The following is a 461,373-nucleotide window of genomic DNA, read 5'->3' on the forward strand; positions in this document are numbered from 1 at the left end:
CCACTCACCCCTCAGTCGTCGGCTGCTGCGGGCCGCGCAGGCTCTGGGGCCGCATGTCGGTCCAGGTGCGCTCGATGTAGTTGAGGCATTCGGCCTTCTGTGCGCGAATGTCCAGGGCTCGCCAGCCCGTCGGAATATCCTGGTGGGTCGGCCAAATCGAGTACTGTTCCTCGACGTTGACGACGACAACGTATTCCGTTTCGTCTTTTACGGAGTTCTCCATGTCTCATTCTCCTTGGGGGGCGTCCTTGTGGAGCCGTGATACGAGGTCGGTGAGCGCGGAGATCGTGCGGGCGTCCAATATGTCCCTGAGGCGGATCTCCACATCAAATGATTCGTTGATCCGTGCGGCGATGCGCATGCCGGAGAGCGAGTTTCCGCCGAGGGTGATGAAATCATCTTGCGGGTCGCAGCTCTCGACACCCAGGACCTCGCACCAGATGGCCTGAACGCTTTCGAAAGCACCGGTTGGCCGGAGCGAGGCCGGGGAATCAGTGGTGGACCGGCTGCTCGTCAGAGAATTGACGTCGATCTTGCCATTTGGCAGCAGCGGCAGGCTGTCGAGTACTTCCAGTGTCCTCGGCACCATGAATTCCGGAAGACGCTCCTCGAGGAATGCCGTGACATCCTCGGTGTCGTCCCGGTCGTCGACGAACTCCAGACAGGCCACCAGCCCGGTGAGACCCGAAGGCTCGGTGCGGGCCAGGACACAGGCCTTCCTGATACGTGGATGGAGGGCCAACACGCCTTCCACCTCACCGGGATTGACGCGGAAGCCTCTGATCTTGACCTGCCGGTCCACGCGGCCGACGAAGTGCAGCAGACCGGACTCGTCCTGCCTGACCAGGTCACCGGACCGGTAGAGACGCCCCTGCCCGTCGGAGTCGGGTACGAAGGATTTCGCTGTCGCCACGGGGTCGCCCCAGTAGCCCCGTGCCACGCCCGGACCGCCGATGCACAACTCCCCGGCCTCGCCCACCGGCACACTCCGCATCCGGTCGTCGAGCACGGCTACGGTGACGCTCGGGCAGGGGGTCCCGAGCGGGATTCCCTGGAACCGCTCCACGGGGAGCTTCCGGTCGTCGAGGTAGACAGTGGAGGTCACGCACGTCTCGGTCAGCCCGTAGCAGTTCCACAGATCGACGTCCTCGGGAACGCACTCGCGCCAGGTGGCCAGATCGGCCAGGGACGCGGTTTCGCCGCCGATGAGCACGCTGCGGACACACGACGGGAGCCGCACCGTTCCGCGGCTCAGTTCAAGGCAGATCTCATGCCAGTACGAGGTCGGCAGATACAGATGGGAGACCGACTGGTCCTCCAACTGCCGCAGGAAATGGGGAACGCCGTAGTCGGCCTCGTCGGTGCGCATCACCAGGGACGCGCCCTTGCTCAAGGGGAGGATGACCTCCTCGATGCTGGAGTCCCAGCCGAAGGCGCCGAAGTGCAGCGCCCGGTCCGCGGCCCCGAGCGTGTACGGCTCCACGACGTTGGTCACGAGGTTGTGCAGCGCACGATGATCGATCATCACGCCTTTGGAAGGACCGCTCGACCCGCTGGTGTGGACCAGGCAGGCGAGTTGGGACCCGTGCGGATCGGGGGGAGGTGCCACAGTGGCGGATTCACCCGCACCGGTGGCCTGCTCGATCTGGAGCAGGGGGCTCTCGCTCCAGACGCCCTTCAGCTGCTCCAGGTTGTCGCGGTCGGTGAGGAGCGCGGCCGGCTCGACGCTCTCGAAGATGTCCCGCAGGCGCTCGGGGGGAGTGCCCGCTGCCAGCGGTACGTAGACGCAGTTGGCCTGCCAGACCGCGAGCATCGCTACGACGGCCCATTCACTGCGTCCGGTGATCACGACCACAGGTCGTTCCACGCCCGGCTCGATGCAGGACGTCAGGGTCGCGGCCACGCCGCTGACCCGGTCGTGCAGCTCGCCGTATGTCAGCCACCGGCCGTCGGAGGAAACCGCCTTCGCGTCGGGCTGTGTGACTGCGTGTGCGGCTATGGTCAGGTCGACCCGCTCCAGCACGGATGTTCTCCCCGTAAGTGAAATAGCGATGAAGGGCCTGATCATTCAGGCGCGGTGGGTGCGAAGCACGCGGTCGGCACCCTGCTCAGCTGGAAGGGTCGTTGCCCTCGGAGAAGTTCCCCGTCCGGAGCGCGTCGTAGAGCCGCTTGCCGGTGGACGGCGGGGAGAAGAAGAACCGGGTCTCCTCGCGGCGGCCCCGCAGACCGTGCTCGACGAAGTCCCTGGCGGTGCGCTGCCAGTACGACGGCCCGAGCCGGCCCAGTAGCGCCAGGTACTCGGTGAAGCTCTGAGCCGCGCCGAACCAGTGGTTGACCGACACCGACGGCGTGTGCGAGCGGATGTCGTGCCAGCAGCCGCGAGGGATGAAGACGATGTCGCCGGGGCCGACCGTGGTGCTGTAGAACGTGACGTTCCGCAGCAGGGGATGGCGGGCCACATCCGGACGCGCCACGTCGATCTGGCTGTTGACCAGGTTGTCGGGGAAGGGGTAAGCGGCGCGGCTGTCCCGCCAGGGCAGGAGCGTCACCGTCTTGGTACCCCAGATCTGACAGAACAGATTGTCCTTGAGATCGGAATGCAGCATGGATCGGGTGCCCGAGGAGCCGATCCATACCCGTGTGTCAGTGGATTGCGGTTCGGTGGTGCCCAGCAGGGAAGTGAAGTCGCAGTCCGAGGGATCCACGAGTTCCGCGGCCCGCTGGTAGGCCAGGTAGCAGGGCCCGTCCCGGTCCTCGTCCAGCATGGCGTCGATGAACTCGGCGAAGCGCAAGGTGCGTTCGTAGAGTTTCTGATCCTTCGGATAGAGCACACCGTCGGTGGGCAGGCCCATCAACGCGGTGACCTCGTGCTGTCCATGGGTTTCGCGCAGGCGCTCGGGAGACCACGCTTCACGGGCGGGCCAACTCTCGGTCAAACCACTGAAGATGAGAGGGGTTTCCCGTTGTGTGACGGCTCGCCGCAGTCCGGCAGGCGTCTCGTCGGCGGCGCGGGGAATCGGCCGCACATCGATGCCGGCCTGCTGGAGTGCCTCTCTCGGGTCGGCGTCCGAGGTGCCGCGTTGACGGGGGCCCGCGTTACCGGAAATTGTGGTCACCTTGTCCTCCTGGCGCTGAACGGAGAATCAGCGCTCCGACGTCGCGAGGGTCAACTCAGGCGACTGTCTTTGGAGTTGCACGCCACCAACGCTGCAAGGGTGGACAGTGACAGGACTGCGAACAGCCCGCAATCGCGGGGGCCGGTTCCTGTTGCGGGGTCGGTTCCTGGGAATCCGTGGACCGACGGGTGCGTGGTGACGCACTGCATCGAAGCCCCCCAGCCGACACTTTCCGCACAAACTCCACGTGTACGTCAATTCTTCGAACATCAAACAGGTGTGGTCAGCCCGCCGCAACCGAAGTTTCGAGTGGTGTGCATCACAAGATGCTGCTGGAATAAGCCAGTTGAAGGCGGGATGCTCTTCGTACCGCCGGTGCGATCCATCGCTCCGGGGCGGGGGCGGCAAACACGGGGAACGCGGCCGGACGTAGCGGAGTCATCCGTTCGGGTCGCGTACGGCCACTTCCGGTCTCCACCTCTACCTTCGCTCCTCGACCCGCCCCCGCCCCCACTCCGCCAACGGCCCCAACGCCTCGTTGAGGCGCACCCCATCGGCAGTGAGCGCGTACTCGACGCGGGGCGGAACCTCGTCGTAGGAAGCCCGGTGAACGATGCCGTCCGATTCCATTTCGCGGAGGTGGGAGGTCAGGACCTTCTCGGTGATGCCGGGGAGGAGGCGGCGGAGTTCGCCGAAGCGGCGGTGGGGGTGTTGGTGGAGGGCCCAGAGGATCAGGACCTTCCACTTGCCGCCGATGATCTCCATCGCGGTGTCGATTCCGCAGATGTGTTCGTCGCGCCCGTCCGGTCCCGTCGGCCGATTCAGCGTCGCCATGGCTCGCCCACTCCTCTGACCTGTTCGCTCACCTCGGGGTAACCACCCACTCCAAAGTGGGTACTTGATCACCTCCGGGCCTGTGACCAGCCTAGACGGCATGACACGGACACCTGTTGCGAACACATTCGATGACACCACCACGACCACGACCTCTGCCGACAAGGACTCCCTCGCCCTCCTCGGTCTCGGCGCCATGGGCTCCGCCCTCGCCCGGACCTGGCTCCGGGCCGGACACCCCCTCACCGTCTGGAACCGCACGCCCGCCCGTTCCGCCCCCTTCGCCGCCGAGGGTGCGAACGTCGCGGACAGCGCTGCCGACGCTGTCGCCGCGAACCGGCTGATCGTCGTCTGCCTGCTGGACGACGCCTCGCTCGACGTGACGTTGGAAGGCGTCGACCTTCGCGGCAAGGACCTCGTCAACCTCACCACCGGCACGCCGGCTCAGGCGCGCGCCCGTGCCGAGTGGACCGAGGCGCGCGGGGCCCGGTATCTGGACGGCGGGATCATGGCCGTTCCGCCGATGGTCGGGGTGCCGGAGGCGGGCGGGTATGTCTTCTACAGCGGTGCGCGTGAGGTGTTCGAGGAGTACGGGGACACCCTGGGGGCACCCCTTGGCACGAAGTACGTGGGCGCGGACGCGGGCTTCGCGGCGCTGCACGACGTGGCGCTGCTCAGCGCCATGTACGGGATGTTCGCCGGGGCCACGCACGCGTTCGCGCTGATCCGCGGGGAGGACATCGATCCGGTGGCCTTCGCACCGCTGCTCGGCGACTGGCTGGTCGCGATGGCCCCGGCAGTCCACCAGACCGCTGAGCAACTGAGCAGCGGCGACTACGAGAAGGACGTGGTCTCGCGGCTCGCCATGCAGGTGGCCGGAGTCCCGACGTTCGAGCGGACCGCCGAACAGCAGGGCGTCAGCACTGAACTCCTCGCGCCCTACTTCGAGTTGATGCGGCGCCGTCTGGCGATGGGAAGTGGGGACGAGGACTTGACGGGGGTGGTGGACCTGTTGCGGGGGCGTGGCTGAGGCCCCCGTGGGTTCGGGTGTTCGATGCCCATATTCTCGGAGGGCCAGCAGACGGCCGTTCTGAGCAGAGGATCACCCGTGCCGAGCCACATACGCTCCTTTTGGGTCGTAGCCCCAGGACAGGGTGAAATCGTTAGTACTGCCTGCCTGCCTGCCTGCCTGCCTGCCTGCCTGCCTGCCTGCCTGCCTGCCCGCCCGCCCTGCGACGGCGAGCTCGGTGACGGCGAAGCCGTAGTTCAGACCCTGTACTCGGCGGTGAGCCGGGGTACGGAGTCGCTGGTCTTCCACGGACGGGTCCCCGTCAGCCAGTACGCGGCCATGCGCGCGCCCTTCCAGGAAGGGGACTTCCCCGGGCCCGTCAAGTACGGGTACCTCAACGTCGGGCGGGTGGAGGACGGTCCTGCGGAGTTGCTGGGCCGGTTGGTGTTCAGTCTGTATCCGCACCAGACGCGCTTCCGTGTCCCGTCAGGCGCGCTCGCCCCCGTGCCCGAAGGGGTGCCGGCCGAGCGCGCCGTGCTCGCCGGGACCGTGGAGACGGCACTCAACGCGCTGTGGGACGCCCCGCCACGGATCGGTGACCGGATCGCCGTGGTGGGCGCCGGAATGGTCGGCTGCTCCGTGGCCGCTCTGCTCGCCCGGTTTCCCGGCGTCGGCGTGGAGTTGATCGACACCGACCCGGCCCGCGCACAGGTTGCCGAGGCGCTCGGCGTCGCCTTCGCCCGGCCGGAACGGGCGGCGGACGACTGCGATCTCGTCTTCCACGCCAGCGCCACCGGGGCGGGGCTGCGGCGTTCTCTCGAACTGGCCGCTCCCGAGGGCTCGGTGGTCGACCTCAGTTGGTACGGGGACCGGCAAGTGACCCTGCCGCTGGGGGAGTTCTTCCATTCCCGGCGGCTGTCGCTGCGCAGCAGCCAGGTCGGCGCCGTCGCACCGGAGCGGCGCGGGCGGCACACGGCGGCCGACAGGCTCGGTCTGGCGCTCGACCTGCTGCGGGACCCGCTCTTCGACGTGCTGATCACCGGGGAGTCCGCTTTCGACGAACTCCCGCGGACCATGGCCGAGATCGCGACGGGCAGACGGCCGGGGCTCTGCCACCGCATCCGTTACGACCCCGACTGACCGGGTCCGGTCTGAGAGGGCCACGCCCCGATCCAGGGCACGCACTGCCACCTCTCCCGTCCCCCTTGGACAGCGCCTCATCGCCAACACCCCACCGCCAACGCCACTCCGGAGAAGACATGTTCAGCGTCACCGTCCGCGATCACCTCATGATCGCCCACAGCCTGCGCGGCGAGGTCTTTGGTCCCGCACAGCGCCTGCACGGGGCGACGTACCTGGTCGACGCGACCTTCCAGCGCCCGGAACTGGACGAGGACAACATCGTCGTCGACATGGCGCTGGCGGCGCGGGAGGTGCGGATGGTCGTCACGGCGCTCTCGTACCGGAACCTCGACGAGGACCCCGACTTCGCGGGCACGAACACGACCACGGAGTTCCTGGCCAAGGTCATCGCCGACCGTCTGGCCGTACGCGTGCACGACGGCTCCCTGGGCCCCGGAGCGCACGGGCTGACGGGGCTCACGGTGCGACTGCACGAATCGCACATCGCGTGGGCCGACTACCACCGCGCGCTCTGACCGCCGCGATCATGGCCGAACCTCCGAAGGCCGCGACGGTCCGCCGCCCGTACGTGCTGCTGTCCGCGGCCGTCTCGGTGGACGGCCGTCTGGACGACACCGCCCGTGAACGGCTTGTCCTCTCCAACCGCCGTGACCTGGACCGTATCGACGGTGAACGGGCCGCGGCGGACGCCATCCTGGTCGGTGCGCGGACCCTGCGCAGGGACAACCCCCGACTCCTGGTGACCAGCCCCGAACTGCGCGCCGGGCGCGTCGCGTTGGGGAGGACGGAGCATCCGCTGAAGGTGACGGTCAGCGGGTCCGCCGAACTGGACCCCGGTCTGCGGTTCTGGCACAGCGGGGGCGAGAAGCTGGTCTTCACCGTGGACGGCGCGTTGCCCAGGGCCTGCCGTGACCTGAGTCCTCTCGCCGGTGTGGTGAGCACCGGTCCGACGCTCGACTGGGGTTACTTGCTCGACCACCTCGGCCGGCACGGCGTCGAGCGGCTCCTGGTGGAAGGCGGCGGGACGGTGCACACACAGCTCCTCGCGCAGAACCTCGCCGACGAACTCCACCTCGTCGTGGCCCCGTTGCTGGTGGGCGAGGACCAAGCACCGTCCTTTCTGAGGCCGGCCCGGTACCCGGGCGGCCCGACGGCCCGTATGAAACTCCTCGAAGCACGTCCGATCGACGATGTCGTGCTGCTGCGATACGCCCCGAAGGACCGTTCCTGATCGCCGGACCCGTTCCTGATCACCGGATCCGGCCCTGATCGTCGAGTGGCGGGGAAGTCGCCCTGTGACAGGTGCGGTTGACGTGCCGTGGGTATGCTCGGCGGGCAGCGTACGGCCGGTCGCAGGGGCGCAAGGAACGGGAGCCGAGAGTGGACGACGCGGTGGAACTGGCGGACATGATCGCCCAGTTGAGGGGCGAGCTGAGCCGGGCCATGGCGGACGGAGAAGGTCAGGGACTCCGGTTCCAGGCCGAGAAGCTCGAACTCGAACTCACCGTAGGTGTGGAGCGGAGCCGAGAGCCGGGAGCCAAGGTGCGCTTCTGGGTCTTCGACGTGCACGGCTCCGCGCGCTCCGCGCAGATGTCCACCCAGCGGATCACCCTCACGCTTCAGCCCGTGCGGGCCGACGCCACCGATCGCCCCGCGCTGATCTCGGGCGCCGAACTGGACGATGAGGCCTGAGCCCCCGGCCGACGCCTCGGGCGTCGACCCGCACCGGATCGCCGAGATCATCGTCGAAACCGGCAACGGCAGACGGCGCGGTTCCGGGTACCGGATCTCCGCCGCATCGATCCTCACGGCCGCCCACGTCGTGGCCGATGCCACCGAGACCGTCGTACGGTGCGACGCCGACCGGCCCGAGGAGTGGTCCGCACCGGCGTCCGTGACCTGGGCGGACGGGACCAGCGATCTGGCGGTACTGACCGTCGTACCGCCGACGACAGCCCCCACTGTGGTGGAGCCGGTCCGCTTCGGGCGCATCGACGACGAGCGGGCCGGTCTGGTCGAGGTGCACGCCGTCGGATTCCCGCTGTTCAAACGGCGCCGTCGGGGCGAGGTGGCCTTCCGTGAACTGCACCAGGCGGACGGGACCGTGGCCACGCTCTCCAATCGGCGCACCCGCAGGCTGGAAATCACGGTGACCCCCGCCGACTCCGATCCCGACCCGGCGACGTCGCCCTGGTCGGGGATGTCCGGCGCCGCCGTATGGGCGGGCAGCCGGATCGTCGGGGTGGTCGCCGAACACCACCGCGCGGAGGGGTCGGGGCGTCTCACCGCCGTCCCGCTCGACCACGCGCTGCGCGAGCTGACGGCCGGGGCGCGTGCGGAACTCCTTCAACTCCTCGCACTCCCCGACATCGCATCACTGCCCCTGGCCGGTCCGGGGCAGGGGCAGGGGCAGGGGCAGGCTGAGGATCAACGGCTCCCCGGCGTGCGGGTGGTGGGCCTCCCCGTCGCACACGGCATCGAACTGTTCAAGAACCGCACCCGTGAACGCGACGCCATCGTCCGGCACTTGAGCGACCCGGCCGTCCGCATGGTGATGGTCACCGGACGACGCGGCATCGGCAAGAGCGCGCTCGCGGCGAAGGTCATGGACCTCCTCGACGGCGGAGAATGGCCCGGCCCCGCTCAGGGTCCGCTCCCGTCCGGCCTGGTCAATCTCTCCACCCGTACGTCCGGGATCTCCCTGGAACGCCTCTACTTCGACTGCGCCAAGCTGCTCGGCCCGGAGCAGCAGGCGCACCTGCGCGAGTTCTGGACCGCGAGCAACAGCACACAGGACCGGCTGGCGGAACTGTTCGCGTCCCTGGGGCAGCGGTTGATCGTCATCCTGATGGACAACCTGGAGGACCTGCTCCACGACGACGGAGGCATCGCCGACGACGAACTGGCCCTCTTCCTCGATCAGTTGTTCCGCGCGCGCGAAACCCCGCGGCTGCTCGTCACCAGCCAGATGCCGGTACGCCTCCCTCCCGAACTGCGGCGCTTCGCCGCCCATGTGGAGGTTTCCGAGGGCCTCAGCCCCGAAGAGGCGGCCGCGCTGCTGCGCGAACTCGACCGGGACGGCAGCCTCGGCGTGGCCGAGCTGTCCGACGACGAACTCCTGCGGGCCGCGGTCCGGGTGCACGGCGTCCCGCGAGCCCTGGAACTCCTCGTCGGTGCGGTCGCCGACGACACCGTCCTGCTGCCGAGCCTGCAGGACGTGCTGGAGGACTTCACCCGACGCCACGACGTTGTCGCGGATCTCGCGCAGGACCGGTACCGGCGCCTCGACGACCCGGCACGCGCGGTCCTCGGCGTCCTCGCGGCACTGCGCACCCCCGTACGGCAGAACGCCGCCGCGGAGATCATCGGCGGACTCGACCCGGACCTGCCCGTGGCCACGGTGCTCGCCTCCCTCGTCCGCGTACACCTGGTGTCCGTGGACCGGGCGAGCCGTACGGTCGGGCTCCACCCCATGGACTCGGATCTCGCCTACGCACAGATGACACCGAACGGACCATTCGGGAGGCAGCGCGTGGAACGGCACATCGCATCCTGGTACGGGCGCGGAGCTCAACCGTGCGACGCCTGGCGCACGTTGGAGGACGTGGAACCGCTGCGGCGACAGTTCGACCACCTCGTGCGCGCGGGCGACCACGACGAGGCCGCGCGGGTACTGGGCGAGATGAGCGAATGGCTCGTCTGGCACGGCTCCGTGCTCGCCGCGGTCTCGATGCACCTGGCCGTCGACGGCCACATCGAGGACGAGCGGGTGCGCCTCGCCCACGTCGTCGCCTACGGTCACGCCCGGCTCAGCGCGGGCCCGATGGAACACGCGGCGGAACTGTTCACCCAGGCCGTGGCGCTCGCCGAACGTCTCGATGACCGGGCCGTGTTGCAGAACGCGCTGTTCGGACTGGGCGATGCCCACCGGCAGCTCGGCGATCTGGGTGCCACCGTCGAACCCCTCGCCCGTGCCGCCGAGTTGGCGCGCGAACTGGCCGACCCCGAGCGCGAAGTACACGCGCTGCTCTCCCTCAGCCTCGCCCACAGCTACCTCGGCGACGGCCGGAGCGCTCTTGACGGCGCCGAGCGACTCACCGAACTCGCCCACGAAGGCGGCGACTTGCTCACGATCGCCCGGGCAGGCAACGCGCGCACCATCGCCCTGCTGACACTCGGCCGTTGGCGCGAGACGGTGGCCGCCGGTGCCGAAACGGCCCGTGCCTATCGCGCCGCCGACAGCCAGGAAGCGATCGCCTACGCGCTGAACGCCCAGGGCATCGCCCTACTGGCCCTCGACGACTCGGCACAGGCGGCGGCGGTCCTGGCGGAAGCCCGGCACGAGGCCTCACTCATGGAGAACCCTCGTGCCGAGGGCGTCTGCCTGCTCAACCTCGCCTGGGCGCACTGGTGCAACGGCGACTTCGACGAGTCCGCCACCACGGCGGAACGGGCCACCACCGCCCTCGACATCGCGGGTGCCGTCCAGAAGTCAGCGTCCCACTCCCTGGCAGAGGCGGCCCGTTCCCTCCCCGCCACTCCACAAGCCGCCGCCGAGGCCCTGGTCAACGCGGCCTCCGCCCTCGACGGCAACGCCGAGGTCGTCAGGGCCGACTGGCTGCTGGAGCACGCCCGACGGTTGGAGAGTTGATACGGGTCGGTTGAGGGACCCGTCAGGTCGCTCCCGCTCCGGCCTCCTCCCCTTCCCCCTGCCTCACCCCCGCACCCGCGGCAGCCCCCTCACCCCCATCATCAGCGAGTACACCGACGTCGTGGCCGTAATGAACACCCGGTTGTTCTTGGGCCCGCCGAAGGCGATGTTGGAGACGGGCTCGGGGATCAGGAGGCGGCCGATCAGGGTGCCGTCGGGGTCGTAGCAGTGGACGCTGTCGTCGATGGTCGCCGCCCACAGACGGCCGCCGTCGTCGAAGCGGATGTTGTCGAAGCGGCCGCCCTCGGGCCTGCCTTCGGCGAAGACCTTGCCGTCGGACAGGGTGCGGTCCTCGCGTACCTCGAAGACGCGGATCTGGTTGCGGCGGGTGTCGGAGACGTACAGGTGCTGCTCGTCGGGGGAGAGGACCAGGCCGTTGGGGGCGCCGAAGCCGTCGGCGGCGAGGTGGACGGTGCCGGTGACCGGGTCGATCCGGTACACGTGGCAGGCGCCGATCTCGCTCTCTGCGCGGTGGCCCTCGTAGTCGCTGGTGATGCCGAAGTCGGGGTCGGAGAAGTAGATCGTGCCGTCCGAGTGGACGACCGAGTCGTTGGGGCTGTTGAGCCGCTTGCCCTCGAAACGGTCGGCGAGGACCGTGATCCCGCCGTTGTGTTCGGTCCTGGTGACCCGGCGGTTGCCCTGCTCGCTGCAGATCAACCGCCCTTGTCCGTCAAGGGTGTTGCCGTTGACGTGCCCAGCGGCCCGGCGGAAGGTGCTGACCTCGCCGGTCTCCTCGTCCCAGCGCAGCAGACGGTCGTTGGGGATGTCGCTCCAGATGAGCTGGCGCCAGGCCGGGAGATAGAGCGGCCCCTCCGCCCAGCGGCAGTTGTCGTACAGCTTCTCCAGCTGGCTGTCCCCGTAGACGCAACGGCCGGTACGGAAACGCTCGTCCAGGATCTCGTACAGACCGTCGAGAATCTCGCCTGACATTTTCCCTCGATTCGCTCACTCAACCGAACATCATTCAGCCTATCAGGAGAGATCGTGGACCAGATATGGTGGGGCGATGAAGAAGGCGGGCAAGGTGAGCGGGGCGGGTGCGAGCGGCATGGCGGCGAAGGTGGACGAGGTCGACCTGCGGCTGCTCGCGCTGCTCCAGGAAGACGCCGGTCGTTCGTACGCGGCCCTGGGCAAGGAGGTCGGGCTCTCGACCGGAGCCGCGCACGAGCGGGTGCGCAAGCTGCGGGAGAGCGGCGTGATCACGCGGACCCGGGTCGACATCGACCACGCTGCCGTCGGGCGCGGGGTGCTCGCCTTCGTCATGGTCGAGTCGACGGCCTGGATGGGCGATTCGGCCGAGGCCTTCGCCGCCGTCCCGGAGATCGAGGAGGCGCACATCATCGCAGGAAGCGCCTCGGTCCTGGTGAAGGTGCGCACCACCGACACCGTCCAACTCCAGGACGTACTACGGCGGTTGTTCGCGATCGACGGGGTCAGCGGCACTCAGGCCACGGTGGTTCTGGAGAGCTTCTTCGAGCGTCCGACGCTGCGGCCGGAGGCCGAGGACTGAGATCGAGGAGTGAGGTCGAGGGCTGATGCCGAAGACTGGTGGCGGTGGCGGTGGCGGGGACTGAAGGCTGGGGCCGAGGGCTGAGGTTGCGACACTTCACGGCGGCCGCACGGCAGTAGGGTGAACCGGTGACCTCCTTACCGGAAGGCTCGCCGTCACTCATCGGCGAGGGCGCCCGCGACACGGCCGTGCAGCGCTTGCAGGAGGCGTACTCCGAAGGGCTCCTCTCGCACGAGGAGTTGGACGAACGCCTCGACCGCGTACTCACCGCCAAGGCGCACAGTGAGCTCGAATCGGCGCTCGCCTCGATCCCGGAACTCCCTGATCAGCTCCCGGACACCACGTCGACGATCACCGCCGCCGGTGGCCGGATCAAGCGGCGCGGCACATGGCGGGTGCCCCGGGTCCTCAAAGTCGCGTCCGCGTACGGAAGGGTGCGCCTGGATCTGTCCCGGGCGATCATCGAGCATCCCGTCGTCGACATCGAATTGCACCTCGGGACGGGCGGGGCCAGGATCACGGTGCCGCGCGACGCGGTCGTGGACGTGCAGGGCCTGCGCACCGACTGGAAGGACCTGCGGTACAAGGCCCGGCAGCCGTCCCGTCCCGGAGGACCGGAGATCCGCATCTCCGGGGTGATGGGATTCGGGCGGTTGAGGATTCGCCATGCTCGGCGTTGAGGGACCAACTGGGCGCTGCGCGCTTCGACGTGGTCGACAGTGCGATGCTCCGGGACGCGGGCTTCGACCGGGTCGACGAACGCCAGGTGGAGGGTGACATCCTGAACCTCTACTACGTGGCGCGGAAGGCCAGTTGAGCGGTCCGCGCGAGGGGGCGGGCGGTGCCGGGGCCCATCCGGATCGCGGCCCGGCGCCCCCGTGAGGGGAGCTCGGATGACGGCGGGGCGGCAGCCGGACCAGATACGCGGGGACCGAATGCGCGCGGACCAGATACGCGGGGACCGGATACCCGCGGACCGGATACCCGCAGACCGGCTACGCACGGACCGGATACCCGCGGACTGGATCCGCACGGTCTGCGAGCAGGCGCTCGCCGCGCACGACTGTCCCTCGGTCTCCGTGGCCGTCGTCGAACGGGGCGAGGTCGTCCTGGCCGAGGCGTTCGGGCTCGCCGACATCGCGAGCGGCCGCCCTGCCACCCCCGCCACGGTCTACGGACTCGCCTCGGTCACCAAGCCGTTCACCGCGGCCGCCGTCCGCCGCACCGCCGACGAGGGCCTGCTCGACCTCGACGCACCGGTGCCGATGCCGGTGCCGGGTCACCACAGTGCCGCCCTCGGCCCGCAGCTCGCCCACCCGGCGCCGACCCACCGCCAACTCCTTTCCCACCGGGCCGGGTTGGCGCCGTACTACGACTTCCACTACCTGGACGAGGACCGGCCCCGCGCGCCGCGTATCGACCCCGCCCCCTACCTCGGCCAAGTACGCGCCCCCGGTACGGACTTCGCGTATGCCAACCTCGGGTATCTGCTCGCCGCCCGGGAGCTGGAACGGTCAACGGGCCGTTCGCTCGCGGACGTTGTGCGGGAGAAGGTGTGCGCGCCGCTCGGGCTCGACTCGTGGCACCTGGGGGACAGCCATCGGGACACCTACCCTGGACCGGCCCCGACCGCCGTGCGGTACACCTCCGACGGGCGGGCGTATCCGTCGTACACCGTCAGCCATCCGGGCGCCACGCTCGGCTGGGCGACCGCCGCCGACACGGCTCTCTTCGCCTCCGTACACGGGCAGTTGGCCGCAGCGGAAGATGGCCTGCGTGAACTCGGCACGGTGACCCCGCACTTGGGGTACGGACTCGGCTGGTGTGTGTCGACCGGGCCGGGGCCGCGCATCCTCAGCCACGGCGGCGGAGGCCCCGGAGTCGCCGCTTTCACCGCCTCCGTACCGGAGTTGGAGCTCGCCGTCGCGGTCCTGTGCAACTCCACCGACAAGGCGGCCCGGGACGCGGTGGTCGCGGAACTGCTGGGCGAACTGGTCCCGGGCTTCGGGCCCGAGCAGATCTCACCGGTGGCCTCGGAGCCGGGGGACGGACGTGAACCCCGGCTCCCCGAGAGCGGTAAGTGGACCGGTTCGCTCGCGACCCCGGAAGGCGAACTGCCCGCCGTACTCACCCTCGGCACCGACGGGCACGCGGTCCTGGAAGTCGCCGACGAGCGCGCGGAAGCCATCGCCACCGCATCCTCCACCGGATCGCCGAGCGGGGGCCTGCGCGCCGACTTCCCCCTCCAACTCCCCACCCTCGACGCCCGGATCAACAGCCCCCGCCTCGCACTCGTCCTGAACCCCGGCAGTGCGACGGGCGCCACCGACGCCACCCTGGAAGGCCTCGCCCACGCCTACAAGGCGGGCGACCGGGAAGGGCGGCTCGGCGCGTTCCTCAGCCATCGGTGTGTGCTGCGGCGCGACTGAGCGGTGGCCGAACGGCTGACGCCGCTCCCGCCCGAGTACGCCCGCCCCCAGCGTCCATCGACCAGCGGCCCCCTCCCGCATTTTCCCAGGTCAGACACCTTGTGATACACGAGTGCATCCGATACATTCACGTATCCAATCGACCCGGGGCAGGTTCGGCGCACGTTCGGCGGAGCCCCCTGGGACGCCCCGCCCCCGCACGGTGAGGAACGGCGCAGGCAGCCATGGCATCGACGTCCACCACGCACGGCCAGACGCCCGCACCGGGCCCGCCGCCCAAGCGGGTCACGCGGCGGCGTGCGCAGACGCGGCAGCGGCTGCTCGACGCGGCGCTGCACGTCTTCGCGGAGGAGGGCTTCGGCCGGTCCACGGTCGACAAGGTCTGTGAGCGGGCGGGGTTCACGCGCGGTGCGTTCTACTCCAACTTCACCTCGCTCGACGAGCTGTTCCTCGCCATGTGGGAGCAGCGCGCGGACGCGATGCTGCACGATCTGCGCGCGGCGCTCGACGGCCTGGACGCCTCCGGTGAACTGTCCGACGCCGATCCGGACCGGGCCGTGCAGGCCGTCCTCCGTGTGATCCCGGTGGACGACGCCTGGTACCGCGTGACGGCCGAGTTCACCGCGCACGCGCTGCGCAACCCGCCGCTCAGGCGTGTGATGGCGGCGCGGGAGCGGGCCATTCTGGAGGCGCTGATGCCGCTGGTGGAGCAGGCGCTCGCGCGGGCGGGGCGCCGGGTCGCGGACCGTGCGGCGCTGGGGCACGCGCTGATCGCGGTACACGACGGCACCAGTGTGCAGATGCTGATCGAGCCCGGCGTCGAGGACGTCCGCAGGCGCCGCGAGGAACTGTTCGGGCACGTCCTGAGGGCGTACTCCACCGAGATTGGACATGTCCTGAGGACGTGCTCCACCGAGAGCGAGGACGAGGCATGAGCGAGCAGGCGGACGTGATCGTCGTGGGGGCCGGGCTCGCCGGGCTCGTCGCGACGTACGAACTGGTCAAGGCGGGGCGCAAGGTGCTCGTGGTCGACCAGGAGAACGAGGCCAACCTCGGCGGGCAGGCCTTCTGGTCGCTCGGCGGGCTCTTCCTGGTCGACAGTGAGGAACAGCGCCGTATGGGGATCAAGGACTCCCACGAACTGGCGCTCCAGGACTGGCTCGGCTCGGCCGCCTTCGACCGTGAGCGCGAGGATCACTGGCCGCGCCAATGGGCGCGCGCCTACGTGGAGTTCGCGGCGGGCGAGAAGCGGCGGTACCTGTACGACCTCGGGCTGCGGTTCATGCCGAACGTCGGCTGGGCCGAGCGCGGCGACGGGCTCGCCTCGGGGCACGGCAACTCGGTGCCCCGCTTCCATCTCACCTGGGGCACCGGCCCCGAGGTGGTCCGCGTCTTCCTCGAACCGGTCAAGCGGGCCGAGCGGGAAGGGCTCGTGACCTTCCGGCACCGGCACCAGGTGGACGAGCTGATCGTGGAGAACGGCGCCGCGGTCGGCGTGCGCGGCAGCATCCTGGAGCCTTCGTCCCAGCCGCGCGGCGTCAAGTCCTCGCGGGAGGTGGCGGGTTCGTTCGAGCTGCGGGCGCAGGCGGTGGTCGTCGGTTCCGGTGGCATCGGCGGCAACCCGGACCTGGTCCGCGAGAACTGGCCCGCACGGCTCGGCCCCGCGCCCGCGCGCATGATCCGCGGGGTCCCGGCCCATGTCGACGGGCGGATGCTGGGGATCACCGAACGGGCGGGCGGCAACATCGTCAACCGCGACCGGATGTGGCACTACACCGAGGGCATCAAGAACTGGGACCCGATCTGGCCCGAGCACGCCATCCGGATCATCCCCGGCCCCTCCTCGCTGTGGCTGGACGCCACCGGCCGGCGGCTGCCCCCGCCGTACTTCCCCGGCTTCGACACGCTCGGCACGCTGGGGCACATCCAGCAGACCGGGCACGCGCACACCTGGTTCATCCTCACGCAGACCATCATCGAGAAGGAGTTCGCGCTCTCCGGCTCGGAGCAGAACCCGGACTTCACCGCCAAGGACCTCAAGCAGACCCTCGGCCGCGCCAAGAAGGGCGCCACCGGACCGGTCACCGCGTTCATGGAACACGGCGAGGACTTCGTGGTGCGCAAGACGCTGCGCGAGCTGGTGGAGGGCATGAACTCCCTCGGTATGGAACCGGAGTTGGACTACGAACAGGTCGAGCGGGAGGTGGTGGCGCGCGATCGCGAGGTGGACCTGAAGTTCACCAAGGACATGCAGCTGATGGCGATCCGCAACGCCCGTGCCTACTTCCCCGACCGGATCGTCCGGGTCGCCAAGCCGCACCGGCTGCTCGACCCCGAACACGGCCCGCTGATCGCGGTCCGCCTGAACCTGCTCACCCGCAAGACCCTCGGCGGTCTGGAGACCGACCTGGACGCACGGGTGATCCGGCCGGACGGCGAGGTCTTCGAGGGCCTGTACGCGGCCGGTGAGGTGGCCGGGTTCGGCGGCGGCGGAGTGCACGGCTACAACGCGCTGGAGGGCACCTTCCTCGGCGGCTGCATCTTCTCCGGCCGCGCGGCGGGCCGGGCCCTGGCCAAGTCGCTTGCCTGAGCGGCGAGTTCAGGGAAGGACGGCAACACCCCGAGCCGGCTAACCAGCGGAGGCGATGGAGAGATGACGAAGCGAACGGCACTGGTCACCGGGGCCTCCTCGGGCATCGGCAAGGCGGTGGCCGAGGCCCTGCTCGGCCGCGGCTACCGGGTGATCGGCACCAGCCGCGACCCGGAGCGGATGGCCGCCTCGGCGCGGGTGCCGGGAGTGGAGTACCTGCCGCTCGACCTCACCGACGAGGCGAGCATCGTGGCCTGCGCCGAGGCAGCCGGTGCGGTGGACGTACTCGTCAACAACGCGGGGGAGAGCCAGCTCGGCGCCCTCGAAGAGCTGCCGATGGACGCCCTGCGGCGGCTGTTCGAACTGAACGTCTTCGGGGCGGTACGGCTGACCCAGCTCGTGCTGCCCGGCATGCGCGAGCGCCGCCGCGGCCGGGTGGTCATGGTCGGCTCGATGCTGGCCAGCTTCCCGCTCGCGTTCCGCTCCTCCTACGTCGCCTCGAAGGCGGCCGTGAAGGCGTTCGCGCTCGCCTCGCGCCGTGAACTCTCCCCGTACGGCGTCTGGTTGATCACCGTGGAGCCCGGCGCGATCAACACCGGCATCAGCGAACGCCGCACCCGCTACCAGGCCGAGGGCTCCCCGTACGCCGACGACTACCGGGCCGTCTCGACCCGGCTGGACGCCAACGAGACCGTCGGGATCGCGGCTGAGAAGGTCGCCGCCACGGTCCTCGGCGCGATCGAGGCCGCGAGCCCGAAGCCGTTCTACGCGGTCGGCAGCAGGGCCCCGCTGGTGTTCGCCCTGCGCCGGATCCTGCCCAGGGCGGCGGTGGAGCGGATGGTCTCGCGCAGGCACGGGCTCAGCTGAGCGGGTCCGCCCCCGCCCCCGCCCCCGCCTCCTGGGTCCGCCGGGCCACGTACATCAGCGCCTCCTGCGAGGCGCTCGCGACGAGTTCGCCGTCCTCGGTCCAGAACTCGCCGTGGCACAGGGTCCTGCCGTCCGCGGCGGTCTTGCTGCGCTGGGCGAACAGCAGCCAGGTGTCCGCGCGCAGCGGGCGGTGGAACCACATGGCGTGGTCGAGGGAGGCCATCCGCGCGGGTGGGGGCCCGACGACGGGGAAGACGGGGCGGAAGGCGCCGATCGCCGTCGCGGCCAGCGAGACATCGCTGAGGTAGGCCAACGCGCAGGCGTGGTACGCCGGTTCGTCGGGCAGCGGGGTGCGGATCCGGGACCAGGTGTACTGGCGTATCTCGCCGTCCGGGCTCGGCGGCGGGGTGTCCTCGGGCGGCAGGTACCGCAGTTCGACGCCGTCCCTGACCTCACGGGCGGGGTGGTCGCGCAGGCCGTCGGGCAGCCCCTCGGGGCCGGGCACCTTGGGCGCGGTGGACTGCTGCTCGTAGGACGGCTCCTCCGGCGCCTTGAACGAGGCGTGCATGCTCAGTACGTCGCCGAAGGACTGCCGGGCGTTCACCTGCCGCAGCGAGTACGAGCGCCCGTCGCGCAGCCGCAGCGCGGAGTAGGACACCTTCTTGCTGCACATCACCGGACGCAGGAAGTAGGCGTGCAGGGAGTGCACCGGCCGCCCCTCGGGCGCTGTGCGCGCCGCCGCCGCGAGCGACTGGGACAGTACGGAGCCGCCGAAACCGACCCCCCGCCTGCTCGGGTGGCACTGCCCGAGGAACCGGTCCTCGCCGTCCGGTTCGAGTCGCAACTGCTCGGTGAACGGGAGCAGTTGGTCCGCCACCAGGACTTCGGGGGCCGCCGCGGATTCGGGTACCGAGGTCACCGCTGTGCCTCCCGGCTAGGTGGGTCGCGTGGTTTCGGTGCACAGATGTTCTGTCCGTGTCGGTGTAGCAGGCAACCATGGCGGGATTCACCGCGTCAATGCGGTTCCGCGGGTGCGCTGCGTCACTACGGCAGGGGCGCCGGGCCTCCCCGGAGCCGGACGGTGGCCGACACCCCCGCGTGGCAGGATGCGCCCCATCGGTCGGCGGGAGCGTGAGGAACGGACGGCGTCATGGCGGAGGAGAGCGCGGCGGTGCGGCCGGAAGGCGAGCGCGCGGGGCGCCAGGTCGCCCAACTCCTGGACGCCGCAGGCGCGTTGCACGCCGCCGCCCGCGCGGTGCGCACCGACCACGACCGGGCCCGCGAGGCGGTACGCACCGCGCTGGCCCCGGTCCTGGACCGGCTCGTCGCCGAGGAACTGGCGGGCATCCCGCTGGCCCGCCTGCGCGACGTCACCGAAGGGCGGCTCCGGCTCGGCGCGCTTCAGGACGCGGGCTATCGGGACGTGGCACGGGTGCACGCCGCGAGCCGGCACGAGCTGCGCCTGATACCGGGCGTCGGTGCCCAGACCGCCGACCAGGCGCTGGCGGCGGCCGGACAGCTCGCCCGCGCGGTGGCCGAGACGGTCCCGGTGCGGATCGACATCGAGGACCCGCGGCCGCACACGACCGCGTTGCTCCAGGCCCTGCACCGGCTCGTCGAGGCGGGCCCCGCGCTGCGCCTGGCCGTCGAGGCCGCCGGACGTGCCGAGCGCGACCTCGGCGTACTGCTGCCGCTCGCCGCACCGGCCGCGAGCCGCCTGCGGATGCTCTTCACCGGTCGCCGCACCCGCGAGCGGGCCCTGACCGCGGCGGCCCAACTACGCGCGCTCACCGGGGAGATCACAGCGAACGGGACGCCGACGACGCTCGCCCAGGCCTCGGTCGACCTGCTGCGCGAGCCCGCCGAACCCCTCGCCGTCGAGGTCGACTTCGAGCTGCGCTCCGCCGAGTACTACAGCCTGCTGGCCGAGTTCACCGGCGGCGCCGCGGATGTGGCGGCGGCCGAGGGCTTTCTGCCCGCCGAGGTCGCCGACCGGGTGCGCGCGCAGGGTCTCGACGACTCACTGCTGCGTGTCTCGCTGCGCGGTTACCAGGCCTTCGGCGCCCGGTTCGCGCTCGCGCAGCGCCGGGTGATCCTCGGCGACGAGATGGGCCTGGGCAAGACGGTCCAGGCGCTCGCCGCGCTCGCACACCTGGCCGCCGCCGGGCAGACGCACTTCCTGGTCGTGTGCCCCGCCAGCGTGCTCCTGAACTGGAGCCGTGAGATCGGCGCGCGCACGGCGCTGCGTGCCCTGCCGGTGCACGGGCCCGAGCGCGCCGAGGCGTTCGCCGAGTGGCGCGCCCGGGGCGGCGTCGCCCTCACCACCTTCGACGTCCTGCACGCCCTGACCGAGTCCGTGGACACCGGCGGCGAGCCGCCGCCCGCGCCCGCCCTCCTGGTCGTGGACGAGGCCCACTACGTGAAGAACCCGGCCGCACGCCGCTCCCGGGCGGTCGCCGCCTGGGCGGGGCGCGCGGAGCGGGTGCTGTTCCTCACCGGGACGCCGATGGAGAACCGTGTCGAGGAATTCCGCGCGCTGGTGCGGCACTTGGCGCCCGAGCTCGCCGCCCGGGTCGAGCAGCGCACCGGGGCCGCGGGCTCCCAGGCGTTCCGCACAGCGGTCGCCCCCGTCTATCTGCGCCGCAACCAGCAGGACGTACTCGCCGAACTGCCCGCCCTGCTCAAGGTCGACGAGTGGGAGGAGTTCAGCCAGGCCGACCGGGAGGCCTACGCGCGCGCCGTCGACGAGGGCAACTTCATGGCGATGCGCAGGGCCGCCTACGCCGACCCGGAGAAGTCGGCCAAGCTGGAGCGCCTGCGCGAACTCGTCGAGGACGCCGAGGGCAACGGCCTCAAGGTCGTGGTCTTCTCCTACTTCCGGGACGTGCTCGCCACGGTGCGGGACTCGCTCGTACGTACGGAAGGTGAGCCGTCCCAGTCGCCGGACGGGCGACGGGTGTTCGGCCCGATCTCCGGTGAAGTCCCCGCCGCGCGGCGGCAGTTGCTGGTGGACGAGTTCTCGGCGGCCGAGGGGCACGCCGTCCTGCTCAGCCAGATCCAGGCGGGCGGTGTCGGCCTCAACATGCAGGCGGCCTCGGTGGTGATCCTGTGCGAGCCGCAGGTCAAGCCGACCATGGAGCACCAGGCGGTGGCCCGTGCGCACCGGATGGGGCAGGTGCGGACGGTCCAGGTGCACCGGCTGCTCGCGGCCGACAGCTGCGACGAGCGACTCCTGGACATTCTGCGCAACAAGGACCGTCTCTTCGACGCGTACGCCCGCCGCAGCGACATCGCCGAGTCGTCCCCCGAGGCCGTCGACGTCTCGGACCGCTCGCTGGCCCGCCGGATCGTCGAGGACGAGCAGCGCAGACTCGCGGGGGAATCGGCGGCGCCGGAGCCGGAAGCGGAACCGGGGGAGCGGGCCGGGAGCGGCATGCGAGGGGCGCCGGGTGAGGCGCCCGGCACGGACCGGTCCCAAGAGGCCGCGGGGCCCGCCCCGAGCGCGTAACGGACCTCGTTCCGCGCGCGGTGCACGTCGGCCCGCGAACCGGAGTGCCGAGCTCAACTCCCCCTGGAAACAGCCTGGTTGACGTCCGAAGTGGCTTCGCCCGGCTGCCTTGGACGCCCCAACCGCCTGTCATGGGCACCGATTTCGGTGCACCGGCCAACGGCACCACGACCGGCCCTCGGTGCAATCGAGTGGGGTAACGATGTCATCCCCCGCCGCCCCCTCATGCCCGTCGGGCAAGCGGATCTTGGCCGGAAGCGGACGCCGATCATGACGGCCGTGTGGAGCCACTGTTACATCCCCTCCCGGTACTTGTGGATTTCTTGTGACCCCGCCAATCTGTCGTCTGGCAGGTCGGTGCAATGCGATCCCGGTGAGTGTGGATTGTCATGCGCATGATCTGCCGCCAGTGATTCCTGCAGTACGTCCCCACCAGGAACATTCACGAGAAGGGCCCCACACCCATGGCAGTCAAGCGTCACAACGGACGAAGAGTCGCCCTCGGCACCACGGCCGGCATCAGCGCGGTCGCGGCGGCGGCACTCGCCCTCGGTTTCGTCTCGGCGTCCTCCGCACAGGCCGCCCCGGAACCGGGCGCAGGCACCATCCAGTACGCCGGAGCCGCCAACGCGGTCGACGGCAGCTACATCGTCACGCTCAAGCACGGTGTCGCCTCGGCCGATTCGGCCAAGGGCAAGGCCGTCGCGGCGAAGTACGACGCCAAGATCACCCGCACCTACAAAGAGGTGCTGAACGGCTACGCGGTCAAGCTCTCCGAGGCCAAGGCCAAGCAGCTCGCCGCGGACCCGGCGGTCGCCTCCGTGGTCCAGAACCGCACCTTCCACGCGGACGCCACCCAGACCAACCCGCCGTCCTGGGGTCTGGACCGCATCGACCAGCGGGCGCTGCCGCTGGACAGCAAGTACACCTACCCGGACAAGGCCGGTGAGGGCGCGACCGCGTACGTCATCGACACCGGTGTGCGCATCTCGCACAGCGACTTCGGCGGCCGCGCGGTCAACGGCTACGACGCCATCGACAACGACAACGTCGCCCAGGACGGCCACGGGCACGGCACGCACGTGGCCGGTACGGTCGGCGGCACCGCGCACGGCGTGGCCAAGAAGGCCAAGATCGTCGCCGTCCGCGTCCTGGACAACAACGGCTCGGGCACCACCGAGCAGGTCGTCGCGGGCATCGACTGGGTCGCCCAGAACGCCTCGGGCCCCTCCGTCGCCAACATGAGCCTCGGCGGCGGCGCGGACAGCGCCCTCGACACCGCGGTGCGCAACGCCATCGCCTCCGGCGTGACCTTCGCGGTCGCGGCGGGCAACGAGAGCACCGACGCCTCCACCAAGTCGCCCGCCCGCGTGGCCGAGGCCATCACGGTCGGCTCGACCACCAACACGGACGCCCGCTCCAGCTTCTCCAACTACGGCTCCGTGGTGGACATCTTCGCCCCGGGTTCCTCGATCACCTCCGCGTGGAACTCCAGCGACTCGGCGACGAACACCATCTCCGGTACGTCGATGGCCTCCCCGCACGTCGCGGGCGCCGCCGCCCTGTACCTGGCGGACAACCCCACGGCCACCCCGGCCCAGGTCGGCTCGGCCCTGAACAGCGCCGCCACCACCGGCGTCGTCACCAACCCGGGCACCGGCTCGCCCAACCGCCTCCTGAACGTCGGCGGCGGCACCACCACCCCGCCCGGGAAGTTCTTCGAGAACACGAACGACTACACGATCAACGACAACGCCACCGTCGACTCGCCCCTGGCGGTCAGCGGAGTCACCGGCCGCGCCCCGGCCTCCCTCGGTGTGAAGGTCAACATCCAGCACACCTACGTCGGCGACCTGCGCATCCAGCTCATCGCGCCGGACGGGACGGCCTACACGCTGAAGGACTACGGCGTGGGCGGCAGCAGCGACAACATCAACACCACGTACACCGTCAACGCGTCCGCGGAGAACGCCGACGGCGGCTGGAAGCTGCGCGTCAGCGACAACGCCTCGTACGACACCGGAAAGATCGACTCCTGGGGTCTGCAGTTCTGATCCGGTCCTCCCGGGCCTGAACGCGGTCCGGTCCAGGGACTGAACAACTCCTCGCGCCGGGCGGCCGCGGCCACCCGGCGCGAGGAGCCAGGACATGACACGGGACCCCCACCGGCCCCGTGACACCAGGGGCTCCGGCCATGCCACGCGCAGAGCCGAACCCCGAACCACCCCGCGTGGGGGGCCGGTCGAGGTGCACCTCGACGCATGGGGGCGGCCCGCCGCGCAGGCACGGGCCCGGCCGTTCGCGACGGCCGGGCCCCACCGCGTGGGGCGGCCCGCACCCCGCATACGATGCGGCCAGCCGAGCGCCGCGCCCGCGGCGCCGCAGTGGCCGATCGTCCAGGAGCACCCCACCCGTGACCACGCCTGAGCCGCCAGGACCCCAGCAGCCCTGGCCGGGCGGGCCCGCGCAGCCCGGCCCGCAGGATCCGTACGCGCCACCGGCGGGCGGCCACGTCCCGCCGGGCGGGTACCCGGGCGCGGGCGGGCCTTACGGGGGGCTGCCGTACGGCGCCCCGTACCAGCCCTGGCCCGGGTACGTGCCCTACTCCAAGCCGCCGGTGAACGGTCTGGCGATCGCTTCGCTGGTGCTCGGCCTGTTCTGCTGCGTGCCGGGTCTCGGGGTGGTCCTCGGCGCCATCGGCCTGTCCCAGATCAGCAAGAAGGGCGAGCGCGGCAAAGGTCTCGCGATCGCCGGAATCGTGACCTCGGCGCTCGGCATCGTGCTGTTCGCGCTCATGCTCATCGGCGGGGGCTGGAGCGACTTCAGGGAAGGGCTCGAGGACGACGGCCGCGACTCGGGCAAGAGCCGGGGCCCAGGCGAGGTCACGTTCACGCTGGAGATCGGCGAGTGCTTCGAGTCGCAGAACGGCTCGCTCGAAGGACTGACCTACGACGTCGACCGCGTCTCCTGCGAGGACCCGCACGACGGCGAGATCTACGCCAACTTCCGTGTTCCCGGGGGCGTTTGGCCCGGTGAGAAGGAACTGAACAGCACCGCCGACAAGAAGTGCTACGCCCTGCGCGACAGTTACGCCGCGGACACCTGGGCGCTGCCCGGCTACGCCGAGGTCTACTACTTCACGCCCACCGAGGAGAGTTGGGACTACGGCGACCGCGAGATCAGCTGCATGTTCGGCCACACCGAGTCCGGCCGTACGCTGAACCGCTCGCTGCGCAACGACCCGTCCGAGCTCGACAGCGACCAGCGGGCCTACCTCAAGGCGGCGAAGCTCACGGTGGACGCGCTGGAGAGCGCACCGCCCGGTGAGTACGTGGAGGACGACCTCGCGGCGCACAAACGCTGGGCGCAGCGCATGAGTTCGGCCCTGCGCGAGCAGGAGCGCGCGCTGTCGGCGCACACCTGGCCGACCAAGGCGGCCACCGCCGTCGCGGGCGAGATCCACGCGGTCTCGGCGGCCCGCAGGGAGTGGGTCAAGGCCGCGGCGGCCGGTGACGCGGACACCTTCTACCGGCACTACGAGGCCGCCGAGAACCTGCTCACCGACACCACCCGCATCCCGGCCCGCAAGGCGCTCGGCCTCGACATCTCGCCGCCCGAGGTGCCCGAGGACAAGCCGGAGGACCAGGAGGACGCCGGGAGTTCGGGCGGCTCCGGCGACTCGGGCGGCAGCGGCGCCGCGGTCTGAGCGTGCCGGGGGCCGGGAGCGGCTCTTCACCGCCGGTACGGATCACGTACGGCGGCCGGGGTGTGCGCGGACCCCGGGATGGATACGTACACCTCGGCACGTGCCGCGGGCGCGGGCGACCGGTGGGTGAAGGGGCTCCTATACCTCCGCGAAGTCCCCGGGTAAAGCCAAGCCATCACTTCGAGTGATTAGCGGGCCTTGACTTGCGGTCAACAACCCACAGTTGCCAGGCTGTTGCCGTCTGTCAAACGGAGGGGAGTGACTTGTGACATTCGGTGGGCAGCCGGCGTATCTGCGCGTCGCGGGTGATCTGCGCAAGAAGATCGTCGACGGTTCGCTGCCGCCGCACACCCGGCTCCCCTCGCAGGCGAGGATCCGCGAGGAGTACGGCGTCTCGGACACGGTGGCCCTGGAGGCCCGCAAGGTCCTGATGGCCGAGGGCCTGGTGGAGGGCCGGTCGGGCTCGGGCACCTACGTACGCGAACGCCCTGTGCCGCGCCGTATCGCCCGCTCCGGCTACCGGCCCGTGGGCGGCGCGACCTCCTTCCGCCAGGAGCAGGCCGAGGACGGCAGCTTCGGCAGCTGGGAGTCGCGCAGCGAACAGACCGTCGCGGACGCCGAGATCGCCGAGCGGCTCGGTATCGAGGCCGGTGAGCGCGTGATGCGCACCCACTACCTCTACCGGGAGTCGGGCGAGGCGATGATGCTGTCGACCTCCTGGGAACCCCTCTGCCTCACCGGCCGCACCCCCGTCATGCTGCCCGAGGAGGGGCCGCTCGGCGGGATGGGTGTGGTCGAGCGGATGGCCGCCATCGACGTGATCGTCGACAACGTCACCGAAGAGGTCGGCGCCCGCCCCGGCCTCGCCGAGGAACTCCTCTCGCTCGGCGGCGTACCCGGCCATGTGGTGATCGTCATCCGGCGTACCTACTACGCCTCGGGCCGCGCCGTGGAGACCGCGGACGTGGTGGTCCCCGCCGACCGCTATCAGGTGGCTTACCACCTGCCCGTGCGCTGAGACGTTCCTGCGGTGCGCGCCGCGGGGCCGGCCGCTGACGCTGCTGCCGGTCCTGTCGCGGGGCCGCTGCGGGCGGTCGGCCCTGTCACGTGACCGCTGCGGGGCTGCCGGTCCTGCCCGGGTCCCGTTGCCGGTTCGGCCGCCGGATCGATCGCCGGTTCGCGTCACGCGCGTGGGGCGCGCGTGATCGCGCGCGCCCATGTGCCGCCCGGATGAGCACCACCGCGCGCTCTCCCGGTGCATTTCCGGCCTGATCCGGTCAGGGTGGGGCCACTCCGTTCGTCCCCGCTCCCGTCCCTCCGGAGCCTTCCCTCAACTGCCCCTATTCCGGGGCGAGTTCCTGCGGCGTCCCAGCGTACGGGGCATGTGCCGCTGGCCGCGCACGGTTGTGGAACGGCTTGTTCCGCCTCCGTGTCCGCCCCTGCGGGGCGTGCGCCGAAATTCGCGCCTCATGAATACGCGCAGGTCAGAGCCCAAATCTGTCGCGAAGTGTATCTCTTCGTAAAAACACGTATCCGTACGGTGAAGGCCGCGCGTAGGCTCAGGCATATGCGGAAGGCGGTTTCCGCTGACGGCAGGCGCACATTGCCGCGCACGGGGGGAAGGGAAGGCGCGATGAACGAAGGTACGGCCCATACGGCCACGCTCTCCTGGGCGGTGGTCCGGCAGGACGACAACGGCAACCGCTACCGGGTGGCACGCTACGCGACCAGGGCGGAGGCGCAGCGGGTCGCCGACCAGCTGGATGCCCGCGGCCACAAGCAGCTCTACTGGGTCGAGTCCACCAAGGCCCGCGGCGGGAGTTGAGCCCGCCCGGCGGCCGGTAGGGTCCGGACCACCGGTGACATGGGTGACTGGTGCGGACTCGACGGGGAGCGGGGCGGGACCGGGGTGCCTGGGGCAAAGCTGATCGACACGGTGGCGTGGGTGCGCATCGAGGGCGGCCGCATCCTGTGCGCACGCCCCCGGGGCAAGGACGTCTTCTACATCCCCGGCGGCAAACGCGAGGGCACCGAGACCGATCTGCAGACGCTGCTGCGCGAGATCGAGGAGGAACTGACCGTCCTGCTCGACCCGGAGACCGTCTCCCATGTCGGTACGTACGAGGCGCGCGAACCCGGTGGCCCTCAGGGCGGACTGCTGGTGCGCATGAGCTGTTACACCGGCGCGTACCGGGGCGAGTTGGCGCCGAGCAGCGAGATCGACGAGATGGCCTGGTTCTCGTACGCGGACCGTGACCGGGTGCCCTTGGTCGACCAGTTGCTCTTCGACGACCTCAGGGCGGCCGGGCAACTGGACTGAGGGGCCCGGCGTTCGACGGGAATCTCCGTTGCCCCGGTGCGCGTCCGGGGCGGACGATCCGCGGATGCGCTTCTCCGTGAACATCCCCAACTACGGCGACTTCGCCGATGCCAGGACCGTGGCCTCGCTCGCGGTCGCGGCCGAAGAGGCGGGCTGGGACGCCCTGTTCGTCTGGGACCACCTCTGCTCGGCCCGCTGGCCGAGGCAGGGGTCACCTGGTGGGACGAGCGGCGCCCGATGGACGACGCCGTCGACGAACTGGCACCCGTCCTGCGCCGGGTGGAACAGGGGCCGCCGCGCCTCGGGCTGTGAGGCGAGGGTGAGGGCGAGGGGTGGGCGCAGGGCAGGGGCGGGCGGACAACTCCGCGTGCGCGGGCGCGCACGTCAGGCGTGACGTACGCGCGGCCGCGCACTCCACGCGCGACGCGCACCCCGCGTGTGACGTGCACGCGGGGTGCGCGGCACACGCTGCGACTCCGTAGCCGAAGCCCGCGACGGGGGCCGAAATCCGTCCCCTCGCCCTTGCGTCGACGGCGCCCTGGGCCATGCCACCGCCCCGCCGCGGAAACCGGAGGCCCAGGCACCGTAAAACCGGGTGATTCGAGCAGGCCGTGCCTGGTTAAGAGACAGGCAGTGGGGGTTGGACGAAAGGCGTTCGGCCGCCCGTGCGGTCGGAAATGCGTCGAGACCGTGCTGTGATCGTGTACGCCGTGTTGCCGGGCGCCGCAGTGCTGGATACTTCGGGTTGCCGGTTCCGGTGGCGGGCCGGACGCGGTGAGCTGGAGGGGACGGTTCGCGTGAGCGAGACACCGGCGAGGGCCTCGGTCTCCGAGGGGCACTCGGGTGACGAGGCGATGTGGCACCACACCACGTCCGGCTCGATGTACGAGTACATCCAGGTCGCCTCGTTCGCCATCGGCTCGGACGGACTCGTCGAGCAGTGGAGCAGCCGTGCCGAGGAACTGTTCGGCGTCCCGGCCGCCGACATCCTGGGCAAGGATCCCGTCAAGGAGTTCGTCCCGGAACATCTGCGCACCCGTGGTCACCGCAAGATGGCGGAGATCCTCGACGGCCGTGAGTGGACCGGCCTGGTGCCCTTCGAGACCCCGGGCGGCCGGGGCCGGATCGGCCGGGACGGCATCGCCGAGATCTATGTGATGCCCACCGGCACCCCGCAGGGCGAGAAGGCCGCCATCTGCATCGTGGTCGACGTGCGCGCGCTGCGCCGTATCGAGAGCGACCTCGCCGCCTCGCAGGCGATCTTCGGTGAGTCCCCGTTCGGCTTTCTGCTCTTCGGTACGGATCTGCGGGTGCAGCGCACCAACGAGCGCCTGGCCGCCGCGTTCGGCGGCGGCCTGGAGAACCACCGCGGCCGTACCGTCCACGACTACCTCCCGCAGAACGAGGCGGACCGGGTCACGGCCGTGGTCCAACGGGTCCTGGACACCGGTGAGTCCGTCACCGACATGCAGATCGTCGGCACCGCGCCCGGCTCCCAGGAGCGCCGGCACTGGTCGGTCAACCTGTACCGGGTGCACAGCCCCACCGGGCGGCCGCTCGGGGTCGCCGGGCTCGGTATCGACGTCACCCGCCGGCACGCGGCCGCGCGCGAGGCCGCGCACGCCCGGCGCAATCTCGCGCTGCTCAACGAGGCGGGCGCGCGGATCGGAAACTCGCTCGACCTGGAGACCACCGCCCGCGAACTGCTCGATGTGACGGTTCCCGGCTTCTGCGACGTCGCCACCGTCGACCTGTACCAGGGGCTGCTGCTCGGCGACGAGAACCCGCACGGGAGCAGTTCGCGCAGCAGGTCCAGCAGCTACAGCGCCGAGCTGCGCCGGGTCGGCTTCGCCAGCGCGGTGGCCGACGCCCCGTTCACCGCCGGGCCCGCGCCGATCTCGGTGGGCGCCGTGCACTGTTACGCACTCGACTCGCCGTACGCCGAGGCGCTGCGCACCGCACGGCCCAAGCTGCTGCCGGGCAAGAGCCCGGGGCTCGTGCAGTCGACGCTGATCGTGCCGATGGTCGCGCACGACACGGTGGTCGGGCTCGCGCAGTTCGCCCGTACCAAGGGCAGCGAGCCGTTCGGCGAACGCGACCGGGCCCTCGCGGTCGAACTCGCCGCGCGCGCCGCGGTCTGTATCGACAACGCCCGGCTCTACCGCCGCGAGCACGAGCGCGCGCTGATCCTCCAGCGCTCCCTGCTGCCGCCGGGCGACCCCGAGGCCGCGGGCCTGGACATCGCCTGCCGCTATCTGCCCGGCAACGCCGCGAACGAGGTGGGCGGCGACTGGTTCGACGTCATAGAACTCCCCGGCCACCGCACCGCGCTGGTAGTGGGCGATGTGATGGGCCGCGGTCTGCGGGCCGCCGTCGCCATGGGTGAACTGCGCACCGCGGTACGGACGTTGGCCCAGCTCGACCTCGAACCCTCCGAGGTGCTCGCGGCCCTGGACGAGACCGCGCGGGGTCTGGGCACCCCGGTCACGCCCTCCGCCTCCGGCAAGGCCAGCCGCACCGTGCGCCGCGGCGCACGGCACCAGCAGGACGCCGACCACTCCGAGGTGTACCTGGCCACCTGCGTCTACGCGATCTACGACTCGGTGACCCGCCGCTGCACCTTCGCCAACGCCGGTCATCTGCCGCCCGTTCTGGTCGCGCCGGGCGAGCCGACGACCATGATCGACGTACCGCCGGGCATGCCGCTCGGGGTCGGCGGCGAGCCCTTCGAGGACATCGAGATCGAACTGCCCGAGGGCGCCGTGCTCGCGCTCTACACCGACGGTCTCGTGGAGTCCCGCGAGCACCACCTCGACGAGGGCCTGGACGCACTCGTGGCCGCTCTCGACCGGCCGGAGCCGCATGGCACGTCGCCCGGGGCGGAGTCCGGCGAGCAGGACGTGCCCGCCCAATTGCCGTACAGGCAAGGGGCGTTGCAGCGGCGCGCGGAGCAGGCCGAGGCCGCGGAGCCGGTCACCGCGGACGGGCCGGAGGCACCGCCGCGCTCCCTGGAGGACCTCTGCGACCACGTGCTGGAGAGCCTGAACACCCATCACGGCGAGGACGACATCGCCCTGCTGATGGCCAGGGTGCAGGGGCTGCCCGCCGACGCGGTCGGGGACTGGGCGCTGCCGCGCGAGCCGGTCAGTGTGGGCAAGGCGCGCGAGTTCGCCCGTGCCCAGTTGGAGTCCTGGGGTCTGGAACCCCTCGTGGACACAACGGAGTTGCTGGTCAGCGAGCTGGTCACGAACGCCCTGCGCTACGGCGAGGGCGAGATCCGGCTGCGGCTGCTCCTGGAGCGCACCCTGGTCTGCGAGGTCTGGGACGCGGGTCTCGTCCAGCCGCGCCGCCGCCGCGCCCGCGACACCGACGAGGGCGGCCGAGGCCTGCAGTTGGTCGGTCTGCTGAGCGCCGGGTGGGGCTCGCGCAGGACCCATCGCGGCAAGACGGTCTGGTTCGAACTCACCCTGCCGAAGAACGGCGGCGGCACTGCCGATCCGACGGAGGCACTGCTCAGTCTCTTCTGAGAGACGCCCCTCGCAACCGGTCAACTCCGCCGCCACCAACGGCCGTTCACGTACTCTCCACACGCATGGGGAGACTGAAGAGGTGGGGGGCCGCCTCGGTGCGGCTGTGGCGGCACCAGCGGATGAAGTGGCCCAAGCGGCTCTCGGCGGCGCTCGCGGTGGTGCTCGTGGTGCCGGTCCTCGCGGCGGGGTTCCTGCTGCGCATGAGCTACGCCGGAGAACCGGACGAGAGCGCCCGCACCCGTGGCCGTGACGCCTTCTGGCTCGGTCACGCCTGGGTGGACGGCCGCAAGAACGACCGCGATCTCAGGGCGCTGGCCGTCAAACTGCGGGGCAGCGGCATCCGCGATCTGTACGTGCACTCGGGACCGCTGGAGCACGACGGCACGCTGCCCAAGTCGACGTATTCCAGGGCGCGTTGGCTGATCGAGGGAGTCCACCGGGAGATGCCGGGGATACGGGTCCAGGCCTGGCTCGGCGACAAGCTCGCCACCGAGACACCGGACGGCATGCACCTGGAGCGGCCCGGCACCCGTGCCGAGATCGTCGCCACCACCGAGGAGATACTCGACACGGGCTTCGACGGAGTGCACTTCGACCTCGAACCCCTGCACTCCGGCGACCGCCACTACCTCCAACTGCTCGACGCACTGCACCGGTTGACCCGCGCCCGCGGCCTCCCCCTCTCGGTCGCCGCGCACCAGATCGACCCGCTGCCTGGCCTGCACCACGTCCCCGGCCTGCTCGCCAACCACCCCAAGTACTGGTCCCAGTCCTACTTCGCGCAGGTCGCCCGCCGCGTGGACCAGATCGCGGTGATGTCGTACGACACGGCGATGCAGCTGGAGAGCCTTTACGGCGGCTATGTCGCCGAGCAGACCCGGCTCGCCCTGGAGGCCACCCCACAGGGCACCGACCTCCTGATGGGCGTGCCCTTCTTCGACAACGACACCTTCGGGCACCGGGGCTCCGCCGAGACCGTCGAGGCAGCGGTACGCGGCGCCCGCCTCGGGCTGACCCGAACCGATCTGGACCGGCGCCGGTTCGGGCTCGCGCTGTACGTGGACTTCGCGGAGCGGGAAGGGGACTGGCGGGAGTACTGGGAGGGGTGGGTGGGGGAGTAGGCGCGGGTCAGGACAGTTCGCGCAGCGCCGCGCCGAGCGCGGCCACTCCGTCGGCGATCACACCGGGCGGGGCGGCCGCGTAGCCGAGGACGAGGCCGGGCGGGCCGGGCAACTGCCGGTGCCAGGACAGGGGTTGGCACTTCACCCCGTGCGCGAGCGCGGCGGCGGCGAGGTCTGTGTCGGGAACGTCCGGGGCGTAGGTGACGGTGAGATGCAGCCCCGCGGCCGCACCGTGCACGGTCGCGCCCGGCAGGTGTTCGGCGAGGGCGTCGATCATCGCGTCCCGTCGGCGTGAGTGGCGTCCGCGCAGCAGCCTCAGATGCCGCTCCAGCTCACCGGTCTCGATCAGTCGCGCGAGCACCAGCTGCGGCAGCACCGAATTGCCCAGGTCCGTGAAGCGTTTGGCCTCGGTCAGCGCCTCGCGGTAGCGGGGCGGCGGAACCATCCAGCCGATCCGCAGCGCCGGTGCGAGCAGCTTGGACACGCTGCCCAGGTAGCAGACGTGATCGGCGAGCAAGGCGCGCAGCGCGGGCACCGGCGGCCGGTCGTAGCGGTGTTCGGCGTCGTAGTCGTCCTCCAGGATCAGTCCGCCGTCCCGAGCCCAGTCCAGCAACGCGCGTCGGCGCTCGCCGCTGGTCACCACACCGGTGGGGAACTGATGTGCCGGGGTGAGCAGGACGGCGCGGGCGGCGGTGGCCCGTAGGGCGTCCACCCGTACTCCTTCGTCGTCGACCGCGACCGGCGGGGTGGCGAGGCCTCCGTTGCTCAGGTGCTGGCGGGTGCCGAGCGAGCCGGGGTCCTCCACGGCGACGCCGTCGATGCCATCGGCGCGCAGTGCCGGGTGCAGCAGCGTGAGCGCCTGCGCGGTACCGGCGACGATCATCACCTCGTCCGGCTCGACCCGCAGCCCGCGCGTGTGCCGCAACCAGCCCGCGACGGCGTGGCGCAGCTGTGGGGTGCCGCGGGGGTCTCCGTAGCCGAGGTCGTCGGCCGAAAGACCGGCCAGTACGGCCCGTTCGGCCCGCAGCCAGGCCGTACGGGGAAACGCGGCGAGGTCGGGTCGGCCGGGGGCGAAGTCGACGCGGGCAGGAGCGGCGCGCAGCGCGTCGAAGACGTCGGCGCCCGGGGCCCCGGAGAAGAGTGTGCCCGGCCGGGACCGGTCCGCGGTGTCGGTGGGCCGAGGCGGTGCCCGGTGGGGCCGGGTGCCCTCGGGCGGTGTCGGCCCGAAGGGTGCGGCGACCACCACGGTGCCGCCACGTCGGCGCCCCTCGACGTGCCCCTCTTCGGTGAGCCGCCGGTAGGCCTCGATGACCACACCGCGCGAGACCCGCAGTTCGACGGCGAGTACGCGGGTGGGCGGAAGTCTGCTGTTCACCCGCAGTCGGCCGTCGGCGATGGCCAGCCGCAACTGCCGGGCGAGCCAGTCCGCCTTGCCGCCCGTCGGCGCGCGGTCGGCATTCAGCTGCAGGAAGTCCGAGCCGGACGCCGAAGGCCCGCCGTCGCCCGTCGGCCTTTTCCTCTCGGCCCTCTCGGCCCTCTCGCTCACCGGGCCCATGGTGTCAGTGGTGTGGTGCCGGGTGCGGGCCGGCCGGTGGGGAGTACCGGAAGCGAACCACGCTCACGCCACCGCCAGCCGTGCGCTCAGGCCCACGAACGAGACGGCGAAGACCCGGCGGATGCCGGTCATCAGGCCCGGCCGGGCCAGGACGCGGTCGCGTACGGCGGCGGCGCAGATCCCGTAGACGGCGAACACGACGAAGGTGAGCGCCATGAACACCGCGCCGAGCCGGAGCACGAGCCCCGGCGAGCCGGGGTCGTCCGCGGGGACGAACTGGGGGAGGAACGCCGCGAAGAACATGGTCAGCTTCGGGTTGAGCAGGTTCATCAGCACTCCCGAGGCGATCACCCGCAGCACCGGCTGTGCCGCTGCTCCCTGCTCGACGGTCAGCATCTCCTTGTCGCGCAGCGTCGCCCAGGCCATGTACAGGAGGTATCCGACTCCGAGGTACTTGACCACCTCGTAGGCGACCGTGCTGGTGTGCAGGAGCGCGGCGAGACCGGTGACCGTCGCCAGCAGATGCGGCAGGACGCCCAGGGTGCAGCCGAACGCGGCGACCACGCCGGCCCGGCGGCCGTGGGAGATCCCGGCAGCGACGGTGTACACCACGCCGGTACCGGGGGTGACCACGACGATCAGGGTGGTCAGCAGGAAGGCGGGACTCAACGGGGACCTCCACGAAGTTCGGGGTTCCCTCCACCCTGGGCCCGTCATGGTCTGCGGCACAGAGCCAAAGAGTGCCGGTCCGACAGGGCCATATGTCGAGCGGGCCGAGGCGGGCTCCCCGCCGCGGACGCGGCTCGCGGCGCGGTCGGCGGTCGCGCGGCAGGTGCTCAGGCGTTCGGCGGCGTGCCCAGCACCGCCCCGCACGCCCGTCGGCCCCGTCCGGTTCCTCCGGCCGAGTGGCCTTGCCCCCTCGCGGCGCCGTGTCTGCCGCGGGCCCGCGCGGCGGTCGCCTTCAGTGGGGGATCACGTCTGATCAGCTTCATATTCCCCCGAACGAGAACAGTCCCGCACGGCGCGGCCCCGGTCACAGGGGGCGGCCGGCGAGTTCCGGAGGTCCCAGATGTCTTACGAAGGCGCAGGCCGACGCAGGGTGATGCGTTCGGTGGCGTTCCTCACGACGGGCGTCCTCGCGGTGCCCGCCCTCGCCGCCTGCAGTTCCGACGAGAAACAGGCCCCGTCCCCCGCGCGGCAGGACCTCGGCTCCGCGGACCGAGGCAGGGTGGCCGACGGTGCGAGTGCCCGCTGGGCGGTGGACTCGCTGCCCAGCACGTTCAACGTCTACCAGTCCGACGCCGAGGAGACGACGTCGCGGGTGGCCGGTGCCGTACTGCCGTCCATGTTCCGCCTCGACGCGTCCGGCAGGCCCACCCGGGACGCCGACTTCCTGGAGTCCGCGAAGGTCGTTGAGGACGATCCGCAGGTCGTCCTGTACCGGCTGAACCAGCAGGCGGTGTGGAGCGACGGCCGGGAGATCGGCGCCGCGGACTTCGTCGCCCAGTGGCGCGCGCTGTCCGGCCGCGACAGCTCGTACTGGACGGCGCGCAACGCCGGTTACAACCGCATCGCCAAGATCGAGCGCGGCGACAACGACCTGGAGGTGCGGGTCACCTTCAAGGAGCGCTACGCGGACTGGCAGTCGCTGTTCTCCCCGCTGTACCCGAAGCAGGTCATGGGCAGCCCCGACGCCTTCAACGAGAAGTCGCGCGAGGCGCTGAAGATCACCGCGGGACCGTTCGCGCCGCAGCAGGGCAAGGACACCGCGAAGAAGAAGGGGGACGACGCGGAGAGCGGGGACGGCGTCCGGTCCGGTTCCGGTTTCCCGGAGCTGACCCTGGTCCGCAACACGCGCTGGTGGGGCGAGCGGGCCAAGCTCGACCGGCTGATCCTCGCCGCGGTCCCCGCGGACCGCCGTCTGGAGGCCCTGCGCAAGGGCCGTATCGACATCGCCGCCCTCGAACCGGACGACGCCCGGCGCCTCGATCAGCGCCGCGGCGCCCAGGCCGCGGGCGGCGCCTCGGCCGCCGGGCCCGGCAAGCTGAGCGCCGCGGACGCGCTGCGCTCGTGGGCGGTGGCGCACGGCTCCGACGAGGCGGCGGCCGAGAAGGAGCGAGCGGTCCGCGAGAAGGCCGAGCGGGCCCGGATCGCCTTCGCCAAGGAGCAGGCGGGGCTTGGCCGTTACGAGCTCCGCAAGTCCCTGGAACCCGCCTTCACCCAGCTCGCCCTGAACGGCTCCTCCGGACCGCTCACCGACGACCGGGTGCGCAAGGCGGTCGCCCGGGCCATCGACCGTGCGCAGCTCGCGCGCTCGGTACTCCGTCCCTTCGGCCTGCCCGCCGAGCCGGTCGGCAGCCACCTCGCCCTCGCGGGCCAGCGCGGGTATGCGGACGGCAGCGGCGCCCTCGGCGCCCAGGACACCGCGGAGGCACAGGCCCTGCTGGCCGACGCGGGCTGGGTGCCCGGCGGCCCGCTGCGCCAGGACGACGGCGACCAGGAGACGGACGCCCGCTCCGACACCCGCACCGAGCGCGGCAAGAGCGACGGCGGGGACGCGGGGTCCGAGGGCGACGACAAGTCGAAGTCGGGCAAGGTGAGTTCGGGGCGGGGTGACGGCAAGTCCGCGGGCGCGGAGGTCGGTTCGGGAGCGGATGACGGCAAGTCACCCAAGAACGCCGCGCGTTCGACGCGCGACGACCACGCCGACACGAACAAGCAGACCGGCAGGGGAGACGGCGACCAGACCGGCAGAGGAGACGGCGACCAGACCGGAAAGGGCGCGGATCAGCGGACCGGCAAGGAAGTCGCCGAGCCGCTGCGTGCCGCGCCGCACGCCGGTCGGCCCGAGGGGAAGCCGGACCAGGACAAGCCGCACTCCGGGCCCGGCGGCGCTCCCGGCGCCTACGCGCCCAAGGGCACGGCGGCGCCCGGCGGTTCCAAGGCCGGGCTGCTCGCCAAGGACGGCAAGGCGATGACGCTGCGGTTCGTCCTGCCCTCCGGCCCGGGCTCGCAGTCGCTGCGCGAGGTCGGTGCCCGTATCTCGCGGATGCTCGGCCGGATCGGCATCCGTACCCAGATGGTCAAGGTGGCCGACGACGGCTACTTCCGTGACCACATCGCGTCGGGCGAGTACGACCTGGCCCTCTACTCCTGGCCCGCCACCGCCTTCCCGGCCACCGACGCCCGGCCCATCTACGCCAAGCCGGTGCCCGGGGCGGACGGCTCGCTGAACGTCGCGCAGAACTACACCCGGGTCGGTACGGACTACATCGACCAGCTCTTCGACAAGGCCAGCACCGAGCTGGACAGCGGGGACGTGGCCTCCCTGATGCGCAAGGCCGACGCCCGCATCTGGGCCGCCGCCGGATCCCTGCCGCTCTACCAGGGGCCCCAGCTCGTCGCGGTGCGCAGGGACCTCGCCAACGTCGGCGCCTTCGGCTTCGAGGCCCCGCGCTACGAGGACATCGGCTTCCTGAAGTCCTCCGCCCGCTCGGGCCCCGGCGCCGAGAAGGCCGCGGCGGGTCCCGAGGGCGAGCGGAAGCGGGAACCGGCCGAAACCGAGCGCTGAGCGAGCGCCGAACCGGCCCCCTGCCCGACCCCCGACGGACACGGGGTGAAGGTTTGGGGGCCGCGCGGCGAACTTGTTCGCAAAGGGAGCGGATCGACTTGCCCGTCGGCGGTGTCGGCGGGCAGTCTCGTGCTCGCCCATTGACCACCGAGCGCCTCCCCAGCGCACGGCGCTGCCGCGCCGCCGGTGACCCGCGTGACCTGCGTCTCATCTCCTCCACGAGCTCCGCCTCGTCACGCGCCCTCCAGCCCTCCGTGGCCCGTCGCACTCGGCCCCGCGGAGGCCCTCGGCCTTGACGCCCCGTACGATGGGGTGAGGCCGTGGCGTGTCCAGCCCGGCAGGGCCGCGTACGCCAGGCGTACGCCGAGCCGTCCACACCTCCCGGGAGAAGCGCCGCACGTTATGGCTGCAACTGTTCAGCGTCACGACATTCGCAACGTCGCCATCGTCGCCCACGTCGACCACGGCAAGACCACCCTCGTCGACGCCATGCTGAAGCAGGCCGGCGCCTTCGCCGCCCATCAGCTCGAGCAGGTCGACGACCGGGTCATGGACTCGAACGACCTGGAGCGTGAGAAGGGCATCACGATCCTCGCCAAGAACACGGCGGTGAAGTACCACCCGAAGGACGGCGCGGGGCCGATCACGATCAACATCATCGACACCCCCGGCCACGCCGACTTCGGTGGCGAGGTCGAGCGCGGTCTGTCGATGGTCGACGCGGTCGTGCTGCTCGTCGACGCCTCCGAGGGCCCGCTCCCGCAGACCCGCTTCGTGCTGCGCAAGGCGCTCCAGGCGCGGCTGCCCGTCATCCTGTGCATCAACAAGACGGACCGTCCCGACTCGCGTATCGACGAGGTCGTGAACGAGGCCTACGACCTGTTCCTCGACCTGGACGCCGACGAGGACCAGATCGAGTTCCCGATCGTCTACGCGTGTGCGCGTGACGGCGTGGCCTCCCTGACCAAGCCGGAGAACGGCACCGTCCCGGCCGACTCCACCAGCCTGGAGCCGTTCTTCTCCACCCTCCTCGAGCACGTCCCGGCCCCCTCCTACGAGGAGGACGCCCCGCTCCAGGCGCACGTCACCAACCTCGACGCGGACAACTTCCTCGGCCGTATCGCGCTGCTGCGCGTCGAGCAGGGCGAGCTGAAGAAGGGCCAGTCCGTCGCGTGGATCAAGCGCGACGGCACCGTGGCCAACGTCCGCATCAGCGAGCTGATGATGACCGAGGCGCTCACCCGCAAGCCCGCCGAGAAGGCCGGTCCGGGTGACATCTGTGCGGTCGCCGGTATCCCCGACATCATGATCGGCGAGACCCTGGCCGACCCGGAGAACCCGGTCGCGCTGCCGCTGATCACGGTGGACGAGCCCGCGATCTCCATGGTCATCGGTACGAACACCTCGCCGCTGGTCGGCCGCGGCGGCACCGGCAAGGGCGCGGACAACAAGGCCGCGGTCAAGGACCGCAAGGTCACCGCCCGCCAGGTCAAGGACCGCCTCGACCGCGAGCTCGTCGGCAACGTCTCGCTGCGCGTGCTCGACACCGAGCGCCCGGACGCCTGGGAGGTGCAGGGCCGCGGTGAGCTGGCGCTGGCCATCCTGGTGGAGACCATGCGCCGGGAAGGCTTCGAGCTGACCATCGGCAAGCCGCAGGTGGTCACCAAGGAGGTCGACGGCAAGGTCCACGAGCCCGTCGAGCGCATCACCATCGACGTGCCCGAGGAGCACATGGGCGCGGTCACCCAGCTCATGGGCACCCGCAAGGGCCGGATGGACAACATGTCGAACCACGGCTCCGGCTGGGTGCGCATGGAGTTCGTGGTGCCCTCGCGCGGACTCATCGGTTTCCGCACCGAGTTCCTCACTAACACCCGTGGCACCGGCATCGCGCACTCCATCCACGAGGGCCACGAGCCGTGGTTCGGCGCCCTGCAGACCCGTAACAACGGCTCGCTGGTGGCGGACCGTTCCGGCTCCGTGACCGCCTTCGCGATGACCAACCTGCAGGAGCGCGGTGTGCTGTTCACCGAGCCCGGCACCGAGGTGTACGAGGGCATGATCGTCGGTGAGAACTCGCGCTCCGACGACATGGACGTGAACATCACCAAGGAGAAGAAGCTCACCAACATGCGGTCGTCCTCGGCCGACTCGTTCGAGGCGATCGTGCCGCCGCGCAAGCTCTCCCTGGAGCAGTCGCTGGAGTTCTGCCGCGACGACGAGTGCGTCGAGGTCACCCCGGAGGCCGTACGCATCCGCAAGGTGAACCTGGACGGCCGCGAGCGCGCCCGCGCGGCCTCGCGCGCCAAGCACGGCTGACCGACGCCCGGTTGAGCCCTCGCGCGACCGAGCGCGGCAGGGGTCCGTAGAACCGAGAGACCGGCCCGTCCTCCCGTCACCGGGAGGGCGGGCCGGTCCCGTTTCACCAGAGGGGCCCGGTCCCGTTTTGGCAAAGTCCCACCGGACACTTTCCCGGAAGTCGACGCACAGATGTAACAAGCTGCGGTCGAGAAGCAGTTCTACGCGCGGAGCCGGTTGGCTAGGCTGCCCGTAGGCATGGATGATGCGCACTGCGCACCGCCTCGCCCGCCGATCGCCCGTCGATCGACCGCACGGTCCGCCCTCCGTTTCCTCGCGGTGGGTCACCGTCGGGCCCCTGGAGAGCCCCCGGAGCAGAGCTCCGGAAGAGGCTCCGGAAGGCCCCGCGAAAGCGGCATGCGAGGGCGATTCCCGCAAGCGATTTCCCTGAACCGAGAGTCCGTTATGCGGACATCGGTGACCGATACATAGGTAACAAGTCCGTTTCGCGGCCATCTATCTCGGATCGCTTTGTCCGGATTTCGGATTAAGCGCGTAGGAGGTGTGATCGAATCGAGACCAAAAGACGGTGGTCGGGGGGAACCCCATGGCTGATAGTTGTCCGCGTAGAGCTCGGGTCAATGGGTTAACGCGCTGTGGGGAGCGCGGACTCACGAGCACACTGGGGCACATGGAACTTGCCGTCAGGGGTGGCGGTGAATCCTCCTGTGCCCTCCTTCGTAGTGAACGAGTGGACTCTTGAGGAGGACCCCATGCGCGGTGCCACACGCACCAGATGGGTCGCGTCACCCCAGATGCACGCCATCCGGGCCGCAGGGCTCGGCGCTTCGGTCGATACCCCAGCGTCGGGCGGCACAGGTCGCCCCGGCTCCAGTCGGGGCCTCGACCCAGTCGGCATCTCCCAGTCATAGCCCAACCCAGCACGCCAGGCCGTGAGTTGGGCGCACGTCCGCTCCACGGTCGGCACGCCGTACCGGCGTGCGCTGGTGTGCGGGCACCTCGTGCATCGGTCAACTGTCAGGCGTGGGCCTTCCCGTGAGGCGAGCGCTTCGGCTGCCGGCCACCGATACCTGTGAAACGGACGAATCATGACGAGTCCAATCGAGATCAAGGGCACCGACGCCCCCGTCTTGGACAAGGACCCCGATCCGAAGGCCGCCCCCGAGGAGAAGAAGCTGGCGGGGCGCTCGCCAGGCCAGCTCATGTGGAGCCGGTTCAAGCGGGACAAGGCCGGCGTCATATCGGCGTGCATAGTCATCTTCTTCTTCGCGGTCGCGGCTCTCGCGCCGGTGATCTCGAAGCTGTACGGCAAGGACCCGTACACCCTGTACGCGCAGGAAGACCCGTTGCTCTTCGACGAGTTCAACTACCCGGCGGGCGCCAACGGCGGTATCTCCTCCGAGTACTGGTTCGGCATCGAGCCGAAGCTCGGACGCGACGTCTTCATGCAGCTCGTCTACGGCATGCGGACCTCGCTCTACACGGCCCTCGCCGCGACCCTGCTGATGGTTCTCGTCGGTGTCCTCATCGGCATCGTCGGCGGCTACATGGGCGGCAAGGTCGACTACTGGCTCGGCCGGGTCACCGACTTCCTGCTCGCCTTCCCGAGCCAGCTCTTCTTCGTGGCCTCGATGCCGGTCATCACCACCATCTTCGTCAGCCCCGAGGACGCGACGCCCACGTATGTGAAGGCCCTCGCCATCATCGGTGTGCTGTCGTTCCTGGGCTGGATGGGCCTGGCCCGTCTGATCCGCGCCGTCACCCTCTCCCTGCGCGAGCGGGAGTTCGTTGAGGCGGCGAAGGTCGCGGGTGCCTCGCCCTGGCGCATCATCCGTAAGGAACTGCTGCCCAACCTCGTCACCCCGATCCTCGTGCAGGCCACTTACCTCCTGCCCAGCACGATTCTCTCGGTCGCCTTCCTCTCGTTCGTCGGTGTCGGTTACGACGCCACGACCCCTGACTGGGGGCGCATGTTCGCCACCGGTGCGGAGATCTACGAGCTGGACCCGACCTACATGCTCTTCCCGGGTGTCGCCATGGTCGTCTTCGTCGTGGCGTTCAACCTCCTCGGTGACTCCGTCCGGGACGCGTTCGATCCCAAGACGGGCCGCTGACCTCCCACAGGAGGGGGCCGCTGCCACACCCGGGCGCCGGCGTGGGCCGGATGTGCCAGGCAGCACCTTTCACTACTCACAGGCAGGTGGACTGAACTCCATGAGCATCATTCGATCCCGCACGGCACAGGCCGCGGTCGTCGCCGCGACCGCCGGCGCCCTGGTCCTGACCGGCTGCAGCGACGGCGGCGGCTCGGCCAAGGACAAGAGCAAGAGCAAGAAGGACGCGGCCGCGCAGTCCGTCGCGGTCAAGCTCGGTACCGCGGCCGACTCCAAGGGCCCGGCCGCCGAGGTTCCCGGCGCCAAGACCGGTGGCACCATGAAGGTGTACAACGCCACCGACTTCTCGCACCTGGACCCGGGGCAGATCTACGTCTCCGACGCGGGCATGCTCGGCAAGCTCCTCTTCCGTGGTCTCACCACGAACAAGGAGGACGCCAAGGGCAACCAGACCGTCGTCGGTGACATCGCGACGGACTCCGGTCAGACCACCGACGGTGGCAAGACCTGGAAGTACACGCTGAAGGACGGCATCAAGGACGAGAACGGCCACGTCATCGACTCGGCCGACGTCCGCCACAGCGTCGAGCGGCTCTACGACCCGTTCATCACCGACGGCCCGAGCTACCTGCAGCAGTGGCTGTCCGGCTCCGGTACCACCTACCGCAAGGCGTACGCGGGTCCGTTCAAGGGCAAGCACCTGCCGGACTCGGTCCTGGAGACCCCGGACAAGAAGACCGTCATCTTCAAGTTCAAGACGGCCCAGCCCGACCTCCCGCAGGCGCTGGCGATGGTCGGCTACTCCGTGGTGCCCAAGGAGACGGACACCAAGGAGAAGTACGACAAGAAGCCCGTCGCGGTCGGTCCGTACAAGATCGGCGAGTACAAGCCCGGCAAGGGCATGAAGCTCGTCAGGAACGAGAACTGGGACCCGAAGACCGACGCCATGCGCCACGCGTACGTCGACGGCTTCGACATCGAGTACAACCACAACGACGACGACCAGACCAAGACCCTGCTCGCCGACCGCGGCGACGCCAAGGACGCGGTCATGTTCACCGGTCAGGTCTCCACCAGCCAGCTGCAGAAGGTCGTCGGCAACGCCGCGGCCATGAAGCGCACCATCCAGGGCTACGCGCCGTACGTGTGGCAGATGAACTTCAACCTGGACCGGATCAAGGACAAGAAGATCCGCGACGCCATCACGCTCGCGATGCCGGCCACCGCGGTCTACAAGGCGGACGGCGGTGCCTACGGCGGTGAGGTCGCGAACAGCCTGATGTCGCCGACCACCCCGGGCTACGACGAGAAGCTCGACCCGTTCAACCGCGCCAAGAACCCGAACGGTGACATCGAGGCCGCCAAGAAGCTCATCGAAGAGGCCGGCGCCAAGGGCAAGAAGATCACCTACGCCCACGGCTCCGAGCAGATGCGCCAGGAGCAGGCCGTTCTCATCGAGGACGCGCTGCGCAAGATCGGTCTGAACCCGCAGAAGAAGCAGGTCGACTCGGCGACCTTCTACGAGCAGGTCGGCAAGATCAAGAACAAGTACGACATCTACATGACCGGTTGGGGCCAGGACTGGGCCTCCGGTGCGACGGTCTTCCCGCCGCTGTTCGACGGTACCCAGATCCAGGACGGGTCCTCGAACTACTCGCACCTGAACGATGAGCACGTGAACAAGGAGATCGTGCGCATCCAGAAGATCACGGACCCGAAGAAGGCCGCGACCGCCTGGCACGAGCTCAACGAGTACATCATGACGGAGATCAACCCGGCCGCCCCGATCTACTACACCAAGGTGTTCCAGATCGCCGGTTCCAACGTCGGTGGTCTGCGCTACTCGACCACCACCAGCTACACCGACGTCACCCAGGTGTACCTGAAGAAGTAAGACGGCCTGGGTCCCGGGGGTGTGCGCGCGGCGGAGCGCACACCCCCGGGACCGGACGAACGACTTTCCCTCGATCCGCCGCCGTCCTGAGAGCAGCGATCTGCCATGCTTCGATTTCTTCTTCGCCGGACGCTCGGCGCAGCACTCATCCTCTTGCTGATCAGCGCGTTCACGTTCTTCATGTTCTTCGCCATCCCACAGGACCCGGCGATGCTCGCGTGCGGCAAGAACTGCACACCGGACGCGCTGGACATCATCCACAAGAATCTCGGCCTCGATGACCCGGTGCCGGTGCAGTACTGGAACTTCCTGGTCGGCATATTCGCCGGACGTGACTTCGCGGTCGGCCACTGCGACGCCCCGTGCTTCGGTGTCTCCTTCAGTACGCAGGAAATGGTCTGGGACACCATCGTCGACCGGTTCCCGCTGACCCTTTCGCTCACCGTCGGCGGCCTGATCGTCTTCCTGTTCGTCGGCCTTGGCACCGGTCTCCTTGCGGCGGCCAAGCGCGGCACCTGGCTCGACAAGGGCGCCTCCTCGGTCTCCCTGGTGCTCAGCTCGATGCAGATCTACTTCCTCGGCCCGGTGGTGCTCGGTGCGTTCGTGTACGACACCGGCTGGCTGGACAAGCCCAAGTACGTGCCGTTCTCGGAGAACTTGGGCGAATGGTTCATGGGTCTGCTGATCCCCTGGCTGGTGATGTCGGTCATCTTCACCGCCAACTACACCCGTATGTCCCGCTCCACGATGATCGAGCAGCTCCAGGAGGAGCACGTACGGGCCGCCCGAGCCAAGGGCATGCGCAAGAACTACGTCTTCTTCCGCTACGCCTGGCGCGGTTCGCTCATCCCGATCGTGACCATCCTCGGTATGGACATCTCCGCGCTGCTCGGCGGCGGCATGGTCACCGAACTCACCTTCGGCCTCTCGGGCATCGGACGGCTGGCCATCGACTCCGTGCTCAACAAGGACCTGCCGCTGACCATGGGCGTCATGCTGGTCAGTGCCGCCTTCATCATCGCCCTGAACATCATCGTGGACGCGCTGTACGCGGTCATCGACCCGCGCGTGCGCCTGTCCTAGGAGACCGACCGTGACCACACTCACCAAGACCGAGGGCTCCCCGGCCGCCACGGGGTCGGACTCCTTCCTTTCCGTACGCGACCTGCAGGTCCGTTTCTCCACCGAGGACGGCATCGTCAAGGCCGTCGACGGACTCTCCTTCGACCTGGAGCGCGGCAAGACGCTGGGCATCGTCGGCGAGTCCGGTTCCGGCAAGTCCGTGACCAACCTGACCGTTCTCGGGCTGCACAACAAGAAGAACACCACCGTCGAGGGCGAGATCGTGCTCGACGGGAAGGAACTGGTCACCGCCAGCGAGTCGGAGCTGGAGAAGCTCCGCGGCAACAAGATGGCGATGATCTTCCAGGACTCGCTGACCGCGCTCTCGCCGTACTACACGGTGGGCCGCCAGATCTCCGAGCCGTTCCGCAAGCACACCGGCGCCAGCAAGAAGGAGGCCCGCGACCGGGCCATCCAGATGCTGGAGAAGGTCGGCATCCCGCACCCCAAGCAGCGCGTGGACGACTACCCGCACCAGTTCTCCGGCGGTATGCGCCAGCGCGCGATGATCGCCATGTCCCTGGTGTGCAACCCCGAGCTGCTGATCGCGGACGAGCCGACCACCGCGCTCGACGTGACCGTGCAGGCGCAGATCCTCGACCTGCTCAAGGACCTGCAGCAGGAGTTCGGTTCGGCGATCATCATGATCACCCACGACCTGGGCGTCGTCGCCAACATGGCCGACGACATCATGGTGATGTACGCGGGCCGCGCCGTGGAGCGTGGTTCGGTGCGCGAGGTGCTCAAGGCGCCTCAGCACCCGTACACCTGGGGTCTGCTCGGCTCGATGCCGCGGCTGTCCGGCAGTGTGGACGAGCCGCTGATGCCCATCCCCGGCTCGCCGCCCTCGCTGCTCAACCCGCCTTCGGGCTGTGCGTTCCACCCGCGCTGCGCGTTCACCGACCAGGTGTCCGGCAACGCGTGTGACGCGGACCGCCCGTCGCTGGCGCTCGGCCGTGCCGCCGCCTGCCACCTGACGGCGGACCAGAAGCAGCAGGTGTTCATCGAGACGATTCAGCCCCGGCTGGGCTGAGCTACCAGCGACTGGGGCTGAAGGAAATGACCGAGAAAACCACCACTCCCACGGCGGTCGCCGACACGGTGCCCGAGCAGCAGGGCGGCGACGCCCGTGAGCCGCTCATGCAGGTGCGCGGCCTGAAGAAGCACTTCCCGATCAAGGGCGGCTTCCCGATCAAGCGCACCGTCGGCGCCGTGAAGGCCGTCGACGGGCTCGACTTCGACGTGTTCCCCGGCGAGTCCCTGGGCCTCGTCGGTGAGTCGGGCTGCGGCAAGTCGACCACCGGCCGGATGCTCACCCGCCTCTACGAGCCGAGCGCCGGAACCATCCAGTACCGGGGCAAGGACATCTCCAAGGCCAGCCGTAAGCAGCTGGCCCCCATCCGGTCCGAGATCCAGATGATCTTCCAGGACCCGTATGCCTCGCTGAACCCGCGGCACACGGTCGGCAGCATCATCGCGGGTCCGATGGAGATCAACGGGATCAACCCGCCCGGCGGCCGTGAGGCCCGGGTGCGGGAACTCCTGGAGATCGTCGGTCTCAACCCGGAGCACTACAACCGCTTCCCGCACGAGTTCTCCGGCGGTCAGCGTCAGCGCATCGGTGTGGCCCGCGCGGTCGCCCTGCAGCCGAAGCTGATCATCGCGGACGAGCCCGTGTCCGCTCTGGACGTCTCCATCCAGGCGCAGGTCGTCAACCTGCTCCAGGAAGTCCAGCGCGAGATGGGCATCGCGTTCGTCTTCATCGCCCATGACCTCGCGGTGGTACGCCACTTCTCGCAGCGGGTCGCGGTGATGTACCTCGGCAAGATCGTGGAGATCGCCGACCGCGACTCGCTCTACACGCGCCCGCGTCACCCGTACACGCACGCGCTGCTCTCGGCCGTGCCGGACGCGGACATCGACGCGGACAAGAAGGAGCGCATCCGCCTCGAAGGCGATGTGCCCTCCCCGATCTCGCCGCCGTCCGGCTGCCGCTTCCGCACCCGTTGCTGGAAGGCGCAGGACAAGTGCGCGACCGAGGAGCCGCCGCTCGTCCACATCGAGGGCAACCGCGAGGGCCACCTGACGGCCTGCCACTTCCCGGAGGACCCGACGGTCGAGCGGGAGCGGGAGATCGTCATGGACCCGGGGCTGGCGGCCCTGGAGAACGCCGACGCCAACGCCTCCGGCGAAGGTGAGGGCGTCAGCAAGTAATCTCACTGCGCCTCGGCGCGTACGAGCGCGGGCCCGTGACAGGATAATTCTCCTGTCACGGGCCCGCGCTCGTTATCAGTTTATCTATGGAATCTCCGCTCGCGACACGCTGTTGATTGTCTGTAATTCTTCTGTGTTTGGCTGGGTTTTTGTGGCGCATTTCTGTCGGTACTGTCGATTCCTCATGCTTAGCTCAAATTGCTTGTGTTGAAGATGTCGAGCCTGACAGTGTGGGATGTGGATTGACCACCCCCCATATGTAAGGAATTCAATGAAGAAGAAGGCTCTTGTTGCGGTATTTGTAACCTGCCTGGGGGCATTCAGCCTCTCCGCGCCGGTGGCGGGGGCGTCGGTAGGTGCGCCCAAGAATTCTGGCCCTGCGGTCAAGGGTGCGGTGCCCGGCGGCGTTGCCAATGAAGTTCGCATTGTCAACCGCAAGTACAATAAGTGCCTTACGGGGCACGGCTTCAATAAGGCGGTTACCCTTGAAAAGTGCCGGAAGGGCAAGGTTAGCCAGCTCTGGATCAACTACGGCCATGCGGGTATTGCCAACAGGGACGGGTTCTCCATGACCTGTTTGGCGGCTACGAAGAGCTATAGTCGCGCCATCCTGCAGGGGTGCCCGAATGGTAGTCATGTGACGTGGATTTACAACACCCTTGAGTGGGGGAAGGATGCGATTTTCGGCAACACCGATGTGAAGGCCAACACGCTTCAAGCCTCGGACTCCAAGAAGGTAGTGGTGGGAAAGAGGGTTATGGGAGATAAGCGTAAGAACCCCATGTGGTGGAGGATTGCCAAGCCGTAGGGCGGGCACTCCTGGTAATTGCTGAACTCGTGGCGCCCCGCAGCGGATAGCGCTGGCGGCTGGGCGTTTCGGCTGTGGCCGGTCGCACGCGTGTGACTCACCGCAGGTCGGACCGGACTGTCATTTCGCGCGTGTACGTCTCGACGTAGCCGCGCACAAACACGGGACGGGCCCGTGGCAGGGGATCCCCTGCCACGGGCCCGTTTCGCATGGGCGCGGACGCAGCCGAGTGCCGACGTCAGTGGCGCCCCAACACCCGCCCCCAAGTGGGTACTTCACGCACCCCGCCACCCTCCGCCTCACGCGCGATCCGATGCAGCCCCGCCCCCTCGCGCCGCGCGACGACTTCGCCGAGAGCGCCGTCCGTAAACAGCGCCGCCGCCCCGTCGTCCAGCGCCCAGACGGCCGGGAGCGAGCCGTCCCGTACCGCGTCGCGGAGAGCGTGATGGCGCAGCGGCTCCGAGTCGTAGTGCGGGCAGAAGGCGCCCGGCAGCAGCCCGAGGCCGTCGGCCAGCGGAGCGGGCGGGCCGAAGGAGTCCGTGACACAGGCCTCGAACCAGCAGCAGGCGCCCGCGCTGATGCCGCAGAGCAGTACGCCGCGGTGGTAGGCGTCGCGCAGGATCGCGTCGAGTCCGTGCAGCCGCCACAGGGCGAGCAGGTTGGCCGTGTTTCCGCCGCCCACGTAGAGGACGTCCTGGGCGAGGACGAAGGAGCGCAGGTCCCGCTCGTCCCGGCGGAAGAGGGACAGGACCGAGGGCTCGCAGTCGCGGCCCGGCGCGGCGAAGGCCGCCTCGAACTTGTCCACGTACCCCGCCGCGTCCCCGCTCGCCGTCGGCAGGAAGCAGACGCGCGGGCGCGCGGCGCCGGTCAGGGACAGCACCCAGTCGTCGAGCAGCGTGTCCGGGTCGTCGGAGAAGCCGCCGCCGATCAGGGCGATGCGCGGGGCGGGGGGCATGGCGGCTCCTTGGGGTCGGGTCGCTCGCGGGGGCGTGCGGGCCGGTCCCACAGCCGCGAGAGAGGCAGTACGCCAAGGCCGTCAGTGTGGCAATCGGGGCGGGCGCCGGGCCATCGGTTTCCCGGTCCGGCGTTCTCCCCGCGCCGCCCATCCGGCCCGCCCTGAAATGCGCGCATGCGGACGTACCGCAATATTTGCCCCTAGTAGCAGTGGCACTCCAAGGAGGCACTCCATGCGTGGAGCGACGCACGCCAAGTGGGCCGCATGTGCGGTGGCCGTCGCGCTCGCCGCGACCGCTTGCGGTGACAGTGACGACAGCGGTGGTGGTGGCGGGGGAGGGGGCGGCGGGGGTGTGGTGCGGTCCTCGTGGGGTGACCCGCAGAACCCGCTGGAGCCGGCCAACACCAATGAGGTGCAGGGCGGCAAGGTGCTGGACATGATCTTCCGCGGCCTCAAGCGGTACGACCCCAAGACGGGTGAGGCCCAGGACATGCTCGCGGAGCGGATCACGACCAAGGACTCGATCACCTTCGACGTCACGGTCAAGAGCGGCTGGACCTTCTCCAACGGCGAGAAGGTGACGGCCAAGTCCTTCGTGGACGCCTGGAACTACGGGGCGAGCCTGAAGAACAACCAGAAGAACTCCTACTTCTTCGGCTACATCGACGGCTACGAGAAGGTCCACCCGGAGAGCGGCAAGCAGAGCGCGAACACGCTGTCCGGCCTGAAGGTGACCGGGGCGCAGACGTTCACGGTCAAGCTGAACCAGAAGTTCTCCACCTGGCCGGAGACGCTCGGCTACGCCGCCTTCGCGCCGCTGCCCAAGGCGTTCTTCGACAACCACGACGCGTGGGTGAAGAAGCCCGTCGGCAACGGTCCGTACACGGTGGACTCGTACCGCAAGGGCTCCCAGATGTCGCTGCGCAAGTGGGCGAAGTACCCGGGCTCCGACAAGGCGCAGAACGACGGCGTGGACCTGAAGGTCTACACCGACAACAACACCGCGTACACGGACCTGACGGCCGGGAACCTCGACCTCGTCGACGACGTGCCCGCGGCCCAGCTGCGCAATGTGCAGGCCGACCTCGGCGACCGGTACCTGAACACCCCGGCCGGGATCATCCAGACGCTCGCCTTCCCGTTCTACGACGACAACTGGAAGGACAACGAGAAGTCGGCCAAGGTCCGCAAGGGTCTGTCGATGGCGATCAACCGCAAGCAGATCACCGAGACCATCTTCCAGAAGACCCGGACCCCGGCCACCGACTGGACCTCCCCGGTGCTGGGGGAGGAGGGCGGCTACAAGGCCGGGCTCTGCGGCGACGCCTGCGACTACAACCCCGAGGAGGCCCGCAAGCTCGTCAAGGAGGGCGGCGGTCTGCCGGGCGGGCGGGTGACCATCTCGTACAACGCCGACACCGGCAGCCACAAGGACTGGGTCGACGCGGTCTGCAACAGCATCAACAAGGCCCTGGAACAGTCCAAGGCGTGCGTGGGCGACCCGACCGGCACCTTCGCCGACTTCCGCAACAAGATCTCGCAGCAGGAGATGTCGGGTCCGTTCCGGGCGGGCTGGCAGATGGACTACCCGCTGATCCAGAACTTCCTGCAGCCGCTGTACTACACCAACGCCTCGTCCAACGACGGCAAGTGGTCCAACAAGGAGTTCGACAAGCTCATCGACGAGGCCAACGCCGAGTCCGACAACGCGGCGGCGGTGAAGAAGTTCCAGCAGGCCGAAGAGGTCGTACGGGACAACATGGCCGCGATTCCGCTCTGGTACCAGAACGGCAGCGCCGGGTACTCGGACCGGGTCTCCAACGTGGCCCTCAACCCCTTCAGCGTCCCGGTCTACAACGAGATCAAGGTCAGCTGATCCAGGCCCCGGCCCGGCGCGCGCCCACGAGGCCGCGCCGGGCTCGCGGCCACCCGGCCCTGGCCCGACACCGTCCGGGCACCTGACCCGAACCCCAACTCCGGAGCCCTCATGGGACGTTATGTGATCCGGCGGCTGCTCCAGATGATCCCCGTCTTCTTCGGGGCGACGCTGCTGATCTTCCTCATGGTCAACGTGATGGGCGACCCCATCGCGGGACTCTGCGGCGACAGGCAGTGCGACCCGGCCACCGCGGCCCAGCTCGAGAAGGAGTTCGGCCTCGACAAGCCGGTCTGGCAGCAATACCTGACGTACATGGGGAACGTCTTCACCGGCGACTTCGGCACCGCCTTCAACGGTCAGAAGGTCACCGAGCTGATGGCGGAGGCCTTCCCCGTCACCATCCGGCTGACCCTGGTCGCGGTGTTCTTCGAGATCGTCATCGGCATCACCCTCGGCGTGGTCACGGGGCTGCGCCGCGGGCACCCGGTGGACACCGGGGTGCTGCTGATGACGCTGGTGGTCATCTCGGTGCCGACCTTCGTGACCGGTCTGGTCCTGCAGCTGCTGCTCGGCGTGAAGTGGGGCTGGATCAAACCGGCGGTCTCCACCGAGGCGAGCTTCGACGAACTGATCGTGCCGGGGCTAGTGCTGGCGTCGCTCTCGCTCGCGTACGTGACGCGGCTGACCCGTACCTCGATCGCGGAGAACCGGCGCGCCGACTACGTACGCACCGCCATCGCCAAGGGGGTGCCCCGGCGCCGGGTGGTGATCCGGCATCTGCTGCGCAACTCGCTGATCCCGGTGGTGACGTTCATCGGCACCGACATCGGCGCGCTGATGGGCGGTGCGATCGTGACCGAGCGGATCTTCAACATCCACGGCGTCGGCTTCCAGCTCTACCAGGGCATTCTGCGGCAGAACACGCAGACCGTGGTCGGCTTCGTGACCGTGCTCGTCCTTGTCTTCCTGGTGGCCAACCTGCTCGTCGACCTCCTGTACGCCGTACTCGACCCGAGGATCCGCTATGCCTGACCACGGACCCGGGGGCGCCGCCCCCGAAGACTCCGCGATCGCCGCGACCGGCATGGGCGGCTCCATGGACCTGGCCACCGACGAGGGCGCCACCCTGGAGAAGGGCCCCGGCCGGCGCGGCGACGGACCCGACACCAAACCGCGCAGCCTGTGGTCGGACGCCTGGCGGGATCTGCGCCGCAACCCGGTCTTCCTGATCTCGGCGGTGGTGATCCTCTTCCTGGTGTTCATCTCGCTGTGGCCCTCGGCGATCACCTCCCAGGACCCGCTCAACTGCGACCTGGCCAACGCCCAGAAGGGATCCACCTCCGGGCACCCCTTCGGCTTCGACGGGCAGGGCTGCGACGTCTACACCCGCACTGTGTACGGCGCCCGCACCTCGGTCGCGGTCGGTGTCTGCGCCACCCTCGGGGTGTCCCTGCTCGGCTCGGTGCTCGGTGGTCTCGCCGGGTTCTTCGGCGGGTTCTGGGACGCCATCCTGTCCCGGATCACCGACGTCTTCTTCGCGATCCCGGTCGTCCTCGGCGGACTGGTCCTGCTGTCGGTGGTGACCAGCTCCACGGTCTGGCCGGTGATCGGCTTCATCGTGCTGCTCGGCTGGCCGCAGATCTCCCGTATCGCCCGCGGCTCGGTGATCATGGCGAAGCAGAACGACTACGTACAGGCGGCGCGGGCGCTCGGCGCCTCCAACTCGCGGATGCTGCTGCGGCACATCGCGCCGAACGCGGTGGCCCCGGTCATCGTGGTGGCCACCATCGCGCTGGGTACGTACATCGCCCTGGAGGCCACGCTGTCCTACCTCGGTGTCGGCCTGAAGCCGCCCACCGTGAGCTGGGGCATCGACATCTCCGCGGCCTCGCCGTTCATCCGCACGGCCCCGCACGCCATGCTCTGGCCGGCCGGGGCGCTGGCGCTCACGGTGCTCGCCTTCATCATGCTCGGCGACGCGGTGCGCGACGCCCTCGACCCCAAGCTGCGCTGAGGAGCGAGGCCATGCTGCTCGAAGTACGCGATCTGCACGTGGAGTTCCGGATGCGGGACGGTGTCTCGCGGGCCGTCAACGGTGTCACGTACGGGGTCGACGAGGGCGAGACCCTGGCCGTGCTCGGCGAGTCCGGCTCCGGCAAGTCGGTCACCGCACAGGCCGTGATGGGCATCCTGGACTCGCCGCCGGGGCGGATCACCCGCGGCGAGATCGTCTTCCAGGGCGAGAACCTGCTGAAGATGCCGGAGAAACAGCGCCGCAAGGTGCGCGGCGCCAAGATGGCGATGATCTTCCAGGACGCGCTGTCCTCGCTGAACCCGGTGCTCACGGTGGGCGACCAGCTCGGCGAGATGTTCGTGGTGCACCGGGGCATGTCCCGCAAGGACGCCCGGGTCCGCGCGGTCGAGCTGATGGACCGGGTGCGCATTCCGGCGGCCAAGGAGCGGGTGGGGCAGTATCCGCACCAGTTCTCCGGCGGTATGCGCCAGCGCATCATGATCGCGATGGCGCTGGCCCTGGAGCCCGCGCTGATCATCGCGGACGAGCCGACCACCGCACTGGACGTCACCGTGCAGGCCCAGGTGATGGAACTGCTCGCGGAGCTCCAGAGCGAACTGGGCATGGCACTCATCCTGATCACCCACGACCTGGGCGTGGTCGCCGACGTCGCCGACCGGATCGCCGTGATGTACGCGGGCCGCATCGTGGAGTCCGCCCCGGTCCACGACATCTACAAGGCGCCCGCCCACCCGTACACCAAGGGCCTGCTCGAATCGATCCCGCGCCTGGACCAGAAGGGGCAGGACCTCTACGCGATCAAGGGCCTGCCGCCCAACCTGATGCGGATTCCGCCCGGTTGTGCCTTCCATCCGCGCTGCCCGTACGCCCGGGACGTGTGCCTGACCGACGAGCCGCCGCTGTACCAGGTCTCCGCCGAGCGGGGCAGTGCCTGCCACTTCTGGAAGGAGACCCTCGATGCCGCACGGTGAGCCGCTCATGCGCACCGGATCGTCCGCCGGGGGAGCCGGATCGTCCGCCGGGGGAGGCGGGTCGTCCGCGCAGGGCGCCGGTCCGGTCCTCGCCACCACGCGTGAGGCGTCCGCGCACGGGGTGCGCGGCCCGGGCGCGGGGGGCGTGCCGATCCTCGAAGTACGGGATCTGGTCAAGCACTTCCCGCTGACCCAGGGGATCGTCTTCAAACGGCAGGTGGGCGCCGTACGCGCGGTCGACGGCGTCGACTTCGCGCTCGGCCACGGCGAGACGCTCGGCATCGTCGGCGAGTCCGGCTGCGGCAAGTCGACGGTGGCCAGGATGCTCGTCCATCTGGAGCGGCCGACCTCGGGCACCATCCTCTACAAGGGCGAGGACATCACCCGGCTGTCCGGGCGGGCCCTGAAGGCGGTACGCCGCAACATCCAGATGGTCTTCCAGGACCCGTACACCTCGCTCAACCCCCGGATGACGGTGGGCGACATCATCGGCGAGCCCTTCGAGATCCACCCCGAGGCGGCGCCCAAGGGCTCGCGCCGGGCGCGGGTCCAGGAGCTGCTCGACGTGGTCGGCCTCAACCCGGAGTACATCAACCGCTATCCGCACCAGTTCTCCGGCGGCCAGCGCCAGCGCATCGGCATCGCCCGGGGCCTGGCCCTGCGGCCCGAGATCATCGTCGCCGACGAACCGGTCTCCGCCCTCGACGTCTCGGTGCAGGCCCAGGTCATCAATCTGCTGGAGCGGCTGCAGGACGAGTTCGACCTCTCCTACGTGTTCATCGCGCACGACCTGTCGATCGTGCGCCACATCTCCGACCGGGTCGCCGTGATGTACCTCGGCAAGATCATGGAGACCGGCACCGACCTGGAGATCTACGAGCACCCCACGCATCCGTACACCCAGGCGCTGCTGTCCGCGGTGCCGGTGCCCGACCCGAGCACCCGCGAACAGCGCGAACGCATCCTGCTTTACGGGGACGTGCCCTCGCCGGCCCATCCGCCGTCCGGCTGCCGGTTCCGTACCCGTTGCTGGAAGGCGCAGGAACGGTGCGCCCTGGAGGTGCCGCTGCTCGCGGTGCCCGCCGAGTTCCGCGAGACGAAGGGGCTCGCCGCGCACGACTCGGCCTGTCACTTCGCCGAGGAGCGGCACATCGTGCCCGGGGGCGAGGAGAAGTAGCGCTCCGGTGAAGTGGCAGGTCGGGGCGGTGTCGTGCGGGGGCGGGCGGTGTAACGAGGGTGCAACTCGGCTGTCGTCGTGCGGATATACGTGAGGGTCACTCTGATCCGCGTACGGCCGTGCGGGTGCCGTGGACCGGCCGGGGCGCGATGTCGCCCCGGCCGGTTGTGCGTGCCCGTGCCGTGTGCGGGGCGAGCCGCTCAGGTGCGGTCGAGGCCCAGGCTCCGCTTCAGGAAGTCGACCTGGAGCAGCAGCAGGTTCTCGGCGACCTGTTCCTGTGGGGTCATATGGGTCACTCCGGACAGCGGCAGGACCTCGTGCGGGCGGCCCGCCGCGAGCAGGGCGGAGGACAGTCGCAGGCTGTGTGCGACCACGACGTTGTCGTCGGCCAGGCCGTGCACGATCATCATCGGGCGATGCGGCTCGGCCGCCTGGACCAGACCCTCGTCGCAGACCAGCGAGTTGGCGGCGTAGACCTCGGGCTGCTCCTCCGGGTTGCCGAGGTAGCGCTCCTGGTAGTGGGTGTCGTACAGCCTGAGGTCGGTGACCGGGGCGCCGACCACCGCCGCGTGGAAGACGTCGGGGCGGCGCAGCGCCGCGAGTCCGGAGAGATAACCGCCGAAGGACCAGCCGCGGATGGCCACCTTGGTGAGGTCGAAGGGGAACTGATCGGCGAGCGCGTGCAGTGCGTCCACCTGGTCCTGGAGCGTCACGGCCGCGATGTCGTCGCGAACCGCCTTCTCCCAGGCGGGAGTCCGGCCCGGGGTGCCGCGCCCGTCGGCGACGAGCACCGCGAAGCCCTGGTCGGCGAACCACTGCGAGGTGGCGTAGATGTTGTGCGCCGCCTGCACCCGCTGGCCGTGCGGGCCGCCGTACGGGTCGAGCAGCACCGGCAGCGGGCCGTCGCCCTCGCGGTAGTCGGTGGGCAGCAGGACGGCGCACGGGATGCGGCGCGCGCCTGCGTGCACAAGGCGCACGCGGGGGCTCAGCAGCGGACGCTCGGCGTGCGAGGCGATGTTCGCGACCGGCTTGCCCTCCCGCAACACCCGTACCTCGGCGCCGGGTTCGGAGAGCCGGGCCGTGACCAGGACGGTGACCTCGCCGGAGCGCACCGCGCTGTGCACGCCCGGCTCCTGGGAGACGCGCTCCACGCCCAGCTCGTTGACGCGGTACACGTGCACCTCGCCGATCTCCGGCTCGGCGGCCTCCTCGCCGGCGGAGGCGGAGATCAGTACGTCCTCGTCGGACACGTCGAGCACGGCCCGTACGTGCAACTGGGCGCCGGTCAGGGCGCGTTCGCCGACGGCGAGTACCCGGGCGCCGCCCTCGTCGGCAATCCGGACGAGCTGCCCGCTCGGTGACCAACAGGGCACCGAGGGGAACAGTTCAAGCCAATCCGGGTCCTCGTCGGCGTGCACCATCCGGGTCGAACCGTCCGCCGGGTCGACGGCCAGGAACACCTGGCTGCGCTGGTCGCGCGTCTGCACCAGAAGCAGCGGGGCGCCGGCCGCGGACCAGTGCACCCGGGCCAGGTACGGATGGCGCGCCCGGTCCCAGTCGACCTCGGTCCGGCCGCCGTCCAGCGCGGTCACGAACAGGCGCACCTCGGCGTTGGGCGTGCCCGCCGCCGGGTAACGCACCTTTGCCGGGGCCTTGCCGGGGTGCGAAGGATCGGCGATCCACCACTCGCGCACCGGCGACTCGTCGACCCGGGCCACCAGGAGCCGGTCCGACTCGGGCGCCCACCAGAATCCGCGCGTGCGCGCCATCTCCTCGGCCGCCACGAACTCCGCGAGCCCGTGGGTGACTTGGGGCGACTCGGGCTCCGCGAGCGCCCGGTCCAGCTCGCCGGGGCCGCTCCCGTCGCCGAGCGCGACCACTCGCAGCGCGCCGCCGCTGACGTAGGCCACGTGCCTGCCGTCGGGGGAGGGGCGCGGGTCGATCACCGGTCCGGGTACGCGCAGTTCGCGGGCGGTTCCGGCGCGCAGTTCGGCCACGAACAGGCGCCCCGAGAGCGCGAAGGCGGCCACCTCGGCCGCCTGGTCGGTGGCGTAGGACACGATCCCGGCGCCGGACTCCCGGCTGCGCTCGCGGCGGGCCCGCTCCTCGGCGGAGAGTTCCTCCGAAGCGCCGCCGAGCAGTGCCACGGGGTCGGCGGCCACCCGCTCCTCACCTGTCGCGGTGTCGGTGATCCACAGGAGCTGGGAGCGGTCGGTGCCACTGCGGGAGCGCAGGAACACCACATGGCCGCCGTCCGGAGCCACGGTGAACGCCCTTGGCGCACCGAGGGTGAAGCGCTGGGTGCGGGCGTGCTGACGGGGGAACGTGAGCGGGACTGACTGCGGCGCTGAGGTCATGTCCAGAGACTAGGAGATGTCCGTGAACAGGGGTACTTCGCCTACTTCAGATCCCGTACGGCCGCCTCGGGCATGCGCCCCCACGTGCTGCCGTGCACCGGACCTGTTCCGATCCATACGCGTGCTCGGAAAGTTATGATCCTTCTCGTCGCGGGGTAGAACCTCAGCGGCAACTACGTTGATTCACAAGGACTTTGGAGGTGAACCGCCGTGGCACTCTCGATTTCGGCGGTGGTGCTGCTGGCGATCATCGTCGTACTCCTGGTGAAAAAATCGGGGCTGAACGCCTGGCATGCCGTGGTCTGCGCCCTGCTGGGCTTCTACCTGGCCAGCTCCTCGATGGCCCCGACGATCGATGATTTCACTACGAACGTCGCGGGAATGATCAGCGACATCAAGATCTGACGGGCCCCTCCGGCTCGTAGGGTGCTGCCATGACGGAACTGCCCACGCGGCGCCTGCTGCTTGTGCACGCGCACCCAGACGACGAGTCGATCAACAACGGCGCCACCATGGCGAAGTACGCCGCCGAAGGCGTGCAGGTGACCCTGGTGACCTGCACGCTCGGCGAAGAGGGCGAGGTGATCCCGCCCCATCTCGCCGCCCTCGCCCCCACCCACGAGGACCGGCTCGGTCCGTACCGGATCGGTGAACTGCGGGCCGCGATGGCCGAACTCGGCGTCACCGACCACCGGTTCCTCGGCGGCCCCGGCCGCTTCCGCGACTCCGGGATGATGGGCGCGGTACAGAACCGCCGCCCCGACGCCTTCTGGCAGGCCGACCTGGACGAGGCGGCGGCGTACCTCGTCGAGGTGATCCGCGAGGTCCGCCCCCAGGTCCTGGTGACCTACGACCCCGAGGGCGGCTACGGCCACCCCGACCACATCAAGGCGCACCGAGTGGCCATGCGCGCCGCCGACCTCGCCGCCGAACGCGCCTTCCGCCGGGACCTCGGCGAGCCGCACACGATTGGCAAGGTCTACTGGAACCGGCTGCCCCGCGAGGCCGCCGAGAAGGCGTTCGCCCCGCTGGCCGCCGCGCTGCCGGAGTTGTCCTTCACCGAGGCCGCCCGCCTCGAGGACGTCCCCGGGCTCACCGAGCCGGGCGTGGTGACCACCGTCGTCGACGGCACCGCGCACGCCCGCGCCAAGGCCGCGGCCATGGCCGCCCACGCCACCCAGGTCGAGGTCGAGGGCGACTGGTTCGCCCTGTCCAACAAGCTCGCGCAGCCGGTGTTCGCGGTCGAGTACTACCAGTTGGTCCGTGGCGAGGCGGCGGGTTCGCCGGAAACCGACCTGTTCGCGGGCATCTCCGCCGGTTCCGGGCCGAAGGTCGCCTCCTCGCCGGGGCCGGGCGCCTGAATCCCGTACCGGGCGGTGCACAATGTCCGGCACCGGCCCACGCGTACGGGCAACCGTCGCGGCGCCGGTGCCCGACCGCCCGCCACCGGAAAGCACACAGATGAGCACGCAGGACCGGAGCAACGCGGCCCCCGCCCCCGGGTCGTTCCTCGCGCAGCCCCTGAACCCGGCGCGCCTCGCCGCTCATGCGCTGCTCCTCGTGCTCGGCGCGCTGATCGGGGCCGCGGGGGCGCTGGTGCAGGCGGCCTGGTTCCCGGGCGGGCTGCTGCTCGCTCTGGCCGGTGCCGCGGGACTGTTCTTCGGTGGCGGGCTCGCCATGGGGACGCGGGCCGGGGCGGGTTCGCCGGCCGCCGGATGGCTGGTGGCCGTCATCCTGCTGACCGCGAGCCGTCCCGAGGGTGACTTCGTCTTCGCCGCGAACGCCGGTACGTATCTGTTCCTGCTGGGCGGGCTGATTGTGGCTGTGATCTGTGCCACCCTGGCCGGAGGGCCTCAGCAGGGCGGAGGCGCCGCCCGAGTTGGGAGATGACTCCTGATTCGCAGTAGCACGTCCCCGCGTGTGCGCGAAGGATTTTCTCAGCCGTCCCAGCTTGTGTCACCGAGGTGGCCAGTATGGTGGTGCGCGCCGCCGAGCAACCCGCCACAGGTCGAGACGGACGGCGGAGCCAACCGGGAGAACCTGCCTTGAGTCGTGAAACTGACACCTCGTCCTCCGGACCCCAGGGCCGCGAGCAGACCGCGTACCCGTCCGGGACTCAGCCGTACGGGCCCGCGCAGGGCGAGACGTCCGAGGAGAACACCGGGGCCGAGGCCGCCGGTTCTCCGCCCGAGGACCGCAAGACCGAGACCACGCTGACCACGCGCATCCGGATCAACATCCCCGGTTCGCGGCCGATTCCACCGGTCGTGATGCGAACGCCGGTGTCCGAAGACGGCGCTGCGGGTGCCGCGAGCAGCGGCGACGCCGCGGGCCCCGCGGCCCCCGGCGCACCGGCCGCGCGCCCGGACTCCCCGTCCGAGCGCGGCGATCGACAGGGTGCCCGGCCCAACTCCCCGCTCCCGGTACGGGAGAAGAAGGCCCCGAAGCAGGCCACCGCGGCGGAGCGCAAGCCGGACTCCCAGGAGCGCACCAGCGACTGGTTCGCGCCCCGCAAGTCCGCCCGGGCGGGCAGCCCCGCGGACCAGGGCGGCACCCCGCCCGCGGGCGGCGGCACCCCCTCGGTCCCCGGCGCGCGCTCCGCGCCCGGCGGCCCCACCGCCCCGAACTCCGCCGGTTTCCCGGCCGGTTCCGGCATCCCCGGCACCGAGCCCGGCGGCCCGGTGCCCGGTGCGACTGCGAACGGCTCCGCGCCCTTCGGCTCCGGCGCCCCGTCCGGCTCCTCGGAACCCGACACCGGTGGCTTCCCGTTGAGCGGTGCCGGCGGTGGATTCCCCGGCGGCGGCCAGGAGAACGAGTCCTACCCCGGCGCGCACTCCGGCGACACCGGCGGCTTCCCGGCCGTCGCGCCCGGCGACCCGCTGAACCCGGACACCGGCGGCTACGTCCTGCCGGGCGGCGGCCTGCCCGGCGGCGCACCGGACGCCTTCACCGGCCCCTCGGGCGCCGACCCCTTCGCGGGTCCGGCGGCCTCGGACCCCTTCGGCGGCCCCACGGGTTCGGCCCCCTTCGGCGCGGACGCCCAGGCGGGCGGTCCCGAGGGCGAGCCCCGGCGCGGTGACCTCCCGTACTTCAGCCCGGACGCCGGGCCCGGCGCACCGGCCGGACCGACCGGTGGCCCCGTCACCGGTGACGGCCCGCTGGGCGCGGGCGACCCCGCGGCCCAACTCCCGGGCGTCCCCGGGCCGTTGGGTGGACCCGGTCCGATGTCCGACGAGACGGCCGTCCTCACTCCGCAGAAGCCCGCGCCCACGCCGGTGCCCGAGCGGCCCGACGGCAATGTCTCCGGGCACACGCTCACCAGCGGCATCCCGGTGGTGCCGCCGGAGACGAAGTCCCCCTTCACCCCGGCGGGCCGTACGGACGGGCCCCCGCCGCAGACCGTGCCGAAGCTGCCCGAGCCGGTCGAGCGCGAGACGGCCGTCGCGAGCGCGCCGAAGAAGAAGGGCCGCAACAAGCTGGTCCTGGTGGCCGTCGCGGTGGTCGGCATCGCCGGTGTGGCCTACGGAGCGGGCCTGCTCCTGAACCACTCCGACGTGCCCTCGGGCACCACGGTGCTCGGCGTCGACATCAGCGGCACCCGGGACGACGCGGTGCAAAAGCTCAATGCCGAACTCGGCGACCGCAGCACCAAGTCGCTGAAGCTCTCCGTCGACGGCGACACCGTCGAACTCCGCCCGGAACAGGCCGGGTTGACGCTCGACACGGACGCCACCGTCGGCGAGGCGTCGGGCAGCGACTACAACCCGGTCTCGGTGATCGGCTCGCTGTTCGGCGGCGAGCGCGTGGTGGAGCCGGTGATGCCGGTCGACGAGGAGAAGCTGCGGGCCGCGCTCGAACGCGCCGCGGGCGGCTCGGGATCGGCGACCGAGGGCACCATCAAGTTCGAGCCGGGCAAGGCGGTCGCCGTCTACGGCAAGGCGGGCAAGGGCATCGACGTGAACGCCGCCACCCAGGCGGTCGAGAAGGCCTACCGCACCCAGGTCGAACAGGGCTCCGCGGGCACCGTCAAGCTGCCCACCACCACCCGTGAGCCCAGCGTGCCGAACGCCGAGGTCGACCGGATGATGAAGAGCTTCGCCAAGCCCGCGATGTCCGGCCTGGTCACCGTGCAGACGGACCCCGGGCACACGGTCTCGTTCAGCCCCGAGCGCTCGATCCACCAGTTCCTCTCGGTCAAGGTGGTCGACGGCAAGCTCGTCGAGTACTACGACCGTAAGGTGCTCAAGGAGCTGTACGGCGGCGCCTTCGACGGAGTCACGATCACCAAGGGCAACGGCAGCAAGAAGCCGGTCTCGCCCGAGGACGTGGCTTCTGCGCTGAGCAAGGCGCTGCGCGGCGCCACCCCGGCCGAGCGGATCGTCACCATCGAGACCAACCCGCGGTAATCGACCAAATCGCAGGAGCAGCACGCTCGTGCGTGGACGAGACGCCCCCGGCCCCGCTGAGGTTCCAGCGGCCGGGGGCGTCTTGGTTCACCCCTTGGGTCGGCCCGGCGTCGAGCCCTCAGTTGAGCAACGCGCGGGCCGCCCTTGCCTGTTCGCGGATGGTGGCCGCGCCCTCCTCGTCCACCGCCTCGACGACATCCGCGTACGACTCCATCTCCCGTGCGCCGGTGAGGAAGTCGCCGCGTTTGACCAGGAGTTGGGCGCGCTCGTAGCGCAGGCTCGCCGGGTGCGCGGGCAGCAGCAGGCCCAACTCCACAGCCCACAGGGCGACTTCGGAGCGCTCCGGGTGGGTGGCCGCCCAGACCCGGATGTTGTTCAGGATGCGCAGGACGACTTCGCGCGGGTCGGCGGGGGAGAGCAGCGCCGGGTCGAGCGGTTCACCGGTGGCCCCGGCGACGAGCAGTTCGGCCTCGCCGCCGGTGAGCACCCGGCCGCCGTCGAAGGGGTCGGCGAGCACCTGTTCCCCGGCGTCCCCGGGGCCGGGCGGGCGCCCGAAGCCGACCACGAAGTGGCCCGGCAGCGCCACCCCGTACACCTGGCCGCCCGCCCGCCGCGCGACCTCCATCCACACCACCGAGAGCAGGATCGGCAGCCCGCGCCGCCTGCGCAGGACGTGGTGGAGCAGCGAGGACTCCAGGCGCTCGTAGTCGGGCCCGGCGCCGTGGAAGCCCGCGCCGGCGGAGCCGAGATGCGCGCCCAGCGCGGCGGCCCAAGCCTCGGGGCCGCCCGGGCGGTGCGGGAGTTCACCGGCGAGCCGGTCGAGCTCGATCTGGGCCTCGTCCGTGCCGCGCTCGTCCAGCGCCGCGTCCCCGGCCGCGCCGATCAGCAGGCACAGTACGGACAGATCGGGCCGCTCGGCGCGCGCTTCCTCGGCGAACCGCTCCCGCAGTTCGGCTGCGCGCTCGGCGTCTGGCGGGTGCATCGGGGACCTCTCGGTGGGCGGGACAGGAGGGGCAGGAGGGACCGGAGGGACAGGGCGACCGGCTCCTGCTCCAAGTCTCCCCGGTTGCTCACGTTTCCCGGGGGCCCAGGGTTCGGGGATACTTCCGCCCGCTCGCTCCGGCCGGACTCCCGCCGGGCCCGGGCCCCGGCTCACACCTGCGCGGGGCCGTCCTGCTCGTACCTCTGTCGTGCCGCCCGGCGCACACCTGCGCGGGGCCGCCCTTCTCGTACCTCTGTCGTGCCGCCCGGCTCAGCCCTCCGCCGCGCTGCCCGCTTCCGGCCCCCGGTAGTGGTGATAGCTGTGATGCGGGGCGAAGCCCATGGCCCCGTACATCGCGAGCGCGCCCGTGTTGTCGGACTCGACCTGGAGCCAGGCGGCCGAGGCACCCTCGTCCAGGGCCCGGCGGGCCAGTGCCGTCATCACCGCGGTGGCCAGGCCCTCGCGGCGCCGCTCCCCGGCGACCTCGACGGCCATGAAACCGGCCCAGCGGCCGTCCACCACACAGCGCCCGATCGCGGCGGGCGGCTGCCCCGCCCCGCCCGGCACGGTCGCGAACCACACCGAGGGTCCCGCCGCGAGCACCTGGCGTTCGTGCGGCCCGGCCGCGCCGCCCGAGCGCTGGTACCGGGCGAGCCACTGCTCGTCCGCCTCCCGCGACAGCAGTACCGCCTCGGTGTCGGCGTCACGGTCGGCCACCGGCGCCAGCCGTGCGACGTGGACCTGAGCGCTCACTTCACGCCACCAGCCGTGCGCCTCCAGTTCGGCGCAGAGCAGTTCCTGGGTGCCCTCGGCGCCGGTCGCGGTCTGTGCGTACGCGGGCAGGCCGCGCGCCTCGTACCAGCGGCGGACCGTGGTCAGCGCCTGGTCCAGGGGTATGCCGGGGTCGCCGAGCGGCAGTACCGAGTTGGCCCGCCGGGTGAAGCCGCCGGCCGCCCGCAGTACCCACTCGCCGAGCCGCTCGCTCTCGACCGGCTGCCAGGCGCGCGCGGTGACCTCCGCGAGCTCCGGGAATGAAGCGGCCGGTCCCCTTCCGCGAGCCGGTGCGGGGGGCACGATCTTGCCTGCGACCAGCGACGATTCCGCGATACGGACACGTTCCCCGGACTTTCGTGTGATGTACAGCACGCCGTCGTCCCAGTCCGTGAGAATGCCGATCGTGTCGGTGAACTTCCCAGTTGCTCCGACACCCCCCGAAAGAGCACGTACGGACACACGTTTTCCCACGTCGGCGCTGGTGATGCGGATGACGAGCTGTCCGCCCGTGGCGAATCCCACAGTTGTCCCCACCCCTTCTGTTCGGATCTTGGCCGGGAACGGAGATACTAGGGGCGGGCATCGACTACGCCGCGCTCCCGCGCGCCAGGCGGCGGGGCTGTGGAAGCCCGCCAGCGCCCTATCGAGGAGGAATGACAGCGTGACTTACGTCATCGCGCAGCCTTGTGTCGACGTCAAGGACAAGGCGTGCATCGAGGAGTGCCCGGTCGACTGCATCTACGAGGGCTCCCGGTCCTTGTACATCCACCCGGACGAGTGCGTCGACTGTGGAGCCTGTGAGCCGGTCTGCCCGGTCGAGGCGATCTTCTACGAGGACGACACTCCGGAGGAGTGGAAGGACTACTACAAGGCCAACGTCGAGTTCTTCGACGAGCTCGGATCCCCCGGAGGTGCCAGCAAGCTGGGCCTCATCGAGCGGGACCACGCCTTCATCGCAGGGCTGCCGCCGCAGAACCAGTAACACCCAGCGGGCGAGCGCGCGAGCGGCAAGGCCGCCCCGCCGCCCTGGGCCTGTCCGGCCCCAGCCGGTCCCGTACGGCCTCGTGCCGTGCGGGGCCGTCGCATTTCCTGAGTAGGGTCCGACCCGTGCCCGCGGCCCCGCGCGCGCGGGCAGAGCCGGAGAGAGAAAGTGAGCCCCGTGTCCGCCTCCCGAGCCCCGCAGCCGACCCTGCGCACCCGTCTGCCCGAGTTCCCCTGGGACCGGCTGGCGCCCTACCAGGCCACCGCCGCCGCCCACCCGGACGGGGTCGTCGACCTGTCCGTGGGCACCCCCGTCGACCCGGTGCCCGAGCTGGTGCAGCAGGCGCTGATCGCGGCCGCCGACTCGCCGGGCTATCCGACCGTGTGGGGCACGCCCGCCCTGCGCGAGGCGATCGTCGGCTGGGGCGCCCGGCGGCTCGGCGCCCGGGGTCTGACCGACCGGCACGCCCTGCCGGTGGTCGGCTCCAAGGAACTCGTCGCCTGGCTCCCCACCCATCTGGGGCTCGGCCCCGGCGACAAGGTGGCCTTCCCGCGCCTGGCCTACCCGACCTACGAGGTCGGCGCGCGCCTCGCGGGTGCCGAGCCGGTGGTCTACGAGGACCCGACCGAGCTGGACCCTGAGGGCGTACGGCTGCTCTGGCTGAACACCCCGTCGAACCCGACCGGCCGGGTGCTCGCCAAGCAGGATCTGGTCCGGATCGTGGCCTGGGCCCGTGAGCACGACATCCTGGTCGTCAGCGACGAGTGCTACCTGGAACTCGGCTGGGAGGCCGAGCCGGTCTCGGTGCTCCACCCCGAGGTCTGCCAGGGCTCGTACGAGGGCCTGGTCTCGGTGCACTCCCTGTCCAAGCGTTCCAACCTCGCCGGATACCGCGCGGCCTTCCTGCTCGGCGACGAGACGCTGCTCGGCGATCTGCTCCAGATCCGCAAGCACGGCGGCATGATGATCCCGGCGACCACCCAGGCCGCCGCGGTCGCCGCGCTCGGCGACGACAAGCACGTCGAGGAGCAGCGCGAGCGCTACGCCGCCCGCCGCACCGCGCTGCGCACCGCCCTGGAGTCGTACGGCTTCCGCATCGAGCACAGCGAGGCGAGCCTGTACCTGTGGGCCACCCGCGAGGAGTCCTGCTGGGACACCGTCGACCGGCTCGCCCGGCTCGGCATCCTGGTGGCGCCCGGCGACTTCTACGGCCCGGCGGGCGAGCGTTTCGTACGGGTGGCGTTCACGGCCACCGACGAGCGGGTGGCCGCCGCGGTGGCGCGGCTGACCTGAGCCGGAGGCGACGTACGCGAGGCGACGTACGCGGGCCCGGGGTCGTGGCGACCCCGGGCCCGTGTGTGTGCGGTGCGCGTCGGCTCAGCGCAGCGGGAGCTGTCCCGAGGACAGGTCCTTGGACGGCAGGGTCTTGGCGGAGACGCCGTCCTTGGTGGCCTTCTTGGTGGTGTCCTCGACCACGGGGCCGGTGCCGGGCGCGACCTTCTCGGCCACCTGCCCGCCCGCGGTGCCCGCGGCACCGCCCACCCGCTTGGTGGCGCCGTCCACCGAGTCGGTCAGACCGTCGGCCCGGCTCATTCCGCCGGAGGGCTGGTCGGCCGCGACCGCACTGCCGCCCGCCGCGACGATGGGGGCCGCGCTTGCCGCGAGCAGCAGGGCGACGCGGGCGATCCGGTGGGTCATGGATACAGACATGGGGTTCGGCTCCTAGGAGTTGGAGAGGTGACACGTACGTCCGAGGCGCCACGTCGCGGTGCCTGCGGCACGTGGAGCGGCGGTCGGACGTAGTGACTACCGAACCGATGCGGGGGAAGGTTGCGGCGTGCCGAGGTAAAGAGTCGGTAATGCCGGGTGCGCGGCGCGCGCCGGGCGCACAAGGCGAAAGCATTCACCTCAAGGGGCCGTTGCGCTGCGGTCCGGGACGCCAAGTTCCTTGACCGCTCGGGAAATTGTGGGTCGGTGTGGTGGGGAAGCGGGCTACTCGCCGACGCCTATACGGACTTCGCCCGCGCCGCCGCCCTCGCCAGGGCTGCTGCCCCCGGCGCCGGAGCCCTTGTCCGGGGAAACCTCCCGCCAGGGACCGGGACCGTCGTCCGAGGCCCGCCACTCGCGGCCCGCGTAGGTGACCTTCTCGATGCGCAGCGCCGAGGAGTTGGCCACCGCCCAGTGCGCGAGCGCCCAGCCGCGCCGGCGCGGCGTCCCCGCCGCGGGGTCACCGGACGCGGGCACCGGAACGGTCACCGTGTCGCCGTCGCCCTTGTCCCCGCTCCCGCCCTTGCCGCCCCCGGCCGACTTCCCGGAACCGGTGGCCGAGGATTCCGGCAGGATCCCGCGCCCGAAGTCCCGTACCAGCGCGGTCCGTACGCGCTCGGGATCGCCCGGCTCTATGCCCGGCCTGCCCTCGCAGCTCAGCCCGGCGGCGGCGCGCCCGGTCAGGGCGGCGGCGAGCAGGGTGGCGTCCGGTTCGTGCTTGGCGTACGCCTGCGGGTAGCCGCTGCGTTGTACGCGCTGGGCCGCGACGGTGAGCGGCAGCCGCGAGTAACCCGGCACCTCGGCAAGGTGTTTGTAGAACTGCTGCGAGGAGTACACCGGGTCCATGATCTGCCCCCTGTCGCCCCAGCCCTGTGAGGGGCGTTGCTGGAACAGACCCAGTGAATCCCGGTCGCCGTGCCCGAGGTTGCGCAGTCCGGACTCCTGAAGTGCGGTCGCCAGGGCGATGGTCACCGCACGCTCGGGCATCTTGCGCGAGGTGCCGACCGCGGAGATCGTCGCCGCGTTCACGGCCTGCTCGGCGGTGAACTCGTAGGACGCGCCGCCGCCGTCGGCCTGGACCACCCGGCAGCGCGGGGCCGTACGGCCGCCGGTCAGATACTGGCCGACGAGATAGCCCGCGAGCGCGAGCAGCAGGGCGACGGCCGCTCCCCTGCGCAGGAGTCGGCCGCGGGAAGGGCGGTCGGCAGTCTTCGGCACGCGTCCAAGGTACTTCAGCACTCGGTGCGCTCAACCCCGCCCGGACCTGCGGTCGAGCCGGTTGTGCACGGTTTTTCCGGGTCGGTGCCCACGCTGGTTTAGGGTCGGGACATGGCACAGGAACCGCGCGCACTCGACCTCACGCTCGATGCCGCCGCGCTCACCGCGCAGCTCGTCGACTTCCCCTCCGAGAGCGGCGCGGAGAAACCCCTTGCCGACGCCGTGGAGGAGGCGCTGCGCGCGCTGCCGCACCTGAGTGTGGACCGGTACGGCAACAACGTCGTCGCCCGCACCCGGCTCGGCCGCGCCGAGCGCGTGATCCTGGCCGGCCACATCGACACGGTGCCGATCGCCGACAACGTCCCCTCCCGCCTCGACGAGGACGGGGTGCTCTGGGGCTGCGGCACCTGCGACATGAAGTCCGGGGTCGCCGTACAACTGCGTATCGCCGCCACCGTGCCCGCGCCCAACCGCGACCTGACCTTCGTCTTCTACGACAACGAAGAGGTCGCCGCGCACCTCAACGGCCTCGGACACGTCGCCGACGCCCACCCGGACTGGCTGGCGGGCGACTTCGCCGTCCTGCTCGAACCCTCCGACGGCCAGGTCGAGGGCGGCTGCCAGGGCACCCTGCGCGTCAAGCTGCACACCACCGGTGAACGCGCCCACTCCGCGCGCGGCTGGATGGGCTCCAACGCCATCCACGCCGCCGCCCCGATCCTGCGGCGGCTGGCCGAGTACCAGCCGCGCTACCCGGTCATCGACGGCCTGGAGTACCGCGAGGGCCTCAACGCCGTCGCCGTCACGGGCGGCGTCGCGGGCAACGTCATCCCCGACGCCTGCACGGTCACCGTCAACTTCCGCTACGCGCCCGACCGCACGGCGGACGAGGCCGTGGCCCATGTCCGCGAGGTCTTCGCGGACTGCGGCGTCGCCGAGTTCGTGATCGACGACCACAGCGGCGCGGCCATGCCGGGACTCTCGCACCCCGCGGCCGCCGCCTTCATCGAGGCGGTCGGCGGCACCCCGATGCCCAAGTACGGCTGGACCGACGTCTCCCGCTTCAGCGCGCTCGGCGTGCCCGCGGTGAACTTCGGCCCCGGAAACCCGCATCTCGCGCACAAGCGGGACGAACGCGTTCAGATCGCGAAAATCGGCGCGGCGGAGGAGAAGCTGCGCACCTGGCTCACTTCCTGATCGCCTGCGTCATTTCGTAGTTACCCGAATGGTCACCTCGAACCTCCTAGGGTGACCAGGCATCTGTCAGCGGAAGGGGATCTCATGGAAAGTCGCGAGCCACAAGGGCCGCCCGAGGAGCAGCGTCTCGGGCCGGTGGTACGCCGCCGCCAGCAGATCCAGCCCGGCACCACCGATCAGCGGCTGCTCGACACCAAGGGCGACTCGGACTGGGTCCACACCGACCCCTGGCGCGTACTGCGCATTCAGTCGGAGTTCGTCGAGGGCTTCGGCGCGCTCGCCGAACTGCCCAGCGCCATCAGCGTGTTCGGCTCCGCGCGGACCCGCCCGGGCAGCCCGGAGTACGAGGCGGGCGTCAACCTCGGCAAGGCTCTGGCCGAGGCCGGATTCGCGGTGATCACCGGCGGCGGTCCGGGTGCGATGGAGGCCGCGAACAAGGGTGCCCGGGAGGCCGGGGGCATCAGCGTCGGCCTCGGCATCGAGCTGCCCTTCGAGCAGGGGCTCAACCCGCACGTCGACATCGGCGTCAACTTCCGCTACTTCTTCGTCCGCAAGACGATGTTCGTGAAGTACGCGCAGGGCTTCGTGGTCCTGCCCGGCGGATTCGGCACCCTGGACGAGCTCTTCGAGGCGCTCACCCTGGTGCAGACGCGCAAGGTGACGCAGTTCCCGATCGTGCTCTTCGGCAGCGCGTACTGGGGCGGTCTGGTCGACTGGCTCAAGGAGACCGTGATCGGCCAGGGCAAGGCCTCCGACCGCGACCTGCTGCTCTTCCACATCACCGACGACATCGAGGAAGCGGTGGCGCTGGTGACCAAGGAGACCGGGCGGTAGCCTCGGCCTTCCCGAGGGCCCCGGGGCCCGGCTGCTATGCCAGGCCCCGGCGGGCCACCGCGGGCGGCCGGTGGCCCGCGATCGAGGCCACCATGTCGAGCACCTGCCGGGTCTCGGCCACCTCGTGCACGCGGTAGACCTGGGCGCCGAGCCAGGCCGAGACGGCCGTGGTCGCCAGGGTGCCGATCAGGCGCTCCTTCACCGGACGGTCGAGCGTCTCGCCGACGAAGTCCTTGTTGGACAGCGAGACCAGGACCGGCCAGCCCGTCCCGGTCATCTCGGTCAGGCGCCGGGTCGCCTCCAGGCTGTGCCGGGTGTTCTTGCCGAAGTCGTGGCCGGGGTCGATCAGTACGGACTCGCGCGGGACACCCAGGGCCACGGCGCGCTCGGCCAGCCCGAGCGTGACGCGCAGGATGTCCGCCATCACGTCCGGGTAGCCGACGCGATGCGGACGGGTACGGGGTTCCGCGCCGCCCGCGTGCGTACAGACCAGGCCCGCGCCGTGCCGGGCGGCGACCTCGGCGAGCAGCGGATCGACGCCGCCCCAGGCGTCGTTGAGCAGATCGGCGCCCGCCTCGCAGACCGCCTCGCCGACCTCGTGCCGCCAGGTGTCCACGCTGATCACCACGTCCGGGAAGCGCCTGCGGACCTCGGCGACGAAGCCGACCGTACGGCGTGCCTCCTCCTCGGCGCTCACCTCCTCGCCGGGGCCTGCCTTCACCCCGCCAATGTCGACGATCGCGGCGCCCTCGGCGACGGCCTGCTCGACCCTGGCCAGCGCGGGCTCGTCGCGGAAGGTGGCGCCCTGGTCGTAGAAGGAGTCCGGGGTCCGGTTCACGATGGCCATGATCACCGGCTCGTGGTCACCGAACTCGCGCCTGCCCAGCCTGAGCATCCCGTGTGCACTCCTTGTCGACGTCGCCGTGGTGGTCGTGGTCGTAGCCGTAGCCGTGAGCTGCCGTTCGGTTGCGGGCCGCTTCCGATCGGTCGCCTGCGACATTAGCTGTCGGTGGTACATGGCACGATCGGAGCCCGGCGGTTTACCGTCCCCTCGTACACGGCGTTCGGGCGGCGCCGTCTCAGCCCGGCGGACGAGTGTGGGGGCCCTTCAACGATGGTCATGTTTCTGTTCCTGATCGCCGCGCTGGTCGTGGTGGTCGCCGCCGTGACCCTGGTGGTCGTGGGGCGTGGCGACCAGGGCCCGCTGCCCGACGCCACGCCCGACCGCTGGGCCGAACCGCTGCCCCCGCACCGCCCGGTGGCCCCCGCCGACATCGACGCCCTGCGCTTCCCCCTGGCACTGCGCGGCTACCGCATGTCCGAGGTGGACGTCGCACTGGCCCGCCTCGGCTTCGAACTCGCCGCCCGCGAGGAGCACATCGACCGTCTGGAGACGGCACTCAAGGGCGCCGGGGTGCCCCTTCCCGCCGCGCCGGAACCGGCGCCCGCGGGTCATGTTCCGCCCGTCGCGGGGCACGGTTACCCCTTCGCGGGCGCGCAGGCGGCTCCGTACTGGCCTTCGGGGCAGCCGGGTCCGTACGCCGGTTTCCACGGGGCGCATGCCGAGGACGCCGGCGCGTACGTCGAGGACGCCGGGACCTACGTCGAGGGCGCCGAGGAGTACGACCCGTATCGGCCGCCCTCGGAGAACGGGGTGGTCGGCTCCGGCTCCGGCTCCGGCGCGTCCGGGAGGGGCGAGCGTCTGCCGGGGCGGACTCCGGGGTGGGCCGTGGCGGGTGGCGGGCCTCAGGGTGAGGATGCGGATGGGGTGTCCGAACCCGCCCTGAATCAGGGCGAGTTGGGGGAGCAGGCGCAGGACGAGTACCTCGTACGAGGCGAGGAGCCTGAGGAGTTTCCGGACGCCGGGCAGTTGCCGGGCTCCGGGCAGTTCCCGGACGCCGACTCGGAGCGGGCCCCGGACTCCGAACAGCGCCCGGACGCCGGGCAGGACCCCGAGTCCGGCCCGGGCCCCGAGTCTGGCCGTGACGGCGGCGGTGCGCCGGGAGACGCGCGATGAGCGGGGCGCCGGTCGCCGGGCCCGACGGTGGGCTGCGGTGTCCCTGGGCGTTGTCCGCCGAGGAGTACATCGCGTACCACGACACGGAGTGGGGGCGTCCCGTACACGGTGACGACGCCCTGTACGAACGGCTCAGCCTGGAGGCCTTCCAGTCCGGGCTGTCCTGGATCACGATCCTGCGGCGGCGTCCCGGTTTCCGTGCCGCGTTCGCCGACTTCAAGATCGCCTCGGTGGCCGAGTTCACCGAGGCCGACCGGGAGCGGCTGCTCGCGGACACCGGGATCATCCGCAACCGTGCCAAGATCGACGCGACGATGGCCAACGCCCGGGTCCTGGCCGACTGGCCCGCGGGCGAACTCGACGCGCTGATCTGGTCCTTCGCGCCCTCGGGCGCACGTCCCGCGCCCAGGACCCTCGGCGACGTCCCGGCGATCACCGACGAGTCGACCGCCCTGTCCAAGGCGCTCAAGAAGCGCGGCCTGCGCTTCGTCGGACCGACCACCGCCTACGCCCTGATGCAGGCCTGCGGCCTGGTCGACGACCACCTCGCCGACTGCGTGGCGCGCGGCACGCACTGACCCGCCCTCGCTCTACGCGCGAGCCGCGCCCCCGATCGTCCCGAGGGGCGCGGCTCACTCGTTTCCGCCTGCGTGCGTACGGCCCAACTCGCCTAGCGGCCCAGGTAGTTCGGCTTCGTCTTGTCCAGGAAGGACCGCACCGCGAGGTAGTGGTCCTCGGAGGAGCCCGCGCGGGTCTGGAGTTCGTCCTCCTTGTCCAGGGCCTCGTCCAGGGTGTGCGTCGCGGCGAAGGCGACCGACTCCTTGATCGCGGCGTAGGCCACGGTCGGGCCCTCGGCCAGGGTGCGGGCGAGCTTGCGTGCCTCCTCGGCGAGGTCGGCGGCGGGCACGATCCGGTTCACGATGCCGAGGTCCCGCGCCTCCTCGGCGCCGATGTTGCGCGGGAAGAGCAGCAGGTCCGAGGCGCGGCTCGGGCCGATCAGGCGCGGCAGGGTCCAGGACAGGCCCGAGTCCGCGGTGAGCGCCACGCCGGTGAACGAGGTGTTGAACTTGGCCGTGTCCGCCACGATCCGGTAGTCGGCGGCGAGCGCGAAGCCGAATCCGGCGCCCGCGGCGACGCCGTTGACCGCCGCGACGAGCGGCTTGGGCATGCCCGCGAGGGCGCGCGTGATCGGGTTGTAGTGGTCCTTCACGGTGGACATGACGGTGTCGGACGCGCCCGACTCGCGCGCCTCGATCAGCGTGTCGACGTGTTCCTTGAGGTCCTGGCCCACGCAGAAGGCGCGGTCACCGGCGGCGGTCAGGAGCACGGCTCGTACCGACCCGTCCGAGGCGGCGGCCTGCGTGGCGTCCCGCAGGGCGTTCTTCAGCTCGGTGTTCAGCGCGTTCATCGCCTCGGGGCGGTTGAGCGTGATCGTCGCGAGCCCGTCGCTCACCTCGTAGAGCACGGTGTCGGCCATGGTGGGGTCCCTTCGGCTGTGCGGGGCGTTCTTCGTCAGGGCAAGCATGGCGGAGCGGGTGGGTGCCCGGCATGTGACCTGCGTCAAAGAAATGCGCACGGAAGGGGGTGTCGGGTGGGGCGCGAGAGGCCGGAGTATCGCAGCCGCTTCGGCGAATTGAGTGGTTTTGATCATGTGCGTTGCACAAGCGATGCCAACCGTTGTTGGTCATCGGGTCCCGGCATGCGGGATAATGGCCTGGAAGCAATGTGTTCGATGCCGCGGCAGCGCTCCTCTCCACGGAGCCCCCGGCTGACGATGAGCTGGTTTCAGGAAGGGGAACGAGCATGGCGGCCATGAAGCCGCGGACGGGCGACGGCCCGCTCGAGGTGACCAAGGAGGGGCGGGGCATCGTCATGCGCGTTCCGCTCGAAGGCGGCGGTCGGCTCGTCGTCGAGCTGACCCCGGATGAGGCCGACGCACTCGGCGACGCCCTGAAGAAGGTCGTCGGCTGAGACGCACGCGTCCCTGACCGAAGTACTGCCCCGGCATTCGGTTTTACCGAAGGTGCCGGGGCAGCGCTGTATGGTGCGGAGGTCGCGGTGTTCTCTTTTTGGGGCTGCGCTCCCGCCCGGTGTCAGCGTTTGACGGCGCAGAGCAGGCCGTCGCCGACCGGCAGCAGCGAGGGTACGAGGTCCTGGCTCTCGCGCACCGTACGGGCCAGTTCGCGGATGCGGAGCACCTCGGCGGGCTGGGGTCCGGAGCCCACGGTGCGGCCGTCGGCGAAGACGCCCTCGAAGCAGACCAGACCACCGGGCCGCAACAGGCGCAACGATTCAGCGAGACACTCGGGGAACTCCGAGCGGTCGCCGTCGCAGAAGACGAGGTCGTACCCGCTGTCGGTGAGCCGCGGCAGTACGTCCAGGGCGCGACCGGGGATCAGCCGGGCCCGGTTGCTCGCGAAGCCCGCGGCGCGGAAGGCCTGCCGCGCGAACTGCTGCCGCTCCGGCTCGGGGTCCACCGTGGTGAGCACCCCGTCCGGCCGCATGCCGTGCAGCAGATGAATTCCGGAGACCCCGGTTCCGGTACCGATCTCGACGACGGACTTGGCTCCGGCCGTGGCGGCGAGCAGGCGCAACGCGGCGCCCGTGCCGGGAGACACCGGGCGCAGCCCCGCCTCGCGGGACCGGTCGCGAGCCCAGCGGAGCGCGTCCTCCTCGGCGGCGAAGGCGTCGGCGAAGGCCCAGCTCGTCTGCCGGTTGCCGGTAATGACCCTCTCCTGTCCCCGTCTGGGTAGGTCCTGGCCCGCCCGATCCTTGCGGGCCCGCGGGGCATCGGGGGACAGGTCCTGGCTCCTTGCGCGTGACTGTATCCGTTGGAGGCGGGAACCCGCAGATGGGACCGCGCGTTTGGAAAGGGTGGAGGAGACAGATCGAGACGCGGTGGGGGGACAGATGGATCAGGCCGGACAACACGTACAGACCGAGGGGCCCAGGGCCTGCCCTGGTGGGGAGCCAAAGTCCCCCAAGAAGTCTTATCCGGAGCTAACGGGCGAGGTGACTATGGTAGGTGCTCCGCTGGACACCACCAGATCTGACAGGGGAGGTGCGGCTGAGCCTGCGGATCGGAAAGGGGTGCTCAGGCGCCTGTTCCGGTCGACGGGCAAGCCGAAATCCGTGACCGACACCGCTGACCGCTCCTTCTCGCACGGCCCGGGTACGGGGGGTGCGAGCGCCACCGACACCACCCAGACCGCGGGTTTCTCCGCCGATGCCGAGACGTGGACCCCGCCCACCTGGGAGGAGATCGTCAGCACGCACAGTGGTCGGGTCTACCGCCTCGCCTATCGCCTCACCGGCAACCAGCACGACGCCGAGGACCTGACGCAGGAGGTCTTCGTCCGCGTCTTCCGCTCGCTGTCGACGTACACGCCGGGCACCTTCGAGGGCTGGCTGCACCGCATCACCACGAACCTGTTCCTGGACATGGTCCGGCGCAAGCAGCGCATCCGCTTCGACGCCCTCGGTGACGAGGCCGCGGAGCGGCTGCCGAGCCGTGAGCCGTCCCCGCAGCAGGTGTTCAACGACACCCACTTCGACGCCGATGTGCAGCACGCCCTCGACACCCTCGCCCCGGAGTTCCGCGCCGCCGTCGTGCTGTGCGACATCGAGGGCCTGTCGTACGAGGAGATCGCCGCCACGCTCGGCGTGAAGCTCGGTACCGTCCGTAGCCGGATCCACCGTGGCCGCTCCCAGTTGCGCAAGGCGCTCCAGCACCGGTCCCCCGAGGCCCGTGCCGAGCAGCGCCGCGCGGTGGCGTCCGCGGTGCCCGCGCTGGGCGGAGGGGGCGCACCCGCGTGAGTGGATCACGTCCCAGCCCCGCCGAGCAGCATCTCGGAGACCGGCTCGCCGCCCTGATCGACGGCGAGTTGGGGCACGATGCCCGCGAGCGTGTGCTCGCCCACCTGGCCACCTGTCCCAAGTGCAAGGCCGAGGCCGACGCCCAGCGCAGCCTCAAGAACGCCTTCGCGCAGGCCGCCCCGCCACCGCCCACCGAGAGTTTCCTGGCCCGCCTGCAGGGCTTGCCCGGCGGCGGCGACGGCCCCTCCGGGGGAGCCTTCGGCGCCGGAGTCTTCCCGAGCACCCCGGATCCCTTCCGCTACGACCCCTCCGACGGGCACGGCGTACTGCCGCCCGCCGAACGCGGTTTCCGCGTGCACCACATCGGCCGCACCGAGGCCGAGCGCGCCGCCTCCCGGAGCCGCCGCTTCGCCTTCGCCGCGGCCGGGGCCGTCTCGCTGGCCGCGATAGCTCTCGGCGGGGTCTCCGCCGGTACGACGGGCGGCGGTGGCAACGGTGAGGTGCGCGGCGCGGGCAGCAATGTGACCCCGCAGGGTGCCCAGGGCACCGGTGGCGGCGCCACGGCGGACGCCACCCGCAGGCGGACGAACGCGACCGTGAGCCCCGAGGTCAGCCGGGAGAGCCGGGCGGAGGAGGGCGTACAGGCGCTCGCCGCCCCGGTCCGTACCCCGCTGTCCGCCGAGGCACCGGCGCCGTACGCGGCCGCGCTGCATCCACCGACGGGCGAGGCGTCCCGGCATCTCGCCGAACGTCCGCTGGCCCCACTGCTTTCGGCCGCGAGCATGTCGCCGTTCCTGCGCGCCCCCGAGGCCGTACGGTCCGCCGTGCTCACCCCGCTCGTCGCCCCGCCCGTCGAATCGGCCACCACCATGGCCGAGGCCGGGCCCTCTCCGTCCGCCTCGGCCTCGCCGCTGCGCTGACCCGGGGCCCTGCGCGGACGCGGGCGAACCTGGTTGAATTCGCGGACGGGTTCGTGCCCCCGGGTACCGGTCGTACCCGCCGGGGCACGGCGTCGGGTTGTGTAGGGACGGCGAAGCCGTGGCCGTCCGCGGTCACCGGGCGCGCCGGCTGTTGGGGAGACGATGGACGAGCAGAGGCCCGCGAAAGCGAAGTGGTGGAGCCGCCCGAGGCCGGAGACGGTCGAGGACACGGCACCGACGGCGGGCGACCCCGCCGCCACACACCAGGGAGCCGCGTCGGCGCAGGCGCCCGGGCGCGGTGGCGGTGGGGCGGCGGACTCCGGCGGTTCAGGGACGGCGGGTACCGCAGCGGATGCGGTCGCCAGCCCCGACTCCGGGACCAGCCCCGATGCCGGGACCCTCGCCGGTACGGCCGCCGAGGCTTCGTCGGGCCCGAACTCGTCTGGCCGGCCCTCGTCGGGCGGGGCTTCGTCGAACCAGCCCTCGTCGGGCGAGGCTTCGCCCGCCGACCCCGCGGAAACCGCGCCCCCCGGCCACGGGCGTGCCCATCTCACCGCCGTCCCCGACCCGACTCGGGCGCAGGCCACGGCGTCGGCTCCGGCCGCCGAGGCTGGTGCCGGTGCCGCTTCCGCCGAGCGTCCCAAGCCGCTGCACGACCCCGACCCGTACAGCACCCCGCCGTACGGGGAGCCGGGCCCCTGGGCGCCCGCGCCGCCGGTGCAGCACCCGACGGCCACCCCGGCCCACGGCACGGTCCTCCCGCAGCCGCACGGCACCAACGGCCTCGGGACACCGATACCGACTCCCGCGCAGGGAACGCCCGCGCACGGAACGCAGGTACCGGGAACGCCCACGCACGGAACGCAGGTACCGGGAACGCCCACGCACGGAACGCAGGTACCGGGAACGCCCGCGCACGGAACCGCCGTACCCGGAACTCCCGCACACGGCACGTCGGTTCACGGTGCCGCGGGCCACGGGACGCCCGGCCCGTACGGCGGCGCCCATCCCACGACGCCCCAGCCCCAGCCCCAGCCGCAGGCCATGGCCCACCACACCCAGGCCGCCCCCGCCCCCGTACCGCACCAGACGGCCCCGCAGCCCCAACCTCAGCCGCACCAGCCCCACCAGCCGCACCAGCCCCAGAACCCCGCCGCCCCCCAGAACCCGGGCGGCGCCGCCGACCCCTGGCAGAACTACGACCCGTGGTACGCCTCGCGCGCGCCCTTGCAGCAGACCGGGGCCGCGACGCGGACCGAGCAGCAGCGCAAGAAGCGCGGGATACGGCTGCTCGTCGTGTGGTCGGTGACCATCGCGCTGATCAGTGGGACGGTCGGCGGCCTGGTCGGGACGTATCTGGAGCGCAACGGCGGGGTCGGCGGCGGGGTGGAGCTGACGCAGTCCGGCGAGGAGCCGAAGGGGCGTGCGCCCGGCTCGGTCGCGGGGATCGCCGCGAAGGCCCTGCCCGGAGTCGTCACGATGCACGTCAACGGGCGCGGCTCGGCGGGCACCGGCACCGGCTTCGTGCTGGACGGCCGCGGCCACATCCTCACCAACAACCACGTCGTGGAACCGGCCGGTTCCAGCGGCGAGATAACGGTGACCTTCAGCGGCGGGCAGACGGCCAAGGCCGAGGTGGTGGGCCGGGACAGCGGCTACGACCTGGCCGTGGTGCGGGTACGCGGCGTCTCGGGCCTGCGGCCGCTGCCGCTCGGCAACTCCGACAACGTCCAGGTCGGCGATCCGGTGGTGGCCATCGGCGCCCCCTTCGACCTCGCCAACACCGTCACCTCCGGCATCATCAGCGCCAAGGAGCGCCCCATCACGGCGGGCGGCGAGAAGGGCGACGGCAGCGACATCAGCTACGTGGACGCCCTGCAGACGGACGCGCCGATCAACCCGGGCAACTCCGGCGGCCCGCTGATGGACTCCAAGGGCCGGGTCATCGGCATCAACAGCGCCATTCGCAGCGCCGACAACGGCAGCGGGCCCCAGGGCGAAGGGCAGTCGGGTTCCATCGGGCTCGGCTTCGCCATCCCCGTCAACCAGGGCAAGCGCGTGGCCGAGGAACTGATCAACACCGGCAAGGCCACCCACCCCGTGATCGGCGTCACGCTCGACATGAACTACGCGGGCGACGGCGCCCGGGTCCGCGACAAGGACGCCGAGGGCAGCCCCGCGGTGGTCCGCGGCGGCCCCGGCGACAAGGCGGGGATCGAGCCCGGCGACCTGATCACCGCGGTCGACGGGCAGCGGGTGCACTCCGGCGACGAGCTGATCGTGAAGATCCGCGCCCACCGCCCCGAGGACCGGCTGAAGCTGACCGTCGAACGCGACGGCAGGCAGCGCGAGGTCTCGCTGGTGCTCGGCTCGGCGGACGGCGAGTGATTTCCGTCGCTGCGGGGCCCGTGTACGCCGGGCTGCGGGCGGCTGAATACGAGATGTCGAGCGGCATCACAAGCCACGGACAGTATCGAACTGACCGGACGTCCGGGTACGGTGGACCGGGCCCGGACCACGGAAGACGCGTCGGGCGAAGGGCATCGCAAGGAGCGCAGGATGTTCAATGACGTAGGACCGCTGGAGCTGGTCACGCTCGTGGTCCTTGCCGTGCTCGTCTTCGGTCCGGACAAACTGCCCAAGCTGGTCCAGGATGTGTCGCGTTTCATACGCAAGGTGCGTGAGTTCTCGGACAGCGCCAAGGACGACATCCGCAACGAACTCGGCCCGGAATTCAAGGACTTCGAGTTCGAGGATCTGAACCCGAAGCGGTTCATCCGCAAGCAGCTCGACGGCGACGATCTCGGTCTCAAGGAGATCCGCAACGGCTTCGACCTGAAGAAGGAGATGGCCGAGGTCGCCGATGCCGTGAACGGTCACGGCAACGAGGGTTCGGCCAGCTCCGGCAAGGGTTCCGGCTCCGGCGGCGGCCTCGACATGACGAAGAAGGACGACGAGCCGAAGGCCGTCGACCGCGCCCCGTTCGACCCCGACGCCACCTGACGGCACCGCCCCGAGCCACCCTCAGCGGCGCTCCGCGCGGCCGCCCCGTTCCGGCTCCGGCGGGCGCCCGTGAGGGCGCGCGGCGCGCTTGATCCGCCCGGCTGGTGCCCCGGGCGATATCCCGGCTCTCTCCGGGCGTGTGGCTATCCTGCTTGAGGTGTGTCCGGCAGATGATCGGTCCGGCCGATCATCGGCCGCCCGGCCGGAGGAGTCCCGTTCCGTCCCCACCGACGCGGCGGGATGCGCTCAGGCAGGGCGGGCCAGGACACACCGCGCAAGCGCGCGGGACCGGACGCACGTACGCCCGAGGGGGGCGGGCCCGGTCCACCGTCAGGAGAACGAGGAGGCGTCCGGGCACATGGAGTCCACGAAGCAGGTGAGTACGCGGGCGGCGGCGCCCGAGGGCGGCAGACGCAACCCCGCCGCACTGCGGACGCTCGACAGCTACCTTCTGGCGCCGTTCCCCTGGTACGGCCTCGACGAGGCGTTCACGGGTCCGCGCCGTCTGATGCAGGTCGGCACCGCGGCCGACGGCACCGTCGAGCACGGTTCGACCGGCCACGGTGACTCGCCGTGGGCCCGTGCCGAGGAGCGCGACAACACGGAGCGCGATCGTTTCACCGTGGTCGTCACCGTCGCGGCGAGCCCCGTGCGGGGCAGCGGCGACGGCACCGGCACCCTGGAGGCCACCTCGGTCTCCACGGCCGCCTGGCTCGCGGGCGTGGGCCTGCTGAGCGTGACCTGGCCGTCCCAGCTGGACCACAGCCTGCGCGACGACTGGCTGGAGCAGCAGACCGAGACCGCCTGGGTGCTCGCGGACGACCTTCAGGGCCCGGACTGGACCCGGCTCTCGCTCCCGGTCGACGGCATCCCCACCAGCTTCCACTACCGCGAGAGCGAGTTCGGCTGGGTCCTCGCGGGCTCCACGCCCACCGGTGCCCACCTGGGCGCGTACGGCCGCGGCATGAGCGCGTACGGGCTCGGCTTCTGCGTCATCAAGGACCTCAGCACCTACGCGGAGAGCTGAGCCGCCCGCCACCGCGCGGACGCCGTGCGTACGCGTCCGCGCACCCTTGCGTACACCTCGCCCGGGCCGCCGCCGTAAGGGCCGAAATGCATCGGTCCCCGGTGCCGGACCCGTCGTGCACAGGCCCCACCCTCGGCGCGGGCCGTGAACACCGCATGGACCGCGCCGCGAACGCCGTACGGACGGCCGGCGAACGCCGCACACGTCCCGTACTGCCGGAGCCCGGGCGGTCCGGGAACAGCGAAGGGGCGGCCGAAGCCGCCCCTCGTGTGCCGTGTGCGGACGGCCCCGGATCCCGGAGCCGTCCCCCGCCGTTTCCGACGGGCGGCCTTTCAGAACTTGTTGCGCGGGGTGAGACCCAGCGACATCCCGGACAGGCCGCGCGCGCGGCCGCCGAGCTTGCCCGCGATCGCGCGCAGCGCGGAGCCCGCGGGGGAGTCGGGGTCGGAGAGCACGACCGGCTTGCCCTCGTCGCCGCCCTCGCGCAGGCGTACGTCGATCGGGATCGAGCCGAGCACGGGCACCGTGGCGCCGGTGGTCCGGGTCAGCCCGTCGGCCACCACCTGGCCGCCGCCGGTGCCGAAGACGTCGACCATCTCGTCGCAGTGCGGACAGGGCAGGCCGGACATGTTCTCGACCACGCCGACGATCTTCTGGTGGGTCTGCACGGCGATCGCACCGGCCCGCTCGGCAACCTCGGCCGCGGCCTGCTGCGGGGTGGTGACGACCAGGATCTCGGCGTTCGGCACCAGCTGCGCGACCGAGATCGCGATGTCGCCGGTGCCCGGCGGCAGGTCCAGGAGCAGGACGTCCAGGTCGCCCCAGAAGACGTCCGCGAGGAACTGCTGGAGCGCGCGGTGCAGCATCGGGCCGCGCCACACGACCGGGGCGTTGCCCGGGGTGAACATGCCGATCGAGATGACCTTCACGCCGTTCGCGGACGGCGGCATGATCATGTTCTCGACCTGGGTGGGACGGCCGTCCGCGCCGAGCATGCGCGGCACGCTGTGGCCGTAGATGTCGGCGTCGACGACACCGACCTTCAGACCGTCCGCCGCCATGGCCGCGGCGAGGTTCACCGTCACCGAGGACTTGCCGACGCCGCCCTTGCCGGAGGCGACCGCGTAGACCCGGGTCAGCGAGCCGGGCTTGGCGAACGGCACCTCGCGCTCGGCCTGGCCGCCGCGCAGCGCGGTGGCCAGCTCACGGCGCTGTTCGTCGCTCATCACGTCGAGCGTGACGTCGACCCGCGAGACGCCCTCGACCGCGGAGACCGCGTCCGTGACGTTCGTGATGATCGTCTCGCGCATCGGGCAGCCCGAGACCGTCAGATAGACGGCCACCGCGACAGCGCCGTCCGCGCCGATCTCCACCGACTTGACCATCCCCAGTTCGGTGATGGGCCGCTGGATCTCCGGGTCGTTCACTGTCGCCAGTGCTTCGCGCACCGCGTCTTCGGTAGCCATGAGGTCGAGTTTACGGGCCATCCCGGTGGCGGCGGAAAGGCTGGGAGCGGTCGCTTACGTCACGTCCCTCGCCCTCCTCACCCGGGAATAGCGACCGCTGCTCCTCCAGTTCCCGGGCCAGCTCCTTGACCAGGTCGCCCAGCTCCGAGCGGATCCAGTCACGGGTGGCGACCTCGCCGAGGCCCATCCGCAGCGCGGCCACCTCCCGGCTGAGGTACTCGGTGTCCGCGATGGAACGTTCGTTCTGTTTGCGGTCCTGCTCCAGGTTGACCCGGTCCCGGTCGTCCTGCCGGTTCTGCGCGAGCAGGATCAGCGGCGCCGCATAGGAGGCCTGGAGCGAGAGCATCAGGGTCAGGAAGATGAACGGGTACTGGTCGAAGCGCAGACGCTCGGGCGCCGCGATGTTCCACAGCACCCAGGCGACCACGACGAACGTCATCCAGACGATGAACCGGCCGGTGCCCAGGAACCGCGCGATGCGCTCGGAGAGACGGCCGAAGGCCTCCGGGTCGTACTCCGGCAGCAGCCTGCGGCGCGGCGCCCGCGGCTGGTCGAGCCGCAGCCGGGCGGCCCGGCTCTCGGCACGTGTCTCGCGCTGCTCAGCGACCATCGCTCACCCCGTTCAGCGCGCCGAGCCGCCCGCCCGGCGCGAACTCGCCCTCGCGCCAGTCCTGCGGAAGCATGTGGTCGAGTACGTCGTCGACGGTCACCGCGCCGAGCAGCGAGCCGCTCTCGTCGACGACCGGGGCGGCCACCATGTCGTACGTGGCGAAGAACCCGGCCACGGCGGGCAGCGGGGTGTCCGGCGTCAGCGACAGCCTGTCCTCGTCGATCAGCGCGCTGACCAGGGTGTACGGGGGATAGCGCAACAGCCGCTGGAAGTGGACGGTGCCCAGGAACTTGCCGGTGGGCGTCTCGTCGGGCGGGCGGCAGACGTAGACCTGGGCGGCGAGCGCGGGCGACAGGTCGGCGTTGCGCACCCGGGCCAGGGCGTCGGCGACCGTCGCGTCCGGGCGCAGCACCACCGGCTCGGTGGTCATCAAGCCGCCCGCGGTGCGCTCCTCGTAGGCCATCAGGCGCCGTACGTCGGCGGCGTCGCCGGGCCGCATCAGGGCGAGCAGGCGCTCCTTGTCCTCCTCGGGGAGTTCGCCCAAGAGGTCGGCGGCGTCGTCGGGGTCCATGGCCTCCAGGACGTCCGCCGCGCGCTCCTCCTGGAGCTTGCCGAGGATCTCGATCTGGTCGTCCTCCGGCAGCTCCTCCAGGACGTCCGCGAGCCGGTCGTCGTCGAGGGCGGCGGCCACCTCGGCGCGGCGCTTGGGGGAGAGGTGGTGCAGGACGTTCGCCAGGTCGGCCGGGCGCAGCTGCTCGAAGGTGGCGAGCAGGTTCTCCGCGCCCTGCCCGTGCTCCTCCAGTGCGAACCCGGTCACCGCCGACCACTCGACGGTCAGCGCCTCGCCCTTGCCCCGCCTGAAGGCTCCGACCTTGGCCTTCCCCTTACGGACGAAGACCCGGTCGATCTCCCAGTCCCGGCGGGCCGGAAGCTGCTGTACGGAGATGTCCAGGACGGTGACCTGCTCGCCGGTCTCGACCAACTCGACCCGGCGGTCGAGGAGTTCACCAAGGACCAGGCGCTCGGTGGGCCGCTGCTCGAAGCGCTGCACATTGACCACGCCGGTGGTGATGACCTGGCCGGACTCGATCCCGGTCACCCGGGTCATCGGCAGGAAGATCCGGCGCCGGGTGGACAGCTCCACCACCAGACCGAGCAGCCGCGGGGGCCTGCTGCTGGATTCCGTACGGCCGTCCGGCAGCATCCGGGTGCCCTGGAGCCGGAGCATCGCGACGAGGTCGCGGACGCGGCCGACCTGGTCGCCGTTGGGGTCGAAGACCGCGGTCCCCGCGAGGTGGGAGACGAAGATCCTGGGCGCGCTCGCCGCCATCCGGCCACGCCTCCTTCGTCGCTCGCCCGGCGCCCGGTCGTGACCGGCGGGCCGCCGGTCCCGAGTGCTCCGGACCGGGCTCGGGGTGGGTCGTTCGCGTAGCTCAGGCTAGTCCGTCCCCTTCGAACACGCCTTTGCGGGCGGTCCACCAGGACTGCTTCGCATCGGGTGCGGGCGGTCCGGGTACGCTGCCCTACTGCCGCCCGTTCGGCGCCTGTTCCGGCGCCCCCCGCCTGCTCAAACGGACCTACGGGCCGGTACGCTCCCGCACCACCGCACGTCCCCTCTCGAGAGGCAGCGCCACCCGTGAGCCCCTTTTCCCCGCGCCGCACCAGCCGGGCCAATCCGGCCGTCGCCCTGTGCGCGGGGCTGGGGCTCGCCGCGACCGGGAGCGTGCTGGTGTCCTGCGGCGGCGGCGAGGACCCGGACGCGGGCACCAACGGCGTCGCCAAGCTGGAGGCGCCCGAGATCCAGCGCAAGTACAAGGCGGCGGCCGACTCCGCCCAGGCGGTGCGCATCACCGGGACGCTGGTCAGCAAGGGCGTCTCGTACGAGCTGGACATGCAGCTCAGGAACGACGGCGGCGCGGGCTCGGTGGGCACCGAGGGGCGCACCTTCCGGCTGCTGCGGGTCGGCGAGCGCATGTACCTGAAGGCGGACGCGGAGTTCTGGCGCGGCGACGGCAAGAACGACGCGGACGCCGCGAAGAAGCTCAGCGGGATGTACGTCCGGGTGCCCAAGGGCGATCCGGCCTACAAGCGGCTCAGCGGATTCACCGACAAGAAGCTGATGCTCGGCGGACTGCTCGGGCTGCACGGCACGGTGGACAAGGGCGACCGCACCGAACTGGGCGGCGTCTCCACCCTGGAGCTCACCGGCGACAAGGGCGCGGGCGGCACCCTGAACGTCAGCCTGGAGGGCGCCCCCTACCCGCTCGCCCTCAAGCGCGCGGGCAACGCGGGCACCGTCAAACTCCAGGACTGGAACGAGAAGTTCACCCTCCGGGAGCCCGCCGAGAAGGACCGCGTGGACTACGGGAAGCAGCTTCCCGCCTCGTAGTGGCCGAGTGGCCGGATGGGTCGTTGTTGCCGGACCGGTCGTCGCGACCGTACGGGTCGTCGTGACCGGACGGGCGGGCAGCGCCTCGTGCCTGCGCCCGCCCCTCGCTCAGCCCCGCTTGCGCTTGCCGCGCAGCAGCAGACGGTGCAGGCCCTGCGGGATCGGCTCGCGGGTGGTGGCCGTGGTGGGCAGCGGGGCGGCGGCGAGGCGGTCCTCGGGGAGGTCGGTCAGCGGTTCCACGAGGTCCAGGCGCAGCACCCGGCACTCGCGGGCCCAGCGGTCGGGCACGCCCTCGCCGTCCGGTGCGTTCAGGCGCTTGCCCTTGAGTTCGGCGACGGCGGCCTCCCAGGCCTCGCCGCGCGGCGCGAGCTCGGTGACCTTGGCCCGCCAGCCGACGATCCGGCCGCCCTTGTCCTTGCTGCGTACGGTCACGGTGGCGATGGAGCCGTCGGCGAGTCCGGGCAGCGGCTGCTCGCCGGGGCCGTCGCCCACCAGGTGGGCGGCGCCCTCGTGCCATACGTGCCACAGGGCGCGGGAGGGACCGGTGCCCTGCACCCAGATGAGACCGGACTTCTTGGTGGCCTCCTCGACGAGGGCACGGCCGAGCAGCTCATTCGTCATGGCAGACAGGGTAATGAGCCGCCGGCCGGGCCCGACAGCGGAGTGCCGCGAGGGCGACCGGGAGCCTGCTCAGAGCCAGCCGTTGCGCTTGAGGGTTCGGTGGATGCTGAAGCAGATCCCGACGGTGACGGCGACGACCATCGGGTAGCCGTAGCGCCAGTGCAGTTCGGGCATGTGGTCGAAGTTCATGCCGTAGACCCCGCAGACCATGGTGGGTACGGCGATGATGGCCGCCCACGAGGTGATCTTGCGCATGTCCTCGTTCTGCGCGACGGAGGCCTGCGCCAGGTTGGCCTGGAGGATCGAGTTGAGCAGCTCGTCGAAGGCGGTGACCTGCTCCTGCACCCGCGCCAGGTGGTCGGCGACGTCGCGGAAGTACTTCTGCACCGCCGGGTCGACCAGCCGCATGGGCCGCTCGCTCAGCAGCTGCATGGGCCGGGCCAGCGGGGCCACCGCGCGCTTGAACTCCAGTACCTCGCGCTTGAGTTGGTAGATCCGCCCGGCGTCCACACCGCGCGAGGTACCGCGGCCGTTCTTGCCGGGCGCGGCGAAGACCTCGGTCTCCACCTCGTCGATGTCGTCCTGCATGGCGTCGGCCACCGCGAGGTAACCGTCGACGACGTGGTCGGCGATGGCGTGCAGGACGGAGGAGGGGCCCTTGGCGAGGAGTTCGGGGTCGTCCTGGAGGCGGTGGCGCAGGGCGCGCAGCGAGCCCTGGCCGCCGTGCCGGACGGTGATGAAGAAGTCCCGTCCGGTGAAGCACATCACCTCGCCGGTCTCCACGACCTCGCTGGTGGCGGTCAGTTCGGCGTGCTCGACGTAGTGGATGGTCTTGAAGACCGTGAACAGCGTGTCGTCGTAGCGCTCCAGCTTGGGCCGCTGGTGCGCGTGCACGGCGTCCTCGACCGCCAGCGGGTGCAGCCCGAACTCCGCGGCGATACCGGAGAATTCGGCCTCGGTCGGCTCGTGCAGACCGATCCACGCGAAGCCGCCCTCGCGGCGTACGTCGAGCATCGCCTCGTGCGGCGAGAGGCAGCTGTGGTGAGTGACGCGGCGGCCGTCGCGGTAGACGGCGCAGTCGACCACGGCCGAGGTGGTCAGCGGGTCACGGGTGTTGTCGTACGTACCGAGCGAGCCGCCTTCCTTACGGGCGGCGGGGCGGACGGCGGCGCGGAGGTCGCGGATCATCGACATGGGCAGGCTCCTTCGCGGAGAGGCCGCCGGCGACGGTGGAACTACCCGGAATGAGGACGTCCTGCGAAGAATTCCTGCCCGTTCGATGGGAAGGGTTTGCTACGTCCACAAAGCGGGGAGCACCGCATCGTCGCGGTCGGCGGCTGCGCTTGTTGCACACGGATCATGGTGGATCGGGCGGACGAACAGCTCTTCCGACGGGCGTGCCGCAGAACGTGTGACGCGCGCAGGCGGTGGCGTGGAGTGCTACAGGCCGTGCTGCCGAAAGAGCGGGTTGGTACTGCCAGGGCGACTTCGGTCCACTGCAGTCCCACCTCCTCCGGCCGGTCCCCCGTGGGGGATGTCAGCGTCGGGGCATCCGGTGAACCTCCGGCGGAGGCCGAGAGGCGCCGTCGTTTGTGTCGTGCTGCCCCGACGGCAGACAAAGAGTATCAGCCGACCGGCGTGTCAAGTCCCTTCTTGCGCGCGGACCGGAGTGCGGTGTGACACGCCCGCCGCGCGCCGCGCCCGGTCGGTCCCGATTCGGATCGGCAGGCTTTTCGTCCGGCTCGGCCGCCCTGCGATCCGCTCTGGCCTGGCCACTTTCCCCGCCGCGGGTGCGCGGCGTCACGGGCAAACGCGGCCCGGCCCGGCCCGGCGTACACGGGGTACGCCGGGCCGGGCCGGGTGCGTTCTGCCGGTCGTGCGCTCAGACCGTTTCCGCCTCCGCCTCCGCTTCCGCCCGCTGGGCCGTGCGCGCCGTCACCTCCAGGTCACCGCTCCCCGGCCGGGCATCCCCACCCGCGTCCCCGCGCCAAAGCCGCCCCGGCCACCAGAACAGCCGCCCGAGGTCGAGCGCCAGCGCCGGTACCAGGACGGTGCGTACCAGGAAGGTGTCGAGCAGCACACCGATGCCGACCAGGACGCCCATCTGCGCCATGGTGACCAGCGGCAGTCCGGCGAAGACGGCGAAGGTGGCGGCGAGCACGATCCCGGCGGAGGTGATGACGCCGCCGGTGCTGGTCAGTCCCTCCAGTACGCCGCGCCCGTGGCCCAGGCGCCCTGCCTCCTCCTTGACCCGGTGCATCAGGAAGATGTTGTAGTCGATGCCGAGGGCGACCAGGAACACGAAGCCCATCAGCGGGATGGACCAGTCCACGCCCGCGAAGCCGAGGGCGTGCTCGAAGAGCAGGTTCGAGGCGCCGAGCGCGGCGAAGTACGACAGGACCACGGTGGCGAGCAGCAGTACCGGCGCGACGAGGGCACGCAACAGGCCGATCAGGACCAGCAGCACCACCAGGAGGACCACCGGGATGACGGTGCGCAGATCACGGTCGGCGGCGCGCTGGGTGTCCAGGGTCTGCGCGGTGGTGCCGCCGACCAGGGCCTCGGCCGCGGCCCGGTGCACCGAGGCGCGCAGTGCGTCCACCGTGTCCTTGGCCGCCCCGCTGTCCGGCTTGTCCTTCAACACCACGGCGTACTGCACGAGTTGGCCGTTCCCGGTGCGCCGCTCCTCCTCGACCCGGGCCACTCCCGCGGTCCGTGCGGCGGCGGCCTCGACCCGCTCCGCGCTCCCGGCCGGGGTGATCACCTTGGCGGGGTCGGAGGCGCCGGAGGGGTAGTGCGCGGAGAGGCGCTCCTGGGCGGTGACCGACTCAGGCTCGTCCTGGAACATCTCCGCCTGGTTCAGGCCCATGTCGATACCGAGCGCGCTGACGGCGAGCACACCGGTCACGCCCACCGAGGCCAGCCAGGAGCGGCGCGGGCGGCGCGCCACCGCGACGCCGATCCGCGACCAGACGGTGCGCTCCTTGCGGGCCGGGGTGCCGAGCCGCGGCACGAAGGGCCAGAACACCCAGCGGCCCGCGAGTACGAGCAGTGCGGGCAGCACGGTGACCATCGCGAGGAACCCGCAGATCACGCCGACCGCACCCACCAGGCCCAGCGAACGCGAGGAGTTGATGTCGGCGAAGGCCAGGCAGGCCAGGCCGACCGCGACGGTTCCCGCGGAGGCGAGTACGGCGGGGCCCGAGCGCAGCAGCGCGGTGCGCATGGCGGCGTGCCGGTCGGCCTGCCGGTGCAACTCCTCGCGGTAGCGGGCGATGAGCAGCAGCGCGTAGTCGGTGCCGACGCCGAAGACCAGGACCATCAGCACGCCCGCCGACTGCGGATCGACCGGCAGTCCCGCGTACTCGGCGAGCAGATAGGTCGTCGCCTGGGTGAGCACGGCGGCCAGGCCGACCGCCAGCAGCGGGAACAGCCAGAGCACCGGGCTGCGGTAGGTGAGCAGCAGCAGTACGGCGACGACCAGGACGGTGGCCATCATCAGGGTCGCGTCGAGGGTGTCGAAGACGGCGACCTGGTCGGTGAGGGATCCGGCGGGACCGCCCACCTCGACGGCCGCGCCCGGCGGCGCGTGCGCGTCGGCGATGTCGCGCAACTTCCCCACCGCGTCGGTGACTCCGTCCTCCGCGTTCAGCGGGACGACGGTCATTAGGGCCGCGCCGTCCCGTGCGGCCACCGGTCCGGTCACCCGCTCGCCCTCGGCGGCGTGCCGCTGGAAGGCGGCCCGGTCGGCGTCGGCCTTCGCGCGGAGCGTGGCGAAGTCGGCGCGCTCGCCGTCCGAGGGCGCCTCCGAGGTGTAGACGACGACGGCGGGCATCAGCTCGTCGCGACGGAACTTCTCCAGTTCCGTGTTGACCTGCGCCGACTCGGCGCCCCGCGGCAGAAACGCGTTGGGGCCGCTGTCCTCCACGTCGCCCAGCTTTCCGGCCAGCGGGCCGAGGGCGACCGCGGCGATCAGCCAGGCGGCGAGGACGATCCATTTGGCACGCCGCCCGCCGGGGGCGATACAGAGCCGCTTGATCCAAGCGGACATGGGTGTTCTCCTTCAGAGGGAAGTGGGGTTGCTGCGAGGGCTCGCGGTTCTTGCTTCCGTCCGTACCGGCCGGGGTTGCCGCCCCGCCCGTACAAGTGGGCTGCGGCCGGAGGTTGCCGCCTCCGGCCGTACGCCGTACGCCGTACTCCGGCCCGCCGCCAGGTGAAGTCGCCGCCGTGGCCGGGGAGTTGCCGCTCCCCGGACGGCCCGTCACGGGCGCTGGGATCCGGTCCCGGTGCGCGCGGCACCGGTCGTCTTCGGTGCGCCGGGCACCGGTGGTGGTCCTTCGGGGAGGGCTAGTCGATCTCGCGCATCATCTTCTCCATCGAGGCGATCGACTGCCGCGCCTGGGCGAGTTCGTCCAGCGAGCGCCGCTGGATCTCGACGTTGTCCTCAAGCAGCTGTGCGTACTTCAGCGCGAGCTGCTTGTACTGCTCCTCGCGCGCCGCCAGCATCCGTGCCCGCCAGGTCGCGGCGATCTGCCAGACGACCACGATGAGGAAGAGGAAGAAACCGCCCGCCCCCGCCACTCCCACCCATTGCTCGCCCGCCCAATCCTCGCCGTTCATGGCGTCCTCTCCTTCTGCGTCTCCTGGGCGTCCTGTGTGCCCTGGGAGTCCTGCGTCTTGGTGTCCTCGCCGAGCGTGGCGGCCGCGCGGGTGAGTGTCTCGGGGGTCAACAGGTAGGCGAACGGCGTGAGTTCGAAGAACTTCATCGCCTTGCCGTCCTCGGACAGCTCCAGCGAGCCGGTGACCAGACCGGCCGCCTCCAGCCGTTGCAGGTGCATGTGCAGCAGCGGCCGTCCCATACCGATCTCGCGGGCCAGCGCGCTGACGTAGTTCCGCCCTCCGGCCAGCGCCGCGACGATCCGCATCCGGTGCGGGTTGCCGAGCGCGTTCAGGACCTTCAGGAGCTGGTCCCCGGTCACGGGCGGGTCCGCCTTCCGTGCCATCGCCGCCCCCTGTCCGCCGTACCTGTCACTCAAACCTGACAGGTGTCGCGGATACCTGTCAAAGAAAACTGACACATGTCCGGGAGATCTGGGGGATGTCTCAGGGGCGGAGGGGGGAACTCTCGGGGTTCGGCCCCGGGGCGGTTGTCCTCGGCTCTGCCGCCACCCCCGGGTCCTTGTCCCTGCCGCCGCCCTCCCGGGTGTCCTTGGCCACAGGGCGCGGTCGCGGCGTCGCTCGCCCGGCCGCGTGCGGCGCCGCTCGTCTAGGCTCGCCGCATGTCTGACGTACTTGCCCTGGTCGAGGCCCGGTTGCACACCGTGCTCGGTGAGCCGGAGGCGCGGGCCGCCGTGACCTTCCTCGGTACGGACCGGATCGAGGTGCTGCGCTTCACGGACCCGGCCGACGGCGGCATCGTCCGGTACGCCACCCTCGGCATGTCCGCCCAGCCGATGGCCGACCCCACCGCGGCGCTCGCCGACCCGGTGAAGGGGCCGCGCGCCGAACTGGTGCTCTCGGTACGCGCGGGCCGGGCGGACACCGACAAGGTGCTGCGCCCGCTCGCGGTGCTCGCCGCCTCCCCGCAGGTCGAGGGTGTGGTGGTGGCCCCCGGTGCCTCGCTCGACGTGGGTGAACCGCTGTGGCCCGGGGCCCCGTTCACCTCGGTACTGGTCGGCGAGCCGGGCGGTCTGGTCGAGGACGTGGAGCCGGTGACCGAGGGCATGGACCCGGTGCGCATCCTGCCGCTGCTGCCGATGACCCCGAACGAGGCGGCCTGGAAGCGGGTGCATGGCGCCGAGGCACTCCAGGAGCGCTGGCTGCAGCACGGCACCGATCTCCGCGATCCGCTGCGTGCCTCCGTGCGGCTCGACTGACGCGCAATTCGGTCAGATGGTGAGCCCAAGTAGTCACGTACGAACCGGTGTGCGCACATATTGACTTAGCGGCTCTAACTAATGCACGAGGCATGCAAATCTCCGGGTGTAGCGGCCGTCCGGACGGGTGATCGTCCTTGACGCGGCGAGTACCGGGGAGGACCGTTGGGTCTCATGAGGGGCGAACCCAGTTGCCCGAAGTGCGGTGGCCGGGTCAGGGCTCCCGGTCTCTTTGCCGATTCCTGGCAATGTGATGTGCACGGCACCGTGCATCCGCTGCAGCCCGTGATCCCGCCCAGTGTCGAGGGCCTCGGCGTCGTGGTGCACCGAGCGCGGGTGCCGGTGTGGATGCCCTGGCCGCTCCCGGTCGGCTGGCTGTTCACCGGAGTCGCCTATGCCGGTGACGATCGCAGCGGGGGCCGTGCGACGGCGGTGGCCTGTTCGGGGCCCGGCCCGCTCGGCGGCATCGGTGAGCTGGTCCTGGTGGCCGAGGAACTCGGTGTCGGCCTCGGCGCGCGCTACGCCGGTCTCGACGGCCCGGACCCCGGTCCCTATCTGAACGTGGAGAAGCCCCCGCAGGTCAAGATGCTCGCCGCCGGACGCCCGACACCGCTGTGGCACGTGGGCGACGCCCCACCGGACCGTGCCGTCTTCGCCGGGGAGGCGATGGGGCTGTGGCTGTGGGCGGTGGTCTGGCCCGAGCAGTCCGGGCTGCTGATGTACGACGAACTCGTCCTGACCGACCTGCGCGACGCGGGCGCCGAAGTGGACCTGCTGCCCTGCGGGGCGCTGACGCCGCGCATCCTCTCGCCCTGAGTCGACGCCACGACCTCGTCTCGTGCGGAACGACCTCCTCTCGTACGGAACGGCCCTGCGCCGCCTCGTCCGGAACCTGCGCCGCCGCTCTGCGTCCGTCGGGCGGGCGTGCACGCGGGGAGTGCGCGCGGGAGTGCGCTCGGGAGCGTGACCCGGCGGGCAGTGGGGGAGCGCACACCGGATCCCGGCCCGGCAGCGGTCATGGCCCCGTTATCCTGAAGCGTCCCTTCCGTCCCGCAGAGCTGGAGCGAGCGTCGTGCGTATCGACCTGCACACCCACTCCACCGCCTCGGACGGTACGGACAGCCCGGCCGAACTGGTCCGTACGGCGGCCGCCGAGGGGCTCGACGTCATCGCCCTGACCGACCACGACTCCACCCGCGGCCACGCCGAGGCGATCGCGGCCCTGCCCGAGGGGCTCACCCTGGTCACCGGCGCCGAACTCTCCTGCCGCCTGGACGGCGTGGGCCTGCACATGCTCGCGTACCTCTTCGACGCCCGGGAGCCCGAACTCCTCGCCCGCCGCGAACTGGTCCGCGACGACCGCGTCCCGCGCGCCCAGGGCATGATCGCCAAGCTTCGCGAACTCGGCGTCCCCGTCACCTGGGAACAGGTCGCGCGGATCGCGGGCGCGGGTTCGGTCGGCAGGCCGCACATCGCCGAGGCGCTCGTCGAGCTGGGCGTGGTGCCCACCGTCTCCGACGCGTTCACGCCGCAGTGGCTCGCCGACGGCGGCCGGGCGTACGTCGAGAAGTACGAACTCGATCCCTTCGAGGCCATCCGTCTGGTCAAGGCCGCGGGCGGGGTGACCGTCTTCGCGCACCCGGCCGCGGTCAAGCGCGGACAGGTCGTGCCCGAGAAGGCCATCGCCGCACTCGCCGAGGCCGGTCTGGACGGCATCGAGACCGACCACATGGACCACGAGCCCGCCACCCAGGCCCGCCTGCGCGCGCTCGCCGCCGAACTCGGCCTCCTCGCCACCGGCTCCAGCGACTACCACGGCAGCCGCAAGACCTGCCGACTCGGCGACTACACCACCGACCCCGAGGTCTACGGCGAGATCACCCGCCGCGCCACGGGCGCCTTCCCGGTCCCCGGCACGGGTGGACCCGTGAACGTCTGACCGCTCGGAGCGGCGGACTCGGGCGCTTACGGACCTGATCGCAGGGTCCTGTCGCGCGCGGCGGCCGGTTGGTGAACAGGTAGGTCAACTGCGCCTCGGCGCATGCCACTTCGCGCCGTCCGGGGCCTGACCTCCGACCCGTCGCTCGTGGCCCCTAGCCCGTCGCGTGTCGCCTGCCCGTCACGACCGGCTCGGTCCCGCGCCCGCCCTGTCGTCCGTCCCTCCATCAGTGCGTACGTACGAGATGTCGCGCTCCCCGTCTGTGCTCGGCGTGGCCCCCGCCACCGGCCGCAGCCACCCGACATTTCCCACCAACAACTGTTACCGCCCCCCCGCTCAACTCCCGCTCGGTAACCGCCCAAGCCGCCCGAGCCGCCCACCTTCCCGCCGCCCAACCGCTCCGCGAGGCCCTCCCGTGTTCGACGTCGCCGTATTCGCTTCTCTCTTCGTCACCCTGTTCGTGATCATGGACCCGCCCGGCATCACGCCGATCTTCCTGGGTCTGACCTCCGGCCGGCCCGTCAAGGTGCAGCGGCGGATGGCCTTCCAGGCCGTCTGCGTGGCCTTCGGTGTGATCACCGTCTTCGGTCTGCTCGGCCACCACATCCTGGACTATCTGCATGTCTCGGTTCCGGCGCTGATGATCGCGGGCGGACTGCTGCTCCTGCTCGTCGCCCTCGACCTGCTCACCGGCAAGACGGACGAGCCGAAGCAGACCAAGGACGTCAATGTGGCGCTGGTGCCGCTGGGTATGCCGTTGCTCGCCGGTCCGGGTGCGATCGTCTCGGTGATCCTGGCCGTGCAGGACGCGAACGGCTTCGGCGGACAGCTCGCGGTCTGGGCCGCGATCCTGCTGATCCATGTGGTGCTGTGGCTGGTGATGCGCTACTCGCTGCTCATCATCCGCGTCATCCGGGACGGCGGTGTGGTCCTGGTGACCAGGCTCGCGGGCATGATGCTGTCCGCCATCGCCGTGCAGCAGATCATCAACGGCGTCACCCAGGTGATCCAGGGCGGCGCCTGAGCAGAACCCGCCCTCCCGTCACCGCGAAGCCCCCGCTCGCGCCGTCTGGCGAGCGGGGGCTTCGGATGCGGTGGCTGCCGAAGCGGGCAGCGCGGGCCTGCCGTTACGAGGCGGCCTCGGCGGGGCGAATGTAGAGCCGCTGCCCGATGGCGGCGGCCTGTTGCACGATCCGGTTGACCGACGTGGCGTCCACAACGGTGCTGTCGATGGCGGCACCGGTTTCGTCGAGGCGCATGATCTCGAAGCGCAAAGGCTTCCCCTTCCTCGGTTGATCCTCCTGGCGGAGAACTGCTGACGCGGGAGGAAGAGTCTCCTCCCGCGCGTGGTGCGAGGCGGTTTCCCGCCCGTGAAGAGTCGATTGCACGGGCCCCCGGCCCGCGCCGTCACCGTGTTCAACCATGTGCCCGGGCCGATCATTCCCTACACTAAAGAAAATTTTCGCGTATCTAATTACTGACGCCAGGTGCCCCTCGGTGGCGTGCCTCGCGACCGATGTCACAAGGCCGGACGGTGGGCAGCTTGTGTCCGGTCGGCGTACGCCCGGACAATGGGGCGCAATGAACGACGACACCCGGCCCGACGAAGCAGTGCTCGCCCGGCTCGAACGCACCAACGAGCTGCTGCAGCGCATGCTCGCCGAGGTGGCCAAGACCCCGTCCACCCACGCGATCTTCGTGGACGCCGGTTATCTCTACGCCGCCACCGGACGCCTCGTCGCGGGTACGGAGGACCGCCGCTCCTTCGACCTCGACGCCGAAGGGCTCATCGACGCGCTGATCGACAGAGCGCGCATGATCTTCGCCGACAGCAGGCTGCTGCGCGTGTACTGGTACGACGGCGCCCGCCGCCGTATCCACACCGCCGAGCAGCAGTCGATCGCCGAACTGCCCGACGTCAAGGTCCGCCTCGGCAACCTCAACGCCAACAACCAGCAGAAGGGCGTCGACTCGCTCATCCGCACCGACCTCGAATCGCTCGCCCGGCACCGCGCGATCAGCGATGCCGCCCTGATCGGCGGCGACGAGGACCTGGTCTCGGCGGTGGAGGCGGCGCAGGGCTACGGCGCGCGGGTGCACCTGTGGGGCATCGAGGCGCCCGAGGGCCGCAATCAGGCGGAGCCGCTGCTGTGGGAGGTCGACAGCCAGCGCACCTTCGACCTCAACTTCTTCAAGCCGTACGTCACCCGCCGCACCCTGAGCGTCCCCGAGGTCTCGGCGGGGCAGCGGCCCACGCGCGAGGACGTCCGGTTCGTCGGCGCCCAGATCGCCGCCCGCTGGCTGGCCTCCCGCGGCCGCGAGTCCCTCTCGGAACTCCTGCCCGGCCACCCCTATCTGCCGGGCTCGGTGGACCAGGACCTCCTCGTCGAGGCGGAGGGCCTGCTCCAGTACTCGCTGCGCGGCCAGTCCGACCTGCGGCGCTCGCTGCGCGACGGCTTCTGGGAGCACGTACAGGCGCAGTACTGACGTCGGCTCGACTGAGTACCCGCACCCAAGACCCCCGCCGGGCATCCCCGTACCTCTGCTCAGGCGGCGGGCGTGATCACCACGCAGGATGGGTGGGACACCGACCCCGTCCCGGAGGCCGCGCCCCATGAACGCCCATGAGCCGTACCCGTCCGCCCGGCCGCGGGTACCGCGTCAGCCGCGGGGGCCCGAGGCGTGGCAGGGTCCCGCGCCCGACGGCTGGGAGGGCGTCCGCCCGGTCAAGGCCTGGTACGCGCTGGTGGCTCTGCTGATGCTGTGCGGGGCGGGTTTCACCGGACTGGGCGTGGTCGCCGGGCTCTTTCTCACCGCGGGCAAGCACCTGGCCTGCGACACCACCACGGCCTGCGACCGGCGCCCGTACGAGGAGGGTTACCAGGACCCGGGCTGGTCGGCCTGGCCGTTCGTGACCGCGGCGGTCCTCGCCGCCCTCGCGGTCCTGCTGTTCACCGCGGTGTTCCTCGCCCGGCGCCGCAACCACGCGGAACGCGGGCCGGGCGCGCGGTAGGCCTCGCGAGGGGCCGCGGTACGCCGTCCCGCTCCCGGGCGGGCGGCACAGCCGACTCCCGTCGGCGCCCTCAGACCTCGTCCCAGAAACCGGCCAGTGCCGCCGCCGTGAGCTTGGGCTGGTCGGTGTTGGGGGAGTGCTCGGCGCCGGGGATCACGCTCCGGCGCGCGCCGAGCCGTTCGGCCATCGCGTCGAGCAGGGGCACCGGCCAGGTGTGGTCGACGGTGCCGGACACGACGTGCATCGGCAGCGGCACCCGGGACAGCGCGTCGACCCGGTCCGGCTCCGTGCACAACTGGCGACCTGTGGCAAGCAGTTGGGCCGGTGCGTTGCGCAGCCACCGGCGCCGCAGCCGGTCCGGGTCGTCGGTCGCACCCGGCACGCCGTCCTCGGTGCCGAGGGCCAGTACGCCCTCCTCGATCCCGCCGCCGGTGCCGTTCTCGACCTCCGTGTCCGTGTCGGAGTCGGTGGCGGTGTCCTCGGGGGGTTCGAGCGCCTGGATCGCCTCCCATACCTGCGCCATGTCGAGCTGGGTGAGGGCGCCGCGCAGCAGGCGTACGCGTTCCTGCTGGGGCAGGGAGATCTCGGCGGGGCCGGACGACATCAGGGTCAGCGAGGCGAAGGGCGCGGCGTCGAGCAGTACCGCCGCGCGCGCGATCTGGCCGCCGAGCGAATGCCCGAGCAGATGCAGCGGACCGTCCCCGAGCGCCGCCGCCTGCGCCAGCACATCCCGCGCCAACTCGGCCTGCGCGTAAGCCGATTCGTCCTCCCGGGACCCCTCGGACTCGTGCTGTCCGCGGCCGTCGAGGGCCACCGTGCGATAGCCCGCCTCGTTCAGCGGCTCGTGCAGCGGACCGAAGTCCTCCTTCGAGCCGGTGTACCCGGGCAGCAGCAGGGCGGTGCCGCGCCGCGGCCCCGCGGTCGCGGGCGCGTCGACGACGGCGAAGCCGCCGCGCGCGGTCTCCAGCCGGTAGGCACGGGCATGCGAGGGCGGACGGAAGCTCGGCGGCCTGCTCATGGCCCGAAGAGTAGCCGCCCGGGTCACCCGCCCGAGCAGGCACGCGGTACAGCGGATACGCCCGAGCAGGCACGCGGCGCGGCGGACACGCCCCGCCGCGCACGGATGCGTACGCACCTCCCGCTTGCCCGGCCGACAGGCTCCCCAGCGCGCTCCCGCGTACACCCCACCCCCGAACGCCGAACCGCCCGCCCCCTCAACTCTGCGGAGGGAACGGGCGGTTGGGATGCCTCGGCGGTGCGGGCCGCCGGTGGGCTCAGCTCTCGGCGGCCTCGGCCACCTCGGCCGGACGGCGCGTACGACGGCGGCGCGGCTTGGCCTCGCCCTCGGCGGGAGCGGCGGCCTCGGCGGGGGCGACCGCCTCGGGTGCCGCGGCGGCCTTGCGGGTACGGCGCCGGGGCTTGGTCGCCACGGCGGTGTCCCCGGCGACTTCGGGCTGCGCCGGGATGCTCGCCGGAGCGTCCTCGGCACCACTCGCGGTCGCCGTCTCGGCCGCCGACTGCGCGGCGGGCTTGCGGGTGCGGCGACGGCGCGGCTTGGCCTCGCCCTCCGCCGTCTCGACGGCCTGCTCGGCCGACGCCTCGGGCTGCTGCGCGGTCGAGGCCTCGGCGGCGCTCGCCCCGGCCCGGGTACGGCGACGGCGGCGCGGGGTGCGCGGCCCGTCCTTCTCGTCGGTGGCGGACTCGGTGGCGGACTCGGCCGACTGCGCGGCGCCCTCCTCCAGCGGCGTGCCGCCACGGGTGCGACGACGGCTGCGCGGAGTGCGCGCCGGACGCTCGCGCTCACGCTCCTGCGGACGTCCGCCGCGGCCGCGGCCGCCGGTCTCGCCCAGGTCCTCGACCTCTTCGGCGTTCAGACCGGCGCGGGTGCGCTCGGCACGCGGCAGCACACCCTTGGTGCCCGCCGGGATGTTCAGCTCCTCGAAGAAGTGCGGGGAGGTCGAGTACGTCTCCACCGGGTCGGGGAACTTCAGGTCCAGCGCCTTGTTGATCAGCTGCCAGCGGGGGATGTCGTCCCAGTCGACCAGCGTGATCGCGGTGCCGGAGGCCCCGGCGCGGCCGGTGCGGCCGATCCGGTGCAGATACGTCTTCTCGTCCTCGGGGGACTGGTAGTTGACGACGTGGGTCACGCCCTCGACGTCGATACCGCGCGCGGCGACGTCGGTGCAGACCAGGACGTCGACCTTGCCGTTGCGGAAGGCGCGCAGCGCCTGTTCGCGGGCGCCCTGGCCGAGGTCGCCGTGCACCGCGCCGGAGGCGAAGCCGCGACGCTGGAGCTGCTCGGCGATGTCGGCCGCGGTGCGCTTGGTGCGGCAGAAGACCATCGCGAGTCCGCGACCCTCGGCCTGCAGTATGCGCGCGACCATCTCCGGCTTGTCCATCGAGTGGGCGCGGTAGACGTGCTGCGAGATGTTGGCGACCGTCGCGCCCTCGTCGTCCGGCGCGGTGGCGCGGATGTGGGTGGGCTGCGACATGTAGCGGCGGGCGAGACCGATCACGGCGCCCGGCATGGTCGCCGAGAACAGCATGGTCTGGCGGCGGGCCGGAAGCATGTTGACGATCTTCTCGACGTCGGGCAGGAAGCCCAGGTCGAGCATCTCGTCGGCCTCGTCGAGGACCAGGCACTTCACGTGCCCGAGGTCGAGCTTCTTCTGCCCGGCCAGGTCGAGCAGGCGTCCCGGGGTGCCGACGACCACGTCGACGCCCTTCTTGAGGGCCTCCACCTGCGGCTCGTAGGCGCGGCCGCCGTAGATCGCGAGGACGCGCACATTGCGCACCTTGCCCGCGGTCAGCAGGTCGTTGGTGACCTGGGTGCACAGCTCGCGCGTCGGGACGACGACGAGTGCCTGCGGGGCGTTGGTGAGGTCCTCCGGCGCCGCGCGCCCGGCCTCGACGTCCGCGGGGACGGTGACGCGCTCCAGGAGCGGCAGACCGAAACCGAGGGTCTTGCCGGTGCCGGTCTTGGCCTGGCCGATGACGTCGGTGCCGGAGAGGGCGACCGGGAGTGTCATCTCCTGGATCGGGAAGGGATTGACGATGCCGACGGCCTCGAGGGCCTCGGCGGTCTCGGGCAGGATGCCGAGATCACGGAACGTCTGGGTAGCTGTGTTCGTGGGCTGCGTACTCAGGGTGATGCCTCTTCTGTGAGACGCGGTGCGAGGCGAACGCGGGGGTCGTGACCGTGACCGTGCCGAAAGCACCACATCGGCCACCTGCGGGGCGGGCCGGATGGCACGGGACCACTGCCGACGCTCGAGCGCTCGTACCGCGGAGGGCCCCTCCGGTGCCGTACGCGACTGTGCCGCACGGCGAGAGGGCTGTCGGGTCGGAGCCGATCGGGCCACCGACCGGGCATCCTCATTCGTGACTGCCCGCCGGGACGCGTCGCCAATCCGCCACATGGCAAAAGGCTGCGCAAATCCTGCGGGCTCTTTAGCACCATACCCCGGATTGCCGCATCTGCGAATGGCCGATCGTGTCACGTAGCCGTGGTCACAGTCGATGACCAGGGACTTCCCGGTTCGATCGGGAGGACTATCGTGCACACCATGACGACGTCTGACAACGCAGCCGCCGAACCCGTCCCGGTCGCTTCCCAGGACTGGGCGCAGGCTGCCAAGAACCCGCAGTACCGCGCCGCGGTGATCGACCTGCTCGGTGCCCTCGCCTACGGCGAACTCGCCGCCTTCGAGCGGCTCGCGGAGGACGCGAAGCTGGCGCCGACCCTGGCCGACAAGGCGGAACTGGCGAAGATGGCGTCGGCGGAGTTCCACCACTTCGAGCAGCTGCGCAACCGGCTCGCGACGATCGGCGTCGTCCCCGGCGAGGCGATGGAGCCCTTCGTCGCCGCCCTGGACGGCTTCCACCGCCAGACGGCCCCGTCGGACTGGCTGGAGGGCCTGGTCAAGGCCTACGTCGGCGACTCGATCGCCAGCGACTTCTACCGCGAGGTCGCCACCCGGCTCGACTCGGACACCCGCGACCTGGTCCTCGGTGTGCTCGACGACACCGGCCACGCCTCGTTCGCGGTCGAGAAGGTGCGCGCCGCGATCGACGCCGATTCACGGGTCGGCGGCCGGCTCGCCCTGTGGGCGCGGCGCCTGATGGGCGAGGCGCTCTCGCAGTCGCAGCGGGTGGTCGCCGAGCGCGACGCCCTGTCCACGATGCTCGTCGGCGGTCTCGCGGACGGCTTCGACCTGGCCGAGGTCGGCCGGATGTTCTCGCGGATCACCGAGGCGCACACCAAGCGGATGGCCGCCCTCGGCCTGGCCGCCTGAGCCACTGCCGCAAGCGGCATCCCGTACGCGTACGTGCCCGACCGTCACGTACCTGATCGTCGGCGCGTACGTGTGCCCCCGCCCGGGCGGGTCCGTATCAGCGGGCCCCGGCCCGGGCGGCGTCGTCTCCGCGCACGTCGGGCATCGTCCCGCCAGGGCTCAGGCGTGTACTGAGCGGCGCAGCCGTCGCGGGCGCAGCAGCAGCGACAGGAGTGCGGTGGCCATCACCACGGCTCCGGCGAGGGTGGCCACCAGGTGTCCCGAGCCGAGCGCGCTGCGCGTGATGAAGGCGCCGAGCAGGGCGCCCGCCAGGCCGGTCGGCAGGACAAGGGTCCAGGCCGGCATGCGGTCGCCGAGCAGGCGGATCGCCAGCCGGGCGAGCACGAGACCGACCACCACGGAGCCGAGCACCTCGAGGAGCATGCGAGTTTCCTCCCGCGCGGTCGGGTCCGGGCCGGTCACTATCGGTCTACCCGCCAGGGACGGAACGCAATCCTCCACTGCGGAGATGCTGTGCCCGCGCGATGGCGGAAAAGCGCAGGCCGGTACGGCGGTACGGGCCCGGGCGGGGTGCTGCGACGGACCGGTGCGGGTGGGCCGTATGGGCGTGTTCGCGGGTGGCCGTGGGAGGGCGGACCGAAACACCGCCGGGCACGGCAACCGAAACGACGACGGCCCGGTGGGCGGAAAATCCGCCCACCGGGCCACCGGTGTTCCTGTCTCCGTTCCGGTCGGTCACACCGACCGGAGGTCAGAGCGCGCTGAAGCCCACCTTGCGCGTGGTGGGCTCGCCGAGCTCCACGTACGCGAGCTTCTCCGAGGGCACCAGGACCTTGCGGCCGTGGTCGTCCACGAGGCTCAGCAGGGGCGACTTGCCCGAGAGGGCGTCGGCCACCGCGGCCTCGACCTCTTCCGGGCTCTGGCCGCTCTCCAGGACGATCTCGCGGGGCGCGTACTGCACGCCGATCTTGACCTCCACGGCTTTGTCCCTCCGACGTTCAGTGATGTGCGCGGTGCGTCCGCGCGGTACTGAGCACACCCTAGCCGGGCGAAAGGGCGCCCAGAGGCCGTGTGCGAACGCCAGGAGCGAACACGGTCACGGTGCCCGCCGGGCCCGGGGGCCGACGGGCACCGACCGTCGCGTCGAGGCCTTCGCCGCCGGTCAGTTGGTCAGCGGGAAACCCGCGATGCCGCGCCAGGCGAGCGAGGTCAGCAGCTCCACCGCCTTGTCGCGCGGGATGCCGCTCTCGCTGGAGAGCCAGTAGCGGGCGACCACCTGCGAGACGCCGCCGAGGGCGACGGCGAGGAGCATCGACTCCTCCTCGGGCAGGCCGGTGTCCTCGGCGATCACCGCGGAGATGGCCTGGGCGCAGTCGAGGCCGACCCGCTCGACGCGCTCGCGCACGGCGGGCTCGTTCGTCAGGTCCGACTCGAAGACCAGCCGGAAGGCGCCGCCCTCGTCCTCCACGTACGCGAAGTAGGCGTCCATGGTGGCCGCCACGCGCAGCTTGTTGTCGTTGGTGGAGGCGAGTGCGGCGCGTACGGACTGCAGCAGCGACTCGCAGTGCTGGTCGAGCAGGGCCAGGTACAGGTCGAGCTTGCCCGGGAAGTGCTGGTAGAGCACGGGCTTGCTGACTCCGGCCCGCTCGGCGATGTCGTCCATCGCGGCCGCGTGGTAGCCCTGCGCGACGAAGACCTCCTGCGCCGCGCCGAGCAGCTGGTTGCGCCGGGCACGGCGGGGCAGCCGTGTTCCGCGCGGGCGGGCCGCCTCTGTCTGCTCTATGGCTGTCACGCCGCCTCCCAAGATCGTCCGGACGCCAGGTGCGCCGACACGCCATCGTACTTTTCGGTAACCCTTGTGTGCGTGGTCCGGGCCGGGATTTTCCCGCGGCGCAGACCCCGGAAAAGGGCGATAGCCAGGCAAAACGGTGCGCCGGAAGAGCGGGCTTGGAGAGTTTGTGACACCCGTGAAGGGGACCCGTGGCCATGGGCGAGCGGCCGAAACGGGCCGAATCGGCCGCGGGGGGCGGTCCGGGCGGGCCGAGCGCCACCGCGGGAGTGCGAACGTGCGGGCTCGAAGTTGACCACGTCGCGCCCTCCCGTCCGCCGATCCGCCCCACGCCGCCGCCGGAATCGGCCGTGGCCGTGCTCGTGACTCGGCTGCTCGTGACTCAGCGGTAGTCGTCCTCGTCGAGTTCCACCACGCGTGCCTGCTCCGCGCGGTCGCCCTCGTCGGCGTCGTCCCGGCCGCCGCGGTCCAGCGGTTCGTCGCGGCGGGGCGAGAGTTCGGTGTGCTGCTCGGCCGCGTCGGCCTCGGGGGCCTCCACGTCCGTCTCCTCGTAGGAGCCGGGGCTCCCGTGCCTCTGGGCGGTCCCGGGCGCTGCGAGGGTGTCGGCCTCGTCGAAGGTCTCGGGGTCGCTGGGGTCGACGGTCATGTGTCCTCTTCCCGTGTCCTCTTCGGATTCCCGTGTCCTCTGCGGGCGTGCGAGTGTGCGGTGCGCCTGCCCCTGGGCAGGCCGGGTACACCGGTGGGGCGAAAGCGCCGCGGCATTGTGCCCGGGGCCGACGACACCCGCGTACGGATGTGCCCATTTTGTACGTGAGAGCCGCCCTTACGAGGGTAGGAGACGGTTCAAACCTGCGCCAGACAATCTGTGACCGCGAACACACCAATCTCTGCGTGATCGTCTCGTAACATTGCCCCCATGTCTTCGACCGAGCTGCCCGGCACCCTTGCCGCGGCCGAGCCCAGGACGGCCCCGGTGCGCGTCGCGGACGGCGAGCGGCTGCGGTCGGTCGGACTGCACGGGCTCTCGCTCACGGTGCGCTCGCGACCACCGGCCGCCCAGGGGCTGCCGACCGCGCTCTTCGTCCACGGACTCGGCGGTTCCTCGCAGAACTGGTCCGCCCTGATGCGCGAGCTCGACGGCGTGGTGGACGGCGAGGCCCTGGACCTGCCGGGCTTCGGCGACTCCCCGCCGCCCGACGACGGGAACTACTCGGTCACCGGCCACGCCCGCGCGGTGATCCGCTATCTCGACTCCTGCGGCCGGGCGCCGGTGCATCTGCTCGGCAACTCGATGGGCGGCGCGGTCGTCACTCGGGTCGCCGCGCTCCGGCCCGACCTGGTCCGCACCCTCACCCTGATCTCGCCCGCACTGCCCGAACTGCGGGTACAGGGCAGCGCGGTGCCGACCGCCCTGCTCGCGGTCCCCGGTGTGGTCCGGCTCTTCACTCGGATCAGCCGCGACTGGACGGCCGAGCAGCGCGTCCGCGGAGTGATAAACCTCTGCTACGGCGACCCGAACCGGGCCGGACCCGAGGAGTTCGAGGCCGCCGTCGAGGAGATGGAACGGCGGCTGACCCTGCCCTACTTCTGGGACGCGATGGCACGCTCGGCCCGCGGCATCGTCAACGCCTACACCCTGGGCGGACAGCACGGACTGTGGCGGCAGGCCGAACGCGTGCTCGCGCCCACCCTGCTCGTCTACGGCGGGAAGGACCAACTCGTCGGCTATCGCATGGCCGCACGCGCGGCACGGGCGTTCCGCGGCTCACGGCTGCTGACCCTGCCCGAGGCCGGACACGTGGCGATGATGGAATACCCGGACACCGTGGCCGCCGCTTTCCGTGAACTCCTCGCGGACACAGGCGAGTTGAGCCACGTGAGTACGGGGAGCTGAGGCAGGGCGTGGGACGTCACAGGCGCCGCGGACCGGCGGCCAACAACGACACAGGATCCGTACCCGTCGTACCCGGCGCGAACGCCGGCCCCCAGAGTCCCGGCGCCTCCACACCCCAGAGCCGCGGCCGCCGCCCCGGCGCCCCCGCTCCCACCCCACCGCCCCAGGGCACCCCCCGCCCGGCCATGCCGCCGCAGGGCACGCCCGCGCACGGAGTGCCGCGCCCGTACTTCGACGGCACCCCGGCGCACGGAATGCCGCGCCCGAACCTCGACGGCACGCCCGCGCACGGCACCCCGCGCCCCACTCCGCCCCAAGGCACCCCCGCGCACGGCATCCCGCGCCCCGGCTTCGACGGCACGCCGCCGTACGGCACGCCGGCGCACGGCACCCCGGGCGTGCGGGGCGGTCATCCCGAGCAGCGTGAAGCCGGGGGTGGCTGGGGCCTCGTGGGGGGTAGGAATACTTCGTCCGTACCGGCGCAGGCGACCGTCACCGGTCGCGGGGCCGGTTTCATATCCGCGCCTCGTCCCGGCGGCCCGCGTCAGGATTACCTCGACGCGTTCGACGACGAGTCCGTGTTCAACCCGCCCCAGCGGGTCCCCGCCTCGTCAGCCACCGGGTCGTCCCCCGATTCCACCGACCCCTCGACCCCGGCAGTTGAACCGGAGGACGAAGACGTGGCACTCGACACCCGGACGAAGCCCGCAGCCAAGGGCCCGGCCGACGAGGAGCACCCGCCCCGCCGTGCGCGAAAACGCGGCCGCGGTCGCGCCATGGCAGGCATCGCCGCCGCGGCGGTGACGACCGTACTCGCCGTCGTCGTCGTCACGGAGATCACCGGCCGCCAGAGCGACTCGCATGCGCAGGAGAGCCCAGGGGGTGAGCGCGACAAGCAGGACGACGCCTCCCGTTCCGATCACCGCCCCACCCCGGCCGACAGCAAGCCGCAGCAGGATCCGAAGCCGCTCTCGTACGAGGAGAAGATGGCGAAGATCTTTCCGCTGGACGCCGATCTGAACGGGTCCGGGGAGTTCGACGCGGTGCCCGGATTCGAGAAGGCGCCGGGCAAGGGCCAGCTGGTCCGCTACCGGGTGGACGTCGAGAAGGGCCTCGGCCTGGACGCCGGGCTGTTCGCCACCGCCATCCAGAAAACCCTGAACGACGACCGCAGTTGGGCCCACAACGGGGGCCGCACCTTCGAGCGGGTCTCCTCCGGCGAGGCCAAGTTCGTGATCACCCTGGCGAGTCCGGGCACGACCGCCGACTGGTGCGCCAAATCCGGCCTCGACACCACCCAGGACAACGTCTCCTGCGACTCGGCGGCCACCGACCGCGTCATGATCAACGCCTTCAGGTGGGCCCAGGGTGCCGAGACCTTCGGCGACAAACTGATCTACCCCTACCGGCAGATGCTGATCAACCACGAGGTCGGACACCGGCTCGGCTTCAACCATGTGACCTGCAGCCGGGACGGCGCACTGGCCCCGGTCATGCAGCAGCAGACCAAGTTCCTCAGCTACCAGGGGATCACCTGCAAGCCCAACCCCTGGGTGTACCCGAACAGTTGAGGCCAAGGCCCGAGCGGGCACGCCGTCGCCGCAGTGGCGCCCGCTCGGGGCCGCGTTGACATCTGGCGCGAACTCGACGATATTTCTGGGCATGTCGTCCCGCCGCGCACCCGTGAGCCGCGCCGCCCTTGAGCTGGCGCTCTTCGGCGTGACCGCGCTCTGCGTGGCCGACATTCACTGTCGCTGACACCCGCCTCGGCGCGTACGTCAGCTCTCGCCCCCACCGCCTCCTTCCGGACCATCTCGCACCGCCCTCGCCCTTCGTCGGCGACGCCCGCGGACGTGTCCGGGCCTGCCGCGGTGGCGGCCCCTCCCAGATGGTGACCACGGCCACCGGCCTGTGTCGGTGGACCCCGATGTCGACCGACACAAGCCGATATGTGTCGGTAACCACGGTCAACTGACGTGCCCCGGGCGGAAGTTCGCGTGTTTTCTCCCGCTGTTCTTCCCGCCGGTCCCGTTGACCGGTTTCCCTGAGAGGTCGCCTTCAGATGCGTCATACGTCCGTCATAGCCCGCCGCGTGGCAGCGGCATCCGTCAGCCTGGTCCTGGCCTCGGGCGCTGCCGCCTGCGGGCCCGAGGACAGCGGCGAGGGCGGCTCCGGCGACGACGCCGCGCCGGCCAAGGGCGGCACCCTGACCGTCCTCAACTCCGGCCCGCAGGAGGACTTCGACCCCGCGCGGCTCTACACCTCCGGCGGCGGCAACGTCCCCTCGCTGGTCTTCCGTACGCTGACCACCCGCAACCGCGAGAACGGCGCCGCCGGGGCGAAGGTCGTCCCCGACCTCGCCACCGACATCGGGCGCCCGAGCAAGAACGCGACCGTGTGGACGTACACGCTGAAGAAGGGCCTGAAGTACGAGGACGGGACGCCGATCACCTCGGCCGATGTCAAGTACGGGATCGAGCGTTCCTTCGCGGCCGAACTCTCCGGCGGCGCACCGTACTTGAGGGACTGGCTGATCGGCGGCGCCGACTACCAGGGGCCGTACAAGGACAAGAAGGGGCTCGACTCGATCGAGACGCCGGACGAGCGGACCCTGGTCTTCCGGCTCAACAAGCCCGAGGGGGAGTTCCCCTATCTGGCCACCCAGACCCAGTTCGCGCCGGTGCCCAAGGCCAAGGACAAGGGCACCAAGTACGAGGAGCACCCCGTCTCCTCGGGGCCGTACAAGGTGGTGAAGAACGAGGGGGACGGCGAGCGTCTGATCCTGGAGCGCAATGAGCACTGGTCGGCGAAGACGGACGCGGAGCGCAAGGCGTACCCGGACCGGATCGACGTGCGTTCCGGGCTCGACGCCTCCGTCATCAACCAGCGGCTGTCCGCCTCTTCGGGCGCCGACGCTGCCGCGGTGACCACCGACACCAACCTCGGCCCGGCCGAACTGGCCAAGGTCACCGGTGACAAGCAGCTCGCCGCGCGGGTGGGCACCGGCCACTTCGGCTACACCAACTACATCGCCTTCAACCCGAAGGTGAAGCCCTTCGACAATCCGAAGGTGCGCCAGGCCATCTCCTATGCGGTGGACCGGAGTTCGGTGATCAACGCCGCGGGCGGCTCCTCGCTCGCCGAGCCCGCCACCACCTATCTGCCCGCGCAGAAGTCCTTCGGACACACGCCCTACGACCACTTCCCCGCGGGCAAGTCGGGTGACCCGGAGAAGGCCAAGTCCCTGCTGAAGGAGGCGGGTTACCAGGACGGGCTGACCGTCACGCTCACCCACTCCACCGCCAGCGACTTCGAGACCAGTCCGGAGATCGCCACCGCGCTCCAGGACTCGCTGAAGAAGGCGGGAATCACCGTGAAACTCAAGGGGCTTGAGGAGAACGACTACAGCGACACCGTGCACGACGCGAAGAAGGAGCCCGGGTTCTTCCTCGCCCACTGGGGAGCGGACTGGCCCTCCGGCGGGCCCTTCCTGGCCCCGATCTTCGACGGACGACAGATCGTGAAGGACGGTGCCAACTTCAACTCCGCGTTCCTGAACGACCCTTCGGTCAACAAGGAGATCGACGAGATCAACAAGCTGACCGACCTGGACGCGGCCGCCGAGCGCTGGGGCGCCCTGGACAAGAAGATCGGTGCACAGGCCCTGACGGTGCCGCTGTTCCACCCGGTCTACAAGCGCCTGTACGGCAAGGACGTCGAGAACGTGGTCATCAGCGACTGGACCGGCGTGCTCGACATCTCGCAGGTGTCGGTCAAGTAATCATGAGCGAGGCCCAGTTGGCCTCCCGGGCGAGGACGGGCGCGGCCGATGCGGCGCCCGTCCCGGCCTCGGGGGCGAGAATGTTCTGGCGGCGGCTGCGTGCGCAGCGGGCCGCCCTCGCCGCCGCCGTGCTCGCGGCGGTGCTGCTGCTCGTGGCGCTCACCGCGCCGCTGCTCGTCCGCCTCGAAGGGCAGGACACCACCACGTACCACACGGAGTTGGTCGACTCGGCGCGCGGCGGGGTGCCCCTCGGCGCCTTCGGCGGTATCAGTGGCGAGCACTGGCTCGGCGTCGAACCGCAGACCGGCCGCGATCTGTTCGCGCGGCTGGTGCAGGGCGCCCAGGTCTCCCTCGGTGTCGCCCTCGCCGCCACCTTGATCCAGGTCGCCATCGGGGTGAGCGTGGGCCTTGCCGCCGGGCTCGGCAGCCGGTGGCTGGACGCGGTGCTCGACCGGCTCACCGAGGTCGTGATCGCCCTGCCGCTGATCGTGATGGCGCTGGCCCTGCTCGCCGTCGTCCCCGACGACTTCCCGCGCCCGGTCCTGGTCGCGCTGGTCATCGGGCTCGTCGCCTGGGGCACCCTGGCGAAGATCGTGCGCGCCCACACCGTGACCCTGAAACAGCTCGACTACGTCGCCGCCGCGCGCCTCAGCGGCTGGAGCACCTGGCGGATCGCACGCCGGGAGATCCTGCCGGGCCTCGCGGCGCCGGTGATCACGTACTCCGCGCTGCTCTTCCCGGCGAACGTCAGCACCGAGTCGGCGCTGTCCTTCCTCGGCGTCGGCGTGCGGCCGCCCACCCCGTCCTGGGGACAGATGCTGTCGGCGGCCGACGTCTGGTACCAGGCTGCGCCGCAGTACCTGCTGCTGCCCGCCGGGCTGCTCTTCCTCACGGTGCTCTGCCTGACCGTGCTCGGCGACGGTGTCCGTACCGCGCTCGACCCGCGCTCCGCCGCGCGCCTGCGTGTCGGCACCCGGGCGGGCCGGGCCGCCAAGGACGGTGCGGCATGACGCACTTCGTCCTGCGGCGGCTCGCCGGACTGCTGATCACGCTGCTCGCCCTCTCCGTCCTGATCTACCTGATCTTCTACGTGGCACCCGGCGATGTCGCCCAGCGCACCTGCGGGATGCGCTGCTCGCCCGTCCAGGTGGAGCAGGTCGCCGCCCAACTCCATCTGAACGATCCGCTCTACGTGCGGTACGGGCGCTTCCTCGAAGGCATCCTGGTCGGAGCGGACTACTCGACCGGCACCTCCGTACTGCACTGCGAGGCTCCCTGCCTCGGCCTGTCGTACCAGAGCGACCAGGAGGTCACCCGGCTGCTGCTCGACCGGGTGCCGGTCAGCGCCTCGCTCGCGTTCGGCGCCATGGTGCTGTGGCTGCTCATCGGGGTCGGTACCGGAGTGCTCTCGGTGTGGCGGCGGGGCGGGGCCACCGAACGGCTGCTGACCGGGCTCACTCTCGCGGGCGTGGCAACTCCCGTGTTCGTCCTGGGACTTGTGCTGATGATCCTGATCTGCGGGCAGGCGGAACTGCTGCCGTTCCCGCAGTACGTGCACTTCGGCGAGGACCCCGAACAGTGGGCCTGGAACCTGCTGCTGCCCTGGACGACGCTGGCGCTCGCCGAGTCCGCCACCTTCGCCCGGATGACCCGCGCCTCGATGCTGGAGACGCTGGCCGAGGACCATGTGCGCACCTTCCGCGCCTACGGGGTCCCCGAACGCGCGATCGTCGGCAAACACGCGCTGCGCGGGGCGCTCGCGCCGCTCATCGCCCTGAACGCGAACCACATCGGCGCGCTGATCGGCGGCGCGATCCTGACCGAGTCGCTGTTCGGCATCCCGGGCATGGGCCGTGAACTCGTCCACGCCGTCAAGGTGGTCGACCTGCCGGTGGTGGTCGGAATGATGATCGCCGTCGGCTTCGCCGTGGTGGTCGCCAACGCCGTCGCGGACGTGCTGTACGCGGTGGCCGACCGACGGGTGGTGCTGTCATGAGTCTGGTCGAGGTCAGCGAACTCACCGTCGACTTCGGTGAGTTGAGGGCCGTGGACGGGATCTCGCTGCGACTCGAAGAGGGCGGTGCGCTGGCACTGGTGGGCGAGTCGGGCTCCGGCAAGAGCACCGTGGCCGCCGCCCTGCTCGGACTGCACCACGGCACCGGGGCCCGGCTCGGCGGCACCGTGCGGGTGGACGGGATCGACGTACAGGCAGCGGACGAAGGGGAGTTGAGGGCACTGCGCGGGGCGCGGGCGGCGATGGTCTTCCAGGACCCGCTCTCCGCGCTCGACCCGTACTACTCGGTGGGCGTGCAGATCGCGGAGGTGTACCGGGTGCACCGCAGGGTGAGCCGCAGGGCGGCGCGGGCCCGGGCGGTGGAAGTGCTCGACCGGGTCGGCATCCCGGATGCCGCGCGGCGGGTGCGTGCCAGGCCGCACGAGTTCTCCGGCGGCATGCGCCAGCGCGCCCTGATCGCCATGGCCCTGGCCTGCGAGCCGCGCCTGCTCGTCGCCGACGAACCGACCACCGCCCTCGACGTGACCGTGCAGGCCCAAATCCTGGATCTCCTGCACGAGTTGCGTACGGAGACCGGGCTCGGACTGCTCCTGGTCACGCACGACGTGGGCGTCGCGGCACAGAGCGTGGACGAGGTCCTGGTGATGCGGGACGGGCGGGCCGTGGAACGGGGCGAGCTCCGGCAGGTCCTCCCGGAACCACGGGAGGAGTACACCCGTGAACTGCTGGGCGCGGTACCGGCCTTGGACGGGCCACGACAGCGGCCCGTCAATCAGGACGCACCGCCGGTGCTCGAACTGACCGGTCTGCGCAAGGAGTTCGGCCGTGGCCGACGGAGCTTCGCGGCGGTGGACGGCGTCTCGCTGACCCTGCGGCGCGGCCGGACGCTCGGCGTGGTCGGCGAGAGCGGCAGTGGCAAGACCACTCTGGGCCGGATGATCGTCGGCCTGCTCGAACCCACCGAGGGCCAAGTCCGGCTGCGTGCGGGGGAGTCGGGCGAGCGGCCGCGCGTGCAGATGGTCTTCCAGGACCCCGTCTCCTCGCTCAACCCGCGCCGCAGCATCGGCGAGTCCATCGCCGACCCGCTACGGGCGCGCGGCGCGCGCGACGAGTCGCACATCCGGGCCCGGGTCGGCGAGTTGCTCGACCGGGTCGGTCTGGAAGCGGCCCACTACGACCGCTATCCGCACGAGTTCAGTGGCGGTCAGCGCCAGCGCGTCGGCATCGCCCGGGCGCTCGCCGCCGAGCCGCAGATCATCGTCTGCGACGAGCCCGTCTCCGCGCTGGATGTCACCACCCAGGCCCAGGTGACCGCGCTGCTCGGCGACCTTCAGCGCGAACTCGGCCTCGCCCTGGTCTTCGTGGCCCACGACCTGGCGGTGGTGCGGCAGGTCAGCGACGAGGTGGCGGTGATGCGCGGCGGCACGGTCGTCGAGTACGGGCCCGTGGAGCAGGTGTACTCGGCCCCCGCCGAGCCGTACACCAAGGAACTGCTCGCCGCCGTGCCCGTACTCGACCCGGAAGCGGCCGCCGAACGCCGCCGGGTCCTGTCCCGGCACCGGGACAGGAAGAGTGCCGGGCCGAACACCGACGGATCCGCGAGGAGTTGGCCTTCGCCTGACTCTGCGTGACGCGGACGGTCGCAGTCGCGACCCAACGTCACGGCGCGGGGAAAGTTACGCGTCTTCACCCCTTCTGATGGCGCGACGGACGGTTGTCCGTCGCGCCATCAGCTTGTCCGCATACGTTCTTTGCCCTGCGAGCCGTTGGTCAAGACGGCTCACCCGGACGGAGATCGGGGGTGTAAGCGTGCGCATCGGGCTGATTACCGAGGGTGGTTACCCGTTCGCGAGCGGTGAGGCGAGGCTCTGGTGCGACCGGCTCGTGCGCGGGCTCGACCGGCACGAGTTCGACATCTACGCGCTCAGCCGCAGCCGGAGCCAGGACGAGGAGGGCTGGGTCAGGCTGCCCGAGCAGGTGACACAGGTGCGTACGGCGCCCCTGTGGACGCCGGTCGAGCAGACGCCGGAACCGGGCAGGCGTGCCCGGCGCCGGTTCGCCGAGCTCTACGCGGAGCTCGCGGCGGCCCTGTGCGCACCGGAGGCCCCGCTCTCGTCCGAGGAGAGCGGAACCGGCCAGGCGGACCGTTTCAGCAACGCGCTGTACGGGCTGGCCGAACTCGCCCGTGCCGAGGGCTCACTGGCTCGCGCGCTGCTCTCCGAACGCGCCGTGCGCGCACTGGAGCGCGCCTGCCGCGCGCCCGGCGCACCGCGCGCCGTCCAACTCGCCCGCGTCCCCGACCTGCTCGCCGTCGCCGCCCACATCGAACGTGTCCTGCGCCCGCTGTCCCTCGACTGGTACGGCGACACCGGCCTCGGCTCCGCCGACCTGTGCCATGCCACCGGCGGCGGCAGCGTGGCCCTGCCCGGCCTCCTTGCCCGGCACTTGTCCGGCGTACCGCTGCTCGTCACCGAGTACGGGGTCCAGTTGCGCGCGCACTACCTGGGCGCCGGTGACGCCTCGCAGTCCCCGCCCGCCGTACGCGCCCTGCTCGCCGCCTTCCACGGCCGCCTGGCCGCCGAGGTCTACGCGCGCGCAGCGCTGATCACCCCCGGCAACTCCCATGCCCGGCGCTGGCAGGAACGCTGCGGCGCGGACCGCGCCAAGCTGCGGCTGGTCTACCCCGGCATGGACGCCTCCCGGTTCGGCGAGGAACCGGAGGACGCCGCCTGCGCGGACGAGCAGACCCTGGTCTGGGTCGGCCGCGTCGACCCGGCCAAGGACCTGGTCGGCCTGCTGCACGCGTTCGCCGCGGTCCGCCGCGAACGCCCCGGCACCCGGCTGCGCGTCATCGGCGCCCCGGCCGAGGGCGAGGAGGCCGCGGCCTACCTCGCCCAGTGCCGTGTCCTGGCGGCCCAGCTCTTCCCTGATGAGGCGGCGGGCCGGCACGAGGTCGGCGTCAACCCGGTGTCCTTCGAGGAGATCGGCTCGCCCGCGGTGCCCGACCTCGCCGCCGCGTACCTGGCGGGCAGCGTCGTGGTGCTCTCCAGCGTGGTCGAGGGCTTCCCGATCAGCCTTGTCGAGTCCATGTTCTGCGGCCGGGCCACGGTCTCCACCGATGTGGGCGCCGTGGTCGAGGTCATCGGCGGTACGGGTCTGGTGGTGCCGCCGCGCAACCCGCGTGCCCTGGCCGGGGCGTGCCTGAGCCTGCTCGGCGACGCCGCGCGCCGGGAGCGCCTGGGCGCGGCGGCGCGTGCGCGGGCGCTCGAACTGTTCACCGTGGACCAGAACGTCGAGGCGTTTCGCGGCATCTACCTGGAGATCGTCTCGCACTGCCCCGTCCGCCGCGACGACGTCGACGAGGACGGCGAACCCCTCCCCTTCGCCGTCCCCGCCGAGGCCCACCTTCCCGGCCGGTGGACCACCGGTACAGGCGGACGCACCTCCGGGCGCTGGCTCACCGGCCATACGGGCAGGCCGAGTTGGGCGGATCGGGAGGGACGGGAGAGCCGCGAGAACGGCGAGGGCGCTAGTCGGTTGGGTGCTGGTGCTGGTGCTGGTGCTGGTGCGGCGTACGGCGGTGCCGGTGTGGCTGGTGGCGAAACGACTCAGCGGCAGGTGGGACCGGTGGGGTCGGTGCACGGCTCGGGGGTCGAGATGGGCGCAAGTGAGCGTCATGGCACCGGCGCTGGCGTGAGCTCCGTCGCTGGGGACTCGATGGAGTGGCGGTTGTCGGGTTCTACAAGTTCCGTGAGTCCGTCGAGTTCGGTGGATCCGTCACATTCGGTGGGTCCGTCGAGTGCTGCGGGTGCGCCGGATTCTGCGGACTCTGCGGATTCGTTGGGTTCTGCGGGTGCGCCGAGCCCTGCGAGTCCGTCCGCTTCCACGAGTCCGTCCGCTTCCACGGGTCCGTCCGCTGCTACGGGTCCGTCCGCCTCTACGGGTCCCTCGGGTCCGTCCGGCCCAGATGAACTGTCGTGTCCGGCAGGCGAGTTCGCCGTACCCGTCGCGGTGGGGGAGGCGGGCCGATGAGTGCCGAACCCCGCCGTCCGACTGTCGACCTCCCCGTCACTCCGCGGAGCCCGGGTGCCTGGAGCCCGGCATCGCAGGAGGTGCTGACGGCCGGGCAGGAGGAGCCGGTCGTCGCCTCGAAATCTTCGTCCACCTCCTCCATAGCCCTCGACACCCTCGACCCCTCACCCCACATGAACCCCACAGAATCCGCACGCCCCACCGCCGACTCCGAATTCGCCGCCCCCACAGCCGAGTTCGCGTCCCCCTCACCCGAATTCGAGTCCCGTACACCCGAATTCGAGTCCCGTACACCCGAATTGGCGTACCCCAGACCCGAATCCGGGGCCGCGCCGCCCAACGAAACCAGCGCCCCGCCCGCCGCCCGCCGCCCCGGCGGTGACCCGGTGAAGGCGCTGCTGCACCAGCACCGTGACCTGTGCGAGCGTGCCGTGGACCCGCTGGAGATCGCCGCGGGTCTTGAGGCGCACGGCATCACCGACCGGACCGCCGCACGCTTCCGCCACCGGGACGTGTTCGCGCTCGCCGAGGAGATGTATGCACGGGTGCCGCGCCGCGCGGACGGTGACGGCGACTTCGACGACCGCGCCGTCGGCACCTCCGACACGGCAGGCGCCTCGGGCACCGCCGACGCGGTCGACCTCGGCGGCACCGCCGGTACCGACAACACCGGCTCGCCGCACGCATCCGTACGCGAACCCGCCCCCACCGCACCACCGGGAACCCTGTGGGACTGGGCGCTCGCCCCGTTGCTCCCCGGTGCGGTCTGCGCCCTGACCGTGCTCGGGCTCGAAGTCACCGACGGGCAGGCGCACTTCGTGGTGGGCGTGGCCGGGACGCTCGGGCTCGGCCTGGCGATGGTGCCCGCGCTGGGTCGCGGCCCGCTCGGTTCACGGCACCACTTCGCTGTGGGCAGCCGGGTGTGGATCTGCTGGCTGCTGCTCTTTCTCCTGGCCGGGGACAGCCTGCTGCGCGCCGCCGTCATGGGCGGGCCGGACGAGCCGGGCCCCGTGGCGAGCGCGCCGTTGCTGGCGCTCGCCTGTGCCGTCGCGCCGGGCAGTTGGTGTGCGCGACTCTTCGCGACGGTGTCGGCGCGCAACCTGGCGGGCAGCCGCGGGCTCGCCGAATTCACCGCGCGGGTACGGCCGTTGCTGCTCGCGGCCGTCCTGCTGTTCCTGTGCGCACTCGGCCTGTTGCTCGCACTGACCACCGCGGTCCTCGGCGGCGAGGCCGGATACGCGCACCCGGCCGCCCTCGGCGCGCTGCTGTTCCTCGCCCGGCTGCTGCTCGCACGCGGCTTCACCCATGCCCCGGCCCTGGTACTCGCCGCGGTCGGTACCGGCGAGGCACTGGCGCTGGCGACTGTGTTCGCGGGACGACTGCCCGGCTGTGAATCCCTCTCCGTACCGGTGCAGCGCATCGTCGAGGACCACGGCCCCGGCCCGGTGGCCGCACTGATCTGCGGTACCGGCGCACTCGTTCTGCTCCTCCACGCCCTGCGCGCCCTCGCCAGGGCATCCGCCCACACCCGCGAGGGAGGAACCCGGTGAACGGCCCGCGCGCCAGCGCGCGCACCACCGTCGTCCGCCCGAGCGCACACCTCACCACCCTCCGCACCACTTCCCTCCCGAGCGCGCACCCCACACCCGCCACCCACCCCACCCCGCACGCCCCCGGCGCACACCATCCGCCCGCCCCCACAACCCACGCCACGCGCACCTCGCGCGCCCCCGGCACCCACCGCCCCGGCACCCCTGCCCCGCCCCCGGCGGCAGGCCCTCCCCGCCGGACGTCCCCACGCTCCCCGGCCGGGGCCTCCCGACTCACCACGGCACACCCTCGAAGGGACACCCAGATGACCGCTCCGCCTCGCGAGACCACCGCTCCCCTCGCACCGCCCCCCGGTACGGCGACACCGGACGAGGACCGCCCCGGCCGCCCGAGCGGCCCGGTCCGTACCCCGGACCCCGGCCCCGCCCCCTCTCCCGCCCCCGCGCGAACCACGGCAACCCCCCGAGCCCTGGCAACCTCCCGTCGCCCGGCAACTCCCCACACCCACAAGCACAAGGGGGACGCCCGATGAGAGTTCTGCTGATCGGTGCCACGGGGTACCTGGGCCGGTTCGTCGCCGAGCGGCTGCTCGCGGACCCGGCGGTGCAGCTCACCGCGCTCGGCCGCCGCGACGACGCGGATGTCCGCTTCGACCTCGCGGGCGGCAGCCCCGGCGCGCTGAGCCGCTTTCTGGACGCGGTGCACCCGGGCGTCGTCATCAACTGCGCGGGCGCCACCCGGGGCGGCGCCCGGGACCTGACCCGGCACAACACGGTCGCCGTCGCCACCGTCTGCGAGGCGCTGCGCCGCAGCGGCTGCGGGGCGCGCCTGGTCCAGCTCGGCTGCGGCGCGGAGTACGGGCCGAGCCAGCCAGGTTCCTCCACCGCCGAGGACGCGGTGCCAAGGCCCGGCGGCCCGTACGGGGTGAGCAAGCTCGCCGCCACCGAGCTGGTGCTCGGCTCCGGTCTCGACGCGGTGGTGCTGAGGGTCTTCTCGCCCGCCGGTCCCGGCACCCCGGCGGGCTCCCCGCTCGGCCGGCTCGCGGAGGCGATGCGGCGGGCCATGCAGTCCGGGGACGGCGAACTGAAGCTCGGCGGGCTCGGCGCGCAACGGGACTTCGTCGACGTACGCGACGTGGCGCGCGCCGTGCACGCCGCCTCGCTGTCGGCCGCCCAGGGCGTGGTCAACATCGGCTCCGGCCGCGCGGTCCGGCTGCGCGACGCCGCCGCCACCCTCGCCCGGGTCGCCGGATACGGCGGCACCCTGCACGAACTGGACGGCCCCGCCCACCCGGTGCGCGGCCCCATCGGACACCCGCGCGGCGAGCAGGAGCAGCCCGGGCCCGTACACCCGTATCCGGACGGCTGCGGCAGCTGGCAGCAGGCCGATGTGCGTACCGCCCGCGACCGGCTCGGCTGGCGGCCCCGGATCCTCCTGGAGGAGTCGCTCGCCGACATCTGGATGGAGGCGGCATGCCGCATCTGACCAGACCCCGCGCCCTGCGCGCCGGTACCGGCTCCGGCACCCGCTTCGCCCTGCCGGGCCTGGCCCACCCACTGGTCGCCCCCGCCGAGTGGGCCGAGCCGACCCGGCCCGGCACCCCCGTGGACTGGGTGGTCCTGAACGTCTCCGCCCGTGGTCCCGGCCAGCGGCCCGACCCGCACTGCCTGGCCGCGGTCGGGCGGCTGACCAACGCGGGGGTACGTGTTCTCGGTCACCTCGACCTCACCTGGGGCACCCGGTCCTTCGGCGAGATCGTCTCGGACGCGCACCGCTACGTGGACTGGTACCGGCCCGACGGCTTCCTGCTCGCCCGCTGCCCCACCGACCGCGCCGCGCTGCCCGAGGTCCGCCGTACCGTGGCGACCCTGCGCGCGCTGCTCGGTACCGAGCGCCGGCGCACGGGCCGGGCGCGCACGCCCCGGGGCGCGCACATCGTCCTCGGCCACGGCCGCCATCCGTACCCCGGATACGCGGAGAGCGGCGACCAGTTGATCACCTTCCACGGGCCGTGGAGCGACTACCGCTGGTCGCAGGCGGCCGAGTGGACCGCCGACTACCCGCCGGACCGCTTCTGTCACCTGGTCCACTCACTGCCCGCGGGACATCTGGAGGAGGCGCTGCGCATCGCGCGCTGGCAGGGGGCCGGGACGGTCTGCTTCACCGACCGGACCCGGCGCGGACCGGCCGCCGCGCCCTGGGAGGCCATGCCCGGCTACTGGGACGAGATCGTCTCGCACGTCGGAACGGGTGTCTCGGAATGAAGAAGGCCGTGGCACTGTTACGGGAAGGAACCACCGTTTTTGACGTCCGACCAACGGAGCCCCCGTGTCGCTGCCACCCCTGGTCGAGCCCGCATCCGAGCTCACCGTAGACGAGGTCCGCAGGTACTCCCGCCACCTGATCATCCCCGATGTGGGCATGGACGGGCAGAAGCGGCTGAAGAACGCCAAGGTGCTGTGTGTGGGCGCCGGCGGTCTCGGTTCGCCCGCCCTGATGTATCTCGCCGCGGCCGGTGTCGGCACGCTCGGCATCGTGGAGTTCGACGAGGTCGACGAGTCGAACCTGCAGCGCCAGATCATCCACAGCCAGGCGGACATCGGCCGCTCCAAGGCCGAGTCCGCGCGGGACAGTGTCAAGGGCATCAACCCCTACACGAACGTGATCCTTCACCAGGAACGGCTCGAGGCCGAGAACGTGATGGAGATCTTCGGCCAGTACGACCTGATCGTCGACGGCACGGACAACTTCGCCACCCGTTACCTGGTCAACGACGCCTGCGTGCTGCTGAACAAGCCGTACGTCTGGGGCTCGATCTACCGTTTCGACGGCCAGGCCTCGGTCTTCTGGTCCGAGCACGGCCCCTGCTACCGCTGCCTGTACCCGGAGCCGCCCCCGCCGGGCATGGTGCCCTCCTGCGCCGAGGGCGGCGTCCTCGGTGTGCTGTGCGCCTCGATCGGTTCGATCCAGGTCAACGAGGCCATCAAGCTGCTCGCGGGTATCGGTGAGCCGCTGGTCGGCCGCCTGATGATCTACGACGCCCTGGAGATGCAGTACCGCCAGGTCAAGGTCCGCAAGGACCCCGACTGCGCGGTCTGCGGCGAGAACCCCACCGTCACCGAACTCATCGACTACGAGGCCTTCTGCGGCGTCGTGTCCGAGGAGGCCCAGGAGGCGGCGGCCGGTTCCACGATCACGCCCAAGCAGCTCAAGTCGTGGATCGACGACGGCGAGAGCATCGACATCATCGACGTCCGCGAGCCGAACGAGTACGAGATCGTCTCCATCCCGGGCGCCCGGCTGATCCCCAAGAACGAGTTCCTGATGGGCACCGCCCTCCAGGACATGCCGCAGGACAAGAAGATCGTCCTGCATTGCAAGACGGGTGTCCGCAGTGCGGAAGTCCTCGCGGTCCTGAAGTCCGCGGGCTTCGCCGACGCGGTGCACGTGGGCGGCGGCGTCATCGGCTGGGTCAACCAGATCGAGCCGGAGAAGCCCGTCTACTGACGGAGGCCGGTCCGCTGACCGAGGAAGCCGGTCTGCTGACCGAGGAAGCCGGTCTGCTGACCGAGCGGCCTCGGCCCGAACACTTCGAAGGGCCCCAACTCCTCCCCGCCGGGGAGAAGTTGGGGCCCTTCGCCGTGACCGGGCGCCGGTGGCCTCAGTCGCAGACCTTCCCGTCCTTGGGCACCTCGCCCTTCAGGAGGTAGTCGTCGACGGTGCCGTCGACGCAGTCGCTGCCGCTGCCGTACGCACCGTGGCCCTCGCCCTTCCAGGTCAGCATCACGCCGACGTCCTTGCCGAGTTCGTCGGCCATCCGCCGGGTGCCCTCGTACGGGGTGGCCGGGTCACCGGTGTTGCCGACGACCAGGACGGGTGCGGCGCCGGGGGCGGAGACCTCGGGGGTGTCCTCCAGGCCCGGCACCGTCCAGCCGTGGCACCAGCCCGCGGTGTCCCAGCCCAGGAACTCCCCGAACACCGGAGACAGGCGCCGGAATTCGGCGAGTTCACGCTTGGCCTCGGCGGCGGTCGGGCGCTCCTTGGCGTCCCGGCAGGAGATGGCCCGCTGGGAGTGGCTCTGGGTGTCGTAACTGCCCGCTTCGTCACGGCCGTTGTAGGCATCGGCGAGACGCAGCAGCTCACTGCCGTCGCCGTCCTCGGCCGCTTCGAGTCCCGCGGTGAGCGCGGGCCAGTTGTCCTTGCTGTACAGGGTGACCGCGATACCGGTCTGCGCCAGCGTCTGGGTCAGCTCGCGCCCGCCGCCCGCGGGCATCGGCTTCGCGTCGAGCCCGTCGAGCAGGCGCACTATGCGGGCGGTGCCCTTCTTGGGGTCCTCGCCGGTGGAGCGCAGGTAGTCCTCCAGCGCCCGCTGGAAGCCCAGGGCCTGGTTCTTGGCGTGCCCGACGGCGCCCGCGCTCGGGTCGACGACGGCGTCGAGCACCACCCGGCCCACCCGGCCCGGGAACAAGTGGGCGTAGGTGCCGCCGAGTTGGGTGCCGTAGGAGATGCCGAAGTAGTGCATCTTGTCGTCGCCGAGCACCTGACGCATCAGGTCCATGTCGTGGGCGGTCGCCTGGGTCGACAGATGCGGAAGGAGCTCCCCGGCGTCGCGGTCGCAGCCCTTGGCGAAGTCGGCCGCGTCCGCGAGGAAGGTCTTCTCCTCCTTGGCGTCGTCGGGGGAGAGGTCGATCGTCTCGGCCGCCGCTACCTTCTCGTCGTCGCGGCAGCGCAGGCCCTCGCTCGCCGCCACGCCGCGCGGGTCGAAGCTCACCAGGTCGTACCGGCCGCGCAGCTTCCCGTACAGGTCGGACAGCGAGGGCAGGCCGGAGATGCCGGAGCCGCCGGGGCCGCCGAAGTTGAACAGGAGCGAGCCGAGGCGGTCGCCCTCGCCGGTGGACTCGGCGCGGATCAGGGCGATGCCGATCCGTTCGCCGTCGGGCTTCGCGTAGTCCCGGGGCACCTGGAGCGTCGCGCACTGCCACTCGGAGCCGGGCGCCTGGCCGGAGGAGTCGGCCTCGCAGCGTCCCCAGTCCAGCTTCTGCCCGGTCAGCGCCGCGGGCAGCGCGGGCTGATCCCCGCCCTGGGCCCCGGACGGGTTCGTCGGGCGCTTCGTGTCCTTCGGGTCCTTGTCCCCGTCGGAATCCCCGGAGCCACCGCACCCCGCTATCAGCAGTGCCGCCGCGGCTGCCGCCACGACGCGTACGACTCGCATCAACTGTTCCCTCCCCATGGCCGCCCCTCTCCACCGCTCACGCGGCCCGGACGGTGGCGACATAGTAGGCGTACCTGCCGACAGGGGATCCGGCGGGCGCTCCCGGGCGCTCCAGGGCGCTCCCGGACAGGTACGGACCGGCGTGCACGCGGGCGCCTGCGCCCGCGCCCCACGGGCGCGCGCCCGCGACGAGCGCGTACCCCTCAGCCGCACACCTTGCCGCTCCTGGGCACCCGGCCCGCGAGCAGATACTCGTCGACGGTGGCGCGTACACAGGCGTCGCCGCTGTCGTAGGAGCCATGGCCCTGGCCGCGGTAGGTGAGTTCGACGCCCACGCCCTTGCCGAGGGCCCGCGCCATGCGGTGGGTGCCCTCGTACGGGGTGGCCGGGTCGCCGGTGTTGCCGACGACCAGGATCGGGGGCGCGCCCGGGGCGCTCACCTCGGGGTGATCGGCGGCGCCGGGCACCGGCCAGTCGGTGCAGCCGAGCATCCCCCACGCCAGGTACTCGCCGAACAGCGGCGCCGCCCTGCGGAAGGCGGGGAGCCGGTGCCGTACGTCCGCGACCGAGTAACGCGCCTTCTCGTCCGAGCAGTTGATGGCCATGTTGGCGGCCTGGATATTGCTGTACGAACCGTTGGGATTGCGGCCGTTCATGGCGTCGGACAGCAGCATCAGGGTCTGGCCCCGGCCGTCGTAGGCCTCCTGCAGACCCTGGATCAGGTAGTCCCAGAAGTCCTTCGAATAGAGCGACTGCGCGATGCCGTTGAGGGCCGCGGTCTGGGTGAGGCGGCGCGGGAGGGCGCCGGGCAGGGGCCTTCGGTCCAGGCGTTTCAGGAGCGCCACCATCCGCGACTCGACCTCGGCGGCCGAGTCGCCGAGCGGGCATTCCTCCCGCCTGCCGGCGCAGTCCTCGGCGAAGTTGTCGAGCGCCAGCTGGAAGCCGCGGGCCTGGCCGAGGGCGCCCTGCTCCGAGGAGCGCGAGGGGTCGACCACCGCGTCCAGCACGGCCCGGCCCACCCGCCTGGGGAACAAGTGCGCGTAGACACCGCCGAGTTCGGTGCCGTACGAGATCCCGAAGTAGTACAACTTGGCGTCGCCGAGCACCCGGCGCATCAGGTCCAGGTCGCGGGCGGCGTCCGTGGTGCGCACATGCGGCAGCATCGCACCGGAGTTCTTCGCGCAACTGCTGTTGAAATCGCGGGTGTTGTCGAGCAGCGCGGTGCGCTCGGCGGCGTTGTCCGGAGTGGCGTCCTGCTGAAAGTGCGCGTCGAGCTGTCGCCCGTTCTGGCAGATCACCGGCGCGCTCGCGCCGACCCCGCGCGGGTCGAAGCTCACCAGGTCGTAGCGGGTGCGCAGCTTCGCGTACTGGTCGCCGAAGGACGGCAGCGCACTGACCCCCGAGCCGCCGGGCCCGCCGAAGTTGAAGATCAACGAGCCGATCCGGCCCTTCTCGGTGCCGGTGGTGGTGGCCCGTACCAGCGCGAGATCGATGGTCTCGCCCCTGGGCTCGTCCCAGTCGCGGGGCGCCTTCATCGTCGTGCACTGCCACCGGCCGCCCCCGGCCGCGGCGGTCGGCGCCCGCCCCGCGCCCTGCGCCTCGTCGGGCACGGGGCAGTCCGACCAGCTCAGCCGCTGCCGCGACAGGTCCTCGTGCCCCTCGCCCTTGTCGTCGCCGCAGCCCGGCAGCGAGGCGGCCAGCACGACGAAGGAGACGAGGGCAGCGGCGCGCGGCGCGCGGGGCGGCATCGGCATGCCACCCATCCTCGGGCCGCCGTGCCGGGCCCGCCCGGGGCGTGGTCCGAGCGGGTGAGCCAGCCCGCTACGGCAGCGGCGTCGCGCAAGGGCCCGCGGTCACAGTGCTCCCTTGCGGGTCAGATGGTTGAAGAAGAGCCAGCCGGGCAGCACCGGCAGCCACAGCGTCAGCAGCCGGTACAGGAGCACCGCGGGGGCGGCGACCTCCTTGGGCAGACCGACCGCGATCAGGCCGACGGTGAGGGTGGCCTCGACGGCGCCGACTCCGCCCGGGGTCGGCGCGGCCGAGCCCAGCGCGTTCCCGGCGAGGAAGACCACGGCGACGCTGGCCAGGCTCAGCGCGGGGGTGTCGTCCCGCCCGAAGGCGCGGATCGAGGCATCCAGGCACATCACGAAACAGGCCGTGAGCAGCAGCATGCCGCCGATCCCGGTGAGCAGCTTCTGCGGCCGCTGGAGCACGTCGAGCATGCGCGGCACCACACCCGCGAACAGCGAGCGCACCCGGGTCGAGACGAACTTGCGCATGAACGGGATCGAGGTCACCACCAGCGCCAGTACGGCGACGGTGAGCAGGCCCGCGATGACCGTACGGGACGGCGAGAGCGACGGCGTCTTCTCGGTGCCGGTCAGATAGCCGAAGGTCAGCAGCAGCACGATGTGGGCACCGAGCCCGAACAACTGCGAGGCGCCGACGCTGGCCACCGCGAGCCCGGGGCGTACGCCCGCGCGTTGCAGAAAGCGGGTGTTGAGCGCCACCCCTCCGACCGCCGCGGGCGCCACGATCTTCACGAAGGACCCGGCGACCTGCGCGCCCACCGTCCGCATGAACGGCACCCGCTCCGGCACGAAGCCGAGCAGGCTCATCGCCGCCGCGAAGTAGCTCGCCGCCGAGAACAGCACCGCCGCGATCACCCAGCCCCACTGGGCCTCCTCGAAGAGGGTGCGGAACTCGATGTGGGTGAGCTGCGAGAGCAGGAAGTACGCGCCGATCGCACCGGCGATGAAACTGAACAGGGTGCGCGGCCGGATCCGCTCCAGGCGGGCGGGCTCGACCGGCGCCTGCGGGCGGATCAGCAGCACCTGATGGCGGATCTGGGTGAGCAGGTCGTCCTCGCGGGCGCCGTCCAGGGCCTCGTCGATGGCCCGCTTCTCGGCCTGCTTCTCGGCGCGCAGCGTCTTCTTGTCGGGCCCGGCGGCGGCGCTCTGCCCCTCGTCCTGCTCGTCGAGCTTGGCCTGCTTGGCCCGCTGCGAGGCGTCGAGTACGGCTTCGCGTTCGCGCTGTGCGCGCTCCCTGGCCAGCCTGCGCAGGGTGGCCCGGGTGGACCGGGTCAGCGCGATCGGCTGGAGCATCGGCAGACAGTCGGCCACCGCGTCCGGGCCGAGCACCGCGAGCGCCGAGTCCACGGCCCGTTCGGCGCCCACCCGCAGGCCGAGCGTGGCAAGGAGCTGGGCGATGTCCATCCGCAGCACCAGGTCACCGGCCGCGATCTCGCCGCCGCGCAGATCGGTGAGGACCACGGTGCCCGAGGAGTCCACCAACAGCGCGTCGCCCGCGAGTCTGCGGTGGGCGATACGGCGCGACTGGAGCGCCTTGACCTGCCGCCAGATGTCGGCGAGCAGAGCGTCGGTGAGCTCCTCGTCGTCGAGCGAGTCCAGGCTCTGGCCGCCGGTGTGCTCGTAGACCAGCATCACCGCGTCCGGGCCGAGTTCGGAGGTCGCGATCAGCTTGGGCGCATGGGCACCGGCGGCGATCACCGCGTACGCGAGCAGAGCCTCCTGCTCCAGGGCCTGGCGCAGCGACTGGAGGCTGCTGCGGGTGTTGATGCCGCGCAGCGTCAGCCGCCGCCAGGCGCGGTAGAAGAAGCCCTGCGCCTGCTGTTCGCGGTCCACGACCGTGACGTCCAGCGGCGGGCCGTCCTCCAGGGTGACGAAGTAGCGGCGGCCCCGGTCGGGGTGCTCGGGCCCCTCCTTGCCGGGCTCGGCCTCCACCCGGGCGGCGCTGAGCGGGCGGAAGCCCACCCGGCGCAGGCCGGTGAGCAGGGTGCGCCCGGTCGGCCGGACGTTGGGGGAGCCGACCGCGTACAGCGTTCCGTACGCCACCGACCAGCCGATCAGCAGCGTCAGGATGATCGAGAACGGGGTGGTGTAGCCGGTGACGAGCATGGCGAAGGCGTCGAGCAGCAGCACCACCCACAGGATCACCCGCCAGCGGGGTCTGCGGGACATGCCGACGGCCGTCATATAGGCGATCACCGGGGCGAGATAGCCGTGCACCGGGTCGGTCAGGGCCTGGATGTCGCCGGGCGCGGGCTGGGTCAGCGCGTCCTTGATCGAGCCCGGGGCGGACTCGGCCACCCACAGGTCGGTCGCCAGGGTCACGCCGTGGGCGAGCACGGCCGCGAGCACGCCGTCGGCGATGCGCAGCCCGTCGCGTTTGATCAGCCGCTCGATGGCGAACGCCACCGGCACCAGGAGCACCGCGATGCTGGAGGCCAGGCCCGCGAACTTGATCAGCAGGTCGGGGGCCTGGCCGGTGCCCTTGTTGATGTCCTGTTCGAGGCCCGAGGTGGTGCCGTGCGCGAACAGCGCGATGGCCAGGAGCACCGCGATGGCGAGCACCCCGACGAGCAGCCGCATCAGGTCCGAGGGCCGGTGCACCCGGGCGGCGAGCAGCGGCTCGTCGCCCTCCACCTCGTCGGCGTGGGCACCGCCGCTGCGGACGCTCGCGTTCTCCCCCTCGGCGTGCGCTCCGGCGCGCGTATGGTCGCGGGCGCCGTCGTGCGGGCCGCGGGATCCGGCCTCCGACTCCGAAGGGCGCGGGCCGCCGGGCTCCGGGCGCGGGTCCGCCGCGGACCGGGGCGCATCGCTGCGGTCCCCGGCGCCGTGCGCGCCCTGGTGCGGTGCCCGCTGTCCGCGGTCCCCGGTACCTGGGTGCGCGTCGGTGCCGGGCTCCTTCGCGGCTTCGTCCGGGCGCACGCCTCGCCGTTCCCTCTTGTTCTCGCGCGGCTGATCTTCCGCTGGTTTCGGTTGCCCTGTCTGGCCCTGCCGACCTTGCTGCCTCGGGTGTCCGGGGAGTCCGGGTGGTTGTGCTGGATCCGGTTGGCGGCGCGGTCCGGGTTGCTGCGGTGGTTCTGGTTCACCCGGCCCCACTGGCTCGTCCGTCACCAGTCACCGTCCGCACGATGGTGGCATGCGCCGGGTGCGCGCGGGGGCAGCAGGGTGCAGCTCACGGGAACAAAGTGTGCTTCACCCCGCTTTGTTCCGGACTCCGCCGCACACCGTACGGCTTGTCGGTGGCGTACGGCAGGATGGGGCGGATGACTGAGCACGAGCTGCCGGAGGAGCGCGCCGCCCCCGCCGACGAGGACGGCACCGACACACTGCCCGCCTACGCCGAACGCGTCCTGGACGTCGCCGAACTCATCCCCGCCGGACGCGTCATGACCTACGGGGACGTCGCCGAGTGGCTCGAAGAGGGCGGCCCGCGCCAAGTGGGCCGGGTGATGGCCCTGTACGGCGGCGCGGTTCCCTGGTGGCGCGTGGTGCGCGCCGACGGGCACCTGCTCCCCGGACACGAACTGCGCGCGCTGGACCACTACCGCGCCGAGGGCACCCCGCTGCGCGAGGCATCGCGCGGCGCCGAAGGGCACCTGCCGCGTCTCGACATGAGGCGGGCACGCTGGGACGGCCGGGACGCACAGGCTCACACCTGACAGCCTGCGCCACCGCACGGCGCCACGGCGGGCGTTTGACCCGTACGGCGTACCCGCACCGGCCCCCGCGACTGGCGTACGTTCGTCTCCCACGGCCCGCCCCCGACGCGAGGCCGCCAGCACGCGCGCCGGGCGGACCGGCGCCCACCGCACCACCAGCACAACCACCAGGACCGGCGAATCACGTGAGCTCCTCTTCTTCCACCCGGCGCCTGCCGCACCCCGGGGTCCGGCGGGGAGAGTCCGCGTACCGTCTCGTCCGCACACCACCGACGACCCCCGGCCCGCCCGAACCGGACGCGAGCCAGCGCGCAGTGGTCGACCACCGGCACGGACCGCTCCTGGTCCTCGCCGGTCCGGGAACCGGCAAGACGACCACCCTCGTCGAGGCCGTGCACGCCCGCATCGCCCAGGGCACCGACCCCGAGCGCATGCTCGTGCTCACCTTCAGCCGCCGGGCCGCCGTCGAACTGCGCGACCGCATCGCCCTGCGCACCGGCGCCGCCGCGGCCCCGCAGGCCACCACCTTCCACTCCTTCTGCTACGCCCTCGTCCGCGCCCACCAGGACAGCGAACTCTTCCGCGACCCCCTGCGACTGCTGTCCGGACCCGAACAGGACGTCGCGGTACGCGAACTGCTCGCCGGACAAATCGACCTCGCCCGCAGCGGCCTCGCCACCATCCGCTGGCCCGACGAACTGCGCGCCTGCCTCACCACCCGCGGCTTCGCCGACGAGGTACGCGCCGTCCTGGCCCGCTCCCGCGAACTCGGCCTCGGCCCACGCTCCCTGGAGTCCTTCGCCCGCCGCGCGGGCCGCCCCGACTGGACCGCCGCGGCCGCGTTCCTCGCCGAGTACCTCGACGTCCTCGACATGCAGGGCGTCCTCGACTACGCCGAACTCGTCCACCGCGCCGTGCTGCTCGCCGAACGCCCCGAGGTCGCCGCCCGGCTCACCGAGCGGTACGAGGCGGTCTACGTGGACGAGTACCAGGACACGGATCCGGCGCAGGTGCGGTTGCTGCGGGCGTTGGTGGGGGAGTCGGCGGGGGCGTTGGCGGGGGCGGGGAATGCTGGGAATGCCGGGAGTGTCGGGCGCGCCGGGGATGCTGGGGATGCAGGAAGTGCCGTGGGTGCGGCGGGAGTCGGTGCTGCGGGGGGCGGTGGTGCGGGGAGCGGTGCTGCGGGGATCGGTGGTGGCGGTGGGGTGCCGGGTGCCGGTTCGGGTGGGCGGGCGCTGGTCGCCTTCGGTGATCCGGACCAGTCGATCTACGCGTTCCGCGGCGCCGATGTGAACGGCATCCTCGACTTTCCGCAGATGTTCCCGCGCCCGGACGGCTGCCCCGCGCCGGTACGGGTACTCGGCACCTCACGGCGCGCCCCCGCCGGGCTGCTCGCCGCCACCCGGCTCCTCACCCAGCGGATGCCACTGACCCGGCTGCCCGTCGAAAAGGTGCGTGCGCACCGCGAGTTGGCGGCCGAGCGGGACGGCGGCACCGTCGAGGTGCAGACCTTCGCGACGGCGGGCGCCGAACTGGACAACGTCGCCGACCTGCTCCGGCGTGCCCATCTCGAGGACGGCGTCCCCTGGGGCGAGATGGCCGTACTGGTCCGGGCGGGGGCCCGCATCCCCGCGGTGCGCCGCGCGCTCACCACGGCCGGCGTTCCCCTCGACATCGACGGCGACGACCTTCCACTGCGCCACGAGCCCGCTCTGGCACCGCTGCTGCTTGCTTTGCGGGTGGTTGCGGAGTCGGTGGAGGGGGAGGAGGGCGTGGGTTTGGGTGACGCCGAGGTGGGTGACGCCCACCTGGTGGGTGAGGCGGAGTTGGGTGAGGCGGAGTCGGGTGAGGCGGAGTCGGGTGAGGCGGAGTTGGGTGAGGCGGGGGCGGGGGGCCTGGAGCAGGCGTCCGGGGGTGGCAGGTCCGAGGATGGTCGGTCGGGGGATGGGCAGTCCAGGGATGGTCGGTCCGGGGATCGGCAGTCCGGGGATGGCCGGTTGGAGGATGGGCAGTTCGAGGGCCACGGGTCCCAGGGGCAGGAGTCCTTTGATGCGCTGTCCGTGGTTGCGCAGTCCTCGGATTCGGAGTCCGAGGATTCACGGTCCCGGGTTGCGCAGTCCCCGGATTCGCAGTCCGAGGAAGCACCGTCCCGGGTTGCGCAGTCCCCAGATTCGCAGTCCGAGGATTCGCAGTCCCATGACCCCCGATCCACGGACCCGCACACCCCGGATCCCGAACCCTCGGACCCGCATACCCCACGTACCCCCTCCATCGCCCCCGCCTGGCTCGACACGGAAACCGCGCTCACCCTGCTCACCTCACCGCTCGCCGGGATGGACACGGCGGATCTGCGGCGGCTCGGCCGCGCGCTGCGCGAGGAGGAGCGCGCGGCGGGCCACCGGCTGCCGCCGCCCTCCGACGAGCTGCTCGCCCGCGCACTGGCCGAGCCCGAGCGACTCGTAGCCCACGACCCCGCCTACGCCCGCGGTGCCCAGCGGCTGGGCGCCCTGCTGCGCAAGGCGCGGGAGCGGCTCGCGGGCGGCGGTACGGCCGAGGAGGCGCTGTGGGAACTGTGGAACGGCACCGGCTGGCCCGGGCGACTGGAACGCGCCGCCCGGCGGGGCGGGCCCGCGGGGCGCAACGCAGACCGTGACCTGGACGCCGTCTGCGCCCTCTTCGCGACCGCCGCCAGGGCCGAGGCACGGACCGGAGGCCGCGGCGCGCTCAACTTCCTCGCCGAGGTCCAAGCGCAGGACATCGCGGCCGACACCCTCACCCGCCGGGCCGTACGCCCGGACGCCGTACGGCTGATGACGGCCCACCGCGCCAAGGGACTTCAGTGGCGGCTCGTCGTGGTGGCCGGGGTCCAGGAGGGGCTCTGGCCCGATCTGCGGCGCCGCGGTTCGCTCCTGGAGGCCGACCGCATCGGTCGCGACGGCCTCGCTCCGCCGCTGACCCCGGGCGCCCTGCTCGCCGAGGAACGCCGCCTCTTCTACGTGGCCGCCACCCGCGCGAGCGAGCGCCTGGTCGTCACCGCGGTGAAGGCACCGGCCGAGGACGGCGACCGGCCCTCACGCTTCCTCACCGAACTCGGCGTGGAACCACGCGAGATCAGCGGGCGCCCGCGCCGCCCGCTCGCGGTGTCCGCGCTGGTCGCCGAACTACGGGCCACCACCGTCGACCCGCGCGCCTCGGCGGCCCTGCGCCAGGCGGCGGCCGAGCGGCTCGCCAGGCTCGCCGCGCTCGACGACGGCGAGGGCAGACCGCTCGTGCCGAGCGCGCACCCCTTCCGCTGGTGGGGCGTGGACGAACCCACCGAGAACAAGGTGCCGTTGCGCGACCGCGACCGACCCTTGGTGCTCTCCGGCAGCGCACTCGACCAACTCGCCCACACCTGCGCCCTGCAGTGGTTCCTCGGCCGCGAAGTGAAGGCGGACACCCCGGCCACGGCCGCCCAGGGCTTCGGCAACGTGGTGCACGTACTCGCCGACGAGGTCGCCTCCGGCCGGACGCCCGCCGACCTCGACGTACTGATGGAACGCCTCGACTCGGTGTGGGACGCGCTCGCCTTCGACGCCCCGTGGAAGTCCGCACAGGAGAAGGACAACGCGCGCCTGGCCCTGGAGCGCTTCCTCAAGTGGCACGTCCTGGACCGCACGGAGCGGGTCGCGGTCGCCAGCGAGCACGGCTTCGACGTGACGCTGGAGGCCGGCGGCGTCGCCGTGCGGATCCGCGGCTCGATGGACAGGGTCGAGCGGGACGGCGAAGGGCGCGCGTACGTCGTCGACTTCAAGACGGGAAAGCAGGCACCGACCGCCGCCGAGGTCGCCCGGCACCCGCAGCTCGCCGTGTACCAGCTCGCCGTCCGCGAGGGCGCGGTGGACGAGGTCTTCGACGGAAGCAGGCCGGAGCCGGGCGGCGCCGAACTCGTCCACCTGCGGCAGGGCGCCGCCCGCCGCGACGGCGGCGAGGAACTGCCCCGCGTCCAGGCCCAGGAGGCCCTGGCCGGTGAATGGGTCGGCGACCTCCTCGCCACGGCGGCGGGCAAGGTCCTCGACGAACGCTTCACTCCCACCGCCGGACAGCACTGCACGCACTGCTCGTTCCGGGCGTCGTGCAGTGCGCGGCCGGAGGGGCGGCAGGTCGTCGAGTGACGGCAGGTCGTCGAGTGAGGGGGATGGGTGTGGGGGAGGGGCTTGGGGAGGGGTGAGGAGTGAGGGGTGAGGAGTGAGGGGTGTGAAGGTGAGGGTGGCGCCGGTGTCCGTATCTTGGGGCCCCCACCCCCCCAACCCCCACCCCCGCGCCCCCAACCCTCCGCCCCCAGCCGAGCCAGCCGCGACCTTCACATGCTTCCCGCCTCGCCTCGCCCGGCCCCGCCGTGTCAGGCCCTCGCCCCGCGCCCGGACCAGCCCGTCGAGACACGAGTATGCGCGGATGCCGAACGCGACGCCGGGCCCTGTGGATAACTCAGGGCCAGGGGCTCGTGGCCAACGTCGGATCGCGGCAGCCTGTGGACAACCCGAGGGCTGTCGGTGCGCGCGGCTAGCCTCTTTCCCGTGACCGCACGACTGACCGATCCCGAGCAGCTCAAGGAGCTCCTCGGCATCCCCTTCACCCCGGAGCAGACGGCCTGCATCACCGCGCCGCCCGCCCCGCAGGTCGTCGTGGCCGGAGCAGGCTCGGGCAAGACCACCGTGATGGCGGCGCGCGTGGTGTGGCTGGTCGGCACCGGACAGGTCGCCCCAGAGCAGGTGCTCGGCCTGACCTTCACCAACAAGGCGGCCGGTGAACTGAGCGAGCGGGTGGCCAAGGCGCTGGTGAAGGCGGGCATCACCGACCCTGATCCGCTCGATCCGGACAACCCACCGGGCGAACCCCTCATTTCCACCTATCACGCCTTCGCCGGACGCCTGCTTACCGATCACGGCCTGCGCATAGGCATCGAGCCGACGACCCGCCTGCTCGCCGACGCCACCCGTTTCCAGCTCGCCGCGCGGGTACTGCGCGAGGCCCCCGGCACCTATCCGGCGCTCACCCGTTCCTTCGCCGACCTGGTGGGCGATCTGCTCGCCCTCGACAGCGAACTGGCCGAGCACCTGGTCGAGCCCGGCGACCTGCGCGCCCACGACACCGCACTGCTGCGCGAGCTCGCCGAGGCCCGGCTCGGCAACGCCGACCTCCGCAAGATCCCCGAAGCGGCTGCCGCCCGCCGCGAACTGACCGGCCTCGTACTGCGCTACCGCGAGGCCAAACGCTCCCGCGACCTGCTCGACTTCGGGGACCAGATCGCCCTGTCGGCCCGTCTCGCCCACGGCTGCCCAGAGGTCGGCGCCCTGCTGCGCGAGGAGTTCCGGGTGGTGCTGCTCGACGAGTACCAGGACACCTCCGTCGCCCAACGCATCCTGCTCGCGGGCCTGTTCGGGCGCCGCACCGGCCACCCGGTGACCGCGGTCGGCGACCCCTGTCAGGCCATCTACGGCTGGCGCGGCGCCTCCGTCGCCAACCTCGACGACTTCCCGGAGCACTTCGCGCACCCGGACGGCAGCCCCGCCGCCCGCCACTCCCTCAGCGAGAACCGGCGCAGCGGCGGCCGCCTGCTCGACCTCGCCAACGAGCTAGCCGCCCCCCTCCGTGCGCGGCACGCCGGCGTCGAGGCCCTGCGCCCCGCCACCGGCGCGGAACACGACGGCCTGGTGCGCTGCGCCCTGCTGCGTACGCATGCCGAGGAAATGGACTGGCTCGCCGACTCCCTGGCCCACCTGGTACGCACCGGCACCCCGCCCGGCGAGATCGCCGTGCTCTGCCGCACGGCCACCGACTTCGCCGAGATCCACCGGGTTCTGGTCGCGCGGGACATCCCGGTCGAGGTCGTCGGCCTGTCCGGGCTGCTGCACCTGCCGGAGATCGCCGACCTGGTCGCGGTGTGCGAAGTGCTCCAAGACCCCGGCGCGAACGCCGCGCTGGTACGTCTCCTGACCGGCCCGCGCTGGCGCATCGGCCCGCGCGACCTGGCCCTGCTCGGCCGCCGCGCCCGACTCCTCGTACGCCACCGGGACTTCGGCGCGGACGCCGACGACACCGATGGTGCCGAAGCGGCAGACCGGCGCCTCGCCGAAGCGGTGGAAGGCGTCGACCCGGCGGAACTGATCTCCCTCGCCGACGCCCTCGACACCTTCCTCGAGAACCCGGCGCGAGACGGTCAGTCCCATGCCCTTGCCGACGACGACGGACTGCCGTTCTCGGCGGAGGCCCGGACGCGGTTCGCCCACCTCGCCGCCGAACTGCGGGAAATGCGCCGCTCCTTGGCGGATCCCCTGATGGACGTCCTGCACCGGGTCCTCTCCGTCACCGGCCTAGAGGTCGAACTCTCCGCCTCACCACAGGCACTCGCCGCCCGCCGCCGCGAGACCCTCGCCAACTTCCTGGACATCGCCGCCTCGTTCGCCGCACAAGAGAGCGAGGCGGGCCTGCTCGCCTTCCTCGGCTTCCTGCGCACGGCAGCCCAGTACGAGAAGGGCCTGGACAACGCCCTGCCCGGCGGCGAGAACACGGTCAAGGTGCTCACCGCGCACCGCTCCAAGGGCCTCGAATGGGATGTGGTCGCCGTCCCCGGCCTGGTCAAGGGGACCTTCCCGAGCAGCCAGGGCCGTGAGAAATGGACCGCCCAGGGCAAGGTCCTGCCGCACGCCCTGCGCGGCGACCGCGACACCCTGCCCGAGCTCACCTCCTGGGACGCCCGTGGCCTCAAGGCCTTCCACGAGGAGATGAAGGAGCACCAGAGCACGGAAGAACTCCGCCTCGGCTACGTCACGTTCACCCGCCCCCGCTCCCTGCTGCTCGGCTCCGGCCACTGGTGGGGCCCCAGCCAGAAGCGCAGCCGGGGCCCTTCCGACTTCCTCCAGGCCCTCTCCGCGCACTGCCTCGCGGGACACGGCGAGATCGAGGCCTGGGCGGAGGAACCGGCGGCCGACGAGGAGAACCCGGCCCTGCACGAGACCGCCGCTGAACGCGTCTGGCCCCTGCCCCTCGACCCCACCGCCCTGGAACGCCGCCGCGCCGCCGCCCGCACCGTCCTCGCGCACCTGAACCGTCCGCGCCGGCCGGAGCCCGAGCCCGAGCCCGAGTTGGAGTGGGCGGGCGAAGAGTGGGTGCCAGGAGAGGACGAGTGGGACGAGCCGCCGCCGGAACCGGACTGGGACGGTGACGGCTACGGCGACGGATACGACGGAGAGGCCTTTAACGGTGACGGCCATGGTGACGAGGGCGACGGCGTGGACGCGTCGTACGCGCCCCGGGCCGTCCCGGTCGGACCGGCCGCACCGATCGCACCGGTCCCGCCGGGTCCCCGCGCCTCGCAGGAGGATCTGACACCGGAGGAGGCCCGTGCGGTCGCTTCCTGGGACCGCGACCTGCGGACGCTGACGACGGAACTCCTGCGCGCCGGACAGGACATGACAGAGGTCGTCCTGCCCGCTTCCCTCAGCGCCTCCCAGGTGGTCCGGCTCGCCTCGGACCCCGAGGGCCTCGCCCAGGAACTCGCCCGGCCGATGCCGCGGCCACCGCAGCCCGCGGCGCGCCGGGGTACCCGCTTCCACGCCTGGGTCGAGTCCCGCTTCGAGGAACTGCGGCTACCGATGCTCGACCCGGAAGACCTCCCCGGCGCCGAGACCGAGATCGCCGACGAACACGACCTCGACTCCCTGAAGGACGCCTTCGAACACGGCCCCTACGCCCACCGCACCCCGTACCGGGTCGAGGCTCCCTTCCAACTCGCTCTTGCGGGAAGGGTGTTGCGCGGCCGCATTGACGCGATCTACAGCCTCGGCAGCACGGGCGAACCGTCCACCGACGGCCCCGCCCCGCGCTTCGAGATCGTCGACTGGAAGACGGGCCGTACCGACAGCGCCGACCCACTACAGCTCGCGATCTACCGCCTGGCCTGGGCCGAACAGCGCGGCCTCTCCCCGGAGTCGGTCACCGCGGCCTTCCACTTCGTACGCACCGGCCGCACCGTACGACCCTCCGCACTCCCGGGACGGGAAGAACTGGAGCGGTTGCTCAGCGAGGAACCCATAGGGGAAGAGGAACAGGGCGGGGAGCGAGCGTGAGTGAGTGAGAGAGACGTCTACGTCCTCATGCGTACGTGCTGCGCCCCGGACCGGAATCGTCCGGAGCCAACAGCCCCAGTACGTCCAGCAGTTGAGGTGGCTCGACGGGGTCGGTGAGCGAAGCCAGGTCCGCGCGGCTGAACCAGCCGTGCGTGTCCAGGGATGTCCGTTCGTGGGGGAGTAGCCCGGCCCGAGTCAGAGACGGTTGCTCGGTGGCGAACCTGGCGAGATAGAAACGCTCGGTCCCGATGTACCGCTTGCCGTTCCACCACACATCGCGGTCGACCGGCACCGACCGGTCGAGGACGGAGTCCGGGTCGAGCCCCGTCTCCTCGGCCAGTTCGCGCCGCGCCGCCTCCAACGGCTCCTCGCCGGGCTCGATGCCCCCACCGGGCGGCTCCCAGAGCCACGTCCCGTCGAACGGGTCACGCCAGCGCAGAAGCAGTACGCGATGTGCGGCGTCCAGACACAGGACCCTGACAGCCGGTCGTTGACTCGTCTCCACGGTCCGGACGGTACGCGGTGCCGGAAATGTGGATCAAGGCGCGAGGGCGCGGCGACCGGTTCCGTAGGTGTTCATCGTCCGCCACCGCATGTGCCGAACAGTCGGCAGCCCAGGAGCACCGTCACGTCCCGGAGTCGAGCGGCGGCCGGCTGGGGCCGTCGGACGCGGCGGCCCCGTACAAGTGGCCGTAGAGGCGGTTGAGTCGGGCGTCCCGTTCGGCGTCCTCGTCGGGTCCGACCGCCGACGAGCCGGAGCTCCAGGGCACCGGGCAGGGCGATGAGTGTTCCGGGTCCGGGCACAGGACCCGGGTCAGTTCTTCGCTCAGGGCTTCCGCTTCCCGGCCCCCTGCGAGGGTTCCGACCCGGATCTCATGGACGCGGCGTGCGCCGGGTTCGGCTCCGGGATGCTCGATGCGCCACTGCTCGGGAAGCTCGTCGTAGAACTCGCCGATCGGCATGTCGCCGCACGCGGTGGGCTCGTCCTGTCCTGCGATGTGCAGGACGTGAGGCAGGCCGCGCTGCCGGAGCACTGCGGCGAATCCGTCGACTGCCGCGCGCAGCCCTTCCTCGTCCGCGAAGACACCGAGGTGAAGCTCGCAGAGCCTTTCCGCTCGCCCTCGCCCTGGCCCTGGCTCCGGCCTCGGCACCGACTTCGGCTCCGGCCTTGGCGCCAGGCCCGATGCGGGTGCCGGTTCCGGCCGGTGGTTCGGGAACGGCGGTTGCGGTTGCGGCTGCGGAAGGGGAGGAGGCTGGGCGGGCAAGGGCACTCCGTGTGTGGGGAGGAGGGGAAAGTTGGTGGTGGTGTCCGGGGCGCCGGAAGGGCGCGACGTGCGCGTGCGAGGCGCGGCGTACGACGTGCGACGGCCCACCTTGCCACGGCATTTCGGTCGTTGCTTCCCGTTTTCTGCTGGGCGGTCGACCCGGCTCGGCCACGGCCGTGAACAAAAGATCGAACGGGAGCGATGATTTTCCGGCGCCGCCCCGGTCTCTGTTTACGTGAAGCCGCGAAGCTGCGGAGCAGGGAACTCTGCGCGTGGCGGGGCGTTCATACGGCCGGTATGGCCGACCGTGTAGCCGTAGGGCTGTAGGACCGTAAAGCCGTAGGGCCGTGGGACCGGAAGTCCACAGGTCCACAAGTCGATGTCCGCGGGGCCGTGTTGGCGGCACCGCAACGAACCGGGAGTGCCTCGAATGCGTGTTGTGATCACTGAATTCATGAGTCTGGACGGCGTTGTGCAGGCGCCGGGCGGTCCCAAGGAGGACACCGACGGTGGTTTCGCCCACGGCGGCTGGACGCACCCCTTCTTCGACCCGGAGGTGGTCGGCGGCGCGTTCGACGCGGCGCTGGCCAACGCAGAGGGACTGCTGTTCGGGCGCCGCACCTGGCAGACGATGGCCGCGGCATGGCCGGGCCGGGCCGGGGACCCGTTCGCCGACCGGATGAACGCACTGCCGAAGTACGTGGTGTCCGAGACCCTGAGCGACGACAAGCTGACTTGGAACAACACCACGCGTATCGCGGGCGGCGACGCCGTCGCCCGGATCCGGGAACTGCGTGCCACCGGGGACGGCGACCTGGTCGTGATGGGCAGCTCCTCGCTCGCCCGCACCTTGCTCAGCGAGGGCCTGGCCGACGAACTCCGGCTCCTGATCATGCCGGTGCTCCTCGGCGGCGGTAAGACGATCTTCCCCGGCGACGGCGCCCTGCGCACGCTGCAACTGGTCTCCGCCACCACCAGCCCGAACGGGGTGCAGGTGTGCGTGTTCCGACCGGCGGGCGAGGGGGCCTGACCGGCATCCGGTCAACCTCCCCCAGCTGTTCGGGAGTTGTGTCCCGTCTCCTACCGCCCGCGCTCGCTCCGACCGGCCTTCGCCACCCGCCATGGGCGGCGTAGGCTCCGGACATGGAGGGTGCTCTGCCGTTCGTCGTGATCGTCGGTGGCATGGCCGTGGTGATGGCCTGCTGCGCGTGGTTCGCCGTGCTCGCGCGCCGCAGGGGTGGGGCCGGTGGCGCGATCGCTGCCGCGATGGCCGCCCACGACGAGGCGTTCCGCGCGACGGCGCACGAGTCCCACTACGAGATCCAGGCCCAGAGCGAACGCCGGGACTCGGTTCTGTCGCCGGACGGAAAGATGTCACCGACCGGCGGGGAGCGGCGCCGCGGCGCCAAGGCGGGCAGGCCGGGAGGCTGGACCGCCAGAACCGCCAGAACCGCCAGAACCGGGAAAGCCGCTGGAACCGGGAAAGCCGCGAGGAGCGCGAGAGCACGAAGCGCGAGAGCGGGAAGAAGGACGCACGAGTGAGGCCGCGTACGTAGAGACGCGTGCGTGAGGCCGTTACGCATCACCCCATCCCGGCACCCCATCCCGGGCCCGATCCGATGCCCCGCGTCCGTGCCGTTGCCGGGGGCGCGTGCCCGGGCAACAAGCAACAAATTCGAGCCACATCGACCGCCTCCGGCTCCCTCCGGCTCGGCTCCTGCAAGTACCGCCCCCGACCGACCTGGCCCACCTGCCCGGCACCACCACCCCACGCCAGGAGTGACCAGGCAGACAGCACATGCCCGCCGGACGCCCCGCCGCGGCCGGATAGGCTCGGCGGCATGAGCGAGACCCCGGACAACGCCGTCCGTACCTATATCGGCACCCAGCGTGACGCCTTCCTCGGCGACCTCGCGGAATGGCTGCGCATACCCTCCGTCTCCGCACAGCCGGAGCACGCTGCGGACGTCCGGCGCAGTGCCGACTGGCTCGCCACGAAACTCAAGGAGACGGGCTTTCCCACCGTCGAGGTCTGGCCGACGGACGGACTGCCCGCCGTGTTCGCGCACTGGCAGTGCGAGGACCCCGAGGCGCCCACCGTCCTCGTCTACGGCCATCACGACGTGCAGCCCGCAGCCCTCGCGGACGGCTGGCACACCGAGCCGTTCGCGCCCGAGATCATCGACGGCAAGCTGTACGCGCGGGGCGCGGCCGACGACAAGGGACAGGTCTTCTTCCACACCCTCGGCGTCCGTGCCCACCTCGCCGCGACCGGGCGCAGCACCCCCGCGGTTCACCTCAAGATGCTCATCGAGGGCGAGGAGGAGTCCGGCTCCGAGCACTTCCGCGCCTTGGTCGAGGAGCACGCCGAACGCCTCGCCGCCGATGTCGTGATCGTCTCCGACACCGGCATGTGGTCCGCCGAAACCCCCACCGTGTGCACCGGCATGCGCGGCCTGGCCGAGTGCGAGATCACGCTGCACGGCCCCGACGAGGATCTGCACTCGGGCTCGTTCGGCGGCGCCGTCCCCAACCCGGCCACCGAAGTGGCCCGCTTGGTCGCCGCGCTGCACGACGAGGACGGCCGCGTCGCCGTTCCCGGCTTCTACGACGGGGTCCGCGAACTCACCGACCGGGAACGCGAACTCTTCGCGCAGCTCCCCTTCGACGAGACCGCCTGGCTGCGTACCGCCAAGTCCCGTGCCCTGCGCGGCGAATCCGGACGCACCACCCTCGAACGTCTCTGGGCCCGCCCCACCGCCGAGGTCAACGGCATCGCGGGCGGCTACCAGGGCCCCGGCGGCAAGACGATCATTCCCTCGTCCGCGACGGTGAAGCTGTCCTTCCGCCTCGTCGACGGCCAGGAACCCGAGCACATCGCACGCGTCGTGACCGACTGGGTGGCCACCCGCCTCCCCGAAGGCATACGGCACCGTACGACGTTCCACCCCGGCACCCGGCCCTGCCTCGCACCGCTGGACCACCCCGCGCTGCGGTCGCTGGCCCGCGCCATGGGCCGCGCCTTCGGCAAGGAGATCCTCTTCACCCGCGAAGGAGGCTCGGGCCCGGCCGCCGATCTGCAGGACGTACTGGGCGCCCCGGTCCTCTTCCTCGGCATCTCGGTACCCTCCGACGCCTGGCACGCCCCCAACGAAAAGGTCGAACTCGACCTCCTCTTCAAGGGCGTCGAAGCCGGCGCCCACCTCTGGTCCGACCTCGCGGAGAACTGGCCCCGGGCCCACTGACCCGCCGCCCCCGCACAGGCCCCGCCCCAGCCGCACTCTCCAGCCACCGGGAGTTGGAAGCACCCGTGACCACCTCGACCGACCACAGCCCCGACCGTCCGATCGCGCTGACCGCACCCAGCGGCATAGACCGCGCGGCGCACCACCGGCTCGACGAAGCCTGGCTGGCCGCCGCCTGGAGCCACCCCTCCACCCGGGTCTTCGTCGTCTCCGAAGGACAGGTACTCGTCGACGAGACGAGCGAGGGCCGCACGGAGATCGTGACGACGCCGTCCTTCGAGGCGCCGCCCACCGAGTCCCACCGCTACTTCCTCGGCAACGACGAGGACGGCGTCAGCTACTTCGCCCTGCAGAAGGACAGCCTGCCCGGACGCATGGACCAGTCCGCCCGCCCGGCCGGGCTGCGCGAGGCGGGCCTGCTGCTGTCCCCGCGCGACGCCGCGCTCATGGTGCACGCCGTCGCCTTGGAGAACTGGCAACGGCTGCACCGCTTCTGCTCGCGCTGCGGCGAACGCACCGTGATCACCGCGGCCGGCCATATCCGCCGCTGCCCCGCCTGCGGCGCGGAGCACTACCCGCGCACCGACCCCGCCGTGATCATGCTGGTCACCGACGAGCAGGACCGCGCCCTGCTCGGCCGCCAGATGCACTGGCCCGAAGGCCGGTTCTCCACCCTCGCCGGATTCGTCGAACCCGGCGAGTCCATCGAGGACTCCGTACGCCGCGAGGTCTTCGAAGAGGTCGGAGTCACCGTCGGCGAGGTCGAGTACCTCGCCAGCCAGCCCTGGCCCTTTCCGTCCAGCCTGATGCTCGGCTTCATGGCCAGGGCCACCTCCGCGGAGATCAACGTCGACGGCGACGAGATCCACGAGGCCCGCTGGTTCTCCCGCGAGGAGCTGGAGAAGGCCTTCGCCTCCGGCGAGGTCCTGCCCCCGTACGGAATCTCCATCGCGGCACGCCTCGTCGAGCGCTGGTACGGCAAGCCGCTGCCCAGGCGCACCAAAGCGCTCTGAGCCGGCCGGCGGGACTCGGCCCCGGGGCGTACCCGGGGCCGCACCGCTCAGGCCCCGAGTGCCTGCTTCACCTGAGCCAGGCTCGGGTTCGTCATGACCACCTCGGCCCCACCGGCCGTCGGCAGCACCCGCACCGTGGGTACGGTCTGGTTGCCGCCGTTGGCCTGCTCCACGAACGCGGCCGACTCCGGGTCCTGCTCGATGTTTATCTCGTTGTACGCGATGCCCTCACGCTCCATCTGGCTCTTCAGCCGACGGCAGTAGCCGCACCACGTCGTGCTGTACATCGTCACAGTGCCCGACATCTCTCGCGCTCCTTCACAGGTTCGGGGCGGACTCGAAACTCCGTCCTCGCCACAGACCGAACGTGCGGGCACGTTCGACCATTCCCGGATGCCGCCCAAAGCGGGACGACTCACAGGCACGATGCGGGACCGCGGCGGGACACCCAGATTTGTACCTTGTCCCGGCCGAAGCCCGCCCCGCGTTGTCCACAGCCCCGCTCGTACAGTCCGCAAATGTGACCGTATCCACGGGCCTGTGGACAACCGGCACGCCCCTCGGCGGCGACCTGGCAGCATGGCGGGGTGACCACAGCCACGCACTCCACACTCTTCCCGGACGGACACGGCGCGAGCCAGTTCGCGGCCCCGCCGCGCGACGCCGACGCCGTACTGGAAGGGCTCGACCCCGAACAGCGCGAAGTCGCCACCGCGCTGCACGGGCCCGTGTGCGTGCTCGCCGGAGCCGGAACCGGAAAGACCCGCGCGCTCACCCACCGCATCGCCTACGGCGTCCACGCCGGAATCCTCCAGCCCGGCAACATCCTCGCCGTCACCTTCACCAACCGCGCCGCGGGCGAGATGCGCGGCCGCCTGCGCCAGCTCGGCGCCCAGGGCGTACAGGCCCGCACCTTCCACTCCGCGGCCCTGCGCCAGCTCCAGTACTTCTGGCCCAAGGCCGTCGGAGGCGAACTCCCGCGCATCGCCGAACGCAAGATCCAGCTCGTCGCGGAAGCCGCGGCCGTCAGCGGCACCCGGCTCGACCGCAGCGAGCTGCGTGACGTCACCGGCGAGATCGAGTGGGCGAAGGTCACCCAGACCGTCCCCGCCGACTACCCGGCCGCAGCCGCCCGCGCAGGCCGCCAGATCTCCCGGGACCCCGCCGAAACCGCACAGATCTACGCCGCCTACGAACGCCTCAAGAGCGACCGCTCCGTCATCGACTTCGAGGACGTCCTCCTGCTCACCGTCGGCATCCTCCAGGACCGCCACGACATCGCCGAGGCCGTACGCGCCCAGTACCAGCACTTCGTCGTCGACGAATACCAGGACGTCAGCCCCCTGCAACAGCGCCTGCTCGAACTCTGGCTCGGTGAACGCGACAACCTCTGCGTCGTCGGCGACGCCAGCCAGACCATCTACTCCTTCACCGGCGCCACCCCCGACCACCTCCTCGACTTCCGCACCCGCCACCCCGGCGCCACCCTCGTCAAACTCGTCCGCGACTACCGCTCCTCACCCCAGGTCGTCCACCTCGCCAACGGCCTCCTCCTCCAGGCCCGCGGCCGCGCCGCCGACCACCGGCTCGAACTCGTCTCCCAGCGCGACTCCGGCCCCGAACCCGCCTACCGCGAGTACCCCGACGAACCCGCCGAAGCCGAAGGCGCCGCCCGGCGCATCCGCGACCTCATCGCCGCCGGCACCCCGGCCTCGGAGATCGCCGTCCTGTTCCGTACGAACTCCCAGTCCGAGACCTACGAACAGGCCCTCGCCGACGCGGGCATCGCCTACCAACTGCGCGGAGCCGAGCGGTTCTTCGAACGCACCGAAGTACGCGAGGCCGGTGCCGCACTGCGCGGGGCCGCCCGCTTCGGCGGCAACGACGCCCTGCTCGACGACGCCGTCGACCTGCCCTCCCAGGTCAGGGCCGTGCTGTCCACCAAGGGCTGGCAGCCCGTCCCGCCCGCGGGCTCCGGCACCGTCCGCGAACGCTGGGAATCCCTCGCCGCCCTGGTCCGCCTCGCCGAGGACTTCGCCCGCGCCCACCCGTCCGCGACCCTCGGCGACCTCGTCGCCGAACTCGACGAACGCGCAGGCGCACAGCACGCCCCCACCGTCGACGGCGTCACCCTCGCCTCACTGCACGCCGCCAAGGGACTCGAATGGGACGCCGTCTTCCTCGTCGGCGTCGCCGAGGGCATGATGCCCATCTCGTACGCGAAGACCGACGAACAGGTGGAGGAGGAACGCCGCCTCCTGTACGTGGGCGTCACCCGCGCCCGCCGCCACCTCTGCCTCTCCTGGGCCCTGTCCCGCTCACCCGGCGGCAGGGCGGGCCGCCGCCCCAGCAGATTCCTCGACGGGCTGCGCCCCGGCTCCACCGGCGGCGTCGGACACAGCGCCGGAGCGGCCGGGGGCATCGAACGCGGCACGGCCACCACCGTGACGAGCAGGCCCCGCCCCACCACACGAACCCCCGCCCGCTGCCGCGTCTGCGGACGGACGCTCACCGACGCCGGTGAGATGAAACTGATGCGCTGCGAGGACTGCCCCTCCGACATGGACGAGGGCCTCTACGAGCGCCTTCGCGATTGGCGCAGCACACAGGCCAGGCTCAGCGGCCAGCCCGACTTCTGCGTCTTCACCGACAAGACCCTGATCGCCATCGCCGAGGCAGTCCCCGAGGACGCACGCACGCTCTCCCGCATCCCCGGTGTCCTCGCCCGCAAACTCCAGCGGTACGGCAACGATGTGCTCGCCATTTGTGCAGGTCAGAGCCCCGAGGCGAGAGAAGCTGAGGACTGATACGAATTCGTCGAAAAAATAGTTTGCGTACGCCGCAGTCAGCCCCATAGGTTCTAAGCACACGCGACAGAGGCTTCTGTGAAGCGCTGGACACGTGGTGTACTTGAACGTCCCGGACCGGTTCCACCGGTCCCCCGAGACGCCGAGAGGAGGCGATTGAAGTGATCAGCATCATCAAGACCAACCCCGTCAGCACCGTAAAAACGGTCGATTGCTCTGTCGTCTCCAGCAGCCTGCTCGGCTTCTCGAACCTGGGAACCGGTCTGTCCGGCATGTCCGCCGGCTTTGCGGTTTCCGGTGTCGAACTCTCGGGACTCGGCTCCCGTGAGCGCGCTGAGCGACCGACGCAGGCACCGGGGGCAGTAGCAGTGGCAGCCATTCAGGCCTATGCCCCTGCCGCAGCCGGTGCCGGCAACCCGAAGCAGGAGCTGACTCAGCACCACACGATGTGGGCCTTCCGCGGGCTCAAACCCTGGAGCGATCCAACCTGATCCACGATCAGGACGGCAGCCTCCAGGGCCGCGGAACCCCACCCGGGATCCGCGGCCCTTCTGTTTTCTCCGGACGAGAGAGAACACAGAGGAGATGCCACGGGATGCAGGACCCGGTACCACCAGACAGCCGGCCAACAGGCCGTAACAACAAGACGAGGAAGACAACCGTGCAACTCGAAGCGCACGCCCCGTCCGTACCGCCTTCGCAGACCATCCCCCCGCCCGTGCCCACGGAGGACTCCCCCTTGAGCCCGCTCACCGCGCTCACCGCGCTTGACGACGCCATCGAGAACCTGGACGTACCCGTCCCCTGCCGCGCCTACGACCCGGAGGTCTTCTTCGCCGAGTCGCCCGCCGACGTCGAGTACGCCAAGTCCCTTTGCCGTACCTGCCCGCTGGTCGAGGCCTGCCTCGCCGGTGCCAAGGAGCGGCGTGAGCCCTGGGGTGTCTGGGGTGGCGAACTGTTCGTGCAGGGAGTGGTCGTAGCCCGCAAGCGGCCCCGTGGCCGTCCGCGCAAGAACCCGGTCGTGGCATGAACGCGCCCGGCACGATCGACCGTCCCCTCACTTCCGACCCCCAGAAGCAGGCCCCGATGAAGCCGTCCACCAACGAGCCCACCGGCTCGGCGACTCCAGATCAGAACACTCCCGGCACGACTCGTTCGCGCCAGAACCGGACCCGTGAAATGCAACTCATCCCAGAAGCCCTGGCACGCGCGCATATGCAACAGACGCTGCGTGACTCCCAGGCCGAGCGCACCTACCTGCACCTCGCCTCCGCCCGCCGGATGCAGAGGCGCGCCGAACGCGCGTCGATGCGAGCCCGCCGGGCGCTGGCGATGGCCGTGATGCAGTAACGGCGAACACCGCGCGAGCGGTGGGAGCTTGCCCCGCAGCGGCGAGGGCGATCAGGTAGGTGCAGTCGATCGCCGACGAGCGCAGAGACGGAAACATGCCGCCCCCGGCCGGCCCTTGAATGGGTCGGCCGGGGGCGGTGGTGTGTTCGGGGGAGTGTCGCCGCCCGGGAGGAGAGGGCGGCGCGTGGTGAGAGGTGCCGCTGTTCGTCCGGGGATATCGTCACAAGATGGACCGGGGACAAGACGAGACGGCACAGGAACCGGAAGCCGAGCCCATCGTGTGCGCGCAGTGCGGCGCCAAGGCCGATGGGCGGGAGCTCACCTGGACCTGCTCCGTGGAGAACGGAGCCCGCCGCTACTTCTGCGACTCCTGCGCTCGCACCCATATCCGGGCTATTGAAGGGCGGTTGGATTCGGGGTGGTGGTGAGTGCGTGGTGAGAGGTGGATGAGGTTCGGGCACGTCCCACTCCGCCAACCTCGGTCGGCTACCGGCGGGCCCGGGCGCGCAGCTTGGGCATCCACCTCGGCAGCCAATGGATGACGGCCACCGTCGCGGCCACACTGCCGAGTGTCACGAGGAAGGCCCCCGGATAGAGGTGGTTCACCCAGCATGGCTGCCACTCATGGCGGCAGGTGGGCGAGGAGCCCTTTCCGGGGATCGCGCGGGCTGCGGCCAACGCGCTCACCAGGGCCACGGCCGCGTACACGATGCCGGCCACGACCCACCGGGGCGAGTACGTGCTCCGGTCCGAGGAGGCCCGGCGGAAGCAGCGCTCGGAAGCTGTGAACGTGATCGGGAGCAACACGCCGACGGTGGCGCCGAATCCGATGCCGGACGCCGGCCAGTACGCGGACAGAGTCCACAGCTCGTCACCGAGCCACAGCGACAGTGGGAGAAAACCGCCGAGGGCTGCGAGCGCGGCGACCGCCTTGGCGTTCTTCTTCCAGCTCGTGCTGCGCGCCGAACGCTCCATCAGCGATCCTCCGAAGTCGTGAACATCTGCTGCGGCTCGTGAATAAAGCCAGGGGGCGGCTGTGTGGGCGTGAGTGGGGGAGGAGCGCTTGTGAGTGGGGGCTTCGCCTGTGTTGGGCGAACCTCGCTTGAGTGGGGGCCCCTCCCCCCCCCCCCCCCCCCCCTCCCCCCTGCAAAGATCAACCCGGCCGTGCCCGCCAAAGATCAACTCGGCTGTGCCCGCAGCGTCATCCCGTGCCTGCAGTGCCCCGAGTGCCCGCACGCCGACCACCACCGTGACCCTTCACGCAGCACCCGCCACAACTGCACGGCACCATCAGCCTCGACCGCCCCCGGGGTCCGACCGGCCGCCCCCGCGGACCCGACCGACCACAACTCGGGCCTCTCCGCACCTCACCCTCGACGCCGCGCCCGCTCAGCCGACCCCGGCCGCCGTACCTCGCCCGACATCACCCGCCGGCCTTCACCCCAGCCCCGACTTCCTCGCCCTCTTCCCCTTCCTCGCCCGCCTCTGCCTCGACTTCGTCGAACTCTTCCTCTACCTCTACGTCTTCCTCGTCCCCGTGCTCGCCCTCGCCCTCGAACTCTTCCGCCTCGGCGTCCGTCTCCGCCTCGTCCTCCGCGTCCGTCTCGTACTCGGCCACGAATCCCGGGACCCATGCCTCCAGTTCCTCACGCATCCGCACGGTGGCGCCCAGTTGGCAGAGGACGCCGATGGTGCTCAGGGTCACGCGGTGGATCAGGAGATAGGCGGGCGGGAGGTTGAGTTGCATGCCCAGTTTGTGGGCGGGGGAGCGGCGGTCGGCTATGCGGGCCGCCTGGCTGCGCATCCAGCCTCGGGTGAAGACGAACTCGTCGGCCCTCGCGGGCTCGATCATCGGGAGCAGGTAGTCCAGCACCTCGTCCGGATCGAGGTCGATCTCCTCCTTGACGAAGCCCTCCTCGCACAGCAGCTCGTAGACCGCGCCCGCTTCTCCTTCGAGGGCCATGCGGAACGTGGTGCCGATCGGTTCGGGCAGTCCGCCGGGCATCCGGTCGACGGTGCCGAAGTCCAGTACGCCGAGCTTCCAGCCGTCGTCGCCGTCGGGCAGCAGACGGAAGTTGCCCGGGTGCGGGTCGGCGTGCAGCAGTCCGGTGCGGGCCGGGCCGGAGAACAGGAAGAGGGCCAGGAGCTGACCTGCGCGGTCCCTTTGTTCCGGGGTGCCGTCGGAAATGATCTCCGAGAGCGGGATCCCGTCGATCCACTCGGTGACGAGGATTCCGTCGCCCTGGTGCACGACGTCCGGAATCAGTACGTCGGGGTCGTCCTCGAACTCCTTGGCGTGGGCGCGCTGTGACTCGGCCTCCAGAGCGTAGTCGAGTTCCTCGGCGACCCGGTCGCGCAGTTCGGCGATGAGCGGCTTGATGTCCATGCCGGGTATGAGGGGACCAAGGAGCCTGGAGAAACGGCTCAGTTGGTTCAGGTCGGAGACCAGGGCCTCGCCCGCGCCCGGGTACTGCACCTTCACCGCGACCTCGCGGCCGTCGTGCCAGACCGCCCGGTGCACCTGACCGATGGAGGCCGCCGCGGACGGTTTGTCCTCGAACTCCTCGAACAGGTCGCGCCAGTTCTCGCCCATTCCCTCCGCGAGTACCTGGTGCACCCTGCTCGCGGGCATAGGCGGCGCGGCCTCCTGAAGTTTGGTCAGGGCGGCACGGTAGGGACCGGCGATCTCCTCGGGCAGGGCGGACTCGAACACCGACATGGCCTGGCCGAACTTCATGGCCCCGCCCTTGAGTTCACCCAGCACCTTGAAAAGCTGTTCCGCCGTGCGCTGTTGCAGCTCACGTCCGACCAGCTCCGCGGACTTGCCGCCGATTCGCTTGCCGAGTCCCCAGGTAGCCCGGCCCGCGAAGCCGATGGGCAGGGCGGCCAGCTTGGCGGTCCGGGTGACCGCCTTCCGGGGAAGATCAGACATAAGCCCTCCAAGTCCCAGACTGCTGCGCCGCGTACGGCGGTGACTTCGCCATTGTCTCCTGCCGGTGTACGTCGTTCGAAGTGTGTTCCCCCTTACGTTCTCGGACACCTTCCCGAGCCGCCCCGCAGGAGCACTCCCGATGGGGCCGCAACTGCCGCGCGTGCCAGTCCAGTCCCGGCAGGGACGCCTCCCATCGCACCGAGCGTGCCGCGGCCTCGTGGCCGTCGAGGAAGGCCAGCGCGTGAGCGGCCGCGAGCCCGGCGACCGTTGTGGCCAGGGCCACGTCGCAGGCCTGGTCGCGTCGGCTGCCGCCCGAGAACCACTGGGCGAGCAGCCGTGGCCAGGTGGGATCGCGGTCCGTGCGGTGGCGCCGTAGACATCCGGCGCACGCGGTCCGGCCGGGGAGGACCAAGGGCCCCACGATGCCGGTGGCTTCGAGCACTCCCGCGTACAGGTGCGGTGTGCCGGATCTCATGTAGTCGTCGGCCGGTGCCTCGCGGGGAACGTAGGAGTGCAGCCCGTCCCGTGGGGCGATCACCGCGAGGGCCAACGGGGGTTCGGGTCCGGTGGCACGCGCCGGGGCGCGGCGTGGCCGGTGGGCGGCGGCACGGCTCACGGCCTGGCGGGCCGCCTCCGAGCGCCGTCGTCCGATGCCGGTCTCGGTCATACCGCCCGGCCCCAGGTCCCCGGGCCGCACACAGCCGCCGTCGATCACCTCGACCTGTCCGACACCGGCGGCGGCGAGTACCGCGGCGATCAGGGTGCCGACCCGCCCCGCGCCACGTACGTGCACGCGTGCGGCTCGCCGGGCCGCCATCAGACGCATCGGGTCGCCGGGCTTCCGCCGGGTCACCGACAGCGAGGCGAGGTCGGGTCCGAGCCGGGCTTCCGGTGCGGGTCTGCGCCTCGGCCCGGGACCGTGCCGAGGCTCGGGTCCGTGCTCGGTGCCCGTGCTCCTTCGAGCTGAGGGGCGCTGTCGTAGCAGGAGTGTGTCCTCGCCCGCGGGGCCGGCGTCCTCCAGGAGCCCGGCGGCCGACAGGCGTTCCACGAGGGGGCCGACCTGTTCCGGTGGGAAGCCCAGACCGGCGGCGTCCCTTCGTAAGAGGGAGAGGCCGCGGGTGCCGTCCATGAGTGAGAGCACGCGGCCCGTGGCGGGCGCCACTGGGGAGAGGACGACCGCGTGGGCCGGGGCGATGCCGAACTGCAGGGTGCGGGCGTCGCGCCAGACCGGCCGTAGGGCGGGCTTCAGGAGCGGATACATCGGAAGTGGACACACAGGAATCCCCCGTCGCTGGTTGGTGAGCGTGCCGTGGCCGTTCGCCGGAGTCGCCGGTCGCGGTGGCACGGGATCAGCATGCACGGTTGGGGAGATTCCTGCGGAAAGTTATCCACAGGCGGGCGAATTGGTATGACTAGTGTGGTGCGGTGTGGTGGATCGGTTGCGAACCGGGGTAGCGGCGGGACTTCGGCAAGGTCCAGCGGGTACGGTCGTGGCGTGCCCGCCGACCCACTGCACAGCGCCGGAAAGCCCCCGCGCAGCGCGATGAGCCCGCCGCAACGCGGCTCAGGGGTGAGCCCGGTCGAGGTCCGAAGAAGCAGCCGACGACGCAGAACCGTATCCGCGTACCGCGAGGGCGATCGCACCGTCGTTCTCATCCCCGCCCGTATGTCGGAGGCGGAGGAGGAGCGTTGGGTCGGGGTGATGCTGGACAAGCTCGCCGCGCAGGAGAGCAAACGCGTCCTTGACGACAGTGAGCTGGCCGAGCGGGCGCGGCGGTTGTCCGCGCAGTACTTCGACGGCCGGGCGGAGCCCAGTTCGGTCCGCTGGGTGACCAACCAGAACACGCGATGGGGCTCGTGCACTCCCGCGGAGGGCAGCATCAGGCTGTCCCACCGGTTGCAGGGTATGCCCGAATACGTCGTGGACTACGTGCTTCTGCACGAGCTGGCGCATCTACTCGTACCGGGGCACGGGCCGCGGTTCTGGCGTCTGCTCGAGGGCTATCCGCGCACCGAACGGGCCCGTGGGTATCTCGAAGGGGTCGTCGCCGCGGACCGCCTGCCGCACCTTCCGGGCGCCCGTACGCGATAAGGGACCGGCTGCTCGCCCCGGAACAGCCGCTGCGCGATTGTGTACCGGCTCTGTACCGGTTTCGCTCACTGTCGCAGCTTCCGGTTAGCCTGGCGCGACGTAATCAACTCCGGATGGGGGACGGTCGTTACGCATGGCCAGGGAATTCCAACGCGGCCACAAGGCCAAGATAAGCGACCTCACCGCGGGGACGGATCTGTATGTAGGGGTACAGATCACTGGCCCCGGGCTGACGTTCGACATCAGCTGCTTCGGTCTTGACGCCGCAGAACAGCTCTCCGACGACCGCTATTTCGTCTTCTTCAACCAGCCGAAAACGCCGGAGGAGTCCATACAACTGCTCGGTGCGCAGGCCGGTGACACCGAGTCGTTCCGCGTGACGCTGGACAAGATCCCGTCCCACATCCACAAGCTCTCGTTCACCGCGACCCTCGACGGCGCCGGGCAGATGTCCCAGATCGCGCCCGGGTATCTGCGGATCGTGGCCGGTGGCGAAGAAGTCGCCCGCTACGCCTTCGACGGCTCCGAGTTCACCACCGAGCGGGCCGTGATGCTCGGTGACATCTACCTCAAGGACGTCTGGCGGTTCGCCGCGGTCGGCCAGGGCTTCGACGGCGGTCTCGACGCGCTGCTGCGCAACTTCGGCGGCGAGGTCGCCGAGGAGGAGCCCGCCGCCGCGCCGCAGCAGACCGGCGCTGCCCCCGGTTTCGCCCCGCCCGGTGGCGTGGGCCAGCCCGCACCCGGTTTCGCACCGCCCGCCCAGGCCGCGGCACCGCCCGCTTTCGGCGCCCCCGCCGCCCCGTCGCCGCAGCAGGCACCGGCACCGGCCGCACCGCCGATGCACGCCGCGCCGACCATCGCCGCCCCGCTCGGACAGCCGGCGCCCACTCCCGCGCCCGCGCCCGCGCCGAGCGCCCCCCTCCCGCCCGGCTACGGACAGCCGCAAGCGGCCCCCGGAGCCCCCGCGCCGAGCGCCCCCCTCCCGCCCGGCGGACAGCCCGGTGCCCCCGGCGCACCCACCGCGCCTCCCGGTTACGGCCAGCAGCCCGGCGCACCCACCGCGCCCCCCGGCTACGGCCAACAGCCGGGCCAGCCCGCCCCGTTCCCCGGCCAGCCCGGGCAGCCCGCCCCCGGCGGTGCCGCACCGCAGCAGGCGGCGCAGGGACCCGGTGTGGCCCAGGCGCTCTCCTTGTACAAGGAGGCGCCCACCGGGCAGCGCTGGACGCAGCAGAACGCCAAGCTCGTCCGGGTCGACCTCAACATGGGCGGCCAGCCGGTGCTCGCGCGCCAGGGCAGCATGGTGCTCTACCAGGGCAAGGTCGAATTCGGTTACAAGGGAGCCGGATTCGCGGGCCGTATCGTCGGCAACGCCACCGGCCAGGAGATGCAGCTGATGCGCGCCTCCGGGCGCGGACAGGTCTTCCTCGCCGAGAACGGCACCCATCTGCACCCCATCGAGCTCCAGGGCGACGCGATCTGTGTCTCCGCGGAGAACGTCCTCGCATTCGACGAGACCCTTCAGTACGAGGTCCGTCGTATCGAGGGGCACGGCATTCCCGGCGGGGCACTGTTCACCATGCAGTTCCAGGGGACCGGCACGATCGTCGTGCGCACCCACGGCCTGCCCGTGGTGCTGCCCGTGACGCCCACGACCTTCGCCGACTGCAACGCCGTCGTCGCCTGGTCCGCTTCGTCCCAGGTCATCGTGTCCAGCCAGGTGCGCATGCGCCGCAACGCCTTCCCCGGGCACACCGGTGAGAGCGTGAATCTCCAATTCCGCGGCGCACCGGGCAATTTCATCGTCGTCCAGCCGTACGAGGTCTGAGGGAGCCCGTCATGAATCAGCAGCAGTTCGCGGGCCACGCCCCCGCACCGATGGCCGCGCGCATGGAGAACCACGGCGAGCACATGCTCAAGGTCGCCATGCAGAGCGGACAGGACCTGTTCGCGCGGGTCGGCTCGATGGTCGCCTACGAGGGCTTCGTGCAGTACGAGCCCAACCCGCCCGCCGTACGCCAGGTCGCCCGCGAGTGGATGACCGGCGAGGGCGCGCCGCTCATGAAGGCCTCCGGCGACGGCCTGCTCTACCTCGCCGACTACGGCGCCGACGTCGTCATCATCAACCTGGGCGGCGACTCGATCTCCGTCAACGGCACCAACCTGCTGGCCTTCGACGCACACCTCCAGTGGGGCGTCGAACGCGTCAAGGGGCTGGCGAAGTTCGCGGGCCAGGGCCTGTGGAACGTCAAGATCGCCGGTCAGGGCTGGGTGGCGCTCACCTCCCGCGGTACCCCGATCGTCGTCGACTGCGGCAGCGGCGAGGACGAGACCTACGTCGACCCGGACGCGCTGGTCGCCTGGTCGCCGAACCTGAAGGTCAAGGGCAAGCGCAGCTTCAAGGCCTCCTCGCTGATCGGCCGGGGCAGCGGCGAGGCCTACCAGATGGCGTTCTCCGGACAGGGAATCGTCGTCGTCCAGCCGAGCGAGGACAGCACCGACCGCCTGCGGGTCCGGGGCTGAGGGGGAGCGAACACATCATGCAGAGCCCGCTTTTCGGCTTCGCCGAGCAGCAGAGTCCGGACCGCTACACACTGCAGAACCCGCAGCTCCTGCGCGTCGCCCTGCAGGGGCACGACGACGTGCTGGCCCGCAAGGGCGCCATGGTCGCCTACCAGGGCCTCCTGGAGTTCGACGCCGAGATCCAGACCTCCGGCCAGCGCCGCGCCCGCGCCAACACCGGCGAGGGCCTGGACCTGATGCGCTGCCACGGCCAGGGCACGGTCTACTTCGCCAACCTGGCGCAGTACGTCCACGTCGTCGACGTCGACCACAACGGCCTGACCGTCGACAGCAGTTACGTCCTGGCCATGGACTCCACGCTGCACCACGAGGTCATCGCCGTGGACAGCCAGTACGGGATCTCCGGCTCCGGCAAGTACCAGCTCGTCATCACCGGCACCGGCAAGGTCGCCCTGATGACCTCGGGACAGCCGCTGATGCTCCAGGTCACCCCGGACAAGTACGTCAACGTCGACGCGGACGCCATCGTCGCCTGGTCCAACGGGCTGCGCGTCCAGATGCAGGCACAGACGCACTCCTCGGGTGTGTGGCGCAGGCGCGGCAACACCGGCGAGGGCTGGGAGCTCAGCTTCATGGGCACCGGCTACGCCCTCGTCCAGCCCAGCGAGCTGCTGCCGCCGCAGAACGCGCAGATCGGACAGGGCGCGGGCGCGCAGTTCGGCATGGGACAGAACGGTGCGCGCGGCCAGAACCAGGGCAACGCCTGGAGCTGAGCGCCGCGGCGGTGACCGGCGGGGCCGGTCAACAACGGTGAAGGGGCCCGCACTCGCGAGTGCGGGCCCCTTCACCGTTTTCGTGGGCGCTTCATCGTTGCCCTGTGTCGTACGGCGCGTGTCGTCCGCCGTACGTCTACGTCGCGCCCGGAGTCAGAGCCGGGCCCGGGTCGCCGCCAGCAGACGTACCACCGAGTCGTCGGCGACCTCCGCGACCTCGTCGTAGCCGAACCAGCGCAGGTCCAGCGACTCGTCGCTGATGGCCTGCACCGCGTCGGCGGGGGCGAGCGCCGCGTACTGCACGTCGAAGTGCCACTGGCAGGGCGCCGGAATGCGATGCCGGTCGAGCAGGACCGGGCCGTCCGGCAGCAGCGTCAGGCCGCTGATGCCGGACTCCTCGTGCGCCTCGCGCAGGGCAGCCTCGGCGAGCGAGGTGTCGCCGGGCTCGCAGTGGCCGCCCATCTGCAGCCACATTCGCAGCTTGCGGTGCAGCGTCAGCAGCACCCGCTCCCGGTGCGGGTCCACGACCAGGGCGCTCGCGGTGATGTGCCCCGCCTCGCAGGCCTTCCACACACCGTCGGAATGCTCCTCCAGGTGCCGCAGATACGCGTCCCGCAGCGGGGGCTGGGCGGCGTAGTCCTTCAGTACGCGGACCGCGTCGTCGTACAGGCTCACTTGCCGCTGTCGTCCTTGCCCTCGTCGCCGGTGCCCTTGTCGTCGTCCGCGCCCGGCTTCTCGCCCGTACCGGAGGAGTCCTTGCGCAGGTCCGGGCCCTGGCCCGCGGCCTCGCCGAGCATCTTGTCCAGCTCGGAGAAGTCGAGCTGCTCGCCGTGCACGAAGCCGTCAGGGTCATCCAGGTCCGCGGCCGTCGGCAGCATGTCCGGGTGCGACCACAGGCCGTCCCGGCCGTCGACGCCACGGGCGTCGGTCAGCGAGGCCCACAGCCGCGAGGCGTCCCGCAGCCGTCGCGGGCGCAGCTCCAGACCGATCAGGGTGGCGAAGGTCTGCTCCGCAGGTCCGCCGGTGGCGCGGCGGCGGCGCAGCGTCTCGCGCAGCGCGTCCGCGGAGGTCAGGCGGGGCTTGGCCGCGGCGTGCACCACGGCGTCGACCCAGCCCTCGACCAGTGCGAGCGCCGTCTCCAGACGGGCGAGCGCCGCCTTCTGCTCGGCGGTGTCCTCCGGCTGGAACATGCCCTGCTGCAGCGCCTCCTGGAGCTGCTCCGGGTTCTGCGGGTCGAACTGGCCGACCACGTCCTCGAGTTTGCCGGTGTCGACCTTGATGCCCCGCGCATAGCCCTCGACCGCGCCGAACAGGTGCGAACGCAGCCACGGCACATGCGAGAACAGCCGCTGGTGCGCGGCCTCGCGCAGCGCCAGATACAGGCGCACCTCGTCCATCGGCACGCTCAGGTCCTTGCCGAACGCCGCGATGTTCGCGGGCAGCAGCGCGGCCCGGCCCGGCTTGCCCAGCGGCAGACCGACATCCGTCGAGCCGACCACCTCACCGGCGAGCACCCCCACCGCCTGCCCGATCTGGGTACCGAACATGGCGCCGCCCATGGACCGCATCATCCCGATCAGCGGGCCCGCCATGGCCTGCATCTCCTCGGGCAGCACATCGCCCATGGCCATGCCCACCCGCTCGGCGACCGGGTCCACCAGGTCCTTCCAGACCGGCAGCGTCGCCTCCACCCACTCCGCCCGGCTCCAGGCCACCGCGGAAGCGGAACCCGAGGGCAGCGAGGTCGCGTCGTCCAGCCACAGATCGGCCAGGCGCACCGCCTCCTCGACGGCGGAACGCTCGGCGGGACCGATGCTCGCGTCCTTCACGCCGTCCGGGGTGCCCTGCGCCACCGTCTGCCGGGCGATCTGCTGGGCCATCTCCCAGTTCACCGGGCCGCCCTCGTAGGAGAGCATCTGCCCGAGCTGCTGGAACGCGGCGCCCAGGTCACCCGGGTTCATCGCGCCGAACATCGCCGCGAACGGGTTGTCGCCGCCCGGCCCGCCCGCTCCGGGCAGCCCGCCGAAACCGAAGGGGTTGCCCGGACCCTGGCCACCGCCCTGCTGGCCCTTCTTTCCGCCCTGGTCGCCGTCCTCCGGTTCCTCGGGCGGAAGGTTGAATCCGAATGGGGTGTCGCTCACGGGATTCCTCGGCTCGTAGGGCCGCCGGCGGTTCCGGCGGCGGCTGCCCGACATCACCTCCAGCGTAGACACCGCGCCGGGTTGCGGGCTCGGTGCTCCGCCGATTCACGGGCTGCGGCAGGATGGATGCCACCTGGTGCGCACGTGGCATTCACGTACGTACTGAAGACAACCGCTGGAGAGGCCGTTGAGTTCCCCAGATCCGCAGGTTCGCGCAGCGCGAAACACCGCCGAGGGCGCAAGCGGCCCGAAGCCCGTCGTGGCCGTCACCGGTGCCGCGCAAGGAATCGGTGCGGCACTGGTGGAGAGACTGGCGGCGAGCGAGGACATCAAGCAGGTCCTGGCGATCGACGAGCGGCGCGGCGAGTGCGAGGCCGCCGAATGGCACCTGCTCGACGTACGGGACCCCGTGATCGCCGAGAAGCTGCGCGGCGCCGACGCCGTCGTCCACCTCGCGCTCGATCTCGGCCTCGACAGCGACCCCGTCGCGCGCAGCGCCTACAACGTCCGCGGCACCCAGACCGTGCTGACCGCCGCCGCCGCGGCCGGGGTGCACCGGGTCGTCCTGTGCACCTCCGCCATGGTCTACGGGGCCCACCCGGACAACGAACTGCCGCTGTCCGAGGACTCCGAACTGCGCGCCACGGCCGAGGCCACCGGCGTCGGCGACCTCCTGGAGATAGAGGATCTCGCACGGCGCGCACCCCGCGCCCACCCCGGCCTCAACGTCACCGTGGTCCGCCCCGCCGTCCTCGTCGGTGGCACCGACACCGCCCTGACCCGCTACTTCGAGTCGCCGCGCCTGCTGGTGGTGGCCGGATCGCGCCCCGCCTGGCAGTTCTGCCACGTCGAGGACCTGTGCAGCGCCCTGGAGTACGCGGTGCTCGGCAAGGCCGAGGGCGAGCTGGCCGTGGGCTGCGAGGGCTGGCTGGAGCAGGAGGAGGTCGAGGAACTCACCGGCATCCGGCGGATGGAACTGCCCTCCGCCGTCGCCCTCGGCGCCGCGACCCGGCTGCACCGGATCGGCCTCACCCCGTCCCCGGCGGGCGACCTCGCGTACACGATGTACCCGTGGGTGGTCAGCGTCGCCCGGCTGCACGACGCGGGCTGGCGCCCGCAGTGGACCAACGAAGAGGTCCTCGCCGAACTCCTCGAAGAGGTCGCCGGACGGCACACCGTCGCGGGCCGCAGGCTCGGCCGCAAGGACGCGACGGTCGCGGGCGCGGCCGGTGCGGCCGGCGCGACGGTGGCGCTGCTCGGCGCGGCAGCCGTCGTACGCAAGGCGCGCAAGGCACGGCGACGGATCTGAGCGGCGGGGCGGGGGCGAGGACCGGAGCGCAGGACCGGAGCGCAGGGCCGGGGCGCGGCAGGGACGGTCGGTCGGGGGAGTGACCGACACCAGCCACCGCCCCCGTTCACCCACCCCGCCCCCGTGCGGCACCATGAACACATGGCCAGCCCGCAGACGCCCCGCCCCGACCACCCCGGTGAGCAGGGAGCCGAGAACCCGATCCGCCTGCTCGCACTGCGGGACGCTCCGCTCAGCGTGGACGAGGTCTTCCGTGCCGTCGGCGACGACGCGGCGGGCGGGACCGCGCTGTTCGTCGGCACCGTGCGCGATCACGACGGGGGCGCGGACGTGACCGCCCTGGCGTACTCCGCGCACCCCACGGCCGAGGCCGAGCTGCGCGCCGTGGCCGAGAAGGTCGCGGCGGACTTCCCGGTACGCGCCCTGGCCGCCGTGCACCGCACCGGCGACCTGGCCGTGGGCGACCTGGCCGTAGTCGTCGCCGTCTCCTGCCCGCACCGCGGCGAGGCGTTCGAGGCCTGTCGGCGACTGATCGACGACCTCAAGCACCAGGTACCGATCTGGAAGCACCAGCGCTTCTCGGACGGCACCGAGGAGTGGGTGGGCGCCTGCTGAGGCTCCCGTCCCGCGGCCCGCGCCCCCGCACGATCCCGGTGAGCCGTTCCGTTTGCGTAACCCGCCCCCTGCCGTGAGCGTTGATCGTGCGGGTCGCTAATCTGCTGATCATCCGGTGCGACGCGCGTCACGGCTTGGGAGGTCGGTATGGGAGCACTCACGTGGCTGCTCATTCCGTTTGTGGCCGCGATCGGGGCGGGTACCTGGGGCAGCTGGGTCGCCAGGCACCGCCACACGAACGACGGGCCCGAACTCGCCGGATACGCCAGGTTCCGCGAGGCGATGGAGAAGTCCGGCTCGGGACCCGACCCCCTGTGAGCCGCTGAGCCCTGCTCCCTCGCAGGCCCAGGGGGGCGTACGGACGCCTGTTTCCCGTACTGTCGTGCCATGCCACGCCGCACCGCGACGATGCTCGCCTCCACCCTGATGCTGATCGCCCTGCTGTGCGCGGGGGTCTTCATCAAAGTGCCGTACTCGGAGATGTCGCCCGGGCCCACGGTGAACACGCTCGGCGAGCACGGCGGCGAACCGGTCCTGCAGATCTCCGGCCGCAAGACCTACCCGACCACCGGCAACCTCAACATGACGACGGTGCGCGTCACCAGCGCCGACTACACGATGAACCTCGCCGAGGCGGTCTACGGCTGGCTGGCACACGACGACGTCGTGGTGCCGCACGAGACCCTCTACCCGGATGGGAAGACCGAGGAGCAGTCCTCGCAGGAGAACGCGGAGGAGTTCAGCCAGTCCCAGGAGAGCGCCAAGGTGGCGGCGCTCAAGGCGCTGGACATCCCGGTCGCCACGCGCGTGGTGGTCTCCACCGTCCGCAAGAACGGCCCTGCGCAGGGCACGCTGCACGCGGGCGACGTCATCCGCGCGGTGGACGGCACCCCGGTCACCAATCCCACCGACGTCGTCGAGCTGGTGACCGCGCACAAGCCGGGGCAGAAGGTCGAGTTCACCATCGTCCCCGCCAAGGAGGCGGCCGAGGCCGAGAAGGCGCGCAAGGAACCGAAGCGCACCACGAAGGTCACCGCCACCACCGAGAAGGGTGACAAGGGGCAGGCCGTCGTCGGCATCGAGGCCGGGACCGACCACACCTTCCCGTTCACCATCGACATCAAGCTCGCCGATGTCGGCGGCCCGAGCGCGGGATTGATGTTCGCCCTGGGCATCGTCGACAAGCTGACCAAGGACGACCTGACCGGCGGCAAGTTCGTCGCGGGCACCGGCACCATCACCGACGAGGGCAAGGTCGGCCCCATCGGCGGCATCAGCATGAAGACGGTCGGCGCACGCGACAAGGGCGCCGAGTACTTCCTCACCCCGAAGGACAACTGCGCCACCGCCGCCAAGGACGTGCCGGACGGCCTGACCCTGGTCAAGGTCGACACCATCGACGACGCGATGAAGTCCCTGGAGGACATCCGCGAGGGCCGTACCGGCAAGCTGCCGAAGTGCACCACGAGCTGACACTGCCGTGAACGGGGCGGGCGGCGGACGGAGAAGGATCCGTTCCGCCGCCCGCCCCGTTCACGAGGCCGAACCATGCGTCGAGGGCCGGCTACTCGGCGAACGTCGCCATCAACGCCTCGGCCAGGCCGGGCACCAGGCCCGATCCCGTGAGGACCTCCGTCGCCGAGTCCTTCTCCCGCAGCCGCAGCGCCGACTCGCGGGTGCCGTCGCGCAGCACGCCCACCGTCATACGGACCTCCTGACGGTCCGGGTGCTTGGCCACCCACGCGGCGAGCTGCGCCTCGTCGAGGTCGCCGGGCACCGACTCCTCGGCGGACGGCGGCAGCATCAGACGCTCCACGGTCAACGCGCAGCCGACCACCGCGTCCGGCCAGGCGATCGTGCCGAGGAACTCGTCGAGCGGGCGCCCGGCGGGCAGTTCCTCCTGCTCGACGGGGGTGAGCGCACCGGCCTCCTGCCCGTCGCCGAGACCCAGGCGCGCGGCGAGGCCCGGCTCCTGGGAGCGCAGCCGCTCGGTGTCGACGAGGGCGAACAGCAGTGCCGGACGGTCCCAGCCGAGACCGGAGACATAGTCGTCGATTTCGAGCACGGCACGGGTCAGCGGGCTCGCTGCCATCGGGGGGCCCGCGGGGGAATCTTTGGACATGGCCAATATCCTGCCTCCTCAAGGCTCCGAACCGGGAACTGAGTAAAGCTTCCGTAAGTTGCATGGAGGGGCGCGCCCTGCGCACGGCCCGCACCAACTGCGACAGCAACAGAGCAGCAGACCGATTCAGCAACAGCGACAGCGAACTTCGAGGTGCCACCTTGGCTTTCCAGATGCCGGACCGCGGCGGAGGCCCGACAGGGCCACGGATCACCGTGGGCCGACCCTCCCGGCGTGTTCGCACGCTCCTTCTGACGCTCGGCGTCCTGGCCGTCCTGGCCATGGTGTTCGTCATGTTCGCGGGCTTCTGGACGGACTGGCTGTGGTACCGCTCCGTCGGGTACTCCTCCGTGTTCACCACGATGCTGTGGACGAAGATCGGACTCTTCGCCGTCTTCGGGCTGTTGATGGCCCTCTCCGTCGGCGTCAACATCTGGCTGGCGCACAGGCTGCGCCCGCCGCTGTCCGCGATGTCGGTCGAACAGCAGAACCTCGACCGCTACCGGATGGGCATCGCGCCGTACAAGAAGTGGATCCTGCTCGGGGTCTCCGCCCTTGTCGGCCTGGTCTCCGGCGCCTCCGCGGCGGGCCAGTGGCGCACCTGGCTGATGTGGGTCAACGGCGTGCCCTTCCACCAGAAGGACCCGCAGTTCCACCTCGACGTCAGTTTCTACGCCTTCGACCTGCCCTGGTACCGCTTCCTGCTCGGCTTCGGCTTCGCGACCACCGTGCTGTGCCTGGTCGCGGCGACCGTCACGCACTACCTGTACGGCGGGCTGCGCATCACCAGCCCCGGCGCGCGGGCCACCTCCGCGGCGACCGGGCATCTGTCGTTCCTGCTCGGTGTGTTCGTCTCGCTCAAGGCGGTCGCGTACTGGCTCGACCGGTACGGCCTGGCCGTCAAGTCCAGCGACTTCAAGGCCACCGACAACTGGGCGGGCCTCAGGTACGTCGACGCCAACGCCTATCTCCCGGCGAAGACCATCCTGTTCTGTATCGCCGTGATCTGCGCGGTGCTGTTCTTCGCGACGCTGTGGCGGCGCACCTGGCAGCTCCCGGTCATCGGCTTCGGCCTGATGGTGCTCTCCGCGGTCCTGATCGGCGGCCTGTACCCGGCCATCGTGCAGAAGTTCCAGGTCCAGCCGAACGAACAGGCCAAGGAAGCCCCGTACGTCGAGAAGAACCTGAAGGCGACGCGCGAGGCGTACGGCATCGACGGCACCTCCGTGCAGGAGTACGAGGGCAAGAGCGCCACCGAGAACCGCTCGGAGCTGCGTGACGACGCCGACGGCGCGGCCAGCCTCAGGCTCCTGGACCCGAACGTCGTCTCGCCGACGTTCCAGCAGCTCCAGGAGATGAAGGACTACTACGCCTTCCCGCTGAACCTCGACGTCGACCGCTACCGCACCGGCGAGGGCAAGAACGCCAAGGAGCAGGACACCGTCATCGGTCTGCGCGAGCTGAACCTCTCGGGCATCCCGAAGAACAACTGGATCAACGACCACTTCCGCTACACCCACGGCTTCGGCGTGGTCGCCGCCAAGGGCACCACCGCGGACGCCGCGGGACGCCCGGTGTTCACCGAGTCCGACCTGCCGTCCAAGGGCAACCTGAAGAAGTACGAGCAGCGGATCTACTACGGCGAGCGGACCACCCAGTACTCGATCGTCGGCGGTCCCCAGAAGGAGATCGACTACCCCGACGACAACGGGGAGCGGACCACCAGCTACAAGGCCAAGAGCGGCGTCAGCCTCTCCAACCCGGTCAACCGGGCGGCGTACGCGGTGGCCTTCGGCGAGCCGCAGATCCTCTACTCGGGCGCCATCGGCGAGGGTTCGCGGATCCTGTACAACCGCACGCCCAAGGAGCGCGTCGAGGCGGTCGCCCCGTGGCTGACCATCGACGGCGACGCCTACCCGGCCGTGGTCGACGGGCGCATCAAGTGGATCGTCGACGCGTACACCACGACGAACGGCTACCCGTACGCCTCGCGCACCACCCTGGGCGACACCACCGCCGACTCGCTGACGAGCGCCAACAACCAGCGGGCCGTGGTGGCGCAGCAGAACCAGGTCAACTACATCCGCAACTCGGTGAAGGCGACCGTCGACGCCTACGACGGCAAGGTCAAGCTCTACCAGTGGGACACCAAGGACCCGGTGCTCAAGACCTGGATGAAGGCCTTCCCGGACACGGTCGAGCCCAGGAGCGAGATCTCCCAGGCGCTGATGGACCACCTGCGCTACCCGCAGGACCTGTTCAAGGTGCAGCGTGAACTGCTCACCCGCTACCACGTGAAGGACGCCGAGACCTTCCTCAGCGGCAGCGAGGCCTGGCAGGTGCCCGAGGACCCGACGAACAAGTCGGGCGAGGCGGTGCCGCCGTACTACCTGAGCATGAAGATGCCCGACCAGAAGTCGCAGGCCTTCTCGCTGACGACGACGTACAACCCCAAGGGCCGGGACAACCTCAGTGCCTTCATGGCGGTGAACGCCGAGGCGGGCACGGACGACTACGGCAAGATCAGGGTGCTCAAACTGCCGGCCAGCAGAACGGTCGACGGGCCCAAACAGGTACAGAGCCAGTTCAACTCCGAACAGGACATCGCGGAGTCGATCAGGCTGCTCAAGGGCGGCGACTCCGAAGTGGAGTACGGAAACCTGCTCACGGTGCCGCTGGACGGCGGACTGCTCTACGTGGAACCGGTCTATGTGCGAGGCGGCGGGCTGAAGTACCCGCTGCTGCGCAAGGTCCTGGTCACCTACGGCGGTGCGACGGCGTTCGAGGACACCCTCGGCGAGGCACTCGACAAGGTCTTCCAGGCCAAGGGCTCCACCGAGCCACCACCCGAGGGCGAGAAACCGAAGCCACCGCCGACGTCCGGCGACTCGACGCTGCAAGAGGCGCTCGCCGATGTGCAGAAGGCCTTCGACGAGGGCCAGGAAGCCTTCAGGAAGGGCGACTGGGAGGCGTACGGCAAGGCCCAGGACGCGCTCGACGAGGCGCTGAAGCGGGCCGCCGAGGCGCAGAAGCGGGTCGAGTCGCAGAGCGACAAGCCCGCGGGCGGCGACAACAAGCCGGACCGGGCCGCCGGGGGTGACCGGCAGAGCCGGGAGCCCGAGGGGGCCGATGCGACGGCCCGGGCCGAGCAGGACGACTCGGCGTGAACAGCGGCCACCCCGCGTCGTGTTAGGGTCGTCCTACCGACGCGGGGTGGAGCAGCTCGGTAGCTCGCTGGGCTCATAACCCAGAGGTCGCAGGTTCAAATCCTGTCCCCGCTACTGCAGTTGAAGGCCCGGATCCCGAACTCCTGGGATCCGGGCCTTCGTCGTGCCGTCGTTGCTTCGCTCAGGTGTCCCTTCGCAGGACTGCCCGAAGAACGCGCCTGGCGTGCGTAGCCGGGCCAGGAACGTTTTCCTTGACGCAAGTTCAAGTTTCTTGACGCCGACTCGGCGCGACGTGTTTGACTTATCTCTCTGTGGGCATGTCGACAAAACGCTGAAGTGACCTCACTGGCTGCGGTATACCAGATGTACCAAGGTTGCGGGTGGTGCGACGATGGACGTTATGGGGGACAAGGCAACTCTGTTGGAGACAGGGCGATTTGTGCAGCCGGCCGACCGGGACGAGACCGGTGCGGCCGCGGAGGAAGCGCGCCAGAGGCGGGCCGCCGAATCGGGCGACACCGAGGCCATGAGCGTGCTCGGTGCCCTGCTGCTGCGTCGCGGTGATCTCGACGGAGCCGAGCCTCAGCTGCGCGCCGCGACCGCCGCCGGTGACCGGGCGGCCGCCAACAACCTCGGAGTCCTGCTGCACCAGCGCGGTTACGCGGAGGAGGCGGCCCTGTGGTGGCGTGTCGCCGCCGTCGCCGGCTCGGCCGCCGCCGCCCACGCGCTCGGCCGCTACCACCGCGAGCGCGGCGACGAGCCCGCGGCCGAGTACTGGCTGCGGCAGTCCGCCGAGCAGCAACACGCCCTCGGCGCCTACGCCTTGGCCGACCTGCTCGAACACCGCGGCGACGCGGAGGGCGAGAAGTGGATGCGGGCGGCCGCCGAACACGGCCACCGCGAGGCTGCATACCGCCTCGCCCGCGCCCTCGACCCCGGCACCGCGACCCGCGAGAAGGACCCGGCCACCGAAACCCGCCGGGCCGCGGCCGCCGCCGTACTCGCCGGGAAGGAGCAGGAGGCGCGGGCCGCCGAGGCCGAGCAGTGGTACCGCCAGGCCGCCGCGCGCGGTCACCGCAGGGCCGCCCTGCACCTCGGCACCATCCTGGAGGCGCGCGGCGAGCTGAAGGAGGCCGGGCGCTGGTACCTGACCTCGGCCAGGGACGGCGAGGCGCGCGCCGCCTGCGCCCTCGGCTTCCTGCTGCGCGACGCCGGTGACGACCGCAGCGCCGCCGTGTGGTGGCTCAAGGCTGCCCAAGGCGGCGACGGCAACGCGGCCAACGCGCTGGGCGCCCTGCACGCCGAGCGCGGCGAGACGCAGACGGCCGAGCGCTGGTACCGGGCCGCCATGGACGCGGGCGACATCAACGGCGCCTACAACCTCGGCCTGCTCTGCGCGGCGCAGAACCGCAAGATCCAGGCCGAGCAGTGGTACCGCCGCGCCGCCTACGCCGGGCACCGCGAGGCGGCGAACGCCCTTGCCGTACTGCTGCTCCAGGCCGGGGACACGGCGGGCGCCGAACCGTGGTTCTCCAAGGCCGCCGAGTCCGGCAGTGTCGACGCCGCCTTCAACCTCGGCATCCTGCACGCGGGCCGGGGCGAGGCGGACAGCGCGCTGCGCTGGTACGAGCGTGCCGCCGAGGCCGGGCACACCGAGGCGGCCCTCCAGGTCGGCATCGCGCGACTGCGCGGCGGCGACGAACCGGAGGCCGAACGACTGCTGCACGGCGCCGCCGAGGGCGGGAGCGCCGAGGCCGCGTACCGGCTCGCCGCCGTCCTGGAGGCGCGCCGTCCCCCGCGGCCCGACCACGAACTCGGCGAGAGCGCCAGCGAGAAGGCCGAGTACGAGCAGTGGTACGAGCGTGCCGCCGAGCGGGGCCACCGCCGGGCGCAGGTGCGCGTCGGGATGCTCGCGGCGGCCCGCGGCGACGTGGTCGAGTCCGCGCGCTGGTACCGGCTCGCCGCCGAGGCGGGCAGCCGCAACGGTGCCTTCAACCTCGGTCTGCTGCTTGCCCGCGAGGGCAGCGAGCCCGAGGCGGCGCTGTGGTGGACCAGGGCGGCGGAGGCCGGTCACGGCAGGGCGGCGCTGCGCCTTGCCCTGCTCTACGCGCGGCGCGGTGAACTGCCCGACGCGCAGCGCTGGAGCGCGCTCGCGGTCGAGCTCGGCCCGGCCGAGGTCAGCCGCCGCGCGGGCCGGCTGTGCGAGGCGCTGCGGCAGGAGCTGACGGCGTGAGGCGTGGCCCGGGCCGGGGTTCCCGGCTCTTTGGACGGTCTGTGACGAGTCCCACCCGCACCCCGTGGGTGGGACTCATCGCATCCGGGGACCGCGTCTGACCAGTGCCGATGCGCGGTCCGGGCGGAGGCCGCCCGCCGACGGAACGGATTTGCGCTGCTCCGTAAGGACGACGTAGTGTGGTGTTCACCGACGCGGGGTGGAGCAGCTCGGTAGCTCGCTGGGCTCATAACCCAGAGGTCGCAGGTTCAAATCCTGTCCCCGCTACTCAAGGCCGAAGGCCCGGCACCGATCAAGGTGCCGGGCCTTCGGTGTTCCCCGGGTGTGTTCGTCCCCGGGTACTCCTCCCCGCCGCTTCTTGACCCAGGATTTCCGCACACCGGCATCGCCGGGGGTGGACGCCATGTTGAGGGGCTGTTACGGCCGCGGCGCTGATGTTACTTTTCGGTAGCCACATGCATTCGGGACAGGTGGGGTGTGCACGGATGTCTGCGCCGCCGGTCCGGCCGAACAACGGGGGAGGCGAGCATGGCCGCTGCACAGACGGACGGCAGGGCGCGTACCCAACAGGACGGTCGCGAGCTTCTTGCTTCACTGCTGAAGGACCTCGGTGACGACGAGGCGGTCATCCGGGAGATCATCGAGGAGGCCCGGGTCCATTCGCCCGATGTCGCCAAGCTCTCCGTGGAGGAGAACCGGCGGCACGTCACGGTGATGCTGCGGGCCGGCCTCGCGGCGCTGCTCGGCGGGGAGCGCGTGGAGGTGGGTGACTTCAGTGATGCCGCACGTCTGGGCGCGCACCGGGCGGCGCAGGGGATCTCCATCACGGCGCTGCTCCGGGGCGTGCACGCCGGGCGCGGCCGGATCACCGAGATCGCCATCGACCGGGCCCGCGCCGCCGGTGTGCCGGCCGAGGTGACGCTGGAAGCACTGGTCGCCGTGAACAAGTACGCGGGCATGCTCGAACGCCATGTGATCAGCGGCTACCACAGTGCGGAACTCGAACTCGCGTGGACCGCCCGCGACACCCGGCAGCAGGTGCTGCGGCAGATCATGTGCGGGGAGGAGCTGTCCGGCGAGGACCTGGTGCGCGGCGGGCTGCAGCCGCAGGGGCTGTACCACTGGGTGCTCTCCGACGTCACCGATCTGTCCCGGGCGCGCTCCCTGGAGCAGCGGCTCGCGCACGACCTGGGTGTCTACGGATTCGTCGACGGACGGCTCGCGGGGCTTGTGTCACGCCTGCCCGACCGGGACGCGGTCGGCGGCGAGGTGCTCATGGTGGCGAGTCCGCCGGTGCCGTTGGGGCAGGTGTCCGAGCTGCATCCGCTGGTCGGCTCCGCACTGGAGACGGGGCGGCGGCTCGGTCTGCACGGGGTGCACGAGATGGCCCGGCTGGCGGGTCAGACCGCGCTGTTCGCCCAGCCCGCGCTCGCCGAGCTGCTGGTGCACAGCCTGTTGGGGGAGCTGAACCCGGAGGACGAGTTCCATCGGCAGCTCGCCTCGACCGCGCTCGCGTATCTGGACCACGGGCACCGTGTCGACCACGCGGCGACCGCCCTGCATGTGCACCCCAACACGGTCCGCTACCGCCTCGGCAGGCTGAGCGAGATCACCGGGGCGCCGCTCGATCCGACCGCGAGCGGGAGCCGTCCCGCGGTGGTGGAGGCGATGCGCTGGTGGTGGGCGCTGCACACCTGGCTGGAAGGGGCCGTGCGCCGGGCCTGACGCGAAGGTGCCCGCCGGGTGACTGCCCGGCGGGCCCGAAGGAGATGTGTGCCGCTTACCGGCTCAGCGGCAGTCGGGGCACAGGCCCCGGAAGGTGACCTCGGCGCCGACCAGGGCGAAGCCGAAACGCTCGGCGTCGGGCAGTGTCGCCAGCGGGTCGCCGGTCGGGTGGACGTCGCGGATGGTGCCGCAGTTCGAGCAGACCAGGTGCTGGTGGGCGCGGTGGGCGTTGGGGTCGTAGCGCTTGGCGCGCTTGTCGGTGGAGACCTCCAGGACCTCACCGAGCGTGACCAGCTCACCGAGCGTGTTGTAGACGGTCGCGCGGGAGATCTCGGGCAGCTTGGCCACCGCGCGGGCGTGTACCTCGTCGGCCGTCAGATGGACGTGATCGCCGTCGAGGACCTCCGCGACGACGCGCCGCTGCGCGGTCATTCGCCAGCCGCGTTCGCGCAGCCGTTCCAGCAGGTCGCTCATGCAGGCCAGGGTAACAGTCGGTACGTCGAGAACCCGAACCGGTATGTGTTTGGACTCTCACTTGAAGTAGACCTGGTCCAAGTTGCTTGGCCGGGCGCCTTCGGATCGGTGGGAGGGGGCGCGACCGGCGCGTAGGCGTCGCCGTGAAGCGGCGGCGCGCGGTGGTGCGCCCCCTCCTGCCCTGCGCTACTCCTGCCTCGTACGGCTGCTGCCTCGTACTGCTCCCGTCCCGCGCCTCACCTCGGCAGTGGTGAGGTGCCTTCGCGTACGGGTGCCCAGCAGCCGATGATGTCCCGTACCGAGACGATGCCCACCGGTTCCTGGTCGTCGAGGACGATCAGATGCCGGAAGCCGCCGTGGGCCATGGCGTGGGCGGCCTCCTCCAGGGTCCAGCCGGGCGAGGCGAAGACGACGTCGGTGGTGGTGTGGCGACCGGCGCGTTCGTGGTCCGGATCCTGGCCCCCGCCAAGGGAGTTGAGGACGTCGCGCTCGGTGAGGATGCCGAGTCCGCTGGTGTCCGGGTCGAGTACGACGGCGGCGCCGACCCGGCGGGCCGACATCATGCGGGCCGCCTGGCGCAGGGTGTGGTCGGGGCCGATGGTCAGGACCATGGTGCTCATGGCGTCGCGAACGAGCATGGGCGAATGCCACCTCCTTGTAAGGGCCGTGCAGAGCCGTGCGGGAGTGTGCGGAACCACAGGGTCGTGAGAGGTCACGGGAGGTTCGCGCGGGGGCCGCTCAGGTGCCGGGTCTCCGGAAGCCCGGGCGTCGAGAAACGGCGCACATGTTCACAAGTGGGGGAACCCAGAGTGGCAAAGGGAAGGCAAAGCAACAAGAGGCGTGCGCAGGGTCGTTGAGCGCCGGGCGTGCACCCCGGCGTCAGAAAGGCGTGCGCTCCGGTGTCAGCGGCGCGGGTCGAGGTGGTCCAGGAGTTCGTCGTGCAGGATGCCGTTCGACGCGGCGGCGTTGCCGCTGTGCGGGCCGGGGCGTCCGTCGAGTCCGGTGAAGCGGCCACCGGCCTCCGTCACCACGATCGCGTTGGCCGCCATGTCCCACAGCGACAACTCCGGCTCCGCACACAGGTCCACCGAGCCCTCGGCGACCATCATGTACGGCCAGAAGTCGCCGTAGCCGCGGGTGCGCCACACCTTGCGGGTCAGGCCGAGGAAGCCGTCGAGGCGCCCCTGCTCCTCCCAGCCGCTGAGGCTGGAGTACGCGAAGGAGGCGTCGCTGAGTCGGGAAACCCCCGAGACCCGCAGCCGGGACGCCGAGGAGAGGCTGCGCCCGGTGAAGGCGCCGTGCCCCTTGGCCGCCCACCAGCGGCGGTTGAGCGCGGGCGCGGAGACCACGCCGACCACCGGCTCGAAGCCGCCCGCGCTCTCGAAGGCGCCGGTGCGGGAGGAGGCGTCACCGGCGCCCGCCTCCATCAGTGAGATGAGGGTGGCCCAGACCGGGACGCCGCGTACGTAGTTCTTGGTGCCGTCGATCGGGTCGATCACCCAGCGCCGGGGGCCGGTGCCCTGGATGCCGTACTCCTCGCCGAGGATGGCGTCGCGGGGCCTGGCCCGGCCGAGCTGGCCGCGGATCAACTCCTCGGCGGCCTTGTCGGCCTCGCTCACGGGGGTCATGTCCGGCTTGGTCTCGACTTTCAGGTCGAGCGCCTTGAACCGGTCCATGGTCGCGGCGTCCGCGGCGTCGGCCAGCACATGGGCCAGACGCAGATCATCGAGGTAGTCGGGCATGGGCGAACAGTATCGACCCGGGCGCCCGCTCGGCCACAGTGCCTGCTCGCCCCGCGCGGCTGTACGCCGCACAGCCGTTCCCGACGCCCTCCCCGCCGGGTTGTCCGTGACCTGTGCCGCGAGCCTTGACAGGTCCTGATGCCGCGTCAACCCTGAGCGGCAGGCCGCCGGTACGGCGGTGCGGGAGGCGACGATGCCCCAGACGCGCGAGGCCTTGCTGGATGCCGCCTGCGCCGTGCTCGCGCGCCGTCCCTGGCCCCGGGTGCGGATGACCGACGTGGCCGCGATGGCCGGAGTGTCCCGGCAGACCCTCTACAACGAGTTCGGGTCCAAGGACGGGCTCGGCCGCGCCCTGCTCCGGCGCGAGGCCGACTCCTATCTCGCGGGCGTCGACCGGGTGCTCACCCCGCCCGGGCCACCGGCCGAACGGCTGGCCGCGGTCGCCGAGTGGACGGTCGGCGCCGCACGGGCCAGCGCCATGCTGCGTGCCCTGCTCACCGGCTGCTGGAGTACCCGGCTGCCGACGCCGCAGTTCGCCGCGGTCGGCCCGATGAGGGATGTGCCCGGACAACGGCGCTTCGGCCGGCCGAGCCCGGACCCCGGCCGGGAGCATCCCCCGCCCGCCCCCGGCGACCTGCTCGACCTGGTGCGCGACCGCTCCCTCACCGCCCTGTGCGGGCCGACCGCCCGTGCCGTACCGCCCGAACTGCTCGTCCCCGCCTGCGAGATCGCCGTACGCCTCGCCCTGTCCTGTGTCGTGGCCCCGAAGCCGGAGGCGGGGGCGCTGGTCCGCGAGGCGCTGACGCCACTGCTCGCGGCGGGACCGTGAGGGCGGCGGCCGCTCGCACGGACTCCGGGACTCGTACGGACTCCGGGACTCGTACGGACTCCGGGACTCGTACGGACCCGGGGCTCGTACGGACCTTGGGACTCGTACGGACCCAGGGATCAGTGCGCCGAGCCCGAGAGCTGGAGGCCGATGATGCCGACGATGACCAGGGAGATCGACACGAGCTTCAGGGTGGAGACCAGGTCACCGAGGAAGATCATGCCGTAGATGGCGGTGCCCGCGGCGCCGATGCCGGTCCACACCGCGTACGCGGGACCGACGTCGAGCTTCTTCAGGGAGAGGGTGAGCAGTCCGAAGCTGCCGAGGGCGAAGGCGCAGAAAGCGACCGTCGGCCAGAGCCGGGTGAAGCCGTGCGAGAGCTTGAGACAGACCGCGAAACCGGTTTCGAGCAGTCCGGCCACGATCACCAGCAGCCACGCCATGAGTTGTTGCCTCCCGCATACCAGGTCCGTGACCGCCGTACCGGAACTTGCCTCGTGCTTGGTGCGAGTATGCCTTTACCTTTGCGGCCACCGCCCAAACCCCGACCGGGTCAACGATGCCGACGAGGTGTCAGGGCAGGGCGGGAGCAGCGGCCTCGGCCGTGAACCCTTGTCAGTCGCCCTCGTGCCGCTCGCGCGTGGCCAGCAGACGCCGCAGGGAGTACAGCCGGGCCGGGTCGGCGTGGCCCTCGGCCACCCAGGCGTCGAGGCCGCAGTCCGGCTCGTCGTGGCTGCACGCGCGCGGGCAGTTCTCGGTGCCGGGCTGCAGGTCGGGGAAGGCGTTGATGACCCGGCTCGGGTCGATGTGGGCGAGCCCGAAGGAGCGCACGCCCGGAGTGTCGACCACCCACCCCTCCTCGGCGCCGCCGAGCGGCAGCGCGAGGGCGGAGGTCGTGGTGTGCCTGCCCCGGCCGGTGACGGCGTTGACGTGACCGGTACTGCGCCGCCGGTCCTCGGGCACCAGCGCGTTGACGAGGGTCGTCTTGCCGACGCCGGAGTGGCCGACGAACGCGGTGATCTGCCCGGCGAGCTGCTCGCGCACCCGCGCCGCGGCGTCGCCGTTCTCCAGTTCGTCCCGCGAGGTCACGATGTACGGCACCCCCAGCGGCTCGTAGGTCGCGAGCAGGTCGGTGGCCGGGGCGAGGTCCGACTTGGTGAGCACGAGCAGCGGTTCGAGTCCGCCGTCGTACGCGGCGACCAGACAGCGGTCGATCAGCCGGGGCCGCGGCTGCGGGTCGGCGAGCGCGGTGACGATGGCGAGCTGGTCGGCGTTGGCGACGACGACCCGCTCGTACGGGTCGTCGTCGTCCGCCGTTCTGCGCAGCACCGAGGAGCGCTCGGAGATCCGCACGATCCGGGCGAGGGTGTCCTTGCGCCCGGAGAGGTCTCCGACCAGGGCCACATGGTCACCGACCACGGCCGCCTTCCGGCCGAGCTCCCGCGCTTTCATCGCGGTGACCAGCCGGTCCTCGACCAGGACGGTGAGGCGGCCCCGGTCCACGGTGAGGACCATGCCGTCGGCGGCGTCCTCGTGCTTGGGCCGGATGCTGGTACGCGGGCGGTTGCCCTTGCGGTTGGGGCGGACGCGGACGTCGTCCTCGTCGGGGTTCTTTCCGTAGCGGCGCATGATCGGATCCGCCCGTCAGTTCCCGAGCATCCTCGTCCACATCTCGGGGAAGTCCGGGAGGGTCTTCGCGGTGGTGGCCACATTCTCGATCCGCACGTCCGGTACCGCCAGGCCGATCACGGCGCCCGCGGTGGCCATCCGGTGGTCGTCGTAGGTGTGGAAGGTGCCGCCGTGCAGCGGGCGCGGGTTGATGTGGAGACCGTCCGCGGTCTCGGTGACATCGCCGCCGAGGTCGTTGATCTCCTTGGTGAGAGCGGCCAGGCGGTCGGTCTCGTGCAGGCGCAGATGGGCCACGCCGCGCAGCGTGGAGGGGGAGTCGGCGAGCGCCGCGACGGCCGCGATGCCCGGGGTCAGCTCGCCCACCTCGCCGAGGTCGGCGTCGATGCCGTGCACGGTGCCCGAGCCGGTGAACACCAGGCCCTGCTCGGTCAGTTCGCAGGAACCGCCCATCGCCGTGAAGATCTGGCGCAGCGCGTCGCCCGGCTGGGTGGTGTGCGCGGGCCAGTCGGGGATCACCACACGGCCGCCGGTGATCAGGGCCGCGGCGAGGAAGGGCTGGGCGTTGGACAGGTCCGGCTCGACGGTGAGGTCGCGGCCGAGCAGCGCGCCGGGGGTGACCCGCCAGACGTTCGGCTCGCCGCCCGACTCGGGGGTGTCCACCTGGACCCCGGCCGCGCGCAGCATCTCGACGGTCATCCGGATGTGCGGCATCGAGGGCAGCACCTCACCGGTGTGCCGCACCTCCACGCCCTGGTTGAAGCGCGGCGCGGACAGCAGCAGCGCGGAGACGAACTGGGAGGAGGAGGACGCGTCGATCTCGACCTTGCCGCCGTCCACGGCCCCGGCGCCGAGCACCGTCATGGGCAGCGCGCCGCGGCCCTCGTCCTCGATGCGCACACCGAGCGCGCGCAGGGCGTCGATCACGCCGTGCAGCGGGCGCTCGTAGGAGCGCGGGTCGCCGTCGAAGCGGACCGGGCCGTCGGCGAGCGAGGCCAGCGGCGGCAGGAAGCGCATGACCGTTCCGGCGTTGCCGACGTCGACGGTGGAGCCGCCGCGCAGCTGCTCCGGCGGGATCACGCGCCAGGCCTCGCCCGAGCCGTCGGGGCCGACGCCCTCTTCGATGCCGACGCCGAGCGCGCGCAGGGCACCGGCCATCAGAAGGGAGTCGCGCGAGCGCAGCGGGCGGCGCAGCCAGCCCGGTTCGGAGGCGAGGGCGGCCAGTACGAGAGCGCGGTTGGTGACCGATTTGGAACCCGGCACCTGCACGGTCGCGTCGACGGCGGAAGAAGCGGACGGGGCGGGCCACAGGTCCTGGGATGCGAGGTTCGCGGTCATGGCCCTCACCTTAGTCGTCGGGGGGATCACCGGGATCCCCGGAAAAGGGGGGATATCCCCAGCAAGCACCCCGTATCGCAAGGGGCGGAACCGCGCCTGTTTCCGCGGTCGCCGGCGGTCGGCGAATACCCGTACGCCGGGGTCTTGCCGGAGGGTGGCGGGCGGGGAAATCCGGGTCGCGAGTGACGTCGGGACCCGGTCGCGGGCCCCGACCGAGAGGCGCGACCGTGCCCGGCCCTTCGTGAGAAGAGCGCGTCCTCGTGAGAAGGGTGTGCTCCCGTCAGAAGAGCGCGCTCTCGTCAGAAGAGCGTGCTCTCCTCCGGCGCGGCCAGTTCCTTGAGCAGGTCGGCGCCGTTGTTGCGGACGTTGCTGACCGCCGTCGAGACCGGGTACGCGCGCATCAGGCCCTCCGGTGGCGGGGCGAGCAGCGAGCGCAGGTGGGCCGGGTCGGTGTGGGAGGGGTCGAGCCAGTCGTCCCAGCGGTCCGGGGTGAGCATCAGCGGCATCCGCGGGTGGATGTCGGCGAGCGCGCGCGGGCCGTCGGCCGGGCCGACCGCGAGCGGGCCGCTCTCCGCCTCGGTGGTGATCACCGTGCAGGTCACCCACCAGGAGCCCGGGTGCCCCTCCGGCAGGGTCCCGTCCCGCCAGAACTCGTAGAGACCGGCCATCGCGAACACACTGCCGTCGGCGGGGGTCACGAAGTACGGCTGCTTGCGCGGCCGCTTCTTCTTGCCCTCCACCTCCAGCTCGCGCTCGGCGGCGTCGGTGACCCACTCGTAGTAGCCGTCGGCGGGCAGGATGCAGCGACGCTGGGCGAAGGCGCGGCGGAAGGCGGGCTTCTCGTGCACGGTCTCGGCGCGGGCGTTGATCATCCGCGCGGCGCCCTCCGGGGTCTTCGCCCAGGACGGGACCAGGCCCCACTTGAGCCTCCGGAGCTGGCGAACCGGAGCGGGAGAATCTGCGTCTTTGAGAGGGCGATCCAGTACCGCGTAGACCTCCTTGGTCGGCGCGACGTTGAAGTCCGCCTCCAGGGTCTCCTCGGGCTCCCACTTCTCGACCTCGAAGATGCCCTTGAGGTCCTCCGGCCGCCGACTGGCCGCATACCGTCCGCACATGAGTGCCACACTGCCACTTCGTCCCGTCACCGGGCCAGCCGCCGACAGCTTCCGGCCAGGCCCCCGACCCCCGAGCTGAGGAGCACGCCGCGCCCATGGCCTTCATCGAGCAGACTTCCCTGACCGGACTGTGGGACCGCGTCTTCGGCAGCCAGCCCGAACCGGACCTGTGGGTCGTGATCGGCACCGGGGTCCTCGCCCTGGCCGCGGTGGCCTCGCCGGGTGTGTGGCGCGTCACCCGCAACGCGATCACCATCGCGCACGAGGGCGGGCACGGTCTGGTCGCGCTACTGACCGGCCGCAGCCTGGACGGGATACGTCTGCACTCCGACACCAGCGGACTGACCGTGAGCCGCGGCAAACCCACCGGCCTCGGCATGGTCCTCACCGCCGCCGCCGGATACACCGCGCCGCCGCTGCTCGGCCTCGGCGGCGCCGCGCTGCTCGCGGCCCACCACATCACCGCCCTGCTGTGGCTGGCGACCGCCCTGTTGGTGGCCATGCTGGTGATGATCCGCAACGCCTACGGGGTACTGAGCGTGGTCGTCACCGGCGCCCTGTTCGTCCTCGTCTCCTGGTCGACCGGGCCGCAGGTGCAGGCCGCCTTCGCCTACCTGGTGGTGTGGTTCCTGCTGGTCGGCGGCGTACGCCCGGCCTTCGAACTCCAGGCCAAGCGCCGCCGTGGCGGCGCCGGTGACTCCGACGCCGACCAACTCGCCCGCCTCACCCAGGTCCCGCCCGCGGTCTGGTTCCTCTTCTTCCACGTCGTCTCGCTGTGCGCCCTGATGGGCGGCGGACAGTGGCTGATCGACGTATAGACGTACAGAGGCACGGACGTACAGACGTACCGACATGCGGCCGCGCCGTGGCCGTCGCGCACCCCGGGCAGGGGGTCGCGGCGGGCAGGATGGGCGGCGTGACACGCACCGAGACGATCTCCACCGAGGCCGGTGAGGCCCGGATCACCTGGTACGAGGCGAAGCGGCCGCGGCTGCTTGTGGCCGCGAGCCACGGCGCGGGCGGCGGCATCGAGGCCCGCGATCTGCGGGCGCTCGCCCGGGTACTGCCCGAGCACGGGCTGAGCCTGGCCCTGGTCGAACAGCCCTGGCGGGTGGCCGGGAAGAAGGTCGCCCCCGCACCCAAGACCCTGGACACCGGCTGGCGCGGGGTGTGGCCCGCGCTCGCCGCGCCCGGGCTGCCGGTGGTCGCGGGCGGCCGCAGCGCCGGGGCCCGCGTCGCCTGCCGCACCGGCCGGGAACTGGGCGCCCTGGCGGTCCTCGCACTGAGCTTCCCGCTGCACCCGCCCGGCAGGCCCGAGCGCTCCCGTGCCGAGGAGCTGCTCGGCACCAAACTGCCCACGCTCGTCGTCCAGGGCGGCAAGGACCCCTTCGGAAAACCCGCCGAGTTCCCCGAGGGCGCGTACGAACTTCTCGAAGTGCCGCACGGCGACCACGGGTTCGCGGTGCCCAAGCGCGCCGAGCCGGGACAGGACGCGGCACTGGAGCTGATCACCTCCGCCGTCACCCGGTGGGCCCTGTCACTTCCGACCGGGGAATGAGACGCGCGGGTCCGCTGTTGTGCCCACTGACGGAAGTCACACGTCTTACGAGTTAGGAGTCCGTCGCATGGGTTCCACGTTCTGCCCGAGCCGGGACAGCAGCACCACAGGGCTCGACTGGTCGGTGCTGCACGCCCTGCGGACGGCATCCGTCCGGGCCACGGGCACGGCGCAGGCCGGTGCGGGTCGTCTATCCTCCGAGACGAGCGGGACCGGCATCGGTTTCGCCACGTCGCTTGAGGAGGTGGGTCCGGTCACTGGGACCGACGCGGGAACCGATCGCGGAGAGCCCGAGGAGCGGGCACGGCCCGAGGAGACTGCCGTCGAGCGCAACGCGCGCTTCGAACGCGACGCACTGACCTATCTCGACCAGATGTACTCGGCCGCCCTGCGCATGACGCGCAACCCGGCCGACGCGGAGGACCTGGTCCAGGAGACCTACGCGAAGGCGTACGCGTCCTTCCATCAGTTCCGTGAGGGCACCAACCTCAAGGCCTGGCTCTACCGCATCCTCACCAACACCTTCATCAACTCCTACCGCAAGAAGCAGCGCGAACCCCAGCGCAGTGCGGCGGAGGAGATCGAGGACTGGCAGCTCGCGCGCGCCGAGTCGCACATGTCGACCGGACTGCGCTCCGCCGAGTCGCAGGCGCTCGACCACCTGCCCGACTCGGACGTGAAGGAAGCGCTCCAGGCGATCCCCGAGGAGTTCCGCATCGCCGTCTATCTGGCCGATGTCGAGGGCTTTGCCTACAAGGAGATCGCCGACATCATGGGTACGCCGATCGGCACGGTCATGTCCCGGCTGCACCGGGGCCGCCGTCAGCTGCGCGGCATGCTCGAGGACTACGCCCGTGAGCGCGGGCTCTCCACGGCGGGGGCAACAGGTTCGGCGGACGCCTCGGGGTCCAACGGAAGGAAAGGCTCGGGCTCATGAGCTGCGGAGACCCGCACGAGACGGACTGCAGTGAAGTCCTGGACCATCTCTACGAGTTCCTCGACCGGGAGATGCCGGACTCCGACTGCACGAAGTTCGAGACGCACTTCGAGGAGTGCTCTCCGTGCCTGGAGAAATACGGTCTCGAGCAGGCCGTGAAGAAGCTGGTCAAGCGCTGCTGCGGACACGACGACGTCCCCGCCGATCTGCGCGACAAGGTGCTCGGCCGCCTCGACCTGATCCGCTCGGGACAGGCCGTGCCCGAGCACGACGTCACCGAGTCCGCGCCGAGCGACCTTCCGGCGGCGGCGCAGGAGGGCTGAGGAGACCGCCTCGGCAGAGCCGGGGCGACCTCACCTCGGGAGGGCTGAACGGCAAGGCTCCCCTCGGCGCATCACGCGCGGGGGGCCGAGTTCGCGAGAACGGGCGGATTCCGCCCGTTCGTCCGGCGGCCCGGCGGTGCCGCACGCGGCACGCGCGCCGTACGAGACGTTTCTCAGTACGTGTCTGAGCACGTGGCGGCCGGTTGTGGCCAGGCCCTCGGCACGCTGTCACCCGAAGGTGCGAATCACGGCCCACGGGGCCCGGCCAATGCGCCGATGCCGCCCCGCCGCCGATTTCCTCGTCCTATTCTCCGGAGCCTGAACGGGCTTGCCCGGGCCCTCGCGGCCTCTCGTCTTGATCTGTCTGTTTGATCTGTCCGGTCGGTGTGGCCGACGGTTCGTTGTGCCGGACCGGCCCGCCAAGAACCGGACGAGAGGCCCTAGTGCCCCGGCAGTCCATCCGTTGGGCGCCGGGAGGAGGGCAGCATGGCGAGGCTCGGGCCCGCGGGGCGGCTCTGTGTGCTCGGCGCCGCGCTCGGTGTACTGCAGTGGTTTGGCCCTACGGGAGCGTGTTGACCATCTGAAAAGTGCAAACGGAGGTGCCCATGGGGGAACACGAGCGCCTGGTAGTCGACTACATACTTTTGGAGTCGTCGACGAAGAATCTGAAGGACAAGGGAAAGGTAGAGCTCACGCTCTTTCAGGAGCTTCCTGGGCCCCTGCGGCCGACGGTCCTCCCTGACATCGAAGTCCACTGCAACTCCCTACGGACGGGTGTTGCAACGACCTCTTGAACTGAAGAAACTCCAGCGGGGCCTCTACATTTCAATCTCTATCGCCTTCGAAGGCAGGTTACCTACTCCGACGAGATTCGCTGGATAACTGGGTTTTCCGACAATCCAGGAATCTCTGCAACCAACCGCGAATGCGCTTCCCGAAGGAATCGAAGAACTTCACCCACGAGCTCTTCACGTCCCACGGCTCCGTGCATTGGATGCTTCGATGAACTCACCGCAACCAGATCGCCATCTTGACGCAGATGAATCACCTCTTCGCTTTCAGTGAAACCGAATGCGGCATCTTCACCTGACGAGATGCGCTTCACCGCACCAGAGAGAGACAAGGCCAGATCGACGAGAGTCACAAATCTCTTCTTTGAGACGATCTCAACGTCGCCAACCATCAGTTCGAAATTCACCCCGAAGCACTTGTAGCGGAGGTCCATTTCGCTGATCGCGGCCGGATCGCCCTGCTTGGCAGCGTCCCAGGTCTTGGTCCAGGCTGAACCCGACCCCGGGAGGTAGAAGGAGAGTTGAATCACGCTTTTCCTCACTTGCTACTCACTTAGTACGGAAACGCCGTCACGACTTTTCCGTCGTTAACGATTACGCGGACACCGGTTAGCTCGCCTCCACCATTCGCCGGGCCCGCTCTCCCGACAGGGGTTCCGAAATCCCACTCGTAGATTTGACCAGGCCGCGCCTCGCCTGTAACAGGGTCCGGCGTATTGGGCTTCGGCGTTCCCCGGTTGATAGTGTCGGCTATTCGCTGGCGAACGTGCTTTGCCTTACCGGTGAAGATCCCAGCGGCATCGTCTACCAGTGCACCTCCAGGCCGGTGACGGTCCACGATGTGCTGCCAGTCGCCGTTTTCCAGCGCCGCGGTTCCACACAGGCCATTCGAATTGTGCACCAGGACCGGCGTCTCGCCCGCCAGCACATAGTACGTGTGCAGCCCCTCCACCGTGAGGTTGTAAGTCCTCGCATGCTTGGTGAAGGGCTTGTTGGCGGTGACGATGACCGTGTCACCCTTGTCGGTGCGGAGGGTCATTCCCGGCTTCAGGCCGCGGGCCGGGACCCAGTCCTCCTCGGACGGGGACCAGAACGGGTGCTCGTGTGTCGCTGTCAGGGACTCGATCCCCTGATCGGTGGCAAGGGAAAGCTTGTTGAACTTCTTGTCCGCTTCGGTGCGGATCAGGTGCGTCACCCGGTGCGGTTCCGTCTTACCCGTCTTGGGGTCGGTTGCCAGAACCTGGTCACCGACCTCGACATCCTCGATGTCTTCGGTTGATCCGTCTGCCATGAGGACATCGGTGCCTGCCAGGAAACACTTGAAGCAATCCGATAGATCCATAGCGTCTTTGGCACGGTCGGCTTTCTTCTTCCCCTTGAACCACTTCGATACGAAGCTCAGAGCCTTGAGCGGCTTGAACGTAGGGAGATCACCGAGAGTGCTGATACACGCCGTACTGCGGCCTTTCTTCTCATAGCACTTATCCCAGGCTTCTAGGTCAGGTCCGACGATGTACCACGCAGCCTTCACAGGGCGGGGCGAGACCAGCCACTTGAGCTTGGATTCAGCCCACTTGTTCAACGCGGTGGGACCGTACTGAGGCCCATTCACGCCCCCGCCGCCCGAGGACCCGGTCTGTTGCACCGCTGCCGAGGGGACAACCGGGTTGATGACTCCCCCACCGGTCGGCGACCCGTTCTTGGAGAGGCTTCCGTCGCCGTGTGTCACCACACCCGAGCCGCATCCCAGTCCGGTGCTGCCTCCGCAGGCGAGGCCGAGGCCGGAGGGGTCGGAGAACACGAGAGGGTTCTGTGCTCCGTAGGAGAAGCCGTTCAGTGTCTGCGGCTTGTCCACTTCCAGGAGTGGGTCCACGCTGAGGAATTGGCCGAGGCCCGGGTCGTATTCGCGGGCCCCGAGGTGGGTCAGGCCGGTGCTGGGGGTGTCGTCGGTGCCGCCGACGAAGCCTTTGGTGCCCGGCCAGGCGTTGGGCTTGGTTCCCCGGAGGCCGCCGAACGGGAGCGTGCGGCGGGCGGTGAGTTGATGGGTGGCCGCGTCGATGGAGAGCTGTGCGGTGCCGTGGTGGTCGGCCAGGGTGAAGGAGACGCTGCCGTCGTCCTTCTGTACGGCCTGGTTGCCGCCGCCCAGGTCGATGTATCGCGTGCCCTTGGGTTGGGTCGCGCCCTTGGGCAGTGTGATCTCGGTGTTGCCGAGGTAGAGGGTCGTCTCGGTGGGTGTGCGCCCGATGAGCCGGTTGCCGTCGGCGTCGTAGAGGTATTCGGTCGTCTTCGTACCGCCCGATCCGTCGGGCTCGGACGCCTTCTCCAGATGTCCCTCGGCGTCCCACGTGAGTGTCTGGTTCGCGGAACCTCGTGGACGGGATGTCGTGTTGCCAGTGTTGTCGTACGCGTAGGTGTCCGTACGCGGGCCCGAGGGACCGGTGGTGGCGAGCGAGGTCAGCGTGTGCGGCTGGGGGGCGGTGGCCGCCGGGTAGGTGTAGGTGCGGGTGGTGTCCTTGGCCGTGTCGCCTGACGGGTCGTGCAGGGTCTCCTTCGTGCGCTGGCCGGCTTTGTTGTATTCGTACTCGTGCCAGTACGGGGCCGGGCCTGCGATCGCGGTGCCGGAGGGCTGCGCCGCGCAGGTGGCCGTGGACTGGGTCCATGCCTTCTCCAGGCGGCGCAGGCCGTCGTACTGGAAGCACTGGTTGTCGGTACCCGCGCTCGAAGTGTCCTTGATCGAAAGGACGTTGCCTGCGTCGTCGTACGAGTAGGCCGCCTTGCGGTCGATGGTGCTGACATCCTCACGGTCGACCTGTGAGGAGGCGAGCCGCTGGGTCCCCCACTCGTAGGTGTTGGTGACCCAGGTGTGCTTGCCCTCCCCGTAGGACATCTCGTACTGCTCGGGATTACCCGTCAGGGAGTAGCGGGTGTAAGCACGGACGCCGCTGCCACCGCTCAGCGAGATCGGGCGCAGGGTGGCGTCCTCGTACATGTAGGAGAAGACCGTCGCAGGCAGCGCACCCGCAGTCGGGTAACCCCTTCCTTGAACGGTGCCCGAGGGGTTATAGGTCGTGTCGAAGGTGTAGTTGCCCTGGAGAGTGCCCTCGGAGGCGGGAACGCTGACCTCGGACCGCCGTACACGGTAAAGGCGGTCGAGCCAGGTGACCTTGTTGCTGTACGCCTGGCCTCCGGAGTAGCGGATGCTTTCCGCCAGTTGCCCCTTGGCGCCGTCGAGCGTGTCGTAGATCCACTTGGCGCGCAGGGGGCCGGTGAGGGAGTCCTTGCGCAGTTCGGTCTTGCGGCCGAGGCCGTCGTGGACGTGGGCGAGGGTGGTGCCCCGTGCGTCGGTGGTGGTGAGCAGTTGTCCGCGGATGTCGTAGGTGCTGGTCGCGGTGCCCTTGTCGGGGTCAGTGGACTTCGTCTTCAGGCCGCGCAGGTCGTAGGTGTTGGTCCACACGGCGCCGTCCGGGCCGGTGATCTGCGCGACCTCGCCGCGGGGGGTGTAGGCGTACTTGGTGGCGTCGAAGGTGACGCCTTCGCGGTCGTGGTGCTGGCGCAGTTCGGTGGTGCGCCCGCGGGCGTCGGTCAGCGCGGTGGTGGTCGTGCCTCCGACAGGCGGGACGACCTTGGTGCGGTCACCGCCGTAGTAGGTAGTGGTGCGGCCGAATTCGGTGCCGCTCTGGCCGTTGCCCGCGACCTGCCAGGCAGCCGTCTCGCGGCCGAGGCCGTCGTAGGAGTGGCGGGTCTGGGTCTCGACGTTCATTGCTTCGTCGAGCTTCGACAGGGGGGAGCCGACGGGGGCGCCGTTCATGTAGTAGGGCGCGAACTCCTGGTACACCAGGCCGCGTTCGTCGTAGAAGGTGTCGGTGAGCAGGCGTCCGCCGTTGGGGCCGGGCTGCTGGGTCTGCCGGGGGCGGAGGAAGCCGTCGTAGAGGACGTAGGAGATGTGCTGTGCGCCGTTGTTGCCGATCTCGCGGGTGCCGACGGAGACTGGTTTGCCCTCGGCGACGGTGTACACGAATTCGTACGTCGGGGTCTGGCCGGTGAGGCGGTCGGCGAGCCAGACTTTGGTGGAGCGTCCGAGGGCGTCGTAGGCGAAGTTGGTGATCTTGTCGTTGGTGTCCTTGACGCTCGTCTGCAGGCCGCGCAGGGCGTCGTACTTGGTGGTGGTCGTCTGGGCCGTTGTCGCGTCGCCGGTCTTGGCGGGCGGGGTGGTCACCTTCACGGTCGTCGCGAAGCCGGTGGCCGGGGTCGGTTCGGTGGTCGTGGTGCGCCCGTCGCTGCGGGGCAGGCGGGTGAGGACTCCTTCAGAGGTGACCCGGACGTCGGCGGTCAGGTCGTTGACGGTGAGGGCACGGCCGTAGGTGTCGTAGGTGGTGCCGCTCTCGCGGTAGATGGCGGTGGAGTCCTCGTACGAGTCGAGCTCCGCCGAGGCCGTGACATTGCCGTTGGTGGGCGCGGCCCCGTAGGCGCCGTTGTCGTAGGCGTGGCGGGTGTCGCTCATGACGTCGGCGGGCCGGGCCGGCGTATCGGCACAGGACTTGGCGACGGATTCCTCGCGCGAGGGGAACGCCAGGAGGTTGTCGGTGGTGTTGGTGGCGTACTCGGTACGGGTGCAGGTGTTGTCGTCGGCGCGTGCGTCGTCGCCGAAGTCGTCGACCTGGGTGGGGCGTCCGGCGACGGTGTCGAAGGTGTTCTTCTGCGAGGTCGTGCGCCACTGGCTGCCGGCGCCGTCGTCGAGTGAGATGAAGGTCTTCGTGTGGGCGGTGCCGGTGAAGTTGGCGGTCACCGTGCCCCAGGTGCGGGTCTTCTTGGCCGTCTCATGGTGCCAGGGGCGGCTGACGGTCTTCTCCAGAACCGCGCCACCGGGCTTGGAGTAGCTCGCCGTCTTGTAGGCGAAGCCCGCGGCTGAATCATGATCGGTGATCGGGTCGCCCTCCCCGCCGCCGAGGGTCACCGACTCACTCTTGGTGCCACCGGTGGGTGAGGCGCGGTCGCCGTCCATGCCGCGCAGGAAGTAGCTGTCCGACTGCGTCTTCATCGCCGACGCGCCGCCCTGGCCACCGGTCTGCACCCGGACGTGCCCATAACCACGCCACTGCGACCAGGTCTTGAACTTCTCCTTGGTCAGGCCGTCGTCATCGTCGTAGTGCCAGGCGGCGTCCCCGAGGTAGCTGTAGGAGGTCACCTGGTCGGGAGCGCCACCGGTGCGGTCGGTGGCCGTGACGGAGTTGACGACGTACTTGTTGAACCACTGCTGTTCCGGGTCGTCGGTGGCGTCTCCCCCGATGTACTGCGGGAAACACCGGGTGGTGTTGCTCTGCGGAGTCGGCAGGGCGGTCCAATTGCACGCCGCGGCGGAGTAGTTGACGTCGATCTGGCCGCCGTATTCGTCCGCGACGGTGGACAGCCGGGACTTCACGAAGGGGGCGTACCCGTCGCCGGTCTTGTCGAGCCGGTTGACGAGCTGGGTGTAGGCGAAGGTGGTCTTCGGCAGGGTGACGGCGGGGGTGGCGCTGTGGCCGGTGTGCTGCACGGAGTCGAGCAGGAGCTGGTAGTCGGTGTCGGCCATGCCCCAGCGGTGGTTCAGCTTCCAGGAGTCGACGTCCTTGTACGTGGCCGAGGCAGCGTCGAGGACCTGCGAAGTGACCTGGGTGAGCCGCTTGCGGGTGAAGAAGGACGGAGACAGGCGCCCCTGGTCGCAGTCGGTGCCCGCCGCGCAGTTGAGGTCCCACGGCGTGTCGTACCAGTAGAAGCCGTCGGTGGAGATCGAGGAGCAGTCGGTGGCGGCGTCGGGGATGCAGCGCTCGCTGTCGGTGAAGTTCACCTTCGCGAGCGCCTTGGTGCCGTACATGGTGCTGGAGCGCAGGCCGTACTCGACGCGGTCGAGGGTTCCGCCGCGGGTGTACGGGGTTTCGTCGGCGGCCTTGAGATTGCGGCCGTAGTGGTTGGTTTCCTTGTTGTAGTAGTAGGCGATGGCGTTGCCGTGCGGGTCGACGGCGTAGTCGAGGTTCCAGCGCCATGCCTGCTGGCACCAGGAGTCGGCGAAGGTGGTGCCGTGGCACTTGTCGCCCGCGTCGTCGCCGTAGACCGGAACGGTCCAGGTGGAGTCGGTGGTCTCCTTGCCCTCGGCCCAGCCGGGAAGGCGGTGGTATCCGAAGTAGTAGCGGAATCCCTTGGCGTCGGTGAGCCGCCAGTACTCGCCGTCGTCGTCGCCGTTGCCGCGGTCGCTCGAGGCGAGACGGTCGATCTTCGTCCCGTCGTCCTGCTTGAACCGATAGGAGTTGGCCCCGGCGGGGACGAGTTCTCCGCTCTTGCCGTTGAAGGAGACGAAGGCGTTGTCGTAGGCCCAGCACAGGTCGCCGGGCTTGTTGCCGTCGGCATGCTTCACACCATCGTCCGCGCAGGACTTGTAGCGGCGCTCGATGAACCCGGGCGACAGATCAAAGCCGTCACCGACCCAGGACGACTGGTTGTTCGTGCTGCCGGTGCGGCCGTCCACAGCGCCCGAGGAGTAGCTCAGGGCGAGGGACGGCTCGAGCCCGCCGGGGACGTCGGGCGCGGAAAACGGATACGACCAGGCGAAGTCACCAGTGTTGAGGTTCGTCTGCCACGAGGAGGAGGCCGCCAGAGGAGTGGCCTTGTAGTCGCCCTTGCCACCTTCGGTGCTCGCGACCGCGGCGAGGACGGTCGGCGCGGCGCCGGCGAGAACGACCTTGCGCGCAGTGACGGTCTGCTTCTCGGCATCGTTGGTGGAAGGCAGAGGCGTTGCCGCGCGGCAGACCTTCTTCTCCGGTGAGGTGAGGGCGCAGGCGGGCAGCTCCACGAGCTGGAGCCGGGAGGCCCAGCCTCCGCCGTATGCGTCGGCGAAGTCGGCGTAGTCCACGGTGACTTCGACACGTTGGCTGTTGTTGCTCGTGGCTGCCCTTGGCGTGGCCGCTCGGGAGGACTTGGCGGAGGGCTTCTCGGCCGTCTTCAGCCTGCCGCTCCCGGACGCCTGCTCGGCGGTCTTCGGTTCCAGGCTTATCAGCAGACCGTTCACCCCAGCCTTACGGGCCGCCTTCCGGTCGAGGGTACGGGCGCTCACCTCGAAACCGGCAGGCTTCGCGGATCCCGACTCCCTGTCGACGGCAGCAGCTTTCAGCCGGAGCGGGAGATTTCCGGGGCGTACCTGTTTGGCCGCTTGTCCCGCCGTGGCGGGTGGTGCGAGGCGCACACTGCCGGTGGCAGCCGCCGGCCAGTCGACGTCCGGCTTCCCCTGCGGAGTGCGCGGCCCCTTCTGTACCTTGCGCGGTTCGACCTTGGCCGCATGGCCCTCAAGAGGTTTGTCGGAGCTGGGAGTTGCGGGCCGCCCCTTGCCCGAGTCGGCCACCTGGGCGGGCTGGGCAACGCCCTGCAGCAAGGTGCCGATCATGATCACGGCTGAGCCCAGCGCGACACTGCTGCGCAGGGCTCGGAGCTTGTTGGTCGGTCTGCCGTTCATCCTGTGCTTCGTCCTTCACTGAGGGCGTTGGGGCGCGCCTGTGTACGGCGGGCCCAGTGATGGGATTGCGCTGAGCGGCGACGACAAAGTGGCGCCGGGGGATCGGTCAAGAACCGGTGGGAACTTCGGATGGCCTGTCCTGGCGCGGAGTTGCCAGATCTTGGATCTGCGAGGCAGTCAACGTGCCCTGGAACGTCCACAGATCAGAGACCAGCCCCGGCCACGTCCGTGCCCCCGCGACCCCGTTGCCGCCCACGGTCAGCGGCCGACTGGAGTTGTGGGACAGCGAGTTGAAGCTCCACGACACCCGGTCCTCGCAGTTCGGATCGTCCGCGGTGCCATCGCCGTCGGAGTCGGCGCAAGTGAACTGCTCCAGACCGCCGTTGACGTAGAGCAGGAGTTGGCGGCGGGTCCCGTCCTGGACGAGGGCGACGTGGTTCCATTCCGTCGGTGTGAAGAACTGGCTGTTCTCCGCGCGGGCCACGACCGCGGTGCTTCCGTCCGCGGAGGCCGTGGTGACCACCCAGGAACCCGGATCGGTCTCGGGGTTGGCTCCCGGTTCGTATCGCAATTCGAAGGGATGCTTGCTCGCTCCGGGCACCGTGAGGACCGCTGCCGTCTGCGACGGGACCGCGGCGGCCTGCACCCAGGCGGACGCGGTATAGCTCTGGCCAGTGTCGAAGGGGACACGCGCCGACACGGCGTGATCGTCGACGCCGTCCAGGACCAGTGCTCCGTCGATCCCCTGCGCGCTGTCGACCACGGCACCGCCGCGCAGGCTCAGGTCGTTGCTCCCGGCGAGGTCGTCCGGCGTGATGGAGGCCGTGGCGGAGTCGAACTTCCAGCGGCCGGTCAGCACCGGCCGGTTCTCGTACAGCGTCCGCACCTCGTCGTCCGATACGGCCCTGTCGTACATCCGTACGTCGTCGACCTGCCCACGCAGGTGGCTCAGCGGTCCCGAGGACGCGAGGGCGCTGCCCAGGGTCACCGGGCCCGTGGCCAACCAGGGTGTGATGAACGGCTGTTCGTCCACGAGTTCGCCGTTGACGTACAGACGGATCTGCGAAGAGTCGAGGTCGTACACGCCCGCCACGTGCGACCAGGAACCGAGCCCGCCCGCCGGGCAGCCGGGATTGTCGGGCGGACAGGCGTTCTGCCGGGCCCTCACGAACGAGGCGTCCGTGCTGTCCGCGGTCGGACGCAGGAACACCCACCCGCCGAGCGAACTGGAGTGGTACAACTCGAAACCGCGCTGCGGGCCACTGCTCTGCGCGACGGCGGTCATGGCCGCATCACCCTTGTCCTTGGGCAGCTTGACCCACGCGGCCACCGCGAAGCTCTGGAAGGTATCCATGACGGGCCGACCGCTGGTGGCGTAGTCGTCGACCCCGTCCAGGTTCAGCGCCTTGTCGGCCAAGCCCTGTACGCCGGTCTGCGCGCCGCCCCGCAGGGCCGCGGTGACCTTCTGGGCGCGCCCGACGACCCGGCTGGCGCTGTCGTTCTCGTCCAGCGGCCAGACCAGCTTTGCGGGACGGTTGGTGTCCACGGGGGACTTGCCGTGCAGCTTGGTGACCTGCTCTGCGGTGAGCTGGTAGTCGAAGAGCTGGACCTCGTCCAGGTGTCCCGGGAAGAAGTTCTCCACGGTGCCGTAGTGGGAGGCCGCACCCAGCATCGTCCCGCCTCGGGCGTCCCACGGGGTCGAGAACGGCGCGCTCCCGACAAGCTTGCCGCCGATGTAGAGCAGCAGCTTCTGGTTGGGGTTGTCGAAGACTCCGACCAGGTGCGTCCAGGTGTCGAGGCGTCCTGCCCGGCATGCTTCGTCGCCTGCCGTACAGCTGGGCTGGCTCGCGCGTGCGACCGTGCTGCCCGAGGCGTCGGCCCCGTGCCGCAGGAACGACCAGGAGCCCGTGGAGGGCGAGTAGTAGATCTCGAAGCCGCTGGTGTTCTGGCCGGGCTGGGCAAGCGCCGCGACCGCTCCCTGCGGTGCGGTCGTCGGCAGCTTGGCCCACAGCGACACCGAGAAACTCTTGCCGGTGTTCAGCACAGGTGAGGGGCTCGCGGCGTAGTCGTCGATACCGTCCAGCCCGAGAGCACCGCCCGCGGTGCCCGCGGCACCGGCCTTGGCTCCCCCGTGCAGTTCGGCCTCCCACGTACCGCCCTCACCGGTGACGGAGGACGCCCCCGCCGGTTCGTCCAACTGCCAGGAAAGCCGGTCGGGTTGACCAGAGCGCACCCGGAACACATAGGTCGCCCGAGTGCTTCCGCGGCTCGCGGCATCGAATGCCTGCACATGCAGGATGTTCACGCCCGGCTTCGACGGCATCGTCTTGATCGATTTCGCCGCGCCCCCCGTTGTCGAAATGGTGTGCTGCGCCTGGTCGTTGATGCGATAGGTGTACTTGGTGACGTCTGTGGCCGGGGAGTCGAACGTGAAGGTGCCGTAGCGGCCCACCCCATCGGTCCATGGTGTGGCGGTGTCCGTGGACGCCGGGTAGTGCGGGGAGGAGACGGACGGTGGCGCAGGTTCCGAAGAGTCGTAGATCACGCCACAGGTCGTCGCGGAGCCTTCCCAGGACCATGGGGACCACTGGGCCCCGTCCCAGGATCGGGCGTACCAGCTCACCTTGCGGTCCGGCGGCAGGTTCGTTGGCGTGACCTTGAAGTCCGAACCGGATGACTTGGTGGTGGTCTTGGACTTCCACCGGTTGACGAAGCCCTTGCCGTCGCCGCTGTCCCAGTCCGCGCGGAATTCCACCGCGACGTTGTCCCCGTCCGGGTCCTTCACGTCGTAGGCGTGAAGGGACGGCACGTACCTTGTCCGGGCCGGATTGTCCGGGTGCACGCAGGCTCCGCCCGGCTCCTGAACGAGCTGCGACATGCGGATCTGCGAGGGCGGACGGTTGTAGGTGACGCGCAGGTAGGCGTCGTCGGAGAAGCGTTTCCAGCCCAGGGCGTCGGACTCGTTGACGGAACGCAGTCCGAAGGTGAGCGTCGACCAGCGGTTGTCTGCGGCCTGCTGCACGGCGGACTTGACGTTGAACTCGGCGTCCTTGGCGGCGCAGCCCTCATACCCATAGGCGAATGTCTGCGTGCTCAGGTGGTCCGCCCAAAAGCCGGAAGCGGTCTGCGAGTTCCACGTCGTGGAGGACGAGATCCCCTTGGTACGCCACAGCTCCACGCTGCGCTCGTCGCACGACGCCGACCAGGTGTTACGGACGGCGAACTCGGCGGACAGGATCGACTTGCCCGCGAACGCACTGACGGGGACCTGGTAGAAGAGCCGCTTGGTGTCGTGCGGGTTGCAGTAGTACCAGTTGCAGTAGCCCAAGCCTTCGTCGGAGTCACCGTTGAACTTCCACTGCGGGGAGTTCGCCCAGTACTTCGACGCCATGGTCCAGGAGCTCGCCTTGGGCGAGTACCACTGCGGATCGATATAGACCGGGTAGACGGTGCCGGGCCCGGCGAGGACATCCTGATCGGGGGTCAGCGTCAACTCGCCGCCGTCACCGCTGACTTCCACCTCGACCGGCGCGAGACGCGCCGAGTCCCCCGCACCCGGCTCCTCGTCCACGGCAGGCGCGTCACTGCGCGGGGCAGACCCCTCGTCGGCCGAGGGGGCGCTCGCGCCCTTCGCCGATGACGGCGCGGCGCCAGCCGTCTCGCGGCCGCCCGCGGTCCCCACTTCGCTGGAGTCCCACATGAGGGGCTTCGACGCCTCGAACACGATGCCCTGCGCGCCCTTGTCCCGCGCCTCCAGGCCACCCTGTTCCGTCTCTCCGACGGTGAGCCCTTCCGTCTCCAACTTCATTCTCAGCGTGGCGAGTTCGGGACTCTTCGCCGCTTGTTCGGACTTGACGACCAGAAGCTGGGTGAAACCGTCCGCCTGCGCACCGAGCCGTAGATCGACGTCCGGCAGGAGGTTGGTGTACGTGGCGGTGTCACCGTCGAGCCTCGGCACCGGGACGGGGCCGGGCCAGGCGATCTCCAGTGTCCGGCCCGCACGTTGCAGCCGGACCAGGGCGTCCTCGCCGCCGCCGGAGAACTCAAGCCCCACCGTGGCGTTGCGCGGAGTTACCGCCCCGGACGCTGAGTTGACGAGCGTCGTGTCGACCGACTTCCAGACACCGCCGGTCCGTGTGCGCACCGGACGCAGGTACTCACGCGCCTCCAAGCGGCCCTCGGGAGTGGCGAAGACATCGCGGCTCTCCCCTCGCAGCGACGTCACCTCGACCTTCTGCCCCGACCGGCGCGCCTCTGCGATGGCCTCGTCCTCGGACGAACGGCCCGACTCCGCTGCTTCCTGACCGGCAGCCGCGTCCCGCGCCGTCTCCGCAGAGGCGGTCACGGCCGAAGCCGTGCCCACACCCGCAGTTGAGGCCGCTGCACCCACAAGTGCACTGACCAGTAGGAACGTCAGCGCACCGCGTGCACGGCGACCAGCACCCGCCGCCCACACAAGAGCATGACGAGTCACCCTCATCCTCTCCCCGAATTCCCCACATCTGCGTACGGAGAGTGGGCGTTGAGAACCTAATGTGAGTCAGATGGATCAGTCCATGCTCATTTATGGAGCGAAACACCTGGGATCGGGCATTTTTTGTCTGGAGATTGAAACCGAGCCCTCACATAAGGGGCCGCCATGTGGCTCGTCGAAGCCGACGACCGCGCGCGATGCCCCAGACCGACCGCCCTGCCCCACCCGACCGTCCCCCGCCGCACTCAGTCCCGCGGCAGAAGCGACCCCAGTGGGCCGAGGCCGATGCTCAGGTCCTCGACCTGGAGTTCTGGGCGAGCCGTATGGGTCCTGCATCGACCTCTGAACGTGCCATTCTGGATACGGGGGACAATAGGGCCCATTCCGATATCACGGGACATATGCGGGATCACACATCTGACCAGGCATCAGGTAATGCGCTGACCTGGGAAAACACCGGAAAGGCCGACGGCCTCCGGAGCCGTGTGCGCAGGTTCGAATCCTGCCGGGGGCACTCCGGAACAAGGCTCTGACCAGCAGAAATGCGGGTCAGGGCCTTTCTCGTATGTGCCGCAACCGCAACGGTCAAGCGATGAGCAGGCGAAGGCCGAGATCCGCCGCGTCGAGGTCGGCCAGGTCGCTGTTGCGCTCGGCCCACCGGCCGGAGTCGAGGTCGTCGCCGAGGCTTCGCACCGCACGCTGCTCGGCCTGGGGCCCCACCCTCGTCCACACCGACATCGCACGGCGCACGTGCTCCTCTAGATACGCCCCGGGCCTGCGCCAGTACGCCTCGAACAGGCCGTCGGTGCAGTCCCACGGGATGGGCACCGGCTCGGCGCGGGCGCCGATCGCGTCGGCCATCCCCGTCAGCGAGGGGAACTCCGCGAGGATGTCGGCGAATTCGGGCAGGTAGTCGCGGGTGAGCCAGAACCGGTCCTGCCATCCGCGCTCGTCGGTGTCGAATGTGAGCACCACTACGCGCCGGGCCACGCGCCGCATCTCGCGCAGCCCCGCTATCGGGTCTCCCCAGTGGTGAACGGTGGAGACGGCCATCGCCACGTCGAAGGACCGGTCCTCGAACGGCAGGCTCTCCGCGGCGGCCGCCACGCACGGCGCCGAGCCGGCAGGCCGCTGCCCCCGCATGACCGTCGACGGCTCCACCGCGGTCACCTCGCGGTCGGTGGGCTCGTAGGAGCCGGTGCCGGCCCCGACGTTCAGCACTGTCCGCGCGTCGCCGAGCGCGTCCCAGATCTGCGCGGCGATCCGTGGCTCGGTACACCGCGTCGCGGTATAAGCACCGCCGATCGCGTCGTACAACCGTGCACCGAGCACCTCCAGTTGCTCCTCCGGTGTCACCTTCAGTCCCTTCGCCCGTGCCTCGAGTTCTCTGTCGATGGCCGCCACCATGGCGTCGGCGCGCTCACGCCGCTCCACCAGCAGGCCGCGCAGTCGGCGCAGGTGCGCGACCGCGTCGGTGGACGGGTCGCCGACCAGTTGCGCGACCTCCCGCAGCCCGAAGCCCAACCGCCGATAGGCCAGCACTTCCCGCAGCCGCTCCACGTCGTCCGCCGAATAGGCCCGGTACCCGGCCGCGGTCCGCGCCAACGGCCGAACGAGCCCGATCTCGTCGTAGTGATGCAGCGTGCGGACGCTCACGCCGGCCAGCTCGGCGACGCGTCCCACAGTCCAGTGATCGTCCACGGCCACGACTATGCGGCCTCACGCCACGTGAGGGTCAAGAGCCCCACTCACGGCAGCAACAGCCGTACGCGAAGCGGCGGTTCGTGCCGTTGTTCGGGGTCGGTGGCCTCGTCGGAGCGGATGCTTCGTTTGGGCGGGACGCACTCGGGACAAAGTTCTCGATGAGTGGTCAAGCAGAACGTCGGGCTCGGGATTCGCGGGACATCCACAACCTGCGAAACATGTGCGCAGGTTTGAATTCCTCGGGATCAGCTTCGGACCAAAGCCCCGATTCCGGAAGGGCAAGTCGGAATTTTTGCGCGTATCTGCTGTCAGTGAGCTGTGACGTCGCTGTGCGAACAGATTTCCGGCTCCCCGTACGCATGCCCCATGATGGGTTCCTCCAACCGATCGTCCCAGGGGGATTCGTGCGCGCCCGTTACATCGTTCCGGCGGCCTTCGCTGTCATGACCTTCGCTCTCACCGGCTGCTCCGACGAGGGCGGCAACGAGGCGGACTGCAAGGCCGAGATCACCAAGCAGCTCAAGAGCGGTAAGACTTCGGAGGACAAGCCCGAGGTCTGCGAGGGCATCTCCGACAAGGACCTTGAGCGTCTGGCCAAGGAAGCCATCAGCGAGCAGATGAAGGACGCGAAGCCCAAGGCTCCGTGACGCCGGGACAGCCTCAAGCGCTCATGCAGCCCCTGGCCGGGTTCGGCCGGGGGCTGCCGCGTTATTCGCAGCGCCGCGCGAGGGAGAGTCCTACCCTGCCCCCATGCGCGCCGTAGTCCTCAGTGAACCCGGTCCCGTCGAGAACCTCACCGTGCGGGAGTTGCCGCTGCCGCCGGAGCGGGACGGGTGGGTTCGTATCCGTGTCGAGGCCTTTGGGATCAACCGGTCGGAGTTGCACACGAGGACCGGCTTCGCCGAAGGTGTCACCTTTCCGCGGGTGCCGGGTATCGAGTGCGCCGGGACCGTGGACTCGGCCCCGCAAGGCAGCGGGCTGGTGCCGGGGCAGCAAGTCGTCGCGATGATGGGCGACATGGGGCGTACGTACGACGGTGGGTATGCCGAGTACACGTCCGTGCCGGTGTCCAATGTGGTGCCGTTCCGCAGTGAGTTGCCGTGGGAGACCGTGGGTGCGGTGCCCGAGATGGTGCAGACCGCGTACGGCTCGTTGAGTACCGGGCTCGATCTGCGGGCCGGGCAGACGCTGTTGATCCGTGGCGGTACGTCCTCCGTCGGGCTCGCGGCCGCCGCGTTGGCCAAGGCCCTCGGGGCCACTGTCCTCGCGACCACGCGCCGGGCCGAACGTGCCGCCGAGCTGAAGCGCCACGGGGTTGATCATCCGCTTGTCGACGAGGGTGAAGTCGCCCACAGAGTAAGGGAGTTGTTTCCCGACGGGGTGGACGCCGCGCTCGAACTCGTCGGCACTCCCACGCTGCCGGACACCCTGCGCGCGACCCGCGTCCACGGCACCGTCTGCTTCACCGGCATGCTGTCCAACGAGTGGCTGGTCAAGGACTTCTATCCGATCGGCTATCTGCCCAACGGTGTCCGGCTGACCGCCTACGGCGGCGAGGCCGCCGATCTGCCCCGCGAGGTGCTGCAGCACCACCTCGACGCGATCGCCTCCGGCCGTCTGACCGTGCCCGTGCATCGGGTGTACGACGGTCTGGAGGAGGTACGCCGGGCCCATCGCGACATGGAGGAGAACTCCGCGGTCGGCAAGCTCGTCGTACGGGTACGGCACCCCCTGCGCCAGGGACAGCAAGAAAGTAAGAAGGCAAGAAGGTAAGAAGGACGGAAAGCGAGAAGCGGTAGCCGACCCTCCGGACTGCGAACCCCGAACCCCGCATTCCGGATGAGAATGCCGTCACTGAGCGTGCGCGGTGCCACCCTCACCAGCCTGGAACTCGCCCCACTCTTTGGTTACGATCCCACCTCGTTCGAGTAAGGGCAGCGGGGGCGGCAATGCTTGAAGTGCTGGGGATCGATGCGCAATCACGGGATGTGTACGGGCTGCTGTTGGACAGTTCGCCTGGCCGAGTCACGGATATCGCGCAGGAGTTGGGGCGTTCGCGTGAGGACGTCTCGCTCGCGTTGAAGCGGCTCGCCGAACTGCATCTGGTGAGTGTCGCGGACGACGGCGAGAGCTGTGAGGCCCATGATCCCGGGGTTGTCCTGCCGGTACTTCTCTCTCGGTGCGAGGCCCAACACGCACGCAGACAGCGGGAGTTGAACACCGCCCGGAGCGCGGTCGCGGCGCTCACCACCGAGTACGGCCATACGCGCGCGCAGGGGCACAACTGGATCCGCCGGCTGCACGATCCCGCCGATATCCGCTGGAGTCTGCGGGAGTTGGCCGAGAGCGCCGAGAGCGAATGTCTCGCCATGGTGCCCAACTGGGCAGAGGTGAAAAGCGCGTTGGACGCCGGTGCGGCGGCCGAGCGGCTGGCCCTGGAGAGCGGCGCCGTGCTGCGCAACGTATACGACGCCGGTCTGTGCGAGGACCCGGCCGTGGTGCGCCACATCCGGCGGCGGGTGGATCTCGGCGGGGAGATACGGACCGTACCGGCGCTGACGATGCCGCTGGTGATCGTCGACCGGCGGGTCGCGCTGGTCGCCGCCGACCCGCAGAACCTCGGCGCCGGCGCCCTGGAAGTGCGTGCGCCCGGGCTGATCTCCGCGCTGGTGCTGCTCTTCGAGCGATGTTGGGCCACGGCCACGCCCTTCACCGAGAACCCTCGGGAGGGCGCCTCGCCGCTCGGTGAACGTGAGCGGGAGCTCGTACGGCTGCTCTCCTCCGGTTCCACCGACGAGGCGGCCGCCCGCAAGCTCGGTGTCTCCAAGCGGACCATCCGCCGGATGAACTCACAGCTCATGGAACGGCTCGGCGCCCGCAGCCGGTTCGAGGCCGCGGTGCTGATGGCCCAGCAGGGCTGGATCTGAGGCCGGAGGGAGAGGAGCGGAGCGGGAGAGGGAGAGGCCCGGTGGTGAGGTCGGTGGTCGGTGGTCGGTGGTCGGTGGCACCGTCCTCGGCGCTCTCCTCTCCCCCAACTCCCCAACAGACAGCTCCCCTGACTCCCCTCACAGACAACTCCCCTACAGACAGCCCCTACGGCCAACGTCCCTACAGAGCCACCTGATCCTTGACCGCCCGCTCCCAGCTCGTGAACTGGCGCAGGCCGTAGAGCAGCGGCGGGTGGGAGTGGGTGTCGCCGACGGCCACGTTCTCCACCTCGCCGAAGATGACGAGGTGGTCGCCCATCTTGACGGTGTCCGTGACCCGGCATTCGCCGAAGGCGAGTATGTCGTCCAGGAGGACCGGCAGGCCGTGCGGTGTGGTGGTCCAGCGGACCTTGTCGAAGCGGTCGTCGTGCTTGGAGGCGAACAGTTCGGCGGTGCCGCGGGCGTCGTGGTGCAGCAGGTTCACGGCGAACCGGCCGCGCTCGACTATGTGGTCCGCGGTCTTGCCCGAGGTGTTCGCGCAGACCAGAAGCATCGGTGGGGACAGTGAGACGCTGCACAGCGAGGTGCAGGTGAAGCCGCTCGGCAGGCCGTCGGTCATGGTGGTGACCACGGAGACGCCGCTGGGGAAGGACCCCATCAGCCGACGGAAGGATTCTGTGGTTACTTCGCTTGCCTCGATCATTTCCCCCGTGCCTTCGGTGAGTTGGTTCTGTGATTCTTCGTCCGGTCGCGGCCGCGGGGCCGCGGTCGGGTGGCGGCCGGGCGCCGTAGCCCTCCGGCCGCCACCCGCCGACTAGGCCCCGGCCGTTTCCTTGCCCGCGCTGCCCGGGCCACCCCTGCCGCCCGTACCACCGCCGACGCGGTCCTCGTCACCGGCACCGCCGGGCCGCGGCACACCCGCCGCCGTCGCGGGGCCCTCCTCGCTGATGCCGAACCGCTCCTGGAAGCGCTTCAGCGCGGCCGGTGCCCACCAGGTGGCCTTGCCGGTGACCGCCATCAGGGCCGGTACCAGGAGGCAGCGCACCAGGGTCGCGTCGACCAGTACGGCGAGGGCGACGCCAAGGCCGAGCATCTTGGTGAGGGTGATCTGCGAGGTGCCGATGGCGATCATCACGATGGCCAGGATCAGCGCCGCCGCCGTGATCACCCCGCCGGTGCGGGAGACCGCGAAGACGACGGCCTCGCGGTGGTCCCCGCTCTGGTCGTACTTCTCCTTCATCCGGGACAGGAGGAAGAGGCTGTAGTCCATGGACAGGCCGAAGGCCAGGCAGAACATCAGGACCGGCAGGGAGGTCTCGATGAATCCGGTGGCGGTGAAGCCGAGCGGTCCGCTGAGGTTGCCCTCCTGGAACACCCAGACCGCGGCGCCGAACATGGCCGTGAGACTCAGGGCGTTGAGGATCACGGCGAGCAGCGGCAGCACGACGGAGCCGCTCATCAGGAACACCATCAGCATGGTGACGACCACGATGAACGCGAGGCCGTACGGCAGTCGGTCGCCGATCGAACGCTGGCTGTCCACCAGCATGGCCGCCTGTCCGCCGACCTTGGCCTCGAACGGGGCGTCGACCGTGCGGACGTCCCGTACCAGGTCCTGGCTCTCCAGGGAGATGTCCTCGACGTCCGGGGCGGGCCAGACGGTGAGGTGGCTGGTGCCCAAGACGTGGCGGGCGGCGTGTGCCTGGGTGGGCGGGGCGAGCAGCCTGCCCTCCCGGTAGGTGCCGGTGGGGCTGTCCACGCGGGCGACGTTTGCGACCGTGGAGAGCTTCGCCGCGTAGCCGTCGACGGGCTTGCCGGGCTCGGTGCGGGCGAGGACGTCGATGCCGCCGGTCGGCGATCCGGTGAAGGTCTCGCGGATGGTGTCGTGGACGGCCCTCGGCTCCGCGGAGGCGGAGAGCTGGCGGTCGTCGACGGTGCCGAACTCGACCTTGAGGAAAGGCAGTCCGAGCACCACGAGGAGGGCGGTGACGCCGATGGTGACCACCGGGCCGCGCCGCATGACGCCGCTGGTGAACGACCGCCAGCGCCGTTCCGCCTGCTCCTCGCGGCCACCCCGGATCACCCGCAGGGCGTTCACCCGGTGGCCCAGGAGCAGCAGCAGCGCGGGCAGTACGGTCAGCGCGGCCAGTGCGGCGAGCAGCACCACGGAGATGCCCGCGTAGGCGAACGACCGCAGGAAGTACAGCGGGAAGATGAGCATCGCCGAGAGCGAGACGGCGACCACGAAGGCGGAGAAGAGCACGGTACGGCCCGCGGTGCGCAGGACCAGGGGCAGTGCCTCGGCGGGTTCCCGGCCCTTGTCGAGTTCTTCCCGGTAGCGGCGGACGATCAGCAGGGCGTAGTCGATGGCCAGGCCGAAGCCGAGGGCCGTCGTCAGGTTCATCGCGAAGATGGAGACGTCGGTGAACTCGGTGATGCCGCGCAGGACCGCGTTGGTGCCGAGGATCGCGACGATGCCGATCGCCAGCGGCAGCAGGGCCGCGACGACGCTCCCGAAGGCCAGGAGCAGGATGATCAGCACGATGGGCAGGGCGATCATCTCGGACCTGACCAGGTCCTCGGCGGTCTGCTGCTGCGACTCGTTGCGGACCGCGACGGTGCCGCCGATGCTCAGGTCGAGGTCGCCGATGTGGCCGCGGTAGTCGTCCTCGATGCGCTCGAAGACGTCGCCCGCCTTGGTCTCGTCGCCCTTGATGTGGCCGACGATCAGCGCCTGTTCGCCGTTCTTGGAGCGCAGGGCGGGGTCCTTGGTGAGCCAGTAGGACACCACGCCGGTGACGCCGTCCTCGGCGGCCAGCTTCTTGGTGAGGGCGCCGGCCTGTGCGGCGGTCCTCGGGTCGTCGGCGCCGCCTTCGCCCTCGACGAGCAGGACGAGGTTGGGGCGGCTCTGGGGGAACTTGGCGTCCATGACCTCGGCGGCGAGGCTGGACTCGGCCGCCGGGTCCTCGGTGCCGCCGAGTTTGAGTCTGTCGGCCAGGCCGCCGCCGAGGAGCACCGCCGCGACCAGCATCAGCACGGTGCAGGAGAGCAGCAGCCGCGGACGCGCGGCCAGCCGCAGGAACACTGACATGACGTATCACCAACGGGGAGGAGGGGAGCGGGGGGCGCCCGCGCGGCGGCGGACGTCACCTCACCGGCGGCCGGGGCCGGGCCGCGGCCGCCGGTGAGGTGTACGGGGACAACGGCTGAGGTCAGGGCTTGGTCACCGCGAAAGCGAAGATCGAACCGAACTTGACGAGCCGGTAGTTCACGAACCCGGTCTTCTCCAGCTCCCCGGGCAGCGCCGACAGATCGGTCCGGCGGATGCCGGTGGCCTTGACGCCGAGGCGGCTGCTGGTCCGCTCGTTGATGGCGAAGGTGCTCGCGGTGTAGACGCCGCCCGGCTTGAGGAGGCGGAAGACCTCGCGGTACGCGGCGGCCGGGTCCGCGTACAGGTGCAGCGAGCCGGGGTTGTTGACGCCGTCGAAGGTCTCGTCGGCGAACGGCAGACCGCGTACGTCGCCGCGTACCAGCGAGACATTGGTACGGCCCACGGTCTCCTTGCGTGCGCTGCGCAGCATCTCCTCGGAGATGTCCAGGCCGACCACCGTCGCCTCGGGCACCGCACCGGCCATCTTGTCGGTGAAGTAGCCGCCGCCGCAGGACAGGTCGAGCCAGGCGCCGCCGCGCGACTCGTCCAGCTTCAGCCAGTCGCTGTAGATCCGGAACTCCTCGGCGTAGCTCGGGATGGCGTTGCCGAAGCCCGCGAACAGGCGCGCGAAGAAGGGGCGGCCGACCGCTTCGTAGAGGCTGACGTAGAGCTTGCTCTCCATCATCTTCTGGGCGGTGGTGGGCGCCGCCGGGTCGGGCTTGCCCGGCTCCCGGATCATGTCGACGAAGCCGTCCACGACCGGGGAGAGGCGAGAGCACTCGGTGCACACGTACGCCTGGTCGGACTGGCGTCGGATCGCTCCCTTGCACTGCGGGCAGGCGAGCAGTTCGGACACATTGACAGCCATGTGTTCTCTCTCTATCTCTCGTAGATCCGTCGGCGTTCAGGGAAGGACGAGGTCGCCGAGCTGCTTCGCCAGCTGCTCCACATGCGGCATGGTGAGCATCGTGAGGTGATCGCCCGGGGCCTCGTGTACGTCGATCGGACGGGCGGAGAACCGCCCCCAGCCCCGCGCCGGATCCTCCAGGGTCCAGGCGAGGTCCTCCGGCGGCACGTTGTCCTGGTGGAGGTCGGCCGCGCGGAAGAAGGTCAGGACACCCTCGTAGGGTTCGGCGGGCGAGTAGAGGCTGCGCTGGTCGGCGATGTACGCCCGGATGAAGCCGCGCAGCTGTGTGTCGTCGTCGAATTCCGGCGGCAGCACGCCGTGCCGGGCCAACTCGGCCCGCAGATAGCCGAGTTGCTCGCTCTCCGGCAGGGCGCGCAGGGCCTCGCCCGTGATGTCCAGGTCTCGTTTGAAGATCCGCTCGAAGACGCGGACCAGGGTCTCCAGCCAGGTCGCCTGGTCCCAGTCGTCGGTGTGCTGGGTGCGCTCGGGCAGCGGGGTGGAGGTGTCGAGCAGGCAGACCAGGCCGATCTCCTTGCCGAGTGCGCGCAGCCGATTGGCGAGTTCGATGGCGACGTGTCCGCCGAAGGAGTGCCCGATCAGGTGGTACGGGCCCTCCTGCTGCGCTTGAAGGACCAACGGCAGGTACTGGTCGGCGAGTTCGCCGACCACGGTCTCGGCGTCGATCTCCTCACCGAACAGCGGTTGCAGGCCGTGGAGGGCCAGGCGCTCGGGCAGTCGGCTGGCCAGTTCGTGGAAGTACACCAGGTTGCCGCCCGCGCCGGGCAGCAGGAACACGGGGGTCTCGCCGCCGGGGCGCAGCCGGATCAGCGATTCGCGTGCGTCGCCCGTGCCCTCGTCCAGGGTGCGCGCCATCTCGGCGACGGTCGGGCCGCGGAACAGGGTGGCCAGCGGCAGCCGGTTGCCGAACTGCCGCTCCACTTCGGCCAGGAGCATCACGGCGAGTACGGAGTTGCCGCCCAGTTCGAAGAAGCTGTCGTGGACGCCGATCGAGTGCCGCCCGAGGGTCTCCTCCCAGAGCACCGCGAGCCGCAGTTCGGTCAGGCCGCGCGGGGCGATCCACTCGGTGCCCGTGCGGACGGCGGCCGCGGGCTGTGGCAGCGCGCGCCGGTCGACCTTGCCGTTGGGGGTGTAGGGCAGCTCGGGCAGTTCCTGGAGGAAGGCCGGGACCATGTACGCCGGGAGGCGTTCGGCCAGGTGGGCGCGGAGGGCGGCGGCCGGGACGGTGGCGCCGGGTTCGGCGACGACGTATCCGGCGAGGGCGCGGTCCACGCCGGTGCCGTGCACGGTGGCCGCGGCCTGGGCGACGTCCGGGTGGGAGCGCAACGCCGCCTCGATCTCGCCGAGTTCGATGCGGTGGCCGCGCACCTTGACCTGGTGGTCGGTGCGGCCGATGAACTCCAGGGTGCCGTCGGGCCGGTAGCGGACCAGGTCGCCGGTGTTGTACATCCGCGCGTCCGGTCCGGTGGCGAACGGGTCGGCGGTGAAGCGTTCGGCGGTGAGTTCGGGGCGGCCGAGGTAGCCGCGGGTGACGCCTCGTCCGCCGATGTACAGCTCGCCGGGCACACCGACCGGGACCGGGTTGCGGGCCGAATCGAGCACGTACAGCGAGGTGTTGGCGATCGGGCGGCCGATCAGGGGGCGGCCGTCCGGGTCGACGCGGTGGGTGGTGGACCAGATGGTGGTCTCGGTCGGCCCGTACATGTTCTGGATACGGGCGTCGGTGAGCGAGGTGAGCCGCTCGGCCAGGGCGGCGGGCAGTTCCTCGCCGCCGAGCAGGAGCAGCCGCAGCTCGGCCAGCGCCTCCGGGCCGCCCTCCTCGGCCAGGATCATCGCCGCCTGCGAGGGGGTGCACTGGAGCCGGGTGACCTGGTGCCGCTCGATCAACTCCGAGATGGAATGGGCCTGTTCGGCTCCTCGCGCCCGGTGCAGCTCGCCCGCCTCGGCGAGCAGCGGCAGCGAGGCGAGCACGGTCGCGTCGTCGACGCCGAAGTCGATCAGGCAGCCGACCTCGTCGACGTCCGTGTCCGCGACGGCGTCCAGCATGCCGACGGCCTGCTCGGGGGTGCCGAACAGGGCGGCCCGGTCGTAGTAGCGCTCGAAGGCGTGGTCGAGCAGGGTGTTCAGGTCGTCCTCGGACAGGGCGTTCAGGTCGTCGCCGAGGCCGAGGGTGCGGGCCAGGTTGCCGATCAGGCTGAGCGAGGAGGCGAGGTATTCGCGGAAGGGGCCGCGGACCAGTTCGCGCACGGTCTCCGGGTCGCGGCCGAGGAAGGTGTGCACCATCAGGGTCACATGGCCGCGGCCCTCGTGCCCGGCGGCGGCCCTGGCCTCGCGGTACACCGCGATCTTCTCGGCGAGCTGCTCCAGGTCCTGGCCGAGCAGGTGGGTGAGCAGGTTGCAGCCCGCCGCGCCGGCGGCGCGGAAGGTGTCGGGGCTGCCCGCCGCGGTGACCCACACCGGCAGTTCGGGCTGCACCGGGCGGGGCAGCGGCCGGACCTCGACCGGCTTGCCCACGCCGTTGACGCGCTCCACCGAACCGCCGCGCCACAGCGAGCGGATGGTCTCGATGCCGTCGAGCATGACCTGTTTGCGGTCGGTGTAGTTGCCGGGCTGGAGGACGAAGTCGTCGGCCTGCCAGCCGGAAGCAACGGACAGGCCGACCCGGCCGCCGGAGAGGTTGTCGACGACCGACCACTCCTCCACCACGCGCACCGGGTCGTGCAGCGGCAGGACGACGCTGCCCGCGCGGACGGCGACGCGCTCGGTGACCGCGGCGACGGCGGCGCCGACCACGGACGGGTTCGGGTAGATCCCGCCGAAGGCGTGGAAGTGCCGCTCGGGTGTCCACACCGCCTGGAAGCCGTGGGCGTCGGCGAACTTGGCGCCCTCCATGAGGAGTTGGTAGGTGCCGGGCGTCGCGAGTCCCGTGGTGTCGGTGGCGCTGGAGAAGTAGAACAGGCTCAGCTCGGTGGTGCGGCCCGCCGTGCGGCCGGGGATGCGCGGGGCGTCCGGCTGGAGCACGACGGTGCTGCCGCCGATGAGCGTCCACAGCAGTTCGAGGACGGCGATGTCGAAGGAGACGGTGGTGACGCCGAGCCAGGTGCCGGTGCCGTCCTCGCCGAAGACCTCGGTCATCGCCGCGCAGAAGTTGACCACGTTGCGGTGCTCGACGAGGACACCCTTGGGGCGGCCGGTGGAACCCGAGGTGTAGATGACGTACGCGAGGTCGTCGGGACGTACGGCTGCGGGCGGCTGCCCGTCGCCGAACTCGGCCTGGTCGTCCGCCGGTTGGTCCAGGTCCAGGAGCTGCGTGACCGGCGGGCAGGCGGCGCGCGCGGTGGCGGTCGCGCTGCCGCCGGTAAGCAGCAGCGCGGCCCCGGCGTCGCGCAGGATGAACTCGTTGCGCTCGGCGGGTGCGGACGGGTCGAGCGGGAGGTAGGCGGCGCCCGTCTTCAGTACGGCGAGCAGGGCGACAAGCAATCGCGGGGTGCGGGGCAGGCAGAGCCCGACCAGGCTGCCGGGGCGTGCGCCGCGCGCCCGCAGGCCGGACGCCAACTGCTCGGCGGCCGCGTCGAGTTGGGCATACGTCAGGGTCTCGTCGCCCTGGACCACCGCGGCCCGTTCGCCGTCGGCGCGCACCTGGCGCTCCACCAGCTCGTGCACGGTGGTGTCGGTGACCTCGCGTGCGGTGTCGTTCCAGCCGGTGAGCAGCCGGTCGAGGTCGTCGGCGCCGAGCAGCGGGAGCTGTGAGACGGGGGTCTCGGGTGCGGCGAGGGCGGCGTCCAGGACGGTGCGCCAGTGGCCGAGCCAGCGGCGGGCGGTGGCCGCGTCGAAGAGGTCGGTGGCGTATTCGAGGCTGCCGCGCAGTCCGTCCGGGCCCTCCTCGGCGATGAGGGTGGTGTCGAACTTGGCGGTGCCGGTGTGCACTTCCTCAAGTCCGCTGGAAAGGCCCGGCAGTTCGAGCCGCTCCGCGGAGGCGTTCTGCAGGATGAACATGTGCTGGAACAGCGGGCTGTGGCTGAGCGCGCGCTCCGGCTCCAGGATGTCCACGAGCTGCTCGAAGGGCAGGTCCTGGTGGTCGAAGGCGGCCACACCGGTGGTACGTACCCGCCGCAGCAGCTCGGCGAAGCTGGGCTCGCCCTCCGTCTTCACGCGCAGCACAAGGGTGTTGACGAAGAAGCCGATGAGCGGCTCGACCTCGGGCCTGGCCCGGCCCGCGACCGGTGTGCCGACCGCGAAGTCGTCGGCGCCGCTGAGCCGGGAGAGCACCACGGACCAGGCGGCGAGCAGCACCATGTACGGAGTCGCACCATGCTGGGCCGCCAACTCCCGTACGGCATCCATGACTTCGGTGGGCAGGTGGTAGGTCTCGACGCCGCCCGCGTAGGACTGCTGGGCGGGCCGCGGGCGGTCGCCGGGCAGTTCGAGCAGGCCGGGCAGCCCGTCGAGCTGCTGCCGCCAGAACTCCACGTCCTCGGGCATCTCGCGGGCCGTGAGGTGGGTGCGCTGCCAGGCGGCGTAATCGGCGTACTGGACCGGGAGTTGGGGCAGTTCGGGGGCGGACGCGCCGGAGTCCCCCGCGTACGCGGCGTAGAGCGCGCACAGTTCGCGGTACAGGACGCCGAGCGACCAGCCGTCGGCGCAGATGTGGTGCACCGAGAGCAGCAGGTGGCCGTGGTCGGGGCCGTCGTGGACCAGCGAGGCGCGAAGGAGCGGGCCGCTCGCGAGATCGAAGGGGCGGCGGGCCTCGGCGGAGGCCAGCGCTTCGACGGACTCGCCCTCGGCGAGGGTGAGTTCGGGCAGCGGCACCTCGACGGGGTCGAGGATCTCGGCGACCGGTTCGCCGTCGCCCATCCGGATCACGGTGCGCAGGGCCTCGTGGCGGCGCACGAGTTCGGTCAGGGCGCGGCGCAGCGCGCCGACGGCCCTCTCGTCCAGGGTGCCTTCGAGGGTCACCCGGCCGGACAGTACGTACGCGGCGGCGCCGCTCTCGGGCAGCATCTCGGCCATGACCCACATGCGCTGCTGGCCGTAGGACAGCGGCAGTTCGCGGTCGCGGTCGACGGGCTCGATCGCGGGGCGTTCCTTGGTGCCGCCGCCGAGCAGGGTGATCAGCTCGGCGCGCAGGGCCTTGACGCGGGTGCGCAGGTCGTCGTCGAGGGCGCCGGGCGGGGCGCTGAAGCGGAGCTTTCCGTCCTCGGTCCAGAGCCTGATGTCGCGGGCCCGCAGCTCGGTGAGGAGTTCGACCGGCGTGCTCACAGCTCTCCCTCTTCTCGTGCGTCGTCGTCGGTGGCAGCGGCTCGCGGTGCGGAGACCGCCCAGCCGAGCGTGTCCAGGCTGCGGGCGACGCCCGCCACGGTGGGGTTCTCGAAGATGATCTGGGCGGTGATCTCCACGCCGTGCTCCTCGCTGAGCCGCAGCGCCGCACGGGTGACGCCCAGCGAATGCCCGCCCAGGTCGAAGAAGTTGGCGTCCGCGGCCACCTGTCCGACGCCGAGGATGTCGGCGAAGACCTGGGCCACGGACTTCTCGGTGGGGGTGCTCGGTTCGGCGCCGGAGGCCGCGCCGTCCTCGGGTTCGGGGGTGGGCAGTTGGAGGCGGGCGACCTTGCCCGCGAGGGTGGTGGGCATCGCGTCCAGCCGTACGATCCGGCTCGGCAGCATGTAGTCGGGCAGCGCGCGGGCGCAGTGCTCCCGCAGTGCGGCGGCGTCCGGCAGCCCGGACTCCGCGGCGACCAGCCAGGCCACGAGCTCGCGCCCGGCGCCGATCCGCCGTGGCTCGACGACGGCCTCCGCCACCCCCGGGTGACGCAGCAACACGGCCTCGATCTCGCCGAGTTCGACCCGGAAGCCGCGGATCTTGACCTGGTTGTCCATCCGTCCGACGAAGTCGATCTCGCCGTCGGCCCGGTACCTGGCCAGGTCGCCGGTGCGGTACATCCGCTCCCCCGGCCGGAACGGGTCCGCCACGAAGCGCTCGGCGGTCAGGTCGTCCCGGTGCAGGTATCCGGCGGCCAGACAGTCGCCCGCGACGCAGAGTTCACCGGCGACGCCCTGCGGTACGGGCTCGTCGTGGCGGTCCAGGAGGTAGATCCGGGTGTTGCCGACCGCCCGGCCGATGGGCGGCAGGCTCTCCCACCCGTCCGGGGTGCCGGGCAGGGTGTGCGAGGTGATGACGTGCGACTCGGAGGGCCCGTACTGGTTGTGCAGGGCGGCGCCGGTGCGGGTGAAGAAGGTCCGCAGTTCCTCGGTGACGTGGAGCTGCTCGCCCGCCGTGAACACCTCGCGCAGGCTCTCGGGCCAGCTCTGCTTGGCGTCGGCCACCTCGGCCAGCTGCTGGAGGGCGACGAACGGCAGGAACAGCCGGGTGACGCCGTGCTCTTGGAGGTAGGGCAGCAGGCGCAGCGCGTCGCGCCGAGTGTCCTGGTCGACGAGGACCAGGCTCGCGCCCGCCGCCCAGGTCGCGAAGATCTCCTGCACGCTCACGTCGAAGTTGAGGGCGCTGAACTGGAGCACCCGGTCGTCCTCGGTGAACGGGAAGGTCTCGGCCTGCCAGTCGAGCAGATTGGCGAGCGCGCCGTGCCGCATGGCCACGCCTTTGGGGCGCCCGGTCGAGCCGGAGGTGTAGAGCACGTAGATGAGGTTGTCTCGGCCGGTGACCACCTCGGGCGGCGTCAACTCCTCGCCCGAGGAGTCGAGTTCGTCTAGGAGCAGCACCCGGACACCCTCGGGGGTGTCCAGGGCGCTGTCGCTCAGGACCAGTGGGCAGGACGACTCCTGAAGCATCAGCGTCGTCCGCTCGGCCGGGTGGGTGGGGTCCAGCGGCAGCAGCGCCGCGCCCGCCTTGAGGATCGCGAGCATGGCGACGAGCTGACGGACCGAGCGCGCGGTGTGCAGTCCGACCGGTACGTCCGGTCCGGCGCCCTTCGAACGCAGCGTGTGCGCGAGGCGGTTGGCCCGCTCCTCCAGCTCGGCGTACGTCAGCTCCCGCGTACCGAAGCGGACGGCGACGGCCTCGGGGCGGCGGGCGGCCTGCTCGGTGACGTAGGTGTGCACCGGGCGGTCGAGGTCGACGGGGCGGTCGGTGGCGTTGCGGCCCGCGAGGAGCTCGGTGCGCTGTTCGGCGGTGATCAGCGGGAGGCGGGAGACCGGGGTGCCGGGTTCGCGCAGGGCGGCCGCGGTCAACTCCCGGAAGGAGTCGGCCAGTCGGCGGACGGTGTCCTCGTCGAAGAGGTCGCTCGCGTACTCCAGGGTGCAGACCAGGCTGTCGCCCCGGTCCTCGGCGAACAGGGTCAGGTCGAACTTGGCGGTGCCGTTGTGCACGTCCTCGGCCTCGGCCCGCAGCTCGCCCGGGCTCAGGTCGCTGTGCGGCGACTCGTAGTAGGTGAGCATGTTCTGGAAGACGGGCGCGTGGCTGGCCGAGCGGCGCGGGGCCAGTTCGGCGACGACTTGCTGGAAGGGCACCGCGCGGTACTCGAAGCCCTCCAGGAAGGTGCGCTGGGTGCGGCCGAGCAGCTCGTGGAAGCTGGGCTCGCCCGAGAGGTCGACGCGCAGCGGCAGGGTGCCGACGAAGAAGCCGACCACGGAGGCCGCCTCCGGCCGTTCCCGGTTGCTGACGGGGGTGCCGACCACCACCTCCTCGGCGTGCGCGTGCCGGGCGAGCGCGGCGGCCCAGCAGGAAAGCACCACGGTGTACGCGGTGACGTGCGCGCGCCCGGCGGCCTCCTGGATCAGGGCTGTGGTCGCGGTGTCGAACGTGAAGCGCACGGCGCCGCCCCGGAAGGACTGACGGGCCGGACGCGTCCGGTCGGCGGGCATCTCCAGAAGGACCGGAGCACCCTCCAACTGTTCCTTCCAGTACGAGAGTTGGCGTTCCTCGGTGGCCGGGGACAGGCTCCGGCGCTGCCAGTCGGCGACGTCCGCGTGCTGGACGGACAGCGGCGGCAGCGTGGTCGGCTCGGCCCCGCCCTCGTAGAGCCGGAACAGCTCACGCAGAAGGACGGCGAGGGAGGGCGCGTCGGCGGCGATGTGGTGCACGGAGAGCAACAGGTAGTGGCTCTGCTCGCCGGTCCTGATCAGGGTGGCGCGCAGCAGGCGCCCCTCGGTGAGGTCGAAGGCCTCCCGCGAGGACGCGTGCACCAGCCGTTCCAGTGCCTCTTCCCGCTCGCCCGCGGGAAGTTGGGACAGGTCGCTGCGGCGCACCTCCAGCTCGGCCGGAGGCAGCACGAACGCCCTGACCTCGCCCCCTGGACCGGGCCGGAACGCGGTCCGCAGCGCCTCGTGCCGGCCCGCGAGCAGGCCGAGACAGTCGATGAGCAGGTCGGTGCGCAGCTCTCCGGTGAGGCGGACGCCGCCGCTGAGGACGTACGTCGGCTCGCCGCCTTCGAGCCGGTCGAGCAGCCACAGCGCCTGCTGCCCGTCGGACAGCGGGAAGCCCTCGGTGTCGCGGCCCTCCCTCGGCAGCGGCTTGACCGGCTCGTTCAGGGCGGCCTCGGCCCGCAGATGGGCCAGGAGCCGGGCCTTGCCCGCGCGCAGCCTCTCGCGCAGGTCCGGGGTGAGCGCGCCCTTGGCGGCGGAGACCTTCAACTCCTCGCCCTCGGCGCGGAGCCGGACCCGGGCCTCGGCCAAGTCGTCCAGCAGAGTGGTCAGTTGCTCGGTCACAGCGTGAACTCCTCGACGTGTTCGTCCTCTTCGAGTGCGAGTACCGCGACGAGAAGCTCCAGGACGTGTTCCGTGAGTTCCTCGATGCTCGGCCCCTCCAGGAGGCGGACCATGGGCACCACCACGCCGAGTTCGTTCTTGATGCGGTTGCGCAGGTCCAGCGACATCAGTGAGTCCAGGCCCATCTCGACGATGGGCTGCTGCCGGTCGACCTGCGCGGGCTCGGCGCCGAGAACGCCCGCCAGCCGCTCGGTGAGGTACTCCGCGACGATCGCGGTGCGCTCGTCGGCGTCGGCCTCGGCGCAGCGCTGGAGCAGTTCCGCCGCGCCCTCGTCCCCGGCCTCGGCGAGGAAGGCGCCGAACTGGCCGGTGTGCCGGGCGGTCGGGAAGGCGGCGAACATCTCGGCCCAGTTCAGCCGGGCGACGGTGAGCTGGCTCGGGTCCTGGTCCAGGAACCGGTCGAAGATCTCGGTGGCCTCGGCGGGCGCCATACTGCCGACGCCGACCCGGGCGAGCTGGTCGAGCCCGTCCTCGCGGACGGCCATGCCGACCCGGTTCCAGGGGCCGTAGCCGAGCGCTCCCGCGGCGCTGCCCTCGGCGCGCCGGTGGTGGGCGAGCGAGTCCAGGAAGGCGTTGGCCGCCGCGTAGTTGGCGGCACCGACGCCCACCGGACCGAAGACCGCGGGCAGTGCGGACACAAGGAGGAACAGGCGGGCGTCAGCGAAGACGCGGTGCAGGTTCCAGCCACCGGCGATCTTGGGTGCGGTCACCTCGCGCAGCCGCTCGGTGTCCAGGTCGCCGAGCATGGCGCCCTTGACCACACCGGCCAGGTGGACCAGGCCGACCACGGGCGGCAGGCCCTGTTCGGCGAGCGAGTCGCGCAGGGCGACCAGCTCCTCGTGGCGGGAGACGTCGGCGGTGGCGACGTGCACCCGGGCGCCGAGCGCGGTGAGTTCGTCGATGGCCGCGCGCTGCTCGTCCGTGGTGAGGCCACGGCGTGCGGTCAACACCAGGCTGCGCGCGCCGAGTTCGGTCATCCGGCGGGCGAGCACCAGTCCGAGGTCGCCGAGACCGCCGGTCAGCAGATAGGTGCCGGCCGGGTCGAGACGCGGCAACGGGCTCGCGGGCCGGGCGAGTTCGGGTGCGCGCACCAGACGCGGGGCGAGCAGTGCGGAACCGCGTACGGCGAGCTGGTCCTCGGCGCGCTCGCCGGTGAGGACCTGGACGAGCCGCGCCGGATCGGCCTCGGCAGACGGGTCCAGGTCGAGCAACCCGCCCCACAGATCGGGCTGTTCGGCGGCGGCGACCCGGCCGAGGCCCCACAGCGGCGACTGGAGCACACCGCTGACGCCGACCGGGCTGCCCCCGGCGGGCTGGGCGCCCCGGGTGACCAGCCAGACGCGGCCGCAGCGGGTGGGGTCGTCGAGTTCGAGTGCGCTGCGCAGCAGGGCGAGCGCCGACTCGACGCCCGGGCCCTGGGCGGCCTCGACCTGTGCGGTGTCCAGGTCGGCGGCGCCCGGGGCGTCCAGCGGCCAGAGCAGGGCGATACCGGTCAGCGGCTCGCTGCGGACGGCCGTGAACAGCGCGCGGCGCACCTGGCCGGGCTCGTCGCCCTCGGCCCGCCGGACGATCTCGACCCGGTGGCCGCCCGCGGTCAGCTCGGCGGCGAGGGCCTCCCCGGTGCCGCCCTCGTCCGCGAGGACCAGCCAGCGGCCGGGTTCGGCGTCCTCGGCGGGGGCGGGCGCCGCCACCTCGGTCCAGTCGGTGCGGTAGCACAGAGCGGCACCCGGGTCGACGGAATCCTCCGCCGACTCCACGGTCCGCATCCGCAGGCCCGCCGCCTCGGCGACCGTGCCGTGCTCGTCGAACAGCCTTACATCGGCGCGCAGTTCGCCCTGTGGCTCGCGCTCGGGAGTCCGTACGACATGGGAGTGGACCAGGCCCTCAGGGCGCCGGTGCAGCCGGAGCGTGCCGACCCCGGCGGGCAGCGCGAGGACGCCGCCGCCGGTCAGCGCGCCCGGGGCGAGCGCGCCGAGCAGCAGGAAGGCGTTGTCCAGGAGCGCCGGGTGGTACTCGTAGGCGTCCGCCTCACCGCCGCTGGGCATCCGCAGGGTGCCGAGCACCTCCGACTCCCCCACCCACAGGGACTCCAGGCAGCGCATCCGCGGGCCGTAACCGGCACCGGCGGCGCCGAGCACCTCGAAGAACTCGTCGGCCGGGATCTCGGTGGTGCACCGCTGCCGGATCTCGTCGGGGTCGTCGGTCCAGGCGGGGGCGGGAGCGGCGGGTTCGGCGGCGGGCTCGTGCGTACCGGCGGCCGTACCGTCCGGGGACTGCGCGTACAGCGCCACGGCCTCACGGCGGTCCCGTATCCCGCGCAGCACCTCCGGGTCGTCGGCGGTCAGTTCGCGCAGCTTGTCCAGGGACGGCAGTCCGGCCATGACCTGGTCGACGGGCGGGCCGAAGTCGAGCAGACAGGCCAGTTCGTCCACGCCGATCGCGGCCAGGCGGCGGGCCAGCGGCAGGCTGGACTCCGGCGATCCGATGAGGGAGCGCTCGGCGGCGAACCGCTCGTAGAGGAAGTGGACGAACTGGTTCATCTCCTCTTCGGGCAGCGCCTGGATGTCGACGTCGCCCCGTCCCCGGGAGCTGGCAAGTCCCTTGAGCAGCCCGAGGTTTCCCTTGAGGTACTCGCAGTACGGGTCCCGTGCCGCCTCGATGGCCTGCCCGGCGTCAGCACCGAGGAAGGTGTGCAGCATGACGGTGACCTGACCGGCCTCCGGGTCGAACCCGGCCTGGGCGCGGGCCTTGCGGTAGGTGGTGATGCGTTCGGCGAGGCCCTCGACGCCCTGGTCGAGCAGGTGGGTGAGCAGGTTGACGCCCATCCGTCCGGCCCGGGCGAAGCTCTCCGGCGAACTGGCCGCGGTCATCCACATCGGCAGCTCGGGCTGCACCGGGCGCGGATAGCTACGGACCCGTATCTGCTTGCCGGTGCCGCTGGTGGCGGGGATCTGCTCGCCACGCCACAGGGCGCGCAACTGAGGTACGGCGCGGGCCAGTTCGTCGTTGCGGCCGCTGTAGCGGTCGGGGAAGAAGGCGAAGTCGTCCGGGTTCCAGCCGGAGGCGACCGAGATGCCGACCCGGCCGCCGGACAGGTTGTCGACGACCGACCACTCCTCGGCCACCCGCAGCGGGTTGTGCAGGGGCAGCACCACACTGCCCGCCCGCAGCCCGATCCGGGAGGTCTCCCGGGCCAGGGCGGCCTGGAGCACGGCCGGGTTCGGGTACAGCGACCCGAGCGGGGTGAAGTGCCGCTCGGGCACCCACACACTGTGGAAACCGTGCGCGTCGGCGTACTTGGCGCTGTCGATCAGAAGCCCGTAACGGTCCTCCCCCTCAAGGGAGTTCTCGTAACTGGCGAAGAACATCAGGCTGAGTTTCACGGCGTCTTCTCCCCCTTCTCCCCGTGCTGCCCGTTGCGGTTTCCGGCGCCTTCGGCCCCGCCGGAGCGCACCAGTCGTGCGGCGGCGTGCTGCAGCCAGCCGGAGCCCTCGCTCTCGGCCCGGCTGTGGACGCTGAACGCGAGGGTTCCGCCGGGCTTTCCGTACAGCCCGACCTGGACGATGCGGGCACCGTCCGCGGGCACGCCGAGCACGCTCAGGTACTCGATGTCCTCAAGTACGTACGGCTGTTCGGGCGCGAGCTGCCTGACCGCGGCGAGCGCCATCTCGATGTAGCTGGTGCCGGGCGCGACGACCTGGCCCTGGATGCGGTGGTCGTCGAGCACCTCGGACTGCTGCCGGGCCAGCACCCGCTGCCAGACGTGCCGTTCGGCGTCCTCGGCGAGCTGCGGCAACTTCCGCCCGAGCAACGGGTGTCCGCTGTCTCGGCCACCGAAGTCGGCTGCGGCGCGCGGCAGTTCGTCGGGCAGCCACAGACGGCGGCGGTTGAAGGGATACGTGGGCAGCAAGTGCCCCTTGGCGCGCGGCAGTTCACCGCCGCCGCTCACCGCGCTCCAGTCGACCGGCAGGCCCAGTGCCCACGCGGCTCCCAGCGCCTGGGCGAAGACCAGGCCGCAGGGCCTGCCGCCGCGCAGCGAGGAGACCCAGTCGCCCGGCTCCTCGGTGCCCGCGGCGATCTTCCTGGCCAGCGGGGCGAGCATCGCGTCCGGGCCGAGTTCCAGGCCGGTACGGCAGCCCTCGTCCAGCAGCGTCCGAACGCCGTCGGCGTAGCGCACGGTGCCGCGCAGTTGCTCCACCCAGTACTCGGCGGTGGCCATCCGGGGACCGGCCAGGCGGCCGGTGAGCGAGGACACCAGCGGGACCTGCGGCGCCTTCATGGTGACCTTCTCGGCGGCCCTGCGGAACTCGTCGAGCACCGGGTCCATGAGCGGCGAGTGGAAGGCGTGCGAGGTGCGCATCTCCTTGGACAGATGGCCCTTGGCGGCGAGTTCCTCGGCGGCCTCGGTGACGGCCTCGGCCGTGCCGGACAGGACGATCTCCTGTGCGCCGTTGACCGCGGCCACCGCGAGTTCGCCCGGCCGCCGCTCGACCAGCGGCCGCACCTCCGCCTCGGGGGCGCGCACGGCGCGCATCAGCCCGCCCGGCGGCAGCTCCTGCATCAGCTTCGCGCGGGTGCCGAGCAGGGTGAGCGCGTCGGCCAGGTCGAAGACCCCGGCCAGACAGGCGGCCACGTACTCGCCGACGCTGTGCCCGAACAGATACGTCGGCTCCACGCCGAGCGAGCGCCACAGCGCGGCCAGCGCGTACTCCACGGCGAAGATCGCGGGCTGCGCGAACTCGGTCCGCGCCAGCCTCTCCTCGTCCGCCACGACCTCCAACAGGTCGAAGCCCAGGCGCTGTTGGGCGACCTGCGCGCATGCGTCGAAGGCCTCGCGGTAGGCGGGCCAGGACCGGTAGAGATCCATGCCCATGCCCGCGTGGTGCGAGCCCTGCCCGGTGAACAGGAAGGCCGTGGCCGGTGCGCGGCGCGGTGCGCGCGCGGCGGTACCGCCGTGGGTGCGCCCGGCCGAGGCCTTGCCCTCCGCCGCGAACTTCTCCAGGACACCGCGGGCGTCCTCGGCGGTGGCGGCGGCCACCGCGAGCCGGTGCGGGAAGACGGTGCGGGTGCTGCCGGCCGCGTAGCCGACCTCGGGCAGTGGCAGCTCGCCGCGCGCGAGGAGTTCGGCGTACCGCGCGGCCAACTCCCGTAGCGATGCGGGGCTGTTGGCGGAGAGCGGCAGGACCACGGGAACGTCCGCGTCCGCCGTGCCGTCCGCCCGCGCGGGCTCGGGCGCCGCCTCCAGTACGACATGCGCGTTCGTCCCGCCGAAGCCGAAGGCGCTGACCCCGGCGATCCGCCGCTCGCGCGGCCAGGGCCGTGCCTCGGTGGGGATCTCAAGCGGGGAGTCCAGGTCGGCGATGTGCGGGTTGAGCGCGGTCAGGTGCAGGTTCGGCGGGATGGTGCCGTGCCCGAGCGCGAGGACGGTCTTGATGAACCCGGCGATGCCCGCGGCCGATTCGAGGTGCCCGATGTTGGTCTTGACCGAGCCGAGGCAGACCGGGCCCGCCTCGCCGGTGCGGCCCTCGGTGAGTACGGAGGTCAGCGACTCGTACTCGATGGGGTCGCCGAGGCTGGTGCCGGTGCCGTGCGCCTCCACGTAGCCGATCTCGTCCTGGGCGACCCCCGCCGCCGACCAGGCCGACCTGATGACCTCCTGCTGCGCCTGACCGTGCGGCGCCGTGAGCCCGTTGGACCGGCCGTCCTGATTGACCGCCGAGCCACGGATGACCGCGAGGATCCGGTCGCCGTCGGCCTGCGCGAGCGACAGCGGCTTGAGGACGACGGCGCCGCAGCCCTCACTGCGTACGTAGCCGTCGGCGCGCGCGTCGAAGGCCTTGCAGCGGCCGTCCGCGGCCATCATCTGCGCCTGCGAGAACACCGAGGTCAGCTCGGATCCGAGGATCAGGTTGACGCCCGCGGCCAGCGCCACCTTCGACTCACCGCTGCGCAGCGCCGCGCACGCCTGGTGCAGCGCGACCAGCGAGGACGAACAGGCGGTGTCCACGGCGAGGCTCGGGCCGCGCAGGTCGAGCAGGTACGAGAGGCGGTTGGCGGCGATGCTCAGGGCGTTGCCGGTGCCGTAGTACGCGTCCAGCGCCTGGGGGGCACCGGCGGTCAGCCTGCTGTAGTCGTTGTTGCTGATACCGACGAAGACGCCGGTGTCGCTGCCCGCGAGCGAGGACGGCAGGATCGACGCGTGCTCCAGCGCCTCCCAGGCGACTTCGAGCAGCAGCCGCTGCTGCGGGTCGATGGCGCGGGCCTCCGCCGGGGAGATCCCGAAGAACTCCGGGTCGAATCCGGCCACTTCGCGGAGATAGCCGCCCCAGCGGGTGCTGACGCTGCCGGGGCGCCCCAGCGCGGGGTCGTAGCGCAGCTCGGTGCCCCAGCGCTCGACCGGGATCTCCGCGATCGCGTCCGTGCCGCCGAGCAGCAACTCCCAGAACTGCTCCGGGTTGTCGGCACCCGGGAAGCGGCAGGCGAGGCCGACGACGGCAACCGGCTCGTCGGCGGTGCGTGCGTTGTCGCGGGTGGCCGCCGGTTCCTGGATCCCGGCGAGGTGGCGGGCGACGCCTTCGGCGGTGGGGTGCTGGTAGAGCAGCGGGGCGGGCAGACGGCGGCCGAGGGCACGCTGGAGGACCCCGGAGACGGACACGGCACCGGCCGAATCCAAGCCGTAGGCCGCGAAGTTGGTGCCCGGGTCGATGCTGTCGGCGGGCAGCGAAAGGTGGTCGGCCACGGCCGCCAGGACCTGCCGCAGGAGTTCCTCGTACTGGCCCGGCGGCCCGGCGGCGGTGTCCCGGTCGGCGGCCACCGCAGCCGTACGGTCCCAGGTCGCGACCGCGTTCAACGTGCCGTCCAGGTAACCCTTCTTGGCGGCCCGGCGGGCGATCTTGCCGCTGGAGGTCTTGGGCACGGCGCGGGTGCGCAGCAGCACCAGGGCGTGCAACGGTACGTCGAACTCCTTGGTGAGCGTGCTCGCCACGGCCAGGCCGAGTCGCTGGACCTCGGCGGGGTCCATCGACTCCGCCTCCGCGCGCACCTCCTGCGCGACGACCACACGCTCCTCGCCGTCCAGCTCCACGGAGAACGCGGCGGTGCAGCCCGGCCGGAAGAGACGGTCGACGCCCTCGACGGTCTTCTCGATGTCCTGCGGGTACAGGTTGCGCCCGCGGACGATGATCAGGTCCTTGATACGGCCGGTGATGCCGAGCCCGCCGTCGGCGGTGAGGAAGCCCAGGTCACCGGTGCGCACCCAGGGCAGTTCCGTACCGTCCTCGGCGTCCTGCCCGGCGAGCCGGTTGTGGAAGGTGGCGACGGTCTCCTCGTCGCGCTGCCAGTAGCCCCGGCCCGCGCTGTGCCCGCTCATCCAGACCTCGCCGATGGTGCCCTCGGACACCGGGAGCGCCGTCTGCGGGTCGACGATCAGCAGCTTCTGGTCGTAGTGGACGCGCCCGCAGTCGACCACGGAACGCGCGCCCGGGGTGCCGGGCTCGACCGGCACGACCCGGTCCCGCTCCAGCTCCGCGCCGTCGAGGTGATGCACCCGCGCGCCCTCGCCGGGGGTGCCGCCGGTGACGTAGACGGAGTTCTCGGCCAGCCCGTACGCGGGGTACCAGGAGCCCTCGGCGAAGCCGTGCTCGGCGTAGACGGAGGCGAACCGGTCCAGGGTCTCCGCGCGGATCGGCTCGGCGGCGTTGAGCGCGACCTTCCAACTGCTGAGGTCCAGGCCCGCGCGGTCCTCGGGCCGGGTGCGGCGGACGCAGAGTTCGTACGCGAAGTTCGGCGCGGTGCTGAACGTGCCGCCGTAGTCGCTGATCGCCTTCAGCCAGCGGATGGGCTCCTGGAGGAAGGCCTCCGGGGGCATGTAGACGAGTTCGGTGCCCCAGTACAGCGCCTGCAACAGATTGCCGATCAGGCCCATGTCATGGAACAGCGGCAGCCAGGAGACGTACACCGGACGCTCGGTGTGCCCCATGCCGTGCGCCATCATCGTGCAGTTGTGCAGCAGGTTGGCGTGGGAGAGCATCACGCCCTTGGGGATCCCGGTGGACCCGGAGGTGTACTGCAGGAACGCCAGCTCGCTCCCGGCCGCGTCGACCGGCTGCCAGTCCTCGGCCTCGGCCGCCTCGACGAGGTCGGTGGCCACCCAGTGCGCCTCGGTGTAGTGCTTGCCGGAGAGCATGTCGCACAGCCAGCCGGGGGCGGCGACGACGGTGGCGCCGGAGTCCTTGGCGACCGCGTTGAGCCGGGCGGCGTGCTTGTCCGAACGCGGTGGATAAGCCGGGACGGCGATCATTCCCGCGTAAAGACACCCGTAGAAGGCCGCGGCGAATTCCGGGCCCGACGGGTAGAGCATGAGCACGCGATCGCCGGGAGAACCGACGGTGCGCAGCCGGGCGGCAATGGCCCGCGCCCGCTGATCGAGGTCGGCGTAGGACAGCCTTTCCGTGACGTTCTCGCCGTCGGAAAGAAAGGTGAATGCCGTCTGCCGACCCTGCTCTTCACTCCGCTTCCGAAGCAGATCGACCAGGGTTTCCACGCGCGGATCCGGCAGTACTGCAGGAGAAAGCCTGCTCACGTCTCCCTCTTTCAGAAGAGCCTGCTGCTGCGTTGTCGGTTCTGAGTTCTGAGTTGTGCGTTCTGAGTTGTGCGTTCTGAGTTGTGCGTTCTGAGTTGTGCGTTCTGAGTTGCGAGTTGCGAGTTTTGCGTTCTGGATCTGCGTTCTTGTTATGGAGGTGCATACGAAACTGCCCGGAGCCGCGGGCCAAGTGGCCCGGCGGCTCCGGGCAGCGGGGGGCCTCAGGCCTCGTCGCCGCCGGTCTCGGTCGGCGGGTAGAAGATCGCGGCGGCTTCCTGCGCGCGGGTCAGGGTGCCGACCAGTTCCTCCGTGGTGCACAGCGGAATGAGCTTGCCCTCCAGGAAGGCACCGGTGGAGTAGCCGGTCAGGACGGCGGCGTGGGCGGCCTCGGCGTCCGGGAAGTCGACGACGATCGCGAAGTTGTACTCGATGTCCTTGGTGAACCAGTAGTTCACGATCTTGCCGCCGAGCGCGCTGTAGAACTTGAACGCGTGCTGGTCGCGGACGGCGATTCCGGCAGGGTCCAGGATGATGCCCTTGACGACTTCCTGCGAGTAACGCGCGAGAATCATGAACTGCATGAGTTGGCCCCCTGGGCAATGACTCGAATTGGCATGGGAAACCGCACGGTTGCGACGGCACGAAAGTCAGGAACGTATCCGCCGAAGAGTGCCTACCGGCTGGTAGCCAGTGGGGCTCACTATTCTTCAGCGCCCTGCGGCGAGCAAGCACATGTCCGCTGGCGGTCATTGCGATTGGCCGTATGAGGACACGAAATCAAAAGTGGGTACGGACATTCCGCAATACGGATCACGCCGTACCGCTCGGCCGGATGTGAACGCACGGACCCATGACCGGGAAAGCTCCGGTCCACAAGGCTTCGACCACGCGGTGAGCCGATGTCCGGTTGTCGATGGTCCGCCGGATTGGTACGGGCGGAAGCGGTACCGGCACGAACATCCGTGACGTCACCTTCTGCTCTGACACCTCGCGGTTGACCAGAAGTGACACGTCCCCGCGCGAGGGCGGGAGCAGGGTCCGGTCGGCAGTGCACCACTCCCCCGACCGAGAATTATGAACGCGGCACTTCACCGGTATGTCGGAAAGTTGAGAACACGCAAAGCGTACGCAGCGACATTGACCTGGCCGAAAGTCGCTGCAACTCTCTTGGCCATGAGCACGTACGAGAACCTTGCCGGGCGCCTGCACGTCGATCTGCGACGTACAGCCAGCGCCCTGTGTGCGTGAACTCTTCTGTCGCCCCGCGTGGGTGATCTCTTCCCTCTCCCGGTGCGGGTGAATTCGCCGCGATCATTCTGACGCGGACCCTTTCCCCGCGGGCCCAATCCGCTTGCGCGGAAGCCTTCTTGGCATTCCTCTCCCCCTCTCTTTACGGACTCTCTTTACGGAACCGCGCGGCACGCGCCAGGTAGTGCGCGGTGCGTATTCCAGCCGCTCCATCGAGCCGACGCTCTCCCGATCTGAACAGGACCCCGCCATGGCCACGACGGCATCGACATCGAACCGACGACAGTTCCTTTCCCTGCTCGGTGTTTCGGCGCTCGCGGTCAGTTGCGGCCCGGCGATCGGGGCCTCCTCCGGCAAGAGCAACACCAGGACGCTCCGGTACCAGGGCTGGGCGGGCCAGGTCACGCTGCCCGAACTGGCCGCGGACCTCGGCTACCTGGAGGACGTGAAGCTGGACTGGGTCGGCAACACGACCAGCGGGCCGCAGGACATCCAGTCCGCGGCCACCGGCCAGACCGACTTCGGCGGCGCGTTCAACGGCGCGGTCGTCAAACTGGCCGCGAACGGGGCACCGGTCAAGGCGGTCATCAGCTACTACGGCGCCGACAAGTACGCCTACAACGGCTTCTACGTCCTCAAGGACAGCCCCATCCGCTCGGCCCGGGACCTGCTCGGCAAGAAGGTCGGGATGAACACGCTGGGGGCCCACTCCGAGGCCATGCTCGACATCTATCTGCGGCGCGCCGGTCTGTCCCGGTCCCAGAGCGGTGAGGCCGAGCGGCTCGTGGTACCTCCGGTCAACACCGAGCAGACCCTGCGGCAGAAGCAGATCGACGTGGCCGTACTCGGCGGCATCCTGCGCGACAAGGCCCTGGAAACCGGCGGCATCCGGCCGCTGTTCACCGACTACCAACTCCTCGGCGCGTTCAGCGCGGGCACGTTCCTGATGACCGACCGCTTCCTGAAACAGAACCCCGAAACGGCCCGGATCTTCACCACCGGCGTCGGAAAGGCCATCGAGTGGTCCCGCGCCACCCCGCGCGAGGAGGTCGTCGCCCGGATGACGGAGATCGTCAAGAAGCGCCGCCGCAACGAGGACGCCGCACCACTCAAGTACTGGCAGTCCTACGGCGTCGCCGAAAGGGCGGGCCGGATCACCGGAAAGGAACTGCGGCTCTGGGTCGACTGGCTGGCCGAACGCGGCGACATCAAAAAGGGCCAGGTCACCCTGTCCGACCTCTACACCAACGAATTCAACGACGCGGCCAAGGACGGCGGCACCAAGCCGTCCGAAGCGGCCTCGCCCGCCACCGAGTCCACTCCGAACTCCACCACGAACCCCACCTCTCACTCCACCTCGAACTCCACCCCGAAGAGCGGGAGTTGATCCCCGTGCCGGAATCCACCGCACCCAAGATCGTATTCGAGAACGTACGCAAGGAGTTCTCCGTAAAGGACCGCAGAGGCGGTGAGCGGAACAAGGCCTTCACCGCGCTCGAAGGAATCGATCTGTCGATAGCTCCCGGTGAGTTCGTCGCCCTGGTCGGTCCCAGCGGCTGCGGCAAGTCCACCCTGCTCGATCTCCTCGGCGGCCTCACCCGGCCCACCGAAGGACGCATCCTGCTCGACGGCGTACCCGTCACCGGGCCCGGCCTCGACCGGGGCATCGTCTTCCAGCAGTACGCGCTGCTGCCGTGGCGCACCGCGCGCGGCAACGTCGAGTTCGGCCTGGAGGCCACCGGCGTACCGCGCCGCCAACGCGCCGCCCGCGCAAGGGAGTTCCTGAACCTTGTCGGCCTGTCCGGATTCGAGGACCGGCACCCGCACGAACTCTCCGGCGGGATGCGGCAGCGCGTCGCCATCGCCCGCAGCCTCGCCTACGACCCCGATGTACTGCTGATGGACGAGCCGTTCGCCGCGCTGGACGCCCAGACCCGGGAGTCGCTGCAGGACGAACTGGTGCGTATCTGGCAGCGCACCGGCAAGGTCGTCGTGTTCATCACCCACAGCATCGACGAGGCCGTCTACCTGGGGCAGCGCGTCGCCGTGATGACGTCCAGGCCCGGCCGGATCAAGGAGATCGTGCCGGTCTCCTTCGGCTCGCGCACCGGCACGGACGACCTCCGCTCCAGTCCCGAGTTCGCGCGCTACCGGCACCAGATCTGGTCGCTCCTGCACGACGAGGTGGCCAGGGCCCAGCAGTTGGAGAAGGAGGAGGCATCCGTATGAGTCCCGTAACCGGCACCGCGACCGAGAACGCCACGGCGGAGAGCACGGAGGCGGAGAGCACGGAGACGACTGCCGTCGCGAGCGCGGCGGAGAGCACGCAGAAAACCGCCGCCGAGGCCACGGACAGCACCGCGGTCAACGCCACGGACAGCACCGTGGACAGAGCCCCGGGCACGACCGCGGACAACGCCCCGGACAAGACCATCGCCGAGACCGGGGCCGAGGAAGCGACCGCAAAGGAACGTCAACTCCCCGCCCGCACGCCCAAGTTCCGCCCGGTGCTCCTCCGGTTGGCCCGGCGCCTCCCGTACCTGCTGCTGACCGCCGCGCTCAAATCCGTGGCGATCGTGGCGCTGCTGCTGTTGTGGGAGACCGCGCCGCGGCTCGGCCTGGTCGACCGGACGTTCCTGCCGCCGTTCAGCGAGGTCGCCCGCGCCTGGTGGGGGCTGGCGACCGACGGCCAGCTCGCGGACAACGCCCGTGCCAGCCTGGTGCGTTCGGGCACCGGATTCGGCATCGCGGTGGCCGTCGCCGTACCGCTCGGCCTGCTGATCGGCTGGTACGGGCCGCTCGCCCATCTGCTCGGACCTCTCCTGGAGGTCTTCCGCAACACCGCGGCACTGGCGCTGCTGCCCGTGTTCGTGCTGCTGCTCGGCATCGGCGAGACCTCGAAGATCTCCATCGTGGTGTACGCGTGCACCTGGCCGATCCTGCTGAACACCATCAGCGCGGTCCGCACGGTCGACCCGACCCTGCTGAAGCTGGCGAAGTCGATGGACCTGTCCACGCCCCGGCTGTTCCAGAAGGTCATCCTCCCGGCCTCGGTACCGGTGATGTTCACCGGCATCCGGCTGGCCGGAGCGGTGTCCATCCTGGTCCTTGTCGCCGCCGAGATGATCGGCGCGAAGGCGGGCCTCGGCTATCTGATCAACAACTCGCAGTACAACTTCGCGATTCCGCAGATGTACGCGGGCATCATCACGATCTCCGCCATCGGCGTGGCCTTCAACCAGTTCCTGGTGGCCGTGGAACGCCGACTCAGCTCCTGGCGCGTACCCACCAACGCGTGACCACCGGGCGGGGCCGGGCCGTCACCGCACGCGCCCCGCACCACCCCTCTCCCCTCTCCCCTTCCCCTCCGCTTCTCCCTCCCTCCTCCCTCCTCCCCCTCCCTCCCGCAGCGTCCCGCCGCCCCGATCCAAGGACCCCGATGACCGCGACCAGACCCCGGCAACTGCACCTCAACGCGTTCCTGATGAACGCCGGACACCACGACGCCGCCTGGCGGCTGCCGCGTACCCAGCCCGAACGCGTCACGGACGTCCGCTACTTCCAGGAGCTGGCACGGACCGCCGAACGCGGCCTGCTGGACTCCGTCTTCCTGGCCGACGGCCTCGCCCTGTGGGGCAAGGTCAGGCACAACGCGCTCGGCGGCTTCGAACCGCTCACCCTGCTGTCCGCCCTGGCGACGGCCACCGAGCACGTCGGCCTGATAGCCACCGTCTCCACCACCTTCAACGAGCCCTTCCACACCGCCCGCAAGTTCGCCTCTCTCGACCACATCAGCGGCGGCCGGGCGGGCTGGAACATCGTCACCTCCGGCACCGTGAACGAGGCCCGCAACTTCGGGCAGGACGAACACCTGGAGCACGGGCTGCGCTACGAGCGGGCGCGGGAGTTCGTCGAGGTCGCCACCAAGCTCTGGGACAGCTGGGAGGACGACGCGATCCTGCTCGACCGTGAGCGCGGCGTCTACGCCGACACCGACAAGGTGCGGGAGATCAACCACCGCGGGGAGTACTTCGGGGTGCAGGGTCCCCTGAACTCACCGCGCAGCCCCCAGGGACACCCGCTCCTGGTCCAGGCCGGATCGTCGGAGGACGGCAAGGAGTTCGCGGCCCAGTACGCCGAGGCGGTCTTCACCGCTCAGCAGACCCTCGCCGACGGCCAGTCCTTCTACCGGGACCTCAAGTCACGGCTGGCCAACTACGGCCGCGCGGAAGACGAGTTGCTCGTCCTGCCCGGCATCGCCCCCGTGATCGGCTCCACCGAGGCCGAGGCCCGCGCCCTGGAGCAGGAACTCACCGACCTCCAGGTCCCCGAGTACGGGCTCGCCCAGTTGTCGGGGATGCTCGGCACCGATCTGACCGGCCTGCCGCTGGACGGGCCGCTCCCGGAACTGCCCGAGGAGCGGGACATCAACGGCAACAAGAGCCGCTTCGCACTCGTGACCCAGCTCGCCCGCGAGGAGGGCAAGGACGGCCAGGGCGGCCTCACGCTGCGCGAACTCATCGCCCGGCTCGGCGCGGGACGCGGTCACCGGGTGTTCGCCGGTACTCCCGAGCAGATCGCCGACCAGCTGGAGGAGTGGTTCACCCAGGGCGCCGCCGACGGCTTCAACATCATGCCGCCGCATCTGCCGGGCGGCCTGGAGGACTTCGTCGACCACGTCGTACCGATTCTCCAGCGACGCGGCCTCTTCCGCACCGAGTACACCGGCCGCACCCTGCGCGACCACTACGGCCTCGCCCGCCCCGCCAACCGCCTTGCCGCCACGGCCACGGCCACGGCCACGGCCCCATCCTCAGCCACCCCGGCAATCCCTGCCGAGATCCCCGCCGGGAGCCCCGCCGGTTCGGCCGTCACCGCGACAGGGCAGCCCGTATGAGCACCGCCGAAATAGGCACCGACGGCCTGGAGCTCACCACCGACGTCCTGGTGATCGGCGGCGGACCCGCGGCCACCTGGGCCGCGCTCAAGGCGACCCAGGAGGGAGCGGACGTGGTCCTCGCCGACAAGGGCTACTGCGGCACCAGCGGCGCCACCGCCTCCAGCGGTACCGGCGTCTGGTACGTACCCCCGGAGCCCGAGGCGCGGGAGGCGGCCATGGCGAGCCGGGAGGCTCTGGGCGGCTATCTGGCCGACCGGCGCTGGATGGCCCGGGTGCTCGACCAGACGTACGCCGGGGTCAACGAGCTTGCCACGGACGCCCGTTACCCCTTCCCGACCGGACCGGACGGGACCCAGCTGAGGAACGGTCTGCAAGGGCCGGAGTACATGCGCCGGATGCGGATTCGCGTACGGCGGGCCGGGGTCCGCGTCCTGGACCACAGCCCGGTCACCGAGTTGCTGACCGACCCTTCGGGGGCGGTCGCCGGGGCCCGGGGGTACCGGCGCCGGGCCGGGGAGCCGTACCGGGTGCGTGCCGGGGCGGTCGTCCTGGCCACCGGTGGCTGCGCGTTCCTGAGCGGCGCGCTGGGCTGCAACGTCAACACCGGCGACGGGGCGCTGTTCGCCGCCGAAGCGGGCGCGGAGCTGTCCGGGATGGAGTTCTCCAACGCCCACGGCATCGCGCCCGAGGGCACCTCCGTCACCAAGACCGCGTTCTACTCCTTCGCGACCTTCTACCGCGAGGACGGCGCGGTCCTTCAGGGCGCGGCGAGCCAGGGCGGCCGGTCCGTCATCGCACGCACGCTGCTGAGCGAGAAGGTCTACTGCCGTCTCGACCGGGCGAGCGCCGCGGACCGGCGGGCGATGCGGCTGGCCCAGCCCAACTTCTTCCTCACCTTCGACCGCCTCGGCATCGACCCCTTCACCGAACGCTTCGCCGTCACCCTCCTCGCCGAGGGCACCGTGCGCGGCACCGGCGGAATCCGTATCGCCGCCGACGACTGCTCCACCACCGTCCCCGGCCTGTACGCGGCCGGAGACGCGGCGACCCGCGAGCTGATCTGCGGCGGCTTCACCGGCGGCGGCAGCCACAACGCCGCCTGGGCCCTGTCCTCCGGAACCTGGGCGGGCCGGGGCGCGGCCCGCCACGCCCGCTCACTGGGCACCGCAGCGGGCACCCGGCCTCTGGTGTCCACGGGCGGGGCGGGCCTGCGGCCCACCGGGACACCGGGTCGCGCCGACGACTTCCACGAGGTGGTTACCGCGGTCCAGGGCGAAGTACTGCCGTACGAGAAGAACTATCTGCGCCACGGTGACCGCCTCACCGCCTCGCTGAAGGTGCTCGACCGGGTCTGGCGGGAATCGCGCGCAGCGCTGCACGCGACGGGAGCGGACACGGTACGGGCCCGGCAGGCGGCCGCCATGACGGCGCACGCCCGCTGGATGTACACCTCGGCGCTGGCCCGCACCGAGACCCGCGGCATGGCCAAACGCCTCGACTTCCCCGCGCAGGACCCCCGGCAGCACCACCGCATCGTCACCGGCGGCCTCGACCGGCTGTGGACCCGCACCGAGCCCCTCCCGGCCGCACCCGCCGCACCCCTGGAGGTGGCCTCGTGATCGAACTGGTCTCGGCGGACCGCTGCATCGCCTGCGACAAGTGCATCGAGGTGTGCCCGACCAACGTCTTCGACCGCGGCGAGGACGGCATCCCCGTACTCACCCGCCACGACGACTGCCAGACCTGCTTCCAGTGCGAGGCCAACTGCCCGGCCGACGCCCTGTACGTCGCACCGCTGACCCACCCGCTCCCCAGCGACTCCACCGCCCGCGACGAGGAGCACCTGACCCTCACCAACCTGCTCGGCAGCTACCGCCGCCACATCGGCTGGGGGCACGGCCGTACGCCGGGGGCACTGAAGGCGATCGGACCTCGGCTGGGGCCGCCGGGGGCGGGGAACTCTTCGCCGCCGCTTACTTCCTGAGCGGTGCCCGGTCGCTCTCAACCGCCGGGCGGGGGCCCTCCCCCTGCCCGGCGCGTTCAGCGCGGACAACGGACAGACACTTCACGCACTTACGCGTACGACGCCAGCAGTTCGTCCAGCGTCCAGACCGTCGCCGCGACCCCGGAGGTCCGGGCGAGATACCGGTCCCGCTCGATCAGAATGTTCAGGTCACCGCATCCGAGGCGGTTGCACGCGTGCGTCACCAAGTCGCTGCCGGTACTTCCCCCGGCTATGAGTGCGCTGAGGTGGGCGGCATCCCACTCGACCTCGTTGAGCGCCCAGGGCGCCGTACCCTCCACCACCGTACGAAGAACACCGACGAACCGCTCCGCGCAAGTCCGCCGATGGCGCCCGTCGGCCAACTGCGCGATGTGGTTTCCGGTTTCGATGACCGCTGTCACACCGGCAGCAGCAGATCGCAATCACGCGTCTCACGCTTACGACGCAGTTCAGCGATTACCTTTTCGCGGTCCTGACTCTTTCCGGGAATCTCCAGCAGATTGCAGAGGATCGATGTGTCGACGAATTCCACCCTACGAGCCACGTCCGCCGCACTCGATACCAAGGAGCCGGTCGAACTCCGTGTAATCCGGGACCTGTTGCCTGCCTGCCGAGCTCAGCCGCCCCTGGGTGATCACCTCACCGAGGCGTCCGGCCGCCATCGCGGCCGGATAGCCCTCCAGATCGGTGAGCTTCGTGAGACGGCTGGTGCCCGACTGTCTGTCACGCCAGCACACCACGACGCCCTCATGGTCCTTGCTTTCCAGCGCGGAGAGTAAAGCGGGGCTGTGCGTCGTGATCAGCACGCTGGTGCCGTTCTCCGCGCTCGCCTGCCGCACGAGTCGGAGCACCTCGGACGCCTGCGAGGGATGCAGTCCGTTCTCGAGTTCTTCGACAACCAGCATGAGGGAACGTTCGTTTGCGGTACGCGCGCCCGCCACCGTCGTCGAACCGAGGTCAAGTCCGCCGCCGCCGGTAAGCAGGGACGTGGTGACGGCGAGGAAACGCAGCATGCCGTCGCTCATCTCCCGGGCAGGTGTCAGCCCCAACTGGCCTTCGCGCAAGGCCAGCATGACGTCGCCGAGCTCGGACTTGGTGACGGTCAGGGCCTCGACGTCGTGATCGGCGAGCCCTCGCAACAGCTGCTCGAGCCGGCGGAAGAGTTCGGGATCGGTCCGTTGGACCTGACCGATCGCGGCGGACAGGTTCTCCCCGGTGCGTCTCAGATGGACGTCCCGCGAAGGCACGTACTGCCGCATGAGGTGCGGCACCGGATCGAGGTGGAAGGCGCGCGACAGGGCCGACAGTGCGACCGTCGCGTTCCAGATGCAGTCACGTTCGCCCTCTGTGTCGCCCGCCAGGCGGAGCGGCAACTGGGAGGTGAGCAGGCGCGAGCTGCGGAACGGACCACTCGGGTTGCGCCCGGGCTTGCCGTTGTGCCAAGAGGCCTGAATATCACCGAGGTGCGGACTCGGGGCGCCGCTGACCAGCACATCCCTGCGGCCGGTGGCAGTAGGGCCGCTCAGCCGCTCCTCGACAATCTGGACTTCGGGCTCCACCTGAATCGTCACATCGAGATCAACCGGCCCGTACTCGGTGCTCACACTGCAACCGAGCTCGAAGCGATCGGAACCGTGCGGTACGCACCCCGCGAGCCCGCCGCGCACCGGCCCGGCGGGACTGCGTCGGCTCTCCAGTGCCTCGGCGATGTCTTCCCCACGGGCGAGGCGGGAGAGCACTTCGAGTCCGTCGAGAGCATTCGACTTGCCGCTGCTGTTGCGTCCGATCAGCACGGTCAGCGGCGCGAGCCGGAACGCCTCACGCCGGAAGCTCTTGAACGCGGTCAGGCGGACCTCTTCGATGGCCTGGGCAGTCACTCGGCGAAGCTACCGCAGGTCTCTCGGGTGGCGGGACCGCTGCGCCGATGCCGAGCGCTACCGGATGCACCTCAGGACCACCGGGTTCGCCAGGTGTCCCTGCCCGTGATCGCCACCACCAGACAGCGACTCCAAGTGATTGTTCAATCGCATTGCGTAGGCGGCCATTTGCCCGCAAACATAAACATTCACATAAGGAAGCCATAAGGATACGATGACCATGTCAAAGGCACGCGGATCCACCACAAGGAGTGATTGGCGTGGCTGCATCAACCTCACCAGACATCCATGAGCACCCGGACATCGTCGCCCTCCGGGCCCGCTCCGAAGCAGCGGCGGCTGCTCCGGCGTCCCAGGCCGCCGAGGCACTGAGCCTGCTGGCCGGACTGTTCCTCGCCGCCTCACCCTGGATCGTCGGCTTCAACGATCTGAACGCCCTGGCCATCAACAACCTCATCGCCGGTCTGGCCTTCGCCTTCGTGTCGATGGGGATGGGCAACGCCTATGAGCGCACGCACAGCATGAGCTGGGCGGCGCTGGGCATCGGCGCGTGGACCATCATCGCGCCCTGGGTCGTGACCGGAGACGTCTCCACGACGCGTACGGTCGTCTGCAATGTGATCGTCGGCGGGTGCATGTGCCTGTTCGCCATGATCACGGCCGGACTCGCACTGGGCGGTGGTGGCCGCAGGCGGTAACCAGGAGCGGAGTGCGTGCGCTCCGCCCCACCACGAAACCTCACTGGAATCCGGGAGCTGAAACCGAACACGGCGCGTCCGCACGGCAGTGGACCGTGCGGACGCGCCGCGCTGGGTACTGAGAGGCCAAGCCGGAACGAGGTTCTACAGCCCCGCGGCCAGCCGCCCCGCGAGAACCCGGGTGAACCGCGCCGGGTCCTTCAGCTCGCCACCCTCCGCGAGCAGCGCCATACCGTGCAGCAGTTCGGCGGTCTCGGTCAGCGCGGCATCACCGGAGTCCTTCTCGTACGAGGCGCGCAGCGCGGTGACCAGCGGGTGGTCCGGGTTGATCTCCAGGATCCGCTTGATACGCGGGAGTTCCTGGCCCATCGCGCGGTACATCTTCTCCAGGGTGGGCGTGACGTCGTCGGCGTCGCCCACGATGCAGGCGGGAGAGGTGGTCAGCCGCGAGGAGAGCCGCACTTCCTTCACGTCCTCGGCCAGGGCGGTGCCGAGCCAGCCGAGCAGCGGCCCGAAGTCCTTCTCCCGCTGGGCGCGTTCGGCGTTCTTGGCGTCCTTGGCGCTGTCGTCCTCGTCGTCCTTCTCGCCGTCGAGGTCGACCTGGCCCTTGGCGATGGACTGGAGCGGCTTGCCGTCGAACTCGCGGACCTGCTCCACCCAGACCTCGTCCACGGGGTCGGTGAGCAACAGGACTTCGAGACCCTTCTCGCGGAAGGCCTCCATGTGCGGGGAGTTCTCCAGGCGGGTGCGGGACTCACCGGTGAGGTAGTAGATCGCGTCCTGGCCCTCCTTCATCCGCGAGACGTAGTCGCGCAGACCGGTCTGCTCCTCGGCATCGTGCGTGGAGGGGAAGGACGAGACCTCCAGGATGGCCTCGCGGTTCTCGTAGTCGCTGAGCAGGCCCTCCTTCACGGCACGGCCGAACTCGCCCCAGAACGTGCGGTACTTGTCCGCGTCCTTGGTCCGCATCGACTTGACCGACGACAGCACCTTCTTGACCAGTCGCCGGTGCATGAGCTGGATCTGCCGGTCCTGCTGGAGCGTCTCGCGCGAGACGTTCAGGGACAGGTCCTGCGCGTCCACCACGCCCTTGACGAACCGCAGGTAGTCCGGCAGCAGCGACTCGCAGTCGTCCATGATGAACACACGCTTGACGTACAGGTTCACCCCGCGCCGCGCCCCCTGCTGGAACAGGTCCAGCGGCGCCCGCGAGGGGATGAACAGCAACGCCTGGTACTCGAAGGTGCCCTCGGCCCTGGTGTGGATGGTCTCCAGGGGGTCGGTCCAGTCGTGGCTGACGTGCTTGTAGAACTCCTTGTACTCGTCCTCGGTGATCTCATCCGCGGAGCGCGACCAGAGGGCCTTCATCGAGTTGATCGTCTCGACGACCCGCTCGGTACCACCCGCCTCGTCGCCCTCGCCGCCCTCGCCACCCTCCTTGGGCTTCTCGGTCTCCATCCGGACCGGCCACGGAATGAAGTCGGAGTGCTGGCGGACGACGGCACGCAGCTTGTGCTCCGCCGTGTAGTCGTACAGGTGGTCCTCGGTGTCCTCCGGCTTGAGGTGCAGCGTCACCTCGGTGCCCTGCGGCGCGTCGGCCACCGCCGCAAGGGTGTACGTCCCCTCGCCGCTCGACTCCCACCGCGTACCCTCGGCCTCGCCCGCCCGGCGGGTCACCAGGCTCACCTTGTCCGCCACCATGAAGCTGGAGTAGAAGCCGACACCGAAGTTGCCGATCAACTCGGCGGAGGCGGCGGCATCCTGGGCCTCCCGCGCCTCCTTCAGCTTGCGCGCGAACTCCGCCGTACCCGACTTGGCGATGGTGCCGATGAGCTGCACCACCTCGTCCCGCGACATCCCGATCCCGTTGTCCCGCACGGTCAGCGTGCGCTGCTCGGAGTCGGTCTCCAGAGCGATGTGCAGATCGGAGGTGTCCGCGTCGAGCGCGCTGTCGAGAAGGGACTCAAGGCGCAGCTTGTCCAGGGCGTCGGAGGCGTTGGAGATCAACTCCCGCAGGAAAATATCCTTGTTGGAGTAGATCGAGTGCACCACCAGATTCAACAGCTGGCGCGACTCGGCCTGGAACTCGTACGTCTCGGGCTGGCTACTCACAGCACTCCTCTCGGAGAGAAACTCAACGAACCTACGTATCCATGTATTACAGCGGCCCGGGGTGGTCGGACGCACATGTGGCCCACCCTCTTGCCCCTGAAGTCGCAGGGCTCCGAGCGGGGCAGAGAGTCAGCGCTGATCTCTACCGGACCGGCATCACGCGCTGACCGTCATGGCTTCGTACGTGAGGACCGGTACCGTCCAGTGCGTCCAGGAGCCGGATCGCGTAGGCCTCGGACATCCGTTCCTCCACCTGTTCCGGGGTGAGCCATTCGACTGCGGTCGACTCACTGGAGGTGCGCTCCGCCCCGCCGACCCGCTTGCACCGGAACACCAGGGCCAGGATGCCGCGCGGGACATTCTTGTAGACGCCGGTGAGCTCACCCACCTCGACGTCGAGGCCTGTCTCCTCCCTGACTTCCCTCCGCACCCCGTCCTCGGGCCACTCATCGAGTTCGAGCACTCCGCCGGGCAGCTCCCAACTCCCGTTGTCCGCACGCCGGATAGCCAGCAGCCGGCCGTCGTCGCGCACTACGGCTCCGGCCACTGAGACGGAGTGAAGGGGCGTTGACCGGGGGTGCTGTGCGGCGCTACTCATGGTGAGCAGGGTACGGAGCCATGTCGTCAGAAAGACCGCCCGTCCGCCGAACGCGGAAGCGGCACCTGACCTTTCAACGCCTTCAACTCGGCCCACACCGTCTTGCCGATGCCGCCGGGGCGTTCGTCCACACCCCAACGCTGCGCAAGGGCATCGACCAGCAGCAGGCCGCGGCCACACGCATCGTCGTCCTCGGGTTCGCGCAACGCGGGCCTTCCCTCGCCTACGTCGCTCACCTCGATACGGACAACTTCTGCTTCGGTCTCGTGGGCGATCCGTACGCCCACCAGACGATCGCGGGGCGCCCGGGCCCGAATGCCGTTGGTCACCAGCTCGGAGAGCACCAACTCGGCTGTCTCGATGGCTTCTTGGTCCAGCTTCCAGCCGTCCAGGACGGCCAGTAAAAGGGCTCGGGCTCGGGGGACGCTGCTGCGGCGCCGGGGAAGTTTGAAGTCGATCTCTCGCGTGGTTGCGTCGCCTGTCATGGGCGGCCTCCAGAGCATGCGTGGTTCAAATCGCAGCCGTACGGTGCAGGTTCGGCTACGCAGTGCAACCAGAGTGCAGCGTGACCACATACTTGCGCAACGTTGAATGGATGCTCTGACTCTTCATTCATCCATTCGGGAGTTCGACGTACACGGACCGGGGACCGGTGATAGGGAGAGCTCATGCCGAACGTGAAACCGTCCACGGTGCTCGGTCGCCAACTCGGCGATGAGCTACGCAAGTTCCGCGACGCCGCACAGATGTCGACTGCGGACGCCGCCGAGATTCTGGACTGCACCAAGGGCAAGATCAGTCGCATAGAGAACGGTCATGTCCCGGTGCGTACGCCGGACTTGAACGCGCTGCTGGCCGCCTACAACGTCAGCGATCCGGAGACCCGCGAACGCCTCACCGCCCTGGCTCGCAAGGCCAACCGCCGCAGGCGGGACGGTTGGTGGCATCAGTACGGGTCTGTGCTGGGCGAGACCTACCGGGATCAGATCGAGATGGAGGCCATCTGCGACGGCATCCGGGGGTATCAAGTTCAGCTCATCCCAGGCCTGTTGCAGACGGCCGCATACAGCCGCGCGATCACAGTCGCCTCCCGGGCCTGGCAAACCCCGGAAGAAATTGAGCAGTTCGTGCAAGTGCGGCTGGCTCGGCAGGCGAGGCTTACGGGAGATTCGCCACTGGACCTCTGGGTCGTCCTCGCCGAAGGGGCACTGCACCAACAGGTCGGTGGACCCCAGTTGATGCACGATCAGTTGGAACACGTGGCGACGATGGCGGAACAACCGAACATCACTGTCCAGGTCCTGCCGTTCTCGCGCGGCGCCCACTCCGGTATGTTCGGGCCGTACTTGCTGCTGAGCTTTCCGCGGGTTTCGGCTTTGGACCTCGTACTCGCGGAGACGCCGACCGGCAACATGTGGGTGGAGCAGGAACCCGAAGTCAACCTCTACCGCGCGCTCTTCGACGACGCTCGCACCACCGCGCTGCCGCCCACGGAATCGCTCAGGATGATCCGCCGCATCGCCAAGGAGCACAGATCGTGACCCACAGCAGTAGCCCTGCCCCTGACCTCAACTCGGCCGCCTGGCGCACCAGCAGCTACAGCGGTGGGCAGGGCGACTGCGTGGAAGTGGCCACGAATCTCGGCCATCAGGTGCCCGTCCGCGACACCAAGCATCCTCAAGGCCCGGTCATCACCGTCACTCACGATGCCTGGGTGACGTTCCTCGCGCACCTCGGCTGATCAGGCCCGGAGGGGGCACAACGTGAGCATCGGACGCCGGACCAAGTCTCGCCTCTCAGGGGCGCAGTGGCATGTCAGCAGCTACAGCGGCGGCAACAACGAGTGCGTGGAGATCGCCTGCAACCTCCCCCGCCACGTCCCTGTCCGTGACACCAAAAACCCCAGCGGTCCCGTGATTACCTTCACTCACGAGGCGTGGAAAGCGTTCCTCACGCACCTGGCCTGAGCGGCCACGCGATTACGCAGCAAGAACGGTGCCGGGGCCAGGATCAGCGAGCCAAGGCGAAAGATCGGCGCACGAGGAATCGCGCGGCGCCCCGAATCCGCCAGGCGACGGCAGACGGCGCACCCACAACGGCACGCCACCCGCCCTCGTGGTCTCGGTGCCGCCTACTCCCCGTCCCCCTCCAACTCCCCTTCCGTCTCAAGGAGTACGCCCCGCAGCTCCTCGAGTACCGCCGGATCCGGCTTCTCCCACATCCCCCGCGACTCCGCCTCCAGCAAGCGTTCCGCGATCCCGTGCAGCGCCCACGGGTTGGCCTCCTGGAGGAAGGCGCGGTTGACCGGGTCGAGGACGTAGGTCTCCGTCAGCTTGTCGTACATCCAGTCGGCGACCACGCCCGTGGTGGCGTCGTAGCCGAACAAGTAGTCCACGGTGGCGGCGAGTTCGAAGGCGCCCTTGTAGCCGTGGCGGCGCATGGCCTCGATCCACTTGGGGTTGACGACGCGGGCGCGGAAGACGCGGCTGGTCTCCTCGACCAGGGTGCGGGTGCGGATGGTCTCGGGGCGGGTGGAGTCGCCGATGTAGGCCTCGGGGGCAGTGCCGCGCAGGGCGCGGACGGTGGCGACCATGCCGCCGTGGTACTGGAAGTAGTCGTCCGAGTCGGCGATGTCGTGTTCGCGGGTGTCGGTGTTCTTGGCGGCCACCGCGATGCGCTTGTACGCGGTCTCCATCTCCTCGCGGGCGGGGCGGCCGTCGAGTCCGCGGCCGTAGGCGTAGCCGCCCCAGACCGTGTAGACCTCGGCGAGGTCGGCGTCGGTGCGCCAGTCGCGGGAGTCGATGAGCTGGAGCAGGCCCGCGCCGTAGGTGCCGGGGCGGGAGCCGAAGATGCGGGTGGTGGCGCGGCGTTCGTCGCCGTGGTCGGCGAGTTCGGCCTGGGCGTGGGCGCGGACGAAGTTGGCCTCGGCGGGCTCGTCGAGCGAGGCGGCAAGGCGTACCGCGTCGTCGAGGAGGCCGATGGTGTGCGGGAAGGCGTCGCGGAAGAAGCCGGAGATGCGCAGGGTGACGTCGATGCGCGGGCGGCCCAACTCCTCGGCGGGGATGGGCTCCAGGCCGGTGACGCGGCGCGAGGCGTCGTCCCAGACGGGGCGGATGCCGAGCAGGGCAAGGGCCTCGGCGACGTCGTCGCCCGCCGTACGCATCGCGCTGGTGCCCCACAGGGACAGGCCGACCGAGGTGGGCCATTCACCGTTGTCGGTGCGGTAGCGCTCCAGGAGGGAGTCGGCGAGGGCCTGGCCGGTCTCCCAGGCGAGGCGGGAGGGGACGGCCTTGGGGTCGACGGAGTAGAAGTTGCGGCCGGTCGGCAGGACGTTGACCAGGCCGCGCAGCGGGGAGCCCGAGGGGCCCGCGGGGACGAAGCCGCCGCCGAGCGCGTGGACTGCGTGGTCGAGTTCGTCGGTGGTCGCGGCCAGGCGCGGGACGACCTCGCGAGCGGCGAACTCCAGAATGGCGGCGACCTGTTCGCCCTGTCCGGAGGAGACCCGCGTGACGGCGGCGGGGTCCCAGTCGGCGTCGTCCATGGCCTGGACCAGGGCGCGCGCCTTGGCCTCGGCCTCGTCGGCGGTGGTGCGGGTGGCGGCGGATTCGTCCAGGCCGAGCGCCTCGCGCAGTCCGGGCAGGGCGGTGGTGCCGCCCCAGATCTGGCGGGCGCGCAGTACGGCGAGGACCAGGTTGACGCGGTCGGCGCCCGCGGGCGGGGCGCCGAGGACGTGGAGTCCGTCGCGGATCTGGGCGTCCTTGACCTCGCACAGCCAGCCGTCGACGTGCAGCAGGAAGTCGTCGAAGCCGTCGTCGTCGGGACGGTCCGCGAGGCCCAGGTCGTGGTCGAGCTTCGCGGCCTGGATGAGGGTCCAGATCTGGGCGCGGATGGCGGGCAGCTTGGCCGGGTCCATCGAGCTGATCTGGGCGTACTCGTCGAGGAGTTGCTCCAGGCGTGCGATGTCTCCGTAGGAGTCGGCGCGGGCCATCGGCGGGACCAGGTGGTCGATGAGGGTGGCGTGCACGCGGCGCTTGGCCTGGGTGCCCTCGCCCGGGTCGTTGACCAGGAACGGGTAGATCAGGGGCAGGTCGCCGAGTGCGGCGTCGGGGGCGCAGGCCGAGGACAGGCCCGCGTTCTTGCCGGGCAGCCACTCCAGGTTGCCGTGCTTGCCGAGGTGGATCATCGCGTGCGCGCCGAAGCCGCCCGCCTCGGGGTCGCTGGCCATCCAGCGGTAGGCGGCCAAGTAGTGGTGGCTGGGCGGCAGATCGGGGTCGTGGTAGATCGCGATCGGGTTCTCGCCGAAGCCGCGCGGGGGCTGGATGACGATCAGCAGATTGCCGCGGCGCAGCGCGGCGAGCACGATGTCGCCCTCCGGGTTGCGGCTGCGGTCGACGAACATCTCGCCGGGCGGCGGGCCCCAGTGCTGCTCGACCGCGGTACGCAGTTCCTCGGGCAGCGTCGCGTACCAGCGCTTGTAGTCGGCCGCCGGGATCCGGACGGGGTTACGGGCCAGCTGCTCCTCGGTGAGCCAGTCCTGGTCGTGGCCGCCCGCCTCGATGAGCGCGCGGATCAGCTCGTCGCCGTCGCCGGAGACCAGGCCGGGGATCTCCTCCTCGGGACCGAAGTCGTAGCCCTCGGCGCGCAGGCGGCGCAGCAGGGCCACGGCACTGGCGGGGGTGTCCAGACCGACCGCGTTGCCGATACGGGAGTGCTTGGTCGGGTACGCCGAGAGCACCAGGGCGAGACGCTTCTCGGCGGCGGGGACGTACCGAAGTCGCGCGTGGCGTACGGCGATTCCGGCGACGCGGGCCGCGCGCTCGGCGTCGGGTACGTACGCCGGGAGGCCGTCCTCGTCGATCTCCTTGAAGGAGAACGGGACGGTGATCAGGCGGCCGTCGAACTCGGGCACCGCGATCTGGCTGGCCGCGTCCAGCGGCGAGACGCCCTCGTCGTTCTCCTCCCAGTCGCCGCGCGAGCCGGTCAGGCACAGGGCCTGGAGGATCGGGACGTCCAGGGCGGTGAGCGCGCCCGCGTCCCAGGACTCGTCGTCGCCGCCCGCGGAGGCGGCCGCCGGCTTGGTGCCGCCCGCGGCGAGGACGGTGGTGACGATGGCGTCGGCCGCGCCGAGGGCCTCGATCAGCTCGGCCTCGGGGGCGCGCAGCGAGGCCACGTACAGCGGCAGCGCCCGGGCGCCCGCGTCCTCGACGGCGGCGCACAGCGCCTCCACGAAGGCGGTGTTGCCGCTCATGTGGTGGGCGCGGTAGTAGAGCACCGCGACGGTGGGCACGTCGTGGTCGGTGGGGGCGGTGATGCGGGCCGTGCGCTCCAGCGGCCCCCAGGTGGGCGCGGGCGCGGGCGCGTCGAAGCCGTGGCCGGTGAGCAGCACGGTGTCGGAGAGGAAGCGGGCGAGCTGCTCCAGGTTGGCCGGGCCGCCGTGCGCGAGGTAGGCGTGCGCCTCGGCGGCGATGCCGACCGGCACCGTGGAGGCGGCCATCAGCTGGGCGTCGGGGGCCTGTTCACCGGTGAGGACGATCACCGGGCGGCCGTCGGCGAGCAGCAGGTCGAGGCCTTCCTGCCAGGCGCGGATGCCTCCGAGGAGGCGTACGACGACGAGGTCCGCGCCGTCCAGGAGCGCGGGCAGTTCGTCGAGGGCGAGCCGGGAAGGGTTGGCGAAGCGGTAGGCCACCGGGCCGTTCGCCGCGCGGGCACTGAGCAGATCGGTGTCGGAGGTCGACAGGAGCAGGATCTCGCGGGGCTGAGCCTCGGGCGCGTGCGGCATGGGGGCGTTGGCCTTCCTCGGGGTGTCCACGCCCCGGGCAGTTGTCGGACGGCTGAGAGTTCCTGACTCACCCGGGGACCGGGCTCACAGTGGCGGGACCGTGCCGGATTCGCACCGGCTTCCTCACAGGACGGGGCCTGGCCGTCGACGGACCAGTTGGCCCGCCGCAGGAATAGTAAGTGCAGGAGGGGGTGCTTGTCGGCGGGGCGTTCGTCACCTTTGGTGCTGACGGAGGTGCTTGCGGAGGGGCTTTCGGGCGGGCTTGCGCGCAGGCTTGTGGAACGGGCGGGTCCGCCGGGGTCGTGCGCCGTTGGCGCCGGTGCGTGCGCGGGCATGGGGGCGGGGGCGTGCGCGGGCAGGGGATGGGGTGCGTGCGCGGGCACGGGATGGGGTGCGTGCGCGGCGCGGGCGCGGCGGCCGTGACGGTGCCGGAGACAGTGACAGCCGGTGGCGGGAACGGGGCGCAGATCACTGTTCGCGCCGGTGGCGGGGCCGCAGGCCGTGGGTATGCTCGCCGCCATGCCGCCCCACTCGACTCCCTCCGAGGTCGCGGGCCGGGCTCCCTCCCGCGAACGGGGCGACGCCTGCCCCGGCGCACTTCGACTGCACCGCGCCGACGACGGCTTTCTGGCCCGACTCCGGCTGCCCGGGGGCCTGTTGACGTCCCGTCAGGCCGAGACCCTCGCCGACGCGGCGGAGCGGCTCGCCGACGGGCGGCTGAGCATCACCTCGCGCGGCAACGTCGAACTGCGCGGCCTCGGCGAGACCTGCGGCGGCGAACTCGCCGCACTGCTGCACGAGGCGGACCTGCTCCCCTCCGAGCGGCACGAACGCGTACGCAACATCGTGGCCTCACCGGCCGCCGGACTCGACCAAACCGGCTTCGCCCACGTCCAGTTGTGGGCCCGTGAGCTGGACGGCCTGCTGTGCGCCGAGCAGTGGACGACCGCCCTCTCGGGCCGCTTCCTGTTCGCCCTGGACGACGGCCGGGGCGATGTCGCGACCCTCGGCGGCGATGTGACCTTGCTCGCAGCTCCGGCGGGCGAGGCGGTCGTACGTCTCGGCCGCTCGGTGCGCCGGATCGCCGCGGCACACGCACCACGCGCCGCCCTCGCCGCCGCCCGCGCCTTCCTCACCACCGCCGAGAAGGCGGGCAACGGCGCTTGGCGGGTACGGGACTTGCCGGAGGGCCCCGAGGCCGACCGGGAACTCGACCGCCAACTCACTAGATTCCTTGGCGAATCGGGCATTACGGAGAGCGTGGGGAGCACGGAAGGTACGGATAGCACGGAGAGTGCGGAGAATGCTGCGGGGCGCCTTTCGGGGAGGATGGATCGGGCCTCGGGCGCTCCGGCGCAGGCTGCTCGACATCCGGATCTGGAAGTCCGACCCGGCCACGACCCGCGCCCCTCCCCCGGCCTTCTCCGCGCCCCCGACGGCACCCGGACCGTGGTGGTCACGGCGAAGCTCGGCCGCCTCGACGTCGCGCAGTGGCGTGCGCTGCTGCCCGCCCCGGCCGACGAGATCCGGCTCACCCCGTGGCGCGGCCTGCTGCTACCCGGCTTCACCAGCCGCGCCGCCGCCGAGGAACGCCTCGACGCCCTGGACCGCGCGGGACTGGTCACCTCGGCCGCCTCCCCCTGGCTGCCGGTCGGCGCCTGCACCGGCCGCCCGGGCTGCGCGAAGTCCCGCGCCGACGTACGCGCCGAGGCCCTGCCCGCCCCCGGCCCGGGCCTGCCGGTGTACTGGTCCGGCTGCGAACGCCGCTGCGGCCACCCACAGGGCGACTGGGTCGACGTACTCGCGGAGGGCGACGGCCGGTACACGGTGACCGTACGGCGTGCCGGAGCCTCAACTGCCCTGGAGACACAGGGGAGTTCGCAGCAGGCGTCAGCGAGCACGCCCGCGCGGTTCGGGGCTCCGGCGTACGAGGCTCCCGGGGCGGTCGGTGGGACCGCGAACGGCACGAAACCGGAGGACCGTCCACGAGACGACGGCGCACGTGACAACGGCGTACTAGATGTCGACGTACGAGACGACGACCTACGGAAAGCAGTGGCCGCCGCCCGTCATGGCGGTGGAGCAGGGATCACGCCCCGTACGGGGCATCGGGATGAGCGAATGAGCGAGAGCACAGTGTTCGACTACGAGAAGGACGGCGCGGAGATCTACCGCCAGTCCTTTGCCACCATCCGGGCCGAGGCCGACCTCGCCGCACTGCCTGCCGATGTGAGCCAGGTCGCCGTACGGATGATCCACGCCTGCGGCATGACCGACCTCGTGGCCGATCTCGGCTTCTCCCCGCAGGTGGTGGCCCGCGCCCGTGAGGCGCTGCGCGCGGGCGCGCCCATCCTGTGCGACGCACAGATGGTCGCCTCCGGCGTGACCCGCAAGCGCCTGCCCGCGGACAACGAGGTCCTGTGCACCCTGTCCGCCCCCGAAGTACCGGCCCTCGCCGCCGAGTTGGGCACCACGCGCAGCGCCGCCGCGCTGGAGCTGTGGCGTGACCGCCTCGAAGGCTCGGTGGTCGCGGTCGGCAACGCGCCCACCGCGCTGTTCCGGCTCCTGGAGATGATCGCCGAGGGCGCGCCCCGCCCGGCGGCCGTGATCGGCGTCCCGGTCGGCTTCATCGGCGCGGCCGAGTCCAAGGACGCCCTCGCCGCTTCCCGGCTGGGCCTGGAGTACCTGGTGGTACGCGGCCGTCGCGGCGGCAGCGCGATGGCGGCGGCGGCCCTCAACGCGATTGCGAGTGAGACCGAATGAGCGCGTCGGCGGAGCGGGAATCCCGGACCGGCACCGGGACGGGTGCGGGTCCGGGTACGGGTACGGGACGTCTCTACGGTGTGGGTCTCGGGCCCGGCGACCCCTCGCTGATCACCGTGCGCGCCGTGGAAGTCATCGGCGAGGCGGATGTGGTGGCGTACCACTCCGCGCGGCACGGGCGTTCCATCGCGCGCCGGATCGCGGACCGGTACATCCGGCCCGACCACATCGAAGAGCGCCTGATGTACCCGATCACGGTGGAGACCACCGACCACCCCGGCGGCTACCGGGGCGCGCTCGACGACTTCTACGAGGAGGCCTCGGCCCGGCTCGCCGAACATCTCGACGCGGGCCGTACGGTCGCCGTCCTCGCCGAGGGCGACCCGCTCTTCTACGGCTCCTACCAGCACATGCACAAGCGCCTGGCACACCGTTACCCGACCGAGGTGATTCCGGGAGTGACCTCGATCAGCGCCGCAGCGGCACGACTGGGCGAGCCGCTGGTCGAGGCCGAGGAGGTGCTCACCGTGATCCCCGGCACGCTGCCGGAGGAGGAGTTGACGGCGCGCCTGGCGTCGACCGATTCGGCGGTGGTGATGAAGCTGGGGCGCACGTTCCCCACGGTGCGCCGTGCCCTGGAGCGCACGGGCCGTCTGGAGGACGCGCGCTATGTCGAGCGCGCCACCATGGACGGCGAACGCACCGGTGCGCTCACGGACATCGACCCGGACTCGGTCCCGTACTTCTCCGTGGCGGTGCTGCCCAGCAAGGTCGCCGTACTCCCGGGGCAGGCGCCGGCGCGTACGCCCCGCGTGCGCGGTGAGGTCGTGGTGGTGGGCACCGGTCCGGCCGGACCACTGTGGCTGACCCCGGAGACCCGCGGCGCGCTGGCCGCCGCCGACGACCTGGTCGGCTACACCACCTACCTGGACCGGGTGCCGCAACGGCCCGGCCAGCGTCGGCACGGCTCGGACAACAAGGTCGAGTCGGAACGGGCCGAGTTCGCGCTCGACCTGGCACGGCGCGGCCACCGCGTCGCGGTGATCTCCGGCGGCGACCCCGGGGTGTTCGCGATGGCCACGGCGGTACTCGAAGTCGCCGCCCAGGACGCCTACGCCGACGTCCCCGTCCGGGTCCTGCCCGGCGTGACCGCCGCCAACGCGGTGGCCGCCCGCGCGGGCGCCCCGCTCGGACACGACTACGCCACGCTCTCCCTCTCGGACCGGCTCAAGCCGTGGGAGGTGATCGCGGAACGCCTGGCCGCCGCCGCAGCCGCGGACCTGGTCCTGGCGCTCTACAACCCCGGCTCGCGCAGCCGCACTTGGCAGGTCGGCAAGGCCAAGGAACTCCTGCTCGAACACCGTGCCCCCGACACCCCCGTGGTCGTCGGCCGTGACATCGGCGGCCCCGGCGAGAGCGTCCGCGTGGTGCGCCTGGCCGACCTCGTACCCGAAGAGGTCGACATGCGCACCCTGTTGATCGTCGGCTCCTCACAGACCCGGGCGGTCGGCCGCGACGGCGGTACGCACGCGGGCGAGAGCGAGGGCGAACAGGTGGTGTGGACGCCTCGGCGGTATCCGGAGGCGTGAGTTCGGTGGTCTCCGGGGGTGTGAGCTCAGCTGTCTCCGGAGGCGTGTGCTCGACGGTCTCCGGGGGCGTGAGCGGGTGAGGGCGCGCGGGTGTGTACGCGGGGGCTCCCGCGCTACGTCGCCCGCCCCCGCATCCCCCGTACCCACTCGGCCGCCTCCTGCGCTCCGGGGACGACGGGAACGCCCTCGGGGACCGGAGGGCGGCGTACGACGACGACCGGGATCCCGGCCTCGCGGGCGGCCGTGAGCTTGGGTGCGGTGGCGGCCGCGCCGCTGTCCTTGGTGACGAGGACGTCGATGCGGTGGCGGCGCAGCAGTTCGCGTTCGCCGTCGAGGGTGAACGGGCCGCGGTCCAGGAGCACCTCCATCCGGGGCGGGAACGGCGGCTCGGGTGCGTCGACGGAACGTACGAGGAACCAGCAAGCGGTGAGCGGGGCGAAGGTGGCGAGTCCCATCCGGCCGGTGGTCAGGAAGACCCGGCGGCCGAGCGCGGGCAGGGCCGCGGCGGCTTCGTCGAGCGAGGCCACCGGGTGCCAGTCGTCGCCCGGCTCCGGCACCCAGCCGGGACGCCGGAGCGCCAGCAGGGGAACATGGGCGGTGGCGGCGGCCTCGGCCGCGTGAAAACTGATGGCCTGGGCGAAAGGATGGGTGGCGTCGATGAGCAGGTCGACCCGGTGCTCGCCGAGCCAGCGCACCATCCCCTCCACCCCGCCGAACCCGCCGACGCGCACCTCCCCGGACGGCAGCCGCGGCGCCGCGACCCGCCCCGCGAGCGAACTCGTCACCCGTACCCCGGGAGCCTCGCGGTGCAGGCTTTCGGCCAGCTGCCGCGCCTCGGAGGTCCCGCCGAGGATCAGTACGTGTACGTCGTGTGCGGGGTGCTGGGCTTCCATCGGTTTCCTTCAGGGGGCGCCTGAGCAGGCGCTGGCACGGGTGCACGTACCGGCGCAGGATCGGGCGCGCACACGGGCGCAGGCGCGGGCGCTCACGCCGGTACGGGCGCGAGGCAGCCGCACGCACGGCGGACGGGGACAATACGGACAGGGGCAACGGCGTCGCGCACGGACCACGGCGACAGGCACCACATGAGCACCGAACCGAAGGGCGGACGCAACGCCCAACTCAAGCACACCGGCCTACGCCCGGGCTGGACGACCGGCGCCTGCGCGACGGCGGCCACCACTGCCGCGTACACCGCCCTGCTCACCGGCGAGTTCCCCGACCCGGTGACGATCACCCTCCCCAAGGGCCAGACTCCCGCTTTCGCGCTCGCTGTGGAGGAGATCGGGGCGCCGGGCGGGCCCGGTGAGCCCCGTGAACCCGGTGAACCCGGTGCGCCCGAGAAAACCACCGCGAAGACCGCCGATGGGGCCGCCGATAAGGCCGCCGTTGGGGTCCCCGATAAGGCCGCCGAAGCGACCGGGGACGGCTTCGCCGAACCCGAGGGACCCGCAGGCAGCTTCGCCATGGCCGGTGTGGTGAAGGACGCGGGGGACGATCCGGATGTGACGCACGGGGCGCTGGTACGGGCCACGGTGCGCCCCGGACCGGCCGGTTCGGGCGTTCACTTCCGCGCGGGCCCCGGCGTGGGTACGGTCACCCGCCCCGGCCTCCCGCTCACCGTCGGCGAACCGGCGATCAACCCGGTGCCCCGGCAGATGATCCGTGACCACGTGGCCGAGGTGGCCCGGCGCCACGGCGGCACCGGCGACGTGATCGTGGAGATCTCCGTCGACCACGGCGAGGAGATCGCCCGCTCCACCTGGAACCCCCGGCTCGGCATTCTCGGCGGCCTGTCGATCCTCGGCACGACGGGCATCGTGGTCCCGTACTCGTGCTCGGCGTGGATCGACTCCATCCGGCGCGGGGTGGACGTGGCGCGCGCGGCGGGCCGTACCCATGTGGCCGGGTGCACGGGCTCGACCTCGGAGCGGACGGTGGTCGCGGTCCACGCGCTGCCCGAGGACGCACTCCTGGACATGGGCGACTTCGCGGGCGCCGTCCTGAAGTACATCCGCCGCCACCCGGTAGACCGTCTCACCCTCTGCGGCGGCTTCGCCAAACTCTCCAAACTGGCCGCGGGCCACCTCGACCTGCACTCCGCCCGCAGCCAGGTCGACAAGTCCTTCCTGGCCGACCTCGCTCGCAGCGGCGGCGCCGACGAGGCCCTTGCCTCCGAGGTGGCGACCGCCAACACAGGCCTTGCGGCACTGCAGTTGTGCACGGCGGCGGGGGTCCCGCTCGGTGACCTGGTGGCGGTGGCGGCACGCGATGAGGCGTTGGCGGTGCTGCGGGGGGCGCCGGTGGCGGTGGACGTGATCTGTATTGACCGGGCGGGGAACGTGGTGGGGAGGAGTGAGGTGGGGTGAGCCAGAGTGCTGCGAGGGGCCGAGCCCGAGCAGACCGAACCGTTGACCGCCCTTCACACACCGGTTCTCCAACGCACCGCCGACACGAGCGCCAATACCAGTGGCAGCACCAGCCATCCCCACCCCATGACCTGCCGCACTGAGCGAAGCGACCACAGTGCCACCGCCAGGCCCGAAGCGCCGATGGAGAATACGCACCCCAATTCGATCGCCGCGTATGCCTCGTCGTCCCACGAGCCTGACGGACGGATCATCACGGCGAACCAACAGAAGAACGCGGAGATGAGCGTAAGCAGGACGAGAGGAACGGCGAGGACCATCTGAAGGCACCCGCGATCATCGTCCGGGTTGTAGTACGGACCGTGCGTCAACGCAACGCCTACCTCGCCTCGTCAGAGTTGTTCATGAAGCCCCGCCCGTGCATCAAGCGGGGCGCCGTGCGCCTGCAGCCCGATCCGGCGAATCGCCTCAAGTGGATAGGGAGTTGCCTGGCTCTCCTGCCGAAATCGGCGAGAGAACTCTCCCATCACCGCGGCGAGGGGCCCGTATCGGACGAAGAGTTCCGTGATCTCCGCGGGAATGTCCTTGGGTGATCTCCCCTGGGCACAGTCCCGCAAAAACGCCTCACGCTCCTGCGGCTCGTACCCGTACAGGACGACACGGCCAGCCATTTCACCAGATGCGTGACGGTGTAGTGCCGGGCGTAGGTGCGGTGCCGCAATAATCCGACAGTCGATCCGCCAGACCAAGGACGCGAAGGCACCCGCTCCGACGTCACTCGCGACCACGACTAGGAGAACCAGTGAAGACCAAACATGGTGCCCGCCTCGTCGCACCCTTGGCAATCACCCTGCTGCTGTCCGCATGCTCCAGTCTGGAACCGGACGGTCAAATCAAACAGGGGCGCGACTGGCACTGGCACCCGAAGGCGGGCGCGGCCGAGACGTCCGCATTCATGAAGGTGACGGTCCCCAAGGACGCCACCGAGACCAAGGGGGCCATCCAGGTCAACCCGCGCGAAGACACTTATTTCCTCTCGTTCGTCACCAGCGAGGCGAACGCGGAGAAAATCGCAGAAGACCTGCACTTCGAAGACCCTTTGAAGGCGGACCAACGCGGCTTCAACGCGCAGGGAAGACCCTTCGGCCACCTCGGGCTGCCCGAACCACAGACGGTGAAGGGCGCACGCTACGCGGGTGTGTCCCCGGCGGACGTGAATGACCACCGCCGCAAGATCCGGTGGATCGAGATCTACGTGCAGACACTCAAAGCCGAGCGGGCAAGGGTGTATCTCACGGCGTGGTGAAGCGAGGACGGCTACGGGCGCGGGGCATCGCCTCAAGTGGATAGGGAGTTGCCCGGCTCTCCTGCCGAAACCGGCGAGAGAACTCCCCCATCACCGCCGCCACGGGCGCGTACCGAAGGATGACTGCCGCAATTTCCGCGGGAATGTCCTCCGGCATTCTCCCCTGGGCACAGTCCCGCACAAACGCCTCGCGCTCCTGCGGCCCGTACCCGTACAGGGCGACGGCCAGCCAGTTCACCAGATGTGTGGCGGTGTAGCACCGGTCGTAGGTGCAGTGCCGGTCGTAGAAGTCCGCCTCGTTTTCGGTGAGTTCGAAGCGGGAGGAGAGGGCGAGGCCGTAGTCGGCGAAGTAGAGCCGACGGCCGTCGGTCAGGATGTTCTGGAAGTGGGCGTCGAAATGCAGCAGCCCACGGGAGTTCATGAACGAGACTCCGGCTTTCAGCTCCTTGTCGGCCATCGCGCAGGCCCGCTCGGCCGCCGCGCCGCCACCACCATCCGCATCCCCGGCACCGGCACCGATCCGGGCGCCCAGCCAGTCGTGCAGGTTCTGCGGGATGTACTCCAGGAACAGCAGGAGGCTCGCCGAGGACTGCTGGAGGGCCTCGATGCGGTGGCGAATTCCCGATCCGCCTCCCCAGTAGGCGACGGCTCGTTCCACGTCGGACAGTTCCTCGGGAAGCGGCCGACCGGAGTCCGGCAGCACCCGCCAGTGGTGCATCAGCGGAAATCCCTCGCAGTCTCCCGCGATCACCCAGTTCGTCGTCATGGTGTGCACGGCCAGCTCTCGCCAGGCTCCGAACCCAGGGCCGCCGATACTGCCGATCCCGTACTGACAGAAGACCGGCAGCCCGAACACGTTCGCCGTGGAGTGCACGTTCTCCGGCCGTCGCTCCAGATCGGTCAGGCGTACCTGCTTGACGAAGACCGGTGTTCCGTCGACGTCCAGCAGTCGTGTCTCCCCGCCGATGCCGGAACCGATCGGTGGGGCGGCGTCGAGCAGCTCGCGCAGTCTGCGGTCACCGCACAGCGCCAGCGAGGAGGAAACGGCACCGTGGGCGGCCAGCCGAGCGCCGCGAGACATGTCGGGGCTCATCAGCTACTCCTCCGACGGTCGACTGCTCGGCCCGGAAAGCCGAGCCACCGTGGACCGGGCGGTCACACCTCCGCCACGAGCAACCGATAACCCACATCGAAGCTGTCCAGAGCGAGCAACTCGGCATGGCGTTGCTCCCAACGGCCGGTCGCCAGGTCGTCCTTGAGCGCTGCCAGGCCAGAGGCAAGGACCTGATCCCCGAGCTGCGCGAGCATGGAAATCCCCGCGCGCACTTCGGGGTCGAGGTAGGCCTGCGGGCGGCGCCAGAACGCCGCGCCGAATCCGTCCGTGCAGTCGTGCGGGACGGGGACGGGCTCCTGGCGGGCCCCGCCGAGCAGGGCGGCCAGCCGGTCCATCGGGACCGCGCGAGTGTCGTCGAAGGCGGCGGCCTGGGGAAAGTAGTCGCGAATGAGCCAGAACCGCTCGCGGAAGAGCTCCTGGTCCCACGTCAGGACGACGACGCGGCGGCGGGCCACCCGGCGGAGTTCGGCGATTCCGGCGGCCAGGTCGGTCCAGTGGTGCACGGTCAGAATCGCCATGACGGCGTCGGCCGCGTTGTCGCCCACCGGAAGGTGTTCGGCGACAGCGCTCACCGCGGGCGCTGCCAGGGGCGGGCGTTGAGCGATCATGACCTGGCTCGGCTCGACCGCGAGGACGGTACGCGGAGACTCGGGCTCGTACGAACCGGCACCCGCGCCGACGTTGATCACGTCCCGGGCATCCCCGAGCGCGGCGTGGATCTGCGCGGCGATGCGGGCATCAGAGCGGCGGGTCTGCCCGTAGGTGGTACCGATCGTGTCGTAGACGGCCATGCCCGTCAGTATCCGGATCCGCACGAACGCGAGTGGCGAAACCTGGGAACTCGATGTCCCTCGAAGGGCCATGCCCCCGGAAGGATAAGCGCTTACAGCTGGACACTCGGGGTTACTTCCGCACCGACCGATCAACCGCCGTCGAGCCAGTCCGCGCCCGCTACCCGTCCACGCACCTCAGCAGTCGTGCCGCTCCCGCCCCGGCGAGTACAGGTGGCTGTCCCCGAACTGCTCTGCCCCCAGCGTCCGTCCGACGATGATGACCGCCGTGCGGACCACCCCGGCCGCCTTCACCTGGTCGGCGATGTCGGCCAGGGTGCCGCGCAGGACGAGTTCGTCGGGGCGGCTGGCCATGGCGACGACGGCGGCCGGGCAGTCGGCGCCGTAGTGCGGCAGCAGCTCGGAGACGACGCGGTCCGCGTAGCGGGCGGCCAGGTGCAGGACGAGGAGGGCGCCGCTGCGGCCGAGGGTGGCGAGGTCCTCGCCCTCGGGCATCGCGGTGGCCTGCTGGGCGATACGGGTCAGGATGACGGTCTGGCCGACCGTGGGTACGGTCAGTTCACGCTTGAGCGCGGCCGCCGCGGCTGCGAACGCGGGTACCCCGGGCACCACTTCGTACGGCACGCCCGCCCTGTCGAGCCGCCGCATCTGCTCGGCCACCGCGCTGAACACGGACGGGTCGCCCGAGTGCAGGCGCGCGACGTCGTGCCCGGCCCGGTGCGCGCTCACCAACTCCTCGGTGATCTGGTCCAGATCGAGCTGCGCGGTGTCCACGAGCCGGGCGTCCGGCGGGCATTCGGCGAGCAGCTCCTTCGGAACCAGGCTGCCCGCGTACAGGCAGACCGGGCAGGACGCGAGGGTGCGGGCGCCGCGCACGGTGATCAGGTCGGCGGCGCCGGGGCCCGCACCGATGAAGTACACGGTCATCTCGCTGCTCCTGAAGGGGAGTTGGGGTTCGCGGAGTTCGCGGGGTTTTCGGAGTTGTCGGGGTTCGCGGAGTTCTCCGGGTTCGCGGAGCTCTCGAAGCTCTCGAAGCTCTCGACGGGTTTCTGTACGGACCACTGGGTGACCGGCATTGCCTGCCGCCAGCCGGTGAAGCCGCCCACCGGTACGGCCTGGGCGACGGCGAGCCGCACCAGTTCGCCGCCGTGGCGCCGGTACCAGTCGGCGAGCAACGCCTCGGACTCCAGGGTCACGGTGTTGGCGACCAGGCGGCCGCCCGCCGGCAGCGCCGCCCAGCAGGCGTCGAGCAGACCGGGTGCGGTCAGGCCGCCGCCGATGAACACCGCGTCGGGCGGGGTGAGTTGAGGGTCCAGCTCGCTCAGGGCGGCCGGGGCGGCTCCGGTGACGACGTGCAGTGCGGGCACACCGAGGCATTCCGCGTTGCGGCGGATGCGGGCGGCGCGCTCCGGGTCCCGTTCGACGGTGACCGCCCGGCAGGAGGGATGCGTACGCATCCACTCGACGCCGATCGAGCCCGACCCCCCGCCGATGTCCCAGAGGAGTTCCCCGGGCGCGGGCGCGAGGGCCGCGAGCGTGGCGGCGCGGACATGGCGCTTGGTGAGCTGCCCGTCGTTCTCGTACGCCTCGTCGGGCAGTCCGGGAACGGCCCCGAGCCGCAGCGCGCCGGGCGCCCGTACGCACTCCACCGCGACGACGTTGAGCGCGTCCCCGGGCGACTGCCGCCACTCCTCGGCCGGGGCCCAGGCGGTGATCCGCTCCCCCGCTCCGCCGAGTTGTTCCAGTACGCGCATCCGGCTGGGCCCGTAGCCCCGGTCCCGGAGCAGTCCGGCGATCTCGGCCGGGGTCCCGCTGCCCGCACTGAGTACGAGGACGCGCCGCCCGTGGTGCAGGGCGGCCGCGAGACGTGCGAGCGGGCGGCCGACCAGGGTCACGACCTCGGTGTCCTCGACGGGCCAGCCGAGTCGGGCACAGGCGTAGGAGACGGAGGACGGGTGCGGGAGCACGGTCAGTGGCCAGGTGCTCGCCGTTTCGGGCCCGTGCCCGTAGGTCTCCGTCACGACCTCGGCGAGGGTGCGTCCGATCCCGTGGAAGAAGGGGTCGCCGCTGGCGAGAACCGCGATCCGGCGGCCTGCGTGAGTGGCCAGGAGCCCCGGCACGGCGGGCCTCAGCGGGGACGGCCACGGTACGCGCTCGCCCGCGCATTCGGCGGGCAGCAGCGCGAGTTGGCGCGGTCCGGCGATCAGTACCTCTGCGGCGCGGAGTTCGGCGCGCGACCGCTCGGTGAGACCGTCCCAACCGTCGGCACCGATCCCGACGACGCTCAGGTACGGGGGCGTGGACGGCGGTGGTGCGGGGCTCACGGGAGTTCCTCGGGGACGGGGCGGGGCAGCGGGCCGGGCGGGGCCGGTGGGGAACTTTACTGGTCGTGGACCCGCGGTGGGGTGGATGGGCAGGGCGCGATGGGTCACAAACCGCAGGGCAGGATCCGCAAGTGAGGGTGTCGGGCGGATGGCGCGCGGCCCCGGACGCGCGCGGAGTGCGACGGCCTCGCGGCTCCTAGACTCACGGCCCGTGAACCAGATCAAATGCACCCAGTGCGGAACCATAGGACTGGAACCGGGCTTCATCGAGGACGCCGGTCAGGGCGCGTACGGATACGCACGCTGGATCGCGGGCCCTCTGGAACGCGGCATCTTCGGCGGGGCCAAGCGGCTCGGCCGCCCCCGGCTGCGCATCGACAGCTTCCGTTGCCCCCACTGCGGCCACCTGGAACTCTTCGCACAGCCCGAGTGAGTCGCGGCGGGCAGTGCCCCATCCCGCTGCCGCCCGTCGCCCTCGCCGCACCACATCAACCGGCCAGAGATCGGTGCACTTCAACACCCCTTCCTGTCCCACCCGTTGACGCTCCCCCTCGCCTCCGATAGGAACGCACCGCTCCACCTTCCTGACAACGCTGTCAAACGCCCGGCCGTCGCGGGCACCGAAGGAGACGCATCGATGGTCACCCCCGACACCTCCCATGAATCGCCCGAGCCGCAGGGCCCCGGCCCCGGCTCCCTCCCCCACCGCCCCCTGGACCGCCGCGCCTTCCTCAGGCTCCTGACCGCCGCGGGGGTCACCGTCTCCCTCGCCGGAACGGCCACGCTCGCCGGACCCTGGGTCGGCACGGCACTCGCCGATGTGGAGGAGGGGCGGCCGAGGGCGCCGCACCAGCCGTATCTGCACGGGTACAACGCCGCTGGGCTCCTGTCGTGGACGCCGGAGAGTGATCCGTACGCGAAGTACTTCCGTTCCCGGGTGCCGCTGGCCACCCGCATCGCACCGTTCGCCGCGACGCAGGCCAATCCGGCGCTGCGCACCGAGGCCCGGGTGATGAACATGTCCTACGACTACGACAACGCGTTCTTCAGCGCGTACCGGTCCAACGACCAGTACGCGCGGCGCCTGTTGCGCTTTTGGCAGTACTCCGATCTGTACAGCTCCTGGCACGGCATGCCGGTCTGGGGGTCGCCCACCGAGGAGCCGGAGCACGGGCTCATCAATCTGCCCAACCCCGCCTACACGGACGCGGCGCACCGCAACGGCGTGCTGTCGCTGGGCGGTTGGTTCTGGCCGCGGAGCGGGGAGTTCGCCGCGTATCTGGAGCAGCGGACGGACGGGTCGTTCCCGGTCGCGGACAAACTCCTGGAAATCGCCGACTACTTCGGCTTCGACGGCTACTTCGTCAACCAGGAGGCGGCGATCCCGAAGGCGGACGCCACCCGCCTGATGGCCTTCCTCACCTACCTGCGCACGCAGGCCCCCGACCACTTCCACATGCAGTGGTACGACAGCCTGACCACGAGCGGGCAGCTCGACTACCAGAACGAGTTCAACGAGGCCAACGCGCCCTGGCTGGAGCACGACGGGCAGCAGGTCAACCACAGCATCTTCATCAACTACGCCTGGAACGCGGAGCGCGTGGCGAACTCGGTGGCCACCGCCGAGAAGCTCGGCATGGACGTCCACGAGCGGGTCCACCTCGGCACCGAGAACGAGAAGTACGGCTTCAACCCGCCCTACGACACCCGTCTCGTCTTTCCCGAGGGCGGCCGGGCCCGTACCAGCTGGGCGCTTTTCGGCACCCACATGGCCTGGGCCAACAACCCGGACCGCAGCGACCCGGACAAGCAGCGGAACACCTTCGTACGGGAACGGCACTACTGGTCGGGGCCGAACGAGGACCCGACCCGGACCGGCCGTACCGAGTACGAGCCCTGGCCCGACGACGGAAAGCCGCGCGACGCGGACAACCACCGCAAGTGGGACGGCGTCGCGCACTACATCACCGAGCGGTCGGTGATCGGCGCGTTCCCCTTCGTCACCCGGTTCAACACCGGCCACGGCCGCGCCTTCTTCCTGGACGGCGTGCGCCGCTCCGGGGCCGAGTGGAACAACGCGGGTGCCCAGGACATCCTGCCCACCTGGCAGTGGTGGGTCCGCAGCGGTGGCAGCGAGCCGCCACTGACCGTCGACTACGACCACACCGTGGCCTACGACGGCGGCACCTCCCTGCTCGTCTCCGGCACGCTGGGCCCCGAAAACCCCACCACCGTACGGCTGTTCAAGACCGAGCTGCCCCTCGGCGGCGGCGAAAGCGCCCGCCTCGTCCTGCGTACCGGCCGGGCACGGCAGGAGAGCGGTCTGTCCCTCGGGCTCGCGTTCCGGGACGCACCGGAGGAGTTCGTCTGGCTCCCGGCGGGGCGCACGGGCAGCGGGGACTGGACCACGGTGCGGCTGCCGCTCGACGCCCACGCCGGGCGCACCATCGCCGCCGTGGCGATCCGGGCGGCCGCCCCGTCCGGCAGCACGAAACGCTCCGCGTACCGACTCAACCTCGGCGAACTGGCCTTCCTCCCCGCCGGTACACCGACCGCCCCCGCCGCCCCCACCGGCTTCCGGGTCGACGCGGTGCACCCGGCCACCGACCGCACCTCGGCCGAACTCTTCCTGTCCTGGCACCTCGACCGCACCGGGGTCTGGTACTACGACGTACTCCGCGAACGCGCCGACGGCTCCCCGGAACCGCTCGGCCGGGTCTACGACGAGGTGCACTACGTCAAGTCGCTGGTCCGGGAGGGCGAGGAGACGAGCACGGTGCTGCGGTTGGTCGCGGTGGGGAGGGACGGGGAGCGGTCGGAGGGGGCGACGGCTCGGGTGGACTGGACGTAGCGGCGCGGCAGACTGCCGAGGCCGGCCGACGTACGGGTAAGGGGAAGCAGCGAGGCAGCAGAGGGCCGCCCTTGCCGCCTCCACACAAGAGACAGCAGCCGAGAGGGCCTCCAAGTCCGGTGTGATGTCCGGGACTTGGAGGCCCTCTCGTTGTCGTTACGTGTGCCGTCGCGGTCGGGCGGATGCCCGGGGGCGCTCAGCCCCCGGCCGCCCCCACCCGGCACTCCGGATGCCCCCACCCCTCGTCGTTCTTGGCGATGGACTCCCCCACCGCGTACGAGCGGCCGCAGCGGCACCGGCCCGGGAACTTCGCCTTCAGGGTGCGGCCGGAGGAGGCGCCCGTGGCGCGGCGGCGGTTGGTGCCCGCGGGACCGCCGGACGCACTCGAGGACCACCCCGAGCGGCTGCGGCCGCCCGGAGCGCCCGATTTGGCGGACGGGGCCGAGGCCGGGGGTTCCGGGGAGCCCTGGTCGGTGCCCGCCGGGGTCTGGAGCTGGGCGGCCTGGCTGGCCGCGCGGTCGGCGAGGTCGTTGAGTACGTCGCCGTCGACCTGGTGGGCGGGGACGTAGCGGAAGTCGACCGAGCGGCCCTGGAGCAGGTCGTCGATGCGGACGACGAGGTCCTGGTTGGCCACCGGCTTTCCGGCGGCGGTCTTCCAGCCCTTGCGCTTCCAGCCGGGCAGCCAGGTGGTGACCGCCTTCATCGCGTACTGGGAGTCCATCCGGATCTCCACCGGGACCGCGGGGTCCAGCTCGGTCAACAGGCGTTCCAGGGCTGTGAGTTCGGCGACGTTGTTGGTCGCCGTGCCCAGCGGTCCCGCCTCCCAGCGGACCGGGACCTCCGCCTCGTCGGCGATCACCCAGGCCCAGCCCGCCGGACCCGGGTTTCCCTTCGACGCCCCGTCGCACGCCGCGATCAATCGTTCAGCCATGCCTCAGATCATCGCAGCCGTGGCGGTGTGCCGTGCGCCGCCCGCCGGGCGCTCACTCTCCCCAGAGGGTGCCCCGAAGCCCCCGCACACACGACGGCCGGAGGTGAACGCCGTTCCCGGAGGTGCGCGGCGTCGGATTGCCGGAATCCTGGGGCCATAGAAAACGATTGCTTCAACTATCTACTTCTTTCGCTTCTCGCCGGCCATCTCACACGCATCTCGCACCCCTCTCGCACCCATAAACCAGCATCGGCCGTCCGGATTCCGGACATGTTTCCCGAACTCTGCTGTTGGCATATTCTCCGGGGACCCGGACCCTGACAACTCGCATCGGTCCACGACAACGCGCCGTACCGCGGAGTCCCGGCAACGCAATTCGCCGTACACGGGGGTGTACGCAATCGCCATACCCCTGACACTCCGTTCGATCGCCAGTAGTGTGTGCCCCGCTCCCGCGAGGCCTCACGGGAGGATTGACGGAATCGCGCACTGCTTGGGCGGCTGCGGCGGAATGGCGTTTTCACCCTGGGGTGTGGGTGGCGAGCCGGGAGCCGCGCGCGGATTCGGAACGGGGGAAACGTATGGCTGCTCGGTCGTTCGCGGGCCAGTACGTCTGGCATCCGGCGGCCGACGACGGGCAGTTGGCCGGGGCCTGCGTGGACGTGCGCGCGGGACGTTATCTCAGCGCCCAGGACGTACTGCGGGAGTGCCGCGGCGACTTCGGGCTGCGCGCCCACCGTTCCCTGGTCCTCGCCTCCGAGGCCGCCGATTCCGATCTCGCCGAACGGTGGCTCGACGAGGAGCCCAATCCGGAGTCGACGCTGCTGTGGGCGCGGGTGGCGATGCTGCGCGCGCTGCGCACGGCCGAGCAACAGGACGAGCGGGCGCAGCAGTTGACCCGTATCGCGTTCGCCGCGTGTGAGCGTGCCTCGGTGATGTTTCCGGCCGATCCGACGCCGTGGGTGGCCCAGTTGGCGCTGGCCCGGCTGGACGGAATGCGCGATCCGGCGCCCGAGGGGCTGATGACCGGGCCGCCCGGACCCTGGCGGCTCTTCGTCAAGATCCTGCGTCTGGACCCCTGGCACCGCGAGGCCCACCACCGGCTGCTCGCGTACTACTTCGCGCGCAACGGCGGTTCCGCCAGCGCCCGTTGGGACGTGGCGACCTTCCTCAGCCACCGCGCGCCCCCGGAGTCGGCGATCCGGATGCTGCCACTGGTGGCGCTCGTCGAGGACTACGACCCGGCCATACCGCTGTCCGCCCGCGTCTGGGCGCAGCCGCAGTGGCGCAAGACCGCCCTCGGCATCTACCACGGATGGTTCCCGCAGGTCGGGGAGTACCGGTTCACGCCGGTGCTCGACCTCGCCTACCTCGCGCACGCCCTGTTCATGGCGCGCTGCGAGTTCGAGGCGCGGTCGGTGCTCACGGCGATGGGCCCGTACGCCTCCCGTATGCCGTGGCAGGCCTTCGGCGATCCGGCGGACCAGCTCAGCAGAACGCGGCGCCAGTGCGGACTTCCGGTGCCGTCCTCAACCTGAGGCGGTCGCGGGGCGGCCCTCGCGAGGCGAAGGCCCCGGCGCACGCCCCCACGACCGCGACTTCGACCTCAACTCGCCCCACGACCTCAACTCCCCCCTCGACCTCGTCAGACGTCCCTCCCGACCCGACCCTCCCCATCGACCTCAACCCCCCATCCGGAAAGAAAGGTTGCGGCTGTGTTCGAGCGCACCATCCGCCGCAGGTCGGTCCCACGCCCCGCGGCCCCGCTCACGCTCGACGACGACGCGACGCTGCATGCCATGGGATATCCGCGGAAACTCACCCGGCGTTTCCGCGCGTTCGACAATTTCGCGATCTCCTTCACGATCATCAACATCATTTCCGGCATTTTCTCCTCCTTCGGAATGGGAATGAATGCCGGAGGTCCGCGCATCATGGTGTTCGGCTGGATCGGCGTTTCGGTGATGGTGCTCTTCGTGGGCGCCGCCATGGCCGAAATCGCCTCGGCCTATCCGACGAGCGGGGCCCTCTATTTCTCCGCCGGGAAACTCGCGAAACGACACAAGGGCGCCTGGTCCTGGTACACGGGCTGGCTGAACTTCGTCGGACAGGTAGGCGGTACGGCCGCGACCGGATACGCGGCGGCCACCTTCATCCAGGCGTACATCTCGATGCAGTGGAGCGACTACGACCCGACACTCGAACGCACGGTGCTGATCACCGCGGCCGTCCTGTTCGTCCAGGCACTCGCGAACACCTACACGGTGCATCTGATCGCCGTCCTGAACAGGATCTCCGTGTGGTGGCTGCTCATCGGCATGCTGATCATCGTGACCACGCTGGCCTTCGTGCCCGATCAGCATCAGTCCGCGGGCTTCGTCACCCACTACGCCAACAACACCGGCTTCGACAATGCGGTGTACGCGGGAATGCTGGGCCTGCTGGTGACCAGCTGGACATTCACCGGATTCGACGGCAGCTTCCACATGTCGGAGGAGACCGTGAAGGCAACGGTCAATGCACCGAAGGGAATTGTGCGGGCGATCGGCTGCTCGGCGATCAGCGGTCTGGTGCTGATGCTCGCGTTGGTCTACGCCATTGGGGACTACTCGGCCCAGGCCGGTTCGAGCGCCCCACCGGTTCGGGTACTCGTCGACGCACTCGGCACGGGCACCGCGAAACTGCTGCTGCTCATTGTGATCGGCGCGATGCTCTTCTGCGGACTCGCCAATATGACGAGCAACACCCGCCAGATCTTCGCCTTCGCGCGGGACGGCGCGATGCCCGGATCCCAGCTGTGGCACTCGGTCTCGCCGCGTACCCGTACCCCCGTGAAGGCGGTCTGGCTGGCCGCCGCCTGCTCCCTCGTCCTGGTGATTCCCGGCTGGTGGTCGCACGTGGCGTTCACGGCCGTCGTCAGCGTCAATGTCGTCGGCCTGTTCCTCGCCTACGCGGTACCGATCTATCTGCGACTGCGCCTGGGCGACGAGTTCCGGCCCGGACCCTGGAACCTGGGCCGCTACGGACGTCCCGTCGCGGCCGTGGCGGTGGCCTGGATCCTGTTCAGCAGCGTGCTGTTCATGCTCCCGCACGTCTCGCCCATCACCGCGCGGTCCTTCAACTACGCGCCGATCGCGCTCGGCGTCGTCCTCGTCCTCGCTACCGTGTGGTGGTTCGCCACCGCCCGCAGGCGCTTCAGGGGCCCGGTCAGCTACGGCCGCCCCGACGAGGTCGCCGCCATGGACCTGATCTGAGCGGCCACCTCCCGGCAGGCCACGGTCCGTACGCCCCCCCGCAGGCCCCACCACGAAAGGGACGTTCACCACCGATGACTTCCGAAGCTTCCGAACTCGTCCTCAGCCAGGCCTCGTTGGAGCAGTGGCAGCAGGTGGTGGACTGGGCCGCCGCCGAGCAGTGGAACCCGGGTGTCAACGACATAGAGGGTTTTCACCCCACCGATCCGCAGGGCTTCTTCCTCGGCCGGTTCGAGGGACGGACCGTCTCGGCCATCTCGGTCGTCAACTACTCCCCGCGCTACGCCTTCCTCGGCTACTACCTGGTGCACCCGGCCTTCCGCGGCCGCGGCCTCGGCCTCGCGACCTGGCGCGCCGCCTTCTCCCACGCCGAGGACCGGGTGGTCGGCCTGGACGCGGTGCCCGCGCAGACCGAGACGTACAAGCGCTCGGGCTTCCACGCACGCTACGAGAACCTGCGCTTCGCGGGCCGCCCCGGCACCGACCCGGCCGCCACCCGCCACCTCGACGTGCGGCAGGTGAGCCAGGACCCGGACCTCCTCACCGCCGTCGCCGCCTACGACGCGCGCTGCTTCCCCGCACCGCGCCCCGCCTTCGTCCGGCGCTGGCTCACCGGCCCGGGCCACCACGCCTACGTCCACCTCAGGGACGGCGCGGTCGCGGGTTACGCCGTCATGCGTCCCGCCCACGAGGGCAGGCGCGTGGGCCCCCTGTTCGCCGACTCCCGCGAGGGCGCCGAGGCCCTCCTCGACTCCCTCGCCGCGCACCTCGCCCCCGACGAGGAACTGTGGATCGACGTACCCGAACCCCGCACCGAAGCCATGTCCCTGGTCACCGAACGCGGCCTGGAACAGCGCTCGGTGACCACCCGCATGTACACGGACCCCGCGCAGCCGACGCGCCTGGAGGGGACGTTCGGGGTGACGAGTCTGGAACTGGGGTGAGGCGCGGCTGCGGCAACTCACGGGCTCTCAACCGCCCGGCTTCGTCCCGATCACGACCGTGGCGCCCCGCTCCTCGTCCTCCACGACGCGCGGCACCAGGCCGTCCACGGCGAACTGCCGGGCGGCGGCCGCGGCCTGGCGGCCGCTCGTCTCGCTGAGCAGACATCCGCCCGGGGCGAGCCAGAGCAGGGCCTCGGCGCTCACCCTGCGGAGTACGTCGAGCCCGTCACCACCGCCGTCGAGCGCGGTCACGGGCTCGTACTCGCGTGCTTCCGGCGGCAGCAGCCCGAGTTCGCCGGTGGGCACGTACGGGACGTTGGCGGTCAGTATGTCGACGCGGCCGCGCAGTTCGGCCGGGAGCGCCGCGTACAGATCCCCCTGGTGAACCAGGCCGCCCGCCGCGCCCAGATTGCGCCGGGCACAGTCCACCGCGGCGGGGTCCAGATCGGCCGCGTGGAGTTCCGCCTCACCGAGCGCCTCGGCCAGCGCCAGACCGAGCGCGCCGCTGCCGCAGCACAGATCGACCACGACGGCGCCCGGCCCCGCCGGCTCCAGCGCACACTCGACCAGGAACTCACTGCGTCTGCGCGGCACGAACACACCGGGGGCTACGGCCACCCGCAGCCCTCTGAACTCGGCCCAGCCCAGGACGTGTTCGAGCGGAAGCCCCGCGATCCGGCGCCGCGTCATCTCCTCCAGTTCGCCGGGACCGCCCGCCGCCCCCACGAGCAGCGCGGCCTCCTCCTCGGCGAAGACACAGCCGGAGGCACGCAGGCGCTCCACCAACAACAAACCGGACGGGGAGGGAGGAGAGAAGGGCGCCGGAGAAGGAGTCGAAGGCGACGTCGCGGAAGAACGAGAAGAGCGAGAAGAAAGCGAAGAACCAGACGCGAGAGAAGACGGAGACATCGGAGCGGCCTTTCGGGTGGTCGAAGGGCGCTCGCCGTTCATCCCCGGGGGTCGGACCCCGTGGTCGGGAGGCTGGAGCGCCCTGCCTGACGTGCGTGGATGGGGCTCACCTCCTCGGTCGCGTGGTGCGGAGGCCACACAGTACCGAACCCCGTCCGGACCCGCACACCCGCGGTGGCTCCCGCCGGGCGGCCGGGGCTCGGACAGCCCAGCACGTCTGGCGTACACCCCCGGCGCGGCGTGAGGTGGGGGTTGGACACAGTCCCGGCGGGCAGGCGCGAGGGCCCGGGCACCCAGGCGGGTGGACCGGTCCCACCGGTCCCGGACCGCTGGGACGGCAGGAAGGCGGGACGGAAAGGACTGTGATGGCGGAGCACCCTCCCCTGCCGGGGGACGGCGAGTCGTACTGGATGCACACCACTCCCACGACGTCCTACGCGCCGCTGGCGGACGACGGCGCCGAGGTGGACGTGGCGGTGGTCGGGGGCGGTATGGCAGGGCTGAGTACCGCCTGGGAGCTGGCCCTGGCCGGGCGTTCGGTGGCGGTGCTCGAGGCGGACCGCATCGCGGCGGGGGTCAGTGGGCACACGACGGCCAAGCTGAGTGCTCAACACGGCGCGGTGTACGCGCACTTGAGGCGTACCCGGGGCGCGGAGGGCGCGCGCTGGTACGCGACCTCGCAACTGGAGGCCGTGGAGCGGGTGTTCGCGACGGTGGCCGAACTCGGCATCGACTGCGCGCTCGAACGGGCGCCCTCCTTCGTCTACGCCCGGGACCAGGCCGCGGTACCGGGCCTGCGCGAGGAGGCCGAGGCCGCCCAAGAGGCCGGGCTCGACGCGGAGTTCGTCACCACGACCGGTCTGCCCTTCGAGATCGCCGGTGCGGTACGGGCCGGGAACCAGGCGCAGTTCCATCCGCGGGCCTATCTCCTGGCGCTGGCCGAGGAGTTGAGCCGTCGAGGGGCCCGCGTCCACGAACGCACCCGGGTCACCGGGCTCACCGAGGGCTCGCCCTGCCGCCTGACCACCGAGTCGGGGGCCACGCTCACCGCACGCGATGTCGTCGTGGCCACCCACCATCCGGTCTTCGACCGGGCCCTGCTCTTCGCCCGGCTCTCGCCCTGGCGCGAACTGGTGGTCGCGGCGCCGCTCGACGCGGCGGCCGATCCGGGCGGCATGTACCTCACGACCGAGGACCACAAGCGCTCCGTCCGTACGGCGCCGCTGCCCGACGGACAGCGGCTGCTGATCGTGACCGGGGAGGAGTTCACCCCGGGCGCGGGCGGGATCGCCGAGCGGTTCCTGCGTCTGGAGCGGTGGATGTGGGAGCACTTCCCGGTCACCGAGACGCGCTACCGCTGGGCGGCGCAGGACCTCGACCCGAGCGACACCGTCGCCATGGCCGGGCTCTTCCACCCCGGCGCCCGGCACACCTACGTGGCCACCGGCTTCGGCGGCTGGGGCATGAGCGGCGGCGTACTGGCCGGGCGGCTGATCTCGGACCTGGTGCAGGGCCGCGAGCCGGTATGGGCGCCGCTGTACGACCCGCGACGGCTGTGGCCCGCACTCCGCGAGGCACCGAACCTGCTGCGCCAACAGGCCGATGTGGCCCAGCACTTCGTCGGCGACCGGCTGCGCACCCGGCACCCGGACCAGGTCGGCGACATCCCGCCGGGCGAGGGCGCCGTCGTACGGATCGACGGCCGCAGGTGCGCCGTGTACCGCGACGAGGACGGCACCACGCACGCGGTCTCGGCCCGGTGTACGCACCTGGGCTGCCTGGTCGCCTTCAACGACGCGGAACGCACCTGGGAGTGCCCGTGCCACGGCTCGCGGTTCGCGATCGACGGCTCCGTACTCCAGGGTCCTGCCGTACGACCCCTTGAGCCGTGTGACCCACAGTGACCCGCGATGAGCGCGGCGAAGCGGTACGTACGTCCACTGGTGCGGCGGCGGCGAGGGGAGGACCGTAGGAACAACGGGAGCACCGGCCGAACCGACCGGCGCGACTGACGCGACCGGGCCGCGAGCGGCGGCAGGGCAGCACCGAGCGCTCCGGTACGCGAGACAGCAAAGGAGTCCTCATGGCTCGCACAGATCGTCCCAACCCGATGAGCCACCCGAACCGGCCCCCGCGCACGGCGGCCGAGCAGGCCGTGGCCGAGGTCGAGGCGGCCGAGATCACCGACGCCCTCGGCGAAGAGGAGTGGGGCCTGCGCCCCGGCACCGCGACCCGTGAGGCCTTCTCACCCGATGTCGGCAACGAGGAGTCTCTTCGGGGCGGGCAGGGTGGGCGGGGATTCGGTAGTTGAGCACAGGAGCCGACCGAGCAGCCCCGTCCGGTGCCTGGCCGCCAGCTTGACGGCCGGGCCACCGGAGCGTCACAAGCCCGAAACACTGTCCGGACATCACCCCCGCGCGTCGCATCATGACCCCCGAACAGCAACACGAACTCTCTCGGGGGAACGATGCGCACCCGCACCACCATCGCCATGGCAGCTCTCGCCTTAGCGCTCAGCGCCTGCGGTGACGACAAAAGGGACCTAGACCTCCCGCCTCGACCTACGCGGCCTGAGGCGCAGCGTCCGGCCAAACTGAACGTCGGTGATACCTACCGCTATGACGACGGCGTCGAAGTCAAAGTGCTCAGTATCAGCCGGATCACTGAGTTCGGTAAGTGGGACGACAAGCCCCCTCAAGACAAAGTGACTCTGTTCCGTGTCACATGGATGGTCAGCAACGGCGGCAAAGACGAATTCGGCCTCGACGATCTCAGCCCTCAATGTGAGGGCGCCAAGGGCGGATTCGCCGGCCACGCCTATATTGACAAGGGCTCAAAGCCCCGGAAGGACCGTAGTCTCGCACCCACAACTACGGAAACCTTCACCGAAGAGGCCACGCTCGCTCATAACCTCGGCAAAACTGTAAAATGCCGCCTAAACCGCATTGACATCGGCGCGGAGAGCGGCGAAATGGGCGGCGAATACACCAGTTGGACCGGCGACATCAAGTAGAACGCACTCGCAGTACCCAAGGGTCCCGCCGTTGCTTTAGTTCTAGTGGTCGTTGCAACACCCCAGTTCAAGGGGTGTCATGGACTTCGAGATCCGCAAGAACAGGACGTCACGGGGGCCGAAGCCGCTGCTCCGTGAGCGGGCCGCATACTTCCAGCTCATGGAGCAGGGCTACAGCACCCGCGAAGCGGCCCGGATCGTTGGCATCGACCGCCGTACGGGCAAGAAGTGGCGCAATGGTCACCAAAGGGGCCGCAAGGTAGCCCCTCCGATCTACCCGGAGTACGGGCACAGGCCCGTGGCCGGGGAACATCCGGAGGAGCCGCCTTGCGGCCCGTCGCGGTATCTCCAGGAACAGGACCGCATCCACATCGCCGACCGGCTGCGCGAGAAGGCGTCCGTCCGGCAGATAGCCGCAGAGCTGGGCCGCAGCCCCTCCACGATCAGCCGCGAGATACGCCGCAACCGCCGGGCCATGCCCAAGGGCGGCTTTGCCTACCAGCCGTTCCATGCCCACCGTCGTGCCGAACGGCGCCACCCCCGGCCCAAGTTGGGCAAGATCGGGCAGAGCCCCGAACTGCGGGATTTCATCCAGCGGCACCTGACCATGCGGTGGAGTCCAGAGCAGATCTGCAACGCTCTGCGGACACGTTTTCCCGACCGGTCGGACATGCACGTGACCCACGAGACGATCTACCAGGCCCTCTACGTCCAAGGCCGCGGAGCACTCCGCCGGGAACCGACCCGCTCACTTCGCACTGGACGAGCTCGCCGGCGCCCGCACCGCAACGCTCACAAGCGCATCTCCCGCGCCATCAAGGACATGGTTCTGATCAGCGAACGCCCCGCCGAAGCCGCCGACCGGGCCGTCCCCGGCCACTGGGAGGGCGACCTCATCATCGGCAAGGACGGCCGCTCAGCTATCGGCACCCTGGTCGAGCGGTCCACCCGCTACGTGATGCTCGCGCAGTTCCTTCTCGTACTGCTTATCCAGGACCGCGATGGCATTGGTGAGACCGATTGGGATACGCAATGTGCCTCCGCGACAGCAAGGCGGACTTCCTGGTCCGAGGGAGCCGGCTGGCGTGGCCCGGGTGGGGTCAGCGCCATCGCGCATTCTCGGGTGTGGCGTAGGGGTGCCCGGCAGTGTGCATGCACCGGCTCCACTTGCGCACTGCCACGGTGAAGCGAGGGTCTGCGTGGACGCGTTGGCGGCGCAGGTCGGGCAACGACTCGACGGTGGTCTGTGCTTGGAACCAGGCTTTGAGGTCGCCGTAGAGCGTGCGCTCTGCCTCCGACTGGCAGCCTTGACTGCTGCGGTTGAGCACCATTCCGTCCGGTGTCTTGGCTGTCAGGCCGTTCGGGCGCGGGCCGTTGGCGGCGGTGAGCGCTGCGCGCTTACGCTCGGGTGGCAGGCTGCGGAAGTAACGTTGGTTGGGGTCGTTCTTTGATCCCCCCAATTCTCGCTGCAGCCCGCTCCCGTATCCGTGCTTAGCCGCCCACGGGAGGTCATCGACGGCGTACGGGAACTCCCGTGCCTCGGGAAGCGGATTCTCGCGCGTTACCTGGTATTCGAAGCCCTGCCTGCGCATGCAGTCACGGAGCAGGATCTGCTCCGCCGCGTGCAGAACCGTCCCCTCCTCCGCCGTCAGTGGGCGGACCTCGGAAACCGGCACTGGTCGGTCACCGGGAGCAGGGGAGGCGTCTCGCTTTGGTGAGTCGCCTGCCACTTGGGCCGCAGCCAAACCGGCAAGGCCGATGCTCACGAGCATGGTGGCGGCGACGCGGTACCGACTGGCGCTGGTTCCCCTCAGCCTCCCGGGCACGGCACTCCCTCTCTTGTGAAGGTCGCTCCCTTGGAAGCGAGCGGTCGTTCCTGTATGGCCGTGCGAAAGGCGGCCGGTTGGGTCTATGTCTACGTCCTCAATGACCAGTTGAAGGGCCGTACGGGCTGGATCGCCAAGAAACACCTCGCCGACTGACTCACCCCCGGCGATCATCCGGCCCTCCGTCGCCGCACCTGGTGCTGCCACAGCCCGCAGTTGTCGACGGCCCGATCTCCATGAAGACGTGCCCCAACGCAGCGGCCTTAGGGTGGGGCGTTCTCGGGGCCTGTCGTTCTCACGGCCTGTCGTTTGGATCAAGCACGCTGGGCCCGCCAAGGGTCTTGGCCGATCATCCGCGGATCGTCTGCGGGTGACCGGCCACGGTCGCGGTCACCCGATACCCGGTACCCGATGCCAGGCCGAACTCCTAAGCGGGCCCCGGGTTTTCGCCTCCATCGCCGCCTTCACCACCTTCGCTGTCTTCCCCACCTTCGTCACCTGCGATCCAAGCTGCCGCTCCCGGCTGCCGCCGCCGCAGGCCGACCCACCCCCTCAGGAAGCCTTCCGCCGCGAACTAGCCTTCTTCGCAGTCGACTTGGCCGCCGTCGACTTCGCGGCCCCCTTGCCGCCCGTGGTCTTGGCGGTGGACTTGGCCCTCGTGGACGTCGTGGACTTGGCCGTCTTCTTCGCGGCTGTTCCGCCGGAGGCCGTCTTCGACGCGGTCGCCGTCTTCTTCGGCGCCGATGCCGAACGGGCCCCGGCCGTCGACTTCTTGGCCGTGGTCTTCTTCGCGGTGCGCTTCGTGGCGGAGGTGGACTTCTTGCCGCCGACGTCCTTGGGGGTCGCCGGGGCCGAGCGGCGGGAGCGGGTGCCGGACGACTTGCGGGGCAGTCGGGTCACCTCCGCCATCTCCTCGGCGGCCTGCTCGGCGGCCTTGCCGCCGCCCTCGGCGCGGGCCTCCTGAGCGGCGCGTACCGAGCTCTGCAGGGCGGACATCAGGTCGAGGACCTTGCCCTCGCCGCGCTCCGGCGCGGGGGCGGGGGGCAGGGCGCCGCCCGCCTTGGCGGCGATGAGTTCCTCGACGGCGTCGCGGTAGTCGTCGTGCAGGCTGTCGAGATCGACCTCGCCCAGGGTGTCCATCAGGGCGTCGGCCAGGTCGAGTTCGGCGTCGCGGACGGTCACCTCGGCGTCCGGGGCCACCTCGTCGGTCGCGCGGATCTCGTCGGGCCAGAGCAGGCCGTGCATGGCGATGACGTCGTCGACGACGCGCAGCATGCCGAGCCGCTCCCGTCCCCGTAGCGCGAACTTGGCGATCGCGACCTTCTGGCTGCGCTTGAGCGCCTCGCGCAGCAGGGTGTACGGCTTCGTGGCCGGGGCGCCGTTGGCGGCGAGGTAGTAGGCGGCGTCCATCTGGAGCGGGTCGATGCGGTCGGCCGGGACGAAGGAGACGATCTCGATGGTCTTGGCGGTCTGGATCGGCAGCGAGGCCAGGTCCTCGTCGGTGAGCGGGATGATCGAGCCGTCCACGTCCTCGTAGCCCTTGCCGATCTCGGACTGGCTGACCTCACGGTCCTCCAGCTCGCAGACCTTGCGGTAGCGGATGCGGCCGCCGTCCTCGGTGTGGATCTGCCGGAACGCGACGTTGTGGCTCTCGGTGGCGTTCACGACCTTGATCGGGATGCTGACCAGGCCGAAGGAGATAGCACCGTTCCAGATGGATCGCACGTTCTGTCACCTTTGCTGGCAGCCGCCGCCCGGCACGGGGCGCGGTACGTACAGGTTCGCCGGTAGTCCTCAGCTCCGATGGAGTTTGGGATGGTTTCCGTGGGATTCTCATCGTATGACGCCCATCACCGAGGTGGAGGGGCGACGGCTGGCGCTCAGCAACCTCGACAAGGTCCTGTATCCGGCGCACCACTTCACCAAAGGCGAGGTGGTCCACTACTACGCGACGACCGCCGGCTCCCTGCTCGCCCACCTCCACAACCGCCCGGTGTCCTTCCTGCGCTTCCCCGACGGGCCCGACGGACAGCTCTTCTTCACCAAGAACGTGCCGCCCGGCACCCCCGACTGGATCGGTACCGCCGAGGTCCCCCATTCGGACGGACCGGCCCGGCAGGTGCTCGTACAGGATCTGGCGACCCTGGTCTGGGCGGCCAATCTGGTGATCGAGTTCCACACCCCGCAGTGGCAGGCGGACGCCCCGGGGCAGGCGGACCGGCTCGTCATCGACCTGGACCCCGGCTCGCCCGCCACGGTGGTCGAGTGCTGCGAGGTCGCCCTGTGGCTGCGCGAGCGGCTGGCCGCGGACGGTATCGAGGCCTTCGCGAAGACCTCCGGGGCCAAGGGCCTGCATCTGCTCGCACCCCTTGAGCGCACCCCCTCCGCGGACGTCACCGCCTACGCCAAGCGGCTCGCCGTCGAGGCGGAGCAGGCACTACCCCGCCTCGTCACGCATCGGATGACCAAGAGCCTGCGCCCGGGCAAGGTCTTCGTCGACTTCAGCCAGAACGCGGCGGCCAAGACCACGGCGACGCCCTACACCCTGCGGGCCCGCCCCGACCCCGCCGTGTCCACACCGGTCACCTGGGAAGAGGTCACCGACTGCCAAAATCCGGCCCAACTCCACTTCCTGGCAGGCGATATCGCCCCACGACTCCAGGACTACGGCGACCTCCTGGCCCCGCTCCTCAACCCGAACCGGGCGAGGGCGCTGCCCTGAGCCCGGGGGCGCGCCGACACGGTCGGCGGGTCCGCACCCCGCCCACACCTCGACGCCCACACTCGACCACGCTGGACCACACGCGCAACCCAACGGTTGCGATAGGCCTCCCCCAGTGCAACCATGGGGTAGCACGACATTCCCTACGCACCCCAAGGACGGGACCGGAAATGACCAAGGACAGGATCGAACGCGAGATCACCATCGACGCCTCCGTCGAGCACGTGTGGGCCGTACTCACGGAGCCGGAGCACGTCGGCAACTGGTTCGGCCAGGGCAGCCCGGCCCAGATCGACCTGCGGCCCGGCGGCATCATGGAGCTCGACCACGGCGAGCACGGACAGTTCCCCACCAAGATCGTCACCGTCGACCCGCCGCACCGCTTCGCCTACCTGTGGGCCAGCGGCTACCCCGGCGACGTCGCGGTGCCCGGCAACGCCACCCTCGTCGAGTTCACGCTCACCGCGGAGGGCGAGGGGACCCTGCTGCGCGTGGTCGAGAGCGGCTTCGCGGAGGTGCCGGTGCCCGAGGGGCGCCACGAGGCCTCGTACGAGAGCCACGAGGGCGGCTGGACGGACATGGTCAAGATCCTGCGTACGTACGCGGAGCAGGCGGGCCGGTGAATCGGGGTTCCGACCCCGCCGACCCCGTTGCCCCCGCCGACCCCGCTGACCCGGCCGCCGCCGCGACCGAGACCGAGACCGAGACCGACGAAGTGGGCCAGGTGGTCGCGGCGCTCGCCGACCCCACCCGGCGCAGGCTGCTCGACACGCTCGCGGCGCTCGGCGAGGCCACGGCGACCCGGCTCGCGGAGGACCTGCCGGTCAGCCGCCAGGCGATCGTGAAGCACCTGGGCGTACTGGACCGGGCGGGGCTGGTCAGCCATCGGCGCGCGGGCCGCGAGTCGCGTTACACCGTGCGCCCGGAGGGCTTGGACGCCACGGCGCGCTGGATGCGCCGCCTGGCTTCGGAGTGGGACACCCGCCTCGCGGCCGTCAAACGCATCGCGGAGGCGGCGGAGGGCCGGGCTGGCGACGGCAGCGGCAGCGGCAGCGGCAGCGGCAGGAACGTGAAGTCACGTACACAGCAAGGAAGTTGAAGCCCACCCCCCTCCATCCGCATGAACACGCTCCCCCAACTACGCCCGCAGCCACGTGGATCGGTCCCGCGCCAACGCGAACACCGCGTCCACGTCGGCCGGTTTGAGCACGCCGCCTTCGTAGCCGAGGGCGGTGATCCCGGCGTCCCGCAGTACGCGCACGTCACGGGCGGACTCCGTCCGGTGCACCTCGGCCGGGCCGAGCAGGACGAGGGCGGGGCGGACCTCGACGTCCAGGACGTAGGCCGCGCGGTCGGCGGAGGAACGCAGCGGGCGCAGGAGCGGTTGTGGTGCGCGGCGGCCGAGGCGGACGGCGGTGCCGCTGATCCGGACCCGCTGCCGGTGGGCCCGCAGGGGCTGGAGTACCAGGACGCCGCCGGGGCCGACGATCAGATGGCGGACGCGGTCGCCGCCCGGCAGCGAGAAGGAGTGCAGGGTGCGCCAGCCGCCCGCCTCCAGCAGGTCGAGGGCCGCGCCGACCTCCTGTTCCGCGGCGAGTTCGGCGCGGCGCGGGTCGGGGCGCAGCCGGGACAGGTGACCGGAGAGGGGGCCGGGCCGGTGTTCGAGCTCGGCCAGGAGCGTCTCGCCGGGGCGGTTGGGGGCCAGGTCGTCGTCCGGGTGAAGGGCCATGCGGGCGATTTCCGCCCGGCTCGGCACCGGCGGCGGGCCCACGGTGACCGAGCCGCTCAGGAAGGGTTCGAGCGCTTCGAGCACGGCTTCCCGCTCGACTCTGTCGAGCACGCTCACCCGTCCCGACTCCCGGTCATACCAGGCGAGTTGGCGCCCGTCGGGACGCGTGACGTACCACCACTGACGGCCGTTCCGCCGGACCGGAACGACGCGGAGACCGCTCAAGACCATCACCCCCGTTCATGGGACCAGGACAGCCGCCCGGGCGGCAAGGCGAACCGGGCCGACCGGTGGCGGCCCAGTCAACCGGGCGGAGATGTCCGGGAGTTGGCGGCGGATCGCATCGGGAGCGATCTTGCGATGACCGTACGTGATCTTTTGCGCACAAAATGTGCACGAATTAGCGTGAACAAGGTCATATTCACCCACTGACTCCGCCTATGGAGGTCACATGTCCGTGCGGTCCCTCGCCACCCGGATCGGTATAACTGCCGCCGGTGGCGCACTCGCCGTCCTCGCCACCAGCGGTGCGGCCCTCGCGACCGACCCCGACCACGAGCCGGCAGTCGGCCCGGACGTCTCGGCCTCCCAGGCCGAGACGGACTGGTCCGAGGTCTCGGGCCAGATGCGCGAGCACGACGACAGCCGCTTCTACAACGACGGCCGTCACCACCGTCACTACAAGGGCCGGGTCATCGCCAGGAGCGGACTGCTCCTGCGTGACGCGCCCACCCGGAGCGCGGACGTGGTCCGCTCCGAGCCGTACGGCGCGATCGTCCACATCTTCTGCAAGACCAAGGGCGACAACGTCGACGGCAACTGGCGCTGGTACCTCCTGACGGACGGCACCTGGGCCTGGGGCTCCGCGCGCTACATCGAGAACATCGGTCCGGCCCCGCGCTGGTGCTGACGTTCCCTGACAGAACAGGACATTGCGTCCGGCGCTTGTTACGTTCCCGGGCATGACCGGAACGACGGCGGACGCGGCCCCACCGGCCGCGTACCGCTCTCCCCGGGGACGCGGCACCGAGCTCGGTCTGCTCGTCCTCGCCGTGCTTCTCCCTGCCTGGGGCTACTGCGCCCTGGGCCTGGCGAAGACCGGCACGCTCCCGCCCGGCGCCGCCACCTGCGGCGCCGGGCTCGGTGTGTCCGCCCTGCTCGCCCATCTGGTGGTGCGGTGGCGCGCCCCGTACGCCGATCCGCTGCTGCTGCCGATCGCCGTACTGCTCAACGGCATCGGCCTGGTCCTGCTGCACCGGCTCGACCTGGAGCGCGGCACGGCGCCCGCCGCCCCGGCCCAACTTCTGTGGTCCGCCCTGGGAATCGGCTGCGCGCTCGCCGTACTCCTGCTGCTGCGCGACCACCGGACGCTGCGCCGCTACTCGTACGTATGCGTGGTGAGCGCCCTGGGACTGCTGCTCGCGCCGGTCTTCTTCCCGCCGGTCAACGGGGCCCGGCTGTGGGTGCACATGGGTGAACTCTCGTTCCAGCCGGGCGAGTTCGCCAAGATCCTGCTGGTCGTCTTCTTCGCGGGCCATCTGGCCGCCGGGCGCGCCCTGAGCCGCAGGGGCCGTCGGCTCACCTGGCTGCACCTGCCCACCGGCCGCCTGCTCGGCCCGGTCCTGACGGTGTGGCTGCTCAGCGTCCTCGTCCTGATCCTGGAACGCGACCTCGGCACCTCGCTGCTGTTCTTCGGCGTCTTCATCGCCCTGCTCTACGCGGCCACCGGCCGCCTCGGCTGGATCGCGGCCGGACTGCTGCTCGGCTCGGCGGGGGCGGTCCTCGTCGGCACGTACGAGCCGCATGTCCACACCCGGATCGCCGACTGGCTGCACCCGTTCGCGTCCATCGAGGCGGGGGCGGGTGCGGGGCAGCTCGCGCAGTCGCTGTTCGCCTTCGGGGCGGGCGGGGCCACCGGCACCGGACTGGGCCTGGGGCACTCGGAGTTGATCGGTTTCGCCGCCACCTCGGACTTCGTCCTGTCCACGGCCGGCGAGGAACTCGGCCTCGCCGGACTCGTCGCCCTGCTGCTGCTCTACGCGCTCCTCGTCGAGCGCGGCTACCGCGCCGGGCTCGGCCTCGGCGACGCCTTCGGCAAGCTGCTCGCCACCGGCCTCGCCACCACCGTCGCGCTCCAGGTCTTCGTCATCGCGGGCGGGGTGACCGGACTGATCCCGCTCACCGGTATGCCGATGCCCTTCCTCGCCCAGGGCGGCTCCTCGGTGGTCACCAACTGGATCCTGGTCGGACTGCTGCTGCGGCTGAGCGACACCGCCGGACGCCGCCGGGCCGAGGCGGCCACCCCGTGACCGGCCCGGACGAGGACACCATCGGCCCCCGCATCCGCCATCTCGCCCTGCTCTGCGCCCTGCTGCTGCTCGCCCTCCTCGTCAACACCGCCCGCCTCCAGCTGACCGAGTCCGAGGACCTGCGGTCCAACAGCGCCAACCGGCGGCAGAGCATCGAGCGCTACGACCGGCCGCGCGGGGAGATCCTCGCCGGCGGCCGCCCGGTCACCGGCTCCCGCGACACCGGCGAGAACCTGCGCTACGAACGCACCTACCGCAGCGGCCCGATGTACGCGCCGGTGACCGGCTTCGACTCCCAGGTGTACGGCACCTCCTTGCTGGAGCGCGCGGAGGATCCGGTACTCAGCGGCACCGACCCGCGGCTCGCCCCTTTCGGCTCGCTCGCGGCGCTCGGCGGGCAGCGGGTGCGCAGCCCGGGCGGCCGGGTGGTCACCACCGTGCGGCCCGCCGCGCAGCGCGCCGCCTTCGAGGGACTCGACGGGCGCAAGGGCGCGGTGGCCGCGCTGGACCCCACCACCGGCCGCATCCTCGCCCTGGTCTCCTCGCCCTCCTACGACCCGGACCTGCTCTCCGGTACGGACGCCTCGGTGGCCCGGGCCTGGGAACGGCTGAACGCCGACCCGGACAAGCCGATGCTCAACCGGGCCATCCGCCAGACCTATCCGCCCGGTTCGACCTTCAAGGTGGTCACCGCCGCCGCGGCCCTGGACGCCGGACGCGTACGCGACCTCGACGCGCCGACCCGCTCCCCCGACCCGTACCGCCTGCCCGGCACCGACCGGTGGCTGTCCAACGAGGCCAAGGGCTGCCGCGACGCCTCGCTGCGCGACGCCTTCACCTGGTCCTGCAACACGGTGTTCGCGAAGCTCGGGGTCCGGACCGGGCTGAAGGCGATGGTCCGCGCCGCGGAGCGCTTCGGCTTCAACGACGCGGGGCTGCGCATCCCTTCGGCGGTCACCCCGAGCACCTTCGACACCGAGATGGACGCCTCCCAGCTCGCGATGTCCTCGATCGGCCAGTTCGACACCCGGGCCACTCCCCTCCAGATGGCGACGCTCGCGGGGGCGGTGGCCACGGGCGGGGTGATCCGGCCGCCGTACCTGGTGGACAAGGTCACCACGCGGGACGGCAGAACGGTACGCACCGGCGGCGGCGCGGGCGGCACCCGGCAGGCCATGTCGCCGTCGACCGCGGCGAAGCTGCGCTCGCTGATGACCGGCGTGGTGGACGAGGGCAGCGGGCGCCGGGCCCGGATCCCCGGCGTACGGGTGGGCGGCAAGACCGGCACCGCTCAGCACGGCGTCGACAACTCCGGTACGCCCTATGCCTGGTTCATCTCGTGGGCGAAGCGCCCGGACGACAGTCGGCCGAAGGTGGCGGTCGCCGTGGTGGTGGAGGACGCGCGGGCGAAGCGGAGCGAGATCAGCGGCGGGGGCGTGGCGGCGCCGATCGCGAAGGCGGTGATGCGGGCGGTGCTGGACGGGAGGTGAGGCGACCGTCCCGCCTCAGCCCCACCTCAGCCCCGCCTCGATGACAACCCAAGGTTGACACTCCACTGGGTGTCAACCTACGGTTGACACATGAGCGAACCCGTACGCCTCACGAGTCAGGTCCGGCTGGACGACCTGATCGAGGCCATCAAGAAGGTCCACACCGACGTACTCGAGCAGCTCAGCGACGCCGTGGTCGCCGCGGACCACCTGGGCGATGTGGCCGACCATCTCATCGGGCACTTCGTCGACCAGGCCCGCCGCTCCGGCGCCTCCTGGGCCGACATCGGCCGCAGCATGGGCGTCACCCGGCAAGCGGCCCAGAAGCGCTTCGTGCCGAAGGAACCGGGCGACGCCTCGGCCCTCGACCCGAACGAGGGCTTCAACCGGTTCACCCCGCGCGCCCGCAACGCGGTGATGGCCTCGCAGAACGCCGCCCGCGAGGCCGCGCACGCCGAGATCCGCCCCGCACACCTCGTCCTGGCCCTGCTCACCGACCCCGAATCCCTCGGCATGCACGCCGTCACCGCACTCGGCGTCCCGCTCGACGATCTGCGCAGGGCGGCCACCGAGTCACTGCCCGCCCCCGCGGCCGAGGTCCCCGAACTCATTCCGTACGACACCGACGCACGCAAGGTCCTGGAGCTCACCTTCCGCCAGGCACTGCGCCTCGGCCACAACTACATCGGCACCGAGCACCTGCTCCTCTCCCTCCTGGAACACGAGGACGGCAGCGGCCCGCTCTCGGACAGCGGCCTGGACCGGGAGCGGCTCGAAGCGGAGATCGTCACGCTGATCGACTCGCTCACCGCGCCCCCGCCGGGCAAGTGAGGCGCGGGGCGAGGGCTGAGCGGCCGACGGCACCCGCCCACCCTCGCCCCTCCACACACCACCGCCTCGCTCGCAGGTGACGGCTCAACAACTCGTGCGCAAGGGATTGACGACCTTACTGACAGGCAGTCTCATAAGGATCGAGGCCGCCCTCGGGGGCGCGGCCCCGAGATCCCCGCACGAAGAGGTGCCGAACATGACGAGCCCGACCCGCACCGAGCTGCTCAGGGACTCCCTCGGTCTGCTCAAGGACCGCGAGGAGACCGCACTGCGCCTGCTCGACTCCTCGGCGAGGCACTCCTTCGATCCGGACAAGGAGCTCGACTGGGAGGCCCCCTTCGCGCCCGACAAGTGGTTCTGGCCGCCGGAACTCGTCTCCCTCTACGACACCCCGCTGTGGCGGCGGATGTCCGAGGAACAGCGGATGGACCTGGCCCGGCACGAGGCCGCCTCGCTGGCCTCGCTCGGCATCTGGTTCGAGCTGATCCTCATCCAGCTGCTCGCCCGCCACATCTACGACAAGTCGCTGACCAGCAACCACACCCGGTACGCACTCACCGAGATAGCCGACGAGTGCCGTCACTCGATGATGTTCGCGCGCCTCATCAACCGCGCCGAGGTGCCCTCGTACCCGGTGTCACGGCTGAACCACAACCTGGCGCGCGTACTGAAGACGGTCTCCACCACCCCCGGCTCCTTCGCCTGCACCCTGCTCGGCGAGGAGATCCTGGACTGGATGCAGCGACTGACCTTCCCGGACGAGCGGGTCCAGCCGCTGGTGCGCGGCGTGACCCGGATCCACGTCATCGAGGAGGCCCGGCACGTCCGCTACGCCCGCGAGGAGCTGCGCCGCCAGATGGCCACGGCACCGCGCTGGGAGAAGCAGCTCACCATCATCAGCGCGGGCGAGGCGGCCCGGGTCTTCTCGGTCGCCTTCGTCAACCCGCAGGTCTACACGGACGTCGGACTCGACCGCAGGCAGGCCCTCGCCCAGGTCAGGGCGAGCGGCCACCGCCGCGAGATCATGCAGACCGGCGCCCGCCGCCTGACCGACTTCCTCGACGACATCGGTCTGATGCAGGGCGTCGGCCGTACGTTGTGGCGCAGCTCCGGGTTGCTCGCCTGAACCGCGACGCGGATCGGGAAGCGCACGCGAAGGCCCGCCTGAACCGGGTGGTCGCCGGTCCGCAGCGGGAGGCCGCCGGCCGGAGCCGACAGCGCCCGTGCGCACGCCCCGTACACCCGCCGTGCGCCGGGTGTGCGCCCACCGGTCACTCCGGGGCGCCGGACCGCCCGGCGGCCGCTCCGGTTACGCTGCCTGGCATGACCTCGGCAGCCACCCCACGCGCCTATCGGCGGCTCAGTGTGGAGGAGCGGCGTGCCCAGCTCATCGACACCGCGCTGAACCTCTTCGCGCACCGCGTCCCCGAGGACGTCTCACTGGACGACGTGGCCGAGGCCGCCGGAGTCTCCCGCCCGCTCGTCTACCGCTACTTCCCCGGCGGCAAGCAGCAGTTGTACGAGGCCGCCCTGCGCTCGGCGGCCGACGTCCTGGAGAACTGCTTCGCCGAGCCCGAGGAGGGCCCGCTCACCGAGCGCCTGGCCCGGGCCCTGACCCGCTACCTGACCTTCGTCGACGAGCACGACGCCGGGTTCAGCGCCCTGCTCCAGGGCGGCAGCGTCGCGGAGACCTCGCGTACCACCGCCATCGTCGACGAGGTCCGCCGCGCCGCCGCCGAGCACATCCTCAGCCACCTCGGCGCCCGCGAGCCCGGCCGCCAGCTCCGGATGACCGTACGGATGTGGATCACCGCCGTCGAGGGCGCCTCCCTCATCTGGCTGGACGAGGACAAGTCCGTACCGCGCGACGAACTGTGCGACTGGATGGTCGAGAACCTCATGCTCATGCTGGCGGTGACCGCGGGCCGCGACCGGCAGACGGCCGACGTGGTCCGCTATGCCCTCTCCCTGGAAGTCGAGGACGGTCGCATGAGCCACCTCGCGGGCAGGCTTCTGCCGCTGGTGACGGGTGCGGCGCATTTGGTGTGAGGGTGGGGCAGGGGGGCGGTCGAGGGTGTGGGCGTTGTGGGATCGGGGCGGTTACCCGCGACTTCGCGACCCTCGGCGCCTGGCTTCAACAGCCGTACTGAATCGTGGGCCTGAGGCATCTCCGCGGTGCCTCCCATGTCGCCAAAGGACATGAACGACACGGACCACCGCGAGCGCTCCGGCAACCCAGGCCCCCGCGAGAACCAGCGCGCTCTCGACGGCGTGCGGGAGGTCCCAGACAGCGGCCGGTCCGGCGATCGTTCCGAAGACGACGGCGCCGAGGAAGCACGCGCTCAGCAGTGCGTAGCCGATCTCGACCGTGCTCTCGTCCCGTTCGGCCTGGGTCCGTCGTAGCGGCGTCGTCATGGCCGAAGAATCTCACTCGGGCCGACCGGCGGTCCATACGGTCGGCTCGGGCCCCGGCACCGCCCCACCCCTCGCCCTGTGACACTGGACCCGTGAGAAGCGAAGCGACCCCCTTCGTCGGTGGGCCTCTGGACGGGCGGGTGCTCGACGTGCTGGTCGGCGCGACCGGGCATCCGCCGAAGTGGTACCGCGTGCCCGTGCCGCACCCCGAGGGTGGCGAGCCGACCGTGCTCGTCTACCGCCGGGTGGCACTCGCGCCCAGTCCCCGGCTCGGGCTGCACCGCGGATGGCGTTACGAGTACGACCCCGAGGGGGATCCGGACGGCGGGCCGAAGTGGCCGTGGAGCCGTCGGCACGGATGGCGGTGACACGGGCGTTCGCACCGTCCGGTCCGCCTCTGGACGAGTGACCTGTACCCGTGGCACCGGCCCGGGTGCGCTCGCGGACGGGTGTGCCGACCGATGCTCGGCGCAGCGGGGCGGACCCTCCGTCCCGTTCCGGAGGTGATGACGTGTCAGGCAGACATGTGCGGTGGGTCTGCACGGCGGCCACCGCGGGTCTGGTGGCCGGTGCCCTCGCCACCGCGCCCGGTACGGCCGAGGCGGCGCCCGCGGTGCCCGGCCCCGGGGAGAGTTCGGTGGCCGAACTGCTCACGGAACTCCAGGGGCTGTACCGGCGCACCCAGCAGACCACCGAGCGGTACCAGTCCGCCGCCGAGCGGCTCAAGCGGCAGCGGACCAAGGTCAAGGGGCTCAACCGCGAACTCGCGACCGCCCGGACCGCGCTGCACCAGGGACGGCTCAAGGCCGGGCAACTGGCGCGGGAGCAGTACCAGGGACGCAGCGGACTCTCCCCGTACCTGCGACTGCTGCTCGCCCGGGACCCGCAGCAGGCGCTGGACGAGAGCCATGTGATCGGGCGGCTCTCCGAGCGGCGGACCGCCCTGGTGGAACGGCTGGAGCGGACCGAGCACCGCACGGCGCACCTCAGCCACGAGGCCCGCAAGGCGCTCGGCGAACAGCGCAAGCTCACCGGGCGTCTGGGGCGCCAGCGGGACGCGGTGCACGGGCAGCTCAAGCGGGTCGAGGAACTGCTCGCCGGGCTCGGCCCGGACCAGTTGTCCTCTCTCGCGCACCCCTCGCCGCCGCTCCTTGGCCCCGGACTCGGCACGGCCCAGCGGTCCTTCCTCACCGCGGGGGCGCAGAGCGGCCACCGGCTGCCCTCGCGCGCCGGCGACCGGGCCGTGCGGTACGCGGTGCGGCAGATCGGCAAGCCCTATCGGTGGGGCGCGGCCGGGCCCGGCGCGTTCGACTGCTCGGGGCTCACCTCGAAGGCCTGGCGGCACGCGGGCCGGGCCATCCCCCGCACCAGTCAGGACCAGTGGCGCAGGCTGCCCCATGTGCCGATGTCCGAACTGCGGCCCGGCGACCTGGTCGTGTACTTCCCCGGCGCCACCCATGTCGCCGTCTACCTCGGCGGCGGACTGGTCGTCCAGGCCCCGCGCCCCGGGGCGAGCGTCAAGGTCTCGCCCCTGGCCTCCAACCCGCCGATCGGCGCCGTACGCCCCGATCCGGGCGCCCCGGCCGTCACGAACTGGAGCCCCCCTGCCCTGCCGAAGAACGCCATGGCGGGATCGGATCAGGGGTTCGGCGGGAGTGGACCGGGCGGACCGGATGGGCCAGGCAGGCCCCACCGGGGTTACGGGGGCGGTGTGGTTCCGGGTGCCCGCTACGCCTGCGGGGCCGCCGCGGCGACCTGGGCCAGGTACGCCTGAGTCTTCGCCGGGTCGAAGAAGTAGTTCTCGAAGTCGGAGGGGTCGTTGAAGCCGTTCACGAAACGGTCGGCGACGGGCGGGAGTTGACCGGCGGCGCCGATGAGGTTCAGGACGTGCTCCGGCGGGGCGCCGAGCATGGCGTTGGTCCACTTGGTCACGTGCTGGGCGCTGTCCCAGTAGCGGTCGAAGGTCCGCTGCATCCAGTCCGCGTCGAACTCCTTGTCGCCGTGCTCCACGATGGCGGCGAGATAGGCGGCGGCGCACTTGGCCGCGGAGTTCGAACCCTGGCCGGTGATGGGGTCGTTGGCGACCACGACATCGGCGACGCCGAGCACCGCGCCGCCCGAGGGCAGCCGTCCGACGGGCTTGCGCACGGTGGGTGCGTACCGGCCCGAGAGCGTGCCCCCGGCATCGGTCAGCTCGACCTTGGTGGCGCGGGCGTACTCCCAGGGCGTGAACCGCTCCATGAGCGCCAGGGTCAGCTTCAGGTGCTCGGCGGGGTCCTGCACCGAACCGAAGACGTCCAGCGGCCCGCCCGGGATGCCCTCCCAGAACAGGATGTCCGCGCGGCCCGAGGTGGTCAGGGTCGGCATCACGAACAGTTCGCCGACGCCGGGCACCAGGTTGCAGCGGACCGACTCGGTGTCGGGCAGCTCGGGCCGGTAGCCGAGGCCGGTCACATAGGAGACGGCCAGGGCGCGCTGTGGGGCGTCGTACGGGGAGCGGGACGCGTCGCGCTCGAACATCGAGACCAGCTCGCCCTTGCCCGCGGAGACCAGGACCAGGTCGTACGTACGGGAGAAGAAGTCCAGGTCGGACACGGTGGCGCCGTGGATGACGATCTGGCCGCCGCGGTCCGCGAAGGTGTCCATCCAGCCCGCCATCTTCAGGCGCTGGTCGACGGACTGCGCGAAGCCGTCCAGGGTGCCGGCCCAGTCGATGATCCGCGGCAGCGGCCCCTCGGGGGCGTCCTCGGACGGCGGGCCCGCGACCGAGACACCGAGGGCGGTGATCTTCGGCGCCTCGTTCTCCCAGAAGTTCAGGCCGAGTTCGCGCTCGTGGCCGAGGGCGATCGGGAACATGCACTGGGTCGACATGACCCGGCCCGAACGGATCTCCTCGGCGGTCCTGTTGGACATCAGGGTGACCTCGTACCCGTGCGACTGGAGGCCGAGGGCGAGCTGGAGTCCGGACTGACCGGCTCCTACGACGAGTATTTTCCGCATGGCGGGTGCTTCTCCTACGGGGAGGGGGACGGGGACAGGGACGGGGCAGGTGGGGGCGGGAGACCGTGTGGCGCGCGGGCTCGGGCACCGGCGCGAACGCGGGCGCGCGGGCAGGGATCGCGCCCCCTCGGGCCCCGACCCGTGCTCACACCCGTGCCGGTGCCCGTACGCATGCCCGTACCCGTGCCCATACCGACGCGACCTACGCGCCGTCGGTGTCCGGCTCCGGGCTGAGTTCGAGTGCGTGACGGACCAGGGTGAGCAGCGTCTCGATGGCCGGGACCCGTTTACGCGCGTCCATCACGAGAACGGGGATCCGGGTCGGCACGCTCAACGCCTCCCGCACGTCCGCCTCGTCGAACCTCTCGGTGCCCTCGAAGTGGTTGACGGCGACGATGTACGGCAGTCCGCAGCTCTCGAAGTAGTCGAGCGCCGGGAAGCATTCGGCCAGGCGCCGGGTGTCGGCGAGGACCACCGCGCCGATCGCACCGCGCACCAGGTCGTCCCACATGAACCAGAAGCGCTGCTGGCCCGGGGTGCCGAAGAGGTAGAGGACCAGGTCGTCGTCGAGGGTGATGCGCCCGTAGTCCATGGCGACCGTGGTGCTGGTCTTCTCCGGCGTCGCGGACAGGTCGTCCGTACCGGTGGAGGCCTCGGTCATCAGAGCCTCGGTCTGCAACGGCGTGATCTCCGAGACCGTGGTCACCATCGTCGTCTTGCCGACGCCGAATCCGCCCGCCACCACGATCTTGGTGGCTATCGGCGCCCGGGTACGGTCCAGCTGCCAGGACCGCAGTTCCTCCTCGGACACGGGCTCCCGCGCTGCGGACAGGCCCTCGGCGGTGGACAGTTCAGAGACGGCGGAGTCCATCCAGCACCCTTTCAAGCAGTGCGCGGTCCGGCTGGCCCGGGCCGTGACCGGTTCCGTACACACGGATCTTTCCCTGGTCGGCGAGATCGCTGAGCAGCACCCGGACCACGCCGAGCGGCATCCTCAGCAGGGCGGCGACCTCGGCCACAGTACGCATCCGGCGGCAGAGTTCGACGATCGCCCGCATCTCCGGCATGACCCGGGTGGACAGCGAACCCCTGACCAGCTCGGGGCGCTCCGGGGGAGCTTCGAGCGCCGCCACGAAGGTCTCCACGAGCAGCACGTGCCCGAAGCGGGTACGGCCGCCGGTGAGCGAATAGGGCCGTACCCGGGCGGGCTTGGCGTCGCCACCGCGGGAGGGGAGCTTGGGCGTGCTCACTGTGCGCTCTCCATCGACAGACGCAGTTCGCTGCGGAGTTCGGGAGTGAGGACATGCCCGGCCCGTCCGACGAAGAGGGCCATGTGGTACGCGACGACGCTCATGTCGCAGTCGGGCGCGGCGTGCGCGCCGAGCAGCGAGCCGTCGCTGATCGACATCACGAACAGGTTGCCCTGCTCCATCGCGATCATCGTCTGCTTGACCTTGCCGCCGTCCATCAGCTTGGCGGCGCCGATGGTGAGGCTGCCGATCCCGGCCATCAGCGTGGCGAGGTCGCCGCTCGAACCCTGCGGCCCCTGGCCGCCGGGTGCCTGCGGACGGGACCGGTCCGGACGGCCGGTGGCCTCCTTGCGTCCCGCGCGCTCGCCCCGCGCGGCACGCTCGTGGTCCGAGGTGAGCAGCAGCAGACCGTCCGAGGAGACGACCGCCACCGAGCGCAGTCCGGGCACCTCCTCCACCAGATTGGTCAGCAGCCACTGAAGGTTCTGGGCCTCACTGCTCAGTCTCGGCTGCTCGCGCGGTGGTCCGTTCTCCGATCGGCCGTTACGGGACGTGCGCATGGGAGCAGTCAACTGGTTGCCTCCTCGACTGGGTCCCCCGGTGCTTGGTGCTCGGCGGTCTTCTCGGCGAACTCGGCGTCGGCGTCCCGTCGGCCCGCGAGCGAGCCGCGGTGGAAACCACCGAGCCTGCGGCGCAGTTCCTGGGGGTCGACGCCGCCACTGCGCGGTGCCGGTGCCGGAACGGGTGCCGCGATCCTCGGCGTCCGCTTCGGCAGCCCCTTGTCCGTGACCCGGTTCCACTGGGCGGGTTCCGGGCCCGTGCCCTGGATCGGGGGGCCTTCGGCCGCGGGTTCGGGGCTCTCGGCGGGATCCGTCGGCGACGGCTCGGTGTTCGACGGCGGCCCGGCGTCCGTCGGTTGCGGCCCGGCATCCGTGGGCTGCGGGCCACTGTCCGTCGCCTGCGGTCCGGCGTCGGTCAGCGGCGGCCCGAGCGGCAGGGTCTCGTCGTCGGCGCGCTCGTGGCGGTCGGGGCCTATGGCGTACGGGTCGTCCGTGCCGTACGCGTCCTCGGCGGCGCGCTGCCGGGGCAGGACGTCCGAGGGGATCGGCACGTCCGCGGGCTCGCGCTGCTCGGGGTCGGTGCGCGGGGCGGTGGCGTACGGTCCGTCGGCGAAGGGGGAGGGTTCGTACGAGGCGGCCGTGGAGTGCTCTTCGGGGACGGCTGTGGGGTCCTGGGAGTCGGGGTCCTGGAAGTCGGGGCCCTGGGAGTGCTGGTCCTGGGAGTCGTGATCCTGGGATCCGTCGTCCAGGGGCCCGTAGTCCAGGGACCCGTAGTCCAGGGACCCGTGATCCAGGGGTGCAGAGTCCGAGGGCTCTCGGTCCACGGATACGTAATCCGCGGCTCCCCGGTCCGAGGACCGTCCGTCCGAGAACCCTCCGTCCGAGGACTCACCGCCCTCGGACTCCGCCTCGGCCTCGGACTCCGCCTCAGCTTCGGCCTCAGCCGCCCTGATCGCCCGCTCCGCCGCAGCGATCAGGGGATCCCGGGCTCCGGCACCCGCGGACATCCGTACCGACGTGGACTGTTGGACCGTCTCGGCCTCAGCCACCACATCGGCCTCGGAGGCCACGTCCTCGGACACCACTTCAGCAGCGGCCTCGGGATCGGCGTCGGCCACCACCGCTCCGGCCTCGACCTCGGCCTCGCCCTCCGCCCCCTCCTGCCCGGCGCCCCGCACCCGCCCCGAACGCCCCGCCAGCGCATTGGAGTTGGACTCCGCCTCGAAGCCGGGCAGGCGCAGGCCGGGCGTGGTGCCGGGGACGGGGGCGGACTGCTGCGGTGCCTTGGTGGCGGCGGGGGCCGCGGTGAGGACGGTCTTCGGGAGGACGAGGACGGCGGCGACACCGCCGGTCTTCTGCGCCCGCAACTGCACCCGTACACGCAGTCGGTGGGCGAGGCGGCCCGCCACGTAGAGGCCGAGTCCGAGGCCGCCCTCGGGGTCCTCGTCCTCGGATCTGATGTAGGGCTCGTCGGGGTCGAAGTCGCACAGGCGCGCGTTGAGGGCGCGCAGCCGTTCCGTGTCGAGGCCGATGCCCTCGTCGGCGGCGGAGAGCATGATGTCGCCGTTCTCCAGGAGCCAGCCGGAGATCTCGACCGGAGTGTCCGGCGGGGAGAACGCGGCGGCGTTGTCGAGGAGTTCGGCGAGGAGGTGGCTGAGGTCGTCGGCGGCGAAGCCCGCGATGTGGGCGTGCGCGGGCAGGGCGGTGACCCGGACCCGTTCGTAGCGCTCGATCTCGCTGACGGCGGCGCGGACCACGTCGATCAGCGGGACGGGTCCGGGGTCGGGCTGGCGGTGCTCGGTGCCCGCGAGGACGAGGAGGTTCTCGCTGTGCCGCCGCATCAGGGTGGCGAAGTGGTCGAGCTTGAAGAGGGTGGACAGCCGGTCCGGGTCCTGCTCGCGGTCCTCCAGCCGTTCGATGACGGCCAGTTGGCGCTCCACGAGTCCGAGGGTGCGCAGCGCCAGGCTGACGAAGGTGGAGTGGACGTTGTGTTCCATCCGCTCCAGCTGGGCCTGGGTGTGGGCGAGTTGCTCGCGCAGGCCCTCGCGCTCCTCGGCGAGCATCTGCCGCTGTCCGATGAGGTGGCGGCGCTCGCCGTCGAGGGTGCCGATGCGCTCGTGCAGGGCGATCGCGTGCGCGTGCAGGGCGTTGACCGAGTCGACCACCCCGGCGAACTCGTCGTTCCTGCCGGTGAAGCGGATCGGCTCCTCGGTCGCGGGCTCGGCCGCGACCCGCGCCGAGCCGATGCGCAGCACCGCGAGCGGCCGGGTGACCGAGCGGAAGGTGGCCATCGAGAAACCGGCGGCGAGCAGGACGCAGAGGCCGAGCAGTACGGCCCGGATCTCCAGGGCGGTGACGTCCTCGTCGCGCAGTTCGGCGAGTTGCTCGCTGCGCCGGACGTTCAGGGAGGACTCGGCGCCGCGCATCGTCTCGATACGGGCGACCAGGGCCCGGTCCACCTTGCCGCGGTCCAGGCCGAGTTCGCTCTTGGAGAGGGCGGGCTCGTCGGTGAGCCGGGCCAGGTAGTCCTCGGCGTCGCCGACGCGGGAGCCGGTCACCGTCGAGTCGTAGGAGGCCACCGACTTGGCGGGCGCGTTGTCGTGGAAGTCGGCGAGCGCCACCTCGGAGCGCTGGTGCGCGCGCTGGGCGGCCTCGGTGAGCGCGCGGCGCCGCTCGCGGTCGGTGCGCGACTCCTCGTACTCGGTCCTCGGCAGTCCGGTGACCGGGTCGATGACGGTGATCTCGGTGCCGCGCGGCATCGACAGCGCGGCGAGCAGCAGCCCGCGGGCGGCCGAGGACTGCTGTACGGCGGTGTCGAGTTCGGCGAGTGCGTGCGAGCCGCCGGGGGCCCGGGCGGGGATCCGCTCGGCGAGCCTCTCGGCGAGCTGGTGCAGGGCGGTGAGGGTCTTGGTGTAGGCGCGGTGCGCGTCGAGTGCCCCGGTGCCCTTCTGCTGGGCGGTACGCCGGGCGGCGGGGAGGGTGTCGAGGGCGCGGCGCAGGTCGTCGGGTGCGTCCACCCGCAGTTCGCGTACCTGGCGGTCCACCCGCGCGCGGTGCTTGCTGCCGGGCTCGACACCGTTGCGCTCGCCCGCGGCCAGCCGGGCGGTGACCTCGTCGCGTTCGTCGGCCAGGGCGTGGGCGAGGGCCAGCGCGGACTGGGTCTGCTCGGAGAGCGTCAACAGGTCCTGGGAGTCGCTGAGATCACCGGAGGCGGCGAGGATCCCGGGTGCCCCGGCTCCGGCCACCGCGGCGGCCACCACGGCCACGGCGACGACCAGTCTGTTGCGCACTCGCGCGCGACGCCTGCCGCCGGACGTGGCGGCCTCCTGGGAGTCCGCCTGCGCGCCCTTGCTCCGAGGCCGCATTTTTTGCACCGGTGCTCGCAATCCTGACTCGTCCGCCACTCAGCCCGGGTGACGATCCGTCAACTCGAGCGCCCTACCCGGTACGGCACCCGACCATTCCAGCGCCCGTGAACCGTGAACGCACATCGCCCCACCGGCCACGTGAAGGAGTGAACATCGAGCGAGAGTTGACGGGCAAGTCGCGCCCGCGCGCCCGTGAGCCCTCATTCAAGCCACGGGTGGACGGGGCTCGCGGGCTTTGGCAGGATGCGCCTTTGCGCTTTTCCCGGAGGGTCTCATTCCGGGCCATTCCAGGCGGCTGACCTGTGCATACGCCTGCATTCCCGGGCGCCGCACCACAGTGACCCGGGCAACGGCACCCGGTACCCCGGCTCGGGCAGACTGGCCCCATGCGCATCGAACTCGCGACCCGGCCCGGCGAGGCGGCCCGCCCCAACGAGGACTATCTGTCGATCGCCGTTCCCGCGTCGGGCCTCGGTGGAACGCTGGTCCTGCTGGACGGGGTGACCCCACCGAAGGGGGACTACGGATGTGTGCACTCGGTGCCGTGGTTCACCGCGCGGCTCGGCGGCGCCCTGGGTGAACTGTCCGTTTCCCGACGAGATCTGACGCTGACTCAGATTCTGGCCAAGGCAATCCGCCGCACCGCCGATTCACACTCCCAAACCTGTGACCTTTCTCACTCCCGCACCCCTCAGGCGACCGTGGTCCTCGCCCGCTGGGACGACACACATCTGGAACTTCTCGTACTGTCCGACTCCGCTCTGCTCGTCGAGCACCCGGACGGCGCCGTCACCGCGTACCTCGACGACCGCATCGGCCGTCTGCCGCACGGCAGTCTGGCCAGCGCGGCCCGGGTGGACGCGGATCTGCGCAACAAGGAGGGCGGCTTCTTCACGGCCGCGGCCGATCCCTCGGTCGCGGACCGCGCGGTGACCGCCGTTCTGCCGCGCGCCGAGGTGAGCGCCCTCGCCGCGCTGACCGACGGCGCGACCCGCTGGGTGGAGAAGTTCCGCGAGGGCAACTGGCGGGACTGCTTCGCGCTGATCCGCAAGGAGGGCGGCGAGGCGCTCATCGACCGGGTGCGCGCCCTGGAACTCGCGGACATCGAGGAACGGATCTTTCTGCGCCACGGCAAGACACATGACGATGTGGCCGTGGGGTTCGTGGAGTTCTGAGGGCCACGGGGGCTCTGGGGGTTCCGGGGCTCCCAGGGAGTGGGGCGCTCGTACGGGTTCCTCGCGTGGTGCGGCGCGGCGCGGCACCGGAGGGTCGCCGATCCCGCCCGCCACCGGCCTCACCCTCACCGCCCCCGGCTCACCGCCGGGACTCCTCCCCCGAGTCCTGCGCGGCGTTCAACTTGCCGAGCAGCCGGGCCAGTTCGGCGACCTCGGTACGGTCCCAGTCCGCGAGGCGGTGTACATAGCGCTTGCGCCGGGCGTCGCGTACGGCGCGGAAGCGGCTGCGGCCGGGTTCGGTGAGCCGGATCAGGGAGGCGCGGCCGTCGGCCGGGTCCGGCTCGCGGGTGACGATGCCGAGCTCCTCCAGGGCGCGCAGCTGGCGGCTCACGGTGGCCTTGCCGACGCCGATGAACGCGGCGAGTTCGGTGGCCCGCCGGGCGCCGGACTGTTCCAGACACTGGAGCAGCCCGTAGGCCGCGGGCTCCAGGTCGGGGTGCATCTCGCGCGCCATCTCGCCGGAGGTGGCGCGGGCCCGGCGCAGCAGCAGGCCCATCTCCCGTTCCAGGGCGAGGAATTCGGGGTCGGCACCCGCGGCGGCCGCCTCCTGCCCGGCACCGCGTCCCGCGGCGTTCTCGTTCTCGTGCACGTCAGCGCCCATCCTGCCCGGCCCCGCGCGAGGCCCTGTCGCGGAAAAATCCCCGCCGCGGTCCGACGTCACCGCAGCTCTTACCAGTATTTCCCAGGTCTGGACCAACGGCGTGCTCCGGGCCCCCTTCCCCATGGGGTTCTACGTGCGTAGCTTCAGTAATGACATGCCACCGACAAGCGCTCCCCCCAACAGCCCGTCGGACCACGGCAGTCGCCCACTGAGCTCGCCCCTCTCCCGAGCTCCAGAGGCCCTTCGGAGGCACGAATGCCCGTGCAGAGATCCGGATCCCCCCGCCGCTCACGCCGCACCGTGTTCGGCGTCCTGCTCGCAGTTCTCTCACTGCTCCTGACCCTCCCCGCCGCGGCCGCCGACGGCTCCCCCGCCGCCAAGCCCCAGCGCGGCTCCGCCCACCTCGGAATGGGTGTCATCCCGCACGACGGCCAGGGCCCGCTGCCCCTGGGCGTCACGGCGGAACAGACCGAGGGCGTCGACGTCAGCAGCCACCAGGGCAATGTGAACTGGCCCGCGCTGTGGTCCAGCGGCGTGAAGTGGGCCTACGTCAAGGCCACCGAGGGGACGTACTACGAGAACCCCTACTTCGCGCAGCAGTACAACGGCTCGTACAACGTCGGCATGATCCGCGGCGCGTACCACTTCGCCACCCCGAACACGGCCTCCGGCGCGGCACAGGCCGACTTCTTCGTGAACAACGGCGGCGGCTGGTCGCGGGACGGCAAGACGCTGCCGGGCGCGCTGGACATCGAGTGGAACCCGTACGGCGCGCAGTGCTACGGCCTGTCGCAGGCCACCATGGTCGCCTGGATCTGGGACTTCGTGAACCGCTACAAGGCCCGCACCGGCCGCTACCCAGTGATCTACACGGCCACCAGTTGGTGGAAGACCTGCACCGGCAACTACGCCGGGTTCGCCGTCAACCACCCACTGTGGATCGCCCGTTACAACACCAGCCCGGGCGAGCTCCCGGCCGGCTGGGGCTTCCAGACGATGTGGCAGTACACCTCCTCGGGACCGATCGTCGGCGACCACAACAAGTTCAACGGCGCCTACGACCGCGTCGTGGCGCTCGCCAACGGCTGAGCCCCGACCGGGACATACCCGTGTCCCCGTCCGCCACCGGGTGGTGACGGACGGGGACACGCACGGTCGTGGACCGAGGGACGCTCGGGCCACGACCGGACGGCTCAGGCCGCGACCGGGATCCGCTCGACCCCGTCCATGGCCGGTTCCAGGGCCAGTTCGAGCACCTGTCGGACATCCGAGACGGCGTGCACGTCGAGCTTGTCGAGCACCTCGGCGGGGACGTCGTCCAGGTCCGCCTCGTTGCGCTTGGGGATCACCACCGTGGTGAGGCCCGCGCGGTGCGCGGCGAGCAGCTTCTGCTTCACGCCGCCGATCGGCAGCACCCGCCCGGTCAGCGAGACCTCGCCGGTCATCGCCACGTCCGTCCGTACCTGCCGCCCGCTGAGCAGCGAGGCCAGCGCCGTCGTCATGGTGACACCGGCACTCGGCCCGTCCTTGGGCACCGCCCCGGCCGGGAAGTGGATGTGCACGCCGCGGTCCTTCAAGTCCGCGACGGGCAGCTCCAGTTCGGCCCCGCGCGAGCGCAGGAAGGACAGCGCGATCTGCGCCGACTCCTTCATCACGTCGCCGAGCTGACCGGTCAGGGTCAGACCCGAGGCACCGGTCTCCGGATCGGCCAGCGAGGCCTCCACGTACAGCACGTCGCCGCCCGCCCCGGTGACCGCGAGGCCGGTCGCCACGCCCGGCACCGACGTACGGCGCTCGGCCGGGTCCTGCGCCGACTCCGGCACATGGTGCGGCCGTCCGATCAGGCCCCGCAGATCCGCGTCGGTGACCGTGAACGGCAGTTCGCGCTTGCCGAGTTCGTGCTCGGCCGCGATCTTGCGCAGCAGCCGGGCGAGAGAACGTTCCAGGTCGCGTACGCCCGCCTCACGCGTGTACTCACCCGCGAGCTTGCGCAACGCCCCGTCGTCCAGGGCCACTTCACCACTCTCCAGTCCGGCCCGCTCCAACTGGCGCGGCAGCAGGTGGTCCCGGGCGATGACGACCTTCTCCTCCTCGGTGTACCCGTCCAGCCTGACCAGTTCCATCCGGTCGAGCAGCGCCTCCGGAATGGCTTCCAGGACGTTGGCGGTGGCAAGGAAGACCACGTCGCTCAGGTCGAGTTCGACCTCCAGGTAGTGGTCGCGGAAGGTGTGGTTCTGCGCCGGGTCGAGCACTTCGAGCAGCGCCGCGGCCGGGTCGCCGCGGAAGTCGGAGCCCACCTTGTCGATCTCGTCGAGCAGCACCACCGGGTTCATCGACCCGGCCTCCTTGATGGCCCGCACGATCCGCCCGGGCAGCGCCCCGACGTACGTACGCCGGTGGCCGCGGATCTCCGCCTCGTCCCGTACGCCGCCGAGCGCCACCCGCACGAACTCACGGCCCATCGCGTGCGCCACGGACTCGCCGAGCGAGGTCTTGCCGACGCCGGGCGGCCCGACGAGCGCGAGCACCGCGCCTCCCGCCCGTCGCCCGCCACCACCCTCGACCGAGGCGCTCTGCGCCGCCCCTTGGTTGAGCCGCCCGCCGACCAGGCCCAGACCGCGGTCCGCGCGGCGCTTGCGCACGGCCAGGTACTGGGTGATGCGTTCCTTCACGTCGTCCAGGCCTGCGTGCTCGGCGTCCAGCACCGCCTGCGCGCCCCTGATGTCGTACGCGTCCTCGGTGCGGACGTTCCACGGCAGTTCGAGCACCGTGTCCAGCCAGGTGCGGATCCAGGAGCCCTCGGGGCTCTGGTCGCTGGACCGCTCCAGCTTCTCGACCTCCTTGAGCGCGGCCTCGCGCACCTTCTCGGGCAGGTCGGCGGCCTCCACCCGGGCCCGGTAGTCGTCGGACCCGTCCTCGCCGCCCTCGCCGTTCAGCTCGCGCAACTCCTTGCGTACGGCGTCCAGTTGGCGCCGCAGCAGGAACTCGCGCTGCTGCTTGTCGACGCCCTCCTGGACGTCCTTGGCGATGGACTCGGCCACCTCCTGCTCGGCCAGGTGCGCGCGCAGCTGCTCGGTGGCGAGCTTGAGCCGGGCGACCGGGTCGGAGGTCTCCAGGAGTTCGATCTTCTGGGCCGTGCTGAGGAAGGGCGAGTAACCGGAGTTGTCCGCGAGCCGCGCGACGTCGCCGCTGTCGGCGAGCTGCTGCACCCGGTCCACGATCTGCCAGGCCCCGCGGTCGCGCAGCCAGCTCGTGGCCAGCGCCTTGTACTCGGTTACCAGTTCGGTGATCGCACCAGGCAGGGGCTCGGGCAGCTTCTCCTCGATCCGCAGGCCCTCCACCCACAGCGCGGCGCCCGGCCCGGTGGTACCCGCACCGATGCGGACCCGGTCGTGCCCACGGATCAGCGCACCCGGATCACCGTCGGACAGCCGCCCGACCTGCTCCACGGTGCCGAGCACACCGGTGCTCGCGTACGTGCCGTCGACGCGCGGGACCAGCAGCACCCGCGGCTTGCCCGGCTCGTTGCGCGCGGCCACCTGTGCGGCCTCGACCGCGGCCCGTACGTCGTTGTCGTTCAGGTCCAGCGGGACCACCATCCCGGGCAGCACGACCTCGTCGTCGAGCGGCAGCACGGGCAGGGTGAGCGTGCTCGGCACCCTGTTTTCACCGGACTCAGCAGCCATGATCTCCCCTTCGGCAGTCAAGTTGAGCGATACCCACTCAATGCTTGTGAGCCTGGGGATGTTCCCCAACGGTTGTTCGCTGTGAGCGATCGCTACGGCGGCGAGGGTGACGACTGGGGCGTACGGGAGGGAACGTCCGGGTTCGCCGGGCGCATTCCGCGTACCACCTCGCACCGCCTCCCGGGCGCCGAAATTCCGTGGCAGAGGGGGCGCACCCCCGCCTACTCTCGGCCCGCCCGCGCTCCGCGCGGCACCCGATCCGCGACAGGAGCGACGCTTGCCCTCCCTTCCTTCCCCTCCTCCTCCCTCTTCTCCTTCTTCCTCTGGCGCTCCCACCCCTCCGATCTCTCCCCCTCCTCCCTCCTCTCCCTCCGCTCCCGCTCCCCTTGTCACCGAGCGACTGGAGCTGCGGCCGTGGACGGACGAGGAACTGGACGCGGTCGTGGCGAATACCCGGCTGCCGCACTGGGCCGAGGACTTTCCCGCCGAGGGGGACACCGTGATCGCGGGGTTCCTGCGGGAGCGGCCGGAGGCTCTCGGGGAGTTCGGGCACCGAACGGTGAGCGAGCGGGAGACCGGGCTGGTCGTCGGATCGATTGGCTTGTTCTGGCCACCCTTGGAGGGGCGACTCGAGATCGGCTACGGCATCGTCGCCTCCCGCCGCGGCCTCGGTTACGCGACCGAGGCGACCCGCGCGCTCGCCGCGCACGGACTGACCGCGCCGGGCGTGCGCACCGTCGAGGCCCAGGTGGAAACGGCCAATCCGGCCTCCGTCCGCGTACTGGAGAAGGCCGGAATGCGCCTGCTCGACCGGGACGGGGAGATGGTGAGGTACGGCCTCGGCGCCCCGGCCCCCAGCGAGGACTGACCCGCACTCCGCTCAGCGCACCGGCGACAGCGGTCGTACGGATTCGGCCACTGTCGGAGGCGTACGGCACAGTGGACGGCCATGAACGCGAACAACGCGCACTCCGTCGCGGGCACCAAAAGCGGCACGCGCACGGGCACGTACGAGCCCGAGGCGCCGGAGGTGCTCGACCGGCGCGAGGGTCCGTACGGCGAGGTGGTGCTTCGCCGCCACGGCGGGCTGCTGCAGATCATCGCCAACGGGTGCTTCCTGATGGACACCTCCGACGGGCGCTCCGAGCGGCTGCTCGTGGACGCGGCGCTCGGCGCGCTCGACGGGCGGCCGGACCCGGCGCTGCTGATCGGCGGGCTCGGGGTCGGCTTCTCGCTGGCGCATGCCGCGGGCGAGCCGCGCTGGGGACGGATCACGGTGGTCGAGCGGGAGCAGGCCATCGTCGACTGGCATCTGGACGGCCCGCTCGGCGAGCTCTCCCGCGCGGCGCTCGCGGATCCGCGAGCGTCGATCGCCCGTACCGACCTGCTCGCCCACCTCCGGGACGACCGGGCGCCGCGGTACGACGTCCTCTGCCTGGACATCGACAACGGTCCGGACTGGACGGTGACCGAGGACAACGACGGGCTGTACTCGCCGTCGGGGCTCGCCGTCTGCAAACGCCGCCTCACGCCCGGCGGGGTGCTTGCCATCTGGTCGGCCAAGCCCTCGCCCGCGTTCGAGGCGGCACTGCGGGACGCGGGGTACGAACAGGTACGTACCGAAGAAATCACGGTTGCGCGGGGCGTACCGGACGCCGTGCACCTCGCGGTGAGGCCTGGATAGCCGCGAGGCGGTTACTGCCCGTACTCTGCTGAGCGACCGGATCAATCAGACGTGTTCAGACGTGCAGCGCAACCGTGGAATCATGCCAGGATTCCGGAAAGCACAGTCAGGGGCGGGGCGATGGAGCAGACACAGACCTCCCACAACGGCACCGGTACGGCCGCACCGGGTGCCCAGCGACGGGTTCTCGTCGTCGAGGACGATCCGACGATCGTGGACGCCGTCTCCGCCCGGCTGCGCGCCGAGGGATTCCTGGTGCAAACCGCGGGCGACGGACCCTCGGCCGTGGACACCGCGGAGGCCTGGCAGCCCGATCTGCTGATCCTCGACATCATGCTGCCGGGCTTCGACGGCCTGGAGGTGTGCCGCCGGGTGCAGGCCCAGCGCCCGGTGCCGGTGCTGATGCTCACCGCGCGGGACGACGAGACGGACATGCTGGTCGGCCTCGGCGTGGGCGCCGACGACTACATGACCAAGCCGTTCTCGATGCGCGAGCTGGCCGCCCGGGTGCACGTACTGCTGCGCCGGGTCGAGCGTGCCGCGCTGGCCGCGGCGACACCGCGCAGCGGCATCCTCCGGCTCGGCGAACTGGAGATCGACCACTCGCAGCGGCGGGTACGGGTGCGCAGCGAGGACGTGCACCTCACGCCGACCGAGTTCGACCTGCTCGTGTGCCTGGCGAACACGCCGCGCGCCGTGCTCTCCCGTGAGCAGCTGCTCGCCGAGGTCTGGGACTGGGCGGACGCCTCCGGCACCCGCACCGTCGACAGCCACATCAAGGCACTGCGCCGGAAGATCGGCGCCGAGCGGATCCGTACGGTGCACGGCGTGGGCTACGCCCTGGAGACGCCGACTCCATGACCGGCGCGGACGACCGGCACTGCGGCGTCGCGGCCTGGTACGCCAAGGCCCGCAGCCGGCTGTGGCCGCGGCCGTTCTCGGTGAAGGCCAAGCTCGGCACGCTGGTCGTCGTCTCCGTGTTCATCACCACGGGTCTGCTGATGATCGCCGTCCGCACCGAGACCGAGCTGCGGTTCATCACGGTGTTCTCGGTGATCGCCACCTTGCTGATCACCCAGTTCGTGGCGCACTCGCTGACCGCGCCGCTGGACGAGATGAACATCGTGGCCCGCTCGATCTCCAACGGTGACTACACCCGGCGGGTCCGCGGCGCCGACCGCCTGGACGAGCTGGGCGACCTGGCCTCCACGATCAACCGCATGGCCGACGACCTGGAGGCACAGGACCGCCAGCGCAAGGAGCTGGTGGCGAATGTCTCGCACGAGCTGCGCACCCCGATCGCCGCGCTGCGCGCCGTCCTGGAGAACGTCGTGGACGGTGTCTCCAGCGCCGACCCGGAGACCATGCGGACGGCCCTGAAGCAGACCGAGCGCCTGGGCCGCCTGGTCGAGACGCTGCTCGACCTGTCGCGGCTGGACAACGGCGTGGTCCCGCTCAAGGCCCGCCGCTTCGAGGTCTGGCCCTATCTCTCCGGAGTCCTGAAGGAGGCCCAGCTCAGCGGCTCGGCCGCCTCGCAGCGCGGCGGCATGACCTCGGGCTCGGGCCGCCACACCCGTACCGACGTCCATCTGCACCTGGACGTCTCGCCGCCGGAGCTGACCGCGCACGCCGACCCGGAGCGCATCCACCAGGTGGTGGCGAATCTCATCGACAACGCCGTGAAGCACTCTCCGCCGCACGGGCGGGTGACGGTACGTGCCCGCCGCGGATACCACCCCGAGTCCCTGGAGCTGGAGGTCTTGGACGAGGGGCCCGGCATCCCGGAGTCCGAGTGGCACCGCGTCTTCGAGCGGTTCAACCGGGGCAGCCACGGCCACCCGGCGAAGGGGCAGGGCGCGGGCAGCGACGGCGGGACCGGGCTCGGGCTCGCCATCGCGCGCTGGGCGGTGGATCTGCACGGCGGCGCGATCGGAGTGGCCGAATCACCTCGGGGCTGCCGGATCCAGGTCACTCTGCCGGGCCTGACGCCTCCGCTGAGTTGACGTAGAGTTCGAAGCGGAGCGGCTGGATCCGGACGCGGGGCGTCCGGAATTGCCGCAGGCGAGCGCGGCGGGCCCGGAAAACGTGGCCGGAAGCCGCCCGTCGGCCTTTTCACCTGCGGCGAACCGCGTTTGTTTCCCGCCATTTCCACGCCTGAAACACACATTCCGATGTGACTTACGTGACGGATCAGCGGCCCGGCCTGCATCTCAGGGCCGGGGAGGCGTAGCCTTTATTTCCGCTGTCCATCACCTTGTGAAGCGGAAGAGGGCGGTTGCCGCCGTGTCGCCACAGTCCCCCAGTAACCCGAGTGTCTCTACCGAGGACCAAGACGGGCAGGGCAAGAACCCTGCTGCCGCGTTCGGTCCCAATGAGTGGCTCGTCGACGAGATCTATCAGCAGTACCTCCAGGACCCGAACTCGGTAGACCGTGCCTGGTGGGACTTCTTCGCCGACTACAAGCCGGGTGGCGGTGCCACCCAGGCCAAGCCGGCCACGGCGCCCCCGAGCACCGAGCCCGCCGCACCGGCGGCCCAGGCCGCCCCCGCGGCTCCGGCCGCGCCCGCGGAGCCCGCTCCGGCTCCGGCCGCTCCGGCGCCCGCGAAGCAGGCCCCGGCCCCGGCCGCCAAGCCCGCACCGGCCAAGGCCGCGCCCGCCGCGAAGCCCGCCGCCGAAGGCGCCGAGGCACCGGCCGGACCGGAGTTCGTGACCCTGCGCGGCCCCTCGGCCGCCGTCGCGAAGAACATGAACGCCTCGCTGGAGCTGCCGACCGCCACCTCGGTCCGCGCCGTCCCGGTGAAGCTGCTGTTCGACAACCGGATCGTCATCAACAACCACCTCAAGCGCGCCCGGGGCGGGAAGATCTCCTTCACGCACCTGATCGGCTACGCGATGGTGCAGGCGATCAAGGCCATGCCGTCCATGAACAACTCCTTCGCGGAGAAGGACGGCAAGCCGACCCTGGTCAAGCCGGAGCACGTGAACCTCGGCCTCGCCATCGACCTGGTCAAGCCGAACGGCGACCGCCAGCTCGTGGTCGCCGCGATCAAGGCCGCCGAGACGCTGAACTTCTTCGAGTTCTGGCAGGCCTACGAGGACATCGTCCGTCGCGCCCGCGACAACAAGCTGACGATGGACGACTTCACCGGCGTCACCGTCTCGCTGACCAACCCGGGCGGCATCGGCACCGTGCACTCCGTGCCGCGCCTGATGCCCGGCCAGTCCGTGATCATGGGCGTCGGCGCCATGGAGTACCCGGCCGAGTACCAGGGCACGTCCCAGGACACCCTGAACCAGCTGGGCATCTCCAAGGTCATGACCCTGACCTCGACCTACGACCACCGGGTCATCCAGGGCGCGGCCTCCGGCGAGTTCCTGCGCAACGTCGCGAACCTGCTGCTCGGCCAGAACGACTTCTACGACGAGATCTTCGAGTCGCTGCGGATCCCGTACGAGCCGGTCCGCTGGAACCGTGACATCGACGCCTCGCACGACGACGACGTCACCAAGGCCGCCCGGGTCTTCGAGCTGATCCACTCCTACCGGGTCCGCGGCCACGTCATGGCCGACACCGACCCGCTGGAGTACAAGCAGCGCAAGCACCCCGACCTGGACATCGCCGAGCACGGCCTCACCCTGTGGGACCTGGAGCGCGAGTTCGCGGTCGGCGGCTTCTCCGGCAAGTCGATGATGAAGCTGCGCGACATCCTCGGCGTGCTGCGCGACTCGTACTGCCGCACCACCGGCATCGAGTTCATGCACATCCAGGACCCGAAGCAGCGCAAGTGGATCCAGGACCGCATCGAGCGCCCGCACTCCAAGCCGGAGCGCGAGGAGCAGCTGCGGATCCTGCGCCGCCTGAACGCCGCCGAGGCCTTCGAAACCTTCCTGCAGACGAAGTACGTCGGCCAGAAGCGCTTCTCGCTCGAGGGTGGCGAATCGGTCATCCCGCTGCTCGACGCGGTCATCGACTCGGCTGCCGAGAACCGGCTCGACGAGGTCGTCATCGGCATGGCCCACCGCGGCCGGCTGAACGTCCTGGCCAACATCGTCGGCAAGTCGTACGCGCAGATCTTCCGCGAGTTCGAGGGCAACCTCGACCCGAAGTCGATGCACGGCTCCGGCGACGTGAAGTACCACCTGGGCGCCGAGGGCACCTTCACCGGTCTCGACGGCGAGCAGATCAAGGTCTCGCTGGCCGCCAACCCCTCGCACCTGGAGGCGGTCGACCCGGTTCTGGAGGGCGTCGCCCGCGCCAAGCAGGACATCATCAACAAGGGCGGCACGGACTTCACGGTCCTGCCGGTCGCGCTGCACGGCGACGCGGCCTTCGCGGGCCAGGGCGTGGTGGCCGAGACCCTGAACATGTCGCAGCTGCGCGGCTACCGCACCGGCGGCACCGTGCACATCGTCATCAACAACCAGGTCGGCTTCACCGCGGCCCCCGAGTCCTCGCGCTCGTCGATGTACTCCACCGACGTGGCCCGCATGATCGAGGCGCCGATCTTCCACGTGAACGGCGACGACCCGGAGGCCGTTGTCCGCGTCGCGCGGCTCGCCTTCGAGTTCCGTCAGGCGTTCAACAAGGACGTCGTGATCGACCTGATCTGCTACCGCAGGCGCGGTCACAACGAGTCGGACAACCCGGCCTTCACCCAGCCGCTGATGTACGACCTGATCGACAAGAAGCGCTCGGTGCGCAAGCTCTACACCGAGTCCCTCATCGGTCGCGGCGACATCACCCTGGAAGAGGCCGAGCAGGCGCTGCAGGACTACCAGGGTCAGCTGGAGAAGGTCTTCACCGAGGTCCGCGAGGCCACCTCGCACTCCTCCGAGGCCCATGTCCCGGACCCGCAGGCCGAGTTCCCGGTCGCCGTGACCACCGCGATCTCCCAGGAGGTCGTCAAGCGGATCGCCGAGTCCCAGGTCAACATCCCCGACCGGGTCACCGTGCACCCGCGGCTGCTGCCGCAGCTGCAGCGGCGCGCGACCATGGTCGAGGACGACACCATCGACTGGGGCATGGGCGAGACCCTGGCCATCGGTTCGCTGCTGCTCGAGGGCACCCCGGTCCGGCTGTCCGGCCAGGACTCGCGCCGTGGCACCTTCGGCCAGCGGCACGCGGTCCTGATCGACCGGGAGACCGGCGAGGACTACACCCCGCTGCTGTACCTCTCCGAGGACCAGGCGCGCTACAACGTCTACGACTCGCTGCTCTCCGAGTACGCGGCGATGGGCTTCGAGTACGGCTACTCGCTGGCCCGTCCCGAGTCGCTGGTCATGTGGGAGGCGCAGTTCGGTGACTTCGTCAACGGCGCGCAGACCGTCGTCGACGAGTTCATCTCCTCCGCCGAGCAGAAGTGGGGCCAGACCTCCGGCGTCACCCTGCTGCTGCCGCACGGCTACGAGGGCCAGGGCCCGGACCACTCGTCCGCCCGCCCGGAGCGCTTCCTCCAGCTCTGCGCGCAGAACAACATGACCGTCGCGATGCCGACGCTGCCCTCGAACTACTTCCACCTGCTGCGCTGGCAGGTGCACAACCCGCACCACAAGCCGCTGGTCGTCTTCACCCCGAAGTCGATGCTGCGTCTGAAGGCCGCGGCCTCCAAGACGGAGGAGTTCACCTCGGGCGGGTTCCGTCCGGTCATCGGGGACAGCGAGGTCGACCCGGCGAAGGTGCGAAAGGTCGTGTTCTGCGCGGGCAAGGTCTTCTACGACCTGGCAGCCGAGCGCGCCAAGCGCAAGGCCGAGGACGTCGCCATCATCCGCCTCGAGCGCCTGTACCCGCTGCCGGGTGCCGAGCTCCAGGCGGAGGTCAACAAGTACCCGAACGCCGAGAAGTACCTGTGGACCCAGGAGGAGCCCGCGAACCAGGGCGCCTGGCCGTTCATCGCGCTCACCCTGATCGACCACCTGGACCTGGCGGTCGGCGCCGACATCCCGCACGACGAGCGACTGCGCCGTATCTCGCGCCCGCACTCCTCGTCCCCCGCGGTCGGCTCCGCCAAGCGCCACCAGGCCGAGCAGGAGCAGCTGGTGCGCGAGGTCTTCGAGGCCTGAGCCAGAAGCGGCCGGTGAGAGACCGGCGCACAGCAGTACGGGAGGGCCCGTTCCGCGCATCCGCGGGGCGGGCTCTCCCGCTTGTCGTGGGGCGGTCGCAGCCGGAGTCGGCCGTGTCCGGGCGGGTCAGGTCAGGTCAGGTCAGGAAGGCCGTCCGCCGAAGTGCCAGTTGTGCACCTCGACAGCGGCGTACCGGTCCTCGGTCAGGACGGCGCGCGCCGTTGCCTCGTCCGGTGCCCGGACCAGTGCCGCCGTACCCAGCCAGGTGGTTCCGTCGTCGGCCAGCAGCGGCCCGTAGGCGATCGGTTCGTCCCGGCCGGGCGGCACCGCGAGATCGGCGGGCCCTCCCGCGCCCAGGCCGAGGACCAGGTAGCGGTTGCCGCCGCTCCGGCCGCCGGGGAAGTCCCACATGGTGCGCCCGAGCAGGTTGCGCCACCGCCGAAGCAGCACGTCCCGGTAGGCGCCCGCCTGGTAGTTGGGCTCGTCGAAGGCGAACGCACGAGCGGCGGCGGGATCCGGCAGGTCGAGGATGTGCACGCTTCCGGTGGGTGTGCCGTCCTCGGCCAGGGTCGGGCCCCGGGCGATCATCTCCTTCGCGTACCGGTCCATGTAGGACAAGTGGTCCTCGTTCAGCTTGTCGCGCAGTGCTGCGGAGCCGGGGCGGTCGCGGTGGTAGCAGAGGAACTCCATGCCCAAAGGATCTCCGTGGCCGGGAGGCCGGGTCCAGCGGGTTTCCCCGCAGGCGGCGGTGGGCCCCGGCCTCAGATCGGCTGCGGCTCGAAGTCCCAGCCGCTCAGCGACTCGGGGGCGTGCGTGGCGCGTTCCAGGCCCTGGGTCAGTGGGTGTCCGGTGCCGAGGACGGCGACGGCGCGTGGATGGGCGTCGTGGGCGAGCGCGAGGGCCTCGTCCCGCTGCCCGGCGCGGGCCAGGGCGGCGACGCCGTTGTGGGCGCAGCCGAGGGCCCAGGGGTGGTCGCGGCCCACCGCCGTGTTCATCCGGTCGCGGTTGCGGCGGGAGAGTTCGAGTGCGGCGTCCAGGTCACCGGCGTCCCGCAGCAGCAGGGTGACGTTGTCGCGGGCGCCGATGGTGTACGGGTGGTCCTCGCCCTGGAGGGCGGCGTACAACGTGGCGGTGCTCTCCGCGAGTTCGCGGGCCTGCTCGGCCTGTCCGAGTTCGCGCAGCAGCATCGCGTAGTCGCAGGAGACCATCAGCGAGTCGGGGTGCTGGCCGCCGCGTCGCTTGAGCGACTTCTCGCGGACCTTGCCCATCATGGCGCGCGCGAAGTGGACGTCGCCCATGCGCCGGGCGCACAGGGCCAGGTTGTGTTCCGCCCACAGGGTCTTGCTGTGGGTGCGGTCCAGGATCTGGCTGTGCAGGCGGGAGTTGTGCTCCTGGTTGCGCAGGGCTGGTTCGTACGCGCCGAGCAGCCGTAGTGTCCAGGCCTTGGCCATGGCGGAGTAGAGCGTGGTCGGGTGCTTGGGGCCGAGCAACTGCTCGCGGGCGTCGTGGATTTCCTCGTGCAGCGCGAGCGAGTCGCGGTAGCGGCCGAGGAGTCCGAGGGCCACGGCGAGGTTGCTGCGGATGTTGAGGGTGCGCGGCACCGTGGTGTCGCCGAGTTCGACGCCGGCGCCGCGCGCGGCGTCCTCGAACAGGGCGCGGGCCTCCTCGTACTTGCCCAGCGTCATCAGGGTGCCGCCGAGCCCGTCCTTGGCGCGGATGAGTTCGATGGGCCGTACGCCGGGTGTCTCGCGCAGCCGGTCCAGGGTCTGGCGGCCCACGAACTCGGCGTCCGTGTGGCGGCCCAGCCTGCGCAGCATGTTGGCCTGCTGGTGGACGGCGACCAGGACGGAGCGGTCGGTGGGTCTTGAGGTGGCGCTCCAGGACTCCACGGCCATCCGGCTGAGCCACCAGCCGTCGTGGTACTCGCCGCGCATCCGCAGGTACTCGACGCAGTTCAGGACGAGTTCGCGGACGTCCTCGTCGGTGGAGGCCAGAGCGCCGGAGGGCTCCAGGTGCGGGATGAGTTCGGCGTAGCGCGCCCAGTTGCCCGCCTGGCCGGGTTCGCGCGGGTCGGCGGCGACGAGGACCTGGCGGGCGGCGGCCGAGTGCCGCTCGCGGTCCTTCGGGGACTGGATGCCGACCACGTACCGGTGGAAGAGCCGGTGCATGCGCAGGGTGCTGACGCGTTCGATGCCGAGCCTGCCGGGCTCGTACTCCAGGCGCATCGAGGTGACCTCGGAGAGCTTGCGCAGCGCGGTGTTCCAGTCGCTCGGCTCGGCGACGAGCTCGCGCAGCGTGGGCGGCAGGTCGCTGGGCCGCGCGGACTGGAGCAGTCGTACGGGCACCAGTTCCGGGGAGAAGCAGGCAAGCAGGTTGAGCAGGTGCCAGGCGTCGGCGGCGTCGTCGCGCAGGGTGTTGAGTGTCTTGGCCCAGGCGACCTGGAAGCTCTCCGGGTAGTCGGCGGACTCCAGGACACCGAAGCCGTCCGGCTTGCCGCGCCGGATGTCGCGGACGTAGTCGGGCACCGAGGCGGTGGGCGTGATGTCGAGCCAGGCGCTCATCTGGTCGAGGAGCAGCGGCACGTCCTCGACGGCGGCGGCGAGCTGGTCGGCCTCGTCCTCGCTGAGCCGGGCGGTGCGGCGGCCGACGAAGGCGACGGACTCGTGCCGCTCGAAGGCGCCGACCGGCAGGGGCTTTCCGTACGCGGCCCACTCGGCGTGCAGCGAGGTGATCAGGACGTGGCCGCGGCCGTCGGGGACCAGATCGCCGAGCTTGTCGGGGGTGGTGGCGCCGTCGAGGACGAGCAGCCAGGGCCGGGCGGTGTCGGCCAGTTCGGCGCGGACCGCGTGGATGACGGTGTCGAGCTGCCCCGAGGCGTCGACGCCGAGGTGCCCGGCGAGCGCGGCGAACTGCTCCCTGGCGGTACGGCGGTTGGCGGCGGTGACCCACCAGACGATGTCGTACTCGCCCTTGAAGCGGTGGACGTACTCCAGCGCGAGCTGGGTCTTGCCGTAGCCGCCGGGGCCGTGCAGGACGACGGTGCCGCCGTCGGCGCGCAGCTGGGCGAACGTGTCGTGGACGCTCTCCAAGAGGTGGGTGCGGCCGGTGAAGCGGTGGTTGCGGCGCTGGGTGTTCCAGACGTCCGGGTGGTCGTCGGGGAAGCGGGGCCCGCGGGAGAGGTCGACCTCGGCCGGGCGGCCACCGAGCCCCAGGCAGTGAAGGACCCGGCGGCGTGCCGCCTGCGGATCGAGTCCGCGCAACTGCACCGGGCCGAGGGCGGTCACGGCCGGGGGCAGCGCCTGTGCGGCGATGCTCACGGCGGCCAGGCGCGTGCCGTACCGGTCCATGGCCTCGCGCAGCACGGCGGCCCAGGCGCGGGAGCGTTCACTGCCGAGCCGCTCGTGCCAGTCGTCGACGACGACCAGGACCTTGCCCGGCGCCCGGAGCAGATCGGCCAGGGCGTCCCCGGTGTGCGGCCGGTCGAGCGGGTTCCAGCGGATGAGCGCGGTGGCGCCGCCCGCCGCCCGGATCTGGTGGGCGATCCAGTGGGCCCAGGACTCGCTCTGCCCGGCGAAGACCACCGTGATGTGGGCACGCTCTTGGTGGGCACGCTCTTCCTGGGAACGCCCTTCGCTGTCCCGCCCCATTGCCCCGCTCCTTCGCCGGACCGACCAACCGTTACGCACAGTGCAGCCAATTGTGCGTCAAGTGCACGTTAACGAGGGCCGGTTGAGGCATTTGTGAGTCGGCCCGCGATGTGACGCACGAGTCGTTCCAGGTCCGCGCAGTACACGCTGGGGTGGCGGAATCCGCTGCCCTCGGCGTACCGGTGCACATAGTTCCCGCCGCCGCAGACCCCGAGCACGGCACAGGAGCTGCACTCGGGCGCGCGCCCTTCGACGCCGAGCTGACGGGCCGCGACGCCGGGGTGGCGCAGGGCCTCGTCGAAGCTGTGCGCGAAGACGTCCAGGCCGGTGCCGGGCGCCCCGGGGTAGGCCGACTTCAGCGAGTCCACCTGCTCGATGGCGCCGTCGGTGTCGACCACCACGGCCACCAGCGGGGAGAGCCCCACCGCCTCGGCGCTGCTGTCCAGGCCGTGCAGCAGCGCCGCGATCTCGCGGAACAGCCGGATCCGGGTGCGCATCCGGTCCGCCTCCCACCAGGCGTCGAAGAGCGCGGCCAGCCAGTCCCCGTACGGAGTCGGCCGCGGCCGGTGCCGCCCGGGCGCCGCGTCCCTGGGCAGGCCGGGCGGCGGCGCGGCCCAGTTGCCGTGCGGCAGCAGGAAGTCGACGCCGGGCGGGGCGAGTTCGAGCAGCGAGGTGTAGACGTCGACGGGGTCGGCGGCGAGGTCGATGGTGCACAGGATGCCCGCGTACGCGTCGGGGTGCGCGGCGAGCAGCCGGGCCGCGGCGCGGGCGGCGGGCCAGGCCGGGCGGCCCGCGTGGTCGGTGCGGCGGGCGTTGTGCGCGGCCCGGCCGCCGTCCAGGCTGAGCCCGACCCGGATCCCCGCCGCCGCGAGCCGCCCGAGCCGGTCGGGGCTGAGCAGGGTGCCGTTGGTCTGCACGGTGGCGGTGATCTCGCAGTCGCCGGGAACCGCCGCGCGCACCGCGGCCAGGTAGTCGAGCACCGGCCCGGGCCCGGTCAACAGCGGTTCGCCGCCGTGCAGTTCGATACGGATCGCGGGCAGCCGGTGGGTACGTACGTGCTCGGCGATCCGGTCCGCGGTGCGCCGTACGGTCGACTCGGGCACCCGGCTCGGCCGCTCGCGCCAACTGGTGTCCGGGGAGCGGTAGATGTAGCAGTACGCGCAGTCGAGATTGCAGCGCCCGTGCACCTTGAGCACGAACTGCCGGAAGGGAACGGCGGGCGCCGACTCGGCGGTGAGGCTGTGGTGCGGCCACTGCGGGTGGGTCGGGTGCGCCAGGTTCGGCGCGGCGGTCATGGGCTGTCCTCGTACCGGGCGAGTACCGGCTCAGGGGAGCGGGCACGCTCGGCCAGTTCGCCGAGCAGCGCGGCGTACACGGGGTGTCCGTCCGCCGCCGCCTCGGGGAGCGGGGGCAGGGCGGGCAGGGGCGTGCCGCGGCTGTCGTCGTCGAGGACGGTCATGCTTCTCCTAGGAGGGATTGCAGACGGATCAGGGCCATGCGCAGTTCGTCGCTGGTGGGGGTCGGCGAGGAGTCGTCCGCCGGGAGGGACAGCGAGGCGAGGAGGGCGCCCTGGCCGCCGGTGAAGGCGGCGGGGTCGCTCTCGCGCAGTTCTCGCAGCGCCTCCCGGTAGGCGCCGAACGCCCTTCCCGTCTCGCCGAGTTGCTCCAGGACCGTGCTGAGGCTGGTCAGCGCGCGGGCCAGCTCCTGGGAGTCCTCGGCCTCGCGCGCGGCGTCCGCGCCGCCCCGGAAGTACTCGACGGCCTTGCGCAGCAGCCGGTTCGTCCTGGTGCGCGCCCCGAGCAGGGCGGAGGCGGAGCCACGGCTGCGCAGGGCCCTGGCACGCAGCCGCGAGTCGTGCGACTCGCGGGCGACGGCGCCCAGTATCCAGTCGGCCTCGTGCAGATCGGCGAGGACTTCCTGGACGTCGAACCGGTGGATGTGCGCCAGGGCCAGGGCGAGTCGGCGCCGGTCCCGGTCCGGGTCCTGGGCGGAGGTGGCGTCCAGGACGTCGCGCAGGGCGCGTACGGCGGCGTCGGTGTCGGTGTGGGAGCGGGTCGCCAGGCCCTGGGCGGCGAGCCGGGCGCCGAGTTGCTCCAGGAGCGGGGTGTGCCGGGGGTCGTCCTGGGAGAGCAGGGAGAGGGACTTCTCCAGGTGGTCTATGGCCTGTTGGCGGTCCTCGGCGCTGCCGGTGGCGCGGTAGTGCTGCCAGTGGACGTGGGCCGCGCGACGGTGGCATTCGAGGAGCAGGACGGGTTCGGTACCGGCCACGGCCAGGGCGTCCGACAGTGCTTCGGCGGCCAGCAGCCAGTGGCGGTCCGCTCCTCCGTAGGCCGTTCTCATCAGACAGAGGGCGTCGGCGCGGTCGAGCAGGGCAGAGCACTGTTCGAAAGTGTCGAGGGTGCCCGGGGACACCGCTCGCCGGAAGTCGGCGGCCGCGCCCAGGGCCAGTTCGGGGCCCAGCTCACGGCGGTCGAGGCCACTCTCGCCGCGGTTCGGCCCGGCGAGGGAGCCCGCGGGCACCTCGACGTCGCCCTGCCCGCAGGCGTAGCGCGCCAGTCGCAGCCGCAGTTGCGCGCGCAGCAGCAGGCCCTGTGCCCGCCAGGGTGGCCGGGTCAGCGGTTCGGTGGCCGCCAGGGCGCGTGCCATGTACTGCTCGTACCAGGTGTGGGGTGCGGCCTCGGCCTCCACCCAGTCGTCCTCCGGGTCCCCGCTGAGGCGCACCCGGCGTACGTCGGGCCGGGCGCGGAATCCGTCCGCGGCCGCGATGCGCGCGCCTATCACCGCGTACCGGGCCAGCAAGGTGACCAGCAACTGCGTGGCCCGCCAGGCGGGATCGGCGGGGACTTCGGGCCGTGCCACCGAGAGGATTCCGCCGAGTACCACCACCGCCTCGTTGATCAGGAAGAACTCCGCCCACAGCGCGGCGAGCGGATCGTCGGGGCCGAGTTCCAGTGCGCGCCGCCGGGCCTCCTCGGGCACCGTCGGCGCTCCGACGCCGTGGCGCCGGGCCTGGGCCGCGCTCTCCGCGAGGGTCTCGGCGAGCGTCACCCGGGCCCGGAGCCACTCGGCGCTGCCCGGGTCCCGGTGTCCGATGCCCATGGCCGTCTGGCGTGCCGCGGCCAGGTCGGCCGCGTCGCCGCGCACCCGGTAGCGCAGGAGCAGCGCCCGGGCGAGGGCTTCGTGCGTCAGGGCCAGTGCGTCGAGCGGCTGTTCGGTGACACCCGCCTGCGCCATCTCCCTCGCCCAGGCCAGCCCCTCACCGCGCTCCGCGCGCGCGACCGCCTCCTGCGCCCGCGCCCTGAGTGCGTCCGTTTCCGCACGGACGGCGGTCGCCAACAGCGCGACGGCCCGGTCGAGTTCGGCCGGCTCCTCGTGCAGCCGGTAGCGCTCCCAGGCCGCGAGCGCCTCCTCCCGGATCGCCCCCGCCGCGGCCGGTCGCGGCTCCTCGCCCGCGGTCTCCGGCTCGACGTCGCGTGGCAGATACCGCCGCAGCACCCGCCCCGACACCTCGGCGAACGCCCGGACTTGGGGGTGCGGGGCGGGGGCACCGGTCGCGGCGGTGGTGGTGCCCGGCTCGGTGTCGAGGGCCACCGCGAGCGCCGGGAAGCTGTGCGCCGTACGGCCGAAGCGGCGTTCCAGGTAGGCGGAGCAGTACTTGTGCAGCAGGCGGGCCTCGTCCTCGGGGAGGTGGTCGAGGAGTGCGTCCTCCACGCCGTCCAGGAAGCGGTAGGCGACGGGGGCTTCGGAGTCTTCGGCACCGGCCGCCTCCGCCGCGGTCTCGGCGTTCTCCGCCTCCTCGGCCGACCGGTCGCGTTCGAGCAGTCCGCCGAGCAGCACCTCGGCCAGTACCTCGGGCCCGGTGCCCGCGAGCATGGCGCGCTGCACCAGTTGCATCACGGGCAGGGTGGTGGGCACGGCGGCGAGGTAGACGGCCAGCTGCCAGGCGAGCGGGGACGCGGAGCGCCTGAAGGCCCGTACGCGCGCGTCGCCCGCGAGATCCTGGCGGGCCCTGACCGGGGAGCGCGAGGCGGGGTGCCAGGCCTCGGCGAACCCGGCCGCCGCCTCCAGGGACTGCCCGGTCGCCCCGGCGGACACCAGGCGCGCCCAGCCCTCCACCGAGGAGCGGCGCAGCGCGAGCACCGGTACCGGGGTCGCGCCCTGGCGGGTGCCGCCGCGCTGCCCCGTCGGCTCGAAGTCCAGCCTCCCGGCGGGCCCTTCGCGCCGGTGCAGCACGCCCCGGCGGGCCGGCAGATGGGTGCGCAGCCACATCCGCTGCGGCAGCGGCTGCACCACGGCGACCGGGGCGAGCGTGCCCCAGGCGTGCAGCAGTCGCTGCATATGGCCGCTGCGCCACATCGGGCCCGCGCAGTCGCTGAGTACGAGGGTCAGGCGGCGTCCGGTGGGATCGGTCAGCCCGTGGGGGTCCTGGAGAGGTGCGCCGGGCCGGGCGGACGGGGTGTGGCCGGGGCGTCCGCCGGGGCCCTCGTGCAGGTAGCGCACCTGCACCTCGCGGAAGGCGCCGGCCCGTTCGCAGACCTGGCGCAGTTCGACGAGTGCCTGTTCCCACACCACCGTCGAGGTGGACAGGTCCATGAGCAGCAGCAGCCGGGCCGACCGGCGGCGGGCGTGCCGCAGCACCGGGACCACCAGGCCGGTGTCCGCCGCGCGTTCGGCGGTGGACTGTTCGTCCAGTACGCGCGGGGCGCTGCGGGCCGGGGCGCGGTAGTGCTGCAGGGGTCGTAACGCGCGCTGGAGTCCGAGCGGGTCGGGCAGCAAGGCGGCGGTGGGCGCGGGGACCGGTGCGCCCGGCGCCGCGGCGCCCTCGCCGCCGGTGCCCATGGGCACGAACAGCCGTGCCCGGTGTGCCGGTGGCGCCGTGAGACGGGGTTCGGGGGCGGGGACGAGCGGGGGCGAGGGCTGCTCCGGGGAGTCGCCGGAAGAGGCCGCCGCAGGTCCGGGGACACGCCCCGGAACGGCGGCCACCGGGCCGTCACCACCACTGTCCCCGTCCGCCGACATCCGGGCGGCCAGCCACAGGGCGTCCGCCAACTCCTCGGCGGTGGGCGTGAGTTCGGCTTCCCGCAGCCGGGCGACGAGCGCGATCAGGGCGTGCCGCGCGGCCGGGGCGGCACCACCTGGGGTGTCCGTCCCGGCCGGGCGCTCGTCCCTCGGGAAGCCGGTCATGTCGTCGCTACCGTGGCCCGCGGTCCAGTGGCCGCATCAGGAGCCCCGCGATCTCCTCGCGGCGCCTTGGCTCCTGCCGTGCGGTGTGCTGGGCCAGGAAGATGGCGTTCAGGAGCTGGTCGGTGGGCCGCAGCGCACCGTCCGACTCGGCCTGGGTGAACTGGCCGACGAGGTCGAGGTTCTCGTCGTAGGACTCGGCGCCGAAGTGGGCCAGGATCATCGCGGCGAGCCGCTGGTCGCGCGGCGGTTCCAGATCCAGCGGGACACAGCGGCGCAGCAGCGGGGCGGGGAACTCGCGCTCGCGGTTGCTGGTCATCACCACGACGGGGAACGCGCGACAGCGCACCCGGCCGCCGGTGACCGGCACCCGGCGGCCGTCGTCGGTGAGCACGTGCACGGTCTCCTGGCCCGGCCGGTCGGCGATGCGTTCCAGCTCCGGGATGCCGAACTCGCCCTCCTCCAGGACGTTCAGGAGGTCGTTGGGCAGGTCGATGTCGCTCTTGTCGAGCTCGTCGATGAGCAGCACCCGGGGCCGGTCGGTGGCCAGGAGCGCGGTGCCCAGCGGCCCGAGCCGGAGGTAGCGGCCGATGTCCTCGGCCTGGCCCGAGCCGAGCTGGTTGTCCTGGAGCCGCCCGATCGCGTCGTAGGTGTAGAGCCCGTCCTTGAGTTCGCTGCGGCTGACCACGGCCCACTGCAGGACCCGGCCGAGCCCGAGTTCGTGCGCCAGGGAGTGGGCGAGCGTGCTCTTGCCGGAGCCCGGCTCGCCGGTGACCAGGAGGGGGCGGCGCAAGTAGAGGGCGGCGTTGACGAGTTCGAGGGTCTCGGTCTCCTGTACCGGCATGGGTACCGGGGACTCGCCGAGCCGCCGCAGCGAGGCGCTGTCCAGCGGCGGCACCTCGTACTCCACCGGCTCGGCGTCGAAGGCGCGCCACGGCGGCGGGGCGGGCAGCCGGCCGATCCGGCCGGGATCGGGGCCGCCTGCGCCCTGGTAGACGAACCATCCGGTCACGGCTTGCTCCTCGTCGACGGTCGGTGGCTGACCACGAACTGGCCGACAGGGCGGCGGGCACCCACAACGGGCCCCTGGGAATGTACCCACCCAGCGCCAGGTAACAGTTGATTTCCGGCCATACAGCCATGCTGTTTTGGCCCTTCGCAGTCCGAGTCGTAGGGGGACTGCCGGGTCGTACGGGACGGAGGGCACGTACCGGGGCGCGTACCCGAGCGGGTGCGCGGCGGCGTGCGGAGGCGGCCCGTCACGGCGGGGAATCCGCGGGCTCGGCGTCCTCGGGCGGCAGCGGCCGGTCGGGGTCGTCGTAGAGCAGGGCGACCGGTTCGGCCCAGCGCAGCCCGTCGTGGCCGCGGCTGATGTCGTGCCGGATGTGCCGCAGCCGGTCGGGCAGTTCGGCCGGTGAGCAGAGATCCCCGAACAACCGCTCCACTCCCGCGTGCAGGTCCTCGCAGTCCGCGTGGCAGCCGCCGACCGCGTGCCCCTCGATGTCCCACAGCGCCATGCCGTGCCCGCTGTCCAGCGCCAGCCGCATCACCTTGCGGCCGAGACCGCGCCCGGCGGGCCTGCACATCACGGGCACGCTGGTGGCCGCGAGACCGTGGAAGTACCGCCCCCGCGGCTCCCGGTCCCGCTCGGGCACCCGCTGCGCGACCCACTCCCGCGCGGCACCGGACCGCTGCCAGCGGTCCGCCCAGTCCCGACCCGTACCGCCGGCCTCGCCCGCCCCGTCCGGCTCGGCCGGATTTCCACCGGCGCCACGGCGCGCGAGGTCGCGCAGCACGACACAGCGTTGCGTACCCAGGCGCGCGGTCTCGTACAGCTTCGGTACCTCCTCCAGGTGCCAGCGGTGCGCCTGGAGGTCGAAGTGCTCGGCGGGCAGGGCGATTTCCAGCGGTACGGCCGCGCCCTCGGCGTCCTCGCGGGCGAGGGTGTCCCGCAACGGCTCGCGCAGCGCGGGCAGCAGGTCGCGCGGCAGCACGCCCTCGCCCGAGTAGTCCTCGCCGGTCATCTCCCGCTCGCCGCCGTGGGCACCCTCGTTGACCCAGATCTGCCAGTGGAAGCGGGTGGGCCTGGAGCCGATCACGGGGTCGAGCAGGACGGTTACGGTCGGGCCCTGGCCGGGTCCGGGGTAACGCACCACCACGCGGTCGCCGTCGCCGGGCAGCGGCCGCAGCTCGGCGGGCAGCCGTGCGTCGGTGACCAGCGCGTGCAGCGCCGTGCGCTCGTCCTCCGCGAGCCGTTCCGTCACGAACTCCTCGAGCCGTCCGGTGTCGCCGCCCCGGCAGCGTACGTACTCCGCGACCAGCCGCAGATAGTGCAGGAAGGGGAGCATGTCCCCCGGCTGCGGGGTGTCGTAGAGCAGTCCGTGGCCGTCGCGCCAGGTGTGCAGGGCGGGCAGGGTGCCCGGTATCCGGCCGCCGCGCACCTTGCGGACCAGCTTGGCGACCGACAACGGCGTCGCGGGCGGGGCCAGTTCGGCGAGCAGGCGCAGGGCCCTGCGGCGGTCCTTGGCGGTCCAGCGGTCGGGGCCCGGGTGGGCGTCGCCGCGGGCCAGCCGGTGCTGTTCACCCGCCCAGGTGTAGCCGGTGGGGCCACCGGACGGGCCGCCGTGCCAGCGGTCGTGCCCGTCCATCACCTCGCCGTAGATCTCCTTGAACTGCCGCAGCGCGGGCAGCGCGACGGCCATACCGCCGTCGCGTTCCTTGCGCCGCGACTTGATCAGCCCGACCACGGCCCCGGTGTACGGGTCGAGCAGCGGGCCGCCGGAGACCCCCTTGGGGAAGGACACCTCGGGCTTGAACCGCAGCCCCCAGTCACCGTCGCGCACATTGATCTCGGCGTCCGCGCTCCACGGCTTGGCCCAGGGCTCCAGGTCCTGCGGCTGGTAGCCATAGGCCACCACGTCGCCGATGTGCCGCAGCGCCCGGTCCGCGAGCCATACACACTCGTGCGGGACGTCCGCCTCCACCAGCCGCAGCAGCGCGAGGTCCTGCTCCGGCGGCAGCGGCAGGTGCGCGCCCTCCGGTGACGCACGCAGGGTCCGCCGGGCGGCCTCCGGGAGGAAGGCCAGCCGGGCGGCCACCGGGATGCCGTCGTTGAAGTCGGCTCCCCGTACGGCGAGTTGACGCTCCGGATCCCGGGCGATCTCCGGTGCGAGCACATGGGCGCAGGTCAGGATCAGGCCCGGCGCGACGAAGAACCCGCTCCCCCACATCGCGCCGTCGCCCTTGGCGCCGCCGTCCAGGAGGTGCACGGTCGCGGCCCGGGCGAGCGTGTCCAGACGCGGATCCGGCTCAGGCATGCGGCTCGTTCGGCGGTGCGGGCGGCCTGGCCGGGGGCGGAGGCGGGGGTGTCACCGGGGGCGCGGGCGGCAGGGGCGGTTCGGGGGCCTGCGCGGGTACGGGCGCGGGCGGCGGCGCGGGGTTCGGGGCGGCCGCCGGGGCGGGGGCCGTTCCCGCGGCCGGATCGTGCACCACAGCGGCCTCGGGAGCGGGAGTTCGGGAGGCAGACGTGCCCGCGGCCTCCGAGGAGTCCGTCGCGGAGGAGTCCGTCGCGGAGGAGTCCGTCGCGGAGGAGTCCGTCGCCGAAGTGTCCGATTCCGACGCGTCCGATGCCGCAGCCGCCCGGTCCCGGCCCGGCCGGGTGGGCGCCCCGCGCTCGCCGAACCGCCAGGTGAGGGTGACCTGTACGGAGGCCTTCGCCTCGCCCTCGGCGAGGATGGCCACGACCTTGCCCGGTTTGGCGGTCAGTTCGACGCCGAAGGTGAGGGCCGCCTCGTCGGGCGCGACCGCGGCGGCGGCGTCCAGGACGGACGAACCCACGCCCCGGATCAGCTCGCCGAGTTCCTCCACCCGCGCGGCCACCGTGTCCCGTACGCCGACGTCCTCGTCGTCCTCGCCGTACGCGGCCCCCGGACTGACCCGGGCGTACACCACCTGGCCGCCGGGCAGCTCGATCCGCTGCACGTACCCCACGGCCTGCCCCCGTCCGTCGCCCCCGTCGCGGCGCCCCGGACCGGGGCGCCCGACCGCTGGTGTCCGTATCCGATCCAGGTGCCGCGGCGCACGACGCCCACGCTCCGTTGTCCGTTGCGTGCGCGCGGTCCGCGAGGGATCTGCCGTGAGGGTACTGGCCTGCGCAGTTGCCCGCGAGGCTCCGGCCGACGGAATCCGGCCAAGTCCGCGCGGCCTACCATGAACGTCTGAGACGTTCTGGCACCAGGAGCATGAGTTGTACTTCACCGACCGTGGCATCGAGGAGCTGGCGAGGCGGCGCGGCGAGGAGGAGGTCAGCTTCGACTGGCTTGCCGAACAGCTGCGCACCTTCGTCGACCTGAACCCCGACTTCGAGGTACCGGTCGAACGACTCGCCACCTGGCTGGCCCGGCTGGACGACGACGAGGACGACGAGTAGGCGGGCGGAGGGGAAGGGATACACGTACCCCTTCCCCCTCCGCTCCCCCGCTCCGGCGCTCAGCTCACCCGGCCGGGTTCCCCGGCGTCGCCCCGTCCGCCCGGATCGCCTCGGCGAGTGCGGTGCCCAGGGCCGCCGAGCCCTTGCCGCTCGGGTGCAGTGGGGCGGCCGGGCTGGTCGGGATCAGGCCCTCCAGGTGGCGGTCGCCGGGTGCGGCGCAGCTGTCGTGGCCCTCGGTCGCGGCGAATCCGTCCACGAACACGGCGTTGTGCGCGGCGGCCTGTTCGCGCAGGGCGGCGCTGAGCTTGTTCACGGTGCCTTGGACGTAATCGGCGTCGCGGGCCCAGATCGGCTGGGTGGGATAGCAGCCGCCCTTGCGGATGTAGTCGCCGTAGCCGACCACGAAGACCCGGGCGGCCGGGGCCCGGCGGTGGATCTCGTCCAGCGCCTCGCCCAGCCGGGGCGCCCAGTCGGCGATGTCCTCGGCCAGCTGGTCGCGGCCGCCCGAAGTGAAGCGGTCGGCGCAGCTGGCCCCGACCGGCTCCGGCAGCGCGTTCAGACAGCTCAGGGCCGCGGTGACAAGACCGTTGTCGTTGCCGCCGATGGTCAGGCTGACCAGGTCGGTGCCGGGTCCGAGCGCCTCGTACTGCGGTGCGACGAAGCCGAATTGACGGCTCGCGAAGTGGTCGAGGGTCGCACCCGAGCAGCTGACGTCGTTGAGCCGGGCACCGATCCGCTCGGCCGCCACGTCCGGATATCCGGCCTTGGAGGCGAGGCAGGCGGGCCGCGAGAGGTCGATCGCGGGCACCAGCGGCGCGGCCGCGAAGGAGTCGCCGAGCGCGACGTAGTCAGGTGCCGCGTCCGCGGAGGCCTGGGCCTGCGCGGGCGCCGCGCCGAGGGCCGTGCAGAGCAGGGCCGCGCATCCGGCGACGGCGGTGACGAGCGGACGCGCACCGCGGCGGGCCCGCGGCGCGGCCGTGGTGGTCGAACGGGATGTGAAGGGGCGGGACGGCATGGGCACTCCTCGGTTCGGCTTGTGCGGGACACCAAAGGACGCGCTGTGCGCGGAGGATGAGGGATTTCCGGACGGCAGGCCGGGGACAGCGCCCCGCCTGCACAGCGATTCCGGCGCTCGCCATCCTCGCGCGCCGGCCGCACGGGAGCGCCGGGACGGCGGACAGGCTTTGCACGCTCCGTGTTGTGCGGGATCACAAATGATCATCCAGGCATCGTGCGTACGTCCGGGATCTGGTGCCACGCACCACGCCCGTGTTACCCCTGGGTACGACCCAAGGGAGGTGGTCCGGATGAACGAGCACGGCACGGTGCCGCGCACACTCGCCCACGGCGAGGCGCTGACCATAGCCGGGCGTCCGCTCCACGAACTCCTGCTGGAGCACTCGCGCGAGCTGGTCGGCCTGGTCGTCGTACGGCTGGCCGAGACGGTGCCCACCTACGCGGCCCTGCCCCGCGAGGCACTGCGTGGCGAGATCGCGTCCATCGTGGAACTCAACGTGGCCATGTGCGCCGAGGTCCTGCGCACCGGCAGCCTGCCCTCCACCGAGCAGCTCGACGCGCTGCGCGAGGCCGCGACCCGCAGGGCCGAGGAGGGCGTGGCGCTCGACGCCGTCGTCAGCGCCTACCACGTCGGGCTCCAGCTCTGTCTGGACGAGGTGCTCGGCCGGGCGGGTCCGGACGACCTGCCCAGCGTCCTCGACGGGACGGCGTGGGTACTGCGGTTCCTCCAGGTGACGACCTCGGCGGCGTCCGGCGGTTATGTACTGGCGCACAAGTCGGCCGTCGGCGAGGAGTACACCGCACGCCAGGCCCTGCTGTCGGCGCTGCTCGACGGCGGCCCCGCACAGGACACGGCGGCCCGGGCCGGTCTGGCCCTCCCGGAGTGCTATCTGGTGCTGTCCCTCGGCGTGGGCCCGCACCCCGACGAGCTGACCAGCGGCGTCGACTCCACGGTGGCCGCCCGGCGCAAGCTCCGGCGCCTGCGCGTGGAACTCGAACGGCACGTCGCGGGCGGGGTGTTGACCATGCTGACCGCCGAGGGCGGCCTGGCCCTCGTGCCGTACGGAACCCTGCCCGAGAAGCTCGGCCCCAGGGACTGGCAGTGGCTCGCGGGCGTACTCGACCATCTGGTCCGGGTCTGCGGCGCCGAGGTCACGGCGGGGGTGGCGGCGGCCGTACCGGACGACGTGCCGCAGGCCGTGCGACTGAGCGCCGAAGTACGGGAGGTGGCCGGGGTGTTCGACCGCGGCCCCGGCCTGCACCGCCTCGACGACCTGCTCCTGGAGTACCAGCTCACCCGCCCCGGGCCGGCCCGCGCCCGGCTCGCCGCGCTCCTGGAACCGTTGTCCGCGCGGCCCGACCTGCTGCACACCCTGCGGACCCACCTCGACAGCTCCCTCGACCGCCGGGTGGCCGCCGCCCGTCTCCAGGTCCACCCCAACACGGTCGACTACCGCCTGCGCAAGGTCGCCCTGCTCACCGGACTCGACACCGGCGATCCGGCGGACGTGCCCAGGGTCCGGGCGGCACTCGCGGCACTGGACGCGGCGGGACCGCCCGCGGTGTGAGGGGCGGCGCGGGACGGCCGGAGGGAAATTTCAGGCGGTCGGCCATGGATGCCACTTGACGGAAATTCTCTCAAGTCACCCTGATGACAAGGGAGTTGGCTTGGCGTTGCCGCGCCTCGAAGGCGCTACGGAGAGTGGCGGCGCCACTCGTCTCCGAAATCGGACCTTGACTTTCCGTGACCGCGATATATCGTGTGAGCAAGACGCGATAGTGCGTGACGTTGTCAGCCGAGCATGAGCATTGGCGGGCCGAGGAGGTCAGTACCCATGTCCGAACCCATGTCCGAGTGGTCCATCACCGAGCCCCGCAAGCTCGCCTTCGACGACGCACCAACGGCCCTGCACGTACGCGTGGTCAACGGCACGGTCAACGTCGTGGGCACCGAGGAGGGTTCCGCACGGCTCGAAGTCACCCGGATCGAGGGACCTCCGCTGAAGGTGAGTGACGAGGACGGCGTCCTGACCGTGGCCTACGAGGACCTTCCCTGGAAGGGCTTCCTCAAGTGGCTGGACCCCAGAGGTTGGCGCCGCAGCGCGGACATCTCGCTGGCCGTCCCCTCCCACACCCGCGTACGGATCGGAGTGGTCGCGGCGAGCGCGACGGTCTCGGGCGTACGGGCCACGACCGAGGTCCGGGGAGTCAGCGGCGACACCACCCTGGTGGCGCTCTCCGGCCCGGTGACCGCCGAGACGGTCTCCGGAAACGTCGAGACCCAACGGGTCACCGGAGACCTGACCTTCCAGTCCGTCTCCGGCGACCTCACGGTGATGGAGGGCGCCGAGGGCTCGGTCACGGCGGAGTCGGTGAACGGCTCTGTCGTCGTGGACCTCGACCGCTCGCAGCGCCCCGCGCAGATCGGGATCAACACCGTCTCGGGCGAGATCGCCCTACGGCTCGCAGAGCCCACGGACGCGGAGGTGGAGATCGGGACCACCTCGGGCACCGTCTCGAACGCCTTCGACGAGCTGCGCATCAGCGGCACTTGGGGCGCGAAACGGCTCTCCGGCAGGCTCGGCCCGGGCCGGGGCCGCCTGCGGGCGACCACGGTCTCCGGCCCGATCGCGCTGCTGCGCCGCCCGGCCGGCGAGGACTTCGCGACCCCCTCGGCCGCCAGAACGGCGCGCGACAGGAAGGCGGTCTGAGATGGCCCCCGTCTTCGCCCACGGGCGACTGCGCCTGTATCTGCTCAAGCTTCTCGACGAGGCCCCGCGCCACGGGTACGAGGTGATCCGGCTCCTGGAAGAGCGCTTCCAGGGCCTGTACGCCCCCTCGGCCGGGACCGTCTACCCGCGCCTGGCCAAGCTGGAGGCCGAGGGCCTGGTCACGCACACCACCGAGGGCGGCCGCAAGGTCTACGCGATCACCGACGCGGGCCGCGCCGAACTAGCCGACCGCAGTGGCGAACTCGCCGAACTGGAGCTGGAGATCAGGGAGTCGGTGGCCGAGCTGGCCGCCGAGATCCGGGACAACGTCCGCGGGGCCGCGGGCGATCTGCGCCGCGACATGCGTGCGGCGGCCGCCGAGGCACGCGCGGGCACGGGCAAGGGCAGGACCAACGGCAGCGGGCGGGGCCGGGGCACCGCCGAGGACTCCCCCGGCGCCGCCGACTTCTTCGACGCGTCCTGGGGCGACACGGAGGCTTGGCGCGAGGCGAAGGAGGAGTTCAAGCGCGCCAAGCAGGAGTGGAAGGAACAGGCGCGCCGCGCGAAGGACGAGAGCCGCCGTGCCCGCGAGGAGGCACAGCGCGCCCGTCGCCAGGCCAAGGAGGCCCAGGAGCGCGCCCAGACCGAGGCCCAGGAAGAACTCCAGCGCATCGCCCGCCAGGTCCAGGAGCAGGTCCAGGACCACTTCACCCGCGGCGACTGGCCAACCGGCGTACGCGAGGGCCTGAGCGAACTCGCCCGGGAATTCGGCGACTTCGGCAAGATGCTGAGCAAGGAATTCGGCACCGAGCCCACCGTCGACGCCTCCGCCGGGGGCACCTCCCACGACGGCCCGGCGGACACGGAGTCACCCACCACGACGACGGCCGACTCCCCCGGGAAGACCGGCACCCGGCCGAGCACACGGCCCGGCACCACACCGGCCGAAGAACCCCACATCACACCGGGCGACGACGAGGACTTCCGCCTCGCCTACGACCCCGCCTGGGCCCACGAGCCCCCGAGCGGCAACCCCGCACGCGACCTCGACCGGCTCCTGGACCGCTTCCGGGACGACATCCGCGACGCGGCCCGCGACCACGGTGTGACCACGGACCAGCTCAAGGAGGCCCGCCGCAATCTGTCCAGCGCGGCGGCCCACATGGTCGCCAGCCTGAAGGGGGCCCACTCCAGCGGGAGTTGAGAGCGGCCCACTCACCTCACCCGGACTCGTCAGCGCCGGACGCGCCACCGCCGGACTCGTCAGCGCCGGACTCGTCAGCACCGGACTCACCACCGCCGGACTCGCCCTCTCCGTACAGCACTCGGCGTACGGCCGCGTGCGTCACGCCGTGATCGGCCAATACCTCCTCCCATACTTCTTGTGCACGGCCTGCCTGCTCACCCCTCTCACCCGTCCCGCCAACACCCTTGACCTAAATCAAAGTTGAGGTTCTAGCGTCGTTCTCGCGGCGCCCCACACGGCGCCCCACGGTCCGGCATCCGCCGGGCGAGCAGCGCGAGCAGCACAAGCAGCACGTAGGCAAGAGCAGGACGTAAGCAGGGAAGGCGGCACGTCATGGAGTACTCGCACAGCGACCGGGAGCTCGTCCAGCAGCCGATCGGCTACTGGGGCTGGGCGGCGCAGAAGTCGGTCGTGACCTATATCCGGGCGGGGCTGGCAGAGTACGGGTTCACTCAGCCGCGCTGGTGGGTGCTCGCCCAGGTGGCACGTAGCGAGGCCCCGCGCACCCGGGAGGACATGGCCTCACTCCTGAAGGGGTACCTGGACGCCGGGGCCACTGCCATTCACGAAGAGGTGGACGCGCTGATCGCCACCCAGTTGATCATGGAGGAGGCGGACGGACGCCTGATCCTGACGCCCGAGGGCAACGAGCTCTTCGGCAAGCTCGCCGCGCGGCAGCGCGAGATGCGCACGCAGATCCACCACGACATCAGCGACGAGGAGTACCTGACCACCCTGAAGGTCCTCCAGCGCATGATCCACAACACCGACGGCAAGGCCTGGCACCACTGACGCCGGGGCGGGGTGCGGAACAGGGCGGGGTGCGGAACGGGGCGGGGAGGGGTCGGGCGGGGCCGCTGCCGTAAACGGGGCCCGGTACACGCAGACAAGGCAAGGGCGGCGGCAGGCGCCATGACGCCGCCCGACCGCCGCCCCACCTCACACAGTGAGGACGATCTTCCCGAACAGGTCGCCGGAGGCGAGACGTTCGAAGCCCTCGCGGGCGCGGTCCAGCGGCAGGCTCTCCTCGATGACGGGGCGCAGACCGGTGTTCGCGCAGAAGGCGATCAGGTCCTCCAGCTCGTCCTTGGAGCCCATGGTCGAACCGACGACCTTGAGCTCCAGGAAGAAGATGCGAGTCAGCTCGGCGTGCGAGGGCCGGTCACCGCTGGTGGCACCGGAGATGACCACGGTGCCGCCGGGGCGCAGCGACTTGACGGAGTGGGACCAGGTGGCGGCGCCCACGGTCTCGATCACCGCGTCCACGCGCTGCGGCAGCCGGGCGCCGGACTCCAGGGCCTCGACGGCGCCGAGTTCCAGGGCGCGCTTGCGCTTGGCCTCGTCCCGGCTGGTCGCGAAGACCTTCAGGCCCGCAGCCTTGCCGAGCGCGATCGCGGCGGTGGCCACACCGCCGCCCGCGCCCTGGACGAGGATCGAATCGCCGGGGCGCACACCGGCGTTGGTGAAGATCATGCGGTACGCGGTCAGCCAGGCGGTCGGCAGGCAGGCCGCCTCCTCGAAGCTCAGGTCCTTGGGCTTGGGCAGGACGTTCCAGGTGGGAACGGTGACCTGCTCGGCGAAGGTGCCCTGGTAGCGCTCGGTCAGGATGGAGCGCGGCTCACCGGGCTCCACTCCGTACCCGGACTGTCCAATGACGGAGTGCAGTACGACCTCGTTGCCGTGCTCGTCGACGCCGGCCGCGTCGCAGCCGAGGATCATCGGGAGCCGGTCCTCGGTGATGCCGACACCACGGAGCGACCACAGGTCGTGGTGGTTGAGCGAGGCGGCTTTGACGTTGACGGTCGTCCAGCCGGGGCGACTCTCGGGGGCGGGCCGCTCCCCCAACTCGAGTCCGCTGAGCGGCTGGTCACGGTCGATGCGGGCGGCGTATGCGGCGAACATGAACCTGACGATAGGCGCGGCCGGGCCGTGACGGAACGCCCACCGGATGTGACACGCACCGCGCTGCCACGCCGTGCCCCGCCCGAACCCCCGCCGAGGGCTCCGGCAACGCCCGAAGGACCCCGCAAACGCCCGAAGGGCCCCGCCTCGCGGCAGGACCCTCCGGTTCGTACACCCCCCGATAGTGCGGTCGGGTTCAGCGTCGGGCGACGCCCTCGGCCCGGGCCGCGGCGGCGACCGCGGCGGTGACGGCGGGAGCGACCCGCTCGTCGAAGGGCGAGGGGATCACGTAGTCCGCCGCGAGCTCGTCGCCGACCACGGCCGCGAGCGCCTCGGCGGCCGCAATCTTCATGCCCTCGGTGATGGCGCTGGCGCGCACCTGGAGGGCACCCGCGAAGACACCGGGGAAGGCGAGCACGTTGTTGATCTGGTTCGGGAAGTCCGAGCGCCCGGTCGCGACGACGGCCGCGTACTTGTGGGCGACCTCCGGGTGGACCTCCGGGTTCGGGTTGGCCATGGCGAAGATGAAGGGGTCCTTCGCCATCGAGGCCACCGCGGCCTCCGGGACCGTACCGCCGGAGACGCCGATGAAGACGTGGGCGCCGTTGAGGGCGTCCTCCAGGGAACCGGAGAGACCGGCCTTGTTGGTGATCTCGGCGAGTTCGCGCTTGACGTCGGTCAGGTCACCGCGGTCGCTGCTGACGATGCCCTTGCGGTCGGTGACGGTCACATCACCGATACCCGCCTCGAGCAGGAACTTGGCGATGGCGACGCCAGCCGCACCCGCACCCGAGATGACCGCACGCAGCTCGCCGAGCGCACGACCCGTGAGGCGGGCGGCGTTGCGCAGCGCGGCCAGGGTCACGATCGCGGTGCCGTGCTGGTCGTCGTGGAAGACCGGGATGTCGAGGCGCTCGATGAGCCTGCGCTCGATCTCGAAGCAGCGCGGCGCCGAGATGTCCTCGAGGTTGATGCCGCCGAAGGAGGGCGCGAGGCGGGCCACCGTCTCGACGATCTCGTCGGTGTCCTTGGTGTCGAGCGCGATCGGAACCGCGTCCACGCCGCCGAACTGCTTGAAGAGGATGGCCTTGCCCTCCATCACGGGGAGCGAGGCCTCCGGGCCGATGTCACCGAGGCCGAGCACCGCGGTGCCGTCCGTGACGACGGCCACGACCTGGGACTTCCAGGTGTAGTCGTGAACGAGCTCGGGCTGCTCGGCGATGGCGGTGCACACCTTCGCGACGCCGGGCGTGTAGGCCAGCGACAGGTCGTCGCGGTCCCGGATCGGGACGGTCGACTGCACTGCCATCTTGCCGCCACGGTGCAGCGCGAATGCCGGGTCGAAGTCGCCCAGGGGCTCTGCGCCACCTTCCTGACCCGTATTGCTGTCGCTGCGAGGATTGACGATCTCCGCTGCCACTGGTGTTACCCCTTAAATCTGCATGGTTGAGGGTGACCACTCCTGGTTGAGAAGTGGGCGGGCACCGCACGGGACCCAGCTGCCGTGTAGTAGGGGTCCTGCGCGACGGGCGCGCCGCACACGCGCCCTGAGCCCCGGGTGAGGGGTGTAAAGGTCCTTCTTACCGGACGGACAGCACCTGGGACGAGTCAATATCGACTCGGTGACATGACTCATAGTCGAACACCTGCCCAACCGTCCACGAAGTGGGCACGACGGCTCAGGGACACCCGGGAACAGGCGAGCGATTAGCCCGCATCGTGAGATACGCCGGAGATCCTCCGGTGAAACGTGCGCGATTCCGGAGATGATCCGGCGACTATGCGGCTTTCGGGTGAGGTTCGGGGGTCTCCCGTTATCCGATTTTGACATGGAAGGACGGCTGAACGGCGTCATCCGAATGGCAGGATGCCGTCATCACACGTGGTCGCAGCGCCCAGTGAAGCGCGCGTAACGACCAGACGGCTACTCCCTTCACCCCAGCCGGAGGAACCCACCATGACCGCAGGCATCACCCGTCGCACCGCCGCAAGGTCCGCGCAATCCCGGATCACCGCGATCAGTGCGATCGCGGTCGCAGGCGCGCTCCTGCTCACCGGATGCGGAGACCAGACCGACGCGGCGGGCGACGGCGGCGATTCCACGGGCTCGGCACCGCTCGCCGACAAACTGCCCGGGAACATTCGCAACAAGGGAGTCATCAAGGTCGGTTCGGACATCGCCTACGCTCCCGTCGAATTCAAGGACGACTCCGGGAAGACGGTCGGTTTCGACCCGGATCTCGCGGACGCGATGGGCAAGCAGCTCGGCGTGGAGTTCGAGTTCGAGAACGGCACCTTCGACAACCTCATCGGTGGTCTGCGCTCCAATCGGTACGACCTCGCCATGTCGGCGATGACGGACACCAAGGACCGTCAGGAGGGCGTGGACTCCGAGACCGGCAAGAAGGTCGGCAAGGGCGTCGACTTCGTCGACTACTTCACCGCCGGTGTCTCGCTGTACACGAACAAGGGCGAGACCCAGGGCATCACGACCTGGGCCGACCTGTGCGGCAAGAAGGTCGTCGTCCAGCGCGGCACCGTCTCGCACGACCTGGCCAAGGCCGAGGCGAAGAAGTGTCCGGGCGGCAAGAAGCTGTCCATCGAGGCCTTCGACAACGACCAGCAGGCCCAGACCCGGCTCCGCTCCGGTGGCGCCGACGCCGGTTCCTCCGACTTCCCCGTAGCCGCCTACGCCGTGAAGACCTCCGGCGGCGGCAAGGACTTCGAGCTGGTCGGCGAGCAGGTCGAGGCGGCTCCGTACGGCATCGCCGTGGCGAAGACCAACACCGAGCTGCGGGACGCGCTGGTCGCGGCGCTGAACGCGATCATCAAGGACGGTACGTACGACAAGATCGTCAAGAAGTGGGGCGTCCAGGCGGGAGCCGTGAAGTCGGCTGTCGTCAACGGCGGCAAGTGACCCCGAAAGCACATCCGTCACCGAGCCGTGGGAAAGGCATCACCCGTGACTGACCTGGAAAAGACGGGACCACAGGACGTCCCGCCGCCCGCCCGGCACCCGGAGGCCATCAAGGCCATCCCGGTGCGCCACTACGGACGCTACGTCTCCGCCGTGATCGCGCTCGCGGTCCTCGGCGCGATCGTCTACGCCTTCGCACAGGGCGACATCAACTGGGGCGCCATCCCCGACAACTTCTTCGACGAGCGCATCCTGCGCGGTGTGCGCGTCACCCTGGTCCTGACCTTCCTGTCGATGGCCATCGGCATCGGCGGCGGCATCCTGCTCGCGGTGATGCGGCTCTCGAAGAACCCGGTGACCTCGTCGATCGCCTGGTTCTACATCTGGTTCTTCCGGGGTACGCCGGTCCTGGTCCAGCTCTTCGTCTGGTTCAACCTCGGCTTCGTCTTCGACTACATCAACCTCGGCCCCGTCTACAAGGACGAGTGGTCGGACTTCATGACGCCGTTCCTCACGGCGCTGCTCGGCCTCGGCCTCAACGAGGCCGCGTACATGGCGGAGATCTGCCGTGCCGGTCTGCTCTCCGTCGACGAGGGCCAGACCGAGGCCTCGCACGCGCTCGGCATGAGCCACTCCAAGACGCTGCGCCGTGTCGTGGTCCCGCAGGCGATGCGCGTCATCGTGCCGCCGACGGGCAACGAGGTCATCAACATGTTGAAGACCACCGCTCTGGTGGCGGCCACGCAGTACTCCGAACTCCTGCGCTACGCCCAGGACATCGGCCAAACATCCGGCGCGACCGTGGAAGTGCTGTTCCTCGCGGCGGCCTGGTACCTGATCATGACCTCCGTGCTCAGCGTCGGGCAGTACTACCTGGAGCGGCACTACGCGCGCGGTGCGTCCCGTGCCCTGCCGCCGACCGTGTTGCAGAAGATCAAGGCCCACACGCTGTCTCTCGGCAGCCCGAGGGGAGTCAGCTGATGACCGCGATGGTGAAGGCCGAGGGCGTCCACAAGTCCTTCGGCAATGTCGAGGTCCTGAAGGGCATTGACCTGGAAGTGGCCACGGGTGAGGTCTTCTGCCTCATCGGCCCGTCCGGTTCCGGCAAGTCGACCTTCCTCAGGTGCATCAACCACCTGGAGAAGGTCAACGCGGGCCGCCTGTACGTGGACGGCGAGCTGGTCGGCTACCGGCAGAAGGGCGACAAGCTCTACGAGCTCCGCGACAACGAGGTGGCGCTCAAGCGCCGCGACATCGGCATGGTCTTCCAGCGCTTCAACCTCTTCCCGCACATGACCGCGGTGGAGAACATCATGGAGGCGCCGGTCCAGGTCAAGGGCCAGTCCAAGTCGGAGGCGCGGGAGCGCGCGCTCCAGCTCCTGGACCGGGTGGGCCTGGCCGACAAGGCGAAGAACTACCCCTCGCAGCTGTCCGGCGGCCAGCAGCAGCGCGTGGCGATCGCCCGCGCGCTGGCCATGGAACCCAAGCTGATGCTCTTCGACGAGCCGACCTCGGCACTCGACCCGGAGCTGGTCGGTGACGTCCTCGACGTCATGCGCGACCTCGCCGAGTCCGGCATGACGATGGTCGTCGTCACCCACGAGATGGGCTTCGCCCGTGAGGTCGGCGACTCGCTCGTCTTCATGGACGAGGGCGTCGTGGTCGAGTCGGGCCACCCGCGCGACGTACTGACCAAGCCCCAGCACGAGCGCACCAAGTCCTTCCTCTCGAAGGTCCTGTAGGCGAGGGCGCGACAACGCGCACGGGGGCGGTACGCGACTGCGTACCGCCCCCGTGCGCGTTCCGGCTCACGGCCGGGCCCGTCACCCGGGCCTCTCGCCCGGGCCCGCCCCCTACTTCAACCCGAGCACCAACCCGTCCTCCGGCGAGCACCACACCTGCCGCGCCTCGGAGAAGCCGCTCTCCTTCAGGGTGCGGGCGTGCCACTCGGCGTTGGGGGTGTCGCCGTCGGCGTGCTCCCCGTAGATGGCGAAGCGCTCGGCGGTGGGACCGGCCAGCAGCGGGTCCTTGGCGGCGACGTCCCACCAGGCCAGCCAGTCCAGGACCCCCGCGGCCTTCTCCCGGTCCTGCCGCCCGTGCCGGTGGGTGCGGGCGGCGGCGTTGATGAGCGGGGTGGACTCGTCGGGCATGTGGTCGGCGTTCAGGAAGACGCCGCCCGGCTGGACGATCCCGGCGAGCTGCCCGTAGAGCACCGCGAGCGGTTCGCTGTGCAGCCAGTGCAGGGCGGTGGCGGTGAGCACCGCGTCGTACGACTCGTGGGGCAGCGCCGCGGTCCAGTCCGGGTCCTTCAGGTCGGCCGTCACGAAGGTGACGCGGTCGTCGCCCTCGAAGGTGCCGCGGGCGATGGTGAGCAGCGCCGGGTCCAGGTCGACACCCGTACTGACGGCCTCGGGGAACCTCTGGAGCAGCCGGTCCGTAATACTCCCTGTACCGCATGCCAGATCCAGCACCCGGGGCGCGGGGCCCACCAGTGCCTCGACCATGTCCAGCATGACCCGGAACCGCTCCTCGCGGTCGGGCAGGTACCACTCCTGCTGCCGGTCCCAGCTGTCCTGCCAGGCGCGCCAGTCCCCGGGGGCCGGTACCGCCAGTGTCGCTTCCGTCGTCTCGGTCAAGGAAAACCCCTCCACGTAATACCCTGGATGCCGTAACACCCATTACTCCCTCAAGGCACGACCATAGACCGCCCTCGTAAGGACTACAAGTGGAACTGGCCTCTTACTCGGATTACGCCGTGCGTCTCGTCAACAGCGAGGAGCCGGGCCGGGGCAAGGACACGCTCACCTCGGTCGAATCCGTACGCGCGCTGTTCGGCGGGAACGCGTCGGCCGCCCGCCGGGCCACCGACGCGGACGTGACCCGTTTCCGGTCGGTGCGCACCCGGCTGAGGTCCGTCTTCGAGGCCGCCGACTCCGGCGAGGAGACCCTCGCGGTCGACCTGCTCAACTCACTGCTCCTGGAGTTCCCGGTCAGCCCGCAGATCTCCGGGCACGACTACCGGGACGACGAGGGGAACCCGCTCTGGCACATGCATCTGGCCGACCATCCCTCGAACGCGACCGCGGGCTACGCCGCCATCGCCGCCATGGGCCTGGCCATGCATCTGACCGAGTACGGCGTCGACCGGCTCGGCCTGTGCGAGGCGAGCCCCTGCCGCAACGCCTACCTCGACACCTCGACCAACCGCTCCCGCCGCTACTGCTCGGACCGGTGCGCGACCCGCGCGAACGTCGCCGCCTACCGCGCCCGCAAGCGCTTGGAGGCGGACCGGTCGGCGAGCACCGGCCGCAGTGCCGAGAACAGCCAGGGCAGCAACCCCGGCCGCTGAGCCCCCTTCCGACCCCGTGGCCGGTAACGCCCGAGGACCCTGCCCAGTACGAACTCCTCGGGCACCGTGCCGTAATCGGTGCTGTCCGCCCCGGCCCCCGGGTTGTCGGCCAGCACCCACCAGCCCGTCTCCCGGCGCTCGGCCGCGCGTTTGACGATGAGCAGGTTCTGCTGGAGAGGGTGACGCAGTATCACCACATCGCCGGCCCGCACCCGTGCGCCGTACCGCACGAGCACCTGGTCGCCCTGGTAGAGGGTGGGCACCATGGAAGGCCCCTCCACCTCCGCGAGCCCGAACAGCGCCCGGACGTCGCGCCCTTCCGGCGTCTGTGGCATCAGAAATCCTCCCGGTCCCTGAGTCGCCCCGTCGGCTCCCTCGATGCACCAGTGTCCCGGACTTTCGACCTAAGCCCGCGGGGGTGGCCGCGAAAACTCGCCTCCCACGGAGTAATGTCCCACCTGAGAAGACGATCACGAGGAAGGACAGCTCCATGCTCTCCCGCCTGTTTGCTCCCAAGGTCAAGGTCAGCGCGCACTGCGACCTGCCCTGCGGTGTGTACGACCCGGCCCAGGCCCGCATCGAGGCGGAGTCCGTCAAGGCCGTCCAGGAGAAGATGGCCGCCAACGACGACGCCCACTTCCAGGCGCGCGCCACCGTTATCAAGGAGCAGCGCGCCGAACTCGCCAAGCACCACGTCTCGGTGCTGTGGAGCGACTACTTCAAGCCCCCGCACTTCGAGAAGTACCCGGAGCTGCACCAGCTGGTCAACGACACCCTGAAGGCCCTCTCGGCCGCCAAGGGCTCGAAGGACCCGGCCACCGGTCAGAAGGCTCTGGACTACATCGCCCAGATCGACAAGATCTTCTGGGAGACGAAGAAGGCCTGACCACCGGTCAACTCCTTCGCGCTACGGCCTCGTTGGCGGTAGCCACCCCCCGCACCCGGATCGCGGGTCGCCCAACACGGCGGCCAATGCGGTCCGGGTGCGGTCTTGTTCGGACGGCCGTACGTGCTCGCCAGCGCACTCCGGCCGTACGTTCCCGCCAGCGCACCCCATCCGTACGAGCCCGCCACCGCACCCCGGCCCTACGTACCCCACCACACCCCGGCCGATTGCCGCTCCGCCCGCGACGCAGATGTCCAAGAGGCTCACGGGACTTCCCCCGGCCCTGACGGCGCACCCCTCTCCGCCTGCATCGTGGCGCGGCCCGAAGCGGCGAGCAGCGCGACCAGGGCGAGCAGCGCCAGCAGGACGACGAGCAGCAGCAGGACGCTGGCGACCGTCGGGTGGTTCCAGAGAGCGAAGACCAGGGCCACGATCAGCAGTGCGGCCGTGGTGAGCCACCGGCGATGGGTCTGTGCCCAGGTTCCGGCCCGGCCGGTGCGGATCTGGTGGGCGAATGCCCACCGGGCGGCGGAGTCCGCGGCCCGCTCGGACGTACCTCTGACGGCGCGTGGCAGTCGGCCGGGGCCGACCAGATAGGCGGCCAGTGCGACGACCACGCCGAGCACGATCGCGGTGCGAAGACTGACCCGTAGGAAGCGCAGCAGTGTGTCGAAGATGACCGCCGCGGCGGCGTCCGACTGCACCCGGGGCGGGAGGTGGTCCAGGTAGTAGCGGCGCGCGACGACCAGGGCGATGGCCACGACCAGGCAGGCGAAGGCCGCGCCCAGGGCGGTGCGTGCCAGGGCGCGGCGGCGTCGGTGCGCGAGCAGCAGGCCCGCGGCACCGGTCACCGCGGCCATCGCCGGAAGCCAGTTTCCGATCTCGTCCAGGAGTTGGGCACCGTCACGGACCTTCTCCAGCTGGTCGGACTGGACGAGCACCATCTGCTTGTGGGAGTCGGGGATCTTGGCGGCCGGGGACAGGCCGGCGTCGACGAGCGTCTCCCTCACCTGGTCGACGGCTTGGCCGACATCGAGGGTGACCGTTCCGTCGTTCACGCCGACGGCGCCACGGCCCTCGCCGGTCAGCGCGTCCACGACCGCGGCATGGGCCTTCCGGTTGGAGGCCGCCCAGATCCGCTCGAAGCGGTCGCTGCGCACGAAGCGTGTGGCCACCTTCTCCGCTGTGCTGCTGACGGCCGCGTCGAGCTGGGGGCCCAGGCCCTTCACGGCCTCCGCGGCCCTCGGCGGCAGTCCCCGTGACTCCATCCAGGCGGCGATGTCCGCGGCGGTCCGGTTCCCGTCCACCCGCACGTTGGCGGCGTGGGTGATGCGTCTGACCGCCACGTCCTCGACCGCCGGTTCCGAGGCCAGCGGCTTGACCGTGGCGACGTACCGGTCCGTGTCGAGCGCGATGCCGTGCAGCCACACCCCGATGAGCGCGAGCGGCACCAGGACACAGGTGAGAACGAGGAGCACCCCGGAGACGATGCTCCTGGCGACCCGGGCAGGTGTCGAACCTCGTTTGTGCCCGCCGGGTGCCGCCGCGCTTGCGCCGCCGTTCGGGGCGGTGCCGGGCTCGGACGATTCATGGGGGCCGGTCATGTGCGCTCCGAGGCTGCTGGGTGGTCGCCTGCCTCCATTTCCGTGGCACCACGGCGGGACGGCACTCCCAGACGAGCCGTATGAGCGAGAAGAACCCCGAACGGGCCGTTCTCGGGCCCGGCGGGCTCCGGAGCGGATTCGCCTACCGGTAGGCGGGCTCCGGAGCGGATTCGCCTACCGGTCGGCGGTGGCCTGCCGCGCGATCAGCTCCAGCAAGCGGGCGTGCGTCTGTTCATCGGCCGCCGCCACGAGTCCGCCCGCGCCCGTGTGCGGGGGCTGGCCGTGGATGCCGGTCACCACGCAGCCGGATGCCCGGCACAGGGCGATGCCCGCGGCGAAGTGCACGCTGTCGCGCAGGTGGCCGTCGGTGACGTACGCGGCCCTGCGGCCTGCGGCGACCCAGGCGACGGCCAGGGTGGTGGAGACCACGCGCGGCCGGAAGTGTTCCGTGAATCCCGGGGCGGTGAGGAGCCGGGCGGCGGAGAAGTCCGGGGCGTTGGGGAACGGCGGGTCGAGGTTGAGGTCGACCAGACGGGAGGCGGCGGAGGGGGTCAACTCCTCGCCGTACTCCCCGGCACCGTCACCGACACCGTCCCGCTCCAAGTCCCCTTCCGGCACGGGTCGTTGAACGCGAGCACGTTCCCCGTCCGTCCAGAACACCTCCCCGCTGAACGGGTCGGCCGTCGCCGCCACCGTGATGTCGGGACCCACCCGCAGGGCGACGTTCACCCCGACCAGCATGTTGTGCACCGCGTAGTTGAGCGTGCCGCACAGAGGGTCGACCAGCCATCGGCGTGACGCGCCGACGGGTCCGGTCCGACCGCTCTCCTCGCCCGTGACGGCGTCGTCGGGCCGGGCCGTGCGCAGCACGTCGAGGATGGCCTTCTCCGCCGCGAGATCCGCCGCGGTCGCGAAGTCACCGGCGCCCTTCTCGTACCGCGTCAGCGCCGCCCCGTACATCTCACGAACCACGGCGGCCCCGGCTCGCGCCGCCGCCACCGCCACGCGCGCGTCGGAGACACCGCCCGTCACTGCCACGTGCTCGTCGGGCGCACCGGCCGTCACTACTACGTGCTCGTCGGACGCACCGCCCGTGCTCGCCCCGCGCGTCTCTGCCGCGCCGCTCATCGCCCCCACGTGCACCCAGCCCCCGCTCCCGGTCCCGGTCCCGCTCAGCCCTGTTCGCCCTCCCGGGCGCCGACCGCTCCGGGTCCGAACACCCGGTTGCCCGCGGGTTGCGGTTCGGGGCTGCGGAAGTAGTCGTCGAGGGCGAACACTACGTGCATACGGCCGAGTTGACCGACATCGTCGGTGTCGAGCAGCGCGAATCCGGTACGGGCGTCCGCCTCCGCGATGCCGAAGGCGCAGGTGAGGAAGGCGACCCAGTCGGCCTCGCTCAGGAGTCCGTCGCCGTCCGGGTCGGACAGGCCGAAGGCGAGTTCGCGCACCTTGTCGAGGAAGGGGGTCCGGGGGTTCTCGGGCAGCCCGCTCTCGCAGGCGTGCACGAACTGCTCCCTGGTCAGGCGCTCACCGGGAGCCGGGGCCAGGGTGGCGAGGCCGTCGTCCCAGAGCGCGGTGAAGTACCCCTGGACCGTGGCCGCTTCCTCCGTACCGGGTGCGTGCCCGAGAGCCTTGGCGCAGGCACGACCCCGCAGCTCCAGGCAGCGCCGGTCCAGAACTCCCGTACCGGGAACGGAACTTGAGTCACCACCGTCCGCCACCGAGCCGGAGCCGGCGGCGTCCGCGTCGAGGAGGAGCAGATCGAAGAAGTACGCGTACTTGGCCCGGAGCAAGCCGTCGGGCATGGCGGTCCCTCTCGTCGTCGGACGGTCAACCGGAGCGTAGCCGCGCGCCTTCGCGATGCACCAGGCCGGGCGAGCGCCACGGGAACCGACCGTTCCGCACCGGGGCCACCCGCCCGATCATGCCTTCGGTCAGGCACTCGGCCACGTACTCGGTCAGGCCCGTCAGGCGCCCGGCCGCGCGCTCAGTCCCGCGCATGAGCCCCCCGCCGCCGCTCCGGGATCGCGTCCCCGGCCGGGGCCTCGCCTCGCCCGTAGTGATGGGTGATCACCATGTACAGCAGGCCGGTGCCGAGGACGACGGCACCGCACAGGAGCACAACGTAGTTGTCGTACCAGGCGACTTCGGGGGTGCGGGCCCAGCAGATGTTGATGATGGCGAAGATGCCGTAGGCGAGGGCGCCGAAGTTCACCAGGAGGCCCCAGCGTCCGAGGGTGAACTCGCCGCTCGGTTTCCAGCCCTTGAGGCGCGCGCGCAGGGCGGCGAGGACGACCATCTGGAACGAGGCGTAGATGCCGAGGATCGCGAACGAGACGATCTTGGTGAGGGCGTCGGTGGACAGCAGCGAGGCGAAGGCGATGAGCGCGGGGATCACCGCGGCCACCAGGAGGGCGTAGCCGGGGACGGCGCGGGCGTGGGCGAACTTCCGCAGGAACTGGTGGCCGACGATCATCTCGTCGCGTCCGTAGGCGTAGATGAGCCTGCCCGCCGCGGCCTGGAGGCTGACGGTGCAGGAGAGGAAGGAGATGAGGACGACGGCCATGACGAGCCGGGCGCCGGTCTCGCCCATGGCGTCGTAGAGCACCTTCACCACCGGGTCGGTGTCCTCCCCGGAGAGCACCGCCTGGTAGTCGGCGACCGAGAGCAGCAGGGTCAGGCAGGTGAAGGTGGCCGCCGCGCCGCCCACGTAGATGGTGCGGCGCATCGCCTTGGGGATCACCTTGCCCGGATGGGCGACCTCCTCCGCGGTGTCCCCGCAGGCCTCGAAGCCGTAGTACTGGTAGAAGCCGATGATCGCCGCGGCCAGGAAGACCGGCAGGTACGAGCCGTTGCCCTCGGTGCCGTAGGTGTCGAAGATGACGCCGAGGTTGTGGTGGCGGTGGGTGGCCAGCAGGTAGATGCCCACGACGAGCGCGCCGATGAGTTCCGCGCCGAAGCCGATCACCGCGGCCCAGGAGAGCACCCGGGTGCCGGCGTAGTTGATGACGATGGCGACCAGGATGAGGACGACGGTGCACAGCACGGTGGTGTGCACGGTCGGGTCGAAGCCGAAGAGGATGGCGATGTAGGGGCCCGCGCCGTAGGCGACCGAGGTGATGGTGACCAGGAGCGCCCACATGTAGACCCAGCCGGTCATCCACGCCCAGCGCTTGCCCCACAGGCGGCGCGCCCAGGGATAGACGCCGCCCGCGATCGGGTACTGCGCCACCACCTCGCCGAAGACCAGCGCCACCAGGAACTGCCCCGCGCCCGCGAGGACGAACGCCCAGATCATCGGCGGGCCGCCCTCGGCGAGTGCGGTGCCGAAGAGGGTGTAGGTGCTGACCACCGGGGAGAGGTAGGTGAAGCCGAGGGCGAAGTTGGCCCAGGGGCCCATGTCCTTGCGGAACTCCGAGGTCCGCTCCGGTGTCGTACGCGGCTGCCCCGGGCCGTCCTGCCCGGCCGCGCTCGCCCCGGCCATCAGGCGCTCGCCGCCGCGTCGCCGGAGACCTGTGGGCGTCCCGGCGGACCGCCGCCGCCCCGGATCAGGTCCGCGGCGCGCTCGGCCACGAGCAGCACGGTCACCATCGGATTGATGGTCGGCATGCTCGGGAACACGCTCGCGTCGACGATCCGGATGCCCTCCTGGCCGCGCAGCCGCAACTGCGGGTCCAGGACGGCCATCGGGTCGTCGTCCGCGCCCATCTTGCAGGTGCCCGCCGGGTGGTAGACGGTGTGCGCCGCGCGTCGTCCGTACTCCGACAGGTCCTCGTCGCTGCGGACATCCGGTCCCGGTGCCACCTCGCGTACCAGCCAGTCGCTCAGCGGTGCGGTGGCCGCCACCTCACGGGCGATCTTCAGGCCGTCGACGATCGTGCGTTCGTCATGGCCCTCCGGATCGGTGAAGTAGCGGAAATCCAGGGCGGGTTGTGTGGTCGGGTCGGCGCTTCGCAGCCACATGCGCCCCACCGAGCGCGCCCGCGGCACGTTCGGCGTCATGCACACTCCGTGCTCCACGGCCGGATAGCCGAGACGTTCCGTATTGACCGTGAACGGCACTTGGTAGAAGTGGAACATCAGGTCCGGGCGCGGGCCCGAGCCGTCGCGGCGCAGGAACAGGCCCGCGTCCGAGTCCATCGCCGAGTTCGGCGGAATGGGTCCGTCGGTCTCCCAGACGATGACGGACTCGGGATGGTCGAGCAGGTTCTCGCCGACGCCTGGCAGATCGGCACGTACCTCGATGCCCAGCTCGCGCAGCTGGTCCGCGGGGCCGATGCCGGAGAGCAGGAGCAGCCGCGGGGTGTCCACGGCACCCGCGCAGACCAGCAGTTCGCGCTCCGCGCGCAGTACCGCCTTGCCGCCGTCGGCCTCGCGTACCCGCACCCGGGTCAGCCTGCCGTCCTCGTCCGGAAGGAGCCGGTGCGCCCACGTCTCGAGCAGCAGCGTCAGGTTGGGGCGGGCGAGCACCGGATGCAGATACGCGACGGAGGCCGAGGAGCGCAGATTTCCCTCCGGCTCGTAGGCGAGGGAGAAGAATCCGGCGCCGTCGGCGAAGGGCTGTGCGTTGAAGTCCTCGACCACGGGCACGCCGAGGGCCCTCGTGGCGGCGGTCACGAAGTCGCGGGCGATCGGATTGCGGTCCTGCTCGGCCACCGGCACGATCCGGGTCAGCAGCCGTTCCCGGTACGGCAGGATCGTGCCCGGGTCCCAGCCGGTGCAGCCGTGCGCGACCCATTCGTCGAGGTCCTGCGGCAGCGGCAGAAAGCTGATCAGGGTGTTGTGCGAGGAGCAGCCGCCAAGCACGCGCGCCCGGGAGTGCAGGATGTGCGAGTTGCCGCGCGGCTGTTCGACGGTGGTGTAGCCGTAGTCGAACTCCGAGCTGAGCAGGTTGATCCAGTTCCGCAGCTTCAGGATGCGGTCGTCGCCGACGTCGGTGGGGCCGCCCTCGACGACACAGACCCGCACCGAGGGGTCCTCCGAGAGCCTGGCCGCGAGCACACAGCCCGCCGTTCCGCCGCCGACGATCACGTAGTCGTACGTACTCTCGTGGTCGGTGGAACCGGTGCCCTTACCGTCGCCGCTGTGCTGACTCGTCACGCCTGGCTTCCTCTCCTTGTCCTGGTGTCGGCTGGTCCTGGTGTCGGCCGGTCTCGGTGTCGGCTGGTCCCGGGGTTCGCCGGTCCCGGGGACCGCCGGTCCCGGTCTCAGCCCTTGAACCAGCCGGACGGCGCCGGGTCGAGGTTCTGGTAGATGTGCTTGGTCTCCTGGTACTCGTGCAGGCCGGTCGGACCGAGTTCGCGGCCCACTCCGGAGCGGCCGAAGCCGCCCCACTCGGCCTGCGGAAGGTAGGGGTGGAAGTCGTTGATCCAGACGGTGCCGTGCCGCAGCGCGTTGGCCACCCGCTGGGCGCGGCTCGCGTCGCTCGTCCACACCGCTCCGGCGAGTCCGTAGCGCGTGTCGTTGGCGAGCGACACCGCGTGCGCCTCGTCGCGGAAGCGTTCGGCGGTCACCACCGGTCCGAAGACCTCTTCTTGCACGATCCGCATCGAGCGGTCGCAGTCCGCGTAGATCGTGGGCAACAGGAAGTAGCCACGCGCCAGTTGGGGGTCGTCGGGCCGACGGCCGCCGGTGACGAGCCGGGCCCCTTCGGTACGGGCGATCTCCAGATACCCCTCGACCTTCGCCCGGTGCTCGGCCGAGCTGAGCGGTCCGCTCTCGGTGGCCGGATCCAGTCCGCTGCCGAGCCGGATCGCCTCGGCCCGCCGGGCGAGCGCCGCCACGAACTCCTCGTACAGCTCGTCCTGTACGAGCAGCCGGGAACCCGCCGAGCACACCTGGCCGGAGTGCAGGAACGCGGCGTCCAGGGCGTAGTCGAGCGCGGCGTCGAAGTCGGCGTCAGCGAACACGATGTTGGGGTTCTTGCCGCCCAGCTCCAGGGCGATGTTCTTCACGTCCGTGGCCGCGCTCGCCATGATGTTGCGGCCGGTGGACAGGCCTCCGGTGAAGGAGACCAGGTCCACGTCCGGGTGTGCGGTCAGGGCCGCGCCGACGCCCGCGCCGGAGCCGAGGACCAGGTTGGCCACGCCGCGCGGCGCACCCGCTTCCTCGATCAGACGCATCATCAGGAGCGAGGAGAGCGGGGTGACCTCGCTGGGCTTGAGGACGAAGGTGTTGCCCGCGGCCAGCGCGGGGGCCACCTTCCACGAGGCCTGGAGCAGCGGGTAGTTCCACGGAGCGATCAGGGCGCAGACCCCGATGGGCTCGTACACGACGCGGCTGAGCACCCCCGGCCCCACGTCGACCACCCGGCCGCCGTCCTTGCCCGCGATCTCGGCGAAGTACCGGAAGGCGTTGGCCACGTCCTCGACATCGATACGCGCCTCGGTGAGCGTCTTGCCGGTGTCGAGCGTCTCGGTACGCCCGATCTCCTCCACGTCCCGCAGCAGCAACTCGCCGACCCCGCGCAGCACATCGGCCCGCCGCCGGACCGGTGCCCGCGCCCAGTCCTCCTCGTCGAAGGCGCGCCGGGCGGCCCGCACCGCACGGTCCACATCGGTGGCGTCGGCCTCGTCCACCTCCCGCACGACCGAGGCGTCGAAGGGGTTGAGGACCTCCCGGCGGCCACCGGCGGCCGCCGCCGTCCACTCACCGTCGATGTACAGGTCGGCCATGGACCGCTCTCCTCGCTTCCGCCGAGCAATGCAGAACATCGTTCAGCGCGCGTGGGCCCCGGCAGCGGGGCACACCGAAGCAATACGGTCACAAGGGGGAACGCAACCCCGACGGGCTAAGAGGTGATAGCTGGCGGGCGGGGCCGTCGGGCGAGCGTCTCGGCGGCTGCCGCACCCGCGGCACCCGGGGAGCGGAAGGTCAGCTCGCGCGCTCGGGCCCGGCGTCGATCGGGCGGAGATGCACGGGAATGATCGGCGTTCCCTCCGGCACCGGGCACTCGAGGACCCGGCCCGCGATCTCGGTGGCCCGGTCGTAGCTGTCGCACTCCAGGACCCAGTATCCGGCGATCACCATCTCGGTCGCCTCGTACGGATTCTCGGTCACCACGACCTTGCCGTTCTCGTCGAGTCCGACCGACCGGGCCTTCGCGGGCTCGGTGAGACCCTGCCCGTCCACCATTTCGCCGGACTTGGTGAGGTCCTCGTTGAGGCGGCCCATGAAGGCGAACATCGCCTGCATGTCCTGCTCCGACCAGGCCGGACTCCCCGCGGAACCCTTCCCGCCCATCGCCTCGTAGTCCGCCTGCGAACAACGCACCATCATCAGGAACTTCATGATCCGCTCCTTCTCCGTAGCTTCATCAGCTTCGTTGGCTTGGTCGGCTTCGTTGGCTTCGTGAGCCTGGCGCAGAGACGACGAAAAGGGCACAGGACGGTACCCGTGCCCTCGTTCTGTCGCGGAACGTCACCGCTCCGGAGCCTCCGGCTCCTGGCCGCGGCGCTTCGGCTCGGCGGTGCTGCCCGAGGTTCCCGCCCCTGGCGTGGTGTCCGGCCCCGGCTTCGGCGCACCCTTCGCGGTCGCACCGGAGTGCTTCGCGTACGGGCCCGTCGTGCCCTCGATCTGCGCCAAGTGCTCGATGACCTGGTGGCGGTCGGGCCGGTGGTAGGGGTGCGGCTCGGGTTCCGGCTCGTCGGGGTCCACGTAGGCGCTGCACTCGGGGTTCCGGCAGGGCGCCGTTCCCCACAGCGGTACGTAGGCGCCCAGCGTCTTGTGCCGTCGAACCGCCGCGCCGACCCAGTTCCCGCACACGGGACACGTGGCCTCATCCTGCGGACCGGCGGACATACTGCCCTTACCGACCATATGGCAAGGATAAGCCGGTCTCGGTCGCTGGGCACCTGGCACATCGCAGCTGGTGGGACGGGGCCTGGTGCCCGTCCCGTGCGCCCGGGGACGGGCGGCTGCTCCCCCGGGCGCTACGGGCGCGGGTCGGTCTCAGGGCAACGGGCCAGGCTCGGGGCGACGAGTCGGGCCGGGGCTACGGGTCGGCCTTCGCCGACCGCCGGGTCACGCCCTCCCGGGCTCCGCTCGCGGCTCCCGCCACATCGGCCACATGTGCGGGCCGCCGGGCAGGTCGACCGTACTGCCGAGGTAGGCGAAGCCCAGCCGTTCGTACAGGCCCCGGCTGCGTACGCTGCTCGCCTCCAGATAGGCATGCAGTCCCTCGCGGTCGCAGCGCTCCAGGACGTGCTCGACGAGGACGGAGCCGAGGCCCTTGCCCTGCTGGTCGGGATCGACGCCGATCAGCATCAGGTACTCGTGCGCGCGGTCGGCCGGATGGACCGCTGCGGTCAGTCGGCCGACCACTTCGATCCGCTGGTTCGCGGGGTCGACGGCCTCGCGCACCAGCGCCGGTCCGTCGTCCTCTGCGAACGCCTCGGGTCCGCCGTCCGCTCCGGCGTCCGGCGCGTGTCCGTCCCGCTCCTCTTCGGCCGGTACGGAGAACCAGAGTGCCGCGCCGCTTCCGTCCTCCATGATCTCCACGTAGCCCTGGCTGAACGCCAGGTCCGTGAACGCGCCCATGAGGAGCCGGTGCCTGCTCTGGTACGAGGCCTTGTCGGGGAAGATCCAGTTGCTCACCGGATCGTCGTGGAAGGCCTCGTCGAGCAGTCGGACCACGGCCGCCCTGTCGGACTCCTCGGCCCTTCGCACCGTCACGCCCATACCGCGCCGTCCTTCGCTCTCGCACACCTCGGCTGCCCGCACCCCGACCGCATTCGCAGCCTAGGCGCTCCCGTTCGCCGAGGAGCGGAAGCGGAACGGACTGGCCGATTTCCATGCGGTGGCCCGCACGGACGCACGGATGCCCGGACGCACGGATGCCCGGACCGACTCCGGGGGCGGAGCCGGTCCGAGCGGATCCGATCCGGTCACCTCCCTTCCTCTCCTCGCTTCCTCACCTCACTCGACGGTTGTTCGCTCGACGTGTGTTCTCGCGACGGCTGTCTCACCACGGCGGCCCGCGACGACGACCAGGTCGCCGCATCCCGCGTCGCGTACCGCACTCCTCTCGCCGAAGGGCCCGGGCGGCCACCGTCACGTGATCACGCCCGGCTCGCAGGTCCGCGTTCGGTATGTCCGCTACGGGGCTCACCTCGCTCTCCGGCGCACTCGGCCCGTTGGGACCCGTCGTCCGGCAGGCGCCTGTGGTCCGGACGACCGGCCGGCTTCATACGGTCCGCCTGGTCACGAACTCCGCCAGGGACAGCAGTCCACCGGCGGCCTGAGGGTCGGGGACGGCGCGCGAGAGGTGGTGCACGGCGCGCGCCATGTGGTCGGCGGCCTGGATCTGCGCCCAGTCACGGCCTCCGGCACCCTCCAGGGCGGCGACCGTGCGCTCCAGATCACTCTCCTCGGGCGGCCGTGCGTACAGCTCGGCGAGCCTGGCGCCCGACGGGCTGTCCGAGGTGAGGGCGGCCACCACGGGCAGCGACTTCTTGCGGGCCATCAGATCGGCGCCGGCCGGTTTTCCGGTACGGACCGGGTCGCCCCAGATACCGATCACGTCGTCGATGAGCTGGAAGGCGAGCCCGGCCGCACGCCCGAACTCGTCCAGGGCGTCGACCACTTCGTCGTCCGCGCCCGCGTAGAGCGCCCCGAGCGCACAGGCGCAGCCGAGCAGCGATCCGGTCTTCGCCTCCGCCATGCCGAGGCACTCGTCGAGGTTGACCGCGTCCAGACTGCGCCGTTCCAGGGCGGTGTCGGTGTGCTGGCCCTCGCAGAGCTCGACCACGCAGGCCGCGAGTCGTGCGGCGGCGGAGGTCGCGGCCGGGTGCCCGTCCTGGGCGAGCAGCAGTTGGGCCTGTGCCTGGAGGGCGTCCCCGGCGAGGATGGCGTCGGCCTCGCCGAACACCGTCCAGGCGGTGGCCCGGTGTCTGCGGGTGCGGTCGCGGTCCATCAGATCGTCGTGGAGCAGGGTGAAGTTGTGCGTCAGCTCCACCGCGGCGGCGGCCCGTACCGCGGTCTCCGGACGTCCGCGCAGTGCCTCGACCGCGGCGAGCACCAGGGCCGGACGTACCGCCTTGCCCGCGTTGCCCGCCGCGGGCGTGCCGTCCGCGTGCTCCCATCCGAAGTGGTAGCGCGCGATGCGGCGCATCGCCTCGGGCAACCGGTCGACGGCGCGGCGCAGTTCGGGATCGACGGTCCGGCGGGCGCGTTCCAGGACGTCGGCCGCCTCCTGGCTGTCCCAGCCGCTCTCCTCCGGGGCCGTACGCTCCGGCCGCCCGTCCGGGGCGTCATCGGGGGGCCGCGCCGGTTCCGGGATCGCGCCCCTGCCGCGCCTCCTGTCCTCGGGCCCCCGCGGCCGACCGGCACGTCCTCCTCGGTCCGTGGGCCACGAGCCCTGCGGGCTGGTGCTCTGTGCCTGTGCGGCGTGGGTCATGTGCTCCCCCTCGGGCTGCCGTGTGCCATCCCGGCGGCACGGCACAGGTGGTGAACGTCCGCCCCGGTACGGCACCTCGGGCGGCTGGAACTGAAGCGGGAACGAGAACGGGAAGCGGGAGTCGACCTGGTGCCGCGCCCCGCCCGGCAGACCGGGGCGCGGCACCAGGGGCTGTGATGACTACCAGCGGCCGATCTCGACGTTCTCCAGGACACCGAGGGCGTCCGGCACCAGGATCGCCGCCGAGTAGTAGGCGGTGACCAGGTAGGAGGTGATCGCCTGTTCGTTGATGCCCATGAAGCGCACCGACAGGCTCGGCTCGATCTCGTCCGGGATGCCCGCCTGGCGCAGACCGACGACGCCCTGCTCGGCCTCGCCGGTACGCATGCAGAGGATCGAGGTCGTCCGCGCGTCGCTCACCGGGATCTTGTTGCACGGGTAGATCGGCACACCGCGCCAGGTCGGGATGCGGTGCCCGCCGATGTCGATGGTCTCGGGCACCAGGCCGCGCTTGTTGCACTCCCGGCCGAAGGCCGCGATGGCCCTCGGGTGGGCGAGGAAGAGCTTGGAGCCGCGGCGGCGGCTGAGCAGCTCGTCCATGTCGTCGGGGGTGGGCGCGCCGTCGTGCGGCTGGATCCGCTGGTCGTACTCGCAGTTGTTGAGCAGCCCGAATTCACGGTTGTTGATGAGCTCGTGCTCCTGGCGCTCCTTCAGCGCCTCGACGGTCAGCCTCAACTGCTGTTCCGTCTGGTTCATGGGCTGGTTGTAGAGGTCCGAGACCCTGGTGTGGACGCGCAGTACGGTCTGGGCCACGCTCAGCTCGTACTCGCGGGGCGAGGCCTCGTAGTCGACGAAGGTGCCCGGCAGGTCCTGTTCGCCGACATGGCCGGCGGACAGGTCGATGTGCTTCTCGCCGTACTTGTTGGTGCGCTGCGCCGGGATGGACCGCAGCTGCTGGAGGTGCGCGCGCAGCGACTCCGAGCGCTCCGCGACCTGTTCGAGGTCGCGCCGGGGCAGCGTGAGCACGGTGCAGGCGGTGGTCGCCTTGGTGGTGTACTCCCAGATGGCGTCCGGGTCGAGCAGCGCGTGCTCGCCGAAGTACGCACCGTCGGCGAGAACTCCGAGCACCGCGTCGTCGCCGTAGGGGCCGGTGCCGATCTTCTCGATCCGGCCGTGTGCGAGCAGGAACACCTCGTCGGCGGGGCTGCCGAACGAGGAGAGCACGTCTCCGGCCGCGAACTCGCGCTGCTGACACCGCTGTGCCAGTCGTTCGAGCACTTCCTGGTCCTCGAAGCCCCGCAGCAGCGGGAGTTCGCCGAGCTCGGCCGGGATCACGTCCACCCGGTCACCGGTCTTCACAAAAGTGACCCGGCCGTCGCCGACCGCGTACGTCAGCCGTCGGTTCACGCGATATGTACCGCCCTGCACATTCGTCCACGGCAGCGTGTGCAGCAGCCAGCGAGAGCTGATCTCCTGCATCTGTGGTGCGGACTTTGTGGTGGTGGCCAGATTCCGCGCGGCCGATGTGCCGAGACTCTGCTGCGGCTTGGGCTGCTCCGCGTCCGTGCGGATCTCTTCGCCTACCGACATGACTATTGCCCTCCCGATCATGCGCTGACCTGCGACCGCAAGCCTTCCAGCACGCCCCGCGGCGACGCCATTACACAAACGAGCGGGGTTGAAGCAACCCAGACACGGGCATTCATTGGCTCCCATCGGCTGTCTCGGCGGCGAATTGATGTGAAGAACCGGTTCTGCACCTCGCTCTCCCGCGCGAGCACCGCCCGTGCGCCCCCATGACGCCTCGAGCGCCCCGACCGTGCGCGGGTCGCCGCCCCGCGGATTCCGGGATCAAACCGCGCCAAGATCGCTCGCCCTCTTGCCCCATTGATCTCGTTTGTCCCTCGCGTCTCCTCCCTCATCCACCCCAGCCGCCCCACCACTCCCCCGCGCCCCACACCCGTCCCCCGACAATGGAGAGATGCCGGACCCCGAAGCCCCCGATCCCGCCACCCTGCGCCCACGGCTCCCCTCGCCGCTGTGCCCGGTGACGGACGAGCGCTTCGCGCGGCACGGCGTACGGCTCCTGCTCAAGCGCGACGACCTGATCCACCCGGAGATCGTCGGCAACAAATGGCGCAAGCTGGCCCCGAACCTGAGCGCGGCGGGCGACCGTACGCTGCTGACCTTCGGCGGCGCCTACTCGCACCACCTGGCGGCCACCGCAGCGGCGGGCCGCCTCCTCGGCCTCGGCACCGTCGGCGTCGTACGGGGCCACGAGCTCGCGGACCGCCCGCTCAACGCGACCCTGCGCCGGTGCGCGGACGACGGGATGCGCCTGCACTTCGTCGACAGGTCCACGTATCGCCGTAAGAACGAACCCGCCACGCTGGCCCGGATCCTGCGTACGACAGGCTCCGAGGGTGCCTTCGTGGTCCCCGAGGGGGGCAGCAACTCCCTTGCGGTGCACGGCTGTACGGAGCTCGGCCGCGAATTGCGCGGAGCCGCCGACGTGGTGGCCCTTGCCTGCGGAACCGGCGGCAGCCTGGCCGGTCTGGCGGCGGGCCTCGGCCCCGGGCAGCGCGCGCTGGGCATACCCGTGGTCGGCGGCGGCTTCCTCGGCACGGAGATCGAGGCCCTGCAGACCTCCGCATTCGGCGGCCGCCGCGGCTCCTGGACCCTCGACGCACGCTTCGACTTCGGCGGCTACGCCCGCCGCCCCGCCGAACTGCGCTCCTTCGCCGAGGACTTCGGACACCGGCACGGCCTGCCCGTCGAGCATCTCTATGTCGCCAAAATGCTGTACGGACTTCTCACCCTCACCGAAGAGGGCGCCTTCTCCCCCGGCACCCGGCTGGCGGCGGTGATCACGGGACGTCCGCCCCGGCAGGGGTACGAGGACTGAATCCCCGGGCCACAGCCGTACGACCGTGGCCCGGGGCGGGACTCAGTCCTCGGCCTCCCGGTACGCGGCGGCCTCCTCCAGGTCCAGACGCCTCAGCAGCGCGCGCAGCATCTCGTCGTCGATGTAGCGGGCGTCGCGCAGTTTCACGAAGACCTCGCGCTCGGCCTCGATCATGTGGCGCGCGAGGCGCCGGTAGGTGTCGTCCACGGTCTCGCCGGTCACCGGGTTCACCGCGCCGAGCCGTTCCCACACGGCGTTGCGGCGGCGTTCGAGGACCGTGCGCAGACGGTCGGCGAGCGGGGTGGGCAGGGCGTTTCGCTCGTCGGCGAGCAGCGCGTCGAGCTTCGCCTCCGCCGCCCGGGACGCCTGCGCCTGGGCCTGCGCCTCGGCGAGCGTCTCGCGCTGCCGGTCCCGGCCGGGCAGTTTCAGGAGCCGGACGAGGGTGGGCAGGGTCAGGCCCTGCACGACCAGCGTGCCGATGACAGTGGTGAAGGCGAGGAACAGGATGAGGTTGCGGGCCGGGAAGTCGCCGCCGCCGTGCACCGTGGCCGGAATCGAGAAGGCGATGGCCAGCGAGACCACCCCGCGCATACCGGCCCACCCGACGACGAACGCGCCCTGCGGCGTCGGATCCGGCTCGCCCTCGCGAATGCGCCGCGAGAGGAGCCGCGGCAGATAGGTCGCCGGGTAGACCCATACGAAACGCGCCACCACGACGACCAGGAACAGTACGACCGCGTACCAGGCCGCCTCGGCTCCCGCGTAGGTGCCGAGTCCGTCGAGCACGACGGGGAGTTGGAGGCCGATGAGCGCGAAGACGGCGGACTCCAGGATGAAGGCGACCATCTTCCAGACCGCGGCCTCCTGGAGCCTTGTCGCGAAATCGACCTGCCAGGCGCGGTGGCCCAGATAGAGGGCGACGACGACCACCGCGAGGACGCCCGAGGCGTGGAAGCGCTCCGCGACCCCGTAGGCCACGAACGGGATCAGCAGGGAGAGCGTGTTCTGCAGCAGGGCCTCGCGCAGATGTGTGCGCAGCCAGTGCAGGGGCGCCATCAGGACAAGCCCCACACCGACCCCGCCCACCGCCGCGAGCAGGAACTCCTCGACACCACCCGCCCAGCTCGCCCCCTCACCGACGGCGGCCGCGAGGGCGACCTTGTACGCGGTGATCGCGGTCGCGTCGTTCACCAGCGACTCGCCCTGCAGGATCGTGGTGATACGCGAGGGCAGCCCCACCCGGCGGGCCACCGCGGTCGCCGCCACCGCGTCGGGCGGTGCCACCACCGCGCCGAGGACCAGGGCCGCGGTCAGCGGCAGCTCCGGTACCAGCAGATAGGCGACCCAGCCGACGACCAGCGTCGCGAAGAGCACGTAGCCGACCGAGAGCAGCGCCACCGGACGCACTTGAGCACGCAGATCGAGGTAGGAACTGTCGCTCGCGGCGGTGTACAGCAGCGGTGGCAGGAGCAGCGGAAGGATCACGTCCGGGTCGAGCGTGTACTGCGGTACGCCGGGGACGTACGAGACGGCGAGGCCCACGGCGACGAGCACCAGCGGCGCGGAGAGCCGGGTGCGACGGACGGTTCCGGCGACCGCCGCACTGCCCGCGACCAGCAACAGAAGAGGCAGGGCGTCCATGTCCGACCGGCTCCTTCCGCGCGGGCGTCGTACGTTGGACATCATGAAGGAGTGCCAGCACGTCGCCGCGTTGCCGCACCCCGAGCCCGCGGCGCTGAGTGAAACCTGCCTGGAGTGCGTGGCGGCCGGCAGCCACCCCGTGCAACTGCGGAAGTGCCTGGAGTGCGGCCACGTCGGCTGCTGCGATTCGTCACCGCTCAAGCACGCCTCCGCGCACTGCCGGGAGAGCGCGCATCCGGTGATGCGGACCCTGGAGAAGGGTGAGGACTGGCGCTGGTGCTTTGTCGACAACGTGCTGGTCTGAGTTCCCGGAGCTCCGGCCATTGGGCGTCGGACGTCCTGGATCCCGTATCGCCGTATCGCCGTATCGCCGTATCGCCGTATTACTGAATCGCTGAGTCTCTGCGCCTCTCGCGCTGGCGCAGTTCGTACGAGACGGGGGCGGATCGGCGCGTACGGCGGGGCGCGGAGTGAGCGTCGGCGCCGGGGCGCGAGAAGCGTGGGGAGCGGCGGTCAAGGGGCGTGCGAGACGTGGCCGGGGGGCGTGCGACGGTTCACCGCGCCGTAGCGTGGGTACGTCAACCCGGCGCGTGCGCTTCGTATTTGGCCCCGCACACCCCTAGCCACTGTCCGTACTCGCTGACTTACTATGAGTGACAGTAGGGCCGGGGTCCGCGGGACACGGTGGACGAGATCGCGATAGCGTCACCGCTGCACCACGAATCACATCACCGGGAGGCGACTCCCGGTCCCCGGATGAGCTTGTACCACCTTGGAGGTGAGGGTGTCCCAGATCGCAGGCGAGCCCGCGACCCAGGACTTCGTGGAAGTCCGGCTGCCGGCTGAGGGTGCCTACCTGTCGGTGCTGCGGACGGCGACGGCCGGCCTCGCAGCGCGCTTGGACTTCACCCTCGACGAGATCGAGGACCTCCGTATCGCCGTCGACGAGGCCTGCGCGATCCTGCTTCAGCAGGCCGTGGACGGATCGGTGCTGAGCTGCGTCTTCCGACTCGTCGACGACTCGCTCGAGGTGACGGTCTCCGCACCGACCACCGACGGGCGTGCCCCCGAGCGTGACACCTTCGCCTGGACCGTGCTGTCGGCCCTGGCGGGCAAGGTGGACTCCTCGGTGGCGGCGGACAACACCGTTTCGATCAGCCTCTACAAGCAGCGCGGCGCGGGAGTCGCACCGGCGTGAGGAACGGGGACGGGCCTGTGCGGGACGACGAGCACGGCACACGAGGGCAACCCTCCAACAATCGTGACGGTCGTGACGGCCAGGGCGGTCACGACGGCGCCGCGGGCCGCGGCGGAACGCGGCGCGGCCCGCGCGGCATTCCCGAACAGCAGGCCCGGCCGCACCCGGAGGGCCACGCCCCCGCGGACGCGGACGCACTCCGCAACGGGCAGGACGGTTCGGGCGGGTCCGGGGCAGCCCCCGACGGCAGCGCCACGGGGGCACCTCCCGGCGATGGCCGGGAAAGGGCGGGAAGCATGAGCGAACACGAGCGGCACAGGGATCAGTCGGAGCGCGACCCGCACGACCGCAGCGGGGCGCGTGCGATGTTCATCGAGCTGCGCACGCTCTCCGACACCACCCGGGAGTACGCCGAGCTGCGCAACCAGCTCGTCCGTATGCACCTGCCGCTCGTCGAGCATCTGGCCCGGCGCTTCCGCAACCGCGGCGAGCCGCTCGACGACCTGACCCAGGTCGCCACGATTGGCCTGATCAAGTCGGTCGACCGCTTCGATCCGGAGCGCGGGGTGGAGTTCTCCACCTATGCGACCCCCACCGTGGTGGGCGAGATCAAGCGGCACTTCCGCGACAAGGGCTGGGCAGTCCGCGTCCCCCGTCGGCTCCAGGAGCTGCGGCTCTCGCTGACCACGGCGACCGCCGAACTCTCCCAGCTGCACGGCCGCTCCCCCACCGTGCACGAGCTGGCGGAGAAGCTGGGCATCTCCGAGGAAGAAGTCCTGGAGGGCCTCGAATCGGCCAATGCGTACTCGACGCTCTCGCTGGACGTGCCGGACACCGACGACGAGTCGCCCGCCGTCGCGGACACCCTCGGCGCGGAGGACGAGGCGCTGGAAGGCGTCGAGTACCGCGAGTCGCTCAAGCCGCTGCTCGAGGACCTGCCGCCGCGCGAGAAGCGCATCCTGCTGCTGCGCTTCTTCGGCAACATGACGCAGTCGCAGATCGCCCAGGAGGTCGGCATCTCGCAGATGCACGTCTCGCGCCTGCTCGCCCGCACCCTGGCGCAACTGCGGGAGAAGCTCCTCGTCGAGGAGTGAGCCGCCGGGAAACAGCTTCGGCCCGGTCCGCGTGTGCGGGCCGGGCCGTTCGCGTAGGGGGCACCGGCCGTCGCGGCCGGGCTCGCCCCGGTTCAGTCCGCCTGGCCCGGTCCGCGGATGCCGAGCGCGCGGGTTGTCGCGGGGTGGATGAGCAGGACCAGGACGGTCACGGCGACGACCGCGAGGACGATGCCCGCGGGAATCATCGCGCTGTCGGCCTGGAGGAGCTGCCAGGCGACCGGCAGCGCCATGATCTGCGTGATGATCGCGGGCCCGCGGCTCCAGCTGCGCTGCGCGAACAGTCCGCGCCCCGCGAGCAGCGGGATCATGCCGAGCGCTGCGAGCGTGAGCCCGCCGGTGATCGCCTGGGCACGGTCGTCCGGTTCGCCGGTGGCCCCGCGGATCACGAAGTAGATCCCGGCGACGATCAGCGCGAGGCCTTCGAGGGCGGCCAGCGCGGCGGCGGCGGTGACCCGGCCCGGGCGGGGCCCGTTCGTCTCCTCGGGCGCGTTCTCGGCGCTGTCGGACCCTTTCGCGGCGGGCTTTTCAGCGCCCTTCGCGGCAGGCTTCCCCGCGCCCTTCGCGGCGCCCTTCGCAGCGGGTTTCGGCTTTTTGCTCACCCCAGCAGGGTAGCCCCGGCGCTCCACGGGTCGGCACCTCGGTAGGGACCAGGTACCACTCGGTAGGTACGCTTCATGGCATGCGTGCACTTCTCGTCGCCAATCCGGCAGCCACGACCACGAGTGCGCGCACTCGTGACGTACTCATCCACGCGCTCGCGAGCGAGATGAAGCTCGACGCCGTCACCACGGAGTACCGCGGGCACGCCTGGGACCTCGGCCGCCAGGCCGCGCAGTCCGGCGACGTCGACCTGGTGGTCGCGCTCGGCGGCGACGGCACGGTCAACGAAGTCGTCAACGGCCTTCTCCACAAGGGCCCCGACCCGGAGCGACTGCCGCGGCTCGCGGTGGTCCCCGGCGGTTCGACGAACGTCTTCGTGCGCGCGCTGGGCCTGCCCAACGACGCGGTGGAGGCCACGGGTGCGCTGCTGCAGGCCCTGCGCGAGGGGAGCGAGCGCACGGTCGGCCTCGGACTCGCCTCGGGCACCCCAGGCACCGAGGACGAGTCGGTCCCCGCGCGGTGGTTCACCTTCTGCGCCGGGTTCGGCTTCGACGCCGGAGTGATCGGCCGGGTCGAACAGCAGCGCGAGCGGGGCCGGAAATCGACCCACTCGCTGTATCTGCGTCAGGCGCTGCGCCAGTTCTTCGACGACCAGCACCGCCGCAACGGCACCATCACGCTGGAACGGCCCGGCCAGGACCCGGTCACGGATCTGGCGCTGTCCATAGTCTGCAACACCTCACCGTGGACATTCCTGGGCAATCGCCCCGTCTACGCGCTTCCCGGCGCCTCGTTCGACGACGCACTGGACGTACTGGGCCTGCGAAAGCTGTCCACTCTCGGCGTCACCCGACTTGCCACACAATTGCTCACTTCGTCCCCCGAGCGCGGACCGAAAGGCAAGCAGGTCGTGGCGGACCACGATCTGGACACCTTCACCTTGCATTCGAAGGCTCCACTGCCGCTTCAGATGGACGGAGACCACCTGGGGCTGCGTACGAGCGTGACGTTCACAGGCGTACGCCGTGCACTGCGTGTGATTGTGTGAGTGGAACCGGCCAAACTCCTTTCAGTCGAACGTTTAGGCCAGCATCCACCCCATGGAAGTACGGCTGTGACCTAGTCGACACCGAGGAATCAAAAAAAACTTCTCGGAAGGGGTTGTATCCGCCGCCGAGGTTTGCGAATCTCTACGTGGCGCTCGGGACGGCCCGCAACATCGGCCCCACAGAGCACCGGAACCCCTCCTCAAATCCAAGGACCACACCGGTTCACCCGGCGGTCGGCCCTTCCCTTGTCGAGGGATTCGTGAAAGCGTTCACATTCACAAGCAATACGCACGTCATACACAAGGAGAGGTAGCAGCCATGGACTGGCGTCACAACGCCGTTTGCCGCGAGGAAGACCCCGAGCTCTTCTTCCCCATCGGCAACACCGGTCCTGCGCTGCTGCAGATCGAGGAAGCCAAGGCCGTCTGCCGTCGCTGCCCGGTTTCGGAGCAGTGCCTGCAGTGGGCGCTCGAGTCCGGTCAGGACTCCGGCGTCTGGGGTGGCCTCAGCGAGGACGAGCGCCGCGCCATGAAGCGTCGCGCCGCCCGCAACCGGGCGCGCCAGGCCAGCGCCTGACGCCCACGCCCCGTACGAGCCCGGGCCAGGGCGGCGCGTACAGCGAGTACGCCTCATCCGCCTCCCGAGTCGCAGCGCGCAGAACCTCCAACGCGCCCTTTGGCACCGCCCGGCGATGCCGCAGAGCACGAGGCACGACGAGCCCCGGACCACTTTCGGTCCGGGGCTCGTTGTCGTTCACCTCACGTACCGCACGCCACTCCCCCGCGTCGTACGCATGTCCCGCCGCCCGCTCGCCACTTCGAACCCGGCGGCCCGATTCGCCCTTCGTCCGTCTGTTCCCGTAGGCCCCAAAGGGGCCCGGAACCGGGCTACTTGGCCGTGCGCACCGGAATGTCCAGGATCACCTGGGTACCGCGGCCGCCCGGGGCCCGCACCATGTCGAAGGAGCCGCCGAGTTCGCCCTCCACCAGGGTGCGGACGATCTGCAGGCCGAGGTTCCCGGCCCGGCGCGGGTCGAAGTCCTCGGGCAGGCCCACCCCGTCGTCCTGCACGGTGACCAGGAGCCGACCGGTGCCCTTGCGCCGGGTGGTCGCGGATGAGGGGCTCGGGGCGCTGCGTACCGCCGACACCTCGACGGTGCCGTGTTCACCGGGGCCGAAGCCGTGCTCCAGGGCGTTCTGAAGGATCTCGGTGAGCACCATCGAGAGCGGGGTGGCGACCTCCGCGTCCAGGATGCCGAAGCGTCCGGAGCGGCGGCCGGTGACCTTTCCGGGTGCGATCTCCGCCACCATGGCGAGCACCCGGTCGGCGATCTCGTCGAACTCCACCCGCTCGTCGAGGTTCTGCGAGAGCGTCTCGTGCACGATCGCGATGGAGCCGACCCTGCGTACGGCCTCGTCGAGCGCCTCGCGCCCTTGTTCGGAGTCCATCCGGCGCGACTGGAGCCGCAGTAGAGCCGCGACGGTCTGCAGGTTGTTCTTGACCCGGTGGTGGATCTCCCGGATGGTGGCGTCCTTGGTGATCAACTCCCGCTCTCGGCGGCGCAGTTCGGTCACATCGCGGAGCAGGACCAGTGAACCGATCCGTACGCCCTTGGGCTTGAGCGGGATGGCGCGGAGCTGGATCACCCCGTCGTCGCCCTCGATCTCGAACTCGCGCGGCGCCCAGCCGCTGGCGACCTTGGCCAGCGCCTCGTCCACGGGGCCCACCGACGGGGCGAGTTCGGCCGAGGTGGTGCCGAGGTGGTGGCCGACCAGGTCGGCGGCGAGGCCCAGCCGGTGGTACGCGGAGAGCGCGTTCGGCGAGGCGTACTGGACGATGCCGTCCGCGTCGAGCCGGATGAGACCGTCCCCGACCCGGGGCGCGGCGTCCATGTCGACCTGCTGGCCGGGGAAGGGGAACGATCCTGCGGCGATCATCTGGGCGAGGTCGGACGCGCTTTGCAGATACGTCAGTTCGAGCCGGGAGGGCGTACGGACGGTCAGCAGGTTGGTGTTGCGCGCGATCACACCCAGCACACGGCCCGCACGGCGCACGGGAATGGACTCAACGCGCACCGGCACCTCTTCGCGCCACTCGGGATCCCCCTCGCGCACGATGCGCCCCTCGTCGAGCGCGGCGTCCAGCATCGGACGGCGGCCGCGGGGCACCAGATGGCCGACCATGTCGTCCTGGTACGAGGTCGGACCCGTGTTCGGGCGCATCTGCGCGATGGAGACGAACCGGGTGCCGTCCCGGGTCGGCACCCACAGGACGAGGTCGGCGAAGGAGAGATCGGACAGCAGCTGCCACTCCGAGACCAGCAGATGCAGCCACTCGAGATCGGCGTCGTCGAGGGACGCATGCTGGCGTACGAGGTCGTTCATGGAGGGCACAGGCCCGAGCGTACCCGCAGGCGGCGACGGCAGGACTCCCCGTACCGGGCGCGGCGGGCCCCTGAAAACACCCGCGGGCCGCGGCGCCTGGGAGGGACCCTCAACCCTCCCGGCACCGCAGCCCGGAGTTGCATCGGCCACGGATGTGCGGTCCGGGCCGCAGGGGAGCCGGAGCAGTCAGGGCAGAGAGCCCGGTTCCCCGTCCGTCCTTCTGTGCGGGAAGGACGGAGGCTTTACCTGATTGTGGACTAGACCAGAAACCCTGTCCACGAGTCGTGCAAGTCTTTCCTGCCGGTCTTGCGTACACAGTCTTTGTGACGTTCCGCCCCGGAGTTCGTCCGGCTGCCGGTGTTCCGCGCACGCTCTTCGCTCGTCCGCGTCACCGCGGGTGCGGTCACGTGCGGCGCCTGGAGGCGAGGGTTCCGCCACAGGCCCGTGGCAACTCTAGCGGTCCCCGGCCGTGAATAGGGGTGGTCGTGCGCTTTGATCTGTGGGAAATACCGCTCACCAGGGGCCCGCACCACCGCCGGAGCACTCGGCGGACCCTCGCAGGGCGACCGGTGTCACAGCGCGCGCCCGGCCCCTGACCGCGGGCGATGGATACGGCTCGGCCGATTCCCGCGGCTTCCCACGTCGGCCTGTTACGCAGCGGCGCGCTCTGCTAACTTCGTATTGGTCTATACCAGCGCGGCGCCCTGTCGTGCCCGGACCGTGCCCGGACCGTGCCCAGCCCGCGCCACACCATTCCGGACCGCGTTCCGGACCGCATCCGAACCGAGAGAACGGCAGGCCCACCGTGGAAGTTGTCATCGTCCCCGACGCCGCCGCGGGTGGCGAGCTGATCGCCTCGGCCATCGGGCGGCTGCTCACGGAGAAGCCGGACGCCCTGCTCGGCGTGGCCACCGGCTCCACCCCGGTGCCGGTGTACCGGGCCCTCGCGGCGAAGGTCTCCTCGGGCGAGGTCGACGCCTCGCGCGCCCGGGTGTGCCAGCTCGACGAGTACGTGGGACTGCCGCCGGGCCACCCCGAGTCGTATCGCTCCGTGGTGCTGCGCCAGGTCGTGGAGCCGCTCGGTGTCGACCCCGCCGCGTTCATGGGCCCCGACGGCGCCGCCGAGGACGTACGCGCGGCCTGCCTCGCCTACGACGAGGCGCTCGCCGCGGCGGGCGGCGTCGACCTCCAGCTCCTCGGCATCGGCAGCGACGGCCACATCGGCTTCAACGAGCCCTGCTCCTCACTGTCCTCCCGTACCCGGATCAAGACGCTCACCGAGCGGACCCGGCAGGACAACGCGCGCTTCTTCGACGGCGACATCGAACAGGTGCCGCACCACGTCATCACCCAGGGCATCGGCACCATCCTGGACGCCCGCCACTTGGTGCTGCTCGCGACCGGCGAGGGCAAGGCGGAGGCGGTCGCCCAGACCGTGGAGGGCCCGCTGGCCGCCGTCGTCCCCGCCTCGGCGCTCCAACTGCACCCGCACGCCACGGTCGTGGTCGACGAGGCCGCGGCGGCCGGCCTGAAGCACGCGGACTACTTCCGGCACACGTACGCCAACAAACCTTCCTGGCAAGGGATCTGAGGAGATCCGAAGCGCGCGGGGACATCCCGGCCGGGGCGCGTGCGCCCCGGCCCGGTTCGCGGCGCGAGCGCCCGCGCGGGTTCACGACGCGAGCGCCCCGCGCGACCTCAGGGCGTGCGCGCGGCCGGGTCCGCCAGCGCCTCGGCCGCCGCGCGGGCGCACGCGCGGGCGGCTCCGTAGGTGGCCAGGTACAGGGCACCGCGCGGCGCGGACCGCGGTACGCCCATCTCCACCACCCTGAGGTCCGGGCGCGCGGCGAGCAGCGCATCGAGCGCCCCACGCATCCAGTCGTGCCGGTGCTCATCGCGCACCACGACGACGAGCGGGTCCCCGCCCGCCTCCTTCAGTACGCGCTCGGCCAGCTCACCGGCGCTTCCGGCCGACTCACCGTAGGTGCCACCCCGGGTCCCGGGCACCAGCCGCCGCAGTTCGGGGGCCATCCCCCACGGCGTCTCCTCCCCGACCGCGAAGTTGACGACCGGGGAGAGCGAGGCGACGTAGGCGGCCTCCCGCAGTGGGGCGACGGGCCCACCGTGCCGGACCAGCGCACGCCGCGCGGCGACGAGACCGATCTCGTCCCACTCGGCCACGTCCCCCTCGGCCACGTCCGACTCGGCCTCGCCCCGCCCGGCCTCCCCCGACAGCTCCACCGTCTCCGACCGCGCCACCGTCTCCGACAGCTCCGCCGTCTCCGCCCCCTGCGCGGTCCACGACGCCAACTCCCGTACCCGCTCGGCCGCTTCGGCCAGCCGGTCGGCGGGCAGCTCTCCGGCGCGTACGGCCGACACGAGGGCGTCCCGCAGCCGCAGTACCGTCTCCTCGTCGGCGAGACCGCCTCCCACGCAGACCGCGTCGGCGCCCGCGCGCAGAGCCAGTACGGCGCCGCGCTCGATGCCGTAGGTGGCGGCGATGGCGCGCATCTCGATGCCGTCGGTGACGACCACGCCGCGATAGCCGAGTTCCTCGCGCAGCAAGCCGGTCAGGATGCGCCGGGAGAGGGTGGCCGGGTGCTCGGGGTCCAGGGCCGGTACGACGAGGTGGGCGGTCATGACCGCGCGGGTGCCGGCCGCCAACGCGGCGCGGAACGGGACGAGTTCGCGGGCGGCGAGCAGTTCGGGGTCCGCGTCGACGCGGGGCAGCGCCAGGTGGGAGTCGACCGAGGTGTCGCCGTGGCCGGGGAAGTGCTTGGTGCAGGCGGCGACTTTGGCGCTCTGGAGTCCCTCGACGTACGCGGCGGTGTGGCGGGCCACGAGATCCGGGTCGGCGCCGAAGGAACGTACGCCGATCACGGGGTTGCGCGGATCGGAGTTGACGTCGGCGCAGGGCGCCCAGTCGAGGTTCACGCCGCAGGCGGCGAGCCGGGCGCCGAGGGCCGCGGCCACCTGCCGGGTCAGGGCGGTGTCGTCGACGGCGCCCAGAGCGTGGTTGCCGGGGTAGGAGGAGCCGGTGCGGGCTTCGAGGCGGGTGACGTCGCCGCCCTCCTCGTCGATGGCCACCAGCAGGTCCCCGCGCTCCGCCCTGAGCCGGGCGGTCAGCTCGGTGAGCTGCGCGGGAGAGGTGATGTTGCGCCCGAACAGGCCCACCGAGACAAGCCCTTCGCCGAGCCGCCGCAGCACCCAGTCGGGGGGCGTGGTGCCGGTGAAGCCGGGCTGGAGGACGGCGAGCGCGTCACGGCTCAGGCTGTCGTGACTCTTGTGAGCGGACGAGCTGGTCGGTTCCATGGCATTCATCAGCGCATGTTCCTTTCCGGGCCCCGGGTCTCGGCGGCGCAACGCGGGCGGTGCGGGCACAGATCGTGTGCGCGGAGCGCGGGACCGCACGAGCGGGTGACGATGCGTCCGAAGCCCAGCACGTGATCTCCCTCATGGTGTAGACCAGTGTGTGACTCTGGCCTGGACTTTTGGGGGTGTCAAGGGTGTATAAGAAGGCTCGCGGTCCGTAAGCGGGCGGCAGTCTGGTACGAGCGGCCGCCGGGGGCGGCCGTGTCACGATGTCCGCCGGAGGAGGCGGCCGCGTGAGGGTGCAGCGGAAGTCGACAGTGGCCAGCCGGGAGAGCAGACAATGAGCACGGGCACGGAGGCGGACAGCGCCGGACCCCAGGTGGGCACGCATGTCGCGGCGGAGCCGGCCGGTACGGGACGCGTGGCACGCGTGCCCAAGTACTACCGGTTGAAGCGGCACTTGCTCGACATGACCGAGACGATGCCGCCCGGCACTCCGGTGCCGCCGGAACGGACGCTGGCCACCGAGTTCGACACCTCGCGCACCACGGTGCGCCAGGCGCTTCAGGAGCTGGTGGTCGAGGGGCGGCTCGAACGGATCCAGGGCAAGGGCACCTTCGTGGCCAAGCCCAAGGTCTCGCAGACCCTTCAACTCACCTCGTACACCGAGGACATGCGGGCCCGCGGCCTGGAGCCGACCTCGCAGCTGCTCGACCTCGGCTACATCACCGCCGACGACCGGCTCGCCGAGCTTTTGGACATAGCGCCCGGCGGCCGGGTGCTGCGCATCGAGCGGCTGCGCCTGGCCAGCGGCGAGCCGATGGCCATCGAGACCACCCATCTGTCCGCCAAGCGCTTTCCCGCGCTGCGGCGTTCGCTGGCCAAGCACGCCTCGCTGTACGCGGCCCTGGACCAGGTCTACGGAGTGCAGCTCGCGGAGGCCGAGGAGACCATCGAGACATCGCTGGCCACCCCGCGCGAGGCCGGGCTGCTCGGCACCGATGTGGGCCTGCCGATGCTGATGCTCTCGCGGCACTCCTTCGACGAGGAGGGCAAGCCGGTGGAGTGGGTGCGTTCGGTCTACCGCGGCGACCGCTACAAGTTCGTGGCCCGCCTCCAGCGCCCGGCGGACTGAGCCCTCTCCCGTCAACTCCCGTACGGCCGGGCCCCGACACCGAAACGTTACGCCCGCCATCCGGACCAGGGGTTTCGTAGTGCGGGACGGGTCACCTACATTTCGTCGGATCAATACGAGGTGAGGGAACGGGAGCCGCCCATGACGGACACATCCGAAGTCAGAGAGCCGGTGGTGACACCGGCCCGTGTGGTCATCGCCCTGTGTCTGATCGCCCCGTTCGTGGCGACCCTGTGGGTCGGCTCGTACGCGAAGACGGATCCGACGTTCATCGGGATCCCGTTCTTCTACTGGTACCAGATGGCCTGGGTGCTCATCTCGACCGCGCTCACCATGATCGCCTTCCAGCTGTGGCGGCGTGACCAGCGCGGACGCAAGGCCGCGGCCGAGGCCCGCCGGAGCACCGGGGAGGCGGCCAAGTGAACGACGACGTCAACGGTGTGGCACTTGCCGTCTTCATCTTCTTCTTCCTGGCCGTCACGGTCATGGGCTTCCTCGCCGCGCGCTGGCGCAAGGCGGAGAACGAGAACAGCCTCGACGAATGGGGCCTGGGCGGACGCTCGTTCGGCACCTGGGTCACCTGGTTCCTGCTCGGCGGCGACCTCTACACGGCGTACACCTTCGTGGCGGTACCCGCGGCGATCTACGGGGCGGGCGCGGCCGGCTTCTTCGCGGTGCCGTACACGATCCTGGTGTACCCGCTGATCTTCACCTTCCTGCCCCGCCTGTGGTCGGTCTCGCACAAGCACGGCTACGTCACCACCTCGGACTTCGTGCGCGGCCGCTTCGGCTCGCGCGGTCTGTCGCTGGCCGTCGCGGTCACCGGCATCCTCGCCACGATGCCGTACATCGCCCTCCAACTGGTGGGCATCCAGGCCGTCCTGGACGTGATGGGCATCGGCGGCGGCGAGGGCACCAACTGGTTCATCAAGGACCTGCCGCTGCTGATCGCCTTCGGTGTACTGGCCGCGTACACCTACTCCTCGGGCCTGCGCGCGCCCGCGCTGATCGCCTTCGTCAAGGACACCCTGATCTACCTGGTGATCGCGGTCGCCGTGATCTACATCCCGATCAAGCTCGGCGGCTTCGACGACATCTTCGCCGCGGCCGGGGACAAGTTCAACGCGAGCAACGAGGCGGCGGGCAAGCCCGTGGCGGGCCTGGTCCCGGGCGAGGCCGGGCAGTGGACGTACGCCACACTCGCGCTCGGTTCGGCGCTCGCGCTGTTCATGTATCCGCACTCGATCACGGCCACGCTGTCCTCGCGCAGCCGTGAGGTGATCCGCCGCAACACCACGATCCTGCCGCTGTACTCGCTGATGCTGGGCCTGCTCGCGCTGCTCGGCTTCATGGCGATCGCGGCCGGAGTCAAGGTGGACAACGGGCAGCTGGCGATCCCGCAGCTCTTCGAGGACATGTTCCCGGACTGGTTCACCGGCGTCGCCTTCGCGGCCATCGGCATCGGCGCGCTGGTGCCCGCGGCCATCATGTCGATCGCCGCGGCCAACCTGTTCACGCGCAACATCTACAAGGACTTCCTCAAGCCCGACGCGACCCCCGAGCAGGAGACCAAGGTCTCCAAGCTGGTCTCACTGCTCGTGAAGGTCGGTGCGCTGGTCTTCGTGCTCGGCATGGACAAGACCGTCGCGATCAACTTCCAGCTCCTGGGCGGCATCTGGATCCTGCAGACCTTCCCGGCCCTGGTCGGCGGCCTGTTCACGCGCTGGTTCCACCGCTGGGCGCTGATCGCGGGCTGGGCCGTGGGCATGCTCTACGGGACGATCGCCGCGTACGGTGTGGCGAGCCCGACGCAGAAGCACTTCGGCGGCTCCTCGAAGGAGATCCCCGGCATCGGCGAGATCGGGTACATCGGTCTCACCGCGTTCGTCCTGAACGTCGTGGTGACGGTGGTCCTGACCCTTGTGATGCGGGCCCTGAAGGCGCCCGAGGGCGTCGACGAGACCTCGCCCGAGGACTACACCGCGGACGCGGGCGACCCGGGCGTGGAGCGCGAACTGCCGCCCGCCACCGCGGGCTCGGCGCACTGAGCGGAGCGCAGCGAGCAGTACCCGACGGGCCGCCGGAGCCATCCGGCGGCCCGTCGGCGTATACCGCACCTTGCACAGTGCTCCGACACCCCGCGTCCAACACACCACAAGATATGGGGTGTTCTCCAGCAGGCACCCACCACATGTATGCTCATGCTCGCTGTCATCGCAGGGGAATCCGGTGCGAATCCGGAACTGTCCCGCAACGGTGAACGGGCCGTTTCCACCTGCCCGTGAGTCCGAGGACCTGCCGACGGCGCACCCGGCGCGCCCTGTTCCGGGTGCCAGACGTCCCGGCCCCGCGGACAGGGCGAAGGACGCGTACTGCCGTGTGACCCGGCAGACGTGTGCTCCCTCCTGCGCGGGTTCCGTCGAGCGAGGGAGAGTGACACGTGACCATCGCGCCCGCCCATGAGGCGACTGCGACTCACAGCGAGGCCGAGGGACCCGGTGCGGGCCTGCTGCGTACCCTGACCCGGCTGACCGCCGACCTCCCCGACGCCGACGCCGGACGGGTGGCCGCCGCCGCGCTGCGCGGGCGCTCGGCCACCGCCGACGAGGCCGAACTGCGCGCGCTGGCAACGGAGTCGGCGGCCGGGCTGATCTCCGAGGACCCGGTGTACTCGAAGCTGGCGGCCCGGCTGCTCACCCTGGCCATCCGGGACGAGGCGGCGAGCGCGGGCGTGCACGACTTCTCCGGCTCGATCGCCACCGGGCACCGCGAGGGCCTGATCGCCGACACCACGGCCGCGTTCGTCGCGGCGCACGCGGCGCGCCTGGACGCCCTGATCGACACCGAGGCGGACGACCGCTTCGGCTACTTCGGCCTGCGCACCCTGCACAGCCGCTATCTGCTGCGCCACCCGCTGAGCCGCCGGGTGACCGAGACCCCGCAGCACTTCCTGCTGCGGGTCGCCTGCGGCCTGGCCCCCGAGGAGGGCGGCGAGGCGGCGCTGGCCGAAGTGGCCGCGCTGTACCGGCTGATGAGCCGCCTGGAGTACCTGCCCTCCTCCCCCACCCTGTTCAACTCCGGCACCCGCCACCCGCAGATGTCCTCCTGCTATCTGCTCGACTCCCCGCAGGACGAGCTCGACTCGATCTACGACCGCTACCACCAGGTGGCCCGGCTCTCCAAGCACGCGGGCGGCATCGGCCTCTCGTACTCCCGTATCCGCGCCCGCGGTTCGCTGATCCGCGGGACCAACGGCCACTCCGGCGGCATCGTGCCGTTCCTGAAGACGCTGGACGCCTCGGTGGCCGCCGTGAACCAGGGCGGGCGGCGCAAGGGCGCGGCGGCCGTGTACCTGGAGACCTGGCACGCGGACCTGGAGGAGTTCCTCGAACTGCGCGACAACACCGGCGAGGACGCGCGCCGCACCCACAACCTGAACCTGGCGCACTGGATCCCCGACGAGTTCATGCGCCGCGTCGAGGCGGATGCCGAGTGGTCGCTGTTCTCGCCCTCGGACACCCCGGAGCTCGTCGACCTGTGGGGCGCGGAGTTCGACGCCGCCTACCGCCGGGCCGAGGCCGCGGGCCTCGCCCAACGGACGCTGCCCGCGCGGGAGTTGTACGGGCGGATGATGCGGACCCTGGCGCAGACCGGCAACGGCTGGATCACCTTCAAGGACGCCGCCAACCGCACCGCCAACCAGACCGCCGAGCCCGGCCACACGGTGCACTCCTCCAACCTCTGCACGGAGATCCTGGAGGTCACCGACGACGGCGAGACGGCCGTGTGCAATCTCGGCTCGGTGAACCTCGGCGCCCTGGTGACCGGGGACGGCATCGACTGGGAGCGGCTCGACGCGACGGTGCGCACCGCGGTCACGTTCCTGGACCGGGTCATCGACATCAACTTCTATCCGACCGAGCAGGCGGGCCGGTCCAACGCCCGCTGGCGCCCGGTGGGTCTGGGCGTGATGGGCCTGCAGGACGTCTTCTTCCGGCTGCGGCTGCCCTTCGACTCGGCCGAGGCACGGGAGCTCTCCACCCGGATCGCCGAGCGCATCATGCTCACCGCCTACGAGACCTCGGCCGAACTCGCCGAGAAGAACGGCCCGTTGCCCGCCTGGGAGAAGACCCGTACCGCACGCGGGGTCCTGCACCCCGACCACTACGCGGCCGAGCACCACTGGCCGGAGCGCTGGGCCGCGCTCCGCGCCCGTATCGCCCGCACCGGCATGCGCAACTCGCTGCTGCTCGCGATCGCTCCCACCGCGACCATCGCCTCCATCGCGGGCGTCTACGAGTGCATCGAGCCGCAGGTCTCCAACCTCTTCAAGCGCGAGACCCTCAGCGGTGAGTTCCTCCAGGTCAACTCCTATCTGGTGGACGAGCTGAAGCAGCTCGGTGTCTGGGACGCGCGGACCCGGGAGGCGCTGCGCGAGGCGGGCGGCTCGGTACAGGACTTCGCCTGGATCCCCGAGGAGCTGCGGCGCCTGTACCGCACCGCCTGGGAGATCCCGCAGCGCGGACTTGTCGACATGGCGGCCGCCCGTACGCCGTACCTGGACCAGTCCCAGTCGCTGAATCTCTTCATGGAGACACCGACCATCGGCAAGCTCTCCTCGATGTACGCCTACGCCTGGCGGCAGGGCCTGAAGACCACGTACTACCTGCGTTCGCGCCCCGCGACCCGGATCGCGCGCGCCGCCCGGGCGAGCGCGCCCGCCACCGCCACCCCGCCCGCGCAGGCGAGCGCCCCGGACGCCGAGGCGATCGCCTGCTCCCTGGAGAGCCCCGAGTCCTGCGAGGCCTGCCAGTAATGACCGCCGTACACCCCGACTCCGCCCCCAGCGCCGCCTCCGCCGGGTCCCCGGCGGCCACCGCTGCGGACCCGGACCGGCCGCGCAACCTGCTCGACCCCGGCTTCGAGCTGACCCTGCGCCCGATGCGCTACCCGGACTTCTACGAGCGCTACCGCGACGCGATCAAGAACACCTGGACCGTCGAGGAGGTCGACCTCCACTCGGACGTGGCCGACCTGGCCAAGCTCTCGCCCGGCGAGCGGCATCTGATCGGCCGTCTGGTGGCCTTCTTCGCCACCGGGGACTCGATCGTGTCGAACAACCTGGTCCTGACGCTCTACAAGCACATCAACTCCCCCGAGGCGCGGCTGTACTTGAGCCGTCAGCTCTTCGAGGAGGCCGTGCACGTCCAGTTCTATCTGACGCTGCTCGACACCTATCTGCCCGACCCCGACGACCGGGCCGCCGCCTTCGCCGCGGTGGAGAACATCCCCTCCATCCGCGAGAAGGCCGCCTTCTGCTTCCGCTGGATGGACTCGGTCGAGAAGATCGACCGGCTCGAGACCCGGGCGGAGCGACGGCGCTTCCTGCTCAACCTGATCTGCTTCGCCGCCTGCATCGAGGGCCTCTTCTTCTACGGCGCCTTCGCCTACGTGTACTGGTTCCGCTCGCGCGGACTGCTGCACGGCCTGGCCACCGGCACCAACTGGGTCTTCCGCGACGAGTCGATGCACATGAGCTTCGCCTTCGAGGTGGTCGACACGGTGCGCAAGGAGGAGCCCGACCTCTTCGACGAGGACCTCGCGCACCAGGTCACCGAGATGCTGAAGGAGGCCGTGGAGGCGGAGTTGCAGTTCGCGCGCGACCTGTGCGGGGAGGGGCTGCCCGGCATGAACACCGAGTCGATGCGCGAGTACCTCCAGTGCGTCGCCGACCAGCGGCTCCAGCGGCTCGGCTTCGCCCCGGTGTACGGCTCGGAGAACCCGTTCTCCTTCATGGAGTTGCAGGGCGTCCAGGAGCTGACCAACTTCTTCGAACGGCGCGCCTCCGCGTACCAGGTGGCCGTGGAGGGGTCGGTCTCGTTCGACGACGAGTTCTGACGGCTGCTGCTCGCATCGCCGGGCCGCCCGGCCGGTCGCCGAGGCCTTGCTCGCGCCCCGCGGAGGGGCGCGAGCAGGGACCTCACCGGCGCTCGGCACGCAGCACGAGCTGCCGTGGATGCAGGGTGATCCCGATCTTGGTGGTGGAATCGGTCTCCTCGACCGGAACCAACCGCCACATCGGGGCCACCGTGGCCAGAATCAGGGCGAGTTCGGTCATGCTGAAGTGATCGCCGGGGCACTTCCGGTTGCCCACACTGAACGGCATCATCGCGAACTGCGGTACGCGGGCGGCCCGTTCAGGCAGCCAGCGGTCGGGGTCGAAGTCGAGATGCCGTTCGAACGAACGCGGGTCCCGCTGCAATGCGTAGGCGCTGTAGACGATGTCCGCGTCGGCCGGAATGCCGTACCCGCCAAGCCTGGTATCAGCCACGGAACGTCGGGTGAATATCCACGCCGCCGGACGTATGCGCATCGCCTCGGTGATGACATTGCGGGTGTGCACTAGCTTCTTGAGGTCCGCGAATGCCACCTGCCCGGTCGGCACGAATGACTGCACTTCCGCCACCAACCGGCTTTCCTGCATCGGATGTTGTGTCAGAAGCCAGAATGTCCAGGACAGAGTGGAAGCGACATTCTCGGCCCCCGCGACGACCAGCGAGACCACATGGTCGTGGATCTCCTGATTGCTGAGCGGTTCACCCGATTCGTCTGTGGCGGCGAGCAATACGGCGAGCAGATCCTCGCCGTCGACAGGTGTCGCGCGGCGTTCGGCGATGATCTCGTCGACGAGGGTGTGCAGATCGGCGAGCGCGCTCGCGAAGCGGCGGTTGGCGGGTGTGGGCACCCGGTGCAGCGGTCCCACGGAGAGCACCATCCGGCGGTAGAGCCCCTCGAAGACGGTGTTCAGCGACTCGCTGATGCGGTCCGCCTTCTCGCCGATGGAGCCGACCTTGAGCAGCGAGCGGGAGACGACACGCACGGCGGTACGGAACATCTCCGCGTCGACGTCGACGAGTTGCCCGTCCTGCCAGCGCTCCGCGGTCGCCCGCGCCTCCTCGGCCATGACCTCGGCGTACTCGGCGATCCGCTCGGGCCGGAACGCGGGCTGGATCATCCGCCGCTGACGGCGGTGCAGTTGGCCGTTACTGGTCGCCACGCCCTTGCCGAGCAGCACCTCCAGGGTGTCCCAGAGCGGTCCGCCGACCTCGTAGTCGGGACTCTTGAGCAGCGAGCCGACGAGAGCGGGGGCCGTCACCGCGTACGCGGTACGGGGACCGAGCCTGATCCGCACCACCTCGCCGTGGTCGCGCAGCGCGGCGAGGAAGCCCAGCGGGTCGCGCACCAGGTTCCAGGCGTGGCCGAGCAGCGGGGCGCCGCCCGGCACCAGGGGCGGGGTGAGCGGTGGGGGCTCGGGGACGAAGGCGGTGTCGGGTCCTGCCGGGGATTCGACGCTCATTCCTCACCTGCCGGTTCAAGGGGATCACTCAGATAGGGAGGAGTCGAACTGTCCTCCCAGAGTTCCATGCGATAACGCCCGGATTCATGGTGGAACCAGTAGACCGAGGAAAACCAGTTCCGCAGATTGAACAGGCACGACTGAAGGCCCGTACTCACCTCGCGCGCCCGTGGTGATTTCTGGCCCGACAACTCCCTGGAATACTGGAGGACTTCCTCCTCCGCCGCCAGGAATTCGGCGATGCAGATGCGAACTCGCCGACGCACTTCGGTGACCGCCTGTTCGAGCGATAATCCCTCGTGCTGTATCAGGCTGATTCCCAGATTGTGCACCTCGTCGCCCGCTATTTCCTTGGGTAGCGAGCAGAGGTCGTTGTACCAGGCGGAGAAATCCTGTGAGGCGAGAGCCGCCCGCCGATATGCCGGGTGCCGCCGGACGTTCTCGGGCAGTTCACAGGCCGCGGCCAGTTCGAGGAGGTCCACCCACACGTGGTGCCCGAAGGTGTGCCGGCGCAGCTCGACGTACTCCTCCACCGTGGGCACGCTCCCGCCGCGCCGGTTGGCGAACTCCCGGTCGTACGCCTCGATCACCGCGTGGAAGTGCCGCGCGAAGCGGGCGTTCCAGTCCTCGCCCAGCGTGCCGAACAGCCTGATCACGCACTCCGCGAAGGCCGCGACCAGCGGGTCGGCGTGGTGGAGGTGGCCGTGCGGCTCGTCCAGGGCCGCGTGCAGCTGTCCGCGCAGGCGCTGCCAGGCGCCGTCCCGGCCGTGTACCGCGTCGCGGTCGTGCCGGTCGTCCCAGACGAAGAACCAGGTGCTGAAGTCGGCGATGTCGCCGATGACTTGGTCGCTCGCACCGAGGTAGTAGCCGGCGACCAGGTCCGTGTAGCACAGACTGTCGGCGAAGCGGGCCACCTTGGCGGGCGGCATGAGCCGCCTTTCGAGCAGCCAGGTGCGCGAGTTCTCCTGGAGTCTCGGCCAATACGCGTGCAGGTGCCGGGGAAATGCGTTCTCGATCACCGGAAGCCGCAGTGCCGGTGGTACCGCTACCGTCCCGCGTGGTTGCTCCGACTGTTTGGTGGTGGGTGGATAAGCCGGCATGAAGAAACCCCTCTCGCCGCTTGAGTGCGCGCACCACTCCGCCGCACGGCGCGCGCAGATGCGTACCCCGCGCTTTCCATTCAGCACCACAACTGACCGTTAAGGGAACAGATTTGCTCCACTCACTACCCCTCCCTGCCGAGAACGTCCCCTTACGTGACCACTTGGATCATCACAACAAGGACACGGACACACGGACCCGACCGGGGGGAAGTCCCACGGCCGGGCCCGAATGCACTCTGAATGAGATTCAACTGTCTTTTGTTACCGAGTAGTTGAACCCCGGAAGTAGTGGGTCTCTCGGGACCGGCGCCACCCGCTCCGGCGCCGCACCGCGCCCTCAGGCGTTGGCCACCACCGGGTACCTGGGCTCGCCCTCCGCCATCTGCTTCAGGGCGTCCTTGCGCTCCCGCTTCGAGAGGCGGTCGATGTACAGGGAGCCGTACAGATGGTCGGTCTCGTGCTGGAGGCAGCGGGCGAAGTAGCCGGTGCCGCGTACCTTGATCGGGTTGCCCTTCTCGTCCTGGCCGGTCACCACCGCGTAGTCGGGGCGGGCCAGCGAGGCGTAGGCGGTGGGCACCGACAGACAGCCCTCGTTGGAGTCGTCCAGCCTGCGCTGCTCGGCGGGCAGTTCCTGGACCTTCGGGTTGCAGACCACGCCCACGTGCCGCACGCCGTCGTCGTCCGGGCAGTCGTAGACGAAGACCTTCAGGCCGACACCGATCTGGTTCGCGGCGAGACCGACGCCCTCCGCGGTGCGCTGGCTGGCGAACATGTCGTCCACGAGCCGGGCCAGTTCGTCACCGAACTCGGTGACGTCCGCGCACTCCTTGTGCAGCACCGGGTTGCCGACCACGGTGATCGGGCGGGAGGTGCCGCGCTCGCGGTAGGCACTCTCCCGCTGTTCGCAGTCCTCGGTGTCGACGACGAAGCCCTCGTCGTCCACGGGCAGCACCCCCGCGCCCGTGGTCTGCTCCTGCTCAGTGTCCTGCTGCGCCATGGTGGCCGTTTCGCCTTCCTGGAAAACCTGCGGCACCACAAGCGTGCCGTGCCGTCCCACTAGCCTACGGCGCGCTCAGCAGACCTCTTCCAGGTCTCGCCAGTTCCGGGAGTCCGGACTGTCCGCGACCCAGCTGTCGAGCAGCCCGCGGACCAGGCCCGCGGGGGCCGCGACGCCGCACTCGCGCTCGGGCACCCACAGTTGGCCGTCGGTGCGGTGACCGAGCGGCCCCGGGTGACCCGGCTCGCTGTGGTCGTGCGGGTCCAGGTGCTCGCCGTCGCCGCCCTCGTCGCTGGGCATCCGGCTCTCCGAGCACATCCGGCACAGCAGCCGCACCGAGGAGGACCAGTCCTCCGCGGCGTACCCGGCGTCGGCCGCGAGCCTCTCCAGCGCGTCCCGGTCCTCCTCGGTGGCCGCTTCGAGCAGCACCACCCAGGTCGGCACCGGCGAGGGCGCCCACAGCTCGATCTCGTCGAAGACCGGGAAGGCGTGCCCGGCGGCGGTGGTCCGCTCGCCGTGCGGGACGCCGTCGTGCAGCACGACCTCGCCCCAGCGGCGCCCGGAGGAGGGCAGCGGGATCGACAGGACCTCGATACGTGCCGGGTCCAGACGACGGCCCCAGACCACCTCGGCCTCGCCCTCCGGCGACAGCCGTACGGCCGCGCTGCCGAGCTCCATGGCCACCGGCCGTCCGGAGGCGGCGGTGTCGCCGGGCACCTTCAGGCCGTACGCCTGCCAGGCGCGGCGGGCCAGCGGCCAGTCCTGCAGGGCGGTGGCCGCGATGCCGACGTTCCACCAGTCGGGGGCGCCGGTGGACCGGTCCAGGAGGGCGACCGCGCGCAGTCCGGCCGCGCGTGCCTGCTCCCAGTCGTGCCGGAACTTGTGCAGCAGCGCCAGGTTGAACCACGACTCCGAGAGCCAGGGCTCCAGATCGGCAGCCCGGGTCAGGAGTGCGCCCGCGTCCTCGTACCGCCCGTCCCCGATGAGCGTGAACGCACGGTCGGTGGCCTGCCGCCACGAGGCGGAGGGCCGGTGCCTTCCCTTGCCGAAGATCCTCACGATTCCCGCCTGCCGGTACTCAAGGCATGCTCCCCCGCTCACCTTGCTTCGTCTTCGCATCCAACCACGGACGGTCCAGCCGCCGCTCATTACCCATGGGTTACCCAGCCCCTCCCGGGATCAGGCCATCCGGTCCGTACCCTGTCAAGACGTCTGCAGGCATCGCTGTGACCAGTGCCACCGGCGCTGCCCGGATGCGGCCGGCTGTCCCACCCGGCGTATCTGCCGCACCTGCCGCACCTGCAATCGGGCCGCCGCCCTCGCCCCCCTCTTTACCGCTACGGTCCACTCCCTTACGGCTACGGTCCGCCGCCCTCCTTGGCCAGGACCCGGGCCAGGCATTCCACGACCTCGGGCTGGTAGTCGCGGCCGGTGGCGAGCCGGAGGCGTTCCAGCGCGGTGAGTGCGCCGGCCGGGCCCTCCGCGCGGACGATCTCGTCGTAGGCGTTGGCCGCCCGGACGATACGGGCCGCGAGCGGCTGGTCACGGTAGGGCTCGGCCTGCTGTTCCACCACCAGCGCGACCTCGGCCGCGCCACCGGTCTGCCGGACCACGGCCCCGCCGAGCAGCGCGATCCGCCGCTGCTGCTCCGCGCCGAGGAAGGCGGTGGCCCCGGACGGCACCGGGTCCACCAGCGAGAGCTGCCCGATGTCGTGCATGAGGGCCGCGTACTCCAGCACCGTCAGCTCACGCCGGGTCAGCCCCAGCTCACGGCCGACGGCACGGCTCAGTACGGCGACCCGGCGGGCGTGGCCCGGCGGGGTGTACCCGGCGATCTCGGTGGCCCTGGCCAGGGAGGTGATGGTCTGGCGGTAGGTGGTACGGGCCGCCGCGTAACGGCGGAAGGCGAGCTGGGTGAGCAGCAGCGGCAGGCTGAAGACGGGCAGCGCCCACAGCGCGGCCACCGCGACGCCGAGCGCGATCACCGCGCCGGTCGCGCCCACCGCCGAGCCGATCCCGGTCAGCGCGCGCAGTTCGTCGCGGAGCAGCGGGCCGAAAGGCCAGTCGGTACGGGCCCGGGCGAGCGCGGCGGCCAGTACCGCGTCCCACAGCGCGCTCAGCGCGACCACCACGACCACGCCGAGCGCGTAGTAGGCGCCGCGCCCCGGGCCGTGCTCCGGTCCGTGTTCGGGATGCAGCGCTGCGTGCAGCGGCTGGAAGCACACCGCCGCGAAGGCGACGCCGAGCACCCGCCGCGCCACATGGTCCGGTGCCGGTGCGGCGCCGCGGGCCACATGGGGCGCGGCACCGGCGAGCGTCGCCGCGAAGACGATGGCGACCACCTGGAGGACCCCGTGTCCGGTGGGCCGTCCGCCGACCTCACCGAGCAGGGCGTACGCCAGCGCCCCGGCGGCGCCCAGCGGCGCGGGCTCGCGCGCGGGGCGCGGGTCGTCCGCGCGCCAGCGGGTGAACTCGCCCAGCGCGATGAGCAGTCCGAAGGCGAAGGCGGTGCCGCGGTCGGCCACGCCCGCGCGGAGCGTGGCCGCGAGCGCGAACAGCGCGAGCGCCCCGGCGGCCGTGTGCACCGCGACCAGCACCGGCCGCCGCGCGAGCCGTCCCGGCAGACCACCGGCGGCGGCCGCGGCGCCCTTGGCAATGCGGCCGTCCCCGCCGGGCCCGGCACGACGGCGGCGGCCGGAGCCCGGCGGGGGCGCACTCTGCCGGGGCAGCGCACCCCGGCGCGGGCCACCCTCATCCGCGCGCCGGTGACGGCCCGGCCGGACACCGTGCGAGGAACCGCCGTGACTCATGGGGTGCGCTCACCACTCGGGGTGGTGAACTGGGCGGGGCGGGGGGTGAGTTGGTGAGGGGCGTTGCCGTTGGGCGCCGCGGCCGCAGGCCGCGCCGCAGGCACGTTTCGGCGGGCCCCGCCCGGACCGTCGGGCCCGTCGGCGGTCACCGCGGGCCGCCAGCCGTGGCGTTCCAGGGCGCGGATCAGGGCGTGCACCATGCGCGGGTCGAAGTGGGAGCCGGAGCAGCGCCGCAGTTCGGCGAGGGCGACCTCGACCGGGCGGGCGCGGCTGTAGGAACGGGTCGAGGTCATGGCGTCGAAGGCGTCCGCGACGGCGACCACCCGGGCCGACTCGGGGATGCGCAGTCCGGCCAGGCCGTAGGGGTAGCCGGTGCCGTCGAGGCGCTCGTGGTGGTGCAGTACCGCGGCGCGCGCCTCGCCGAGGAAGCCGATGCCGCGCACCATCTCGTGACCGTATTCGGGGTGCAGCTCGATGATCCGCCGCTCCTCGGGGGTGAGCTTGCCGTCCTTGCGCAACAGGCGGGTGGGGACGCCGAGTTTGCCGACGTCGTGCAGGATCCCGGCGAACCGCAGCATCTCCACCCGCTCGTCGTCCATGCCGAGTTCCCGGGCGATCAACTGCGAGGCGTGCCCGACGCGTTCGCTGTGGCCACGGGTGTAGCCGTCCTTGATGTCCACGGCCCGCACCAGCGCCCTGATGGTCGCCTGGTGCGCGGCCCGCTCCCGGTGGTACTGCGCGAACACCCAGCTGGAGATGTGCATCGGCAGCAGCACGAGCAGCGCCGCGAGCGGCCCGTACGTACTGCGCCACAGCACCGCCATCATCAGACCGGCCAGACCGTGCACGGCGACCGGCCCGAGCGAGCGCGCGAAGAGGCCGCGCCAGGCGGTGCGCACCGGCAGCCGTTCCGCGGCGAGCAGGATCGTGCCGTCGAGCAGGGTGAGTACGACGCAGAAGGCGAGCACCGCGGCCTGCGCGGGCAGCAGGACGTACGGGAAGTCGGCCGCCGCCACGGCCTGCCGCCCGCCGAGCGCCGCGTGCGCACGTGCGGCCGCCCAGGCGGCGAGGGCGAGCCCGGCGGCCCGCCAGACGCGGCGCGCCCAGCGCGGCCGCTGCTCGACCCGGTCCAGGAGCGCGCCGGGCACCGCCACCAGGGCGGCGGCGGGCGCGGGCAGCAGGAAGACCCCGGCGAGCAGGACGGGATAGAAGGTGCCGGTGTCGGCGTACACGTGAACGTCCTCACCCGCGTACGGATGAACGCGGCCAGTTCCTGATGTGCTGAGTCGGGCTGCTGGGCACTCTGCTGCGTAGTCAGTGTGCGGCGGCAGGGGGTGGTCGGTTGTGGTTCTGGATCCGCGTCGCTGGTCGGAACTGCGCCGTTTCCGTGGGTTGTTGGAGTCCGGGGCGATGAGCCTGTCTGAGGTTGCCCGGGAGACAGGGCTGGATCGCAAGACAGTCCGCAAGTACATCTCAGGGCCGGCGGAACCGCCACGCCGTTCAGTGAACGGCCGGTCGCTGGAGCGGAAGATCGACGCGTTCGCGCCGCTGGTCGACTCGATACTGCGAGCCGAAATCCTCATGAAGGCTTCGGTCATTCACGAGCGGCTGGTCGGCGAGTACGGCTTCACCGGCAACTACCAGCGCGTCAGTGCGACATGAAGTCGCTCCAGGGAAGTGAGAACAGTCAGGTGAAGGAGGGAAGGGTCGACTGATCTTCGGGCCAGTGTCCAATGCCCGTCTCCGCGCTCACATGCGTCGCTGGTAACGGCGGGGTGTGAAGCTGAGCATTCAAGCCCAAGAACATTCCGGCCATCGGATAGTCACAGGCGAGGAGAAGGCTGGACGGGCGAACACAAGTGAACCTCTGATGAGGCCCCGTGATGGTAAGGCCGCGCGATGGCATGCAGGCGGCGGTCACAGGACCCGGTGCTGCAAGGCACCAAGCGATCTCAGGATCTGACTCGCCTGAGACAGGACACCGTTGGTCCCGGGGTATAGGAGGCGCCCACCCCAGCTGCGTCTTACTGGTGCGGAACATGAAAACCCCGACGAGGTCCAAGCCACCCGGCTTGGTAGGCCGACCGCGAGGAAGGCTGAACTCCCCGGCGGGAGAAGGAAGATCCAAGAAGCGAATGCCGGCAGGTCGAAAGGCCCGAGGAAACCGGGAGACAGGACCTTCACTTGTCTCTCGCATAACTCGCCGGATACGGGCCCTGGTGGTCCGGCCCGAAAGGGCGCCCACGTGGATCAGGTGAGCCTTTGAAGCCACCACTGCAACACCGCTCGAACTGAGGGACAAGTTAGACACCGGAGGCGAACATGGAGATCACGGCATCTGCTGTGATGCCCTTGCCTGCGGTGAACGGACCCGAGGACGGCTTACTCGACTGGCACGGCATCGACTGGGCCACGTGCGAGGAGAACGTACGGCGGCTGAGGCAGAGGATCTTCAAGGCGACGCAGGACGGGGACCTCAAGAGGGTCCGCAACTTGCAGAAGCTCATGCTGCGAAGCCGCAGCAACACGCTCGTCAGCGTGAAGCGGGTGACGCAACAGAGCAGTGGTCGCAAGACCGCTGGCATCGACGGGGAACGAGCCCTCACGCCCAAGGCGAGAGGCACGCTGGCGGCCGAGACCCATCGGTCGTCGAAGCCCTGGAAGGCCAGACCGGTCAAGCGAGTGTTCATCCCGAAGAGCAACGGGAAACAGCGGCCGCTCGGTATCCCGGTCATTCGTGACCGGGTTCTCCAGGCTCGCGTGAAGAACGCGCTGGAACCGGAGTGGGAAGCGCGGTTCGAGCCGAGGTCTTACGGCTTCCGGCCCGGCCGCAGCTGCCAGGACGCGATATCTGCGATCTTCTGGACGGTGAAGGGCAAGAACCCGAAACGTCTGTGGGTCCTGGACGCGGACCTGTCGGCGGCATTCGACCGCATCGACCACACCCACCTCATGACCATGCTCGGATGGTTCCCGGCCAGGGAACTGATCCACGGGTGGTTGAAGGCGGGCGTGATCGAACGCGGCCGGTTCGCACCGACCGAGGAGGGCACTCCTCAAGGTGGTGTGATCAGCCCGTTGCTGCTGAACGTCGCTCTGCATGGGCTGGAACAGGCCGCAGGGTGCCAATACTCAGTGTCGAAGTCCGGGCGCGAGCCCGGTGCGATGCCGGGCACCCCGGTGCTGGTGAGGTATGCCGATGACTTCGTCGTGTTGTGTCACGACGAAATCGAGGTGCACCAGGTCAGAGCCCGGTTGGAGGGCTGGCTGGAGTCGAGGGGTCTTCGCTTCAATTCGGAGAAGACCCAGGTCGTCCACCTCAACAGAGGGTTCGACTTCCTCGGATTCACTGTCCGCCGCACAGGCGGCAAGATGATCATCAAACCGAGCACAGCGGCTTGCGCGAGGCTTCGGTTGCGACTACGGACCGAGGCGAAGGGCCTGCACGGGTCCAACGCCGCAGCCGTGTTGCGCAGGCTGACCCCGATCGTTCGCGGTTGGGCCGCCTACTACCGGGCAGTGGCCTCCTCAACGACCTTCACGTCGCTGGATGACTATATGTGGCGGCTGGTCTTCAAATGGGCCAGGCGTCGTCACTGCAACAAGTCGGGGAACTGGATTATGAACCGGTACTTCGGCCAGTTCCACCCGTCCCGGCAAGACCAGTGGGTATTCGGTGACCGCGACAGCGGTGCCTTTCTCACCAAGTTCGCCTGGACGGGCATCGTCCGTCACCAACTCGTTAAGGGTGGGGCGTCCCCGGACAACCCCGCGCTTACCGAGTACTGGCAGGACCGCCGCCGCAGGAAGGCGCCGCCGCCGATGGATAAGACCAGTCTTCTCCTGGCGGTCCGGCAGCAGGGGCTTTGTCCTCTCTGCAAACAGGCGCTGATCGTCGGAGCCGAGTACGAACCAGACAGTCCACGCGAGTGGATCAACTGGTTCGCGGCCTCGAAGAAGATGCTCCACAAGCATCACTTCATCTACCGGCGAGACGGCGGCACGGACGAGCGGAACAATCTTCGCCTCGTGCACTCCGAATGCCATCGCCAGCACCATGCTGGCGACGGTCAACGGACCACATAACCCTGCTGACCTGCGAAGCCCTCGGGGCTTGCTTGAGCCGAGCTGCGGGGAAAGCCCGCATGGCCGGTTCTTAGGGGGCCGGGGTCCAGCAATGGACTCCGGCTACCCGACAACTCTACGTTCAAGAGGCCCGGCCTCGGATCGCGGATGAACTGGGCATCACGCCGAAGCAGTTGGCGGGCATGCACCGCCGCTTCGAGGTGATCCCGGGCGCTCAGGCCCAGGTCGACTGGGGCGACGAGGGCAAGATCCTCGCCCACATGGGATCGCCGAAGGTCTACTCGTTCCATATGACGTTGTCGTACTCCCGCGATCCGTTCTGTTGCTTCACCACCAGTCAGGACCTGCAGACGTTCTTCGACTGCCATCGCAGGGCATTCGCCCACTTCGGCGGGGTCCCGATGACGATCGTCTACGACCGCACCAAGACCGTCGTGCGCCGTCATGTCGCCCCGGGCGAGGCGGTCCCGCTGCACCCGGAAGCGGTCGGCTTCGCCGGGCACTACGACTTCGACATCGACGTTCTGGCTGCCTACCGGCCGCAGGGCAAAGGCCGGGTCGAACGGCAGGTCCTCATCGTCCGTGATCACGTGCTGTCCGGCCGGGCGTTCTCCTCGATCGAGGAGATGGACGCCGCCTTCGTGGCCTGGGTGCCGCAGCGCCGGGCTCAGGCCCACCGGACGCACCAGCAGATCATCGGCGAGCGAGCTGCCCGCGATCATGCAGCTCTGCGACCGCTGCCGCCGGCGCCGTATCTCGTGACGGAACGGCATCTGAGGCCGGTCGGGAAGGACTGTCTGGTGGCCTTCGCCGGCAATCTCTACTCGGTCCCGGCCCGCAAGGTCCGTCCTCGTCAACTGGTGGAGATCAGGGCCACGAAATCGCAGATCATGCTGCACTCCACCGACGCATCCGGCGAGACGCTGCTGGCCATGCACGCGCGGGCAGTTGGCCGCGGAGCCCGTGTGGTTGAGGAGACGCACTGGGACGGACTCCCCACTGGCAAGAACCGCCGCACCACCACCGGCGACACTGCACCCCGACCCCGGCCGCAGCCCCGCGGCGAGGAGATGGGGCCGTTGCAGGCTCTGCTCAACCGGGCTGCCGCCACTCGGATCGAGGTCGGCCGTCGGCCCCTGTCGGTCTATGACGAACTGACCGGGACTCGCCCCTTCACCACCAACCCCACGAAGAAGGAGTCCTCTTGAGCGAGCTGACCGGCAACCGCATCCGCACCACGGCCGGCAAGCTCGGCCTGCCCCACCTGGCGGAAACGATCAACGAGTGCATTCGCCGCGCCGACGAGGGAAAGCTCGGTTACCTGGACTTCCTCGACCTGGTCCTCTCGGAGGAACTGGCCGTTCGCGATGACCGCCGCTTCCGCAACGGCCTGCGGCTGTCCAAGCTGCCGCACCACAAGACGCTCGATGAGTACGACTTTTCGTTCCAGCCAGAGCTCGACCCGCGCAAGGTCAAAGACCTCGCGACGCTGTCCTTCGTCGAGGCCAAGGCCAACGCGGCCCTATTGGGTCCGCCGGGGGTCGGCAAGACGCATATCGCGGTCGCGCTGGCCGTCGCCGCCTGTCGAGCCGGTTACTCCATCTACTTCACCAGCCTCGACGACATGGTCCGCCAGCTCAAGGCCGCCGAGGCCGCCGGACGGCTGACCAGCAAACTCACCACCTACCTGCGGCCGGGCGTCCTCGTCGTCGACGAGGTGGGATATCAGCCCCTGGAGCGGGCGGAGGCGAACCTTGTCTTCCAGGTGATTTCCAAGCGCTACGAGAAGGGTTCGATCATCCTGACCTCGAACAAGACCTTCAGCGAATGGGGCCAGGTCTTCGGTGACGAAGTCCTGGCCACCGCAATCCTCGACCGACTCCTGCACCACTGCGACGTGGTCTCCATCAACGGCCCGAGCTACCGGCTCAAGAACCGCCTCCAGGCCATCGAGCGCGAGAACGAAGTGGCCTAACAACTGGGGACGTTCACTCGTACGTCAGTGGGGACAAAACCAAGTACACGGACACGACGTGGTCTCCATCAACGGCCCGAGCTACCGGCTCAAGAACCGCCTCCAGGCCATCGAGCGCGAGAACGAAGTGGCCTAACAACTGGGGACGTTCACTCGTACGTCAGTGGGGACAAAACCAAGTACACGGACACCAGGGGAATCAGTGCCTGGCTGTCGTGCAGGTTCGCCCCCGAGATTCCGACGGACAGAGGCAGACCAGTCCGCTCGGTGATTAAGTGGATCTTCGACCCGTACTTGCCCCGGTCGACAGGATTCGGGCCTGTCAGATCCCCCTTTTCAGGGCCCTCATGTTCACGGAGTCGATTGCGCAGCGGGACCAGTCCAACTCGCCGCGGGAGCCGAGCTCGTCGAGGACCAGACGGTGGAGCTTCGCCCACACCCTGGCCTTCGACCACTCCGTGAAGCGCCGGTGAGCTGTCGCTCCCGACGGCCCGAATGAGGCGGACGGCAGCTGCTGCCAGGTGCAGCCCGACGTGGCCACGAACACGATCGCAGCCAGGACCTCCCGGTCACCATGCCGCCGCCGACCTCCCCCTTGCGGCCGGGTCGGCGTCTCCGGCACCACCCGCTGGAACAACTCCCACAACTCTTCCGGCACTAGCCGCTCAACGATCCCCACCACGACCGACAGCCTACCGAGCCAGCCAAATGAGATGGCTTCTAAGAAGGGGGTGGGTTGCAAGTGCTTCCTGGCAGGCACCGACGTCCTCATGGCCGACGGCTCGACCGCCGACATCGAAGACGTTGACGTAGGCGACAAGGTCTTGGCGACTGATCCCATGACGGGCAAGACAGAGCCCCGCCGAGTGACGCATCTGATCCGCACCGAAGCGGACAAGAAGTTCAACAAGCTTTCCATCGCTACCGATCAGGGGATCGAGTCCCTGACTGCGACACACGAGCACCCCTTCTGGTCCCCGTCCGAGAAGGACTGGATCCCGGCCCGCGGCCTGAAGCCGGGAATGACCCTCCGCACCGACAAGGGCGAAACGGTCATCGTCACCGCCAACAAGCCCTTCACCAAGCATGCGAGGACGTACAACCTCACGGTGGAGGGGTTGCATACATACTATGTACTCGCTGGTCAGACGCCGGTACTCGTTCACAACAGCAACATCAACTGCAACTCGCTCACGCGTGCACAGTCTGACGATGTTGCCAATTTCTTGGGATACACGAAGACCAAAATGAAATCTGCAGGCGGGGCCCCGATTTGGGAGAACAAGAAGGCTGGAGGTGGTCAACCTCGGTATATCACCTACGATCGGACCGGGCATAACAAGCAGGCGGTATTCAAGGGTGCCAGCTTCCGTAATCCTTTCCAGTCGACGAAGGATTCGGCTCGGGACGGAACGTATGGGCTGGATGTATCCCCGACAGGAGAGGTGTTGGGTCTCAAGTGGCTAGCCAAATGACAGCCGAGCTTGTCGTCAGCCCGAGCGACCAACATGTGCGAGCCTCCCTGGCTGAGGCGTCGGCCTGGAGTGCCTACGCGGTGGATTTGCGGAGGTTGCTCAACGTGGTGATCGAGGAATGCGGAGCTGACCGTCTTGAGGTCAGTGAGTTGCTGGTCAGCCAACCGCTCCCTGACCGCTACTGGAGGCTCCGCAACGGGATGCAGGCCAAGCCGGCGGAGGCGATAGATCTCGCTGAGCGGATGGCGGCTGGGTTCGGACCATACTGCCGGCTGATCACGCCGGGGCGGCTTCGCGTCGAGTCGGGATGGGATGGGGCGATCCATCTCTCAATGGATCCAGCGGTGGCCAATTCGCTTACCGGGCTCGCTGGCGACAACCTGTCTCTTGAGTGGCGCGCCTCGGAACCGGAGCCTGAGGAGGAGCCAAGACTTGTCGATGACGTCGTGGATGACGAGTTTTGGGGCTCGGTTGGAGCGGCGACCGATGGGATGGTCCTCTTGTGTGAGCGCTGGGCGCACGGTGCTTACGGCTGCCGATGGTTCCGGGTGACCGCGGGAAATGTAGCGGAGGTGGCACAGGCTGTACGGCCTCGCTCGCTCCTCTGCGTTGTGGCAAACCCGAACCTGCGGCTCGACTCGGGACTATTGGACGAAGATTTCACTGCGTTCGAAGCCCCACTCACGCCTGGCCAGCTCATTTACTGCGCCTACCCAGGAGGGGTCGATAGTCTCGCCGAAGTAACGGACAGGGGATTGTCGTTCATGCTGGCGGAAGTGGTATTGGCTGGGTGGTGCGCCGTGGTGCCGGATTCGGACGGCGTAGTCAGAACGGCATGGGAGAGCCCTGGTGAGGGCTGAGGGGCGAGGCGGGGGTCATCTCAAGGAATAGTCGGTTCGCGATCGCAGTGATCGGTGATCCCTCGTCGGAGGGCGGCGTCTCGTCGGCTTCCGAGGCCGCCGGTAGTATTTAGTCGGAGGCTTCTCCGAATCGTTCCCGATGGACCTGAGTTTCTGAACGGTGGGTGACTATCTCGAAGTTGGGAGAGAGTCCTGAAGGAGCTTGAGGCGAGTAAGTATTCGATCTCGCGCCTCAAGCTCCTCGATCGCGGACCCGGAGACCGCTAACGTCATCTTCTGCTGTCCTATTTACTGGGAAAGGGAAGCTGTCGCGACATGGCGCAATGTCAGAAGTAGGGGGCGCAGTAAGTAGCCGTCGGTAGCCACTGAAGTTTGCCAATCAGCGACGGAGATCCTTCGCAGACTCCTGGCCAGCGATGGCCGAGACCAGGCCGACCGTCGCGCGCACCGTGACCGCGAAAGCGAAACGGCCAAGTAGGTTGCTGTTTTGGCATGCGCAAGAAAGGCCCTGACCGGCGTTTCCGATGGGCAGGGCCTTAGAGGACATCTGATCTACGTTGTGGGCGGTTTGATCCTTTTGCTGTGACCAAGCCTGCCATGAGTCGTTGCACCTCGAGTGACTTCTCGGCGCCCGTATCGCAGCGACGTATCCGACGCCCGATGGGCTTTGCTCGAGCCGGTGTTCACGGCTTGGCGTGCTGGGCGAACTGGCCCCGGAACGGCCGCACGAGTGCATGACCTGAGAGAGATCGTGAACGCGATCCTCTACGTCAACCGCACCGGGATCCCGCGGGAGTACCTGCCACACGACTTCCCGCCGTTCAAGACCGTCTACGACTACTACGCCAAGTGGGAAGCGGACGGAACCACCGAGCAGGTCCACGACCTGCTGCGGGACAAGGCCCGCCGGGCGAATGCCCGAAGCGGGGCACCGTCCGCGGCGGTGGTGGACGCGCAGAGCGTGAAGACCTCGAGCAATGCTGCCGAAGACAGCCAGGGCATCGACGCCGGCAAAAAGATCAAAGGGCGCAAGCGCCACCTGATCACCGACACCCTCGGACTGGTCCTGACCGTCCTCATCACCGCCGCCTCCGTCCACGACTCCACCGGCGGCAAGCAGGCACTGACCGAGCTGGCGGCGACCCATCCGACTGTGACCAAGGTCTGGGCCGACGGCGGCTACCAGACCAGCGTCATCCAGCACGGCGCCCGCCTCGGAATCGACGTCGAAGTGGTGCAGCGACCAAGGGTGAAGGGCTTCCAGCCGTTGCCCAAGCGGTGGGTGATCGAGCGGACCTTCGGCTGACTGATGCAGCACCGCCGCCTGGCGCGCGACTACGAAGCCCTACCGCAGAGATCCCGAACGATGATCCACTGGGCCATGGCTAACAAAATGAGCCGCGAACTCACCGGAGAATCCGCACCAACCTGGCGAATCGAAACAGACACTCAAAACCGCGTGAACGCTGATCAGATGCCCTCTTAGAGGTCCTAACAGAACCCGTTGATGGTGTGACTGTCGGCTCGGATGTTCGTTGGCCTGTTCGTGGGAAAGAGGGATGCTCGGCCGTGGATCGTCTCGGACGAACTGTGGTCACTGATCGAACCGTTGCTGCCGAAGCCTGGGCCGAAGCTGGTCGCGGGACGGCCGCGGGTGCCTGACCGTCAGGCGCTCTGCGGGATCCTGTTTGTCCTGCACACCGGCATCCAGTGGGAGTACCTGCCTCAGGAACTCGGCTTCGGTTCTGGCATGACGTGCTGGCGGCGTCTGGCCGCTTGGAACGAGGCTGGCGTGTGGGAGCGACTGCATGCAGTCCTTCTGACGAAGTTGCGGGTGGCGAAGCAGTTGGACTGGTCCCGGGCGGTGATCGACTCCAGCCATGTGCGGGCCGCTCGGCGAGGCCCAAAAGCGGACCGAGCCCGGTCGACCGCGCACGGCCGGGCAGCAAGCACCACGTCCTCGTCGACGGGTAGGGCATCCCGCTCGCGGTGTCGCTGACCGGAGGAAACCGCAACGACGTGACTCAGCTGATGCCCTTGCTCGCGAAGGTCCCGTCCGTCCCCGGTCTGGTCGGGCGACCACGACGACGGCCCGACACCCTGCTCGGCGACCGGGGCTACGACCACGACAAGTAGCCGACTTGTCTGGGCGCAGGGCATCAAACCCGTGATCGCACGCCGCGGCGTCCCACACGGATCCGGCCTTGGCATTCACCGATGGGTCGTCGAGCGCACCATCGCCTGGCTCCACGGCTTCAGACGCCTGCGAATCCGGTGGGAACGACGCGACGACATCCACGAAGCCTTCCTCGGCCTCGCCACATGCCTCATCACCCACCGACACGTCCAACGCCTTTGTTAAGGGCCGGAAGGAGTTGGAAGCCCAGGAACTGTTGACCGTCAAGCGCGAGCCGCAGGGCACCTTCTACGACTTCACGCGGCTGAGGAACGCCTATCAACTCAGCCTGGAGCGACTGAAGGACTCGCCTTCCTGGACTTGATGGAGCGGCGCTTGCCTCTATCGCAGGTCTGTCGCGATCAGTGCGAAGCAATGAGAAAGAGCGGGACCCAGTGAGACTGGTTCCCGCTCTCTTCTGTCGGCATCCGCCCTGGTCAGCGCTTTGCTTTCTGCTGTTCCTCGGCGAGTGCCCCCGGCAGGATTCGAACCTGCGCACACGGCTCCGGAGGCCGTTGCTCTATCCCCTGAGCTACGGGGGCGTGTCTCGCGCTCTGCGCGGCGACGAGTAGAACCCTACCAGCTCCAAGAGGGTCCTCATGAACAGGTATTTACGGGTGGGGGCCATGATCGTCCGGCGTCCGGCAGTGGCCCTCGGAGGGTCTGTGCGGCACCCCGTCCCCGTCCTCCGGTCCGGAACCCCTCCCTCCCCCTCGCGGGTGGAAAAAGGGAAAACCCGGACGGCGGGGTGGGGGGCGTCCTACTCTCGATGTGTGCCAGGCGTGTCCGGTCGGGTGCTTGTTGTTGATGACAACAAGGTGATCCGGCAGCTGATCAAGGTCAACCTCGAGCTGGAGGGCTTCGAGGTCGTGACCGCCTCCGACGGTGCCGAATGTCTGGAGGTCGTGCACGAGGTGCGGCCCGATGTGGTCACCCTGGACGTGGTGATGCCGCGGCTGGACGGGATTCAGACCGCCACGTATCTGCACGCCGATCCGCGCACCCGGCACCTGCCGATCGCGATGGTGACCTCCTGTACGCGGTACGAGGTCGAGCGCGGGCTCGAGTTCGGGCTCGATGCCTTTGTGCCCAAGCCCTTCGAGCCCAGTGAGCTCGTCGAGATCGTGAAGGATCTGCTTACCCCGGGCGGGGGATACGGGGCCGACGCATCCGAGCGGGCGGGCAGCGCCTGAGCCGGTGAGCTGAGCCGGTGAGCTGGGGCGGGGCCGGGGTCGTGTGACCGGAAGCACTCCGTATCTCGTTTCCCTCCACCCCACCCCCCTCCCATACCCTTTCTCCTGTGACCCCCGTCGAACTCTCGCGTGCACTCGCCGTGGCTGTGCGGTGCGCTGTCGAGGACGGGGAGCTCAGTGTGGCCGTACCGGAGCGGATCGTCGTGGAACGGTCCCGGCCCGGCGGCACCGGCGACTACGCCAGCGGTCTCGCCCTGCGCCTCGCCAAGGAAGCCGGGCGCCCGCCGCTGACAGTGGCCCACATCCTGCGTGAGCGGTTCCTCGCCGGTCCGGCGGTCACGAGTGACGGGGGCCGTGCCTCGGTCGCCGCCGTCCACGTCACCGGGCCCGGGTTCCTCAACTTCAGCCTGCGCGAGGGCGGTCAGGAGTCGCTCGTACGGGAAGTGCTGCGGCAGGGAAGCGGATACGGGCATGTTTCGGCGGCCAGCGGCACGGGGCACGGACGTACCGCGACCGCCGTGACTCTCCAGGTGCCCCGCGAGGTCCGCGCCGCCGTGATCGGTGACTCCGTCCGGCGCATCCTCCGGTCACAGGGCGTCGACGCCCGCCTTGTCATGACCGACAGCGGCACCGATGGCCCGGCCCCCGACTGGATCGGTCCTCTAGACATCCACCTCGATATCCATGTCGACGGCACGGCAGCGCAGCCGCAGCCGGAGTCGGCTTCACCTGCGCCGCCGCCGGGAGATCAGTCGCCGCTCCACCCTCTCCCCCTCCCCATCCCGGTCCCCGCCCCCGCATCTCCCCTTCCCCTCGGCCGCGACGCCGCCCGCTGGGCGCTGCTCCACCCGCCCGCCCACGACCGGCCCCGGCTCGATGCGGACCTGTGGCTCGCCCAGCGCGAGTCCAACCCGTTGTTCCGGGTGCGCTACGCGTACGTCCGCAGCCAGGCCCTCGTACGCAATGCCCATGACCTCGGTTTCCGCGCCGAACCCGGTCCCCTGCGGGCCGGGACGCACCCGGCTCCGGGCGCCGAGGCCGACCTGCTCGACGCGCTGTCCGCGTACCCCGTGCTGCTGGCCGCCCTGCGTACCGGCTACGCTCCCGATCGCCTCTGCCGGCACCTTGTCGTCACCGCCGACGCCTTCTTCCGGTTCCACGACGCCATCCGCGTCCTGCCGCTCGGCCCCGAGAAACCCTCGGCCGCCCACCGTGCCCGGCTCGCACTCGCCGAAGCCGCCGGGACGGTGCTCGCCGGTGGCCTGTCCCTGCTCGGCATCGAAGCCCCCGCACACCTGTGAAGGCCGTGGACGAGATGAACCACCGCGGTCGCACCACTCTCAGAGAGCGCACGACGACATGAGCCGTTCCGCCCACCCTGCCGGACCCCGCCACGCCGATGTTCTGCCCGAGGGGCACTACACCGCGCCGCCGACCGACCTCAACGCCCTGGACGCGAAGGTCTGGTCGCGCACCGTCGACCGCAACACGGACGGGGTGCTGACCGTCGGCGGGATCGATGTGGCCACGCTGGCCGAGGAGTTCGGTACCCCCGGGTACTTCCTGGACGAGGCCGACTTCCGGGCGCGGTGCCGTGACTGGCGGGAGGCGTTCGGGCCGGACGCGGACGTGTTCTACGCCGGGAAGGCGTTCCTGTCGCGCGCCGTTGTGCGCTGGCTGCACGAGGAGGGGCTGAACCTGGACGTCTGCTCCGGCGGTGAGCTCGCGACCGCGCTCGCGGCCGGGATGCCCGCCGAGCGGATCGCCTTCCACGGCAACAACAAGACGGTCGCGGAGATCGAGCGGGCGATCGAGGTCGGGGTGGGGCGGATCGTGCTCGACTCCTTCCAGGAGATCGTGCGGGTGGCGCACGTCGCCGACCGGCTCGGCAAGCGGCAGCGGGTGCAGATCCGGGTGACCGTGGGCGTCGAGGCGCACACGCACGAGTTCATCGCCACCGCGCACGAGGACCAGAAGTTCGGTATCGCGCTCGCCGACGGCGAGGCCGCGGAGGCGGTACGGCGGACGCTGAAGCTGGACAGCCTCGAACTGATCGGTATCCACAGCCACATCGGCTCGCAGATCTTCGACATGGCCGGCTTCGAGGTCTCCGCCCGGCGCGTGGTGGGGCTGCTCGCCGCGGTGCGCGACGAGCACGGGGTCGAGCTGCCGGAGATCGACCTCGGCGGCGGCCTCGGTATCGCGTACACCTCGGAGGACGACCCGCGCGAGCCGCAGGAGATCGCCAAGGCGCTGACCGAGATCGTCGGACGGGAGTGCGCGGCCGCCGGGCTGCGCGCCCCGCGCATCTCGGTGGAGCCGGGGCGCGCGATCGTGGGACCCACGGCGTTCACGCTGTACGAGGTGGGGACCATCAAGCCGCTGGAGGGCCTGCGGACCTATGTGTCCGTGGACGGCGGGATGTCGGACAACATCAGGACCGCGCTGTACGACGCGGAGTACAGCGTCTCGCTGGTCTCGCGCGTCTCGGACGCGGAGCCGATGCTGGTGCGGGTGGTCGGCAAGCACTGCGAGAGCGGCGACATCGTCGTACGCGATGCCTTCCTTCCGGCGGACCTGGCGCCGGGGGACCTGGTGGCGGTGCCCGCGACCGGTGCGTACTGCCGGTCCATGGCCAGCAACTACAACCACGCGCTGCGGCCGCCGGTGGTGGCCGTCTCGGAAGGTGAGGCGCGCGTGATCGTCCGCAGGGAGACGGAGGAAGATCTTCTGCGGCTCGATGTCGGATAGGTGAAATAGAAGTCTCACGATCCGGACGTGGTGCAGAAAGTCCCGTCCGGTGGGTGAGACTGGGTGGATTGAGGGGCGTGTACGGGCCCGTCGGCCGGGTCTCCGGCAGGGCCCGGCGCTCCCTGACAGCTGGCGTTCGGTACGAGGAAAGGCACAGGTCGGATGATGCGTACGCGTCCGTTGAAGGTGGCGCTGCTGGGCTGCGGAGTCGTGGGCTCTGAGGTGGCGCGCATCATGACGACGCACGCCGACGACCTGGCCGCCCGTATCGGCGCCCCGGTCGAGCTGGCCGGAGTCGCGGTGCGCAGGCCCGACCGGGTGCGCGAGGGCATCGACCCCGCGCTGATCACCACGGATGCGACCGCCCTGGTCAAACGCGGCGACATCGACGTGGTGGTCGAGGTCATCGGCGGTATCGAGCCCGCGCGTTCGCTGATCACCGCGGCCTTCGAGCACGGCGCCTCGGTCGTCTCGGCCAACAAGGCGCTGCTCGCCCAGGACGGCGCGGCGCTGCACGCCGAGGCCGAGAAGAACGGCCGGGACCTGTACTACGAGGCGGCCGTCGCCGGGGCGATCCCGCTGATCCGGCCGCTGCGCGAGTCGCTGGCCGGCGACAAGGTCAACCGGGTCCTCGGCATCGTCAACGGCACCACCAACTTCATCCTCGACAAGATGGACACCACCGGCGCCGGGTACCAGGAGGCCCTGGACGAGGCCACCGCGCTCGGTTACGCGGAGGCGGACCCGACCGCCGACGTCGAGGGCTTCGACGCCGCGGCCAAGGCGGCGATCCTGGCCGGTATCGCCTTCCACACCCGGGTGCGCCTCGACGACGTCTACCGCGAGGGCATGACCGAGGTGACCGCGGCCGACTTCGCCTCGGCCCGGAAGATGGGCTGCACCATCAAACTGCTCGCGATCTGTGAACGCGCCGCCGACAACGGCTCGGTCACCGCCCGCGTGCACCCGGCGATGCTGCCGCTCAGCCACCCGCTGGCCTCCGTACGCGAGGCCTACAACGCCGTCTTCGTGGAGTCGGAGGCAGCCGGGCGGCTGATGTTCTACGGGCCCGGCGCGGGCGGTGCGCCCACCGCCTCGGCCGTGCTCGGAGACCTGGTGGCGGTCTGCCGCAACAAGCTCGGCGAGGCAACGGGGCCCGGCGAGTCCGCGTACACGAACCTGCCCGTCTCCCAGATGGGCGAGGTCGTCACGCGGTACCACATCAGTCTTGACGTGGCCGACAAGCCGGGCGTACTCGCCCAGGTGGCGACGGTCTTCGCCGAGCACGGGGTGTCCATCGACACCGTCCGGCAGCAGAGCCGTCAGGACGGCGACGGCGAGGCCTCCCTCGTCGTCGTCACTCATCGTGCGCCCGACTCCGCGCTCAGCGGGACGGTCGAGGCGCTCAGGGGCCTGGACACGGTGCGTGGCGTCGCCAGCACCATGCGGGTTGAAGGAGAGTAACCAGCAATGACCCACCAGTGGCGCGGAATCATCGAGGAATACCGGGACCGGCTGCCCGTCTCGGACAGCACACAGGTCATCACCCTCCGTGAGGGCGGCACACCTCTCGTGCCCGCGCAGGTGCTCTCCGAGCGCACGGGCTGCGAGGTCCACCTCAAGGTCGAGGGCGCCAACCCGACCGGGTCCTTCAAGGACCGCGGCATGACGATGGCCATCACCCGCGCCAAGGAGGAGGGCGCCAAGGCGGTCATCTGCGCCTCCACCGGCAACACTTCGGCCTCGGCCGCCGCCTACGCGGTACGGGCCGGCATGGTCAGCGCGGTCCTGGTGCCGCAGGGCAAGATCGCGCTCGGCAAGATGGGCCAGGCGCTGGTGCACGGCGCCAAGATCCTCCAGGTCGACGGAAACTTCGACGACTGCCTGACGCTCGCGCGCTCGCTCTCCGACAACTACCCGGTGGCGCTGGTCAATTCGGTGAACCCGGTGCGTATCGAGGGCCAGAAGACGGCCGCGTTCGAGATCGTGGACGCGCTCGGCGACGCCCCCGACATTCACGTACTGCCGGTCGGGAACGCGGGCAACATCACCGCGTACTGGAAGGGCTACCGCGAGTACAAGGACAGCGGTCCGGCCACCCGTACGCCGCGTATGTGGGGCTTCCAGGCCTCGGGTTCGGCGCCGATCGTGCGCGGTGAGGTGGTCAAGGACCCGTCGACCATCGCCACCGCGATCCGGATCGGCAACCCGGCGTCCTGGCAGTTCGCGCTGGCCGCGCAGGAGCAGTCCGGTGGCTTCATCGACGAGGTGACGGACCGTGAGATCCTGCGCGCCTACCGGCTGTTGGCCTCCCAGGAGGGCGTCTTCGTCGAGCCCGCCTCGGCCGCCTCGGTCGCCGGTCTGCTGAAGTCCGCCGAACTCGGCAAGGTCGACCCGGGCCAGCGCATCGTCTGCACCGTGACCGGTAACGGCCTCAAGGACCCCGACTGGGCCGTCGCCGGTGCCCCGCAGCCGGTGACCGTGCCGGTGGACGCGGCCGCCGCCGCGGTACGGCTCGGCCTGGACTGAGCCCGTTTCGGCCAAGTTCCGCGCGAACGAGGCCGAGCCGAACATCACGCCTCCCCACGGGGGGTGCACGACGGTCCTCCGACACGCATCGTGCGCCTCCCGTGCGCCCTGTGTCGCCCGCCAGGCGTCCTTCGATAGGCTGTACCGAACCCGCCCCGCCGCATATGCCGCGGTGCCGCCTGGGTTGCGGCCTTCGGGTTTTCCGCATACGGACCAAAACAAGCCCAGCCCTCTTGCGGCAAGCCTGGAAACTTGCCCCCCACCTCGCACACGCCCGCGTTTCAAGGAGAGTCATCCAGCGATGGCCGGTCCCGCCTTCCGCGCCGCCGCCGTACGGGTGCGCGTCCCCGCCACCAGCGCCAATCTCGGCCCCGGCTTCGATGCCCTGGGCCTCTCGCTGGGGCTGTACGACGATGTCGTCGTCCGCGTTTCGGACGCCGGTCTGGACATCGACATCGCAGGTGAGGGCAGTGAGACCCTGCCGCGTGACGAGAGCCATCTGCTGGTGCGCTCGCTGCGTACCGCCTTCGACCTGCTCGGCGGACAGCCGCGCGGGCTCGAGATCGTCTGCGCCAACCGCATCCCGCACGGCCGGGGCCTCGGCTCCTCCTCGGCCGCCATCTGCGCGGGCATCGTCGCCGCGCGTGCGGTGACCATCGGTGCCGAGGCGCGGCTGGACGACGCGGCGCTGCTCGAACTCGCCACGGAGATCGAGGGACATCCCGACAACGTCGCGGCCTGCCTGCTCGGCGGCTTCACGCTGTCCTGGATGGACGGCGGATCCGCGCGGGCGATCAGGATGGAGCCGGACAGTTCCCTCGTCCCGGTGGTTTTCGTGCCCGGGAAACCGCTGCTCACGGAGACCGCACGCGGCCTGCTGCCGCGCACGGTGCCGCACGTCGACGCCGCCGCCAACGCGGGCCGCGCGGCCCTGCTCGTAGAGGCCCTGACGCGGCGTCCGGAGCTGCTGCTGCCCGCCACCCAGGACCGGCTGCACCAGGACTACCGCGCCCCGGCCATGCCGGAGAGCGCCGCCCTGGTCGAGCGGCTACGCGGGGACGGTGTGCCCGCGGTCATCTCCGGAGCGGGACCGACGGTTCTCGCGCTCGTGGACGCGGCGACCGCCGACAAGGTCGCCGCCCTCGCGGGTGAGGGCTGGGCCGCGAACCGCCTGAGCATGGACGACTCGGGAGCGAGCGTGCTGCCGCTTGCGCCCTGATACACGATTGCCGGAAATCGAGAGGGGGGAATATTTGTTGGATCCGGTAGTGTTAACCTCAAGTCTGCACCTGAACCCACCATGGCCCTACCATGGAGATGGTGCTTCCAGTCCCCGTTTGGGACACCCATTCTTCCGGGAGCCTCCCAACCTGCTCGGTGCCGTGCACTGAGAGGTGTCGAGCACGCTCCGGAACGGCGTGACCGGGCCGCGTGACAGCAAGTCTTCCGTGGCACGGCTCGGGGAATCGCCACTCACCAGTTGTTTCTCTTCCGCCTCATCGGCGGGACCACCGCCCCGGCACGGTCCGACGAGCAAGGACCACCCGCCGGACAGCACAACCGGTCGCCGAGCCAGAAGGCCGACGTCCGCTCCAGGGAAGGACCCTTCGTGAGCGACACCACCGATCTGATGGGCGTGACTGACGGCAGCGTCGATTCCGCCGCCACTCCCGCCACGGACGCCTCCGCCGCGCCTGCCTCCGGCGCTGCGACCGGAACGCGGCGCCGCCGCGGCACCGGCCTCGAGGGCATGGTGCTGGCCGAACTGCAGCAGGTCGCCTCCAGCCTCGGAATCCGGGGCACCGCGCGGATGCGCAAGAGCCAGTTGATCGAGGTCATCAAGGAGGCACAGGCCGGTTCCGGTACGGCGGGCGCCGCCAAGGGCGCCGAGTCGGATGCCGAGACCAAGCCCAAGCGCCGCACCACCTCGCGGGCGCGTACCGGTGAGGGGACCGATTCCGCCAAGGCCGAGGCGAGCGCGCCCGCCGCCGAGCCGGAGGCCGAGAAGGCGTCCGGCAAGAGCGGCCAGATCGAGATTCCCGGTCAGGGCGCGAGCGACGAGCAGCCGGGCGGCCGTCGCCGTCGCGGCGAGAGCGCCGACAAGGCGGCGGACAAGGCCGAGAAGGCCGCCGACACCGCCGAGGGCAAGACCGAGGCGCCCGTCAAGGCCGAGGCCAAGCAGGACGCCGGGGCCCCGCAGGGCGACGGTGAGCAGGGCGAGGGCCGTCAGGGCCGTCGCGAGCGCCGTGAGCGCGGTGGCCGTGACCGCGACCGTGACCGCCGTGGCGGCAAGGGCGAGGACCAGCAGGGCGGTGGCAACAAGGACCGCCAGCAGGACCGTCAGCAGGGCGGACAGGGCGGCCGCAAGGACGACGACTTCGACGACGACGGCAGCGGTCGGCGCGGACGCCGTGGCCGCTACCGAGACCGTCGGGGCCGCCGCGGCCGTGACGAGGTCAGCGAGCCGCAGGTCTCCGAGGACGATGTGCTGATCCCCGTCGCGGGCATCCTCGACATCCTCGACAACTACGCGTTCATCCGGACCTCCGGCTACCTGCCCGGTCCCAACGACGTGTACGTCTCGCTCGCCCAGGTCCGCAAGAACGGCCTGCGCAAGGGCGACCACATCACCGGTGCGGTCCGCCAGCCCAAGGAGGGCGAGCGCCGCGAGAAGTTCAACGCCCTGGTGCGACTGGACTCGGTGAACGGCATGGCGCCCGAACACGGCCGCGGGCGGCCGGAGTTCAACAAGTTGACGCCGCTGTACCCGCAGGACCGGCTCCGTCTGGAGACCGACCCGGGCGTCCTGACGACCCGCATCATCGACCTGGTCTCGCCCATCGGCAAGGGCCAGCGTGGTCTGATCGTGGCCCCGCCGAAGACCGGCAAGACCATGATCATGCAGGCGATCGCCAACGCCGTCACGCACAACAACCCCGAGTGCCACCTGATGGTCGTCCTGGTCGACGAGCGTCCGGAAGAGGTCACCGACATGCAGCGGTCGGTGAAGGGCGAGGTCATCTCCTCGACCTTCGACCGTCCCGCCGAGGACCACACCACGGTCGCCGAGCTCGCCATCGAGCGGGCCAAGCGCCTCGTGGAGCTCGGTCACGACGTCGTCGTGCTGCTCGACTCCATCACCCGCCTCGGCCGCGCGTACAACCTCGCGGCCCCCGCCTCCGGACGCATCCTGTCCGGTGGTGTGGACTCGACCGCGCTCTACCCGCCGAAGCGCTTCTTCGGTGCGGCGCGCAACATCGAGGACGGCGGCTCGCTGACCATCGTCGCCACCGCGCTGGTCGACACCGGCTCGCGCATGGACGAGGTGATCTTCGAGGAGTTCAAGGGCACCGGCAACATGGAGCTCAAGCTCGACCGCAAGCTCGCCGACAAGCGCATCTTCCCGGCGGTGGACGTGGACGCGTCCAGCACCCGCAAGGAGGAAATCCTGCTCGGCGCCGATGAGTTGGGCGTCGTCTGGAAGCTGCGCCGGGTGCTGCACGCGCTCGACCAGCAGCAGGCGATCGAGCTGCTCCTGGACAAGATGAAGCAGACGAAGTCGAACGGCGAGTTCCTGCTGCAGATCCAGAAGACGACGCCCACTCCGGGCAACGGCAACGACTAGTCTCCGGACTGCCGCCGACGCGTCTTTCGCAGGGGCCGTCTCCACCACGTGATGAGCGTGTGGGGGCGGCCCCTGCGGCGTTTCTAGCGGCTGTTGTGCGGGCTTTGGTGTGGGGTTTCGTGCCGGCTGTCGTACGGGTCGTCGTACGGGGGCAGATGAGCCCGGCGGTACGCGTACGGCGGCAGCCCGTAGGCCTCGCGGAAGGCGCGGGTGAAGGCGGCCGGGTGGGTGAAGCCCCAGCGCAGCGCCAACTCGTTGAGGGGGGTGGCGTGTTCGGCGGGATCGGCGAGGGCGCGTGCGCAGCGTTCCAGGCGCTCCGCGCGGATCCAGGCGCGGACGGGCAGGCGCTGGTGTTCCTGGAACAGGCGGTAGAGGTAGCGGGTGGAGATGTGCAGGGCCGCCGCGATGTGGTCCGGGGTGAGCGCGGGGTCGTGCAGGTCGCGCAGGACGAGTTCTCGCGCGCGCAGGTACAGGGTGCGGCGGCGGCTCTCGGCGGTGGGCGCGGTGCCGCTGCCGAGGTGATGTGCGAGGAAGGACCGGAAGAGGTCGAGCACGACCGTCTCCAGGCGGTCGGCGTGCACCGCGCGGTAGTGATCGGCGTCCTCGTCCAGGCGGTGCACGAGCTGGGCGAGGAGTGCGCCGGGCCCCTGATCGGCGGGCAGGGCGGTGGCCAGCAGCCCGTCCGTCGCGTGCTCGGGCAGGGGCACCAGCTCGCGGGGGACGAGGAGTCCGGTCACCGAGGCGGTGCCGCCCGGGTCCGGATGCGTACGGAGGGTGCTCGGGCGGGACGTGGTGCCGAGCAGCAGAGTGCCCGGGCCGCACTCGGCGTACCGTCCGTCGAGCTCCAGGGAGGTCAACCCCCGCCGTGGCACGAGGAGTTGGTGGCAGCGCGGATCGGCGGCCGCGATCAGGGCGGCCGGGCGGTCGGCGGTGAGGGCGCCGCAGGTGACGCCGAGGCCGGTGATCAGGCCGAGGCGGTAGCAGCGCAGGGTGCCGGTGAACTGTTCGGGACGGTCGGTGCGCAGCTCGGTGGGAAGGACGCTGTCGCGGGCCAGGCGCCGCCAGTCTCCGAGACGTTGGGCGTCCGGCAGGTGGCCGGAGCGCAGCACGATGCCGGTCATGTGGGAGCCAACCGGCGTGGGGCGAGCGGGAGTTGAGCGGTCCCGAGGCCGGTTCCGGGTGCGGCCCCGAGTCCGGCTCCGAGTCCCGTTCCGGGCCCGGGGGAGCGGGGCGGCTCGCGCAGGGCGTGGGAGAGGGCCATGGCCCGGTACTCGGCGGGCGCGGTGCCGAAGGCCCTGCGGAAGGCGCGGGTGAACGCGGCGGGCTGGCCGAAGCACCAGCGGGCGGCGATCTCGCGCACCGTAACGCCCGCCCGCGCCGGGTCGGCGAGCTCCCTGCGGCACCGTTCCAGGCGCTGCTCACGGATCCACCCGGCCACGCCGAGCCCCTGTTCCCGGAAGATCTGCTGCAACAGCCGGGAGGAGATGCCGAGGGAGGCCGCCACGGTCGCGGGTGCGAGACCGGGGTCGGCCAGGTTGCGGCGGACGAAGTCCTGGGCCCGCAGGAACAGGGCGCCGCGCCGGTTCTCGGCGGGCAGCGAGCGCTCGGCGTCGCCGCAGGAGGCGAGCAGGGCGGCACTGAGATCGAGCAGTACGGTGCCGAGCCGGGCGGCATCGTCGGGGCGGTGCCCGGGGCCCGGCGCTGCCACGTCGCGCAGGAAGTGGGTGAGCAGCGAGCCGAAGCCCGCGCCGCCGGTCAGCGGGGTGCTCAGGGTCCGCCGTACGACGCTCTCGGGCACCGGGAGCAGTCCGCGCGGCAGATACGCCTTGACCCCGGCGTAGTCGCTGTTCGCGCTCAGCGTGTAGGGCAGCGAGGTGGAGATCACCATGACCGTCCCGGGCCCGTGCCGGATTTGGTGTCTGCCCAGGTCCACCGAGAACTCTCCGCGCAGGGGCGCGTGGATGACCCACATCTCGGGGTCCGAGCGCCGGATCAGTCTCGGTGTACGGCACACCTGGAGACCGCCTGCCGAGGTCGAGGTGACCTCGATGGATCCGAGCGATACGGCCCGGTCCTGTGCGTCGAAGGAGCCGGGCCGCTCGGTGTGCAGCTCGGCGGGGCAGATGCCGTGCAGGGCCACCTGCCGCCAGGTGTCGAACCACTCGGCGCAGGAGATGTCGTCGCCTCGGCTCGCTGTCTCGGCCATGGTGTCTCCCTTCGTGTCCAGGGCCGGCACCGGTCGCTCAACCGATCGGCGGCCGCCCAACCACCCGCGCGTCAACGTCTCTTGAGCATCCCGGCCGGGACGTGCGCCGGAGCGGGCGTCAGGCCGTGATGCGTATGTAGTGGGCCCGCAGGCGCTCGCGGTACTCGCGCGGCGCCGTCCCGTAGGCCGTGCGGAAGGCGCGGCTGAAGGCGGCGGGGTGGCTGAAGCCCCAGCGGGCGGCGAAGACCTGGACCGGGAGGTGGTACTGGCCCGGGTCCTCCAGGTCGCGGCGGCAGTGTTCGAGGCGCTGGTGGCGGATCCAGGAGCCGACGGCGAGGTCGTGCTCCGCGAAGAGCCGGTAGAGGTGGCGGACCGAGATGTGGTGGGCGGCGGCCACGGTCTCCGGGGAGAGGTCGGGTTCGCCGAGGTTGCGGCGGACGAAGTCCTGTGTGCGCAGGAAGAGTTGGCGTCGGTGGGCCTCGGGCGACAGCGCTCTCTCGTCCTCGGCGAAGTGGGTGAGCAGGCCCGCGCACAGGTCGAGCAGCACCATGCCGAGGCGGACGCCGTCGTTCGGCCCGTACTGTCCGCTGTCCGTCTCCAGGGTGGTCAGGAACCGGTGCAGCAGGTGGCCGAAGCCCGCCTTCGCGGGCAGCGGGGTGGCGAGCATCCGGTCGACCGTACGCGCGGGCAGCGGCAACTGACCGCGTGGTACCCGGATTTGGACGATACGGGAGGGGCCCTGGGCCATGGTGTTGCCGCCCTCGTAGGGCAACGAGCTGCTGGCCAGGACGAATTGGCCGGGGGCTGCCACGGCGGTGCGGCCGGACTGGACGAGGACGGAGTGGCCCTGAAGGGGCAGGGAGAGTTTGTAGAGCTCGGCGTCGCGGTCGCGGATGAGGCGCTCGGTGCGTGCGGACCACAGGGAGCCGCAGTGCGCGTACGACACCTGGGTCTCGCCGAGTTGGAGCAGTTTCACCCGTGCGTCGAAGCCGTCGGGGTCCTCCGTACGGATCTCGGTCGGTGTGGGGGAGGAGCGCGCCAACTCCTGCCAGCAGGCGAAGAGTTCGGGGCCGGTATGTGCCTCGCCCCTGAATTCACGTGCGATCATGCTGCCCCCGTAAAGCCGCGAACACCCGCAGGATAGGCGCAACCGGCCCCGGTGCAGGGCGGATTGGCACGGTCACGGGCGGGTGGCGTGGGGATAGGGGTGGCACGCGGGGCACCCGGGTGCCAGGGGTGCGCCGTGCGCGCGCGGGCTGTCGCGCACCGGCGTGCGCGGTCCGGGGACGCGGGAACCGGGGCACGGGCGCCCGTGCACGGGAGGGCCGCCGAGGTGGCGGCCCGGCGGCTGGTCCCCGTACACCGCCCCCGTACCCGACCGGTCAGGCCACCGCCCGTGCCACCTGTCGCATGCGGTAGTCGCGCGGCGAGACGCCGTAGGCCTCACGGAAGGCGCGGCTGAAGGCGGCCGGGTGGCTGAAGCCCCAGCGCAGCGCCAACTCGTTGATGGGGGTGGCCAGTTGGACCGGGTCGCCGAGGGCGCGGGCGCACTCCTCCAGGCGCTGGGTGCGGATCCAGGAGCGGACGGTCAGGCCGTTCTCCTGGAACAGGCGGTAGAGGTAGCGCGAGGAGATGTGGTGGGCGGCGGCCACGGTGTCCGCGGAGAGTTCGGGGTCGTGCAGGTTGTGCCGGATGAAGTCCTTGACGCGTAGGAAGAGGGTGCGGCTCTGGCTCTCCGGCGGGAGCTTGCTGTCCTCTTCGAGGTGGTGCGCGACGAAGGCGGTGAACATGTCGGTCACCACGGTGCCGAGCCGGGCCCGGTCGGAGTCGCCGAGGCTCGCGGCGTCGGTGACCATGTTCCGCAGGATCTTGGCGAACAGGGCGCCCATGCCCTCGCTCGTGGACAGCGGGGTGGCGAGCAGGCGTTCCACCTTGTCCGGCGGGATCGGCACCATCTTGCGCGGCAGGTAGAACTTGGTGAAGGCCAGCCGTCCGTCGACGAGCCGTCCGTGCGACTCGAAGGGCAGCGAGGTGCTCGCGACCATGAGGGAGCCGGGTCCGTAGACCGCCGTACGTCCCGCCTGTTCCAGGATGCCCTGCCCCTGGTAGGGCATGGCCAGCTCGTACATCTCCGGGTCGTCGGCCGTGATCAGTCGGGGCGTACGGACGGCCTTGAGCGGGGGAGCGCTGGCGGACAGGAGCATCACCGGGCCGAGCATCGCACCGTCGAAGAGGCTGTCGCAGTCCAGCGGGGCGTCCGAGGTCAGCTTCGCGGGCATGATGCTGGCGCGCGCCATGTCCATCCAGGCGTCGAAGCGTTCGGCGCGGGTCAGCTCTTCCCCGTTGAACTCGAGATCGTCGATCACGGTGTGCTCCCTTTTCGTGCCGACGGGCGGGGCCCGCTTCCCTGCTGTGCCGGGCCGCCCGGTCCGGCGCCCCGCTGTCCCCCGAATCCGGCCGAGCACCCCTGTCGCGGGCGCACACCGTGCTGCTTCCCCCCTGCGGTCCGCGTCGTCCCCCCGGTCCGCGTGTGCGCCGGTGCGGACCGCGGCGTACGGCGCATGCCCTTGAGGTGACGAGGCGTCAGCGACGGGCATGGGGCCGCCCGGCGCCTGCCGCACCGGCTGTGGTGCGGCTGCTGACTACTTGATCCGACGGTCAATCCACTGTCCTGGAAAAGATGGGGCGGGCGATCGGTGGAGGTGTGGGGGGTGGGGGGCCCGGGAAACGGCAGTGGTCCCCGGGGCGCGGTGCCTTTCCGCAGGCGTCGGCACTCTTCTGCGAGCACCGGTCGGCGGTGGTGTGCGCGGCACGCGCGGAACTCCATCCGAATCAATACGGCCCCCCTTGCCCCCCTGTGACGTGCGGGCATCCTCGCCGGTGTGCGGGGCATCGTTCAACACCCACGGGGCGAGCGTTCGCGGAATATGCGGCGACCTTCCGGTCAGTGCCCCGTGCGCGCTCCGAAATCCGGCCTGTGACCTGCATCGGACCCCTCACGTCAAGGATGTGTGCGCTTGAGGGGACAACTGCCGTACCCGCCCCGCAAGTTCCGCTTACGTGTCACGCGTCGGCGGACGATTCGGTTCCCCTTCGCCCCGCGGCGAGTGCGCGCAGTGTCAAGGATTCTGTGCGCTGTACGCCAACGACAAGAGGCCCCGGGTGGCGCAGTATTCATGGCAGAGGTTGCCGCGGGGGACGAACTCGCGGGCGGAGAATCCGGACCGCCCAACGGGGGAGAACGGGGGAGCGGGTCGTCCCCTGCGAGCAGCCTGCCGGTTGCACGGGGGGACCTGTGCGCGCCGGTCCATGACTGCGGGGGCGTCGTGGGCGGGCGCGCACAGGTGGCGCCGGAGATCTTCACCACAGCCGCAGAAACGGGGCGATGCCCTCCGTACGGCTGTTCTTCGTCGGGAATTCGCAGGTGAGGACCGGATCGGACAACGATTCGGTCACTTTTTGTGCATTCTTGGTCACGCCGATTGCACAGAGTGCTGTGCAACCCTTCTTCCCGTCCTGCCGTCTAGAGCGGCAGGACCAACGCCGTTGTCATCAGGCCCTGGACACAGGGGGTGGCCGACCGCAGGAGGACCGAGGGAGCGCATGACCGAGCCCAGTACACCGGCCACAGGTGCGCCCGGCGCGCGCCGCGTGAAGGGCCGCCGACGCAAGCCGCACACCACCCGCCGCAAGGTCCTGCTCTCCACGGCCTGGACCACCGCCGCCCTGGCGGTGCTCGGCGGCGCGGGCGCCGGTTACCTGTACTTCCAGCTCAACGGCAACCTCACCGGCGTCGACATCGACAACCAGCTCCGTGACGACGACCGGCCGCCCAACGTCGACAACGGCTCTCTCGACATCCTGGTGATGGGCTCCGACTCCCGCTCCGGCGCCAATGCCAAGTACGGCCAGGACCAGGGCGGTGCCCGCTCGGACACCGCGATGATCGTGCACGTCTACGAGGGCCACAAGAAGGCCAGCGTCGTCTCCATACCGCGCGACACCCTCATCACTCGCCCCGACTGCCCCGGCCGGGACGGCGGCACGGCGGCGGGCGGACAGCGGCAGATGTTCAACACCGCCTACGAGGTGGGCGGTCCCGCCTGCGCCGTCAAGACGGTCGAGTCGCTGTCCGGGATCCGGATGGACCACTACCTGGAAGTCGACTTCACGGGCTTCAAGAAGCTCATCGACACCCTCGGTGGCGTGGACATCACCACCAAGGAGCGGATCGACGACCCCAAGAGCCATCTGCACCTGGCCCCCGGCCCGCACACGCTCGACGGTGAGCAGTCGCTCGGCCTCGTCCGTACCCGGCACGCCGTCGGCGACGGCAGCGACCTCGGCCGCATCCAGCTCCAGCAGGCCTTCGTCAAGGCACTGATCGACCAGGTCAAGGACGTCGGCCTGTTCAGCAGCTGGAAGAAGTCGTACGACCTCGCCGACACCGCGACCAGCGCGATCACCACCGACTCCAAGCTGGACTCGGTCAAGGACCTCGCCGCCTTCGCCAGCGGGCTGCGCGGCATCGGCGGGGGCGACATGAAGATGGTGACGCTGCCGGTCCAGTACGACCCGGCGGACCCCAACCGCGTACTGCCCCAGGAGAAGGCCGACGCCCAGGTCTGGGCCGCGCTCCGGGCCGACCGCCCCATCCCCGCCTCGGCCACCGAGGACTCCGCCGGGGACAAGGGCTCGGTGGGCGCGGTCGTCGACGGGGGCTGACGGGCCGACGGGCTCACGCATTTCCGGCCGCCCGCTTCTCTTCCGCAGCCCCGTGTTCCGTAGGCACGGCGCACGCGCCCGCCCCACGCACCGTCCGGGCGGGCGCACGCACCCCCGCCGCGCGCGGTCCGGGCCGTCGTGCGCTCCCGCGCTGCCGTCGTGCGCTCCCGCGCCACCGGTCACGTACGGGTGTGCGGAATAGATCCGCTCCCACCCCGGTTTTGGGAGATGCGGTCAGTCCTGGCAGACTGATACGTCGGCCCCGGTTCACGTCCCGCAATCCGCGCAGACGACCCGGAGCCCTCCCGAGAACACAGGAGATTCCCTTGAAGCGCGAAATTCACCCCGAGTACGTCGAGACCCAGGTCAGCTGCACCTGCGGCGCGTCGTTCACCACCCGCAGCACGCTCTCCGGCGGCACCATCCGTGCCGAGGTCTGCTCCGAGTGCCACCCGTTCTACACGGGCAAGCAGAAGATCCTCGACACCGGTGGCCGTGTGGCCCGCTTCGAGGCCCGCTTCGGCAAGAAGGCTGCCGCCAAGTAGCGAGGCGTCCGCGCCGGTCCACGGCCGCCCCTTCGAGGGCGCCGGGACCGGCGTTTTTGCTCGGCTTGTGCGCACGGCACGCACGCGCCGCGTCGCTGCCGGTGACCCGGGCTCTTGGCCCGCACACCGGCGCGCGCGGCCCGTACGGCGCGTGCCGCACCCTTCTTCCGCACCTCTCCGCGCTCCCCGGGAGCGCCGGAGACCCCCCAACCCAGGAGCCCCAGATGTTCGAGGCGGTCGAGGACCTCGTCGGCGAGCACGCCTCATTGGAGAAGCAGCTCGCGGACCCCGGCGTGCACGCAGACCAGGCGGGCGCGCGCAAGCTCAACAAGCGGTACGCCGAGCTCACCCCGATCGTCGCCACGTACCGCTCCTGGAAGCAGCACGGCGAGGACCTCGTCACCGCGCGCGAACTGGCCGCCGACGACCCGGACTTCGCCGCCGAGGTCAAGGACCTGGAGCAGCAGCGCGAGGAACTCACCGAGAAGCTGCGGCTGCTGCTCGTGCCGCGCGACCCGAGCGACGACAAGGACGTCATCCTGGAGATCAAGGCGGGCGCGGGCGGCGACGAGTCCGCCCTGTTCGCCGGTGATCTGCTGCGGATGTACCTGCGCTACGCCGAGCGCGTCGGCTGGAAGACCGAGATCATCGACTCCACCGAGTCCGAACTCGGCGGCTACAAGGACGTCCAGGTCGCCGTGAAGACCAAGGGCAACGTCACCCCCGAGCCCGGCCAGGGCGTCTGGGCCCGCCTGAAGTACGAGGGCGGCGTGCACCGGGTGCAGCGGGTGCCCGCGACCGAGTCGCAGGGCCGTATCCACACCTCGGCGGCCGGAGTCCTGGTGACCCCGGAGGCCGAGGAGATCGACGTCGAGATCAACCCCAACGACCTGCGGATCGACGTCTACCGGTCCTCCGGGCCGGGCGGCCAGTCGGTCAACACCACCGACTCCGCGGTACGCATCACGCACCTGCCCACCGGGGTCGTCGCCTCCTGCCAGAACGAGAAGAGCCAGCTCCAGAACAAGGAGCAGGCGCTGCGCATCCTGCGCTCCAGGCTGCTCGCCGCGGCACAGGAGGAGGCCGAGTCCAAGGCCGCCGACGCCCGCCGCAGCCAGGTGCGTACGGTCGACCGCTCCGAGAAGATCCGTACGTACAACTACCCGGAGAACCGCATCTCCGACCACCGCGTCGGCTTCAAGTCCTACAACCTGGACCAGGTGCTCGACGGTGAGCTCGACGCCGTGATCCAGGCCTGTGTGGACGCCGACTCGGCCGCCAAGCTCGCCGCCGCCTGAGGCGGACCGGGCACGGCGGAGTCACCGCCGTGCCCACCGGAATACCAGCTCAGCCCCGGAGGACCAGTGCCGCAACAATTTGGGGAGCGCCCCCCAAGCAGCAGCCCCCGCAGTGTGCTGCTCGCGGAGGTGGCCCAGGCCACCCAGCGGCTGGCCGACGCCGGTGTGCCCTCGCCGCGCAACGACGCGGAGGAACTCGCCGCGTTCGTGCACGGCGTGAAGCGGGGCGCGCTGCACATGGTCCCGGACACCGACTTCGACGCCCGCTACTGGGAGACCGTCGCGCGCCGCGAGGCCCGCGAACCGCTCCAGCACATCACCGGACTCGCCTACTTCCGCTACCTGGAACTCCAGGTCGGGCCGGGGGTGTTCGTACCGCGCCCGGAGACCGAGTCCGTCGTCGGCTGGGCCATAGACGCGGTCCGCGCCATGGACGTCGTCGAACCGCTCATCGTGGACCTGTGCGCCGGCTCCGGGGCGATCGCCCTGGCCATGGCCCAGGAGGTGCCGCGCTCGCGCGTGCACGCCGTCGAGCTGTCCGAGGACGCGCTGGTGTGGACCCGCAAGAACGCCGAGGGCTCCCGCGTCACCGTGCACCAGGGCGACGCGCTCAGCGCCCTGCCCGAACTCGACGGCCAGGTCGACCTGGTGGTCTCCAACCCGCCGTACATCCCGCTCACCGAGTGGGAGTACGTGGCGCCCGAGGCCCGCGACCACGACCCCCAGCTCGCCCTGTTCTCCGGTGAGGACGGGCTCGACACCATCCGCGGCATCGAGCGCACCGCGCACCGGCTGCTGCGCCCCGGCGGCGTGGTCGTCGTCGAGCACGCCGACACCCAGGGCGGGCAGGTGCCCTGGATCTTCAACGAGGAGTCGGGCTGGGCCGACGCGGCCGACCACCCCGACCTGAACAAGCGTCCCCGCTTCGCCACCGCCCGCAAGGCGCTGCCCTGAGCGGCGGACGCCTCGCCCCCCACCCCTTCCGGGCTGCCAAGCCCCCGATCCTTCCCCCGAGTTGACGCACCCCAGCGGGAAACCCCGACCGAGGAGGCCCGGCCACGATGGCACGGCGATACGACACCAACGACGCGACCGACCGCCTGACGGGCCTGCGCGAGGCCGCGTCCGCCGTCCGGCGGGGCGAGCTGGTCGTACTGCCCACCGACACGGTGTACGGAATCGGCGCGGACGCGTTCACCGCCGAGGCCGTCAGTGACCTGCTCGACGCCAAGGGCCGGGGCCGCAACATGCCCACCCCCGTGCTCATCGGCTCCCCGAACACGCTGCACGGCCTGGTCACCGACTTCTCCGAGCGGGCCTGGGAACTCGTCGACGCCTTCTGGCCCGGCGCCCTGACCCTGGTCGCCCGCCACCAGCCCTCCCTCCAGTGGGACCTCGGCGACACCCGCGGCACCGTCGCCGTACGGATGCCGCTGCACCCGGTGGCCATCGAACTGCTCACCGACGTCGGCCCGATGGCCGTCTCCTCGGCCAACCTCACCGGGCACCCGGCGCCGGAGGACTGCGACGCCGCCCAGCAGATGCTCGGCGACTCGGTCTCGGTCTACCTCGACGGCGGCCCGACGCCGGGCATCGTGCCGTCCTCGATCGTCGACGTCACGGGCGAGGTGCCGGTCCTGCTGCGTGCCGGTGCCCTCGACGCGGACGAACTGCGCAAGGTCGTGCCCGACCTCGAGGTGGCCAATTGACGACCCCTGAGGGGCGTGGCATACCTGACGCCGCCCTCGGCGACACGTTCAGAATCCTCCACGTCAGCACCGGCAACGTCTGCCGCTCGCCGATCACCGAGCGGCTGACCCGCCATGCCCTGGCACACCGGCTCGGGCTGCTGCCCGCCACCGTGCCCGAGGGCGGCCATCCGGTGGTGATCGGCGGTCTGATCGTGGAGAGCGCGGGCACCTGGGGCCACGAGGGCGCCCCGATGGAGGCCAACGCCGAGGCCGTACTCGCCGACTTCGGCGCGTACGCGGGCGGCTTCACCGGGCGCGAGCTGCTCGACGACCACGTCATCCGGGCCGACCTGGTGCTCACCGCCACCCGGGACCACCGGGCCCAGGTCATCTCCATGGGCCACTCCGCGGGCCTGCGCACCTTCACGCTCAAGGAGTTCACCCGGCTCGTACGGGCCATCGACCCGGCGACCCTGCCCGATCCGCTCGACGGCGGAGTGGTCGAGCGCGCCCGCGCCCTGGTGCGCGCCGCCGCCGCGCTGCGCGGGTGGCTGCTCGCCCCGACCGCCGAGGCGGACGAGGTCCACGACCCCTACGGCGCTCCGCTGCCGTTCTTCCGCTCCATCGGCGAGGAGATCAACCAGGCGCTGGATCCGGTGGTGACGGCGCTGACGGGGGTACGGGCCCGCGCCTGACCGGGGTGGGCGGTCATGAGCGGGGCGCCGAGCCGGGTCCCGCACGATGCCCGTCTTCCGGCGGGCGGTTTTCGCCGTACGGCGAGCGGTTTCCTGCCGCGCGGCCGGTCGGGCCCCGGCCTAGAGTGGACCTGCGAACATTCGCCTGTCCCCAGCAACCTTGTGTCGCCCCGGTGCCCGCCGGGGGTGGTGGGCGGGGGACCGGTGAGGTCCGGAGTCGATGATGCCGGTCACCCATGCCGCGACGCGGCCCGCCAGCGGCGCGGACAGCGCGGACGACGCGGTCCTGCGCGGCCAGGACCCGGAGATGGCGGAGATCCTCGCGGCCGAGAGCGAACGCCAGGCCGTCACACTCCAGCTCATCGCCGCCGAGAACTTCACCTCGCCCGCCGTCCTCGCCGCGCTCGGCTCCCCGTTCGCCAACAAATACGCGGAGGGCTATCCGGGCGCCCGCCACCACGGCGGCTGCGAGATCGTCGACGTCGCCGAACGCACCGCGATCGACCGCGCCAGGGCCCTGTTCGGCGCCGAGCACGCCAACGTCCAGCCGCACTCCGGCTCCTCCGCCGTGCTCGCCGCCTACGCCGCCGTGCTGCGCCCCGGCGACACGGTGCTCGCGATGGCGCTGCCCGCCGGCGGCCATCTGACCCACGGCTCGCCGTCGAACTTCTCCGGGCGCTGGTTCGACTTCGTCGGCTACGGCGTCGACCCGGAGAGCGGACTGCTCGACATGGAGCAGGTACGCGCCCTGGCCCGCACCCACCGCCCCAAGGCCCTCGTCTGCGGCTCGATCTCCTACCCGCGCCACCTCGACTACGCGGCCTTCCGCGACATCGCCGACGAGGTGGGCGCCTATCTGATCGCCGACGCCGCGCACCCCATGGGCCTGGTCGCGGGCGGCTCGGCGCCGAGCCCCGTCCCGTACGCCGACCTCGTCTGCGCCACCACGCACAAGGTGCTGCGCGGACCGCGCGGCGGGATGATCCTGTGCGGCACGCAGTACGCGGAGCGGGTGGACCGCGCGGTCTTCCCGTTCACCCAGGGCGGTGCGCAGATGCACACCATCGCCGCCAAGGCGGTCGCCTTCGGCGAGGCCGCGACGCCCGCCTTCGCCGCGTACACCCGGCAGGTCGTCGCCAATGCCCAGGCCCTGGCCGACACCCTCACCGCCGAGGGCCTGAACGTCGTCACCGGCGGTACGGACACCCATCTCGTACTCGCCGACGTGGGCCCCCTCGGCGTCGAGGGCCGCACCGCCCGCAGCAGGCTGGCCGCGGCGGGACTGGTCCTGGACACCTGCGCCCTGCCGCACCCGGGCGCCCGCGGTCTGCGGCTCGGCACGGCCGCCGTCACCACGCAGGGCATGAGGGAGCCCGAGATGGTCCGCATCGCGGTGCTCTTCGCCGCGGTGCTGCGCGGCGGGCTGGACAGCCGGGCGGCCCGGGCCGAGGTGGCGGAACTGACGTCGCGGTTTCCGCCGGGGGCGGCGTTCGCGGAGGTGGGCGGGGGAGCGGCCTGAGAGCGGGCCTCCTGGGAACGGGGGAGTCTCCTGGGAGCGGCAGTGTCCTGGGAGCGGAGGAGTCTCCTGAGCCCGGCGGCGCGGGCCTCCCGTAGAGCGGGATGCAGACCGGAATGCAGGCCGAGATGCAGACCGGAATGCTGACCGATATGCAGAGCGGAATACAGACCGGAATGCGGGAAGTGCAACCTTCGGAGGTCCCCGGCCGTCACAGTCAGGGGGCCTGCGTTCCCGAGTGGCCGCCCTCGGTGGCGGAGGGTCCGGTCCGGGCTCCGGCAAAGACCTGACCTCGGCTCGTCTAGGGTGTGGGACTAGGCGTGACAGTCCGACGACGCACCCGCGCCGCCCTCGGCGACGGTGCGCGAGAGCACGTCGGACCTGCCCGCCCAGGCCGCCAGCGACATCTGTGGGGAAGCCCGTGCGTGAATATCTCCTGACGCTCTGCATCACGGCCGCGGTGACCTATCTGCTGACCGGCCCGGTGCGGAAGTTCGCGATCGTGGCCGGGGCGATGCCCGAGGTCAGGGCCCGCGACGTGCACAAGGAGCCCACGCCCCGCCTCGGCGGCATCGCCATGTTCTTCGGGCTGTGCGCGGGTCTGCTCGCCGCCAGCCACCTGCCGAACCTCAACGAGGTCTTCGAGAACTCCAACGAGCCGCGCGCCCTGCTCTCCGGCGCCGCGCTGATCTGGATCGTCGGCGTCCTGGACGACAAGTTCGAGATCGACGCCCTGATCAAGCTCGGCGCCCAGATGATCGCCGCTGGCGTCATGGTCATGCAGGGCCTGACCATCCTGTGGCTGCCGGTCCCCGGTGTCGGCATGGTCGCGCTCACCCAGTGGCAGGGCACCCTGCTCACCGTCGCCCTGGTCGTCATCACCATCAACGCGGTCAACTTCGTCGACGGTCTGGACGGCCTCGCCTCCGGAGTCGTCTGCATCGCCACCGCGGCCTTCTTCATGTACGCGTACCGCATCTGGTACGGCTACGGCCTGGAGGCGGCGGCGCCCGCCACTCTCTTCTCGGCGATCCTCATGGGCATGTGCCTGGGCTTCCTGCCGCACAACATGCATCCCGCGCGGATCTTCATGGGCGACTCGGGCTCGATGCTCATCGGCCTGGTGCTCGCGGCCGGGGCGATCTCCATCACCGGACAGGTCGACCCGGATGCGATGAACCTCTTCTCCGGTTCGGAGCGCAACTCGGTGCACCAGACGGTGCCCGTGTACATCCCGCTGCTGCTGCCGCTGACGATCATCGCCATCCCCGCGGCCGACCTGATCCTGGCCATCGTCCGGCGCACCTGGCGCGGCCAGTCGCCGTTCGCCGCCGACCGCGGTCACCTGCACCACCGGCTGCTCCAGATCGGGCACTCGCACAGCCGCGCGGTCCTGATCATGTACTTCTGGTCGGCCCTGATCGCCTTCGGCGCCCTCGCGTACTCGGTCAACTCCGCGTCGCTGTGGATCGTGCTCACGGTCGTGATCCTCAGCTTCGTCGGCCTGGTGCTGCTCCTGCTGCCGCGCTTCCAGCCGCGGGCACCGCGCTGGGCACAGGGGATGGTGCCGCCGCGGTACCGGGACGAGGAGGAGGGCGGCGACAGCGGTGACGGTGACCGTGACGGGAAGGACAGCGGCACTGCCGGCTCCGACTCGGACTCCGGCTCCGGCTCCGACGACAGCACCGGCGTCACGGCCGCTGCCGGTGCCACCGCCGTCGTGGCGGAACCGGCGGGCGCCGATGGGTCGTTGATCACTCGCGGGCTCGCGACGACCGACGGCACGGGGTCCGGGTCCGCGAGCGATGCGGCCTCGCGCAACGGTGAAGAAGAACACACAAACCGCGACAACCCGGCTGCGGGGCGCCCTGCGGGGGCGACCGCGCTGGGCGGCCGGAGCAGGGCGGGAAGCTCCAGCTGACCGCCCGAGAGCCTCGTCGCGGGGCCTTGTCGATCACCCGCGCGATGTGACAAATCGGCGCCATAGCACATAAGTTGGCCGCGAAGCTGCACAGACGCGCACCTTGCTTCTCATGTGTGACAGCCAGCACACTTTACAGGTAAAGGTCTCATCAAATAGTTTGTGATAGCGTTCACGAGACCCCGGAACCAGAGCTGAAGGCCCGCTTTACGCGGGTCAATTGGGCCGAGGTCCACCCCTTGCACCGCACTACGCTCGTCCATGACGACACCCTGCCCCCTCCCAGTAAGCGGAGTTGCCGCCATGCCCTCCAATGACGCCCGGAATCTTCTGCACGCCGCGGTGCCCACGGCCATCGTGGGTGCGCTCACCACTGTTGCCAGCGGTGTGATCGCGGGCGGCAAGGGGGCGCTCGGTGGAGTGGTGGGCACCCTGGTCGTCATCGCGTTCATGGGCCTCGGCCTGTATGCCCTGCAGCGCACGGCGAAGTCGCTCCCGCAGTTGTTCCAGGCGATGGGCATGATGCTCTACGTCGCTCAACTGCTGCTGCTCATGATCTTCGTGGCGGTGTTCAAGGACACCAGCCTCTTCAACCCGAAGGCGTTCGCGGTCTCGCTCGTTGTCTCGACCATCGTGTGGATGGCGGCTCAGGCCCGCGCTCACATGACGGCCAAGACCCTCTACGTAGAACCCGAATCGGATCAGGCTCCCGCGGCGAACAAGGTGGGGTCGCCGTCGTGAGAGGTAGGGGCGGGATAAAGGCGCGTTCGGGATCCTGCTATCGTCCGGTGCCAACTGCGGCACTGCGGGCGCGGGCATCCGAGCTGACGCCTGTCCCAACGCGAGGCTCTGAGCCCATTCGCCGCCCCCACATCCGTAACACCAGTCCAGTGCCGAACCGCGGCCTCGCGCCGCGCCGACACAACGAGGTTGCCGTACCCATGCGCCACGCTGAAGGAGCCCGCGGTGAGTGCTGAACCGTCTCAGGTGCTCGCCTTCGAGACCGACTGCCACATCTTCGACGGTTGTGGCTTTCCCGCTCCTGGCCTGCACTCGTTCATGTTCGACCCCATCGTGGGTGAAGCCGGCGGCGCGGCCCTGTGGCCGGGCGTCTACTTCAACAAGACGATGCTGCTGGCCCTGCTCGGCTCGATCATCATTCTCGGCTTCTTCTGGGCCGCGTTCAGCAAGCCGAAGGTCGTTCCCGGCAAGCTGCAGATGGTCGCCGAGGCCGGCTACGACTTCATCCGGCGCGGGATCGTCTACGAGACCATCGGCAAGCGCGAGGGCGAGAAGTACGTACCGCTCATCGTCTCGATGTTCTTCTTCGTCTGGATGATGAACCTCTGGTCGATCGTGCCACTCGCACAATTCCCGGTGACGTCGATCATCGCGTACCCGGCAGGGCTCGCACTGATTGTGTACATCACGTGGGTGAGCCTCACCTTCAAGCGGCACGGTTTTGTGGGCGCCTTCAAGAACATCGCGGGCTATGACAAGTCGCTGGGCGCCGTCCTTCCGCTGTCGATGACCATCGAGCTCTTCTCGAACCTCCTGGTTCGGCCCTTCACCCACGCCGTGCGACTCTTCGCCAACATGTTCGCCGGCCACACCCTGCTCGTGCTCTTCACGATCGCAAGCTGGTACCTGCTGAACGGCATCGGCATCGCCTACGCGGGTGTCTCGTTCGTGATGGTCATCGTGATGACGGCCTTCGAGCTCTTCATCCAGGCGCTGCAGGCATACGTCTTCGTGCTCCTGGCCTGCTCCTACATCCAGGGCGCGCTCGCCGAGCACCACTGAGCCCCTGCTCCGCAAGGACCCACATATCGTCCGGTGGCCAACCCCCACCGGCCCATGAAAGAGAAGGAAGAACCGGCATGTCCGCTCTCCAGACCCTCGCCGCCGAAGGCCTCACCGGTGACATCAAGGCCCTCGGCTCCATCGGCTACGGCCTGGCCGCCATCGGCCCCGGCGTCGGCATCGGCATCATCTTCGGTAAGGGCACCGAGGCGCTCGCCCGCCAGCCCGAGGCTGCTTCCCTGATCCGTAACAACCAGATCCTCGGTTTCGCCTTCTGTGAGGCGCTCGCCCTTATCGGTCTGGTCATGCCGTTCGTCTACGGCTCCTGATCGCCGGCTGACGTACAGACGATCAGTCCGCAGAGACGAAAGGCACTGATGTGAACCCTCTGGTTCAGCTCGCGCAGGAGGAACCGCAGAACCCGATCGTTCCTCCGATCCCCGAGCTCATCATCGGCTTGATCGCCTTCGTCATCGTTTTCGGCTTCCTCGCCAAGAAGCTCCTCCCGAACATCAACAAGGTTCTGGAAGAGCGCCGCGAGGCGATCGAAGGCGGGATGGAGAAGGCCGAGGCCGCGAAGACCGAGGCCGAGAGCGTGCTCGAGCAGTACAAGGCTCAGCTCGCCGAGGCTCGTCACGAGGCCGCGCGGCTGCGCCAGGAGGCGCAGGAGCAGGGCGCCACGCTCATCGCCGAGATGCGCGCGGAAGGCCAGCGGCAGCGTGAGGAGATCATCGCCGCCGGTCACGCCCAGATCGACGCCGACCGCAAGGCCGCCGCGCAGTCGCTGCGTCAGGACGTGGGCACGCTCGCCACGACCCTGGCCGGCAAGCTGGTCGGCGAGTCCCTCGAGGACCACGCTCGCCAGAGCCGGACCATCGACCGCTTCCTCGACGAGCTCGAGGAGAAGGCCGAGGCCGCGCGATGAACGGAGCGAGCCGCGAGGCACTGGCTGCCGCACGTGAGCGCCTTGACGCGCTGACGGACAACACGTCCGTCTCCGCGGTGGCACTCGCCGACGAACTGGCCGCCGTCACCGCGCTGCTCGACCGCGAGGTGTCGCTGCGTCGGGTCCTCACCGACCCGGCGCAGTCCGCAGACGGCAAGGCCGAACTGGTCGCGCGGGTGCTCGGCGGACAGGTGGGTGGCGAGAGCGCCGACCTGATCTCCGGCATGGTGCGGTCGCGCTGGTCGCAGTCCCGCGACCTGGTCGACGCGCTGGAGGAGCTGGCGAACATCGCCGACCTCACCGCGGCGCAGCGGTCCGGCGCGCTGGACGACGTCGAGGACGAGCTGTTCCGGTTCGGCCGGATCCTCACCTCGAACACCGAACTGCGTGCCGCGCTGTCCAGCAAGTCCGCGACCGGCGCCGCCAAGGGCGAGCTGCTGCGCAGCCTGCTCGGCGGCCGGGCCCAGGAGGCGACCGTCCGGCTGGTCGGGCGCCTCGTGTCCCAGCCCCGTGGACGTAGCCTGGAAGCGGGTCTCCTCGACCTGTCCGGGCTGGCCGCGGAGCGTCGCGACCGTACGGTGGCCGTCGTCACCTCGGCCGTACCGCTGAGCGATCAGCAGAAGCAGCGTCTGGGCGGAGTCCTGGCGCGGCTGTACGGGCGCGAGATGCACCTCAACCTCGACGTGGACCCCGAGGTCCTCGGCGGGATCCGGGTGCAGGTCGGCGACGAGATCATCAACGGCAGCATCGCGGACCGCATCGAGGACGCGAACCGCCGGATGGCCGGCTGACAACCGCGGCACCACGAGCGGACGGCCACGGCGACCCAAGCCGTGGCGGCCGTGACAGCCGTACAGCTTCAAAGAAGAAGAGCAAGACTACGGCCCGCGTTGGGCCGTGCAGTGAATGTTTCTGGGGGGCCTGCGGCCGAGCCGCAAGGTGAGAAAGCCCCAGACCCCATAAGAAACTTCGGGCCCAACAAGGAGAGCAGGGAACCCAGATGGCGGAGCTCACGATCCGGCCGGAGGAGATCCGGGACGCGCTGGAGAACTTTGTCCAGTCGTACAAGCCGGACGCGGCCTCGCGCGAGGAGGTCGGTACGGTCACCCTTGCCGGCGACGGCATCGCGAAGGTCGAGGGCCTGCCCTCGGCCATGGCCAACGAACTGCTGAAGTTCGAGGACGGCACCCTCGGCCTCGCCCTCAACCTCGAGGAGCGCGAGATCGGTGCCATCGTCCTCGGTGAGTTCAGCGGCATCGAGGAGGGGCAGCCGGTCAGCCGTACCGGTGAGGTCCTCTCCGTCGCGGTGGGCGAGGGCTACCTCGGCCGCGTCGTCGACCCGCTCGGCAACGCGATCGACGGCCTCGGCGAGATCGAGACCAGTGGTCGCCGCGCCCTCGAGCTGCAGGCCCCCACGGTCATGCAGCGCAAGTCGGTGCACGAGCCGATGGAGACGGGCTACAAGGCCGTCGACGCGATGACCCCGATCGGCCGTGGCCAGCGTCAGCTGATCATCGGTGACCGTCAGACCGGCAAGACCGCCCTGGCCGTCGACACGATCATCAACCAGCGCGACAACTGGCGCTCCGGCGACGTGAACAAGCAGGTCCGCTGCATCTACGTCGCCATCGGCCAGAAGGGCTCCACCATCGCGTCCGTGCGCGGTGCGCTGGAGGAGGCCGGCGCCCTGGAGTACACGACCATCGTCGCCGCCCCGGCGTCCGACCCGGCCGGCTTCAAGTACCTGGCGCCGTACACCGGTTCGGCCATCGGCCAGCAGTGGATGTACGAGGGCAAGCACGTCCTCATCATCTTCGACGACCTCTCGAAGCAGGCCGACGCCTACCGCGCCGTGTCCCTGCTGCTCCGCCGCCCGCCGGGCCGTGAGGCCTACCCGGGTGACGTCTTCTACCTGCACTCCCGTCTGCTCGAGCGCTGCGCGAAGCTCTCGGACGAAGAGGGCAAGGGCTCGATGACCGGTCTGCCGATCGTCGAGACCAAGGCCAACGACGTCTCGGCGTTCATCCCGACCAACGTCATCTCCATCACCGACGGCCAGTGCTTCCTGGAGTCCGACCTGTTCAACGCCGGTCAGCGTCCGGCCCTGAACGTCGGTATCTCGGTCTCCCGCGTCGGTGGTTCGGCCCAGCACAAGGCCATGAAGCAGGTCTCCGGACGTCTTCGTGTGGACCTCGCCCAGTTCCGTGAGCTGGAGGCGTTCGCCGCCTTCGGTTCCGACCTGGACGCCGCGTCCAAGGCCCAGCTGGAGCGCGGTCAGCGCATGGTCGAGCTGCTGAAGCAGGCTCAGTACCAGCCGATGCCGACCGAGGACCAGGTCGTCTCCGTGTGGGCGGGTACCACCGGCAAGATGGACGAGGTGCCGGTCGCCGACATCCGTCGCTTCGAGCGTGAGCTCCTGGACTACCTGCACCGCAGCCACCAGGGCCTCATGACCTCCATCAAGGAGGGCGGCAAGATGTCCGACGACACCCTGCAGGCCGTCGCCGAGGCGATCGCGGACTTCAAGAAGCAGTTCGAGACCTCGGACGGCAAGCTGCTCGGCGAGGACGCTCCGGCGGCCCCGAAGGCGACCAGCGCCTCCAAGTGACGTAAGGAAGGGACCTGACTCATGGGAGCCCAGCTCCGGGTCTACAAGCGTCGCATCCGATCCGTCACCGCGACCAAGAAGATCACCAAGGCGATGGAGATGATCGCCGCCTCGCGCGTCGTCAAGGCGCAGCGCAAGGTGGCGGCCTCCACTCCTTACGCGACCGAGCTCACCCGCGCGGTCACGGCGGTCGGTACCGGTTCGAACACTGATCACCCGCTGACGACCGAGTCGAAGAACCCGACCCGCAGCGCGGTCCTGCTCCTCACGAGCGACCGCGGTCTGGCCGGTGCCTTCAACTCGAACGCCATCAAGGCCGCCGAGCAGCTGACGGAGCGCCTGCAGGCCGCGGGCCGCGAGGTCGACACGTACATCGTCGGCCGTCGTGGTGCCGCCCACTACAACTTCCGCGAGCGCAAGATCGCGGCGCAGTGGAGCGGTTTCACGGACGAGCCCACGTACGCGGACGCCAAGCAGATCGCGGGACCGCTGATCGAGGCGATCGAGAAGGAGACGGCGGAGGGCGGCGTGGACGAACTCCACATCGTCTACACCGAGTTCGTCTCGATGATGACGCAGACGGCGGTCGACAACCGTCTGCTGCCGCTCAGCCTCGACGAGGTCGCGGAGGAGTCGCCCGCCAAGGACGAGATCCTGCCGCTCTACGACTTCGAGCCGTCGGCGGAGGACGTCCTCGACGCCCTGCTGCCGCGCTATGTCGAGAGCCGTATCTACAACGCGCTGCTCCAGTCGGCTGCCTCCAAGCACGCCGCCACCCGCCGCGCGATGAAGTCGGCGACCGACAATGCGGGAGACCTGATCAACAACCTCTCCCGTCTTGCCAACGCGGCCCGCCAGGCCGAAATCACCCAGGAAATCAGCGAGATCGTCGGTGGCGCGAGCGCCCTGGCCGACGCGACCGCGGGGAGTGACAAGTAATGACGACGACAGTTGAGACGGCCGCTGCCACGGGCCGCGTCGCCCGGGTCATCGGCCCGGTCGTCGACGTGGAGTTCCCCGTCGACGCGATGCCGGAGATCTACAACGCGCTGACGGTCCAGGTCGCCGACCCGGCCCAGGACGGCGCCCTGAAGACCCTGACCCTCGAGGTTGCCCAGCACCTCGGTGAGGGCCTGGTCCGCGCGATCTCGATGCAGCCCACCGACGGCCTGGTCCGCCAGGCTCCGGTCACCGACACCGGTACGGGCATCACCGTCCCGGTCGGCGACTTCACCAAGGGCAAGGTGTTCAACACCCTCGGTGAGGTGCTGAACGTCGACGAGAAGTACGACGGTGAGCGCTGGACGATCCACCGCAAGGCGCCGAACTTCGACGAGCTCGAGTCGAAGACCGAGATGTTCGAGACCGGCGTCAAGGTCATCGACCTGCTCACCCCGTACGTCAAGGGTGGAAAGATCGGTCTGTTCGGTGGTGCCGGTGTCGGCAAGACCGTGCTGATCCAGGAAATGATCTACCGCGTGGCCAACAACCACGACGGTGTGTCGGTGTTCGCGGGCGTCGGTGAGCGTACCCGTGAGGGCAACGACCTCATCGAGGAGATGAGCGAGTCCGGCGTCATCGACAAGACCGCGCTGGTCTTCGGCCAGATGGACGAGCCCCCGGGCACCCGTCTGCGCGTGGCCCTGGCCGGTCTGACCATGGCGGAGTACTTCCGCGATGTGCAGAAGCAGGACGTGCTGTTCTTCATCGACAACATCTTCCGCTTCACCCAGGCCGGTTCCGAGGTCTCGACCCTGCTCGGCCGTATGCCCTCCGCGGTGGGCTACCAGCCGAACCTGGCCGACGAGATGGGCCTCCTCCAGGAGCGCATCACCTCGACCCGTGGTCACTCGATCACCTCGATGCAGGCGATCTACGTCCCCGCGGACGACCTGACCGACCCGGCCCCGGCCACCACCTTCGCCCACCTCGACGCGACGACGGTGCTCTCCCGTCCGATCTCGGAGAAGGGCATCTACCCGGCCGTGGACCCGCTGGACTCCACGTCCCGCATCCTGGACCCGCGCTACATCGCGCAGGACCACTACGAAGCGGCGATGCGCGTCAAGACGATCCTGCAGAAGTACAAGGATCTTCAGGACATCATCGCGATCCTCGGTATCGACGAGCTCGGCGAGGAGGACAAGCTCGTCGTCCACCGTGCCCGTCGCGTGGAGCGCTTCCTGTCCCAGAACACCCACGTCGCCAAGCAGTTCACCGGCGTCGACGGTTCGGACGTGTCCCTCGACGAGTCGATCGCGGCCTTCAACGCGATCTGCGACGGCGAGTACGACCACTTCCCCGAGCAGGCGTTCTTCATGTGCGGTGGCATTGAGGACCTCAAGGCCAACGCCAAGGAGCTCGGCGTCTCCTGAGGCACCGGCTTTCGACGAGAGGGGCGGCACGCCCCGGATTCGCTCCGGCGGACCCCAGGTGCGTCCGTCCCTCTCGGTACTTCCCTCTAGTCTTTCTAGAATTCGACCCAACACCCGGCACCGATCCCGCCGGGTGGTGACCCGAGGAGCCACCCTTGGCTGCTGAGCTGCACGTCGAGCTGGTCGCCGCCGACCGCCAGGTCTGGTCCGGAGAGGCCACCCTGGTCATCGCGCGCACCACGTCCGGCGACATCGGCGTCATGCCCGGTCACCAGCCGCTGCTCGGTGTGCTGGAATCGGGCCCGGTGACCGTCCGCACGAGCGACGGCCAGGCCGTCGTCGCCGCGGTGCACGGCGGTTTCATCTCGTTCGCGGACAACAAGCTGTCGCTGCTCGCGGAGATCGCCGAGCTTTCCGACGAGATCGATGTCCAGCGTGCCGAGCGGGCGCTGGAGCGCGCGAAGTCCGAGGCGGACGCCTCGGCCGAGCGTCGCGCCGATGTCCGCCTGCGCGCGGTGGCGGTGCGCTGACGAGGCGTACCACCTGTTGTGACTCAGCCGCGGCCGGGTCCGGAGCCTCTCCGGACCGGGTCGCGGCTGAGGTGAATGCGGGATCGGATTTGACCGTGGTGTTACTGATGAGGCGAGGAGGTCGATACTGATGGTCCTCGCTTTGCTGGTGTGCGGTATCGCGTTGGTCGTGCTCGTACTGGTGGGCCTGTTCTGCTTCGGGCTGCGGCGCCGGATCATCCAGCGCTCGGGCGGCACGTTCGACTGCAGCCTGCGCTGGGACGCGCCCACGCCGGAGGAGTCCTCCCGCTCGGGCAAGGGCTGGACGTACGGCATCGCCCGGTACAGCGGCGACCGGGTCCAGTGGTTCCGCGTCTTCTCGTACGCGCCGCGCCCGCGCCGGATCCTGGAGCGGGCCACGATCGAGGTGGTCGGCCGCCGGGCACCGGAGGGCGAGGAGGAACTCGCCCTGCTGTCGGACGCGGTCGTGCTGACCTGCGTGCATCGGGACACCCGGCTGGAGTTGGCCATGAGCGAGGATGCCCTGACCGGGTTCCTGGCGTGGCTGGAGGCGGCGCCTCCGGGCCAAAGAGTCAATGTGGCCTGAGAAGAAGAGTCTCTTTGGATGGGGGTCCCCCCGGACGGAGTCTGGGGGAGAGTCAATGTGGCCTGAGAAGAAGAGTCTCTTTGGATGGGGGTCCCCCCGGACGGAGTCTGGGGGAGGGTCAATGTGGCCTGAGGGTCATCAGCTTTCGTACGTGTTTCTCAACTGCCCCGCCGTGACGGGGCAGTTGTCGTTTCACCGGTGGACGTGACCGGGCGACGACGACGACCGCCGCCCGGCCGAAGCCGGGCGGCGGCTGACGTCACGGAGCGGCCGGGGCCGTCTCAGTGGTGCGTGCTTCGGGTTCAGCGGCCGGAAGGCTTCGGCAGGGTGCAGCCCTCGGCGTCGAGGTCGAGCTTGCTGCCCTCGCCGATGCAGGCGGGTATGCCGTAGGTCTCCTGGGCGTAGCCGATGTTCTTGTGAACGGTGACCTCGCCGTTCTCGTCCACCTCGCAGGGGTTGTTCACCGAGCAGTCCTCGGCGCCCTCGTTGATGGTGTTGTTGACGGCGACGACCTTGCCGGTCTCGTCGTCCAGGACCGGCGAGCCGGAGGTGCCGCCGATGATGTCGCACTCCGAGGTGTAGCGGAGCGAGTCCTTGAAGGTCCAGTCGCCCTCGCGCAGTTCGTGGGCGAAGCCGCCGACGCTGCAGCTGTAGGTCTTCTTCCAGTAGCCGGACACGACCGTGATGGCCCTGCCCTGCTCCGGGTGCTGGTCCTGGAGCTCCAGCGCCTTGATGCCGTGCTGCTGCTCGATCTCCTGGTACGTGGTGGTGAGTTCGTACAGGGAGACGTCCGTGTCGGTCATGGTGCCGTACACGACCTTGGAGGCCTTGAGCGTGGCGACGTCCTGCGCCTTGGCGTCGAGCAGCGTGAACGTACGGCTGGAGGGCTGGTCCACGACGACGTCGCCGGGGCCGGGCATGCCGCCCTCCAGGCAGTGGCCGTTGGACATGACCAGGGCCGGGTCGCCGGGCTGGGAGTCGGGCATCCGGACCACGGAGCCGGAACAGTTGCTGAGCGCCACGGTGCCCGCGAAGTTCACCGCGCGGGGAGCGGGCTTCTTGGCCGGGGCGTCCGGGGCCTGGACGGCGAGCGCGGGGGCCGCGCTCGCGCCGCTGAGGACGACGGCGAAGAGGGCGCCGAGAAGGGACTTCTTCATGTGGGGGGTTCCTCTGTGGTACCGAAGGGTCCGAGGCCGGAAGCGAACCTCGGATGGGGCATGGGGCATTCTGGCCGCCTCCACAACTCCCGTACAAGAGTGCGGACATGGCGCGGGCGGTGCGGACGCGAGGCGATGAGGGCGCCGCGCACACCGAGGAAGCCGGGAGAACGGGGGGCGTACCCGTTCTCCCGGCTTCGTACTCGGGAGGTTCGTCGCCGTACCGGCTGACCAGTCTTCCGGTACGGCGACCGGCTACCTCAGACCGCTGTCGATGGCGCTGACGAGTTCACCATTGGCCGTGTCGCCGCTGAACTCCCAGAAGAAGGCGCCGCCCAGGCCCTGTTGCTTGGCCCAGGCGAGCTTGGAGCCGATGGTCTGCGGGGTGTCGTAGCTCCACCAGTTGTTGCCGCAGTGGGCGTACGCGGTCCCGGCCACGGTTCCGTTGGCGGGGCAGCTCGACTTGAGGACCTTGTAGTCCTCGATGCCCTGTTCGTAGGTTCCGCTCGCCGGGCCGGTGGCCGTGCCGCCGGGTGCCGCCTGGGTCACGCCGGTCCAGCCGCGTCCGTAGAAGCCGATGCCGAGGAGGAGTTTGTCCGCGGGGACGCCCTTGGCCTTGAACTTGGCGATGGCCTCCGCGGTGGTGAAGCCCTTCTGCGGGATGCCCTCGTACGGGGTGAGCGGGGAGTGCGGTGCGGTCGGGCCCTGGGCGGACCAGGCGCCGAAGAAGTCGTAGGACATGACGTTGTACCAGTTGACGTACGGGGCCGCGCCGGCGTAGTCGGTGGCGTCGATCTTGCCGCCGTCGGAGCCGTCGGCGGTCACCGCCGAGGTCACCAGGTAATCGTTGCCGAACTTCGAACGCAGCGACTGCATCAGCTTCTTGTAGGCGTCCGGGCCGCTGGAGTCGCAGCTCAGGCCGCAGGCGTTGGGGTACTCCCAGTCGATGTCGATGCCGTCGAAGACATCGGCCCAGCGGGGGTCCTCGACGAGCTTGTGGCAGGACTCGGCGAAGGCCTCCGGGTTCTTCGCGGCCTCGGTGAAGCCGCCGGACCAGGTCCAGCCGCCGAAGGACCAGAGGATCTTCAGGTCGGGGTACTTGGCCTTGAGCTTGCGCAGCTGGTTGAAGTTGCCGCGCAGCGGCTGGTCCCAGGTGTCGGCCTTGCCGTCCACGGACTGCTCGGCGCTGTAGGCCTTCTCGTAGTCCGCGTAGGAGTCGCCGATCGCGCACTTGCCGCCGGTGACGTTGCCGAAGGCGTAGTTGATGTGGGTGATCTTGGCCGCGGAGCCGGAGGTGTCGAGGTTCTTGACGTGGTAGTTGCGGCCGTAGACGCCCCACTCGGTGAAGTAGCCGAGCTTGACGTTCGAGGCAGCGGGGGCTGCCGCGGCCGGGCCGGTGCGTGCGGTGGCGGTCTCCTGCCGGGTCTCCTGGCCGGTCTCGGCCGCGGCGGACGCGCTCACGAGTCCGACCGCGGCGGCGAGGGGGAGGAGCAGGGCGGTGATCCCTGCGGCGGCTCTGTGTCCGAAGCGCATGCTGCGCCTCCTCGGGGTGAGGTCCGGTTGTGGGGGTGGAACCAGGAACCTGCGCCGCCCGTGAGCGGGGCGCGACGGCGAGGGCCGCGAGGAGGTGCGGCCGCCCGCCTGTCATGCACTGCTCACCGCAGTGCCGCGAGAATAGAAAGGTCTGTACCACCGGTCAAGAGGTCTGGACCAGAGAACATGACGACACTTCATGTCCGGGCGGCCGACCGGCAGTTCGGCGGCCGGCCCTCGCCCGCGGGGTCCGCGTCCGCCTCGGCCCCGCAGGCCGTCAGACCCCCAACTCCTGTGCCAGTACGGCCGCTTGGACCCGGCTGCGCAGTTCCAGCTTGGCCAGGAGCCTGCTGACATGGGTCTTCACGGTGGCCTCCGCCATGTCGAGGCGTACCGCGATCTCCGCGTTGGACAGGCCCTTGCCCAGGCTCGACAGGACCTCGCGCTCGCGCCGGGTCAGCCGTTCGAGTACCTCCAGGTCGGCCGCCGGGGACTCCTCGGCGGCGGGCCCGGCGGCGAACTCCGCGATCAGCCGCCGGGTGACCGCGGGCGCGATGAGCCCCTCGCCGCGCGCCACCGTCCGTACCGCTTCGAGGAGGTCACCGGCCTCGGTGTTCTTCAGGAGGAAACCCGAGGCACCGGCGCGCAGGGCGCCGAAGACGTACTCGTCGAGGTCGAAGGTGGTCAGGACGAGGACGTCGGCCAGGCCCTCGGCGACCACCCGGCGGGTGGCCGCGACTCCGTCGAGGCGGGGCATCTGTACGTCCATGAGCACCAGGTCGGGCCTCAGTTCGCGGGCGAGTTCCACCGCCTGTTCGCCGTCCGCGGCCTCCCCGCACACCTCGATGTCCGGCGCGCTGCGCAGGATCAGTACGAGTCCGGCGCGGACCGCCGACTGGTCCTCGGCGACCAGTACCCGGATCGTCATGCCTTCGGCTCCTCATTCGTGTTCGGGGCGGCGCCGGAGGCCTCGGCCCCCAGCGGCAGGGCGGCACGGACCTCCCAGACGCGGCCGCCGTTCGCGGAGTCCGGGCCCGCCCCGGCCGCGAAGTCTCCGCGCAGCAGGGCGACCCGCTCCCGCATACCGACCAGACCGGCGCCGCTGCCGGGCGCCCTCGGTCCGTCCCGGTCCGCGTAGGGACTTCTCACCCGTACCTCCAGGTTCTCGTCGCGGTGTGCGAGGCCCACCGTGACCTTGCCGGGGGCGGCGTGCTTGAGCGCGTTGGTCAGCGACTCCTGCACGATCCGGTACGCGGCCAGCTCGACCGGCGCCGGAAGCGGCAGGGGCGTACCGTCCGCGCCGGTGGGGCGCCGGTCGCTCAGCACCACGTCCAGACCATTGGTACGCGCGCCCTCGACCAGGCTGCCGAGCCCCTCCAGGGTCGGCGCGGCGGCGGGCTCGTGCTCCCCGCTGTCGTCGCGCAGGATCCCGATCAGGCGGCGCATTTCGGCCAGGCCGTCCACGCTGTTCTCGCGGATGACCACCATGGCCTCGCGGGTGGTCCGTTCGTTGTCCAGGGACAGCGCGGCGGTGGAGTGGATGGCGATCGCGGAGAGGTGGTTGGCCACCATGTCGTGCAGTTCCCTGGCCATCCGCGCGCGCTCGGCGGCCACCGCCTGCGCCCGGTCCATCTCGGCGAGCAGCGCGGTCTGTTCGGCCCGCAGCCGGGCCGACTCGGCGGCGTCGCGGTGGTTGCGCAGCAGCGCGCCGGTACAGGCGGGCGCGAAGCTCACCAGGCCGGTGACCACACCGACGAGCAGGGCCTCGGGTTTGCGGAACCAGGCCAGAAAGCCCAGCGTGACACCGATCGTGATCAGTCCGGTGGTCACCGGGATACGGCGGGCGGCGGCGGGGGAGCCGTAGACCACGGCCGCGTACATCAGGTCCGTGAACATCACGACGGTGGCGAGACTGCCCGGCGTGAACTGGTCCGCGACCAGCGCCAGGGTCCCGACCACCAGCGCGAACTGCGGACGGGTGCGGCGCAGCAGCTCCAGTGCCGCGGTGACGATCAGCGGGGGCAGCACCCAGGCGCCGTGTTCCAGCGGGGCGGGCTCGGTCTTGTTGTACAGGCCGATGCCCCACAGGAGCAGGCCGCTCAACAGCCCCACCACGGCGATCATCACATCGTGGCGGTGCGGGCGGGGCGGGCGCGCGGACATGCCTCCCATCCAACACGGCCCACCGGGCTCGTGCCTGCCCCCGGGGGAGGAGCCGCGGGCCGCGCGCTACATCGAACCGGGTACTGCGGCAGCCGGACACGCGCCGCGCCCCGGCGGCCCGCCGCCCACGGCTACATCGAAGGATGCAGCCCCGGTTCCTCACTGCCGACGACGACCCCGGGGGCCCTTTGCCGGGAGCCTGGAAGGGCGTCCTCGACGGGGCGCGAAGAACGTTCCGTACGAGGCGGCGCAGGCCGTCCCGGACAGGACGGACAGGACAGGCAGGACGGGCAGGACGCGAGAGCGCTGGGAGTGAGCCGTGATCGTCACCCTGATCATCATCTGCGAGGTCGCCTTCTGGGTGCTCCTCGCCGCCGGACTCGCGGTGCGCTATCTGCTGCGAATGCCCCGCACGGGCTTGGCATTGCTGCTCTGCGAGCCGCTCCTGGAGCTGGTGCTGCTCGTGGTCACCGCGATCGACCTCAAGAACGGCGCGGACCCCAGCTGGGAACACGGTCTCGCCGCCCTCTACATCGGCTTCACCGTCGGCTACGGCCACTACACCATCGGCCGTCTCGACGCCCACGCCGCGTACCGCTTCGGCAAGGGCCCCCGCCCGGTCAAGCCCCCGCGCTACGGACTGGCCCGCGCCCGCCACGAGGGCGTGCTGTGGCTGCGCACCGTGCTCGCGGTCGGCGTCGCGGTGGCGCTCCTTCAGTGCGCGATTTGGTACGTCGGCGGCGACGGGGCCACCGACTCGCTGCGCGACTGGCAGTGGTCGGCGCTGCGGATCGCCGGGATCCACGGACTGATCGCCCTCACGTACACGATCTGGCCGAAGAAGGCACCGGCCGGGCTGCGCGCGGAGAGCGGGGCGCGGGACGAGTACGACGGGTACGAGCGCGACGAGTACAAGCACGGCGAGTACAGGCACGATGCGGACAAGCACGGCGAGTACGGGCGCGAAGAGGGGGAGCGTTCCGCCCGGCGGTCGTCGATCGGCTGACCGGCGGCGGGGCGTACGGAGGAGCGCTGACGTACTGAGCAGGACCGAGTCGTACGCGGTCCTGCTCAGTCGTGTTCAGTCGTGTTCAGTGGCGCTCAGCGCTCGTCAGCGTTCGCCGCCCGGCACCCACAGCACGTCGCCGGTCTCCTTGTTGGCGATACGGGCCAGGATGAACAGCAGGTCCGAGAGCCGGTTGAGGTAGGTCGCGGTGAGCGGGTTCATCGTCTCGCCGTGCGCCTCGAAGGCGGCCCAGGTGGAGCGCTCGGCGCGGCGGACCACGGTGCAGGCCTGGTGCAGCAGGGCCGCGCCCGGCGTACCGCCCGGCAGGATGAAGCTGCGCAGCTTCTCCAGCTGCTCGTTGAAGCGGTCGCAGTCCGCCTCGAGCCGGTCGATGTAGAACTGCTCCACCCGCAGCGGCGGGAACTCCGGGTTCTCCACGACCGGCGTGGACAGGTCGGCGCCGACGTCGAAGAGGTCGTTCTGCACGCGCGTGAGGACCTGGACCACCTCCGCGTCGAGCCGCCCGAGCGCGATGGCGGTGCCGAGGACGGCGTTGGCCTCGTTGGCGTCCGCGTACGCCGAGATCCTGAGGTCCGTCTTGGCGGTGCGGCTCATGTCGCCGAGCGCCGTGGTGCCCTTGTCGCCGGTCCGGGTGTAGATACGCGTCAGATTGACCATGCGGCCAAGGGTAGTGCGCGGGCTCCGATCGACCGGAGCCGTCCGGCCGTACGCAACCGAGGGCTGCGCCACACTCCCCGGGGCCGCCCGCCGGTGCCCGCTCCCGTTCCCCCGACAGGGGCGCCGGAGCCTCAACTGCCCGCCCGTGACTGCCAACTGGGTCACACCGGCACCCGGCCCGGTGTGATGTCCGTCCTTTGAGACGTGACTCGCATCTCTATGCGCCCAACGGACGCCCCGCTACCGCTAATGTCCGCCGAAAGGCATACGCCATCGCAGGCATACGCCGCCGTCAGGCGTGCGTGACCGATCAGCGAACAGATCACCGAAAACAGGCATACGTCAACAGGCGTACGTCAACGGACATACGTCAACAGCGTGCAAGGGGTGTCGCAGTGGCCAGGAAGCTCGCCGTCATCGGCGCCGGACTCATGGGGTCCGGCATCGCGCAGGTCTCCGCCCAGGCCGGCTGGGACGTCGTGCTGCGTGATGTCACCGACGCCGCACTGACCCGCGGCACCGACGGCATCGAGAAGTCGTACGAGAAGTTCGTGGCCAAGGGCAAGCTCGAGGCCGCGGACGCCGAGGCGGCCCTGGCGCGCATCACGACCTCCACGGATCTGGAGGCGGTGGCCGACGCGGACATCGTCGTCGAGGCCGTCTTCGAGAAGCTCGAGGTCAAGCAGGAGATCTTCGCGGCGCTCGACAAGATCGTGGCCGAGGACGCGGTGCTCGCCTCCAACACCTCCGCCATCCCGATCACCAAGATCGCCGCGGCGACCGAGCGTCCGCAGCGGGTGGTCGGCGCGCACTTCTTCTCGCCGGTGCCCATGATGCAGCTCTGCGAACTGGTGCGCGGACTCAAGACCAGCGACGAAACCCTGGCCACCACCCGGGAGTTCGCCGAGTCCGTCGGCAAGACGTGCATCGTGGTCAACCGCGACGTCGCGGGCTTCGTCACCACCCGGCTGATCTCGGCGCTGGTCGTCGAGGCGGCCAAGCTCTACGAGTCGGGCGTGGCCACCGCCGAGGACATCGACATCGCCTGCCGGCTGGGCTTCGGCCACGCCATGGGTCCGCTCGCGACCACGGACCTGACCGGCGTCGACATCCTGGTGAACGCGACCAGCAACATCTACACCGAGAGCCAGGACGAGAAGTTCGCCCCGCCGGAGCTGCTGCGGCGGATGGTGGACGCGGGCGACCTCGGGCGCAAGACCGGCCAGGGTTTCTACACGTACTGACGGGTCGTCGGCCCTAAGCTCGTCCCGTCCCCCAAAGCGAATTCGGTATCGGTTCGCTTACGGACAGCGACTTGCACCGCCCCCGGGCGGCCGGGTGCTGTGACATACACCCACGCGAGCACACACGCGAGAACTGCCAGTCCTGCGGCACTCGTGCATCGGCCCCGGTGCCGGCACGAGTGCCGCCCCGCACTCCCGGGAGCGCACATGCACATCAGGGGCGACCACGCCGAGCTGGTCGTCGGGGGCCGCCTCGATGTCCGCACCGCGGCGGACGCCCGGACCGCCCTGCACTCGGCCTTGGACGAGGGCACCGGGGATCTGCTCCTCGACCTGTCCGGGCTCACGTCCTGGGACGCCGCCGGGCTCGGCGTCATCATGGGCGCGCACCGGCGCGCCGGGCGCTGCGGCCGCAGGCTGGTGCTGCGCGGCGTACCGCTGCAGATGCAGCGCCTGCTCGTCGCGACCCGGCTGCACCGCATCCTCGCCATCGAGGGCGGCATCGTGACCGAGGCCCTGCCCCGCGTCTGAGCGCGCGCCGCGACCCGGCCGCGTCCGGGCGGTCGCCCGCCCGTGATTTCCGGGTGCGACGGTTCGTGGCCGACCGCGGACAGCGGTGGTCCGTCGCGTACGAAGCATGCCGTGCCCGTCCACCGGCCCCGTCCACCGGCCCTTGGGGCGACGCGGGCGAAAAGGTACGCACGTTCGTTTCCGGAGTCTTCGTGACGTCCCGGACCCGGTGGTACCCCACTGGTGCGCCGGGTGCCCGGGACCGTCTAGGGTGCCCTGGCCCGCACGAATGCGCCACGGCCTGAAGGGTGGGCACCGGAACGAAAACGGCAGCTGGGGGGTTGCCCGGTGGACCCCCGTAGTGTGCCACCCGGTAACCCCCCATTCGCGCACTGGGCCTTTTCTCGGACCAGGCAGGTCGAGCGGTTCGGGTCGGCAGCGGCGGTTCGGGTCAGCCCGTCCGCCCCGCCCCCTCTCCGTTCGGCCGGCCGGGTTTCGGCAGGGCCCCGGTACCGGACGCTCGGCACACAAAGCTTTGGGGGCTTTGCACATGGATCCGCACGACGGCGAACTCGAGGAGCACGGCGAGGAGTCGGCTTCCCGCCGCGCCCAGCCCCGTGATCCGCTGGCGCCCGACTTCGGGCAGCCCGCCCAGGCCCCCGCCCGGATGGCGCGCGTGGTCAGCGGCGAGTACCTGGTCACCGTGAACCCCGTGGACGGCAGCGAGATCGAGCTGTGCCCGCCCGGCGCCCGGCCCGAGCGCCCCGTGAAGCTCACCCCCGCCGAACGGGCCGCCGCCGCGCCACTGCCGGAGCGGCCCGCCGCGCCACTGCTCCAGCGCGAGGAGGAGCGCGAGCGGCTCGGACGGCTGCTCGCGCAGGGCCGCTCGGTACGGCTGACCGGAGCCCCGGGCTCGGGCCGCAGCAGCCTGCTCGACCAGGTCGCCGAGGACTGCGCGCAGCTCGCGCCGGACGGAGTGGTCCGCCTCGGCGGCCGCCAGCGCGGCGCCCAGGACCTCTGGTACGACCTGTTCGCCGCCGTGTACGGGGGCGCGGGGCACCGTCCCGACCGGGGCCCGCTGCTGGAGCTCCTCCAGGACATCGGCGCGGTGGTCGTCCTGGACGACCTCGAACTCGGCGGCGCCGCCCTCGACGAACTCCTCGCCGCCGCGCCCGAGTGCGCCTTCCTGCTCGCGGCCGGTCCCGAGATACCCGCGCCGTCCGCGACGTCGGGTGTCGAGGAGGTCGTCCTCGGCGGACTCGACCGTGCGGGCGGCCTGGAACTCCTGGAGAGCCGTATCGGCCGCCGCCTCACCGAGGAGGAGGCCACCTGGGCGGGCGACCTGTGGTTCGAGTCCGAGGGACTGCCGCTGCGCTTCGTACAGGCGGCCGCCCTGCTGCGGCAGCGCGACCGGCTGCTCGCGGGCCCGGCCGAGACCGACGCGCAGGGCAATCCGCTTCCCCCGGAGGTCGACGCGTACGGCGTGCCCCTCCCGCCGGAGGACGCCGTGTTCGCCGCGCCGGTACCGATGCCCAGCCTCGCCGAGGGCGCCGCGCCGGTCGCCCTGCTCGCGTCCCGGCTGAGCGACTCGGCCCGCGAGACCCTGCGGATCGCCGTCGTGCTCGGCGGCGAGGTCCCGCACCCGTCCCATCTGCCCGCACTGGTCGGGGACACGCACGCGGACGCCGCCATGGCCGAACTCACCGAAGCCGCCCTGGTGTTGGTGACCGGCGGCAGTCACCGGCTCGCGCCCGGCGTGCTCGGCCAGCTCGTCGCCGCCGGGTACACCGGGACCGCCGAGGAAGCGGCCGCCCGGGCGCACACCGCGGCCCAGTACTACGCCTGGTGGTCCGGGCACCCCTCCGTCGACCCGGCACGGGTGGCCGCCGAGTCGGCCGCCCTGCTCGCCGCGCTCGCGGCCGTGGTCCCGGCGCCCGGCAGCGCCCCGCGCACCGAGGAGGGCGCCCAGCACGTCTCGGTCGCCCTCGCCCGTACGGCGGCGCCCGCGCTCGCCGCCGCCCTCGAATGGGGCGCCTGGGAACGCCTGTTGCGCTCCGGACAGGAGGCCGCCCGGCTGACCGGCGAGGTCGCCGAGGACGCCTACTTCCACCACGAGCTGGGCGTGCTCGCGCTGTGTACGGGCCACCCGGACCGGGCCCGTACCGAGCTGGAGGCCTCCATCGGCCTGCGCGGCGCGCTCTCCGACAAGCGCGGCACCGTCGCCGGGCGCCGCGCCCTCGCGCTCGTCGCCGACCGCACCGGAAGCCTGCCGCCGGTACTCCAACTCCCGCCGGACGACCGGACGGTGGCGCTCCAGGTGCCCCGTCGCGGCGAGCCGAAGGCCACCCCCGCCACCCCCGCTTTCGGACTTCCGCGTCCCGCCGAGCCGGACGAGACCCCGCTCGAACCGATCACCCTGGTGGCCCGCGACAGCGGCAGCGCCTCGGCCTCGGCGGCCGCCCGGTCCGGTACGGAGGACGACGGGCGGCGGCGCGGCGGGTTCCTGGGCGGTGCCCGGCGCAACCTGGTCGGCGCGGGCGCGGGCGTACTCCTGGTCGCCGTACTCGGCACCGTGGTCGCCCTCGGCACCCTCTCGGACGGCGAGGACACCCCCGGCAAGGTCTCCACCAACCCGTCGGCCACCGAGCAGCCGGGCGAGCCGAGCTTCCCCGAGGACACCGAGCTCACCGAGTCCCCGAGCGCGCCCGTCGAGGAGCCCCCCACCTCGCAGAGCCCCACGCCGAGCGAGTCCACCTCGCCGACGCCGAGCGAGACCCAATCGCAGAGCCCCACGCCCAGTGAGACGCGGACCTCCGAGCCGCCCACCACCTCGGCACCCCCGTCGACCTCCAACCCGCCGACCACCTCGGCACCCCCCACCACCAAGCCCCCGACCACCAAGCCGCCCACCACCGACCCGGAGACCACCCCGCCGACCACCACCCCCGGCGAACCCGGCACCTCCGACTCGGCCAGTGGTCCCACGACGCCCCAGGCGAGTGCTTCCCTGCCGACCCGGACGGCACCGGGGGACGGTGAGACGCAGCCGACCACCGAGGCGGCGGGGGCGGGGTCCGGCTCGGAGTCCGAGACCCTGGCCTGACGTGGCTGCGTGCGCCCGGCCTCACGTCACATACGTGAACTCGGGCAGCGCCAGCGCCGAATGGGCCGGTCGCCCCTGAGAGGCGGGCCTGGCGCGCAGGTCGCGCAGCATGGCGTTGCGCTGCTCCAGGGCCCGAGCGGTGGTCGGGAAGAGGGTGGCGTCGCCCGTGCCGACCTGATCCTGATTCAGGGTCACGAACTCGCGGGTCGAGTGTTCGTAGGCGACGAAGCCCGCGGCGTGGTCCCGGCCGGCGAGGGACGCGGCGAGCATGTAGGCGCCGACGAGCGCGAGGCTGGTGCCCTGTCCGGTGAGGAACGAGGGTGCGTACGCGGCGTCGCCCACCAGCGCGACCCTGCCGCTGGACCAGCGGGGCATACGGATCTGGCTGACCGAGTCGAAGAACAGGTCGTGCGCGTCGCGCAGCGCCGCGAGCAGGCCCGGCACCTCCCACCCCGCGTCGGCGAAGACCCCGGCGACCAGGTCCCGTTGGGCGCACGGGTCGCGGAACGCGTCGAACGGCGGCTCCGGGCGAGCGAAGTTCAGGAGGGCGTGTACGGCGTCGCTGTCCTCCACGGCGTAGAGCGCCGCGGCCCTGCCCGGGACGTTCCACAGCACGACCTCCCGGCGGAGCCCGAAGGTGTTGGGCATGGTGAACCCGGCGAAGCAGTATCCGAGATACCGGTGGAACGGCCTTTCGGGGCCGAACGCCAACGCGCGGGTACGGGAGTGCAGACCGTCCGCCCCGACCACCATGTCGAACCTGCGCCTGGCGCCCCCGCGGAAGAGGACGTCGACGCCGTGGCCGGAGGACTGGTCGAGGGTGTCGAGGGAGTCGTCGAACAGGAACTCCACGTCGTCGCGGACCGCCGCGTACAGGGCGCCGGTCAGATCCCCGCGCCGTACCTCCAGGTCCTCACCCGCGACACCGCCGGTGAGGGCGTGCGGGTCGAGTGAGGCCACCTCGCCGCCGTCCGCGTCGAGGAAGGTCAGCCTGCGCAGATCGATGTGCGCCTCCCGCAGCCTCGGCAGGATGCCCATCCGCCGGACGACCTCGAGTGCGGTGCCGCGTACGTCGACGGGATAGCCGCCGCTGCGCACCGCGCCCGCCTTCTCGACCACCGTGACCGCGAACCCGTGGCGGTTCAGCCAGAACGCGAGGGCGGGCCCCGCGACGCCGGCCCCGGATATCAGGACCGTGCGCCGCGGTCCGGTGCGCAGGTCCCTCGACGAATCGGTGCGGGTCATGCCTTGGCTCCTTTGGGCAGGGTGCGGGTGATGAGCAGGGACAGCGCCGTGACGACGGCTGCTGTGACGAAGCCGGCGACGAAGGCCGATTCGTCCGGGACATCCGATCCGGAGGGGGTTCCGGCGGCGAGGAGGGCGCCGCTGAGCTGCACGCCCACGGCGTAGCCGGTCACGCGGGTCACCAGGACCAGGCTGGTGGCGATGCCGGTGTCGCTCCGGTCGACGGACACGGCGGTGCTGGTCACCATCGCCGTGACGCACAGGCCGTTGGCGAGCGCGATCAGCATCTTGCCGATGACCAGGTGCCAGATCGCGGTGTGTACGGCGGCCAGGGCGAGCAGCGCGACGACCAGGAGGACGATCCCGTTGACGACCACGGCACGCGAGCCGAGGCGCCGCGCCCCGATCCCGCTGAGCGGCCCGGCCAGCGAGGCGGCCACGGCGCCGGGCAGCAGGATGAAGCCGATCTCGGTGGCGCTCGCCCCGAAGCCGTGCTCGGCGTCCTCCAGCGAGAGGAGCTGCGGAACGAGATGGACCGCCATCGCGGTACCGGCGCAGATCGTGAACGTCAGCACGCACGACTTCCACACCGCGGGCAGGGCGAGCATGCGCAGATCGACCATCGGCGCGGCCGCCCGACGCTCCACGGCGACCCATCCGGTCCCGAACGCGGCCAGGAGCACGACGAGGACGCCGAGTACGAGCGGTTGCGAGCCCGCCTCGGGTGCCAGCAGGAGGACGAGCATGAGCGTGACCAGCGTCCCGCTCAGCAGACCCAGACCGGGCCAGTCGACCCCGGAGCCGTCCGACCGGCCCGGCGGATCGTGCGGTATCAGCCTGTTCACAAGGACGGTGGACCCGATGACCGCCATCGTCGGCAGCGCGAACATCCAGTGCCGGGACAGCCCTTCGGCCACCGGCCCGGCCGACAGCGTGCCCGCCATCCCGCCCCCGACGAACAGCCCGCTGACCACCCCGATGGCCACCTTCGCCTCGCTCGCGGGCAGATGGGCGCGCACCAGGATGAACGACAGCGGCAGCGCGCCCACCATCGCCCCTTGCAGCACCTGACCGAGCAGCAGCACCGGCAGGTTGGGCGCCATGGCGGACACCAGACCACCGGCACAGACCACCGCCATCAGCCGGATCAGGACCCGTTTTCCGCCGTAGCGGTCGCCGAACTTGCCCGCGACCGGGGTGACGAGCGCGCCGGTGATGAGCAGCACGACGCTGAGTAACGCCCCTTCGGAGGTGCTCATGTCCAGTTCGCGCTGCAGAAGCGGAAGCGTCGGTGTCACCACCGACTCCAGGGCACCGGTGGCGACGGCCAGCGCGCCCAGGGCCCAGACAGCGGCCTTGCCGATGCGAACCGGGGGAGGGGGAGGAGCCAGAGTCGCGGTCATGGTGGTCCTTTCCGTCAGTGCCGGGCGAGCAAGGGTCGGCCGTCCGCGTGGTGCTGCCGCTTCCGCCGCGCCCGGCGCGGACACAGCGGCCCTTCACGCGGGGCGCGGTGTGCGTGGTGGTGCGTGTGGTGGGCGTGCGTCGTGGAGGGTCGGGTCGGAGGGAGTCCGTCGCGGTCCGATGCAGCCCGACGGGTGAACTCGTCGAAGGGGTAAGCGAGTTGGCGAGTTGGCATAGGCGCGGTCGCTGGGCGAGGCGGGGCGGCGAGTGCGGCCGCTCATAAAAACTACACTACACCGTGCAGTGTAGAACCGCTAGGATGGGCTCATGCCGACGACGAAGACACCGACGACCAAGACACTGCGCGAGGGGTCCACCCGGAAGCGGGCCGCCATCCTCACCGCGGCCCGGGAGCTGTTCCTCGCCGACGGCTTCGACCGGTCCAGCGTCGACGCGATCGCCGCCCGGGCCGAGGTCTCCAAGAGGACGGTCTACGACTACTTCGGCGACAAGCAGACGCTGCTGCGCGCGGTCGTCGACGACGTCGGCGAGTCGATGATCACCACGATCCGGCGCACTCTCGACGACACCCTCACCGACCTCGCCGAGGACACCGACCTCGAAGGCGCCCTGGTCACGTTCTCGATGCGCATCGCGACCGACATGCTCGGCTCGGCGGAGTACGCGACGCTGCAACGACTGGTCCGCGCGGAGTCCGGCCACCTGCCGCACCGGGGCTACAACTCCATGGCCGACACCCCCGACGAGGCGGTCGCCGAGCGGTTCGCCGCCCTCGGCGAGGCCGGGCTGCTCGACGTCCCCGACCCCCGGCTCGCGGCCGACCAGTTCATCGCGCTGACCTTCGGCGTCGCGCTGGACAGGCTCGGTTCCGCGAACGCCACGGAGGACGCCCGCGTCCGGCCGCTCATCGTCGCGGGAGTGCGAACCTTCCTCCGGGCGTACCGCACGACGTAGGAAAGCCCGGCGTCCGGCTGTGCGAGAAGTCCTGGCCTCCCGCCGTTCCGTCCATGGCCGTGCTCCGGACGCACTTCACACACTGGGCATCCCCCCGCGCACGTCGCGCAGTTGACGTGTGCGGCGCGCTTCTCGCGTGCCCCGACCCAGAGGTGGATGCCGCATGTCCCCACACCGCTCTCCTCAGCACCGCGACGCCGCACAGCCCGCACCGACGACAGGGCGCGCGGCACCGCACCGCCGCTGGGCGGTACCCATCGCCGCGCTCGCGGTACTGGCGACCTCGACCGTGACGGCCGTACAGGTCTCGGCGACCGAGGCAGCCGAGGCCGCCGTATCCCGCACCACGGCCGTGACCGCGTCAGTGACCAAGGCCACGGACAACGGACTCGGCAGCACCCCACAAATGGGGTGGAACAGCTGGAACGCCTACCACTGCGACATCGACGAGGACAAGATCAAGGCGGCGGCCGACCGCGTCGTCGCACTCGGCCTGCGCGACGCGGGCTACGAGTACATCAACATCGACGACTGCTGGCAGGAGCCCGAGCGCGACGCCGAGGGCGCCCTGGTCGCCGACTCCGAGCGATTCCCCGGCGGAATCAAGGCACTTGCCGACTACGTCCACGCACGCGGCCTCAAGCTCGGCATCTACGCCACCCCGGGCAGCCGGACCTGCGCGAACATCTGGGACGGCTACCCGGGACGGCTCGGCAGCCTCGGGCACGAGGAGCAGGACGCGCGCACCTTCGCCGCATGGGGCGTGGACTACCTCAAGTACGACTGGTGCCGGGCCGACGAGGACGGTGTCGAGGAACAGACCGCCTTCACCAAGATGCGCCACGCGCTCGACGCGACCGGCCGCCCCATGCTCTACAGCATCCACGCCGAGCCGGAACTGCCGGTCGACCCCTGGCGCCCCGACGTGGCCCACTCCTGGCGCACCACCGTCGACATCCGCGACACCTGGGCCAGCATGCTCGACAACTTCAAGAAGTCCGTCCCGCAGGCCGAGTTCGCCGGTCCCGGCCACTGGAACGACCCCGACATGCTGGAGGTCGGCAACTCGGGCATGACGGACACCGAGTACCGCAGCCACTTCAGCCTGTGGGCGATGATGGCCGCGCCGATGCTCGTCGGCACCGACCTCGCGAAGGCGGACGCGGCGACCGTGGAGATCCTCGCCAACAAGGAGGTCCTCGCCGTCGACCAGGACCGCCTCGGCAAGCAGGGCACGGTACTCGCGAGCGAGAAAGGCGGCTGGATCCTGGTACGCGAACTCGCCGACGGGGACCGGGCGGTGGCCCTGTTCAACGAGTCCGGCACCGCACGGGAACTGACCACCACGGCACGGGCCGCGGGGTTGCCCGACGCGGACACCTACCGTCTGCGCGACGTATGGCGCCACCGCACCTCGGTCACCAAGGGCCGTATCGGCGCGACGGTACCCGCGCACGGAACGGTGATGTTCCGGGTGAGCGCGGGGAGTTGAGCCGGGGACGGGGAGGAACGCGGCGGATGTGAGGGACCGAACCGGTCCGGGGCCCGGCCACCTGCCGGGCCCCGGACCGGGGGTTCGCTCCTCTTGCCGTACGGGCCGTACGGGCCGTACGGACCGACTTCCCGGCAGCGACGTACGCCGGGCGTGCCGGGGCCGGTGTCCCTCAGAACAGCCGCAGCTTGTCGTCCTCGATGCCCCGCAGCGCGTCGTAGTCCAGGACCGTGCAGCCGATGCCGCGGTCGGTGGCCAGGACGCGGGCCTGGGGTTTGATCTCCTGGGCGGCGAACACACCGCGTACCGGGGCGAGATGGGGGTCGCGGTTGAGGAGTTCGAGATAGCGGGTGAGCTGTTCGACGCCGTCGATCTCACCGCGGCGCTTGATCTCCACGGCGACGGTGGCGCCCTCGGCGTCGCGGCACAGGATGTCCACCGGGCCGATGGCCGTGGGGTACTCGCGGCGGATCAGGGTGTAGCCCTCGCCCAGTGTCTCTATGCGGTCGGCGAGCAGTTCCTGGAGGTGGGCCTCGACTCCGTCCTTGATCAGGCCGGGGTCCACGCCGAGTTCGTGCGAGGAGTCGTGGAGGACCTCCTCCATGGTGATGATGAGCTTCTCACCGGCCTTGTTGACGACCGTCCAGACGCCCGCCTCCTCGCCGGTGCCCTCCTTGAGGGTGCACGGCGGGGACATCCAGTTGAGCGGCTTGTAGGCCCGGTCGTCGGCATGGATGGAGACGCTTCCGTCGGCCTTGACCAGGATCAGACGGGGTGCGGACGGCAGGTGGGCGGTGAGCCGGCCCGCGTAGTCCACGGAGCAGCGGGCAATGACGAGACGCATGGTCGGCAACGCTACTCGACGCGGGGCGCTGCTCGCGATCCGGCCGTCGTCGGCGGCTGTTGGGTGCGAAGGGCCGTGAACGACCGCCGGTCGACCCCATCCCTCGCTCGCGTCCCTCCGGTGTCTCTTCTCTCCTCGTTCCTGCCCGTTCCGTGTCCATCCTTTGTCCTCCCTCTGTCCCTTCTCTGCCGTTCCTCTGTCCTTTTCCGTCAACTCCCGTTCGTCAATGGCCGGTTGTGCGCGCATTCTCCTGGTGCGGGCGTCTCGCGATGCTTACCGTGGAGACAGGACGTCGTTGCGCGAGCACACTCTGTATCCGATGTCCTGAGCCTTGTCCGTCGTCCCCCGTCCGCGGGGGCGTGAGAGGAGAACCCATGTCGCTCGACGTCTCACCGGCCCTACTCGAACAGGCCGAGCGAGGCGAGGTCGACGAAGCCGCCTTCGTCGACTGCGTCCGGACCTCCCTGCCCTATGCATGGGACATGATCAGTTCCCTGGTGGCCGAGTTGAAGGTCGACGGCGGTCCCTTCGCCGACAACCAGACCCCGCCGCCCACCGAGCAGGAGCGGGGCCAGTTGCTGCGCGCGCTCGCCAGCGATGCCATACGCGGAGCCCTGCAGCGGCACTTCGGGGTGCGCCTCGCCTTCCAGAACTGTCACCGGGTGGCGGTCTTCCCGCTGGATGCCTCCGTGGACGAGCGGTTCGGCCGCTTCACCTCGGTCCGTAGCCAGATCCTCAATCAGAAGCCCGAATTCCGCGACTGCTGACGACTGTGGTGACCGCCTGCCGCTCCGTATCCCGGGTAAGTACGTACTCGGCGCGGCAGGCATTACAGATGCGGCGGCCACCACAGCTCCACCCCCGCCCCGGCCTCAGCGCAGCCGGGGCAGCACCTCGGCGCCCAGACGCCGGACGTTCTCCTCGGTCGCCGCGAGATCCCCACTGCCCTCGACGAGGAGCGCGAACCGGTCGATCCCGGTGCGCTCGGACGTCGCGGCGAGCCGGTCCGCACAGAGCCGCGGCGTGCCCACCGGGTGCAGGGAACACAGGAGTTCGGTGTACGCGTACGGGTCCCGCATGGCGCGCGGCCGGTTGTCGACCGTGACATGTGCGGCCAGGCCCTGCCGCAGCCAGCCGGGCATGGACTTGAGCAGGGTGCGGGTGGCCTCCGGGCCGTCGTCGGCGACCTGGGCGACCCCGGCCGAGACGTGGCCCGTGGTGGCGACGGTCTCCGCGCTGTGCCCGCTCGCCCGCGCGTGACTGCGCCACAGGGCGAGCATTTCCGCCTTTTCCTCGTCGCCCACATGCATGCCGAGCAGCATCGCGAGACCGCGTTCGGCGGCCAGTTTCACCGACTTCGGCGAGGTGCAGGCGATCACCACCTCCGGCCCCGGGGTCCCGTGCAGCGCTTCGTCCGGGCGCGGCACGACCGCGACCTCGCGGAAGGGGAACCTTTCGTCACCCGCCACCCGGGGCTCGCGCAGCCACCGGAGCAGCAGGTCGAGCGACTGCGGGAAGTGCTGCTCGTAGGCGGGCAGTCCGGTGCCGAAGACCTCCAGGTCCACCCAGGGTCCGCCGCGGCCCACGCCGAGGGTGAACCGGCCGCCCGAGGTGAGGTGGAGCAGCGCGGCCTGTTCGCCGACGGCCACCGGGTGCGCGCTGGGCAGCACGGTCACCGCGGTGCCCACCCGCAGCCGCTCGGTGCGGCCGAGGAGCAGGGCGGCCAGAGTGACGGCGGAAGGACAGGTTCCGTACGGCACGAAGTGGTGTTCCGCGATCCAGGCGGACTCCAGGCCCGCCTCCTCGCACACCTCGGCGGTCCGCACCGCGCGGTGCAGCGCCTCGCCGTGTCCCTGGCCCGGAAACTGTGCGGCCAGTACAAAACTTCCTATACGCATCGCACTCATGCCCTCCTCGGTGCCGACGCGGCCTCCCCCTCGAAGGCAACAACGTAGGACACATGACAAGGGCACGGCTTGTGCGTGATTGAAGCCGCAGGCCACCCCAACGTCGAGTGTTCTGGGGGTATTTGAGGCTTTGCGTCCAACCAGGTGTGCGAGGCGTACGCTGGGTGGAACCGCCGTTCCCGAGCACGTGAGGTGTGCCCGTGTCCCCCCGCCGCAACCGTGTCCCGTCCCGCAGGGGCGGCCACGCGGACGACAGCAGCGCCGAGAGTTCCGCCCGGTACGGAGGCTTCGAGTCCACCGAGACCTGGCAGGGCGAGCAGTGGTACGTACGCCATGTCGCGGGCGCCAGCTCGGCCGGGAAGACCTACCGCTGCCCGGGGTGCGACCAGAGCATCGGCTCGGGGCAGCCGCATGTGGTGGCCTGGCCCGAGTACGGCGGGGTCGACGAGCGCAGGCACTGGCACAAGTCCTGCTGGAACGCGAAGGACCGCCGCACCACGCGGGTGCAGCGGTCCCGTAACGCGCCCCGGTTCTGAAGCGGTTTCGAACCCCGGGCCGGTGTTCTGTGGTGGTGCGGCTCAGACGTCGCGCTTCTCAAGGAGCGCGTACGCGCCCGCGACCGCCGCGGCGGTCAGGCCGATCAGCAGGAAGAGCTGCGGGTTTCCGGTGTCGCCGCTCTCGGCGTCGACCCGGAAGATCATCGCCAGCGAGCTGGGCGCGTTGTACTCGTTCATCTTCTCGCCGAAGGACCGGGTGCTGTCGGCGATCATCAGGAACGCGGGCATGATCGCCGGGACCAGGACGACACCGAGCATGGCGGTGATCGCACCGGCCGAGTGCCGCAGCATCGAACCGACCGCGAGGGCCAGTACGCCGAGCAGCGAGACGTACAGCGAACCCTTGAACACCGTGCCGAGCCAGGGCTCCTCGGAGGCGTCGGCGTGCATGCCCGAGGCGGCGAGGCCCACCAGGCCGATGGAGATCACACAGGTGGTGAAGGCCACCGCGAAGAAGATGAGGAACTTCGCGGTGAGCACCCGGTAGCGCTGCGGCGAGGCGGTGAACGTCGTACGGATCATGCCGGTGCCGTACTCCGAGGAGACCACCAGAACGCCCAGCGTGATCAGGCAGATCTGGCCGAGGATCAGCCCGAAGAACGCGGGGATCGAGTACGGCACGTCCGCGTAGTCGGCGTCGTCGGTCTGCGCGGCGACGAGCAGGCCGATGCCCACCACCAGGGCGACGAAGACGCTGATGGTCCACATCGTGGAGCGCACCGACTTGATCTTCGTCCACTCCGAGGTCAGCGCGTGCCCGAGGTGGGTGCGCACGATCGGGATCGGCGAGGTGTAGCCGCCCTGGGCCGGCTGCTGCCAGCCCTGCTGCGCGGGCGCGGGCGGCTGCGCGTAGCTCTGCTGCGGCTGGGGAGCCGGCGGGGTCGGCGTGCTCATCGGGCGTCCTTGGTCGTCGGGGCGGACTGGGGAGCGGAGGCGGCCGGGGGAGCGGCCGGTGCCTGGGCGGGGGCGCCGAACGGCTGGCCGCCCGGGGCGCCGTAGCCGCCCGGCGCGCCCTGGGGCTGCTGCGGCTGCTGCGGCATCGCGAAGGGCTGGCCGCCGCCCTGCGGCGGGGGCGGCGCGTACCAGCCGGGCTGGCCCTGGCCGGGTACCGGCATCTGGTGCGGGGGCTGGGCGCCGGGGGGCAACTGCTGCTGGAGGCCCGCGCGTTGGTCGGCGGTAGAGGTGTACTCGACCGCGCCCTGGGTCATCCGCATGTACGCCTCTTCCAGGGAGGCCTGGTGCGGCGAGAGCTCCCACAGGCGGATGCCGGACTCGTGGGCCAGGTCGCTGATCTTGGGCAGCGGCAGCCCGGTCACCCGCAGGGCGCCGTCCGGCTCCGGCAGCACGTGGCCGCCCGCGCCGCCGAGCACGGAGCCGAGCTTCTCGCGCAGCTCGGGCTCGGTGTCGGGGGTGCGCACCCGGGCGAAGTCCGAGGAGTTCTGCGAGATGAACTGGCTGACACTGGTGTCGGCCAGGAGCTGGCCGCGGCCGATCACGATCAGGTGGTCGGCGGTCAGCGCCATCTCGCTCATCAGGTGCGAGGAGACGAAGACCGTACGGCCCTCGGCGGCAAGGGACTTCATCAGGTTGCGCACCCACAGGATGCCCTCGGGGTCGAGTCCGTTGACCGGCTCGTCGAAGAGGAGCACCTGCGGGTCGCCGAGCAGGGCGGCGGCGATGCCGAGCCGCTGGCCCATACCGAGCGAGAAGCCCTTGGAGCGCTTCCTGGCCACGTTCTGCAGACCGACCACGCCGAGCACCTCGTCCACCCGGCGGGCCGGGATGCCGGAGAGCTGGGCGAGGCAGAGCAGGTGGTTGCGCGCGTGCCGGCCGCCGTGCACCGCCTTGGCGTCGAGCAGCGCGCCGACCTGGCGGGGCGCGTTGGGCAGCTTGCGGTACGGGTGTCCGCCGATGGTGACCGATCCGGCGGACGGGGTGTCCAGGCCGAGGATCATGCGCATCGTGGTGGACTTGCCGGAACCGTTCGGCCCGAGGAATCCGGTGACGGCGCCCGGCCGCACTTGGAAGGACAGATTGTGCACGGCTGTCCGCGCGCCGTAGCGCTTGGTCAGGCCGATCGCCTCGATCATGCTCCGCACCCATTCGACAGGTTCAGGGACGTCGGAGAAGTACACGCCCCCCGTAAGGGTTAGGAGAATAACTGGAGGCTGACGGTTCCGGCCAAGGTGCTTTCGGTGACTTTTACGATGCTACGTCCCGGTTCTTGTCCGCTGTTCGCCGACTGTGCCGCATGTTGAGGCTCAGTCGTGACCTGGGCGCTCCCCGACCTCCGCGACAAGGCCGAGCTCGCTGTCACCGGCGGCGAAAGAGCCGTCCAACGGGGGAAGTTGGGCGTACGTGGGCGGGGGCCCGGGGTTCTCGGTGTACGCGGCGAGAGTGGGTTGCGGCACCGCCCAGCCCTCCTCGGCGAAGACACGGGTGCCCTCGGCGCGGGCATGCGGATCGCGTCCCGCCCGGGCCACCCAGTCCGCCGGTCCCGGCCCGAACAGCGTGCGCAGCCGGGCCGAGCCCGCGAGGAGTTCGGCCAGGAGTTCCGCCTGGTCACCGCCGCCCTGCCGGGGCAGCCCGGTCCTGGGGTCGGCCAGCACGCCACGGGCCCCCGCGTACATCTGGGCCCCGGCCAGCCGCTCGCCCGAGGGCAGCACCATCTCGAAGACGCCGCCGGGCAGCAGGGCCCGCAGATAGTTCGGGAACTCGGTGCCGTCGACCACGTCGAGCTGCCGGGGCTCCAGCCAGGACGCCCACAGGGTGCCGGTCACGGCCGGATCGAGGTACGGGGCCGAGGCGACGTAGCCGATCCGGCCGATGTGCGCCGAGCAGCCGACCGCCACACCGCGCACCCGTACCGGGACCATCGGCACCAGTGCGGGCACCGCGAACCGGCCGAATTTGTAAGCGAGTTGGGCGGGCGAGGCATTGGAGCCGACCGCGATCACCGGGAACCGTTCCTCGGTCGGCGCCTGGCCGAACTCGCGCAGCACCTCATCGAGAGTGCCGGTGAAGCCGTCCACCGTCCACTGCCCGAGCCGTCCGGCCCGTACGCCGAGACCGAACAGCTCCTCCCCGGCCAGCAGCGCCGGGCCCGGCGCCGGGCGGCCCGGGTAGGACAGCGGCTCCAGCGCGGGCACGGTGTCCAGACCGAGCGCCGCGAGACTGTGCTCCCACTGCGGCACGCGTGACTCCTTCTCTTCCCGCGGTACGTGCACCCGGGCCTCCCCTCCGGGCTCAGGCGTCCCGCCGCTTCAGCAACACGTACCCGCCGATCAGGGCGGCAGCCACCCACAGGCACATGATCGCCAGGCCGCCCCAGGGCCCGTACGGCTTGTCGTCGTCCAGGGGCGTGACGACCTGCATGATGCGGCTGCCCGCCTGGTCGGGCAGGTACTGGCCGACCTTCTTGGTGGCGCTGACGTTGCCGAGGATGTTGGAGACCAGGAAGAAGAACGGCATCAGGATGCCGAGCGAGAGCATCGGGCTGCGCAGCATCGAGGCGACGCCCATGGAGAACAGCGCGATCAGGGTCATGTAGAGGGCCGCGCCGATCACCGCGCGCAGGACGCCCTTGTCGCCGAGCGAGGCGCTGTGGTCGCCGAGCGCCGCCTGGCCGAGGTAGAAGGTCACGAAGACGGTGATCAACGAGACCGCGAAGGCGAGCAGCGTGGCCACCGCGATCTTGCAGAACAGGAAGACCCCGCGCTGTGGCACCGCGGCCAGCGAGGTACGGATCATGCCGGTGCTGTACTCGTTGGAGACCACGAGCACACCGAAGACGATCATCGCGAGCTGTCCGAGCGTGGTCCCGGCGAAGCTGACGAAGGTCGGGTCGAAGGCCAGCCGGTCCTCGCGGCTCAAGTCGTCGAAGGTGTTGTTGACGACGATGCTGATCAGCAGACCGAAGGCGATCGTCACGACCGCCGCGAGGGAGAGCGTCCACACCGTCGAGGCCACCGAGCGGATCTTGGTCCACTCGGACCTGAGCACCTGTGCCACCATCGCTCACTCCCCCTTTCCGGGGCGTCGCCAGCCGGCGCCCCAGCCCGGGGCACCGGGGCCGCCGGTGGTCGGGCCGCCGGGTGTGCCGCCCGGGGGAGGGGCGCCGCCCGGCGGCGGCCCCAGCGGGACGGAGTCCGGGAACTGGCCCGGTGGCACCGCCGCAGCGCCCTGCACCAGCCGCGGGTCGCTGTGCGCGTGGTACTCCACCGATTCGGCGGTGAGCTGCATGAACGCTTCTTCCAGTGAGGCCTGCTGGGGGCTGAGCTCGTGCAGCACGACCTGATGCGTGGCCGCCAGCTCGCCGAGCTTCTCCGGTCCCACACCGTCCACTTCGAGCGCCCCGCCGCCCACCTCCACGACGGTGATGCCCTGGTGGTGCAGGACGTCGAGCAGCCGCTCGTACTGGGGAGAGCGCAGGCGTACGTACGAGCGGGAGTTCTGGCGGATGAACTCGGCCATGGAGGTGTCGGCGAGCAGGCGGCCCTGGCCGATGACGACGAGGTGGTCGGCGGTCAGTGCCATCTCGCTCATCAGGTGGGAGGAGACGAAGACCGTACGGCCTTGTGCGGCAAGGGACTTCATGAGGTTGCGGATCCAGTGGATGCCCTCGGGGTCCAGTCCGTTGACCGGCTCGTCGAACATCAGGATCCGCGGGTCGCCGAGCAGCGCGCCCGCGATCCCGAGCCGCTGGCCCATGCCGAGCGAGAAACCCTTGGCCTTCTTCTTGGCGACCGCGGTCAGGCCGACCGTGTCGAGCACCTCGTTCACCCGGGCTCTGGGGATGCCGTTGCTCTGGGCCAGGCACAGCAGGTGGTTGTACGCGCTGCGGCCGCCGTGCATCGCCTTGGCGTCCAGGAGCGCGCCGATGTACTTCAGCGGGTCCTTGAGGTGGTCGTAGTGCGTGCCGTCGATACGGACATCGCCCGCGGTGGGACGGTCGAGCCCGAGCATCATGCGCATCGTGGTGGACTTGCCCGCGCCGTTGGGGCCCAGGAAGCCGGTGACGATGCCCGGTCGCACCGTGAAGCTCAGATTGTTGACGGCGAGCTTCTCGCCGTAGCGCTTGGTCAGCCCTTCCAGCTCGATCATGCGCTCCACGCTAAGGCGGGGTTGCGGGCTCCGCCTCTTGGTGGGGCGCGCAATCGGGGCGTGCGGATGCATTCGCAGCGCACTCGATGGTGGTGCACGCTCCCCGCTCGCGCAGCGCGGAGACCACCCGCACAGCGCGAAGACCGCTCGCACAGCGCAGAGCCCCCGTACCGCGAGGATGCGGTGACGGGGGCTCTGCGCGGTCTCGGCTGCCTGAGCGCTGGCTGCCGGGAGAGCACTCGCTCCGTGAAGCTGCGAACTACCGGGTCAGCGGGTCTGCTGCGCCGGGACGCTGCGGGTGGAGCCGGACTCCTCCTCGGCCGGGCTGCCCGCGGCGGCGACCGCGGCACCGGTCAGCGTGGCCAGCATCTCGCGGACGTTGGTGAGCTGGGCGTTGATCGAGTCGCGGCGGTTGGTGAGGGCCGCGAGCTCGCGCTCGGATTCGCTGCGGATGCGGTCGGCCTTGGCGTTGGCGTCCGCGACGATGTCCTCGGCCTGGCGCTGGGCGGTCTCCACCGTCTGGCGGGCGCGGCGCTCGGCGTCGGTGCGCAGCTTCTCGGCCTCCAGGCGGAGCTGCTCGGCGCGGTGCTCGATCTCGGCCAGACGCTTCTCGGCCTTCGCCTGACGCGAGGCCAGGTCGCGCTCCGACTGCTCGCGGCGCTTGGCGAGGTTGGTCTCGAAGTCCGCGGCGGCCTGGGCGGCCTTGGCGCGGGTCTCCTCGAAGAGGGCGTCGGCCTCCTCGCGCTTGGACTGGGCGTCCTTCTGCGCGTCCGAACGGAGCTGGGTCGCCTCGCCCTTGGCCTTCTCGACGATCCGCGCGCCCTCGTCCTCCGCCTTGGCCTTGCGGTCGGCGGCGAACGACTCGGCGTCGTTGCGGACCTGCTGCGCGGCGGACTCGGCGAGTTCGCGGTGCTGCTCGGCGCCCCGACGGGCCTCCTCGCGCAGGTCCTTCGCCTCTTCCTCGGCGAGGCGCAGGATCTTCTCGACCCGCGCGCCGAGACCGGCGTACGAAGGCTCGGCGTCGTTGATCTGGGCCTGGGCGTTCTGGGTCTCGAGGTGGAGCTCCTCGATCCGCTTCTCCAGGGCCGTGATCCGGGTCAGGGCGCTGTCGCGGTCGGAAACGAGCTTGGAAATGCGTTCGTCCACCTGAGCGCGGTCGTACCCACGCCGCACAAGCTCGAAGCCGTAGGGGGAAGTGTCGCTCATGGGGTTCCTGTCGAAAGAGACCGGTGAGGTGATAGGGGGAATCCTAGAGGTCCGGACGGCGTGTCATCGAGCTGATGCCCGTTAGATCTGGAGAATGACACCTCTTTTGGGTGGCTGACGACCGGAGCACTTGCCAGGGGTGGTCGCCAAGCACCCTACAAAGCACGGAATTTACCGTTCCGCCCGGGGTGAGTGCTACCGCGTCCACACTCCGGAAAGTCTTGAATCCGCCGGTGGCACAGCCGAGTTGGGACTCCGCGACCCTTCGCTCCAGCGTACGCCGGGGCGCGAAATCCGAACCATGCGCCCGTAGCGGGACGTTCGCGGGACGTTCGCGGGACGTTCGCGGGAACGGCAGGGGTCACCAGAGTGGAGGGGAGGTGGCGCATGTGTCCAACCGGGGCGGGCCTCAGTGAGCGTGCGAGAGCCAGGGGTGGTAGTGCGTACGGCCCAGGATGTCCCCGCTGTGTGCCGCCGCGGCGGCACCGACCGCGGGTGTGGCGAGCAGCGTGAACATGATCGGGGCGTAGCCCCCTTCGGTCGCGAACGCCACCACGACGACCTCGCCCAGGAACACCGTGCTCGCGACGGCCCCGGCGAGCAGTCCCCGCAACGCGGCGCGTGCGGCGATCCATTCGGGCGCCAGCGCCAGTGCACCACCGGTCGCCGCACCGAGCAGGACACCGACCGCCAGGCTGCCGCCCACCGCCGTCACACCGTTCAGCGGGCCTGCCGCACTACCGGCGGACGTACCGCCGAAGAGCCGGGCCGCGGCGGCGACGAGCCACAGGCAACCGAAGAGGATCGCGGGAACGGTCCCGATACGCAGACCGAGCCGGACACCGCGACGGATCACCTGTCGTCCGGTCATCGCGCACTCCCAAGATCCGCGCCCCGCTGTCACGTTCCGGCACTCGGGCCGGACCCCACGGAGCGTTCAGGGAGGGGAGTGTACGGAAGGGAAAGACGCAGGTCGCCACCGCCCCGGCTGTCGGGACGTGCTCGCAACGTCACGCCGTTTGCCCGAAGGGCGGGGGCAGCCGGGACTGCGCGCACACGGCCCGCCCGGGCCCCGTCAGCAGGGCCGCCGACCGGCCCCCGCCTCAGCTCTCCCCGGACTTCGACCCGGTCGCCCCGGCCCCCGCGGGCGCCTTGCCCCCGCCGTCCGCCGCGGACTTGGGTGTCTCGAAGCCGAGGGTCTCCAGGACGTCCTGGACGCGGGCGATCTCGGCGTTGATGTCCTCGCGCCTGCGCACCAGAACCTCCAGCTCGCGCTTGCCCTCCTCGACCGAGCGGCGGGCCTCCTCCTCGGCCTCCGACTTGACCTGCCGGGCCTCGCGCTCGAGTTCGGCCTTCTTCTGCTCGGCCTCCTTGAGCAGCGCCTCGGCCCGCTTGACCGCGTCGATGCGTACCCGCCCGGCCTCGGACTCCGCGTCCGACCTCATCTCGCGGGCCTGCGACTCGGCCTCGGTCAGCTGCTCCTCGGCGGCCTTCACCAGGGCGTCGCAGCGCTCACCGGCCGACTTCATCGCCTCGGCCGACTCACGTCGGGCGCGCTCGTGCAGCTCCTCGACCTCGCCCGTGATGCGCTCGCGCAGGTCCTCGGCGCGCTCCCGGATCGAGGCGGCGTCGCGGCGCGCCCCGACGAGCAGTTCGTCGGCGTCCGTACGGGCCTTCTCCACCCGGGAGTTGCCCTCGACGGTGGCCTCGGAGACCAGTCGCTCGGCCTCGTTGCGGGCCGCGCCCACCATGGAGTCGGCCCGGCTCTCCGCCTCGGCCGTGGTCTTGTGCGCCTCGCGCTGGGCCTCGCCGGTGAGCTTCTCGGCCTCGGCGGCGGCCTCGGTGATGAGGGTGTCGACCTGCTCGGCGGCCTCCGAGCGGCGCTTGTTGGCGTCCTTGCGCGCCTCGTCCAGGGTCCGGTCGGACTCCGCCCTGGCCTCGCTGCGCATCCGCTCGGCCTCCTCCTCGGCGGTGGCCCGCAGCGCGGCCGACTCGGCCCGTACGCGCTCCGCGTGCTCCTGCGCAGAGGCCAGGGTCTGCGCGGCCTCGGTGCGCAGCCGCTCCGAGTCCGCGGAGGCGTCCGCGATCAACCGCTCGGCTGCCGCGACCGATTCGGCGCGTACCCGCTCGGCCTCGGTCCGGGTCTGAGTGGTCAGGCGCTCCGCCTCGGTGAGGGCCTCGGTGCGTACCCGCTCCGCCTCGGCGGTCGTCTCCTCCCGCAGGCGTTCGGCCTCGCTGGTGGCCTCGTTGATGAGCGCGTCGGCCTGGGTGGCGGCGTCGGAACGGATCCGGTTGGCGTCCTCGCGCGCCTCGGCGCGGGTACGGGAGGCGTCCTGCTCCGCGGAAGCGGTGGCGTCCGAGGCCTCGGTGCGCAGCCGCTGGGCGTAGTCGGCGGCCTCCGCGCGCAGGCGTTCGGCCTCGCCCGCTGCGTCCGCGCGTACCCGCTCCGCCTCGGTGGAGGCCTCGGTACGCACCCGCTCCGCCTCGCTCGTGGCGTCCGCGTGCAGCCGTTCGGCCTCCGCCGTCGCCTCGGCGACCCGTTGCGCGGCAAGGGAGTTGGCGCTGTCGGCGGTTTCCTGGGCCTCGGTGCGCAGCCGGGCGGCCTCGTCGGTGGCGCGCTCGCGCTCGGCGTGCGCCTCGGCGCGTACCCGGTCGGACTCCTCCTGGGCCTCGGTCCGGGTGCGTTCGGCGGCGTGCTCGGCCGCGTTGCGCAGTCCGGTGATCTCCTCCTGGGCCTGCTCGTGCAGACCGGCGACCGCGTCCCGTACCTCCTTGGCGGTCAGCTCGGCGGCCGCGACCAGGTCGGTGGCCCGGCGGTCCGCGTCCGCGCCGACCCGCTGCGCCTCGGTCTCCGCCTCCTCGACCCGCTTGCGCGCCGCGGCGAGCAGTTCCTCGCTCTGCTCGCGCGCCCGCTCGCGCTCCTGGTCGGCCTCCTCGCGCGCGGAGCCGAGCAGTTCCTCGGCCTCCCTGCGCCGCCGTGCGGCCTCCTCCTGGGCGGCGGCCAGCGCCTCGGCGGCCTCGGCGCCCACCCGCTCGGCGGCCGCGGCCGCCTCGGCGTGTACCCGGTCCGCCGACTCCTGCGCCTCCGTCTTGAGCCGCTCCGCCTCGGTGGCCGCCTCCGTGCGCAGCCGTACCGCATTGGCCTCGCCCTCGGCCCGGGACCGGGAGGCGTCCGCCGCGGCCTGGGTGCGCAGCCGGTCCGCCTCGGTCTCGGCCTTCTCGGTCGTGCTGCGCGCCCGCTCGGCGGACTCGGTGCGCAGCCGCTCGGCCTCCTCGGTGGCCTCCCGGCGCAGCCGCTCCGCCTCGGTGCGGGCCTCGGTCAGCGCGGTCTCCGCCGAGGCGAGCCGCTCCTCGGCCTCCGTCCGTACCCGGCCGAGTTCCTCGGCGACCGACTGCTCGCGGGCCTCGATGCCGCGCTCGGCCTCCTCGCGCAGCTCCGTCGCCGCGCGCTCGGCCGCGGCCCGGGTGGCCTCCGCCCGCTCCTCGGCCTCGTCGCCCTGCTGCTTCGCCTCATTGCGGGCGCGCTCCAGGGCGTCCTCGGCCTGCTTGCGCAGGGTGCTCGCGCGCTCGATGGCGTCGAAGCGGACCCGCTCGCTCTCGGTGGTCGCGGTCGTCCGCAGCTCGTCGGCGTCGGCCCGCGCCTTGGTGAGCAGCTCCTCGGCGGAGCTGGCCGCCTCCTCGATCTGCTGGACCGCCTCGCGCCGCGCCTCGCCGCGGATCTTCTCGCCCTCGGCGACCGCCTCGGCACGCAGCTGCTCCGCCTCGCCGCGCAGCCGCCGCGCCTCCTCCTGGAGCTCGACGGTCTTGGCGCGGTAGTCCTTGGTGTCGTCCTTGGCCGCGCCCTTGAGCTGCTCGGCGATGTCGTGCGCCTCGGCGCGCAGCCGGTCCGCCTCGGCCTCGGCCTCACTGCGGGTGCGCTCGGCCTCCTCGGCAGCCGCCTTGGTGGTCGCCTTGGCCTCGTCGGCGGCCTTGGTCAGGACCTCCTCGGCGGTACGCGCCGCCTTCGCCGTCTGCGAGGCGGTCTCCTCGGCGGCGACGTTACGGGCCTTCTCCGCCGCGTCCGCGATCAGCTTCTCGGCCTCGGCCCTGGCGTCCGCGACGACCTGCTCGGCCTCCGCCTTCGTCGCCTCGGCCTCCTTGGTGGCCTCGCCGACCAGCCGGGCGACCTGCTCCTTCGCCGTACGGGTGCGCTGCTCGTTCGCGGCCTCGGCGGCGCTGAGCTGCTTGCCCGCGGCCTCCTTGGCCTCGGCCACCAGCTTCTCGGTCTGCTCCCGGGCCTCGCGCAGCGCCTTCTCGGCCTCCGCCATCCGCTCCTCGGCGGACCGGTTCAGCTCGGCCGCCTGCCGCCGGGCCGCGTCGGCCTCGCCCGCGGACGTACTGCGCAGCCGCTCGGCGTGCTCGGTCGCCTCCTGGGCCTGCGTGGACGCGGCGCCCAGCAGCCGCTCGGCGTCACTGCGGGCGCGCCTGAGGGTGGCCTCGGCCTCGGCACGGCCCGACTCGGCCTCCTCGGCCAGCCGCCTGCGCGCCTCGTCGGTGAGCCGCTGCGCCTCCGCGCGGGCGGCGGCCAGCGACTGGTCGGCCTCGCTGCGGGAGTCGTCGAGCAGCCGCCGCGCCTGCTGTTCGGTACGGGCCCGCAACTGCTCGGCCCAGGCGACGTTTTCGTTGACGTGCGACTCGACGGTCTGCCGCCGCTCGGCGAGCTCCTGGTCGAGCTGCTGGCGCCGGGAGACGGCCTCGGCGTGCAGCTCGGACTGGAGCCGGGCCTGCTGCTCGGCGTGCTCCTGGAGGATGCGCTGCGTCTGGGCGCGCGTCTCGCGCAGCTCCCGCTCGGCGTCGGACCGCAACTGGTCGGCCTGGAGCTGGGCGTTGCGCAGCAACTGCTCGGCCTGATAGCCGAGATCGGCACTGTCGTAGGCGGGACGGAACGCGAGATTGCGGCGCGCCTCGTGCAGCTTGGCGCGCAGCACCTCGACCTGGTAGCCGAGGTCCTCGGCGTGCTGGACGGCCTTTTCCCGCTCGGTCTTCAGCCGCTCCAACTCGGCTTCGAACCGGGAGAGGTGGTCGTCCTCAGCCCGCTCTCGCTCCTGGCGCTCATAGCCACGCACTGCGCGGTCCCATCCGTCCCCTGGTCGCAGTCTTTCCTACGAGCCGCGCTCTACGCCGAACGAGGCCCCCGGGGAATGGTGTCAGATCAACGGCAACACGTGGGCTGCTGCCCACTGCACGCCCCCCGGAAACCCGGACCCCGGCCCACGGCCGTCCCCGAGGCGGAGGGTCGCACCCCGCCTGTGGACGGCCGGAGCCAAGACTACCGGCCCTGGTATGTGCCGGTCAGGCCTCTCAGTGACCGGACCCCTCACCAGCCGCAGGCGCCGAGGTGACGAGCTCGGTCAGGACCCCGCCGCAGTCCTTGGGGTGCAGGAACGTGATGCGGGAACCCATCGAGCCGATACGCGGCTCCGGGTACAGGACGCGGACGCCCTTGTCCTTGATGTCGGCCGCGTCCGAGTCCACGTCGGCGGTACCGAAGGCGATGTGGTGCACGCCCTCGCCGTTCTTGGCGAGCCACTTGGCGACGGTGGAGTCCTCCCGGGTGGGCTCCAGGAGCTGGAGGTAGGAGGCACCGCCGTCGTCGGTGGAGTTGATCTTGAGCATGGCCTCTCGCACGCCCTGCTCCTCGTTGACCTCGGAGTGGTACACCTCGAAGCCGTAAGTGGCACGGTAGAACTCAACGGTCTTGTCGAGATCGAAACAGGCGATCCCAATGTGGTCGATTCGCGTCAGCATGGTTTCAGTGCAGCGTCACAGGTGGTGATTACGCAACGTGCGCGCCATCACACTTCATGCCCGGTGACGCATCTCTTACTGCTCAGTACATTCGAGTAAACCCTCGTTCACTCCTATCCAAGGAGCCGTGCCTGATGTCTGGAACGACCGGAAACACCTCGGTTATCGTCGCCGGTGCCCGTACCCCCATGGGGAAGATGCTGGGCTCGCTCAAGTCCTTCTCCGCCACCGACCTGGGCGGTTTCGCCATCAAGGCCGCCCTCGACCGGGCCGGTATCGCCGGTGACCAGGTCGACTACGTGATCATGGGCCAGGTGCTGCAGGCCGGTGCCGGCCAGATCCCCGCGCGCCAGGCGGCCATCAAGGGCGGCATCCCGATGAGCGTCCCGGCGCTCACCGTCAACAAGGTGTGCCTCTCCGGCCTCGACGCCATCGCGCTCGCCGACCAGCTCATCCGTGCAGGTGAGTTCGACATCGTGGTCGCCGGTGGCCAGGAGTCGATGACCAACGCCCCGCACTTGCTCCCCAAGGCGCGGCACGGCTACAAGTACGGCTCCCTCGAAGTCCTGGACCACATGGACTACGACGGTCTGACCGACGCCCACGAGAACATCCCGATGGGCACCTCGACCGAGAACTTCAACGGCAAGCTCGGCATCACCCGCGAGGTGCAGGACGAGATCGCCGCCCTGTCCCACCAGCGTGCCGCCGCCGCCCAGCAGAAGGGCTACTTCGACGCGGAGATCACCCCCGTCGAGGTCCCGCAGCGCAAGGGCGACCCGGTGCTTTTCAGCCACGACGAGGGTGTCCGCGGTGACACCACGGTCGAGACGCTGGGCAAGCTGCGCCCGAGCTTCACCAAGGGCGGCACCATCACCGCCGGTACCGCCTCGCAGATCTCCGACGGCGCCGCCGCCGTCGTGGTGATGAGCAAGGCCAAGGCCGAGGAGCTGGGCCTTGAGTGGATCGCCGAGATCGGCGCCCACGGCAACGTCGCGGGCCCGGACAACTCGCTGCACTCGCAGCCGTCCAACGCGATCAAGGACGCGGTGAAGAAGGAGGGCATCTCGGTCGAGGACATCGACCTCTTCGAGATGAACGAGGCCTTCGCCGCCGTCATCCACCAGTCCGGCAAGGACCTCGGCGTCACCTCCGACGTGGTCAACGTCAACGGCGGCGCCATCGCGCTCGGCCACCCCATCGGCATGTCCGGTGCGCGCGTGGTCCTCACCCTGGCGCTGGAGCTCAAGCGCCGCGGCGGCGGCATCGGTGCCGCCGCGCTGTGTGGCGGCGGCGGCCAGGGCGACGCCCTGATCGTCCGGGTCCCCAAGGCCTGACACCCGGCCGCGGGCGTGCCGGTCCGGCCCCTGAGGAGGCCGGTCCGGTACGCCCGTCCGGTACGCACCACGGCGATACGTACGGCGCGCCACGCAGAGCGCGCACCGTACGGCGCGACAGCCAGAGCGACACGTACAGCGCGACAGCGAAACGGAGCTGCAATGCAGGACGTCTCCACCCTGGTGGCCGACGCCAGGAAGGGCCGGCCGCGAGCCGTGGCCCGGCTGATCTCCCTGGTGGAGGGGGCGTCCCCGCAGCTCCGCGAGGTCATGGCGGCACTCGCGCCGCTCACCGGCAACGCCCACGTCGTCGGCCTCACCGGATCGCCCGGCGTCGGCAAGTCCACCTCGACCTCGGCCCTGGTGGCCGCGTACCGCAGGCAGGGCAAGCGGGTCGGCGTCCTGGCCGTCGACCCCTCCTCGCCGTTCTCCGGCGGCGCTCTGCTCGGCGACCGCGTCCGGATGTCCGAGCACGCCTCCGACCCCGGCGTCTACATCCGCTCCATGGCCACCCGCGGCCACCTCGGCGGCCTGGCCTGGTCCGCCCCGCAGGCCATCCGCGTACTGGACGCGGCGGGCTGCGAAGTCGTCCTGGTCGAGACCGTCGGCGTCGGCCAGTCCGAGGTGGAGATCGCCTCCCAGGCCGACACCAGCGTGGTCCTGCTCGCCCCCGGCATGGGCGACGGCATCCAGGCCGCCAAGGCCGGAATCCTGGAGATCGGCGACGTCTACGTGGTCAACAAGGCCGACCGCGACGGCGCCGACTCCACCGCCCGCGAGCTCAACCACATGCTCGGCCTCGGCGAAGCGCGGGGGCCCGGCGACTGGCGCCCCCCGATCGTCAAGACCATCGCCGACCGGGGCGAGGGCATCGACGAGGTCGTCGAGGCCCTGGAGAAGCACCGCGCCTGGATGGCCGAACACGGCGTACTCACCGAACGCCGCCGCGCCCGCGCCGCCCGCGAGGTCGAGACCATCGCGGTGACGGCGCTGCGGGAACGGATCGGGGATCTGCACGGGGACAAGCGCCTGGGCGCCCTGGCCGCGCGCGTGGTGAGCGGGGAACTCGACGCCTACCGTGCGGCGGACGAGCTGATCACCGGGCTCACCCAGGGCTGACAGGGGCCGGTCGCGGAGCGGGTCTCCCGCCTCGGACCCGCCAACTCCCTTACCGGCAAATCGAGTTCCGCCCACACCGTCTTACGCGGCACTGGCCCCGCAATCACGCCCCAGCGGTCCGCCAGTGCCTCCACGAGCACCAGCCCCCGCCCCGACTCGGCTTCCCCGTCCGGGAGTTGAGGTCCGGGGAGCCTGGGCAACTCCTCACCCCGCGTATCCGTCAGCGCGATACGCAGCACATCGGTCTCCTCCTTCAGTACGAGCAGGAAGTCACGGCCCGTTACCCGACCGTGCGTCGCCGCATTGGTGGCGAGTTCCGCGACGACGTGTTCGGCGGACTCCACGACCGGGACCGGCAGACCCCGCACACGCATCCACGCGACGGAGAAGTGCCGGGCAAGGCGAGCACCGCGTCGCGTGGCCGAGAGCCGGACGCTGAAGTGCCGGGCGTTGTCAAGGGGTTGGGGTTTTTTCTCGTTCACGTGACTTAGCGTGGCCGCATATGCCTACGGTGAACAGTGACATCGCGGTTGCGTACGGTAACTGTCGGCTGTCTGTCCGGTGCTGTCCGGGCTGTCCGGTCCGGCCGTACGGGTATCCGCGTTGCGGTGCAACTGCGCGACGGAGGTAGCGAGATGAGTGTGGACAAACCTGACTCGGGGCGGCTCAACGGCGAGGACGACGATCCCGCTTGGGATGTCGATCCGGACGACGAATGGGGCCTGGCGGTCCTGGAAACCGTGGGGCAGCAGCTCAAGTTGCACCGCGAGGCCGCGGGGTTACGGGCGGGGGAGTTCGGGGCCCTCGTGGGGTACGGCGAGGACCTGGTCTACAAGGTCGAGGGCGGCACGCGGATTCCGCGGCCCGAGTATCTGGACAAGGCCGAGGAACGGTTGCGGGCGGGCGGGCTGATCCGGGCGATGAAGGAGCCCGTCGCCAAGGTCCAGTACCCGAAGAAGGTCCGAAAGATCGCGGACTTGGAGGCGAAGGCAGTCGAGATCGGGCTGTACAGCAACCACAACATCCATGGCCTCTTGCAGACCGAGGAACACATGCGGGCTTTGATGGGGGTCTGGCTGCCCACTCCCACGGAAGCGGAGGTGGAGCGGGCGGTGGCGGGTCGGCTGTCCCGTAGTTCTCTTTTCGAGAAGTCCCCGGCGCCGTCGCTGAGCTTCGTGCAGGAGGAGGTGACTCTGAGGCGGCCGGTTGGGGGCACAATGGTTCGACGGCGCCAACTTGAACGTCTTTTGGAGCTGGGCAAGTTGCCCAACGTCTCGATTCAGGTCATGCCGAGCGACGCGGAAGATCATGTCGGGACGGGCGGGCTGATCGAGGTGCTCAAGTTCTCGGACGGGACGGCTGTGGGGCGCAGTGACGGGGCGTTCAACGGGCGCCCCGTGACGACCCCGAAGCAGCTACGAATTCTGGAGCTGCGTTACAACATGATCCGTACGGCGGCCCTCACCCCACGAGAGTCGAGGGCCCTCATTGAGCGAATGCTTGGAGAGACATGACCCGCACCTCCGCCGATTCGAGTGTCACCGAACTGGCGTGGTTCAAAAGCAGTTTCAGCAGCAGCGGCGACCCCACCGACTGCGTGGAAGTGGCCAACACGCCTGTAGCCACCCACGTCCGGGACAGCAAGACCGCTGATGGCCCCCACCTCACCTTCCCTGCCACTGCATGGTCGGCCTTCCTCTCGTACGCCACCGGGAACTGATTCCCTCAACTGCCCCCGCCCCAGCCCCAGTTGACCGAAACCAACCGGAGGCGGGGCGCAGTGCTGTGCGGGGACATCAGTCCTGGTCGTCGTCCTTGCCCTCGTGGGTGTCGTCGCGGTCGTCCCGGTCGTCGGACTTGTCGTCCTGGTCATCCCGGTCGTCGGCCTTGTCGTTGCGGTTGTCGTCCCGGTCGTCGTCGCTCTCGTCCTCGGCGTCAGCCGTGACCTTGCCGGTGGTGGCGTCGACGTTCCAGTCCTGCTCGGCGCCCTTGGACGAGGTCGTCTCGACCTCCCAGACGGCCTTGCCGGACTCGTCGTCGAGTTCGACGCCGGTGACCTTGCCCCGGTCGGCGACGGCGGCAGCGGCCTCCTCGGCGGTGACCGGGTGCTCCTGCGCGGTGCTCTGCGCGGAGCGCGAGCTGGAAGCCGTACGGTCGTCACCGCCGCCGCCGCCGCCCACGGCGAAAGCGGTGGCCGTGCCGCCCGCGAGCAGCGCGGCGGTGGCGGTGGCGACGACGAGCTTGCGCTTCATGGGCATGGAAATCCTCCAGGTCTGTGCGTCTGTCGCAGCGACTCTGCGACTTCGCGACTTTGTGACTCTGCGTCCGAGCGCCTTGCGGCGCCCGGTGGACCGGATCTCGTCCCGGCCACGGCATTCACAGTCCCGGAGCGACGCTGAAGGCAGCCTGAAGGAACCTGAAGGGTTCTTCAGGAGGGATTTGCGAGGCTGTGCGCATGCGCCTGTTGATCGTGGAGGACGAGAAGCGGCTGGCCCTGTCCCTCGCCGCGGGCCTGACGGCCGAGGGCTATGCCGTGGACGTGGTCCACGACGGCCGGGAGGGCCTGCACCGCGCCGCCGAGGGGACGTACGACCTGGTGATCCTCGACATCATGCTGCCGGGCATGAACGGCTACCGGATCTGCGCCGCCCTGCGCGCCGCGGGACACGAGATGCCGATCCTGATGCTCACCGCCAAGGACGGGGAGTACGACGAGGCCGAGGGCCTGGACACCGGCGCGGACGACTACCTCACCAAGCCGTTCTCGTACGTGGTGCTGCTCGCCCGGGTGAAGGCGCTGTTGCGCAGGCGGGGGGCCGGGCGGGCGCCGGTGCACCGCTTCGACGGCCTGACGGTGGACACGGCCGCTCGCCGAGTGTGGCTCGATGAGGAGGAAGTCCCGTTCACGGCAAAGGAGTTCGCGGTCCTGGAGCAGCTCGTACTGCGGGCCGGTGAGGTGGTGTCCAAGGCGGAGATCCTGGAACACGTCTGGGACTTTGCCTACGAGGGCGACCCGAACATCGTCGAGGTCTACATCCGTACGCTGCGCCGCAAGCTGGGCGCCGGTCTCATCGTCACGGTGCGCGGCGCCGGGTACCGCCTGGAGGCCCGCTGATGAGACAGCCGTCGACGAGAAAGCGGTCGATGAGACGCCGGCCGCTCGCCTCCGTACGAGCCCGTGCCACGCTCGCCGCGACCCTCGTGGTCGCCGTCGCCCTGGTGGTGGCCGGGTTCACCGTCCTGACCGCCCTGCGCTCCAGCCTCTCCGCCGAGGCGGGCAACCGGGCCGAGTCCTCCGCCCGCGACGTCGCAGCCCAACTCGCGGGCGGGCGTGCGCCCGCGCGGCTCGAACTGCCCGACGCCGAGGACAGCCCCGTACAAGTCGTGGACGACCAGGGGCGGTTGCTCGCGGCGGACGAGGACTTGGAGGCGGTGACCGGGACCGGCACGGGGTCGGTACGCCCGCAGCCCACGAGGCAGTCCCGCCCGGAGCCCACGGAATCGGCCCGCCCGGAGGGGAACGACAGCGGACCGGACACGGACGACGATGACGCGAATGACGCCGGCGACGCGAATGATACGGACGACGCGAACGACGACGAAGGCGATGGCGTAACCGAGGACGGCGACAACGACAACGACAACGACGGCGAAACGGACGACGACTGGCGCGGCCACCCCGGTGAGATCGACCCCGATGCGGAGTGGAGCGAGGGCACTGCGACCGTCGACGGGGAGAAGTCCGCGTACCGCTTCGCCGCGGTGCATGTGGCGCTGCCCTCCGGTGAACCGGTGACGGTGTACGCAGGAGCCTCCCTGGACGCCGAACACAGCGCGAACCGGACCGCGTTGACGGTGATGCTCATCGGGCTGCCGGTACTTCTGCTCGTCGTGGGCGGGGTGACCTGGCTGGTGACCCGGCGGGCGTTGCGTCCGGTGGAGGGGATCCGCAGCGAGATGGCCGCGATCACCGCCTCCGAGGACCTGTCCCGACGGGTGCCGGAACCGGCCACCCATGACGAGGTGGCCAGGCTGGCCAGGACCACGAACGAGACCCTGGCCGCCCTGGAATCGTCGGTCGAACGCCAGCGCCGCTTCGTCGCCGACGCCTCCCACGAACTGCGCAGCCCCATCGCCTCACTGCGCACCCAGCTCGAAGTAGCCGCCGCCCACCCGGAGTTGCTCGACCTCGACGGCGCGGTCACCGACACCGTACGACTGGAACGCCTCGCCGCCGACCTCCTCCTGCTCGCCCGCCTCGACGCGGGGGAGCGGCCCGCCGGAACACACTTCGACCTCGCCCAACTCGTGGCCGAAGAAGCCGCGTCCCGCCCGGCGGACCGCACCGCACTACGACTCGACCTCGAACCGGCCGAAGTCACCGGCTCCCGCGGCCAGTTGGCCCAAGTCCTGCGGAACCTCCTGGACAACGCCCAGCGGCACGCGCGTACGGAGGTCACGGTCACCCTGCGGACGGAGGGCGAGCTGGTGCGACTCTCGGTGGCGGACGACGGCGAGGGCGTACCCGAGGCGGACCGCGACCGAATCTTCGAACGCTTCGTCCGCCTCGACGAGGCCCGCACCCGCGACGACGGCGGCGCGGGCCTCGGCCTCGCGATCGCGCGGGACGTCGCGACTCGGCACGGCGGAACCCTCACCGTGGGCGAAAGCCCGGCGGGCGGCGCGGAGTTCGTTCTTGTGCTTCCGGGGGCGGAGCGCGGCGGGTCCGATTCCGGAGTGGCAGCGGGGAGAGGGTGACAGCTTCGTCATCTGCGTGTTGGTAGCCGACGGCAGAGATAGCTTGGTGTGATGTCCGATCTTCCTGACGCAATCGAAGAAGGCGACCTGCCCGGTTTGCTCAAGGCTGCGATCCACCGTGCCGAGCAAGGCGGGGCCATCACCATCACCAGGAACGGCAAGCCCGTGGCTGCGCTGGTCTCCATTGCCGACTACGAGGCCGCCGAGAACGCGGTGGACGCGGCTTTGGCCCGTAGGGCTCGTCCCGACGACGACGGGGCCCGTTTCAGTCTCGATGAGCTCGAGGCCGAGGTACTGGAGGACGGCGAGGCGTGAGCTACACCGTTACCTTCACGCGGCACGCGGCCAAGGCCCTCAAGGCACTGGAGAAGACAACTCAGAAGAGGATTCTCGACGCACTCAAGACCCTGGCCAAGGAGCCTCGCGCCCCTCAGCACGATGTAAAGAAACTCAAGGGCGGGGCGGGCGAGTACCGGTTACGTGTCGGCGACTACCGCGTGATTTACACGCTCACGGACTCCAAGCTGGAGGTCACGGTGGTGGATGTGGCGCACCGTCGCGACGCCTACAGCTGAGTACCGCCGGCCGCTGTGGCACGACGGCGGCTCCACCGTCGTGCCACGCGTACCGCGAGTGTCAGAACTCCGGCCGTAGCCGGGCCCGGCTCAGCAACTCACCCGCGCCCCCGCCCAATCCGCATGGTCGTAATCGACCCCGTCCACCGTCCCCGTCACCCGCAACTCCAGCGACTTCACGCCCTGTACGGACACGGAGAGCACGGTCGGCTCCTCACCCCCCGACTTCGCCTCCGTATACGCGAGCAGCTTCCCGTCCCCGTACACCCCGAACTGCACACTGCCGCGTCCGGCACCCACCTCGTCGTCCACGCCGACCTCGGCGGTGAACGTCTCGCAGGAGCCGCCCAGCCACAGGTTCACCGCGGACTCGGCGTTGGTGCCCAGACCGTGCTCGTACGTCCTGCCGCCCAGTGACAGCGTGCGCCCGTCACCGGCCCCCTGCTCGCCGTTGGAACGGTTGCGCTCGACGGGACCCCAACCGTTGTACGAGGCCGCCCAGTTCATGTCACCGGCACGGTGCTCACCGGCGGGGAGCGGGGCGTTCAGTGAGCCCTTGCGTTCGACGCGGTAGACGACGGCGTCGCGGGCGGGTACCTCGGCCGAGAGGGGGCCGGAGCTGGTGGAGGTACGGCCCGTCCACAGGTCGCGCAGCGCGTACGAGGCGGAGCCGCCCAGGTTGAGGGCGGCGGCCGAAGTCGACACGGTGCGGGGGCTGTTGCCGCGGTTCAGGAGTGCCACGGCCACATCGCCGTCGGCGAGCGGCTTGGCCCAGACCTCGGCGTCGCCGACGCGGCTGATGCGGCGGCCCGCCGAGCCACCCCAGCTCTGGTCGACCTCGATGAGGGCGGAGTTGGTGAGGATCTCGCGGGTGGTGTCGTTCATGGTGGCGATGTTGTTGCCCGCGATCAGCGGTGAACCGCCCACCGCCCACAGGGAGAACTGGGCGCGCGCCTCGCCCGCGGGCATGTCGCCGTTGCCGATCTGGAGCATGTCCCAGTCGTTCCAGCGCTGCGGGGCGCTGCGGAAGGACAGCGGGGCCGCGAGGTCGATGTTGTTGAGGGTGCCCATCGGGTAGTGGCTGGGGCCGCTGCCGTCGGTCCACCAACTCGTGTTCAGGTCCTCGCCGATGCGGGTGCTGTGGGCGTAGTCGCCGAAGTCGTGCTTCGAGGCGTACTCGGCGGTGTGCCGGGAGCCCGGGTTGATGTTGTAGAGGATCGGCCGGCCGGTGTCCTTCAGCGCGTCCCGCATGAGCGCGAAGCGTTCGCGCTGTTCCTCCAGGGTGCCGCCGGAGTCGCACCAGTCGTACTTCAGGTAGTCCACGCCCCAGGAGGCGAAGGTCGCCGCGTCCTGCTTCTCGTGGCCGAGGCTGCCCGTGTAGTTGGCGCAGGTCGTGGTCATCGGCGCGGCGTACATGCCGAACTTCAGGCCCTTGGCGTGGACGTAGTCGGCGACCGCCTTCATGCCGTTCGGGAACTTGCCCGAATCGGGGACCAGTTGGCCGGATGCGTCACGTCCGTCGGACCAGCAGTCGTCGATGATCACGTACTGGTATCCGGCCTTCTTCATCCCCGAGGACACCATGGCGTCGGCCGCTTCGCGCACTTTGGCGTCACTGATGTCGCAGCCGTAGGCGTTCCAGCTGTTCCAGCCCATGGGCGGGGTGGTGGCGATGCCTCCCGCCGCGGCTTTCGCATCGGCCTTCGTATCGGCCTTCGTACCCGCTTTCGTACCGGCTTTCGTACCGGTGGTGTCGGCAGGAGAGTCGGTGCTGGCGGAGGCCGTCGCGGTGGCGAACAGGCTCCCTGCCAACGCCAGGGCCGTGACCACTGCCAGGGGATTGGTTGGACGTATCGATCCGAGTCCGAAGGGGGACTTGGTGGTTCTGCTGGGCACGTTGCTCGCCTTTCGTGGGGAACGAGTCGAGTCCGAACATCCGCTGGCGATGGGTGAGGGCGCGTCGCCGCCATCGCCGCCATCGCCGGGAAGCACGACGCGCGTGTTGGCGCGCGGTGAATCCGCCTCACAGGCGAACGCAACATAGTGTCAATTCTGAACAGAATTCAATGACTTCGCACAAGGTCCGTGCTTGCTGCGGTCGTTTCCGCGTCCGGGCGGCGCACTTGCGTCAACTGCCCTTGCGGGCAAGGGAATGTGAGGCCGCCGCCCGCGGCACGGTGAGTGCGGCAGGTCCCGGAACGCGACCGGCGCCCCGCCAACTCGGGCGGAGCGCCGATGACTTGGGCCGGACGGGGCCGGACCGAAGCGGAATGGGCCGGACGGAACCGGGCCGGGTGTGCCGGTGTGCTCAGGCCCGGCTGCCCCGCTGCCCCCGCAGATGCTCCGCCACGGGCGCCAGGGCCGTGCGCAGTCCGGCCAGGGAGTCCGGGGTGAGCAGATCGATGAAGTGCCGTCGTACGGACTCGACGTGGTGCGGGGCGACCTTGTGCATCGTCTCGCGGCCCGACTCGGTGAGGGCGGCGTACAGGCCCCGGCGGTCCGACTCGCAGCTCTCGCGGCGGACCAGACCGGAGTTCTCCATGCGGGTGATCTGGTGCGAGAGCCTGCTCTTGGACTGGAGGGTCGCCGTCGCCAGGTCGCTCATGCGCATCCGCTGGTCCGTGGACTCGGAGAGATTGACCAGGATCTCGTAGTCGTTGATCGTCAGGCCGAAGGGCTGGAGGTCCTTCTCCAACTGGTTCATGAGCAGCCGGTTGACCTCCAGGTGGGTGCGCCAGGCGCACTGCTCCGCGTCGGTCAGCCAGGGGGTCTCCCCGGGGGACGGAGTCTGGGGGAGGGTGGCGGTTTCGGTTCCCATGCAGTCGACTCTACCTAAGAAGTTGAAAAGCGAACGAATGGCAAGGGGGGTGACGGTGTGCACACGTTCGACGTCACACTCCGCAGGCTACCGCTCACAGCCCGAAGCGGCGCTGGAGGTCGCCGAGTTGTCCGGGAAGCCTCGGTGACGACGACTGCGGTGCGCCGCCTGACGGAGCGTGACCGCCGGGCACTCCGGCCTCCCCCGGGACCGCGCCCGTGGCCTCCTCCGGCATGAGTGTCTCGGAGGACTGGAGCAGTACGGTGCCGGCCCCGACGAACTCGAACTGGTGCTCCTCGCCGGAGGCGCCCGAAGTCCCGGTCAGCGCGCGGATGCCGCCCATCAGACCGGACATGTAGGCGTGGTCGTAGTGGTGGCAGGGGGAAGGGCAGTCCGCCCAGCCGACCAGGGCCTGCGGGTCGACCCGCAGCGGGGGCTCCATGAACACCACGGGGCCGTTCGAGGCGGCCACGAACTTGCCCGTGCCGATGAGGGTGAGGAAGCCCGGGACGATCGACTGCTTCAGCGAGAGACTTGGCTGAAAAGCGAGCAGGTTGCCGGAGCGAACGGTCAGATTGCCGTCCTCCAGGTCGTACGAATTGACGTCGAAGGCCCGGTCGGCGAGGAGCATCTTGCCCTGGCCCTCGGCGACGACCCAGTCGCCCGCGTGCAAAGGTGAATGAAAACTGCTGCGAACGAGCGCGTCCAATCGTCCGTGCCCGATGCCGTTGAAGTCGATCGAGCCGTAGTAGGCGATCATCTTGCCCTTCTGCAGGAACCACTGGCTCCCCTTGAGCTCCACGCAGAAGGTGTAGTGGTTGACGTTGTCGTCGACCGGCAGGGTCATCGGGTCGTAGACGGCCGGTCCGCCCGCCGGGGCGCCGTAGGTGTTCACAGCTTTTCCTCCGATGCCTGGACGTAGACGGTTCCGTTGCCGCTCAGCTCGAGCTGGAACGCCTCGCCGGAGCCGCGGCCCACCATGTCCCGCCAGCCCAGGGCGGCGGACAGCTTGTTGCGGACGTCGCCGTGGTGGGCGACATAGGCCTGCGGGTCGACGTGCACCGGGCGCTGCGGGGTGATCGGTACCTCGATGACGCCGCCGTGTGCCATCACGGCCACCGAGCCGTGGCCCTTGAGCGTCGTGGTGAACAGGCCCTGGCCGGTGACCTGGCCGCGCACCATGCCCATGACGCCGCCCTGCGAGCCCATGAACATCGTGCCCTGCTCCAGGGTCCCGTCGAAGGCGAGCAGCCGGTCGGCCTCCACGTAGAGGGTGTCGCCGGTCAGGCCGATCACCTGGACGTGGTGGCCGCCGTGCCCGAACATCACGGTGCCGTTGCCCTCGACCGTCATCAGCGGCGCGGCCTCGTTCGCGACCCGGCGGCCGATCATCGACATCACGCCGCCCTGGCCGCCCGAGCGGTTCGGGGTGAAGGTGACCTCGCCGCGGTAGGCGAGCATCGCGCCGCGCTGCGAGAAGAGCCGCTGGCCGGGCGCCACGGTGGCCTCGACCATCCTGGAGTTGACCTCGCGGAAGGGCATCAGACCTCCCCTCCGATCGTGTTGCGCTCGCTGGGCTGTACGTACACGAGCCCCTCGCCCTCGAAGCGGATCTGGAAGGCCTCGCCGCCGCCCTCGCCGAGGAAGGTGCGGAAGGTCACGCCGGACTGGAAGCTCTGCCGTACGTCGCCCTGGTGCGCGACATAGGCGCCCGGGTCGACCGTGAGCGGGTACTGGGCGCTGACGCGCAGCACCGTCGCCGGGCCGTCGGACATGATCGCCGCCTGGCCGTGGCCCTCCACGGTCGTGGTGAACAGGCCGTTGCCCTGCGAGGCGCCGCGCACCCCGGTGAACGAGGTGCCGGTGCGCAGGCCCGCGTCCACGCAGAGCAGGTTGCCCGCCTCGACGTAGAGCTTGTCGCCCTGGAGATTCACCAGGTTGATCTCGGTGGCCCGGTCGGCGAACCAGCAGGTCCCCTCGCCCCTGACCTCCATCAATTCCATCTGTTCGCCGGTCAGGCGGCGGGTGACCATGCCGCGCAGGCCCTCACCGCCGCCGGACATCTTCTTGAACGCCATCCGGCCGTCGTAGGCGACCATCGAGCCGTTCTTCGCCTTCACGGCGTCGCCGGTCATGTCGACGGCGAGCACCTTGCTGCCTTGGAGTCGGAACGTTGCCACCCGGAAAAGGTAGCCCGCTGTCGGGCAAGTCCGACAGGGCTGCCCTCGTCCCCGGGTGAGTTACGGACCGGGAGGCGGGCCGGAGCCGTGGGCGGAGGGGGAGCGGGAGGGGGAGCGGGAGGGGGGAGCGGGAGGGGGCGGGGCGTGGGTTCGGCCGGATCCGTGGGGTGTGTGGCGGGACCCCGTCGCCGAGGCCGCCCGGCGGGCTGCGACAATGACCGGAGAGCTTGTGAGCACGTTCACAAGATCGCCTCTCACCACCCCGAATCGGTTCTCACGACCCGAAGCGACCCCGAAGGTTCACCGTGGACATCAAGACCGCCACCGCCTTGCACCGGCTGCGCCTCGTCTCCCTGCCGGAGGCGCTCTCCTTCCCCGCCCTGCTGATCTTCGGCTCCCTGCTGAGCCGGATCTCGGACATCGACTTCCTGATGATGCCGCTGGGCCTGATCCACGGCATCCTCTTCGTGACCTACGTGGTCCTGCTCGCCGACGTCTGGTACCGCACCAAGTGGCCCTGGCAGAAGGTCGCGGTCTACTTCCTGCTCGCCCTGCCGCCCTTCGGCGGTCTGTACGCGCACCGCAAGCTCGGCCGCGAGGAGCAGGACGGCGTCATCGCCGCCCGCGCCCGGAGCGAAGGCGTCGTGAACACGTGATCGTCGCCTTCTCCGTGACGCCGCTCGGCGTCGGCGAGGACGTCGGTGAGTACGTCGCCGACGCGGTGCGGGTGGTCCGCGAGTCCGGACTCCCGCACCGTACGGACGCGATGTTCACGTCCATCGAGGGCGAGTGGGACCAGGTGATGGACGTCGTACGCCGTGCCGTCGCCGCCGTCGAGGCCCGTGCGCCGCGCGTCTCGCTGGTCCTCAAGGCGGACATCAGGCCGGGTGTGACCGACGGCCTCAGCTCCAAGGTCGCGACGGTGGAGCGGCACCTCGCCGAGGGGTAATGCGGCTGCACGGCTGGACAGCTAGACCGGTTCTTTCCGGCCCGCTTCCTCTCTCCGGCCCGCTTCTTCTTTCCGGCCGACTTCTTCTCTCCGGTCCTCTGATCCTTTCCGGCCTTCTGGTTCGTTCCGGCCCTGTGATGCGCTGGCCTGGAAAGTGCGGCGGTAAGCGAGCGGGGCCACGCCGATCGCGGCGTGGAGGTGCTGGCGCAGTGAGGTGGCGGTGGCGAAGCCGACCTGGCCGGCGATCTGATCGACCGACAGATCGCTGGTTTCGAGGAGATGGCGCGCCCTGGCGACCCGGTGCCGGGTGAGCCAGCGTCCCGGACTCTCCCCGGCTTCGTCGCCGAAGCGGCGGGCGAAGGTTCGTAGGCTCATCCGCGCATGGCCCGCGAGGTCGGCGAGAGTGAGCGGGAGATGCAGGTTCTCCAGGGCCCAATGCCGGGTCGGGGCCGTGGTGGCGGTGGCCGGTTCGGGGACCGGATGCTCGATGTACTGGGCCTGGCCGCCTTCCCGCCACGGGGGCACCACACACAGTCGGGCGACGTGGTTGGCCACCGCGCTGCCGTGGTCGCTGCGCACGACGTGCAGGCATACGTCCACGCCGGAGCCCGCGCCCGCCGAGGTGAGGATGTCGCCGTCGTCGACGAAGAGCACGTCGGCGTCGAGCCTGACCCGTGGGAACAGGCGGCGGAAGTGTTCGGCGAGGGCCCAGTGCGTGGTGGCGGGGCGGTCGTCGAGGAGTCCGGCCGCGGCGAGGACGAAGGCGCCGGTGCAGATCGAGACCAGGCGGGTGCCGGGGCGGATCATGGCGAGGGCCTCGGCGACGGGTTCGGCGAGTTCGCCGGTGGCCAGGGTCAGGTCGTAGGGCGGGATCACGACCGTGTCGGCGGTGGACAGGATCTCCGGGCCGTGGGCGACCGTGATCTCGAAGTCCGCGTCGGTACGTACCGGGCGGCCGTCGGCGGTGCAGGTGCGCAGCTCGTAGCGTCCGTTGGTGCTGCCGAAGACCCGGTTGGGGATGCCGAGTTCGAACGGATAGACCCCGTCCAGCGCGAGGACGGCGACGCGGTGTGCCGGCGCTGACCTGCGCGGTTCCAGTCCCGGTCCCAGCTCCAGTCCCGGTCCCAGTCCCGGTCCCAGTCCCTGGTTCATGACACCGCCGCCTCTCAGTTTCTCGTTGATGCCCGACCCTCGTTGCCGCCCGCTCGCGCTGATCCCCGAGCCACCCGGCGCCCGACGCCCGATAGTCGATGGCACGATCCCATCGAATAGTGACCATCATGCCATTGTTCGGCTCACCCCGCGGCGGCAGTGTGGACCGCATGACAACTGCGAACACCTCACAGACCACCCACACCCCACAGCAGACCGATACCGATACCGAGACCGCGCCGACGATGCGCGCGATCAGCCAGGACGTTCTCGGCGACCCCGAGGTCCTGCAGCAGGTCGAGGTCGCGCGCCCGGCGCCGGGACCGAGCCAGGTACTGATCAAGGTCCACGCGGCGGGCGTGAACCCCACCGACTGGAAGCACCGGGCCATGGGCCTCTTTCTCGGTCGGCCGCCGTTCGTCCTGGGCTGGGACGTCTCCGGCGTGGTCGAGGCGGTGGGCATCGGCGTCACCCTGTTCAAGCCGGGCGACGAGGTCTTCGGGATGCTGCCCTACCCCCACGGGGTCGGCTCCCACGCCGAGTACGTCACCGGGCCCGCGCGGGCCTTCGCCCACAAGCCGCCGACGATCGACCACGTCCAGGCGGGCGCGCTCCCGCTCGCGGCGCTCACCGCCTGGCAGGCGCTCGTCGACACAGCCAGGGTGCGGCCCGGCGACCGTGTCCTGATCCACGCGGCGGCCGGTGGCGTCGGCCACCTCGCCGTACAGATCGCCAAGGCCCGTGGCGCGTACGTGATCGGCACGGCCAGCGCGGGCAAGCACGCGTTCGTCCGCTCGCTGGGGGCCGACGAGATGATCGACTACCGCGAGGCAGACTTCACCGAGGCCGTCCACGACGTCGACGTCGTACTGGACACCATCGGCGGCGACTACCAGCTCCGTTCGCTGCGCACCCTGCGCCCCGGCGGTGTGCTGGTCTCGATCCTGCCCGTGCCGGGCGAGGGCCTGGCCGAGGAAGCCGTCCGGCTCGGCGTGCGCACCGAACTCCTGCTCGTCGAGGCCGACCACACCGGGATGAACGCCATCGCCGAGCTGGCGGAGGCGGGCACGCTCCGGGCGACCGTCGCGGAGACCTTCCCGCTGGCCGAGGCCGCGAAGGCGCACGCACTCGGTGACACGAACCGGACGACGGGCAAGCTCGTACTCGTCACGGACGCCATGGACGCCGCAGGAGGCACGGGCGAGTGAGCGGCCACGCCGTGACGGCACGTCACTCCGCGGCACCTCGCTCCACCTCGTGGCCGTAATCGTCCGGGCGCCCTCTTTCCCCCGCTTGCCCGACGAAGAGTGCCCGGACGGACCCCTCCGGTCGACACGTCGTCGCATGTCCCTTTGTGTGTGGGTACTGGCTTGTTCCCTCACACCCGGGAGTGCCCGTGCCGCCGGAGGGCTACGACTACGACAGCTACAGCCGCCTCGCGGGGCCGCTGACGGAGCCCACCGGCAGCGCCTACCGGGTGGAGTACCGCTCGCTGCTCGCCGACGAACCGCACCGGATACGCGCGGTCCTGCTGATGACGCTGGCCCCGGTCCTCACCGGGGTGCTGCTCGTCTACCTGGTCTGGCCGACGCACTGGACCCGGCGCGAGGGCGCCGAGACCTGGCTGGTCGCCTGTGACGTCACGATGCTGGTCACGATCGGGTTGATCGAGGCGTTCATGCTGGTCAACGTCATCTCCATCGCCCACGCCACGATGGTCGCCCGCGACCCCGTGCCGGTCACCCCCGAGCGGGGGACCCGGGTCGCCTTCCTCACCACGTTCGTGCCGGGCCGCGAATCCTTCGAGATGCTGAGCCGCACGCTGCAGGCCATGGTCAAGGTCCACCACACCGGGCTGCTGGACTTCTGGCTCCTGGACGAGGGTGACGACGAACAGGCCCGCACCCTCTGCGCCGAACTCGGCGTACGGCACTTCACCCGGCACGGCATCCCCGAGTGGAACCGGGACACGGGCCCCCACAAGGCCCGCACCAAGCACGGCAACTACAACGCCTGGCTCGCCAAGCACGGTGCGGAGTACGAATTCTTCGCCTCCGTGGACACCGATCACGTTCCGCAACCGGGCTTCCTGGAACGGATGATGGGCTACTTCCGCGACCCCGACGTCGCCTTCGTGGTCGGCCCACAGGTCTACGGCAACTACCGCTCGGCGGTCACCAAGGCCGCCGAGTCGCAGCAGTTCCTCTTCCACGCGCTGATCCAGCGGGCCGGAAACCGCTACCGCGCGCCCATGTTCGTCGGCACCAACAACGTCGTACGGATCCGCGCGCTGCGCCAGATCGGCGGGCTGCGCGACTCGATCACCGAGGACATGGCCACCGGCTTCGACCTGCACCGGCACCGCAACCCGGCCACCGGGCACGCCTGGCAGTCCGTGTACACCCCGGACGTGCTGGCCGTCGGCGAGGGCCCGGCCTCCTGGACCGACTTCTTCACCCAGCAGATGCGCTGGTCCCGGGGCACCTACGAGACGTTGCTCAAGCAGTACCGCAAGGCGCCGCTCTCGATGCCGCGCGGGCGGTTCTTCTCGTACTCGCTGATGCTCGCCTACTACCCGATGTCGGCCGTCAACTGGCTGCTCGGAGTGCTCAGTTGTGTGCTCTTCCTGTGGTTCGGGGCCTCCGGTACGCAGGTCGCCGCGTCGGTGTGGCTGATGCTGTACAGCGACGCGGCGGCGCTCCAGATCGGGCTGTACCTGTGGAACCGGCGGCACAACGTCTCGCCGCACGAACCGCAGGGCTCCGGGGGCCTGGCCGGGATGGCGATGTCCGCGGTCTGCGCGCCGATATACGCCAAGTCGCTGTGCGAGGCGGTGCTGCGGCGGCCGAGCCGGTTCGTCGTCACCCCCAAGGGGGAGGCCAGCGCGGACCGGCTGCTGACCTTCCGTATCCATCTGGGCTGGGCCGCGATACTGCTCGCCTCACTGACCGCCTCGGTGCTCCTTGACCACACCCATGCGGCGATGCGGACCTGGTCGGTACTGGCCACCGTGATCGCGCTCGCCCCGATCGTCGTCTGGATCCTGAGCGAGCTGCGGCGCAGGGTGACGCACCGGAAGAGGCGGACCGCCGTGCCCGAGCCGGAGGCGACGGCCGCGCCCGCGCTCGCGGCTCCCGCCGTCCCCAGCGCCCCCGCCCAGATGTCCGGCACCACGACGGGAGGCAACTGAGCCATGGCCTACACGCCCTCGAAGAAACTGAAGAAGACGGCACTCGGGGTGGCCGGGGTCGCCGTGCTTGCCGGACTCAACGCACCCGCGGCGGTCGGCTTCGCCAAGGACAAGTACCACGAGTACAAGATCGCGCAGCCCGGCTACCAGGCGAAGTACGGTTCCTGGAAGCAGGTCGCCATCCCGGAGAAGTTCCGTACGAACGCGATCCACGCCGCCCTGCTGCACACCGGCAAGGTGCTGATCGTCGCGGGCTCCGGCAACGAGCAGCGCAAGTTCGACGCGGGCTCCTTCGACACCGTGCTGTGGGACCCGGTCCGGGGTACGTACAAGAAGATCGAGACCCCCGACGACTTCTTCTGCGCCGGTCATGCCCAACTGCCCGACGGGCGGCTCCTGGTGGCGGGCGGCACCGCGCGCTACGAGCTCCTGGAGGGCGAGGTCGAGCGCGCGGGCGGCGGTATGCGGGTCAAGAACGAGGACCCGGACCGTGCGGTCTTCCTGAAGAAGGGCACCCGTTTCCGCTCGCCGTCCGGCGTGGAGTACGTCTCGCGCTTCGACGTGAGGGTGCCCAAGGCGAAGAAGGTCCCGGTCAAGGGCGGCAAGCCCGGTCAGGTCAGGGTGAAGTCCAGCGAGATGCGGGTGTTCGTGGAGGCGGTCAGAAAGGGCCGCGGCTCGGTGACGGACCGGCAGGCGCAGTACGAGGTGGTCGGCCTCAAGGGCGCCCTGGCCGACGACGTCTACGGCCTCTCCGAGAAGATCACCATGGACAAGCAGGACTTCCAGGGCATCAAGGCCGCCTACGAGTTCGACCCGAGGGCCGAGAGGTACATCAAGGTCGACCCGATGGACAAGGCCCGCTGGTACCCGACGCTGGTCGGGCTCCAGGACGGCAGGGTGCTCGCGGTCTCCGGCCTCGACGACGTCGGGATGATCGACCCCGGCGACAACGAGATCTACAACCCGCGCACCAAGAAGTGGTCCAAGGGCCCCGAGCGCTACTTCCCGACCTACCCCGCGCTCTTCCTCACCAAGGGCGGCAAGCTCTTCTACCCGGCCTCCAACGCCGGTTACGGTCCCGCCGACAAGGGCCGTGAGCCCGGCCTGTGGGACCTGAAGAAGAACACCTTCGAGAAGGTGCCCGGCCTGAAGGACCTCGACCAGACCGAGACCTCCTCCTCGGTGCTGCTGCCGCCCGCGCAGGACCAGAAGGTGATGATCCTCGGCGGCGGCGGGGTGGGCGAGTCCAGGAAGTCCACCGCGCGTACCGCCGTCGTCGACCTGAAGAAGGACAACCCGGCCTTCCGCACCGGGCCCGAACTCCCGCAGGGTACGCGGTACTTGAACAGCGTGATCATGCCGGACGACACCGTGTTCACCACCAACGGCTCCAGCGACTACCGCGGCCGCAGCGCCAGCAACATCCACAAGGCGCAGGTCTACGACCCGAAGACCAACACCTTCAGCAAGGCCGCCGATCCGGAGGTGGGCCGCAACTACCACTCCGAGGCGCTGCTGCTGCCCGACGGCCGGGTGGCCACCTTCGGCTCCGACCCCCTCTTCGACGACCAGCAGAACACCAAGCTCGGCCACTTCGAGCAGCGCATGGAGATCTACACCCCGCCCGCGCTGCACCGTGCGAAGAAGAGCGGCCGCCCCGCCCTCGGCAAGGGCCCGGAGCGGGCCGACCTCGGCGAGCACCTGACCTTCCCGGCCGAGCGGCCCGGCCGTATCGCCCGCGCCCGCCTGATGCGGCCGAGCGCGGTCACCCACACCACTGATGTCGAACAGCGGTCCCTGGCACTGCAGTTGGAGCGCGGCGAGGACAACATCACGGTACGGGTGCCCCAGGACCCGACCCTGGTGCCGCCCGGCTGGTACATGCTCTTCGTCACCGACAAGGAGGGCACGCCGTCGGAGGCGCGGTGGGTGAAGGTGGGGAAGTGAGCCGGGCGGGGTCCGGTGGCGGGCGGGCCACGGTCCACCGCGGGGTCAGGCGCCCAGGTCGCCTCTGAAGACGAGGTACAGGGCTTGTTCCGGGCCCACGACGAGGAGGCGGCGCGCGTCGTCGTCGATGTCGATCGTCCCGTCCTCGGCTCGCCAGAACGCACCGTTGTCGTCGGAGTCGGCCCACACGGACAGCCGTCGTTCCGGTCCGCCGACCGAGGCGACCGGGCCGAAGAGCAGCTCGGCAAGCAGGTGCTCCACCAACTCGGCCCCGGCTCCCGCTTGTTGCGCGCAGGCGGCGGCGAAGGCGTCCAACTCGTCGAGGAGAGCGGCAGGTTGGAGAGGGCGCAGTCCCTCGCCGATCATCCAGACACCGTTCTCCTGTTCCGTCGCGGGATCGCCGAGGGCAAGGTGCTTCATCCCCTGATCGCCCAAGTCCCCCGATTCGTCGTCCAGTTCCTCCGGAGTGGGCGCCAGGAAGGAGTGGCGGCCGAGCCAGTCACCGGCGCCGTAGTCGTACTGGAGGTCGATGTGGTCCTCGTCGTAGCGCTCGTACCAGGTCGTCGTCGCCCACCAGGCGCGTACCGAGGCGAGGTCGAGATGGCGCCCCGGGGCGAGCCCGTGGGGCTGCCATCCGACCCGGAACGCGCCACGGCCGTCGCACTCCAGCAGGGACGCGAGCACGGTCCCGGCACAGACCGCCCGTACGCGCCGCTCGGCGAGCGGGTACGCCCCGGGCGCGAGCCGGACCCCGTCGGCGCACGCGGCGAGCGAGCACGCCGGATTGACGGGCGCGCCCTCCTCGGTGCGTGGCATGACGCTGATGCGGACGAGGGGTGTGGACCACGCCGTGGTCGACACGACGACATGTGTCTCGCCCGCCACCACTTCGCCGGTCACCGGATCGGCCACCGTGACGACCGCCGCCTCCTGCCCCGTCGAGACAAGGGTCTCGCGCAGGTCGGCGGCGAGCAGGGCGACCCGGTGTGACGGCGTCAAGTCCCGGGCCGGCAAGGCCTGTTCCGACGGAGCCTCTTCCAGCGAGGTCTGATCCAACAGGACCTGTTCCAGGAAGGTCTGTTCCAACAGGGCCTGTTCCAGCAGGGCGGCCGCTTCGGGCACGGTGACGGGACGGCACTCACGGACTTCGCGTCGCGCCCCGCCGCCGGGAGCGGTCAGCGGAAACAGGCCGCAGCGCGTCAGTGTGTCCGGGGTGAGGCTGGTGTCCTTCTGGTCCGTGCACAGGCGAGTGAGGACGGTGGGCGCGGCGGGATCGTCCTCCCGCAGCCAGCGGTCGAGCAGATGGACACGGACCGCGACGTCCGCGTGCTCGTCCCAGTCGAGATCGAGCAGCCCCTCGGCCCCCTGCTCCGTGTCCTTTCCGCCGTGCTCCTCGTGTCCGAGGAATTCTCCGGCCGGACAGCCGTACTCCATGTGCGCCCCCTGACGGTCGGTTGCTGCGCGCAGTCTTGCGTACGCAACTGACAGTCCTGGGTGGGCAGTTGAGAGGAGAGGCCGCCCGGGCGGGCTGGCGCTCAGCCCTGCGCGCCGCGCGCCAGCCCCAGCGCGTAGTCCGGCCACCAGGTACCCGCCGACGGGCCGCCCCGGCAGGTGCCGTCGGACTCGCCGGGCCGCTTGACCCAGAGGTAGGCGTCGACGAGCTTGTCCCCGGTGTCCGTGGTCGGGGGCTTGCCGAGCGCCCGGCCCGGCGGGTTGCACCAGGCCTCGCCGCGGCGGCCCGCGAGCGGGCCGCGGCCGTTGCGGCTGGTGTCGACCACGAAGTGCTTGCCGCCGGTCAGCTTGGACAGCCGGTGGCCGTAGACCAGGTTGGTCCCGTCGGTCTGGAAGTTGGAGACGTTCAGGGCGAAGCCGTCCGCGCGGGCGAGGCCGGAGCGCTTCAGCGGGTCGGCCAGCCTGGCCGGATCGCGGATCCAGGCCGGGTTCCCGGCGTCCAGGTAGACCTGGGTGTGCGGCTGCTCCTTCAGCAACTCGATGGCGGCGCCGAGGAGTTGGTAGCGCTCCTCGTGGTACTCCGGCGGGGTGCAGCCGTCGACGTTGTGCGGCACCGCGTCCGGTTCCAGGACCACGAGCGCCTTGCCGTCGCCGATGCCGCGCGCGAACTCGGCGATCCAGCTGAGGTACTCCGCGCCGCTGTCCGCCCCGCCCGCCGAGTGCTGGCCGCAGTCGCGGTGCGGAATGTTGTACGCGACGAGGACCGCCGTCCGCCGGTCCTCGGCCGCCGCCCGCATCACCTTGCGTACGGCCCCCGCCGCCCCGCTGCCGCCGGGCCAGATCGCCACCGGCTGCTCGGCGATCCGCTCGATCGCCTTCGCGTCCTGCTCGCGCCCCTGATCGCGCCACTGGCGCACCTGCTCCGCCGCCGGGCCGTGCCGGTCCACCCAGAACGGCGAGTCCGTCTTGCCGAGCCCGTCCGGGCCCTGCTCGGCGGAGGCACTGCCGGTGAGACCGGAACAACCCGCGGCCAGTGAGCCGAGGGCGAGGAGGAGGGCGGCGGTACGCAGCGGCCGGGACATCAGCACCTCTTGACGGGCGTCGGTCGACGGTGGCGGGGTCGCGGTGCGCGGCGGGTGCGCGCACGCACGCGCCCCGTCCGGGCACGGACAATGCCGCAATCGTGACATAGGCCGCTTATCGGTACGGGATGCGACACCGGGCATCCCGTGACCCGGCCGAGGGCACCCCGCTCGCCCGCCGCGGCAGGTACCGAATCGCGAGCGGAAGGTACCGGAGTACGAGACGGGGCGGATCCGTGTGGCGGGCGGCCGATAGGGTCCATGGCGTGCCGAAACCGCTCAGCCTGTCCTTCGATCCCATCGCCCGCGCCGACGAGTTGTGGCGGCAGCGCTGGGGGGCCGCGCCCTCCATGGCCGCGATCACCTCGATCATGCGCGCCCACCAGATCCTGCTCGCCGAGGTCGACGCCGTGGTCAAGCCGTACGGACTGACCTTCGCCCGCTACGAGGCCCTGGTGCTGCTGAGCTTCTCGCAGGCGGGCGAGCTGCCGATGTCGAAGATCGGCGAGCGCCTGATGGTGCACCCGACCTCGGTCACCAACACCGTTGACCGCCTGGTGCGTTCGGGCCTCGTCGACAAGCGGCCCAACCCCAACGACGGCCGCGGCACCCTCGCGAGCATCACCCCGAAGGGCGCCAAGGTGGTCGAGGAGGCCACCCGCGACCTGATGGAGATGGACTTCGGTCTGCGCGCCTACGACGAGGAGGAGTGCGGCGAGATCTTCGCGCTGCTCCGGCCGCTGCGGGTGGCGGCGCAGGACTTCGAGGAGAAGTAGGAGCAGTAGGAGAAGCAGGAGAAGCAGCGGACGCGGGTCCGCCCGCCGGGCGCTGTGCGGCGCCGGACGGGCGGCCCCGGGGCCGTGCCGTCAGAGGGTGGTGTGCAGCGGCACCGTGATCTGCTTCAGCCAGTCGCGCTTGGCGAAGTCGCGCGCCTTGATGACGACCCGGTCCCGGTGCACCTCGACCTGGAGCCCCTGGTTGAAGGCGCCCTCGACGGTCACCTCGCCGCCCTTGCCGTCGTCCGTGTAGCCGGTCTGGATCGCGCCGGTGTTGACCACCGAGAAGCCGTCCAGGTTCGCGGTGCCCGGCACCACCCGGCGTACGTACCAGTCGGACAGGCCGAGGTCCCAGTGCGTGTGCCCGCAGAACAGGAAGACGTCGCGGTGGCGGCCGAGGATCTGCAGCAGGCGGTCGGCCTGGAGGTAGTCCTTCGAGTAGAGCTTGTTGTGGCTGCCGGAGACCGTGTTCGGCAGCGGGTGGTGCGTGATCACCATGACGGGCTTGCGCTGCCGGGACCAGTACCGCAGCCGGTCCTCCAGCCAGGCGAGCTGGGCGTCGCTCAGCCAGACCTCGTCCCACAGCTGCGGGTCGTGGTAGTGCATGTAGCGCTCCGTGCCGATGCTCAGCACCGGGATCCCGCCGAAGGAGTGCTCGGCCTGGACCTTGTTGCGGCCCGCGAAGTTGTAGAAGCTGCGAAACAGCGAGTCCTCGGTGGTGCCGTTCGGCCAGGTGTCCTGGGCCAGCTCGCTCGGGGTGCGCCACTTCGGCACGTAGAACTCGTGGTTGCCGATCGCCCAGGCCACCGTCTTCGGCAGGGTGTGCTTCGCGCACTCCTCCTTCACCGCCGCGTACTCGGCGTCGTAGCCGCGCGGGGTGATGTCACCGGCCACCGCGAGCCCGGCGCTGTCCGGGTTGATCGTGCGCATGTCCTTCAGCGCGGTGCTCAGGTCGGTGAGGTCGCCCTGGATGTCACTGATGACGTTGAAGCGGGCCAGCGGCGCGCTCGGGGCCCGGCGCCCGTCGGCGTGGGCGGAAAGCGGGGCCGCGGCGCCGAGCGCCACGGCCCCGGCACCGGCTGCGGCGCCGGTGAGCAGAGATCTGCGGTCCATGAGAAGCCCTTCGGGGGTCTGCGGGAAGTTCTGCGAAATTCGGGGGGCGAACCGCGGAGATTTCCTGGTGGCAGTGGCCGGGGCGTGACCGGTTTCGGGCCGGGTGGCGAACTCTGGCGCCGGGGGCGGGCCGGGCGGGCGCGGGGGCGGCCGTGACGGGGCTCGGTCTACGGCTGTTGCTGTCCTGTCCGTCCTGTGCCGTCCCGGCGCCGGACGAGACGAAGGCCACCCGGCCCGGGTCGGGCCCGCGTACGGAGCGAGCAAAACGGGCGGTTAGTCTCGTAGGCATGAAGAAGAGCGTGCTGACCCGCTACCGCGTGATGGCCTACGTCACCGGTGTGCTGCTGGTCCTGCTGACCCTCGGCATGATCGCCAAGTACGTGCTCGACCTGGGCGGCGCCGCGGACTTCACGCGCGTCGTCAGCATCGCGCACGGCTGGCTCTACGTCGTCTACCTGGTCTTCGCCTTCGACCTGGGCTCCAAGGCCAAGTGGCCGGTGGGCAAGCAGCTCTGGGTGCTGCTCGCCGGGACCATCCCGACCGCCGCCTTCTTCGTGGAGCGCAAGGTCAGCGCCGAACTGGAGGCGAAGGTCGCCGGGACCGCCGAGGACAGCGCCCCCGCGAAGGCCTGAGCGCCGCCCGACCCGCATACGTGCAGCCCCGAGCCGACCGGCTCCGGGCGCGAAACGGCCGTACACCCGACCCGGTGTGCGGCCGTTCCGTCGTTGGGGTTCCGTCGTTCCCTCCGGCCGCTCGCGACGACACCACTGCGGCGCCGGACGGCCGTCGTCAAAAGGCCGTCGTCAAAAGGACGTGCGCCCGACCCGCCACTAGATTCGGGGTATGGACCCAGACGCCATCCAGGACGGCCGTCGACGCTGGCAAGCCCGCTACGACGCCGCCGCGAAGCGGGACGGCGACTTCACCACGCTCTCCGGCGACCGGGTCGAGCCGGTGTACGGCCCGCGCGAGGGCGATGTCTACGAGGGCTTCGAGCGGATCGGGTGGCCCGGCGAGTACCCGTTCACCCGTGGTCTGTACGCGACCGGCTACCGCGGCCGCACCTGGACGATCCGGCAGTTCGCCGGGTTCGGCAACGCCCGGCAGACCAACGAGCGCTACCGGATGATCCTGGAGGCGGGCGGCGGCGGCCTGAGCGTCGCCTTCGACATGCCGACCCTGATGGGCCGCGACTCCGACGAGGCCCGCTCGCTCGGCGAGGTCGGTCACTGCGGGGTGGCCGTCGACTCGGCCGCCGACATGGAGGCCCTGTTCCGGGACATCCCGCTCGGCGAGGTCACCACCTCGATGACGATCAGCGGCCCGGCGGTGCCCGTCTTCTGCATGTACCTGGTCGCGGCCGAGCGCCAGGGCGTCGACCCCGGCGTGCTCAACGGCACCCTCCAGACGGACATCTTCAAGGAGTACATCGCCCAGAAGGAGTGGCTCTTCCCGCCCGAGCCCCATCTGCGGCTCATCGGCGACCTCATGGAGTACT

Annotated in this window: 369 protein-coding genes, 3 tRNA genes, 14 pseudogenes and 2 riboswitches (1 of these 388 only partly in view); of the genes and pseudogenes, 230 read left to right on the forward strand and 156 right to left on the reverse strand. The window is 70.7% G+C overall.

The features are described from left to right. Window positions 1-4: 4 nt before the first annotated feature. From HUT18_RS23620 to HUT18_RS23635, 4 genes are all read right to left on the reverse strand, one after another. Complete coding sequence (locus HUT18_RS23620; RefSeq protein ID WP_176102564.1) at window positions 5-223, reverse strand: MbtH family NRPS accessory protein; 219 nt, start codon at window positions 221-223, stop codon at window positions 5-7. Between the two features lie 3 nt (window positions 224-226). After that, complete coding sequence (locus tag HUT18_RS23625; protein ID WP_176102565.1) at window positions 227-2,023, reverse strand: non-ribosomal peptide synthetase; 1,797 nt, start codon at window positions 2,021-2,023, stop codon at window positions 227-229. 85 nt (window positions 2,024-2,108) lie between these two features. Beyond that, window positions 2,109-3,116: a cupin-like domain-containing protein gene (locus HUT18_RS23630; RefSeq protein ID WP_254878774.1), complete on the reverse strand. Its 1,008-nt coding sequence runs from the start codon at window positions 3,114-3,116 to the stop codon at window positions 2,109-2,111. A gap of 480 nt (window positions 3,117-3,596) precedes the next feature. Next, entirely contained in the window at window positions 3,597-3,950 is a 354-nt protein-coding gene (locus tag HUT18_RS23635) for a helix-turn-helix domain-containing protein (protein ID WP_176102566.1), read from the reverse strand. 100 nt (window positions 3,951-4,050) lie between these two features. Between HUT18_RS23635 and HUT18_RS23640 the strand changes: the two genes are divergently transcribed. From HUT18_RS23640 to HUT18_RS23665, 6 genes are all read left to right on the forward strand, one after another. Continuing rightward, entirely contained in the window at window positions 4,051-4,980 is a 930-nt protein-coding gene (locus tag HUT18_RS23640; RefSeq protein ID WP_176102567.1) for an NAD(P)-dependent oxidoreductase, read from the forward strand. Window positions 4,981-5,151: 171 nt separating this feature from the next. Then, entirely contained in the window at window positions 5,152-6,099 is a 948-nt protein-coding gene (locus HUT18_RS23645; protein ID WP_254879082.1) for a zinc-binding alcohol dehydrogenase, read from the forward strand. Between the two features lie 119 nt (window positions 6,100-6,218). Then, window positions 6,219-6,617, forward strand: a complete 399-nt coding sequence (locus HUT18_RS23650) for a 6-carboxytetrahydropterin synthase (protein WP_176102569.1) — start codon at window positions 6,219-6,221, stop codon at window positions 6,615-6,617. A gap of 11 nt (window positions 6,618-6,628) precedes the next feature. Further along, window positions 6,629-7,333 (forward strand): dihydrofolate reductase family protein, encoded by a 705-nt coding sequence (locus tag HUT18_RS23655; protein ID WP_176102570.1) that lies wholly within the window; start codon window positions 6,629-6,631, stop codon window positions 7,331-7,333. Between the two features lie 149 nt (window positions 7,334-7,482). Continuing rightward, a complete protein-coding gene (locus HUT18_RS23660) occupies window positions 7,483-7,794 on the forward strand; it encodes a trypco2 family protein (RefSeq protein WP_176102571.1) in 312 nt (103 codons plus the stop codon). Continuing rightward, window positions 7,784-10,753: a trypsin-like peptidase domain-containing protein gene (locus HUT18_RS23665; RefSeq protein WP_176102572.1), complete on the forward strand. Its 2,970-nt coding sequence runs from the start codon at window positions 7,784-7,786 to the stop codon at window positions 10,751-10,753. The genes HUT18_RS23660 and HUT18_RS23665 overlap by 11 nt, the downstream gene beginning before the upstream one ends. Before the next feature lie 63 nt (window positions 10,754-10,816). On the opposite strand, the gene HUT18_RS23670 is transcribed toward HUT18_RS23665, so the two are convergent. Next, window positions 10,817-11,743: an SMP-30/gluconolactonase/LRE family protein gene (locus HUT18_RS23670; RefSeq protein WP_176102573.1), complete on the reverse strand. Its 927-nt coding sequence runs from the start codon at window positions 11,741-11,743 to the stop codon at window positions 10,817-10,819. Between the two features lie 130 nt (window positions 11,744-11,873). On the opposite strand from HUT18_RS23670, the gene HUT18_RS23675 reads away from it, so the two are divergent. The 7 genes from HUT18_RS23675 to HUT18_RS23705 all read left to right on the forward strand — a co-directional run bounded on the left by HUT18_RS23675 (window position 11,874) and on the right by HUT18_RS23705 (window position 18,209). Next, window positions 11,874-12,323, forward strand: a complete 450-nt coding sequence (locus HUT18_RS23675; protein WP_176104760.1) for an Lrp/AsnC family transcriptional regulator — start codon at window positions 11,874-11,876, stop codon at window positions 12,321-12,323. Window positions 12,324-12,451: 128 nt separating this feature from the next. Then, window positions 12,452-13,003 carry a DUF1707 domain-containing protein gene (locus tag HUT18_RS23680; RefSeq protein WP_176102574.1) on the forward strand — a complete coding sequence of 184 codons (552 nt, stop codon included), beginning with the start codon at window positions 12,452-12,454 and terminating at the stop codon, window positions 13,001-13,003. Beyond that, window positions 13,000-13,140: a hypothetical protein gene (locus tag HUT18_RS23685; RefSeq protein ID WP_176096594.1), complete on the forward strand. Its 141-nt coding sequence runs from the start codon at window positions 13,000-13,002 to the stop codon at window positions 13,138-13,140. Before HUT18_RS23680 ends, HUT18_RS23685 begins: the two co-directional genes overlap by 4 nt. Before the next feature lie 76 nt (window positions 13,141-13,216). Then, window positions 13,217-14,752 carry a serine hydrolase gene (locus HUT18_RS23690; RefSeq protein ID WP_176102575.1) on the forward strand — a complete coding sequence of 512 codons (1,536 nt, stop codon included), beginning with the start codon at window positions 13,217-13,219 and terminating at the stop codon, window positions 14,750-14,752. 224 nt (window positions 14,753-14,976) lie between these two features. Further along, window positions 14,977-15,687, forward strand: a complete 711-nt coding sequence (locus HUT18_RS23695) for a TetR/AcrR family transcriptional regulator (RefSeq protein WP_176102576.1) — start codon at window positions 14,977-14,979, stop codon at window positions 15,685-15,687. Next, window positions 15,684-17,342: an FAD-binding dehydrogenase gene (locus tag HUT18_RS23700; protein WP_176102577.1), complete on the forward strand. Its 1,659-nt coding sequence runs from the start codon at window positions 15,684-15,686 to the stop codon at window positions 17,340-17,342. The genes HUT18_RS23695 and HUT18_RS23700 overlap by 4 nt, the downstream gene beginning before the upstream one ends. Window positions 17,343-17,405: 63 nt before the next feature. Continuing rightward, window positions 17,406-18,209 carry an SDR family oxidoreductase gene (locus tag HUT18_RS23705; RefSeq protein ID WP_176102578.1) on the forward strand — a complete coding sequence of 268 codons (804 nt, stop codon included), beginning with the start codon at window positions 17,406-17,408 and terminating at the stop codon, window positions 18,207-18,209. On the opposite strand, the gene HUT18_RS23710 is transcribed toward HUT18_RS23705, so the two are convergent. After that, complete coding sequence (locus HUT18_RS23710; protein WP_176102579.1) at window positions 18,202-19,128, reverse strand: acyl-CoA thioesterase II; 927 nt, start codon at window positions 19,126-19,128, stop codon at window positions 18,202-18,204. The genes HUT18_RS23705 and HUT18_RS23710 overlap by 8 nt on opposite strands. A 231-nt stretch (window positions 19,129-19,359) precedes the next feature. Here HUT18_RS23710 and HUT18_RS23715 point away from each other — a divergent pair, with 231 nt between their 5' ends. The 9 genes and pseudogenes from HUT18_RS23715 to HUT18_RS23755 all read left to right on the forward strand — a co-directional run bounded on the left by HUT18_RS23715 (window position 19,360) and on the right by HUT18_RS23755 (window position 32,394). After that, on the forward strand, window positions 19,360-21,717 hold the full coding sequence (locus HUT18_RS23715) for a DEAD/DEAH box helicase (RefSeq protein WP_176102580.1): 2,358 nt from the start codon (window positions 19,360-19,362) through the stop codon (window positions 21,715-21,717). Between the two features lie 464 nt (window positions 21,718-22,181). Further along, window positions 22,182-23,771, forward strand: coding sequence for a S8 family peptidase (locus HUT18_RS23720; RefSeq protein ID WP_176102581.1), 1,590 nt, complete (start codon window positions 22,182-22,184; stop codon window positions 23,769-23,771). Window positions 23,772-24,130: 359 nt separating this feature from the next. Beyond that, entirely contained in the window at window positions 24,131-25,423 is a 1,293-nt protein-coding gene (locus HUT18_RS23725) for a DUF4190 domain-containing protein (RefSeq protein WP_254878775.1), read from the forward strand. Between the two features lie 265 nt (window positions 25,424-25,688). Next, window positions 25,689-26,441 carry a GntR family transcriptional regulator gene (locus HUT18_RS23730; RefSeq protein ID WP_176102583.1) on the forward strand — a complete coding sequence of 251 codons (753 nt, stop codon included), beginning with the start codon at window positions 25,689-25,691 and terminating at the stop codon, window positions 26,439-26,441. A gap of 615 nt (window positions 26,442-27,056) precedes the next feature. Continuing rightward, a complete protein-coding gene (locus tag HUT18_RS23735) occupies window positions 27,057-27,248 on the forward strand; it encodes an SPOR domain-containing protein (RefSeq protein WP_176102584.1) in 192 nt (63 codons plus the stop codon). Between the two features lie 39 nt (window positions 27,249-27,287). Beyond that, window positions 27,288-27,743 (forward strand): NUDIX domain-containing protein, encoded by a 456-nt coding sequence (locus HUT18_RS23740; protein ID WP_176102585.1) that lies wholly within the window; start codon window positions 27,288-27,290, stop codon window positions 27,741-27,743. A 64-nt stretch (window positions 27,744-27,807) separates the two neighbouring features. Beyond that, window positions 27,808-27,927 (forward strand): annotated as a pseudogene (locus HUT18_RS23745) (LLM class flavin-dependent oxidoreductase); the annotation flags it as partial. A gap of 613 nt (window positions 27,928-28,540) precedes the next feature. Next, a complete protein-coding gene (locus HUT18_RS23750) occupies window positions 28,541-31,270 on the forward strand; it encodes a SpoIIE family protein phosphatase (protein ID WP_368661552.1) in 2,730 nt (909 codons plus the stop codon). Window positions 31,271-31,335: 65 nt separating this feature from the next. Next, a complete protein-coding gene (locus HUT18_RS23755; protein WP_176102587.1) occupies window positions 31,336-32,394 on the forward strand; it encodes a hypothetical protein in 1,059 nt (352 codons plus the stop codon). Between the two features lie 7 nt (window positions 32,395-32,401). Here the strand turns inward: HUT18_RS23755 and HUT18_RS23760 are convergent, their stop codons facing one another. Both HUT18_RS23760 and HUT18_RS23765 read right to left on the reverse strand, forming a co-directional pair. Then, on the reverse strand, window positions 32,402-33,940 hold the full coding sequence (locus tag HUT18_RS23760; RefSeq protein ID WP_254878776.1) for a PLP-dependent aminotransferase family protein: 1,539 nt from the start codon (window positions 33,938-33,940) through the stop codon (window positions 32,402-32,404). A 72-nt stretch (window positions 33,941-34,012) separates the two neighbouring features. Beyond that, complete coding sequence (locus tag HUT18_RS23765) at window positions 34,013-34,618, reverse strand: LysE family translocator (protein ID WP_176102589.1); 606 nt, start codon at window positions 34,616-34,618, stop codon at window positions 34,013-34,015. 400 nt (window positions 34,619-35,018) lie between these two features. On the opposite strand from HUT18_RS23765, the gene HUT18_RS23770 reads away from it, so the two are divergent. The 8 genes from HUT18_RS23770 (at window position 35,019) to HUT18_RS23805 (ending at window position 47,991) form a co-directional block, all read left to right on the forward strand. Further along, window positions 35,019-37,520: an ABC transporter substrate-binding protein gene (locus HUT18_RS23770; protein ID WP_176102590.1), complete on the forward strand. Its 2,502-nt coding sequence runs from the start codon at window positions 35,019-35,021 to the stop codon at window positions 37,518-37,520. A 402-nt stretch (window positions 37,521-37,922) separates the two neighbouring features. After that, on the forward strand, window positions 37,923-39,839 hold the full coding sequence (gene typA, locus HUT18_RS23775) for a translational GTPase TypA (protein ID WP_176102591.1): 1,917 nt from the start codon (window positions 37,923-37,925) through the stop codon (window positions 39,837-39,839). Window positions 39,840-40,927: 1,088 nt separating this feature from the next. After that, on the forward strand, window positions 40,928-41,953 hold the full coding sequence (locus tag HUT18_RS23780; RefSeq protein ID WP_176102592.1) for an ABC transporter permease: 1,026 nt from the start codon (window positions 40,928-40,930) through the stop codon (window positions 41,951-41,953). Window positions 41,954-42,053: 100 nt separating this feature from the next. Beyond that, a complete protein-coding gene (locus HUT18_RS23785) occupies window positions 42,054-43,847 on the forward strand; it encodes an ABC transporter substrate-binding protein (protein WP_176102593.1) in 1,794 nt (597 codons plus the stop codon). A gap of 105 nt (window positions 43,848-43,952) precedes the next feature. Then, entirely contained in the window at window positions 43,953-44,930 is a 978-nt protein-coding gene (locus tag HUT18_RS23790; RefSeq protein WP_176102594.1) for an ABC transporter permease, read from the forward strand. A 10-nt stretch (window positions 44,931-44,940) separates the two neighbouring features. Beyond that, entirely contained in the window at window positions 44,941-46,002 is a 1,062-nt protein-coding gene (locus tag HUT18_RS23795) for an ABC transporter ATP-binding protein (RefSeq protein ID WP_176102595.1), read from the forward strand. Between the two features lie 26 nt (window positions 46,003-46,028). Beyond that, a complete protein-coding gene (locus HUT18_RS23800) occupies window positions 46,029-47,183 on the forward strand; it encodes an ABC transporter ATP-binding protein (protein ID WP_176102596.1) in 1,155 nt (384 codons plus the stop codon). Between the two features lie 271 nt (window positions 47,184-47,454). Then, window positions 47,455-47,991, forward strand: a complete 537-nt coding sequence (locus tag HUT18_RS23805; protein WP_176102597.1) for a ricin-type beta-trefoil lectin domain protein — start codon at window positions 47,455-47,457, stop codon at window positions 47,989-47,991. Window positions 47,992-48,229: 238 nt separating this feature from the next. On the opposite strand, the gene HUT18_RS23810 is transcribed toward HUT18_RS23805, so the two are convergent. Continuing rightward, window positions 48,230-48,946, reverse strand: coding sequence for a peptidase E (locus HUT18_RS23810; RefSeq protein WP_176102598.1), 717 nt, complete (start codon window positions 48,944-48,946; stop codon window positions 48,230-48,232). A gap of 232 nt (window positions 48,947-49,178) precedes the next feature. Between HUT18_RS23810 and HUT18_RS23815 the strand changes: the two genes are divergently transcribed. From HUT18_RS23815 to HUT18_RS23835, 5 genes are all read left to right on the forward strand, one after another. Next, window positions 49,179-50,822: an ABC transporter substrate-binding protein gene (locus HUT18_RS23815; RefSeq protein ID WP_176102599.1), complete on the forward strand. Its 1,644-nt coding sequence runs from the start codon at window positions 49,179-49,181 to the stop codon at window positions 50,820-50,822. Window positions 50,823-50,933: 111 nt separating this feature from the next. After that, the gene (locus HUT18_RS23820; RefSeq protein WP_176102600.1) at window positions 50,934-51,857 is read left to right on the forward strand and encodes an ABC transporter permease; all 924 of its coding nucleotides are present in this window, start codon (window positions 50,934-50,936) and stop codon (window positions 51,855-51,857) included. Continuing rightward, on the forward strand, window positions 51,850-52,839 hold the full coding sequence (locus HUT18_RS23825; protein WP_176102601.1) for an ABC transporter permease: 990 nt from the start codon (window positions 51,850-51,852) through the stop codon (window positions 52,837-52,839). Before HUT18_RS23820 ends, HUT18_RS23825 begins: the two co-directional genes overlap by 8 nt. Before the next feature lie 11 nt (window positions 52,840-52,850). Beyond that, entirely contained in the window at window positions 52,851-53,831 is a 981-nt protein-coding gene (locus HUT18_RS23830; RefSeq protein ID WP_176102602.1) for an ABC transporter ATP-binding protein, read from the forward strand. A 7-nt stretch (window positions 53,832-53,838) separates the two neighbouring features. Further along, window positions 53,839-55,008, forward strand: coding sequence for an ABC transporter ATP-binding protein (locus tag HUT18_RS23835; RefSeq protein ID WP_176104761.1), 1,170 nt, complete (start codon window positions 53,839-53,841; stop codon window positions 55,006-55,008). A gap of 200 nt (window positions 55,009-55,208) precedes the next feature. Here HUT18_RS23835 and HUT18_RS23840 read toward each other — a convergent pair whose 3' ends face one another. Beyond that, window positions 55,209-57,365: a S9 family peptidase gene (locus HUT18_RS23840; protein ID WP_176102603.1), complete on the reverse strand. Its 2,157-nt coding sequence runs from the start codon at window positions 57,363-57,365 to the stop codon at window positions 55,209-55,211. 210 nt (window positions 57,366-57,575) lie between these two features. Here HUT18_RS23840 and HUT18_RS23845 point away from each other — a divergent pair, with 210 nt between their 5' ends. The 4 genes from HUT18_RS23845 (at window position 57,576) to HUT18_RS23860 (ending at window position 61,771) form a co-directional block, all read left to right on the forward strand. Then, window positions 57,576-57,770, forward strand: a complete 195-nt coding sequence (locus tag HUT18_RS23845) for a hypothetical protein (protein WP_176102604.1) — start codon at window positions 57,576-57,578, stop codon at window positions 57,768-57,770. A 29-nt stretch (window positions 57,771-57,799) separates the two neighbouring features. Beyond that, window positions 57,800-58,726: an N-acetyl-1-D-myo-inositol-2-amino-2-deoxy-alpha-D-glucopyranoside deacetylase gene (mshB, locus tag HUT18_RS23850; RefSeq protein WP_176102605.1), complete on the forward strand. Its 927-nt coding sequence runs from the start codon at window positions 57,800-57,802 to the stop codon at window positions 58,724-58,726. 100 nt (window positions 58,727-58,826) lie between these two features. Continuing rightward, window positions 58,827-59,255 carry a DUF6113 family protein gene (locus HUT18_RS23855; protein ID WP_176102606.1) on the forward strand — a complete coding sequence of 143 codons (429 nt, stop codon included), beginning with the start codon at window positions 58,827-58,829 and terminating at the stop codon, window positions 59,253-59,255. Between the two features lie 155 nt (window positions 59,256-59,410). Continuing rightward, window positions 59,411-61,771, forward strand: coding sequence for a hypothetical protein (locus HUT18_RS23860; RefSeq protein ID WP_176102607.1), 2,361 nt, complete (start codon window positions 59,411-59,413; stop codon window positions 61,769-61,771). 118 nt (window positions 61,772-61,889) lie between these two features. On the opposite strand, the gene HUT18_RS23865 is transcribed toward HUT18_RS23860, so the two are convergent. Further along, window positions 61,890-62,753 carry a transglutaminase-like domain-containing protein gene (locus HUT18_RS23865; RefSeq protein WP_176102608.1) on the reverse strand — a complete coding sequence of 288 codons (864 nt, stop codon included), beginning with the start codon at window positions 62,751-62,753 and terminating at the stop codon, window positions 61,890-61,892. Between the two features lie 270 nt (window positions 62,754-63,023). Next, on the reverse strand, window positions 63,024-64,049 hold the full coding sequence (locus HUT18_RS23870) for a GNAT family N-acetyltransferase (RefSeq protein WP_176102609.1): 1,026 nt from the start codon (window positions 64,047-64,049) through the stop codon (window positions 63,024-63,026). 139 nt (window positions 64,050-64,188) lie between these two features. Here HUT18_RS23870 and fdxA point away from each other — a divergent pair, with 139 nt between their 5' ends. Then, window positions 64,189-64,509: a ferredoxin gene (gene fdxA, locus HUT18_RS23875; RefSeq protein ID WP_176102610.1), complete on the forward strand. Its 321-nt coding sequence runs from the start codon at window positions 64,189-64,191 to the stop codon at window positions 64,507-64,509. Window positions 64,510-64,686: 177 nt separating this feature from the next. Next, entirely contained in the window at window positions 64,687-65,802 is a 1,116-nt protein-coding gene (dapC, locus tag HUT18_RS23880) for a succinyldiaminopimelate transaminase (RefSeq protein WP_303246551.1), read from the forward strand. Between the two features lie 84 nt (window positions 65,803-65,886). On the opposite strand, the gene HUT18_RS23885 is transcribed toward dapC, so the two are convergent. Further along, window positions 65,887-66,219, reverse strand: a complete 333-nt coding sequence (locus HUT18_RS23885) for an ATP-binding protein (RefSeq protein WP_176102611.1) — start codon at window positions 66,217-66,219, stop codon at window positions 65,887-65,889. Window positions 66,220-66,501: 282 nt separating this feature from the next. Then, window positions 66,502-67,494, reverse strand: a complete 993-nt coding sequence (locus HUT18_RS23890; RefSeq protein ID WP_176102612.1) for a heavy metal transporter — start codon at window positions 67,492-67,494, stop codon at window positions 66,502-66,504. A gap of 111 nt (window positions 67,495-67,605) precedes the next feature. Between HUT18_RS23890 and dapE the strand changes: the two genes are divergently transcribed. Both dapE and HUT18_RS23900 read left to right on the forward strand, forming a co-directional pair. Further along, complete coding sequence (dapE, locus tag HUT18_RS23895; RefSeq protein WP_176102613.1) at window positions 67,606-68,691, forward strand: succinyl-diaminopimelate desuccinylase; 1,086 nt, start codon at window positions 67,606-67,608, stop codon at window positions 68,689-68,691. Window positions 68,692-68,775: 84 nt separating this feature from the next. Next, entirely contained in the window at window positions 68,776-69,525 is a 750-nt protein-coding gene (locus tag HUT18_RS23900) for a TIGR00730 family Rossman fold protein (protein WP_176102614.1), read from the forward strand. Between the two features lie 34 nt (window positions 69,526-69,559). Here the strand turns inward: HUT18_RS23900 and folP are convergent, their stop codons facing one another. Further along, window positions 69,560-70,420 (reverse strand): dihydropteroate synthase, encoded by an 861-nt coding sequence (gene folP, locus HUT18_RS23905; protein WP_176102615.1) that lies wholly within the window; start codon window positions 70,418-70,420, stop codon window positions 69,560-69,562. 225 nt (window positions 70,421-70,645) lie between these two features. On the opposite strand from folP, the pseudogene HUT18_RS33940 reads away from it, so the two are divergent. Together HUT18_RS33940 and HUT18_RS23915 are read left to right on the forward strand one after the other, a co-directional pair. Continuing rightward, window positions 70,646-70,936: pseudogene (locus tag HUT18_RS33940) on the forward strand (DivIVA domain-containing protein); the annotation flags it as partial. Window positions 70,937-71,538: 602 nt separating this feature from the next. Continuing rightward, window positions 71,539-72,120 carry a DNA-3-methyladenine glycosylase I gene (locus tag HUT18_RS23915; protein ID WP_176102616.1) on the forward strand — a complete coding sequence of 194 codons (582 nt, stop codon included), beginning with the start codon at window positions 71,539-71,541 and terminating at the stop codon, window positions 72,118-72,120. 92 nt (window positions 72,121-72,212) lie between these two features. On the opposite strand, the gene HUT18_RS23920 is transcribed toward HUT18_RS23915, so the two are convergent. Then, window positions 72,213-73,019 carry an enoyl-CoA hydratase/isomerase family protein gene (locus HUT18_RS23920; RefSeq protein WP_176104763.1) on the reverse strand — a complete coding sequence of 269 codons (807 nt, stop codon included), beginning with the start codon at window positions 73,017-73,019 and terminating at the stop codon, window positions 72,213-72,215. Window positions 73,020-73,345: 326 nt separating this feature from the next. On the opposite strand from HUT18_RS23920, the gene HUT18_RS23925 reads away from it, so the two are divergent. Beyond that, the gene (locus tag HUT18_RS23925; RefSeq protein ID WP_003966491.1) at window positions 73,346-73,513 is read left to right on the forward strand and encodes a DUF3117 domain-containing protein; all 168 of its coding nucleotides are present in this window, start codon (window positions 73,346-73,348) and stop codon (window positions 73,511-73,513) included. Window positions 73,514-73,635: 122 nt separating this feature from the next. On the opposite strand, the gene HUT18_RS23930 is transcribed toward HUT18_RS23925, so the two are convergent. Beyond that, window positions 73,636-74,343 (reverse strand): O-methyltransferase, encoded by a 708-nt coding sequence (locus HUT18_RS23930; RefSeq protein WP_176104764.1) that lies wholly within the window; start codon window positions 74,341-74,343, stop codon window positions 73,636-73,638. A gap of 217 nt (window positions 74,344-74,560) precedes the next feature. On the opposite strand from HUT18_RS23930, the gene sigE reads away from it, so the two are divergent. The 5 genes from sigE (at window position 74,561) to HUT18_RS23955 (ending at window position 80,308) form a co-directional block, all read left to right on the forward strand. After that, on the forward strand, window positions 74,561-75,358 hold the full coding sequence (gene sigE / locus HUT18_RS23935; RefSeq protein WP_176104765.1) for an RNA polymerase sigma factor SigE: 798 nt from the start codon (window positions 74,561-74,563) through the stop codon (window positions 75,356-75,358). After that, entirely contained in the window at window positions 75,355-76,278 is a 924-nt protein-coding gene (locus HUT18_RS23940) for a zf-HC2 domain-containing protein (RefSeq protein WP_176102617.1), read from the forward strand. The genes sigE and HUT18_RS23940 overlap by 4 nt, the downstream gene beginning before the upstream one ends. A gap of 162 nt (window positions 76,279-76,440) precedes the next feature. Beyond that, complete coding sequence (locus tag HUT18_RS23945) at window positions 76,441-78,666, forward strand: trypsin-like peptidase domain-containing protein (protein WP_176102618.1); 2,226 nt, start codon at window positions 76,441-76,443, stop codon at window positions 78,664-78,666. 171 nt (window positions 78,667-78,837) lie between these two features. Then, a complete protein-coding gene (locus HUT18_RS23950; protein ID WP_176102619.1) occupies window positions 78,838-79,281 on the forward strand; it encodes a sec-independent translocase in 444 nt (147 codons plus the stop codon). A 358-nt stretch (window positions 79,282-79,639) separates the two neighbouring features. Further along, entirely contained in the window at window positions 79,640-80,308 is a 669-nt protein-coding gene (locus tag HUT18_RS23955; protein WP_176102620.1) for a hypothetical protein, read from the forward strand. Window positions 80,309-80,640: 332 nt separating this feature from the next. Here HUT18_RS23955 and HUT18_RS23960 read toward each other — a convergent pair whose 3' ends face one another. Genes HUT18_RS23960 through HUT18_RS23970 form a run of 3 tightly spaced genes read right to left on the reverse strand, consistent with a single transcriptional unit; the run spans window position 80,641 to window position 83,714 of the window. Next, on the reverse strand, window positions 80,641-81,774 hold the full coding sequence (locus tag HUT18_RS23960) for an Mrp/NBP35 family ATP-binding protein (protein ID WP_176102621.1): 1,134 nt from the start codon (window positions 81,772-81,774) through the stop codon (window positions 80,641-80,643). 10 nt (window positions 81,775-81,784) lie between these two features. Then, on the reverse strand, window positions 81,785-82,384 hold the full coding sequence (locus tag HUT18_RS23965) for a DUF1003 domain-containing protein (protein WP_176102622.1): 600 nt from the start codon (window positions 82,382-82,384) through the stop codon (window positions 81,785-81,787). After that, entirely contained in the window at window positions 82,374-83,714 is a 1,341-nt protein-coding gene (locus tag HUT18_RS23970; protein WP_176102623.1) for a CBS domain-containing protein, read from the reverse strand. The genes HUT18_RS23965 and HUT18_RS23970 overlap by 11 nt, the downstream gene beginning before the upstream one ends. 306 nt (window positions 83,715-84,020) lie before the next feature. Here HUT18_RS23970 and HUT18_RS23975 point away from each other — a divergent pair, with 306 nt between their 5' ends. Next, window positions 84,021-84,773 (forward strand): hypothetical protein, encoded by a 753-nt coding sequence (locus tag HUT18_RS23975; protein WP_254878778.1) that lies wholly within the window; start codon window positions 84,021-84,023, stop codon window positions 84,771-84,773. A 108-nt stretch (window positions 84,774-84,881) separates the two neighbouring features. Here HUT18_RS23975 and HUT18_RS23980 read toward each other — a convergent pair whose 3' ends face one another. The 5 genes from HUT18_RS23980 to HUT18_RS24000 form a co-directional block, all read right to left on the reverse strand. Further along, entirely contained in the window at window positions 84,882-85,394 is a 513-nt protein-coding gene (locus HUT18_RS23980; protein WP_176102624.1) for a hypothetical protein, read from the reverse strand. A gap of 69 nt (window positions 85,395-85,463) precedes the next feature. Then, window positions 85,464-86,588, reverse strand: a complete 1,125-nt coding sequence (locus tag HUT18_RS23985; protein ID WP_176102625.1) for a magnesium and cobalt transport protein CorA — start codon at window positions 86,586-86,588, stop codon at window positions 85,464-85,466. Between the two features lie 688 nt (window positions 86,589-87,276). After that, a complete protein-coding gene (locus HUT18_RS23990; RefSeq protein ID WP_176102626.1) occupies window positions 87,277-89,445 on the reverse strand; it encodes an MMPL family transporter in 2,169 nt (722 codons plus the stop codon). A 296-nt stretch (window positions 89,446-89,741) separates the two neighbouring features. Further along, window positions 89,742-90,014 (reverse strand): hypothetical protein, encoded by a 273-nt coding sequence (locus HUT18_RS23995; protein ID WP_176102627.1) that lies wholly within the window; start codon window positions 90,012-90,014, stop codon window positions 89,742-89,744. Next, a complete protein-coding gene (locus HUT18_RS24000; RefSeq protein WP_176102628.1) occupies window positions 90,011-90,397 on the reverse strand; it encodes a winged helix-turn-helix domain-containing protein in 387 nt (128 codons plus the stop codon). Before HUT18_RS24000 ends, HUT18_RS23995 begins: the two co-directional genes overlap by 4 nt. Before the next feature lie 276 nt (window positions 90,398-90,673). Between HUT18_RS24000 and HUT18_RS24005 the strand changes: the two genes are divergently transcribed. The 4 genes from HUT18_RS24005 (at window position 90,674) to HUT18_RS24020 (ending at window position 94,233) form a co-directional block, all read left to right on the forward strand. Next, complete coding sequence (locus HUT18_RS24005; RefSeq protein WP_176102629.1) at window positions 90,674-91,270, forward strand: suppressor of fused domain protein; 597 nt, start codon at window positions 90,674-90,676, stop codon at window positions 91,268-91,270. A 174-nt stretch (window positions 91,271-91,444) separates the two neighbouring features. Next, a complete protein-coding gene (locus HUT18_RS24010; RefSeq protein ID WP_176102630.1) occupies window positions 91,445-92,086 on the forward strand; it encodes a DUF6758 family protein in 642 nt (213 codons plus the stop codon). 256 nt (window positions 92,087-92,342) lie between these two features. Further along, on the forward strand, window positions 92,343-93,209 hold the full coding sequence (locus HUT18_RS24015) for a PHP domain-containing protein (RefSeq protein WP_176102631.1): 867 nt from the start codon (window positions 92,343-92,345) through the stop codon (window positions 93,207-93,209). A 415-nt stretch (window positions 93,210-93,624) separates the two neighbouring features. Next, a complete protein-coding gene (locus HUT18_RS24020; RefSeq protein ID WP_176102632.1) occupies window positions 93,625-94,233 on the forward strand; it encodes a MarC family protein in 609 nt (202 codons plus the stop codon). 103 nt (window positions 94,234-94,336) lie between these two features. Here the strand turns inward: HUT18_RS24020 and HUT18_RS24025 are convergent, their stop codons facing one another. Beyond that, the gene (locus HUT18_RS24025; protein WP_176102633.1) at window positions 94,337-94,483 is read right to left on the reverse strand and encodes a hypothetical protein; all 147 of its coding nucleotides are present in this window, start codon (window positions 94,481-94,483) and stop codon (window positions 94,337-94,339) included. 307 nt (window positions 94,484-94,790) lie between these two features. Here HUT18_RS24025 and HUT18_RS24030 point away from each other — a divergent pair, with 307 nt between their 5' ends. Then, complete coding sequence (locus HUT18_RS24030) at window positions 94,791-95,696, forward strand: NYN domain-containing protein (protein ID WP_176102634.1); 906 nt, start codon at window positions 94,791-94,793, stop codon at window positions 95,694-95,696. 127 nt (window positions 95,697-95,823) lie between these two features. Beyond that, window positions 95,824-96,222: a hypothetical protein gene (locus HUT18_RS24035; RefSeq protein ID WP_176102635.1), complete on the forward strand. Its 399-nt coding sequence runs from the start codon at window positions 95,824-95,826 to the stop codon at window positions 96,220-96,222. 70 nt (window positions 96,223-96,292) lie between these two features. On the opposite strand, the gene HUT18_RS24040 is transcribed toward HUT18_RS24035, so the two are convergent. Beyond that, window positions 96,293-97,240, reverse strand: a complete 948-nt coding sequence (locus tag HUT18_RS24040; protein ID WP_176102636.1) for an alpha/beta fold hydrolase — start codon at window positions 97,238-97,240, stop codon at window positions 96,293-96,295. Between the two features lie 256 nt (window positions 97,241-97,496). Beyond that, the gene (locus HUT18_RS24045) at window positions 97,497-99,251 is read right to left on the reverse strand and encodes a DEAD/DEAH box helicase (RefSeq protein WP_254878779.1); all 1,755 of its coding nucleotides are present in this window, start codon (window positions 99,249-99,251) and stop codon (window positions 97,497-97,499) included. 537 nt (window positions 99,252-99,788) lie between these two features. Between HUT18_RS24045 and HUT18_RS24050 the strand changes: the two genes are divergently transcribed. Then, complete coding sequence (locus HUT18_RS24050) at window positions 99,789-100,517, forward strand: ferritin-like fold-containing protein (protein ID WP_176102637.1); 729 nt, start codon at window positions 99,789-99,791, stop codon at window positions 100,515-100,517. A gap of 170 nt (window positions 100,518-100,687) precedes the next feature. Then, entirely contained in the window at window positions 100,688-100,801 is a 114-nt protein-coding gene (locus HUT18_RS34350; protein WP_368661572.1) for a hypothetical protein, read from the forward strand. 467 nt (window positions 100,802-101,268) lie between these two features. Here HUT18_RS34350 and HUT18_RS24060 read toward each other — a convergent pair whose 3' ends face one another. The 3 genes from HUT18_RS24060 to HUT18_RS24070 form a co-directional block, all read right to left on the reverse strand. Next, entirely contained in the window at window positions 101,269-101,496 is a 228-nt protein-coding gene (locus HUT18_RS24060; protein ID WP_176102638.1) for a DUF3107 domain-containing protein, read from the reverse strand. Between the two features lie 183 nt (window positions 101,497-101,679). Then, complete coding sequence (locus HUT18_RS24065; protein WP_176102639.1) at window positions 101,680-102,309, reverse strand: TetR/AcrR family transcriptional regulator; 630 nt, start codon at window positions 102,307-102,309, stop codon at window positions 101,680-101,682. Between the two features lie 379 nt (window positions 102,310-102,688). Beyond that, window positions 102,689-102,952, reverse strand: a complete 264-nt coding sequence (locus HUT18_RS24070) for a hypothetical protein (protein WP_176102640.1) — start codon at window positions 102,950-102,952, stop codon at window positions 102,689-102,691. A gap of 270 nt (window positions 102,953-103,222) precedes the next feature. Between HUT18_RS24070 and HUT18_RS24075 the strand changes: the two genes are divergently transcribed. The 12 genes and pseudogenes from HUT18_RS24075 to moeZ all read left to right on the forward strand — a co-directional run bounded on the left by HUT18_RS24075 (window position 103,223) and on the right by moeZ (window position 119,085). Further along, window positions 103,223-104,200, forward strand: coding sequence for an alpha/beta fold hydrolase (locus tag HUT18_RS24075; RefSeq protein ID WP_176102641.1), 978 nt, complete (start codon window positions 103,223-103,225; stop codon window positions 104,198-104,200). Between the two features lie 185 nt (window positions 104,201-104,385). Next, a complete protein-coding gene (locus HUT18_RS24080) occupies window positions 104,386-105,771 on the forward strand; it encodes a DUF3152 domain-containing protein (RefSeq protein WP_176104768.1) in 1,386 nt (461 codons plus the stop codon). A gap of 91 nt (window positions 105,772-105,862) precedes the next feature. Further along, window positions 105,863-105,958 (forward strand): Ms4533A family Cys-rich leader peptide, encoded by a 96-nt coding sequence (locus tag HUT18_RS34355; RefSeq protein WP_368661553.1) that lies wholly within the window; start codon window positions 105,863-105,865, stop codon window positions 105,956-105,958. 304 nt (window positions 105,959-106,262) lie between these two features. Further along, a complete protein-coding gene (locus HUT18_RS24085) occupies window positions 106,263-107,981 on the forward strand; it encodes an ABC transporter substrate-binding protein (RefSeq protein WP_176102642.1) in 1,719 nt (572 codons plus the stop codon). Between the two features lie 2 nt (window positions 107,982-107,983). Continuing rightward, window positions 107,984-108,991, forward strand: a complete 1,008-nt coding sequence (locus HUT18_RS24090) for an ABC transporter permease (protein ID WP_176102643.1) — start codon at window positions 107,984-107,986, stop codon at window positions 108,989-108,991. Then, on the forward strand, window positions 108,988-109,977 hold the full coding sequence (locus HUT18_RS24095) for an ABC transporter permease (protein WP_176102644.1): 990 nt from the start codon (window positions 108,988-108,990) through the stop codon (window positions 109,975-109,977). Before HUT18_RS24090 ends, HUT18_RS24095 begins: the two co-directional genes overlap by 4 nt. Beyond that, the gene (locus HUT18_RS24100) at window positions 109,974-111,626 is read left to right on the forward strand and encodes an ABC transporter ATP-binding protein (protein WP_176102645.1); all 1,653 of its coding nucleotides are present in this window, start codon (window positions 109,974-109,976) and stop codon (window positions 111,624-111,626) included. Before HUT18_RS24095 ends, HUT18_RS24100 begins: the two co-directional genes overlap by 4 nt. 178 nt (window positions 111,627-111,804) lie before the next feature. Then, window positions 111,805-113,418: pseudogene (locus HUT18_RS24105) on the forward strand (DUF3492 domain-containing protein); the annotation flags it as partial. Between the two features lie 605 nt (window positions 113,419-114,023). Next, on the forward strand, window positions 114,024-115,577 hold the full coding sequence (locus tag HUT18_RS24110; RefSeq protein WP_176096596.1) for a hypothetical protein: 1,554 nt from the start codon (window positions 114,024-114,026) through the stop codon (window positions 115,575-115,577). A gap of 529 nt (window positions 115,578-116,106) precedes the next feature. Next, complete coding sequence (locus HUT18_RS24115; RefSeq protein ID WP_176102647.1) at window positions 116,107-117,063, forward strand: NAD(P)-dependent oxidoreductase; 957 nt, start codon at window positions 116,107-116,109, stop codon at window positions 117,061-117,063. After that, complete coding sequence (locus tag HUT18_RS24120) at window positions 117,051-117,842, forward strand: spherulation-specific family 4 protein (protein WP_176102648.1); 792 nt, start codon at window positions 117,051-117,053, stop codon at window positions 117,840-117,842. Before HUT18_RS24115 ends, HUT18_RS24120 begins: the two co-directional genes overlap by 13 nt. Window positions 117,843-117,906: 64 nt before the next feature. Then, a complete protein-coding gene (moeZ, locus tag HUT18_RS24125; RefSeq protein WP_176102649.1) occupies window positions 117,907-119,085 on the forward strand; it encodes an adenylyltransferase/sulfurtransferase MoeZ in 1,179 nt (392 codons plus the stop codon). 154 nt (window positions 119,086-119,239) lie between these two features. On the opposite strand, the gene HUT18_RS24130 is transcribed toward moeZ, so the two are convergent. From HUT18_RS24130 to HUT18_RS24140, 3 genes are all read right to left on the reverse strand, one after another. Next, a complete protein-coding gene (locus HUT18_RS24130; RefSeq protein WP_254878781.1) occupies window positions 119,240-120,790 on the reverse strand; it encodes an alpha/beta hydrolase in 1,551 nt (516 codons plus the stop codon). 203 nt (window positions 120,791-120,993) lie between these two features. Further along, window positions 120,994-122,544, reverse strand: coding sequence for an alpha/beta hydrolase (locus HUT18_RS24135; protein WP_176102650.1), 1,551 nt, complete (start codon window positions 122,542-122,544; stop codon window positions 120,994-120,996). A 99-nt stretch (window positions 122,545-122,643) separates the two neighbouring features. Further along, complete coding sequence (locus HUT18_RS24140) at window positions 122,644-125,520, reverse strand: lysylphosphatidylglycerol synthase transmembrane domain-containing protein (protein ID WP_254878782.1); 2,877 nt, start codon at window positions 125,518-125,520, stop codon at window positions 122,644-122,646. Between the two features lie 341 nt (window positions 125,521-125,861). Between HUT18_RS24140 and HUT18_RS24145 the strand changes: the two genes are divergently transcribed. From HUT18_RS24145 to HUT18_RS24155, 3 genes are all read left to right on the forward strand, one after another. Then, window positions 125,862-126,257: an MGMT family protein gene (locus HUT18_RS24145; RefSeq protein WP_303246552.1), complete on the forward strand. Its 396-nt coding sequence runs from the start codon at window positions 125,862-125,864 to the stop codon at window positions 126,255-126,257. 185 nt (window positions 126,258-126,442) lie between these two features. Beyond that, on the forward strand, window positions 126,443-130,411 hold the full coding sequence (locus HUT18_RS24150) for a UvrD-helicase domain-containing protein (RefSeq protein ID WP_176102651.1): 3,969 nt from the start codon (window positions 126,443-126,445) through the stop codon (window positions 130,409-130,411). A gap of 402 nt (window positions 130,412-130,813) precedes the next feature. Then, window positions 130,814-134,365, forward strand: a complete 3,552-nt coding sequence (locus HUT18_RS24155; protein WP_176102652.1) for an ATP-dependent DNA helicase — start codon at window positions 130,814-130,816, stop codon at window positions 134,363-134,365. A 25-nt stretch (window positions 134,366-134,390) separates the two neighbouring features. On the opposite strand, the gene HUT18_RS24160 is transcribed toward HUT18_RS24155, so the two are convergent. Next, the gene (locus tag HUT18_RS24160) at window positions 134,391-134,870 is read right to left on the reverse strand and encodes an NUDIX hydrolase (protein ID WP_176102653.1); all 480 of its coding nucleotides are present in this window, start codon (window positions 134,868-134,870) and stop codon (window positions 134,391-134,393) included. A gap of 121 nt (window positions 134,871-134,991) precedes the next feature. Further along, window positions 134,992-135,399: a hypothetical protein gene (locus HUT18_RS24165; RefSeq protein ID WP_176102654.1), complete on the reverse strand. Its 408-nt coding sequence runs from the start codon at window positions 135,397-135,399 to the stop codon at window positions 134,992-134,994. Between the two features lie 661 nt (window positions 135,400-136,060). Here HUT18_RS24165 and HUT18_RS24170 point away from each other — a divergent pair. The 4 genes from HUT18_RS24170 to nudC all read left to right on the forward strand — a co-directional run bounded on the left by HUT18_RS24170 (window position 136,061) and on the right by nudC (window position 139,888). Then, window positions 136,061-136,660, forward strand: coding sequence for a dihydrofolate reductase family protein (locus HUT18_RS24170; protein ID WP_176102655.1), 600 nt, complete (start codon window positions 136,061-136,063; stop codon window positions 136,658-136,660). Window positions 136,661-136,773: 113 nt separating this feature from the next. Then, window positions 136,774-137,172, forward strand: a complete 399-nt coding sequence (locus tag HUT18_RS24175; protein ID WP_176102656.1) for a hypothetical protein — start codon at window positions 136,774-136,776, stop codon at window positions 137,170-137,172. A gap of 299 nt (window positions 137,173-137,471) precedes the next feature. Then, on the forward strand, window positions 137,472-138,875 hold the full coding sequence (locus tag HUT18_RS24180; protein ID WP_176102657.1) for a dipeptidase: 1,404 nt from the start codon (window positions 137,472-137,474) through the stop codon (window positions 138,873-138,875). 53 nt (window positions 138,876-138,928) lie between these two features. Beyond that, window positions 138,929-139,888, forward strand: coding sequence for an NAD(+) diphosphatase (gene nudC, locus HUT18_RS24185; protein ID WP_176102658.1), 960 nt, complete (start codon window positions 138,929-138,931; stop codon window positions 139,886-139,888). Between the two features lie 47 nt (window positions 139,889-139,935). On the opposite strand, the gene HUT18_RS24190 is transcribed toward nudC, so the two are convergent. Then, window positions 139,936-140,193, reverse strand: coding sequence for a mycoredoxin (locus HUT18_RS24190; protein ID WP_176102659.1), 258 nt, complete (start codon window positions 140,191-140,193; stop codon window positions 139,936-139,938). Window positions 140,194-140,475: 282 nt separating this feature from the next. Between HUT18_RS24190 and HUT18_RS24195 the strand changes: the two genes are divergently transcribed. The 5 genes from HUT18_RS24195 to HUT18_RS24215 all read left to right on the forward strand — a co-directional run bounded on the left by HUT18_RS24195 (window position 140,476) and on the right by HUT18_RS24215 (window position 144,473). Further along, on the forward strand, window positions 140,476-142,695 hold the full coding sequence (locus tag HUT18_RS24195; RefSeq protein WP_176102660.1) for an ATP-dependent DNA helicase UvrD2: 2,220 nt from the start codon (window positions 140,476-140,478) through the stop codon (window positions 142,693-142,695). A 161-nt stretch (window positions 142,696-142,856) separates the two neighbouring features. Then, entirely contained in the window at window positions 142,857-143,186 is a 330-nt protein-coding gene (locus HUT18_RS24200; RefSeq protein WP_176102661.1) for a hypothetical protein, read from the forward strand. A 170-nt stretch (window positions 143,187-143,356) separates the two neighbouring features. Then, window positions 143,357-143,725 (forward strand): WhiB family transcriptional regulator, encoded by a 369-nt coding sequence (locus HUT18_RS24205; protein ID WP_176102662.1) that lies wholly within the window; start codon window positions 143,357-143,359, stop codon window positions 143,723-143,725. After that, window positions 143,722-144,045: a hypothetical protein gene (locus tag HUT18_RS24210; protein ID WP_176102663.1), complete on the forward strand. Its 324-nt coding sequence runs from the start codon at window positions 143,722-143,724 to the stop codon at window positions 144,043-144,045. Before HUT18_RS24205 ends, HUT18_RS24210 begins: the two co-directional genes overlap by 4 nt. Window positions 144,046-144,272: 227 nt before the next feature. After that, on the forward strand, window positions 144,273-144,473 hold the full coding sequence (locus tag HUT18_RS24215; protein WP_176102664.1) for a hypothetical protein: 201 nt from the start codon (window positions 144,273-144,275) through the stop codon (window positions 144,471-144,473). Window positions 144,474-144,531: 58 nt separating this feature from the next. Here the strand turns inward: HUT18_RS24215 and HUT18_RS24220 are convergent, their stop codons facing one another. The 3 genes from HUT18_RS24220 to HUT18_RS24230 all read right to left on the reverse strand — a co-directional run bounded on the left by HUT18_RS24220 (window position 144,532) and on the right by HUT18_RS24230 (window position 148,238). Further along, a complete protein-coding gene (locus HUT18_RS24220; protein WP_176102665.1) occupies window positions 144,532-145,020 on the reverse strand; it encodes a hypothetical protein in 489 nt (162 codons plus the stop codon). A gap of 448 nt (window positions 145,021-145,468) precedes the next feature. Continuing rightward, entirely contained in the window at window positions 145,469-146,977 is a 1,509-nt protein-coding gene (locus tag HUT18_RS24225) for an AarF/ABC1/UbiB kinase family protein (RefSeq protein ID WP_176102666.1), read from the reverse strand. Beyond that, a complete protein-coding gene (locus HUT18_RS24230; RefSeq protein WP_176102667.1) occupies window positions 146,970-148,238 on the reverse strand; it encodes a ThiF family adenylyltransferase in 1,269 nt (422 codons plus the stop codon). Before HUT18_RS24230 ends, HUT18_RS24225 begins: the two co-directional genes overlap by 8 nt. A 234-nt stretch (window positions 148,239-148,472) precedes the next feature. Here HUT18_RS24230 and HUT18_RS24235 point away from each other — a divergent pair, with 234 nt between their 5' ends. From HUT18_RS24235 to HUT18_RS24250, 4 genes are all read left to right on the forward strand, one after another. Beyond that, window positions 148,473-149,069, forward strand: a complete 597-nt coding sequence (locus HUT18_RS24235; RefSeq protein WP_176102668.1) for a M48 family metallopeptidase — start codon at window positions 148,473-148,475, stop codon at window positions 149,067-149,069. Window positions 149,070-149,202: 133 nt separating this feature from the next. Further along, window positions 149,203-150,894, forward strand: coding sequence for a TerD family protein (locus HUT18_RS24240; protein WP_176102669.1), 1,692 nt, complete (start codon window positions 149,203-149,205; stop codon window positions 150,892-150,894). Between the two features lie 11 nt (window positions 150,895-150,905). After that, a complete protein-coding gene (locus HUT18_RS24245) occupies window positions 150,906-151,589 on the forward strand; it encodes an AIM24 family protein (protein WP_176102670.1) in 684 nt (227 codons plus the stop codon). 17 nt (window positions 151,590-151,606) lie between these two features. Then, entirely contained in the window at window positions 151,607-152,362 is a 756-nt protein-coding gene (locus HUT18_RS24250; RefSeq protein WP_176102671.1) for an AIM24 family protein, read from the forward strand. A 153-nt stretch (window positions 152,363-152,515) separates the two neighbouring features. Here HUT18_RS24250 and HUT18_RS24255 read toward each other — a convergent pair whose 3' ends face one another. Both HUT18_RS24255 and HUT18_RS24260 read right to left on the reverse strand, forming a co-directional pair. Next, the gene (locus HUT18_RS24255; protein WP_176102672.1) at window positions 152,516-153,037 is read right to left on the reverse strand and encodes an NUDIX hydrolase; all 522 of its coding nucleotides are present in this window, start codon (window positions 153,035-153,037) and stop codon (window positions 152,516-152,518) included. Beyond that, on the reverse strand, window positions 153,034-154,503 hold the full coding sequence (locus tag HUT18_RS24260; protein WP_176102673.1) for a zinc-dependent metalloprotease: 1,470 nt from the start codon (window positions 154,501-154,503) through the stop codon (window positions 153,034-153,036). Before HUT18_RS24260 ends, HUT18_RS24255 begins: the two co-directional genes overlap by 4 nt. A gap of 187 nt (window positions 154,504-154,690) precedes the next feature. On the opposite strand from HUT18_RS24260, the gene HUT18_RS24265 reads away from it, so the two are divergent. The 4 genes from HUT18_RS24265 (at window position 154,691) to HUT18_RS24280 (ending at window position 157,900) form a co-directional block, all read left to right on the forward strand. Continuing rightward, window positions 154,691-155,812: an SDR family oxidoreductase gene (locus tag HUT18_RS24265; protein WP_176102674.1), complete on the forward strand. Its 1,122-nt coding sequence runs from the start codon at window positions 154,691-154,693 to the stop codon at window positions 155,810-155,812. A 141-nt stretch (window positions 155,813-155,953) separates the two neighbouring features. Then, the gene (locus tag HUT18_RS24270) at window positions 155,954-156,427 is read left to right on the forward strand and encodes a molybdenum cofactor biosynthesis protein MoaE (protein ID WP_176102675.1); all 474 of its coding nucleotides are present in this window, start codon (window positions 155,954-155,956) and stop codon (window positions 156,425-156,427) included. Window positions 156,428-156,574: 147 nt separating this feature from the next. Continuing rightward, entirely contained in the window at window positions 156,575-156,745 is a 171-nt protein-coding gene (locus HUT18_RS24275; RefSeq protein WP_176102676.1) for a hypothetical protein, read from the forward strand. A gap of 69 nt (window positions 156,746-156,814) precedes the next feature. Further along, window positions 156,815-157,900: a PDZ domain-containing protein gene (locus tag HUT18_RS24280; protein WP_176102677.1), complete on the forward strand. Its 1,086-nt coding sequence runs from the start codon at window positions 156,815-156,817 to the stop codon at window positions 157,898-157,900. Between the two features lie 91 nt (window positions 157,901-157,991). Here the strand turns inward: HUT18_RS24280 and HUT18_RS24285 are convergent, their stop codons facing one another. Further along, the gene (locus tag HUT18_RS24285) at window positions 157,992-158,549 is read right to left on the reverse strand and encodes a PPA1309 family protein (protein ID WP_176102678.1); all 558 of its coding nucleotides are present in this window, start codon (window positions 158,547-158,549) and stop codon (window positions 157,992-157,994) included. A gap of 173 nt (window positions 158,550-158,722) precedes the next feature. Here HUT18_RS24285 and HUT18_RS24290 point away from each other — a divergent pair, with 173 nt between their 5' ends. The 5 genes from HUT18_RS24290 (at window position 158,723) to HUT18_RS24310 (ending at window position 165,674) form a co-directional block, all read left to right on the forward strand. Continuing rightward, window positions 158,723-161,716 (forward strand): UPF0182 family protein, encoded by a 2,994-nt coding sequence (locus tag HUT18_RS24290; protein WP_176104772.1) that lies wholly within the window; start codon window positions 158,723-158,725, stop codon window positions 161,714-161,716. Between the two features lie 40 nt (window positions 161,717-161,756). Next, window positions 161,757-161,830, forward strand: a tRNA-Met gene (locus HUT18_RS24295). Window positions 161,831-162,107: 277 nt separating this feature from the next. Then, entirely contained in the window at window positions 162,108-163,949 is a 1,842-nt protein-coding gene (locus HUT18_RS24300; RefSeq protein WP_176102679.1) for a tetratricopeptide repeat protein, read from the forward strand. 193 nt (window positions 163,950-164,142) lie between these two features. Further along, window positions 164,143-164,216: transfer RNA gene (locus HUT18_RS24305), tRNA-Met, on the forward strand. A 261-nt stretch (window positions 164,217-164,477) separates the two neighbouring features. Continuing rightward, window positions 164,478-165,674: a helix-turn-helix domain-containing protein gene (locus HUT18_RS24310; RefSeq protein WP_176102680.1), complete on the forward strand. Its 1,197-nt coding sequence runs from the start codon at window positions 164,478-164,480 to the stop codon at window positions 165,672-165,674. Between the two features lie 63 nt (window positions 165,675-165,737). Here HUT18_RS24310 and HUT18_RS24315 read toward each other — a convergent pair whose 3' ends face one another. From HUT18_RS24315 to hisN, 3 genes are all read right to left on the reverse strand, one after another. Next, window positions 165,738-166,148 (reverse strand): Fur family transcriptional regulator, encoded by a 411-nt coding sequence (locus tag HUT18_RS24315; protein WP_176102681.1) that lies wholly within the window; start codon window positions 166,146-166,148, stop codon window positions 165,738-165,740. A gap of 236 nt (window positions 166,149-166,384) precedes the next feature. Beyond that, complete coding sequence (locus HUT18_RS24320; RefSeq protein WP_176102682.1) at window positions 166,385-166,786, reverse strand: cyclic nucleotide-binding/CBS domain-containing protein; 402 nt, start codon at window positions 166,784-166,786, stop codon at window positions 166,385-166,387. 264 nt (window positions 166,787-167,050) lie between these two features. Beyond that, window positions 167,051-167,890 carry a histidinol-phosphatase gene (gene hisN / locus HUT18_RS24325; protein ID WP_176102683.1) on the reverse strand — a complete coding sequence of 280 codons (840 nt, stop codon included), beginning with the start codon at window positions 167,888-167,890 and terminating at the stop codon, window positions 167,051-167,053. A 193-nt stretch (window positions 167,891-168,083) separates the two neighbouring features. On the opposite strand from hisN, the gene HUT18_RS24330 reads away from it, so the two are divergent. Continuing rightward, a complete protein-coding gene (locus HUT18_RS24330) occupies window positions 168,084-168,719 on the forward strand; it encodes a TetR/AcrR family transcriptional regulator (protein WP_176102684.1) in 636 nt (211 codons plus the stop codon). Window positions 168,720-168,838: 119 nt separating this feature from the next. Here HUT18_RS24330 and HUT18_RS24335 read toward each other — a convergent pair whose 3' ends face one another. The 4 genes from HUT18_RS24335 to HUT18_RS24350 all read right to left on the reverse strand — a co-directional run bounded on the left by HUT18_RS24335 (window position 168,839) and on the right by HUT18_RS24350 (window position 172,798). Then, the gene (locus HUT18_RS24335; RefSeq protein WP_176102685.1) at window positions 168,839-169,162 is read right to left on the reverse strand and encodes a multidrug efflux SMR transporter; all 324 of its coding nucleotides are present in this window, start codon (window positions 169,160-169,162) and stop codon (window positions 168,839-168,841) included. 172 nt (window positions 169,163-169,334) lie between these two features. Further along, the gene (gene rsgA, locus HUT18_RS24340) at window positions 169,335-170,348 is read right to left on the reverse strand and encodes a ribosome small subunit-dependent GTPase A (protein ID WP_176102686.1); all 1,014 of its coding nucleotides are present in this window, start codon (window positions 170,346-170,348) and stop codon (window positions 169,335-169,337) included. Between the two features lie 15 nt (window positions 170,349-170,363). Then, on the reverse strand, window positions 170,364-171,683 hold the full coding sequence (gene aroA / locus HUT18_RS24345) for a 3-phosphoshikimate 1-carboxyvinyltransferase (protein WP_176102687.1): 1,320 nt from the start codon (window positions 171,681-171,683) through the stop codon (window positions 170,364-170,366). 299 nt (window positions 171,684-171,982) lie between these two features. Next, entirely contained in the window at window positions 171,983-172,798 is an 816-nt protein-coding gene (locus HUT18_RS24350) for an SOS response-associated peptidase (protein ID WP_176102688.1), read from the reverse strand. Window positions 172,799-172,893: 95 nt separating this feature from the next. Between HUT18_RS24350 and HUT18_RS24355 the strand changes: the two genes are divergently transcribed. From HUT18_RS24355 to rsrA, 4 genes are all read left to right on the forward strand, one after another. Beyond that, window positions 172,894-173,616, forward strand: coding sequence for a M50 family metallopeptidase (locus HUT18_RS24355; protein ID WP_176102689.1), 723 nt, complete (start codon window positions 172,894-172,896; stop codon window positions 173,614-173,616). 98 nt (window positions 173,617-173,714) lie between these two features. Then, window positions 173,715-174,356: an alpha/beta family hydrolase gene (locus HUT18_RS24360; protein WP_254878783.1), complete on the forward strand. Its 642-nt coding sequence runs from the start codon at window positions 173,715-173,717 to the stop codon at window positions 174,354-174,356. A gap of 244 nt (window positions 174,357-174,600) precedes the next feature. Then, window positions 174,601-175,293, forward strand: a complete 693-nt coding sequence (locus tag HUT18_RS24365; protein ID WP_176104773.1) for a sigma-70 family RNA polymerase sigma factor — start codon at window positions 174,601-174,603, stop codon at window positions 175,291-175,293. After that, the gene (gene rsrA / locus HUT18_RS24370) at window positions 175,290-175,616 is read left to right on the forward strand and encodes a mycothiol system anti-sigma-R factor (RefSeq protein ID WP_176102691.1); all 327 of its coding nucleotides are present in this window, start codon (window positions 175,290-175,292) and stop codon (window positions 175,614-175,616) included. Before HUT18_RS24365 ends, rsrA begins: the two co-directional genes overlap by 4 nt. Window positions 175,617-176,472: 856 nt before the next feature. On the opposite strand, the gene HUT18_RS24375 is transcribed toward rsrA, so the two are convergent. The 4 genes from HUT18_RS24375 to HUT18_RS24390 all read right to left on the reverse strand — a co-directional run bounded on the left by HUT18_RS24375 (window position 176,473) and on the right by HUT18_RS24390 (window position 190,044). Continuing rightward, entirely contained in the window at window positions 176,473-176,937 is a 465-nt protein-coding gene (locus HUT18_RS24375; RefSeq protein ID WP_176102692.1) for a hypothetical protein, read from the reverse strand. A 23-nt stretch (window positions 176,938-176,960) separates the two neighbouring features. Then, the gene (locus HUT18_RS24380; protein ID WP_176102693.1) at window positions 176,961-183,887 is read right to left on the reverse strand and encodes a polymorphic toxin-type HINT domain-containing protein; all 6,927 of its coding nucleotides are present in this window, start codon (window positions 183,885-183,887) and stop codon (window positions 176,961-176,963) included. Window positions 183,888-183,993: 106 nt separating this feature from the next. Further along, window positions 183,994-188,232, reverse strand: coding sequence for a LamG-like jellyroll fold domain-containing protein (locus HUT18_RS24385; RefSeq protein WP_254878784.1), 4,239 nt, complete (start codon window positions 188,230-188,232; stop codon window positions 183,994-183,996). A 714-nt stretch (window positions 188,233-188,946) separates the two neighbouring features. Next, window positions 188,947-190,044, reverse strand: coding sequence for a MerR family transcriptional regulator (locus HUT18_RS24390; protein ID WP_176104774.1), 1,098 nt, complete (start codon window positions 190,042-190,044; stop codon window positions 188,947-188,949). A gap of 425 nt (window positions 190,045-190,469) precedes the next feature. Between HUT18_RS24390 and HUT18_RS24395 the strand changes: the two genes are divergently transcribed. From HUT18_RS24395 to HUT18_RS24405, 3 genes are all read left to right on the forward strand, one after another. Next, window positions 190,470-190,712, forward strand: coding sequence for a hypothetical protein (locus tag HUT18_RS24395; protein WP_254878785.1), 243 nt, complete (start codon window positions 190,470-190,472; stop codon window positions 190,710-190,712). A gap of 103 nt (window positions 190,713-190,815) precedes the next feature. Beyond that, window positions 190,816-191,838 (forward strand): zinc-binding dehydrogenase, encoded by a 1,023-nt coding sequence (locus HUT18_RS24400; protein WP_176102695.1) that lies wholly within the window; start codon window positions 190,816-190,818, stop codon window positions 191,836-191,838. A gap of 230 nt (window positions 191,839-192,068) precedes the next feature. Then, a complete protein-coding gene (locus HUT18_RS24405; protein WP_176102696.1) occupies window positions 192,069-192,992 on the forward strand; it encodes a LuxR C-terminal-related transcriptional regulator in 924 nt (307 codons plus the stop codon). Window positions 192,993-193,173: 181 nt separating this feature from the next. Here HUT18_RS24405 and HUT18_RS24410 read toward each other — a convergent pair whose 3' ends face one another. The 8 genes from HUT18_RS24410 to HUT18_RS24445 form a co-directional block, all read right to left on the reverse strand. Next, a complete protein-coding gene (locus HUT18_RS24410) occupies window positions 193,174-193,695 on the reverse strand; it encodes a flavin reductase family protein (protein WP_176102697.1) in 522 nt (173 codons plus the stop codon). A gap of 111 nt (window positions 193,696-193,806) precedes the next feature. Next, window positions 193,807-196,083, reverse strand: a complete 2,277-nt coding sequence (locus HUT18_RS24415) for an MMPL family transporter (RefSeq protein WP_176102698.1) — start codon at window positions 196,081-196,083, stop codon at window positions 193,807-193,809. Window positions 196,084-196,204: 121 nt separating this feature from the next. Next, complete coding sequence (locus HUT18_RS24420; RefSeq protein WP_176102699.1) at window positions 196,205-197,011, reverse strand: methyltransferase domain-containing protein; 807 nt, start codon at window positions 197,009-197,011, stop codon at window positions 196,205-196,207. Between the two features lie 36 nt (window positions 197,012-197,047). Continuing rightward, entirely contained in the window at window positions 197,048-202,327 is a 5,280-nt protein-coding gene (locus HUT18_RS24425; RefSeq protein ID WP_176102700.1) for a MupA/Atu3671 family FMN-dependent luciferase-like monooxygenase, read from the reverse strand. After that, the gene (locus HUT18_RS24430) at window positions 202,324-205,728 is read right to left on the reverse strand and encodes a non-ribosomal peptide synthetase (protein WP_176102701.1); all 3,405 of its coding nucleotides are present in this window, start codon (window positions 205,726-205,728) and stop codon (window positions 202,324-202,326) included. Before HUT18_RS24430 ends, HUT18_RS24425 begins: the two co-directional genes overlap by 4 nt. Next, window positions 205,725-209,171, reverse strand: coding sequence for a bifunctional LLM class flavin-dependent oxidoreductase/SDR family oxidoreductase (locus tag HUT18_RS24435; RefSeq protein WP_176102702.1), 3,447 nt, complete (start codon window positions 209,169-209,171; stop codon window positions 205,725-205,727). The genes HUT18_RS24430 and HUT18_RS24435 overlap by 4 nt, the downstream gene beginning before the upstream one ends. Continuing rightward, window positions 209,168-214,330: a type I polyketide synthase gene (locus HUT18_RS24440; RefSeq protein ID WP_176102703.1), complete on the reverse strand. Its 5,163-nt coding sequence runs from the start codon at window positions 214,328-214,330 to the stop codon at window positions 209,168-209,170. Before HUT18_RS24440 ends, HUT18_RS24435 begins: the two co-directional genes overlap by 4 nt. Window positions 214,331-214,590: 260 nt before the next feature. Beyond that, the gene (locus tag HUT18_RS24445; RefSeq protein ID WP_176102704.1) at window positions 214,591-214,950 is read right to left on the reverse strand and encodes a GYD domain-containing protein; all 360 of its coding nucleotides are present in this window, start codon (window positions 214,948-214,950) and stop codon (window positions 214,591-214,593) included. A 592-nt stretch (window positions 214,951-215,542) separates the two neighbouring features. Between HUT18_RS24445 and HUT18_RS34360 the strand changes: the two genes are divergently transcribed. From HUT18_RS34360 to HUT18_RS24475, 7 genes are all read left to right on the forward strand, one after another. Beyond that, window positions 215,543-215,617 (forward strand): putative leader peptide, encoded by a 75-nt coding sequence (locus tag HUT18_RS34360; RefSeq protein WP_368661573.1) that lies wholly within the window; start codon window positions 215,543-215,545, stop codon window positions 215,615-215,617. Between the two features lie 250 nt (window positions 215,618-215,867). After that, the gene (locus HUT18_RS24450; RefSeq protein ID WP_176102705.1) at window positions 215,868-217,004 is read left to right on the forward strand and encodes an ABC transporter substrate-binding protein; all 1,137 of its coding nucleotides are present in this window, start codon (window positions 215,868-215,870) and stop codon (window positions 217,002-217,004) included. A 5-nt stretch (window positions 217,005-217,009) separates the two neighbouring features. After that, entirely contained in the window at window positions 217,010-217,846 is an 837-nt protein-coding gene (locus HUT18_RS24455) for an ABC transporter ATP-binding protein (protein ID WP_176102706.1), read from the forward strand. Then, on the forward strand, window positions 217,843-218,916 hold the full coding sequence (locus tag HUT18_RS24460; RefSeq protein ID WP_254878786.1) for an ABC transporter permease: 1,074 nt from the start codon (window positions 217,843-217,845) through the stop codon (window positions 218,914-218,916). The genes HUT18_RS24455 and HUT18_RS24460 overlap by 4 nt, the downstream gene beginning before the upstream one ends. Window positions 218,917-219,056: 140 nt before the next feature. After that, window positions 219,057-220,514: an LLM class flavin-dependent oxidoreductase gene (locus HUT18_RS24465; protein ID WP_176102707.1), complete on the forward strand. Its 1,458-nt coding sequence runs from the start codon at window positions 219,057-219,059 to the stop codon at window positions 220,512-220,514. After that, window positions 220,511-222,136 (forward strand): FAD-dependent oxidoreductase, encoded by a 1,626-nt coding sequence (locus HUT18_RS24470; RefSeq protein ID WP_176102708.1) that lies wholly within the window; start codon window positions 220,511-220,513, stop codon window positions 222,134-222,136. The genes HUT18_RS24465 and HUT18_RS24470 overlap by 4 nt, the downstream gene beginning before the upstream one ends. Further along, window positions 222,133-222,501, forward strand: coding sequence for a ferredoxin family protein (locus HUT18_RS24475; protein WP_176102709.1), 369 nt, complete (start codon window positions 222,133-222,135; stop codon window positions 222,499-222,501). Before HUT18_RS24470 ends, HUT18_RS24475 begins: the two co-directional genes overlap by 4 nt. A gap of 89 nt (window positions 222,502-222,590) precedes the next feature. Here the strand turns inward: HUT18_RS24475 and HUT18_RS24480 are convergent, their stop codons facing one another. From HUT18_RS24480 to HUT18_RS24485, 3 genes are read right to left on the reverse strand one after another with little or no spacing between them, the layout of a single operon-like run. After that, on the reverse strand, window positions 222,591-222,923 hold the full coding sequence (locus HUT18_RS24480) for a hypothetical protein (protein WP_254878787.1): 333 nt from the start codon (window positions 222,921-222,923) through the stop codon (window positions 222,591-222,593). Next, window positions 222,920-223,054: a hypothetical protein gene (locus tag HUT18_RS34230; protein WP_303246553.1), complete on the reverse strand. Its 135-nt coding sequence runs from the start codon at window positions 223,052-223,054 to the stop codon at window positions 222,920-222,922. Before HUT18_RS34230 ends, HUT18_RS24480 begins: the two co-directional genes overlap by 4 nt. 1 nt (window position 223,055) lies before the next feature. Beyond that, on the reverse strand, window positions 223,056-224,399 hold the full coding sequence (locus tag HUT18_RS24485) for an AAA family ATPase (RefSeq protein WP_176102710.1): 1,344 nt from the start codon (window positions 224,397-224,399) through the stop codon (window positions 223,056-223,058). Between the two features lie 260 nt (window positions 224,400-224,659). Between HUT18_RS24485 and HUT18_RS24490 the strand changes: the two genes are divergently transcribed. Next, window positions 224,660-225,097, forward strand: a complete 438-nt coding sequence (locus HUT18_RS24490; RefSeq protein ID WP_176102711.1) for an SPW repeat protein — start codon at window positions 224,660-224,662, stop codon at window positions 225,095-225,097. Between the two features lie 144 nt (window positions 225,098-225,241). Here HUT18_RS24490 and htpG read toward each other — a convergent pair whose 3' ends face one another. The 3 genes from htpG to HUT18_RS24505 all read right to left on the reverse strand — a co-directional run bounded on the left by htpG (window position 225,242) and on the right by HUT18_RS24505 (window position 228,292). Beyond that, entirely contained in the window at window positions 225,242-227,209 is a 1,968-nt protein-coding gene (gene htpG, locus HUT18_RS24495; protein ID WP_176102712.1) for a molecular chaperone HtpG, read from the reverse strand. 142 nt (window positions 227,210-227,351) lie between these two features. Next, window positions 227,352-227,807: an NUDIX domain-containing protein gene (locus HUT18_RS24500; RefSeq protein WP_176102713.1), complete on the reverse strand. Its 456-nt coding sequence runs from the start codon at window positions 227,805-227,807 to the stop codon at window positions 227,352-227,354. A 26-nt stretch (window positions 227,808-227,833) separates the two neighbouring features. Next, window positions 227,834-228,292, reverse strand: coding sequence for an ATP-binding protein (locus tag HUT18_RS24505; RefSeq protein ID WP_176102714.1), 459 nt, complete (start codon window positions 228,290-228,292; stop codon window positions 227,834-227,836). Window positions 228,293-228,475: 183 nt separating this feature from the next. Between HUT18_RS24505 and HUT18_RS24510 the strand changes: the two genes are divergently transcribed. From HUT18_RS24510 to HUT18_RS24520, 3 genes are read left to right on the forward strand one after another with little or no spacing between them, the layout of a single operon-like run. Continuing rightward, a complete protein-coding gene (locus HUT18_RS24510) occupies window positions 228,476-229,348 on the forward strand; it encodes a helix-turn-helix transcriptional regulator (RefSeq protein WP_176102715.1) in 873 nt (290 codons plus the stop codon). Continuing rightward, complete coding sequence (locus HUT18_RS24515; RefSeq protein WP_176102716.1) at window positions 229,345-229,548, forward strand: DUF397 domain-containing protein; 204 nt, start codon at window positions 229,345-229,347, stop codon at window positions 229,546-229,548. The genes HUT18_RS24510 and HUT18_RS24515 overlap by 4 nt, the downstream gene beginning before the upstream one ends. A gap of 22 nt (window positions 229,549-229,570) precedes the next feature. Continuing rightward, complete coding sequence (locus HUT18_RS24520; RefSeq protein ID WP_368661554.1) at window positions 229,571-229,774, forward strand: DUF397 domain-containing protein; 204 nt, start codon at window positions 229,571-229,573, stop codon at window positions 229,772-229,774. Between the two features lie 164 nt (window positions 229,775-229,938). On the opposite strand, the gene cobN is transcribed toward HUT18_RS24520, so the two are convergent. After that, the gene (gene cobN, locus HUT18_RS24525) at window positions 229,939-233,586 is read right to left on the reverse strand and encodes a cobaltochelatase subunit CobN (protein WP_176104778.1); all 3,648 of its coding nucleotides are present in this window, start codon (window positions 233,584-233,586) and stop codon (window positions 229,939-229,941) included. 32 nt (window positions 233,587-233,618) lie between these two features. Next, a riboswitch (cobalamin riboswitch) is annotated at window positions 233,619-233,747 on the reverse strand. A 346-nt stretch (window positions 233,748-234,093) separates the two neighbouring features. Here cobN and HUT18_RS24530 point away from each other — a divergent pair. From HUT18_RS24530 to HUT18_RS24540, 3 genes and pseudogenes are all read left to right on the forward strand, one after another. Further along, window positions 234,094-235,422, forward strand: a pseudogene (locus tag HUT18_RS24530) (cobalamin biosynthesis protein CobG); the annotation flags it as partial. A 285-nt stretch (window positions 235,423-235,707) separates the two neighbouring features. Next, window positions 235,708-236,349 (forward strand): precorrin-8X methylmutase, encoded by a 642-nt coding sequence (locus tag HUT18_RS24535; RefSeq protein WP_176104779.1) that lies wholly within the window; start codon window positions 235,708-235,710, stop codon window positions 236,347-236,349. Further along, window positions 236,346-237,938, forward strand: coding sequence for a precorrin-2 C(20)-methyltransferase (locus HUT18_RS24540; protein WP_176102717.1), 1,593 nt, complete (start codon window positions 236,346-236,348; stop codon window positions 237,936-237,938). The genes HUT18_RS24535 and HUT18_RS24540 overlap by 4 nt, the downstream gene beginning before the upstream one ends. Window positions 237,939-238,051: 113 nt before the next feature. Here the strand turns inward: HUT18_RS24540 and HUT18_RS24545 are convergent, their stop codons facing one another. Continuing rightward, window positions 238,052-238,831: a cobalt-precorrin-6A reductase gene (locus HUT18_RS24545; protein WP_176102718.1), complete on the reverse strand. Its 780-nt coding sequence runs from the start codon at window positions 238,829-238,831 to the stop codon at window positions 238,052-238,054. 192 nt (window positions 238,832-239,023) lie between these two features. On the opposite strand from HUT18_RS24545, the gene HUT18_RS24550 reads away from it, so the two are divergent. Then, window positions 239,024-240,307, forward strand: coding sequence for a cobalt-precorrin-5B (C(1))-methyltransferase (locus tag HUT18_RS24550; RefSeq protein WP_176102719.1), 1,284 nt, complete (start codon window positions 239,024-239,026; stop codon window positions 240,305-240,307). A gap of 53 nt (window positions 240,308-240,360) precedes the next feature. Here the strand turns inward: HUT18_RS24550 and HUT18_RS24555 are convergent, their stop codons facing one another. Next, entirely contained in the window at window positions 240,361-240,627 is a 267-nt protein-coding gene (locus tag HUT18_RS24555; protein ID WP_176102720.1) for a hypothetical protein, read from the reverse strand. A 482-nt stretch (window positions 240,628-241,109) separates the two neighbouring features. On the opposite strand from HUT18_RS24555, the gene HUT18_RS24560 reads away from it, so the two are divergent. Then, window positions 241,110-241,613: a hypothetical protein gene (locus HUT18_RS24560; protein WP_254878788.1), complete on the forward strand. Its 504-nt coding sequence runs from the start codon at window positions 241,110-241,112 to the stop codon at window positions 241,611-241,613. Here the strand turns inward: HUT18_RS24560 and HUT18_RS24565 are convergent. From HUT18_RS24565 to cbiE, 4 genes are all read right to left on the reverse strand, one after another. Then, the gene (locus HUT18_RS24565; RefSeq protein ID WP_176104781.1) at window positions 241,600-242,694 is read right to left on the reverse strand and encodes a protein kinase family protein; all 1,095 of its coding nucleotides are present in this window, start codon (window positions 242,692-242,694) and stop codon (window positions 241,600-241,602) included. The genes HUT18_RS24560 and HUT18_RS24565 overlap by 14 nt on opposite strands. Before the next feature lie 74 nt (window positions 242,695-242,768). After that, window positions 242,769-243,518 carry a class I SAM-dependent methyltransferase gene (locus tag HUT18_RS24570; protein WP_176102721.1) on the reverse strand — a complete coding sequence of 250 codons (750 nt, stop codon included), beginning with the start codon at window positions 243,516-243,518 and terminating at the stop codon, window positions 242,769-242,771. A gap of 177 nt (window positions 243,519-243,695) precedes the next feature. Continuing rightward, window positions 243,696-244,445 (reverse strand): precorrin-4 C(11)-methyltransferase, encoded by a 750-nt coding sequence (gene cobM, locus HUT18_RS24575; RefSeq protein ID WP_176102722.1) that lies wholly within the window; start codon window positions 244,443-244,445, stop codon window positions 243,696-243,698. Continuing rightward, window positions 244,442-245,842 carry a precorrin-6y C5,15-methyltransferase (decarboxylating) subunit CbiE gene (cbiE, locus tag HUT18_RS24580; protein WP_176102723.1) on the reverse strand — a complete coding sequence of 467 codons (1,401 nt, stop codon included), beginning with the start codon at window positions 245,840-245,842 and terminating at the stop codon, window positions 244,442-244,444. The genes cobM and cbiE overlap by 4 nt, the downstream gene beginning before the upstream one ends. A gap of 211 nt (window positions 245,843-246,053) precedes the next feature. Here cbiE and HUT18_RS24585 point away from each other — a divergent pair, with 211 nt between their 5' ends. Further along, entirely contained in the window at window positions 246,054-246,275 is a 222-nt protein-coding gene (locus HUT18_RS24585; protein WP_176102724.1) for a hypothetical protein, read from the forward strand. A 204-nt stretch (window positions 246,276-246,479) separates the two neighbouring features. Continuing rightward, window positions 246,480-248,693, forward strand: coding sequence for a hypothetical protein (locus HUT18_RS24590; protein ID WP_176102725.1), 2,214 nt, complete (start codon window positions 246,480-246,482; stop codon window positions 248,691-248,693). A 196-nt stretch (window positions 248,694-248,889) separates the two neighbouring features. On the opposite strand, the gene HUT18_RS24595 is transcribed toward HUT18_RS24590, so the two are convergent. Continuing rightward, window positions 248,890-249,624, reverse strand: coding sequence for a ribonuclease H (locus HUT18_RS24595; RefSeq protein WP_176102726.1), 735 nt, complete (start codon window positions 249,622-249,624; stop codon window positions 248,890-248,892). A 581-nt stretch (window positions 249,625-250,205) separates the two neighbouring features. Here HUT18_RS24595 and HUT18_RS24600 point away from each other — a divergent pair. From HUT18_RS24600 to HUT18_RS24610, 3 genes are all read left to right on the forward strand, one after another. Further along, a complete protein-coding gene (locus HUT18_RS24600; RefSeq protein ID WP_176102727.1) occupies window positions 250,206-251,162 on the forward strand; it encodes a hypothetical protein in 957 nt (318 codons plus the stop codon). Between the two features lie 261 nt (window positions 251,163-251,423). Continuing rightward, the gene (locus tag HUT18_RS24605) at window positions 251,424-252,878 is read left to right on the forward strand and encodes an amino acid permease (RefSeq protein ID WP_176104782.1); all 1,455 of its coding nucleotides are present in this window, start codon (window positions 251,424-251,426) and stop codon (window positions 252,876-252,878) included. 74 nt (window positions 252,879-252,952) lie between these two features. Continuing rightward, a complete protein-coding gene (locus HUT18_RS24610) occupies window positions 252,953-253,822 on the forward strand; it encodes a GNAT family N-acetyltransferase (RefSeq protein ID WP_176102728.1) in 870 nt (289 codons plus the stop codon). A 27-nt stretch (window positions 253,823-253,849) separates the two neighbouring features. Here the strand turns inward: HUT18_RS24610 and HUT18_RS24615 are convergent, their stop codons facing one another. Further along, window positions 253,850-254,605 (reverse strand): putative protein N(5)-glutamine methyltransferase, encoded by a 756-nt coding sequence (locus HUT18_RS24615; RefSeq protein WP_254879085.1) that lies wholly within the window; start codon window positions 254,603-254,605, stop codon window positions 253,850-253,852. A 491-nt stretch (window positions 254,606-255,096) separates the two neighbouring features. Between HUT18_RS24615 and HUT18_RS24620 the strand changes: the two genes are divergently transcribed. From HUT18_RS24620 to HUT18_RS24635, 4 genes and pseudogenes are all read left to right on the forward strand, one after another. Beyond that, window positions 255,097-256,635, forward strand: coding sequence for an FAD-dependent oxidoreductase (locus HUT18_RS24620; protein WP_176102730.1), 1,539 nt, complete (start codon window positions 255,097-255,099; stop codon window positions 256,633-256,635). Window positions 256,636-256,814: 179 nt separating this feature from the next. Continuing rightward, on the forward strand, window positions 256,815-257,042 hold the full coding sequence (locus HUT18_RS24625) for a hypothetical protein (protein WP_176102731.1): 228 nt from the start codon (window positions 256,815-256,817) through the stop codon (window positions 257,040-257,042). Between the two features lie 156 nt (window positions 257,043-257,198). Next, entirely contained in the window at window positions 257,199-257,744 is a 546-nt protein-coding gene (locus tag HUT18_RS24630) for a hypothetical protein (RefSeq protein WP_176102732.1), read from the forward strand. Between the two features lie 79 nt (window positions 257,745-257,823). Continuing rightward, a pseudogene (locus HUT18_RS24635) lies at window positions 257,824-258,708 on the forward strand (IS30 family transposase); the annotation flags it as partial. A gap of 1,414 nt (window positions 258,709-260,122) precedes the next feature. Here the strand turns inward: HUT18_RS24635 and HUT18_RS24640 are convergent. Then, window positions 260,123-261,295 carry a Ku protein gene (locus tag HUT18_RS24640; protein WP_176102733.1) on the reverse strand — a complete coding sequence of 391 codons (1,173 nt, stop codon included), beginning with the start codon at window positions 261,293-261,295 and terminating at the stop codon, window positions 260,123-260,125. A gap of 115 nt (window positions 261,296-261,410) precedes the next feature. Here HUT18_RS24640 and ligD point away from each other — a divergent pair, with 115 nt between their 5' ends. From ligD to HUT18_RS24655, 3 genes are all read left to right on the forward strand, one after another. After that, window positions 261,411-262,292, forward strand: coding sequence for a non-homologous end-joining DNA ligase (ligD, locus tag HUT18_RS24645; RefSeq protein WP_176102734.1), 882 nt, complete (start codon window positions 261,411-261,413; stop codon window positions 262,290-262,292). 170 nt (window positions 262,293-262,462) lie between these two features. Further along, entirely contained in the window at window positions 262,463-262,915 is a 453-nt protein-coding gene (locus HUT18_RS24650) for an SRPBCC family protein (RefSeq protein WP_176102735.1), read from the forward strand. A gap of 92 nt (window positions 262,916-263,007) precedes the next feature. Then, complete coding sequence (locus HUT18_RS24655; protein WP_176104783.1) at window positions 263,008-263,391, forward strand: helix-turn-helix transcriptional regulator; 384 nt, start codon at window positions 263,008-263,010, stop codon at window positions 263,389-263,391. Window positions 263,392-263,430: 39 nt separating this feature from the next. Here HUT18_RS24655 and HUT18_RS24660 read toward each other — a convergent pair whose 3' ends face one another. Then, a complete protein-coding gene (locus HUT18_RS24660; RefSeq protein ID WP_176102736.1) occupies window positions 263,431-264,246 on the reverse strand; it encodes a nuclease-related domain-containing protein in 816 nt (271 codons plus the stop codon). 226 nt (window positions 264,247-264,472) lie between these two features. Between HUT18_RS24660 and HUT18_RS24665 the strand changes: the two genes are divergently transcribed. The 6 genes from HUT18_RS24665 to HUT18_RS24690 all read left to right on the forward strand — a co-directional run bounded on the left by HUT18_RS24665 (window position 264,473) and on the right by HUT18_RS24690 (window position 270,700). After that, window positions 264,473-264,931 (forward strand): SH3 domain-containing protein, encoded by a 459-nt coding sequence (locus tag HUT18_RS24665; protein ID WP_176102737.1) that lies wholly within the window; start codon window positions 264,473-264,475, stop codon window positions 264,929-264,931. A gap of 52 nt (window positions 264,932-264,983) precedes the next feature. Next, complete coding sequence (locus tag HUT18_RS24670; RefSeq protein WP_176102738.1) at window positions 264,984-266,330, forward strand: FtsW/RodA/SpoVE family cell cycle protein; 1,347 nt, start codon at window positions 264,984-264,986, stop codon at window positions 266,328-266,330. A gap of 20 nt (window positions 266,331-266,350) precedes the next feature. Continuing rightward, complete coding sequence (locus tag HUT18_RS24675; RefSeq protein ID WP_176104784.1) at window positions 266,351-267,820, forward strand: penicillin-binding protein 2; 1,470 nt, start codon at window positions 266,351-266,353, stop codon at window positions 267,818-267,820. 90 nt (window positions 267,821-267,910) lie between these two features. Next, window positions 267,911-268,651 carry a Clp protease N-terminal domain-containing protein gene (locus HUT18_RS24680; protein WP_176102739.1) on the forward strand — a complete coding sequence of 247 codons (741 nt, stop codon included), beginning with the start codon at window positions 267,911-267,913 and terminating at the stop codon, window positions 268,649-268,651. A gap of 196 nt (window positions 268,652-268,847) precedes the next feature. Next, complete coding sequence (locus HUT18_RS24685; protein WP_176102740.1) at window positions 268,848-269,777, forward strand: diiron oxygenase; 930 nt, start codon at window positions 268,848-268,850, stop codon at window positions 269,775-269,777. Between the two features lie 197 nt (window positions 269,778-269,974). After that, on the forward strand, window positions 269,975-270,700 hold the full coding sequence (locus tag HUT18_RS24690; RefSeq protein WP_176102741.1) for a TetR/AcrR family transcriptional regulator: 726 nt from the start codon (window positions 269,975-269,977) through the stop codon (window positions 270,698-270,700). A 51-nt stretch (window positions 270,701-270,751) separates the two neighbouring features. Here the strand turns inward: HUT18_RS24690 and HUT18_RS33950 are convergent, their stop codons facing one another. Next, window positions 270,752-271,066: a DUF6332 family protein gene (locus HUT18_RS33950; protein ID WP_254878789.1), complete on the reverse strand. Its 315-nt coding sequence runs from the start codon at window positions 271,064-271,066 to the stop codon at window positions 270,752-270,754. 92 nt (window positions 271,067-271,158) lie between these two features. On the opposite strand from HUT18_RS33950, the gene HUT18_RS24700 reads away from it, so the two are divergent. Next, window positions 271,159-271,434, forward strand: a complete 276-nt coding sequence (locus HUT18_RS24700; RefSeq protein WP_176102743.1) for a hypothetical protein — start codon at window positions 271,159-271,161, stop codon at window positions 271,432-271,434. A gap of 143 nt (window positions 271,435-271,577) precedes the next feature. Next, window positions 271,578-272,840, forward strand: coding sequence for an NlpC/P60 family protein (locus tag HUT18_RS24705; protein WP_176102744.1), 1,263 nt, complete (start codon window positions 271,578-271,580; stop codon window positions 272,838-272,840). Here the strand turns inward: HUT18_RS24705 and HUT18_RS24710 are convergent. The 5 genes from HUT18_RS24710 to HUT18_RS24730 all read right to left on the reverse strand — a co-directional run bounded on the left by HUT18_RS24710 (window position 272,795) and on the right by HUT18_RS24730 (window position 279,241). Next, entirely contained in the window at window positions 272,795-274,066 is a 1,272-nt protein-coding gene (locus tag HUT18_RS24710; RefSeq protein ID WP_176102745.1) for a styrene monooxygenase/indole monooxygenase family protein, read from the reverse strand. The genes HUT18_RS24705 and HUT18_RS24710 overlap by 46 nt on opposite strands. Window positions 274,067-274,268: 202 nt before the next feature. Then, window positions 274,269-274,937, reverse strand: coding sequence for an ATP/GTP-binding protein (locus HUT18_RS24715; RefSeq protein ID WP_176102746.1), 669 nt, complete (start codon window positions 274,935-274,937; stop codon window positions 274,269-274,271). Continuing rightward, complete coding sequence (locus HUT18_RS24720) at window positions 274,918-275,316, reverse strand: DUF742 domain-containing protein (protein WP_176102747.1); 399 nt, start codon at window positions 275,314-275,316, stop codon at window positions 274,918-274,920. The genes HUT18_RS24715 and HUT18_RS24720 overlap by 20 nt, the downstream gene beginning before the upstream one ends. Next, window positions 275,313-275,876, reverse strand: a complete 564-nt coding sequence (locus HUT18_RS24725; RefSeq protein WP_176102748.1) for a roadblock/LC7 domain-containing protein — start codon at window positions 275,874-275,876, stop codon at window positions 275,313-275,315. Before HUT18_RS24725 ends, HUT18_RS24720 begins: the two co-directional genes overlap by 4 nt. A gap of 8 nt (window positions 275,877-275,884) precedes the next feature. Next, window positions 275,885-279,241 carry a nitrate- and nitrite sensing domain-containing protein gene (locus HUT18_RS24730; RefSeq protein ID WP_176102749.1) on the reverse strand — a complete coding sequence of 1,119 codons (3,357 nt, stop codon included), beginning with the start codon at window positions 279,239-279,241 and terminating at the stop codon, window positions 275,885-275,887. Between the two features lie 389 nt (window positions 279,242-279,630). Between HUT18_RS24730 and HUT18_RS24735 the strand changes: the two genes are divergently transcribed. Continuing rightward, entirely contained in the window at window positions 279,631-280,419 is a 789-nt protein-coding gene (locus tag HUT18_RS24735) for a protein phosphatase 2C domain-containing protein (protein ID WP_176102750.1), read from the forward strand. A gap of 139 nt (window positions 280,420-280,558) precedes the next feature. On the opposite strand, the gene HUT18_RS24740 is transcribed toward HUT18_RS24735, so the two are convergent. Continuing rightward, window positions 280,559-281,068, reverse strand: a complete 510-nt coding sequence (locus HUT18_RS24740) for a MarR family winged helix-turn-helix transcriptional regulator (RefSeq protein WP_254878790.1) — start codon at window positions 281,066-281,068, stop codon at window positions 280,559-280,561. A 267-nt stretch (window positions 281,069-281,335) separates the two neighbouring features. On the opposite strand from HUT18_RS24740, the gene HUT18_RS24745 reads away from it, so the two are divergent. After that, window positions 281,336-282,169, forward strand: coding sequence for a lysozyme (locus tag HUT18_RS24745; RefSeq protein WP_176102752.1), 834 nt, complete (start codon window positions 281,336-281,338; stop codon window positions 282,167-282,169). 104 nt (window positions 282,170-282,273) lie between these two features. Here the strand turns inward: HUT18_RS24745 and lon are convergent, their stop codons facing one another. Further along, window positions 282,274-284,766: an endopeptidase La gene (gene lon, locus HUT18_RS24750; RefSeq protein ID WP_176102753.1), complete on the reverse strand. Its 2,493-nt coding sequence runs from the start codon at window positions 284,764-284,766 to the stop codon at window positions 282,274-282,276. 442 nt (window positions 284,767-285,208) lie between these two features. On the opposite strand from lon, the gene HUT18_RS24755 reads away from it, so the two are divergent. The 5 genes from HUT18_RS24755 to HUT18_RS24775 all read left to right on the forward strand — a co-directional run bounded on the left by HUT18_RS24755 (window position 285,209) and on the right by HUT18_RS24775 (window position 292,510). Continuing rightward, window positions 285,209-285,634: a GNAT family N-acetyltransferase gene (locus tag HUT18_RS24755; protein WP_254878791.1), complete on the forward strand. Its 426-nt coding sequence runs from the start codon at window positions 285,209-285,211 to the stop codon at window positions 285,632-285,634. 81 nt (window positions 285,635-285,715) lie between these two features. After that, on the forward strand, window positions 285,716-286,450 hold the full coding sequence (locus tag HUT18_RS24760) for a spermidine synthase (RefSeq protein WP_254878792.1): 735 nt from the start codon (window positions 285,716-285,718) through the stop codon (window positions 286,448-286,450). Between the two features lie 120 nt (window positions 286,451-286,570). Beyond that, window positions 286,571-287,311: a response regulator transcription factor gene (locus HUT18_RS24765; protein ID WP_176102754.1), complete on the forward strand. Its 741-nt coding sequence runs from the start codon at window positions 286,571-286,573 to the stop codon at window positions 287,309-287,311. After that, window positions 287,308-288,453, forward strand: coding sequence for a HAMP domain-containing sensor histidine kinase (locus HUT18_RS24770; RefSeq protein ID WP_176102755.1), 1,146 nt, complete (start codon window positions 287,308-287,310; stop codon window positions 288,451-288,453). Before HUT18_RS24765 ends, HUT18_RS24770 begins: the two co-directional genes overlap by 4 nt. Before the next feature lie 280 nt (window positions 288,454-288,733). Beyond that, window positions 288,734-292,510, forward strand: coding sequence for a multifunctional oxoglutarate decarboxylase/oxoglutarate dehydrogenase thiamine pyrophosphate-binding subunit/dihydrolipoyllysine-residue succinyltransferase subunit (locus tag HUT18_RS24775; RefSeq protein ID WP_176102756.1), 3,777 nt, complete (start codon window positions 288,734-288,736; stop codon window positions 292,508-292,510). A gap of 141 nt (window positions 292,511-292,651) precedes the next feature. On the opposite strand, the gene HUT18_RS24780 is transcribed toward HUT18_RS24775, so the two are convergent. The 8 genes from HUT18_RS24780 to HUT18_RS24815 all read right to left on the reverse strand — a co-directional run bounded on the left by HUT18_RS24780 (window position 292,652) and on the right by HUT18_RS24815 (window position 305,328). Then, window positions 292,652-293,200 (reverse strand): YciI family protein, encoded by a 549-nt coding sequence (locus tag HUT18_RS24780; RefSeq protein ID WP_176102757.1) that lies wholly within the window; start codon window positions 293,198-293,200, stop codon window positions 292,652-292,654. Between the two features lie 71 nt (window positions 293,201-293,271). Beyond that, window positions 293,272-296,157, reverse strand: coding sequence for an FxSxx-COOH system tetratricopeptide repeat protein (gene fxsT, locus HUT18_RS24785; protein WP_176102758.1), 2,886 nt, complete (start codon window positions 296,155-296,157; stop codon window positions 293,272-293,274). A 68-nt stretch (window positions 296,158-296,225) separates the two neighbouring features. Continuing rightward, complete coding sequence (locus HUT18_RS24790) at window positions 296,226-297,452, reverse strand: FxsB family cyclophane-forming radical SAM/SPASM peptide maturase (RefSeq protein WP_176102759.1); 1,227 nt, start codon at window positions 297,450-297,452, stop codon at window positions 296,226-296,228. Continuing rightward, window positions 297,449-297,616, reverse strand: a complete 168-nt coding sequence (locus HUT18_RS24795; protein ID WP_176102760.1) for a hypothetical protein — start codon at window positions 297,614-297,616, stop codon at window positions 297,449-297,451. The genes HUT18_RS24790 and HUT18_RS24795 overlap by 4 nt, the downstream gene beginning before the upstream one ends. Then, entirely contained in the window at window positions 297,613-301,341 is a 3,729-nt protein-coding gene (locus HUT18_RS24800; protein WP_176102761.1) for an SAV_2336 N-terminal domain-related protein, read from the reverse strand. Before HUT18_RS24800 ends, HUT18_RS24795 begins: the two co-directional genes overlap by 4 nt. 7 nt (window positions 301,342-301,348) lie before the next feature. Further along, window positions 301,349-302,350 (reverse strand): MoxR family ATPase, encoded by a 1,002-nt coding sequence (locus HUT18_RS24805; RefSeq protein WP_176102762.1) that lies wholly within the window; start codon window positions 302,348-302,350, stop codon window positions 301,349-301,351. A 247-nt stretch (window positions 302,351-302,597) separates the two neighbouring features. Beyond that, on the reverse strand, window positions 302,598-304,655 hold the full coding sequence (locus tag HUT18_RS24810) for a trypsin-like peptidase domain-containing protein (protein WP_176102763.1): 2,058 nt from the start codon (window positions 304,653-304,655) through the stop codon (window positions 302,598-302,600). Continuing rightward, the gene (locus HUT18_RS24815) at window positions 304,648-305,328 is read right to left on the reverse strand and encodes a CU044_2847 family protein (protein ID WP_176096598.1); all 681 of its coding nucleotides are present in this window, start codon (window positions 305,326-305,328) and stop codon (window positions 304,648-304,650) included. Before HUT18_RS24815 ends, HUT18_RS24810 begins: the two co-directional genes overlap by 8 nt. A 256-nt stretch (window positions 305,329-305,584) precedes the next feature. On the opposite strand from HUT18_RS24815, the gene HUT18_RS24820 reads away from it, so the two are divergent. Then, window positions 305,585-305,767: a DUF6104 family protein gene (locus HUT18_RS24820; RefSeq protein ID WP_176102764.1), complete on the forward strand. Its 183-nt coding sequence runs from the start codon at window positions 305,585-305,587 to the stop codon at window positions 305,765-305,767. Between the two features lie 64 nt (window positions 305,768-305,831). On the opposite strand, the gene HUT18_RS24825 is transcribed toward HUT18_RS24820, so the two are convergent. Further along, a complete protein-coding gene (locus HUT18_RS24825) occupies window positions 305,832-306,782 on the reverse strand; it encodes an SGNH/GDSL hydrolase family protein (RefSeq protein WP_176102765.1) in 951 nt (316 codons plus the stop codon). A gap of 292 nt (window positions 306,783-307,074) precedes the next feature. Between HUT18_RS24825 and HUT18_RS24830 the strand changes: the two genes are divergently transcribed. The 4 genes from HUT18_RS24830 to HUT18_RS24845 all read left to right on the forward strand — a co-directional run bounded on the left by HUT18_RS24830 (window position 307,075) and on the right by HUT18_RS24845 (window position 311,533). Beyond that, window positions 307,075-308,352 carry a CdaR family transcriptional regulator gene (locus HUT18_RS24830; protein WP_176102766.1) on the forward strand — a complete coding sequence of 426 codons (1,278 nt, stop codon included), beginning with the start codon at window positions 307,075-307,077 and terminating at the stop codon, window positions 308,350-308,352. Window positions 308,353-308,631: 279 nt separating this feature from the next. Next, entirely contained in the window at window positions 308,632-309,495 is an 864-nt protein-coding gene (locus HUT18_RS24835) for a DUF4097 family beta strand repeat-containing protein (RefSeq protein ID WP_176104787.1), read from the forward strand. 1 nt (window position 309,496) lies between these two features. Then, window positions 309,497-310,699, forward strand: coding sequence for a helix-turn-helix transcriptional regulator (locus HUT18_RS24840; RefSeq protein WP_176102767.1), 1,203 nt, complete (start codon window positions 309,497-309,499; stop codon window positions 310,697-310,699). Between the two features lie 375 nt (window positions 310,700-311,074). Then, window positions 311,075-311,533, forward strand: coding sequence for a MarR family winged helix-turn-helix transcriptional regulator (locus HUT18_RS24845; RefSeq protein WP_176102768.1), 459 nt, complete (start codon window positions 311,075-311,077; stop codon window positions 311,531-311,533). A gap of 147 nt (window positions 311,534-311,680) precedes the next feature. Here HUT18_RS24845 and HUT18_RS24850 read toward each other — a convergent pair whose 3' ends face one another. Beyond that, on the reverse strand, window positions 311,681-312,643 hold the full coding sequence (locus tag HUT18_RS24850; RefSeq protein ID WP_176102769.1) for a zinc-binding dehydrogenase: 963 nt from the start codon (window positions 312,641-312,643) through the stop codon (window positions 311,681-311,683). Between the two features lie 196 nt (window positions 312,644-312,839). Next, window positions 312,840-314,063: an NADP-dependent malic enzyme gene (locus HUT18_RS24855; RefSeq protein ID WP_176102770.1), complete on the reverse strand. Its 1,224-nt coding sequence runs from the start codon at window positions 314,061-314,063 to the stop codon at window positions 312,840-312,842. A gap of 537 nt (window positions 314,064-314,600) precedes the next feature. Here HUT18_RS24855 and HUT18_RS24860 point away from each other — a divergent pair. The 3 genes from HUT18_RS24860 to HUT18_RS24870 are packed head-to-tail and all read left to right on the forward strand — an operon-like array spanning window position 314,601 to window position 317,302. Continuing rightward, complete coding sequence (locus HUT18_RS24860) at window positions 314,601-315,560, forward strand: ABC transporter substrate-binding protein (protein WP_176102771.1); 960 nt, start codon at window positions 314,601-314,603, stop codon at window positions 315,558-315,560. A gap of 45 nt (window positions 315,561-315,605) precedes the next feature. Continuing rightward, a complete protein-coding gene (locus HUT18_RS24865; RefSeq protein ID WP_176102772.1) occupies window positions 315,606-316,541 on the forward strand; it encodes an amino acid ABC transporter permease in 936 nt (311 codons plus the stop codon). Beyond that, window positions 316,541-317,302 (forward strand): amino acid ABC transporter ATP-binding protein, encoded by a 762-nt coding sequence (locus HUT18_RS24870; RefSeq protein ID WP_303246554.1) that lies wholly within the window; start codon window positions 316,541-316,543, stop codon window positions 317,300-317,302. Before HUT18_RS24865 ends, HUT18_RS24870 begins: the two co-directional genes overlap by 1 nt. A 111-nt stretch (window positions 317,303-317,413) precedes the next feature. On the opposite strand, the gene HUT18_RS24875 is transcribed toward HUT18_RS24870, so the two are convergent. Then, a complete protein-coding gene (locus HUT18_RS24875; protein WP_254878793.1) occupies window positions 317,414-318,196 on the reverse strand; it encodes a trans-aconitate 2-methyltransferase in 783 nt (260 codons plus the stop codon). Between the two features lie 89 nt (window positions 318,197-318,285). Between HUT18_RS24875 and HUT18_RS24880 the strand changes: the two genes are divergently transcribed. Continuing rightward, the gene (locus tag HUT18_RS24880) at window positions 318,286-318,909 is read left to right on the forward strand and encodes an ABATE domain-containing protein (RefSeq protein WP_176102773.1); all 624 of its coding nucleotides are present in this window, start codon (window positions 318,286-318,288) and stop codon (window positions 318,907-318,909) included. Here HUT18_RS24880 and sodX read toward each other — a convergent pair. Further along, window positions 318,819-319,244: a nickel-type superoxide dismutase maturation protease gene (gene sodX, locus HUT18_RS24885; protein ID WP_176102774.1), complete on the reverse strand. Its 426-nt coding sequence runs from the start codon at window positions 319,242-319,244 to the stop codon at window positions 318,819-318,821. The genes HUT18_RS24880 and sodX overlap by 91 nt on opposite strands. A 155-nt stretch (window positions 319,245-319,399) precedes the next feature. On the opposite strand from sodX, the gene sodN reads away from it, so the two are divergent. Continuing rightward, window positions 319,400-319,795: a superoxide dismutase, Ni gene (sodN, locus tag HUT18_RS24890; RefSeq protein ID WP_176102775.1), complete on the forward strand. Its 396-nt coding sequence runs from the start codon at window positions 319,400-319,402 to the stop codon at window positions 319,793-319,795. Between the two features lie 263 nt (window positions 319,796-320,058). Here the strand turns inward: sodN and HUT18_RS24895 are convergent, their stop codons facing one another. The 11 genes from HUT18_RS24895 to HUT18_RS24945 all read right to left on the reverse strand — a co-directional run bounded on the left by HUT18_RS24895 (window position 320,059) and on the right by HUT18_RS24945 (window position 333,385). Then, window positions 320,059-321,399 carry a hypothetical protein gene (locus HUT18_RS24895; RefSeq protein WP_176102776.1) on the reverse strand — a complete coding sequence of 447 codons (1,341 nt, stop codon included), beginning with the start codon at window positions 321,397-321,399 and terminating at the stop codon, window positions 320,059-320,061. 174 nt (window positions 321,400-321,573) lie between these two features. Further along, entirely contained in the window at window positions 321,574-322,527 is a 954-nt protein-coding gene (locus tag HUT18_RS24900; protein WP_176102777.1) for an inositol monophosphatase family protein, read from the reverse strand. A 44-nt stretch (window positions 322,528-322,571) separates the two neighbouring features. Next, entirely contained in the window at window positions 322,572-323,204 is a 633-nt protein-coding gene (locus tag HUT18_RS24905) for an EF-hand domain-containing protein (protein ID WP_176102778.1), read from the reverse strand. Window positions 323,205-323,386: 182 nt separating this feature from the next. After that, window positions 323,387-324,883, reverse strand: coding sequence for an APC family permease (locus HUT18_RS24910; protein ID WP_254878794.1), 1,497 nt, complete (start codon window positions 324,881-324,883; stop codon window positions 323,387-323,389). Further along, window positions 324,883-326,499 (reverse strand): GMC family oxidoreductase, encoded by a 1,617-nt coding sequence (locus tag HUT18_RS24915; protein ID WP_176102779.1) that lies wholly within the window; start codon window positions 326,497-326,499, stop codon window positions 324,883-324,885. Before HUT18_RS24915 ends, HUT18_RS24910 begins: the two co-directional genes overlap by 1 nt. A gap of 107 nt (window positions 326,500-326,606) precedes the next feature. Then, the gene (locus tag HUT18_RS24920) at window positions 326,607-328,073 is read right to left on the reverse strand and encodes an aldehyde dehydrogenase family protein (protein WP_176102780.1); all 1,467 of its coding nucleotides are present in this window, start codon (window positions 328,071-328,073) and stop codon (window positions 326,607-326,609) included. 199 nt (window positions 328,074-328,272) lie between these two features. Continuing rightward, window positions 328,273-328,689: a YciI family protein gene (locus tag HUT18_RS24925; protein ID WP_176102781.1), complete on the reverse strand. Its 417-nt coding sequence runs from the start codon at window positions 328,687-328,689 to the stop codon at window positions 328,273-328,275. 129 nt (window positions 328,690-328,818) lie between these two features. After that, window positions 328,819-329,163 carry a hypothetical protein gene (locus tag HUT18_RS24930; protein ID WP_176096600.1) on the reverse strand — a complete coding sequence of 115 codons (345 nt, stop codon included), beginning with the start codon at window positions 329,161-329,163 and terminating at the stop codon, window positions 328,819-328,821. 258 nt (window positions 329,164-329,421) lie between these two features. After that, a complete protein-coding gene (locus tag HUT18_RS24935) occupies window positions 329,422-330,078 on the reverse strand; it encodes an N-acetyltransferase (RefSeq protein WP_176102782.1) in 657 nt (218 codons plus the stop codon). Between the two features lie 505 nt (window positions 330,079-330,583). Beyond that, on the reverse strand, window positions 330,584-331,795 hold the full coding sequence (locus tag HUT18_RS24940) for a family 2 encapsulin nanocompartment cargo protein polyprenyl transferase (protein WP_176102783.1): 1,212 nt from the start codon (window positions 331,793-331,795) through the stop codon (window positions 330,584-330,586). Between the two features lie 180 nt (window positions 331,796-331,975). Then, entirely contained in the window at window positions 331,976-333,385 is a 1,410-nt protein-coding gene (locus tag HUT18_RS24945; protein WP_176102784.1) for a family 2B encapsulin nanocompartment shell protein, read from the reverse strand. Between the two features lie 391 nt (window positions 333,386-333,776). On the opposite strand from HUT18_RS24945, the gene HUT18_RS24950 reads away from it, so the two are divergent. Then, a complete protein-coding gene (locus tag HUT18_RS24950) occupies window positions 333,777-334,700 on the forward strand; it encodes a 1-aminocyclopropane-1-carboxylate deaminase/D-cysteine desulfhydrase (protein WP_176102785.1) in 924 nt (307 codons plus the stop codon). Between the two features lie 42 nt (window positions 334,701-334,742). Here the strand turns inward: HUT18_RS24950 and HUT18_RS24955 are convergent, their stop codons facing one another. Further along, window positions 334,743-336,341: a Na+/H+ antiporter gene (locus tag HUT18_RS24955; protein WP_176102786.1), complete on the reverse strand. Its 1,599-nt coding sequence runs from the start codon at window positions 336,339-336,341 to the stop codon at window positions 334,743-334,745. Between the two features lie 43 nt (window positions 336,342-336,384). Between HUT18_RS24955 and HUT18_RS24960 the strand changes: the two genes are divergently transcribed. The 3 genes from HUT18_RS24960 (at window position 336,385) to HUT18_RS24970 (ending at window position 338,633) form a co-directional block, all read left to right on the forward strand. After that, the gene (locus HUT18_RS24960) at window positions 336,385-336,645 is read left to right on the forward strand and encodes a UBP-type zinc finger domain-containing protein (protein ID WP_176102787.1); all 261 of its coding nucleotides are present in this window, start codon (window positions 336,385-336,387) and stop codon (window positions 336,643-336,645) included. Window positions 336,646-337,125: 480 nt separating this feature from the next. Continuing rightward, the gene (locus HUT18_RS24965; protein ID WP_176102788.1) at window positions 337,126-337,539 is read left to right on the forward strand and encodes an anti-sigma regulatory factor; all 414 of its coding nucleotides are present in this window, start codon (window positions 337,126-337,128) and stop codon (window positions 337,537-337,539) included. Continuing rightward, on the forward strand, window positions 337,536-338,633 hold the full coding sequence (locus HUT18_RS24970; protein ID WP_176102789.1) for an RNA polymerase sigma factor SigF: 1,098 nt from the start codon (window positions 337,536-337,538) through the stop codon (window positions 338,631-338,633). The genes HUT18_RS24965 and HUT18_RS24970 overlap by 4 nt, the downstream gene beginning before the upstream one ends. 92 nt (window positions 338,634-338,725) lie before the next feature. Here HUT18_RS24970 and HUT18_RS24975 read toward each other — a convergent pair whose 3' ends face one another. After that, entirely contained in the window at window positions 338,726-339,253 is a 528-nt protein-coding gene (locus tag HUT18_RS24975) for a hypothetical protein (RefSeq protein ID WP_254878795.1), read from the reverse strand. Between the two features lie 80 nt (window positions 339,254-339,333). Between HUT18_RS24975 and HUT18_RS24980 the strand changes: the two genes are divergently transcribed. Together HUT18_RS24980 and HUT18_RS24985 are read left to right on the forward strand one after the other, a co-directional pair. Next, window positions 339,334-340,302, forward strand: a complete 969-nt coding sequence (locus tag HUT18_RS24980; protein WP_176102791.1) for a diacylglycerol kinase family protein — start codon at window positions 339,334-339,336, stop codon at window positions 340,300-340,302. Between the two features lie 319 nt (window positions 340,303-340,621). After that, window positions 340,622-340,879, forward strand: coding sequence for a WhiB family transcriptional regulator (locus tag HUT18_RS24985; RefSeq protein WP_176102792.1), 258 nt, complete (start codon window positions 340,622-340,624; stop codon window positions 340,877-340,879). Window positions 340,880-341,190: 311 nt separating this feature from the next. Here the strand turns inward: HUT18_RS24985 and HUT18_RS24990 are convergent, their stop codons facing one another. After that, on the reverse strand, window positions 341,191-342,696 hold the full coding sequence (locus HUT18_RS24990; protein WP_176102793.1) for a sensor histidine kinase: 1,506 nt from the start codon (window positions 342,694-342,696) through the stop codon (window positions 341,191-341,193). A gap of 796 nt (window positions 342,697-343,492) precedes the next feature. Here HUT18_RS24990 and nagB point away from each other — a divergent pair. Then, window positions 343,493-344,278, forward strand: a complete 786-nt coding sequence (gene nagB / locus HUT18_RS24995; RefSeq protein ID WP_176102794.1) for a glucosamine-6-phosphate deaminase — start codon at window positions 343,493-343,495, stop codon at window positions 344,276-344,278. A 107-nt stretch (window positions 344,279-344,385) separates the two neighbouring features. On the opposite strand, the gene HUT18_RS25000 is transcribed toward nagB, so the two are convergent. Next, window positions 344,386-346,008, reverse strand: a complete 1,623-nt coding sequence (locus HUT18_RS25000) for a glycoside hydrolase family 3 protein (RefSeq protein WP_254878796.1) — start codon at window positions 346,006-346,008, stop codon at window positions 344,386-344,388. Between the two features lie 331 nt (window positions 346,009-346,339). Between HUT18_RS25000 and HUT18_RS25005 the strand changes: the two genes are divergently transcribed. The 5 genes from HUT18_RS25005 (at window position 346,340) to HUT18_RS25025 (ending at window position 353,032) form a co-directional block, all read left to right on the forward strand. Next, window positions 346,340-347,134, forward strand: coding sequence for a GntR family transcriptional regulator (locus HUT18_RS25005; protein WP_254878797.1), 795 nt, complete (start codon window positions 346,340-346,342; stop codon window positions 347,132-347,134). 141 nt (window positions 347,135-347,275) lie between these two features. Next, window positions 347,276-347,557: a DUF3311 domain-containing protein gene (locus HUT18_RS25010; protein WP_176102795.1), complete on the forward strand. Its 282-nt coding sequence runs from the start codon at window positions 347,276-347,278 to the stop codon at window positions 347,555-347,557. Continuing rightward, the gene (gene mctP / locus HUT18_RS25015; protein ID WP_176102796.1) at window positions 347,554-349,182 is read left to right on the forward strand and encodes a monocarboxylate uptake permease MctP; all 1,629 of its coding nucleotides are present in this window, start codon (window positions 347,554-347,556) and stop codon (window positions 349,180-349,182) included. The genes HUT18_RS25010 and mctP overlap by 4 nt, the downstream gene beginning before the upstream one ends. 140 nt (window positions 349,183-349,322) lie before the next feature. Beyond that, a riboswitch (cobalamin riboswitch) is annotated at window positions 349,323-349,452 on the forward strand. A 122-nt stretch (window positions 349,453-349,574) separates the two neighbouring features. Next, window positions 349,575-351,950 (forward strand): ribonucleoside-diphosphate reductase subunit alpha, encoded by a 2,376-nt coding sequence (locus HUT18_RS25020; protein ID WP_176102797.1) that lies wholly within the window; start codon window positions 349,575-349,577, stop codon window positions 351,948-351,950. Further along, on the forward strand, window positions 351,950-353,032 hold the full coding sequence (locus tag HUT18_RS25025) for a ribonucleotide-diphosphate reductase subunit beta (RefSeq protein WP_254878798.1): 1,083 nt from the start codon (window positions 351,950-351,952) through the stop codon (window positions 353,030-353,032). The genes HUT18_RS25020 and HUT18_RS25025 overlap by 1 nt, the downstream gene beginning before the upstream one ends. 82 nt (window positions 353,033-353,114) lie before the next feature. On the opposite strand, the gene HUT18_RS25030 is transcribed toward HUT18_RS25025, so the two are convergent. From HUT18_RS25030 to HUT18_RS25055, 6 genes are all read right to left on the reverse strand, one after another. After that, a complete protein-coding gene (locus HUT18_RS25030) occupies window positions 353,115-354,491 on the reverse strand; it encodes a cytochrome P450 (protein WP_176102798.1) in 1,377 nt (458 codons plus the stop codon). Next, window positions 354,488-355,591, reverse strand: coding sequence for a multidrug MFS transporter (locus tag HUT18_RS25035; protein ID WP_176102799.1), 1,104 nt, complete (start codon window positions 355,589-355,591; stop codon window positions 354,488-354,490). The genes HUT18_RS25030 and HUT18_RS25035 overlap by 4 nt, the downstream gene beginning before the upstream one ends. Before the next feature lie 340 nt (window positions 355,592-355,931). After that, entirely contained in the window at window positions 355,932-356,591 is a 660-nt protein-coding gene (def, locus tag HUT18_RS25040) for a peptide deformylase (protein WP_176102800.1), read from the reverse strand. A 75-nt stretch (window positions 356,592-356,666) separates the two neighbouring features. Beyond that, on the reverse strand, window positions 356,667-357,650 hold the full coding sequence (locus tag HUT18_RS25045) for a hypothetical protein (RefSeq protein WP_176102801.1): 984 nt from the start codon (window positions 357,648-357,650) through the stop codon (window positions 356,667-356,669). A gap of 299 nt (window positions 357,651-357,949) precedes the next feature. After that, the gene (locus HUT18_RS25050; protein WP_254878799.1) at window positions 357,950-359,401 is read right to left on the reverse strand and encodes an HD-GYP domain-containing protein; all 1,452 of its coding nucleotides are present in this window, start codon (window positions 359,399-359,401) and stop codon (window positions 357,950-357,952) included. Next, window positions 359,398-360,633 carry an HD-GYP domain-containing protein gene (locus HUT18_RS25055; RefSeq protein WP_254878800.1) on the reverse strand — a complete coding sequence of 412 codons (1,236 nt, stop codon included), beginning with the start codon at window positions 360,631-360,633 and terminating at the stop codon, window positions 359,398-359,400. The genes HUT18_RS25050 and HUT18_RS25055 overlap by 4 nt, the downstream gene beginning before the upstream one ends. Window positions 360,634-360,745: 112 nt before the next feature. Between HUT18_RS25055 and HUT18_RS25060 the strand changes: the two are divergent. The 5 genes and pseudogenes from HUT18_RS25060 to HUT18_RS34365 form a co-directional block, all read left to right on the forward strand. Further along, window positions 360,746-361,051 (forward strand): annotated as a pseudogene (locus tag HUT18_RS25060) (IS21 family transposase); the annotation flags it as partial. 672 nt (window positions 361,052-361,723) lie between these two features. Then, complete coding sequence (gene ltrA, locus HUT18_RS25065) at window positions 361,724-363,487, forward strand: group II intron reverse transcriptase/maturase (RefSeq protein WP_176102802.1); 1,764 nt, start codon at window positions 361,724-361,726, stop codon at window positions 363,485-363,487. Between the two features lie 110 nt (window positions 363,488-363,597). After that, window positions 363,598-364,695 (forward strand): annotated as a pseudogene (gene istA / locus HUT18_RS25070) (IS21 family transposase); the annotation flags it as partial. Further along, a complete protein-coding gene (gene istB / locus HUT18_RS25075; protein ID WP_176102803.1) occupies window positions 364,692-365,462 on the forward strand; it encodes an IS21-like element helper ATPase IstB in 771 nt (256 codons plus the stop codon). The pseudogene istA and the gene istB, both read left to right, overlap by 4 nt. Window positions 365,463-365,505: 43 nt before the next feature. Continuing rightward, a pseudogene (locus HUT18_RS34365) lies at window positions 365,506-365,598 on the forward strand (AAA family ATPase); the annotation flags it as partial. Window positions 365,599-365,650: 52 nt separating this feature from the next. On the opposite strand, the pseudogene HUT18_RS25080 reads toward HUT18_RS34365, so the two are convergent. Next, a pseudogene (locus HUT18_RS25080) lies at window positions 365,651-366,153 on the reverse strand (IS5 family transposase); the annotation flags it as partial. A 46-nt stretch (window positions 366,154-366,199) separates the two neighbouring features. Here HUT18_RS25080 and HUT18_RS33955 point away from each other — a divergent pair. The 6 genes and pseudogenes from HUT18_RS33955 to HUT18_RS34235 all read left to right on the forward strand — a co-directional run. Further along, window positions 366,200-366,634: pseudogene (locus HUT18_RS33955) on the forward strand (Hint domain-containing protein); the annotation flags it as partial. Between the two features lie 3 nt (window positions 366,635-366,637). After that, the gene (locus HUT18_RS33960; RefSeq protein ID WP_303246586.1) at window positions 366,638-366,937 is read left to right on the forward strand and encodes a toxin C-terminal domain-containing protein; all 300 of its coding nucleotides are present in this window, start codon (window positions 366,638-366,640) and stop codon (window positions 366,935-366,937) included. Next, window positions 366,934-367,797, forward strand: coding sequence for a hypothetical protein (locus HUT18_RS25095; RefSeq protein WP_176102804.1), 864 nt, complete (start codon window positions 366,934-366,936; stop codon window positions 367,795-367,797). Before HUT18_RS33960 ends, HUT18_RS25095 begins: the two co-directional genes overlap by 4 nt. A 616-nt stretch (window positions 367,798-368,413) precedes the next feature. Next, a pseudogene (locus HUT18_RS25100) lies at window positions 368,414-369,283 on the forward strand (IS5 family transposase). A gap of 42 nt (window positions 369,284-369,325) precedes the next feature. Beyond that, window positions 369,326-370,159: pseudogene (locus tag HUT18_RS25105) on the forward strand (IS5 family transposase). Between the two features lie 13 nt (window positions 370,160-370,172). Then, a complete protein-coding gene (locus tag HUT18_RS34235; protein WP_303246555.1) occupies window positions 370,173-370,298 on the forward strand; it encodes a hypothetical protein in 126 nt (41 codons plus the stop codon). Window positions 370,299-370,443: 145 nt separating this feature from the next. On the opposite strand, the gene HUT18_RS25110 is transcribed toward HUT18_RS34235, so the two are convergent. Continuing rightward, a tRNA-Arg gene (locus tag HUT18_RS25110) sits at window positions 370,444-370,515 on the reverse strand. A gap of 177 nt (window positions 370,516-370,692) precedes the next feature. Here HUT18_RS25110 and HUT18_RS25115 point away from each other — a divergent pair. The 7 genes from HUT18_RS25115 to rho all read left to right on the forward strand — a co-directional run bounded on the left by HUT18_RS25115 (window position 370,693) and on the right by rho (window position 380,071). Continuing rightward, window positions 370,693-371,166, forward strand: a complete 474-nt coding sequence (locus HUT18_RS25115; protein ID WP_254879087.1) for a response regulator — start codon at window positions 370,693-370,695, stop codon at window positions 371,164-371,166. A gap of 107 nt (window positions 371,167-371,273) precedes the next feature. Continuing rightward, window positions 371,274-372,467 carry an ArgS-related anticodon-binding protein NrtL gene (nrtL, locus tag HUT18_RS25120; RefSeq protein ID WP_176102805.1) on the forward strand — a complete coding sequence of 398 codons (1,194 nt, stop codon included), beginning with the start codon at window positions 371,274-371,276 and terminating at the stop codon, window positions 372,465-372,467. A 58-nt stretch (window positions 372,468-372,525) separates the two neighbouring features. Beyond that, window positions 372,526-373,917 carry a diaminopimelate decarboxylase gene (lysA, locus tag HUT18_RS25125; protein ID WP_176102806.1) on the forward strand — a complete coding sequence of 464 codons (1,392 nt, stop codon included), beginning with the start codon at window positions 372,526-372,528 and terminating at the stop codon, window positions 373,915-373,917. A 162-nt stretch (window positions 373,918-374,079) separates the two neighbouring features. Further along, a complete protein-coding gene (locus HUT18_RS25130) occupies window positions 374,080-375,381 on the forward strand; it encodes a homoserine dehydrogenase (RefSeq protein WP_176102807.1) in 1,302 nt (433 codons plus the stop codon). Window positions 375,382-375,387: 6 nt separating this feature from the next. Then, window positions 375,388-376,446, forward strand: a complete 1,059-nt coding sequence (gene thrC / locus HUT18_RS25135) for a threonine synthase (RefSeq protein ID WP_176102808.1) — start codon at window positions 375,388-375,390, stop codon at window positions 376,444-376,446. A 301-nt stretch (window positions 376,447-376,747) separates the two neighbouring features. Further along, window positions 376,748-377,665, forward strand: a complete 918-nt coding sequence (thrB, locus tag HUT18_RS25140; RefSeq protein WP_176102809.1) for a homoserine kinase — start codon at window positions 376,748-376,750, stop codon at window positions 377,663-377,665. Window positions 377,666-378,055: 390 nt separating this feature from the next. Then, complete coding sequence (gene rho / locus HUT18_RS25145; RefSeq protein ID WP_176102810.1) at window positions 378,056-380,071, forward strand: transcription termination factor Rho; 2,016 nt, start codon at window positions 378,056-378,058, stop codon at window positions 380,069-380,071. 83 nt (window positions 380,072-380,154) lie between these two features. On the opposite strand, the gene HUT18_RS25150 is transcribed toward rho, so the two are convergent. From HUT18_RS25150 to HUT18_RS25165, 4 genes are all read right to left on the reverse strand, one after another. Next, window positions 380,155-381,192 (reverse strand): helix-turn-helix domain-containing protein, encoded by a 1,038-nt coding sequence (locus tag HUT18_RS25150; protein WP_176102811.1) that lies wholly within the window; start codon window positions 381,190-381,192, stop codon window positions 380,155-380,157. After that, window positions 381,189-382,277 carry a helix-turn-helix domain-containing protein gene (locus HUT18_RS25155; RefSeq protein ID WP_176102812.1) on the reverse strand — a complete coding sequence of 363 codons (1,089 nt, stop codon included), beginning with the start codon at window positions 382,275-382,277 and terminating at the stop codon, window positions 381,189-381,191. The genes HUT18_RS25150 and HUT18_RS25155 overlap by 4 nt, the downstream gene beginning before the upstream one ends. A 118-nt stretch (window positions 382,278-382,395) precedes the next feature. Beyond that, on the reverse strand, window positions 382,396-383,385 hold the full coding sequence (locus HUT18_RS25160; RefSeq protein ID WP_176102813.1) for a helix-turn-helix domain-containing protein: 990 nt from the start codon (window positions 383,383-383,385) through the stop codon (window positions 382,396-382,398). A 274-nt stretch (window positions 383,386-383,659) separates the two neighbouring features. After that, window positions 383,660-384,643: a helix-turn-helix domain-containing protein gene (locus HUT18_RS25165; RefSeq protein ID WP_176102814.1), complete on the reverse strand. Its 984-nt coding sequence runs from the start codon at window positions 384,641-384,643 to the stop codon at window positions 383,660-383,662. Between the two features lie 1,237 nt (window positions 384,644-385,880). Between HUT18_RS25165 and HUT18_RS25170 the strand changes: the two genes are divergently transcribed. From HUT18_RS25170 to HUT18_RS25255, 18 genes are all read left to right on the forward strand, one after another. Beyond that, complete coding sequence (locus HUT18_RS25170; protein WP_176102815.1) at window positions 385,881-387,002, forward strand: LCP family protein; 1,122 nt, start codon at window positions 385,881-385,883, stop codon at window positions 387,000-387,002. Window positions 387,003-387,328: 326 nt separating this feature from the next. Continuing rightward, window positions 387,329-387,547 (forward strand): 50S ribosomal protein L31, encoded by a 219-nt coding sequence (gene rpmE, locus HUT18_RS25175; RefSeq protein WP_176102816.1) that lies wholly within the window; start codon window positions 387,329-387,331, stop codon window positions 387,545-387,547. A 224-nt stretch (window positions 387,548-387,771) separates the two neighbouring features. Continuing rightward, window positions 387,772-388,845, forward strand: a complete 1,074-nt coding sequence (gene prfA / locus HUT18_RS25180) for a peptide chain release factor 1 (RefSeq protein ID WP_176102817.1) — start codon at window positions 387,772-387,774, stop codon at window positions 388,843-388,845. 66 nt (window positions 388,846-388,911) lie between these two features. Next, window positions 388,912-389,799, forward strand: coding sequence for a peptide chain release factor N(5)-glutamine methyltransferase (gene prmC / locus HUT18_RS25185; protein WP_176102818.1), 888 nt, complete (start codon window positions 388,912-388,914; stop codon window positions 389,797-389,799). Window positions 389,800-389,906: 107 nt separating this feature from the next. Further along, on the forward strand, window positions 389,907-390,554 hold the full coding sequence (locus HUT18_RS25190; protein ID WP_176102819.1) for an L-threonylcarbamoyladenylate synthase: 648 nt from the start codon (window positions 389,907-389,909) through the stop codon (window positions 390,552-390,554). Next, on the forward strand, window positions 390,551-391,231 hold the full coding sequence (locus HUT18_RS25195) for a protein-tyrosine-phosphatase (protein WP_176102820.1): 681 nt from the start codon (window positions 390,551-390,553) through the stop codon (window positions 391,229-391,231). The genes HUT18_RS25190 and HUT18_RS25195 overlap by 4 nt, the downstream gene beginning before the upstream one ends. A gap of 223 nt (window positions 391,232-391,454) precedes the next feature. Continuing rightward, entirely contained in the window at window positions 391,455-392,750 is a 1,296-nt protein-coding gene (glyA, locus tag HUT18_RS25200; RefSeq protein ID WP_176102821.1) for a serine hydroxymethyltransferase, read from the forward strand. 418 nt (window positions 392,751-393,168) lie between these two features. Then, a complete protein-coding gene (locus HUT18_RS25205) occupies window positions 393,169-394,668 on the forward strand; it encodes an MraY family glycosyltransferase (RefSeq protein ID WP_254878801.1) in 1,500 nt (499 codons plus the stop codon). Between the two features lie 303 nt (window positions 394,669-394,971). Then, entirely contained in the window at window positions 394,972-395,409 is a 438-nt protein-coding gene (locus HUT18_RS25210) for a hypothetical protein (RefSeq protein WP_176102822.1), read from the forward strand. 210 nt (window positions 395,410-395,619) lie between these two features. After that, on the forward strand, window positions 395,620-396,471 hold the full coding sequence (gene atpB, locus HUT18_RS25215) for a F0F1 ATP synthase subunit A (RefSeq protein WP_176104798.1): 852 nt from the start codon (window positions 395,620-395,622) through the stop codon (window positions 396,469-396,471). Between the two features lie 77 nt (window positions 396,472-396,548). Beyond that, a complete protein-coding gene (atpE, locus tag HUT18_RS25220) occupies window positions 396,549-396,800 on the forward strand; it encodes an ATP synthase F0 subunit C (RefSeq protein ID WP_176102823.1) in 252 nt (83 codons plus the stop codon). Between the two features lie 50 nt (window positions 396,801-396,850). Further along, a complete protein-coding gene (locus tag HUT18_RS25225) occupies window positions 396,851-397,396 on the forward strand; it encodes a F0F1 ATP synthase subunit B (protein WP_176102824.1) in 546 nt (181 codons plus the stop codon). Then, on the forward strand, window positions 397,393-398,208 hold the full coding sequence (locus tag HUT18_RS25230; protein WP_176102825.1) for a F0F1 ATP synthase subunit delta: 816 nt from the start codon (window positions 397,393-397,395) through the stop codon (window positions 398,206-398,208). The genes HUT18_RS25225 and HUT18_RS25230 overlap by 4 nt, the downstream gene beginning before the upstream one ends. Before the next feature lie 209 nt (window positions 398,209-398,417). Then, window positions 398,418-400,025: a F0F1 ATP synthase subunit alpha gene (gene atpA / locus HUT18_RS25235; RefSeq protein WP_176102826.1), complete on the forward strand. Its 1,608-nt coding sequence runs from the start codon at window positions 398,418-398,420 to the stop codon at window positions 400,023-400,025. A gap of 21 nt (window positions 400,026-400,046) precedes the next feature. Beyond that, window positions 400,047-400,964 carry a F0F1 ATP synthase subunit gamma gene (locus tag HUT18_RS25240; protein WP_176102827.1) on the forward strand — a complete coding sequence of 306 codons (918 nt, stop codon included), beginning with the start codon at window positions 400,047-400,049 and terminating at the stop codon, window positions 400,962-400,964. Then, a complete protein-coding gene (gene atpD / locus HUT18_RS25245; protein ID WP_176102828.1) occupies window positions 400,964-402,400 on the forward strand; it encodes a F0F1 ATP synthase subunit beta in 1,437 nt (478 codons plus the stop codon). The genes HUT18_RS25240 and atpD overlap by 1 nt, the downstream gene beginning before the upstream one ends. 155 nt (window positions 402,401-402,555) lie before the next feature. Beyond that, window positions 402,556-402,930, forward strand: a complete 375-nt coding sequence (locus HUT18_RS25250; RefSeq protein ID WP_176102829.1) for a F0F1 ATP synthase subunit epsilon — start codon at window positions 402,556-402,558, stop codon at window positions 402,928-402,930. 130 nt (window positions 402,931-403,060) lie between these two features. Further along, entirely contained in the window at window positions 403,061-403,516 is a 456-nt protein-coding gene (locus HUT18_RS25255; protein ID WP_176102830.1) for a DUF2550 domain-containing protein, read from the forward strand. Between the two features lie 302 nt (window positions 403,517-403,818). On the opposite strand, the gene HUT18_RS25260 is transcribed toward HUT18_RS25255, so the two are convergent. The 4 genes and pseudogenes from HUT18_RS25260 to HUT18_RS25275 all read right to left on the reverse strand — a co-directional run bounded on the left by HUT18_RS25260 (window position 403,819) and on the right by HUT18_RS25275 (window position 408,369). Beyond that, complete coding sequence (locus tag HUT18_RS25260) at window positions 403,819-404,673, reverse strand: serine protease (RefSeq protein ID WP_176102831.1); 855 nt, start codon at window positions 404,671-404,673, stop codon at window positions 403,819-403,821. Between the two features lie 255 nt (window positions 404,674-404,928). Then, window positions 404,929-406,035: pseudogene (locus HUT18_RS25265) on the reverse strand (glycoside hydrolase family 18 protein); the annotation flags it as partial. A gap of 448 nt (window positions 406,036-406,483) precedes the next feature. Then, a complete protein-coding gene (locus HUT18_RS25270; RefSeq protein WP_176102833.1) occupies window positions 406,484-407,134 on the reverse strand; it encodes a response regulator transcription factor in 651 nt (216 codons plus the stop codon). Then, window positions 407,131-408,369: a sensor histidine kinase gene (locus HUT18_RS25275; protein WP_176102834.1), complete on the reverse strand. Its 1,239-nt coding sequence runs from the start codon at window positions 408,367-408,369 to the stop codon at window positions 407,131-407,133. The genes HUT18_RS25270 and HUT18_RS25275 overlap by 4 nt, the downstream gene beginning before the upstream one ends. 319 nt (window positions 408,370-408,688) lie before the next feature. On the opposite strand from HUT18_RS25275, the pseudogene HUT18_RS25280 reads away from it, so the two are divergent. Beyond that, a pseudogene (locus tag HUT18_RS25280) lies at window positions 408,689-409,222 on the forward strand (hypothetical protein); the annotation flags it as partial. 258 nt (window positions 409,223-409,480) lie between these two features. Here HUT18_RS25280 and HUT18_RS25285 read toward each other — a convergent pair. Beyond that, window positions 409,481-410,053, reverse strand: coding sequence for a cob(I)yrinic acid a,c-diamide adenosyltransferase (locus HUT18_RS25285; RefSeq protein ID WP_176102835.1), 573 nt, complete (start codon window positions 410,051-410,053; stop codon window positions 409,481-409,483). Between the two features lie 395 nt (window positions 410,054-410,448). Here HUT18_RS25285 and HUT18_RS25290 point away from each other — a divergent pair, with 395 nt between their 5' ends. The 3 genes from HUT18_RS25290 to HUT18_RS25300 all read left to right on the forward strand — a co-directional run bounded on the left by HUT18_RS25290 (window position 410,449) and on the right by HUT18_RS25300 (window position 414,910). Next, on the forward strand, window positions 410,449-411,297 hold the full coding sequence (locus HUT18_RS25290) for a 3-hydroxyacyl-CoA dehydrogenase family protein (RefSeq protein WP_176102836.1): 849 nt from the start codon (window positions 410,449-410,451) through the stop codon (window positions 411,295-411,297). Between the two features lie 207 nt (window positions 411,298-411,504). Then, window positions 411,505-411,828 (forward strand): STAS domain-containing protein, encoded by a 324-nt coding sequence (locus tag HUT18_RS25295; protein ID WP_176102837.1) that lies wholly within the window; start codon window positions 411,505-411,507, stop codon window positions 411,826-411,828. Window positions 411,829-412,357: 529 nt separating this feature from the next. Then, entirely contained in the window at window positions 412,358-414,910 is a 2,553-nt protein-coding gene (locus tag HUT18_RS25300; protein WP_176102838.1) for an ATP-binding protein, read from the forward strand. A 21-nt stretch (window positions 414,911-414,931) separates the two neighbouring features. On the opposite strand, the gene HUT18_RS25305 is transcribed toward HUT18_RS25300, so the two are convergent. After that, on the reverse strand, window positions 414,932-416,155 hold the full coding sequence (locus HUT18_RS25305) for an FAD-dependent monooxygenase (protein ID WP_176102839.1): 1,224 nt from the start codon (window positions 416,153-416,155) through the stop codon (window positions 414,932-414,934). Next, window positions 416,152-417,558, reverse strand: a complete 1,407-nt coding sequence (locus tag HUT18_RS25310) for an MFS transporter (RefSeq protein WP_176102840.1) — start codon at window positions 417,556-417,558, stop codon at window positions 416,152-416,154. The genes HUT18_RS25305 and HUT18_RS25310 overlap by 4 nt, the downstream gene beginning before the upstream one ends. Before the next feature lie 325 nt (window positions 417,559-417,883). Here HUT18_RS25310 and HUT18_RS25315 point away from each other — a divergent pair, with 325 nt between their 5' ends. Both HUT18_RS25315 and HUT18_RS25320 read left to right on the forward strand, forming a co-directional pair. Further along, a complete protein-coding gene (locus HUT18_RS25315) occupies window positions 417,884-418,531 on the forward strand; it encodes a TetR/AcrR family transcriptional regulator (RefSeq protein WP_176102841.1) in 648 nt (215 codons plus the stop codon). 163 nt (window positions 418,532-418,694) lie between these two features. Continuing rightward, the gene (locus HUT18_RS25320) at window positions 418,695-420,023 is read left to right on the forward strand and encodes a glycoside hydrolase family 27 protein (RefSeq protein WP_176102842.1); all 1,329 of its coding nucleotides are present in this window, start codon (window positions 418,695-418,697) and stop codon (window positions 420,021-420,023) included. A gap of 172 nt (window positions 420,024-420,195) precedes the next feature. Here HUT18_RS25320 and nucS read toward each other — a convergent pair whose 3' ends face one another. Further along, window positions 420,196-420,867 (reverse strand): endonuclease NucS, encoded by a 672-nt coding sequence (gene nucS, locus HUT18_RS25325; RefSeq protein ID WP_176102843.1) that lies wholly within the window; start codon window positions 420,865-420,867, stop codon window positions 420,196-420,198. A 374-nt stretch (window positions 420,868-421,241) separates the two neighbouring features. Here nucS and HUT18_RS25330 point away from each other — a divergent pair, with 374 nt between their 5' ends. After that, window positions 421,242-421,634 carry an SCO5389 family protein gene (locus HUT18_RS25330; RefSeq protein ID WP_176102844.1) on the forward strand — a complete coding sequence of 131 codons (393 nt, stop codon included), beginning with the start codon at window positions 421,242-421,244 and terminating at the stop codon, window positions 421,632-421,634. 105 nt (window positions 421,635-421,739) lie between these two features. Here the strand turns inward: HUT18_RS25330 and HUT18_RS25335 are convergent, their stop codons facing one another. Further along, on the reverse strand, window positions 421,740-422,765 hold the full coding sequence (locus tag HUT18_RS25335; RefSeq protein WP_176104799.1) for an LLM class flavin-dependent oxidoreductase: 1,026 nt from the start codon (window positions 422,763-422,765) through the stop codon (window positions 421,740-421,742). Window positions 422,766-422,974: 209 nt separating this feature from the next. Between HUT18_RS25335 and HUT18_RS25340 the strand changes: the two genes are divergently transcribed. After that, the gene (locus HUT18_RS25340) at window positions 422,975-423,310 is read left to right on the forward strand and encodes an ATP/GTP-binding protein (protein ID WP_176102845.1); all 336 of its coding nucleotides are present in this window, start codon (window positions 422,975-422,977) and stop codon (window positions 423,308-423,310) included. A gap of 42 nt (window positions 423,311-423,352) precedes the next feature. Here the strand turns inward: HUT18_RS25340 and HUT18_RS25345 are convergent, their stop codons facing one another. From HUT18_RS25345 to mce, 9 genes are all read right to left on the reverse strand, one after another. After that, window positions 423,353-424,225: an ABC transporter permease gene (locus tag HUT18_RS25345; protein ID WP_176102846.1), complete on the reverse strand. Its 873-nt coding sequence runs from the start codon at window positions 424,223-424,225 to the stop codon at window positions 423,353-423,355. Then, window positions 424,222-425,421, reverse strand: coding sequence for an ABC transporter ATP-binding protein (locus tag HUT18_RS25350; protein ID WP_176102847.1), 1,200 nt, complete (start codon window positions 425,419-425,421; stop codon window positions 424,222-424,224). Before HUT18_RS25350 ends, HUT18_RS25345 begins: the two co-directional genes overlap by 4 nt. A 171-nt stretch (window positions 425,422-425,592) precedes the next feature. Continuing rightward, window positions 425,593-426,525 carry a hypothetical protein gene (locus tag HUT18_RS25355; protein WP_176102848.1) on the reverse strand — a complete coding sequence of 311 codons (933 nt, stop codon included), beginning with the start codon at window positions 426,523-426,525 and terminating at the stop codon, window positions 425,593-425,595. Between the two features lie 52 nt (window positions 426,526-426,577). Beyond that, entirely contained in the window at window positions 426,578-427,345 is a 768-nt protein-coding gene (locus HUT18_RS25360; protein ID WP_176102849.1) for an ABC transporter permease subunit, read from the reverse strand. A gap of 3 nt (window positions 427,346-427,348) precedes the next feature. After that, entirely contained in the window at window positions 427,349-428,434 is a 1,086-nt protein-coding gene (locus HUT18_RS25365; protein ID WP_176102850.1) for an ABC transporter ATP-binding protein, read from the reverse strand. A gap of 267 nt (window positions 428,435-428,701) precedes the next feature. Beyond that, complete coding sequence (locus HUT18_RS25370) at window positions 428,702-429,640, reverse strand: cellulose-binding protein (RefSeq protein ID WP_176102851.1); 939 nt, start codon at window positions 429,638-429,640, stop codon at window positions 428,702-428,704. 409 nt (window positions 429,641-430,049) lie between these two features. Continuing rightward, window positions 430,050-430,511, reverse strand: coding sequence for a hypothetical protein (locus HUT18_RS25375; protein WP_176102852.1), 462 nt, complete (start codon window positions 430,509-430,511; stop codon window positions 430,050-430,052). Window positions 430,512-430,743: 232 nt separating this feature from the next. Beyond that, window positions 430,744-434,745 carry a polarized growth protein Scy gene (gene scy / locus HUT18_RS25380; RefSeq protein ID WP_176102853.1) on the reverse strand — a complete coding sequence of 1,334 codons (4,002 nt, stop codon included), beginning with the start codon at window positions 434,743-434,745 and terminating at the stop codon, window positions 430,744-430,746. 235 nt (window positions 434,746-434,980) lie between these two features. Further along, a complete protein-coding gene (gene mce / locus HUT18_RS25385) occupies window positions 434,981-435,427 on the reverse strand; it encodes a methylmalonyl-CoA epimerase (RefSeq protein ID WP_176102854.1) in 447 nt (148 codons plus the stop codon). A gap of 134 nt (window positions 435,428-435,561) precedes the next feature. Here mce and HUT18_RS25390 point away from each other — a divergent pair, with 134 nt between their 5' ends. Further along, window positions 435,562-436,764 carry an acetyl-CoA C-acetyltransferase gene (locus tag HUT18_RS25390; protein WP_176102855.1) on the forward strand — a complete coding sequence of 401 codons (1,203 nt, stop codon included), beginning with the start codon at window positions 435,562-435,564 and terminating at the stop codon, window positions 436,762-436,764. 162 nt (window positions 436,765-436,926) lie between these two features. Further along, a complete protein-coding gene (gene meaB / locus HUT18_RS25395; RefSeq protein ID WP_176102856.1) occupies window positions 436,927-437,883 on the forward strand; it encodes a methylmalonyl Co-A mutase-associated GTPase MeaB in 957 nt (318 codons plus the stop codon). Here the strand turns inward: meaB and HUT18_RS25400 are convergent. Beyond that, window positions 437,838-438,365 carry an ATP-binding protein gene (locus tag HUT18_RS25400; protein WP_176102857.1) on the reverse strand — a complete coding sequence of 176 codons (528 nt, stop codon included), beginning with the start codon at window positions 438,363-438,365 and terminating at the stop codon, window positions 437,838-437,840. The genes meaB and HUT18_RS25400 overlap by 46 nt on opposite strands. Before the next feature lie 153 nt (window positions 438,366-438,518). On the opposite strand from HUT18_RS25400, the gene HUT18_RS25405 reads away from it, so the two are divergent. Next, window positions 438,519-439,397, forward strand: coding sequence for a helix-turn-helix transcriptional regulator (locus HUT18_RS25405; RefSeq protein ID WP_176102858.1), 879 nt, complete (start codon window positions 438,519-438,521; stop codon window positions 439,395-439,397). Further along, entirely contained in the window at window positions 439,394-439,603 is a 210-nt protein-coding gene (locus HUT18_RS25410) for a DUF397 domain-containing protein (protein ID WP_176102859.1), read from the forward strand. The genes HUT18_RS25405 and HUT18_RS25410 overlap by 4 nt, the downstream gene beginning before the upstream one ends. A 76-nt stretch (window positions 439,604-439,679) precedes the next feature. Here HUT18_RS25410 and HUT18_RS25415 read toward each other — a convergent pair whose 3' ends face one another. Then, window positions 439,680-440,135, reverse strand: coding sequence for a PepSY domain-containing protein (locus HUT18_RS25415; protein ID WP_254878802.1), 456 nt, complete (start codon window positions 440,133-440,135; stop codon window positions 439,680-439,682). A 203-nt stretch (window positions 440,136-440,338) separates the two neighbouring features. On the opposite strand from HUT18_RS25415, the gene HUT18_RS25420 reads away from it, so the two are divergent. From HUT18_RS25420 to HUT18_RS25435, 4 genes are read left to right on the forward strand one after another with little or no spacing between them, the layout of a single operon-like run. Further along, window positions 440,339-440,998, forward strand: a complete 660-nt coding sequence (locus HUT18_RS25420; protein WP_176102861.1) for a response regulator transcription factor — start codon at window positions 440,339-440,341, stop codon at window positions 440,996-440,998. 29 nt (window positions 440,999-441,027) lie between these two features. After that, window positions 441,028-442,641 (forward strand): cell wall metabolism sensor histidine kinase WalK, encoded by a 1,614-nt coding sequence (locus HUT18_RS25425; RefSeq protein ID WP_176102862.1) that lies wholly within the window; start codon window positions 441,028-441,030, stop codon window positions 442,639-442,641. A 51-nt stretch (window positions 442,642-442,692) separates the two neighbouring features. Continuing rightward, entirely contained in the window at window positions 442,693-442,956 is a 264-nt protein-coding gene (locus HUT18_RS25430; RefSeq protein ID WP_176102863.1) for a type II toxin-antitoxin system prevent-host-death family antitoxin, read from the forward strand. Beyond that, complete coding sequence (locus HUT18_RS25435; protein WP_176102864.1) at window positions 442,953-443,216, forward strand: type II toxin-antitoxin system RelE/ParE family toxin; 264 nt, start codon at window positions 442,953-442,955, stop codon at window positions 443,214-443,216. Before HUT18_RS25430 ends, HUT18_RS25435 begins: the two co-directional genes overlap by 4 nt. A gap of 90 nt (window positions 443,217-443,306) precedes the next feature. Here the strand turns inward: HUT18_RS25435 and HUT18_RS25440 are convergent, their stop codons facing one another. The 5 genes from HUT18_RS25440 to HUT18_RS25460 form a co-directional block, all read right to left on the reverse strand. Continuing rightward, complete coding sequence (locus HUT18_RS25440; protein ID WP_176102865.1) at window positions 443,307-445,112, reverse strand: NPCBM/NEW2 domain-containing protein; 1,806 nt, start codon at window positions 445,110-445,112, stop codon at window positions 443,307-443,309. A gap of 412 nt (window positions 445,113-445,524) precedes the next feature. Next, entirely contained in the window at window positions 445,525-446,034 is a 510-nt protein-coding gene (locus HUT18_RS25445) for a MarR family winged helix-turn-helix transcriptional regulator (protein ID WP_176102866.1), read from the reverse strand. A 94-nt stretch (window positions 446,035-446,128) separates the two neighbouring features. Beyond that, window positions 446,129-446,929 (reverse strand): AIM24 family protein, encoded by an 801-nt coding sequence (locus HUT18_RS25450; RefSeq protein ID WP_176102867.1) that lies wholly within the window; start codon window positions 446,927-446,929, stop codon window positions 446,129-446,131. After that, window positions 446,926-447,576, reverse strand: coding sequence for an AIM24 family protein (locus HUT18_RS25455; RefSeq protein ID WP_176102868.1), 651 nt, complete (start codon window positions 447,574-447,576; stop codon window positions 446,926-446,928). Before HUT18_RS25455 ends, HUT18_RS25450 begins: the two co-directional genes overlap by 4 nt. Further along, window positions 447,576-448,214 (reverse strand): AIM24 family protein, encoded by a 639-nt coding sequence (locus HUT18_RS25460; RefSeq protein ID WP_176102869.1) that lies wholly within the window; start codon window positions 448,212-448,214, stop codon window positions 447,576-447,578. The genes HUT18_RS25455 and HUT18_RS25460 overlap by 1 nt, the downstream gene beginning before the upstream one ends. Before the next feature lie 305 nt (window positions 448,215-448,519). Between HUT18_RS25460 and HUT18_RS25465 the strand changes: the two genes are divergently transcribed. After that, window positions 448,520-448,870, forward strand: a complete 351-nt coding sequence (locus tag HUT18_RS25465) for a DUF3817 domain-containing protein (protein ID WP_176102870.1) — start codon at window positions 448,520-448,522, stop codon at window positions 448,868-448,870. After that, entirely contained in the window at window positions 448,867-449,163 is a 297-nt protein-coding gene (locus HUT18_RS25470) for an MTH1187 family thiamine-binding protein (RefSeq protein ID WP_176102871.1), read from the forward strand. The genes HUT18_RS25465 and HUT18_RS25470 overlap by 4 nt, the downstream gene beginning before the upstream one ends. A gap of 21 nt (window positions 449,164-449,184) precedes the next feature. On the opposite strand, the gene HUT18_RS25475 is transcribed toward HUT18_RS25470, so the two are convergent. Next, window positions 449,185-450,315 carry a GlxA family transcriptional regulator gene (locus tag HUT18_RS25475; protein ID WP_176102872.1) on the reverse strand — a complete coding sequence of 377 codons (1,131 nt, stop codon included), beginning with the start codon at window positions 450,313-450,315 and terminating at the stop codon, window positions 449,185-449,187. Window positions 450,316-450,560: 245 nt separating this feature from the next. Between HUT18_RS25475 and HUT18_RS25480 the strand changes: the two genes are divergently transcribed. From HUT18_RS25480 to HUT18_RS25490, 3 genes are all read left to right on the forward strand, one after another. Continuing rightward, entirely contained in the window at window positions 450,561-451,523 is a 963-nt protein-coding gene (locus tag HUT18_RS25480; protein ID WP_254879088.1) for an NADP-dependent oxidoreductase, read from the forward strand. Window positions 451,524-451,711: 188 nt separating this feature from the next. Beyond that, window positions 451,712-453,505 (forward strand): glycosyltransferase family 2 protein, encoded by a 1,794-nt coding sequence (locus tag HUT18_RS25485; protein ID WP_176102874.1) that lies wholly within the window; start codon window positions 451,712-451,714, stop codon window positions 453,503-453,505. Window positions 453,506-453,508: 3 nt separating this feature from the next. After that, window positions 453,509-455,452 (forward strand): galactose oxidase-like domain-containing protein, encoded by a 1,944-nt coding sequence (locus HUT18_RS25490; RefSeq protein WP_176102875.1) that lies wholly within the window; start codon window positions 453,509-453,511, stop codon window positions 455,450-455,452. A 45-nt stretch (window positions 455,453-455,497) separates the two neighbouring features. On the opposite strand, the gene HUT18_RS25495 is transcribed toward HUT18_RS25490, so the two are convergent. Further along, entirely contained in the window at window positions 455,498-456,886 is a 1,389-nt protein-coding gene (locus HUT18_RS25495) for a hypothetical protein (protein WP_176102876.1), read from the reverse strand. A gap of 101 nt (window positions 456,887-456,987) precedes the next feature. Then, window positions 456,988-457,986, reverse strand: a complete 999-nt coding sequence (locus tag HUT18_RS25500) for a glycoside hydrolase family 6 protein (protein ID WP_176102877.1) — start codon at window positions 457,984-457,986, stop codon at window positions 456,988-456,990. Between the two features lie 266 nt (window positions 457,987-458,252). On the opposite strand from HUT18_RS25500, the gene HUT18_RS25505 reads away from it, so the two are divergent. Next, entirely contained in the window at window positions 458,253-458,762 is a 510-nt protein-coding gene (locus HUT18_RS25505) for a MarR family winged helix-turn-helix transcriptional regulator (protein ID WP_176102878.1), read from the forward strand. 90 nt (window positions 458,763-458,852) lie between these two features. Here the strand turns inward: HUT18_RS25505 and HUT18_RS25510 are convergent, their stop codons facing one another. Beyond that, the gene (locus tag HUT18_RS25510; protein WP_176102879.1) at window positions 458,853-459,875 is read right to left on the reverse strand and encodes a metallophosphoesterase; all 1,023 of its coding nucleotides are present in this window, start codon (window positions 459,873-459,875) and stop codon (window positions 458,853-458,855) included. 287 nt (window positions 459,876-460,162) lie between these two features. Between HUT18_RS25510 and HUT18_RS25515 the strand changes: the two genes are divergently transcribed. Then, complete coding sequence (locus HUT18_RS25515) at window positions 460,163-460,507, forward strand: DUF3817 domain-containing protein (protein WP_176102880.1); 345 nt, start codon at window positions 460,163-460,165, stop codon at window positions 460,505-460,507. A 211-nt stretch (window positions 460,508-460,718) separates the two neighbouring features. Then, a protein-coding gene (locus HUT18_RS25520; RefSeq protein ID WP_176102881.1) for a methylmalonyl-CoA mutase crosses the window boundary here: on the forward strand, window positions 460,719-461,373 show its beginning. The gene runs 1,046 nt beyond the window's last position; 655 of the gene's 1,701 nt are visible here — the first part of the coding sequence; it begins with the start codon at window positions 460,719-460,721; its stop codon lies beyond the right edge, outside the window.

The organism is Streptomyces sp. NA04227, from assembly GCF_013364195.1.
Taxonomy (GTDB): Bacteria; Actinomycetota; Actinomycetes; order Streptomycetales; family Streptomycetaceae; genus Streptomyces.

Bases quoted from the DNA above. Each gene is read 5' to 3' on its own strand.
- HUT18_RS23810 (WP_176102598.1), bottom strand. From the start codon at position 48,946: ATGCCCCCCGCCCCGCGCATCGCCCTGATCGGCGGCGGCTTCTCCGAC.
- HUT18_RS24355 (WP_176102689.1), top strand. From the start codon at position 172,894: ATGGCCTTCATCGAGCAGACTTCCCTGACCGGACTGTGGGACCGCGTC.
- HUT18_RS23960 (WP_176102621.1), bottom strand. From the start codon at position 81,774: ATGGCTACCGAAGACGCGGTGCGCGAAGCACTGGCGACAGTGAACGAC.
- HUT18_RS24130 (WP_254878781.1), bottom strand. From the start codon at position 120,790: ATGCGAGTCGTACGCGTCGTGGCGGCAGCCGCGGCGGCACTGCTGATA.
- HUT18_RS24955 (WP_176102786.1), bottom strand. From the start codon at position 336,341: ATGGACGCCCTGCCTCTTCTGTTGCTGGTCGCGGGCAGTGCGGCGGTC.
- HUT18_RS24415 (WP_176102698.1), bottom strand. From the start codon at position 196,083: ATGTCAGTGTTCCTGCGGCTGGCCGCGCGTCCGCGGCTGCTGCTCTCC.
- HUT18_RS24230 (WP_176102667.1), bottom strand. From the start codon at position 148,238: ATGTATCCGCTCCTGAAGCCCGCCCTACGGCCGGTCTGGCGCGACGCC.
- HUT18_RS24555 (WP_176102720.1), bottom strand. From the start codon at position 240,627: ATGGTCCTCGCCGTTCCTCTCGTCCTGCTTACGCTCATCTCCGCGTTC.
- HUT18_RS24715 (WP_176102746.1), bottom strand. From the start codon at position 274,937: ATGGACTCCGCCGTCTCTGAACTGTCCACCGCCGAGGGCCTGTCCGCA.
- HUT18_RS23755 (WP_176102587.1), top strand. From the start codon at position 31,336: ATGGGGAGACTGAAGAGGTGGGGGGCCGCCTCGGTGCGGCTGTGGCGG.
- HUT18_RS25515 (WP_176102880.1), top strand. From the start codon at position 460,163: ATGAAGAAGAGCGTGCTGACCCGCTACCGCGTGATGGCCTACGTCACC.
- HUT18_RS23830 (WP_176102602.1), top strand. From the start codon at position 52,851: ATGCTGCTCGAAGTACGCGATCTGCACGTGGAGTTCCGGATGCGGGAC.
- HUT18_RS23970 (WP_176102623.1), bottom strand. From the start codon at position 83,714: ATGGCGGCGAGCGCGCCCAGGATCTTCGTCTCCCACCTCGCGGGGACC.
- HUT18_RS24465 (WP_176102707.1), top strand. From the start codon at position 219,057: ATGACCGCGACCAGACCCCGGCAACTGCACCTCAACGCGTTCCTGATG.
- HUT18_RS24040 (WP_176102636.1), bottom strand. From the start codon at position 97,240: ATGAGCAGGCCGCCGAGCTTCCGTCCGCCCTCGCATGCCCGTGCCTAC.
- HUT18_RS24735 (WP_176102750.1), top strand. From the start codon at position 279,631: ATGCGCATCGAACTCGCGACCCGGCCCGGCGAGGCGGCCCGCCCCAAC.
- HUT18_RS25330 (WP_176102844.1), top strand. From the start codon at position 421,242: ATGTCGCTCGACGTCTCACCGGCCCTACTCGAACAGGCCGAGCGAGGC.
- HUT18_RS25230 (WP_176102825.1), top strand. From the start codon at position 397,393: ATGAACGGAGCGAGCCGCGAGGCACTGGCTGCCGCACGTGAGCGCCTT.
- HUT18_RS25300 (WP_176102838.1), top strand. From the start codon at position 412,358: ATGGATCCGCACGACGGCGAACTCGAGGAGCACGGCGAGGAGTCGGCT.
- HUT18_RS24590 (WP_176102725.1), top strand. From the start codon at position 246,480: ATGGTCACCCCCGACACCTCCCATGAATCGCCCGAGCCGCAGGGCCCC.
- HUT18_RS24825 (WP_176102765.1), bottom strand. From the start codon at position 306,782: ATGCCGTCCCGCCCCTTCACATCCCGTTCGACCACCACGGCCGCGCCG.
- meaB (WP_176102856.1), top strand. From the start codon at position 436,927: ATGCAGGACGTCTCCACCCTGGTGGCCGACGCCAGGAAGGGCCGGCCG.
- HUT18_RS24400 (WP_176102695.1), top strand. From the start codon at position 190,816: ATGCGCGCCGTAGTCCTCAGTGAACCCGGTCCCGTCGAGAACCTCACC.
- HUT18_RS24000 (WP_176102628.1), bottom strand. From the start codon at position 90,397: ATGGCACGGAAGGCGGACCCGCCCGTGACCGGGGACCAGCTCCTGAAG.
- HUT18_RS24220 (WP_176102665.1), bottom strand. From the start codon at position 145,020: ATGGAGCGTTCGGCGCGCAGCACGAGCTGGAAGAAGAACGCCAAGGCG.
- HUT18_RS25445 (WP_176102866.1), bottom strand. From the start codon at position 446,034: ATGGGAACCGAAACCGCCACCCTCCCCCAGACTCCGTCCCCCGGGGAG.
- typA (WP_176102591.1), top strand. From the start codon at position 37,923: ATGGCTGCAACTGTTCAGCGTCACGACATTCGCAACGTCGCCATCGTC.
- HUT18_RS24075 (WP_176102641.1), top strand. From the start codon at position 103,223: ATGTCTTCGACCGAGCTGCCCGGCACCCTTGCCGCGGCCGAGCCCAGG.
- HUT18_RS24935 (WP_176102782.1), bottom strand. From the start codon at position 330,078: ATGGGCGTGACGGTGCGAAGGGCCGAGGAGTCCGACAGGGCGGCCGTG.
- HUT18_RS24170 (WP_176102655.1), top strand. From the start codon at position 136,061: ATGCGTGTTGTGATCACTGAATTCATGAGTCTGGACGGCGTTGTGCAG.
- HUT18_RS24180 (WP_176102657.1), top strand. From the start codon at position 137,472: ATGAGCGAGACCCCGGACAACGCCGTCCGTACCTATATCGGCACCCAG.
- HUT18_RS25210 (WP_176102822.1), top strand. From the start codon at position 394,972: ATGCCCTCCAATGACGCCCGGAATCTTCTGCACGCCGCGGTGCCCACG.
- HUT18_RS24630 (WP_176102732.1), top strand. From the start codon at position 257,199: ATGCGCACCCGCACCACCATCGCCATGGCAGCTCTCGCCTTAGCGCTC.
- HUT18_RS24330 (WP_176102684.1), top strand. From the start codon at position 168,084: ATGCCCCAGACGCGCGAGGCCTTGCTGGATGCCGCCTGCGCCGTGCTC.
- HUT18_RS24420 (WP_176102699.1), bottom strand. From the start codon at position 197,011: ATGGCTGTCAATGTGTCCGAACTGCTCGCCTGCCCGCAGTGCAAGGGA.
- HUT18_RS24190 (WP_176102659.1), bottom strand. From the start codon at position 140,193: ATGTCGGGCACTGTGACGATGTACAGCACGACGTGGTGCGGCTACTGC.
- HUT18_RS23840 (WP_176102603.1), bottom strand. From the start codon at position 57,365: ATGACCTCAGCGCCGCAGTCAGTCCCGCTCACGTTCCCCCGTCAGCAC.
- HUT18_RS25495 (WP_176102876.1), bottom strand. From the start codon at position 456,886: ATGGAGTACGGCTGTCCGGCCGGAGAATTCCTCGGACACGAGGAGCAC.
- HUT18_RS33950 (WP_254878789.1), bottom strand. From the start codon at position 271,066: ATGACGACGCCGCTACGACGGACCCAGGCCGAACGGGACGAGAGCACG.
- sigE (WP_176104765.1), top strand. From the start codon at position 74,561: ATGGTAGGTGCTCCGCTGGACACCACCAGATCTGACAGGGGAGGTGCG.
- HUT18_RS23665 (WP_176102572.1), top strand. From the start codon at position 7,784: ATGAGGCCTGAGCCCCCGGCCGACGCCTCGGGCGTCGACCCGCACCGG.
- HUT18_RS24900 (WP_176102777.1), bottom strand. From the start codon at position 322,527: ATGAGCGGCGCGGCAGAGACGCGCGGGGCGAGCACGGGCGGTGCGTCC.
- HUT18_RS24860 (WP_176102771.1), top strand. From the start codon at position 314,601: ATGACCGCAGGCATCACCCGTCGCACCGCCGCAAGGTCCGCGCAATCC.
- HUT18_RS23770 (WP_176102590.1), top strand. From the start codon at position 35,019: ATGTCTTACGAAGGCGCAGGCCGACGCAGGGTGATGCGTTCGGTGGCG.
- HUT18_RS25285 (WP_176102835.1), bottom strand. From the start codon at position 410,053: ATGGTCAATCTGACGCGTATCTACACCCGGACCGGCGACAAGGGCACC.
- HUT18_RS25155 (WP_176102812.1), bottom strand. From the start codon at position 382,277: ATGGCCGAGACAGCGAGCCGAGGCGACGACATCTCCTGCGCCGAGTGG.
- HUT18_RS24980 (WP_176102791.1), top strand. From the start codon at position 339,334: ATGCGTGCACTTCTCGTCGCCAATCCGGCAGCCACGACCACGAGTGCG.
- cobN (WP_176104778.1), bottom strand. From the start codon at position 233,586: ATGCCGCACGCGCCCGAGGCTCAGCCCCGCGAGATCCTGCTCCTGTCG.
- HUT18_RS23990 (WP_176102626.1), bottom strand. From the start codon at position 89,445: ATGTCCGCTTGGATCAAGCGGCTCTGTATCGCCCCCGGCGGGCGGCGT.
- HUT18_RS23995 (WP_176102627.1), bottom strand. From the start codon at position 90,014: ATGAACGGCGAGGATTGGGCGGGCGAGCAATGGGTGGGAGTGGCGGGG.
- HUT18_RS24450 (WP_176102705.1), top strand. From the start codon at position 215,868: ATGGCCACGACGGCATCGACATCGAACCGACGACAGTTCCTTTCCCTG.
- HUT18_RS24950 (WP_176102785.1), top strand. From the start codon at position 333,777: ATGCCGGACCCCGAAGCCCCCGATCCCGCCACCCTGCGCCCACGGCTC.
- HUT18_RS23650 (WP_176102569.1), top strand. From the start codon at position 6,219: ATGTTCAGCGTCACCGTCCGCGATCACCTCATGATCGCCCACAGCCTG.
- HUT18_RS25130 (WP_176102807.1), top strand. From the start codon at position 374,080: ATGATGCGTACGCGTCCGTTGAAGGTGGCGCTGCTGGGCTGCGGAGTC.
- HUT18_RS24790 (WP_176102759.1), bottom strand. From the start codon at position 297,452: ATGACCGCCGCGCCGAACCTGGCGCACCCGACCCACCCGCAGTGGCCG.
- HUT18_RS24545 (WP_176102718.1), bottom strand. From the start codon at position 238,831: ATGGAAGCCCAGCACCCCGCACACGACGTACACGTACTGATCCTCGGC.
- HUT18_RS23780 (WP_176102592.1), top strand. From the start codon at position 40,928: ATGACGAGTCCAATCGAGATCAAGGGCACCGACGCCCCCGTCTTGGAC.
- HUT18_RS23965 (WP_176102622.1), bottom strand. From the start codon at position 82,384: ATGGTCGCTGAGCAGCGCGAGACACGTGCCGAGAGCCGGGCCGCCCGG.
- HUT18_RS24960 (WP_176102787.1), top strand. From the start codon at position 336,385: ATGAAGGAGTGCCAGCACGTCGCCGCGTTGCCGCACCCCGAGCCCGCG.
- HUT18_RS24730 (WP_176102749.1), bottom strand. From the start codon at position 279,241: ATGCGGCCTCGGAGCAAGGGCGCGCAGGCGGACTCCCAGGAGGCCGCC.
- HUT18_RS24540 (WP_176102717.1), top strand. From the start codon at position 236,346: ATGAGCGCGTCGGCGGAGCGGGAATCCCGGACCGGCACCGGGACGGGT.
- mce (WP_176102854.1), bottom strand. From the start codon at position 435,427: ATGCTGACGCGAATCGACCACATTGGGATCGCCTGTTTCGATCTCGAC.
- HUT18_RS25500 (WP_176102877.1), bottom strand. From the start codon at position 457,986: ATGTCCCGGCCGCTGCGTACCGCCGCCCTCCTCCTCGCCCTCGGCTCA.
- HUT18_RS24625 (WP_176102731.1), top strand. From the start codon at position 256,815: ATGGCTCGCACAGATCGTCCCAACCCGATGAGCCACCCGAACCGGCCC.
- HUT18_RS24045 (WP_254878779.1), bottom strand. From the start codon at position 99,251: ATGACACTCCCGGTCGCCCTCTCCGGCACCGACGTCATCGGCCAGGCC.
- HUT18_RS24315 (WP_176102681.1), bottom strand. From the start codon at position 166,148: ATGAGCGACCTGCTGGAACGGCTGCGCGAACGCGGCTGGCGAATGACC.
- HUT18_RS25305 (WP_176102839.1), bottom strand. From the start codon at position 416,155: ATGACCCGCACCGATTCGTCGAGGGACCTGCGCACCGGACCGCGGCGC.
- HUT18_RS23785 (WP_176102593.1), top strand. From the start codon at position 42,054: ATGAGCATCATTCGATCCCGCACGGCACAGGCCGCGGTCGTCGCCGCG.
- HUT18_RS25150 (WP_176102811.1), bottom strand. From the start codon at position 381,192: ATGACCGGCATCGTGCTGCGCTCCGGCCACCTGCCGGACGCCCAACGT.
- HUT18_RS24500 (WP_176102713.1), bottom strand. From the start codon at position 227,807: ATGAGTAGCGCCGCACAGCACCCCCGGTCAACGCCCCTTCACTCCGTC.
- HUT18_RS23720 (WP_176102581.1), top strand. From the start codon at position 22,182: ATGGCAGTCAAGCGTCACAACGGACGAAGAGTCGCCCTCGGCACCACG.
- HUT18_RS23715 (WP_176102580.1), top strand. From the start codon at position 19,360: ATGGCGGAGGAGAGCGCGGCGGTGCGGCCGGAAGGCGAGCGCGCGGGG.
- HUT18_RS24905 (WP_176102778.1), bottom strand. From the start codon at position 323,204: ATGCCCGACGGCTTGCTCCGGGCCAAGTACGCGTACTTCTTCGATCTG.
- HUT18_RS23835 (WP_176104761.1), top strand. From the start codon at position 53,839: ATGCGCACCGGATCGTCCGCCGGGGGAGCCGGATCGTCCGCCGGGGGA.
- HUT18_RS24565 (WP_176104781.1), bottom strand. From the start codon at position 242,694: ATGTCTCGCGGCGCTCGGCTGGCCGCCCACGGTGCCGTTTCCTCCTCG.
- glyA (WP_176102821.1), top strand. From the start codon at position 391,455: ATGCCGGTCACCCATGCCGCGACGCGGCCCGCCAGCGGCGCGGACAGC.
- HUT18_RS24090 (WP_176102643.1), top strand. From the start codon at position 107,984: ATGAGCGAGGCCCAGTTGGCCTCCCGGGCGAGGACGGGCGCGGCCGAT.
- HUT18_RS23865 (WP_176102608.1), bottom strand. From the start codon at position 62,753: ATGCACCCGCCAGACGCCGAGCGCGCAGCCGAACTGCGGGAGCGGTTC.
- HUT18_RS25095 (WP_176102804.1), top strand. From the start codon at position 366,934: ATGACAGCCGAGCTTGTCGTCAGCCCGAGCGACCAACATGTGCGAGCC.
- HUT18_RS24280 (WP_176102677.1), top strand. From the start codon at position 156,815: ATGCCACGCCGCACCGCGACGATGCTCGCCTCCACCCTGATGCTGATC.
- rsgA (WP_176102686.1), bottom strand. From the start codon at position 170,348: ATGCGCCGCTACGGAAAGAACCCCGACGAGGACGACGTCCGCGTCCGC.
- HUT18_RS25190 (WP_176102819.1), top strand. From the start codon at position 389,907: ATGGCACGGCGATACGACACCAACGACGCGACCGACCGCCTGACGGGC.
- HUT18_RS25315 (WP_176102841.1), top strand. From the start codon at position 417,884: ATGCCGACGACGAAGACACCGACGACCAAGACACTGCGCGAGGGGTCC.
- HUT18_RS24215 (WP_176102664.1), top strand. From the start codon at position 144,273: ATGGACCGGGGACAAGACGAGACGGCACAGGAACCGGAAGCCGAGCCC.
- HUT18_RS24120 (WP_176102648.1), top strand. From the start codon at position 117,051: ATGCCGCATCTGACCAGACCCCGCGCCCTGCGCGCCGGTACCGGCTCC.
- HUT18_RS24670 (WP_176102738.1), top strand. From the start codon at position 264,984: ATGACCGGAACGACGGCGGACGCGGCCCCACCGGCCGCGTACCGCTCT.
- HUT18_RS24095 (WP_176102644.1), top strand. From the start codon at position 108,988: ATGACGCACTTCGTCCTGCGGCGGCTCGCCGGACTGCTGATCACGCTG.
- HUT18_RS24830 (WP_176102766.1), top strand. From the start codon at position 307,075: ATGAACGAGCACGGCACGGTGCCGCGCACACTCGCCCACGGCGAGGCG.
- HUT18_RS25360 (WP_176102849.1), bottom strand. From the start codon at position 427,345: ATGGTGGCACAGGTGCTCAGGTCCGAGTGGACCAAGATCCGCTCGGTG.
- HUT18_RS25255 (WP_176102830.1), top strand. From the start codon at position 403,061: ATGGTCCTCGCTTTGCTGGTGTGCGGTATCGCGTTGGTCGTGCTCGTA.
- HUT18_RS24135 (WP_176102650.1), bottom strand. From the start codon at position 122,544: ATGCCGATGCCGCCCCGCGCGCCGCGCGCCGCTGCCCTCGTCTCCTTC.
- HUT18_RS23790 (WP_176102594.1), top strand. From the start codon at position 43,953: ATGCTTCGATTTCTTCTTCGCCGGACGCTCGGCGCAGCACTCATCCTC.
- def (WP_176102800.1), bottom strand. From the start codon at position 356,591: ATGGCGCAGCAGGACACTGAGCAGGAGCAGACCACGGGCGCGGGGGTG.
- cobM (WP_176102722.1), bottom strand. From the start codon at position 244,445: ATGACCGTGTACTTCATCGGTGCGGGCCCCGGCGCCGCCGACCTGATC.
- HUT18_RS24005 (WP_176102629.1), top strand. From the start codon at position 90,674: ATGTCTGACGTACTTGCCCTGGTCGAGGCCCGGTTGCACACCGTGCTC.
- HUT18_RS25345 (WP_176102846.1), bottom strand. From the start codon at position 424,225: ATGAGCACGCCGACCCCGCCGGCTCCCCAGCCGCAGCAGAGCTACGCG.
- atpD (WP_176102828.1), top strand. From the start codon at position 400,964: ATGACGACGACAGTTGAGACGGCCGCTGCCACGGGCCGCGTCGCCCGG.
- HUT18_RS23825 (WP_176102601.1), top strand. From the start codon at position 51,850: ATGCCTGACCACGGACCCGGGGGCGCCGCCCCCGAAGACTCCGCGATC.
- HUT18_RS24070 (WP_176102640.1), bottom strand. From the start codon at position 102,952: ATGACCGTCGACCCCAGCGACCCCGAGACCTTCGACGAGGCCGACACC.
- HUT18_RS25275 (WP_176102834.1), bottom strand. From the start codon at position 408,369: ATGTCCGCGCGCCCGCCCCGCCCGCACCGCCACGATGTGATGATCGCC.
- dapE (WP_176102613.1), top strand. From the start codon at position 67,606: ATGGCACAGGAACCGCGCGCACTCGACCTCACGCTCGATGCCGCCGCG.
- HUT18_RS24270 (WP_176102675.1), top strand. From the start codon at position 155,954: ATGGCCAGCCCGCAGACGCCCCGCCCCGACCACCCCGGTGAGCAGGGA.
- HUT18_RS25260 (WP_176102831.1), bottom strand. From the start codon at position 404,673: ATGAAGAAGTCCCTTCTCGGCGCCCTCTTCGCCGTCGTCCTCAGCGGC.
- HUT18_RS25425 (WP_176102862.1), top strand. From the start codon at position 441,028: ATGAGACGCCGGCCGCTCGCCTCCGTACGAGCCCGTGCCACGCTCGCC.
- HUT18_RS25480 (WP_254879088.1), top strand. From the start codon at position 450,561: ATGCGCGCGATCAGCCAGGACGTTCTCGGCGACCCCGAGGTCCTGCAG.
- HUT18_RS23640 (WP_176102567.1), top strand. From the start codon at position 4,051: ATGACACGGACACCTGTTGCGAACACATTCGATGACACCACCACGACC.
- HUT18_RS24945 (WP_176102784.1), bottom strand. From the start codon at position 333,385: ATGTCGGTAGGCGAAGAGATCCGCACGGACGCGGAGCAGCCCAAGCCG.
- mshB (WP_176102605.1), top strand. From the start codon at position 57,800: ATGACGGAACTGCCCACGCGGCGCCTGCTGCTTGTGCACGCGCACCCA.
- ltrA (WP_176102802.1), top strand. From the start codon at position 361,724: ATGGAGATCACGGCATCTGCTGTGATGCCCTTGCCTGCGGTGAACGGA.
- HUT18_RS23740 (WP_176102585.1), top strand. From the start codon at position 27,288: ATGGGTGACTGGTGCGGACTCGACGGGGAGCGGGGCGGGACCGGGGTG.
- HUT18_RS23800 (WP_176102596.1), top strand. From the start codon at position 46,029: ATGACCGAGAAAACCACCACTCCCACGGCGGTCGCCGACACGGTGCCC.
- HUT18_RS25030 (WP_176102798.1), bottom strand. From the start codon at position 354,491: ATGAGCGTCGAATCCCCGGCAGGACCCGACACCGCCTTCGTCCCCGAG.
- HUT18_RS23980 (WP_176102624.1), bottom strand. From the start codon at position 85,394: ATGACGAATGAGCTGCTCGGCCGTGCCCTCGTCGAGGAGGCCACCAAG.
- HUT18_RS23705 (WP_176102578.1), top strand. From the start codon at position 17,406: ATGACGAAGCGAACGGCACTGGTCACCGGGGCCTCCTCGGGCATCGGC.
- HUT18_RS24745 (WP_176102752.1), top strand. From the start codon at position 281,336: ATGCCCGTGCAGAGATCCGGATCCCCCCGCCGCTCACGCCGCACCGTG.
- HUT18_RS24895 (WP_176102776.1), bottom strand. From the start codon at position 321,399: ATGACCGGCCCCCATGAATCGTCCGAGCCCGGCACCGCCCCGAACGGC.
- HUT18_RS24690 (WP_176102741.1), top strand. From the start codon at position 269,975: ATGACCTCGGCAGCCACCCCACGCGCCTATCGGCGGCTCAGTGTGGAG.
- folP (WP_176102615.1), bottom strand. From the start codon at position 70,420: ATGCTCAGGCTGGGCAGGCGCGAGTTCGGTGACCACGAGCCGGTGATC.
- HUT18_RS25490 (WP_176102875.1), top strand. From the start codon at position 453,509: ATGGCCTACACGCCCTCGAAGAAACTGAAGAAGACGGCACTCGGGGTG.
- sodX (WP_176102774.1), bottom strand. From the start codon at position 319,244: ATGCCACAGACGCCGGAAGGGCGCGACGTCCGGGCGCTGTTCGGGCTC.
- HUT18_RS24835 (WP_176104787.1), top strand. From the start codon at position 308,632: ATGTCCGAGTGGTCCATCACCGAGCCCCGCAAGCTCGCCTTCGACGAC.
- HUT18_RS24035 (WP_176102635.1), top strand. From the start codon at position 95,824: ATGAACGCCCATGAGCCGTACCCGTCCGCCCGGCCGCGGGTACCGCGT.
- HUT18_RS23855 (WP_176102606.1), top strand. From the start codon at position 58,827: ATGAGCACGCAGGACCGGAGCAACGCGGCCCCCGCCCCCGGGTCGTTC.
- HUT18_RS25430 (WP_176102863.1), top strand. From the start codon at position 442,693: ATGTCCGATCTTCCTGACGCAATCGAAGAAGGCGACCTGCCCGGTTTG.
- prfA (WP_176102817.1), top strand. From the start codon at position 387,772: ATGTTCGAGGCGGTCGAGGACCTCGTCGGCGAGCACGCCTCATTGGAG.
- HUT18_RS23815 (WP_176102599.1), top strand. From the start codon at position 49,179: ATGCGTGGAGCGACGCACGCCAAGTGGGCCGCATGTGCGGTGGCCGTC.
- HUT18_RS25270 (WP_176102833.1), bottom strand. From the start codon at position 407,134: ATGACGATCCGGGTACTGGTCGCCGAGGACCAGTCGGCGGTCCGCGCC.
- HUT18_RS23655 (WP_176102570.1), top strand. From the start codon at position 6,629: ATGGCCGAACCTCCGAAGGCCGCGACGGTCCGCCGCCCGTACGTGCTG.
- HUT18_RS23805 (WP_176102597.1), top strand. From the start codon at position 47,455: ATGAAGAAGAAGGCTCTTGTTGCGGTATTTGTAACCTGCCTGGGGGCA.
- HUT18_RS24245 (WP_176102670.1), top strand. From the start codon at position 150,906: ATGAATCAGCAGCAGTTCGCGGGCCACGCCCCCGCACCGATGGCCGCG.
- HUT18_RS24050 (WP_176102637.1), top strand. From the start codon at position 99,789: ATGACGACGTCTGACAACGCAGCCGCCGAACCCGTCCCGGTCGCTTCC.
- HUT18_RS24850 (WP_176102769.1), bottom strand. From the start codon at position 312,643: ATGTTCGCCGCATACGCCGCCCGCATCGACCGTGACCAGCCGCTCAGC.
- HUT18_RS25455 (WP_176102868.1), bottom strand. From the start codon at position 447,576: ATGCCCTTCCGCGAGGTCAACTCCAGGATGGTCGAGGCCACCGTGGCG.
- HUT18_RS23885 (WP_176102611.1), bottom strand. From the start codon at position 66,219: ATGTCTGTATCCATGACCCACCGGATCGCCCGCGTCGCCCTGCTGCTC.
- HUT18_RS25025 (WP_254878798.1), top strand. From the start codon at position 351,950: ATGACCGCCGTACACCCCGACTCCGCCCCCAGCGCCGCCTCCGCCGGG.
- HUT18_RS24685 (WP_176102740.1), top strand. From the start codon at position 268,848: ATGACGAGCCCGACCCGCACCGAGCTGCTCAGGGACTCCCTCGGTCTG.
- HUT18_RS24725 (WP_176102748.1), bottom strand. From the start codon at position 275,876: ATGCGCACGTCCCGTAACGGCCGATCGGAGAACGGACCACCGCGCGAG.
- HUT18_RS24795 (WP_176102760.1), bottom strand. From the start codon at position 297,616: ATGACCGTCCTCGACGACGACAGCCGCGGCACGCCCCTGCCCGCCCTG.
- atpA (WP_176102826.1), top strand. From the start codon at position 398,418: ATGGCGGAGCTCACGATCCGGCCGGAGGAGATCCGGGACGCGCTGGAG.
- HUT18_RS25240 (WP_176102827.1), top strand. From the start codon at position 400,047: ATGGGAGCCCAGCTCCGGGTCTACAAGCGTCGCATCCGATCCGTCACC.
- HUT18_RS24870 (WP_303246554.1), top strand. From the start codon at position 316,541: ATGACCGCGATGGTGAAGGCCGAGGGCGTCCACAAGTCCTTCGGCAAT.
- HUT18_RS23820 (WP_176102600.1), top strand. From the start codon at position 50,934: ATGGGACGTTATGTGATCCGGCGGCTGCTCCAGATGATCCCCGTCTTC.
- HUT18_RS23695 (WP_176102576.1), top strand. From the start codon at position 14,977: ATGGCATCGACGTCCACCACGCACGGCCAGACGCCCGCACCGGGCCCG.
- HUT18_RS24505 (WP_176102714.1), bottom strand. From the start codon at position 228,292: ATGACAGGCGACGCAACCACGCGAGAGATCGACTTCAAACTTCCCCGG.
- HUT18_RS24600 (WP_176102727.1), top strand. From the start codon at position 250,206: ATGGCTGCTCGGTCGTTCGCGGGCCAGTACGTCTGGCATCCGGCGGCC.
- HUT18_RS25000 (WP_254878796.1), bottom strand. From the start codon at position 346,008: ATGAATGCCATGGAACCGACCAGCTCGTCCGCTCACAAGAGTCACGAC.
- HUT18_RS23690 (WP_176102575.1), top strand. From the start codon at position 13,217: ATGACGGCGGGGCGGCAGCCGGACCAGATACGCGGGGACCGAATGCGC.
- HUT18_RS24840 (WP_176102767.1), top strand. From the start codon at position 309,497: ATGGCCCCCGTCTTCGCCCACGGGCGACTGCGCCTGTATCTGCTCAAG.
- HUT18_RS24460 (WP_254878786.1), top strand. From the start codon at position 217,843: ATGAGTCCCGTAACCGGCACCGCGACCGAGAACGCCACGGCGGAGAGC.
- HUT18_RS23670 (WP_176102573.1), bottom strand. From the start codon at position 11,743: ATGTCAGGCGAGATTCTCGACGGTCTGTACGAGATCCTGGACGAGCGT.
- HUT18_RS23950 (WP_176102619.1), top strand. From the start codon at position 78,838: ATGTTCAATGACGTAGGACCGCTGGAGCTGGTCACGCTCGTGGTCCTT.
- HUT18_RS24985 (WP_176102792.1), top strand. From the start codon at position 340,622: ATGGACTGGCGTCACAACGCCGTTTGCCGCGAGGAAGACCCCGAGCTC.
- HUT18_RS24445 (WP_176102704.1), bottom strand. From the start codon at position 214,950: ATGCAGTTCATGATTCTCGCGCGTTACTCGCAGGAAGTCGTCAAGGGC.
- sodN (WP_176102775.1), top strand. From the start codon at position 319,400: ATGCTCTCCCGCCTGTTTGCTCCCAAGGTCAAGGTCAGCGCGCACTGC.
- thrC (WP_176102808.1), top strand. From the start codon at position 375,388: ATGACCCACCAGTGGCGCGGAATCATCGAGGAATACCGGGACCGGCTG.
- HUT18_RS24510 (WP_176102715.1), top strand. From the start codon at position 228,476: ATGCCGAACGTGAAACCGTCCACGGTGCTCGGTCGCCAACTCGGCGAT.
- HUT18_RS25375 (WP_176102852.1), bottom strand. From the start codon at position 430,511: ATGACCGGACGACAGGTGATCCGTCGCGGTGTCCGGCTCGGTCTGCGT.
- HUT18_RS24110 (WP_176096596.1), top strand. From the start codon at position 114,024: ATGAGTGCCGAACCCCGCCGTCCGACTGTCGACCTCCCCGTCACTCCG.
- HUT18_RS24225 (WP_176102666.1), bottom strand. From the start codon at position 146,977: ATGTCTGATCTTCCCCGGAAGGCGGTCACCCGGACCGCCAAGCTGGCC.
- HUT18_RS24335 (WP_176102685.1), bottom strand. From the start codon at position 169,162: ATGGCGTGGCTGCTGGTGATCGTGGCCGGACTGCTCGAAACCGGTTTC.
- HUT18_RS23900 (WP_176102614.1), top strand. From the start codon at position 68,776: ATGGAAAGTCGCGAGCCACAAGGGCCGCCCGAGGAGCAGCGTCTCGGG.
- HUT18_RS24765 (WP_176102754.1), top strand. From the start codon at position 286,571: ATGGAGCAGACACAGACCTCCCACAACGGCACCGGTACGGCCGCACCG.
- HUT18_RS25010 (WP_176102795.1), top strand. From the start codon at position 347,276: ATGACGGACACATCCGAAGTCAGAGAGCCGGTGGTGACACCGGCCCGT.
- HUT18_RS25475 (WP_176102872.1), bottom strand. From the start codon at position 450,315: ATGAACCAGGGACTGGGACCGGGACTGGGACCGGGACTGGAGCTGGGA.
- lysA (WP_176102806.1), top strand. From the start codon at position 372,526: ATGAGCCGTTCCGCCCACCCTGCCGGACCCCGCCACGCCGATGTTCTG.
- HUT18_RS25310 (WP_176102840.1), bottom strand. From the start codon at position 417,558: ATGACCGCGACTCTGGCTCCTCCCCCTCCCCCGGTTCGCATCGGCAAG.
- ligD (WP_176102734.1), top strand. From the start codon at position 261,411: ATGACGCCCATCACCGAGGTGGAGGGGCGACGGCTGGCGCTCAGCAAC.
- HUT18_RS23700 (WP_176102577.1), top strand. From the start codon at position 15,684: ATGAGCGAGCAGGCGGACGTGATCGTCGTGGGGGCCGGGCTCGCCGGG.
- HUT18_RS25365 (WP_176102850.1), bottom strand. From the start codon at position 428,434: ATGATCGAGCTGGAAGGGCTGACCAAGCGCTACGGCGAGAAGCTCGCC.
- HUT18_RS24710 (WP_176102745.1), bottom strand. From the start codon at position 274,066: ATGCGGAAAATACTCGTCGTAGGAGCCGGTCAGTCCGGACTCCAGCTC.
- HUT18_RS25420 (WP_176102861.1), top strand. From the start codon at position 440,339: ATGCGCCTGTTGATCGTGGAGGACGAGAAGCGGCTGGCCCTGTCCCTC.
- HUT18_RS25405 (WP_176102858.1), top strand. From the start codon at position 438,519: ATGAGTGTGGACAAACCTGACTCGGGGCGGCTCAACGGCGAGGACGAC.
- HUT18_RS25035 (WP_176102799.1), bottom strand. From the start codon at position 355,591: ATGCCGGCTTATCCACCCACCACCAAACAGTCGGAGCAACCACGCGGG.
- HUT18_RS24570 (WP_176102721.1), bottom strand. From the start codon at position 243,518: ATGGCCGTCTACGACACGATCGGTACCACCTACGGGCAGACCCGCCGC.
- HUT18_RS23735 (WP_176102584.1), top strand. From the start codon at position 27,057: ATGAACGAAGGTACGGCCCATACGGCCACGCTCTCCTGGGCGGTGGTC.
- HUT18_RS23925 (WP_003966491.1), top strand. From the start codon at position 73,346: ATGGCGGCCATGAAGCCGCGGACGGGCGACGGCCCGCTCGAGGTGACC.
- HUT18_RS24770 (WP_176102755.1), top strand. From the start codon at position 287,308: ATGACCGGCGCGGACGACCGGCACTGCGGCGTCGCGGCCTGGTACGCC.
- HUT18_RS23985 (WP_176102625.1), bottom strand. From the start codon at position 86,588: ATGTCGATGATCCGCGACCTCCGCGCCGCCGTCCGCCCCGCCGCCCGT.
- HUT18_RS25370 (WP_176102851.1), bottom strand. From the start codon at position 429,640: ATGAGCGACACTTCCCCCTACGGCTTCGAGCTTGTGCGGCGTGGGTAC.
- HUT18_RS24080 (WP_176104768.1), top strand. From the start codon at position 104,386: ATGCCGCCGCAGGGCACGCCCGCGCACGGAGTGCCGCGCCCGTACTTC.
- HUT18_RS23915 (WP_176102616.1), top strand. From the start codon at position 71,539: ATGAGCGGGGCGCCGGTCGCCGGGCCCGACGGTGGGCTGCGGTGTCCC.
- nucS (WP_176102843.1), bottom strand. From the start codon at position 420,867: ATGCGTCTCGTCATTGCCCGCTGCTCCGTGGACTACGCGGGCCGGCTC.
- HUT18_RS24175 (WP_176102656.1), top strand. From the start codon at position 136,774: ATGGAGGGTGCTCTGCCGTTCGTCGTGATCGTCGGTGGCATGGCCGTG.
- aroA (WP_176102687.1), bottom strand. From the start codon at position 171,683: ATGACCGCGAACCTCGCATCCCAGGACCTGTGGCCCGCCCCGTCCGCT.
- fxsT (WP_176102758.1), bottom strand. From the start codon at position 296,157: ATGGGGCGGGACAGCGAAGGGCGTTCCCAGGAAGAGCGTGCCCACCAA.
- HUT18_RS24620 (WP_176102730.1), top strand. From the start codon at position 255,097: ATGGCGGAGCACCCTCCCCTGCCGGGGGACGGCGAGTCGTACTGGATG.
- HUT18_RS24910 (WP_254878794.1), bottom strand. From the start codon at position 324,883: ATGGCCGGGGCGAGCGCGGCCGGGCAGGACGGCCCGGGGCAGCCGCGT.
- HUT18_RS34355 (WP_368661553.1), top strand. From the start codon at position 105,863: ATGTCGTCCCGCCGCGCACCCGTGAGCCGCGCCGCCCTTGAGCTGGCG.
- HUT18_RS24920 (WP_176102780.1), bottom strand. From the start codon at position 328,073: ATGGCCGACCTGTACATCGACGGTGAGTGGACGGCGGCGGCCGCCGGT.
- HUT18_RS24845 (WP_176102768.1), top strand. From the start codon at position 311,075: ATGGAGTACTCGCACAGCGACCGGGAGCTCGTCCAGCAGCCGATCGGC.
- HUT18_RS25160 (WP_176102813.1), bottom strand. From the start codon at position 383,385: ATGATCGCACGTGAATTCAGGGGCGAGGCACATACCGGCCCCGAACTC.
- HUT18_RS24595 (WP_176102726.1), bottom strand. From the start codon at position 249,624: ATGGCTGAACGATTGATCGCGGCGTGCGACGGGGCGTCGAAGGGAAAC.
- HUT18_RS24085 (WP_176102642.1), top strand. From the start codon at position 106,263: ATGCGTCATACGTCCGTCATAGCCCGCCGCGTGGCAGCGGCATCCGTC.
- HUT18_RS23620 (WP_176102564.1), bottom strand. From the start codon at position 223: ATGGAGAACTCCGTAAAAGACGAAACGGAATACGTTGTCGTCGTCAAC.
- HUT18_RS25410 (WP_176102859.1), top strand. From the start codon at position 439,394: ATGACCCGCACCTCCGCCGATTCGAGTGTCACCGAACTGGCGTGGTTC.
- HUT18_RS24470 (WP_176102708.1), top strand. From the start codon at position 220,511: ATGAGCACCGCCGAAATAGGCACCGACGGCCTGGAGCTCACCACCGAC.
- HUT18_RS24275 (WP_176102676.1), top strand. From the start codon at position 156,575: ATGGGAGCACTCACGTGGCTGCTCATTCCGTTTGTGGCCGCGATCGGG.
- HUT18_RS23635 (WP_176102566.1), bottom strand. From the start codon at position 3,950: ATGGCGACGCTGAATCGGCCGACGGGACCGGACGGGCGCGACGAACAC.
- HUT18_RS25295 (WP_176102837.1), top strand. From the start codon at position 411,505: ATGCACATCAGGGGCGACCACGCCGAGCTGGTCGTCGGGGGCCGCCTC.
- HUT18_RS24030 (WP_176102634.1), top strand. From the start codon at position 94,791: ATGAACGACGACACCCGGCCCGACGAAGCAGTGCTCGCCCGGCTCGAA.
- HUT18_RS25350 (WP_176102847.1), bottom strand. From the start codon at position 425,421: ATGATCGAGGCGATCGGCCTGACCAAGCGCTACGGCGCGCGGACAGCC.
- HUT18_RS24610 (WP_176102728.1), top strand. From the start codon at position 252,953: ATGACTTCCGAAGCTTCCGAACTCGTCCTCAGCCAGGCCTCGTTGGAG.
- HUT18_RS25320 (WP_176102842.1), top strand. From the start codon at position 418,695: ATGTCCCCACACCGCTCTCCTCAGCACCGCGACGCCGCACAGCCCGCA.
- HUT18_RS24940 (WP_176102783.1), bottom strand. From the start codon at position 331,795: ATGACCCACGCCGCACAGGCACAGAGCACCAGCCCGCAGGGCTCGTGG.
- HUT18_RS24780 (WP_176102757.1), bottom strand. From the start codon at position 293,200: ATGGAGTTCCTCTGCTACCACCGCGACCGCCCCGGCTCCGCAGCACTG.
- HUT18_RS24010 (WP_176102630.1), top strand. From the start codon at position 91,445: ATGAGGGGCGAACCCAGTTGCCCGAAGTGCGGTGGCCGGGTCAGGGCT.
- HUT18_RS24320 (WP_176102682.1), bottom strand. From the start codon at position 166,786: ATGCTCGTTCGCGACGCCATGAGCACCATGGTCCTGACCATCGGCCCC.
- HUT18_RS23955 (WP_176102620.1), top strand. From the start codon at position 79,640: ATGGAGTCCACGAAGCAGGTGAGTACGCGGGCGGCGGCGCCCGAGGGC.
- HUT18_RS24240 (WP_176102669.1), top strand. From the start codon at position 149,203: ATGGCCAGGGAATTCCAACGCGGCCACAAGGCCAAGATAAGCGACCTC.
- HUT18_RS24925 (WP_176102781.1), bottom strand. From the start codon at position 328,689: ATGAAGTTCCTGATGATGGTGCGTTGTTCGCAGGCGGACTACGAGGCG.
- HUT18_RS24285 (WP_176102678.1), bottom strand. From the start codon at position 158,549: ATGTCCAAAGATTCCCCCGCGGGCCCCCCGATGGCAGCGAGCCCGCTG.
- thrB (WP_176102809.1), top strand. From the start codon at position 376,748: ATGGCCGGTCCCGCCTTCCGCGCCGCCGCCGTACGGGTGCGCGTCCCC.
- HUT18_RS24310 (WP_176102680.1), top strand. From the start codon at position 164,478: ATGGCCGCTGCACAGACGGACGGCAGGGCGCGTACCCAACAGGACGGT.
- HUT18_RS24380 (WP_176102693.1), bottom strand. From the start codon at position 183,887: ATGAACGGCAGACCGACCAACAAGCTCCGAGCCCTGCGCAGCAGTGTC.
- hisN (WP_176102683.1), bottom strand. From the start codon at position 167,890: ATGCCCGACTACCTCGATGATCTGCGTCTGGCCCATGTGCTGGCCGAC.
- HUT18_RS24300 (WP_176102679.1), top strand. From the start codon at position 162,108: ATGGACGTTATGGGGGACAAGGCAACTCTGTTGGAGACAGGGCGATTT.
- HUT18_RS25170 (WP_176102815.1), top strand. From the start codon at position 385,881: ATGACCGAGCCCAGTACACCGGCCACAGGTGCGCCCGGCGCGCGCCGC.
- atpE (WP_176102823.1), top strand. From the start codon at position 396,549: ATGTCCGCTCTCCAGACCCTCGCCGCCGAAGGCCTCACCGGTGACATC.
- HUT18_RS24250 (WP_176102671.1), top strand. From the start codon at position 151,607: ATGCAGAGCCCGCTTTTCGGCTTCGCCGAGCAGCAGAGTCCGGACCGC.
- HUT18_RS25390 (WP_176102855.1), top strand. From the start codon at position 435,562: ATGTCTGGAACGACCGGAAACACCTCGGTTATCGTCGCCGGTGCCCGT.
- lon (WP_176102753.1), bottom strand. From the start codon at position 284,766: ATGGCTGCTGAGTCCGGTGAAAACAGGGTGCCGAGCACGCTCACCCTG.
- HUT18_RS24800 (WP_176102761.1), bottom strand. From the start codon at position 301,341: ATGACCGGCTTCCCGAGGGACGAGCGCCCGGCCGGGACGGACACCCCA.
- HUT18_RS23945 (WP_176102618.1), top strand. From the start codon at position 76,441: ATGGACGAGCAGAGGCCCGCGAAAGCGAAGTGGTGGAGCCGCCCGAGG.
- HUT18_RS24290 (WP_176104772.1), top strand. From the start codon at position 158,723: ATGCCGGACCGCGGCGGAGGCCCGACAGGGCCACGGATCACCGTGGGC.
- HUT18_RS25005 (WP_254878797.1), top strand. From the start codon at position 346,340: ATGAGCACGGGCACGGAGGCGGACAGCGCCGGACCCCAGGTGGGCACG.
- HUT18_RS24680 (WP_176102739.1), top strand. From the start codon at position 267,911: ATGAGCGAACCCGTACGCCTCACGAGTCAGGTCCGGCTGGACGACCTG.
- HUT18_RS25510 (WP_176102879.1), bottom strand. From the start codon at position 459,875: ATGGACCGCAGATCTCTGCTCACCGGCGCCGCAGCCGGTGCCGGGGCC.
- HUT18_RS24605 (WP_176104782.1), top strand. From the start codon at position 251,424: ATGGGATATCCGCGGAAACTCACCCGGCGTTTCCGCGCGTTCGACAAT.
- HUT18_RS24210 (WP_176102663.1), top strand. From the start codon at position 143,722: ATGAACGCGCCCGGCACGATCGACCGTCCCCTCACTTCCGACCCCCAG.
- HUT18_RS23920 (WP_176104763.1), bottom strand. From the start codon at position 73,019: ATGGCCGACACCGTGCTCTACGAGGTGAGCGACGGGCTCGCGACGATC.
- HUT18_RS25415 (WP_254878802.1), bottom strand. From the start codon at position 440,135: ATGAAGCGCAAGCTCGTCGTCGCCACCGCCACCGCCGCGCTGCTCGCG.
- HUT18_RS24810 (WP_176102763.1), bottom strand. From the start codon at position 304,655: ATGCCTGAGCCGGATCCGCGTCTGGACACGCTCGCCCGGGCCGCGACC.
- HUT18_RS24650 (WP_176102735.1), top strand. From the start codon at position 262,463: ATGACCAAGGACAGGATCGAACGCGAGATCACCATCGACGCCTCCGTC.
- HUT18_RS24665 (WP_176102737.1), top strand. From the start codon at position 264,473: ATGTCCGTGCGGTCCCTCGCCACCCGGATCGGTATAACTGCCGCCGGT.
- HUT18_RS24350 (WP_176102688.1), bottom strand. From the start codon at position 172,798: ATGTGCGGACGGTATGCGGCCAGTCGGCGGCCGGAGGACCTCAAGGGC.
- HUT18_RS24410 (WP_176102697.1), bottom strand. From the start codon at position 193,695: ATGATCGAGGCAAGCGAAGTAACCACAGAATCCTTCCGTCGGCTGATG.
- rsrA (WP_176102691.1), top strand. From the start codon at position 175,290: ATGAGCTGCGGAGACCCGCACGAGACGGACTGCAGTGAAGTCCTGGAC.
- HUT18_RS25050 (WP_254878799.1), bottom strand. From the start codon at position 359,401: ATGAGTCACGGCGGTTCCTCGCACGGTGTCCGGCCGGGCCGTCACCGG.
- HUT18_RS24145 (WP_303246552.1), top strand. From the start codon at position 125,862: ATGACTGAGCACGAGCTGCCGGAGGAGCGCGCCGCCCCCGCCGACGAG.
- HUT18_RS24550 (WP_176102719.1), top strand. From the start codon at position 239,024: ATGAGCACCGAACCGAAGGGCGGACGCAACGCCCAACTCAAGCACACC.
- HUT18_RS25335 (WP_176104799.1), bottom strand. From the start codon at position 422,765: ATGCGTATAGGAAGTTTTGTACTGGCCGCACAGTTTCCGGGCCAGGGA.
- HUT18_RS24760 (WP_254878792.1), top strand. From the start codon at position 285,716: ATGAACGCGAACAACGCGCACTCCGTCGCGGGCACCAAAAGCGGCACG.
- HUT18_RS24115 (WP_176102647.1), top strand. From the start codon at position 116,107: ATGAGAGTTCTGCTGATCGGTGCCACGGGGTACCTGGGCCGGTTCGTC.
- HUT18_RS24100 (WP_176102645.1), top strand. From the start codon at position 109,974: ATGAGTCTGGTCGAGGTCAGCGAACTCACCGTCGACTTCGGTGAGTTG.
- HUT18_RS24535 (WP_176104779.1), top strand. From the start codon at position 235,708: ATGAGCGAGAGCACAGTGTTCGACTACGAGAAGGACGGCGCGGAGATC.